This window comes from Kitasatospora hibisci (assembly GCF_043950205.1).
Lineage (GTDB): Bacteria > Actinomycetota > Actinomycetes > Streptomycetales > Streptomycetaceae > Kitasatospora > Kitasatospora hibisci.
The window spans coordinates 2,808,015-3,266,227 of the sequence record NZ_CP171642.1; the positions used below are offsets into that span (position 1 = coordinate 2,808,015).

General features: G+C 72.9%; 385 protein-coding genes, 7 tRNA genes, 7 pseudogenes and 3 riboswitches (2 of these 402 cut by a window edge). Of the genes and pseudogenes, 159 read left to right on the forward strand and 240 right to left on the reverse strand.

Features of this window, described 5'->3' with window-relative positions:
- A protein-coding gene (locus tag ACF9IK_RS11880; protein WP_395294203.1) for a gamma-aminobutyraldehyde dehydrogenase crosses the window boundary here: on the reverse strand, positions 1 to 22 show its beginning. Its footprint begins 1,454 nt before the window's first position; the window shows 22 of its 1,476 coding nt (coding positions 1-22); the start codon lies at positions 20 to 22; its stop codon lies off the left edge, out of view.
- Between the two features lie 270 nt (positions 23 to 292).
- Between ACF9IK_RS11880 and ACF9IK_RS11885 the strand changes: the two genes are divergently transcribed.
- The 4 genes from ACF9IK_RS11885 to ACF9IK_RS11900 all read left to right on the forward strand — a co-directional run bounded on the left by ACF9IK_RS11885 (position 293) and on the right by ACF9IK_RS11900 (position 4,376).
- Positions 293 to 766, forward strand: coding sequence for an Lrp/AsnC family transcriptional regulator (locus ACF9IK_RS11885; RefSeq protein ID WP_030243538.1), 474 nt, complete (start codon positions 293 to 295; stop codon positions 764 to 766).
- Positions 763 to 2,157: an aspartate aminotransferase family protein gene (locus tag ACF9IK_RS11890; RefSeq protein WP_395294204.1), complete on the forward strand. Its 1,395-nt coding sequence runs from the start codon at positions 763 to 765 to the stop codon at positions 2,155 to 2,157. The genes ACF9IK_RS11885 and ACF9IK_RS11890 overlap by 4 nt, the downstream gene beginning before the upstream one ends.
- A 212-nt stretch (positions 2,158 to 2,369) precedes the next feature.
- Complete coding sequence (locus ACF9IK_RS11895) at positions 2,370 to 3,197, forward strand: ABC transporter ATP-binding protein (protein ID WP_395294205.1); 828 nt, start codon at positions 2,370 to 2,372, stop codon at positions 3,195 to 3,197.
- Positions 3,198 to 3,224: 27 nt separating this feature from the next.
- Positions 3,225 to 4,376, forward strand: coding sequence for a hypothetical protein (locus ACF9IK_RS11900; RefSeq protein ID WP_395294206.1), 1,152 nt, complete (start codon positions 3,225 to 3,227; stop codon positions 4,374 to 4,376).
- A gap of 57 nt (positions 4,377 to 4,433) precedes the next feature.
- On the opposite strand, the gene rlmN is transcribed toward ACF9IK_RS11900, so the two are convergent.
- From rlmN to rpsB, 6 genes are all read right to left on the reverse strand, one after another.
- On the reverse strand, positions 4,434 to 5,534 hold the full coding sequence (rlmN, locus tag ACF9IK_RS11905) for a 23S rRNA (adenine(2503)-C(2))-methyltransferase RlmN (RefSeq protein WP_395294207.1): 1,101 nt from the start codon (positions 5,532 to 5,534) through the stop codon (positions 4,434 to 4,436).
- A gap of 153 nt (positions 5,535 to 5,687) precedes the next feature.
- Positions 5,688 to 6,830, reverse strand: coding sequence for a phosphatidate cytidylyltransferase (locus ACF9IK_RS11910; RefSeq protein ID WP_428846367.1), 1,143 nt, complete (start codon positions 6,828 to 6,830; stop codon positions 5,688 to 5,690).
- 188 nt (positions 6,831 to 7,018) lie between these two features.
- Positions 7,019 to 7,576, reverse strand: coding sequence for a ribosome recycling factor (frr, locus tag ACF9IK_RS11915; protein WP_238864015.1), 558 nt, complete (start codon positions 7,574 to 7,576; stop codon positions 7,019 to 7,021).
- Between the two features lie 119 nt (positions 7,577 to 7,695).
- On the reverse strand, positions 7,696 to 8,460 hold the full coding sequence (pyrH, locus tag ACF9IK_RS11920; RefSeq protein ID WP_238864016.1) for a UMP kinase: 765 nt from the start codon (positions 8,458 to 8,460) through the stop codon (positions 7,696 to 7,698).
- Between the two features lie 261 nt (positions 8,461 to 8,721).
- Complete coding sequence (tsf, locus tag ACF9IK_RS11925; protein ID WP_238864017.1) at positions 8,722 to 9,561, reverse strand: translation elongation factor Ts; 840 nt, start codon at positions 9,559 to 9,561, stop codon at positions 8,722 to 8,724.
- A gap of 129 nt (positions 9,562 to 9,690) precedes the next feature.
- On the reverse strand, positions 9,691 to 10,548 hold the full coding sequence (rpsB, locus tag ACF9IK_RS11930) for a 30S ribosomal protein S2 (RefSeq protein WP_395294209.1): 858 nt from the start codon (positions 10,546 to 10,548) through the stop codon (positions 9,691 to 9,693).
- 1,020 nt (positions 10,549 to 11,568) lie between these two features.
- On the opposite strand from rpsB, the gene ACF9IK_RS11935 reads away from it, so the two are divergent.
- On the forward strand, positions 11,569 to 11,970 hold the full coding sequence (locus ACF9IK_RS11935) for a murein hydrolase activator EnvC family protein (RefSeq protein ID WP_395294210.1): 402 nt from the start codon (positions 11,569 to 11,571) through the stop codon (positions 11,968 to 11,970).
- An 84-nt stretch (positions 11,971 to 12,054) separates the two neighbouring features.
- On the opposite strand, the gene ACF9IK_RS11940 is transcribed toward ACF9IK_RS11935, so the two are convergent.
- The 18 genes from ACF9IK_RS11940 to proS form a co-directional block, all read right to left on the reverse strand.
- The gene (locus ACF9IK_RS11940; RefSeq protein ID WP_395298548.1) at positions 12,055 to 12,627 is read right to left on the reverse strand and encodes a TetR/AcrR family transcriptional regulator; all 573 of its coding nucleotides are present in this window, start codon (positions 12,625 to 12,627) and stop codon (positions 12,055 to 12,057) included.
- A gap of 112 nt (positions 12,628 to 12,739) precedes the next feature.
- Positions 12,740 to 13,750 (reverse strand): RNA polymerase sigma factor WhiG, encoded by a 1,011-nt coding sequence (whiG, locus tag ACF9IK_RS11945; protein WP_395294211.1) that lies wholly within the window; start codon positions 13,748 to 13,750, stop codon positions 12,740 to 12,742.
- A gap of 292 nt (positions 13,751 to 14,042) precedes the next feature.
- Positions 14,043 to 15,254, reverse strand: coding sequence for a DNA-processing protein DprA (gene dprA / locus ACF9IK_RS11950; protein ID WP_395294212.1), 1,212 nt, complete (start codon positions 15,252 to 15,254; stop codon positions 14,043 to 14,045).
- Complete coding sequence (locus ACF9IK_RS11955) at positions 15,251 to 17,026, reverse strand: YifB family Mg chelatase-like AAA ATPase (RefSeq protein WP_395294213.1); 1,776 nt, start codon at positions 17,024 to 17,026, stop codon at positions 15,251 to 15,253. The genes dprA and ACF9IK_RS11955 overlap by 4 nt, the downstream gene beginning before the upstream one ends.
- A gap of 1 nt (position 17,027) precedes the next feature.
- Positions 17,028 to 17,606 carry a YraN family protein gene (locus ACF9IK_RS11960; RefSeq protein WP_395294214.1) on the reverse strand — a complete coding sequence of 193 codons (579 nt, stop codon included), beginning with the start codon at positions 17,604 to 17,606 and terminating at the stop codon, positions 17,028 to 17,030.
- A gap of 294 nt (positions 17,607 to 17,900) precedes the next feature.
- Positions 17,901 to 18,227: a DUF2469 domain-containing protein gene (locus tag ACF9IK_RS11965; RefSeq protein WP_148642766.1), complete on the reverse strand. Its 327-nt coding sequence runs from the start codon at positions 18,225 to 18,227 to the stop codon at positions 17,901 to 17,903.
- A gap of 55 nt (positions 18,228 to 18,282) precedes the next feature.
- A complete protein-coding gene (locus ACF9IK_RS11970) occupies positions 18,283 to 18,756 on the reverse strand; it encodes an NUDIX hydrolase (RefSeq protein WP_395294215.1) in 474 nt (157 codons plus the stop codon).
- Between the two features lie 166 nt (positions 18,757 to 18,922).
- Positions 18,923 to 19,681 carry a signal peptidase I gene (gene lepB, locus ACF9IK_RS11975; protein ID WP_395294216.1) on the reverse strand — a complete coding sequence of 253 codons (759 nt, stop codon included), beginning with the start codon at positions 19,679 to 19,681 and terminating at the stop codon, positions 18,923 to 18,925.
- 145 nt (positions 19,682 to 19,826) lie between these two features.
- The gene (lepB, locus tag ACF9IK_RS11980) at positions 19,827 to 20,825 is read right to left on the reverse strand and encodes a signal peptidase I (protein ID WP_395294217.1); all 999 of its coding nucleotides are present in this window, start codon (positions 20,823 to 20,825) and stop codon (positions 19,827 to 19,829) included.
- A 246-nt stretch (positions 20,826 to 21,071) separates the two neighbouring features.
- Positions 21,072 to 21,929 carry a signal peptidase I gene (gene lepB, locus ACF9IK_RS11985; protein ID WP_395294218.1) on the reverse strand — a complete coding sequence of 286 codons (858 nt, stop codon included), beginning with the start codon at positions 21,927 to 21,929 and terminating at the stop codon, positions 21,072 to 21,074.
- 109 nt (positions 21,930 to 22,038) lie between these two features.
- On the reverse strand, positions 22,039 to 22,827 hold the full coding sequence (lepB, locus tag ACF9IK_RS11990; protein ID WP_395294219.1) for a signal peptidase I: 789 nt from the start codon (positions 22,825 to 22,827) through the stop codon (positions 22,039 to 22,041).
- Positions 22,828 to 23,042: 215 nt separating this feature from the next.
- Positions 23,043 to 23,393 (reverse strand): 50S ribosomal protein L19, encoded by a 351-nt coding sequence (gene rplS, locus ACF9IK_RS11995; protein ID WP_063347674.1) that lies wholly within the window; start codon positions 23,391 to 23,393, stop codon positions 23,043 to 23,045.
- A gap of 154 nt (positions 23,394 to 23,547) precedes the next feature.
- Positions 23,548 to 24,366 carry a tRNA (guanosine(37)-N1)-methyltransferase TrmD gene (gene trmD, locus ACF9IK_RS12000; RefSeq protein WP_395298549.1) on the reverse strand — a complete coding sequence of 273 codons (819 nt, stop codon included), beginning with the start codon at positions 24,364 to 24,366 and terminating at the stop codon, positions 23,548 to 23,550.
- Positions 24,367 to 24,464: 98 nt separating this feature from the next.
- Positions 24,465 to 25,103 carry a ribosome maturation factor RimM gene (rimM, locus tag ACF9IK_RS12005; protein WP_395294220.1) on the reverse strand — a complete coding sequence of 213 codons (639 nt, stop codon included), beginning with the start codon at positions 25,101 to 25,103 and terminating at the stop codon, positions 24,465 to 24,467.
- A 247-nt stretch (positions 25,104 to 25,350) separates the two neighbouring features.
- Positions 25,351 to 25,590: an RNA-binding protein gene (locus tag ACF9IK_RS12010; protein ID WP_030306741.1), complete on the reverse strand. Its 240-nt coding sequence runs from the start codon at positions 25,588 to 25,590 to the stop codon at positions 25,351 to 25,353.
- A gap of 2 nt (positions 25,591 to 25,592) precedes the next feature.
- A complete protein-coding gene (rpsP, locus tag ACF9IK_RS12015) occupies positions 25,593 to 26,021 on the reverse strand; it encodes a 30S ribosomal protein S16 (protein WP_196946892.1) in 429 nt (142 codons plus the stop codon).
- A gap of 428 nt (positions 26,022 to 26,449) precedes the next feature.
- Complete coding sequence (locus ACF9IK_RS12020) at positions 26,450 to 27,028, reverse strand: hypothetical protein (RefSeq protein ID WP_148642772.1); 579 nt, start codon at positions 27,026 to 27,028, stop codon at positions 26,450 to 26,452.
- 795 nt (positions 27,029 to 27,823) lie between these two features.
- Positions 27,824 to 29,236, reverse strand: a complete 1,413-nt coding sequence (gene proS, locus ACF9IK_RS12025) for a proline--tRNA ligase (RefSeq protein WP_395294221.1) — start codon at positions 29,234 to 29,236, stop codon at positions 27,824 to 27,826.
- A gap of 212 nt (positions 29,237 to 29,448) precedes the next feature.
- On the opposite strand from proS, the gene ACF9IK_RS12030 reads away from it, so the two are divergent.
- The gene (locus ACF9IK_RS12030; RefSeq protein WP_395294222.1) at positions 29,449 to 30,273 is read left to right on the forward strand and encodes a class I SAM-dependent methyltransferase; all 825 of its coding nucleotides are present in this window, start codon (positions 29,449 to 29,451) and stop codon (positions 30,271 to 30,273) included.
- A 113-nt stretch (positions 30,274 to 30,386) separates the two neighbouring features.
- Here the strand turns inward: ACF9IK_RS12030 and ACF9IK_RS12035 are convergent, their stop codons facing one another.
- From ACF9IK_RS12035 to nsdA, 6 genes are all read right to left on the reverse strand, one after another.
- Positions 30,387 to 30,929, reverse strand: coding sequence for a GNAT family N-acetyltransferase (locus tag ACF9IK_RS12035; RefSeq protein WP_395294223.1), 543 nt, complete (start codon positions 30,927 to 30,929; stop codon positions 30,387 to 30,389).
- A 104-nt stretch (positions 30,930 to 31,033) separates the two neighbouring features.
- Entirely contained in the window at positions 31,034 to 32,596 is a 1,563-nt protein-coding gene (gene ffh, locus ACF9IK_RS12040; protein ID WP_395298550.1) for a signal recognition particle protein, read from the reverse strand.
- A gap of 200 nt (positions 32,597 to 32,796) precedes the next feature.
- On the reverse strand, positions 32,797 to 35,355 hold the full coding sequence (locus ACF9IK_RS12045) for a [protein-PII] uridylyltransferase (protein ID WP_395294224.1): 2,559 nt from the start codon (positions 35,353 to 35,355) through the stop codon (positions 32,797 to 32,799).
- A gap of 135 nt (positions 35,356 to 35,490) precedes the next feature.
- Entirely contained in the window at positions 35,491 to 35,829 is a 339-nt protein-coding gene (locus tag ACF9IK_RS12050; RefSeq protein WP_313765677.1) for a P-II family nitrogen regulator, read from the reverse strand.
- Entirely contained in the window at positions 35,829 to 37,229 is a 1,401-nt protein-coding gene (locus tag ACF9IK_RS12055; protein ID WP_395294225.1) for an ammonium transporter, read from the reverse strand. Before ACF9IK_RS12055 ends, ACF9IK_RS12050 begins: the two co-directional genes overlap by 1 nt.
- A 369-nt stretch (positions 37,230 to 37,598) precedes the next feature.
- The gene (gene nsdA / locus ACF9IK_RS12060; protein ID WP_395294226.1) at positions 37,599 to 39,053 is read right to left on the reverse strand and encodes a transcriptional repressor NsdA; all 1,455 of its coding nucleotides are present in this window, start codon (positions 39,051 to 39,053) and stop codon (positions 37,599 to 37,601) included.
- 622 nt (positions 39,054 to 39,675) lie between these two features.
- On the opposite strand from nsdA, the gene ACF9IK_RS12065 reads away from it, so the two are divergent.
- A complete protein-coding gene (locus ACF9IK_RS12065; protein ID WP_395294227.1) occupies positions 39,676 to 40,350 on the forward strand; it encodes a bifunctional DNA primase/polymerase in 675 nt (224 codons plus the stop codon).
- Between the two features lie 118 nt (positions 40,351 to 40,468).
- Here ACF9IK_RS12065 and ftsY read toward each other — a convergent pair whose 3' ends face one another.
- From ftsY to ACF9IK_RS12095, 6 genes are all read right to left on the reverse strand, one after another.
- Entirely contained in the window at positions 40,469 to 41,674 is a 1,206-nt protein-coding gene (ftsY, locus tag ACF9IK_RS12070; RefSeq protein WP_395294228.1) for a signal recognition particle-docking protein FtsY, read from the reverse strand.
- 123 nt (positions 41,675 to 41,797) lie between these two features.
- On the reverse strand, positions 41,798 to 45,352 hold the full coding sequence (gene smc, locus ACF9IK_RS12075) for a chromosome segregation protein SMC (protein ID WP_395294229.1): 3,555 nt from the start codon (positions 45,350 to 45,352) through the stop codon (positions 41,798 to 41,800).
- A 191-nt stretch (positions 45,353 to 45,543) separates the two neighbouring features.
- Entirely contained in the window at positions 45,544 to 45,747 is a 204-nt protein-coding gene (locus tag ACF9IK_RS12080) for a hypothetical protein (RefSeq protein WP_238951350.1), read from the reverse strand.
- Between the two features lie 443 nt (positions 45,748 to 46,190).
- Positions 46,191 to 46,490 carry an acylphosphatase gene (locus ACF9IK_RS12085; RefSeq protein ID WP_395294230.1) on the reverse strand — a complete coding sequence of 100 codons (300 nt, stop codon included), beginning with the start codon at positions 46,488 to 46,490 and terminating at the stop codon, positions 46,191 to 46,193.
- 35 nt (positions 46,491 to 46,525) lie between these two features.
- Complete coding sequence (locus ACF9IK_RS12090) at positions 46,526 to 47,026, reverse strand: winged helix-turn-helix transcriptional regulator (RefSeq protein WP_395294231.1); 501 nt, start codon at positions 47,024 to 47,026, stop codon at positions 46,526 to 46,528.
- 118 nt (positions 47,027 to 47,144) lie between these two features.
- Complete coding sequence (locus tag ACF9IK_RS12095; RefSeq protein ID WP_395294232.1) at positions 47,145 to 48,500, reverse strand: hypothetical protein; 1,356 nt, start codon at positions 48,498 to 48,500, stop codon at positions 47,145 to 47,147.
- Positions 48,501 to 48,805: 305 nt separating this feature from the next.
- Between ACF9IK_RS12095 and ACF9IK_RS12100 the strand changes: the two genes are divergently transcribed.
- A complete protein-coding gene (locus ACF9IK_RS12100; RefSeq protein WP_395294233.1) occupies positions 48,806 to 49,729 on the forward strand; it encodes a hypothetical protein in 924 nt (307 codons plus the stop codon).
- On the opposite strand, the gene mutM is transcribed toward ACF9IK_RS12100, so the two are convergent.
- The 10 genes from mutM to ACF9IK_RS12150 all read right to left on the reverse strand — a co-directional run bounded on the left by mutM (position 49,716) and on the right by ACF9IK_RS12150 (position 59,700).
- On the reverse strand, positions 49,716 to 50,615 hold the full coding sequence (gene mutM, locus ACF9IK_RS12105; RefSeq protein WP_395294234.1) for a bifunctional DNA-formamidopyrimidine glycosylase/DNA-(apurinic or apyrimidinic site) lyase: 900 nt from the start codon (positions 50,613 to 50,615) through the stop codon (positions 49,716 to 49,718). The two genes, ACF9IK_RS12100 and mutM, sit on opposite strands and share 14 nt — an antisense overlap.
- A 52-nt stretch (positions 50,616 to 50,667) precedes the next feature.
- Entirely contained in the window at positions 50,668 to 51,459 is a 792-nt protein-coding gene (rnc, locus tag ACF9IK_RS12110; RefSeq protein WP_395294235.1) for a ribonuclease III, read from the reverse strand.
- Between the two features lie 20 nt (positions 51,460 to 51,479).
- Entirely contained in the window at positions 51,480 to 51,653 is a 174-nt protein-coding gene (gene rpmF, locus ACF9IK_RS12115; RefSeq protein WP_030275709.1) for a 50S ribosomal protein L32, read from the reverse strand.
- A 2-nt stretch (positions 51,654 to 51,655) separates the two neighbouring features.
- Positions 51,656 to 52,324 carry a YceD family protein gene (locus ACF9IK_RS12120; RefSeq protein ID WP_395294236.1) on the reverse strand — a complete coding sequence of 223 codons (669 nt, stop codon included), beginning with the start codon at positions 52,322 to 52,324 and terminating at the stop codon, positions 51,656 to 51,658.
- Between the two features lie 160 nt (positions 52,325 to 52,484).
- Complete coding sequence (locus ACF9IK_RS12125; RefSeq protein ID WP_395294237.1) at positions 52,485 to 53,672, reverse strand: ATP synthase F0 subunit B; 1,188 nt, start codon at positions 53,670 to 53,672, stop codon at positions 52,485 to 52,487.
- 207 nt (positions 53,673 to 53,879) lie between these two features.
- On the reverse strand, positions 53,880 to 54,371 hold the full coding sequence (coaD, locus tag ACF9IK_RS12130; RefSeq protein ID WP_395294238.1) for a pantetheine-phosphate adenylyltransferase: 492 nt from the start codon (positions 54,369 to 54,371) through the stop codon (positions 53,880 to 53,882).
- Positions 54,372 to 54,421: 50 nt separating this feature from the next.
- A complete protein-coding gene (rsmD, locus tag ACF9IK_RS12135; protein WP_395294239.1) occupies positions 54,422 to 55,006 on the reverse strand; it encodes a 16S rRNA (guanine(966)-N(2))-methyltransferase RsmD in 585 nt (194 codons plus the stop codon).
- A gap of 136 nt (positions 55,007 to 55,142) precedes the next feature.
- Positions 55,143 to 55,676 (reverse strand): hypothetical protein, encoded by a 534-nt coding sequence (locus ACF9IK_RS12140; RefSeq protein WP_395294240.1) that lies wholly within the window; start codon positions 55,674 to 55,676, stop codon positions 55,143 to 55,145.
- A 106-nt stretch (positions 55,677 to 55,782) separates the two neighbouring features.
- Positions 55,783 to 57,990 (reverse strand): ATP-dependent DNA helicase RecG, encoded by a 2,208-nt coding sequence (gene recG / locus ACF9IK_RS12145; RefSeq protein WP_395294241.1) that lies wholly within the window; start codon positions 57,988 to 57,990, stop codon positions 55,783 to 55,785.
- Positions 57,991 to 58,071: 81 nt separating this feature from the next.
- Complete coding sequence (locus tag ACF9IK_RS12150; RefSeq protein WP_395294242.1) at positions 58,072 to 59,700, reverse strand: DAK2 domain-containing protein; 1,629 nt, start codon at positions 59,698 to 59,700, stop codon at positions 58,072 to 58,074.
- A gap of 282 nt (positions 59,701 to 59,982) precedes the next feature.
- Here ACF9IK_RS12150 and rpmB point away from each other — a divergent pair.
- Positions 59,983 to 60,093: pseudogene (gene rpmB / locus ACF9IK_RS37035) on the forward strand (50S ribosomal protein L28); the annotation flags it as partial.
- Positions 60,094 to 60,331: 238 nt separating this feature from the next.
- Here rpmB and thiD read toward each other — a convergent pair.
- The 3 genes from thiD to ACF9IK_RS12170 form a co-directional block, all read right to left on the reverse strand.
- Positions 60,332 to 61,129, reverse strand: a complete 798-nt coding sequence (gene thiD, locus ACF9IK_RS12160; RefSeq protein ID WP_395294243.1) for a bifunctional hydroxymethylpyrimidine kinase/phosphomethylpyrimidine kinase — start codon at positions 61,127 to 61,129, stop codon at positions 60,332 to 60,334.
- Positions 61,130 to 61,152: 23 nt separating this feature from the next.
- Positions 61,153 to 62,178 (reverse strand): 6-phosphofructokinase, encoded by a 1,026-nt coding sequence (locus tag ACF9IK_RS12165; RefSeq protein WP_395294244.1) that lies wholly within the window; start codon positions 62,176 to 62,178, stop codon positions 61,153 to 61,155.
- Positions 62,179 to 62,441: 263 nt separating this feature from the next.
- Entirely contained in the window at positions 62,442 to 63,407 is a 966-nt protein-coding gene (locus ACF9IK_RS12170) for a thiamine-phosphate kinase (protein WP_395294245.1), read from the reverse strand.
- Positions 63,408 to 63,618: 211 nt separating this feature from the next.
- Here ACF9IK_RS12170 and ACF9IK_RS12175 point away from each other — a divergent pair, with 211 nt between their 5' ends.
- Together ACF9IK_RS12175 and ACF9IK_RS12180 are read left to right on the forward strand one after the other, a co-directional pair.
- Positions 63,619 to 63,852 carry an Lrp/AsnC family transcriptional regulator gene (locus ACF9IK_RS12175; protein WP_395294246.1) on the forward strand — a complete coding sequence of 78 codons (234 nt, stop codon included), beginning with the start codon at positions 63,619 to 63,621 and terminating at the stop codon, positions 63,850 to 63,852.
- A gap of 20 nt (positions 63,853 to 63,872) precedes the next feature.
- Complete coding sequence (locus ACF9IK_RS12180; RefSeq protein WP_395294247.1) at positions 63,873 to 64,382, forward strand: DUF3515 domain-containing protein; 510 nt, start codon at positions 63,873 to 63,875, stop codon at positions 64,380 to 64,382.
- Between the two features lie 97 nt (positions 64,383 to 64,479).
- On the opposite strand, the gene ACF9IK_RS12185 is transcribed toward ACF9IK_RS12180, so the two are convergent.
- From ACF9IK_RS12185 to ACF9IK_RS12195, 3 genes are all read right to left on the reverse strand, one after another.
- A complete protein-coding gene (locus ACF9IK_RS12185) occupies positions 64,480 to 65,622 on the reverse strand; it encodes a D-alanine--D-alanine ligase family protein (protein WP_395294248.1) in 1,143 nt (380 codons plus the stop codon).
- A gap of 203 nt (positions 65,623 to 65,825) precedes the next feature.
- Positions 65,826 to 66,827, reverse strand: coding sequence for an NAD(P)H-dependent glycerol-3-phosphate dehydrogenase (locus tag ACF9IK_RS12190; protein ID WP_395294249.1), 1,002 nt, complete (start codon positions 66,825 to 66,827; stop codon positions 65,826 to 65,828).
- Positions 66,824 to 67,654 carry a lysophospholipid acyltransferase family protein gene (locus ACF9IK_RS12195; protein WP_395294250.1) on the reverse strand — a complete coding sequence of 277 codons (831 nt, stop codon included), beginning with the start codon at positions 67,652 to 67,654 and terminating at the stop codon, positions 66,824 to 66,826. Before ACF9IK_RS12195 ends, ACF9IK_RS12190 begins: the two co-directional genes overlap by 4 nt.
- Positions 67,655 to 67,878: 224 nt before the next feature.
- Here ACF9IK_RS12195 and cofC point away from each other — a divergent pair, with 224 nt between their 5' ends.
- Entirely contained in the window at positions 67,879 to 68,586 is a 708-nt protein-coding gene (gene cofC / locus ACF9IK_RS12200) for a 2-phospho-L-lactate guanylyltransferase (RefSeq protein WP_395294251.1), read from the forward strand.
- Between the two features lie 43 nt (positions 68,587 to 68,629).
- Positions 68,630 to 68,851 (forward strand): hypothetical protein, encoded by a 222-nt coding sequence (locus tag ACF9IK_RS12205; RefSeq protein WP_392883854.1) that lies wholly within the window; start codon positions 68,630 to 68,632, stop codon positions 68,849 to 68,851.
- A gap of 356 nt (positions 68,852 to 69,207) precedes the next feature.
- On the opposite strand, the gene ACF9IK_RS12210 is transcribed toward ACF9IK_RS12205, so the two are convergent.
- The 4 genes from ACF9IK_RS12210 to leuC form a co-directional block, all read right to left on the reverse strand.
- The gene (locus tag ACF9IK_RS12210; RefSeq protein WP_395294252.1) at positions 69,208 to 69,921 is read right to left on the reverse strand and encodes an HU family DNA-binding protein; all 714 of its coding nucleotides are present in this window, start codon (positions 69,919 to 69,921) and stop codon (positions 69,208 to 69,210) included.
- A gap of 133 nt (positions 69,922 to 70,054) precedes the next feature.
- Positions 70,055 to 70,402, reverse strand: coding sequence for a hypothetical protein (locus ACF9IK_RS12215; protein WP_395294253.1), 348 nt, complete (start codon positions 70,400 to 70,402; stop codon positions 70,055 to 70,057).
- A gap of 182 nt (positions 70,403 to 70,584) precedes the next feature.
- Positions 70,585 to 71,181, reverse strand: coding sequence for a 3-isopropylmalate dehydratase small subunit (gene leuD, locus ACF9IK_RS12220; protein WP_395294254.1), 597 nt, complete (start codon positions 71,179 to 71,181; stop codon positions 70,585 to 70,587).
- A 5-nt stretch (positions 71,182 to 71,186) separates the two neighbouring features.
- Positions 71,187 to 72,608, reverse strand: a complete 1,422-nt coding sequence (leuC, locus tag ACF9IK_RS12225; protein WP_395294255.1) for a 3-isopropylmalate dehydratase large subunit — start codon at positions 72,606 to 72,608, stop codon at positions 71,187 to 71,189.
- A 231-nt stretch (positions 72,609 to 72,839) separates the two neighbouring features.
- On the opposite strand from leuC, the gene ndgR reads away from it, so the two are divergent.
- Entirely contained in the window at positions 72,840 to 73,553 is a 714-nt protein-coding gene (ndgR, locus tag ACF9IK_RS12230; RefSeq protein WP_148642806.1) for an IclR family transcriptional regulator NdgR, read from the forward strand.
- Between the two features lie 105 nt (positions 73,554 to 73,658).
- Here ndgR and ACF9IK_RS12235 read toward each other — a convergent pair.
- From ACF9IK_RS12235 to ACF9IK_RS12270, 8 genes are all read right to left on the reverse strand, one after another.
- A tRNA-Gln gene (locus ACF9IK_RS12235) sits at positions 73,659 to 73,733 on the reverse strand.
- Between the two features lie 59 nt (positions 73,734 to 73,792).
- Positions 73,793 to 73,868: transfer RNA gene (locus ACF9IK_RS12240), tRNA-Glu, on the reverse strand.
- Positions 73,869 to 73,894: 26 nt separating this feature from the next.
- Positions 73,895 to 73,967: transfer RNA gene (locus ACF9IK_RS12245), tRNA-Glu, on the reverse strand.
- Between the two features lie 26 nt (positions 73,968 to 73,993).
- A tRNA-Glu gene (locus tag ACF9IK_RS12250) sits at positions 73,994 to 74,066 on the reverse strand.
- Between the two features lie 49 nt (positions 74,067 to 74,115).
- A tRNA-Gln gene (locus ACF9IK_RS12255) sits at positions 74,116 to 74,187 on the reverse strand.
- 213 nt (positions 74,188 to 74,400) lie between these two features.
- A complete protein-coding gene (gene gltX, locus ACF9IK_RS12260) occupies positions 74,401 to 75,900 on the reverse strand; it encodes a glutamate--tRNA ligase (RefSeq protein WP_395294256.1) in 1,500 nt (499 codons plus the stop codon).
- Positions 75,893 to 76,693, reverse strand: a complete 801-nt coding sequence (locus tag ACF9IK_RS12265; RefSeq protein WP_395294257.1) for a fumarylacetoacetate hydrolase family protein — start codon at positions 76,691 to 76,693, stop codon at positions 75,893 to 75,895. The genes gltX and ACF9IK_RS12265 overlap by 8 nt, the downstream gene beginning before the upstream one ends.
- A 250-nt stretch (positions 76,694 to 76,943) precedes the next feature.
- The gene (locus tag ACF9IK_RS12270) at positions 76,944 to 77,168 is read right to left on the reverse strand and encodes a hypothetical protein (protein ID WP_395294258.1); all 225 of its coding nucleotides are present in this window, start codon (positions 77,166 to 77,168) and stop codon (positions 76,944 to 76,946) included.
- 790 nt (positions 77,169 to 77,958) lie between these two features.
- On the opposite strand from ACF9IK_RS12270, the gene ACF9IK_RS12275 reads away from it, so the two are divergent.
- The 8 genes from ACF9IK_RS12275 to ACF9IK_RS12310 all read left to right on the forward strand — a co-directional run bounded on the left by ACF9IK_RS12275 (position 77,959) and on the right by ACF9IK_RS12310 (position 88,599).
- Positions 77,959 to 81,360, forward strand: coding sequence for a nitrate- and nitrite sensing domain-containing protein (locus tag ACF9IK_RS12275; protein WP_428846383.1), 3,402 nt, complete (start codon positions 77,959 to 77,961; stop codon positions 81,358 to 81,360).
- An 11-nt stretch (positions 81,361 to 81,371) separates the two neighbouring features.
- Entirely contained in the window at positions 81,372 to 81,785 is a 414-nt protein-coding gene (locus ACF9IK_RS12280; protein WP_097236138.1) for a roadblock/LC7 domain-containing protein, read from the forward strand.
- 158 nt (positions 81,786 to 81,943) lie between these two features.
- Complete coding sequence (locus ACF9IK_RS12285) at positions 81,944 to 82,369, forward strand: DUF742 domain-containing protein (RefSeq protein ID WP_329924275.1); 426 nt, start codon at positions 81,944 to 81,946, stop codon at positions 82,367 to 82,369.
- The gene (locus tag ACF9IK_RS12290) at positions 82,350 to 82,928 is read left to right on the forward strand and encodes a GTP-binding protein (protein ID WP_238951343.1); all 579 of its coding nucleotides are present in this window, start codon (positions 82,350 to 82,352) and stop codon (positions 82,926 to 82,928) included. The genes ACF9IK_RS12285 and ACF9IK_RS12290 overlap by 20 nt, the downstream gene beginning before the upstream one ends.
- Before the next feature lie 402 nt (positions 82,929 to 83,330).
- A complete protein-coding gene (locus tag ACF9IK_RS12295; protein WP_395294260.1) occupies positions 83,331 to 86,750 on the forward strand; it encodes a sensor histidine kinase in 3,420 nt (1,139 codons plus the stop codon).
- Between the two features lie 10 nt (positions 86,751 to 86,760).
- The gene (locus ACF9IK_RS12300; protein ID WP_030057391.1) at positions 86,761 to 87,174 is read left to right on the forward strand and encodes a roadblock/LC7 domain-containing protein; all 414 of its coding nucleotides are present in this window, start codon (positions 86,761 to 86,763) and stop codon (positions 87,172 to 87,174) included.
- 161 nt (positions 87,175 to 87,335) lie between these two features.
- Positions 87,336 to 88,034: a DUF742 domain-containing protein gene (locus ACF9IK_RS12305; protein ID WP_395294261.1), complete on the forward strand. Its 699-nt coding sequence runs from the start codon at positions 87,336 to 87,338 to the stop codon at positions 88,032 to 88,034.
- Positions 88,015 to 88,599 (forward strand): GTP-binding protein, encoded by a 585-nt coding sequence (locus ACF9IK_RS12310; protein WP_395294262.1) that lies wholly within the window; start codon positions 88,015 to 88,017, stop codon positions 88,597 to 88,599. The genes ACF9IK_RS12305 and ACF9IK_RS12310 overlap by 20 nt, the downstream gene beginning before the upstream one ends.
- A 96-nt stretch (positions 88,600 to 88,695) precedes the next feature.
- On the opposite strand, the gene cimA is transcribed toward ACF9IK_RS12310, so the two are convergent.
- From cimA to ACF9IK_RS12325, 3 genes are all read right to left on the reverse strand, one after another.
- Positions 88,696 to 90,300 (reverse strand): citramalate synthase, encoded by a 1,605-nt coding sequence (gene cimA, locus ACF9IK_RS12315; protein ID WP_395294263.1) that lies wholly within the window; start codon positions 90,298 to 90,300, stop codon positions 88,696 to 88,698.
- A 349-nt stretch (positions 90,301 to 90,649) separates the two neighbouring features.
- On the reverse strand, positions 90,650 to 91,762 hold the full coding sequence (locus tag ACF9IK_RS12320) for a branched-chain amino acid aminotransferase (protein ID WP_395294264.1): 1,113 nt from the start codon (positions 91,760 to 91,762) through the stop codon (positions 90,650 to 90,652).
- A gap of 226 nt (positions 91,763 to 91,988) precedes the next feature.
- The gene (locus tag ACF9IK_RS12325) at positions 91,989 to 93,026 is read right to left on the reverse strand and encodes a 3-isopropylmalate dehydrogenase (RefSeq protein WP_395294265.1); all 1,038 of its coding nucleotides are present in this window, start codon (positions 93,024 to 93,026) and stop codon (positions 91,989 to 91,991) included.
- Positions 93,027 to 93,338: 312 nt separating this feature from the next.
- On the opposite strand from ACF9IK_RS12325, the gene ACF9IK_RS12330 reads away from it, so the two are divergent.
- A complete protein-coding gene (locus ACF9IK_RS12330) occupies positions 93,339 to 95,858 on the forward strand; it encodes a YfhO family protein (protein WP_395294266.1) in 2,520 nt (839 codons plus the stop codon).
- Positions 95,859 to 95,930: 72 nt separating this feature from the next.
- Here ACF9IK_RS12330 and ACF9IK_RS12335 read toward each other — a convergent pair whose 3' ends face one another.
- From ACF9IK_RS12335 to ACF9IK_RS12420, 18 genes and pseudogenes are all read right to left on the reverse strand, one after another.
- Entirely contained in the window at positions 95,931 to 99,293 is a 3,363-nt protein-coding gene (locus tag ACF9IK_RS12335; protein ID WP_395294267.1) for a S8 family serine peptidase, read from the reverse strand.
- A gap of 235 nt (positions 99,294 to 99,528) precedes the next feature.
- Positions 99,529 to 99,687, reverse strand: a complete 159-nt coding sequence (locus ACF9IK_RS12340) for a hypothetical protein (RefSeq protein WP_395294268.1) — start codon at positions 99,685 to 99,687, stop codon at positions 99,529 to 99,531.
- Between the two features lie 382 nt (positions 99,688 to 100,069).
- Complete coding sequence (gene serA / locus ACF9IK_RS12345) at positions 100,070 to 101,653, reverse strand: phosphoglycerate dehydrogenase (RefSeq protein WP_238951333.1); 1,584 nt, start codon at positions 101,651 to 101,653, stop codon at positions 100,070 to 100,072.
- 262 nt (positions 101,654 to 101,915) lie between these two features.
- On the reverse strand, positions 101,916 to 102,914 hold the full coding sequence (ilvC, locus tag ACF9IK_RS12350; RefSeq protein ID WP_395294269.1) for a ketol-acid reductoisomerase: 999 nt from the start codon (positions 102,912 to 102,914) through the stop codon (positions 101,916 to 101,918).
- A gap of 150 nt (positions 102,915 to 103,064) precedes the next feature.
- Entirely contained in the window at positions 103,065 to 103,589 is a 525-nt protein-coding gene (gene ilvN, locus ACF9IK_RS12355; RefSeq protein WP_238951331.1) for an acetolactate synthase small subunit, read from the reverse strand.
- Between the two features lie 77 nt (positions 103,590 to 103,666).
- Positions 103,667 to 105,517: an acetolactate synthase large subunit gene (locus ACF9IK_RS12360; RefSeq protein WP_395294270.1), complete on the reverse strand. Its 1,851-nt coding sequence runs from the start codon at positions 105,515 to 105,517 to the stop codon at positions 103,667 to 103,669.
- Between the two features lie 331 nt (positions 105,518 to 105,848).
- Positions 105,849 to 108,878 (reverse strand): putative bifunctional diguanylate cyclase/phosphodiesterase, encoded by a 3,030-nt coding sequence (locus ACF9IK_RS12365; protein ID WP_395294271.1) that lies wholly within the window; start codon positions 108,876 to 108,878, stop codon positions 105,849 to 105,851.
- Between the two features lie 374 nt (positions 108,879 to 109,252).
- The gene (locus tag ACF9IK_RS12370; protein ID WP_395294272.1) at positions 109,253 to 112,300 is read right to left on the reverse strand and encodes a helix-turn-helix transcriptional regulator; all 3,048 of its coding nucleotides are present in this window, start codon (positions 112,298 to 112,300) and stop codon (positions 109,253 to 109,255) included.
- A gap of 134 nt (positions 112,301 to 112,434) precedes the next feature.
- Positions 112,435 to 112,593 (reverse strand): hypothetical protein, encoded by a 159-nt coding sequence (locus tag ACF9IK_RS12375; RefSeq protein WP_395294273.1) that lies wholly within the window; start codon positions 112,591 to 112,593, stop codon positions 112,435 to 112,437.
- A 332-nt stretch (positions 112,594 to 112,925) separates the two neighbouring features.
- A complete protein-coding gene (gene gatB / locus ACF9IK_RS12380; protein ID WP_395294274.1) occupies positions 112,926 to 114,437 on the reverse strand; it encodes an Asp-tRNA(Asn)/Glu-tRNA(Gln) amidotransferase subunit GatB in 1,512 nt (503 codons plus the stop codon).
- Between the two features lie 78 nt (positions 114,438 to 114,515).
- The gene (locus ACF9IK_RS12385) at positions 114,516 to 114,773 is read right to left on the reverse strand and encodes a hypothetical protein (protein WP_395294275.1); all 258 of its coding nucleotides are present in this window, start codon (positions 114,771 to 114,773) and stop codon (positions 114,516 to 114,518) included.
- A complete protein-coding gene (gene gatA, locus ACF9IK_RS12390; protein ID WP_395294276.1) occupies positions 114,770 to 116,278 on the reverse strand; it encodes an Asp-tRNA(Asn)/Glu-tRNA(Gln) amidotransferase subunit GatA in 1,509 nt (502 codons plus the stop codon). Before gatA ends, ACF9IK_RS12385 begins: the two co-directional genes overlap by 4 nt.
- Before the next feature lie 5 nt (positions 116,279 to 116,283).
- Complete coding sequence (gene gatC / locus ACF9IK_RS12395; RefSeq protein WP_035845952.1) at positions 116,284 to 116,580, reverse strand: Asp-tRNA(Asn)/Glu-tRNA(Gln) amidotransferase subunit GatC; 297 nt, start codon at positions 116,578 to 116,580, stop codon at positions 116,284 to 116,286.
- A 572-nt stretch (positions 116,581 to 117,152) separates the two neighbouring features.
- Positions 117,153 to 118,724 (reverse strand): annotated as a pseudogene (locus tag ACF9IK_RS12400) (putative bifunctional diguanylate cyclase/phosphodiesterase); the annotation flags it as partial.
- A 369-nt stretch (positions 118,725 to 119,093) separates the two neighbouring features.
- Entirely contained in the window at positions 119,094 to 121,472 is a 2,379-nt protein-coding gene (ligA, locus tag ACF9IK_RS12405; protein ID WP_395298551.1) for an NAD-dependent DNA ligase LigA, read from the reverse strand.
- A gap of 24 nt (positions 121,473 to 121,496) precedes the next feature.
- Positions 121,497 to 122,525: a methionine synthase gene (locus ACF9IK_RS12410; RefSeq protein WP_395294277.1), complete on the reverse strand. Its 1,029-nt coding sequence runs from the start codon at positions 122,523 to 122,525 to the stop codon at positions 121,497 to 121,499.
- Positions 122,526 to 122,598: 73 nt separating this feature from the next.
- Entirely contained in the window at positions 122,599 to 123,288 is a 690-nt protein-coding gene (locus ACF9IK_RS12415; RefSeq protein WP_395294278.1) for an SDR family oxidoreductase, read from the reverse strand.
- A 13-nt stretch (positions 123,289 to 123,301) separates the two neighbouring features.
- Positions 123,302 to 123,826 carry a TIGR00730 family Rossman fold protein gene (locus ACF9IK_RS12420; RefSeq protein ID WP_395294279.1) on the reverse strand — a complete coding sequence of 175 codons (525 nt, stop codon included), beginning with the start codon at positions 123,824 to 123,826 and terminating at the stop codon, positions 123,302 to 123,304.
- Positions 123,827 to 124,016: 190 nt separating this feature from the next.
- On the opposite strand from ACF9IK_RS12420, the gene ACF9IK_RS12425 reads away from it, so the two are divergent.
- The gene (locus tag ACF9IK_RS12425) at positions 124,017 to 124,331 is read left to right on the forward strand and encodes a hypothetical protein (protein ID WP_395294280.1); all 315 of its coding nucleotides are present in this window, start codon (positions 124,017 to 124,019) and stop codon (positions 124,329 to 124,331) included.
- A gap of 38 nt (positions 124,332 to 124,369) precedes the next feature.
- On the opposite strand, the pseudogene ACF9IK_RS12430 reads toward ACF9IK_RS12425, so the two are convergent.
- From ACF9IK_RS12430 to ACF9IK_RS12450, 5 genes and pseudogenes are all read right to left on the reverse strand, one after another.
- A pseudogene (locus tag ACF9IK_RS12430) lies at positions 124,370 to 124,822 on the reverse strand (NUDIX hydrolase); the annotation flags it as partial.
- Between the two features lie 10 nt (positions 124,823 to 124,832).
- The gene (locus ACF9IK_RS12435; protein ID WP_395294281.1) at positions 124,833 to 125,408 is read right to left on the reverse strand and encodes an HD domain-containing protein; all 576 of its coding nucleotides are present in this window, start codon (positions 125,406 to 125,408) and stop codon (positions 124,833 to 124,835) included.
- 28 nt (positions 125,409 to 125,436) lie between these two features.
- Positions 125,437 to 125,733: a hypothetical protein gene (locus ACF9IK_RS12440; protein WP_395298795.1), complete on the reverse strand. Its 297-nt coding sequence runs from the start codon at positions 125,731 to 125,733 to the stop codon at positions 125,437 to 125,439.
- Positions 125,734 to 125,928: 195 nt separating this feature from the next.
- Positions 125,929 to 126,483, reverse strand: coding sequence for a flavoprotein (locus tag ACF9IK_RS12445; protein WP_395294282.1), 555 nt, complete (start codon positions 126,481 to 126,483; stop codon positions 125,929 to 125,931).
- On the reverse strand, positions 126,480 to 127,481 hold the full coding sequence (locus ACF9IK_RS12450; protein ID WP_395294283.1) for a heavy metal transporter CzcB: 1,002 nt from the start codon (positions 127,479 to 127,481) through the stop codon (positions 126,480 to 126,482). The genes ACF9IK_RS12445 and ACF9IK_RS12450 overlap by 4 nt, the downstream gene beginning before the upstream one ends.
- Here ACF9IK_RS12450 and ACF9IK_RS12455 point away from each other — a divergent pair.
- Positions 127,386 to 128,380: pseudogene (locus ACF9IK_RS12455) on the forward strand (IS5 family transposase). The gene ACF9IK_RS12450 and the pseudogene ACF9IK_RS12455 sit on opposite strands and share 96 nt — an antisense overlap.
- A gap of 19 nt (positions 128,381 to 128,399) precedes the next feature.
- Here ACF9IK_RS12455 and ACF9IK_RS12460 read toward each other — a convergent pair.
- Positions 128,400 to 129,614, reverse strand: a complete 1,215-nt coding sequence (locus ACF9IK_RS12460; RefSeq protein ID WP_395298428.1) for an RNA-guided endonuclease InsQ/TnpB family protein — start codon at positions 129,612 to 129,614, stop codon at positions 128,400 to 128,402.
- Positions 129,615 to 129,639: 25 nt separating this feature from the next.
- On the opposite strand from ACF9IK_RS12460, the gene tnpA reads away from it, so the two are divergent.
- From tnpA to ACF9IK_RS12475, 3 genes are all read left to right on the forward strand, one after another.
- A complete protein-coding gene (tnpA, locus tag ACF9IK_RS12465; protein ID WP_395292292.1) occupies positions 129,640 to 130,056 on the forward strand; it encodes an IS200/IS605 family transposase in 417 nt (138 codons plus the stop codon).
- A gap of 265 nt (positions 130,057 to 130,321) precedes the next feature.
- On the forward strand, positions 130,322 to 130,777 hold the full coding sequence (locus ACF9IK_RS12470) for a hypothetical protein (protein WP_395292868.1): 456 nt from the start codon (positions 130,322 to 130,324) through the stop codon (positions 130,775 to 130,777).
- Between the two features lie 64 nt (positions 130,778 to 130,841).
- Positions 130,842 to 131,681, forward strand: coding sequence for a transposase family protein (locus ACF9IK_RS12475; RefSeq protein WP_395292869.1), 840 nt, complete (start codon positions 130,842 to 130,844; stop codon positions 131,679 to 131,681).
- Positions 131,682 to 131,765: 84 nt separating this feature from the next.
- Here ACF9IK_RS12475 and ACF9IK_RS12480 read toward each other — a convergent pair whose 3' ends face one another.
- Positions 131,766 to 132,344, reverse strand: a complete 579-nt coding sequence (locus ACF9IK_RS12480) for a helix-turn-helix domain-containing protein (protein ID WP_395294284.1) — start codon at positions 132,342 to 132,344, stop codon at positions 131,766 to 131,768.
- 98 nt (positions 132,345 to 132,442) lie between these two features.
- On the opposite strand from ACF9IK_RS12480, the gene ACF9IK_RS12485 reads away from it, so the two are divergent.
- The 4 genes and pseudogenes from ACF9IK_RS12485 (at position 132,443) to ACF9IK_RS12500 (ending at position 134,512) form a co-directional block, all read left to right on the forward strand.
- On the forward strand, positions 132,443 to 132,913 hold the full coding sequence (locus tag ACF9IK_RS12485; protein ID WP_395294285.1) for an ATP-binding protein: 471 nt from the start codon (positions 132,443 to 132,445) through the stop codon (positions 132,911 to 132,913).
- A complete protein-coding gene (locus ACF9IK_RS12490; protein WP_395294286.1) occupies positions 132,910 to 133,065 on the forward strand; it encodes a hypothetical protein in 156 nt (51 codons plus the stop codon). Before ACF9IK_RS12485 ends, ACF9IK_RS12490 begins: the two co-directional genes overlap by 4 nt.
- Positions 133,066 to 133,653: 588 nt before the next feature.
- Positions 133,654 to 133,761 (forward strand): annotated as a pseudogene (locus tag ACF9IK_RS12495) (protein-L-isoaspartate(D-aspartate) O-methyltransferase); the annotation flags it as partial.
- Between the two features lie 94 nt (positions 133,762 to 133,855).
- The gene (locus tag ACF9IK_RS12500) at positions 133,856 to 134,512 is read left to right on the forward strand and encodes a hypothetical protein (RefSeq protein WP_395294287.1); all 657 of its coding nucleotides are present in this window, start codon (positions 133,856 to 133,858) and stop codon (positions 134,510 to 134,512) included.
- Here the strand turns inward: ACF9IK_RS12500 and mnmA are convergent.
- Both mnmA and ACF9IK_RS12510 read right to left on the reverse strand, forming a co-directional pair.
- Positions 134,502 to 135,638, reverse strand: a complete 1,137-nt coding sequence (mnmA, locus tag ACF9IK_RS12505; RefSeq protein ID WP_395294288.1) for a tRNA 2-thiouridine(34) synthase MnmA — start codon at positions 135,636 to 135,638, stop codon at positions 134,502 to 134,504. The genes ACF9IK_RS12500 and mnmA overlap by 11 nt on opposite strands.
- A gap of 44 nt (positions 135,639 to 135,682) precedes the next feature.
- The gene (locus tag ACF9IK_RS12510; protein WP_395294289.1) at positions 135,683 to 136,870 is read right to left on the reverse strand and encodes a cysteine desulfurase family protein; all 1,188 of its coding nucleotides are present in this window, start codon (positions 136,868 to 136,870) and stop codon (positions 135,683 to 135,685) included.
- Positions 136,871 to 137,217: 347 nt separating this feature from the next.
- Here ACF9IK_RS12510 and ACF9IK_RS12515 point away from each other — a divergent pair, with 347 nt between their 5' ends.
- On the forward strand, positions 137,218 to 137,979 hold the full coding sequence (locus ACF9IK_RS12515; RefSeq protein ID WP_395294290.1) for an IclR family transcriptional regulator: 762 nt from the start codon (positions 137,218 to 137,220) through the stop codon (positions 137,977 to 137,979).
- Here the strand turns inward: ACF9IK_RS12515 and ACF9IK_RS12520 are convergent.
- Positions 137,915 to 138,574 carry a trimeric intracellular cation channel family protein gene (locus ACF9IK_RS12520; protein WP_395294291.1) on the reverse strand — a complete coding sequence of 220 codons (660 nt, stop codon included), beginning with the start codon at positions 138,572 to 138,574 and terminating at the stop codon, positions 137,915 to 137,917. The two genes, ACF9IK_RS12515 and ACF9IK_RS12520, sit on opposite strands and share 65 nt — an antisense overlap.
- Positions 138,575 to 138,849: 275 nt before the next feature.
- Here ACF9IK_RS12520 and ACF9IK_RS12525 point away from each other — a divergent pair, with 275 nt between their 5' ends.
- The gene (locus ACF9IK_RS12525; protein ID WP_395294292.1) at positions 138,850 to 139,317 is read left to right on the forward strand and encodes an FHA domain-containing protein; all 468 of its coding nucleotides are present in this window, start codon (positions 138,850 to 138,852) and stop codon (positions 139,315 to 139,317) included.
- A gap of 35 nt (positions 139,318 to 139,352) precedes the next feature.
- Positions 139,353 to 141,797: a protein kinase domain-containing protein gene (locus tag ACF9IK_RS12530; protein ID WP_395294293.1), complete on the forward strand. Its 2,445-nt coding sequence runs from the start codon at positions 139,353 to 139,355 to the stop codon at positions 141,795 to 141,797.
- A gap of 38 nt (positions 141,798 to 141,835) precedes the next feature.
- Here ACF9IK_RS12530 and ACF9IK_RS12535 read toward each other — a convergent pair whose 3' ends face one another.
- The 9 genes from ACF9IK_RS12535 to ACF9IK_RS12575 form a co-directional block, all read right to left on the reverse strand.
- Positions 141,836 to 143,287 carry a serine/threonine-protein kinase gene (locus ACF9IK_RS12535; protein WP_395294294.1) on the reverse strand — a complete coding sequence of 484 codons (1,452 nt, stop codon included), beginning with the start codon at positions 143,285 to 143,287 and terminating at the stop codon, positions 141,836 to 141,838.
- Positions 143,288 to 143,294: 7 nt separating this feature from the next.
- Positions 143,295 to 144,515, reverse strand: a complete 1,221-nt coding sequence (locus ACF9IK_RS12540; RefSeq protein WP_395294295.1) for an FHA domain-containing protein — start codon at positions 144,513 to 144,515, stop codon at positions 143,295 to 143,297.
- Positions 144,516 to 144,666: 151 nt separating this feature from the next.
- Positions 144,667 to 145,713, reverse strand: coding sequence for an ABC transporter ATP-binding protein (locus ACF9IK_RS12545; RefSeq protein ID WP_395294296.1), 1,047 nt, complete (start codon positions 145,711 to 145,713; stop codon positions 144,667 to 144,669).
- Positions 145,714 to 145,759: 46 nt separating this feature from the next.
- Entirely contained in the window at positions 145,760 to 146,851 is a 1,092-nt protein-coding gene (locus ACF9IK_RS12550) for an ABC transporter ATP-binding protein (RefSeq protein ID WP_395294297.1), read from the reverse strand.
- Positions 146,848 to 147,858: an ABC transporter permease gene (locus ACF9IK_RS12555; protein ID WP_395294298.1), complete on the reverse strand. Its 1,011-nt coding sequence runs from the start codon at positions 147,856 to 147,858 to the stop codon at positions 146,848 to 146,850. Before ACF9IK_RS12555 ends, ACF9IK_RS12550 begins: the two co-directional genes overlap by 4 nt.
- A 99-nt stretch (positions 147,859 to 147,957) precedes the next feature.
- Positions 147,958 to 149,730, reverse strand: coding sequence for an ABC transporter substrate-binding protein (locus ACF9IK_RS12560; RefSeq protein ID WP_395294299.1), 1,773 nt, complete (start codon positions 149,728 to 149,730; stop codon positions 147,958 to 147,960).
- A 56-nt stretch (positions 149,731 to 149,786) separates the two neighbouring features.
- Entirely contained in the window at positions 149,787 to 150,776 is a 990-nt protein-coding gene (locus ACF9IK_RS12565; protein WP_395298552.1) for an ABC transporter permease, read from the reverse strand.
- A 474-nt stretch (positions 150,777 to 151,250) separates the two neighbouring features.
- Positions 151,251 to 152,189 carry an enhanced serine sensitivity protein SseB C-terminal domain-containing protein gene (locus tag ACF9IK_RS12570; RefSeq protein ID WP_395294300.1) on the reverse strand — a complete coding sequence of 313 codons (939 nt, stop codon included), beginning with the start codon at positions 152,187 to 152,189 and terminating at the stop codon, positions 151,251 to 151,253.
- Positions 152,190 to 152,353: 164 nt separating this feature from the next.
- The gene (locus ACF9IK_RS12575) at positions 152,354 to 153,148 is read right to left on the reverse strand and encodes an enhanced serine sensitivity protein SseB C-terminal domain-containing protein (RefSeq protein ID WP_395294301.1); all 795 of its coding nucleotides are present in this window, start codon (positions 153,146 to 153,148) and stop codon (positions 152,354 to 152,356) included.
- Between the two features lie 149 nt (positions 153,149 to 153,297).
- A riboswitch (glycine riboswitch) is annotated at positions 153,298 to 153,405 on the forward strand.
- A 234-nt stretch (positions 153,406 to 153,639) separates the two neighbouring features.
- Between ACF9IK_RS12575 and gcvT the strand changes: the two genes are divergently transcribed.
- The 4 genes from gcvT to ACF9IK_RS12595 all read left to right on the forward strand — a co-directional run bounded on the left by gcvT (position 153,640) and on the right by ACF9IK_RS12595 (position 158,109).
- Entirely contained in the window at positions 153,640 to 154,761 is a 1,122-nt protein-coding gene (gcvT, locus tag ACF9IK_RS12580; protein ID WP_395294302.1) for a glycine cleavage system aminomethyltransferase GcvT, read from the forward strand.
- A 77-nt stretch (positions 154,762 to 154,838) separates the two neighbouring features.
- On the forward strand, positions 154,839 to 155,219 hold the full coding sequence (gene gcvH, locus ACF9IK_RS12585) for a glycine cleavage system protein GcvH (RefSeq protein ID WP_395294303.1): 381 nt from the start codon (positions 154,839 to 154,841) through the stop codon (positions 155,217 to 155,219).
- Positions 155,220 to 155,304: 85 nt separating this feature from the next.
- Positions 155,305 to 156,573 (forward strand): serine hydroxymethyltransferase, encoded by a 1,269-nt coding sequence (gene glyA, locus ACF9IK_RS12590; protein WP_395294304.1) that lies wholly within the window; start codon positions 155,305 to 155,307, stop codon positions 156,571 to 156,573.
- Positions 156,574 to 156,741: 168 nt separating this feature from the next.
- Entirely contained in the window at positions 156,742 to 158,109 is a 1,368-nt protein-coding gene (locus tag ACF9IK_RS12595; protein ID WP_395294305.1) for an L-serine ammonia-lyase, read from the forward strand.
- 115 nt (positions 158,110 to 158,224) lie between these two features.
- Here ACF9IK_RS12595 and ACF9IK_RS12600 read toward each other — a convergent pair whose 3' ends face one another.
- Positions 158,225 to 159,202, reverse strand: a complete 978-nt coding sequence (locus ACF9IK_RS12600) for an alpha/beta hydrolase (protein ID WP_395294306.1) — start codon at positions 159,200 to 159,202, stop codon at positions 158,225 to 158,227.
- 120 nt (positions 159,203 to 159,322) lie between these two features.
- Between ACF9IK_RS12600 and ACF9IK_RS12605 the strand changes: the two genes are divergently transcribed.
- Entirely contained in the window at positions 159,323 to 160,129 is an 807-nt protein-coding gene (locus ACF9IK_RS12605; protein WP_395294307.1) for an alpha/beta fold hydrolase, read from the forward strand.
- Positions 160,130 to 160,566: 437 nt separating this feature from the next.
- Positions 160,567 to 161,034, forward strand: coding sequence for a MarR family winged helix-turn-helix transcriptional regulator (locus tag ACF9IK_RS12610; protein WP_395294308.1), 468 nt, complete (start codon positions 160,567 to 160,569; stop codon positions 161,032 to 161,034).
- 411 nt (positions 161,035 to 161,445) lie between these two features.
- On the opposite strand, the gene ACF9IK_RS12615 is transcribed toward ACF9IK_RS12610, so the two are convergent.
- From ACF9IK_RS12615 to ACF9IK_RS12630, 4 genes are all read right to left on the reverse strand, one after another.
- Positions 161,446 to 161,991, reverse strand: a complete 546-nt coding sequence (locus ACF9IK_RS12615) for an ATP-binding protein (RefSeq protein WP_395294309.1) — start codon at positions 161,989 to 161,991, stop codon at positions 161,446 to 161,448.
- A gap of 129 nt (positions 161,992 to 162,120) precedes the next feature.
- Entirely contained in the window at positions 162,121 to 163,368 is a 1,248-nt protein-coding gene (locus ACF9IK_RS12620; RefSeq protein WP_395294310.1) for a L,D-transpeptidase, read from the reverse strand.
- A gap of 240 nt (positions 163,369 to 163,608) precedes the next feature.
- The gene (locus ACF9IK_RS12625) at positions 163,609 to 164,799 is read right to left on the reverse strand and encodes a L,D-transpeptidase (RefSeq protein ID WP_395294311.1); all 1,191 of its coding nucleotides are present in this window, start codon (positions 164,797 to 164,799) and stop codon (positions 163,609 to 163,611) included.
- A gap of 270 nt (positions 164,800 to 165,069) precedes the next feature.
- The gene (locus ACF9IK_RS12630) at positions 165,070 to 166,302 is read right to left on the reverse strand and encodes a L,D-transpeptidase (protein WP_395294312.1); all 1,233 of its coding nucleotides are present in this window, start codon (positions 166,300 to 166,302) and stop codon (positions 165,070 to 165,072) included.
- A 246-nt stretch (positions 166,303 to 166,548) separates the two neighbouring features.
- Here ACF9IK_RS12630 and glgX point away from each other — a divergent pair, with 246 nt between their 5' ends.
- The 3 genes from glgX to ACF9IK_RS12645 all read left to right on the forward strand — a co-directional run bounded on the left by glgX (position 166,549) and on the right by ACF9IK_RS12645 (position 172,617).
- On the forward strand, positions 166,549 to 168,765 hold the full coding sequence (gene glgX / locus ACF9IK_RS12635; RefSeq protein WP_395294313.1) for a glycogen debranching protein GlgX: 2,217 nt from the start codon (positions 166,549 to 166,551) through the stop codon (positions 168,763 to 168,765).
- A gap of 103 nt (positions 168,766 to 168,868) precedes the next feature.
- Positions 168,869 to 170,728 (forward strand): ABC transporter ATP-binding protein, encoded by a 1,860-nt coding sequence (locus ACF9IK_RS12640; RefSeq protein ID WP_395294314.1) that lies wholly within the window; start codon positions 168,869 to 168,871, stop codon positions 170,726 to 170,728.
- Complete coding sequence (locus ACF9IK_RS12645; RefSeq protein WP_395294315.1) at positions 170,725 to 172,617, forward strand: ABC transporter ATP-binding protein; 1,893 nt, start codon at positions 170,725 to 170,727, stop codon at positions 172,615 to 172,617. The genes ACF9IK_RS12640 and ACF9IK_RS12645 overlap by 4 nt, the downstream gene beginning before the upstream one ends.
- Before the next feature lie 68 nt (positions 172,618 to 172,685).
- Here ACF9IK_RS12645 and glgP read toward each other — a convergent pair whose 3' ends face one another.
- Positions 172,686 to 175,358, reverse strand: a complete 2,673-nt coding sequence (gene glgP / locus ACF9IK_RS12650; RefSeq protein ID WP_395294316.1) for an alpha-glucan family phosphorylase — start codon at positions 175,356 to 175,358, stop codon at positions 172,686 to 172,688.
- A gap of 1,019 nt (positions 175,359 to 176,377) precedes the next feature.
- Here glgP and ACF9IK_RS12655 point away from each other — a divergent pair.
- The 4 genes from ACF9IK_RS12655 (at position 176,378) to glgB (ending at position 184,359) form a co-directional block, all read left to right on the forward strand.
- The gene (locus ACF9IK_RS12655) at positions 176,378 to 178,333 is read left to right on the forward strand and encodes an alpha-1,4-glucan--maltose-1-phosphate maltosyltransferase (RefSeq protein ID WP_395298553.1); all 1,956 of its coding nucleotides are present in this window, start codon (positions 176,378 to 176,380) and stop codon (positions 178,331 to 178,333) included.
- On the forward strand, positions 178,330 to 180,054 hold the full coding sequence (gene treS / locus ACF9IK_RS12660) for a maltose alpha-D-glucosyltransferase (RefSeq protein ID WP_313765589.1): 1,725 nt from the start codon (positions 178,330 to 178,332) through the stop codon (positions 180,052 to 180,054). Before ACF9IK_RS12655 ends, treS begins: the two co-directional genes overlap by 4 nt.
- A 267-nt stretch (positions 180,055 to 180,321) precedes the next feature.
- Positions 180,322 to 181,812 (forward strand): maltokinase N-terminal cap-like domain-containing protein, encoded by a 1,491-nt coding sequence (locus ACF9IK_RS12665; protein ID WP_395294317.1) that lies wholly within the window; start codon positions 180,322 to 180,324, stop codon positions 181,810 to 181,812.
- 189 nt (positions 181,813 to 182,001) lie between these two features.
- Positions 182,002 to 184,359, forward strand: coding sequence for a 1,4-alpha-glucan branching protein GlgB (gene glgB, locus ACF9IK_RS12670; protein WP_395294318.1), 2,358 nt, complete (start codon positions 182,002 to 182,004; stop codon positions 184,357 to 184,359).
- A 94-nt stretch (positions 184,360 to 184,453) separates the two neighbouring features.
- Here the strand turns inward: glgB and ACF9IK_RS12675 are convergent, their stop codons facing one another.
- Positions 184,454 to 184,591: a hypothetical protein gene (locus ACF9IK_RS12675; RefSeq protein ID WP_395294319.1), complete on the reverse strand. Its 138-nt coding sequence runs from the start codon at positions 184,589 to 184,591 to the stop codon at positions 184,454 to 184,456.
- Between the two features lie 89 nt (positions 184,592 to 184,680).
- Here ACF9IK_RS12675 and pta point away from each other — a divergent pair, with 89 nt between their 5' ends.
- From pta to pyk, 3 genes are all read left to right on the forward strand, one after another.
- Positions 184,681 to 186,867 (forward strand): phosphate acetyltransferase, encoded by a 2,187-nt coding sequence (pta, locus tag ACF9IK_RS12680; RefSeq protein WP_395294320.1) that lies wholly within the window; start codon positions 184,681 to 184,683, stop codon positions 186,865 to 186,867.
- The gene (locus ACF9IK_RS12685; protein ID WP_395294321.1) at positions 186,864 to 188,078 is read left to right on the forward strand and encodes an acetate kinase; all 1,215 of its coding nucleotides are present in this window, start codon (positions 186,864 to 186,866) and stop codon (positions 188,076 to 188,078) included. The genes pta and ACF9IK_RS12685 overlap by 4 nt, the downstream gene beginning before the upstream one ends.
- 94 nt (positions 188,079 to 188,172) lie before the next feature.
- Complete coding sequence (gene pyk, locus ACF9IK_RS12690) at positions 188,173 to 189,600, forward strand: pyruvate kinase (protein WP_395294322.1); 1,428 nt, start codon at positions 188,173 to 188,175, stop codon at positions 189,598 to 189,600.
- 104 nt (positions 189,601 to 189,704) lie between these two features.
- Here pyk and ACF9IK_RS12695 read toward each other — a convergent pair whose 3' ends face one another.
- The 4 genes from ACF9IK_RS12695 to ACF9IK_RS12710 all read right to left on the reverse strand — a co-directional run bounded on the left by ACF9IK_RS12695 (position 189,705) and on the right by ACF9IK_RS12710 (position 194,296).
- Entirely contained in the window at positions 189,705 to 191,138 is a 1,434-nt protein-coding gene (locus ACF9IK_RS12695; protein ID WP_395294323.1) for a hypothetical protein, read from the reverse strand.
- Entirely contained in the window at positions 191,135 to 191,782 is a 648-nt protein-coding gene (locus ACF9IK_RS12700; protein ID WP_395294324.1) for a DUF6114 domain-containing protein, read from the reverse strand. Before ACF9IK_RS12700 ends, ACF9IK_RS12695 begins: the two co-directional genes overlap by 4 nt.
- A 133-nt stretch (positions 191,783 to 191,915) precedes the next feature.
- Positions 191,916 to 192,584, reverse strand: coding sequence for a DUF6230 family protein (locus ACF9IK_RS12705; RefSeq protein WP_395294325.1), 669 nt, complete (start codon positions 192,582 to 192,584; stop codon positions 191,916 to 191,918).
- Between the two features lie 719 nt (positions 192,585 to 193,303).
- Positions 193,304 to 194,296 carry a tetratricopeptide repeat protein gene (locus ACF9IK_RS12710; RefSeq protein ID WP_395294326.1) on the reverse strand — a complete coding sequence of 331 codons (993 nt, stop codon included), beginning with the start codon at positions 194,294 to 194,296 and terminating at the stop codon, positions 193,304 to 193,306.
- A gap of 364 nt (positions 194,297 to 194,660) precedes the next feature.
- Here ACF9IK_RS12710 and ACF9IK_RS12715 point away from each other — a divergent pair, with 364 nt between their 5' ends.
- Entirely contained in the window at positions 194,661 to 195,353 is a 693-nt protein-coding gene (locus ACF9IK_RS12715) for a TetR/AcrR family transcriptional regulator (protein ID WP_395294327.1), read from the forward strand.
- Between the two features lie 87 nt (positions 195,354 to 195,440).
- On the opposite strand, the gene ACF9IK_RS12720 is transcribed toward ACF9IK_RS12715, so the two are convergent.
- The 3 genes from ACF9IK_RS12720 to ACF9IK_RS12730 all read right to left on the reverse strand — a co-directional run bounded on the left by ACF9IK_RS12720 (position 195,441) and on the right by ACF9IK_RS12730 (position 198,330).
- Positions 195,441 to 197,126, reverse strand: a complete 1,686-nt coding sequence (locus ACF9IK_RS12720; protein WP_395294328.1) for an acyl-CoA mutase large subunit family protein — start codon at positions 197,124 to 197,126, stop codon at positions 195,441 to 195,443.
- A gap of 192 nt (positions 197,127 to 197,318) precedes the next feature.
- A complete protein-coding gene (locus ACF9IK_RS12725; protein WP_395294329.1) occupies positions 197,319 to 197,660 on the reverse strand; it encodes a DUF3817 domain-containing protein in 342 nt (113 codons plus the stop codon).
- 142 nt (positions 197,661 to 197,802) lie between these two features.
- Complete coding sequence (locus ACF9IK_RS12730; protein ID WP_395294330.1) at positions 197,803 to 198,330, reverse strand: MarR family winged helix-turn-helix transcriptional regulator; 528 nt, start codon at positions 198,328 to 198,330, stop codon at positions 197,803 to 197,805.
- Positions 198,331 to 198,824: 494 nt separating this feature from the next.
- On the opposite strand from ACF9IK_RS12730, the gene ACF9IK_RS12735 reads away from it, so the two are divergent.
- Both ACF9IK_RS12735 and ACF9IK_RS12740 read left to right on the forward strand, forming a co-directional pair.
- Positions 198,825 to 200,462, forward strand: coding sequence for a M4 family metallopeptidase (locus ACF9IK_RS12735; protein ID WP_395294331.1), 1,638 nt, complete (start codon positions 198,825 to 198,827; stop codon positions 200,460 to 200,462).
- Positions 200,463 to 200,930: 468 nt separating this feature from the next.
- Positions 200,931 to 202,547 (forward strand): M4 family metallopeptidase, encoded by a 1,617-nt coding sequence (locus ACF9IK_RS12740; RefSeq protein WP_395294332.1) that lies wholly within the window; start codon positions 200,931 to 200,933, stop codon positions 202,545 to 202,547.
- Between the two features lie 117 nt (positions 202,548 to 202,664).
- Here the strand turns inward: ACF9IK_RS12740 and ACF9IK_RS12745 are convergent, their stop codons facing one another.
- Positions 202,665 to 203,042, reverse strand: a complete 378-nt coding sequence (locus tag ACF9IK_RS12745) for a DUF3817 domain-containing protein (RefSeq protein ID WP_395294333.1) — start codon at positions 203,040 to 203,042, stop codon at positions 202,665 to 202,667.
- A 157-nt stretch (positions 203,043 to 203,199) separates the two neighbouring features.
- On the opposite strand from ACF9IK_RS12745, the gene ACF9IK_RS12750 reads away from it, so the two are divergent.
- From ACF9IK_RS12750 to ACF9IK_RS12765, 4 genes are all read left to right on the forward strand, one after another.
- Complete coding sequence (locus tag ACF9IK_RS12750) at positions 203,200 to 203,838, forward strand: AIM24 family protein (RefSeq protein ID WP_238865191.1); 639 nt, start codon at positions 203,200 to 203,202, stop codon at positions 203,836 to 203,838.
- Positions 203,838 to 204,488, forward strand: a complete 651-nt coding sequence (locus ACF9IK_RS12755) for an AIM24 family protein (protein WP_395294334.1) — start codon at positions 203,838 to 203,840, stop codon at positions 204,486 to 204,488. The genes ACF9IK_RS12750 and ACF9IK_RS12755 overlap by 1 nt, the downstream gene beginning before the upstream one ends.
- A gap of 236 nt (positions 204,489 to 204,724) precedes the next feature.
- The gene (locus tag ACF9IK_RS12760; RefSeq protein WP_395298554.1) at positions 204,725 to 205,537 is read left to right on the forward strand and encodes an AIM24 family protein; all 813 of its coding nucleotides are present in this window, start codon (positions 204,725 to 204,727) and stop codon (positions 205,535 to 205,537) included.
- A 38-nt stretch (positions 205,538 to 205,575) separates the two neighbouring features.
- Entirely contained in the window at positions 205,576 to 206,091 is a 516-nt protein-coding gene (locus ACF9IK_RS12765; RefSeq protein ID WP_395294335.1) for a MarR family winged helix-turn-helix transcriptional regulator, read from the forward strand.
- Positions 206,092 to 206,167: 76 nt separating this feature from the next.
- On the opposite strand, the gene meaB is transcribed toward ACF9IK_RS12765, so the two are convergent.
- Together meaB and ACF9IK_RS12775 are read right to left on the reverse strand one after the other, a co-directional pair.
- Positions 206,168 to 207,124 (reverse strand): methylmalonyl Co-A mutase-associated GTPase MeaB, encoded by a 957-nt coding sequence (gene meaB, locus ACF9IK_RS12770; RefSeq protein ID WP_395294336.1) that lies wholly within the window; start codon positions 207,122 to 207,124, stop codon positions 206,168 to 206,170.
- A 72-nt stretch (positions 207,125 to 207,196) separates the two neighbouring features.
- Complete coding sequence (locus ACF9IK_RS12775; protein WP_395294337.1) at positions 207,197 to 208,390, reverse strand: acetyl-CoA C-acetyltransferase; 1,194 nt, start codon at positions 208,388 to 208,390, stop codon at positions 207,197 to 207,199.
- A gap of 255 nt (positions 208,391 to 208,645) precedes the next feature.
- On the opposite strand from ACF9IK_RS12775, the gene mce reads away from it, so the two are divergent.
- The 3 genes from mce (at position 208,646) to ACF9IK_RS12790 (ending at position 215,214) form a co-directional block, all read left to right on the forward strand.
- Positions 208,646 to 209,089: a methylmalonyl-CoA epimerase gene (gene mce / locus ACF9IK_RS12780; RefSeq protein ID WP_395294338.1), complete on the forward strand. Its 444-nt coding sequence runs from the start codon at positions 208,646 to 208,648 to the stop codon at positions 209,087 to 209,089.
- Positions 209,090 to 209,572: 483 nt separating this feature from the next.
- A complete protein-coding gene (locus ACF9IK_RS12785) occupies positions 209,573 to 214,177 on the forward strand; it encodes a hypothetical protein (protein WP_395294339.1) in 4,605 nt (1,534 codons plus the stop codon).
- Positions 214,178 to 214,284: 107 nt separating this feature from the next.
- A complete protein-coding gene (locus ACF9IK_RS12790) occupies positions 214,285 to 215,214 on the forward strand; it encodes a cellulose-binding protein (protein ID WP_238865206.1) in 930 nt (309 codons plus the stop codon).
- A 73-nt stretch (positions 215,215 to 215,287) separates the two neighbouring features.
- Here the strand turns inward: ACF9IK_RS12790 and ACF9IK_RS12795 are convergent, their stop codons facing one another.
- Complete coding sequence (locus ACF9IK_RS12795; RefSeq protein WP_395294340.1) at positions 215,288 to 215,608, reverse strand: hypothetical protein; 321 nt, start codon at positions 215,606 to 215,608, stop codon at positions 215,288 to 215,290.
- A 29-nt stretch (positions 215,609 to 215,637) separates the two neighbouring features.
- On the reverse strand, positions 215,638 to 216,432 hold the full coding sequence (locus ACF9IK_RS12800) for an alpha/beta fold hydrolase (RefSeq protein WP_395294341.1): 795 nt from the start codon (positions 216,430 to 216,432) through the stop codon (positions 215,638 to 215,640).
- 93 nt (positions 216,433 to 216,525) lie between these two features.
- On the opposite strand from ACF9IK_RS12800, the gene ACF9IK_RS12805 reads away from it, so the two are divergent.
- Complete coding sequence (locus ACF9IK_RS12805; RefSeq protein WP_395294342.1) at positions 216,526 to 217,530, forward strand: ABC transporter ATP-binding protein; 1,005 nt, start codon at positions 216,526 to 216,528, stop codon at positions 217,528 to 217,530.
- A 1-nt stretch (position 217,531) separates the two neighbouring features.
- The gene (locus ACF9IK_RS12810; RefSeq protein ID WP_395294343.1) at positions 217,532 to 218,299 is read left to right on the forward strand and encodes an ABC transporter permease subunit; all 768 of its coding nucleotides are present in this window, start codon (positions 217,532 to 217,534) and stop codon (positions 218,297 to 218,299) included.
- A 39-nt stretch (positions 218,300 to 218,338) separates the two neighbouring features.
- Here the strand turns inward: ACF9IK_RS12810 and ACF9IK_RS12815 are convergent, their stop codons facing one another.
- Positions 218,339 to 218,665: an ATP/GTP-binding protein gene (locus ACF9IK_RS12815; RefSeq protein ID WP_395294344.1), complete on the reverse strand. Its 327-nt coding sequence runs from the start codon at positions 218,663 to 218,665 to the stop codon at positions 218,339 to 218,341.
- Between the two features lie 228 nt (positions 218,666 to 218,893).
- Here ACF9IK_RS12815 and ACF9IK_RS12820 point away from each other — a divergent pair, with 228 nt between their 5' ends.
- Positions 218,894 to 220,186, forward strand: a complete 1,293-nt coding sequence (locus ACF9IK_RS12820; RefSeq protein ID WP_395294345.1) for an LLM class flavin-dependent oxidoreductase — start codon at positions 218,894 to 218,896, stop codon at positions 220,184 to 220,186.
- An 81-nt stretch (positions 220,187 to 220,267) separates the two neighbouring features.
- On the opposite strand, the gene ACF9IK_RS12825 is transcribed toward ACF9IK_RS12820, so the two are convergent.
- Complete coding sequence (locus ACF9IK_RS12825; RefSeq protein ID WP_395294346.1) at positions 220,268 to 220,660, reverse strand: SCO5389 family protein; 393 nt, start codon at positions 220,658 to 220,660, stop codon at positions 220,268 to 220,270.
- Positions 220,661 to 221,146: 486 nt separating this feature from the next.
- Here ACF9IK_RS12825 and nucS point away from each other — a divergent pair, with 486 nt between their 5' ends.
- Positions 221,147 to 221,806, forward strand: coding sequence for an endonuclease NucS (nucS, locus tag ACF9IK_RS12830; protein ID WP_395294347.1), 660 nt, complete (start codon positions 221,147 to 221,149; stop codon positions 221,804 to 221,806).
- A 21-nt stretch (positions 221,807 to 221,827) separates the two neighbouring features.
- Here nucS and ACF9IK_RS12835 read toward each other — a convergent pair whose 3' ends face one another.
- The 5 genes from ACF9IK_RS12835 to ACF9IK_RS12855 form a co-directional block, all read right to left on the reverse strand.
- The gene (locus ACF9IK_RS12835; protein ID WP_395294348.1) at positions 221,828 to 224,140 is read right to left on the reverse strand and encodes an ATP-binding protein; all 2,313 of its coding nucleotides are present in this window, start codon (positions 224,138 to 224,140) and stop codon (positions 221,828 to 221,830) included.
- A gap of 216 nt (positions 224,141 to 224,356) precedes the next feature.
- A complete protein-coding gene (locus ACF9IK_RS12840) occupies positions 224,357 to 224,701 on the reverse strand; it encodes an STAS domain-containing protein (RefSeq protein ID WP_395294349.1) in 345 nt (114 codons plus the stop codon).
- A 372-nt stretch (positions 224,702 to 225,073) separates the two neighbouring features.
- On the reverse strand, positions 225,074 to 225,943 hold the full coding sequence (locus tag ACF9IK_RS12845; protein ID WP_395294350.1) for a 3-hydroxyacyl-CoA dehydrogenase family protein: 870 nt from the start codon (positions 225,941 to 225,943) through the stop codon (positions 225,074 to 225,076).
- A 178-nt stretch (positions 225,944 to 226,121) separates the two neighbouring features.
- Complete coding sequence (locus ACF9IK_RS12850; RefSeq protein WP_395294351.1) at positions 226,122 to 226,772, reverse strand: response regulator; 651 nt, start codon at positions 226,770 to 226,772, stop codon at positions 226,122 to 226,124.
- The gene (locus tag ACF9IK_RS12855; RefSeq protein WP_395294352.1) at positions 226,769 to 227,989 is read right to left on the reverse strand and encodes a sensor histidine kinase; all 1,221 of its coding nucleotides are present in this window, start codon (positions 227,987 to 227,989) and stop codon (positions 226,769 to 226,771) included. Before ACF9IK_RS12855 ends, ACF9IK_RS12850 begins: the two co-directional genes overlap by 4 nt.
- A 147-nt stretch (positions 227,990 to 228,136) precedes the next feature.
- On the opposite strand from ACF9IK_RS12855, the gene ACF9IK_RS12860 reads away from it, so the two are divergent.
- Positions 228,137 to 228,727, forward strand: a complete 591-nt coding sequence (locus tag ACF9IK_RS12860) for a hypothetical protein (protein WP_395294353.1) — start codon at positions 228,137 to 228,139, stop codon at positions 228,725 to 228,727.
- A 33-nt stretch (positions 228,728 to 228,760) separates the two neighbouring features.
- Here the strand turns inward: ACF9IK_RS12860 and ACF9IK_RS12865 are convergent, their stop codons facing one another.
- The 26 genes from ACF9IK_RS12865 to ACF9IK_RS12990 all read right to left on the reverse strand — a co-directional run bounded on the left by ACF9IK_RS12865 (position 228,761) and on the right by ACF9IK_RS12990 (position 256,758).
- Positions 228,761 to 229,333, reverse strand: coding sequence for a cob(I)yrinic acid a,c-diamide adenosyltransferase (locus ACF9IK_RS12865; RefSeq protein ID WP_395294354.1), 573 nt, complete (start codon positions 229,331 to 229,333; stop codon positions 228,761 to 228,763).
- Between the two features lie 189 nt (positions 229,334 to 229,522).
- Complete coding sequence (locus ACF9IK_RS12870) at positions 229,523 to 230,023, reverse strand: DUF2550 domain-containing protein (RefSeq protein ID WP_238865240.1); 501 nt, start codon at positions 230,021 to 230,023, stop codon at positions 229,523 to 229,525.
- 148 nt (positions 230,024 to 230,171) lie between these two features.
- Entirely contained in the window at positions 230,172 to 230,555 is a 384-nt protein-coding gene (locus ACF9IK_RS12875; RefSeq protein ID WP_395294355.1) for a F0F1 ATP synthase subunit epsilon, read from the reverse strand.
- 184 nt (positions 230,556 to 230,739) lie between these two features.
- Positions 230,740 to 232,185: a F0F1 ATP synthase subunit beta gene (gene atpD, locus ACF9IK_RS12880; RefSeq protein ID WP_395294356.1), complete on the reverse strand. Its 1,446-nt coding sequence runs from the start codon at positions 232,183 to 232,185 to the stop codon at positions 230,740 to 230,742.
- A 2-nt stretch (positions 232,186 to 232,187) separates the two neighbouring features.
- Complete coding sequence (locus ACF9IK_RS12885; protein WP_395294357.1) at positions 232,188 to 233,102, reverse strand: F0F1 ATP synthase subunit gamma; 915 nt, start codon at positions 233,100 to 233,102, stop codon at positions 232,188 to 232,190.
- Between the two features lie 32 nt (positions 233,103 to 233,134).
- A complete protein-coding gene (atpA, locus tag ACF9IK_RS12890) occupies positions 233,135 to 234,709 on the reverse strand; it encodes a F0F1 ATP synthase subunit alpha (RefSeq protein ID WP_395294358.1) in 1,575 nt (524 codons plus the stop codon).
- Positions 234,710 to 234,860: 151 nt separating this feature from the next.
- On the reverse strand, positions 234,861 to 235,676 hold the full coding sequence (locus tag ACF9IK_RS12895; protein ID WP_395294359.1) for a F0F1 ATP synthase subunit delta: 816 nt from the start codon (positions 235,674 to 235,676) through the stop codon (positions 234,861 to 234,863).
- On the reverse strand, positions 235,673 to 236,233 hold the full coding sequence (locus tag ACF9IK_RS12900) for a F0F1 ATP synthase subunit B (protein ID WP_395294360.1): 561 nt from the start codon (positions 236,231 to 236,233) through the stop codon (positions 235,673 to 235,675). The genes ACF9IK_RS12895 and ACF9IK_RS12900 overlap by 4 nt, the downstream gene beginning before the upstream one ends.
- 40 nt (positions 236,234 to 236,273) lie before the next feature.
- A complete protein-coding gene (gene atpE, locus ACF9IK_RS12905) occupies positions 236,274 to 236,510 on the reverse strand; it encodes an ATP synthase F0 subunit C (protein WP_148642913.1) in 237 nt (78 codons plus the stop codon).
- A gap of 91 nt (positions 236,511 to 236,601) precedes the next feature.
- Positions 236,602 to 237,414 carry a F0F1 ATP synthase subunit A gene (gene atpB / locus ACF9IK_RS12910; RefSeq protein WP_395294361.1) on the reverse strand — a complete coding sequence of 271 codons (813 nt, stop codon included), beginning with the start codon at positions 237,412 to 237,414 and terminating at the stop codon, positions 236,602 to 236,604.
- A 285-nt stretch (positions 237,415 to 237,699) separates the two neighbouring features.
- Positions 237,700 to 238,143 (reverse strand): hypothetical protein, encoded by a 444-nt coding sequence (locus ACF9IK_RS12915; RefSeq protein WP_395294362.1) that lies wholly within the window; start codon positions 238,141 to 238,143, stop codon positions 237,700 to 237,702.
- A 295-nt stretch (positions 238,144 to 238,438) separates the two neighbouring features.
- A complete protein-coding gene (locus ACF9IK_RS12920) occupies positions 238,439 to 239,782 on the reverse strand; it encodes an MraY family glycosyltransferase (RefSeq protein WP_395294363.1) in 1,344 nt (447 codons plus the stop codon).
- A gap of 160 nt (positions 239,783 to 239,942) precedes the next feature.
- Complete coding sequence (gene glyA, locus ACF9IK_RS12925) at positions 239,943 to 241,247, reverse strand: serine hydroxymethyltransferase (RefSeq protein WP_395294364.1); 1,305 nt, start codon at positions 241,245 to 241,247, stop codon at positions 239,943 to 239,945.
- Positions 241,248 to 241,445: 198 nt separating this feature from the next.
- Positions 241,446 to 242,087, reverse strand: a complete 642-nt coding sequence (locus ACF9IK_RS12930; RefSeq protein WP_238865392.1) for a protein-tyrosine-phosphatase — start codon at positions 242,085 to 242,087, stop codon at positions 241,446 to 241,448.
- A 29-nt stretch (positions 242,088 to 242,116) separates the two neighbouring features.
- Positions 242,117 to 242,764, reverse strand: coding sequence for an L-threonylcarbamoyladenylate synthase (locus ACF9IK_RS12935; RefSeq protein ID WP_395294365.1), 648 nt, complete (start codon positions 242,762 to 242,764; stop codon positions 242,117 to 242,119).
- 88 nt (positions 242,765 to 242,852) lie between these two features.
- Complete coding sequence (gene prmC, locus ACF9IK_RS12940; protein ID WP_395294366.1) at positions 242,853 to 243,719, reverse strand: peptide chain release factor N(5)-glutamine methyltransferase; 867 nt, start codon at positions 243,717 to 243,719, stop codon at positions 242,853 to 242,855.
- A 61-nt stretch (positions 243,720 to 243,780) separates the two neighbouring features.
- Positions 243,781 to 244,857, reverse strand: a complete 1,077-nt coding sequence (gene prfA, locus ACF9IK_RS12945) for a peptide chain release factor 1 (protein ID WP_395294367.1) — start codon at positions 244,855 to 244,857, stop codon at positions 243,781 to 243,783.
- Positions 244,858 to 244,992: 135 nt separating this feature from the next.
- Positions 244,993 to 245,214, reverse strand: a complete 222-nt coding sequence (gene rpmE / locus ACF9IK_RS12950; protein ID WP_238865266.1) for a 50S ribosomal protein L31 — start codon at positions 245,212 to 245,214, stop codon at positions 244,993 to 244,995.
- A gap of 137 nt (positions 245,215 to 245,351) precedes the next feature.
- Entirely contained in the window at positions 245,352 to 246,488 is a 1,137-nt protein-coding gene (locus tag ACF9IK_RS12955; protein ID WP_395294368.1) for an LCP family protein, read from the reverse strand.
- 126 nt (positions 246,489 to 246,614) lie between these two features.
- Positions 246,615 to 248,696 (reverse strand): transcription termination factor Rho, encoded by a 2,082-nt coding sequence (rho, locus tag ACF9IK_RS12960; RefSeq protein ID WP_395294369.1) that lies wholly within the window; start codon positions 248,694 to 248,696, stop codon positions 246,615 to 246,617.
- A gap of 609 nt (positions 248,697 to 249,305) precedes the next feature.
- A complete protein-coding gene (gene thrB, locus ACF9IK_RS12965; RefSeq protein ID WP_395294370.1) occupies positions 249,306 to 250,241 on the reverse strand; it encodes a homoserine kinase in 936 nt (311 codons plus the stop codon).
- A gap of 347 nt (positions 250,242 to 250,588) precedes the next feature.
- Positions 250,589 to 251,677 (reverse strand): threonine synthase, encoded by a 1,089-nt coding sequence (gene thrC, locus ACF9IK_RS12970; protein ID WP_395294371.1) that lies wholly within the window; start codon positions 251,675 to 251,677, stop codon positions 250,589 to 250,591.
- An 8-nt stretch (positions 251,678 to 251,685) separates the two neighbouring features.
- On the reverse strand, positions 251,686 to 252,978 hold the full coding sequence (locus tag ACF9IK_RS12975) for a homoserine dehydrogenase (protein ID WP_395294372.1): 1,293 nt from the start codon (positions 252,976 to 252,978) through the stop codon (positions 251,686 to 251,688).
- Between the two features lie 137 nt (positions 252,979 to 253,115).
- A complete protein-coding gene (gene lysA, locus ACF9IK_RS12980; protein ID WP_395294373.1) occupies positions 253,116 to 254,510 on the reverse strand; it encodes a diaminopimelate decarboxylase in 1,395 nt (464 codons plus the stop codon).
- A gap of 88 nt (positions 254,511 to 254,598) precedes the next feature.
- Positions 254,599 to 256,254 (reverse strand): arginine--tRNA ligase, encoded by a 1,656-nt coding sequence (gene argS, locus ACF9IK_RS12985; RefSeq protein ID WP_395294374.1) that lies wholly within the window; start codon positions 256,252 to 256,254, stop codon positions 254,599 to 254,601.
- Positions 256,255 to 256,338: 84 nt separating this feature from the next.
- On the reverse strand, positions 256,339 to 256,758 hold the full coding sequence (locus ACF9IK_RS12990) for a response regulator (protein WP_395298555.1): 420 nt from the start codon (positions 256,756 to 256,758) through the stop codon (positions 256,339 to 256,341).
- Positions 256,759 to 256,991: 233 nt separating this feature from the next.
- Between ACF9IK_RS12990 and ACF9IK_RS12995 the strand changes: the two genes are divergently transcribed.
- Positions 256,992 to 257,063: transfer RNA gene (locus ACF9IK_RS12995), tRNA-Arg, on the forward strand.
- Positions 257,064 to 257,197: 134 nt separating this feature from the next.
- Here ACF9IK_RS12995 and ACF9IK_RS13000 read toward each other — a convergent pair.
- The 3 genes from ACF9IK_RS13000 to ACF9IK_RS13010 form a co-directional block, all read right to left on the reverse strand.
- Complete coding sequence (locus ACF9IK_RS13000; RefSeq protein WP_395294375.1) at positions 257,198 to 258,124, reverse strand: trypsin-like serine peptidase; 927 nt, start codon at positions 258,122 to 258,124, stop codon at positions 257,198 to 257,200.
- Between the two features lie 254 nt (positions 258,125 to 258,378).
- Positions 258,379 to 259,929, reverse strand: coding sequence for an MFS transporter (locus ACF9IK_RS13005; protein ID WP_395294376.1), 1,551 nt, complete (start codon positions 259,927 to 259,929; stop codon positions 258,379 to 258,381).
- Between the two features lie 315 nt (positions 259,930 to 260,244).
- Positions 260,245 to 261,951: a DUF885 domain-containing protein gene (locus tag ACF9IK_RS13010; RefSeq protein WP_395294377.1), complete on the reverse strand. Its 1,707-nt coding sequence runs from the start codon at positions 261,949 to 261,951 to the stop codon at positions 260,245 to 260,247.
- Positions 261,952 to 262,338: 387 nt separating this feature from the next.
- Here ACF9IK_RS13010 and ACF9IK_RS13015 point away from each other — a divergent pair, with 387 nt between their 5' ends.
- Positions 262,339 to 263,076 (forward strand): TetR/AcrR family transcriptional regulator, encoded by a 738-nt coding sequence (locus tag ACF9IK_RS13015; protein WP_395294378.1) that lies wholly within the window; start codon positions 262,339 to 262,341, stop codon positions 263,074 to 263,076.
- Between the two features lie 94 nt (positions 263,077 to 263,170).
- On the opposite strand, the gene ACF9IK_RS13020 is transcribed toward ACF9IK_RS13015, so the two are convergent.
- Together ACF9IK_RS13020 and ACF9IK_RS13025 are read right to left on the reverse strand one after the other, a co-directional pair.
- Complete coding sequence (locus ACF9IK_RS13020) at positions 263,171 to 264,022, reverse strand: fumarylacetoacetate hydrolase family protein (protein WP_395294379.1); 852 nt, start codon at positions 264,020 to 264,022, stop codon at positions 263,171 to 263,173.
- A gap of 267 nt (positions 264,023 to 264,289) precedes the next feature.
- On the reverse strand, positions 264,290 to 265,492 hold the full coding sequence (locus ACF9IK_RS13025; protein WP_395294380.1) for a serine/threonine-protein kinase: 1,203 nt from the start codon (positions 265,490 to 265,492) through the stop codon (positions 264,290 to 264,292).
- Positions 265,493 to 265,864: 372 nt separating this feature from the next.
- Between ACF9IK_RS13025 and ACF9IK_RS13030 the strand changes: the two genes are divergently transcribed.
- A complete protein-coding gene (locus tag ACF9IK_RS13030) occupies positions 265,865 to 268,150 on the forward strand; it encodes an FdhF/YdeP family oxidoreductase (RefSeq protein ID WP_395294381.1) in 2,286 nt (761 codons plus the stop codon).
- A gap of 34 nt (positions 268,151 to 268,184) precedes the next feature.
- Here ACF9IK_RS13030 and ACF9IK_RS13035 read toward each other — a convergent pair whose 3' ends face one another.
- On the reverse strand, positions 268,185 to 269,837 hold the full coding sequence (locus ACF9IK_RS13035; RefSeq protein ID WP_395294382.1) for a C40 family peptidase: 1,653 nt from the start codon (positions 269,835 to 269,837) through the stop codon (positions 268,185 to 268,187).
- Between the two features lie 382 nt (positions 269,838 to 270,219).
- Here ACF9IK_RS13035 and ACF9IK_RS13040 point away from each other — a divergent pair, with 382 nt between their 5' ends.
- The 3 genes from ACF9IK_RS13040 to ACF9IK_RS13050 all read left to right on the forward strand — a co-directional run bounded on the left by ACF9IK_RS13040 (position 270,220) and on the right by ACF9IK_RS13050 (position 272,898).
- Positions 270,220 to 271,401, forward strand: coding sequence for an inorganic phosphate transporter (locus ACF9IK_RS13040; protein WP_395294383.1), 1,182 nt, complete (start codon positions 270,220 to 270,222; stop codon positions 271,399 to 271,401).
- Positions 271,402 to 271,427: 26 nt separating this feature from the next.
- On the forward strand, positions 271,428 to 271,685 hold the full coding sequence (locus tag ACF9IK_RS13045) for a hypothetical protein (RefSeq protein ID WP_395294384.1): 258 nt from the start codon (positions 271,428 to 271,430) through the stop codon (positions 271,683 to 271,685).
- Positions 271,686 to 271,836: 151 nt separating this feature from the next.
- Entirely contained in the window at positions 271,837 to 272,898 is a 1,062-nt protein-coding gene (locus tag ACF9IK_RS13050) for an ABC transporter permease (protein ID WP_395294385.1), read from the forward strand.
- Positions 272,899 to 272,905: 7 nt separating this feature from the next.
- On the opposite strand, the gene ACF9IK_RS13055 is transcribed toward ACF9IK_RS13050, so the two are convergent.
- The 4 genes from ACF9IK_RS13055 to ACF9IK_RS13070 all read right to left on the reverse strand — a co-directional run bounded on the left by ACF9IK_RS13055 (position 272,906) and on the right by ACF9IK_RS13070 (position 278,303).
- Positions 272,906 to 274,120 (reverse strand): ROK family transcriptional regulator, encoded by a 1,215-nt coding sequence (locus ACF9IK_RS13055; protein WP_395294386.1) that lies wholly within the window; start codon positions 274,118 to 274,120, stop codon positions 272,906 to 272,908.
- Positions 274,121 to 274,265: 145 nt separating this feature from the next.
- Complete coding sequence (locus tag ACF9IK_RS13060; protein WP_395294387.1) at positions 274,266 to 274,787, reverse strand: GtrA family protein; 522 nt, start codon at positions 274,785 to 274,787, stop codon at positions 274,266 to 274,268.
- Positions 274,788 to 274,939: 152 nt separating this feature from the next.
- Positions 274,940 to 277,336, reverse strand: coding sequence for an endopeptidase La (gene lon, locus ACF9IK_RS13065; protein ID WP_395294388.1), 2,397 nt, complete (start codon positions 277,334 to 277,336; stop codon positions 274,940 to 274,942).
- Between the two features lie 133 nt (positions 277,337 to 277,469).
- Positions 277,470 to 278,303, reverse strand: coding sequence for a rhomboid-like protein (locus tag ACF9IK_RS13070; protein ID WP_395294389.1), 834 nt, complete (start codon positions 278,301 to 278,303; stop codon positions 277,470 to 277,472).
- Positions 278,304 to 278,867: 564 nt separating this feature from the next.
- Here ACF9IK_RS13070 and ACF9IK_RS13075 point away from each other — a divergent pair.
- The 7 genes from ACF9IK_RS13075 (at position 278,868) to ACF9IK_RS13105 (ending at position 289,570) form a co-directional block, all read left to right on the forward strand.
- Complete coding sequence (locus ACF9IK_RS13075; RefSeq protein WP_395294390.1) at positions 278,868 to 279,605, forward strand: response regulator transcription factor; 738 nt, start codon at positions 278,868 to 278,870, stop codon at positions 279,603 to 279,605.
- A gap of 97 nt (positions 279,606 to 279,702) precedes the next feature.
- On the forward strand, positions 279,703 to 280,833 hold the full coding sequence (locus ACF9IK_RS13080) for a sensor histidine kinase (RefSeq protein WP_395294391.1): 1,131 nt from the start codon (positions 279,703 to 279,705) through the stop codon (positions 280,831 to 280,833).
- A 300-nt stretch (positions 280,834 to 281,133) separates the two neighbouring features.
- A complete protein-coding gene (locus tag ACF9IK_RS13085) occupies positions 281,134 to 284,874 on the forward strand; it encodes a multifunctional oxoglutarate decarboxylase/oxoglutarate dehydrogenase thiamine pyrophosphate-binding subunit/dihydrolipoyllysine-residue succinyltransferase subunit (RefSeq protein ID WP_395294392.1) in 3,741 nt (1,246 codons plus the stop codon).
- A 267-nt stretch (positions 284,875 to 285,141) separates the two neighbouring features.
- Positions 285,142 to 287,178, forward strand: a complete 2,037-nt coding sequence (locus tag ACF9IK_RS13090) for a serine/threonine-protein kinase (protein WP_395294393.1) — start codon at positions 285,142 to 285,144, stop codon at positions 287,176 to 287,178.
- 33 nt (positions 287,179 to 287,211) lie between these two features.
- Complete coding sequence (locus ACF9IK_RS13095) at positions 287,212 to 287,391, forward strand: DUF6104 family protein (protein ID WP_030235677.1); 180 nt, start codon at positions 287,212 to 287,214, stop codon at positions 287,389 to 287,391.
- A gap of 210 nt (positions 287,392 to 287,601) precedes the next feature.
- Entirely contained in the window at positions 287,602 to 288,531 is a 930-nt protein-coding gene (locus ACF9IK_RS13100) for a DUF4097 family beta strand repeat-containing protein (RefSeq protein WP_395294394.1), read from the forward strand.
- Between the two features lies 1 nt (position 288,532).
- Complete coding sequence (locus tag ACF9IK_RS13105; protein ID WP_395294395.1) at positions 288,533 to 289,570, forward strand: PadR family transcriptional regulator; 1,038 nt, start codon at positions 288,533 to 288,535, stop codon at positions 289,568 to 289,570.
- Between the two features lie 54 nt (positions 289,571 to 289,624).
- On the opposite strand, the gene ACF9IK_RS13110 is transcribed toward ACF9IK_RS13105, so the two are convergent.
- Positions 289,625 to 290,587 carry a zinc-binding dehydrogenase gene (locus tag ACF9IK_RS13110; protein WP_395294396.1) on the reverse strand — a complete coding sequence of 321 codons (963 nt, stop codon included), beginning with the start codon at positions 290,585 to 290,587 and terminating at the stop codon, positions 289,625 to 289,627.
- A 123-nt stretch (positions 290,588 to 290,710) separates the two neighbouring features.
- Entirely contained in the window at positions 290,711 to 291,907 is a 1,197-nt protein-coding gene (locus ACF9IK_RS13115) for an NAD(P)-dependent malic enzyme (RefSeq protein WP_395294397.1), read from the reverse strand.
- Positions 291,908 to 292,490: 583 nt separating this feature from the next.
- Between ACF9IK_RS13115 and ACF9IK_RS13120 the strand changes: the two genes are divergently transcribed.
- From ACF9IK_RS13120 to ACF9IK_RS13140, 5 genes are all read left to right on the forward strand, one after another.
- Entirely contained in the window at positions 292,491 to 293,417 is a 927-nt protein-coding gene (locus tag ACF9IK_RS13120) for an ABC transporter substrate-binding protein (protein WP_395294398.1), read from the forward strand.
- Between the two features lie 493 nt (positions 293,418 to 293,910).
- A complete protein-coding gene (locus ACF9IK_RS13125) occupies positions 293,911 to 294,840 on the forward strand; it encodes an ABC transporter substrate-binding protein (RefSeq protein ID WP_395294399.1) in 930 nt (309 codons plus the stop codon).
- Positions 294,841 to 294,876: 36 nt separating this feature from the next.
- Positions 294,877 to 295,854 carry an amino acid ABC transporter permease gene (locus tag ACF9IK_RS13130; protein WP_395294400.1) on the forward strand — a complete coding sequence of 326 codons (978 nt, stop codon included), beginning with the start codon at positions 294,877 to 294,879 and terminating at the stop codon, positions 295,852 to 295,854.
- A gap of 38 nt (positions 295,855 to 295,892) precedes the next feature.
- The gene (locus tag ACF9IK_RS13135; RefSeq protein ID WP_395298556.1) at positions 295,893 to 296,645 is read left to right on the forward strand and encodes an amino acid ABC transporter ATP-binding protein; all 753 of its coding nucleotides are present in this window, start codon (positions 295,893 to 295,895) and stop codon (positions 296,643 to 296,645) included.
- Between the two features lie 145 nt (positions 296,646 to 296,790).
- Complete coding sequence (locus tag ACF9IK_RS13140) at positions 296,791 to 297,384, forward strand: CGNR zinc finger domain-containing protein (protein WP_395294401.1); 594 nt, start codon at positions 296,791 to 296,793, stop codon at positions 297,382 to 297,384.
- 52 nt (positions 297,385 to 297,436) lie between these two features.
- Here the strand turns inward: ACF9IK_RS13140 and sodX are convergent, their stop codons facing one another.
- Positions 297,437 to 297,877 (reverse strand): nickel-type superoxide dismutase maturation protease, encoded by a 441-nt coding sequence (gene sodX, locus ACF9IK_RS13145; RefSeq protein ID WP_395294402.1) that lies wholly within the window; start codon positions 297,875 to 297,877, stop codon positions 297,437 to 297,439.
- A 186-nt stretch (positions 297,878 to 298,063) separates the two neighbouring features.
- On the opposite strand from sodX, the gene sodN reads away from it, so the two are divergent.
- The 8 genes from sodN to ACF9IK_RS13185 all read left to right on the forward strand — a co-directional run bounded on the left by sodN (position 298,064) and on the right by ACF9IK_RS13185 (position 304,448).
- A complete protein-coding gene (gene sodN, locus ACF9IK_RS13150; protein WP_395294403.1) occupies positions 298,064 to 298,459 on the forward strand; it encodes a superoxide dismutase, Ni in 396 nt (131 codons plus the stop codon).
- 131 nt (positions 298,460 to 298,590) lie between these two features.
- A riboswitch (cobalamin riboswitch) is annotated at positions 298,591 to 298,664 on the forward strand.
- 120 nt (positions 298,665 to 298,784) lie between these two features.
- The gene (locus ACF9IK_RS13155; protein ID WP_395294404.1) at positions 298,785 to 299,879 is read left to right on the forward strand and encodes a FecCD family ABC transporter permease; all 1,095 of its coding nucleotides are present in this window, start codon (positions 298,785 to 298,787) and stop codon (positions 299,877 to 299,879) included.
- On the forward strand, positions 299,879 to 300,646 hold the full coding sequence (locus tag ACF9IK_RS13160) for an ABC transporter ATP-binding protein (protein ID WP_395294405.1): 768 nt from the start codon (positions 299,879 to 299,881) through the stop codon (positions 300,644 to 300,646). Before ACF9IK_RS13155 ends, ACF9IK_RS13160 begins: the two co-directional genes overlap by 1 nt.
- A 16-nt stretch (positions 300,647 to 300,662) precedes the next feature.
- Positions 300,663 to 301,667, forward strand: coding sequence for an ABC transporter substrate-binding protein (locus ACF9IK_RS13165; protein WP_395294406.1), 1,005 nt, complete (start codon positions 300,663 to 300,665; stop codon positions 301,665 to 301,667).
- Between the two features lie 77 nt (positions 301,668 to 301,744).
- Entirely contained in the window at positions 301,745 to 302,128 is a 384-nt protein-coding gene (locus tag ACF9IK_RS13170) for a nuclear transport factor 2 family protein (protein ID WP_395294407.1), read from the forward strand.
- Between the two features lie 9 nt (positions 302,129 to 302,137).
- On the forward strand, positions 302,138 to 302,614 hold the full coding sequence (locus ACF9IK_RS13175) for a GNAT family N-acetyltransferase (protein ID WP_395294408.1): 477 nt from the start codon (positions 302,138 to 302,140) through the stop codon (positions 302,612 to 302,614).
- Between the two features lie 273 nt (positions 302,615 to 302,887).
- Entirely contained in the window at positions 302,888 to 303,298 is a 411-nt protein-coding gene (locus tag ACF9IK_RS13180; RefSeq protein ID WP_360190786.1) for an anti-sigma regulatory factor, read from the forward strand.
- 157 nt (positions 303,299 to 303,455) lie between these two features.
- Positions 303,456 to 304,448, forward strand: a complete 993-nt coding sequence (locus ACF9IK_RS13185) for an RNA polymerase sigma factor SigF (protein ID WP_395294409.1) — start codon at positions 303,456 to 303,458, stop codon at positions 304,446 to 304,448.
- Between the two features lie 69 nt (positions 304,449 to 304,517).
- Here ACF9IK_RS13185 and ACF9IK_RS13190 read toward each other — a convergent pair whose 3' ends face one another.
- Positions 304,518 to 304,946 carry a hypothetical protein gene (locus ACF9IK_RS13190; protein WP_238865352.1) on the reverse strand — a complete coding sequence of 143 codons (429 nt, stop codon included), beginning with the start codon at positions 304,944 to 304,946 and terminating at the stop codon, positions 304,518 to 304,520.
- Between the two features lie 50 nt (positions 304,947 to 304,996).
- Here ACF9IK_RS13190 and ACF9IK_RS13195 point away from each other — a divergent pair, with 50 nt between their 5' ends.
- Positions 304,997 to 305,968, forward strand: coding sequence for a diacylglycerol/lipid kinase family protein (locus ACF9IK_RS13195; protein WP_395294410.1), 972 nt, complete (start codon positions 304,997 to 304,999; stop codon positions 305,966 to 305,968).
- A gap of 367 nt (positions 305,969 to 306,335) precedes the next feature.
- A complete protein-coding gene (locus ACF9IK_RS13200; protein ID WP_014138019.1) occupies positions 306,336 to 306,587 on the forward strand; it encodes a WhiB family transcriptional regulator in 252 nt (83 codons plus the stop codon).
- 421 nt (positions 306,588 to 307,008) lie between these two features.
- On the opposite strand, the gene ACF9IK_RS13205 is transcribed toward ACF9IK_RS13200, so the two are convergent.
- The 7 genes from ACF9IK_RS13205 to ACF9IK_RS13235 form a co-directional block, all read right to left on the reverse strand.
- Positions 307,009 to 308,529 carry a sensor histidine kinase gene (locus ACF9IK_RS13205; RefSeq protein WP_395294411.1) on the reverse strand — a complete coding sequence of 507 codons (1,521 nt, stop codon included), beginning with the start codon at positions 308,527 to 308,529 and terminating at the stop codon, positions 307,009 to 307,011.
- A gap of 505 nt (positions 308,530 to 309,034) precedes the next feature.
- A complete protein-coding gene (locus tag ACF9IK_RS13210; RefSeq protein WP_395294412.1) occupies positions 309,035 to 310,093 on the reverse strand; it encodes an SIS domain-containing protein in 1,059 nt (352 codons plus the stop codon).
- 213 nt (positions 310,094 to 310,306) lie between these two features.
- Positions 310,307 to 311,623, reverse strand: coding sequence for a sugar transporter (locus tag ACF9IK_RS13215; protein ID WP_395294413.1), 1,317 nt, complete (start codon positions 311,621 to 311,623; stop codon positions 310,307 to 310,309).
- A 417-nt stretch (positions 311,624 to 312,040) separates the two neighbouring features.
- Entirely contained in the window at positions 312,041 to 313,594 is a 1,554-nt protein-coding gene (locus tag ACF9IK_RS13220) for a glycoside hydrolase family 3 protein (RefSeq protein ID WP_395294414.1), read from the reverse strand.
- 6 nt (positions 313,595 to 313,600) lie between these two features.
- Positions 313,601 to 314,431 (reverse strand): carbohydrate ABC transporter permease, encoded by an 831-nt coding sequence (locus ACF9IK_RS13225; RefSeq protein WP_395294415.1) that lies wholly within the window; start codon positions 314,429 to 314,431, stop codon positions 313,601 to 313,603.
- Positions 314,428 to 315,450 (reverse strand): carbohydrate ABC transporter permease, encoded by a 1,023-nt coding sequence (locus tag ACF9IK_RS13230; RefSeq protein WP_395294416.1) that lies wholly within the window; start codon positions 315,448 to 315,450, stop codon positions 314,428 to 314,430. Before ACF9IK_RS13230 ends, ACF9IK_RS13225 begins: the two co-directional genes overlap by 4 nt.
- A gap of 91 nt (positions 315,451 to 315,541) precedes the next feature.
- Positions 315,542 to 316,834, reverse strand: a complete 1,293-nt coding sequence (locus tag ACF9IK_RS13235; RefSeq protein ID WP_395294417.1) for an extracellular solute-binding protein — start codon at positions 316,832 to 316,834, stop codon at positions 315,542 to 315,544.
- A 336-nt stretch (positions 316,835 to 317,170) separates the two neighbouring features.
- Between ACF9IK_RS13235 and ACF9IK_RS13240 the strand changes: the two genes are divergently transcribed.
- The 4 genes from ACF9IK_RS13240 (at position 317,171) to ACF9IK_RS13255 (ending at position 321,120) form a co-directional block, all read left to right on the forward strand.
- The gene (locus ACF9IK_RS13240; protein WP_395294418.1) at positions 317,171 to 317,962 is read left to right on the forward strand and encodes a GntR family transcriptional regulator; all 792 of its coding nucleotides are present in this window, start codon (positions 317,171 to 317,173) and stop codon (positions 317,960 to 317,962) included.
- A 314-nt stretch (positions 317,963 to 318,276) separates the two neighbouring features.
- A complete protein-coding gene (locus ACF9IK_RS13245) occupies positions 318,277 to 318,546 on the forward strand; it encodes a DUF3311 domain-containing protein (protein ID WP_395294419.1) in 270 nt (89 codons plus the stop codon).
- Positions 318,543 to 320,156, forward strand: coding sequence for a monocarboxylate uptake permease MctP (gene mctP, locus ACF9IK_RS13250; RefSeq protein WP_395294420.1), 1,614 nt, complete (start codon positions 318,543 to 318,545; stop codon positions 320,154 to 320,156). Before ACF9IK_RS13245 ends, mctP begins: the two co-directional genes overlap by 4 nt.
- Positions 320,157 to 320,310: 154 nt before the next feature.
- A complete protein-coding gene (locus tag ACF9IK_RS13255; protein ID WP_395294421.1) occupies positions 320,311 to 321,120 on the forward strand; it encodes a histidine phosphatase family protein in 810 nt (269 codons plus the stop codon).
- 92 nt (positions 321,121 to 321,212) lie between these two features.
- Here the strand turns inward: ACF9IK_RS13255 and ACF9IK_RS13260 are convergent, their stop codons facing one another.
- Complete coding sequence (locus ACF9IK_RS13260) at positions 321,213 to 322,169, reverse strand: helix-turn-helix domain-containing protein (RefSeq protein WP_395294422.1); 957 nt, start codon at positions 322,167 to 322,169, stop codon at positions 321,213 to 321,215.
- Positions 322,170 to 322,659: 490 nt separating this feature from the next.
- Between ACF9IK_RS13260 and ACF9IK_RS13265 the strand changes: the two genes are divergently transcribed.
- Positions 322,660 to 323,154 (forward strand): GNAT family N-acetyltransferase, encoded by a 495-nt coding sequence (locus ACF9IK_RS13265; protein WP_395294423.1) that lies wholly within the window; start codon positions 322,660 to 322,662, stop codon positions 323,152 to 323,154.
- A 55-nt stretch (positions 323,155 to 323,209) separates the two neighbouring features.
- Here the strand turns inward: ACF9IK_RS13265 and ACF9IK_RS13270 are convergent, their stop codons facing one another.
- From ACF9IK_RS13270 to ACF9IK_RS13280, 3 genes are all read right to left on the reverse strand, one after another.
- Positions 323,210 to 324,910, reverse strand: coding sequence for a hypothetical protein (locus ACF9IK_RS13270; protein ID WP_395294424.1), 1,701 nt, complete (start codon positions 324,908 to 324,910; stop codon positions 323,210 to 323,212).
- A 121-nt stretch (positions 324,911 to 325,031) separates the two neighbouring features.
- Positions 325,032 to 326,444 (reverse strand): LamG-like jellyroll fold domain-containing protein, encoded by a 1,413-nt coding sequence (locus tag ACF9IK_RS13275; protein ID WP_395294425.1) that lies wholly within the window; start codon positions 326,442 to 326,444, stop codon positions 325,032 to 325,034.
- Positions 326,445 to 326,515: 71 nt separating this feature from the next.
- Complete coding sequence (locus ACF9IK_RS13280) at positions 326,516 to 327,742, reverse strand: GH12 family glycosyl hydrolase domain-containing protein (RefSeq protein WP_395294426.1); 1,227 nt, start codon at positions 327,740 to 327,742, stop codon at positions 326,516 to 326,518.
- Positions 327,743 to 328,160: 418 nt separating this feature from the next.
- Here ACF9IK_RS13280 and ACF9IK_RS13285 point away from each other — a divergent pair, with 418 nt between their 5' ends.
- From ACF9IK_RS13285 to ACF9IK_RS13305, 5 genes are all read left to right on the forward strand, one after another.
- The gene (locus ACF9IK_RS13285) at positions 328,161 to 329,579 is read left to right on the forward strand and encodes a glycosyltransferase family 2 protein (RefSeq protein WP_395298557.1); all 1,419 of its coding nucleotides are present in this window, start codon (positions 328,161 to 328,163) and stop codon (positions 329,577 to 329,579) included.
- The gene (locus tag ACF9IK_RS13290; RefSeq protein ID WP_395294427.1) at positions 329,576 to 330,640 is read left to right on the forward strand and encodes a glycoside hydrolase family 26 protein; all 1,065 of its coding nucleotides are present in this window, start codon (positions 329,576 to 329,578) and stop codon (positions 330,638 to 330,640) included. The genes ACF9IK_RS13285 and ACF9IK_RS13290 overlap by 4 nt, the downstream gene beginning before the upstream one ends.
- Positions 330,637 to 332,484 carry a glycosyltransferase family 39 protein gene (locus tag ACF9IK_RS13295; protein ID WP_395294428.1) on the forward strand — a complete coding sequence of 616 codons (1,848 nt, stop codon included), beginning with the start codon at positions 330,637 to 330,639 and terminating at the stop codon, positions 332,482 to 332,484. Before ACF9IK_RS13290 ends, ACF9IK_RS13295 begins: the two co-directional genes overlap by 4 nt.
- A gap of 77 nt (positions 332,485 to 332,561) precedes the next feature.
- Positions 332,562 to 332,688: riboswitch (cobalamin riboswitch) on the forward strand.
- Between the two features lie 201 nt (positions 332,689 to 332,889).
- A complete protein-coding gene (locus tag ACF9IK_RS13300; RefSeq protein WP_395298558.1) occupies positions 332,890 to 335,277 on the forward strand; it encodes a ribonucleoside-diphosphate reductase subunit alpha in 2,388 nt (795 codons plus the stop codon).
- Between the two features lie 23 nt (positions 335,278 to 335,300).
- Positions 335,301 to 336,296: a ribonucleotide-diphosphate reductase subunit beta gene (locus tag ACF9IK_RS13305; protein WP_395298559.1), complete on the forward strand. Its 996-nt coding sequence runs from the start codon at positions 335,301 to 335,303 to the stop codon at positions 336,294 to 336,296.
- A gap of 72 nt (positions 336,297 to 336,368) precedes the next feature.
- Here the strand turns inward: ACF9IK_RS13305 and ACF9IK_RS13310 are convergent, their stop codons facing one another.
- Both ACF9IK_RS13310 and ACF9IK_RS13315 read right to left on the reverse strand, forming a co-directional pair.
- On the reverse strand, positions 336,369 to 336,590 hold the full coding sequence (locus ACF9IK_RS13310; RefSeq protein ID WP_395294429.1) for a DUF397 domain-containing protein: 222 nt from the start codon (positions 336,588 to 336,590) through the stop codon (positions 336,369 to 336,371).
- A complete protein-coding gene (locus tag ACF9IK_RS13315; RefSeq protein WP_395294430.1) occupies positions 336,583 to 337,473 on the reverse strand; it encodes a helix-turn-helix domain-containing protein in 891 nt (296 codons plus the stop codon). Before ACF9IK_RS13315 ends, ACF9IK_RS13310 begins: the two co-directional genes overlap by 8 nt.
- Positions 337,474 to 337,680: 207 nt before the next feature.
- Between ACF9IK_RS13315 and ACF9IK_RS13320 the strand changes: the two are divergent.
- The 9 genes and pseudogenes from ACF9IK_RS13320 to ACF9IK_RS13360 all read left to right on the forward strand — a co-directional run.
- Positions 337,681 to 337,977 (forward strand): annotated as a pseudogene (locus ACF9IK_RS13320) (ATP-binding protein); the annotation flags it as partial.
- A gap of 184 nt (positions 337,978 to 338,161) precedes the next feature.
- Positions 338,162 to 338,299: a hypothetical protein gene (locus tag ACF9IK_RS13325; protein WP_395298796.1), complete on the forward strand. Its 138-nt coding sequence runs from the start codon at positions 338,162 to 338,164 to the stop codon at positions 338,297 to 338,299.
- A 143-nt stretch (positions 338,300 to 338,442) separates the two neighbouring features.
- Positions 338,443 to 338,949, forward strand: coding sequence for a DUF6879 family protein (locus ACF9IK_RS13330; protein WP_395298560.1), 507 nt, complete (start codon positions 338,443 to 338,445; stop codon positions 338,947 to 338,949).
- Positions 338,950 to 339,176: 227 nt separating this feature from the next.
- Positions 339,177 to 339,368 (forward strand): hypothetical protein, encoded by a 192-nt coding sequence (locus ACF9IK_RS13335; protein WP_395294431.1) that lies wholly within the window; start codon positions 339,177 to 339,179, stop codon positions 339,366 to 339,368.
- Positions 339,352 to 339,879: a DUF6879 family protein gene (locus ACF9IK_RS13340; protein WP_395294432.1), complete on the forward strand. Its 528-nt coding sequence runs from the start codon at positions 339,352 to 339,354 to the stop codon at positions 339,877 to 339,879. The genes ACF9IK_RS13335 and ACF9IK_RS13340 overlap by 17 nt, the downstream gene beginning before the upstream one ends.
- Positions 339,880 to 340,180: 301 nt before the next feature.
- Positions 340,181 to 340,417 carry a hypothetical protein gene (locus ACF9IK_RS13345; RefSeq protein WP_395294433.1) on the forward strand — a complete coding sequence of 79 codons (237 nt, stop codon included), beginning with the start codon at positions 340,181 to 340,183 and terminating at the stop codon, positions 340,415 to 340,417.
- Positions 340,418 to 340,461: 44 nt separating this feature from the next.
- The gene (locus ACF9IK_RS13350; protein ID WP_395294434.1) at positions 340,462 to 340,704 is read left to right on the forward strand and encodes a DUF397 domain-containing protein; all 243 of its coding nucleotides are present in this window, start codon (positions 340,462 to 340,464) and stop codon (positions 340,702 to 340,704) included.
- 68 nt (positions 340,705 to 340,772) lie between these two features.
- Positions 340,773 to 341,231, forward strand: coding sequence for a hypothetical protein (locus tag ACF9IK_RS13355; RefSeq protein WP_395294435.1), 459 nt, complete (start codon positions 340,773 to 340,775; stop codon positions 341,229 to 341,231).
- Between the two features lie 86 nt (positions 341,232 to 341,317).
- Entirely contained in the window at positions 341,318 to 342,373 is a 1,056-nt protein-coding gene (locus ACF9IK_RS13360; RefSeq protein ID WP_395294436.1) for a ferritin-like domain-containing protein, read from the forward strand.
- 76 nt (positions 342,374 to 342,449) lie between these two features.
- Here ACF9IK_RS13360 and def read toward each other — a convergent pair whose 3' ends face one another.
- The 8 genes from def to ACF9IK_RS13400 form a co-directional block, all read right to left on the reverse strand.
- A complete protein-coding gene (gene def, locus ACF9IK_RS13365; protein WP_395298561.1) occupies positions 342,450 to 343,019 on the reverse strand; it encodes a peptide deformylase in 570 nt (189 codons plus the stop codon).
- A 93-nt stretch (positions 343,020 to 343,112) separates the two neighbouring features.
- Positions 343,113 to 344,105: a tetratricopeptide repeat protein gene (locus ACF9IK_RS13370; protein WP_395294437.1), complete on the reverse strand. Its 993-nt coding sequence runs from the start codon at positions 344,103 to 344,105 to the stop codon at positions 343,113 to 343,115.
- Between the two features lie 243 nt (positions 344,106 to 344,348).
- On the reverse strand, positions 344,349 to 345,584 hold the full coding sequence (locus tag ACF9IK_RS13375; protein ID WP_428846384.1) for an HD-GYP domain-containing protein: 1,236 nt from the start codon (positions 345,582 to 345,584) through the stop codon (positions 344,349 to 344,351).
- A gap of 116 nt (positions 345,585 to 345,700) precedes the next feature.
- Positions 345,701 to 347,131 carry an HD-GYP domain-containing protein gene (locus tag ACF9IK_RS13380; RefSeq protein ID WP_395294439.1) on the reverse strand — a complete coding sequence of 477 codons (1,431 nt, stop codon included), beginning with the start codon at positions 347,129 to 347,131 and terminating at the stop codon, positions 345,701 to 345,703.
- Between the two features lie 305 nt (positions 347,132 to 347,436).
- Positions 347,437 to 347,868, reverse strand: a complete 432-nt coding sequence (gene rsrA, locus ACF9IK_RS13385) for a mycothiol system anti-sigma-R factor (protein WP_395294440.1) — start codon at positions 347,866 to 347,868, stop codon at positions 347,437 to 347,439.
- A complete protein-coding gene (locus ACF9IK_RS13390) occupies positions 347,865 to 348,608 on the reverse strand; it encodes a sigma-70 family RNA polymerase sigma factor (RefSeq protein WP_395298562.1) in 744 nt (247 codons plus the stop codon). Before ACF9IK_RS13390 ends, rsrA begins: the two co-directional genes overlap by 4 nt.
- A gap of 386 nt (positions 348,609 to 348,994) precedes the next feature.
- Positions 348,995 to 349,630, reverse strand: coding sequence for an alpha/beta hydrolase family protein (locus ACF9IK_RS13395; RefSeq protein ID WP_395294441.1), 636 nt, complete (start codon positions 349,628 to 349,630; stop codon positions 348,995 to 348,997).
- Positions 349,631 to 349,679: 49 nt separating this feature from the next.
- Positions 349,680 to 350,432, reverse strand: a complete 753-nt coding sequence (locus tag ACF9IK_RS13400) for an SOS response-associated peptidase (RefSeq protein ID WP_395294442.1) — start codon at positions 350,430 to 350,432, stop codon at positions 349,680 to 349,682.
- Positions 350,433 to 350,577: 145 nt separating this feature from the next.
- On the opposite strand from ACF9IK_RS13400, the gene ACF9IK_RS13405 reads away from it, so the two are divergent.
- From ACF9IK_RS13405 to hisN, 5 genes are all read left to right on the forward strand, one after another.
- Positions 350,578 to 351,306: a M50 family metallopeptidase gene (locus ACF9IK_RS13405; protein ID WP_395294443.1), complete on the forward strand. Its 729-nt coding sequence runs from the start codon at positions 350,578 to 350,580 to the stop codon at positions 351,304 to 351,306.
- Positions 351,307 to 351,400: 94 nt separating this feature from the next.
- On the forward strand, positions 351,401 to 352,732 hold the full coding sequence (gene aroA / locus ACF9IK_RS13410; protein WP_395294444.1) for a 3-phosphoshikimate 1-carboxyvinyltransferase: 1,332 nt from the start codon (positions 351,401 to 351,403) through the stop codon (positions 352,730 to 352,732).
- A gap of 16 nt (positions 352,733 to 352,748) precedes the next feature.
- On the forward strand, positions 352,749 to 353,804 hold the full coding sequence (gene rsgA, locus ACF9IK_RS13415) for a ribosome small subunit-dependent GTPase A (RefSeq protein WP_238950220.1): 1,056 nt from the start codon (positions 352,749 to 352,751) through the stop codon (positions 353,802 to 353,804).
- 118 nt (positions 353,805 to 353,922) lie between these two features.
- Positions 353,923 to 354,243, forward strand: a complete 321-nt coding sequence (locus ACF9IK_RS13420) for a DMT family transporter (RefSeq protein WP_395294445.1) — start codon at positions 353,923 to 353,925, stop codon at positions 354,241 to 354,243.
- Between the two features lie 82 nt (positions 354,244 to 354,325).
- Positions 354,326 to 355,123 carry a histidinol-phosphatase gene (hisN, locus tag ACF9IK_RS13425; protein WP_395294446.1) on the forward strand — a complete coding sequence of 266 codons (798 nt, stop codon included), beginning with the start codon at positions 354,326 to 354,328 and terminating at the stop codon, positions 355,121 to 355,123.
- An 84-nt stretch (positions 355,124 to 355,207) separates the two neighbouring features.
- Here the strand turns inward: hisN and ACF9IK_RS13430 are convergent, their stop codons facing one another.
- Positions 355,208 to 356,686 (reverse strand): catalase, encoded by a 1,479-nt coding sequence (locus tag ACF9IK_RS13430; protein WP_395294447.1) that lies wholly within the window; start codon positions 356,684 to 356,686, stop codon positions 355,208 to 355,210.
- Positions 356,687 to 356,801: 115 nt separating this feature from the next.
- On the opposite strand from ACF9IK_RS13430, the gene ACF9IK_RS13435 reads away from it, so the two are divergent.
- A complete protein-coding gene (locus ACF9IK_RS13435; protein WP_313765449.1) occupies positions 356,802 to 357,221 on the forward strand; it encodes a Fur family transcriptional regulator in 420 nt (139 codons plus the stop codon).
- Positions 357,222 to 357,243: 22 nt separating this feature from the next.
- Here ACF9IK_RS13435 and ACF9IK_RS13440 read toward each other — a convergent pair whose 3' ends face one another.
- From ACF9IK_RS13440 to ACF9IK_RS13450, 3 genes are all read right to left on the reverse strand, one after another.
- Positions 357,244 to 358,992 carry a tetratricopeptide repeat protein gene (locus tag ACF9IK_RS13440; RefSeq protein ID WP_395298563.1) on the reverse strand — a complete coding sequence of 583 codons (1,749 nt, stop codon included), beginning with the start codon at positions 358,990 to 358,992 and terminating at the stop codon, positions 357,244 to 357,246.
- Positions 358,993 to 359,576: 584 nt separating this feature from the next.
- Positions 359,577 to 359,650, reverse strand: a tRNA-Met gene (locus ACF9IK_RS13445).
- A 56-nt stretch (positions 359,651 to 359,706) separates the two neighbouring features.
- Positions 359,707 to 362,709 carry a UPF0182 family protein gene (locus tag ACF9IK_RS13450; RefSeq protein ID WP_395298564.1) on the reverse strand — a complete coding sequence of 1,001 codons (3,003 nt, stop codon included), beginning with the start codon at positions 362,707 to 362,709 and terminating at the stop codon, positions 359,707 to 359,709.
- Positions 362,710 to 362,876: 167 nt separating this feature from the next.
- On the opposite strand from ACF9IK_RS13450, the gene ACF9IK_RS13455 reads away from it, so the two are divergent.
- Positions 362,877 to 363,440: a PPA1309 family protein gene (locus ACF9IK_RS13455; protein ID WP_395294448.1), complete on the forward strand. Its 564-nt coding sequence runs from the start codon at positions 362,877 to 362,879 to the stop codon at positions 363,438 to 363,440.
- A 24-nt stretch (positions 363,441 to 363,464) separates the two neighbouring features.
- Here ACF9IK_RS13455 and ACF9IK_RS13460 read toward each other — a convergent pair whose 3' ends face one another.
- From ACF9IK_RS13460 to ACF9IK_RS13475, 4 genes are all read right to left on the reverse strand, one after another.
- Entirely contained in the window at positions 363,465 to 364,547 is a 1,083-nt protein-coding gene (locus ACF9IK_RS13460) for a YlbL family protein (protein ID WP_395294449.1), read from the reverse strand.
- 42 nt (positions 364,548 to 364,589) lie between these two features.
- The gene (locus ACF9IK_RS13465) at positions 364,590 to 364,778 is read right to left on the reverse strand and encodes a hypothetical protein (protein ID WP_395294450.1); all 189 of its coding nucleotides are present in this window, start codon (positions 364,776 to 364,778) and stop codon (positions 364,590 to 364,592) included.
- Between the two features lie 182 nt (positions 364,779 to 364,960).
- Complete coding sequence (locus ACF9IK_RS13470; protein ID WP_395294451.1) at positions 364,961 to 365,401, reverse strand: molybdenum cofactor biosynthesis protein MoaE; 441 nt, start codon at positions 365,399 to 365,401, stop codon at positions 364,961 to 364,963.
- Positions 365,402 to 365,631: 230 nt separating this feature from the next.
- The gene (locus ACF9IK_RS13475; protein WP_395294452.1) at positions 365,632 to 366,780 is read right to left on the reverse strand and encodes an NAD-dependent epimerase/dehydratase family protein; all 1,149 of its coding nucleotides are present in this window, start codon (positions 366,778 to 366,780) and stop codon (positions 365,632 to 365,634) included.
- A 209-nt stretch (positions 366,781 to 366,989) separates the two neighbouring features.
- Here ACF9IK_RS13475 and ACF9IK_RS13480 point away from each other — a divergent pair, with 209 nt between their 5' ends.
- A complete protein-coding gene (locus ACF9IK_RS13480) occupies positions 366,990 to 368,537 on the forward strand; it encodes a zinc-dependent metalloprotease (protein ID WP_395294453.1) in 1,548 nt (515 codons plus the stop codon).
- Entirely contained in the window at positions 368,534 to 369,121 is a 588-nt protein-coding gene (locus tag ACF9IK_RS13485) for an NUDIX hydrolase (RefSeq protein ID WP_395294454.1), read from the forward strand. The genes ACF9IK_RS13480 and ACF9IK_RS13485 overlap by 4 nt, the downstream gene beginning before the upstream one ends.
- Positions 369,122 to 369,221: 100 nt before the next feature.
- Here the strand turns inward: ACF9IK_RS13485 and ACF9IK_RS13490 are convergent, their stop codons facing one another.
- Positions 369,222 to 369,953, reverse strand: a complete 732-nt coding sequence (locus ACF9IK_RS13490; protein ID WP_395294455.1) for a M48 metallopeptidase family protein — start codon at positions 369,951 to 369,953, stop codon at positions 369,222 to 369,224.
- A gap of 543 nt (positions 369,954 to 370,496) precedes the next feature.
- Between ACF9IK_RS13490 and ACF9IK_RS13495 the strand changes: the two genes are divergently transcribed.
- From ACF9IK_RS13495 to ACF9IK_RS13530, 8 genes are all read left to right on the forward strand, one after another.
- On the forward strand, positions 370,497 to 371,147 hold the full coding sequence (locus tag ACF9IK_RS13495; protein WP_395298565.1) for a TnsA-like heteromeric transposase endonuclease subunit: 651 nt from the start codon (positions 370,497 to 370,499) through the stop codon (positions 371,145 to 371,147).
- Positions 371,147 to 373,411: a transposase gene (locus ACF9IK_RS13500; protein WP_395294456.1), complete on the forward strand. Its 2,265-nt coding sequence runs from the start codon at positions 371,147 to 371,149 to the stop codon at positions 373,409 to 373,411. The genes ACF9IK_RS13495 and ACF9IK_RS13500 overlap by 1 nt, the downstream gene beginning before the upstream one ends.
- Entirely contained in the window at positions 373,408 to 374,697 is a 1,290-nt protein-coding gene (locus ACF9IK_RS13505; RefSeq protein ID WP_395294457.1) for a TniB family NTP-binding protein, read from the forward strand. Before ACF9IK_RS13500 ends, ACF9IK_RS13505 begins: the two co-directional genes overlap by 4 nt.
- A 3-nt stretch (positions 374,698 to 374,700) precedes the next feature.
- Positions 374,701 to 376,704 carry a TniQ family protein gene (locus ACF9IK_RS13510; protein WP_395294458.1) on the forward strand — a complete coding sequence of 668 codons (2,004 nt, stop codon included), beginning with the start codon at positions 374,701 to 374,703 and terminating at the stop codon, positions 376,702 to 376,704.
- 285 nt (positions 376,705 to 376,989) lie between these two features.
- On the forward strand, positions 376,990 to 377,934 hold the full coding sequence (locus ACF9IK_RS13515; protein ID WP_395294459.1) for a hypothetical protein: 945 nt from the start codon (positions 376,990 to 376,992) through the stop codon (positions 377,932 to 377,934).
- Entirely contained in the window at positions 377,931 to 378,341 is a 411-nt protein-coding gene (locus tag ACF9IK_RS13520; RefSeq protein ID WP_395294460.1) for a Pepco domain-containing protein, read from the forward strand. The genes ACF9IK_RS13515 and ACF9IK_RS13520 overlap by 4 nt, the downstream gene beginning before the upstream one ends.
- Before the next feature lie 460 nt (positions 378,342 to 378,801).
- Complete coding sequence (locus ACF9IK_RS13525) at positions 378,802 to 379,890, forward strand: ThiF family adenylyltransferase (protein ID WP_395294461.1); 1,089 nt, start codon at positions 378,802 to 378,804, stop codon at positions 379,888 to 379,890.
- Between the two features lie 356 nt (positions 379,891 to 380,246).
- Entirely contained in the window at positions 380,247 to 381,587 is a 1,341-nt protein-coding gene (locus ACF9IK_RS13530; protein ID WP_395294462.1) for an ABC1 kinase family protein, read from the forward strand.
- A gap of 87 nt (positions 381,588 to 381,674) precedes the next feature.
- Here the strand turns inward: ACF9IK_RS13530 and ACF9IK_RS13535 are convergent, their stop codons facing one another.
- The 4 genes from ACF9IK_RS13535 to ACF9IK_RS13550 all read right to left on the reverse strand — a co-directional run bounded on the left by ACF9IK_RS13535 (position 381,675) and on the right by ACF9IK_RS13550 (position 385,609).
- Positions 381,675 to 381,920 carry a hypothetical protein gene (locus tag ACF9IK_RS13535; RefSeq protein ID WP_380236220.1) on the reverse strand — a complete coding sequence of 82 codons (246 nt, stop codon included), beginning with the start codon at positions 381,918 to 381,920 and terminating at the stop codon, positions 381,675 to 381,677.
- 149 nt (positions 381,921 to 382,069) lie between these two features.
- Positions 382,070 to 382,438: a WhiB family transcriptional regulator gene (locus tag ACF9IK_RS13540; RefSeq protein WP_395294463.1), complete on the reverse strand. Its 369-nt coding sequence runs from the start codon at positions 382,436 to 382,438 to the stop codon at positions 382,070 to 382,072.
- Between the two features lie 167 nt (positions 382,439 to 382,605).
- On the reverse strand, positions 382,606 to 383,082 hold the full coding sequence (locus ACF9IK_RS13545) for a hypothetical protein (protein WP_395294464.1): 477 nt from the start codon (positions 383,080 to 383,082) through the stop codon (positions 382,606 to 382,608).
- Between the two features lie 277 nt (positions 383,083 to 383,359).
- Entirely contained in the window at positions 383,360 to 385,609 is a 2,250-nt protein-coding gene (locus tag ACF9IK_RS13550; protein ID WP_395294465.1) for an ATP-dependent DNA helicase UvrD2, read from the reverse strand.
- Between the two features lie 278 nt (positions 385,610 to 385,887).
- On the opposite strand from ACF9IK_RS13550, the gene ACF9IK_RS13555 reads away from it, so the two are divergent.
- Positions 385,888 to 386,145 carry a mycoredoxin gene (locus ACF9IK_RS13555; RefSeq protein WP_313765434.1) on the forward strand — a complete coding sequence of 86 codons (258 nt, stop codon included), beginning with the start codon at positions 385,888 to 385,890 and terminating at the stop codon, positions 386,143 to 386,145.
- 34 nt (positions 386,146 to 386,179) lie between these two features.
- On the opposite strand, the gene ACF9IK_RS13560 is transcribed toward ACF9IK_RS13555, so the two are convergent.
- From ACF9IK_RS13560 to ACF9IK_RS13585, 6 genes are all read right to left on the reverse strand, one after another.
- The gene (locus ACF9IK_RS13560; RefSeq protein WP_395294466.1) at positions 386,180 to 387,043 is read right to left on the reverse strand and encodes a GntR family transcriptional regulator; all 864 of its coding nucleotides are present in this window, start codon (positions 387,041 to 387,043) and stop codon (positions 386,180 to 386,182) included.
- A gap of 276 nt (positions 387,044 to 387,319) precedes the next feature.
- Complete coding sequence (nudC, locus tag ACF9IK_RS13565; protein WP_395294467.1) at positions 387,320 to 388,270, reverse strand: NAD(+) diphosphatase; 951 nt, start codon at positions 388,268 to 388,270, stop codon at positions 387,320 to 387,322.
- Between the two features lie 60 nt (positions 388,271 to 388,330).
- On the reverse strand, positions 388,331 to 389,746 hold the full coding sequence (locus ACF9IK_RS13570; protein WP_395294468.1) for a dipeptidase: 1,416 nt from the start codon (positions 389,744 to 389,746) through the stop codon (positions 388,331 to 388,333).
- A gap of 145 nt (positions 389,747 to 389,891) precedes the next feature.
- Entirely contained in the window at positions 389,892 to 392,789 is a 2,898-nt protein-coding gene (locus ACF9IK_RS13575) for an FtsX-like permease family protein (protein WP_395294469.1), read from the reverse strand.
- A complete protein-coding gene (locus ACF9IK_RS13580) occupies positions 392,786 to 393,559 on the reverse strand; it encodes an ABC transporter ATP-binding protein (RefSeq protein WP_395294470.1) in 774 nt (257 codons plus the stop codon). Before ACF9IK_RS13580 ends, ACF9IK_RS13575 begins: the two co-directional genes overlap by 4 nt.
- Before the next feature lie 74 nt (positions 393,560 to 393,633).
- Entirely contained in the window at positions 393,634 to 394,272 is a 639-nt protein-coding gene (locus ACF9IK_RS13585) for a PadR family transcriptional regulator (RefSeq protein WP_395294471.1), read from the reverse strand.
- Positions 394,273 to 394,350: 78 nt separating this feature from the next.
- On the opposite strand from ACF9IK_RS13585, the gene ACF9IK_RS13590 reads away from it, so the two are divergent.
- A complete protein-coding gene (locus ACF9IK_RS13590; RefSeq protein ID WP_395294472.1) occupies positions 394,351 to 395,322 on the forward strand; it encodes an endonuclease/exonuclease/phosphatase family protein in 972 nt (323 codons plus the stop codon).
- A gap of 21 nt (positions 395,323 to 395,343) precedes the next feature.
- Here the strand turns inward: ACF9IK_RS13590 and ACF9IK_RS13595 are convergent, their stop codons facing one another.
- From ACF9IK_RS13595 to ACF9IK_RS13610, 4 genes are all read right to left on the reverse strand, one after another.
- Entirely contained in the window at positions 395,344 to 396,537 is a 1,194-nt protein-coding gene (locus ACF9IK_RS13595) for a PP2C family protein-serine/threonine phosphatase (protein ID WP_395294473.1), read from the reverse strand.
- 191 nt (positions 396,538 to 396,728) lie between these two features.
- Positions 396,729 to 399,956, reverse strand: a complete 3,228-nt coding sequence (locus ACF9IK_RS13600; RefSeq protein WP_395294474.1) for a UvrD-helicase domain-containing protein — start codon at positions 399,954 to 399,956, stop codon at positions 396,729 to 396,731.
- Positions 399,957 to 400,055: 99 nt separating this feature from the next.
- Entirely contained in the window at positions 400,056 to 403,460 is a 3,405-nt protein-coding gene (locus ACF9IK_RS13605) for an ATP-dependent helicase (protein ID WP_395294475.1), read from the reverse strand.
- A 24-nt stretch (positions 403,461 to 403,484) separates the two neighbouring features.
- Entirely contained in the window at positions 403,485 to 403,841 is a 357-nt protein-coding gene (locus ACF9IK_RS13610) for an MGMT family protein (protein ID WP_395294476.1), read from the reverse strand.
- A gap of 134 nt (positions 403,842 to 403,975) precedes the next feature.
- On the opposite strand from ACF9IK_RS13610, the gene ACF9IK_RS13615 reads away from it, so the two are divergent.
- Positions 403,976 to 406,795: a flippase-like domain-containing protein gene (locus ACF9IK_RS13615; protein ID WP_395294477.1), complete on the forward strand. Its 2,820-nt coding sequence runs from the start codon at positions 403,976 to 403,978 to the stop codon at positions 406,793 to 406,795.
- A gap of 96 nt (positions 406,796 to 406,891) precedes the next feature.
- On the opposite strand, the gene moeZ is transcribed toward ACF9IK_RS13615, so the two are convergent.
- From moeZ to ACF9IK_RS13640, 5 genes are all read right to left on the reverse strand, one after another.
- On the reverse strand, positions 406,892 to 408,070 hold the full coding sequence (gene moeZ, locus ACF9IK_RS13620; RefSeq protein ID WP_395294478.1) for an adenylyltransferase/sulfurtransferase MoeZ: 1,179 nt from the start codon (positions 408,068 to 408,070) through the stop codon (positions 406,892 to 406,894).
- A 278-nt stretch (positions 408,071 to 408,348) separates the two neighbouring features.
- On the reverse strand, positions 408,349 to 409,347 hold the full coding sequence (locus ACF9IK_RS13625; protein ID WP_395294479.1) for an NAD-dependent epimerase/dehydratase family protein: 999 nt from the start codon (positions 409,345 to 409,347) through the stop codon (positions 408,349 to 408,351).
- 130 nt (positions 409,348 to 409,477) lie between these two features.
- Positions 409,478 to 410,629, reverse strand: coding sequence for a hypothetical protein (locus tag ACF9IK_RS13630; protein ID WP_395294480.1), 1,152 nt, complete (start codon positions 410,627 to 410,629; stop codon positions 409,478 to 409,480).
- A complete protein-coding gene (locus ACF9IK_RS13635; protein ID WP_395294481.1) occupies positions 410,629 to 412,332 on the reverse strand; it encodes a DUF3492 domain-containing protein in 1,704 nt (567 codons plus the stop codon). Before ACF9IK_RS13635 ends, ACF9IK_RS13630 begins: the two co-directional genes overlap by 1 nt.
- A gap of 474 nt (positions 412,333 to 412,806) precedes the next feature.
- A complete protein-coding gene (locus ACF9IK_RS13640; protein WP_395294482.1) occupies positions 412,807 to 413,736 on the reverse strand; it encodes an alpha/beta fold hydrolase in 930 nt (309 codons plus the stop codon).
- A 220-nt stretch (positions 413,737 to 413,956) separates the two neighbouring features.
- Between ACF9IK_RS13640 and ACF9IK_RS13645 the strand changes: the two genes are divergently transcribed.
- From ACF9IK_RS13645 to ACF9IK_RS13655, 3 genes are all read left to right on the forward strand, one after another.
- A complete protein-coding gene (locus ACF9IK_RS13645) occupies positions 413,957 to 414,619 on the forward strand; it encodes a TetR/AcrR family transcriptional regulator (protein ID WP_395294483.1) in 663 nt (220 codons plus the stop codon).
- Positions 414,620 to 414,762: 143 nt separating this feature from the next.
- A complete protein-coding gene (locus tag ACF9IK_RS13650; RefSeq protein ID WP_238950083.1) occupies positions 414,763 to 414,990 on the forward strand; it encodes a DUF3107 domain-containing protein in 228 nt (75 codons plus the stop codon).
- Between the two features lie 127 nt (positions 414,991 to 415,117).
- The gene (locus ACF9IK_RS13655) at positions 415,118 to 415,438 is read left to right on the forward strand and encodes a hypothetical protein (protein ID WP_395294484.1); all 321 of its coding nucleotides are present in this window, start codon (positions 415,118 to 415,120) and stop codon (positions 415,436 to 415,438) included.
- Between the two features lie 64 nt (positions 415,439 to 415,502).
- Here the strand turns inward: ACF9IK_RS13655 and ACF9IK_RS13660 are convergent, their stop codons facing one another.
- Complete coding sequence (locus ACF9IK_RS13660) at positions 415,503 to 416,231, reverse strand: ferritin-like fold-containing protein (protein WP_395294485.1); 729 nt, start codon at positions 416,229 to 416,231, stop codon at positions 415,503 to 415,505.
- A gap of 532 nt (positions 416,232 to 416,763) precedes the next feature.
- Between ACF9IK_RS13660 and ACF9IK_RS13665 the strand changes: the two genes are divergently transcribed.
- The 5 genes from ACF9IK_RS13665 (at position 416,764) to ACF9IK_RS13685 (ending at position 422,185) form a co-directional block, all read left to right on the forward strand.
- Positions 416,764 to 418,731, forward strand: coding sequence for a DEAD/DEAH box helicase (locus ACF9IK_RS13665; RefSeq protein WP_428846368.1), 1,968 nt, complete (start codon positions 416,764 to 416,766; stop codon positions 418,729 to 418,731).
- Between the two features lie 177 nt (positions 418,732 to 418,908).
- Positions 418,909 to 419,820: an alpha/beta fold hydrolase gene (locus tag ACF9IK_RS13670; protein ID WP_395294486.1), complete on the forward strand. Its 912-nt coding sequence runs from the start codon at positions 418,909 to 418,911 to the stop codon at positions 419,818 to 419,820.
- A gap of 356 nt (positions 419,821 to 420,176) precedes the next feature.
- Positions 420,177 to 420,323 carry a hypothetical protein gene (locus ACF9IK_RS13675; RefSeq protein ID WP_238950056.1) on the forward strand — a complete coding sequence of 49 codons (147 nt, stop codon included), beginning with the start codon at positions 420,177 to 420,179 and terminating at the stop codon, positions 420,321 to 420,323.
- 316 nt (positions 420,324 to 420,639) lie between these two features.
- Complete coding sequence (locus tag ACF9IK_RS13680) at positions 420,640 to 421,278, forward strand: DUF6758 family protein (protein WP_238950043.1); 639 nt, start codon at positions 420,640 to 420,642, stop codon at positions 421,276 to 421,278.
- 46 nt (positions 421,279 to 421,324) lie between these two features.
- A complete protein-coding gene (locus tag ACF9IK_RS13685) occupies positions 421,325 to 422,185 on the forward strand; it encodes a PHP domain-containing protein (RefSeq protein WP_395294487.1) in 861 nt (286 codons plus the stop codon).
- A 176-nt stretch (positions 422,186 to 422,361) separates the two neighbouring features.
- Here ACF9IK_RS13685 and ACF9IK_RS13690 read toward each other — a convergent pair whose 3' ends face one another.
- Complete coding sequence (locus ACF9IK_RS13690) at positions 422,362 to 423,024, reverse strand: suppressor of fused domain protein (protein WP_395294488.1); 663 nt, start codon at positions 423,022 to 423,024, stop codon at positions 422,362 to 422,364.
- A gap of 450 nt (positions 423,025 to 423,474) precedes the next feature.
- Here ACF9IK_RS13690 and corA point away from each other — a divergent pair, with 450 nt between their 5' ends.
- Positions 423,475 to 424,599 carry a magnesium/cobalt transporter CorA gene (corA, locus tag ACF9IK_RS13695; RefSeq protein ID WP_395294489.1) on the forward strand — a complete coding sequence of 375 codons (1,125 nt, stop codon included), beginning with the start codon at positions 423,475 to 423,477 and terminating at the stop codon, positions 424,597 to 424,599.
- A gap of 15 nt (positions 424,600 to 424,614) precedes the next feature.
- On the opposite strand, the gene ACF9IK_RS13700 is transcribed toward corA, so the two are convergent.
- The gene (locus ACF9IK_RS13700; RefSeq protein WP_395294490.1) at positions 424,615 to 425,556 is read right to left on the reverse strand and encodes a DMT family transporter; all 942 of its coding nucleotides are present in this window, start codon (positions 425,554 to 425,556) and stop codon (positions 424,615 to 424,617) included.
- A gap of 138 nt (positions 425,557 to 425,694) precedes the next feature.
- On the opposite strand from ACF9IK_RS13700, the gene ACF9IK_RS13705 reads away from it, so the two are divergent.
- The 4 genes from ACF9IK_RS13705 (at position 425,695) to ACF9IK_RS13720 (ending at position 429,506) form a co-directional block, all read left to right on the forward strand.
- Positions 425,695 to 426,243: a hypothetical protein gene (locus tag ACF9IK_RS13705; protein WP_395294491.1), complete on the forward strand. Its 549-nt coding sequence runs from the start codon at positions 425,695 to 425,697 to the stop codon at positions 426,241 to 426,243.
- Positions 426,244 to 426,383: 140 nt separating this feature from the next.
- On the forward strand, positions 426,384 to 427,667 hold the full coding sequence (locus ACF9IK_RS13710; RefSeq protein WP_395294492.1) for a magnesium transporter MgtE N-terminal domain-containing protein: 1,284 nt from the start codon (positions 426,384 to 426,386) through the stop codon (positions 427,665 to 427,667).
- Complete coding sequence (locus ACF9IK_RS13715; protein ID WP_395294493.1) at positions 427,657 to 428,289, forward strand: DUF1003 domain-containing protein; 633 nt, start codon at positions 427,657 to 427,659, stop codon at positions 428,287 to 428,289. The genes ACF9IK_RS13710 and ACF9IK_RS13715 overlap by 11 nt, the downstream gene beginning before the upstream one ends.
- Before the next feature lie 56 nt (positions 428,290 to 428,345).
- Positions 428,346 to 429,506 (forward strand): Mrp/NBP35 family ATP-binding protein, encoded by a 1,161-nt coding sequence (locus ACF9IK_RS13720; protein WP_395294494.1) that lies wholly within the window; start codon positions 428,346 to 428,348, stop codon positions 429,504 to 429,506.
- Positions 429,507 to 429,599: 93 nt separating this feature from the next.
- Here ACF9IK_RS13720 and ACF9IK_RS13725 read toward each other — a convergent pair whose 3' ends face one another.
- From ACF9IK_RS13725 to sigE, 4 genes are all read right to left on the reverse strand, one after another.
- Positions 429,600 to 430,274: a hypothetical protein gene (locus tag ACF9IK_RS13725; protein WP_395294495.1), complete on the reverse strand. Its 675-nt coding sequence runs from the start codon at positions 430,272 to 430,274 to the stop codon at positions 429,600 to 429,602.
- Positions 430,275 to 430,472: 198 nt separating this feature from the next.
- Positions 430,473 to 430,922, reverse strand: coding sequence for a sec-independent translocase (locus tag ACF9IK_RS13730; RefSeq protein WP_395294496.1), 450 nt, complete (start codon positions 430,920 to 430,922; stop codon positions 430,473 to 430,475).
- Between the two features lie 129 nt (positions 430,923 to 431,051).
- The gene (locus ACF9IK_RS13735; RefSeq protein ID WP_395294497.1) at positions 431,052 to 432,119 is read right to left on the reverse strand and encodes an anti-sigma factor family protein; all 1,068 of its coding nucleotides are present in this window, start codon (positions 432,117 to 432,119) and stop codon (positions 431,052 to 431,054) included.
- On the reverse strand, positions 432,116 to 432,850 hold the full coding sequence (gene sigE / locus ACF9IK_RS13740; RefSeq protein WP_395298566.1) for an RNA polymerase sigma factor SigE: 735 nt from the start codon (positions 432,848 to 432,850) through the stop codon (positions 432,116 to 432,118). The genes ACF9IK_RS13735 and sigE overlap by 4 nt, the downstream gene beginning before the upstream one ends.
- A 331-nt stretch (positions 432,851 to 433,181) precedes the next feature.
- Here sigE and ACF9IK_RS13745 point away from each other — a divergent pair, with 331 nt between their 5' ends.
- Positions 433,182 to 433,814, forward strand: coding sequence for an O-methyltransferase (locus ACF9IK_RS13745; RefSeq protein ID WP_395298567.1), 633 nt, complete (start codon positions 433,182 to 433,184; stop codon positions 433,812 to 433,814).
- Positions 433,815 to 433,999: 185 nt separating this feature from the next.
- Here ACF9IK_RS13745 and ACF9IK_RS13750 read toward each other — a convergent pair whose 3' ends face one another.
- Positions 434,000 to 434,167, reverse strand: coding sequence for a DUF3117 domain-containing protein (locus ACF9IK_RS13750; RefSeq protein ID WP_014137929.1), 168 nt, complete (start codon positions 434,165 to 434,167; stop codon positions 434,000 to 434,002).
- A 298-nt stretch (positions 434,168 to 434,465) separates the two neighbouring features.
- On the opposite strand from ACF9IK_RS13750, the gene ACF9IK_RS13755 reads away from it, so the two are divergent.
- Positions 434,466 to 435,266, forward strand: a complete 801-nt coding sequence (locus tag ACF9IK_RS13755) for an enoyl-CoA hydratase-related protein (protein ID WP_395294498.1) — start codon at positions 434,466 to 434,468, stop codon at positions 435,264 to 435,266.
- Here the strand turns inward: ACF9IK_RS13755 and ACF9IK_RS13760 are convergent.
- Complete coding sequence (locus ACF9IK_RS13760) at positions 435,263 to 435,850, reverse strand: DNA-3-methyladenine glycosylase I (RefSeq protein ID WP_395294499.1); 588 nt, start codon at positions 435,848 to 435,850, stop codon at positions 435,263 to 435,265. The two genes, ACF9IK_RS13755 and ACF9IK_RS13760, sit on opposite strands and share 4 nt — an antisense overlap.
- A complete protein-coding gene (locus ACF9IK_RS13765) occupies positions 435,847 to 436,287 on the reverse strand; it encodes a DivIVA domain-containing protein (protein WP_395294500.1) in 441 nt (146 codons plus the stop codon). The genes ACF9IK_RS13760 and ACF9IK_RS13765 overlap by 4 nt, the downstream gene beginning before the upstream one ends.
- 156 nt (positions 436,288 to 436,443) lie before the next feature.
- Here ACF9IK_RS13765 and folP point away from each other — a divergent pair, with 156 nt between their 5' ends.
- Complete coding sequence (gene folP, locus ACF9IK_RS13770; RefSeq protein ID WP_395298568.1) at positions 436,444 to 437,256, forward strand: dihydropteroate synthase; 813 nt, start codon at positions 436,444 to 436,446, stop codon at positions 437,254 to 437,256.
- A 10-nt stretch (positions 437,257 to 437,266) separates the two neighbouring features.
- Here the strand turns inward: folP and ACF9IK_RS13775 are convergent, their stop codons facing one another.
- Both ACF9IK_RS13775 and dapE read right to left on the reverse strand, forming a co-directional pair.
- Entirely contained in the window at positions 437,267 to 438,076 is an 810-nt protein-coding gene (locus ACF9IK_RS13775; protein WP_395294501.1) for a TIGR00730 family Rossman fold protein, read from the reverse strand.
- Between the two features lie 112 nt (positions 438,077 to 438,188).
- The gene (gene dapE / locus ACF9IK_RS13780) at positions 438,189 to 439,262 is read right to left on the reverse strand and encodes a succinyl-diaminopimelate desuccinylase (RefSeq protein ID WP_395294502.1); all 1,074 of its coding nucleotides are present in this window, start codon (positions 439,260 to 439,262) and stop codon (positions 438,189 to 438,191) included.
- A gap of 143 nt (positions 439,263 to 439,405) precedes the next feature.
- Between dapE and ACF9IK_RS13785 the strand changes: the two genes are divergently transcribed.
- Both ACF9IK_RS13785 and ACF9IK_RS13790 read left to right on the forward strand, forming a co-directional pair.
- Positions 439,406 to 440,422, forward strand: coding sequence for a hypothetical protein (locus tag ACF9IK_RS13785; RefSeq protein WP_395294503.1), 1,017 nt, complete (start codon positions 439,406 to 439,408; stop codon positions 440,420 to 440,422).
- Positions 440,423 to 440,702: 280 nt separating this feature from the next.
- Complete coding sequence (locus ACF9IK_RS13790) at positions 440,703 to 441,479, forward strand: hypothetical protein (RefSeq protein ID WP_395294504.1); 777 nt, start codon at positions 440,703 to 440,705, stop codon at positions 441,477 to 441,479.
- Between the two features lie 90 nt (positions 441,480 to 441,569).
- On the opposite strand, the gene dapC is transcribed toward ACF9IK_RS13790, so the two are convergent.
- Both dapC and fdxA read right to left on the reverse strand, forming a co-directional pair.
- The gene (gene dapC, locus ACF9IK_RS13795) at positions 441,570 to 442,730 is read right to left on the reverse strand and encodes a succinyldiaminopimelate transaminase (protein WP_395294505.1); all 1,161 of its coding nucleotides are present in this window, start codon (positions 442,728 to 442,730) and stop codon (positions 441,570 to 441,572) included.
- A gap of 21 nt (positions 442,731 to 442,751) precedes the next feature.
- Positions 442,752 to 443,078 (reverse strand): ferredoxin, encoded by a 327-nt coding sequence (fdxA, locus tag ACF9IK_RS13800; RefSeq protein WP_238950001.1) that lies wholly within the window; start codon positions 443,076 to 443,078, stop codon positions 442,752 to 442,754.
- A gap of 131 nt (positions 443,079 to 443,209) precedes the next feature.
- Here fdxA and ACF9IK_RS13805 point away from each other — a divergent pair, with 131 nt between their 5' ends.
- On the forward strand, positions 443,210 to 444,253 hold the full coding sequence (locus ACF9IK_RS13805) for a GNAT family N-acetyltransferase (RefSeq protein ID WP_428846369.1): 1,044 nt from the start codon (positions 443,210 to 443,212) through the stop codon (positions 444,251 to 444,253).
- Positions 444,254 to 444,307: 54 nt separating this feature from the next.
- Positions 444,308 to 445,180: a transglutaminase family protein gene (locus ACF9IK_RS13810; RefSeq protein ID WP_395294507.1), complete on the forward strand. Its 873-nt coding sequence runs from the start codon at positions 444,308 to 444,310 to the stop codon at positions 445,178 to 445,180.
- Positions 445,181 to 445,199: 19 nt separating this feature from the next.
- Here the strand turns inward: ACF9IK_RS13810 and ACF9IK_RS13815 are convergent, their stop codons facing one another.
- The 5 genes from ACF9IK_RS13815 to ACF9IK_RS13835 form a co-directional block, all read right to left on the reverse strand.
- Positions 445,200 to 445,838: a response regulator gene (locus tag ACF9IK_RS13815; RefSeq protein WP_395294508.1), complete on the reverse strand. Its 639-nt coding sequence runs from the start codon at positions 445,836 to 445,838 to the stop codon at positions 445,200 to 445,202.
- Between the two features lie 71 nt (positions 445,839 to 445,909).
- Complete coding sequence (locus ACF9IK_RS13820; protein WP_395294509.1) at positions 445,910 to 447,160, reverse strand: sensor histidine kinase; 1,251 nt, start codon at positions 447,158 to 447,160, stop codon at positions 445,910 to 445,912.
- A gap of 8 nt (positions 447,161 to 447,168) precedes the next feature.
- The gene (locus ACF9IK_RS13825; RefSeq protein ID WP_395294510.1) at positions 447,169 to 447,891 is read right to left on the reverse strand and encodes an ABC transporter permease; all 723 of its coding nucleotides are present in this window, start codon (positions 447,889 to 447,891) and stop codon (positions 447,169 to 447,171) included.
- Entirely contained in the window at positions 447,888 to 448,844 is a 957-nt protein-coding gene (locus tag ACF9IK_RS13830; protein ID WP_395294511.1) for an ABC transporter ATP-binding protein, read from the reverse strand. Before ACF9IK_RS13830 ends, ACF9IK_RS13825 begins: the two co-directional genes overlap by 4 nt.
- Before the next feature lie 176 nt (positions 448,845 to 449,020).
- Positions 449,021 to 451,183, reverse strand: coding sequence for a S9 family peptidase (locus tag ACF9IK_RS13835; RefSeq protein WP_395294512.1), 2,163 nt, complete (start codon positions 451,181 to 451,183; stop codon positions 449,021 to 449,023).
- A gap of 313 nt (positions 451,184 to 451,496) precedes the next feature.
- On the opposite strand from ACF9IK_RS13835, the gene ACF9IK_RS13840 reads away from it, so the two are divergent.
- The 6 genes and pseudogenes from ACF9IK_RS13840 to ACF9IK_RS13865 all read left to right on the forward strand — a co-directional run.
- Positions 451,497 to 451,691, forward strand: a complete 195-nt coding sequence (locus ACF9IK_RS13840) for a DUF2304 family protein (RefSeq protein WP_238949974.1) — start codon at positions 451,497 to 451,499, stop codon at positions 451,689 to 451,691.
- A gap of 30 nt (positions 451,692 to 451,721) precedes the next feature.
- Complete coding sequence (gene mshB / locus ACF9IK_RS13845) at positions 451,722 to 452,675, forward strand: N-acetyl-1-D-myo-inositol-2-amino-2-deoxy-alpha-D-glucopyranoside deacetylase (protein WP_395294513.1); 954 nt, start codon at positions 451,722 to 451,724, stop codon at positions 452,673 to 452,675.
- Positions 452,672 to 453,133: a DUF6113 family protein gene (locus ACF9IK_RS13850; protein ID WP_395294514.1), complete on the forward strand. Its 462-nt coding sequence runs from the start codon at positions 452,672 to 452,674 to the stop codon at positions 453,131 to 453,133. Before mshB ends, ACF9IK_RS13850 begins: the two co-directional genes overlap by 4 nt.
- A 237-nt stretch (positions 453,134 to 453,370) precedes the next feature.
- Positions 453,371 to 455,659 (forward strand): hypothetical protein, encoded by a 2,289-nt coding sequence (locus ACF9IK_RS13855; protein WP_395294515.1) that lies wholly within the window; start codon positions 453,371 to 453,373, stop codon positions 455,657 to 455,659.
- 162 nt (positions 455,660 to 455,821) lie between these two features.
- Positions 455,822 to 457,537 carry an ABC transporter family substrate-binding protein gene (locus ACF9IK_RS13860; protein ID WP_395294516.1) on the forward strand — a complete coding sequence of 572 codons (1,716 nt, stop codon included), beginning with the start codon at positions 455,822 to 455,824 and terminating at the stop codon, positions 457,535 to 457,537.
- Between the two features lie 80 nt (positions 457,538 to 457,617).
- Positions 457,618 to 457,791: pseudogene (locus ACF9IK_RS13865) on the forward strand (IS200/IS605 family transposase); the annotation flags it as partial.
- A 164-nt stretch (positions 457,792 to 457,955) separates the two neighbouring features.
- Here the strand turns inward: ACF9IK_RS13865 and ACF9IK_RS13870 are convergent.
- On the reverse strand, positions 457,956 to 458,213 hold the final stretch of the coding sequence (locus ACF9IK_RS13870; protein WP_395294517.1) for an ABC transporter ATP-binding protein. The gene runs 762 nt beyond the window's last position; only the last 258 of its 1,020 coding nucleotides appear in the window; its start codon lies off the right edge, out of view; the stop codon is at positions 457,956 to 457,958.

Genomic DNA, 458,213 nt, shown 5'->3' on the forward strand with positions numbered 1-458,213 from the left:
CCTCGGTCTGGGCCTGCGGCATTGCAGATTCCGGCGCCATGGTACGTCGACGGGCCCGCCGGACGAAGGCGCCGAGTGGCCGGGCCCACTGCGGCGCGGTCCACTGGTTCGGCGGAACGCGCGCGGGGCTGCGGGGCTGCGCGCGTACCGCGGCCAGGGTAGCCGGATCACTGCCGGATTCGACAGGCCAAGTCCGCTAAAGCGATGAAATCCGTATGCGATTTCCAAGATCGCGACGAAATCAGCAGTTTCCGCGCTTGCGAACAGGGGAACGATCGGGCACAGTGGCGGCGTGGCCAACCGCGACCGGAACGCCAGCGTTCCCCTCGACGCCGCCTCCAAGGCGATCATCGAACAGCTCCAGGAGGACGGGCGCCGCCCGTACGCCGCCATCGGCAAGGCCGTCGGCCTGTCCGAGGCGGCAGTGCGGCAGCGCGTCCAGAAGCTGCTCGACCAGGGCGTGATGCAGATCGTCGCCGTCACCGACCCGCTCACCGTCGGCTTCACCCGCCAGGCGATGGTCGGGATCCGGGTCGAGGGTGACATCGAGCCCGTCGCCGACGCGTTGGCCGCCCTCGACGAGGTCGACTACGTCGTCTGCACCGCAGGCTCGTTCGATCTCCTGGCCGAACTGGTCTGCGAGGACGACGAGCACCTGCTCGAACTGATCAACAAGCGCATCCGCGCGCTTCCCGGCGTGCGGAGCACCGAGAGCTTCGTTTACCTGAAGCTCCGGAAACAGACCTACACCTGGGGCACCCGATGACAGCCGACCCGGCGCAGAAGGACCTTTCCAAGACCGCCTACGACCACCTGTGGATGCACTTCACCCGCATGTCGTCGTACGAGAACTCCCCCGTGCCGACGATCGTCAAGGGCGAAGGCACCTACATCTGGGACGACAAGGGCCGGAAGTACATCGACGGCCTGGCCGGCCTGTTCGTCGTGCAGGCCGGTCACGGCCGCACCGAGCTCGCCGAGGTCGCCGCCAAGCAGGCCAAGGAACTCGCGTTCTTCCCGATCTGGAGCTACGCGCACCCCAAGGCCGTCGAGCTGGCCGAGCGCCTGGCCAACTACGCCCCGGGCGACCTGAACAAGGTCTTCTTCTCCACCGGTGGCGGCGAGGCCGTCGAGACCGCCTGGAAGCTTGCCAAGCAGTACTTCAAGCTCATCGGCAAGCCGACCAAGTACAAGGTCATCTCGCGCGCCATCGCCTACCACGGCACCCCGCAGGGCGCCCTGTCGATCACCGGCCTGCCGGGCCTGAAGGCCCCGTTCGAGCCCCTGGTGCCGGGCACCCACAAGGCCCCGAACACCAACATCTACCGCGCCCCGCACTACCTCGAAGGCCCCGACGGCACCGTCGACCCCGAGGCGTACGGCCGCTGGTGCGCCGACCAGGTCGAGGAGGCCATCCTCTTCGAGGGCCCCGAGACCGTCGCCGCCGTCTTCGTCGAGCCGGTGCAGAACGCCGGCGGCTGCTTCCCGCCGCCGCCCGGGTACTTCCAGCGCCTGCGCGAGATCTGCGACCGCCACGACGTGCTGATGGTCTCGGACGAGGTCATCTGCGCCTTCGGCCGCCTCGGCACCATGTTCGGCGCCGACAAGTTCGGCTACGTGCCGGACATGATCACCTGCGCCAAGGGCATGACCTCGGGCTACTCCCCGATCGGCGCCACGATCATCTCGGACCGCATCGCCGAACCGTTCTACAAGGGCGACAACACCTTCCTGCACGGCTACACCTTCGCCGGCCACCCGGTCTCCTCGGCCGTGGCGCTCGCCAACCTCGACATCTTCGAGCGCGAGGGCCTGAACCAGCACGTGCTCGACAACGAGTCGCGTTTCCTGAACACCCTGAGCAAGCTGCGCGACCTGCCGATCGTCGGCGACGTCCGCGGCAACGGGTACTTCTACGGCATCGAGCTCGTCAAGGACAAGGTCACCAAGGAGACCTTCAACGACGACGAGACCGAGCGCGTGCTCTACGGCTTCCTGTCGAAGGCGCTCTTCGACAACGGCCTGTACTGCCGCGCCGACGACCGTGGCGACCCGGTCGTCCAGCTGGCCCCGCCGCTGATCTCCGACCAGTCGACCTTCGACGAGATCGAGCAGATCCTGCGGACCAGCCTCACCGACGCATGGGCGAAGCTCTGATCCCCCAGATCCTCCTTCCCCACCCTCCGCCGAAGGGCGGTCCCGCCTCCCGCGGGGCCGTCCTTCGGTGTTTTCGGACGATCGCCCGCACCAAACACGCCTGATTGCGGGTGATTTGCCCTTGATGGGCCAGTGCGCCGCAACCGCGCCAGGGCCCGATCGTTCTAATCTGACGACTGTCATATCCCTGCGGCCATCCAGGATGGAACCTCATGTCAGCGGCCCCGCCTGACAACGACGTGCTGTGGGCCCGGGGGATCGTCAAGTCCCATCACGGCACCCCCGCCCTGCGCGGAATCTCGCTCGGCATCCGGGAGGGCGAGGTCCTCGCCGTCACCGGACCGCGCGGCTCCGGCAAGAGCACACTGCTCGGCTGCCTCTCCGCCCTCCTCCCGGTCGACGACGGCGAGGTCTGGTTCAACAGCGCCCCGGTGCACACCCTCGGCCGGGCCGGACGCGAGCGGCTGCGCCGCGATCGCTTCGGCTTCGTCGGCTCCGAGCCGCACCTGGTGCCGGAGCTGACGGCACGCGAGAACGTCGCCCTGCCGCTGCTGCTCGCCGGCGCCGGCAACAAGGCCGCCTACACCGCGGCCGACGAGTGGCTGGAACGCCTCGACGTCGGCGAGGTCGGCCGGATCCGGCCCGACCGGCTGGTCCAGAGCCAGCGGCAGCGGATCGCCGTCGCCCGCGCGCTCGCCCCGCTGCCGCCGGTCGTCTTCGCCGACGACCCCACCGCCCCGCTGCACCGCGAGGCCGCCGACCAGGTGCTGCGGATACTCACCAGCGCGGCGCGCTCGCACCAGCTCACCCTCGTCCTGGCGACCCACGACCCCGAGCTCGTCCGGTACGCCGACCGCTCCGTCGCCCTCGTCGACGGGCGGCTCGCCGCACCCGCCGCGCCCGTCCGGCGCCACGCCACCGCGACACCGGGGATGGCCGGGACCGCCGCACCGGATGCCGCCTCGACGGGGAGCGCTTCGCCGGATGCCGCCTCGACGGATGCCGCCGGGGCGTCCGCCGTGTCGGCCACGCGCCGCTGACGCCGCCCCGCCGCTGAAAGAGTCGACGTGTTCTATCTCCGCCTCGCCCGGGGCTACCGGGTGCTCGACCTCGGCCGCTGGCTGCTGACCGCACTGGCCGGCGCGGTCGTCGCCGCCTTCCTGCTGCGCGCCCTCGGCCGGGCGATGAGCGACCCTGCCGACGGCACCGCCGCCCTCGCGCGCCTGCTCTGGTGCCTGCCACCGCTGGCCGCGGTCGCCTGGTTCGCCGCCGTCGCCGCCCGCGCCGTGCCCACCCGACGGCCCGAGCGGATCACCGGTCTCACCACCGCCGGGGCCGGCGCGGCCCGGATCCGCGCCCTGATCGCCGGCGAGGTCGCGCTCGCCTGCACCCTCGGCTCGGCGCTGACCCTGCTGCTCTTCCTGGTCCTGCGCAACGACATCGCCGGCCCCTCGCTCGCCCCCGAACTCGGCATGGGCGTCGCACTGCCCGCCGCCGCCCCCGTCGCCCTGCTCGCCCTGGTGCCGTTCACCGCCGGCGTCGCCGCCGCCGGGGCCGTCCCGCTCGCCGAGACCCTGCCCGGCCGCCGCCGGCCCACCCGGACCGGCTTCGGTGTGCTGCGGATCGCGCTGCCGGTCGGCCTGGCCGTGAGCGGCCTCGCGCTGGAGCTGATCGCGCTGCGCACCGGCGCCGCCGTCGACGGCCGACCGGTCCACCTGCCGGCCGGACTCGGCACGACCAGCGTGGCCGCTCTCGGCGGCTGGGCGGCGTGCGCCCTCGGCCTCGCGATGCTGACCGGCCCACTGCTCTACTGGGCCGGGCGGCTGCTCGCGCTCGGCCGGCCGACCCCGCTGCGGCTGCTCGCCGGAAGGGGCTTGACCGCCCAGGCCCGTCGGCTCGGCCCTCCGCTGGCCGTCCTCGCCCTCGCGCTCGCGCTGGTACTCACCACCATCCGCTACTGGATCGGCGAACCCGGCAGTGCCGACGCCCTGCCCGCCGTGGAGGCCGGACTGGTGCTCGGCTGCACGGCGGCCGCGGTGGTCTCCCGGCTCGCCGAGCTGCGCACCGACCGCCAGGACGTCGCCGACGCGCTGCTGATGCTCGGCGCCGCGCCACGGCTCCTGGTCGGGGCGGTCGCGCTGCGGGTACTGGCAGTCGGCACCGTGCTGCTGGTCACCGGCGGTCTGACCGCCGTCCTGGCGGCCGCCGGGCTGCACTGAGGCCGCCACGCCGGGGCGTGGCGGCCCGGGGACACTCCCTGGTGCGGCGCGGTCGGCTCAGCCCGCAGCGGCGAGCTGGCCGCAGGCCCCGTCGATCTCCTGGCCGCGAGTGTCCCGAACGGTGGTCGGCACGCCGTGCGCCTGCAGCCGGCGGACGAACTCGCGCTCGTCCTCGGGACGGGAGGCCGTCCACTTCGAACCCGGGGTCGGGTTCAGCGGGATCAGGTTGACGTGCACCCGGTGGTTCTTGATCAGGCGGCCGAGCAGGTCCGCCCGCCACGCCTGGTCGTTGATGTCCTTGATCAGCGCGTACTCGATGGAGATGCGGCGGCCGGACTTCTCCGCGTAGTTCCACGCGGCGTCGAGCACCTCGGCGACCTTCCACCGGGTGTTCACGGGCACCAGCTCGTCGCGCAGCTCGTCGTCCGGTGCGTGCAGGGAGAGCGCGAGGCGGCAGGAGAGCCCCTCGTCCGCCAGCCGGTTCATCGCCGGGACGAGACCGACCGTCGAGACGGTGATGCCTCGCTGGGAGAGGCCGAAGCCGTCCGGCGCCGGGTCGGTCAGCCGGCGGATCGCGGCCAGCACCCGGTTGTAGTTGGCGAGCGGCTCGCCCATGCCCATGAAGACCACGTTGGAGAGCCTGGCCTCGCCGCCCGGGATCTCGCCGCCCTTGAGCGCCCGCATGCCGGCGGCGATCTGCTCCACGATCTCGGCGGTGGAGAGGTTGCGGGTCAGACCGGCCTGGCCGGTCGCGCAGAACGGACAGTTCATGCCGCAGCCGGCCTGCGAGCTGATGCACATGGTGACCCGGTCCGGATAGCGCATCAGCACCGACTCGACGAGCGTGCCGTCGAACAGCTTCCAGAGCGTCTTGCGGGTGGTGTCGTCGTCGCACGAGACGTGCCGGACCACCGACATCAGCTCGGGCAGCAGGCCCTCGGTGAGCTTCTCCCGGCTGGCGGCGGGGATGTCCGTCCAGCTCGCCGGGTCGTTCGACATCCGGCCGAAGTAGTGGTTGGAGAGCTGCTTCGCGCGGAACGGCTGCTCGCCCAGCTCGGCGACGGCCTCCTTGCGCTCGGCGGGGCTGAGGTCGGCGAGGTGTCGCGGGGGCTTGGCGCCGCGCGGCGCGACAAACGTGAGTTCTCCGGGCTTAGGCATGGTCCATCCAGTGTCGCAGACCGCGCGGGCTCGCCGGACAAGCGCGAGGGCCCCGGGAGACCGCCTTGGGCGTCCGGGGCCCTCGCGGCCGGAAGGTGTGGCCGGGGTGTGCGGCCGGGGTGTGCGGCCGGGCAGGCCGTGGGTGCCGTCCGGCTAGCTGCCGACGAAGGCCGCCAGGAGCAGCCAGACCACCGGGGCGGTCGGCAGGAGCGAGTCCAGCCGGTCCATGATCCCGCCGTGGCCGGGCAGCAGCGTGCCCATGTCCTTGATGCCGAGGTCGCGCTTGATCATCGACTCGCCCAGGTCGCCCAGGGTGGCGGTGACCGCCGCGCAGCCCCCCAGGATCAGGCCCTGCCACCAGCTGCCGTCGTCGATGATCAGCTGCATCAGCAATGCGCCCGCCAGCATCGACAGCGCGATGCCGCCGGCCAGGCCCTCGCGGGTCTTGCCCGGGCTGATCGTGGGCGCCAGCTTGGTCTTGCCGAACTTGTAGCCGACGGCGTAGGCGCCGGTGTCGCTGCAGATCGTGACGATCAGGAAGAGCACGATGCGCTGCGCGCCGTCGTCCGCCGCCAGCATCATCGCGACGAAAGTGGCCAGGAACGGCACGTAGAAGGCGGTGAACACGCCCGCCGTTATGTCCCGGAGGTAGTTCTCCGGCGGTTCGGCCATCCGCCAGACCATCACCGCGAGCCCGGTCAGCGCCAGCGAGGCCGCCGCCCACTGCACGCCGGACCAGTAGCCGGTGGCGATCATCGCGATGCCACCCGCGACCAGCGGGACCAACGGCGCCTTGATCTGCTTGCGCTCGGACAGCCGGCTGGTCAGCTCCCAGATGCCGACCGAGACCGCTGCCATCACCACGACCAGGAACAGCGCCTTGACGACGAACAGCGAGGCGATGATCACGGCGCCGAGGCCGACCCCGACGCCTATCGCGGCCTGGAGGTTGCGACCGCCGCGCTGCTTGCGCTGCTGCTGCTGCGGCTGCGGGTCGGGCTGGGCCACGGGTGTCTCCTGCCCTGGGTGGAACGACGGCACGGGGTGGGGCTGCCCCGCCGCCGGGTGGTTCTGCGGCGGCGCGGGATACGCCGACGCCCCCGGGTACGGCTGACCGCCGGGACCGGGGGTGGGCGCGGCGTCGTCGGCGATCGCGCGCAGCACGACCGTCTCCGCCGCACCCGGCACCGCCGCCGCGGGCTGCTCGTCCCGGAACAGCGGGCCGCTCAGCCGCCCGGCCTCCCGGGCCGGCCCCTCGACGGGGTCGGGCCCGGGATCGGCCGGTACGGGAGGCATGACCTGAGTCTGCTCCGCGTCGCCGCGCCAGGACACCGGAGGCTGCTGCGAGTGACCCGTTCGGTGGCCGGGGTCACCCGCAGCGGCGCCGGGAACACCCGGCTCCGCTGCGGGCTGGTACGGCCGGTACTGCTGGTACTGCTGGTCGGATGGGCCCCAGTAGCCAGGGGCGTCAGGGGCGTCGTTCATCAGACTTCGAGCAGCTCGGCTTCCTTGTGCTTCAGCAGCTCGTCGACGGTCGCCACGTACTTCGCCGTGGTGTCGTCGAGCTCCTTCTCCGCGCGGCGGCCGTCGTCCTCGCCGACCTCGCCGTCCTTGACCAGCTTGTCGATGGCGTCCTTGGCCTTGCGGCGCACGGCGCGGATCGAGACCTTGGCGTCCTCGCCCTTGCTACGGGCGAGCTTGATGTACTCGCGACGGCGCTCCTCGGTGAGCTCGGGGAGCACCACCCGGATGATGGAACCGTCGTTGGACGGGTTGACGCCCAGGTCGGAGTCGCGGATCGCCTGCTCGATGGCCTTCAGCGCGGTCTTGTCGAACGGCGAGACGACCGCCATCCGCGGCTCCGGCACGGAGAAGGAGGCCAGCTGGTTGATCGGCGTCACGGCGCCGTAGTACTCGGCCACGATCTTGGCGAACATCGCCGGGTGGGCGCGGCCGGTGCGGATGGCGGCCAGGTCGTCCTTGGCGACGTTGACGGCCTTCTCCATCTTCTCCTCGGCCTCGAGGAGGGTCTCTTCGATCACTGTGTACTCCCTGTCCGGTTCATCTGCTGTTGTCCCGACCGATGGCGGCGTCGAGGCCGGTCACGCTGCGGGGACCGGCGACCGCGGTGCCGACGCCGCCCCGTACGGCTGTGTGCTGCTCAGGCCCGGACAGAATCCTGGCTGATGAGTGTGCCGATCTTCTCACTCTTCACCGCCCGCGCGATATTGCCCTCGGCCAGCAGCTCGAAGACCAGCATCGGGAGGTTGTTGTCCTTGCAGAGCGTGATCGCGGTGAGGTCGGCGACCTTGAGGTCGCGCGCGATGACCTCGGAGTACTCCAGCGCGTCGAACTTGACCGCGTCCGGGTTGGTCCGGGGGTCCGAGTCGTAGACGCCGTCCACGCCGTTCTTGCCCATCAGCAGGACGTCGGCGTGGATCTCCAGCGCACGCTGGACCGCCGTGGTGTCGGTGGAGAAGTACGGCATGCCCATACCGGCGCCGAAGATCACCACACGGCCCTTCTCCAGGTGCCGGACGGCCCGCAGGGGCAGGTAGGGCTCGGCGACCTGGCCCATGGTGATGGCGGTCTGGACGCGGGTCTCGATGCCTTCCTTGACCAGGAAGTCCTGGAGGGCGAGGCAGTTCATCACGGTGCCGAGCATGCCCATGTAGTCGGAGCGGGCCCGGTCCATGCCGCGGACCTGCAGCTCCGCACCACGGAAGAAGTTGCCGCCGCCGATGACCACGGCTACCTCGGTACCGGCGCGGACGACCGTGGCGATCTCACGGGCGATCGCGTGCACGACGTCCGGGTCGACGCCGAGTCCGCCGCCGCCGGCGAAGGCCTCACCGGACAGCTTCAGCAGCACCCGGCGGCGCGAGCCGGCCTGCGGGTCCAGCGCGGTCTCCTGCGTCTCCTGCATGGACTTCTCCTTCTACACCTACTGGTTCACAGGCGCGGGTGTGCGGGTCTCCCGGCCTGCGCGTACACGCGAGGAGGCCACTGCCGCGGGAACCGGTACGGTGTCCTGCACGGCAATGGCCTCCTCGTCGTTCATGGTGCCGACGCGGCCCGCCCTCAGACGGATGACGCTGGGCGAGCCCGTTCGGCGTCCCTCCCGCCCTGGTCAGCGGGCGGGGGCGGTTCCCAGCCTAAGCGCGCCGGGAGTCCGGTGGAACGTGGCTCAGGCGCCGACGCGGAACCGGGCGAAGCGCTTGAGGGCGACGCCGTTCTCCTCGAGGACCTTGGCGACGGACTTCTTGTTGTCCTTGGCGAAGGCCTGCTCCAGGACGGAGTTCTCCTTCACGAAGCCGGTGACGCGACCCTCGACGATCTTCGGCAGGGCGGCCTCGGGCTTGCCCTCCTCGCGAGCGGTGGCCTCGGCGACGCGGCGCTCGTTCTCAAGGTCCTCGGCCGGGATGTCCTCGCGGGACAGGTACTTCGGGGCGAAGGCGGCGATGTGCTGCGCGACGTCCTTGGCGACCTCGGCGTTCTCCTTGTCCAGCTCGACCAGGACGCCGACGGCCGGCGGCAGGTCGGGGCTGGTCTTGTGCAGGTAGACCGCCACGAAGCCGTCACCGTCGAACTGGGCGAAGCGACGGAAGACGATCTTCTCGCCCAGGGTCGCGTTGGCCTCGTCGACGAACTGCTGGACGGTCTTGCCGGCCTCGATCTCGGAAGCCAGGGCGGCGTCCAGGTCGGCCGGGGCGGTCTTCGCGACGTGCGCGGCGATCGCGTCGGCGACCTTGACGAAGTTGTCACCCTTGGCGACGAAGTCGGTCTCGCAGTTCAGCTCGACCAGAACGCCGGACTTCTTGTCCTCGGCGATCAGCGCGGCAACGGCGCCGTTGGAGGCGTCGCGGCCCTCGCGCTTGGCAACGCCCTTCTGGCCCTTGATGCGCAGGAGCTCGACGGCCTTCTGGACGTCGCCCTCGGCCTCGTCCAGGGCCTTCTTGCAGTCCATCATGCCGGCGCCGGTGAGCTCACGGAGCTTCTTGACGTCCGCGGCGGTGAAGTTCGCCATGGTGTGAATCTCTTCTCGCGTCTCGCGTGTCTGCGTGGGGTTGCGCCGGGACCGCTGGTTCGGTCCCGGCGCGGGAGAGAGGGGCACCTACCGGTGTCGTACCGGCGGGTGCCCCTCACCCTTGGTACGTCAGGCCTGCTCGGCCGGAGCCTCGGCGGCGGGAGCCTCGGCGGCGGGGGCCTCGGCGGCGGCGGGGGCCTCGTCAGCCTTCTTCTCGCCCTCCAGGAGGTCCTTCTCCCAGTCGGCCAGCGGCTGGTCGGCGCCCGGCTCGGCCTTCGCGTCGCCCTTGGCGACACCCGCGCGGGCCTTGAGGCCCTCGGCGACGGCGTCGGCGATCACACGGGTCAGCAGGGTGACGGAGCGGATCGCGTCGTCGTTGCCCGGGATCTTGTAGTCGACCTCGTCGGGGTCGCAGTTGGTGTCGAGGATGGCGACGACCGGGATGTTGAGCTTCCGGGCCTCGCCGACCGCGATGTGCTCCTTCTTGGTGTCCACGATCCAGACGGCGCTGGGAACGCGCTGCATGTCGCGGATACCGCCGAGGGTCTTCTCCAGCTTGTCGTGCTCGCGCTGCAGGACCAGGAGCTCCTTCTTGGTGAGGCCGGAACCGGCCACGTCCGAGAAGTCCAGCTCGCCGAGCTCCTTGAGGCGCTGCAGGCGCTTGTAGACGGTCGAGAAGTTGGTCAGCATGCCGCCGAGCCAGCGCTGGTTCACGTAGGGCATGCCCACGCGGGTGGCCTGCTCGGCGATGGCCTCCTGGGCCTGCTTCTTCGTGCCGACGAAGAGGACGCTGCCGCCGTGGGCAACGGTCTCCTTGATGAACTCGAAGGCGCGGTCGATGTAGTTCAGCGACTGCAGGAGGTCGATGATGTAGATGCCGTTGCGCTCGGTGATGATGAAGCGCTTCATCTTCGGGTTCCAGCGGCGGGTCTGGTGACCGAAGTGGACGCCGCTCTCCAGCAGCTCCCGCATCGTGACGACGGCCATAGCCGTGCTCCTCAGGTGTTGCGCCCGGATCTCGCGCAGTCGTCGTCACGGTGCGCACGGCGGCGCTCCCGCTCGGGCGTCTGCGAACGGCCGGGTCAGGCTCGGTTTTGTCCGTGGCGGCCAGGTGACAGCCACGCCTGACGCCCCGAACGTGCCGAGCCGCTTCCACCCGAGCGGTCCGGGGACCGGTCGGGCTCGGCGGACCGAGCGGCACTCGCACCTGGCGGGGGCGGCGGCCGAGCCGCATCCGTCCACCGGTGGCGGGGCGTGCGAAGTCGACCCGGCGGACCGGGTCGCGTGTGAAGTGTACGGGAAGCGCCGAGCGCCGGGCGACTCCAACGGGCTCGGGGGCGGGGCGGAGGGGGGCGGAGGTGGGGCGGAGGTGGGGCGGGGCTGGCGTGTGGGGTCGACGGCCGGTGCGAGCGTGCGGGTGGGGCAGCGCGGGCGCTGCACATCCCCAGGGCTGTACACCCTCGGGAGTGACGGCGGCAATCGTGGGGGTGGAAGCGACGTCCTGCGGGGGACCCCCTTTGTCCACAGGGCCCGGATTGTCCACAGGAATCGGGGGCGGGCTGGTGGGGGCGGCCGACCACCGGAAGCCTCGGCCGTATGAGTGCTGTCCGCGTGACTACTGCTGTCGGGGGCGCCGGTTCGGCTCCTGTGCTCCGGCTTCCGTTCCGGGTTCGGCCCTGGCGCTGGCTCCGGGTTCGGGCTCGGGCTCGGGCTCGGCTTCGGGCCCGGGTTCGGGCCCGGGTTCGGGCTCGGCTTCGGGCCCGGGTTCGGCTTCGGCTTCGGTGCCGGAGGCCGGTGCTGGTGGTGCTCGCGGCGCTGCTTCTGACGTCGTTGCCGGCCGGTGCACCGGGGCCGGCGAGTCACGCGGCCGGCCGCGCGGGCCGCTCGGGCGGCTCGGGCGGCTCGGGCAGTGGCGCGGACGGCGGGGGCACCGCAGGCGGGGGCGCTCACGGGTCCACGGCCGGAACCGATCCCGGGCGGGCGTGGCCGGCGGGTGGGCCGGAGGGCGTGCTCGCCCGGTTCGAGGCCCCGCCGAAGCCGTGGGCGGCCGGCCACCGGGGCGTCGACCTGGCTGCCGCACCCGGCTCGGCCGTCCGTGCTGCGGCACCCGGAGTGGTCTCGTACTCCGGTCCGGTGGCCGGCCGACCGGTGGTCACCGTCATCCACCCGGCCTCCGGCACTCCACCCCTGCGGACCACCTACCTGCCGGTCACCGGTGCCGTCCCGGTGGGCACCACGGTCGCAGCCGGTCAGGTGATCGGACACGTCGCGGGCAGCACCGGCACCGGCCACTGCGGCGGCAACGACTGCCTGCACTGGGGCCTGCTGCGCGGCGATCGCTACCTCGACCCGCCGGCCCTGTTCGGGGCCGGTGCCTCGCGGCTGCTCCCGCTCGGGCACGCCGGTTGAGCCGGCCCGGAGCGGGCCGGTCGGGCAGGCTCGGAGGCACGCCGACCGTGTGAGCGTACTGACCGCGTCAGCGCACCGACCACGTCAGCGCCGGTCGAGGCCGCGCAGGGCGAGGGCGACGGCCGCGTCCGCAATGGCGCCGGGGCTCTCGGCGCAGCCGCCTGCGGCGCTCTGCTCGGCCTGCCGCACCGCGGCCTCCACGATCCCCTGGAGCAGCGCCGCCGCCAGCCGCGGACTCGCGTGCCCGAGGTCTTCCAGGGCCTGGACGACGAGCCCGACCAGCTTGCCGTGTGCGGTCCGGATGCGTTCGCGCGCCGCCTCGTCCAGCTCCAGCGCCGAGATCGCCATCACCGCCCGGTGCCGCGGATCCCCGGCCAGTGCGAGCTGCCCCCGGACGTACGCGTCGATCCGGTCGACCGCGGTGTCACAGCTTTCCATCCCGGCCTCGATCTCGGCCGCCCAGAGCGGGAAGTCGACCTCGCACAGCGCCTCGACCACGGCGGCGCGGGAACGGAAGTACTCGTAGACCGAGGAGCGGGCCAGTCCGGTGCGTGCCGCGAGCGCGGGAAAGGTCAGGGCCTCCATGCCTCCCGCGGTGAGGAGACTGCGGGCAGCATCGAGTAGGGCAGCCCGCTGCTGCTGGCGGTGCTCGGCCAAGGTGGCCGCACGGATCTTCGGCACCCTCTCACTCTACGGAGCCCTACACCCGCTGGACACGGCACCGCACGAAAAGCGCACGACTCGGCCCGTCGGTGGTGCCGCCGAGGGGCTACCGGATGTCCGACAGCTTGGCGCGCAGTTGGAGGACCGACTTGGTGTGGATCTGGCTCACCCGGCTCTCCGTCACCCCGAGGACCTGTCCGATCTCGGCGAGGGTCAGCCCCTCGTAGTAGTAGAGCGTCACCACCGTCTTCTCCCGCTCCGGGAGCGTGTTGACGGCCTGGGCGAGCAACCGGCGCAGCTCCCTGTCCTCGGCCACCTCGACGGGGTTGTCCGCGCCGTGGTCCTCCAGGGTGTCCATCAGACTCAGCCGGTCCCCGTCGCCGCCGACCGGGTGCAGCAGTTCGTCCAGCGCCACCACATTGGCGAGCGAGAGCTGGCTGAAGATGGCGTGCAGGTCCTCGATCGCGATGCCCATCTCCGCCGCGACCTCGGGTTCGTGCGGCGTCCGGCGCAGTCGGGCCTCCAGCGTCGCGTAGGTGCGCTCGACCGCCTTGGCCTTCTGCCGCACCGAGCGCGGGATCCAGTCCAGCGCCCGCAGCTCGTCGATGATCGCACCGCGGATCCGGCTGATGGCGTACGTCTCGAACTTGATGGCCCGGTCGATGTCGAACTTCTCGATCGCGTCGATCAGGCCGAAGACGCCGGAGGAGACGAAGTCGGCCTGCTCGACGTTGGACGGCAGGCCGACCCCGACGCGGCCCGCCACGTACTTGACGAGCGGGGAGTAGTGCAGGATCAGCTGCTCCCGCAGCCGCTGATCACCCGTCTCCTTGTAGGAGCGCCAGAGCGCTTCCAGCGCCGTGCGTTCGTGACCGGCCGGCCCCCGCCGGGGAGCAGGCGTTTCGGCGGCCGCCGTGGCCGGGCCGGGGGCGCCTGCCTCCGGGCCCGGGACGCCCCCCGCCGGGCCCGGGACGACAGGTGACCCGGTGACGGGAACCGGCTGGCCCGGAGCGGCCGACTGGCCGGTGGGCTCCTGCGCACCCTGCTCGTCCGGCCACCCGGTGCGCTCCCCGTTCGGGGCCGGCCGGCCACCACCCTGCCGCGTCAGGCCCCCCATCGCACCCGTCGCCTTGGGCGGGAACTCGGTCACGGGGCGCCGCTCGGTCCGCGGCCCTCCCGAGGACCGGGCGCCACCGGTCACTCTGTGTCCGGGAATGTGTCTGGGCATGCGTTGGTCTGCGCCGTTCTGCCGAGTCATGTGCTGATAGGGAAGGCATGGCGAGCGTAGCGTGACCGAGTCGCTGCATTGTGCTACCGCCACTCGGTCGTCCCCCGATCCGGTGGCGTTCGTGTCACCGGATCCGGGCACGGGAGCACGGGCCGGGCCGCACGCCGCCTTCCGCCTCCGCTCAACCGCCCCCTCTCCGCCGCACCAACCGCCAGTGCGCGCCGTGCCGTTCGACGAAGCCGAGCGATCCCAACTCGTAGAGCCGATGGAGCACTTCGTCCGGCGGCAGGCCGGACTGACGGGCCAACCGCTCCACGGGTGCACCCTCCGCCGTGGCCGGCACAGCCTCCAGCACCCGGGCGACCGCCGGCTCCAGCAGGTCCCTGGGCACCACCGGCCCGCTTCGCTGCGGCGCCAGATCGTCACCGATCGCCCCGATCAGCTCGACCACCTCGGCCGCATCGGTGACCAGTCCTGCGCCGCCACTGCGGATCAGGGCGTGCACTCCGGCGGAGAGGTCCGAGGTCACCGGACCCGCGACGCCCATGGTGTGCCGGTTGAGGTCTCGGGCACGTCTGGCCGTACTGAGCGCGCCACTGCGCAGCGCCGCCTCCACCACCACGGTGCCCCGGGTGAGGGCGGCGATGACTCGGTTGCGCAGTACGAACCGGAACCTCGTCGGGTGCTCGCCCGGCGGAAGTTCGCTCACCAGCAGGCCCTGGCCGGCGATCCGCCGGATCAGCTCGGTGTTGCCGCGGGGGTAGGCCACGTCCACCCCACAGGCCAGGACGCCGATGGTCATGCCGCCCACGGCCAACGCGCCCCGGTGCGCGCAGGCGTCGATCCCGTAGGCCGCGCCGGACGTCACCACCCAGCCCCGTTCGGCGAGCTGGGCGGAGAGCTCCCCAGCCACGTGCGCGCCGTAAGCGGTGCAGGCCCGCGCCCCGACGACCGCCACCGAGCGGAGGGCGAGCAGGCGCAGCGAGCCCGTTCCCGCCACCCAGAGTCCGATCGGACGCCCGTCCCCCAGGTCGTCCAGCTGGCTCGGCCACTCGGTGTCGCCCGGAATGATGAACCGCCCGCCGGCGGTTCGCACCCGCTCCAGATCGGCGGCCGGATCGACGTCGACCAGCCTGGCCCGGTAGGCGGCCAGCCGGCTCGCGTCCGGACCCGGGTGGTCGGGTACGGTGCCGTCCCGGATCGTCCGGACCACGTCGGCGGCGGGTAGCTCTGCCAGCCAGCGGCCCACCACGGCGTCACCCGGTTCGGTGAGCCTGGTCAGCACCGCCCTGGCCCGCCGCTCGGTCTCCCGGCCGGCAGCGGCCCCGGAACCGTCCCCGTCGCCCGGGGCGCCCTCGGCGGGGCCCTGAGGGAGGTTCAACGTCCGGCTCATGCCTCGTCCCCTTCGCCTTCGCCTTCGGACGGCTGGTCGGCCATCGCACCGGACGCCGTCGCGGCCGCGGAACGCCGGGTACGCGACTGCGTCCGTTTCGCGGTCCCGGGCTGGTCCGTCCGCGGTTCACCTCCGCCCAATCGGCCGGGCGTGCCGAACCGGGAGATGGAGCCCTCGGGCAGCGGCATCCCCTGCTCCACGCCGGTGCGCAGCACCAGGGCCGTCCGGACGTCCCGCTGGTCCGGTCGGTCGTGCCCGGCGAGATCGGCGACCGTCCACGCGACCCGGAGCACCCGGTCCAGGCCGCGGGCGGTCAGCAGGCCGCGCTCCAGTTGGCGCGCGGCGTCGTCGAGCGCCCCGGGCGTGAGCTGCCAGCGGGTGCGCAGTTCATGGCCGGGAACCTCCGCGTTGGTCCGCCACGGCGTGTTGGCCAACCGGGCCGCCGCGCGCTCCCGCGCCGCCAGCACCCGCGCCGCGACGGTCTCGGTGCTCTCCGCCGTGCTGTCCCGCTCCATCAGTTCGGCCCGGGTGACCGGGGCCACCTGGACCTGGAGGTCGACCCGGTCGAGCAGCGGCCCGGACAACCTCCCCTGGTACCGGCCGACCATCGCCGGGGTGCACTCGCAGCCCTCGCCCCGCCGCGAGTGGCGCCCGCACGGGCACGGATTCGCCGCCAGGCAGAGCAGGAACCTGGCCGGGAGCCGGAGCGATCCGGCCGATCGGGCGATCACCACCTCGCCCGACTCCAGCGGCTGGCGCAACGCGTCGAGCACCCGGACGGGGAACTCGGGTGCTTCGTCGAGGAAGAGCACCCCGCGGTGCGCCAACGAGACCGCGCCCGGCCGGGGCAGGCCACTGCCGCCGCCGACGATGGCCGGCATGGTGGTGGAGTGGTGCGGGGCGCAGTAGGGCGGGCTGTCGATCAGCGGTCGCCCGGCGGGGAGCAGGCCCGCCACGGAGTGCACGGCGGTCACCTCCAGCGCCTCCTTCTGGGTGAGCGGCGGCAGCAGTGCCGGGAGCCGCTCGGCCAGCATGGTCTTCCCCGCGCCGGGCGGCCCCTTGAGATAGAGGTGGTGGCCGCCGGCGGCGGCGATCTCCAGTGCCCGGCGGGCCTCGTACTGGCCGGCCACGTCGGCCAGGTCGAGGCGGGCCGCCTTGTCGTCCGGCAGACCGCGAACCCCGGCGGTGGGCAGCATCAGGCCGGCCATCAGTGGATCGGGGCGGCCGCCGATCGGGTCCGGTGGCTCCTCCGGCTCCGGCATTCCGGTGAGGACGGCGACCAGCTGGCGCAGGCTGCGCACGCCGATCACGGTGACCCCGGGGACCAGTGAGGCCTCGGCAGCGGTCTGCTCGGCCACCACGACCCGCTGGTAGCCGGCGTCCGCCGCGGCCAGTACCGAGGGGAGCACGCCGCGCACCGGACGCACCCGTCCGTCCAGCCCCAGCTCACCGATGATCAGCAGGTCGGCGATGGACGACGGGTCCAGCCGTTCGGCGGCCGCGAGCACCGCGCAGGCGACGGCGAGGTCGAAGCCGCTGCCGCTCTTGGGCACCGAGGCCGGGCTGAGCCCGACCGTCAGCTTCCGCTGCGGCCACGCCTCGCCGCTGTTGACGACGGCCGCGCGCACCCGGTCGCGGGCCTCGGACAGCGCCTTGTCGGGCAGGCCGACCAGGGTGAACGCGGCGACGCCCGGTTCGAGGTCGGCCTGGACCTCGACGATCACGCCGTCGACACCGACCAGGGCGACCGAGCAGGTGCGGGCGAAGGCCATCTCAGACCACCCCCCGCAGGTGTTCGACCGAGGCGGCGCCCCGCGTCCGGTTCACGACGGCCACGAGGTCGATCCGGACGCCACCGGGCGGAACGGGCGGCCGCTGCGGATCGGCGGGCGACCGCTGGTGGCCGGTCCCGACGAGCTCGGCGAAGTGGCCGGGCCAGCGCTCGGCCATCCAGCGCTCCGCCAGCCGCTGCAGCCTGGCGGCCTTGGCCCGGCCGATCGCCTCGCCGGGCTGCTGGAAGCCCCGCTCGGAACGGGTCTTCACCTCGCAGACGGCGAGGGTGTCCCCGTCGAGGGCGACGATGTCGAGCTCGCCCTCGACGCAGCGCCAGTTCCGGTCCAGGATCCGGAGCCCGCTCTCGGCCAGCTGGCGGGCGGCGACACGCTCCCCGTAGCGGCCGAGGCCGTTGTTCGAGCTCCGCCCCGCGGCGCCGGGCCGGACGGCCCGGACGCAGGGTCGGGCCGGGACGCCCGGCCGATCCCGGACGCCGGTGCGCTCGTGGGGAACCGGCAGGTCGGGCGCGGGAAGGTGCGGACCGGCCCCGCCCGGGTCCGCCAGAAGCTCGTCCGGCACGACCAGGTCCGGCAGAACCGGATCCGGTGCGACCGGGCTCGCAGGCCGGCCCGGGCGGGCCTTCGGCGACTCGGTCTTCTTTCGCACGGTGCGTGTGCCGCACGTGCTGCGTTTGGTGTCCTGCACGGTGACCACCTCCGCCGGGGAGGTTGCCGCGCAGCCCGGGGCCGGGCCAGGGGATCGTTCTTTCCTGTGGACAACTCAGGCCTGTGGATAACCTCTGTCACCCGCAGGGGTGAGAATCCCGGAATACCCGAAATTCCCCTGGACATCCGGACACCAGGGGGTCCAACGTCAGTTCCCGAAGCCGGAATCGTCCGAGGGCAGCTCAAGATCGCTCTTCGCGAGCTCCTCGATGTTCACGTCCTTGAAGGTCAGCACCCGGACCTTGCGGACGAACCGGGCCGGCCGGTACATGTCCCAGACCCACGCATCCGCCATCGACACCTCGAAGAAGACCTCGCCCTGGACCGAGTGCACCTGCAGCTCGTAGTCGTTGGTGAGGTAGAAACGTCGCTCGGTCTCGATCACGTACTTGAACAGGCCGACGACGTCCCGGTACTCCCGGTAGAGCTTGAGCTCCATCTCGGTCTCGTACTTTTCGAGATCTTCGGCACTCATCCAGGCGTCCCCTCAACTTGTCACGTCCACCCATTGTGGACCACCGCACCTGCCCTCAGAGCCTTACCGGAGTGACCGGCGGCCCCTCGGTCACCAGGAGTTCCAGGAAGTCCGCCAATCCGACCGGGTAGACCGTCTCGGCAGTGGTCCTGAGCTCGTCGATCGTCCACCAACGCGCCGCGAGCAGCTCCGCGTGCTCGTCCGCCCCCATGCCGGAGTGGTCGAGCGCCGTCTGCGCGGTCCGCGCCAGGTGGAACCACTGCTCCTGGTCGTAGCGCTGTCCCCGAAAGGAGAACGAAGCCGTGCCGTGCGCCACCACCGGCCCCAGCTCCACGCCCCTCAGCCCGGTCTCCTCCGCGAGCTCGCGCACCGCCGCATCGCGGACGCTCTCGCCGGGTTCCAAGCCGCCGCCGGGGGTGAACCACCAGGTCACCTCCGGCACCGCCGGGTCCGAGGCCCGGAAGAGCAGGATGCGGTCCTGCCCGTCCAGCAGCAGGATCCGTGCGGCCCTGCGTCGTTTCGGCTCCATGGCGGCGCTCCCCCCTCCCCTCGGTCCTCGCGGCGGCTCCCCCGATCCTGCCACCCGGCGCGACCGTCGCGGGCGATGTTCGCCAGAGCCGCGCGGGCGGGCGGGGCGGCCCCGGCGGCCTCGTCCGTGGACGAGCGGACCGCGCACGCCGTGGTGGCGCCGGTGGTCAGGCCGCCCGGCGGCGCCGGAGCCGGCGGGTCAGACCAGCGACGCCGCCCACGGCGGAGATCAGCACGATCAACGCTCCACCGGCAACGCAGGCGTAGAAGGCCGGCTCCAGCGGTCCCGGTTCCCCGGCCTTCGCGCCGCCGATCGCGTCGAAGGCGGAGGTGCGGGCGAACAGACCGGTCCGGCCGAACGGCAGGACGGTGGCCTCCACCCGGGCCTCGACCTCGCTCGCGGCGATGGTGCCGCCGTCGATCTCCAGGTGGACGCGGGAGTCCAGCGAGCCCTGTCGGTTGTCGCCGAGCACGAAGAGCCGCCCGGGCGGCACGTCCACGCTGAAAGTGCTGCCCTGCGGGCCCTGCGACGCCAGGTACGGCTCCTCCACCGGCTTGCCGTTGACGGTCAGCCGTCCGCCGTCGCCCGTGGTGGCCACCGTGTCGCCGCCGACGGCGACGACCCGCTTCACCATGAGCTGGCCGCCCCAGGCCTGGTCACGGAAGACCACGACGTCCCCGCGGCCGACGGTCGAACCCCCGACCTCCCGCGCCAGCACGGTGTCCCCGGACTTCAGCGTGGGGGACATCGAGCCGGTCGGAATGCCGTACGGCCGGTAGTCGACGGCCATGACGGCGAAGCCGCCGACCAGGAGCAGCAGGCCGAGCCCGATCAGTACGCTCTGGAGGACCGCCGCCGGTCTGCGCCGGGGCCGCGTGACGGGGGCCGGGCGCTCGGCCGCCTCTTCCACGACACTGCTGCTCATCGACACCGTCCAACCCCGACCGAACCGGAAACGCTCACGGCGCGCCGGGGCCACAGGTGGAGAACCCGGCGGGCCGTGGCACGTCCGAGCAGATTACTCGTCGGTACCACGGCCCGCGCAAGACCTCGGGGCGCCCTGGCTGGGGTCAGGACTGCTGCCGGCGCTCCGCGCGGTCCCGCAGCCGGCGCACCACCGGGAGCAGGGCGACGGCTCCGACCGCACCGGCTGCGGGCGGCACCAGCGGCACGCGCGCCGCGAGGCCCTTCTGGTCGAAGGTCTCCGGCACCGGGAGCGTCGCCCAGCGGTTCAGCGGCCAGGCCACCACGAACGCGCGGCCGATCACGTCGTCCACCGAGACGGTGCCGCCGCCCGGCTGGTCCATGTGGAAGCGGGAGTCCAGCGAGTCGCCGCGGTGGTCGCCCATCACCCAGATCCGGCCTTCCGGCACCTTCACCGGGCCGAAGTCCTTCATCTGGCAGGGCGTGTTGCCGGGGTAGACGTACGGCTCGTTGAGCGCGATCCCGTTGACCTTGACCGGACCGTCGCCCTCGCACTCGACGGTGTCCCCGCCGACCGCGATGACCCGCTTGATCAGGTCCTTCTCGTTGTCGGAGGGCATCAGGCCGACGAAGCTGAGCACGTCCTGGACGCCGCGGACGAAGGAGTTGCCGCTCTGCTTGGTGGGTTCGTCGGCGAGCCAGCCGCCCGGGTCCTTGAACACCACGACCTCGCCGCGTTCCGGCTCGGCACCGAACCACGGCGTGAGCTTGTCCACCAGCACGCGATCGCCGACCTGAAGCGTGTTCTGCATCGACTCCGACGGAATGGAGAACGCCTGGACGAAGAAGGTCTTGATCACGAGCGCGAGGACGAGCGCGATGCCGACCAGGATCGGCAGCTCCTTCCAGAAGGAGCGCGGCTTGCGCTCCTTGTCCTCCGGCTTCTCCGGACTCTCCTCCAAGGAGCTCTCGTCGCGGAGGCCGTCGGGGGCGTCACCCGTGCCGTTGCCCTGGTCGTCGGCGGACTGGGCCGCCGCGTCCTCGGCGGACGAGGGCACCGCGGACCCCGTGGACCGGGTCGCCCGGCCGCCGGAGCCCTCGGGCTCTCCGGCGCCTGAGCGGGCGCCGATCACCAAATCCCCCACAACGTCTCCTCCCTGCTGTGCGGACGCCCGCGCGCCCGCGCTCACAGTGCCGCACAGCGGGCACCACACTTCCACCACCGACCGTGAACGCCCCAGGGGCTGCCCTCCGGGCGACACCTGACACCAGCACAGCCTCGGACGCGGCCGTTGTCGGGTACCGGCCGCATCAGGACTTCTCTATCACTCCCAGGCATCCGGCTCGCGCTCCCACACGCGCGGCCCGACCGGCCGCCGGGCCGGGCGGGGCTAGGCCGGACGCCGCCCCGGCCGACGGCCGACGAGCGGAAGGATGCCCAACACACCCATAACGAGCGGAGGTTCCATCGGAACCGGCCCCGCGCCCGGCGAATCCGGCGCAGCGTCACGGGCCTGCGGGGCCTTGGCCAGCTTGGAGAGTGAACTCGGCGCATCAAGTTGATTGATCCGGCTCACCGGCCAGACGATCGTGAAGGCTCGGCCGACCACACCACTCAGCGGGATCGTGCCCTGCCCCGGATTCCCCATGTGGAAGCGGGAGTCGGCGGACACGTCCCGGTGGTCGCCCATGACCCAGAGCCGCCCCTGCGGGACCTTCACCTCGAAGGGCTGCCGGGAGGGCGGATTGCCCGCCGCCAGGTACGGCTCGTCGATCGGGGTGCCGTTCACACTGACGCGGCCCTGGTCGTCGCAGCACTCCACGGTGTCCCCACCGACGCCGATCACACGCTTGATCAGATCCTGCTCGCTGTCGGACGGCAGCAGCCCGACGAAGGTGAGGACCTGCTTGGCCCCACGCAGCACCGGCCCGTCCGCGGAGGGCTGGTGATCGGACTCCAGCCAGCCCCCCGGGTCCTTGAACACCACGACGTCGCCGCGCTCCGGCTCGGCACCGAACCAGGGGGTGAACTTGTCCACCAGCACCCGGTCCCCGATCTGGATGGTCTGCTCCATCGACCCGGAGGGGATCACGAAGACCTGCACCAGAAACGACTTCATCACCAGCGCCACCAGCAGCGCGACGAGGACGATCAGCGGGAACTCACGCAGCAGCGAGCGCTTGCGGCGACGCGCCGCCCGGCGCGCGGTGCGGCGCCGATCGGCCCTGCCGCGGGCGGGTATCGCCACCTCCGCGTCGGCCGGTCCCGCGGCATCCGCCCGTCCGGCCGGACGGGCGGCGGGGCCGGCGGTGGACCGGGCCGCGGAGCGGTCGGCGGGGCGGTCGGCTACACGTCCTCTACCTCTGGTCCCCATGGCCACCGGTCCCCCCTGCCGCTGCGAACGCCGACGACCGGCCCAGGCCACCGGCCCAGTGGCCGATCGGGTAGACCACCCAGTCCGCCCGGCCGATCACCCTGCCCTCCGGGACGAAGCCTCCGCCGGGCTCGCCCAGGTGGTCACGCGAATCGCGGGAGGCGCTCCGGTGGTCGCCCATCACGAAGAGCTTTCCGGCCGGGACGACCACGTCGAATGCCACGTCCGACGGTTCGTCCCCCGGCGTCAGGTAGGAGGACTCGTCGATCGGCACGCCGTTGACGGTGATCCGCCCGCCCGGACCGGTGCTGGTCACCCGGTCGCCGCCGACGCCGATGACCCGCTTCACGTACACGGAGTCGCCGGCCGGGGCCAGGCCCAGGTTCTGGGCGAACGCACGCAGCGAGTCCCCGAAGCCGGTCGGCTTGGCCGGTCCACGCCGGAAGGAGCCCGTCCCGTCGAAGACCACGACGTCGCCGCGCTCGGGGTGACCCCCGAAGGCGTAGGCGAGCTTGTTCGCGACCAGGCGGTCGCCCGAGCGCAGGCTGTTCTCCATCGAGGCGGACGGCACCGAGAACGGCCTCGCCACGAAGGCGTTCACCAGCAACAGGGTGAGCAGGCAGATACCCGCGAGCAGCAGCAGATCACGCGAGCGCCACCGTGACCGGAGCTCCTCCTCGGCGGCTTCCGGCTCCTCCGGCTCTTCGGGCTCGCCGGAGTCGCCGGCGGCCTCCGGATCCCCGGCCCCTCTCGCCTCGCCGGTCTCCTCCACCTCCCCGGCTGCACCCGGCTGCCGGGCCGCTCCGGGCCTGTCGAGCTCCCCGGAAACAGCCGCGGACCGCGGCGGCAAGTCCGCACCAATGGGTGCGGGACGGCCGTCGCGGTCCGCGGATGGTTCGTGCGTGCTCATCGGAGGCTGAGCTTACCTTGCGGCAGCCGCCCTCCCCAGAGCGATCCGATCCCCCGACAAGGCCGGGAGACGGTGGATCAGCGGTCGCGCTTCTCCTTGATCTTCGCGGCCTTGCCGCGGAGGTCACGCAGGTAGTACAGCTTGGCGCGGCGAACCGCACCGCGGGTCACGACCTCGATCTTCTCGACGACCGGGGTGTGCACCGGGAAGGTGCGCTCCACGCCGACGTTGAAGCTGACCTTGCGAACGGTGAAGGTCTCGCCGACACCGGCGCCGTGGCGGCGGATGACGACGCCCTGGAAGACCTGGACACGGGAGCGGTTGCCCTCGATGACCCGGACGTGGACCTTCAGGGTGTCACCGGCGCGGAAGGCCGGGATGTCGCTACGCAGCGAGGCCGCGTCGACAGCAGCGAGCTTGTTGCTCATGTTGCTCTCCATCGCAGGCGCCACGGGCCGCCCACGGAAGTTCGTCACAATGGGGTCTGCTGCGGGCCGCATCGGAGGGCGGTGATCCCCCCGTGGCGGGGGCACCGGTCCACGTGACCCCTACGGGAGGGGCCCAGCGACAGACAGCAGCGGCCTATTCTTCCACATCATCGGCCACGGACCGAAATCGGCCGAGGCCCTCGTCCCAGGCCAGCCCGAGGATGCTGAGCGCCTCGCGCTCCTTCTTGTCGAAGGCGCCGTACTGCCATCGTGCGACCAGGTCGGGGCGGTTCGCCAGGGTACGGGCGAACGCCTGCTCGCGCCGCCAGCGGGCGATCCGGCCGTGATTGCCGCTGAGCAGGACGTCCGGCACCGTCCGGCCGCGCCACTCGGCGGGCTTCGTGTAGACCGGCCCCTCCAGCAGGTCGGCCATCGCCCCCGGTGCGAAGGAGTCGTCGCGGTGCGACTCCGCGTTGCCGAGCACACCGGGCAGCAGCCGGGCGATCGCCTCGACCATCACCAGAACGGCGACCTCACCGCCGGCCAGCACGTAGTCGCCGATCGACGCCTCGACCACCGGCATCCGGGTGGCGGCCTCCTCGATCACCCGGCGGTCGATGCCCTCGTAGCGGGCGGGGGTGAACGTCAGCCACGGGCGGCCGGCGAGCTCCTGCGCCAGCTCCTGGGTGAACGGACGACCGCTGGGAGTGGGCACCACGAGCGTGGGCACCTCACCCGCCGGCCCCTTGCCGATCACCGCGTCCAGGGCCTCACCCCACGGCTCGGGCTTCATCACCATGCCGGGGCCGCCGCCGTACGGGCTGTCGTCCACCGTCCGGTGGACGTCGTACGTCCAGTCACGCAGGTCGTGGACGTGCACGTCGAGCTGGCCGCGGGCGCGGGCCTTGCCGACCAGCGAGATGTTCAGCGGCTCCAGGTACTCGGGGAAGATCGTGACGACGTCTATCCGCATGCCGTCCTGGACGGCCGATGCGCCGGATGCGCCGGATGCGCCCGACGCTCCCGCCGTGTCCGGCAGACCCTCCGCGCCCGGCGAGGCTTCGATGGCGCTCACGCCGGCTCCTCCGCCCCGGACTCCGTCGAGCCCTCCGCCGGCCCCGCGCCGTCGACGCCCTCGGCGTCCTCCGCGCCCGCCGCCTCGCCCGAGCCCTCGGACGCGCCACGCGCGACCTCGGCCTCCTCCGGGTCGATCAGGCCGGGCGGCGGGTCGAGCACCGCGCGCTGGTTCTCCAGGTCGATGGTCGGCACGATGCGGCTGACGAACGGCACCAGCACCTCCGTCCCGTCCGGCTTCTTCACCGTCAGCAGGTCCTGGTAGGGCAGGTGGACGACCTCGGTCAGCTCGCCGACCGGGGTGCCGTCGAGCAGCACCACGTCCAGGCCGATCAGCTGGTGGTCGTAGTACTCCTCCGGGTCATCCGGGCGCTCCTCCGGGTCGACCTCGGCGATCAGGATGGTGCCGCGCAGCGCCTCGGCGGCGTTGCGGTCCTTGACGCCGGCGAAACGCAGCAGCAGACGGCCGCTGTGCACCTTGCCGGACTCGACGGTCAGCGGCCCGGCCGACACGGGGTCGGTGAGTAGGACGGCACCAGGGCCGAGCCGGAGCTCCGGCTCGTCGGTGCGGACCTCGACGCTGACGTCCCCCCTGATGCCGTGGGCGCGGCCGATCTTGCCGACGACGAGCTGCACGGTGATCGTTCTCCTGGATCGGTGCTGTGGGTGCGGTGGTGCGTGGGTGCGGTGGTGCGTGGCCGCGGAAAGCGGTGCCGGGGTGCTGCGGTGCTGCTGCATTGCTCGGGCGCTGCGGCGCTGCAATGCCCGCCGCGCCGGCGGCGCCCTTCGGAAGGGTGCACGAACGGCGCAGAACGGAGAAGGCCGACCGGGACGCATGCGTCCCGGTCGGCCTCAAGCCCTGACGGCTGAACGAGCAGCGGCGTCAGCGAATGCTGTCCACGTCGACCAGGTCGACCCGGACGTTGCGACCGCCGAGGGCGCCGACCACGGTGCGCAGTGCGCGCGCCGTGCGGCCGCCCCGGCCGATCACCTTGCCGAGATCATCGGGGTGCACCCGCACCTCGATGGTGTTACCCCGACGCAGGTTGCGCGAACGCACCTGCACCTCGTCGGGGTGCTCGACGATGCCCTTCACCAGGTGGTCGAGGGCGTCCTCGATCACGATCAGGCCTCGGCGGCGGCGTCGGCCTCAGCCTCGGCCTTGTCCGACTTCTTGGCCTTCGGGGTGATGGCGACACCGGTGGTGGCGTCCTCGAAGCCGGCGACGGCCTTCGCGAACAGGTGCGAGAAGTCCTCGACCTTCGGCTCGGCGACCTTCAGCGGCTCCGGAGCCGGCAGGCCCTTGAACTTCTGCCAGTCGCCGGTCAGCTTGAGGATGGCGAGCACCGGCTCGGTCGGCTGGGCGCCGACGGACAGCCAGTACTGGGCGCGGTCGCTGTCGACCTCGATCTTCGAGGGGTTGTAGGTCGGCTGGTAGATGCCGATCTCCTCGATCGCGCGGCCGTCACGCTTGGTGCGGGCGTCGGCGACGACGATGCGGTAGTGCGGGGAGCGAATCTTGCCGAGACGCTTGAGCTTGATCTTGACTGCCACGGGAGTGGAATCTCCTGGTGTTGACGTGGGTGAGCAGCCTCGCCGTCGCGTGGGGTTGCGGGGCGGACCGTTCAGGGGACACGCCAGCCGTAGGAGAGAGGGGTCCTGCTCGGCTGCCGAGTACTCAGCTGTCCATTCTGCCATATCGGCGGCGACAGGCTTCACCGGACCTTCGCAGGTCCGACCGGGAGCCCCCGCTCCCGGTCAGCCCGAACACGCCCGGCGCGTCCTCCGCGTCCTCCGCGTCCCGGCACGCGCGGCAGACCTGCCGCCCGCACCGTCCGTCCACACCATCCGAAGTCGATCCGCGCCGGCCGAAACCGACGGTCGACACCGCCGGTCACCACCGGCGGCCGTTCCGACCGCACCGCTGCCCGCACAGCCGTCGGCCGGTACTGCTGGTACTGCCGGTACTGCTGGTTCCGCCGTCAGGCGATCTTGAAGGGCTGCTGGCACGCGCCGCAGACGATGGACGCCTGCGCGAGCACCGAGGGAACGACGCGGACGTTGCGCCCGCAGCCGCACACCGCCTTGACCCGGACGCCGCCCCCGGAGGAGCCGTGTCGGGCCGCCGGGCCGCGGAAGGCGCGAGTGGCACCGTCACCGGCCACCGCCTCCTGGTGGGCACCGAGGGCCCGGTCCAGGCGTTCGATGGTCTCCGCGTACCGCTCCCGCGTCTCCTTGAGCATGGTCACCTGGGAGAAGCCGCTGCTGGCGTGCGGTTCGACCGGGTGGGCCAGGCCCAGCTCGGAGGCGAGGAGCAGGAAGCGCCGGTTGTGGTAGCGGCCGGCCCGCGAGGTGTCCCGGATGTCCCGGGCCGCGGCCAGACCATGGGCGGCCTCGTGGAGGAGCCGCTCGAAGCCGAGCCGGGTGCCACAGGCCGAGGAGGACTCGCCGATCAGCGCCTCGGGCGAGGCGAGGTCGGGGAGGTCCTGATGGAAGGCCTGGATGTCGCTCCAGGCGGCGGCCAGTTCGGCCGCGAGGACGAGGGGCTGTGTCGTGCTCACGCTAGACCAACGATGGAGTGAGAGCCGATGTTCCGCGCGTTCCCGATCTCCGGGAATTCCCAGGAAACTCTCAGGAATGTACGAGCGCGTGCAATTCGCGCGTTCCGGATCTGACGCAAGACCAACCCCCTGCCGGTTTGGGCCCGTCGCAACTCGGCGAGCCTCGTCATTTCCGTCCGGGAACGGGCTGTCGCTCCCAGGACGTACGTACGACCCATGATCCTGTCGAGTTGACAGGGCCACGGGCCGTACACCGTACCGCTATTCCGTTAATACCGGCAGTTGACCGGCCAGTAGGTATGCCGCCATGCGAGACGACGCCTGGACGGTTACGAGCCGAATTCCGGACGGCCGATGTCGTTGCCTGTCCATACTCGCCAGTACCGGTCCGTTTGCGACACCGGTACGACACCCCGGAGACGCCGCCGGGACAGCACTGTGACACGGCCGAAAGCGCTCAAAAGCGCCCCGGAAGCCCCTGAACGCACCCGTGGGCCCCCCTCCCGAGCACTTGCGGAAGCCGCGGGAACAACCGACCGAGGCCTCGGCGGCCCCCAACCCGCACCGGAGCCCCGGACGGCCCGGACGGCCCCCGAAACCCGCGCCGGCGCGCCACGATACGGCCCGGCGGCCCCGGCGCGCCCCGCAAGCGCCCGATGCATCCCGATGCACCCGGAGGGCCGCGGAAGGCCGCCCGGACGGCCCCGCGCCGCGCGCAAGGGCCCGGAACGCGACCGGACGCCCCCGCCGCACAGGGCGGCGGCAGGGGCGTCCGGGCCGGTGGATCCCCGCGCGTCAGTACGCGCGCGCCACGATGGCGATGTTGCCCTCCTGGTCGTCCGTCTGCGGCACCGAGCCGTCGGCGGCCACGATGCACCGCACCGAGACGCCCTGCTCGGCCAGCTTGGCCTCGCCCTCCGGGCCCAGCTCGGCCCAGGAGATCCGGCCCCAGCCGGTGGCCGCGGCCTCGATGGCCTCGTCGATGGTCTTCACGTCGACGGTACGGGCCTCGCGGCGCTCGCGGGACTGGCGCAGCAGCAGCGCCTGGTCCTCCTCCAGGACGCCCGGGAGGAGCGCGGCCAGGGCGTCGATCGAGACCGGCTCCTTGCCGCCGGGGATCCGGCGGGCGAGCATCGCGGTGCCGTTCTCCAGGTCGCGCGGACCGACCTCGATGCGCAGCGGCACGCCCTTGAGCTCCCAGTCGACCGCCCGGCGGCCGAACGGGGTGTCGGTGCGGTCGTCGACGACCACCCGGATGCCGACGGCCTCCAGCTGGGCACCGATCTCGCGGACCTTGGCGATCACCGCGTCGTCGCCCTTGATGGCGAGGACGACGGCCTGGACGGCGGCCAGGCGCGGCGGGACGCGCAGGCCGTTGTCGTCGCCGTGGGACATGATCAGACCGCCGACCATGCGGGTCGAGACGCCCCAGGAGGTCTGCCAGACGTACTCGCGCTCGGCGCCCTGGAGCTGGTACGTGGTGTTGAACGCCCTGGCGAAGTTCTGGCCCAGCTCGTGGCTGGTGCCCATCTGCAGCGCCTTGCCGTCACCCATCATGCCCTCCAGGGTGAGGGTGTTGATGGCGCCGGCGAAGCGCTCCTTGGCGGTCTTGCGGCCGAGCACGACGTCGATGCCGAGCACGTTCGTCATGAAGTCGCCGTAGACCTGGGTGTGGATCATCGACGCGTAGTCACGGGCGTCCTCGTAGGTGGCGTGGGCGGTGTGGCCCTCCTGCCAGAGGAACTCGGTGGTGCGCAGGAAGACGCGCGGGCGCAGCTCCCAGCGGACCACGTTGGCCCACTGGTTGATCAGCAGGGGCAGGTCGCGGTGGCTCTGCACCCACTTGGAGAAGTACTCGTTGATGATCGTCTCGGAGGTGGGCCGGACGACGACCGGCTCCTCCAGCTGCTTGCCGCCGCCGTGGGTGACCACCGCGAGCTCGGGGGCGAAGCCCTCGACGTGCTCGGCCTCCTTGGTCAGGTAGGACTGCGGGATGAACATCGGGAAGTACGCGTTCTGCGCGCCGGCCTTCTTGATCCGCGCGTCCATCTCCTGCTGCATCCGCTCCCACAGGCCGTAGCCGTACGGTCGGATGACCATGGTGCCGCGCACCGGACCGTTGTCGGCCAGCTCGGCCTTGTTGATGAGGTCCTGGTACCAGCGCGGGAAGTCGTCCGCCTGGGGGGTGAGAACGGGTGCCTTTGCCATGGGGCGAATGGTACGGGGAGCGGGGCCCTGACTTCGAATCGGATGCCCGCGGGGGCCGCCGGACGGCCTCCCGCCAGGGGGCGCACGACCGCGACACGCGCGCACCACCCTGCACCCCTCTGGACGCCGCGCCCGAGCCGCTGTTCGCTGGAGTGGGGCGGGACTTTGGGGGAGCCGTAGCAGCACACCGAAGGACCGGATGGGAGGCCTCGATGGCTTCAGCTCGGACGACCGGCACGACCGTACGACCCGCGGGCGCACGACCACACGACCCGCTGCCCGCGACCGCGTGGCCCGAGCGGGCGCGCGACTGGGCGGAGATCCAGGAACGCATGCTGGTACCGCTGTACGAGGCGGTCTACGACCGGCTGGAGGTCGGCCCGGCGACCAGTGTCCTGGGCCTGGGGTGCCGGTCCGGCCTGGCCCTGCTGCTGGCCGCCGAACGGGGTGCACAGGTCGCCGGCCTGGAGCCGCAGGACGAGCTGCGCGCGCTGGCCCGGGGCCGGCGACTGAAGGTCGGCGCGGGCGTCCGGCCGGCGCCGGGCGTCCCCCGCTCGGCCCATTCGCTGGTCACTGTTTTCGAGCAGCTGCCGGGGGCCGCCGAACCGGGGCGGGTGGTCGCCGAGGCGGCCCGGCTGACGCTCCGCGGCGGGCACGTGGTGCTGGCCGCGTGGGGGCCGCCGGAGCGGTGCGAGAGCGCGGCCGTGCTGGACGTGGCGCGGCGGATGGCCGGGCGGACCACCGCGCGCGACCCGTTCGGGCTGAGCACGCCCGGCGCCCTGGAGGACCTGCTCGCCCCCGCCGGCCTGCGACCCGCCGGCAGCGGCCGGGTGGGCTGCCCGTTCGCCTACCCGGACCTCGACAGCGCGGTGCGCGGGCTGCTCTCCACCGGCCTGTACGACGCCGCGGCGGAGTTCTCCGGGCTCTCGCTGGTGGCGAAGGAGCTGGAGGAGGCGCTGCATCCGTACCTGCGCCCGGACGGCTCGGTGCGGATGGAGAACGTCTTCCGGTACCTGATCGCCGAGCAGCCGCGCTGACCGCGGAGGAGCTGACCGCGGAGGAGCGGACCTCACCGGGGCGACGCCCGCACCGACCCGGCCGCCACACCCGTACCGGCCCGCTCGCGCCGGCCCGGCCACGCCGCGCCCGGCTACGCCCCCGCGCCCGGCCACTCCTCCGCGGTCAGCGCGAACCGTTCGTGGTCCCGCCAGGCGCCCCCCAGGAACAGCATCCGGGGCGTGAACCCCTCGTGCCGGAAACCCAGCCGCTTCACGAGCCCGATCGAACGCTCGTTCTCCGGCTGGACGTTGATCTCCAGCCGGTGCAGCCCCAGCCCCCCGGCGGTCTGCGCGGCGAAGCAGCGGTCGACCACCAGGCGGACGCCCTCGGTCATCCGGCCGGTGCCGGCGAACGGCAGGTAGGAGTCGTAGCCGAGCGATGCGTTGCAGAACCGGCCCATCACGATGTTGGCGACGTTCACCTTGCCGACGATCCCAGCGGTCTCCTGATCGATGATCAGGAACGTTCGCAGGCCCGCCCCCTGTCGCTCCAGGAGGTCCGGGAGTCCGTCCGGCTCGACCGGGTTCCACTGACCGATGTGTTCGGCGGACCGCCGGACCGCCTCGGAGTAAGCCGCCTCGTCCCCGGCCCGCGGGGCCCTGATCGTCACTCTCACCCCACCATCATCGGACATGCGAACGGCCCGCCGCCCGGGGAACCGGGCGGCGGGCCGCGCGCGTGGAGTGGGGACCCGCAGCGTGGCCCGACCTGCCGGCCCGGGATCCACGGGTCTCGGGCCTACAGCAGGTCCTTGAACTCCTTGGGGAGCTCGAAGTCGGCCGGGCCCTTGCCCGCGCCGAGACCGAAGGCGCCGCCGTCCTGGGCCGGACCCTGGCCGGCACCGAGGGCGCGGCGCTCGGCGGCCGCGGCCTCCTCCTGCGCCCGCTTCAGCGGGTTGCCGCTCTTGCGCTTGCCCTTGGCCACCGGGGCCTTCTTGGCGGACTTCTTCGAGCCGCCGCCCATGCCGGGGATGCCCGGCATGCCCGGGATGCCCTTGCCGGAGGCCATCGCGGACATCATCTTGCGGGCGTCGAAGAACCGCTCGACCAGGTTGTTGACCTCGCCGACCTGGACGCCGGAACCCTTGGCGATGCGCAGCCGGCGCGAGCCGTTGATGATCTTCGGGTCGGTCCGCTCGGCAGGGGTCATCGACTTGATGATGGCGCCGACCCGGTCGACGTCCTTGTCGTCGATGTTGTTGATCTGCTCGCGGATCTGACCCATGCCGGGCAGCATGCCCAGCAGCTTGGAGATCGAGCCCATCTTCCGGACCTGTTCCAGCTGGGCCAGGAAGTCGTCGAGCGTGAAGTCCTTGCCGCCGCCCTGCAGCTTGGAGGCGATCTTCTCGGCCTCGGCCTGCGAGAAGGTCTGCTCGGCCTTCTCGATCAGCGAGAGCACGTCGCCCATGCCGAGGATGCGGGAGGCCATCCGGTCGGGGTGGAAGGCGTCGAAGTCGTCGACCTTCTCGCCGTTGGAGGCGAACATGATCTGCCGGCCGGTGACGTGCGCGACCGACAGCGCGGCACCACCGCGGGCGTCGCCGTCGAGCTTGGAGAGCACCACACCGGTGAAGTCGACGCCGTCGAGGAAGGCCTGGGCGGTGGTGACAGCGTCCTGGCCGATCATCGCGTCGACGACGAACAGGACCTCGTCCGGGTTCACCGCGGCCCGGATGTCGGCGGCCTGCTGCATCAGCTCGGCGTCGATGCCGAGGCGGCCGGCGGTGTCGACGATGACGACGTCGTACTGCTTCTGCTTCGCGTACTCGATCGAGTCGCGGGCGACCTGCACCGGATCGCCGACGCCGTTGCCCGGCTGCGGGCCGTAGAAGGCCACGCCCGCGCGCTCGGCGACGACCTGCAGCTGGTTGACGGCGTTGGGGCGCTGGAGGTCGCAGGCGACCAGCAGCGGGGTGTGCTTCTGCTTCTTCAGCCAGTGGCCGAGCTTGCCCGCGAGGGTGGTCTTACCGGCGCCCTGGAGACCGGCGAGCATGATCACCGTCGGGCCGTTCTTGGCGAACTTCACCCGGCGGGTCTCGCCACCGAGGATGGCGATGAGCTCCTCGTTGACGATCTTGACGATCTGCTGGGCCGGGTTCAGCGCGCCGGAGACCTCGGAACCGAGGGCGCGCTCCTTGACCTGCTTGATGAAGGCCCGCACGACCGGCAGCGCGACGTCCGCCTCCAGCAGCGCGATGCGGATCTCGCGGGTGGTGGCGTCGATGTCCGCCTCGCTGAGGCGGCCCTTGCCCCGGAGGTTCTTGAACGTCGCTGCGAGGCGATCGGAAAGGGTGTCGAACACGTCGTCGCGGGTCCTCTGCGGCATCGGTATCGGTACGGTCGTCGCCCCCAAGGGTATCCGGCCGCCCCGGGAACGGTCTCCACCCCCGGGTGGACGCCCCGCCACGGCCCCCGCACGACCCGTGCACGCCTCCCCGCCGACGGCGGGGAGGTACTCGGCGACGCCCGGGGAGGAGCCGGGCGCCCCGGCACGCCCCGGGCTCAGCCCAGCGCCGCCCGCACCGCCGCCGCCACCTCCCCGGCCCGCTGCGGGCTGAGCGGGCGGCCCGCGTCGTCGGTCAGGTAGAAGGAGTCGACGGCGTCCGCCCCGAGGGTGCTGACGTGCGCGGTCCGGACCCGGACGCCGGCCCCGTCCAGTGCCCGTCCGATCCGGTGCAGCAGGCCCGGCGCGTCGTGGGCGCGCACCTCCAGCACGGTCGCGGTGGCCGAGGCCACCGCCGGGGCCACCGCGACCAGCGGCGGCGGGGTGGGGATGCCGCGGCGGAGCGGGGCGGCCGCGTCGCGCTCGGCGAGCCGGCGCGCCACGTCCAGCGAGCCCTCCAGCGCCCGGCGCAGGTCGGCCCGGAGCCGGGCCGCCTCCGGCAGCTCACCGAACTCGGCGGCCACCGTCCAGGACAGCAGCAGGACCGGACCGGCGCCGATCGGGTCCAGCTCGCGCAGGCCGGCCGAGCGGACGGTCAGCCGATGCAGCGCCAGCACCCCGGCGACGGTCCCGAGCAGACCCGGCCGGTCGGGGACGGCGAGGGTCAGCCGGACACCCATCGGCTCCGGCCCCTCCTCCCCCGCGCCCGGCCCCGCCGTGCCCTCCCCGGCCCGGCCCGGGGCCTCCGCCCGGGCCGACGTCTCGGCCTGGGCCAGCAGCGAGAGCGCCGGCCCGCCGGTTCGGGCGGCCTCCACCGCCAACCGCTCCTGCTCCGCGGTCGGCTCCTCCTGACGGCCGGTGCCGGAGGCCGGCAGGGGGTGGCCGCCGGCCAGCCGGGCGGCGGCGCGGGCGGTCAGCCCGTCCACCAGCGAGGCCCGCCAGCGGCTCCACGCGGCCGGACCGGTCGCGGTGGCGTCGGCCTCGGTCAGCGCGTGCAGCAGCTCCAGTTGCGGCAGGGTGGCCACCACCTTGGTGATCGCCTCCACGGTGGCCGGGTCGTCCGGGTCCCGCCGGGTCGCGGTGTCCACCAGGGTCAGGTGGTGGCGGACCAGCATCGCCAGCGTCTCCACCGACTCCCGGTCGAAGCCCATCCGGACCGCGACGTCGCGGACGATCACCTCGCCGGCCTCGCTGTGGTCGCCGGGCCAGCCCTTGCCGATGTCGTGCAGCAGAGCGGCCACCAGCAGCAGGTCCGGCCGGGCCACCCGGCGGGTCATCGCGGCGGCCCGCACCGCCGTCTCCACCAGGTGCCGGTCCACCGTCCAGCGGTGCACCGCGTTGCGCTGCGGCCGGCAGCGGACCCGCTCCCAGTCCGGCAGGAGCCGGGTGATCAGCCCCTCCGCCTCCAGCGCCTCCCAGACCGGCAGGCATGCCTCGCCCGCGCCGAGCAGGGTGACCAGCTGCTCGCGCGCCTCGTCCGGCCAGGGCACCGGCAGCGGGCGGCACTCGGCGGCCAGCCGGCGCACGGTCGCGTAGGAGACGGTCAGCCCGTTCTGGGCCGCGGCCGCCGCGGCGCGCAGCGGCAGCACCGGGTCGGCGGCCGGCCGGGCACCCTGGGCCAGCACCGCCTCGCCGTCCTGCTCGACGACGCCCTCCGCGAGCGGGCGGCGCTCGACCGCGCCCCGGGCGACCGCCCCGGCGCCGCGCCCGGCTCCGGTGAACGGGAAGGCGAGCCGGGACATCCGGCGGCCGCGGCCGGATCGGGCCGCCAGCACCCGGTCCACCGCCCGCCAGGTGACGTCGCTCGCGTAGGCGATGGTGCGGGCGGCCTCGTAGACCTGGCGCAGCAGGGTGTCGGCGTCCAGCACGCCGAGCCGCTCGGCGACCTGGTCCTGGTCCTGGAGGCTGAGCCGCTCGGTGGCCCGGCCGGTGGCCAGGTGCAGCGCGTCCCGGACGTCGGCGAGCCGCAGCGCGGCGGCGTCCAGGCCGTCGCGCGGGGCGTCCGCCAGCCAGGTGGCGGCGACCGCGTCGAGCGCGACGACGTCCCGCAGGCCGCCGCGGGCCTCCTTGAGGTCCGGCTCCAGCAGGAAGGACAGTTCGCCGTGGCGCTCGGCCCGTTCCCGGCCGAGCTCGCGCAGCCCCGGCAGGCGGTCGGCGGCGCCGGCCCGCCAGTCGGCCAGAACGGCGGAGCGCAGCCCGGCGGTGAGCGCCGGGTCGCCGGCGACGTGCCGGGCGTCCAGCAGGCCCAGCTGCGCCTTGAGGTCGGCGGCGGCGACCGCGCGGGCCTCGGCGGGGGTGCGCACCGCGTGGTCGAGCGCGGCGCCGGAGTCCCAGACCGGGTACCAGATCCGCTCGGGCAGCTCCGGGTCGAGCGGGCCGTCGTGCAGCAGCAGGACGTCGAGGTCGCTGCGCGGGGAGAGCTCGCCGCGCCCGTAGCCGCCGACCGCGACCAGGGCCACGCCGGCCGGGGCGCCGGCCGCGGCGAGCAGGCCCGCCAGCCAGTCGTCGGTGAGCGCGGCCAGGGCGGTGCGACGGGCGCTCCCGGTGAGGTCGGGCCGTTCCAGCAGCCGGGCCCGGGCGGCGCCGTAGTCGGGGAGCTCCTCGCGGTCCGGCCGGCGACCGGGCGACGCGCCCGGTCCGTCGGCGGGCAGGAGGGGCGGGTCGGTTTCGGTGGCCATGCGGAGTCCCCGTCCGTCGTCGTACGGTTGATCGATCGGCACTGATACGCCGTCAGCGGACCTGCGACCACGGGGTGGTCGCAGGCCCGCCTGCGGGTCGATCGAGCTGAATGCTAGAGGGAGGGCCTCGGGCCGCTAGAGGGCGTCGGGGCCGCGCTCACCGGTCCGCACCCGGACGGCCGTGTCGACCGGGACGCTCCAGACCTTGCCGTCGCCGATCTTGCCGGTCCTGGCCGCCTTCACCAGTACGTCGATCAGCTGATCGGCGTCGTCGTCCTCGACCAGGACCTCGATTCTCACCTTGGGCACCAGGTCCACGGTGTACTCCGCGCCCCGGTAGACCTCCGTGTGGCCGCGCTGGCGGCCGTAGCCGCTGGCCTCGGTCACGGTCAGGCCGTGCACCCCGAAGGCCTGCAGGGCGGCCTTCACGTCGTCCAGACGGTGCGGCTTGATGACTGCGGTGATGAGCTTCATCAGGCGTCGACCTCGGTCTTCTCGGTGTTCTTCGCGGTGCTGGTCGCCGTGCTCTTCGCGGCGCCCTTCGCCGCGCTGCCGGCAACGGCGGCGGGCTCGGCGGCGGTTGCGGAAGCGGTCGGGGCCACGACGGTGCGGGCCAGACCGGCGCCCACCGCGCTGAAGTCGTACGCGGACTCGGCGTGCTCGGCCTGGTCGATGCCGGCCAGCTCGACCTCCTCGGCGACCCGGAAGCCGACCGTCAGGTCGATCGCCTTGGCGAGCAGCCAGGAGAGCACGAAGGAGTAGACGGCGACCACGGCCACGCCCATCGCCTGCTTGCCGAGCTGCTCCAGGCCGCCGCCGTAGAACAGGCCCTTGGCGGTCTGGCCGACGGTGCCGGTGGCGAAGAGGCCGACCAGGAGCGAGCCGATCGCGCCGCCGACCGCGTGCACGCCGACCACGTCGAGCGAGTCGTCGAAGCCGAAGCGGTACTTGAGGCTGATCGCCGCGGCGCAGACGGCGCCCGCGATCAGGCCGATCGCCACCGCGCCGAGCGGGCTGACCGAGCCGCAGGCCGGGGTGATCGCGACCAGACCGGCCACCGCGCCGGAGGCGGCGCCCAGCGTCGTGAACGCGCCGTGCCGCAGCTTCTCGTAGATCAGCCAGCCGACCAGTGCGGCCCCCGTGGCGACCTGGGTGTTGACCAGTGCCATCGCGGCGACGCCGTTGGCGGCCAGCGCCGAGCCGGCGTTGAAGCCGAACCAGCCGAACCAGAGCAGCCCGGAGCCGAGCATCACCAGCGGCAGGCTGTGCGGGCGCATCGGGTCCTTCTTGAAGCCGATCCGCTTGCCGAGGACCAGGCAGAGTGCCAGGCCCGCCACGCCCGCGTTGATGTGCACGGCGGTGCCGCCGGCGAAGTCGATCACGCCGTTGCGGTCGCCGAGCCAGCCGCCGTTCCCGCCGTCGAAGAAGAAGACCCAGTGCGCCACCGGGAAGTACACGACGGTCACCCAGAGCGCGATGAACAGGCCCCAGGCGGTGAACTTGGCCCGGTCCGCGATGGCGCCGCTGATCAGCGCCGGCGTGATGATCGCGAACATCAGCTGGAAGGCGGAGAACGCGGTCACCGGGATCGTCCCGGAGAGGTCGTCCAGGCCGATGCCGCGCATCCCCAGGTAGTCCAGGTTCCCGATCAGGCCGGCGCCCGAGTCGGGCCCGAAGCTGAGCGAGTACCCGTAGAGGACCCAGAGCACGCTGACGATGCCCAGCGAGAGGAAGCTCATCGCCAGCATGTTGAGCGTGCTCTTCGCCCTGACCATGCCTCCGTAGAAGAAGGCCAGGCCCGGGGTCATCACCATGACCAGGGCCGCACAAATGAGCACGAAGGCGGTATCGCCCGCGCTGAAGCCGTCCGGCATCGGCGTCTCCTCATGAATGGAAGCCGCTCCACACCCGGGTTACCTGTCCCGTGCCACCCGGGGTGTCGGCGATGAGAAGGAGAGTGCCGAAGGCTGGTTTCCGCCGATGCGGCCGGTTGTTTCACGGCCGTGACGGCGGCGACGGCGGGGTTACACCTGCGTGAACCACGGCCACGCCGAGGCGCCGGATGGGCTACCGTTCCGCCGCCCGGCACACGGAGTGCGGTGTCGGCCACCGACCGTGGCGGCAGCCGGCCGGCACGGGGAGCCCGCCGGAAACGGCCACCGACCGTGGCGGCGGCGGCCGGCACGGTCGGCGGGGTCGGAGAAGGGAGGGCCGGACCGGAGGGGAATCCGGGAGGGCCGGGATCAGACCACCGAGACGTACTCCGGGATGTCCTGGACCACCCGCTCCTGGAGCCGGTTCACCGCGTCCACGCCCTTGAACCGGGCCGCGGCGGACTCGGTGGTCTTGCGCACCCGGGAGTTCAGCCGCTCCGAGCGGACCTTGCCGGCGATGTCCACCGCCTGCTCGGCCATCACCGCGGCCTGCTCCGCCTCGTTCTGCAGAAGGTGGACGCTGGCCATACCGATCAGGTTGAAGGCGTAGGAGCGGACGTGGTCGCCGTCCTGGCGGAAGAGGTCCACCGCGCGCTCCATCACCGGGGCCGACATCGAGGCGTACAGCGCGGCGTTGTCGGAGTGGTAGGCGAGGTCGCGGAAGGAGTGCGCGTTCTCGGCGTTCAGCTCGGCCGGCGAGAAGAACTTCAGCCAGTCCGGGTCGCCGTCGCTCTCGCGGATGTCGGTGAAGGTGTCCTCGGCCAGCCGGACCGCCCGGGCGCAGCGGTTGACCTCGCCGATGGTGGCGTAGGCGCGCGCCTCCATCGCGTAGAGCAGCGACTGCTGGCGCGGGGTGGCGGTGTCCCGGCTGCCGTACTGGGCCAGGTGGATGAGCTCCAGGGCGTCCTCGCCCCGGTTCAGGTGGATCATCTGGCGGCTCATGTCGGTGAGGATCAGTGCGCCGAACGGGCGGTCTCCGGCCTCCTTGGCCGCGTGCAGCGCCAGCACGTAGTACTTCTGCGCGCTCGGGTGCATGCCCACGTCGTACGACATCCAGCCGGCCAGGTGGGCCAGCTCGGCGGTGAGCCGGAACAGCCGCCTGGTGGTCGCCTCGGGGTAGGTCTCCTGGAGCAGGTCGGTGACCTCGTGGAGCTGGCCGACGACGGCCTTGCGGCGCAGGCCGCCGCCGTTCTGCGCGTCCCACTGCCGGAACATGACCGTGGTCTGCTCCAGCAGTTCCAGCTCGGGCTCGGAGAGCCGGCCGGTGAACGCCTCGCCGCCGTTGGCCGCGGCCAGGATCGGGGTGGGCGCGCCGGTCGGGCCGGGGGCGAGCCAGCGCTGCATCGGCTCGATCAGCGCGGCGCCGGCCGTCAGGGCGAGCGAGGTGCCCAGGAAGCCGCGCCGGTTGAGCATCAGGTCGCTGCGCGAGTAGTCGCTGATCAGCTGGACGGTCTGCGGCGCGCTCCACGGCAGGTCGACGCCCCCGCCGACGGTGGAGACCGGGACGGCGGCCCGCAACCCGAGGTCCTCGATGGAGACCACCGAACCGAAGCGCTCCGAGAACAGCTCCGACATGATCTTCGGGATCGGCTCGCGGGGCTGCTCGCCGTCCAGCCAGCGGCGCACCCGGGAGGTGTCGGTGGAGACGTGATGGGCGCCGATCTGGCGGGCCCGGCGGTTGACCTGGCGGGCCAACTCCCCCTTGGACCAGCCGCTGCGGGCGAACCACGTGGTCAGCTTCTCATTGGGTTGCTTCTCTGCCATGGGTAACGTCCCCATCCCGCCCGGCCCCTGCTCCGGGGCCCCGATCGTGACCGCCCGACGGTTGCGGGCTCTTGCCAGACGTGCCGTACCTGAGGTGCGGTCGGAACCGCACACCGAACCACTGGTCGCACTGGTGTGCCATCGTCGCGGACGCTGCGTCAGTTTCCTCAACTCCCGCGCCCCCTGGGCCAGGAGCGGACTCGCCGACGACATCCGCGAGCCGAACGTAGTGCCCCGCACGGCGGCCCGGGGAGCGGCCCTGGCGAAACGCCACCTTTCGCCACCCCCAGGAGTGAACCGGACCAAGTCCGCACACGCTTCACTGGGTAGTCCCGACGGTCCGGCATATGCGGGCCGCCAAGCCCTCACCGGCATCCGGCTCAGCACGGCAACCCACAGCAGCCACAGGCGAGTTTGCCGCCCGCCCTGATCGACGACCGTCTCGCGCACACGACGATCCGGCATCGGCCCCGCCCGCCACAAGGGGCGCCCGAGGCACACCGCCGCAACAGGCGCGCGCCACGCGCTGCGCGCCGCCACCGCACAACGCACCACGCAACGGACAATCAACACAAAGTCACCGTCCCGTAACCATCGGCAACGAGAACCTGTTGGGGGAGGCATGGACAACCTGTTCGGCGAACTTCGACTGGGGCACCTGCGGTTGGCCCCGCTGGGGGTGCGCCGCCGCACCCGGGTCACCGCGTCCCAGGCCGCCGCGGAGTACACCGGCCGCTGGGGCTGGGCGGTCGCCGTCGGCACCCCGGCCGCGCCGACCGGCGACCCGGCCCGCTGCAAGTGCGGCACCCCCCGCTGCGGCGCCCCCGGCCTGCACCCGGTCCCCGGCGACGAGCCCGCCGCCCGATCCGGCGCCGACGTCTCGGTGCTGTTCCCCACCGGCCGCGCCTTCGACGTCCTGGACGTCCCCGAGCAGGCCGGCCTGCAGGCCCTGGTCCGGCTGGAGCGGATGGGCACCCAGGTCGGCCCGGTCCTGGCCGCGCCCACCGGCCGGCTGCAGTTCCTGGTCGCCGCCGGCACCGCCCGCAGGCTGCCCGACCTGCTGTACCGGATGGGCTGGGACGACGCCGCCCTCGACCTCACCTGCCACGGCGAGGGCAGCTACGTCGCCGCGCCGCCCACCGTGCTCGGCGGCCTCGGCCCGGTCCGCTGGCTGCGCCGCCCCACCCGCGACAACGCCGGCTGCCCGCCCGAGGCCCGACTGCTCCTCGGCACCCTCGCCTACGCCTGCCACCGCGGCCGCGAGCGCACCACCGAACCCGCCTGGCTCGCGTCGTAGCATCGCCTGCCCGGCGGCGCGGCTCCGCACGGTCCCCCGCTTCCCCGCCGTACGACGGCGGGTACGACGAAGGGCCCGCCCCCCGTGGAGCGGACCCTTCAGCGGTGACGGCCGGGGCTCAGTCCCCGATCAGCGCGTCCACGAAGGCACCCGGTTCGAACGGCGCCAGGTCGTCCGCGCCCTCGCCGAGACCGATCAGCTTGACCGGCACGCCCAGCTCGCGCTGGACCGCGACCACGATGCCGCCCTTCGCCGTACCGTCCAGCTTGGTCAGCACGATGCCGGTGATGTCGACCACCTCGGCGAAGACCCGGGCCTGGATCAGGCCGTTCTGACCGGTGGTGGCGTCCAGCACCAGCAGCACCTCGTCCACCGGGCCGTGCTTCTCGACGACCCGCTTGACCTTGCCCAGCTCGTCCATCAGGCCGGTCTTGGTGTGCAGTCGGCCGGCGGTGTCGACCAGCACGGTGTCGGCGCCCTCGGCGATGCCCTCCTTGACCGCGTCGAACGCGATCGAGGCCGGGTCGCCGCCCTCGGGACCGCGCACGGTCCGCGCGCCGACCCGCTCGCCCCAGGTCTGCAACTGGTCCGCGGCGGCGGCACGGAACGTGTCGGCCGCGCCGAGCACCACCTTGCGCCCGTCGGCGACCAGCACCCGGGCCAGCTTGCCGGTGGTGGTGGTCTTGCCGACGCCGTTGACGCCGACGACCAGGACGACCGCCGGACCCTCCTGGTGCTTGGTGGAGTGGACGGTGCGGTCGGCGTCCTTGCCGATCAGCTCGACGAGCTCCTCGCGCAGCAGCCCGCGCAGCTCCTCCGGGGTGCGGGTGCCGAGCACCTTCACCCGGGTGCGGAGCCGCTCGACCAGCTCCTGGGTGGGGGCCACGCCGACATCGGCGGTGAGCAGGGTCTCCTCGATCTCCTCCCAGGTGTCCTCGTCCAGGTGCTCCCGGGAGAGCAGCGAGAGCAGGCCCTTGCCGAGCGAGTTCTGCGAACGCGAGAGCCGGGACCGCAGCCGGACCAGCCGGCCGGCAGTGGGCTCGGGGACTTCGAGGGCCGGGACCTCCTCCTCGACCGTCTCGGGGACGGTCACGGCCTCGGCCTCGGGAAGCTCCACCTCCTCGACGGTGCGGCGGGGCTCCTCGGTCGGCGGCGCGGCCTCCTCGCCGACCTGGGGCTCGCTCGGGGTGGGCTTGGGCGCCGTGATGACCGGCGCCTGCGACTTCGGGGGCAGCTGCTGGCGTCGTCTGCCGGAAACGACGAGGCCGGCGATCGCGGCAATGGCGACCACGGCGATGACTACGGCAAGAATCACGTATTCCATAACGGAACCCAGTATCCGTGACGGGGCTCCGGATGAACCGCAGCCGGGCTACACCGATGCGCCTCGGGCCGCCCCGGGGACCGGAGGACGGCCCGCCGCGCTCCGCGGACGGTCGGCCCCGACCTACCGCAGGCGCTGGCTGATCACCTGGGAGATGCCGTCGCCCTTCATGGTCACGCCGTACAGGGCGTCGGCGGACTCCATGGTGAGCTTCTGGTGGGTGATCACGATCAGCTGGGAACTCTCCCGCAACTCCTCCATGATCGCGACCAGCCGGCGCAGGTTGGTCTCGTCGAGCGCGGCCTCGACCTCGTCCATGACGTAGAACGGGCTGGGCCGGGCCTTGAAGATCGACACCAGCATCGCCACGGCGGTCAGCGAGCGCTCGCCACCGGAGAGCAGCGAGAGTCGCTTGACCTTCTTGCCCGGCGGACGGGCCTCCACCTCGACGCCGGTGGTCAGCATCGACTCCGGATCGGTCAGCACCAGCCGGCCCTCGCCGCCCGGGAACAGCCGCGCGAAGACGCCCTCGAACTGGGCCGCGGTGTCGTGGAACGCCGAGGTGAACAGCTGCTCGACCCGCTCGTCCACGTCCTTGACGATGTCCAGCAGGTCGCGCCGACTCCGCTTGAGGTCGTCCAGTTGCTCGCCGAGGAACCGGTGCCGCTCCTCCAGCGCCGCGAACTCCTCCAGGGCGAGCGGGTTCACCTTGCCGAGCTGTTGGAAGGCCTTCTCGGCCGCCCTCAGCCGCTTCTCCTGCTCGGCCCGGTCGTACGGGCGCGGCTCGCCGACCTCCCGGCCGTCCTCGGTGGCCCCGTCGGCGGCCGACGGCGGGACGAGCCGGTCCGGGCCGTACGAGGCGAGCAGCTCGCCGCCCTCGATGCCGAACTCCTCCAGGGCACGCGACTCCAGCTGCTCGATCCGCAGCCGCTTCTCGGCCCGCAGCACCTCGTCCCGATGCCCGGCGTCGACCAGCTTGTCCAGCTCCGACTTGAGCTCGCGCCCGTGTTCACGGTGCTCCTTGAGCTCCGCCTCGCGCTCGGCGCGCGCCTGCTCGACGGCCGCCCGGCCGGTGTCCGCACGGGCCAGCGACACCTCCAGGCAGGCGAGCAGCTGCCGGGCCCCCGCCGCGACGGCGTTCGCCACCCCGCGGTCGTGCTCGGCCCGCCGGCGGCGCTCGGCGGCCCGGGCCCGCGCCTCGCGCTCGGCCCGGGCGGCCCTGTCCAGCTGGTCCGCACGGCCGTTCAGGGCCCGCACCCGCTCCTCGTGGGTGCGCACGGCGAGCCGCGCCTCCAGCTCACCCTGCCGGGCGGCGGTCGCGGCGCCGGCCAGGCGCTGCTGCTCGGCCGGGTCCGGCTCGTCCTCGCCCTCCTCCGCCGACTGCTCGGCGACCGCGAGCCGCTCGGCCAGCTCCTCGGCGGCGGCCAGCAGCCCGGCCAGGCCCTCCTCCGCCCGGCCGGCGGCCGCGGTGAGGCGTTCGGCCTCGCCGGCGGCGGCCCGGGACTGCCCGCCGAGCCGGCCGAGCGCACCGGCGACGTCGGCGCGCTCCCTCTCGGCCTGCCGCCGCTCGGCGCCCAGCTGCTCCCGCTCGGCCGCCGATACCCGGCGCAGCTCGGTGAGTTCGGCCAGCCGCTCGGCCGACCCGGCGCAGCGGCCGGCCAGCTGTTCGATCGCGCGGGCGGTCTCGTCGACCGCCGCCTGGGTCTCCAGCAGGCTCGGTGCGCCGCCCGCGCCGCCGTACGCGGCGCCCGCGCCGAGTCGATCGCCCTCGGCGGTGACCGCGGTCAGGGCGGGGTCGGCGGCCACCAGCGCCAGCGCCTCGTCGAGCGAGCCGACCACCGCGACACCGGCCAGCAGCGCCCGCACGGCCGGAAGCAACTCGGCCGGCCCGTCCACCAGTTCGGCCGCCCAGCGGGCTCCGGCCGGCAACCGCCCCGCCGGGGTGGACGGTTCGGGCGCACCGGCGATCAGCAGGGCGGCCCGGCCGGCGTCCTCCTTGCGCAGCAGGCGCAGCGCCTCGGCGGCGGTGCCGGGCGAGTCGACCGCCACCGCGTCGGCCGCCGCGCCGAACGCCGCCGCGAGGGCGGTCTCGTGGCCGGGGGCGATCCGCAGCAGCGCCGCGGCGGGGCCGAGCAGGCCGGCCAGCCGGTCGTCGGCCGCCAGCAGGGCCCCGGTGCCGTCCTTGCGGCGCAGCCCCAGCGCCAGTGCCTCGTGCCGTGCGGTCAGCCCGGCCCGCTCGCGCTCGGCGGCGCCGGCCGCCTCCCGGGCGGCGGCGAGGTCCTGCTCGACGGCGGCCAGGCGCTCCCGGGCGGCCTCGTACGCGGCGTCGGCCCGCTGGTCCTCCCCGGCCGCGCCGTCGACCTGCCCGCGCAGCTCCTCGTACTCCTGCCGGGCCGCCTCGGCGCGCAGCAGCGCCTCGTCCCGGGCCTGAGCGAGCCTGCCGATCTCGGCCGCGGCCGCGGCCGCCTCGGAGCGCGCGGCCGCGGCCCGCCCCTGGAGGCGGGCCAGGCCCTCCCGGCGGTCCGCGATCGCCCGGGCGGCGTCCTTCAGCCGCCGCTCCTCCGTGGCGAGCTCGCGCTCCAGCCCACCCCGGGTCTCGACCGCCTCGGCGAGCGCGTACCGGGCCTCCTCCAGCGCCTCGGCCAGCGCGGCCTCCTCCTCCCGGACCCGCTCGGCCTCCCGCTCCAGCTCCTCCGGATCCCGCCCGCGCCGCTCCTCCGCCACTCCGCCGGCGGCCGCGTGCCGGGCCCGCGCCTCGGCCAGGCCGACCGTGCCGCGGGTGCGCTCGGCCAGTGCGGAGAGCCGGTACCAGGTCTGCCGGGCCGCCTCCAGGCCCGGGCCGAGCTGCTGGACCTGCGCCTCCAGGACGGCCTCGCGCTGGATCGCCCGGGCCAGCTCCTGCTCGACGGTGGAGCGGCGCAGCTTCAGCGCCAGCTCGTCGGCGACCTCGGCCTCGACGGCCCTGCGCAGGGTGAGGAGGTCGTCGGCGAGCAGGCGCAGCCGGGCGTCACGCAGGTCCGCCTGGATACCCGCGGCACGCCGGGCGATCTTCGCCTGCCGGCCGAGCGGGCCGAGTTGGCGGCGCAGCTCGGCCACCAGGTCCTGGACGCGGTTGAGGTTGACCTGCATCGCGTCCAGCTTCCGCAGCGCCTTCTCCTTGCGCTTGCGGTGCTTGAGGACACCGGCGGCCTCCTCGATGAAGGCGCGGCGGCCCATCGGGTCGGCGTGCAGGACGGAGTCGAGCTGCCCCTGTCCGACGATGACGTGCATCTCACGGCCGATGCCGGAGTCGGAGAGCAGCTCCTGGATGTCGAGGAGCCGGCAGGTGTCGCCGTTGAGCGCGTACTCGCTGCCGCCGTTGCGGAACATGGTCCGGGTGATGGTCACCTCGGCGTACTCGATCGGCAGCGCGCCGTCGGAGTTGTCGATGGTGAGGCTGACCTCGGCGCGACCGAGCGGGGCGCGCCCACTGGTCCCGGCGAAGATGACGTCCTCCATCTTGCCGCCGCGCAGCGACTTGGCGCCCTGCTCCCCCATGACCCAGGAGAGTGCGTCCACCACGTTGGACTTGCCGGAGCCGTTGGGCCCCACCACGCAGGTGATGCCGGGCTCGAACCGCAGGGTGGTGGCGGAGGCGAAGGACTTGAACCCGCGCAGGGTCAGGCTCTTCAGGTGCACGCGCCGGACTCCTCTTCGCTCGCCGGGGCCCTCGACAAACCAGGGCTCCCGCGGCGACTGTATCCGGCCATGACCGGCGCGAACGCTCCCGGACACGACGAAGGGACGCCACGAGGCGTCCCTTGCAAGCTGCGTCCCTAGCGGGGCGGCTCAGTGCACAACGGCGTCGATCTTCGGTGACCGGGCGGGACTCAGGTGAGAGCCGGCTCCCGCTGGTCCAGATCGATGCTGTTGAGCAGCGAGTGCTCGTCAGCGACAGCGGTGAGCGCGTCGTTCTCAGCCTGCATCCGAAGGAGCTCCGCTTCGAGGTCCTGGACGCGCCGCTGAAGCCGTCGCATCTCGGAGAGCATTCGCGGGTCGGGGCCGCCGACGTACCCGAGAAGCGCCTTTGCCATGATGAATGGTCCTCCACGCTGAGTGACCGAACCGGAACGGTACAGGTCTAGGGGGAAGGGGGACGCACGCGCGGCGCGCACCGGCAGTGCTGGCTGGGCACTACGGCGCAACCGCCGTGAGCTGGGCTCACGAGGGCATACGCCTACCGGAATAACGCGCTCGTGTGCGCGGGCTTCCAGCGTCTCACCAAAGACGGAAAGGGTCAACACGATCACCGCACGCTACCGCGCCCCTGTCACCTGCCTGGCGGTGTGGTCACGCCGGGCGGCCTCGGGCCGGTCCACCATGGGGCTCGTGGATCATCGTTCGATGCGGAGTCAACCACGAGTCTGCCCCGATGGCAACCGTATGACACCGGCTGTTGCCGATCGTTTCGTGCCCGCCCGGTCCGCGATCCGCCGGAACCCGCCTGAACAGCGGGCTCGGCGGGCCTCGGCAGGCCTCAGCGGATCTCGAAACCCTCGTAGCCGGAGCCGACGGCGGTCCAGATCTCGGTCACTCCGCTGACACTGCCGGGCGTGTCGGGGCCGCGCAGCAGGGCCAGCAGCTGCTCGCACTCAAGGGCGAGGCCCTCGGCCACCACCTGGACCCGGCCGTCGCCGAGGTTGCTCGCGTAGCCGGTCAGACCTATCTCCAGCGCCCGCGCCCTGGTCCACCAGCGGAACCCGACCTGCTGGACCTTCCCCCGGACCCAGGCGGTCACCCGGACCGGTTCACCGCTGTGCGCTTCACGACCGTGCATGGGGCCGACCCTATCCGCAGCGGGGGTGGCCCGCTTCACGGTGCGGCGACGGGGCCTTCGACGGTCCACCCCGGGCTGTGGATCTCGACCCGCAGCTCCCCGCGCCGCGCCTCCTCGCCGCAGCCGCGGCAGACCCACGCCGGATCGTACGGGTGAGGCTCGTGGCCCTCGGGCTCGTGCCGGAGCCCGACCGGGTGCTCGGGCAGCTGCCAGCGGTCGCCCCAGGCACGCAGGGCGTGGACGAGCGGCGCGAGGTCCCGGCCGGCCTCGGTGAGGTGGTACTCGTAGCGGGGCGGCCGCTCGCTGTACGCGCGGCGCTCGACCACCCCGGCCTCCTCCAGTGCCCGCAGCCGGGCGGTGAGCCGGTCGCGCGGCGCACCGGTGTTGCGGGCGATCCGGTCGAAGCGGTGGTTGCCGTAGAACAGCTCGCGGACGGCGAGCAGTGCCCATTTCTCGCCGACCACGTGGAGCGCGGCGGCGATCGAGCAGGGCCGCCCGGGGAGGACGGGCGGGGCCGGGGGCGTGCTGGAGGTCACAGCGCCAGCCTGCCACACGGGGTCGCGTCCTCAAACGCGTCGTCCGCCGGCCGCGGACGCGACGGCGCCCGCCCGGTGCGTACCGGGCGGGCGCCGCGGGTCCGGGTCCGGCGGCCGGTCAGAACCCGCCGCCGAAGTCCCCGCCGCCGCCGAAGTCGCCACCACCGCCGAAGTCCCCGCCGCCGAACCCACCGCCGAAGTCGGAGGAGTCGTAATCGGCACCGGAGTAGTCCCCGCCGTCGTAGTCCGCGCCGGCGTCGACCGGGGCCGCGTACGCCGGGGAGCCCATCATCGAGCCGAGCGCGGTGCCCACCAGCAGGCCGGGAAGCAGGCCGCCGCCGTAGCCGCCGAAGTACCCGCCCGCCCACGGGCCGTACGCCGGGCCGGCGTTCCAGTACGGCTGCGGGCCGTGGTCGGTCGGGACGGTCCGGATGTCCGGATCCCGGCCGGCCGCCAGCCGGTCCGCGTCGGCCCGGCAGACCGGGACGGTGCGCACGGCGCCGCCGGCCGGTGCCCAGTCGGCGTCCTGCTCCGAGGGACCGTGCCGGGGGTCGAAGAAGCACGGCGGGCGGCGGTCCGGCAGCGGCTTGCCGTCCCGCCGGGCGGCCAGCGTGGCCAGCGCGAAGCGGCCGTCCTCCAGCGCCTCGGTGACCGGCTTGACGTCCTCCGGGCCCTTCGCCCCGTCCATGCTCCGCTTGGCCCGCTCGTAGGAGTCGAGGGCGTGCGAGTAGTCGGCGCGCTGGACGTCGTCGGCGTCCGCGGCGCCCGGATCGAAGTCGAGCCGGTCGAGCTCCTCACCGAAGGCCGTGATGTCCTCGTCCACCACCCGGCGCAGCTGCTCCAGCTCGACCCGGCGCTGTTCCTCCTTGCGCTTCTTCGCCCGGCGGAACAGCAGGAACACGCCCGTGCCGGCCAGCGCCAGCAGGGCCAGCGGGACGACGACCGCAGCGGTGGAGACGCCGCCCGCGGAGCTGTCCACCCCGTGGCCCTTGACCTGCGGTGCGGCGGTGTCCACGAAGTCGTTCAGGACGGCGTCGATGTCGCCGGGGTGCGAGCGGAAGGACGCGCCGGCGATCCGCTCGGCGCTCTGGCGCGGCAGCGCCGCCTCGTCCGAGCGGGCCTGGAACTGGTCGCCGCGCCAGGTGCCGTAGGTGCCGGTGATGCCGACCTTGGTGCGCAGGTCGTTGAAGACCGTCGTGGCGCCGTACGGATCGGCGGCCGGGACCACCGCGATGAAGATCGGCTTGTCCGTCTTGCGGATCTTCTCGGTCAGGGCGTCGGCCTGGCCCTGGCTGAACCGGCCCGCCATCGCCGGGTCGACGTACACCCGGCCCTGCTTGAGCGAGGCGGCCGCGTCGTCCAACCCGCCCGCGGCGGAGGCCGCGGGGGCCAGCAGGAACAACAGCCCCAGCAGCGCCGCCACCAGGGCCAGCGGCCCGGCGCTCCGGGAACGTCGTGGAGCAAGGGTTCCCATGCCACCGACGCTACAGCCGGCGGCGCACCGGCAGGGCATACCGCTCGCGTACCACTTCCCGGAACCGACCCCACCGTCCGCCGGGGGCCGCCCCCTCCTCGGGGATGATGTTCGCCCGACCGCCCCTGAACCCCGCCCGCGGCGGGAACCCGGCCGCCGGCCCGGACGTACGTCCCGGCGGGGCCCGGGCAGCACGCGGGGCGGTCCGACCGTACCGCGGGACCAGGCATAGTGGTGGCCGGGCCTGGTTCCCATGACCTTCTCTTGACCTTCTCCTCCTGACCTTCTCTCGATCGGAGCACTGGGTGTTCATCGGCCTCGTCACCGCCGTGGCGGCCTCCGCCTGCTACGGCACCGGTTCGGTCCTGCAGGCCGTCGGATCGCGTCGCTCCGCCCGGGAGGAGGCCGCCGCCGGGGGCGCCTCGGCCGGCACCACCGCGCACGGCGGGCCCAGCCTCGCCTCCACCGCGAAGGCCGCCGTCACCTGGGAGTTCATCCTCGGCACGGTGCTGGACTTCATCGGCTTCGGGCTCGGCGCGCTGGCCGCGCGGCTGCTGCCGCTGTTCCTCTCGCAGACCATCATCAGCGCCAACCTGGTGATCACCGCGGTGCTCAGCATCAAGCTGCTCGGCATCCGGCTCAAGCAACTGGAGTGGGCCTCGATCGGCGTGCTCTGCTCGGCGCTGGTGCTGCTCGCCGTCTCGGCCGGCCCGGAGGGCGGCCACCACGCGGACATGTCCTTCCACTGGTGGCTGCTGCTGGTCACCACCGCGCTGCTGGTCGGCGGCAGCCTGCTGGTACGGCGGATGGGCGCCAACGGGGCGATCGTCGCCGGTCTGCTCTCCGGCCTCGGCTTCGGCGCGCTCGGCGTCGGCGTGCGCATCCTCGACGGCATCGAGCCGTTCGACCTCGGCGCGCTGCTCTCCGACCCGGCGCTGTACGCGATCCTGATCGGCGGCATCGGCGGCATGTACGTGCACACCGTCGCGCTGCAGATCGGCTCGGTGAACGGGGCCACCGCCGCCCTGGTGGTCGGCGAGACGGTGCTGCCCGGTGCGGTCGGCGTCCTGTGGCTCGGGGACGGCTCCAAGGACGGCCTGGCCTGGCTCGGCGTGGCCGGCTTCCTGCTCGCCGTCGTCTCGGCGGTGGGCGTCGCCTACTTCGGCCAGGACAGCCACGGCACCGCCGAGCCCGTCACCCCGTCCGAGCCCGAACTCACGAAGAGCTGAGCGGTGCCCGGCTCCCGCTGCGGGCGCGCGGGATGCGCTGGCAGCGGGGGCAGAAGTAGCTGGACCGGTTCATCCAGGCGGCCCGCCGGATCGCCGTGCCGCAGCGGCGGCACGGCTCCGCCTCCCGGCCGTAGGCGTCCAGGTCGCGGGAGAAGTAGCCGCTCTCGCCGTTCACGTTGACGTAGAGGCTGTCGAAACTGGTGCCGCCGACGGCCAGGGCCGCGGTCATCACGTCCCGGGCGCTGGCCAGCAGGAGCGCGGCCTGCGGGCGGGTCAGCGAGGCGGTCGGGCGGTCGTAGTGCAGCCGGGAGCGCCAGAGCGCCTCGTCCGCGTAGATGTTGCCCACGCCGCTGATCAGGGTCTGGTCCAGCAGGGCCCGCTTGACCGTGGTGCGCCTCGTCCGCAGCGCGGCCACGAACGCGGCGTCGTCGAATCGCCGGTCGAGCGGGTCACGGGCGATGTGCGCGATGGAGACCGGCGTGCCCTCGGGGTCGTCCGGCTCGGCCTCCTCGACCGCCAGGCCGCCGAAGGTCCGCTGGTCGACGAAGCGCAGTTCGCGCCCGCCGTCGGTGAACCGCAGCCGCACCCGCAGGTGGGTCTCGTCCGGCACCGCGGGGTCCTGCACGAGGAGCTGGCCGCTCATCCCGAGGTGGCCGATCAGCGAGAAGCCCGCCCCGGAGCCGGCCAGCGGCAGCCAGAGGTACTTGCCGCGGCGCTGCGCGGGGCCGAGCACGGTGCCGGTGAGCCGGGCGGCGAAGTCCGCCGCCCCGGCTGGCTGGCGGCGCACCGCACGCGGGTGCAGCACGTCGACACCGGCCACCGTCCGCCCGGCGACCCAGTTGGCCAGGCCACGGCGGACGACCTCTACCTCGGGGAGTTCAGGCACCTCGACAGCCTTCCGGCACGCGGGAACGGGCAGGAGGAAGGGTACTGCGTGCTCAGGCGGCGCCGTCGGGCAGGCGGTCGGCGTACTTCTCCTTGATCGCCCGCCAGGCGCTCTCCGCGGCCTTCTGCTCGGCTTCCTTCTTCGAGCGGCCGACGCCGCTGCCGAAGTCCTCGCCGGCCACCCGGGCCGCCGCGGTGAAGGTCTTCTCGTGGTCCGGGCCGGACTCCTCGACCACGTACTCCGGCACCCCGATGCCCACCGAGGCGGTGAGCTCCTGGAGGCTGGTCTTCCAGTCCAGGCCGGCGCCCAGCTGAGAGGACTCCTCGATCAGCGGGTCGAACAGGCGGTGGACGAACTCGGTCGCCGCCTCCAGGCCCTGGTCCAGGTAGATGGCGCCGATCACTGCCTCGACGGTGTCGGCGAGGATCGACGACTTGTCGCGGCCGCCGGTGCCCTCCTCGCCCTTGCCGAGGCGGATGAACGAGCCGAGCTCCAGGCCTCGGCCGACATCGGCCAGCGCCCGCGAGTTGACCACCGCGGCGCGCAGCTTGGCGAGCGTGCCCTCCGGGACGTCCGGGTGGACGCGGTAGAGGGTGTCGGTCACCACCAGGCCCAGCACCGAGTCGCCGAGGAACTCCAGGCGCTCGTTGGTGGGCAGCCCGCCGTTCTCGTACGCGTACGAGCGGTGGGTCAGTGCACGTACCAGAAGGGCGCGCTCAAGTACGTACCCGAGGCGCCCTTCCAGGACGTCGTATTCGGTCGAAGCCGGCCCGCCGGCCTTTCCGCCGCCCGAAGTAGCCTTCGAGGCGGTGGCCGCCTTGCGGGAGGAGTTACCGTCCGACATCGATCCGTGCACCCCGCCGATCAGACCGAGAGGACCTGGCGACGGTTGTACGTGCCGCAGCTCGGGCACGCGATGTGCGCCAGCTTCGGCTCGTGGCAGCGGTCGCACGCCACGAGGGCCGGGGCAACGGCCTTCCAGTTGGAACGGCGGTGGCGCGTGTTGCTGCGCGACATCTTCCGCTTCGGAACAGCCACGGCTACTTCTCCTGGTTCTCGGCGAGACCCTCACGGGTGTCGCTGTTCTTGATTCCCCGCCGCCGATCAGCGACGTCGCCGCGGGCCTCGTCGCCGTGGTCGGCGGAGAGTCCCTGCAGAGCCGCCCACCGGGGGTCGACGGCGTCGTGGTGGTGTGCCGGGTCGTCGCTCAGGCGCGCTCCGCACTCGGAGCACAGGCCCAGGCAGTCTTCCTGGCACACCGGCTGCAGCGGCAGTGCGAGCACCACCGCGTCACGCAGCACCGGCCGGAGGTCGAAGAAGTCGCCCTCCAGACGGTAAGTCTCTTCCTCCGAGTCCTCGTCGAGGTCCTCGGTCCCGGCGGTCCGGGCGCGATGGCGCTCGTCGGACTCCGGGTAGTAGTACAGCTCCTGGAAGTCCACGTCGACGTCGAAGTCGACGGGCTCCAGGCACCGCACGCACTCGCCCTCGACGTGGGTCTCGGCGGTGCCGGTCACCAGCACGCCCTCGACCACCGACTCCAGGCGGAGGTCCAGCCGGATCTCGCTGTTCTCCGGGACGCCGATCACATCGATGATCCCGAAGCCCCCGGGGGCCTCCAGGGTGCGGGACACCTTGCGCAGCGAGCCCGGGCGACGTCCCAGCTCGTGCGTGTCGAACACGAGGGGGTCGCGGTGGTCGAGGCGGTTCAAGGTGTCCTGACTTCCTGAGGGAACTGATGCGCGGCGCTGCTCGCCGGACGATGCGCGGGCAGACCGACGGCCCGACACGGAGAGGCCGGAGTGGTCAGACTACCGGAGTCTCCGGCCAGGCCCAACTTCGGTCCCGATCGGCCCCGGCGGAGCACGCCCGTCAGCGGCCGCCGAGCTCCCGCAGCCTGGTCATGTCGATCATGCTGGTGTCGAAGAAGCTGGTCTCGTCCAGGCCGGCCTGCTGGTGCGGCACGGCCGGCGGGACGGCCGGCTGCTGCGGGTAGCCCCCACCGGCCTCCGGCCGGGGCTGGCCCCACTCGTCGTACTGCTGCGCCTGGTAGCCCTGCTGGGGCTGCGGGTAGCCGTAGCCGCCCTGCTGGCCGCCGTCCTGGTAGCCCTGCTGCGGCTGCTGCTGCGGGTAGCCGTACTGCGCGCCGTACGGGTCGGCCTGGCCGACCGGGTCGAAGCCGCCGCCGTACACCTCGGCGTACTGGCCGCCGGGCTGCTGCGCGGCCCCGTACTGGTCGACGCCGGGCTGCTGCCAGCCGGCCGCGGCCGGCGTCTGCTCGGGCCAGGTCTGCTGCTGCGGCACCTCCTCGCGGTACCACGGCACCTCCTCGCCGTCGGCGTCGGTGGCGAAGCCCGCCGCGACCGCCTCGGCGCGGTCCTTGGCCTGCTGGGCCTGGTCGGCGGCGGCCAGGTAGGCGCCCAGCTCGTCGATCGGGCGCTTGCCGAGCAGCTTGTCCCGGCCCTTGCCGACCGCCTCCAGGGTCGCGCCGAGCACGTTCTCCAGGGTGGCCAGCTTCACATCGACGTACTCGTCGACCTCCGGGCTCGGGCTGATCCGCTGCGGCTGGAACTCCTCGCCGTCGGTCTCGCCGTCGTGGTCGGCCTCGAAGACGCTGGAGTCGCCGCGCAGCTTGGTCCGGCCGCGGCCGACCGCACCGAGCGTCTTGGTGAGCACGACCTCGAAGTTGGCCAGCTTGCTGTCCACGTAGTCGTCGGCCTCGGCGCGCTTGGTGTCGACCTCCGCGCGGGCCTCGGCGAGGATCCGGTCGGCCTCGGCCTGGGCCCGGCGGACCACCTCGGTGTCGGAGATCAGCGAACCGCGCTCGGTGTGCGCGCCGTGGATGATCCGCTCGGCCTCGGCCTGGGCGTCGGCCACCACCTGCTCGTGGTCGGCCATCACCGACTGGGCCTGGGCCAGCTCGGCGGGCAGCGCCTCCCTGAGCTCCTGGAGCAGGCCGATCAGCTCGGCCCGGTTCACCACGCAGGAGGCCGACATGGGCATCGAGCGGGCGTTCTCGACGGCCGAGACGATCTCGTCGACCTTGTTCTGCACGTCCACGGGACTCCGTCTTTCCGTGTGCCGCCGACGCTCCGGCGGAGGCAGGCCCGGCGCGGTGGAACTCACCGCAGGGCAGGACTACAGACTGTACGGCCACTCCGGGCCGAGGTCACAACGACCGGACCCCGGCGCCCGCCCGGGCCCGGGACAAGTGGTGACGAACCGGCAGAAAAGGACCGCCCGCCGGGCGCCCGGCAGGTGGACCGCCTACTGCTCCGCCTTACGCTCCGCGATCCGCTCGACCAGCCGGCGGTGCACCACCTCGGGCAGCAGGTGCGAGACGTCGCCCCCGTACGAGGCGACCTCCTTGACCAGCGTGGAGGACAGGAAGCTGTAGGTCGGCGAGGTGGGCACGAAGAGCGTCTCGACACCGGTCAGGCCGTGGTTCATCTGGGCCATCTGCAACTCGTAGTCGAAGTCGCTGACCGCGCGCAGCCCCTTGACGATCGCCGGGATGCCGCGGTCCCGGCAGAAGTCCACCAGCAGGCCGAGGTGGGACTCGACCACGATGTTCCCGTAGGGCGCCGTGACCTCCTCGATCAGGGCGATCCGCTCGTCGATGGTGAACATGCCCTGCTTGTTCCGGTTGACCGCGACCGCGACGTGCACCACGTCGTACAGCTTCGAGGCCCGCTCGATGATGTCGAGGTGACCGTTGGTGATCGGGTCGAACGAACCGGGGCAGACGGCGCGGCGCATGGCGTGGTGCTCCCTCGTGGGTGGCGGGTGCTGCGGGCCTCCTCGGCCCGCTAGGGGTGGTGGCGGGTCTCGGCGGCGGCGCGACCGTACCAGAGGGTGCCCTCGCCGTAGCGGCGGGAGCGCAGCACCTCGAAGCCGCCGGGCCAGCCGAACTCACCGCCGCGGGTGCTGCGCTCCACGGTGACGAGTGCGTCGTCCGCGAGCCAGCCCCCCGCCGACAGTGTGATCAGCATCTCCCGCACCTCGTCGTCGGTGACGGCGTACGGCGGGTCGAGGAAGACCAGGTCGTACGGGGCCTCCGGGGCGGGCCCGGCGATCACCTTCTCGGCCCGGGCCGACTTCACCAGTGCCCCGGACAGGCCGACGGTCCGGACGTTCTCCCGGATCACCCGGGCCGCCTGGGCGTCCGCCTCGACCAGCAGGACGTGCTCGGCCCCGCGGGACAGCGCCTCCAGACCGACCGCGCCCGACCCGCCGAACAGGTCCAGCATCCGGGCCCCGTGCAGGGTGCCGCGCAGCGACTCCAGGGTGGAGAACATCGCCTCGCGGGCCTTGTCGGAGGTCGGGCGGGTGCCCCGGCCGGGCGGTACGGCCAGCCGGCGGCCGCCGGCCGCCCCGGCGATGACGCGGGTCATGGTGGTGGAAGGTCCTTTCGTCGCTGCCCGACCACGCTATCCCGCCCCGGACCCGGGTGGGGGCCCGCGCCCCGGACGGCGCACGGCCCCGCCGGACGGACCGGCGGGGCCGTGCGGGCCGTGCGGGGCGGGTGGCTCAGCCCGCGTCCGTCCCCGTGGGCCGGGCCGGGACCGCCGCACCGAGGAGCGCCGGAGAGGCGTAGCGGGACCAGGAGAGGCAGCCGTCGGGCGGGCAGAACTCGGGGCGGCGCGGGTCGTGCCCGAGCTCGCGCAGCTTGGTGCGGACGGAGTCGGGCGTGCGGCCGAAGCGGGCGGCGATCCGGGCGACGGTCTCGCCGTCGTGGAACCGCCGGACCAGCTCCTCCTCGTGCTGCGGCACCCAGGGGGCGCCGTGGCCGGGGTAGAGCTCGCGCAGCACGTCGCGGTCGGGGATGGGCTCGGAGACGTCGGCGACGATCGCCAGGGCCCGGAGCGCCCGGTTCAGCGCGATCCGCAGCGAGGCGACGTCCTCGACCGGCAGGCGGAGCTTGCCCGAGGCGAGGGGCGCGGTGGCCTCTCCCTCGCGCCAGCCGGTCAGGGTGAGGGTGACCTCGCGGTCGTCGTCGCTGGCGAGTTCGATCCGGAAGACCTTGTCGCCCAGCGGGAGCTCGTTGAGATGACGGAATGCCATGGCAGGACCCCCAAATGTCGTGCCGGGTAAGCACCTTGAGGGTGCGTCCCGAACAACTACATTCTCTCCCGGGGGTCTGACATCGCGGCGGCCCGCGCGCCCGCCCTCAGCCCTTCTCCATGTAGGCCGCGCGGTCCGCGTCGAGCAGGCTCTCCAGCGCGGTGCGCAGCTCCGGATGGGCGGTCAGGTCGGGGTCCGCGGCGACCAGCCGGGCGGCCTCGGCGCGTGCGGTCACGATGACCTCCTCGTCCTCCAGCACGGAGAGCACCTTCAGCGAGGACTTCACCCCGGACTGCGCCTGCCCCAGCACGTCGCCCTCGCGGCGCTGTTCGAGGTCGATCCGGGAGAGCTCGAAGCCGTCCAGGGTGCCGGCCACCGCGTCCAGCCGGGCCCGGGCCGCGCTGGCCGCGGGCATGTCGCTGACCAGCAGGCAGAGGCCGGCCGCACTGCCGCGCCCGACCCGGCCGCGCAGCTGGTGCAGTTGGGAGACGCCGAACCGGTCGGCGTCCATGATCACCATGGCGGTGGAGTTCGGCACGTTCACGCCGACCTCGATCACCGTGGTGGCCACCAGCACGTCGACCTCGCCGGCGGCGAACCGGCGCATCACCTCGTCCTTGGCGTCCGGGGCCAGCCGGCCGTGCAGGATCTCCACCCGCAGCCCGGCCAGCGGTCCCTTCACCAGCATCTCGGCGGTCTCCACGACGGAGAGCGGGGGCCGGCGCCCGTCGGCGCCGACGTCCGCGACGTCCTCCAGGTCCTCCTCGACGGCCTTGCGCCGCTTCTTCGGCTCGGCGGGCTCCTCGTCCCCGATCCGGGGGCAGACCACGTACGCCTGGTGGCCCTTGGCCACCTCCTCGCGGACCCGCTCCCAGGCGCGGGCCAGGAAGCTGGGCTTCTCCACGGCCGGGACGACGTGTGTGGAGATCGGCGAGCGGCCGGCCGGCAGCTGGTCCAGCACCGACGTCTCCAAGTCCCCGAAGACGGTCATCGCGACCGTGCGCGGGATCGGAGTGGCCGTCATCACCAACAGGTGCGGCGGCTGTCCGCCCTTGGCCCGCAGCGCGTCCCGCTGCTCGACGCCGAAGCGGTGCTGCTCGTCCACCACGACCAGGCCCAGGTCCTGGAACTGCACCTTGTCCTCGATCAGCGCATGGGTGCCGATCGCGATGCCGGCGTCGCCGCAGGCCATGTCGAGCAGCGCCTGACGACGCGCCGGGACGCCCATCGAGCCGGTCAGCAGCACGACCCGGGTGCCGAGGTCCGAGCCCCCGAGCATGCCGCCCTCGGCGAGGTCGCCCATCATCTCGACGATCGAGCGGTGGTGCTGCTGCGCGAGGACCTCGGTGGGCGCCAGCAGCACGGCCTGGCCGCCCGCGTCGACCACGGCGAGCATGGCCCGGAGCGCGACGAGCGTCTTCCCGGAGCCGACCTCGCCCTGGAGCAGCCGGTGCATCGGGTGCTCGCTCGCCAGGTCGGCGGCGATCTCGGCGGAGACCTTCTGCTGGCCCTCGGTGAGGGTGAACGGGAGCCGGGCGTCGAAGGCGTCCAGCAGGCCGTCCGCACGCGGCCTGCGCGGGACGGCGGGCAGTGCGGAGTCGGCGGCCCGGCGCCGGGCGAGGGCGACCTGGAGGACGAAGGCCTCGTCCCAGCGGAGCCGGCTCTGGGCCCGCTCGCGGTCTGCGTGACTGCGCGGCCGGTGGATCAGCTCCAGCGCCTCGGGCAGTGGGATCAGGTCGTGCCGCTCGCGCAGTTCGGCGGGCAGCGGCTCGCCGACGTCGGCCAGGTGCTTGGTGAGAGCGGTCTCGATGCAGATGGACAGCTTCCAGCTGGGCATCTGGGCGCTGGCGCCGTACACCGGGATGAGCCGGCCGGCGAACTGCCGGGCCGCGTCGGAGCCGGCGTCCTCGTCCAGCAGCTGGTAGTCCGGCGAGACGAGCTGGCGGCTCCGGTTGAAGACGCCGACCTTGCCGGCGAACAGCCCCTGGGCGCCCGCCTTCAGCTCCTTCTGCCGCCAGCCCTGGTTGAAGAAGACCAGCGAGAGCCGGCTGCGGCCGTCGGTGACGACGACCTCCAGGCGGTCGCCCTTGCGCCCGCGGAACGGGATCAGGGTGACCTTCTCGATCCGGGCCAGCACGGTGACGTGCTCGTCGATCTCCAGCTCGTCCAGGCTGGTGAGCTGGCCGCGTTCGACGTAGCGGCGGGGATAGTGGTGCAGCAGGTCGCCGACCGTGCGCAGCTTGAGGCCGTCGGCGAGCACCTTGGCGGTGCGGTCGCCGACGAGCTTGGTCAGTGGTTCATCGAGAGCGCCCATCAGGCCCCTGTTTACACCACCGCACCGACATTCCGGGCGTTCCCCGCCCGTGATCCGCGCCCGCCCCCGGCCGGTCCGCGGTCACTCGACCCCGATGAGCACCGGCGCCGACTCCGGCCCGCCGTGGAACACCACCGCGTCGACCTCCGGCCGCCGGTGGCGGGCGTGCGCGACCAGCGTCTCGGCGAGCCCGTCGGGCACGTCCCCGCCGAGCACCAGGGTGACCAGTTCGCCGCCGGCGCCGAGCATCCGGTCCAGCACGCTGCTGCCGACCTCGGCGAGGTCCGCGCCGATCAGCGCCACGTCGCCGTCGATCAGGCCGAGCACGTCACCGGCCTGGCAGACCCCGGCCATCGTCCAGGACTCCCCCTCGGCGACGGCGAGTTCGGCGTACCGGGTGGCGCCGGCGGCCGAGGTCATGGCGACCACGTCCTCGTCGAAGCGCCGCCCGGCCTCGTGCACGGCGAGCGCGGCCAGACCCTGGACCGGCGAGCGGGTGGGCAGCACGGCGATCCGCACGCCCTCCTCGCGCAGCTGGTCGGCGGCGGCGCCGGCGGCGGCCCGCAGCTCGGGGTCGTTGAGCAGCAGCACGACCTCCCTGGCGCCGGCCCGGCGGACCGCGGCGGCCAGTTCGGCGCTGGCCGGCGGGCGGTCCGGATCGGCGTGCAGGACGACCGCGCCGGACTGCTCGCAGAGCTCGGCCAGCCCGCTGCCGGAGACCACCGAGAGCACCGCGCGCGTGCGCTCCTCGCGCTCGCCCCGGTCGGCGGCGGTGCCGGAGCGGGCGGCGGCCTCGGCGAAGTGGGTGATCCGGATCTGGTGCGGCCGCCCGGCCCGGACCCCGGCCTCGACGGCGGCGCCCGCGTCGTCCACGTGCACGTGGACGTTCCAGAGGCCGTCGCCGCCGCCGACCACCAGGGAGTCGCCGAGCCCGCCGAGCGTCTCGCGCAGCGCGGGCAGCGCGTCGTCGGGGGCGTCCAGCAGGTAGATGACCTCGAAGGCGGGGTGGCCTGGGCCAGGAGGCCTCAGGTGCGTCTCGCACCGCTCGACCCGGACGTCCCCGCGCAGCGCGACCGGGCCCATCGGCTGGTGTCCGGCGACGGCGTCGGCGAGCGCGCCGAGGACGGCGACCAGACCGCGCCCGCCGGCGTCCACCACCCCGGCCTCGGCCAGGACGGCGAGTTGCTCCGGGGTGTGCCGCAACGCGTCCCGGGCGGCCCGGTGGGCGGTGTCGGCGACCTGGGCGAGCCCGCCTCCGGCCCGGACGGCCTCCCGGGCGGCGACCCGGGCGACGGTCAGCAGCGTGCCCTCGACCGGTTCGGCGACGGCCTGGTACGCGGAGTCGGCGGCCCGCTGGAGCGCGGCGCGCAGCCGGTCGGCGCCGCCGCCCTCGGCGAGCGTCTCGGCGGCGCCGCGCAGCCACTGGGCCAGGATCACGCCGGAGTTGCCGCGCGCGCCGATCAGCGCGCCGCGGGCCATCGCCCGGACCGTCTCGGCCAGCCCCGGCGGCGGGCCGGCGGCGGGGTCGGCGAAGCGGCTCTCCACCTCGGCGGCGGCGGACTCCACGGTCAGGTAGAGGTTGGTGCCGGTGTCGCCGTCCGGGACGGGGTAGACGTTGAGTGCGTCGATCTCCTCGCGGGCCTGGCCGAGTGCACGCAGGGCCAGCTGGCACCAGCTGCGCACGGCCGGGGCGTCGAGCGTGTGCAGCACCAGGTCTCCTCCGGATGGGACGCCGCGATGGCCTGAGGGTGAACGGCGAGGGGTGATACCTGGCAGGTTATCGGGGGCCGGAGGGCGGCGCCGGGGGCGGCGAGCGGAGCGATCAGCTGCCGGATCGTGGTAGTTTCGTTGAACGGGAGCAAGCGTTGTATGCTCTTCCGGTTGCCTGGAACAGTCCGGGCTCACCCCTCGGTCCGGCTCGGTTCACGTGAGTGCTCCGCTGGTCCTGCGGGGTTTCGAATGTAAGTGATCTGAAGTCTTGGAGTGACTCCTGTGGCTGCCAACTGCGACGTCTGCGGCAAGGGGCCGGGCTTCGGCAACAGCATCTCCCACTCTCACCGCCGCACCTCCCGTCGTTGGAACCCCAACATCCAGACGGTGCGCGCTGTGGTTGGGCGGACGCCGAAGCGGCTCAACGTCTGCACCTCGTGCATCAAGGCCGGTAAGGTCTCGCGCTGACGCGCAGACCGGTACGCCGGTCCTCCAGTAAGCCGGTTCATCCTCGGATGGACCGGCTTCCTGTCTTTCCGGGCCGCCCGTCCCGTGCCGGGTCCGCCCGCCGGGCCGCGACGGCGAGCCGCCGCGCCCGGGTGGGCGGGCCCTGGGGCCCGCCCACCGCCGTTCAGCGCCAGCGCCAGGCGTGGTCCACCGGGCCGATCCCCGCACCGAGCGCGAAGCCGCCGGCGATCGCGCCGGTGACGTACTCCTTCGCGGAGGCCACCGCCTCCGGCAGCGACTCGCCCTTGGCGAGCCCGGCCGCGACCGAGCTGGCCAGCGTGCAGCCCGTGCCGTGGGTGTGCCGGTTGTCGTACCGGGGCGCGCGGTACCAGTGCTCCTCCCCCGCGCCGCCGTAGAGCAGGTCCGCCGCCTCACCCTCCAGGTGGCCGCCCTTCACCAGGACCCAGCGCGGCCCGAGGTCGAGCAGCGCCTTGGCCGCGTCCAGCATCTGGCCCTCGTGCTCGACGGTCCGGCCGGTGAGCTGCGTCACTTCGTGGAGGTTCGGCGTGGCGAGGGTGGCGACCGGCAGCAGCCGCTCCCGGACGGTGGCCACCGCCTCGGCGGCGAGCAGCGCGTCACCGTGCTTGGAGACGCCGACCGGGTCGACCACCACCGGGGCGTCCACCCCGGCGAGCAGCTCGGAGACGGTCTCGACCAGCTCGATCGAGGCGAGCATCCCGGTCTTCACCGCCTGCACGCCGATGTCGTCCACCACACTGCGGAACTGCGCCCGGACGGCCTCGGCCGGCAGCTCCCAGTAGCCCTGGACGCCGAGCGAGTTCTGTGCGGTGACGGCGGTGATCACGCTCATGCCGTGGACGCCGAGGGCGAGCATGGCCTTCAGGTCGGCCTGGATGCCGGCGCCGCCGCCGGAGTCGGATCCGGCCACCGTGAGGACGCGGGGGGGTGCAGTCGAAACCATGGGCCCAACCTACCCCCGGCCGCTCAGAGCACGGCCTCCGATTCCGCCCAGCGGTCCTTCGGCACCGTCTTGAGGCGGGTGACCGCGTCCCCCACCGGCACCAGCCGGATCTCGTTGCGGCGCAGCGCGGTGAAGTGGCCGAACGCGCCCTGGTGGACGGCCTCGACCGCGTGCCAGCCGAACCGGGTGGCGAGCACCCGGTCGCGGGCGGTGGGGGTGCCCCCGCGCTGGGTGTGACCGAGGATGACCGGGCGGGCCTCCTTGCCGAGCAGGTCCTCCAGCTCGTGGGCGAGCCGGTTGCCGATCCCGCCGAAGGTCTGGTGGCCGTACTGGTCGACCGCGCCGTGGTCGAAGCGCAGCGTCCCCGGCAACGGCGCCGCACCCTCCGCGACGGCGATGATGGCGAACTTCTTGCCGCGGGAGAACCGGTCCTCGACCATCCGGGCCACCGCCTCGATGTCGAAGGGCTTCTCCGGGATCAGGATGCCGTGCGCGCCCCCCGCCATCCCGGCGGTCAGGGTGATCCAGCCGGTGTGGCGGCCCATCAGCTCCACGACCATGACGCGCTGGTGGGACTCGGCGGTGGTCTTCAGCCGGTCGATCGCCTCGGTCGCGACGTGCACCGCGGTGTCGAAGCCGAAGGTGACGTCGGTGGCGTCGATGTCGTTGTCGATGGTCTTCGGCACCCCGACCACCGGCAGTCCGGCGTCGCTGAACATCTTCGCGGCGGTCAGCGTGCCCTCGCCGCCGATCGTGATCAGCGCGTCGATGCCGACGTCCCGGGCGAGGGTCCGTGCGTTGTCCACCGCCCAGGCGATCCGGTCGCGCTGGACCCGGGCCGAGCCGAGGATGGTGCCGCCCAGCGTCAGCAGACCGGTGACGTCGTCGTGCGAGACCGGGCGGGTGCGGCCCTCGATCAGGCCGAGGAAGCCGTCCTCGATGCCGACGATCTCGTCACCGTGCACATCCGTGCCGCGGTGCACCACGGAGCGGATCACGGCGTTGAGGCCCGGGCAGTCGCCGCCGCTGGTCAGGACACCGATGCGCATGATGGGTGGACTCTCCCGCTCCGCAGTGGTTCGGACCACCCGCACCGGACGGGCGGGCGGGCTCGGTTCACCGCCAGCGTACGCGCCGGCCCCGGCCGCGGCCGGGCGCTTCGCCCAGGGGATGGGCGCGCGGCGTTGCACCACGCGCCGGGGACGTGCGCCGGGGAGCCCGTGGGACCGCGGGTCCGGCCGACGGAGCGACCCGGGGCACCCGGCGGGGCCTCAACCGCCCCGCCGGCCGGGCCACTCGGCGAACGGCGCGGTCACTCCGCGAAGTGGTCCCAGCCGCCGACCCGGTCCCAGGCCTCGCCGTCCACCGTCACCCGGCCGCCGCGGGCCGCCCGCGCCGGGGCCGTCACCTCGCCCACCACCCGCCAGCGGGCGGGGAGTTGGACACCGCGCGGGAAGGCCGCCACGATCGCGTGGTCCTCACCGCCGGACAGTACCCAGACCAGCGGGTCCACGCCGACGGCCTGGCCGATGTCGGCCATCTGCGCCGGCACGTCGAAGTCCGCGGCGCGCAGGTCGATGTCCACCCCGCTGGCGCGCGCGACGTGGCCGAGGTCGGCCACCAGCCCGTCGCTCACGTCGACCATCGCGGTGGCGCCCAACTCGGCCGCGGCCGGTCCCGCGTGGTACGGCGGCTCGGGCCGGCGGTGCGCCTCGACGAAGGCACGCGGCGAGCGGAAGCCGCGCTGCAGCACGGTCAGTCCGGCGGCGGACCAGCCCAGCCAGCCGGTGACCGCGACCACGTCGCCCACCTTCGCCCCAGCGCGCGTCACGGGCGCACGCCCCTGGAGATCCCCGAGCGCCGTGATGGCCAGCGTGATGACGTCCCCGCGCACCACGTCACCGCCGACCACCGTCGCGCCGGCCACCTGGCACTCGTCCCGCAGGCCGTCCATCAGTTCGGTGGCCCAGGTGGTCGGCAGGTCGGCCGGGGCGACCAGGCCGAGCAGTATCGCGGTCGGCACCGCGCCCATCGCCGCCACGTCGGCGAGGTTCTGTGCGGCGGCCTTGCGGCCCACGTCGTAGGCGGTCGACCAGTCGCGGCGGAAGTGCCGGTTCTCGATCAGCACGTCCGTGGTGGCCACCACCCGGCCGTCCGGCGCCTTCACCACGGCGGCGTCGTCGCCCGGGCCGAGGTCGACCGCGGCGGTGAGCGGTACCCGGGCGGTCAGCTCCCTGATGAGGCCGAACTCGCCGAGCTCGCCCACGGTCCCCTGCATCTGCCGTCCTCTCGCGTTTGAAATAAGAACTCCTGCGGTACGCGCTCCCCCCGCGCGCAGCGTACGCCCTCCGACGGCGCAGAGGTCTCCCTCCCCGGGGCCCCGCGCGGTAGCGTGGTGATCAGACTGCCGGTGAGCCCGTTCCACCCCCGACGCCTGACCGGGCGATCACGGCGCAGATCCCCGTACCCAGCCGCCGGGAGGTCCTTCCGTGGTACAGGCATACATCCTGATCCAGACCGAGGTCGGAAAGGCCACCGCGGTGGCCGACGCGATCACCAAGATCGCCGGAGTCCTCCAGGCCGAGGACGTGACCGGCCCCTACGACGTGATCGTCAGGGCCGAGGCCGAGACCGTCGACGCGCTGGGCCGCCTGGTCGTGGCCAAGGTGCAGCAGATCGAGGGCATCACCCGCACCCTCACCTGTCCGGTGGTCCACCTGTAAGGCCCGGCTACCATCGGCGGGTGCCCAAAGAACTCCGAGTGCCCGGCTTCCTGGCAGCGCTGCCGGCCCCGATCCGCTGGCTGGCGCTGCCGGTCGCGCTGACCTGCACGGTCGTGGTGCTGCTCGGCAGTTGGTCCGCGGAGCGGATCGAGGTGCCGGAACCGACCCCCAAGGCGGCCGGCTACTGCCGGGACCTGGCCACCGCGCTGCCGCAGGAACTGCTCGGCCACGCCCGAAAGGACCCGTCGCCGGCCTCGCCGTACGTGGCCGCGTGGGCCGGTTCTCCGCGCATCGTGCTGCGCTGCGGCGTGGACCGCCCGGAGCAGCTGAACGGCGAGGCCGCCAAGGACTACTCCCCCACCATCGACGACGTCACCTGGTGGCCGCAGAAGCTCGACGACGGTGGCTACCGGTTCACCTCGACCATGCGCAAGGCGTACGTCGAGGTGACCGTCCCCGGCGGGGCCTTCGCCAACCCGTTCGACCCGGTCGCCGCGCTCAGCGCAGCGGTGAAGGCGAACATCCCGTAGCGGCGGAGACCCCGCAGCGGGCGTTCCCCGCAGCAGCGGCACCGACGGAGGGCGGGCCGGGAGCAGCTCCCGGCCCGCCCTCGTCGTCGTGCGCGGGCTACCGCAGGCCGGTCGAGCGGCGCAGCGCCGCCTGCAGCAGCCGGTCGATCAGCTCCGGGTAGGCCAGCCCGGTGGCCTCCCACATCTTCGGGTAGGCCGAGATCGGGGTGAAGCCGGGCATGGTGTTGACCTCGTTGACCATCCAGCTGCCGTCCTCCAGCAGGAAGAAGTCGACGCGGGCCAGGCCCTCGCAGCCGAGCGCCTCGAACGCGGCGATCGCCTGGCGGCGGATCTCCGCGGTCTCCTCGGCGGTCAGGTCCGCCGGGATCCGCACCTCGGAGGAGTCGATGTACTTGGCCTCGAAGTCGTAGAACTCGTAGCCGCCGCCGACCAGGACCTCGCCCGGCACGCTGGCGCGCAGGCCGTCCTCGAACTCCAGCACGCCGCACTCGATCTCGCGGCCGGCCACGCCCGCCTCGATGATCAGCTTGGGGTCGTGCCGGCGGGCCTCCTCGATCGCGGCGTCGAGGTCGGCGAGGTCCTTGACCTTGGTGATGCCGATGCTGGAACCGGCCCGGCAGGGCTTCACGAACAGCGGCAGGCCCAGCCCGGCGGCACGCTCGCGCACCGCGTCCCGGCCGGCCGCGGTCTCCCAGTCGCGCGGGCGGACGATGGTGTACCGGCCGACGCCCAGGCCGTGCGAGGCCAGGATCCGCTTGGTGAACTCCTTGTCCATGCCGACCGCGCTGGCGAGCACGCCGTTGCCGACGTACGGCACGCCGGAGAGCTCCAGCAGGCCCTGGAGGGTGCCGTCCTCGCCCCAGGGGCCGTGCAGCAGCGGGAACACCACGTCGACCTCGCCGAGCACCTTGGGGGCGGTCCCCGGCTCGCTGAGGACCACCTCACGGCTGCCCGGGGCGACCGGCAGGGACACCTGGCCCTCGACGGCCTCGGCGACGTGGGCGACGTCCGGCAGCCGTCCGTCGGTGATGGCCATCCGGGACGGCTCGTCGCTCACCAGCGCCCAGCGGCCCTCGTGGGTGATGCCGATCGGCAGCACGTCGTACTTCTCGCGGTCGATCGCCCTGAGCACGCTGCCCGCGGTGGACACCGAGATGGCGTGCTCGGAGCTGCGCCCGCCGAAGACCAGCGCAACACGCGGCTTCGCGGACGGGTTCGGGGAGGTCTGTTCGATGCTCATATCGCGTTCGAGACTACCGTGCGAGGTGTTTCCGGAAAGTCAGCCGCCCCGGGGCACCGCCGGGCGGGCGACGGACCGCCCGGGAAGCGCCTCCGACGCCCCGGTGGCGGCCGGCGCCCCGGCCGCCACCGTTGCCGTTCGAACCGGTGCCGTTCGTACCGGTGCGGCCCGGACCGGTACGGCCCCGACCGGTGGAGGCGGTATCAGTGCCGCTCGGCCTTGGCCGAGCGGGACATCAGCGCCTGCAGCGCCTCCTGGGTGGGACGCCCGTTGTGCACGACGTCCACGACGGCCTCGACGATCGGCATGTCAACGCCGTTGCGCCGGGCCAGGTCGAGCACGGACTCGCAGGACTTCACGCCCTCCGCGGTCTGCCGGGTGGCGGCGATGGTCTCCGCCAGCGACATCCCCCGGCCCAGGTTGGTGCCGAAGGTGTGGTTGCGGGAGAGCGGCGAGGAACAGGTCGCCACCAGGTCGCCCATGCCGGCGAGCCCGGCGAAGGTGTACGGGTCGGCGCCCAGCGCCAGCCCCAGCCGGGTGGTCTCGGCCAGGCCGCGGGTGATCAGCGTCGCCTTGGTGTTGTCGCCCAGGCCCATGCCGTCGGCCATGCCGACCGCCAGGCCGATCACGTTCTTCACCGCGCCGCCCAGCTCGCAGCCGACCACGTCGGTGTTGGTGTACGGGCGGAAGTACGGCGTGTGGCAGGCCGCCTGGAGCCGCTTGGCGACCGCCTCGTCGGCGCAGGCCACCACGCTCGCCGCGGGCTGCCGGTTGGCGATCTCGCGGGCCAGGTTGGGGCCGCTGACCACCGCGACCCGCTCCGGCCCGACCCCGGCGACCTCGGCGATGACCTCGCTCATCCGCTTGGCGGTGCCGAGTTCGATGCCCTTCATCAGGCTCACCAGCACGGTCTGCGGCTCGATCAGCGGGGCCCAGGCGCCCAGGTTCTCCCGCAGCGTCTGCGAGGGCACGGCGAGCACCGCGAAGTCCGCTCCGGCCAGCGCCTCGGCGGCGTCCGTGGTGGCCCGGACCGAGTCCGGCAGCGACACCTGCGGCAGGTAGTCCGGGTTCACCCGGGTGGTGTTGACGGCGTCGACCAGCTCCTTGCGGCGGCCCCAGAGCACCACCTCGCAGCCGGCGTCGGCGAGGACCAGCGCGAACGCCGTCCCCCAGGAGCCCGTCCCGAACACGGCACAGCGGGTCACTTGCCGGCCTCCTCGTCACCGTTGCCGCGCTTGCCGGCCGCGCGCTGCCGCTCGGCGGCGGCCGCCTCGGCCCGGTGCCGGGCCGCCGCGCGCATGTCGTAGCGCTCGGCCGGCGGCTCCTCGCCGCGGATGCCGGCGAGGACGGTGGTGATGGCCTCCATGATGTCCTCGGTGGCGTCCTTGAGCACCTGCGGGGTCAGCTCCTGGCCCTGGTACCTGCTCAGGTCCACCGCCGGCCCGGCCGCCACGGTCACCCGGTGGCGCGGGAAGAGGTTGAACTTCCCCTTGCCGGCGCCGCCCTTGCCGTACGGCGGGATGATCTCGTGCGCGCCCCAGTGCGCCACCGGGATCACCGGCGCACCGGTCATCAGCGCCACCCGGGCCACCCCGCTCTTGCCGGTCATCGGCCACAGGTCCGGGTCCCGGGTGAGCGTGCCCTCCGGGTAGAACTGCACGCACTGGCCCCTGTTCACCGCGTCGATCGCGGCCCGGAACGCCTGCGCGGCGTCGGTCGACTCGCGGAACACCGGGATCTGGCCGGTCTTGCGCAGCATGAAACCGATGAACGGGATCGAGAACAGCGAGGACTTGCCGAGGATCCGCGGCGGTCGCCCGCTGTTGTACTGCCAGTGCGCGTACACCACCGGGTCGATGATCGAGTTGTGGTTGACCGCGGCGATGAAGCCGCCCTCCTTCGGGAGGTGCTCCCAGCCCCGCCAGTCGGGCTTCACCAGCGCGGTCGTCACCGGCTTCACCAGCACGGCCGCGAAGCGGTACCAGATGCCGTAGTCGGCGTTGCCGAAGCTGGCGTACGAGCGGCGGGCCACCCCAGGTCCTCCTCATCCGGTGCGGCACCCGGGGTGCCGCAGGTTCTCTCGCCGCCCGCGGGCCCCGGTGCGGGGCGCGGGCGCGGGCGCGGAACAGTCTCGCCCCACCGCCGACCGGCTGTCGAGCAAGCCCGCCAGCACCTCCGGCGGGCGTGACCAAACGCACGTCCGTACAGCTCGGACGGCCTGGCGAGGGTTCCGGGACCGGCGCCACAATGACGCCGATGACCCAGGACACCGTACGCCCCACCGGGGCCGTCGCGCCCCCCGCACCCGCCTCCGACTGGTCGCTGGTACTGCCGCTCAAGCCACCGGCCCTGGCGAAGACCCGGCTCGCGCCCTTCGCCGGAGAGCACCGCGCGGACCTCGCGCTCTGCTTCGCCCTGGACACCGTCGCAGCCGCGCTGGCCACACCCGGCGTGGCCCGGGTCCTGGTCGTCACCCGGGACGCGGCGGCCGGCGCCCGGCTCGCCGCGCTCGGTGCCGCGGTGGTCGCCGACGAACCCGGGGGCGGGCTCAACCAGGCCCTGGCGCACGGCGCGGCGGCCGCGCTGGCACTGGCCCCGCACGCGCCGCTGGCCACGCTCTCGGCCGACCTGCCGGCCCTGCGCCCGACCGAACTGGCCCGGGTGCTGGCCGAGGTGCCGCCGACCGGCCGGGCGTTCCTCGCGGACACCCCCGGCCTGGGCACCACGCTGCTGGCCTGCGCCCCGGGCAGCCCGCTCGCGCCCGCGTTCGGCGACGGCTCCCGGGAGCGCCACGCGGCCGGCGGCGCCCGTGAACTCCGCCTGGCCGGCGTGGATTCGGTGCGCCGGGACGTCGACACCGGAGCCGACCTCGGCGAGGCCCTCGCGCTCGGCGTCGGCCCGCACACCGCAGCCCTGTCGGCCCGGCTCGGCTACTCCCCCGCCCCGCCCACCGGGCAGCGCTGAGACGGCTCCGGGGCCGGGCCGCAGCGCTCGCTATGCTGCTGCCATGCAGGCCACCGCGTTCACCTTCGACCCCGCCACCCGGGCCGGCTCCGTGCTGCTCGACGACGGGACCCCGGTGCCGTTCGACGCGGCCGCCTTCGACGCCGGCGGCCTGCGGCTGCTGCGCCCCGGCCAGCGGGTGCGGATCCGCACCGAGGGCACCGGCGAGGCCCGCCGGGTCGTCTTCGTGACGCTGCAGACCTTCCCCGACCCGGCCGAGGCCTGACGCCTCGGGCGACCTCCGGGTCCGGCCGGCACAGGGCCGTCCGACAGCGGGCCGTCCGACAGCGGGCGCTGAAGAGGTGCGCCAACCAAAGAGGCGCATCGGCGCCGCCGCGCGCCCCTGTCACACCCCCGCGCGCCCGCCGCACCGCCGCCCTTGTCGCACTTCCCGTGGCGGGCCGGCCCGGGCAGCGCCGTTCCGCGGTGCGGTGCCCGAACGCCCGACACCCCCGTCACGCCCCGCCACGCCCCGCCACGCCCGGCCGCGCCCGGCCGCGCCCGGAAAGCGAAGAGCCGTGGCGGCCCGCCCCCGGAGCTCCGGGAGGGGTGCGCCACGGCTCAGGAAAGCCGTCCGCGGACCTACTTCGCGGTGGTCTTGCGCGCGGTGGTCTTGCGGGTGGCGGTCTTCTTCGCCGGAGCCGTCTTCTTGGCCGTGGCGGTCGCCTTCTTGGCGGCGGCCGCGGTGGTCTTCTTGGCGGCGGCGGTGGTCGCCGTCTTCTTGGCAGCGGCCGTGGTCTTCTTGGCGGCGGTCGCGGTGGTCTTCTTCGCCGCGGCCGTGGTGGCCTTCTTGGCGGCGGTCGCCTTCTTGGCGGCGGCCGCGGTGGTCTTCTTGGCGGCGGCGGTGGTCGCCGTCTTCTTGGCAGCGGCCGTGGTCTTCTTGGCGGCGGCCGGGGTCGCGGCGGCGGCACGCTTGCTGGCGGCGCGCTTGGCGGCCGGGGTCGCGGCGACGCCGCTCTTGCCCGGGGTGAGGGAGCCCTTGGGGGCCTTCTTCACCGAGGGGCCTTCCTTCGGCAGCTTCTTGCTGCCGCTGACCAGGTCCTTGAAGCCCTGGCCGGGACGGAAGCGGGGCACCGAGGTCTTCTTGACCTTGACCTTCTCGCCGGTCTGCGGGTTGCGGGCGAAGCGCGCGGAGCGCTCCACCTTCTCAAAGGTGCCGAAACCGGTGACCGACACCCGGTCGCCGGCCACGACGGCGCGGACCATGGTGTCGAGCACTGCGTCGACGGCCTCTGCGGCAGCCTTGCGACCGCCCAGCTGCTCGGCCACCGCTTCGACAAGCTGAGCCTTGTTCACGTCTTCCCCTTCGGAAACGGGCGCCGGATGATTCCATCCGTTCATTTCGCACGTTAGGTATGTATCTGCGGACTTTCAATTACCAAACGCGCGAATCACCCTAGTGTCGCAATGGATTTGCGCGTCGGCGACCTCAGACGACGGGCGGGCGCCCGTCGTCGAGGCCCTGGACAAAGCGACTCAACCGCCTTGCCGCCTCCGGAAGATCGCGCTTGGCGGTCTCGGTGACGATCAGGAGTTGTCGGGTGAGAGCGGTCTTTGCATCGGCAGACACGTTCAGCGCATGCACGCGGGCGTGAGCTTGCTTCAACCGCTCGGCCACAAGCGCGTAGAGCGCTGCGACTTCCGGGTCGTCCAGCCCCTCAGCAGGTGAGGTGGCGGCGTCCGGCCGATCGTCAATTCGGCGTTCGGCTCCCCGGCCCGTGGACTCCGGTGACGCGGGTTCGCCGCCCGCGTACGGAGGTTCATGGTGCCGGTGCATGTACTGATTGTGCCATCTACCCGCAGTTGTGCTTGCGCGGGCCCCTGTGCGCCATTGCCAAATCGGCAATCGGCAGTGGGCCGGAGTGGCTAACTCCGGGGCCGGAACGGCGGATGGCCCGCCCCCCCGAGGGGAGGCGGGCCATCCGGCAGAACGTCAGAATGCCTGTTCTCCGACGCGGCTCAGGCCGCTGGCAGCGTACGCGGTTTGAAGGCCGGCCGGGTCGCCTCGAAGGCGGCGATGTCGGCCTCGTTCTGGAGGGTGATGCTGATGTCGTCCAGGCCGTTCAGCAGCCGCCAGCGGACGTTGTCGTCCAGCTCGAAAGAGGCCGTGACGCCCTCCGCGCGCACCTCGCGGGCCTCCAGGTCCACCGTGATCTCGGCGGTCGGGTCGGCCTCGGTGAGCTCCCAGAGCCGCTCCACGACGTCCTGCGGCAGAACCACCGTGAGCAGGCCGTTCTTCAGGGAGTTGCCGCGGAAGATGTCGGCGAACCGGGTCGAGATCACGGCGTGGAAGCCGTAGTTCTGCAGCGCCCAGACGGCGTGCTCGCGGGAGGAGCCGGTGCCGAATTCGGGGCCGGCCACCAGCACCGTGGCGCCCTGCCGCTCGGGCCGGTTGAGGATGAACGAGTCGTCCTTGCGCCAGGCCTCGAACAGGCCGTCCTCGAAACCGGAACGGGTGACCTTCTTCAGCCAGTGGGCCGGGATGATCTGGTCGGTGTCGACGTTGCTGCGGCGCAGCGGAACGGCGCGACCCGTGTGGGTGGTGAACTTCTCCATGCTGCTCAGGCCTCCACAGCGACGTCGGACGAGAGATCGGCGGGCGCGGCCAGTCGGCCCAGGACGGCGGTCGCGGCGGCGACCTGCGGGGAGACCAGGTGGGTGCGGCCGCCCTTGCCCTGGCGGCCCTCGAAGTTGCGGTTCGAGGTGGAGGCGCAGCGCTCGCCGGGCGCCAGCTGGTCGGGGTTCATGCCCAGGCACATCGAGCAGCCTGCGTGGCGCCACTCGGCGCCCGCGGCGGTGAAGACCTTGTCCAGGCCCTCCTCGACGGCCTGCAGGGCGACCCGCACCGAGCCCGGTACGACCAGCATCCGCACGCCGTCGGCGATCCGGCGGCCGTCCAGGATCGCCGCGGCGGCGCGCAGGTCCTCGATCCGGCCGTTGGTGCAGGAGCCGACGAAGACGGCGTCGACCGCGACCCCGCGCAGCGGGGTACCGGCCTCCAGGCCCATGTAGGCCAGGGCGTTCTCGGCGGCGATCCGCTCCTGCGGGTCGGCGAAGGAGGCCGGGTCCGGCACGGACGAGCCGAGCGGCGCGCCCTGGCCCGGGTTGGTGCCCCAGGTGACGAACGGCGTCAGCTCGTTCGCGTCGATGAAGATCTCGTGGTCGAAGACCGCGTCCTCGTCGGTGACCAGGGTCTTCCAGTACGCCACCGCGGCGTCCCAGTCCTCACCCTTCGGGGCGTGCGGACGGCCCTCCAGGTAGTCGAACGTGGTCTGGTCGGGGGCGATCATGCCGGCCCGGGCGCCCGCCTCGATCGACATGTTGCAGACGGTCATCCGGGCCTCCATGGAGAGGCTGCGGATGGCCGAGCCGCGGTACTCCAGGACGTAGCCCTGGCCGCCGCCGGTGCCGATCCGCGCGATGATCGCCAGGATCAGGTCCTTGGCGGTCACGCCCTCGGGCAGCTCGCCCTCGACGGTGATCGCCATCGTCCTGAACGGCGCGAGCGGCAGCGTCTGAGTGGCCAGCACGTGCTCGACCTGGCTGGTGCCGATGCCGAACGCGAGGGCTCCGAAGGCGCCGTGGGTGGAGGTGTGGGAGTCGCCGCAGACCACGGTCGTGCCGGGCTGGGTCAGGCCCAGCTGCGGGCCGACCACGTGCACGACGCCCTGCTCGACGTCGCCCAGCGAGTGGATCCGGACGCCGAACTCGGCGGCGTTGCGGCGCAGCGTCTCCAGCTGGACCTTGGAGACCGGGTCGGCGATCGGCTTGTCGATGTCGAGGGTCGGGGTGTTGTGGTCCTCGGTGGCGATGGTGAGGTCGGTGCGGCGGACCTTTCGCCCGGCCAGCCGGAGACCGTCGAAGGCCTGCGGGCTGGTCACCTCGTGGAGCAGGTGCAGGTCGATGAAGAGCAGGTCGGGCTCGCCCTCGGCGCGCCGCACGACGTGGTCGTCCCAGACCTTCTCTGCGAGTGTCCGTCCCATCGGATTCCCTCCAGCCGGCCGCGTTGCCGGCCTTCTCGTGTCGTCGGGTCAGTGCTTTCGCCGCCCTGTGAAGGCTCGCGTCGCGCGACCTGCACGCCGGATCGGTGTCCACGATGCGGACACTCTGTCGAGGTCGCATCCTGGATGTCTCCCGGGCTGCTGCATCCAGAGTGGCGCTTTTCGCGGAGGATTGAACTTGCGTCTCGCGGAATGAGACTGCAGTCTTAGGGCATGGACAACTCTAGCGGCGTCGGCGTTCTCGACAAGGCCGCTCTGGTGCTGAGCGCACTGGAGTCGGGCCCCGCCACGTTGGCGGGGCTGGTCGCCGCCACCGGTCTGGCGCGGCCCACGGCCCACAGACTCGCCGTCGCACTCGAACACCACCGACTGGTCACCAGAGACATGCAGGGCCGGTTCATCCTCGGCCCCCGTCTCTCCGAACTCTCCGCCGCGGCGGGTGAGGACCGGCTGCTCGCCACCGCGGGCCCGGTCCTGACCCACCTGCGCGACGTCACCGGCGAGAGCGCACAGCTCTACCGCCGGCAGGGCGAGATGCGGATCTGCGTAGCCGCCGCCGAGCGGCTCTCCGGCCTGCGGGACACCGTCCCGGTCGGCAGCACCCTGCCGATGAAGGCGGGCTCGGCCGCCCAGGTCCTGCTCGCCTGGGAGGAGCCCGAGCGGCTCCACCGCGGCCTCCAGGGCGCCCGATTCACCGCCACCGCGCTGAGCGGCGTCCGGCGACGGGGCTGGGCACAGTCCATCGGCGAGCGCGAGCCGGGCGTCGCATCCGTCTCCGCGCCCGTGCGCGGCCCCTCCAACCGGGTGGTGGCCGCCGTCTCCGTCTCCGGCCCGATCGAGCGCCTGACCCGCCACCCGGGCCGGCTGCACGCCCAGGCCATCATCGAGGCCGCCAACCGGCTCACCGAGGCCCTGCGCCGCGGCTGAGCCGCCGAACCGGCCGAAAGGGTCCGCGCACACCGTGCGCGGACCCTTTCCGCAGGAATACCCGGAAATGCGAAAGGCCCCGGATCACCGGGGCCTGCATTTCTCTGGCTGGGGTACCAGGACTCGAACCTAGACTAAATGAACCAGAATCACTCGTGCTGCCAATTACACCATACCCCAACAAAGCATTCAGCCGATGGGCGCGTCTCCTAGAAGACGACAACCACCGGCTTCCGCTCTGGTACCCCCGACCGGATTCGAACCGGCGCTACTGCCGTGAGAGGGCAGCGTGCTAGGCCGCTACACAACGGGGGCTTCCTGGCGATCCCTTGCGGGATCAGTACCCCCGACCGGATTCGAACCGGCGCTACTGCCGTGAGAGGGCAGCGTGCTAGGCCGCTACACAACGGGGGCTTCCTGGCGATCCCTTGCGGGATCAGTACCCCCGACCGGATTCGAACCGGCGCTACTGCCGTGAGAGGGCAGCGTGCTAGGCCGCTACACAACGGGGGCTTGATCTTCAGTTGTCCTGCTCGCACTGCTCGTACTTCAGGGTACTGCGCTGGGGTACCAGGACTCGAACCTAGACTAAATGAACCAGAATCACTCGTGCTGCCAATTACACCATACCCCACCAGAGTTGAACCCTCGTCGGGCCCCGCTCAGGCGTTGCGCCTCTCGTTCGGAACCGGCGGGGGTTTCGCTCCCTCGTCCGTTCCCTCCCGGGCGGCGCAGAAAGAACATTACCCGACGTCTGGCCTGGCTCCAAAATCGATAACCCCAGGCCGTGGCCGGGGCGGCTGCGGACCAGGTCGGAACCCGGCCCGCAGCCGTCCGCGGAGGGGCCTCAGGCAGCCGGGACGGCCGCCAGGGCGGCGCCCAGCCGGCGCAGCGTCTCGGGGCGCCCGAGCAGTTCCATCGACTCGAACAGCGGGGGCGAGACCCTGCGGCCGGTGACGGCCACCCGCAGCGGCGTGAAGGCGAACTTGGGCTTGATGCCCAGGCCGTCCACCAGGGCCTCGCGGAGCGCGGCCTGGATCGGCTCCGGGGCGAAGTCCGCCAGCGACTCCAGCGCCTTGATGCTGGCCTCCAGCACCGGGCGGGCGTCGGCGGTGAGCACCTTGGCCGCGTCGTCCGGGTCGACCGCGAAGTCCGCCGGGTCGACGAAGAGGAAGCCGGCCATGTTCACGATCTCGCTGAGCACGACCATCCGCTCCTGGGTGAGCGGCGCCACCTTGGCCAGCAGCTCCAGCTGCTCGGCGCTCGGCTCGGCCGGCAGCAGACCGGGGGCCTGCAGGTACGGCACCAGGCGGCGGACGAACTCCTCGGGCGCGAGCCTGCGCACGTGCTCGGCGTTGATGTGCTCGCACTTCTTCAGGTCGAAGCGGGCCGGGTTGGCGTTCACATCCGCGATGTCGAACGCCGCGACCAGCTGCTCCGTGCTGAAGACGTCATCCTCGGCGGAGAGCGACCAGCCCAGCAGCGACAGGTAGTTGAGCAGGCCCTCGGGAATGAAGCCGCGCTCGCGGTAGAGGTTGAGCGAGGCCTGCGGGTCGCGCTTGGAGAGCTTCTTGTTGCCCTCGCCCATCACGTACGGCAGGTGGCCGAAGCGCGGGGTGGTGCCGTTGCCGACGCCGATCTCGGCGAGCGCCGCGTAGAGCGCGATCTGGCGCGGGGTGGAGGAGAGCAGGTCCTCGCCGCGGAGCACGTGGGTGATGCCCATCAGCGCGTCGTCGACCGGGTTGACCAGGGTGTAGAGCGGCGCGCCGTTGGCCCGGACGATGCCGTAGTCGGGCACGTTCTCCGGCTCGAAGGTGAGCGTGCCGCGCACCAGGTCGTCGAAGGCGATGGTGCGGTCGGGCATCCGGAAGCGCAGGATCGGCTCGCGCTTCTCCAGCTTGTAGACGGCGACCTGGTCGTCCGTCAGGTTCCGGCAGTGGCCGTCGTAGCCGGACGGCTTGCCGGCCGCGCGGGCGGCCTCGCGGCGGGCGTCCAGCTCCTCGGTGGAGCAGTAGCAGTGGTAGGCGTGACCGGCCTCGTGCAGACGGCGCGCGACGTCGGCGTAGATGCCCATCCGCTGCGACTGCCGGTACGGCGCGTGCGGACCGCCGATCTCCGGACCCTCGTCCCAGTCGAAGCCGAGCCAGCGCATGGCGTCGAGCAGCTGGTCGTACGACTCCTCGGAGTCGCGGGCGGAGTCCGTGTCCTCGATCCGGAAGACCAGCGTGCCGCCGTTGTGGCGGGCGAAGGCCCAGTTGAAGAGGGCGGTGCGGACCAGGCCCACGTGCGGGTTCCCGGTCGGGGAGGGACAGAAGCGAACCCGAACGCTCGGGTCAGTGTTAGCCACGCTTGATCACCTTGTTGGTGAGAGTGCCGATGCCTTCGATGGAGACGGCGACCTCGTCGCCGACGTTGAGCGGGCCCACCCCAGCGGGTGTGCCGGTGAGGATGACGTCGCCGGGCAGCAGCGTCATGGCCTCGGAGACGTGGACGATCAGCTCGGCCACCGAGCGGATCATCAGGGAGGTGCGTCCGGTCTGCCGCAGCTCGCCGTTGACGGTGCAGGTGACGGCGAGGTCGGCCGGGTCGAGGTCGGTCTCGATCCACGGGCCGAGCGGGCACGCCGTGTCGAAGCCCTTGGCCCGGGCCCACTGGCCCTCGCGCTGCTGGACGTCGCGTGCGGTGACGTCGTTGGCGCAGGTGTAACCGAGGATCACCTCGGACACCCGGTCCAGCGGCACCTCGCGGCACATCCGGCCGATCACCACGGCCAGTTCGGCCTCGTGGTGGACGTCCGAGGAGAACGGCGGGTAGGCGATCGACTCGGTCGGGCCGATCACCGCGGTGGACGGCTTGAAGAAGGTCAGCGGGACGTCGGGGACGTCGTTGCCGAGCTCCGCCGCGTGCGCCGCGTAGTTGCGGCCCACCGCCACGATCTTGTTGGGCAGCATCGGGCTGAGCAGCCGGACGTCCTGGAGGCGGTAGCTCTCGCCGGTCGGCTGGGGCTGACCGAACGGGTGGCCGGCCAGCGCGTGGACGACCAGAGACTCGGGCCGGGCGGGATCGCCCTCGACCACGCCGAAGGAGACGCTGCCGGCGGCAGGACTCCCCTCCCGGACGGAAAACCTGGCAATGCGCACGGCTGGGCTACCCCTCGCTTCGTCGGCCGCCCGGGGCGCGCCCGGGCGCTGGTGGGCGCCCCGCCCTTGGTGGGCGCGGCCCCGTCAATCGTCGTCCAGGCTATCGCGCGGGCCCCTCGCCGTCCGCTTTGCCCCTGTTCAGCGCGGGTTGCGGCCGAGGACGACCGAGGGCGCCGTCGCGGCACCGGAACAGGTGCGGCCACGGCGCCCTGGGACGCGGGTGGGTTCGGCCCTCGCGGGCCGGCCGGGTTCAGTCCTGCGGGACGGCGACGACCGGGGCGACCATCAGCTTGGTGCGACGCGGGTTGGCGGTGCTCGACGGCAGCTCGATGCCGTAGGTCACCACGTCCTCGGACTTGCGGGCACCCGGGATCTTGCTGAAGTCCTCGACCGAGGCCAGCGTGGTCCGGCGCGGGTTCGCCGTCGAGCGGCAGGACAGCGTGGACTTGGTGGCGGCCTTCTTCGCCTGGGACATCGCGTCAGCACCTCGGGGTCGCGACCGGCGCACCGCTACGGATCGGCACCGGCCTGAGTGGTTCGGGGGATTGCGGGCAGGCTGAATCGAGGCCGTGCTCCGGATACAGCCAGGTTACGGATCTCATTCCACAGCCACCGTGACCAAAGCTACACATTGGCCTGTGATTTTGCTCACAAATTGGAAATCAATTCTCAAATATCCGACATGTCGCCGCATCAGGTTTCGCCGACATAATGCACATTCCGGACATTCGGGAAGGTCTGCTCGCCCTGTTGATCTAGGGCCAACTTGGCATGTATGCGTCGAGTGTCCGAAAAAGGTGGTATTCCGGTCCGGTTACCGCACAGTCTGTGAAATCGTGCGCGCGGTCGGTAGCGCCGCCGCGCGCACCCTGGCGGCCCTTGTTGGGATTCCCCGGCTGTGCTGGAATGCCACGGACCGTGGGTAGGGAGCAGTCCACCCCGGTGACCCGCTCTCCCGGACCGGCCGGGGAGCGGATGGAAACTCCACACCGTCCAGGCCGCGGCGACGCGGCGGGACGCCCGGTCCAGAGGTTGCGACGCCAGTGCAGGGACGTTTCAAAAGGGGTAGCGGCGCCGCGGGTGACCCGGAGTCGCGTGAGCCTGTGGCAGCCCCCCAGCAGGCGGCGGCGCTCGGTGGCCCGGCCGAGCCGGCGCCAGAAGTGGGCGGCCGCCCCGACGACAGCCGGGACGACCGGAAGTCCGCCCGGGACAAGCTGCGCAAGACCCTCACCCGGCGGCGCGCCACCGGTGTGAGCCGACTGGCGATGCGCAACTGGCGGATCCGCACCCGCCTGATCGCCCTGCTCACCCTCCCCGTGCTGGTCGCGCTCGTCCTCGGTGGCCTGCGCATCCAGACCTCGCTTGAGGCCTCGCAGCAGCTCGCCCAGATGGCCAACCTCTCCGACCTGGCCAAGAAGGCGACCAGCCTCGCCGACGCCCTGCAGAACGAGCGCGACGTCAGCGCCGGACCGATCACCCACGACCCGAACGCGCCGCTCGACGACGACATCGTCAACGCCCGCAAGATCACCGACGACCTGAACCGCACCTTCACGGCCTCCTCGGACAAGTTCGAGAACCTCGAACTCTCCGGCGGTAAGGCCCTGCTGTTCCAGATCCGCCGTGACCTGAACTCGATCTCCGACGCGCGCGGCAACCCGTACCAGAACAACCAGAACATCCAGGCCACGATCACCGCCTACGACGTGATCATCCGCGACCTGCTGGCGATCTCCCAGGACATCGCGCTCGCGTCCAACAACCGCGACCTGGTGCGCGCCACCCGCGCACTCCAGCAGTTCTCGCTGGCCAAGAACGTCACCTCGCAGCAGCGCGCGCTGATCAGCGCCGCGCTCGCGAACCCCAAGAACCCGGACCTCAGCCTGAGCGACGAGTCGTTCGGTATCCGCCTGCGCACGTCCTACGACAACGCGCTCACCGGGTTCAACAACATCTACACCTCGCACGACCTGGACAACCTGCGCGGCCAGCTCAGCTACAACAACGTCGTCGCCGACGCCGACCGCTACGCGCGCTCGATCCTCCAGCAGAGCGGTATCCACCAGACCGAGCCGGTCAGCTACAAGGACTGGTACGAGAAGATCACCGCCAAGATCACGGCCGAGCGCCGGATCGAGGCGAAGCTGATCGAGGACCTCGACGGTAAGGCCCAGGACCTGCAGGCCGCGGCCGACACCGAGGCCCTGATCACCGGTGCCGCCGTCGCCCTGGTGCTGCTCGTCGCCCTCGGTGGCGCCGCCGTCATCGCCCGCTCGATGGTGCGCTCGCTGACCCGCCTCCAGGCCGCGGCCGAGGACGTCGCCGAGCGGCGACTGCCCGAGCTGGTCAAGACGCTCTCCGAGAGCGACCCGCACGACGTCGACGTCACCGTCGAACCCGTGGCCGTCGACTCCACGGACGAGATCGGCCACGTGGCGCACGCGTTCGACATGGTGCACAGCGAGGCCGTCCGCCTCGCCGCCGAGCAGGCCCTCCTCCGCGGCAACATCAACGCGATGTTCACCAACCTGTCGCGCCGCAGCCAGGGCCTCATCCAGCGCCAGCTGTCGCTCATCTCCGAGCTGGAGAGCCGCGAGGCCGACCCGGACCAGCTGGCCAACCTCTTCAAGCTCGACCACCTCGCGACCCGCATGCGCCGCAACGGCGAAAACCTCCTCGTCCTCGCCGGTGAGGACCCGGGCCGCCGCTGGACCCGACCCGTTCCGCTGGTCGACGTGCTCCGCGCCGCCGCCTCCGAGGTGGAGCAGTACGAGCGCATCGAGCTCGCCTCGGTGCCGTCGGCCGAGGTCGCCGGCCGCGTCGTCAACGACCTCGTCCACCTGCTCGCCGAGCTGCTGGAGAACGCGACCTCGTTCTCCAGCCCGCAGACCCGCGTCCGGGTCACCGGCCACGCCCTGCCGGACGGCCGGGTGCTGGTCGAGATCCACGACACCGGTATCGGCCTCAGCCCCGACGACCTCTCCGAGATCAACGAGCGCCTCGCCAACCCGCCGACGGTGGACGTCTCGGTCTCCCGCCGCATGGGCCTCTTCGTGGTCGGTCGCCTCTCGCTCCGCCACGGCATCCGGATCCAGCTGCGCCCCAGCGACTCCGGCGGCACCACCGCGCTGGTCATGCTCCCGGTGGACGTGACCAACTCCGCCGACCGCCGTGCCCCCGGCCGCCCCGGCCCGGCGCAGGCCAAGCAGCAGCGCGGGGTCGCCCCGACGCCGCGCCAGCAGCGCCAGATGCCCGGTGGCCCGGGCGGCGGCCAGGCCGCGCTCGGCCAGGGTCCGGCGGGCGGCGCCCCGCAGGGCCGTCCGCAGCTCGGCCAGGGCGGTCCCGATGCGCCGGGCGGCCCGGGTGCGGGCCAGGGCGGGCGCAACGGCGGTCTGCCGACCCGACAGGTCGGCAAGGCGCTGCGCGACAACCCGACGGTCCCGCCGGGCCGGGCGCCCCAGCGGAACCCCCAGCAGAACCAGCAGCAGAACCAGCAGCAGAACCAGCAGGGCGGTCTGCCGCAGCGCACCCCTGGCCGCCAGGGCCCGCCGCAGGGCGGCCCCGGTGCGCCGGGTGCGCCCGGCGGCCTGCCCCGCCGCGGCCAGCAGCAGCCCGGTCCGGGCCCCCGGACCGGCGAGCAGCCCCAGCACGGCTGGGCCGACCAGTCGGGTCGTCCGGGTGGGCCGCAGGGCGCCGCCCGTCCGGGCAACCGCCCGCAGGACGGCCTGCCGCAGCGCGGCCGTCCCGGCCAGGCCCCGCAGGGCCCCGGCGGCCAGGCCCCGCAGGGTCCTCGCCGGCCGCAGCGCCCGGGTCCGCAGCAGCAGGGACGCCCCCAGCAGCTCCCGGCCCAGCAGGCCCAGCCCCAGCAGCCGCAGCAGGCCCAGCCGCCGCAGCTCCCGGCCCAGCAGGCCCAGCCGCTTCCGGCGGCCGAGTCCGCGATGGAGAGCACCGCGCAGTTCGCCCGGCCGCGCTTCGAGGCCAGTGAGATCGACCCGCGCGACCCGCTCGGCCTCGGCCTGGTCGAGCCGGTGCTGCCGGACGTGCCGAACCCGGCCCGTCCGGAGCCGGTCCGCCAGGAGCCGGTCCGCCAGGAGCCGATGGCGCTGCCGACCGGTCCCTCGCAGGGCGGTGCCCCGGGCTTCGAGTCTCCGGACCAGGCCCGGCCCCAGCCGCAGCAGGGCCAGCCGGGCGAGGCCGCGCAGGGCCGTGGGCAGCACTACCAGCCGCGCCGGCCGGGGACCACCGCTCCGGGCTTCGAGGACCAGCAGGCCCAGCAGGCCCAGCAGGGCCAGCAGGGCCAGGCCGGCGAGGCTCCGTGGCGCCCGTCCGCCAACGACGAGCGCTGGCGCCGGGCCGAACAGGTCCGCGAGCCCTCGACCAGCGGGGTCACCATGTCCGGCCTCCCGCGGCGGACCCCGCAGGCCAACCTGGTCTCCGGCACCGCCGAGGCGTCGCCGATGACCGGCCCCCAGGTGTCCCGTGCGCCCGAGGAGGTGCGCGGCCGGCTCACCAACCTGCGCCGCGGCATCCAGCAGGGCCGCCGGGCCGGTGCGGAGCAGACCTCCGGCCAGGGAAACCCTGGCTTCCACCATGGTGCCCAGCAGCCCGGGTTCGATAGTTTCGGTGGCCGGACCGACGGCAACGGCGCAGATCATCAGGAGCGTTGAAGTTGAATCAGATGAGCCAGGCCGCACAGAACCTGAACTGGCTGATCACCAATTTCGTGGACAACACCCCCGGGGTGTCGCACACGGTGGTGGTCTCCGCGGACGGCCTCCTGCTGTGCATGTCCGAGGGATTCCCACGCGACCGCGCCGACCAGCTCGCCGCGGTCGCCTCCGGCCTCACCTCCCTCACCTCCGGCGCGAGCCGGATCTTCGAGGGCGGCGAGGTCAACCAGACCGTCGTCGAGATGGAGCGCGGCTTCCTGTTCCTGATGGCCATCAGCGACGGCTCCGCCCTCGCCGTGCTGGCCTCCCCGGACAGCGACATCGGCCTCGTCGGCTACGAGATGGCCCTGCTCGTCGACCGCGCCGGCGCCGTCCTCACCCCCGCACTCCGCGCAGAGCTCCAGGGCAGTCTCCTGCACTGAGGCCTGCGCGGCGACACCACCCGTCCCACCTCCCCGCCGGGTCTGACCCGACCGGACCCGGCGCCTCACCCTCAGCTACCCTCAGGCAGCTGATTTCGCCTCAGCTGGCACCACCCAGCTGGAACCGGCTGCCCAAGGCTGCAGCACTAGGAGGACCCATGACCCCGCCTTCGACACCCGCCGGCCCGTACGGCAACGGGTACGGCAGCGGCTACGGCGGGCAGCAGTCCGACGGCTACGAGCAGCAGCCGCTGGTCCGCCCGTACGCGATGACCGGTGGCCGCACGCGGCCCCGGTACCAGCTCGCCATCGAGGCGCTGATCTCGACGACCGGCTCGGCCGAGCGGTCCGGCGGCCTGCTGCCCGAGCACGCTCGGATCGTGAACCTCTGCCGTGAGGTCAAGTCCATCGCGGAGATCTCCGCACTGGCCGGCGTGCCGCTCGGTGTGGCCCGCATCCTCGTTGCCGACCTGGCCGAGGCCGGTCTCGTCGCCATCCACCAGCCCGCCGCCGCGGGCGAGTCGGGCGGAACGCCCGACGTCACGCTGCTCGAAAGGGTCCTCAGTGGACTTCGCAAGCTCTAACGGAGCCACCCGCGCCACGACCTCGGCGAAGATCGTCGTCGCCGGCGGCTTCGGTGTCGGCAAGACCACGCTCGTCGGCGCCGTCTCCGAGATCAACCCGCTGCGCACCGAAGCCGTCATGACCAGCGCCTCCGCCGGCATCGACGACATCAGCCAGGTCTCCGGCAAGACGACCACCACCGTCGCCATGGACTTCGGCCGCATCACCCTCGACGAGGACCTCATCCTCTACCTGTTCGGCACCCCCGGACAGGACCGCTTCTGGTTCATGTGGGACGACCTCGTCCGAGGCGCCATCGGAGCCGTCGTCCTCGTCGACACCCGACGCCTCGCCGACTGCTTCCCCGCCCTCGACTACTTCGAGAACAGCGGACTGCCCTTCGTCGTCGCCCTCAACGGCTTCGACGGCCACCAGCCCCACACCCCCGACGAGGTCCGGGAAGCCCTCCAACTCGGCCCCGACACCCCCATCGTCACCCTCGACGCCCGTCGACGGGACAGCGCCAAGAGCGCCCTCATCACCCTCGTCGAACACGCCCTCCTCGCCCGCCTGCGCTAGGCGGAAACCGCAGGTCGGCAGCCCCGGCACCCCGTCCCGGCGACGGGGCGCCGGGGCACCTCGGCTTACGGACCGGTGTCGCCGGTGCAGAGCGCGCAAGACCCCCGGATAAGCGGCGGATAACAGTTCGGTAGGCATTTTGTGATCAACAGTGGCTGTCTGTAGCGAATCAGCGTCACTCAGCGCCAGATGACCACGGTTTTGCGCTTCTATGTCGGCAAATGTCCTAATTGCTCCACCGTCGACCGTCCTCGGCGGCTGTTTGTCCCCCATCCCTGCACGTGCTGAAATTCCAGCTACCCCTGAATCCCGTACGGCAGTCCCACCACCCACCAGCGGGCCGCTCTCAGGGGTAGCGCTGGATTGATCCATGGCCGCGATCGGCCGAGAGGTTGTTGTCGAGTGAGGCGTAAGCAGCAGGTCGCCCCGCAGCGGCGCTCCGAGCCCCGCCAGAGCGGGCCGAACGGTAACGCAACGGGCCCGGCCGGATTCTCCGCGTTCACACCCACCGAGGAACGCCCGGCCGTCGCGCCGAAGCCGCCGACCGCCTCCACCGAGCGCCGCAGCGCCGGTCCGGCGGACGCCGCCGGCGGCAAGGACGGCAAGGACGGCAAGGACGGCGACAGCCGGTACGACTTCCTCCGGCCGCGCAACTGGCGCGTGCCGGCGCGTCTGATAGCCATCCTCCTCATCCCGGTCGTCATCGGCCTGGTCTTCGGCGGCCTGCGCGTCAACACCTCGGTCGACGGCTACGTCAAGGCCTCCCGGGCCGAGAAGACCGCCCGCCTGGCCAAGGCGGCCACCGAGCTCGCCGAGGCCCTGGAGAACGAGCGCGACAAGTCGCTCTCGCCGATCCTCACCGGCCAGGACCCGAACGGCGACCTCACCAAGACGCGCGGGACCACCGACGCCGCCCTCAAGGCGTACAACGCGGCCTACGAGGCCACCGACAAGTCCGGTGAGCTCCCCCACCGCCACTCGGCCTTCCAGCAGCTCGTCGCGTTCCTGCCGCACCTTCGCGACAACGCCTACAAGCCGGAGCTGTTCGCGACCGCGACGCAGTCCGCCTACTCCGTGATGCTCGCGCCGCTGCTCGCCTACGACAACTCGGTCGGCCTCGGCAGCACCAACATCACCAGCAAGGGCCGCGCGATCTACGCCATGTCGCTGGCCAAGGCCTCGGCCTCGACCCAGCGCGCGCTGATGCTCCACCTGCTGGTCGGCATCTCCGCCCAGTCCACCACCCGGTACGAGAACGTCGACCTGATCCAGCAGCTGCTGGTCTCGCAGAAGCTGGAGCAGGTCTCCCTCTCCGAGTTCAACACCGGCAGCGCCCCCGAGGACGCCCGGAAGTACGCCGACGCCCAGGTCGCCCAGGCCGCCGCCGACCAGCGCGCCGCCTTCCGGATGCCCAACGGCAGCGTGCCCACCATGCAGGGCCTGATGGCCCTCGGCGCCGCCTACAGCCAGGCCGCCGCGGACGGCCAGTCCAAGGGCAAGGCCGCCGCCGACGCCGCCTACAAGGAGGCCAAGGACGCCGGTCTGAGCAAGGAGAACTGGGAACAGGCCGCCAACACCCACATCGCCACGCTGCGCAGCACCGAGGTCGCGCTGCTGGACGACGTGCTCCACGACGCCGCCGACCTGCGGGACAACGCGCTCTACGACGCCATCCTCAACTCGGCGATCGTGCTCGCCGCACTGATCCTCGCCGGTGTGCTCACCGGCTACGTGGCCCGCTCGATGATTCTCGGCATGCGCACCCTGCGCAACGCCGCCCTGGAGATCGCCGACCGCCGCCTGCCGGATCTGGTCGAGAAGCTCTCCAAGACCGACCCGGACCGGGTGGACACCTCGGTCACCCCGATCCCGCTGCACGGCAAGGACGAGATCGGCGAGGTCGCCCGGGCCTTCGACCAGGTCCACCGCCAGGCGGTCGAGCTCGCCGCCGAGCAGGCGCTGCTGCGAGGGAACGTCAACGCGATCTTCACCAACCTCTCGCGCCGCAGCCAGGGCCTCATCCAGCGCCAGCTGGCGCTGATCACCGACCTTGAGAACAACGAGGCCGACCCGGACCAGCTGGAGAACCTCTTCAAGCTGGACCACCTGGCCACCCGTATGCGCCGCAACGGTGAGAACCTCCTCGTCCTCGCGGGTGAGGAGGCCGGCCGCCGCTGGAACACCCCCGTCCCGCTGGTCGACGTGCTCCGCGCCGCCGCCTCCGAGGTGGAGCAGTACGAGCGTGTCGAGCTCGCCGGCATCCCGGAGGTCGAGGTCGTCGGCGCCGCCGTGACCGACCTCGTCCACCTGCTCGCCGAGCTGCTGGAGAACGCCACCTCGTTCTCCAGCCCGCAGACCCGGGTCCTGGTCAACGCCACCCGCCTGCCGGACGGCCGCGTGCTGGTCGAGATCCACGACAAGGGCATCGGCCTCACCGCCGACGACTTCGCCGAGATCAACGAGAAGCTCGCCGAGCCGCCGACGGTCGACGCCACCATCTCCCGCCGCATGGGCCTCTTCGTGGTCGGCCGGCTCTCCCAGCGGCACGACGTCCGCGTCCAGCTCCGCCCCTCGGGCGAGTCCGCGGGCACCACCTCGCTGGTCATGCTCCCGCCGTTCCTGACCCAGATGGGCGCGGCTCCGGAGCCGGAGGAGCAGTTCACCGTCTCCCGGATCTTCGCCGACCAGGAGCCGACCGCCGAGTGGTCCGTGGACGGCCTCGGCCAGCCGCGCAGCGCCGCCGAGCTCGGCTTCGACGACCACCTCACCGGCAACGGCAACGGTTCCACCGGCTTCAGCCCGGCCCTGGACGCCGTCCAGCGCTCGCAGCGGCTCGACCAGGTCCGCCGCGCCGCCCTGGAGGCCGGTCCGGAGGCCACCCAGCAGCAGCCCGTGGTCGACGCCGAGGTCGAGGACGAGTACCCGGCGTACGGCCGGCGCAACGACGAGGCCTTCGCCCAGGACGGCCAGTACGGCCGGCAGGGCTACGACCAGAACGGCTACGCCGACGACCAGTACGGCTACGACGGCAACGGGTACGCCGAGGGCGAGTACGCCGGGAACGACTACGGGCAGGACGCCTACGGCCGGGTCCCGCAGCAGGGCTACGCCGACGACCGGTACGCCCCGGGCCAGGACGGCGGCCAGTACGGCCAGTACCAGGACTACCAGGACTACGACGGCTACGCCGACGACCAGTACGGCCAGCAGGCCGAGGAGTCCCCGGCCGGCCACCCGTACAGCCCGGAGCAGCCCGCGCTGCCGGCGGCCGACTCCTCCACCTCCCTGGCGTCGGGGCTGCCGCAGCGCCGCCCCGGCCAGCAGCTGGCCGGCGGCGGAGCGGGTGCCGACCCTTCGCAGGGCGGCGGCGAGACCCCGAACTGGTTCGCCGGTGCCAAGGACACCTCGACACCGAACGAGTCCCGCGGCCACGAGGTGTCCTCGCTCGGCGGCTACGGCCCCACCGGACCGACCGGCGCCGCCTGGCAGTCGCCCAACGACGGCGCCTGGCAGCGTGCCGAGCAGCTCCGTGAGCCCGCGTCCGGCGGCACCACCGCCTCCGGGCTCCCCCGCCGGGTGCCCAAGCAGAACCTGGTGGCCGGCAACGCCAAGCCCACCCCGCAGGACGGGCCGCAGGTCTCCCGCAGCCCCGAGGAGGTCCGTGGCCGCCTCACCAACCTGCGCCGCGGTGTGGAGCAGGGCCGCAGTGCCGGCAGCACCGGAAGTTTCCGGATCGACCCCGATCAGGTAGACCAGTCCGGCAACGGACAGCAGAACCGCAGCACCGATCTCTTCGGCGGCTCGAACCACCAGGAGCGTTGAGTTGACTCAGATGAGCCAGGCCGCACAGAACCTGAACTGGCTGATCACCAATTTCGTGGACAACACCCCCGGGGTGTCGCACACGGTGGTGGTCTCCGCGGACGGCCTCCTGCTGTGCATGTCCGAGGGATTCCCACGTGACCGCGCCGACCAGCTCGCCGCGGTCGCCTCCGGCCTCACCTCCCTCACCTCCGGCGCGAGCCGGATCTTCGAGGGCGGCGAGGTCAACCAGACCGTCGTCGAGATGGAGCGCGGCTTCCTGTTCCTGATGGCCGTCAGCGACGGCTCCGCCCTCGCCGTGCTGGCCTCCCCGGACAGCGACATCGGCCTCGTCGGCTACGAGATGGCCCTGCTCGTCGACCGCGCCGGCGCCGTCCTCACCCCCGCACTCCGCGCAGAACTTCAGGGCAGTCTCCTGCACTGACGGTTCGTCGGATACCGTCCTGGTATCCGAAGCACCTCCGCGCCCGTCCCGGGCCCGCTTCGGCGGGCTCGGGTTCGGACGTTGTACGGCCTTCGCACCACCGGCTCCGGATCCGCACCCGAGCTCGCACCGCACCGCCGCACCCTGTGAGGAGAGGAACCGTGACACCGCCCGACGACCGCAGCGGCCAGTACGGCGTTCCGTACCCTGGCACAGGCCATGACGCCTTCGGAGCACCCGGCGTCGTCGGCCACGGTCAGCAGTACGGCCAGCCGTACGGCCAGGAGCAGTTCGGCCAGCAGTACGCGCAGGAGCAGTACGGCCAGTACGCCCAGCCGCAGCCCCCGTACGACCCGCACGCCTCCGGCTACCCGGCGCAGGGCCACCTGTCCGGCCGGCACGCCGGCCACGGCGGGCCCGGGCAGGGGCCCGCCCCGCAGCGCGGCCCCGAGCCCGGCCCCGGCTACGCACCGGCCCAGGAGCCCGGCCACATCGAGGAGTTCGAGGACGACCACGACTCCGGCCCGCTGATCCGGCCGTTCGCGATGACCGGCGGGCGCACCCGGCCCCGGTACGAGCTGGCCCTGGAGGCACTGGTCTCGGCCAGCGTCGATCCGCAGCGCCTGGCCACCCTCCTCCCGGAGCACCAGCGGATCTGCACCCTGTGCACGGAAGTCAAGTCCGTCGCCGAGGTCTCGGCCCTGCTCTCGCTTCCGCTGGGAGTGGCCCGCATCCTCGTCGCCGACCTGGCCGAGGCCGGCCTGGTCGCCATCCACCAGCCCGCTTCCGGGGGCGAATCCGGAAACCAGCCCGACGTCACGCTGCTCGAAAGGGTCCTCAGTGGACTTCGCAAGCTCTAACGCGGCCGCCCCCACCCGCGCAACCACCTCGGCGAAGATCGTCGTCGCCGGCGGCTTCGGTGTCGGCAAGACCACGCTCGTCGGCGCCGTCTCCGAGATCAACCCGCTGCGCACCGAAGCCGTCATGACCAGCGCCTCCGCCGGCATCGACGACATCAGCCAGGTCTCCGGCAAGACGACCACCACCGTCGCCATGGACTTCGGCCGCATCACCCTCGACGAGGACCTCATCCTCTACCTGTTCGGCACCCCCGGACAGGACCGCTTCTGGTTCATGTGGGACGACCTCGTCCGAGGCGCCATCGGAGCCGTCGTCCTCGTCGACACCCGACGCCTCGCCGACTGCTTCCCCGCCCTCGACTACTTCGAGAACAGCGGACTGCCCTTCGTCGTCGCCCTCAACGGCTTCGACGGCCACCAGCCCCACACCCCCGACGAGGTCCGGGAAGCCCTCCAGCTCGGCCCCGACACCCCCATCGTCGCCCTCGACGCCCGTCGACGGGACAGCGCCAAGAGCACCCTCATCACCCTCGTCGAACACGCCCTCCTCGCCCGCCTGCGCTAGGCAGGCCGGCCGGGAGGCGGTGCCGCGGTTCGCCGCGGAACCGATGCGGCCCACGGCCCCCGTCCGGGAGTCCGTGGGCCGCCGGCGTCCGCCGGTCTACTCGGCGGGCTCCAGGCCGGCCCGCAGCAGGCCGTAGGTGTAGGCGTCCTCCAGGGCCAGCCAGGAGGCGGCGACCACGTTGTCGGCCACCCCGACCGTGGACCAGGCGGCGGTGCCGTCGGTGGACTCGATCAGCACCCGGGTCTTGGAGCCGGTGCCGTGCTGGCCCTCCAGGATGCGGACCTTGTAGTCCACCAGCTCCAGCTCGGCCAGCTGTGGGTAGATCCGGTCAAGTGCGGTGCGCAGCGCCTTGTCCAGGGCGTCGACCGGGCCGTTGCCCTCACCGGTGGCGATCCGCCGCTCGCCCTTGGCCCAGAGCTTGACGGTGGCCTCGTTGCCGGTGAACCCGTTGGGGCCCTGCTCGCTGATGGTCCGCCAGGACTCCAGGGTGTAGAAGCGCTCGCGGCTGCCGCGCACCTCGTCACGGAGCAGCAGCTCGAAGGAGGCGTCGGCGGACTCGTAGGTGTAGCCGAGGTTCTCCTGCTCCTTGACCTTGGCGACCACCCGGCCGGCGAGGTCGCGGTCGGTGGAGAGGTCGTAGCCGAGCTCCTTGCCCTTGAGCTCGACCGAGGCCCGGCCCGCCATGTCGGAGACCAGCATCCGCATGGTGTTGCCGACCGTCTCCGGGGCGATGTGCTGGTAGAGGTCCGGGTCGACCTTGATCGCGGAGGCGTGCAGCCCGGCCTTGTGCGCGAAGGCGGAATGGCCGACGTACGGCTGGTGGGTGGAGGGGGTCAGGTTGACCAGCTCGGCGATGGCGTGCGAGATCCGGGTCATCTCGGCGAGGCTGCCGGCCGGCAGCACCCGGCGGTCGTACTTGATCTCCAGTGCACCGACCACCGGGAAGAGGTTGGCGTTGCCGACCCGCTCGCCGTAGCCGTTGGCGGTGCACTGGACGTGCGTCGCGCCGGCGTCCACCGCGGCCAGGGTGTTGGCCACCGCACAGCCGGTGTCGTCCTGGGCGTGGATGCCGAGCCGGGCTCCGGTCGCGGCGAGCACGTCGGCCACGATGTCGCAGACGCCGGCCGGCAGCATCCCGCCGTTGGTGTCGCAGAGCACGACGACGTCCGCGCCGGCCTCGTGCGCGGCGCGGACCACCGCGAGGGCGTAGTCGCGGTTGGCCTTGTAGCCGTCGAAGAAGTGCTCGCAGTCGATGAAGACCCGGCGGCCCTCGGCACGCAGGTACGCCACGCTGTCCCGGACCATCTCCAGGTTCTCGTCCAGGGTGGTGCGCAGCGCCAGCTCGACGTGCCGGTCGTGGGACTTGGCGACCAGGGTGACGACCGGTGCGCCCGAGTTGACCAGGGCGGCCAGCTGCGGGTCGTCGGCCGCCCGGCCACCCGCCCGGCGGGTGGCGCCGAAGGCGACCAGCTGGGCGTGCCGGAGGTCCAGCTCGTCCGCGGCCCGGGCGAAGAACTCGGTGTCGCGGGGGTTCGCGCCGGGCCAGCCGCCCTCGATGAAGCCGACCCCGAACTCGTCCAGGTGCCGGGCGATGGCCAGCTTGTCGGCGACCGTCAGGTTGATGCCCTCCCGCTGCGCGCCGTCGCGCAGGGTGGTGTCGAACACGTGGAAGCCGTCGTCGGTACGGCTGACCTCGGTCATGGCCCTTGGTTCTCCGTTCGGGGAGTTGGTACTGCTCTGCCGGATTGCGAGTCCCGGCTCCACTGTCCAGCATCCCGCGCGCGGCCCCGGTGTCCCTGGGCCCCTTGTGGGGGCTCCCGGCCGGTCCGGGGAAACAAAAAGACCCCTCGCGGGTGCGAGAGGTCTGCGCGCGGGTCTGGACGCTGGTGGTCGCTCCGCATCGGGTACTGCGGAGCGGTCACTGCGGACCGGCGCGCCTGCTGCTAATAATCAGCGAAAGCGAGGACACGCTCGCAGTCTGGCACAGCGATCCGGAATCCGGCCCGGCCGTCTCGGCATCCGAAACGGCCGGGCCGGAGGCGGTCCGGCATCAGACGATCTTGTGCAGCCAGCCGTGGGTGTCGGGGGCCTGGCCGCCCTGGATGGCGAGCAGCGCCTTCCGGAGCTCCATGGTCACCGGGCCGGGCTCGCCGGCGCCGACGGTCCAGTCGCCGCCCTGGGACTTGACCGAGCCGACCGGGGTGATGACGGCGGCGGTGCCGCAGGCGAAGACCTCGGTGAGGGTGCCGTCCGCGTTGCCCTGCTTCCACTCCTCGGTGGAGATCTTCCGCTCCTCGACCGCGTAGCCGAGGTCGGTGGCGAGCTGCAGCAGCGAGGCGCGGGTGATGCCGGGCAGCAGCGCGCCGGAGAGCGCGGGGGTGACGATCTTCGCGTCCTCGCCCTCGCCGAAGACGAAGTAGAGGTTCATGCCGCCCATCTCCTCGACCCACCGGTGCTCGGCGGCGTCGAGCCAGACCACCTGGTCGCAGCCCTTGGCGGCGGCCTCGGCCTGGGCGACCAGCGAGGCGGCGTAGTTGCCTGCGCACTTGGCGGCGCCGGTGCCGCCCGGCGCGGCCCGGACGTAGTCCTCGGACAGCCAGACCGAGACCGGCTTGACGCCACCGGGGAAGTAGGCGCCGGCCGGCGAGGCGATCAGCATGAAGAGGTAGGAGTTGGACGGCCGGACACCCAGGCCGACCTCGGTCGCGAACATGAACGGGCGCAGGTAGAGGCTCTGCTCCGGCTCGTTCGGCACCCAGTTCTGCTCCTGCTGGACCAGCAGCTCGACGGCCTCGACGAAGGCCTCGACGGGCAGCTCCGGCATGGCCAGGCGGCGGGCGGAGGCCTGGAAGCGCTCGGCGTTGGCCTCCGGGCGGAAGGTCGCGATCGACCCGTCGGTCTGGCGGTAGGCCTTGAGGCCCTCGAAGATCGCCTGGCCGTAGTGGAGCGTCATGTTGGCCGGGTCGATCTCGATCGGCGCGTACGGCTGCAGCTGCGCATCGTGCCAGCCCCGGCCTTCGGTCCAGCGGATGGTGACCATGTGGTCGGTGAAGATGCGTCCGAAGCCGGGGTTGACCAGCCGGGCCTCGCGCTCCGCGCTGGACAGCGGGTGGGCGGAGGGCTTGAGGTCGAACGTGATGGGCGCCTGGGTGGGCGTGCTCATGGCTGTGTGTCCTTCACCGTGGGGTTGGTCCGGGCCGCCTCCGCAGGTGAACGTTTCGGCACAACGGCCCCGAAACGGACGCACAACGGCACGGCCCACTGTCGATACTCGCATCCAGAGGGCCGTGCCGAACAGTTGCCAGCTCCTTGGGAAGCTGCAAGCTGCGGTTATGCGCGTGTGCGCTCCGGCCCCGTCAGCCGGAACACCGCTTGTCGGTTCCGGCCCGTCAGCCGGATACTCGGGCGGCGAGCGCGTCGCCGACCTGGGACGTGGTCCGGGTGCCCGAGCGCTCGGCGAGGTCAGCGGCGACCGCGGCCTCCACCGCGGCGGCCTCGGCGGCGAAGCCGAGGTGGTCCAGCAGCATGGCGACCGAGAGCACGGTGGCGGTCGGGTCGGCCTTGCCCTGGCCCGCGATGTCCGGGGCCGAGCCGTGCACCGGCTCGAACATCGACGGGAAGTCCCCGCCGGGGTTGATGTTGCCGCTGGCGGCCAGGCCGATACCGCCGGTGACGGCGGCGGCCAGGTCGGTCAGGATGTCGCCGAACAGGTTGTCGGTGACGATGACGTCGAACCGCTCGGGCTGGGTGACGAAGAAGATGGTCGCCGCGTCGACGTGCAGGTAGTCGGTGGTGACCTCGGGGAACTCCCGGCCGACCTGCTCGAAGATCCGCGTCCACAGGTGGCCGGCGTGGACCAGCACGTTGTTCTTGTGGACCAGGGTGAGCTTCTTGCGCGGCCGCGCCTGGGCCCGCCGGTAGGCGTCCCGGACGACCCGCTCGATGCCGTACGCGGTGTTGAGGCTGACCTCGGTGGCCACCTCGTGCTCGGTCCCGGTCCGCAGCGTGCCGCCGTTGCCGACGTACGGGCCCTCGGTGCCCTCGCGGACGACCACGAAGTCGATCTCCGGCTCGCCGGCCAGCGGGGACTTCACCCCGGGGAAGAGCCGGCCCGGGCGGAGGTTGATGTGGTGGTCGAAGGCGAACCGCAGCTTCAGCAGCAGCCCGCGCTCCAGCACGCCGGACGGCACGCTCGGGTCGCCGATCGCGCCGAGCAGGATGGCGTCGTGGGTCTTCAGCTCCGCCAGCACGCTGTCCGGCAGCGTCTCGCCGGTGCGGTGGTAGCGCCGGGCGCCGAGGTCGTACTCGGTGGTCTCCAGCTTGACGTCGGCGGGCAGTGCGGCTTCGAGGACCTTGAGGCCTTCGGCCACCACTTCCTGGCCGATGCCGTCACCGGGGACAACTGCGAGACGAATGGTGCGAGACATGCTCGGACCCTACTCCGCCGTCCCATTCACTGACACCTGCTGTCCACTATCCGGACGAACGATCAGGCGAGGTCGATGTCGACCGGGAACGGCCGTTCGAGCTTCACCTGCTTGTGGTGGATACCGGTCAGACCGTACGACTGGGTGGCCGGGTCCAGCTCGTTCCCGACGGCCGCCCTCAGGCTACTCGGCGGCCTTCCCCCCGTACGTCCCTCCCACGAGGGAGCGCGTGAGGCGGCGTCCGCGCCGGGGGCGCGCCTATGCTCGCGGGCATCCGGATCCGGCATTGCTCGCAGAACGGGGCAGAACACCATGGTCACGCGGTGGCGGGAGGCACGGGTCTGCGGGGTGGCGGGCGGCGCGGCGGCGGCGGGGTACGCGCTCGCGGCGGCGCTGCGCGGCGCCTGGCCGCCGGGGGCGGCGGAGGTCGCGGTGCCCTTCCACGCCCAGCTCTGGGACCTCGCCCACGGACGCGCCCCCGGCGATCTGCTGTTCACCTGGAACAGCGGCTACGGGGCGCCCTTCCTGGCCGACTTCTTCGCCCACCTGATGAACCCGTTCTCCTGGCTCGCCGTCCTGCTGCCGCGCGGCCAGGGGCAGCTCGCGGTCTTCCTGACCGCGACGCTCAGCATCGGGCTGGGCACCGCCCTGATGGCCCACGTGCTGGGCCGGCTGCACGCCGGGCCGCACTGGCTGCGGGCGGTGACCGCGCTCGGCTACGGACTCTGCACCTGGGTACCGACGGTCGGCGGGGCGGCGCCGATGTGGCTCTGGGGCCTGGTCTCGCTGCCGCTGCTGGTGCTGGCCGGGGACTGGTGCCTGCACGAGCGGCGCTGGGTGGCCGGCTCGCTCTGCGTCGCGGTGGCCTGGGCGGGCAACCTCTACACCGCCGCCATGGCCACCGTCACCGCCGGCCTGGTCCTGGCGGTGCGGCTGCTCGCGGTGCGGCGGCCGTTCAAGGCCTCGGTCCGGGCCACCGGGCGGGCGGTCACCATGACCGCCGCTGGGGTCGCGCTCGCCGCGCCGGTGCTGTTCACCGCCGTCCGGGCCGCGCAGGAGGCGCAGCCGGAGTCCCCGGTGCAGCCGCTCGGCCCGTCCGGCCTCGGCGGGCACCTGGCGCGGCTGCTGCCGGTCACGGGCAGCGGGCCGCCGGTCCCGGACGTATCGATCGGCCTGTTCGGCCTGCTGCTGGTGGCCGGGCTGCCGTTCAACCGGAGGGTCCGGGCCCGGGAGCGGGCCGTCTGGTGCGGGCTGCTGGCGCTGGTGGTGCTGAGCTTCGTCCGGACGCCCACCGTGCTGGTCTGGCACGGGCTGGCCATCCCGGCCGGCGGCCCCTACCGGGTGGCCTTCGTGCTCAGCGGCCTGCTGGTGCTGGCCGGGTGGGTCTCGCTCGCGCACCGGCCGGACCGGTGGACCCTGCTCGGCGGCGCCGCGGTCGTCCTGCTGGTGGCCGGGATCGCGGCCGCCCGGCGGACGGTGCCCGCCACCACCTGGGTACTGCCGGCGGCCGGCGGCGCCGTCCTGCTCGCTGCGCTCGGGACGCTGGAGCTGCGGCACGCCGACCGGCGGGCGGGCGCGGCCGCCACCGCGGTCCTGGGCTGCGCGGTCCTCGGCGGCCTGGTCTGGTCCGCGTACTCGGCGCTGGGCGGCCCGGCGGGGGCGAGCGCCACCGGGGCGTCGGTCCGGGCGGCGTACGCGGCGGTGCGGCAGTCCGCCGGCTGGCCGCGTGCCCGGACCGATCCCGGGCCGCACGCCTTCACCCCGAACGACCCGCTGCTGCTGGACGGCCAGGGCGGCGGCTACGCCAGCGGCTACCTGCCCACCGTCACCGCCCTGCTCCTGCACGACCTCGGCGCGGGCTGGAGGGCCGGCGGGCGGCAGACCGCGAGCGTCACCGACCCGGTCGGGCGGGCGCTGTTCGCCGTCCGCACCCAGCTGGCCGACGGACCGCCGCCGGCCGGCTTCACGGTGGTCCGGGCCGCGACCGCGCCCCCGCTGGTCACCGTGCTGCCACCGGGCGGTGCGCCGGACACCTCCTCGGTCTGGTCCCGGCAGGAGTCGCTGCTCGGCTCCCCGGTGTACGACGTCCCCGAACCGGTCCCGGACGGCGGCCCGGCCCCCGCCGCGCACGGCACCAGCGGCTGGTCCGTCCCCGCGACCCCGGCCGGGGCTGACGGCACCGCTTTTGCGGCGGCCTGCACGCCGGGCGGTACGGCGTACTTCCACGGGGTCTGGTTCGCCGGCACGGTGAGCGGCCTCGGGACGGCCTACCGCAGCGACGGTGAGCAGCCGACCACCGCCGTGCCGATCCACGAGCTCGGGCCGGTACCCGCCGACGGCCGGGTCCGGGTGGTGCTGCACGCGGACGCCGTCACCCAGGTACCCGCCCGGCCGATCGGCTGTCTGCGGCCAGGCGCGCTGGAGGCGGCGGTCGCCCGGCTGACCCTGACCGGCGCGACCCGGGTGGCCGCCGGCGGCCACACCGTCACGGCCGTGCTGCCGCCCGGCAGCACCGGAACGGCATTGCTCTCCGTCCCGGCCGCCGCCGGGTGGAGCTGTGCGGCGGGCGGCGGCCGCCACCGGGCGCCCGACTCCGTCCTCGGCATGGTCGGCGTGCCGCTGGGCGCCGGTGCGGACCGGATCGGCTGCTCGTTCCGCCCGCCCGGCCTCGACGAGGGGCTGACCGCGGCCCTGGCCGCGGCCGCCGTCACGACGCTCGCCGGCGTCGTCGGCCGCCTCCGTCACCGTCCCGCCCGACCGCCACGGCGCCTGCACCGCCGGGCGGCCGGGCGGGCCCGGCACGAGGGTGTGTCGGGCCCGCGGTCCGGCTGACCTCCCGGAGGAACGCCCCGGAGCCCCCGGGGCGGGTGGGGGCTCCGGGGGATCGGCCGAGCGCGGGGTGGGTCAGGGCAGGGCGAGGATCTGGCCGCGCCGCCCGTCCCGGTTGAAGTGGTGGAACAGGAGGACCCGCGACGTGTCGCCGTCGGCCCGGTGGATGTCGAGGACGGTGCCCGGTGGCAGGGCGGCGGCCACCGCGGCGGGCCCGCCCGGTCCGGTCCGGACGTCGACGGCGGGGTGCAGCACGTCGATGGTGAGCGTCGGCCGGGTGCCGCGCAGGCCGATCGCCGAGAAGGCCTCCGCCGGGTCCGGCTTGCCGGTCGTGGCGACGCCCGTCCAGAGACCGTAGCGGACGGTGCTGTGGCCGGCCTTCACACCGGGGAGGGCGCTCAGCCGGACGGGGAGCACCAGCACGTCGCTGTCCAGCAGCGCGGTGTCGGTGTCGCCCCAGCGGGCGTTCAGCGGCTGGACGCCCAACTCGGCGCCGGTGCGGGCGTCCAGGGTCCGTGCCACCAGGACGTCACTGCCGCGCTGCCGGTCGGCCTTGACCACCGCGTCCGTGACGCCGTCGCCGTCGGTGTCCAGCGAGGCCCGGACGGCGAACAACCCGACCGGCGTGGCGGCGGGCGCCCAGACCTGGGCGCCGAGGTAGAGCATCCCCTGGCCGTCCGGCGCGGCCGGGGCGTCGGAGGCGGCACCCGCCGCGCGCAGGTTGGCCGCCCGGTCACCGGGGCGTTCGACGCAGACGGCGTCCGGGGCCTGCGCCTCGGTGCTGTCCTCCGGGACGATGCCCGCGCCCGGGCCGACGGCGGCGCCGCTGGCGGGCGGGCAGTCGGGCCAGCGGACGCCCTCGCCGCCGAGGGCGAACGCGCTGAGCAGTCCGGGCTGTTCGGCCGGGGCCGGGGTGCCGACGAGGGCGGCCAGCACGCCGGAGCGGGTGAGCCGGGTGGGCGCCGCCGCGGTCAGGTCGGAGGCCGGCCGCGGGGCGGCGAAGACCGGCACCCGCAGCCCGGGCAGCGCCGGGTCGGACTCGGGGGTGAGCAGCAGCCGGCCGGAGAGCTCGCCCCGGTAGCTGCGGGCCTTGCCGCCCTGGAGGGTGGCGATGGTGGGGTCGGGGGCCCGGCCGAGCCGCCCGGGGACGGTCAGCGCGACCCGGACCCGGGCGGTGCCGCCGGCCGGGACCTCGATCCGTTCGGGCGTCACCGCGAAGGCGGCGCCCGGCAGTTCGGTGGCGGCCGCGTAGCCGGTGCGGTACACCGCGGCCGTCCCGGAGAGGTTGCGGACCTCCACCTCACGCGCATCGCTGTACGCACCGCCGACCGGGACCGGGCCGAAGGAGACGCCGACGGCGCCCTCGACCGCGCCCTCGCCGGCCGCGTAGGCCACCGCGGGGGTGCGGACGGCTCCGCCCACCCGGACCCGGCCTGCGCCGGTGCGCTCGGGGCCGTAGACCGGGCCGGTGCCGCCGTCGCCGAGCCAGGTGTCGCCGGCGGTGTTCATCAGCGCGGCCTTGACCTGCTCGACCGTCCGGTCGGGGTGGGCGGCACGGACCAGCGCGGCCAGGCCGGCCACCAGCGGTGTGGCCATCGAGGTGCCGTCCTCGCGCTGACCCCCGGTGCCGCTGCCGACCTTGGCGGACCAGATGGTCTCGCCGGGCGCGGCGAGGTCGGGCTTGACCACACCCGGCACACCGATCCCTCGCGAGGTGAAGTCGGTGAGGGTGTCGGTGCGCTGCGGCTGGTCCTGGGGGACGACGCCGTGCAGCGCGTTGCCGGGGGCGGCGAGCCGGACCTGTACCGGGCCGTCGGCCGCGCCGGCCCGCAGCCGCTCGCCGTCGGCGTGGCCGAGCAGGGCGACCGGGATGCGGTCGTTACCGGCGATCTCGGCGAGGTGGTCGTCGTCGGCGGCCAGCAGGGCGCCGACCGCGCCGGCGTCGGCCGCGTGGTCGGCCCGCGGGCCGGAGCCGCAGGCGCGCTCGGACTCGCGGGTGCTCCAGGCGAGCACGGCGATCTTCCCGGCGAGCCGTTGCCGGTCCGCCCCGGTGAAGGCCGTGCAGCCGTCCGACTGGTCGGCGGGCAGGGCGAGCAGCCCGCTGACGTCGGCGGTGGCCCAGTCCTGGTAGCGGCCGCTCCAGTGGGACGGGACGACCCCGGCCAGCGGGTCGGGGGCGAGCACGGTGACGCCGTCGGCGTCGCTGTGCGGGTCGACGGAGGCGGCGACGGCGATCGCCCGGGGTGCGGTGCCGGGGCTGCCGCCGATGCCGTGGACGTCGCCCTCGTTGCCGGCCGCGGCCACCACCACGGTGCCCAGCTCGGCGAGGTGGTCGACCGCGATCGCGTCGGCGTCGTCGGGCGAGCCGAAGCGGCTGCCGAGGGAGAGGTTGACGACGTCCAGCCGGTCGCCGAGGTCGCCGTCGCCGTTCGGGTCGGCGGCGACGTCGAGCGCCTGGGTGAGCTGGTCGGTGGCACCGTCGCAGCCGAAGACCCGGATCGCGTAGAGCTGCGCGCCGGGGGCGGCGCCGGGGCCGACCCGGAAGCCGGCCGGGTCGAGGCCCGGCCGGTAGGGGCCGGCGTACGGCTTGCCGTCGGCGGTGACGCCGAGCCCGGCGGCGGTGCCGGCCACGTGGGTGCCGTGCCCGTTGAGCGCGCAGTCGATCGGGTTGTCGTCGGGGTGCGGTTCGGGCTGGTAGGCGGGCGAGGACGGGTCCGGGTTGTAGTCGTCGCCGACCAGGTCGCGGCCGCCGACCACCTTGGCGCTGGGGAAGAGGTCGGCCGGCGCCGTCCGGGCCCCGTCGACCGCCTTGAACGCCTGCTCGGTGCCGGGGCCGCCGAAGTCCGCGTGGGTGTAGTCGATGCCGCTGTCGACGATGCCGATCCGCACCCCCTGCCCGGTGTTCCCGGCGCCGGCCTCCGCGGACGGCCCGGCCCAGACGCCGGGCGCGCCGGTCAGCGGCACGGAGTGCGCGTTGTCCCGCTGCTTGCGGACGATCGGGTGGACGGCCTCGACCCCGGGCAGCGCGCGCAGGGCGGGCAGCCGGTCGGCCGGCACCGTCACGGCGAGACCGGTGAGCAGGGTACGGGTGCGGTAGAGCTCACGGGCGGTGGGCACCGCGCCGTGGACGGCCGCGGCCAGCCGGTCGAGCGCGTCCTGGGCGCGGGACCGCTGCCCGGCCCCGGCCGCGGCGGCCTCGCGGCGCACGGCCTCCGGGGAGCGCTGGGCCCGCCGGGCCTCGGCGGCGGCCCGGCGCCAGGCGGGGCCGGCGGCCTCGGTACCGAGCTCCAGCAGGACCGAGGCCTCCCGCGCGCCCGGCGGTGCGGCCGTCGGCGGACTGCCGGCCGCCGGGGCGGCGGTGAACAGTGCCGGCCCTGACAGCAGGGCCAGGGTGAGGCCGATCCGGACGATCGGACGACGGACGGGTGGCTGACGCACTGGGCCCTCTCCCCCGGCAAGGGGGACTGATCCGCACGCCGTGTCGCTGACGCCCGCCCGCGCGGACGCCGATCACCCTTCCCGGGCCCCACATATAGGAGGCCCGGGAAGGGCAGTGCGAGCAACATCCCTCCAACGGGGGCCACTTGCACTCTCCCGGGTGACAAGGTGTCAGCCCGGACGGGTCAATGGGCGGATGAACGCCGCGGCGGACGCGCCGGGCCGCGAAGACCGCTCAGAGGTGGCCGGTGACGCCGCCGTTGTCGCGGCGGTCCAGCGCGCGCTGCAGCGCGGCGGCCGCGAACGGCGTCCGCTCGGCCGCGCGGCGGCGGCGCGGGGCGCGGGCGGCGGTGGCGGGGGCGGGAGTGGCGTGGCGGTCTGCGGTGGGGGGCATACCGGGCTCCTTGGCGAAGAGGGGCACGCGGGGCGCGTGGAGGGGGTGAGGCACAGGAGGTGCCGTGCGGAGCGCGTCGCAAAGAGGGTGGGACGGGCGACGGGACGGTGCGCGGGGCAGGGGTCGCCTGCCCTCGGGGCGCACGGGCGCACACGGGCCGCAGGCCCTGGCTACAGGGGCGGCACACCGTATGGCTCTTCCACGGTACGGCCACGCCCCTGCCGTGTCTGCACGAATACTTGGATTTCCTAGTATCTGAGACGGGGGTGTCACCCGAAGCGCCGAACACGCCCTCGAACACGCCGCCCCCGAACGCCGCAGGGCCCGTACCGCCGGCGGCGGTACGGGCCCTGCGTGGCTCCCGGGCGGCCCCGGGGCGTGCTCAGGCGCCCAGGTCGACCGAGCGGGCGAAGCGCGCACCGATCTCGGCGGCGATGGCCGACAGCACCTCCTGCGGGATCTGGCTGTCCACGGTGATGGACGCCAGTGCGCCGCCGCCGTCGCGGGCCACCTGCATGCCGGCGATGTTGATGCCGGCGTCGCCGAGGTGGCGGCCGAGGACGCCGACCACGCCGGGGCGGTCCTCGTACTTGAAGAACGCCATGTGGTCGGTGAGCGCCACGTCCACGTCGAAGGCGTCCACGCCGACGATCTTCTGGGTCTGCTTCGGGCCCGCCAGGGTGCCGGAGATGGCGATCTCGCCGCCGTCGGCCAGGGTGCCGCGGACGGTGATCACGTTGCGGTGCTCGGGGCTCTCGCTGGAGGTGGTCAGGCGTACCTCGACACCGCGCTCCTGAGCGAACAGCGGGGCGTTGACGTAGGACACCGTCTCCGCCACGACGTCCTCGAACACACCCTTGAGAGCGGAGAGTTCGAGCACCTTGACGTCGTGCTGGGTGATCTCGCCGCGGACCTCGACGTCGAGGCGGACGGCCACCTCGCCGGCCAGCGCGGTGAAGATCCGGCCGAGCTTCTCGGCCAGCGGCAGACCCGGGCGGACGTCCTCGGCGATCACGCCGCCCTGGACGTTGACCGCGTCCGGGACGAGCTCGCCGGCCAGCGCCAGGCGCACCGACCTGGCGACGGCGATGCCGGCCTTCTCCTGCGCCTCGTCGGTGGAGGCGCCGAGGTGCGGGGTGGCGACCACGTTGTCGAAGGCGAACAGCGGGGAGTCGGTGCACGGCTCCTTGGCGTAGACGTCCAGGCCCGCCCCGGCCACCCGGCCGTCGCGCAGGGCACTGGCGAGCGCCTCCTCGTCCACGATGCCGCCGCGGGCGGCGTTGACGATGCGGACGGTCGGCTTGACCTTGTGCAGCGCCTCGTCGCCGATCAGGCCGATGGTCTCCGGGGTCTTCGGGAGGTGGACGGTGATGAAGTCCGAGACCTCCAGCAGCTCCTCCAGCGAGACCAGCTTGACGCCCATCTGCGCGGCGCGGGCGGCCTGGATGTAGGGGTCGTACGCGACGATCTTCATGCCGAACGCCGACATCCGCTGGGCGACCAGGACGCCGATCCGGCCCAGGCCGACGACGCCGAGGACCTTCTCGCTGAGCTCGACGCCGGTGTACTTGTTGCGCTTCCACTCGCCCTGCTTGAGCGCGGCGTTGGCCGGCGCGATGTTGCGGGCGACGGAGATCAGCAGGCCGCAGGCGAGCTCGGCGGCGGTGACGATGTTGGAGGTCGGCGCGTTGACGACCATCACGCCGGCCTTGGTGGCGGCCGAGACGTCCACGTTGTCCAGGCCGACGCCGGCCCGGGCGACCACCTTGAGCTTGCGGGCGGCGGCCAGCGCCTCGGCGTCCACCTTGGTGGCGGAGCGGATCAGGATGGCGTCCACGTCGGCGATCGCGGTCAGCAGCTCGGTACGGTCCGCACCGTTGCAGTGGCGGATCTCGAAGTCGGGGCCGAGGGCGTCGACGGTGGCGGGCGACAGCTCTTCGGCGATCAGCACAACGCCGGTTGTCACAGTGTTAGCAGTGCTCACGACAGTGTGTCCTTAACTGTCCGGTTCTCCCCGGCACGTAGGTGGCGTGGAAGGCGGGGGAAGGTGGCATGCCGCGTAGGTAGACGCACGACGCTGTGGGCCTGACGCGCACTCGGAAGTGTATCGACGGGCTGGGTGCCAGGCTGCTCCCGTCCGGCGAAATCACCCGGACGGGAGCAGCCTAGTTGTACAAGGACCCTGCAGAATGCGGCAGGACCGTCGTCGGACCGGAGTCCGGGCAGGCTCAGGCCTTCTCGTTCACCCAGCTCATCAGCGAGCGGAGCTTCTTGCCGGTGGTCTCCAGCAGGTGGTCCTCGTCGGCCTTCTTGTACTCGTTGTACTTCGGCAGACCGGCCTTGTACTCGGCGATCCAGGTGTTGGCGAAGGTGCCGTCCTGGATCTCCTCGAGGACCTTCTTCATCTCGGCCTTGGTGGCGTCGGTGATGATGCGCGGACCGGTGACGTAGTCGCCCCACTCGGCGGTCTCGGAGACCGACCAGCGCATCTTCTCCAGGCCGCCCTCGTACATCAGGTCGACGATGAGCTTCAGCTCGTGCAGGCACTCGAAGTAGGCGATCTCCGGCTGGTAGCCGGCCTCGACCAGGGTCTCGAACCCGGCCTTCACCAGGGCGGCGGTGCCACCGCAGAGGACGGCCTGCTCACCGAACAGGTCGGTCTCGGTCTCCTCGGTGAAGGTGGTCTTGATGACGCCGGCCTTGGTGGCGCCCAGGCCCTTGGCGTAGGAGAGCGCCAGGGCGAAGGCGTTGCCGGTGGCGTCCTGCTCGACGGCGACGATCGCGGGGACGCCGCGGCCCTCCTCGTACTGGCGGCGGACCAGGTGGCCCGGGCCCTTCGGGGCGACCATGCAGACGTCGACGTCGGCCGGCGGCTTGATGAAGCCGTAGCGGATGTTCAGGCCGTGGCCGAAGAACAGGGCGTCGCCGGCCTTCAGGTGCGGCGCGATGTCCTGGGCGTAGACGTCGGCCTGGATCGGGTCCGGGACCAGGATCATGATGACGTCGGCCTCGGCCGCGGCCTCGGCGGGGGTGACCACGCGCAGACCGGCCTCCTCGGCCTTCTGGCGGGACTTCGACTCCGGCTTCAGGCCGACCCGGACGTCCGCACCGGAGTCGCGCAGGGACAGCGCGTGGGCGTGGCCCTGGCTGCCGTAGCCGATGACCGCGACCTTGCGGCCCTGGATGATGGACAGGTCGGCGTCGTCTTCGTAGAACAGCTCGGCCACGGGGGCACATCTCCTTGCGTGATGGTCTTGCCGGGTACTGCGTTTCCTACGGTACGTGGACCCGGCGGGGGTGTGGGGCGGTGCTTCAGGGGGTGAGACGGCGCGCGTCGGCGGTGGTCACGCCGGTGGTGGGCGCGCCGTTCCCGGGGGTCACGCGCTGCGGTCGAGGGCGCGCAGCGAGCGGTCGGTGATCGACCGGGCGCCGCGTCCGATGGCGACCAGGCCGGACTGGACCAGCTCCTTGATGCCGTACGGCTCCAGCATCCGGAGCATCGCCTCCAGCTTGTCCGAGCTGCCGGTGGCCTCGATGGTCACGGCGTCCGGGGACACGTCGACCGTCTTGGCGCGGAACAGCTGGACGATCTCGACGATCTGCGACCGGGTCTCGTTGTCGGCGCGGACCTTCACCAGGACCAGTTCCCGCTGGATCGCAGCGGCCTGGTCGAGCTCGACGATCTTTATCACGTTGACGAGCTTGTTGAGCTGCTTCGTGACCTGTTCCAGCGGAAGGTCCTCGACGTTGACCACGATGGTCATCCGGGACACGTCCGGGTGCTCCGTCGGGCCGACGGCGAGGGAGTCGATGTTGAAACCCCGACGGGAGAACAGCGAGGCGATGCGGGCGAGCACGCCGGGCTTGTTCTCGACCAGGACGGAGAGGGTGTGCTTGGACATGTGTCTCTGTTTCCTCGGTCGCTAGGGGGGTCCGGCGAGCCGGTCGTAAGAGGGGTGGCGGCGGGACGGGTGGGCCGTCAGTCGGTGTCGTCGCCGAAGTCGGGCCGGACGCCCTTGGCGAACTGGATCTCGTCGTTGCTGGTGCCGGCCGCGACCATCGGCCAGACCATGGCGTCCTGGTGGACGATGAAGTCGATGACCACCGGGCGGTCCTCGATCTCCATCGCCTGCTTGATGACCGCGTCGAGGTCCTCGGGGCGCTCGCAGCGCAGGCCGGCGCAGCCCATCGCCTCCGAGAGCATCACGAAGTCCGGGATCCTGGTGCCGCCCTGGACCGGCGGCTCGACACCGTCGTGGTCGGGGCCGGCGTGCAGCACCGTGTTGGAGTAGCGCTGGTTGTAGAAGAGGGTCTGCCACTGGCGGACCATGCCCAGCGAGCCGTTGTTGATGACCGCGACCTTGATCGGGATCCCGTTCAGGGCACAGGTGACCAGCTCCTGGTTGGTCATCTGGAAGCAGCCGTCGCCGTCGATCGCCCAGACCGCGGCGTCCGGCAGACCCGCCTTGGCGCCCATCGCGGCCGGGACGGCGTAGCCCATGGTCCCCGCGCCGCCCGAGTTGAGCCAGGTGCCCGGCTTCTCGAACTGGATGAACTGCGAGCTCCACATCTGGTGCTGGCCGACGCCCGCGGCGTAGATCGCGTCCGGGCCGACCAGCTTGCCGATCCGCTCGATGACCTGCTGCGGGGAGAGCTGCCCGGACGGGGCCGGCTCGTAGCCCAGCGGGTAGGTCTGCTTCCACTCGTTGAGCTTGGTCCACCAGTCGGCGTAGTCGGCCTTGTGGCCGGCGTCGAACTCGGCCTGGACCGCGACGATCAGGTCGGCCAGGACCTCGCGGGCGTCGCCGACGATCGGCACGTCGGCCGGGCGGTTCTTGCCGATCTCGGCCGGGTCGATGTCCGCGTGGACGATCTTGGCGTACGGGGCGAAGCTGTCCAGCTTGCCGGTGACGCGGTCGTCGAAGCGGGCTCCCAGGGTGAACAGCAGGTCCGACTTCTGCAGCGCGGTGACCGCGGGGACGCTGCCGTGCATGCCGGGCATGCCCAGGTGCTGCGGGTGGCTGTCCGGGAAGGCGCCGAGCGCCATCAGGGTGGTGACCACCGGGGCGCCGGTCAGCTCGGCGAGGATCCGCAGCTCGGCCGTGGCGTGCGCCTTGAGCACGCCGCCGCCGACGTACAGCACCGGGCGCCTGGCGCTCACCAGCATCTTCGCGGCCTCGCGGATCTGCTTGGCGTGCGGCTTGGTGACCGGGCGGTAGCCGGGCAGCGAGGTCTCGGCCGGCCAGCGGAAGGTGGTGGTGGCCTGCAGGGCGTCCTTGGCGATGTCGACCAGGACCGGACCGGGACGGCCGGTGGCGGCGATGTGGAAGGCCTCGGTGATCACGCGCGGGATCTCGGCCGGGTCGGTGACCAGGAAGTTGTGCTTGGTGATCGGCATCGTGATGCCGCAGATGTCCGCCTCCTGGAAGGCGTCCGTGCCGATCGCCTTGGAGGCGACCTGGCCGGTGATGGCGACGATCGGCACCGAGTCCATGTAGGCGTCGGCGATCGGGGTCACCAGGTTGGTCGCGCCCGGGCCGGAGGTGGCCATGCAGACGCCGACCTTGCCGGTCGCCTGCGCGTATCCGGTGGCGGCGTGGCCGGCGCCCTGCTCGTGGCGGACCAGGATGTGGCGCACCTTGGACGAGTCCATCAGCGGGTCGTACGCCGGAAGGATGGCCCCGCCCGGGATGCCGAAGACGGTGTCCGCGCCCACGGCCTCAAGCGAGCGGATGAGCGACTGGGCGCCGGTCATGGTCTCGACGACGTGCTGGGGAGCGTGGGCGGCCGGGGTGTCCCCGCGGCGGGGGGATGCGGCGTGCTCAGTCATCTGCCTGTCTCTTCTCGGTTTCTGCCGGCCCTGGTGGCTGCGGTCCCCGGTTGTCGAGGGTGGGGTACCGCTGGTCGGGCCGATCGCCGGCTCTGCCCCAATCGTCCCGCTTTTTCCTGGTAAATCGGAGCAGTTCGGGCGATCGGGGCCAGGGGGTCTTGCCTGGTGGAACAGCGTCAGTGCAACAAAAAACCCCTCGTGCCAAGGGCATGCGAGGGGTGGCGCGTCGGTCTCTCACGAGCAGGGCATGGCCCGCTCAGCCGACGCGCCCGCCAAGTACGAGAATTCGGGTGCGCATGGCAACGACCTTCCTCCCGTGCGGGGCCGACTGTCAAGCAGGTGGGACGACAGTCTCGCCATGCGGACCCCGCCCTGGACCCGCCACGGCACGGTGTTCGGGCAGGTCGGAGGCACCGTGGTGATGTTCGACACGCCCTGCACCGGACTCCCCCCGGCCACCCGGACGGGTGTCGGCGGCGAGGAAGCCGCGGCGGGCCGTGAGCGGGCCGAGCGGTCGCGGCAGCGGGTACGCCCGCCGGGCCAGCGCACGGCGCAGTCCGGTCTCGTCCAGCGGCGGGGCGAAGGCCGAGCCCTGCCCCTGCCGGCAGCCGAGCTCCTGCAGCACGGCGGCCTGGCGCGGCAGGTCCACCCCCTCGGCGGCGGTGCCCAACCCGAGGTCCCGGCCGAGCCGCAGGGCGTGTCCGGCCAGGGTTCTGCCGAGCCCGGGCTCGCCGAGGTCCTGGACCAGCGTGCGGTCCAGCTTGAGCGAGTCGAAGGGCAGCCGGGCCAGCGCTCCGAGCGAGCCGCTGCCGGCCCCGAGTCCGGCCAGCGCGGTGGAGACGCCCAGCCTGCGCAGCGCGGCCAGCCGCCTGCCGAGCTCGTCGGCGAGCGCGTCCGAGCCCATCCGGGCCACCTCGACGACCAGCTGGCCGGCCGGCAGCCCGCTGTCGCGCAGAGCCGCGACCACCGCCTCGTAGGTGCCGGGCGAGCAGAGCCGTTCGGCCGAGAGACGGACCGAGACCGGGACCGGTGAAGGTCCCGAGCGGGCCCGGTCCGCCGGCCCGCGCCGCCGCGCGGCGGCCCCCACCGCCTCGTGGATCAGCCAGCGGGAGAACCGGGCGGCCGCGTCGCCGTGCTCGGCGGAGCGCAGGAACTCGGCGGGGGTGAGCAGCAGGCCCTGCGCCGAGCGCCAGCGGGCCTGCGCCTCGACACCGGTGACGGTGCCGGTGGCGAGGTCGACCACGGGCTGGTGCAGCAGCGTGAAGCCGCCCTCGCGGACGGCGACCCGCAGCCGCTCGTCCAGCTCGGTGCGGCGCTCCAGGTCGGCCCGCATAGCCGGGGTGTAGAGCACCACCCGGCCCTTGCCCTCGGACTTGGCCCGGTACATCGCGAGGTCGGCGTTGCGCATCAGCTCGTCGGTGGCGGCTCTCGGGTCGGCGGCCGGGCCGCGCTCGGGAGTACCGAAGGCGATGCCGATGCTGGCCGCGACGCTCAGCTCGGCCCCGCCGATCCAGTACGGCTCGGAGAGCGCCACCCGCAGCCGCTCGGCGAGCTCCTGCACCTGGAGCCGGCCGAGCGGTCCGCAGACCAGTGCGGCGAACTCGTCGCCGCCGAACCGGGCGACGGTGTCCCCGCTGCGCACGGCGCCCTGCAGCCTGCGGGCGGCCTGGACCAGCAGCTCGTCGCCGACCTGGTGGCCGGCGCTGTCGTTGACCGCCTTGAAACCGTCGAGGTCGAGGAAGAGCACCGCGATGCCGGCGCCGGCCCCCTCCTGCGGCCCGCGGGTGGCCAGGGAGGCCCGGAGCCGATGGGCGAAGAGCGCGCGGTTGGGCAGGTCGGTGAGCGGGTCGTGGGAGGCGTTGTGCTGCAACTGGGCCTGCAGCATCACGCGTTCGGTGACGTCCCGGCTGTTCAGGATCAGGCCGTCGCGGTACCGGTCGACGGTCGACTCGACGTACAGCCACTCGCCGGAGCCGGAGCTGATCCGGCACTCCACCCGGGTCGGGGAGGACTCGCCGGCGGCGCCCGGCGATCGGTGGACCAGCAGCCGGCCGCGGGCCAGGAAGCGGCGGACCTCCATCAACACGCGGTCCACGTCCTCGGGGTGGACGAGGTCCAGCAGGTTGCCGCCGACCAGCTCCTCCGGGTCGCGGCCGTAGACGCCGAGCGCGGCCGGGGAGACGTAGGAGAGCACACCGTTGGCGCCGGCGATCATGATGACGTCGCTGGAGCCCTGCACCAGGGACCGGAAGTGTGCCTCCTTGTGGGCGAGTTCCTGGGCCAGCGAGAGGTTGTCCAGCAGCATGACGCCCTGGCGCAGGATCAGTGCCAGCCCGACCGTGCAGGCGGCCGCGGCCACCACCCGGTCCAACGGGCGCCCGCCGAGGGCGTTGTAGAGGATGCCCGCGGTGCAGACGGCGGCCGCCGCGTACGGGGTGAGGGCGCTGAAGGTGGTGGCCACCCGGCGGCGCGGCAGACCGCCGGCGGAGGGGTGCTCGCGCAGCGGCCGGCGCCAGCGCGGCGACCACGGCGCCCAGGCCAGCAGCAGGCTGCCGGCGAACCAGCCGGCGTCCAGCAGCTCCCCCGAGTGGTAGCTGTTGCGCAGCTCGGGCGAGGTGAACAGGGCGTCGCAGAGCACCGTGACGGCCAGGCCGATCATGGCGGTGTGCACCGCGGCCCGGTTGCCGTCCCGGCCGCCGAAGCGCAGCCCGACCACCAGGCTGACCAACAGGATGTCCAGCACCGGGTAGGCCAGGTTGAGCGCCAGCCGCAGCGCGGAGCCGTCCTCGCCGGCGGCGATCCGGCCCAGCGCCAGGCTCCAGCTGAGCGTGAACAGCGAGCCGGCCACCAGCCAGCCGTCCAGCATCAGGCAGAGCCAGCCGGCCGCACTGCGCGGGCGCTGGGCGAGCACCAGGACGCCGGTGATGGCGAGCGGGGCGAAGAGCAGGAACGCGTACTCGGCCAGCGAGTCCTGCGGGAGCTGGGTTCGCTCGACCAGCTCGTACCAGCCCCAGGTGCCGTTCCCGAAGGCGACCATGAGTGAGGAGAGGCCGAACAGCAGCCAGGCCGGGCGGGCGTGGCCGCCGACCGTGCAGCCGTAGGCGAGGCAGGAGAGCGCCGCCGCGAGGGCCGCCGCCGCCAGACCGAAGTCCCCCATGAAGACGGCGAGTTGGCGGGAGCCCCAACCGAAGGCTGCGCCCAGCGCGTAGGCCAGGCAGAGCCCGCCGAGGACGACGCCGGGCAGGCTGCGGCTGTCCAGCAGCCGGCGCGCCGGTCCGCGCCGGTCGACGGCCGGGCCCGCGTCGGCGTCCGGCGCCCCCGGCCGTCCGGTTCCGGGCAGCACCGCTTCGGTGGAGCTCACTCGACCTCTCCCCCTCCGGCGCGGGGCCCGGCGCCCCGGCCACGGACCACCGGCCGCGCAGCTGGTGGCCGTACGCGGTGACCTGCCGCCCCGCCAGGGTGGCGACCCAGGGGGTGGACGGCCTGCCGGCCGACACACCGCACCGATGCTCCCACTCCGGACCCTACACCACTTCGGTCACTCAATGACACGCACACTCCACTTAGAGTAATGGTGCCGGAGTGGGGAATTGCACCCGATTCCGCCGGAACGGGCCGGTTGGCGGGGGCGCGCACGAGGGGGCTCACGCGGCGCGCACGGGAGCACGGGTCAGCGCCCTCCGACCGCCGGACCGCCCGGGGCGCCACCGGGGCCGGACCGAGGCTCGGCCCGCGTCACCGCCCGGCCGGCACCAACTCCTCGGGGAACAGGCGCAACCGGTGGGCCAGTGCGGCGGCCTCACCCCGGCCGGCCACCCCGAGCTTGCCGAGGATGTTGGAGACGTGCACGCTCGCCGTCTTCGGCGAGATGTACAGCTCCTCCGCGATCTGCCGGTTCGTCCGGCCCCGCGCGAGCAACCGGAGCACGTCCCGCTCACGGGGGGTGAGGCCGAAGGAGTCGCCGGCCGGCGACGGCCGCGCGGGGGCGGCGGCCGCCGGGCGCGTGGTGAGCACCAGCCCGGCCCGCTCGGCCAGTGCGTCGATCTCCGCCCGCAGCCAGCTGTCGCCCCGCACCCCGGCCAGCTCCCGCGCCTCGCGCAGCCGCTCCGCACCGGCCTCGCGCCGCCCGGCCAACACCTCGGCCTCGCCTGCCCGCAGCAGCACCAGCGCCAGCGGGTACGGCAGCCCGGTCGGCCGCAGCACCGCGACAGCGGCCTCCCAGTGCGCCGGGGTGTCCGTCCCCTCGGCGCGGGCCAGCTCGGCCTCCAACAGCCGGGCCCAGCCCTCGTGCAGCGGCGCCTTCGGGGTCAGCCCGGCCACCGCCGCGGCGATCCGCGCGAGCACCGCGGGCCGGTCCCGGTCCAGCTCCGGCAGGCCGCGGTGGTCCGCCTCCACGCCCGCGCCCAGCGCCAGCAGCGGGTACAGCGAGGCCTCGTTCCCGGCCGGGAGGTGGCCCTCGATGACGGCGAGGAGTTCGGCCCGGGCCTCCGCCGGCCGACCGGCGCGGGCCGCGAGCACCATCGCCAGCCGGGAGATCGGGACGCTGTGCTGGAACTGGCAGTTCTGCTTGGACGCCCGGGCCTGGGCCAGCATGCCGGCCGCGGCGGCGAGGTCCCCGCGCCGGACCGCGAGGTCGCCGCGCAGCCTGTCCAGGAACTCGGCGTGGCTGCCCGGCGGGTCGACCTGCTCGGAGTCGGCCAGCAGTGCGGTCGCCTCGTCGACCCGGCCGAGGTCGAGCAGCGCCTCGGCGAGGTTGCCGGTCAGGATCGTGCCCACGTTGCGCAGCAGCCCGTTGCCGTCGGCCGCCTCCAGTCCCTCCCGGGCCAGCGCCACCGCCTCCTCGGCGCGGCCGAGCGACTGCAGCATGCTGGCGAGGTTGTTGATGCCGCGCAACAGGACGTCCGGAACACCGAGCCCGCGGGTGGCGGCGACCGCCTCGGCCAGCTCTGCGATGCCCCGCTCCGGGTCGTGGTGCAGGTCGCTGCGGAGCGAGCCGAGCGTCATCCGGGCGTGCTGCTCGATCGCGTGCGCCCCGACCTCGCGGGCGATCTCCGCGGCCCGCTGGGCGAGGTGGACGTCCTCCTCGGTCGGGTCGGTGAGCATCGCGATGCCGGCGCTCAGCGCCAGCACCTCGGCCTGCACCGCGGACGGGGGCAGGTTCTCCACCAGCCGCCGGGCGTGCGCCGCCTCGTCGTGGTTCCCGGCCCGGTTCAGGTGACCGAGCATCCGGGCCCGGTTCATCCGGAACCAGGCCGCGCGCACCGGGTGCTCGGTCTCGTCGACCAGCTTCAGCCCGCGTTTGGCCAGGCTCAGCCCGCGCTCCCGGTCGCCGCTGCGCCGGGCCGCGACCACCGCCTCGGCCAGCACGTCGATCAGCTGGATCCGGCCGCAGTCCTGGTCCTCGGCGCTGTGGTCGCAGGAACCGGGCGGGTAGGTCTCGGCCCAGTCGTACGGGCGCAGGGTGTTCGCCAGGACGTCCTCGGAGACCTCGTCCCACAGCTCCAGGGCCCGCTCCAGCATCCGCAGCTGCTCGGCGAAGGCGTTGCGCCGCCGGGCGGCCCGGGCGGCGTCCAGCGCCGTCGGCAGGGCCCGGGCCGGATCGTGCGCGTGGTACCAGTAGTTGGCCAGCCGGGCCGGGCGGACGTCGGCGCCGACCAGGTGCGGTTGCTCCTCCAGGACGCTGGCGAAGCGGCGGTTGATCCGGTGCCGCTCCCCGGGCAGCAGGTCGTCCGAGACGGCTTCGCGGACCAGTGCGTGCCGGAAACGGTAGCCGTCGCCGTCGGTGTCCGGACGCAGGATGCTGGCGCCGACGGCCGTGCGCAGCGACTCGATCAGCGCCTCCTCGTCCTCCAGCACCGCGGCCAGCAGCGCGTGTTCGACGTAGGAGCCGCCCTCGGCGGCGATCCGCAGCACCCGCTGGGTCTCCTCGTCCAGCGCCTCGACCCGGACCAGCAGGATGTCCCGCAGCGAGTCGGTGAGCCCGGCGGAGCAGCCCTCCCGGTAGGAGGTGGCCAGCTCCTCGACGAAGAACGGGTTGCCCTCGGAGCGGCGGTGGATCCGGTCGACCAGCTGCCGGTCGGGCGCGGCGGTGCCGAGGATGCCCGCCAGCTGCGCGGCGACCTCGCCCGGACCGAACCGCTCCAGCTCCAACCGCCGGACGGTGCGCAGCCGTTCCAGCTCCGCGAGGAAGGGTCGCAGCGGGTGACGGCGGTGCAGGTCGTCGGTGCGGTAGGTGGCGACCAGCAGGACCCTGGCCCGGTGCAGGGTGCGGACCAGGTAGGCGAGCAGCTCCCGGGTGGAGCGGTCGGCCCAGTGCAGGTCCTCGACGGCGAGTACGAGGGTACGGTCCGCGCCGAGCCGTTCGAACAGCCTCGCGGTGTGCTCGAACAGCCGGGCCCGGCCGTACTCGTCGTTGGGTCCGCCGTCCTCCTCGCCGAAGTCGGGCAGCAGTCTGGCGAGATGGCCTTCCAGGCCGGCGGCCGCGGCCTCCAGTTCGGCGCCCAGGCTCCGGTGCAGGCGGCGCAGCGCGGTGGCCAGCGGTGCGTACGGCAGGCCCTCGGCGCCGACCTCCGGACAGCCGCCGACCGTGGCCGCCACTCCCCCGCCGGCGGAGCGGGCCCGGTCGAGGAACTCCTCCAGCAGCCTGGTCTTGCCGACGCCCGCCTCGCCGCCGATCAGGACGGTCTGCGGGCTCCCCGCCCCGGCCCGCCGCAGCGCGTCGGTCAGTTCGGTGATCTCGCTGCCGCGGCCGACGAAGACGGGACTCACCGATATCTGCTGCATGGAGGCGAGCATGCCATATGCCGATCCACCCGGCCGAGCGGTTATCCCGGCTCCCGAACGCCCGGAAGGGGAGGCGCTCGCCTGCAGCGCCTCCCCTTCGAGAGTCCCTTCGGCACCCCGGGGGTGCCGGTCCGTCAGCATTCCTGCAGGCGCTGGGTGCGCCGCACGGCACGGGTGGACGGCTGCCGACGCCAGCCGCGGCTGCCCTCCTTGGCCTCGCGGACCAGGCGCTGGTGCTCGGCGCGGGCGTGCAGCTCGCGTGCCTGCTGCTGGATGAGCTCGTACTCGATCACTTCGGTTTCCCCTTTTGGGTTTCACTGCGTTTCGCTGTCGAGTAAGAGCTTCCTCCCCCAGGCGGGGCCGCCACATCGGGAGCCTGACCGATCTTCCGGGCCCCGGATGCCTTAGACGGGGCCCCGGGAAACGGCAGAGGCCCGGTCCCACTCCGATTCGGAGGTGGAACCGGGCCTTAGGCCCTACTTAGGTGGCCTTAGACGCCTTAGGCACCTTAGGAAGATCAGGCAGAGGCGCCCAGCTTCTCCAGGCTGTGCCTACTGTCCTGCCGCGCCGAGGCGCTCCAGGCTGTGCCTACTGTCCTGCCGCGCCGAGGCGCTCCAGGCTGTGCCTACTGTCCTGCCGCGCCGAGGCGCTCCAGGATCAGGTCCTTCACGCGGGCCGCGTCGGCCTGGCCGCGGGTGGCCTTCATGACCGCACCGACCAGCGCACCCACCGCGGCGACCTTGCCGTCGCGGATCTTGGCGGCGATCGCCTCGTTCTCGGCGATGGCCTGGTCGACGGCGGCGCCGAGCGCGGAGTCGTCCGAGACGACGGCCAGGCCGCGCTTCTCGACGACCTCGTCCGGCTCGCCCTCGCCGGCCAGCACGGCCTCGATGACCTGGCGGGCCAGCTTGTCGTTCAGCTTGCCCTCGGCGACCAGCGCGGTGACCCGGGCGACCTGCGCCGGGGTGATCGGCTGCTCGCTCAGCTCGGTGCCGGTCTCGTTGGCGCGGCGGGCCAGCTCGCCCATCCACCACTTGCGGGCCTGGTCCGCCGGGGCCCCGGCGGCGATGGTCTCCTGGATCGGCTCGACCGCACCGGCGTTCAGCACCGCCTGCATGTCCTTGTCGGACAGACCCCACTCGGACTGCAGCCGGGCCCGGCGCACGCGCGGCAGCTCCGGCAGCGCGGCGCGCAGCTCCTCGACCCACTCGCGCGCGGGCGCGATCGGCACGAGGTCCGGCTCGGGGAAGTAGCGGTAGTCCTCGGCGTTGTCCTTGATCCGGCCCGAGGTGGTGCTGCCGTCCTCCTCGTGGAAGTGCCGGGTCTCCTGGACGATGGTGCCGCCGTCGATCAGCACGGTGGCGTGCCGCTGGATCTCGAACCGGGCCGCCCGCTCGACGCTGCGCAGCGAGTTGACGTTCTTGGTCTCGGAGCGGGTGCCGAAGGTCTCGGTGCCGTTCGGGCGCAGCGACAGGTTGACGTCGCAGCGCATCTGGCCCTTGTCCATCCGGGCCTCGGAGACGCCCAGCGCCTTGATCAGCTCACGCAGCTCGGCCACGTACGCGCGGGCCACCTCGGGCGCGCGCTCGCCGGCGCCGACGATCGGCTTGGTGACGATCTCGATCAGCGGGATGCCGGCCCGGTTGTAGTCCAGCAGCGAGTGGGTGGCACCGTGGATGCGGCCGGTCGCGCCACCGACGTGGCTGGACTTGCCGGTGTCCTCCTCCATGTGGGCACGCTCGATCTCCACGCGGAAGGTCGAGCCGTCCTCCAGCTGCACGTCGAGGTAGCCGTTGAAGGCGATCGGCTCGTCGTACTGCGAGGTCTGGAAGTTCTTCGGCATGTCCGGATAGAAGTAGTTCTTCCGGGCGAACCGGCACCACTCGGCGATCTCGCAGTTCAGCGCCAGGCCGATCTTGACGGCCGACTCCACGCCGACCGAGTTGACCACGGGCAGCGAGCCGGGCAGGCCCAGGCAGGTCGGGCAGACCTGGCTGTTCGGCTCGGCACCCAGCTCGGTCGAGCAACCGCAGAACATCTTGGTCTTGGTGCCCAGCTCGACGTGGACCTCAAGGCCCATCACCGGGTCGTACGACGCGAGAGCGTCCTCGTAGGAGACCAGGTTCATGACGCTCACAGCGTCCCCTTCGCTAAAAGTCTGTGGAGGTACGGGCCCGGCCGCGCACGGTGGGTGCGGGCCGGGCCGAGGGCTTGCTCAGCCCAGCAGCACGTCGTCGTCGCCGAGGCGGCGCAGCTCGCGCACCAGCAGGGCGGTACCGGTGACCAGGGCCGCGGCGCCGACCAGGGCGTTGATCAGCTTGAGGGTGTCGCTCTCCTCGCGGGCCTTCCGGACGTCCTTGACCACCGAGATCGCACCGAAGGCGCTGGTGCCGATGGACAGCCAGAGGCCGGGCTTCGAGTGCTTGAAACCCTTCAGGGAGCTCGGGGCCTTGGCCTTCTCGATCTTGCTCACAGTGCCGGTGCCTCCTCCAGCAGGGGGTGCCCCCACTTGTCGTTGAGTGCGGCCTCGACGGCGCCGCCCACGCGGTACAGGCGGTCGTCCGCCATCGCGGGTGCGATGATCTGCAGGCCGACCGGGAGATTGTCCTCCGGGGCCAGCCCGCAGGGCAGCGACATGGCCGCGTTGCCCGCGAGGTTCGACGGAATCGTGCAGAGGTCGGCCAGGTACATCGCCATCGGGTCGTCGGCACGCTCGCCGATCGGGAAGGCGGTGGTCGGGGTGGTCGGGGAGACCAGCACGTCCACGCCGGCGAAGGCGGCGTCGAAGTCGCGCGAGATGAGCGTGCGCACCTTCTGGGCCGAGCCGTAGTAGGCGTCGTAGTAGCCCGAGGAGAGGGCGTAGGTGCCGAGGATGATGCGGCGCTTCACCTCGGGGCCGAAACCGGCCTCACGGGTCAGGGCGGTGACGTCCTCGGCCGAGCGGGTGCCGTCGTCGCCGACCCGCAGGCCGTAGCGCATCGCGTCGAAGCGGGCCAGGTTGGACGACGCCTCGCTGGGCGCGATCAGGTAGTACGCGGGCAGCGCCAGGTTGAACGACGGGCAGGAGACCTCGACGACCTCGGCGCCCAGCTCGCGCAGCAGCTCCACGGACTCGTGGAAGCGCTGCATCACGCCGGCCTGGTAGCCCTCGCCGGCGAACTCCTTGACGACGCCGATCCGCATGCCGCGGATGTCGCGCATCTTCGCGGCCTCGACCACGGCCGGGACCGGCGCGTCGATCGAGGTGGAATCCAGCGGGTCGTGGCCGGCGATGGCCTCGTGCAGCAGCGCCGCGTCCAGCACGGTCCGCGCGCACGGGCCGCCCTGGTCCAGGCTGCTGGAGAAGGCCACCAGGCCGTAGCGGGAGACCGAACCGTAGGTCGGCTTCACGCCGACGGTGCCGGTGACGGCGCCGGGCTGTCGGATCGAGCCGCCGGTGTCGGTGCCGATCGCCAGCGGGGCCTCGAAGGCGGCCAGCGCGGCGGCCGAGCCGCCGCCGGAGCCACCGGGGATGCGGGAGAGGTCCCACGGGTTGCCGGTGGTGCCGAAGGCGGAGTTCTCGGTGGAGGAGCCCATCGCGAACTCGTCCATGTTGGTCTTGCCGAGGATGACCACGCCGGCGTCCTTGAGACGCCTGGTCAGGGTGGCGTCGTACGGCGGGATCCAGCCTTCGAGGATCTTGGAGCCGCAGGTGGTCGGCACGCCCTTGGTGGTGAAGACGTCCTTGAGCGCGAGCGGGACGCCAGCCAGCGGGCCCAACTCCTCGCCCCGGGCGCGCTTCTCGTCGACGGCCTTGGCCGCGTTCAGCGCGCCCTCGGTGTCGACGTGCAGGAAGGCGTTGACCTTCTTGTCGACGGCCTCGATGCGGTCCAGGTGGGCCTGGGCGACCTCGACGGCGGAGACCTCGCCCTTGGCGATGGCGCCCGCGGTCTCGGCGGCGCCCCACTTGATGATGGGGGTGCGGTTCAGCTCGGTCATCTCGGTCAGTCCTCCCCGAGGATCTGGGGAACGCGGAAACGCTGCTCCTCGGCGGCCGGGGCACCGGCCAGCGCCTGCTCCGGGGTGAGCGACGGCCGCACCTCGTCCGCGCGCATGACGTTGGTCAGCGGCAGCGGGTGGGAGGTCGGCGGGACGTCCTGTCCGGCGACCTCGGAAACGCGGGCGACCGCGCCGATGATCACGTCGAGCTGCTCGGCGAAGTGGTCCAGCTCTTCGGCCTGCAACTCAAGACGCGACAGCCGAGCGAGGTGGGCGACCTCCTCGCGCGTGATGCCAGGCATGCAGCGATCCTCAGGGTGAGTTCTGGTGAGGCCCGGCGGTGCCGTGGGGCGGTACCGGGCCCGGGCGGGAGCAGCCGGCTCGGCGCTCCCGTCCTCTTGGTCTGTGGCCCCCATCCTATGGGGCACGGCCCGGCCACCGGCCAACGAGTAACGGGCGGGTCCGGTCACCCCGGCGCCCGCGGGCGCTACTGCGGCCCGGTGGGAGCCCAGTTCGGGGTGGCCGGGGCCTGGATCTCCAGCTGTGCGGCCTGCGCCGCCTGGACCACCGGCGGCAGCACCGGCGGTCGCGCCTGCGGCACGGCGGGCGTGGCGGCCGACGGTACCGTCGCCGAGGCGGACGTCGGCACGGACGCCGGAAGCGGGGAGGAGTGGCGCCCCGAGGCCTGCGCGGATGCGGCGACGGAGGCCGCCGCCACGGACGCCGCCGGCACCGGGGGCTTCGGGAACGAGGACGCCGGGAAGGCCGCCGCGACCGGCTGCGCGGACGAGGCGACCGGCGCCGGCACGGGCTGCGGCAGCGGTGGTAACGGCTGCCGCGACTGCAACGGCGCCGGGAGCGGCGCCTGCAGGGACGGCGGGAGCACCGGCGGCGCGGCCGGCGGCAGCGTCGCGGCGGCCATCCGCTCCACCGGCGGGGCGCCGGTGCGGTGCACCCGCAGCCAGGCGGTGGCCTGATCGGCCGGCAGTGCCGCCGACACCAGCCAGCCCTGCACGGCGTCCACACCCAGCCCCTGCAACTGCTCCCAGGTCTCGTCGTCCTCGACGCCCTCGGCGACCACGGTCAGGCCCAGCGAGTGCGCCAGCTCCACCGAGCAGCGGACCACCGCCGCGTCGTGGTCGTCGGCGACCATCCGGGAGACGAAGGAGCGGTCGATCTTCAGCTCGCCGACCGGGAGGCTGCGCAGCCGCACCAGCGAGGAGTGGCCGGTGCCGAAGTCGTCCAGGGACATCCCGACGCCGTAGCCGCGCAGCTCGGCCAGGGTGTCGGCGGCCCGCCGGGAGTCGTCCAGCAGCAACCGTTCGGTGATCTCCAGCTGCAGTGCGTGGGCCGGCACCTGGTGGCGGACCAGATGGCCGGCGACCCGCTGGGCGAAGCCGGGGTTGAGCACGTCCCGCGGCGAGACGTTGACCGCGACCTGCACCTGGAGGCCCTGCTCCCGCCAGTGGGCGAGCTGGCCGACGGCCGCCTCCAGCACGTAGTCGGTCAGCCGGGGCATCAGCCCGCTGGACTCGGCCAGCCCGACGAACTCGTCCGGTGAGACCTTGCCCTGGCCGGGCCGCTCCCAGCGCAGCAGCGCCTCCAGCCCGACCACCCGGCCGTCGAAGGCCACCTTCGGCTGGTAGTGCAGCTGCACCTCGCCGGTCTCCAGCGCCCGCCGGAGGTCCCCGAGCAGCCCTATCCGGTAGGGCGTGTCGGCGTCCTGGGCCTCGTCGTAGCACTCGACCGAGGTCCGGCCGCGCTGGGCGTGGCCCATCGCGACGTCGGCGCGGCGCAGCAGCGCCTCGGCGTCCTGGGCGTGCTGCGGGTAGACGCAGACCCCGGCACTCGCCTCCAGGACGAGCAGCAGCCCGTCCAGCCGGATCGGTGCGGCCAGCTCGGCGATCAACGCCTTGGCGACCCGCTCCAGGGTGCCCGGGCAGCCCACGCCGGGCAGCAGGACGGCGAACTCGTCGCCTCCCATCCGCGCCACCAGCGGCCGTCCGCCCCGGTAGTGCCGGGGCAGCCCGGCGAAGACGTCGTCGATCGACTCCCGGGTGGCGCTGCCGGCCGGGCCGCCCGAGCGCAGCGCCCGGTGCAGCCGGCGGGCGATGTGCACCAGCAGCCGGTCCCCGGCGGTGTGCCCGAGGGTGTCGTTGAGCGACCGGAACCGGTCCAGGTCGAGCAGGATCAGGCCCACGCTGTAGCCCTGCTCGTGCTCGGCGATCGCCTCCTGGGCGGCCAGCAGCAGCGCCTGGCGGTTGGGCAGGTCGGTCAGAGCATCGGTGAGCTGGTCCCGGGCCCGGTCGCGGGCGATCCGCCAGGCGGCGACCAGGACCGCCAGCGGCACCGCGAACAGCGGAAGCAGCTCGGGCTCGTACCGGTACACCAGGACGGCCAGCGGGATGAGCGGTGCGGCGCCGGCCAGCAGTACGCCGAGCAGCAGGACCGCACCCGCCACTCCCTGCGGCGGGCGTGTGGGCGCGCCGCCGGTCGTACGATCCATAAGCCCTGTCCTCCGTCGGGCCCGCCCCGTCAGGCCGCCTTACGGTGAGGCACCGTGCCGGTGCCGGCAGCTGCCGGGCATGAGTGACCCCGCGGAGACCGGCTCAGCCGGTGCCCCCACCCCTGCTGACACTCTGTTGCGCTCCAGGGTATTCCGGGCTCCACCCGGCGGGCAGACTTTCGGACAACCGGAAACGCGCCACCCCGTCCGAGTGCCGCACGGTGACACCATGCCCGCTCCCGGCGTGCGGCACCCGATGACGTTGCATCAGGACGATAACAAGACGGATTCGACGGCTCCGCGCGCGGGTCAGCCCTCCGCGGGGGCCTCCCCGGCGGTGTCCCCGGCGGTGTCCCCGACCGCATCCTCGACGGGCTGCCCGGGGGCCTTGCGGGGGGACTTCTTCGCGGGCGCCTTCTTCACCGGCTCCGCCTCCTCGGGCTCCGGCGGGAGGCCCAGATGCACCCGGGCCGCCGCCGCACCCTGCTCCAGCAGCACGGCGAAGCCCGCGTCGTCCAGGATCGGCAGCCCGAGCTGGACGGCCCTGTCGTACTTGGAGCCGGGGTTGTCGCCGGCCACCACGAAGTGGGTCTTCTTCGACACCGAGCCGGTGACCTTGGCCCCGCGCGAGGTCAGCGCCTCCTTGGCGCCGTCCCGGGTGTGCCCGTCGAGCGTCCCGGTGACGACCACGGTCAGCCCCTCCAGCGGACGCTCGCCCTGCTCCTCGTCGCCCGCCTCCTCGGTGAAGCGGACGCCGGCGGCGCGCCACTTCTCCAGGATCCCGCGGTGCCACTCCTCCTCGTACCACTCCTTGATCGAGCGGGCGATGATCGGCCCGACACCCTCGACCGCGGCCAGCTCCTCCTCGCTCGCCCCGAAGATCCGGTCCAGGTCCCGGAACTCGCGGGCCAGCTCCTGCGCGGCGACCGGGCCGACGTGACGGATCGACAGTCCGTTGAGGAATCGCGCCAGCGGCCGGTCCCTGGCCTTCTCCAGATTGTCCAGGAGCGTCTGGAGCGACTTCTTCGGCGTGCCGGTGGTGGTGGCGAAGAAGGAGACCTTCTTCTCCTCGGCGGTCTTGTCGTCCAGCTTGGGCATGCCGGTCTTCGGGTCGCGAACCAGCACCTTGATCGGCAGCAGCTGCTCGTCGGTCAGGCCGAAGATGTCCCCCTCGTCCTTGACCGGGGCCTCGGCCGGCTCCAGCGGCTGGGTCAGCGCGGTGGCCGCGACGTAGCCGAGGCCCTCGATGTCCAGCGCCGAGCGGCCGCCCAGAAAGGCGATCCGCTCGCGGATCTGGGCCGGGCAGAACTGGGCGTTCGGGCAGCGCAGGTCGATGTCGCCCTCGGCCATCGGGCGCAGTTCGGCCCCGCACTCGTGGCAGTGCGAGGGCATCACGAACTCCTGCTCGGTGCCGTCCCGCAGGTCGTAGACCGGGCCGAGGATCTCCGGGATGACGTCGCCGGCCTTGCGCAGCACCACGGTGTCGCCGAGCAGCACGTCCTTGGCCTTGACGATCTGCTGGTTGTGCAGCGTCGCGTACTGGACCATCGAGCCGGCCACCTTCACCGGCTCGGCCAGCACCGCGTACGGGGTGGCCCGGCCGGTGCGGCCGATGCCGACCTTGATCGCGGCCAGCTTGCCGGTGACCTCCTCCGGCGGGTACTTCCAGGCGATCGCCCAGCGCGGGGACTTGGAGGTGGAGCCGAGCCGGCCCTGGAGGGCGATCTCGTCCACCTTGACCACGACGCCGTCGATCTCGTGCTCGACCGAGTGCCGCTGCTCGCCGAACTGCCTGATGAAGGCGCGGACCTCGTCGAGCGTCCCCACCACCTTGTTGTGCCGGGCGGTCGGCAGCCCCCAGTCGTGGAGCAGCCGGTAGGCGTGCGACTGGTTGTCGATGTCGAGGCCGACCCGGGCGCCGATGCCGTGCACCACCATGTGCAGCGGACGGGAAGCGGTGACGTGCGGGTCCTTCTGCCGCAGCGAGCCGGCGGCGGCGTTGCGCGGGTTCATGAACAGCCGGATCATCGCCCGGGGGCGCTTGCCCTCCCTGGCGCGCTCCTCGTTCTCCTGCCGGCGGCGCTCGTTCTCCTCCGAGAACGAGGCGTTGAGCGCCTCGAACGCCTCGGTCGGGAAGTAGACCTCGCCGCGGATCTCGACCAGCTCGGGGACGTTCTCCCCCTTGAGCTGGTGCGGGATCTCCTTGATGGTGCGGACGTTGGCCGTGATGTCCTCGCCGACCCGGCCGTCGCCGCGGGTCGCGGCCTGCACCAACGTCCCGTTCTCGTAGGTGAGGTTGACGGCCAGGCCGTCCACCTTGAGCTCGCAGAGGTAGTGGTACTCGATGCCGGCCAGCTCGGCCGCGACCCGCTCGGCCCAGGCGGCGAGCTCGTCGTCGTCCATCGCGTTGTCCAGGCTGAGCAGCCGCTCGCGGTGCTCGACCGCGGCGAAGAGGTCGGCGACGACCGCGCCGCCGACCTTCCGGCTCGGCGAGTCCGGCGTGCGCAGCGCCGGGTGCTCGTCCTCCAGTCCCTCCAGCTCGCGCATCAGGGCGTCGAACTCGGCGTCGCTGACGATCGGCGCGTCCTGCTCGTAGTAGCGGGCGCGGTGGTCCTCGATCTCGGCCGCCAGCTCGGCGTGCCGCCTGCGCACCTCCGCCGGGACGTCCTCCCAGCCCTCGACAGCCACCACCGCAAGCCCTCCGTTAACGTCTCATTCCGGGTTGTCCACCAGGCTCTGCGCCGCCCGCACGCTGAGTGACAGTGCCTGGCGCGCGTAGGACGGGGAGGCCCCGGCCAGCCCGCAGGCAGGCGTCACCAGCACGCGCCGGCCCAGCAGCTCCGGGGAGAACCCGAGCCTGCGCCACAACGTCCTGACACCCTGGACACTACCGGCAGGGTCCGACACCGCCTTTGATTGAGCGGCGGCCTGGTCGGTGGCCGGGACCACGCCGGCGAGGATCGCGGTGCCGCCCTCGACCGCCTCGCCGAGGTCGTCGTCCTCACGCTCCGTCAGCAGCGAGAAGTCGAGCGAGATCCCGGCGGCCCCGGCCCGGCGCAGCAGCGGGATCGGCACCTGCGGCGCGCAGCTGTGCACCACCACCGGTGCGTCGACGCCGCGGATCAGTTCGCGCAGGTTCTCCTCGGCGATCTGCCGGTCGACCGCGCGCAGCCGCTGGAAGCCGCTGGCGGTCTTCACCGAGCCGGCCAGCACGGCCGGCAGCGAGGGCTCGTCGAGCTGGAGCACCACCTCGGCGCCGGGGATCCGCTTGCGGACGTCGGCGAGGTGGCGGCGCAGGCCCTCGGCGAGCGAGCCGGCGATGTCGCGGCAGGCGCCGGGGTCGGCGAGCGCCTTCTCGCCGTGCTTGAGCTCGACCGAGGCGGCCAGCGTCCACGGACCGACGGCCTGGACCTTCAGCGCACCCCGGTGGCCCTGGGTGAACTCCTCCAGCGCGTCGAGGTCCTCGCCGAGCCAGGAGTGGGCGCGGCGGGTGTCGCGGCCGGGACGGTCGGTGAAGCGCCAGCCGCTGGGCTCGGTCTGTGCGAACAGCTCGACCAGCAGGCCGGCACTGCGCCCGATCATGTCCGCCCCCGGCCCGCGGGCGGGCAGCTCGGGGAGGAACGGCAGGTGCTCCAGGGCCCCGGTGGAGGTCTTCGCGGCCTCCCGCGCGTCGGTGCCGGGCAGCGAGCCGACGCCGGTGGCGGCGCCGTGCAGATCGGGGAAGGGATGTCCGTTGCTCACCTGCCCGAGCCTAGTGCGCGGGAGCGGGAAGCCGGACCGGCGACTTCCCGCTCCGGGACCCGGCGCCCGGGGTTCAGCTCCCGGGACGGACGGTGATCTCGGTGACGTGCGCGTCGCGGGAGGCCTCCAGTGCGGCGATCACGGCCTTGGCCACCGACTCCGGCGCGATCCAGCGCCCGGCGTCGTACTCCCGGCCCTCCTGCTGGTGCACCTTGGCCTGCATCGGGGTGGCGGTGCGGCCCGGGTAGACGGAGGTGACCCGGATGCCGGCGGCGGACTCCTCCAGGCGCAGCGAGTCGGCGAGCGCCTTCAGCCCGTGCTTGCTGGCCGCGTACGCCGACCAGTCGGCGTGGGCGTTGAGGCCGGCGCCGGAGTTGACGAAGACCACGTGGCCCCTGGCCAGCCGCAGCGAGGGCAGCAGCAGCCGGGTCAGCTCCGCGGGGGCGACCAGGTTGACGTTCAGGGTCTGCTGCCAGGCCTTGACCGGCAGCTCGCCGACCGGGCCCAGCTCGACCACGCCGGCGACGTGCAGCAGCGAGTCCAGCTCGACGGGCAGCGCCTGGTGGCCGAAGGCCCAGGAGAGCTTGGCCGGGTCGGCGAGGTCGCCGACCAGGGTCTTCGCCCCGGGGAAGCGCTCGCGCAGTTCGGCGGCCCGGCGGGCGTCGCGGGCCAGCAGCCAGAGGTCGTCCCCGCGCTCGGCGAGGCGCTCGGCCAGGACGGCGCCGATGCCGGAGCCCGCGCCGGTGATCAGATGTGCAGCCATGGCGTCGATCCTCTCAGGCCTTGAGCTGCGCGAAGACCTCGGCGGGGGTGTCGGCGAAGGTGATCAGCTCGCCGAGCGGGCGGGGCAGGAAGCCCTCGGCGTCCATCCGCTCCAGCTGGGTCCGCAGGCCGGCGTAGAAGCCCTCGGTGTCCAGCACGACCACCGGCTTCTCGTGCAGCGCGTGCTTCTTCAGCTCCAGCACCTCGGTGACCTCGTCGAGGGTGCCGAGGCCGCCGACCAGGACGACGACCGCGTCGGCGCGCATCAGCAGCTGCGCCTTCCGCTCGGCCAGGTCGCGGGTGACGACGAACTCGTCGGCGCCGTCGTAGCCCTTGTGCTTGAGCAGTTCGACCTGCACACCGACGAGCCGCCCGCCGGCCGCCTTCACCCCGTCGGCGAGCAGGCCCATCAGTCCGGCGGCGGAGCCGCCCCACACCAGGGTGTGCCCGCCCTCGCCGAGGAGCCGGGCGAACTCGGCGGCGGGGGCGGTGTAGCGGTCGTCGAGGGAGTACGCGGAGCAGAAGACAGTGATGTTCATAGTGGTCATCGGTCTATCACGTGCCCGGCGCCCACTCACGGCCTTTTCCGCCCCACCGGTCCTCCCCCGCACCGGGAGTGGTTCGCCCACTACCCGGTGGCGTCACGGGCGTGGTAGTTGTCATATTCACGCCATTGTCGTGGCTGGTGAACGACGGTTCGCCGCGCACGCACCCGCGAAGGGGACCCTGATGACCCGCCTGCCGGGGACCGACCGCGTCCACGCCACCGACCTCTACGGCTGCCCGTCCGGTGCCGTCTGCATCTACGCCCGGGACCAGCCCGCCGGCAGCGGCACCCTGACCGACACCTACTGGTCGGCCGGCGCCCACAACCTGTCCGACCACTACGGCTGGCACTGGGTGGTCAACAACCGGCACGGCGGCGCCGGCGCGACGCTCTGCCACCGCTTCGACGGCGGCGACTGCACCGGCCCCACCATTCCCGCCGGCAGCTGGGTCGCCGCCGACCTCGGCCCGGTCCACTCCATCCGCCTCGACCCGTGACGGGCGGCTACCCGACGGGAGGCACCTGCCCCCCCGGGCAGGCGCCGGCCGTCATGCGTCCGGATGCTCGGTGCGGCGTCGTCCACCCGGAGAGCATCCAGCATCCGTACGGCGTAGACCTCGGCCATGCACTCCGACACCTCGGCCGGCAGGAGCCAGTCGACGCCGATCGACTCGTCCGAGAGCCGCTCGACGCCCCCCTCTGGGCGGCAGCGGAACACCAGCGCGACGATGCCGCGGGCCACGTTCTTGTAGACCCCGGTCAAGCGCTCCACCCGGACCTTGATCCCGGTCTCCTCGAACACTTCACGCCGCACCCCCTCCTCCGGCGCCCCCGAGAGCTCCAGGACCCCACCCGGAGGCTCCCAAGTACCGTTGTCCGCACGCCGAATCGCCAGCACCCGGCCGTCCTCGCGCACCACCACACCCGCGACGGAGACCGAGTAGAGCGGCGACGCGTCCGGGGCGATATCGGTCATGGCCACGAGCATAGGTGCGGGACTACCCGAGGTAGACCTTCTGCCACTCCAGCGAGGTCATCGAGAGCGCCGCCTCGGCGAGTTGCCGAGCCGAGTCGGTCTTCAGGCTGCCGAGACTGCTGTCGATCCAGGGCTGCACGTTCCGATAGCCCTGTTCCCGGTACTCGACGGCCTGGATCAGACATTCCAGCTTGTCGGCATCGTGCGCGACGACCACCTCCAGGCTCTCGCCGTTCTCGTACTCCTCGACGATCGCCTGGACACCGGCCACTACGGCTGGGTGGGCAGCGCTGACCTGATCGGCGGTGACCCGCTCATTGGAGGCGGCGGTCAGGTATCGCCGCCCGATGTGCGGGATGTCGCCGACGCGGGTCTCCTGCGTGTCATGGAAGAGGCAGAGCAGCGCGACCTTCGCCGGATCGGCGCCCTCCATCATCGCGAGGACCGCACCGACGACCCCGGTACGGAAGGAGTGTTCGGCGATCGTCTCGGGGTCCTTCACCCCGGCGATCCACCAGCCCGACCGCTTCGCCCGCTTGAGCACCCCCGCCTCGAAGAGGTAGCCCGCCGTACCCTTCGCCTGCCCGCCTTCTGTCATTACTGCCCTTTCGCCGCGCCCGGTCCCGTCACCACGCCTCTACACCGTCACGCAGATATCGGATGCCGCCGTCTGTGATCGCCCGGAGGGCGGCGTTCAGCCGGTTCCGTTGGCGTGCCCGCAAGCGGTCGGCTACCTCAGCCGCCGGGAGGAACACTGCCTCGGACAACTCGTCGTCGCATGGGCGCACCCCTGCTGCCAGGTTCGGCCCGAGGATGCCCGCGTCAAAGATGAACGCGATCTGGTCGTCCCACGGCCCGTGCGGTGCCACCCAGTCCACGACCAGCAGGCGATGGATGGTGATCTCCCACGCCCAGCTCTTCACGCAGTTCGCGTACTGCGGCCTCGTCCGGTGGCTCGTTGGCCTCCACCATGCCCCCGGGAGGTCCCAGCCCTCCTTGTAGATCGGGTTGACGGTCAGACGCGACCGGCCTGGTCACGCAGGATCACGTCCGCCGCGACACGCTTGCGGGCCTGCCGGGCATTGCCCTCGGCGAGATGGGCGCTCCAGGCGTCGGTGTCAGTGGGCACGGAACTCACGTCCGGCGACCTTGGGGCGGAGGAGATCGAGAACGTAGGTCCAGTTGTACTTGTCGCGCCCTCCAACAGACTTGGGCTTGTGGGGCACGTAGTCGCCGATCAGGACGCCCATCGACCGGAGGCGCCCCAAGCTCTCCCCGTACGCCGGGTGGGCGGCCTGGGCGGAGTTCACGTAGGGCTGGACGGCCACCGGGATGCCCAGTCCGTATGCCTCGCAGAGGATGCCGAGCGCGAGCGTGTCAGAGATCCCTGCGGCCCACTTGTTGATTGTGTTGAACGTGGCAGGGGCGACCGCGATGGCGTCGGCCGGGGGCAGCGGCTGCGGGGTGCTCGGCGTGCGCCAAGCCGAGCGGATCGGATAGCCGGTCTGGGCCTCGATGGCCTTCTGGTCAATGAAGTCGAGGGCGCTGGGGGTGACGATCACGCCGACCTTCCAACTCTCGGCGTGGGCGGCTGCGATCAGCTCGCCCACGCCGTCGGCGATGCCCGAAGCGCAGACGACGACATAGAGGAACGCATCACGGTGCTCGATCAAACCTCGACTCCCAACTCCTTGCAGAAACGTTGAAGCTCCGGGACCGTACCGCGCCTGTCACGCGCGGCCATGTCGCCGACCAGATCCAGAACGCTCGGACGTCGGCGAATGTCCTCTGATGCACAGCTCTCAGCGATCCTGAGCGCTCGGCATCCTTCGGCCAGTCTTCCTTGTTGACTGTAGGCGCGTGCAGCGTCCACCCAGAGCGCAGCCCGTCGCTCTGGAACGGGGATGCGGCGGCGCATCAGGGGTTGGGCGGCCTCCAGCGCCACGCCTGCGTCGCCGAGAACCACAGCGGAGCTGACTGCATGGAGCGCGACGTTGGTGGGGCTGAAGTTCGCCCAGGAGTCCGGGCCGTCGAGGTTGACATAACGCGCGACCTCCTTGGCTTCGGCCAGGAATCCCGCAGCTGTCGCGCGGTCGCCGCCCGCGCTCGCTGCGGTGACGCCGCGGAGAAGCAGGAGCCCGAACGCGGCGAGGTACTGGGGCGATCTCCGGTCGTAGCCACCGGCGAGTTGGTCTGCCGTGTGACGGATCAGGCCAACGGCGGGCACCATGTGCCGATCGCGAGCAAGGGCGTGCGCCTGGACGCGAACGCTGGAAGCCACCACCACCGGATCACCGCTCCGTTCTGCCTCAGCGATGGCCCGACCGACCGCAAGCCAGGCGGTGCCTTGATCACCGAGCTTGAGCAGCAGGCTCACCGCGGTTTGGTAGGCCGTCGCCAGCATGCCGGACAAAGTCTGATCGTCACCTAGGGCCACCTGCTGGGCTTGCCGGAGATCGGCGATCAACTGCGGCAGATTGACTTCCGCTCCCCGCCCTAGGGCCTGTTTCAAGTTCAGATCTTCGGTTTCGCCGTTTCCGGACGCTCGGCGGTTGCGTCCTGGTAGAAGTTCGGCGTGACGCGTGGTGATCTGACTGATGCCGAGTGGGAGTTGGTGGAGCCGTTTCTGCCGTTGGGCGAGCGCGGCCCGATCCCGGACCTGCGCAGGCACTTCAACGCGGTGATGTGGCGGTTTCGGACCGGGAGTCCGTGGCGTGACATCCCTGAACGCTACGGCTCCTGGTCGACCGTCTATGGCCGGTTCCAGCTCTGGGCGCTGTCGGGCACCTTCCAGACGCTGATGGACGGGATGATCGCCGAGGCCGCCGCTCGGGGGCAGGTCGATCTCAGCCTGGTCAGCGTGGACTCCACAGTCGCCCGCGCACACCACCACGCGGCCGGTATGGTCGTCGACTCCGCGCTCCTGGAGGAGCTGGAGAAGGCCGTCGCGGAGGAAAAGGGGCTTCGCGAAAGGGGCAAAATGCCTCGTTAGCGGAGGCGGCACCCCCTGTCGACGACCCGGCACGTGAGGAACGCCGCCGTGTCCGCCGGCGCCGTAGAGCCCGGCTACGGGCGGCCGAACTGGGCCGCTCGCGCGGTGGGCTGACCACCAAGACCCACCTCGCGGCCGAGCGCCGCTGCCGGCCACTGTCGTTCGTCCTCACGCCCGGACAGTCTGCTGACAGCCCGCGCTTCATCGAGGTGGTCGAGCGAATCAAGGTCCGCGTCCCGGTCGGCCGACCCCGCACCCGACCCGACGCGATAGCCGGCGACAAGGCCTACTCCTCCCGCGCCAACCGCAACTACCTGCGCCGCCGCCGGATCAGGGCGGTCATCCCGGAGAAGGCCGACCAGGCCGCCAATCGTAAGAAGCGGGGTTCACGCGGCGGTCGCCCCGTTGCCCACGATCAGGAGCTCTACAAGGAGCGCAGCACCGTCGAACGCTGCATCAACAAGATCAAGGAGTGGCGGGGCCTGGCCACGCGCTATGACAAGACCCCCGCCAGCTACCTCGCCGGACTCCACCTGCGCGGTGCCGTCATCTGGCTCCGCAGCCTCAAACCCGAATGATCCGAACTTGGAACAGGCCCTAAAGGGCGGGGATTCCTACCACGGTCGTCTGACCGTCTCGGTGGGTTCCTGCTTCTTCGCGCTGTGCGGGGACGGGTCCCCGGCTTACCCGCGCTCGACAGGCTGACACCGCCAGTCCGGCGGCCGTGGCTATGTTGACGGCGGCGTTGACGTCCCGGTCCAGCCAGACGCCGCACGCCTGGCACTGCCAGACGCGGATGTTCAGCGGCTTGGGGCCGTCCTTGACGCCGCAGTGGGAGCAAACCTGGGAGGTCGGCTCGAAGCGGCCGATCTTGATCAGGTTCCGGCCGTACTTCGCGGCCTTGTACTCCAGCATGGTGACGAACGCCGACCATCCGGCGTCGTGCACGGACTTGGCGAGCCGTGTGCGGGCGAGTCCCTTGACCGCCAGGTCTTCCACCGCGATTGCTTGGTTCTCGCGAATCAGTCCGGTGGAGACCTGGTGGTGGAACTCGCGCCGGGCGTCGGCCACCCGTGCGTGGTTGCGAGCGACCTTGTGACGGGCCTTCTCGCGGTTCTTGCTGCCCTTGGCCTTACGGGACAGGGCTTGCTGTGCGCGTTTGAGCTTCTTCTCTGCGCGCCGGAGGAACTTCGGGGCGTCGATCTTCCGCCCGTCCGAGAGGACGGCGAAGTGTCCGAGGCCGAGATCGAGACCGGTGACCGGTTCGGTCTCGGGAAGGATCTCGGGGTCCGTCTCGACAACGAAGCTGGCGAAGTACCGGCCTGCGCTGTCCTTGATCACCGTCACCGAGGATGGCACGGACGGCAAGGCGCGGGACCACTTCACCCGCACGTCGCCGATCTTCGGCAGCGATAGGTCGCCGCCCGGTGTGATCTTCCATCGGGCGTTCGCGGTGAAGCGGATCGCCTGCCGGGTGTCCTTGCGGGACTTGAACCGGGGCGGTCCCATCTTCGGGCGCATGCCCTTGAGGCCGTCGAAGAAGTTCCGGTAGGCGGTGTCCAGGTCCCGGAGGGACTGTTGCAGCACCACGGCGGACACCTCGCCGAGCCATGCCCGTTCGGGGGTGTTCTTCGCGGCCGTGAGCTGCTTGGACAGCTCGCCGGACGGGATGAACGGCAGCCCGGCGGCGCGGGCGGTCTCACGTGCCCGGAGGGCATCATTGAAGGCCACCCGTGCACACCCGAACGCCCTGGCCAGCGCGGAACGCTGAGGCCCGTTCGGGTACACGCGGAAGCTGTACCTGAGCTGCACGGTCAGCACCGTACCATTTTGGTTTATGGCTGAGTATCAGAACATCCGCACTGGTCGGCACTGCGCTTTCGCCCTGCATGCGCACTTGGTTTTCGTGACGAAGTACCGTCACAAGGTGTTCGCCGAGCGGCATCTGACCCGGCTCGAAGAGATCATGCGGGACGTGTGCGCCGACTTCGAGGTGGAGTTGGTCGAGTTCAACGGCGAGAACAACCACGTCCACCTGCTGGTGAACTTCCCGCCGAAGGTCGCCCTGTCCAAGCTGGTCAACTCGCTCAAAGGCGTCAGCTCGCGCCGGCTGCGGCAGGAGTACCCCGAGCTGGTCAAGCACTACTGGCGGGCACAGCGTCTGTGGTCCGGTTCGTACTTCGCCGGATCAGTCGGCGGCGCGCCGCTGTCGATAGTCCGGCAGTACATCGAGCAGCAGAACCGTCCGGCTTGACGGTCTGCGGTGGGCACCGTCCACAGTGCGGGAGGGTGCCCACCGCACAGGTCAGAGCAGGGTTCAGAATCGCTTCACCACCGGGCTGAAGCCCGGTGCACTGAGTGGTGTGCATCGTGAAGGTGCAGGTCACGGGCCTGGTGTGATTCCGTGGCGGGATGCTCGTGCTGGTCGCGGGCGGCAGTCTGTCGGGTAGATCGTCTGGCAGGGAGGTCTTCGCGGGTTCTGGTCTGTTCCCGTCCGCGATGCTCGTACGCTCCCGGGCATGGTGGACCCCGAGGTGCTGGAACGGATCGCCGCGCGCCGCGCGGAACTGGACGGACTGGAAGAAGGGCTGGTCAAGCAGCTGGACCGGGTGCGGGCCGAGCGGGACGAACTCGCGGTCACCGAGCGGGTCCTGGCACGGATGGGCGAGCGGATCGCCGAGGAGCGGGCTGCCGCCGCGCCGACGTCGGCGCAGGTCGGCGGGCGTGCGGTGCTGCTTGTCCCGCACCGGAGCGACGGCGTGAACGAGGCCGCGCTTCCCGGTGACTACCGCCGGATTCTGTCGATCGTGCGGGCTGCCGGCGGTCCGGTGCAGGTGCGGGCGGTGGGCGAGGAGCTGGGCCTTCAGGTGGAGGTGCGCGGGAAGCTGGAGCCGCTGCGGGCGAAGCTGGTCAAACTCGCTGACCGCGGCTGGCTGCACAAACGCGGCGACGGGAAGTTCACCGCACGCCTGTAGCCGCGCCGGATGCAGGCACCCGTGAGGCGTAACCAGCGGGCCCTCGACGGCGGTTGAGTTTGGTGTGAAGAAAGACAACGGTCTCGCCGAGGGCCCTGACGGTCTTGTCTACACCGCCCGCCTGCCGCTGTCGAGCGCCACCTTGAACTGGCTCGCCGACCTGATACGCGGCCACTGCAAGAAGATCGGCTCCAGGTGGCGGGCCCTGCCCGCGGGAAGGATCGCCGGGATCGTGCTGGCGGTGCTGCGCTGTGACCAGCGGCCCGGCGACCTGGCCGGCGGGAACGGGGTGCATCGCACCACCGTCACCCGGTGGGTGCGGGAGGTCGTCGGACTGTTGGCCGCCCGTGCCCCGCGCCTGGACCGGGCGTTGAAGAAGATCGCCCGATCGGGTGGCGGGGTGGTGCTGCTGGACGGCTCCCTGATACGCACCCGCCGCCGCACCGGGACCGCGAACCGGAAGAACTACTCCGGCAAGCACAAGTGCCACGGCCTGCTCGTGATCGCACTCACCGACGACCGGGGTCGACTCGTGTGGATCTCCGCGGTCCGGCCCGGACGCACCTCGGAGATCACCGCCTGCCGCCACGACAAACTCACCGCTCATCTGCGCGCGGCCGGCCTCGGCGCGATCGCCGACCTGGGTTTCGTCGGCCTCGACGACAGCGCCCCGGACACCGACCCGGCGGTGATCACCGGCTACAAGGCCGCCCGCAACCGACCCCTGACCAGGGGGCAGAAGCTGTCCAACAAGGCGTTGGCCGCGGTCCGGGCCCCGGTCGAGCACGGCTTCGCGCACCTGAAGAACTGGCGCGTGCTCGGCAAGGTCCGCACCGACCCGAAGTGGGCGACCGCGCTGGTGCGGGCCCTGCTGGTCCTGACGAACCGGGAAGTCGCCCGCTGACCGACGATCTTCGCCGAAGTCATCCGCCCATGACCAGCGCGAGCACGCCGACATCGACGCACACCAGGCCTGTGACCTGCACCTTCACGATGCACACCACTCACTGCGATTAGTCCAGGTAGCTTCAAGTTCAGCGTATCGGCAGGAGTAGAAGTGCCTGCGGGCCCGAGACAACCGGGCCGCGAGCGCAGTTCGTGACTGTGGTGGGCGATCAGAGCGGACGGGCCCCGGTAGAAGCTCCTGAACGAGGTCCACGCCCACACACGGATGGCTTGCCGGAGCCGCGAGTGCAACGACACTCGCGGCCAGAAAGCTGCGACGGTGCATATCGTCCGCCCTACTGTCCGTACTGCTGAATGCGAGGCCGAGGCTGGCCAGGGGAATGTCAAGCACGGCTGCAACAGCCCGCAGGACGCCAACGTCATGCGTCCCGTTGCCACTCTCCAGGCGGCTGATCTTCGACTGGTGGTATCCCAGCTCGGAAGCCACATCTGCCTGAGATCGGCCGCTGAGCACCCTCGCCCGGCGAATAACCTCGCTGGGCGAGAGCGCAGCGGAATGTGTGCTGGCCGTCCACGACATGGGCTTCTCCTGCTGACACCGATCACACCCGATACGCCAAGCGTAGTCGCCCCGCAACAACCAGTGATGCATGATCTGCATGAGTCATGCACAGCGCGCTTGCGACCCAACCCCAGTGCATCGAAGTGCAGTTGCCTAGTCGTCAGCAGCCTCACCCCCATTCACAAGGAGAAGCGCTGATGACCCTCCTCCCGGAAGCCGTGAGCGACAGCGCCTTGCTCCGACGGAACCAGAGCCCGAGAGCCCCCATGGCCGTCGCACCGGCGACCGTCCGCCTGCCGTACCGGCCCGAGTCCGTCGCCGCTGCGCGTCGCTTCGTCACGGCGAAGTTCAGGGAGTGGAGTCTGGACGACTTGATGGACGACGCCACCGTGATCGTCAGTGAGCTGGCTACCAACGCCGTGAAGACAGGCTGCTTGACCCGCATGCTCGTTGGCGTGCGGCGGCCAAGCGACCGAGTCGTCCGCATCCTCGTGGGCGACGGCTCCCGTTCGATGCCCGTGATGGTCGAGACCGGGCCCGGCCACACCTCCGGCCGAGGCCTGGCGATGGTCCACAAACTCACGGCCGGCCGCTGGGGCGTCACTCCCCTTCCCCTCGGGAAGGTCATTCACGCCGACCTCACGGCCTCCGAGCCGGATTCCCGGTGAACGCGAAGCTGCCGGACCGCAGTCCCGGCTTCGACGATCCGCCGCCCTCCGTCCCCGAGCCCGTTCAGGTCTGGGCTGCTTACGGAGTGTCCGCGGCGGCCGGGCTCCACCTTGTCGTCGCGGCCCTGGTGCTGATCAACCGCACCCACTGATCCCCCGCCCGCGCCGTCGGGGCGGCGCGGGCGGGATCACCACGCACGTCCCCTCCGACAGGGAGCACCTTCATGCCCGAATCCGAACCGAAACCGGCTCGCCCCAAGCCGTCCAGCCCGCCCACGCCCCGGCCGCCGGACCGGTAGCGGCACGCCACACCAGCACCCGACAACCGGCGACGAAACACCTGGAGAGCCCATGGCCTGGGGAACCGACAAGAACAGCGGCGGCAAGCACGGGGGCAAGAAGTGACGAACCCCGCGCATCGACCGGAGCAGGCCGCCACCCGCGGCCTGCTCCGGGCCGTCGGCGAAGCACTCGGCGGCCCGGTTCCCAGCGAGTGGAAGGAAGCGATCAAGGCTGTCCCGCGCCATCGCTTCCTCCCCGAGCGGATCTGGCTGGAGGACGGCCACGGCGGCTACGAGCCGTGCGACCTCGAAGCCGATCACGAGCGGTGGTTCGACGCGGCCTACTCGGACCTGCCGATCGTCACCCAGGTCAATGACGGCCAGGCATCGGACGACCCGGCCGATCCGGCGGATGTCCGGCCCTCCTCCTCCGCCTCGGCTCCCTCGATCGTCGTCCGGATGCTCCACGGCCTCGACGTCCGGCCCGGCATGAAGGTACTGGAGATCGGCACCGGTACGGGCTGGAACGCCGCACTCCTCGCCCACCGCCTCGGCGCCGGGAGCGTCGCCTCGGTCGAGATCGACCCCGAGGCCGCACGGCAGGCCGGGGCGTCGCTGAACGCGGCAGGCCGGGGCGTCGCTGAACGCGGCAGGCCTGGATGTGGACGTCCTCTGCGGGGACGGCTCCCTCGGCTGGGGCCACCGGCAGCCGTACGACCGCATCATCTCGACCTGCTCGGTCCGCCGCGTGCCCTGGCCCTGGATCGACCAGACCAGGCCCGGAGGCGTCATCCTCACCCCATGGGACAACCCGATGATCTGCTGGGGTCTGCTCCGCCTCACCGTCGACCAGGACCGAGCCCAGGGCCGGTTCAGCCCGCACTCGGCGTTCATGCTCATGCGCAGCCAGCGGCAGGACCTGCGGATCTTCCGCGATGTGGTCCGGGACGACCACGTCCCCGACGAGTCCAGGACGACGCTGTCGCCGTCGAAGATCACCGGAGACCGCTGGGAGGCCCGTTTCGCCGTCGGACTGCGCCTCGGCGACGTGTGGACCGCCTGGGAGGACGGCGAGGAGCGGCTCTGGGTCGCGACGACGGACGCGCGCTCCTGGGCGGCCGTCGACCGGGACGACGCCGGCTTCACCGTCTGGCAGCACGGCCCGCGCCGGCTCTGGGACGAGGTCGAGGCCGCCCACCGCTGGTGGGAGGAGCACGGCAGCCCGGGGCCCGAGCGTTTCGGCCTGACCGTCACCGGCCGACGGCAGTGGACCTGGCTGGACCACCCCGCACGGGTGGCCGGAGCCGTCAGGCCTTGACGGCGGGCCGTTCCGTCGTCGCGATGGTGGCGGAGCCCACGACCCGGGTGCCGTCGTACAGGACCACGGCCTGGCCGGCGGCGATGCCGCGGGCCGGGGTGTCCAGTCGGACGCGGAGTTCGCCGTCGACGACCGAGGCCTCGACCGGCACCTCGCCGCCGTGGGCGCGCAGCTGCGCCGTGTAGCGGCCGTCGGCCAGCGGCTCGGTGCCGCACCAGCGCGGACGGATGGCGGTCAGCGCGGTCACGTCCAGGCCCTCGACCGGTCCGACCGTGACGGTGTTGTTCACCGGCGAGATGTCGAGCACGTACCGCGGCTTGCCGTCGGCCGCCGGGCGGCCGATCCGCAGGCCCTTGCGCTGGCCGATGGTGAAGCCGTACGCGCCGTCGTGCTCGCCGAGCTTGGTGCCGTCCACGTCGAGGATGTCGCCGGTCGCGGAACCGAGGTGCTTGGCCAGGAAGCCCTGGGTGTCGCCGTCCGCGATGAAGCAGATGTCGTGGCTGTCCGGCTTCTTCGCGACGGCCAGGCCCCGGCGCTCGGCCTCCTCGCGGATGGCGTCCTTGGTGGTGTCGCCGAGCGGGAAGAGCGAGTGGGCCAGCTGGTCGGCGTCGAGCACGCCGAGCACGTAGGACTGGTCCTTGGCCGCGTCCGCGGCGCGGTGCAGCTGCCGCTCCCCCGAGGGCAGGTCGACGATCCGGGCGTAGTGGCCGGTGCAGACGGCGTCGAAGCCGAGCGCGATCGCCTTGTCCAGCAGGGCGGCGAACTTGATCTTCTCGTTGCAGCGCAGGCACGGGTTGGGCGTGCGGCCGGCCGCGTACTCGGCGACGAAGTCGTCGATGACGTCCTCGCGGAACCGCTCGGCGAGGTCCCAGACGTAGAAGGGGATGCCGATCACGTCGGCGGCCCGGCGGGCGTCGCGGGAGTCCTCGATCGTGCAGCAGCCGCGGGCCCCGGTACGGAAGGACTGCGGATTGGCCGACAACGCCAGGTGCACGCCGGTGACCTCGTGCCCGGCTTCGACCGCACGGGCGGCGGCGACGGCGGAGTCCACCCCGCCGGACATCGCGGCGAGCACCCGCAGGCGGCCTGTGGACGGGGCGGTCGGGGCACCGGGGAAGTCAGTCATGATGCCTCCAAGAGTACGTGCTCGGCGCGGACGCACCGCCGGGATCACCGGGCGCGCGCGGCCGCCGCCAGACCGGCGTTGCGGGCCCGCTGGACGGCCGGGGCGATCGCCGCGGCGAGCGCGTCGACGTCGTCGCGGGTGGATGTGTGGCCGAGCGAGAACCGCAGCGAGGCCCGGGCCGACACCGGGTCGACGCCCATCGCCAGCAGGACGTGGCTGGGCTGCGGCACCCCGGCCGAGCAGGCCGAGCCGGTGGAGCACTCGATGCCCTGCGCGTCGAGCAGCATCAGCAGCGCGTCGCCCTCGCAGCCGGGGAAGGAGAAGTGCGCGTTGGCCGGCAGCCGGCCCTCGGCCGCCGGGTCGCCGTTGAGCACCGCGTCCGGGACGGCGGCCAGCACCGCGGCGACCAGTTCGTCCCGCAGCCCGCCGAGCACCGCCGCGTGCTCCGCCCGCCGCTCGACGGCCAGTGCCGCCGCGGTCGCGAAGCCGGCGGACGCCGGGGCGTCCAGCGTGCCGGAGCGGACGTCGCGCTCCTGGCCACCGCCGTGCAGCAGCGGAACCGGAGCGGCGCCGCGCGACAGCAGCAGCGCGCCGATGCCGAACGGGCCGCCGATCTTGTGACCGGTGACGGTGAGCGCGGTGAGCCCCGACTCGGCGAAGGAGACCGGCACCTGACCGAGCGCCTGGACCGCGTCGGCGTGCATCGGGATGCCGAACTCGGCTGCGATGGATGCCAGTTCGGCGACCGGCTGGACAGTGCCGACCTCGTTGTTGGCCCACATCACGGTGACCAGCGCGACCGACGCCGGGTCGCGCTCGATCGCCTCGCGCAGCGCCGTCGGGTGGACCCGGCCGAGGCCGTCGACCGGCAGGTACTCGACCGTCGCGCCCTCGTGCTCGGAGAGCCAGTGCACCGCGTCCAGCACCGCGTGGTGCTCGACCGGGCTGCTGAGCACCCTGGTCCGGGCCGGATCGGCAGCCCGCCGGGCCCAGTACAGGCCCTTCACGGCCAGGTTGTCGGACTCGGTGCCGCCGCCGGTGAGGACGATCTCGCTGGGGCGAGCGCCCAGCGACTCGGCCAGCGACTCACGGGCCTCCTCGACCACGCGGCGGGCCCGCCGACCGGCAGCGTGCAGGGAGGAGGCGTTGCCGACGACCCCCAGGTGCGCCGTCATCGCGGCGATCGCCTCGGGCAGCATCGGCGTGGTCGCCGCATGGTCCAGGTATGGCATAACCATCCGATTGTAGAGGGCCGCCGGACCGCCCCCGGGCCGGCGTCGTGCCCGGGGCCGCGCGAACGAACCGGCCGTCACCTGTACCGCCCACGCCCCACGCCTACCCCGCCCGCCACCCCGACACCCCACCGGCGTGGCTCCGTTGGGCGGACGCCGGCGTCCGGGGGCGGTTTGCGCCGCCGTCGGGGCCGGCGGTTAGCCTGGCGGCCGCTCGTGATCGGCCGGACGGTCGGGAAGGCCGAAGGGGGCGGACGCCTCCGGTACGCCGGGCACCACCGGAGCCGCGTCGCACCGCGTCGCACGAGCCGGAGCAACCACGACCGGAGGATGAGGAGGGGGACGAAGTGCCGCAGTCGGTCGATCGCGCCCTCACCCTGCTCGGCTCCCTCGGCGACGGCCCGGTGACCCTCGAACAGGCCGCCACCAGCATCGGCGTCCACAAGTCCACCGCTCTGCGCCTGCTCCGCAGGCTGGAGGAGCACGGCTTCGTCCACCGCCAGTCGGACCGGCGCTACCGGCTCGGCGGCCGGCTCCTCTCGCTCGCCCACCGGGCACTGGAGGAGACCGACGTCCGGCAGATCGCCGCGCCCTACCTGTCCGCGCTGAACCGGCGATCCGGCCTGACCGTGCAGTTGGCGGTGCTGCAGGACGGCGAGGTGCTGTACCTGGACGAGCTGGCCGGCCGCCGGTCCGGGCCCGGCAGCGCCGCCCGGCCGTCCCGGATCGGGCGCCGCGCCCCGGCGTCCGGCACCGCGATCGGCCGGGTGCTGCTGGCCGGCCTGCCCGAGGACGGCCTGCCCGAGGACGAGCTGCCCGCCGATCTGGCCGGGGTCCGCCGCCAGGGCTGGGCGGCGGAGCCGGCCGAGCACCGGGAGGCGGTGGCCTGCGTGGCCGCCCCGGTGGCCGGCAGCGCCGGGCGGCCGATCGCCGCCTGCGCGGTGAGCGCCCCGACCGACCGGGTGGCGCCGGTCGAGCTGTTCCGGATGCTGCCCGAACTGCTCTGCACCGCCGAGGCGATCTCCCTGGCGTACGGCGGCTCGCCTACTCCTCGCTGGTGCGAGAACCGTTGCGGTGCCACGCCCGCGGAGCGCGCCAGCCGTACTTGAGGGCGAGCACCCGCAGCACGAACGCGGTCAGCGCGGCGGCCGTGCCGGTGGCGGCGGTCAGCCGGTCCAGCCCGATCAGCACCACCACCAGGGCCGAGCCGACCAGGGCGGGCACGGCGTAGATCTCCCGGTCCCAGCGGAGCAGCGAGGGGATCTCCCCGGCCAGCACGTCGCGCATCACGCCGCCGCCGGCCGCCGTCACCATGCCGAGCGCCATCGCGGCGACGGCACCGAGGCCGTAGTCGTGCGCCTTGGCCGTCCCGGTGACGCAGAACAGGCCGAGGCCGAGCGCGTCCAGGGTCTGCACGGCCCGGTTGATCCGCTCGACCTCGGGGTGCAGGAAGAAGACCACCAGGCCCGCCACCAGCGGGGTGAGGAAGTAACCGAGGTTGGTGAACGCCGCCACCGGCGTGGCCCCGATCACGAGGTCGCGCATCACGCCACCGCCCAGCGCGGTGACCTCGGCGAGCACACAGATCCCGAAGATGTCCATGTTCTTGCGGACGGCGAGGAGGCCCCCGGAGAGGGCGAAGACGAAGATGCCGACCAGGTCGAGGGACTGCTGGACGTCGGACGGGAAGATCTGCGAGCTCACCGCACAACTATGTACCGCTTGTCCGGCTTGTACTGCACCGGGCCCCGGGCGGCCGCAGGCCGGACGCCGACGGGGAGCGGACCGGGCGGCGGCCCGGCGCGCCCGGCGGCCGACCGGCGTTCGGCTCCGGCGCCGCCCCCCCTCCGCCCCGCGGCCGCCCCCCGCCACCTCGCCAAGATCACCAACCATCGCACGAACGGGCGCACTTGAGGCCCGGTCAGACCCCTCTCGGGTATGATCCGGGCAGTCGGACACGGCGTGGACGGGGGCCGCGGGTGGCAGGAGCAGCAGCGCACGAGCCGTGTGGCTGCGGCACCGCACCGGCCCTTCCCGACCAGCTGGTCTGCCGGACGTGCCTCACCCCGCTCGCCCTCGGCCGCCCGCCGAGGACGATCCTCGCCACCCGCCGGGCCAGGATCGCCCACCGCCTGGAGATCGTCTTCGACGGCGGCACCGTCGAGCTCGCCGCCGGCGAGGAGGTCGAGCTCGGCCGGGACCCGGCCACCTCCCCGTACGCCCACCTGCTGACCGACGACACCGTCTCCCACCGCCACCTGGTGGTCGCACTGCGCACCGACGGCAGCGCCTGGGTGACGGACCTCGGCTCCACCAACCACACCTACGTCAACGGGGTGCGGCTCACTCCCCGGACGCCGTCCCCGGTCCGCTCCGGCGACCGGCTCCGCCTCGCGATGGACATCCGCGCCGGGCTCCGCATCGTCGACCACGGCGCGTCCGGCTGAGCCCCGGCCCGCCGGGCCGAAGGGGGGAACACCCGATGCCGACCGACGGCACCGAGCAGCACCGGCCCGACGGGGTCCGGCTGCCGGCCGAACTCGCCCACCGCCTCACCGCCGTCCGCCGCCTCGACCGGGGCGCCGCCGAGGCGGAGCTCGTCCTGGCCCGGGAGGCCGGCGGCGAGCAGGTCGTGGTCAAGCACTACCTGCCCGGCAACGCCGCCGACCGGGCCGTCTGGCGCCGGCTCGACCACCTCCGGCACCCGGCGGTGATCCCGGTGCTCGACCGGGGCACCACCACCGCCGGGCGCGACTTCGAGGTGTTCCCGTACTTCCCGCACGGCTCGCTGCAGCGGTTCTGGGACGGCTCGCCGCTGCGCACCGCCCTCCTGCGCACCTTCGTCAGCCGGCTCACCGGCGGCATCAACTGCCTGCACGCCGCCCGCATCGTCCACCGCGACCTCAAGCCGGACAACCTGCTGGTCCGCACCGGCGTCCGGGACGTGGTCATCGCCGACTTCGGCATCAGCCGCGCCGCCGACGTCACCCGGGCCCGCGCGACCACCTCGATGACCCTCGCCTACGCCCCACCGGAGGCGCTGGACGGGCGGTACGGCGAGCCCTCCGACTGGTGGTCGCTCGGCATGATCGTCCGGCAGCTCGCCACCGGCGCCACCCCGTACGCGGGCCAGGACTCCGCCCAGGTCGTCGCCGCTCTGCGCCACCGCGACCAGGACGTCTCGCACGTCCCCGCCGAGCTGCGCGAGCTCTGCGCGGGCCTGCTCCAGCGGGATCCGGAGCGGCGCTGGCGCGGCCCCGAGGTACTGGCCTGGCTGAACGGCGAGCGGCCGGCTCCCCGGCCGGGGCTCGCGACGACCCGGGTGGTGCCCGGCGGGTCGAAGCCCCCGTCGGCCCCGGCCCCGGCGGTGGCGCCCGAGGTCGCCGAGGCCCGCCGGGGCGCCGCGGCCCACGTGGTCCGGGGCGGCCCGGCCGGAACGGCCGGCCCGCTGCGGGCGCTGCCCTTCGCCGGCCGGAGGTTCACCGACCGGGCCGGTCTGGCCCGCGCCGTGCGCGAGCACCAGACGCAGGCCGGCCGGACCTTCTTCGCCCGGATGGGCACGCCCGAGTCCCCCGGCGACGGCTGGTCCACGCTGCGGCAGTGGATACGCCAGTTCGACGACCCGGACGTGGACGACGTCGAGGGCCGGATCCGGCTCATCGACCAGCAGCTGACCGTCGACCACACCCCCGACGTCAAGGTGATCTACCTGCTCCGCTGGCTCGACCCGACGACGCCGCCGGCCCTGCGCGGTCGCACGGTGACCGCCGAGGCGCTGATCGGCGAGTGCCTGGGCGTCGCCAACGGAAAGAAGTGGGAGAGCTCCGAGCTGCTGGCCGACGTCTCCCGGCCCGGCGTCCTCGACGCGCTCGCCGAGTTCCCCGATCTGCGCGAGCTGCGCGGTGTCGCCCAGCGCCGGCAGGTGCTCGCCCGGGCCTGGGAGACGGGCTTCGCGAGTGCGGCGGACGGCTGGGAGGGTGCGGGCGGCAAGGGCGGCCCCGCCCCCGAGATCCGGCACCTGGTGCTGCTCGCCGCCCTCGGGCAGCCGGCGGAGCGGGCACTGACCAGGCTCCGGCGCCGGGTCGTCCCGCCGGAGGCCGACCAGTACCCGCCGTACCGCGGGGCCCTGGCCGCCGCTCGGAGAGCGGCGCCGGGCATCTCCGACCTGGTCCAGCTGGTACACGGGCCGGCGGCGGCCGCCGCCGCCGGCACGCGGGCGAGGGCCGCCGCCCAGAAGCAGGCGCAGGAGCAGGCCGCGGTGCGGGCGCGGGAGAAGGCGCAGGCCGAGAAACAGGCGCAGGACGCCGCCCGGAAGGCCCGCAAGGCCCGGCGCTCGGCACTGGTCAAGGAGTGGCGGGCGGAGGAGGAGCAGCGGCTCTCGTTCCGCTCGCGGACGGCCGCGCTGGCACGGGCGGCCGGCTGGGTGGCGTGCTGGGCCGGGCCGGGAGTGCTGCTGGCGCTGCTGGCGGTGCCGCGGCTCTTCGACAACCCGCACCTCGGCTGGCACCTCGCGACCGGCATCGGCTGGGCGTCCGGCCTCTGCCTCCTCCTGCGCGCCGGCACGATCTGGAAGCTGGGCGGCGCGTACCGGCCCCCGTTCCTGTCGGCCGAGCGGTGGCGGGCCGAGGAGGCCGGTGGCAACGGCTGGTCCTGGCTCTGGACGGTACCCGGTCTGGCGCTGGTGGCCCTCGGCTCCCTCGCCTACCGCGAGCCGGGGCCGCTCGACGACTTCTTCGCGGACTTCGGCTGGCGGATCCTGTGGCTGCTCGCCATGGCGGGGGCGCTCCTCTGCTTCGTCGCCGCGGCCTGGTCCACCCGGCTCTGGGACAGCGAACACCGGGCCCGGGCGGCCGCGCACAAGGACGCGCTGAACAGGCTCTCCGAGCCCCCGGCCGCCCGCCGCTCGAACACCGGCCGTCGGAGGTAGGGCCGACCGCCGCACGGACGCGGCGGGGCGCGCCGCGCTCAGCCCGCGGGCGGACGCGGCCCGTGCGTGAGCACGGCGCGGGTGAGCGGGTGGTCCCGGCCCAGGGTCGCGGCGATCCTCGCGCTCAGGCGGGCGAGGCGGGCCGCCGCGTCCTCGGCCTGGCCCAGCCCTTCCCGGGCCCGGACCCGGCCGAACGAGGCGGCCAGCATCGCCGGGTGGGTGTGCGCGCCCTGCTCGTAGCAGCGTGCGGCGACGGCCGCGAACCGGCGGTCGGCGAGCGCGAAGCGGCCCGCGACCAGATCCGCCTCGGCCTGCTCCAGTTCCCGCCAGTACTCCGGGACGGTGTCCGCCGCGGCGCGGCCGCGGGCCTCGGCCCGGACGGGCGGGGGTGGTGGTGACGCCGGCCGGCGGGCGGGGCTCCGCGGGGCCCGGCCGTTGCTCCCCTGCGGGCCGGCCGGCCGGGCCGGCATCAGGTGCGCCTCCTGCGCCCCGGCCGACTCCGCCCCGGCCGCGGCGGAGCCGCGCGCGCCCCCGCCGGTCGGTAGCTCCCGCTGGGCGGCGACGAACCGCCCCGCGTCACCTCCGCCGGCGCCCGTCACCACCTCGCGCTGCTCCGCGACGAACCGCTCGGCCGGGTCGCCCGTGGTCAGCCGCGCCACGGCCTCGGCGGCCGACGGCCGCTTCGCGGCGTCCTTGGCCAGCAGGGCGTGGACGAGGGCGGCCAGCCAGGCCGGTGTCTCCGGCCGGTAGTGGGTGACCGGCGGGGGCCGCTCGGAGAGCACCTGGCGCTCCAGCTCGACGTCCCCGCGCGTGGGCAGGAAGGGCGGCCGACCGGCCAGCAGGTTGTAGAGCACGGCCCCGAAGGCGTAGAGGTCGCAGCCGACCGCGGCCGGCTCGCCGCGCAGTTGCTCGGGGGACATGAAGATCCGGGTGCCGAGCCGGGTGCCGATGCGGGTGTAGGCGGTGAGGTCGGAGGTGGGCGCGGCGGCGATGCCGAAGTCGAGGATCTTGACCTCGCCGCGTGCGTCGAGCATCAGGTTGGACGGCTTGAGGTCGCGGTGGACGACCGGGTCGGGCTGGGTGTGCGCGTAGTGCAGGGCGTCGGCGATCCGCGCGGCGTGCCGCAGGAGGTCGCCGATCGGCAGCGGACCGTCGCCGAGCACGGCGGCCAGGTCGGGGCCGGCCAGGTGCTCCATGACGATGAACGGGGTGTCCTGGTGGCTGCCTCGGTCGAGCACGGAGACGATGCCGGGGTGCTGGAGTCCGGCCATCAGCCGGGCCTCGCGGTCGAACCGGCCGCGCAGCATGGGGAGTTCGGCCGGGGCGTGACGCGAGGAGTCGAGCAGCTTGACGGCCACCCAGCGGGGCAGGTTCTCGTCCGTGCCGAGGAAGACCGTGCCGAATCCGCCCCGGCCGAGCGGGCGGACGAGCCGGTAGCGGCCGCCCAGCAGGGTGCCGGCGGCGATCATCCGCCCGTCCGTTCGCGCCATCGCCGCCTCACTTCCGCCTGCCGCGCCGCCGGCGCCCCGCCGGACCGGAGGGGCGGGGCGGCCTCGGCGGGGGCACGATCCAGGTCGCCCGGTACTCCTCACCCGTCAGGGCCGCCCCCGCGCCGCCGCCGGGCCCCTCCGCACCGTCCCCGGACTCCTCTCCGAAGGCGAACTCCCTCCCGCTCGGCATCAGTTCGACCTCGTCGTGGAGCAGGACGACGTCGTCGCGGCGGAGCGTCCAGGACTGGCCGCGCAGCCGGACCACCTCACCGCCGCGGCGCCGGACCACGGTGCCGTTGGCGCTGGTGTCCCGCACCACGAGCCCCCCGGAACCGGTGTGGCTGATGGTCACATGGCTTCGGCTGATCCAGTCGAGCGCCCGCGGCCCGAGCCAGGCGGCGAGCGCGAGGCCGCCCGGGCCCTCGGCCGGGGCCCGGCCGACGACCAGGTCGGCGCCCTCGGTGATCAGCCGCCGGACCCGGACGGTGCCGTCGATGCGGACCTTGATCTGGCTGCGGTGCGGGGCCGGGCCGAGATCGGTGAGCGGCTTCAGGTGGGTCGGGCAGGTGACGGTGCCGCTGCGCCGCAGCGGCACCGGCCCGGTGGCCCTGGGGCGGGTGCCGAAGGCGGGACAGTCGGGCTCGGGACAGCCCCAGCGACGGCTGAGCAGATCCCGGCGGGGCCCGCCGGAGCCGCGCCGGTCGTAGAGCCCGGCGGCGAGCAGCAGGCCCTCCTCCTCCTTCTTCGAGACCTGCCACTCGGCGGGGACGGGGACGACCCGGCGGCGCACGGCGATCCCGGGCGGCGCGTCGACGGCGACCGGCCGCAGGAAGCGGTCGGCGCAGCCCGGGATCCACCGGTACCTGCGGTGGTACTCCGCGAAGTTGTCCTCGCTGACGACGGGTCGGCCGGTGCTGTCGGCGAGTTCGAGGACGCGGTCGTCGGCCTTCGGCAGGACCTCGATCCGGCCCTCGGCCTGCCAGGCGCGCAGCTGGGCGCGCTCGGCGGCGGTGTGCCGGCCGTCGAGCAGGACGGCGTGGTCGCAGACCGCGTAGATCTGGACGGAGTCGTCCCGGGCATGGCGGGCGAGCGCGTCCAGGAGTGCGGTGAAGCGGGCGAGGTCGGCCTCGCGCGGGCCGAGCAGCCCGCGGTTGCGGATGACGTTGGCCATGTCGACGATGAAGTCCGCGGTCAGGGCGTCGACCGCGAGGTGCTTCTCCGGCTGCATGGTTCGGAAGCTAGCACCCGCGCGCGGCCCGGCGGGGCGTGTTCGGCGATCTGCCGTCAACGGCGGCCGGTGGCGTCCCCGTCGGACGGGCCGCGCGCCGGGGCGGGCGTCTTCTCCGCCGCGCCGCCCCGGGCGCGTTCGCCGGGCCGTGCTATTCGTTCCCCTCGCCGAGCTCGGGGAAGTGACAGGCGACCTGGTGCCCCGTCTTCCGCGCGACGAGCGGCGGCTCCTGGGCGGCGCAGATCTCCTGCGCCTTCCAGCACCGCGTGCGGAACCGGCAGCCGGAGGGCGGGTTGATCGGCGAGGGCACGTCGCCCTTCAGCAGGATCCGCTCGCGCCCGCCGCTGTGCCGGCGGCGCGGGTCGGGCACCGGCACCGCGGACATCAGCGCGTTGGTGTACGGGTGCATCGGGCTCGCGTAGAGCGAGTCCCGGTCGGCGATCTCGACGACCTTGCCGAGGTACATCACCGCCACCCGGTCCGAGACGTGCCGGACCACCGAGAGGTCGTGCGCGATGATCAGGTAGGTCAGCCCGAGCTCCTGCTGGAGGTCGTCCAGCAGGTTGACGACCTGCGCCTGGATGGAGACGTCGAGCGCGGAGACCGGCTCGTCCGCGACGATCATCTTCGGCCGCAGGGCGAGCGCCCGGGCGATGCCGATGCGCTGGCGCTGGCCGCCGGAGAACTCGTGCGGGTAGCGGTTGTAGTGCTCGGGGCTGAGCCCGCAGAGCTCCAGCAGCTCCTGGACCGCCTTCTTGACGCCGCCGGCCGGCTCCGCCTTCTGCAGCTTGAAGGGCGCGCCGACGATGGTGCCGACGGTGTGCCGGGGGTTCAGGGAGGAGTACGGGTCCTGGAAGATCATCTGGAGGTCGCGACGCAGCGGCCGCATCGCGCCGACGCCCAGGTGGCTGATGTCGTGGCCGTCGAACTCGATCTTCCCGCCGGTCGGCTCGTCGAGGCGGGTGACCAGCCGGCCCATGGTCGACTTGCCGCAGCCGGACTCGCCGACGACGCCCAGGGTCTCGCCCGCGTTGACCGTGAAGTCGATGCCGTCGACGGCCCGCACCGCGCCGGTCTGGCGCCGCAGCAGCCCGCCGCGGATCGGGAAGTGCCGCGTCAGGCCGCTGACCCGGAGCAGGGGCTCGCGGTCGGAGGCGGGCGCGGGCGTGGGGATCACGGCCGCCTGGGTGTCCGTCATCGGTTCTCTCCAGAATGGTGGTACGAATCCGGGGTCACAGCCGGGTTCACAGCCGGGGCGCGATCTCTTCGGTGAAGATGCGGTGCCGGTCGGCGGCCTTGAGGTGGCAGGCCGCGTGGTGCCCGGGGGCGGCCTCGGCCAGGACCGGGACCTCGGTGGTCGAGCGCCCGCCGGTCAGCTCCGCGTACGGGCAGCGCGGGTGGAACGCGCAGCCGGACGGCACGTTGATCAGGCTGGGAGGGGTGCCCTTGACCGGGACGAGCCGGTCCTGGAGCTCGCGGTCGAGCCGCGGCATCGAGCCCAGCAGGCCCCAGGTGTAGGGATGCTCGGGCGCGTCGAACAGGGTGTCGGCGGGGCCGCGCTCGACGCACTTGCCGCCGTACATGACCAGGATGTCGTCCGCGAGTTCGGCGACCACCCCGAGGTCGTGGGTGATGATGATGACGGCCGAGCCGAACTCCTCCTGGAGGTCCCGGATGAGGTCCAGGATCTGCGCCTGGACGGTGACGTCCAGGGCGGTGGTCGGCTCGTCGGCGATCAGCAGCGAGGGGTCGTTGACCAGGGCCATGGCGATCATGGCGCGCTGACGCATGCCGCCGGAGAACTGGTGCGGGTAGTCGTCCACCCGGCGGTCGGGCTGCGGGATGCCGACCCGGTCGAGCATCTCGACCGCACGGGCCCGGGCCTGCTTCTTGCTCGCCTCGGGGTGGTGCACCCGGTACGCCTCGACGATCTGCGCCCCGACCGTGTAGTAGGGGTGCATGGCGGTCAGCGGGTCCTGGAAGATCATCGCCATCGAGCGGCCGCGCAGCTGGCGGACCCGGTCGGGACCGGCCGCGATCAGCTCCTCGCCGTCGAGGTGGATCTCGCCGCTGATCCGGGCCCGCTTGGAGCGGTGCAGGCCCATGATGCCGAGCGAGGTCACGGACTTGCCCGAGCCGGACTCGCCGACGATGCCGAGGGTCCGGCCCTTGTGCAGGTCGAAGCTGACCCCGTCGACCGAGCGGACCAGGCCGTCGTCGGTGTCGAAGTGGATCCGCAGGTCCCGGACGGAGAGGAACGGCGTCCCGGTCGGGGCCTTCGCCTCGCCGGCCGGAGCCTGCGCGGCGTCCGCCGGGGTCTTCTGGAGCTCGGTCACGACAGCCTCACCCGGGGGTCGACAGCGGCGTACAGGAGGTCAACCACGAGGTTGCAGAGGACGATGAAGAAGGCGGCGAGCAGCGTGACGCCGAGGATCTTCGGCAGGTCGTTGTCGGTGATCGCGGAGACCGCGAAGAAGCCGACGCCCTGGAGCGAGAAGACCTGCTCGGTGATCATCGCCCCACCGAGCAGCAGGCCGAGGTCCATGCCGAAGATGGTGACGATCGGGGTGAGCGCGGAGCGCAGCCCGTGCTTGACGACGACCTTGCGCTCGATCAGGCCCTTCGCCCGGGCGGTGCGGATGTAGTCCTCGCTCATCGTCTCCAGCATTCCGGCCCGGGTGAGCCGGGCGTAGAGCGCGGAGTAGAGGAAGGCCAGCGAGACCCACGGGAGGATCAGGTTTCGGGCCCACATCAGCGGGTCGTCGGTGAAGTTGACGTACTGCAGGTTGTCCAGGATCGGCCACTCGTAGCTGAAGAGCGTGAGCAGCAGCGCACCGGTGAAGAAGACCGGCAGCGAGACGCCGGCCAGCGCGACGCCCATGGAGAGCCGGTCGAAGATCGACTTCGGCTTGAGCGCCGAGATGACACCGGTGGTGACACCGGAGAGCAGCCAGAGCACCGCCGCGCCGATGGCCAGCGAGATGGTGACCGGGACGCGCTTGGTCAGCTCCGGCCACACCTCCAGGTGGTTCTTGAACGAGTAGCCGAAGCACGGCACGTGGCAGGTGGCCGGTTCCGGGCCGAACTTGTACTCGGCGCCGCTGACCAGGGACTTCAGGAAGTGCCAGTACTGGGTGTACAGCGGCTGGTCGAACCCGAGGTTCTTCTTGACCGCGGCGATCGCGTCGGGCGAGGGGTTCTTCCCGATGTACTGCGCGGCCAGCTGGTCGGTCGTCTCACCGGCCAGGCGCGGGAGCAGGAAGAAGATCGCGAAGGTGACCGCGCTGACCACCAGCAGCAGCACCGCGGCCGCGAGGATCCTGCGGATGATGTAGGCAAACACAGTTGGGCGGCTCCGGCGGCCCGCCGCCGTCCGGGATCCTCCGGACGGCGGCGGGCGCCGCTGCCTTCACCTGCCTTCAGGGATTGCGGAGCCAGGCTCTTACTTGGTGGTGCCGATGTTCAGGTAGTCGTACTCACCCGAGAAGGCCGGCGTCGAAGCGAGGTTGGTGGCGCTGTCCGGGCGGTACATGAAGACCTTGAAGTCGGTCAGCGGGACGTAGACGGCCTGCTCCATGACCTTCTTGTCGATCTGGGCGTAGATCTTCTCGCGGGCCGCGCGGTCGGGGTTCACCGCGGCCTCGTCGAGCAGCTTGTTGACCTCGGGGTCGTTCAGCTGGGCCAGGTTGCTGTTGCCGGAGGCCTTGATCGCGCGGCCGTCGACGATCTGCTGCAGGAAGCCGTAGCCGGTCGGCCAGTCGGCACCCCACTGCATCATCATCAGACCGATGTTGTGGTCCTGGGTGAACTGCGGGGCACCGGCGCTGTCGGTGAGGTACTTGCCCTGCGGGAACTGCTGGATCTCGGCGTTGATGCCGACCTTCTTCAGCGCGGCCTGGATCGAGGTCGCGGCGGCGACCTCGGTGGCGCGCTCGGTGCGGGCGGTCAGGACGGTGCTGAAGCCGTCGGGCTTGCCACAGGCCTTGAGGGCGTCCTTGGCCTTGGCCTCGTCGCCCTTGTTGTCCTTGGTCTCGTAGAGGTTGAAGTCCTGGTGGCCCGGGATGTCCGGCGGGAGCACCGTGGTCGCGATCGAGCCGCGGATCGGGCCGCCGAGCGCGGTCTGCACCGACACCTTGTCGATCGCGTACTGGACGGCCTTGCGGCAGTCGAGGTTGTCGAACGGCGCGACCTTGGTGTTGATCGCGGTGTAGACCAGACGGCCGCCGTAGGCGTTGTCGGTCTTGGCCTTGAGCTTCGGGTCGCGCAGGATCTGCGCCTGCGTCTGCGGGTCGACACCGGCGCCGACGAGGTCCACCTGGGCGTTGCCCGCCAGCAGGTCCTTGTCGACGGTGGCCTGGTCGATGTTCATCTTGAGCACGAGCTTGTCCGCGAGCTGCTTGCGGATCGGGTCGGTGCTCTTGTCCCAGTTGGTGTTCGGCACCAGGACGGCCTGCTTGCCGTCCTCGTAGCTCTCGAACTTGTAGGTGCCCGAGGAGACCACGTGCTTGACGTAGTCGGCGCCGGTGTCCTTGGCCTGCGGGACCGGCGCGGTCTGCGGGGCGCTCACCAGGTAGTCGAAGTCCGCGAAGGCGTGCTTCAGGTGGAAGACGATGGTCAGGTCGTCCGGCGTCTCGATCGACTTCAGGTCACCGGTCTTGTCCTTGTACGGACCCTCGTACGGGGTCTCGTTGTCGACCAGCAGCTCCTTGAAGTACGTCGGGCCGTTGGAGTTCACGTCCGGCGCGAAGTTGGAGCGCTCCACGGCGTACTTGACGTCCTTGGAGGTGATCGGCGTGCCGTCGTCGTACTTCAGACCCGCGCGCAGCTTGTACGTCCAGGACAGGCCGTCCGCGCTGGGCGTGCCCAGGGACTCGGCGAGGTCCGGGACCAGCTTGTTGCCCTCCTCGCCGGCGGCCGGCTGGAAGGTGGTCAGCGGGCGGGCGTACAGGCGGGAGAAGTTGTAGATGTACGCGTAGTACGTGTTGCCGGGGTCGAGGGAGTCCGGCGTACCGCGCATCTCGAAGGTGACGGTGCCGCCCTTCTTGTCGGAGGCGTTGACGATGCCCTTGGTGGCCGCGTCGGCACCGGCGCCGGCGCTGCTGCCGGACGCGGAGGAGGAGCTGTCGTCGCTCTTCGAGCTGGAGGAGCAGCCGGTGACGACCAGGACCGCAGCAGCGGCCGCGGCGGTCAGCGCGACGGTACGGGACCTACGCATGGGTGAAATCAACCCCTTGAGGAAGTGGAGGCGAAACGAGGGATCCTGACGCTGGGTCAGTTGCTCTTGGGATCGAGGGCGTCACGCAGCCCGTCGCCGAGCAGGTTGAAGGCGAGCACGGTGAGGAAGATCGCCAGACCGGGGACCACCATGTACTGGGGGTCCACCTGGTAGTACTTGATCGCGTCGTTGAGCATCCCGCCCCAGGAGGCCTGCGGGGCCTGGATGCCGACGCCGAGGAAGCTGAGCCCCGCCTCGAAGAGGATGTTGGTCGGGATCAGCAGGGTCGAGTAGACCAGGATCGGACCGACCAGGTTCGGCAGCAGCTCCTTGAACAGGATGAACGGCCCACGGGCACCCAGGCTGCGGGCGGCGTAGACGAACTCGCGCTCACGCAGCGAGAGGGTCTGGCCGCGCACGATCCGGCCCATGTAGGGCCAGTTGAAGAAGCCGATCACGAAGATCAGCACCATGATGTGCAGCGGGAGGCCGTGCAGGCCGAACGCGCCGCCCTGGAGCGAGGCGGAGATCGCGATGGCGAAGAGCAGCAGCGGGAAGGCGAGGAACACGTCCATCACCCGGCTGATCAGGGTGTCCACCCAGCCGCCGTAGTAACCGGCCATCACGCCGAGCACGGTGCCGATGGTGTTGGAGAGCAGGGTCGCGCCGAAGGCGACCAGCAGGGAGACCCAGGAGCCCTCGACGATGCGGGAGAGCAGGTCGCGCCCCTGCAGCGGGTCGACGCCCAGCGGGTGGTCGGCGCTCATGCCGCCCCAGTCGCCCATCGGCAGGCCGCCGAGGTTGGCGTCCAGCAGGTCCTGGTTGAGCGCGTCGGGGTCCAGGCCGAAGACCGACTCGATCGGCTTGGCCAGCACGGCGAGCAGGATCAGCAGGATCACCACGACGCCGCCGGCGACGGCGGCCTTGTCCCGCTTGAAGCGGGTCCAGGCGATCTGGCCGAGCGAGCGGCCCTCGATCTTCTTGGCCGGGCTGGCGGCGGCGTCTGCCTCCGGCTCGTTCCCGGCGGTCTTGGTGAGTGCGGTCATGGTCAGTTCGGTCCCCTCGCCGACGGTGGCCGGCCCACGGGTGCCGGTCGCCGGATCGGCGGTACGGCTGGTGCGGACGTGCGGAGGTACGGACATGCGGAGGTACGGGTGCGGTGGATCTCGGCGGTACGTCGTGCGGTCCTGCGTGCGCGGGTACTGCCGCCACGCGGGATGGGCATCGCGTGGATCAAGCTGTCCGCCTGCGCGTTCGCCTTTGTGAGGCGCCAACCACGCGCGGTGCGTTGTTGCAGAACTCTCTGCCATCCGAACTGGCTTGCGCCAGACCTGCCAACCGACAGATGCCCAACTGTGATCTGTCGACATGCACCTCCCGGATCACCGGCATACCCCTCTTCACACAGCTGCACCAAGCATGTCAATATGCCTGCCAGGACTTCCCGGAAATCGTCCGGATATGCGCGAGGGCCCGCCTGACATCACGTCAGACAGGCCCTCGTCGGGGGGTTTTGCGGGTCAGCGCCCGGGGTAGCCGGGCCACGGCTGCTGCGGCGGCGGCTGGCCCTGCCAGCCCTGCGCGGGCGGCTGCGTCCCGTAGGCGTAGCCCGGCCCCGTCTGCGAGGGGTACGGCGGCGGGGGCACCGGCGGGTACGGCCCGGTCGCCGGCCGGCCCTGGCCGCCCGCCTCCCGGTCGTAGAACGGCCGCGCGTTGGCGCGCATCCAGAGCGCCACCGGGTCGTACTCGTCCCCCATCGCCACCGTGGAGACCGCCAGCCCCTCCGGCGCGACCGCGATCGCCCGCTGCATCAGCGCCCGGACGGCCTCCACGGTCGGCGGCGAACTCTCGTACAGGTCCAGCCCGATGGCCAGGTACGGCTCCCCCACCGAGGGCTGCACCCAGGCCCGGCGGAGCGAGCGGACCGCCCGCACCTCGACCGCCTGGCGCTCCAGCAGCGCGAAGAACTGCTGCGCCGGCACCTGCGGCTCACTCAGCTTCAGCGGGCCGGCCGGCAGCCGGTCCAGTCCGGCCGCGATCCGCCGCAGGTCCGCCCAGGGCACCCCGACGCCGCCGCCGGGGGCGTGTGGATTCAGCCAGAGGCCCCAGCGGGTCCGGTAGAGGGAGGCGGCGATCTCGCGCCCGGAGATCACCTCGTGCGCCCGCGTCCAGCCGGAGGCCGCGAGCTGTTCGGGCGAGGTGACCGCCGGCGCGTAGCCGTGCCCGCTGATCTCCATGTTCCCGTACTGGGCGTCCGGGCTCCCCGGCGTCCCGTGCCAGAGCAGCATCCAGACCTGGCCGACGGCCAGCGCCTGCAGCAGCGCCTCGTACGCCTCCCAGCGCTCCGGCGCGACCTCGCGCAGGGCGTGCTCCAGGGCCCTCGGATCCGCGCCGGGGCGCCCGGCGGGTGCCTGGCCCCAGGGCCCCGGTGCACCGCCCGCTACCGCTCCCGCACTCATGCGCCCACCTCGCTGCGCCTCTTCTTCCCTCACCTGGCCGCCGGCCCCGGCGGAGTGTCTGCACGCACCCTATGGGGCGCCACCCACCACCGCCATGCCGGCGTGCCTGCCTGGCCCCTCCGACCCGTGCGCGGGCCGCCCGACCGCGGGCGGGGAGGGGTGCGTCACATCCGTGTGTAGAACGGCTGGACCCGGTTGAGCAACCACTCGACCACGGGGTCCTCCGCGAGGTCGAGCAGCACGAGGTGGACGCCACCGGGCAGCGGCGCGGTTCCCAGCGCCCGGCCCAGCGCCCCGTTCACCGCGGCCGGGTCGGCCGGGGCCGCCGGGTCCAGCTGGACGCCGACGAACATCACGGTCGGCTCGCCCTCGACACTGGCCAGCGCCCGCCGGGCGGTCAGCACGCCCGGCAGCGCCGAGAGCTCCGAGCGGCACGCGGCCAGGAAGTCCTCCGGATCCTCGCCGGGCACCGGCTCGCGCAGCGCCACCCGCCCGCCGGTCGGCGCGTCGGCGGCCTCCCAGCGGTCGTCGCGCGGCCCGCGCCGCAGCTCGGCCACGCCCTGCGGCGGCACCGGGATGCCGACCGCCGCCTCCGGGTTCACCGCGATGCCCACGCCCAGCGGCAGCCCGCGGGCGAACTCCCGGACCGGCGCGATCGCGAAGGCCATCCCCGGTGCCTGCTGCAGGAACACCTCCTGCGAGGAGAAGACCGGCACGTACGGGTCACCGGCCAGCTCGATGGTCGGAAGGTCCAGCGCCTGGCCCTGCGGGTCGGCCCCGGCCGGCAGCGGCACCCACACCTGGCTACGGGCCAGCACCTCGATCACCCGCGGGGTCGCGCCCGGATCGCCGAGCGCGGCGGTGAGCACCTGCTCCAGCTCGTTGGCGGGCCATCCCCCGCCCGGCGGCACCGACTCCGGGCCGCCCCACCCCTGCTGCTGCTCCACCGGGTACCCCATGTGCCCCTAGTACCGCCTCACTGGCTCGTCGACGCGTGCAGCCTAGCGGGCCGACCGGGGCCCCTCTCCCGCCCGGGCGCCGGACGTGCCATGATGTGCGCGGCTACGCGTTCCCGCGGAGGCCGATCCCAAACTCCATACCGGCCGCTCGAACCCGCGCGGGAGAGTCCGGAGTGCCCCCCGAGGGGCGGCACAGCCGGCGCCGAAGGAGCAAGTCCTCCCCGGAATCTCTCAGGCCCCCCTACCGCACGGGTTAGGCAGATCTGGAAAGCGGTGCACGGCCCTGCCGCGCGCCCACCCACGGTGCAAGCCGCCATGCTGTCCTGTTAGCTGGAAACAGCTGCGGGCCCGTGTTGCGGTGAAGCTCTCAGGTTCGACGACAGATGGGGAGACCCAGCCGCCGCATGCCCGCGCGCAGGTCAGGTCCCTCCCCGAGCGGGTCCGGTCCGGCGTGCGCACCCCTGAGTGCCCAGACCGAGGAGTTCCAGGCCATGTCGTCCCTCCGCCTCACCGCGCTCGACGCGCTTCACCGCCGTCTCGGCGCCACCATGACCGACTTCGCCGGCTGGGACATGCCGCTGCGCTACGGCAGCGAGCGCGAGGAGCACCTCGCCGTCCGCACCAAGGCCGGCCTGTTCGACCTCTCCCACATGGGCGAGATCACCGTCACCGGCCCGCAGGCCGGCGAGATGCTGGACCACGCGCTGGTCGGCTTCGTCTCCGCGCTCGGCGTGCTCCGCGCCCGCTACACCATGATCTGCGCCGAGGACGGCGGCATCCTGGACGACCTGATCGTCTACCGCCTGCGCGAGGACGCCTTCCTGGTCGTCGCCAACGCCTCCAACGCCCAGCTGGTGCTGGACGAGCTGATCGCCCGCGCCAAGGGCTACGACGCCGTCGTCACCGACGACCGCGACACCTACGCGCTGATCGCCGTCCAGGGCCCGGAGGCCACCGGCATCCTGGCCGCCACCACCGAGGCCGACCTGCCCGGCCTCAAGTACTACGCCATCCTCCCGGCCCAGGTGGCCGGCCGCGACGTGCTGCTCGCCCGCACCGGCTACACCGGCGAGGACGGCTTCGAGATCTTCTGCAACCCGGGCGACGCCGAGCAGATCTGGAACGCCCTGACCGAGGCCGGCGCCGACCGCGGCCTCGTCCCCTGCGGCCTGTCCTGCCGCGACACGCTGCGTCTGGAGGCCGGCATGCCCCTGTACGGGCACGAGCTCTCCACCGAGCTGACCCCGTTCGACGCCGGCCTCGGCCGGGTCGTCCGGTTCGACAAGACCACCAACGAGGGCGCGTTCGTCGGCCGGAAGGCACTGGAGAAGGCCGCCGCCGAGGCCGAGGCCAACCCGCCGCGGGTCCTGGTCGGCCTGGTCTCCGAGGGCAAGCGGGTGCCGCGCGCCGAGTACACCGTGGTCTCCACCGAGGGCGAGCCGATCGGCCGGATCACCTCCGGCGCCCCCTCCCCCACGCTGGGCAAGCCGATCGCGATCGCGTACGTGGACGCGGCGCACGCCGCCCCCGGCACCACCGTCGCGGTGGACGTGCGCGGCAAGCACGAGCCGGTCCGGGTCGTGGCGCTGCCCTTCTACAAGCGCGCTCGCTGACCCCTTCCCCTTCCCGAGGCGCGTCCGCCCGACGGGCCGCTTCGTCGTACCCGCTTCCCATCCTGGAGAATGACGCCATGAGCAACCCCCAGCACCTGCAGTACACCAAGGAGCACGAGTGGCTGACCGCCGCCGAGGGCGGTGTCTCCACGGTCGGCATCACCGCGCACGCGGCCGATGCGCTCGGTGACATCGTCTACGTGCAGCTGCCCGAGGTCGGCGACGCCGTGACCGCCGGTGAGACCTGTGGCGAGCTGGAGTCGACCAAGTCGGTCAGCGACCTGTACTCCCCGGTCACCGGTGAGGTCACCGAGGTCAACCAGGACGTCCTGGACGACAACTCGCTGGTCAACAGCGCCCCGTTCGAGGGCGGCTGGCTGTTCAAGGTCCGCGTCGAGGCCACCGACGAGCTGCTGAGCGCCGACGAGTACGACGCGCTGACCAACCCGCAGGCCTGAGCCCTGCCGGGGCGGCCGCCGCACCGCGGCCGCCCCGGCGCCGGCCCCGCCCTCCCGTACTCCCTCCTCCCGGGAAGACCACACCATGACGGTTCTCAACCAGTCCCTGCACGCCCTCGACCCGGAGATCGCCGCCGCGGTCGACGCCGAGCTGCACCGCCAGCAGACCACCCTGGAAATGATCGCCTCCGAGAACTTCGCCCCGGTGGCGGTCATGGAGGCCCAGGGCTCGGTGCTGACCAACAAGTACGCCGAGGGCTACCCCGGCCGCCGCTACTACGGCGGCTGCGAGCACGTCGACGTCGTCGAGCAGATCGCGATCGACCGGATCAAGGCCCTGTTCGGCGCCGAGCACGCCAACGTCCAGCCGCACTCCGGCGCGCAGGCCAACGCCGCCGCCATGTTCGCCCTGATCCAGCCGGGCGACACGATCCTGGGCCTGAGCCTGGCCCACGGCGGCCACCTGACCCACGGCATGAAGATCAACTTCTCCGGCAAGCTCTACAACGTGGCCGCGTACCACGTGGACGAGAAGTCCAGCCAGGTCGACATGGCCGAGGTCGAGCGCCTCGCCAAGGAGCACCAGCCGAAGCTGATCATCGCCGGCTGGTCCGCCTACCCGCGCCAGCTGGACTTCGCCGAGTTCCGCCGCATCGCGGACGAGGTCGGCGCCCTGCTGATGGTCGACATGGCGCACTTCGCCGGCCTGGTCGCCGCGGGCCTGCACCCCAACCCGGTGCCGTTCGCGGACGTGGTCACCACGACCACCCACAAGACCCTGGGCGGCCCGCGCGGCGGCGTCATCCTCTCCAAGGCCGAGTGGGCCAAGAAGATCAACTCCGCGGTCTTCCCCGGCCAGCAGGGCGGTCCGCTGGAGCACGTGATCGCCGGCAAGGCGGTCGCCTTCAAGGTCGCCGCGTCGGAGGAGTTCAAGGAGCGCCAGCAGCGCACCCTGGACGGCGCCCGCATCCTCGCCGAGCGCCTGCTCCAGGCGGACGTCGCCGAGGCCGGCGCCTCCGTGCTCTCCGGCGGCACCGACGTGCACCTGGTCCTGGTCGACCTGCGCAACAGCCAGCTCGACGGCCAGCAGGCCGAGGACCGCCTGCACGAGGTCGGCATCACGGTCAACCGCAACGCCATCCCGAACGACCCGCGCCCGCCGATGGTCACCTCCGGCCTGCGGATCGGCACCCCGGCGCTGGCCACCCGCGGCTTCCAGGCCGAGGACTTCCGCGAGGTCGCCGACATCATCGCCGAGGCCCTGAAGCCGGCCTTCGACGAGACCGTCGCCGCCGCGCTGAAGGCCCGGGTCACCGCCCTCGCCGGGAAGTACCCGCTGTACCCGAACCTCTGACCCGATCGTTCGGGCCCAGGTGACCGGCCTCACCCCGCCGCGCCACCCGCAGTTTCCGGGGCACCGCGCACACTGGACAGTGCGCGCGGTGCCCCGTCCCGTGTCGGCCCCCCGCCCGTCAGCCCCCGTCTGCCGGTCCTTCCACGAGACCAGACAAGGACGTCCTCCGTGGCCATCAGCGTCTTCGACCTCTTCTCCATCGGCATCGGCCCGTCGAGCTCCCACACCGTCGGCCCGATGCGCGCCGCCCGGATGTTCGCCCGCCGACTGAAGTCGGAGGGCCTGCTGACGGACGTGGCGGGCGTACGTGCCGAGCTGTTCGGCTCGCTCGGCGCCACCGGGCACGGCCACGGCACCCCCAAGGCGGTACTGCTGGGCCTGGAGAACAACTCCCCGCGCACCGTCGACGTCGACCAGGCCGACCGGGACGTCGAGCGGATCACCGCCGAGAAGCGGATCCACCTGCTCGGCAGCCACGCCATCGACTTCGATCCGGACACCCAGCTGGTCCTGCACCGGCGGCGCTCCCTGCCGTACCACGCCAACGGCATGACCCTGTGGGCCTTCGCCGCCGACGGCTCCACCCTGCTGGAGAAGACCTACTACTCGGTCGGCGGCGGCTTCGTGGTGGACGAGGACGCCATCGGCGCGGAGCGGGTCAAGCCCGACGACACCGTGCTCCGCTACCCCTTCCGCACCGGCGAGGAGCTGCTGCGCCTCACCCGGGAGACCGGCCTGTCCATCTCCGGCCTGATGCTGGAGAACGAGAAGGCCTGGCGGACCGAGGAGGAGATCCGGGCCGGCCTGCTGGAGATCTGGCGCGTGATGCAGGAGTGCGTCCGGGCCGGCATGTCCCGCGAGGGCATCCTGCCGGGCGGCCTCAAGGTGCGCCGCCGGGCGGCGGCCGCGGCCCGCGCGCTGCGCGCCGAGGGCATCGGCCCGGCGAACGCGATGGAGTGGGTGACCCTCTACGCGATGGCGGTCAACGAGGAGAACGCCTCCGGCCGCCGGGTGGTCACCGCGCCGACCAACGGCGCGGCCGGGATCATCCCCGCGACCCTGCACTACTACCTGAACTTCATCCCGGGCGCCGACGACGACGGCATCGTCCGCTTCCTCCTCGCGGCCGGCGCGATCGGCATGCTGTTCAAGGAGAACGCCTCCATCTCCGGCGCCGAGGTCGGCTGCCAGGGCGAGGTGGGCTCCGCCTGCTCGATGGCGGCCGGCGGCCTCGCCGAGGTCCTCGGCGGCAGCCCAGAGCAGGTCGAGAACGCCGCCGAGATCGGCATCGAACACAACCTCGGCCTCACCTGCGACCCGGTCGGCGGCCTGGTCCAGATCCCCTGCATCGAGCGCAACGGCATGGCGTCCGTGAAGGCCGTCACCGCGGCCCGGATGGCGCTGCGCGGCGACGGCCGGCACCACGTCTCCCTCGACAAGGCGATCAAGACCATGAAGGAGACCGGCGCGGACATGAAGATCAAGTACAAGGAGACCTCGCGCGGCGGCCTCGCCGTGAACGTCATCGAGTGCTGACGCCGGCGGTCCCGGCGGGCCGTTCCCGAACCCGTGCTCCCCGGCCCGGGCCCCGGAAGCCGCCCCGGGACCGGGGCACCGGGCACGCGGTCGGCCCCTCCCGCCGGGTGCCGGTCTACGCCCCGGCGTCGGCCCCGGCGGCCGACGCCCCGGCGATCAGCCCGGTCACGTCCGCGAACAGGCGGTCCCCCAGGGCGGCGGCCGCCGGGGAGAGGGTGTCCATGGTGAGAAAGCCGTGCACCACGCCCGGCTCCCGGCGGTGCAGGACCGGCACGCCCGCGGCCGCCAGCACCGCGGCGTAGGCGTCGCCCTCGTCGCGCAGCGGATCGTGCTCGGCGGTGACCACGACCGCGGGCGGCAGTCCCGAGTGGTCCGCGGCGTGCAGCGGGCTGACCGACGGGTCCGCGCGCAGCGCCGGGTCCGGCACCCACCCCTCGACGCCCCAGGCCAGGTCGTCGGCGGAGAGCCCCCAGCCGGCGCCCTTCTCCCGCACGCTGGGGTGGGAGAGGGTCAGGTCGGTGTTGGGGTAGGCGAGCACCTGGCCCTGCGGGAGCGGGCCGCCCTCGTCCCGCAGGCGCAGGCAGGCCAGCGCCGCGAGGTGCCCGCCGGCGCTGTCACCCATGACGATCAGCGGCTCGCCGCCCCGGACCTGCTCAGCGGCGGCCCAGCGGACGGCGTCCACCGCGTCGTCCACCGCGGCCGGCGCGGGGTGCTCCGGCGCGCGGCGGTAGTCGACGGCCGCCACCACCGCACCGGTGGCCAGGGCCAGCCGGCGGCAGAGCCGGTCGTGCGAGTCCAGGTCGCCGATCGTCCACATGCCCCCGTGCAGGAACACCACCACCCCGCGCGGGTCGGGCGCGGACCGGTAGCGGCGGACGGGCAGTCCGCGCCGGCCCACCGCCACCTCCCCGACCTCCGCGACCTCGGGCCCGATCGGGCGGCTCCGCACCCGGAGCCGCTGGGCCGCGCGCACCGCCTCCGCACCTGACTCCCGCGCCGTCGGCCCGGCGTCGCGGCGGACGGCTTCGACGAAGGCGGCCAGTGCGGCGTCGGCGAGCCCCTCGGGCGGCAGCGGCTGTTCGGTGATCCCCACGGCCGCATGGTAGCCCGCCGCCGATCCAGCACTAGAACAATCGTCTCAAACGAACGTCTTGCACGCGCGTGCAACTCCGGGCTATGGTTTCACCCGTCAACCACACGAGGGGGAACCACGATGAACGCCACGACCGACCCGACCACCGCGACCGCCCTTCGCTCCGAGCTGCTGATCGACGGCCGCCGGCTCTCCTACCTGGACTTCGGGGGCACCGGCCGTCCGCTGGTCGCGCTGCACGGCCACCTCTCCGAGGGCGCCACCTTCACCGACCTCGCCCGGGCCCTCGGCCCCGAGTGGCGGGTCATCGCCCCGGACCAGCGCGGCCAGGGCGAGTCCGACCGCACCGCCGACTACTCCCGTGAGGGCTACCTCGCGGATGTCGCGGCCCTCCTGGACCACCTGGGCCTGGACCGGACCGTCCTGCTCGGCCACTCGCTCGGCGCCGTCAACGCCTACCAGTTCGCCGCCCGCCACCCCGAGCGGGTCGACGCCCTGGTCAACGCCGAGGGCCCGGCCGCACTCGGCCTGGACGGCTCCAACCCCTTCGGCTTCCTGCTGAACCTCCCGTACGACGCCCCCACCCGCGAGGCGCTCCTCGCCGGCCTCGGCCCGGCCGCCCCCTACTTCGCCGACCGCCTGCGGCGCAACGCCGACGGCAGCTGGCGGCTGCCCTTCCACCCGCAGGAGATGTACCGGTCCGAGGACGCGGTGCACGGCGACCACTGGGCCGACTGGACGGCCACCGACTGCCCCGCCCTGCTGGTCCACGGCACCGAGGGCGTGATCCCCGCCGAACAGGTCCGCGCCATGGTCGAGCGCCGCCCGGGCACCACGGCCGTCGGGCTGGACGCCGACCACCTCGTCCACACCGCCGCCCCCGAGGCCTTCGCCGAGGCCGTCCGCACCTTCCTCGCCGCGCTCTGAACGGCCGCCCGCCGGGGCACGGGCCCGGCCCGCACGGGAGGTCGGCCCGCCCGACTTCCCGCGCGGCCGCGATCAGCAGGCGCGGGCGGTGTCGCCCGGGGCTGCAACGACGAGGACCGGCTCGGCAGCGGGGCCACCGGGCCGAGTGCGGTGGGGCCCTCGGCGCCGGCCGCACCGCCGTCGCCGCCGGCCGCACGGCGGGGGCCTCCCGGCCGGACGATCTCCACGGACGCGGTGCGGTCGGTGCGGCAGGCGCCGGAGTCGAACACACCGCCCTCCCGGCCCGGGGCGACCGGGCCTCGCCCTCGGCCATCCGGGCCCAGCCGAAAGCGCGGCGGGCACCGTACCCGCCTCGTGACCGTGTGTAAAGTTCTTGACTCCGGGTGAGCTGCTGGTCTTACCGTGCCATGCAGCAAGCGATCATCCAGGGGGAACAGATGACGAACCGGCAGCTCTCCGATCCGGAGCCGGCCACGCAGTCCGCCGCGTACTGGACCGGGGCGGCCCATACGGCCCTCACGGCGTTCATCCGGGCCCGGCGGGCCGACCTCGGCTTCACCGAAGCGCAGTTCTGGCTGCTGCGCCTCCTGTCGGCGCAGGACCTCTCGCCCGACGGGCGCGGCCTGACCGTCCCCGAACTCCGGCAGGCCCTGCGCGCCCACCTCGGCCCCGGTGCCGAGGTGGGCGCGGAGGCGGCGACGCTCGTGGAGCTCGGCTGGCTGAGGAGCGACGAGGCGGGACGGCTGTGGATCACCGAGGCGGGCGAGGCCGCCCGCGCCGACCTCGCGGAGCACGCCCCGGCCGTTCGCGAACGGATCCTCCGGGGTATCGACGACGCCGACTGGGCCACCACCGTGAGAGTGCTGCACCAGTTGATCCGGAACGTCGGCGGCCGCCCCGCCTAGCGCACGCAACCACCCCACAGGCTGGCTCGCAGCCCTGCCCAGTTTGCATCGATCATGAATAATCTCAGGCGCGGGCGTTAACCTATGCAAAATCCAAAGGCGAACCAGGTTACAAGCCTTGCAATCCAAGATTCCCGGTTTGCCCACATGCTGAGATCCGTGCGATAGTCGAAGCAGCCCGACGGCGGGCGCCCGCGAGACGTCCTCGCGCCCCCGCCGCAGGCGCACCGACTACGGCTGGCCCGACCTGGCACGGCCGTCGCCCATCGCGCGGCACGCACCCCCTTGGCCGGCGCGATGACTTGCAGGGGCCCCCAGCCGCCGAGACCACGGCGCATCGGGGGCCCTGCGCGTTCCCCGGCCGCCGCGCCCCGCTCCCCAGGCGGCCCGGTTCTCCCGGCACCCTGCCGGTCAGGACCGCTCCCGCACCTTCAGCTCGAACCAGACGCCCTTGCCGCGCGGCAGCAGGTCCGCGCCCCAGCGGTCCGCGAGGTCGTCGACGATCCTCAGCCCCCGCCCGCCGTCGGTCGGCGGCAGCGGCTCGGCCAGGATCAGGCAAGGAAGCGCCCGCGAGGAGTCCCGCACCTCCACCCTCAGCCAGCCCGGCTTCCGGGTCACCTGGAGGCCGATGGTCCGCCCGGCGGCGTGCCGCACCGCGTTGGCGACCAGCTCCCCGGTGAGGAGCTCGCCGACCTCCAGCTGCTGGTGCAGTTCCCAGGACTCCAGCACCGAGAGCACCAGTCGGCGGGCCACCGGGCCGGACTCCGGCCGCGACGGCAACCGGACTTCGCCCGCCTCGGACTGGTCGGACAGCCTGCCGGAATACATCTGCTCCAGCTCCTCCGAGCTGAGTCGTTCCAGGGCCTCCAGCGCACCCTGGAAGCACGCCGGCGACGCGTCGGCGACCAGGCCCGCCCCGGGTAGTGATGACTGATCTGTTTCGCCCCAACCCGCCATGCGACCCATCATTGCGGAACGCAAGCAGCCGCGTACGGACAATGAGCAAACGATCACCGTTCGATCGGCATATGCCGCGTGCAACCCGGGCCCCGGGGCCGTCAAGCCCGGGTTGCCACGAACGGCCTCCTACCAGGAACTCCAGCCCAGGTTCCAACCGCTCAGGCCGTTGTCCGGCTGGACCTGGCCGCGCGTGGAATTCTGCACCTTCACCACGTCACCGATGATCGAGCCGTCGTAGAACCTGCCCATCGACGTCGAGTCGCCGCCGCCCTTGACGTCCTTCAGGCCGACGCAGCCGTGGCTGACGTTGTCCTCTCCGAACGCGTCGCTCCAGTAGTTGCCGTGGATGTACGTACCGGAGGTGGTCAGCCGCATCGAGTGCGGCACCTGCAGGTCGTAGGGGGCACCGGTCATGCCGGGCAGGGTGCTGGACTGCATGCGCACCACACCCTCCTTCGACATGATCACCATGGTGCCGTTCCAGGTCGGGTGGTCCGGCGCACCGGAGGTGACGTCGATGACGGAGGACTGCCCGTCGCGCACCACCGTCATCCGGTGGGTCTTGGCGTCAACCGTCGAGACCTGCGATCGCCCGATCGTGAAGGGCTCGTCCCGGTCCACGCCCCCGTAGATCCCCGGCGCGATCTCGACGCTCTTCAGGCGGTAGTGCACGGTCACCTTGGTGCCCGGCTTCCAGTACTCCTCGGGGCGGAAGTCCAGCCGGCGGTCGCCGAACCAGTGGCCCTTCACCACGGTGCCGTTGTCGGTCTCGAAGGTGATGCCCTTGGCGACGGCGTCCTTGTTCTTGACGCTCCGGTCGAAGTCCACCGAGACGATCATGCCGACGCCGTAGGTGGCGTTGTCCTCGACGTTGTCGCGGGCCTTCGCCTCCCGCTCCGGCGTGAGCGTGGTGAAGCTGCTGTCCGCCGTGGCGACCACGCCGTCGGCGTCCGCCGCCATCGCGCTCACCTGGTAGGCGGTCCCGACCGCGAGGCCGGCGGACGGGGTCCAGCTGCCCCCGTCGGCGGCGATGGTGCCGGCGACCTCCTTGCCGGCCCTGTCGCTCACCTTGACGGTGGTGAGCTTGCCGCCCGCGACGGCGACCTTCAGCGCGCCGTTCGGGGCGACGTCCACCGAGCCGTTCCTCGGCTGGATGTCGACCACCGCGGCCGACACCTTCGGCGTGGCGGCGGCGGACGGTGCGGCCGACCCGCCCGGGGCGGACGCCGACGCGGTCGACGCGGCCCCCGCGGCCGCGCCACCCCCCAGTTCGGCCTTGGCCGCGTTCCCGCTGCCGCCGCCGCTGCAGGCGCTGGTCAGCACCAGCGCGCCGCCGAGAAAGCCGGCGGCCATGACCTTGCGTATCGACCTCACGTCGACTCCCTCCCTCGATCCCGCCCGCGGTCCCGGCGGGGTCCGACAGATACACGCCGCGGCCAACGGAAAGGTTGCGCCATTCGAGCGGCAATTACCCCATGAACGACGACCGGCCCGACCCCAACGAGTGAGGATCGGGCCGGTCGTTATCGAACCGGGACTACCGGGAGCGCCCGCGGGTAGGACCTCGGGTCCGGCCGCCGGCCGCCGGCCTTCGGCCGCGCGTTCGGGGATCGCTTACCAGTTCGCCCAGGGGAGGTTCCAGCCGCCCAGACCGTTGTCGGGGGCGACCGTCTTCTCCTTGGTGTTCACGACCTTCATGACGTCGCCGATCATCGAGCCGTTGAAGAACTTGCCGGCGACCGAGGCGTCGCTGCCGCCCTTCGTGTCCTGCATCGCGATGCAGCCGTGGCTGCCGTTGCTCTTGCCGAACGGGTTGGCCCAGTAGTTGCCGTGCACGTAGGTGCCCGACCTGGTCAGCCGCATCGCGTGCGGGACGTCGTCGATGTCGTACTCGCCGCCCAGACCCACGGTCTGCGAGTTCATGTGGGTGACCTTCTCCTTGGACATGACCACCATCGTGCCGCCCCACGACGGGGTCGCGTCCGCACCCAGCGTGACCGGGATCGTGCTGGTCACACCGTCCCGGACGACCGTCATCATGTGCGACGCGGCGTCGGCCGTGGAGACCTGCGAGCGGCCGATGGTGAACGGCTCGTCCTTCTCCACGTCGCCGTAGACGCCGGGTGAGACCTCGACGTTCTTCAGCCGGTAGTGGATGGTGACCTTGGTGCCCGACTTCCAGTAGTCGGCCGGGCGGAAGTCGATCCGGCGGGCGCCGAACCAGTGGCCCTTCACCACGGTGCCGTTGTCGGTCTCGAAGGTGATGCCCTTGGCGACGGCGTCCTTGTTCTTGATGTCCTTGTTGAACTCCACCGAGACGATCATGCCGACGCCGTAGGTGCCGTTGTCGGCGATGTTGTCGTTCGTCGACACCTTCTTCTCGGGCGTCAGCGTGGTGAACGAGGTGGTGGACGCGGCCACCAGGCCCTCGGCATCCTTGGCCTGGGCGTTCACCTTGTACACCATGCCGACCGCGAGCGGGCCGCTCGGTGCCCAGCCGGTGCCGTCGGGCGTCATCTCGCCCGCCACCGGCTTTCCGTCCTTGTCGGTCACCTCGACCGAGGCCAGCTTGCCGTTCGCCACCGCGACCTTCAGCGCGTTGGTCGGCGACACGTCCTGCGCGCCGTCCTTCGGCTCGACGCTCAGCACCGCCGCCGAGTTCTTCGGCGACGACGTGCCCTGCGCGTTCGCGCCGGCGGTGTCCCCTGCCGTCGCGACGGCGTCACCGCCCGCGGGCTTGTCAGCAGCCTTGTCGTCGCCGCACGCCGCGGTCAGCAGCAGCGCACCACCCACCAACAGCGCCACCGCTCCACGGTGCACCCGACGATCGGTCCTACGTATCGCGGCGTCCGCCACCCAAACCGGCTTCACGATCTCTCCCCTCCCGGTGTCCACCCTGATGGACGCGCGTTCACCCGGACGGGTTGCACCCCACCGGCCATCTTTCGCGCCGGACTTCGGCACGCGAATCCGAGGATAACGGGACCGGATGAGTGAATCCCGGGGGGAGTCCGGTGAACCAGTGGTGCAACGGAAGTGAAGAACGCCACACCGGACCGGTCCGACGTGCCGGGGTCAGTGCTCCGCGAGCGCGCTTCCCGCGACCCACTGCTCCCAGGGCAGGTTCCAGCCGTTGAGCCCGTTCTGCGGCGGGACGACCTCCCCCGCCGAGGCCGTCACCTCCAGCACGTCCCCCGCGATGGTGTGCTCGAACAGCCAGCCCGCCGGGGTGTCCCGGCCCGTCCCGCCCTGGGTGTCGGCCAGGCCGATGCAGCCGTGGCTGGTGTTGGCGGTGCCGAACACCTCCGGGTCGGCCCAGTAGTTGCCGTGGATGAACGTGCCCGAGGCGGTCAGCCGCATCGCGTGCGGGACGTCCTTGATGTCGTACTCGTCACCCAGACCCACGGTCTGCGAGTTCATCCTGGTCACCCCGTGCTTCTCGGAGACCACCAGGACGCCCCGGTAGGTGGCGTGGTCCGGGTCTCCCCCGGAGACCTTGAGCGTGCGCACCACCTCGCCGCCCCGGCCTGCCCGGACGGTCAGGGTGTGGGCGTCCAGGTCCACCGTGGAGACCCGGGCCCGGCCGATGGTGAAGCGGACCTCCTTGGCCTGGGTGCCGAACTCGCCCGGCGCGCCCTGCACGCCCTTCAGCCGCAGCGCGAGCGCGACCCTGGTGCCGGGCGCCCAGTACGTCTGCGGACGGAAGTCCAGCCGGTCGTTGCCGAACCAGTGCCCGGCCACCTCCACCGGCGGGTCGGTCGTCACCGCGATCGCCTTCTCGACCGCCGCGCGGTTGGCGATCGGGCGGCTGAAGCGCAGCGAGACGGGCATGCCGACGCCGACCGTGGCGCCGTCGTCCGGGGTGAAGAAGGCGACGAAGGTGCGGGCGCGGGCGACCGTCGAGAACGCGGTGCGCCGCACCGCCCTGCGGCCCCGGTCGTCCTCGGCCTCCGCGTCCAGGGTGAGGGCGGCTCCGAGCGGGAGCAGGCCGTCCGGCATCCAGGTCGAGCCGTCGTCGGAGACCGTCCCGGCCACCTCGGCACCCTTGGCGTCCGCCAGCCGGACCGAGACCAGCCGGCCCCCGTCGGCGGTGACCCGGACCGGCCCCTCGGGCGGGACGTCCCGGGCGCCGTCGGCGGGCAGCACGGTGACGGCCGCCCGGGAGGCCGGCGGCGGCTCCGTGCGGCTCGCGGCGGGCGCACCGCCGGCCCGGGATTCGCCGCCCCCGGCCGTGCAGCCGGTCAGCACCGCCAGGCACCAGGCCAGCGCCCCCGCACGCCGTGCCCAAACCCGTCCTCGGGGCCGCATCCCGGGGCCTCCCGCCGTTTCCGTCCGATCACCCGGACAACGAGGACGGTCCCGGCAGGACACGCGGCGGGGCCGGGCCCGCCGCCCCCCGGTGGTACGGCACGTCCCGCGCCCGCGCCCTCCGGGCCGCTCCTCCTCGGGGCCATCCGCCGGTAAGCCTCCGTTCAGCGGGCTTCCGGTCAGCTGGATCAGGGAAGAAGAAGGTGAACGGGGTCCGGGACACCCCGATGCAGGGAGGGCACGGCCATGGCGTCAGGGCAGGAGCTGGAAGCCGGGGTACGGTCGCACGGCGGGCCCACCGCCGAGCCGCCGTGGCCCGGCAGCTGGCAGCCGCTCGGCGCCCGGTTCAGGACCGACGCCCGGGGGCGGCAGGGCACCAACTTCGCTCTCTGGGCGGCCGGCGCCGAGGCCGTCGACCTCTGTCTGTTCGACGAGGACGGCCGGGAGGCCAGGCACCGGCTCACCGAACAGGACTTCCAGACCTGGCACGGCTTCCTGCCCGGCGTGCTGCCCGGCACCCGGTACGGCTTCCGCGTCCACGGCCGCTGGGACCCGTGGACCGGCGCCCGCTGGAACCCGGCCAAACTGCTGCTCGACCCCTACGCCCGCGCCGTCGACGGCTGCTACACCGCGCACGACGCGGTCTGCGCCGCCGTCCGCAACTGGCCCGAGGCCGACGTCGCCGACACCGTCCGGGACAACCGCGACTCGGCCCGGTACGTGCCCAGATCCGTGGTGGTCCACGACGACGACGACTGGTACGACGACCAGCGCCCCAAGACCCCGTGGGCCGAGACCGTCCTGTACGAGCTGCACGTACGCGGCTTCACCATGCGCCACCCCGGCGTCCCGCCCGAGCTTCGCGGCACCTACGCGGGCCTCGCCCACCCGGCCGCCGTCGAACACCTCACCGGCCTCGGGGTCACCGCCGTCGAGCTGCTGCCGGTCCACCAGTACGCCAGCGAGGACCACCTGCAGTCCCGCGGGCTGGCCAACTACTGGGGCTACAACACCGTCGGCTACTTCGCCCCGCACGCCGGCTACTCGGCCTCGGGCAGCCGCGGCGGCCAGGTCGGCGAGTTCAAGCGGATGGTCCGCGCACTGCACGCCGCCGGCATCGAGGTGATCCTCGACGTGGTCTACAACCACACCGCCGAGGCCGGCGAGCTCGGCCCCAGCCTCTCGCTGCGCGGCATCGACAACGCCGCCTACTACCGGCTGCCGCTCAACCGCCCGCGCGGCTACGCCGACTACACCGGCTGCGGGAACACCCTGGACACCCGCCGCCCGCAGGTCGTCCGGCTGATCACCGACTCGCTGCGGTACTGGGTCACCGAGATGGGCGTGGACGGCTTCCGCTTCGACCTCGCGGCCGCCCTCGCCCGCGGCAGCGACGCCGTCGACATGGACCACCCGTTCCTCGCCGCCGTCTCGCAGGACCCGTTGCTCAGCCGGGTCAAGCTGATCGCCGAGCCGTGGGACGTCGGCGCGGGCGGCTACCGGGTGGGCGGCTTCCCGCCGCTGTGGGCCGAGTGGAACGACAAGTACCGCGACACGGTCCGGGACTTCTGGCGCGGCGCCCGCCCGGACGTGCGCGAGCTCGGCTACCGGCTCTCCGGCTCCTCCGACCTCTACCAGTGCGGTGGCCGCCGCCCGTACGCCTCGGTCAACTTCGTCACCGCGCACGACGGCTTCACCCTGCGCGACCTGGTCTCCTACGACCGCAAGCACAACGAGGCCAACGGCGAGGCCAACCGGGACGGCACCGACGACAACCGCTCCTGGAACCACGGCGCCGAGGGCGAGACCGCCGACCCGACCGTCAACGCCCTGCGGCTGCGCCAGCTGCGCAACCTGATGGCCACCCTGCTGCTCTCCACCGGCGTCCCGATGATCACCGCCGGGGACGAGTTCGGCCGGACCCAGGGCGGCAACAACAACGCCTACTGCCAGGACAACGAGGTCAGCTGGCTGGACTGGTCGCTGCTGGCGGACCGCCGCTGGGCCGGGTTGCGCGACCTCACCGCCCTGCTGGTCCGGCTCCGCCGCGCCCACCCGGTGCTGCGGCAGCGGGCCTTCTTCTCCGGCCGGGCCGCCACCCCCGGCGGCCAGCCCGACCTGGCCTGGTTCACCCCGCGCGGCAAGGAGATGACGGAGGCCGACTGGTTCACCCCGACCGCCTGCCTGGGCATGCTGCTCTCCGGCGCCGCGATGTCGGAGCGCGACCAGTACGGCCGCCCGCTGCGCGACGACAGCTTCCTGCTGCTGCTGAACGCCGGCCCCGGCCCGGTCGCCTTCACCCTCCCGGGTGAACCCTGGGCCGCGCCGGACCCCGGGTACCGAACGGTTCTGGACACCGCGGCCGAGGAGACCGGCAACGGCGGCCACGCGCACCGGCCGCAGGACGCCGTCACCCTGCCCGGCCGCTCCCTGCGACTGCTGCGCACTCCCGCGCCGGAGTGAGCCGGAGTGGGCCGGCCGGCACCTGCGCGCAGGTGGCCGGTTCTCGTCGACAGGTCCGAAAACCGGATGAGAAATGACGCGGTCACGACCTACCCTCGCGGCGATGCCCGAGAACCGAACCCCCACGCCCGCGCCCGCCCGCCGGTCGACGGTCCGCTCGCTGCTCCGCCTGTGGCCCTACGCCCGGCCGATCCGGCTGCGGCTGGCCGTCTCGGTCGGCGCCGCCCTGCTCGCGTCGTTCGCCCTGCTGCTCGTCCCGATGGTGCTCGGCCGGATCGTCGACGGACCGATCGCCGACCACGACCTCGGCGCGCTCCCCCCGCTGATCATCCTGCTGCTGGTGCTCGGTCTGCTGGAGGCGGGTCTCTTCTACACCCGGCGGGTCGTCCTGGCCCGCCCCCTGGCCGGGGTGGAGACGGCGATGCGCGGGGACCTCTTCGCCCGGCTCCAGCGCCTGCCGATCGCCTTCCACGACCGCTGGGGCTCCGGCCAGCTGCTCTCCCGGGCCACCGCCGACATGTACACCATGCGGCTGTTCCTGACCTTTCCGCTGGTCTTCCTGATCGTGAACTCGCTGACCTTCCTGGCCGGCACCGCGCTGATGTTCACCCAGGACTGGCGGCTCGCACTGATCGCGCTGCTGCCCGCCGCCCCGCTGATGCTGCTGACCCGGCAGTTCGAGGCCGGCTACTCCGGCGCCGCGCGCCGCGCCCAGGACCAGAACGGCGACCTCGCCACCGTGATCGAGGAGTCCGTCCTCGGCATCCGCATCCTCAAGGCCTTCGGCCGCCACCGGGCGATGGCCGAGCGCTTCCGCGGGCAGGCCCACGCGCTGCGCCGCACCGAACTGCGCAAGGCCGGCCTGCTCGCCAACCTCTGGGCGGTCATCGTCGGCCTGCCCGAGCTGGCGCTCGGCTGCGCGCTGGCGGCCGGCTGCTACCTGGTCGCGCACGACGAGCTGAGCGCCGGCACCCTGGTCGCCTTCCTCTCCACCGCGCTGGCGCTGCGCTGGCCGGTCGAGTCGCTGGGCTGGCTGCTCGCCTACGCCAACGAGGCGGCCACCGCGACCGACCGGTTCTTCGAGGTCCTGGACGAACCGCTCCCCGGGGAGACCGCCGGGACCGCCGGGACCGCCGGGACCGCGGCGGCCTCCTCCTCCTCCTCCTCCGGACCGGACGCCGGGGTGCGCGACGGCGTCCGCCTTACCGGCGTCCGCTTCCGCTACCCGGACGCCCCGCCGGACGAGCCCGACCTGCTCCGCGGCATCGACCTGCACATCCGCAGCGGCGAGACGATGGCCCTGGTCGGCGCCACCGGCAGCGGCAAGACCACGCTCACCGCCCTGCTCCCCCGCCTCTACGACGCCACCGCCGGCACCATCACCCTGGACGGCCGGGACGTCCGCGAACTGCCCCGGGAGCGGCTGCGCGAACTGGTCTCGGTGGCCTTCGAGGAGCCCACCCTGTTCTCGGCCACCGTCCGGGAGAACGTGCTGATGGGTGCGCCCGGCGCCGGCCCGGAGCGGCTGGCCGCCGCACTCGCCACCGCCCAGGCCGGCTTCGTCGAGAAGCTGCCCGAGGGGGTCGGGACCGAGGTCGGCGAGCAGGGTCTCAGCCTCTCCGGCGGCCAGCGCCAGCGGCTCGCGCTGGCCCGCGCGGTGGTCGGCGACCCCGAGTTCCTCGTCCTGGACGACCCGCTCTCGGCCCTGGACGTGCACACCGAGGCGCTGGTCGAAAAGGCGCTGCGGCAGGTCCTCGGCTCCACCACCGCGCTGGTGGTGGCCCACCGGCCGAGCACCGTGCTGCTCGCCGACCGGGTCGCGGTGCTCGCGGACGGCCGGATCGAGGCCGTCGGCACCCACCAGGAGCTGCTGCACGGCTCGGCGCGCTACCGCGAACTGATGTCGGGCGAGTCCGCCCTCGTACCCGAGGCGCTCGTCCCGGAGGGGAGTCCCACCCGATGACCACCACCGTCGAACCCGACCGGAGGACGGCGAAGGACACCCGGGACGGCGCGGGCACCGCGGCCGCACCGGAGGAGGAGCTCCCGCCGCCGCCTGCCGACGAGGAGGACATCCCCGTCCCGCCGGGTGCGCCCCGGGCACTGCTGCGCGCGCTGCTCGGCCCGCACCGGGCCCGGATCGCCGTCGCGATGGCGGTGATCCTGCTCCAGCAGGCCGCGCTGCAGTCCGGCCCGCTGCTGGTGGCGATCGCGATGGACCGCGGTATCCCGGCGCTGCGCGAGCACGACGCCGGACCGCTGATCGCGGTGATCTCCGCCTACCTCTCCTTCGCGCTGCTGAGCACCGCCCTGCAGTGGGCGTTCATCAGGATCAGTGCCCGGATCAACCAGGACATCCTGCTGGAGCTGCGCGGCCGGATCTTCCGGCACGCCCAGCGGCTCAGCCTGGACTTCCACGAGAGGTACACCTCCGGGCGGATCATCTCCCGCGCCACCAGCGACGTGGACGCGCTGCGCGAGCTGCTCTCCGAGGGGCTCCAGGAGCTGCTGACCGTCTTCCTCTCGGTCTGCTCCATCTCGGTGCTGCTGCTGGTGATGGACTGGCGGCTCGGTCTGGTGTCGCTGGCCTCCTTCGTGCCGATGTTCCTGATCGCCCGTTCGTTCCGGAGCCGCTCGCGCCGGGTCTACCGCCGCTCGCGCACCTCGGCCGCCTCGCTGATCGTCCGGTTCACCGAGACCATGAACGGCATCCGCCCCGTGCAGGCGTTCCGCCGCGAGCAGGCCAACGACGCCGCGTTCGGCGTGGTCAACCGGCAGTCGGCCACCGCCACCGCGGACGGCCTGCTGGAGATCGCCCGGTACGTCGGCCTCTCCCGCACCACCGCCAACGTCTGGATCACCGGGGTGGTGCTGCTCGGTGCCTTCCTGGTCACCGACGGCTCCGTGGAGCTGGGCGTGCTCACCGGCTTCGTCCTCTACCTGCGCCGGCTGTTCGACCCGATCGACCACCTGGCGATGTTCCTGAACAGCTACCAGTCGGCCGCCGCCGCCCTGGAGAAGATCGCCGGCCTGCTCGCCCACGAGCCGACCGTGGTCGAGCCGGCCGAGCCCGTGGAACTGCCGGAGCCGCGCGGTGCGGCGGGCGACCGGGTGGTCGGCCGGGAGGTCCGCTTCGAGAAGACCCGCTTCGCCTACCGCACCGGCAAGGAGGTGCTGCCCGCCTTCGACCTGGTGCTGCCGGCCGGACGGACGGTGGCCGTGGTCGGCGCCACCGGCGCGGGCAAGTCGACCGTCGCCAAGCTGCTGGCCCGCTTCTACGACCCGACCGACGGCCGGATCACCCTGGACGGGGTGGACCTGCGCGACCTCGCCACCGCGGACCTGAGGCGCGGGGTGGTGATGGTGACCCAGGAGTCCTTCCTGTTCTCCGGAACCGTCGCCGAGAACATCGCGATCGGCCGTCCCGGCGCCACCCGCGAGGAGGTCGAGCAGGCCGCCCGGGACATCGGCGCGTACGAGTTCATCGCCGCGCTGCCGGACGGGTTCGACACCGACGTGCGCAAGCGCGGCGGGCGGATCTCGGCCGGCCAGCGCCAGCTGGTCGCCTTCGCCCGCGCGCTGCTGGCCGACCCGGCGGTGCTGATCCTGGACGAGGCGACCAGCTCCCTCGACGTGCCGGGCGAGCAGGCCGTCCAGCGGGCGATGCGCACGGTGCTGGCCGGGCGGACGGCGGTGATCATCGCCCACCGGCTCTCCACGGTCGAGATCGCCGACCGCGTCCTGGTGATGGACCAGGGCCGGATCGTCGAGGACGGCACCCCGGAGGAGCTGATCGGCGGTGCCGGCCGGTTCGCCGAACTGCACCAGGCCTGGCGGGACAGCCTGGTCTGAGCCGCACCCCTGCCGAAGGGGCCCCGACGGGGCGGGGGCCGCGGGGATCCGCGGCCCCCGCCCAGCGCTCAGCGCAGCAGCCCGGCGTCCATCCCGGTCGACTCGGCGGGCAGCGCGACCAGGCCCAGCTCGGCCGGCGAGGCCAGCCGCGGGTGCGCGGGCAGCACCCGGACGGTGTACCCGAACGGGCCGGTCCGGGAGAGCTCCAGCGAGCCCTCGTAGCGGGTGCGGCCGTCGAGGTCCGGCCCGCCGACCGGCTTGAGCGCGAGCACCCGGGCGTCCGAGATGCCGTCCGACTCGTCGACCCGTCCGGAGACCACCTGCACCTCGACGTCCCCGGGCTCCAGGGTGCCGAGCGCGACCTGCACCCGCAGCGCCAGCGAGCTGCCCAGCTCCTGCGCCTCGTCGGGGCACTCCGCCTCGACGTGCTCGACCCGGACGGCCGGCCAGGCCTCCCGGACCCGGGCCTTCCAGTCGGCCAGCTCCCGCGCGCCGGCGTGGTCGGCGGCGGCCAGCTCCCGCTGGGCCAGGGCGGCCGGGGTGTACAACCGGTCGACGTACTCGCGGACCATCCGCCCGGCGAGCACCTTGGGCCCGAGGGTGACCAGGGTGTGCCGGACCATCGCGATCCAGCGGTGCGGCAGCCCGTCCGCGCCCCGGTCGTAGAAACGGGCGGCCACCTGGTGCTCGATCAGGTCGTACAGCGCGGCGGCCTCGATGTCGTCCCGCCGCTCGGCCTCGCCGCTGTCCGGGTCGAGGACGCCGCCGGCCTCGTCGGCGGTGGGGATCGCCCAGCCGTTCTGGCCGTCGTACCACTCGTCCCACCAGCCGTCCAGCACGGACAGGTTGAGGCATCCGTTCAGCGCGGCCTTCATCCCCGAGGTGCCGCAGGCCTCCAGCGGGCGCAGCGGGTTGTTCAGCCAGACGTCGCAGCCGGGGTAGAGATGCCGGGCCATCGCCATGTCGTAGTCCGGCAGGAAGACGATCCGGTGGCGGACCGACGGGTCGTCGGCGAAGGCCACCATCTGCTGGATGAGCCGCTTGCCGCCGTCGTCGGCCGGGTGGGCCTTGCCGGCGACCACGATCTGCACCGGTCGTGTGGGGTGCAGCAGCAGCGTCCGCAGCCGGTCCTGGTCGCGCAGCATCAGGGTGAGCCGCTTGTAGGAGGGCACCCGGCGGGCGAAACCGATGGTCAGCACGTCGGGGTCGAGCGCGGAGGCGACCCAGCCGAGTTCGGCCTCGCCGGCGCCGCGCTGGCGCCAGGAGGCCCGCAGCCGGCTGCGGGCCTCGTCGACCAGTTGGGAGCGCAGGGTGCGGCGCAGCTCCCAGACGTCGGTGTTGGCGATCTTCTCCAGCCCGGTCCAGCGCTGCGCGTCGCCGGTCGTCATCGCGGACTCGGCGCGCTCGGCACCGATCTCGGCGGCCCCGAGGCGGACCACCGCCGGGTCGATCCAGGTGGCGGCGTGCACGCCGTTGGTGACCGAGGTGATCGGCACCTCGGCGGGGTCGAAGCCCGGCCAGAGGCCGTTGAACATCGACCGGCTGACCTCGCCGTGCAGGGTGGAGACGCCGTTGGCGCGCTGGGCGAGCCGCAGGCCCATGGCGGCCATGTTGAACAGCTTCGGGTCCCCGCCGCGCCAGGACTCGGCACCGAGCGCGAGCACCTGGTCGACCGGCACGCCGGGCAGCGCGGCGTCGCCGCCGAAGTGGCGGGCGACCAGGTCGCGGTCGAACCGGTCGATGCCGGCCGGTACGGGGGTGTGGGTGGTGAACAGGGTGCCGGCCCGGACGGCCTCCAGGGCGGCGGCGAAGTCGAGGCCGGGCCCGGCCGTGCCGTCGGCGATCAGCTCGCGGATCCGCTCGACGCCGAGGAAGCCGGCGTGGCCCTCGTTGGTGTGGAAGACCTCCGGGGCAGGGTGGCCGGTGAGCCGGCAGTAGGCGCGGACCGCGCGGACGCCGCCGATGCCGAGCAGCATCTCCTGGAGCAGCCGGTGCTCGCTGCCGCCGCCGTAGAGGCGGTCGGTGACGTCCCGCTCGGCGGGCGAGTTGGCCTCGATGTCGGAGTCGAGCAGCAGCAGCGGGACGCGGCCGACCTGGGCCTTCCAGACGTGCGCCGCGAGGGTCCGGCCGCCGGGCAGGGCGAGGTCGACCCGGCAGGGGGTGCCGTCGGTCTCCCGGAGCAGGGTGACGGCCAGTTCGTCCGGATCCAGCAGCGGGTAGCGCTCCTGCTGCCAGCCGTCCCGGTCGAGGGACTGGCGGAAGTAGCCGTGCCGGTAGAAGAGCCCCACGCCGATGATCGGGACGCCGAGGTCGCTGGCGGCCTTGAGGTGGTCGCCGGCCAGGATGCCGAGGCCGCCGGAGTACTGGGGCAGGGCGGCGGCGATGCCGTACTCGGGCGAGAAGTAGGCGACGGCGGCGGGCTGCGCGGCGACGGCCGCCTGCTCGGCGGCCTGGTACCAGCGCGGCCCGGCCAGGTACTCCCGCAGGTCGTCGGCGAGGTCGCCGAGTCTGCGCAGGAACCGCCGGTCGGCGGCGAGCGCGGCGAGCCGGGCGGCCGGGACCTCCCCGAGCAGGCGCACCGGGTCCTCACCCGTCGCGGCCCAGACCTCCGGGTCCACGGACCGGAAGAGGTCCCTGGTCTCGGGGTGCCAGGACCAGCGCAGATTGAGGGCCAGCTCGTGCAGCGGCTGGAGCTGTTCGGGCAGGACGGTGCGGACGGTGAATCTGCGGATTGCCTTCACGGCGTGAAGCGTAGCCGCGGCCACCGCCGTGGTGGTGCGTCAAGTGGGCTATTGCGCCTCCATTCGGCCTATTGATGAGATCGCATTCGGCGCATTGGACTGCACGGGGGGCGCGCGAGGCGCACTTTCCGGCGGTTCGCGCTACCAATGCATGAACACCGTGGAACAGATCCATTTCCACCGGGCCCATCCACCCGGAGAAGGGTCGAAACTACTGTCGTACCGCTGCGAAAGTCTTGTCCGCGATGCGACTATGAACCAAGGTCGTTGATGCTGTGGGGAGTGCGGCGACGGGTGGCGCCCCCCATGAAGCAGCACGTCCGAATCCTTTTCGCGTTGATCGTTCCTCATCCTCCTTAGCCCATTCGGCGCTCACCGCGCACCGGTGCGTGTCCTCGTCCTCGGCCTGCTCGTTCACGGGTGGGTTGGGTCGCCCAGGGGCGTGGCCCCGAGAGGCGTGCGCCGGGACGCGCGCGGGCTCTCGGGCTCCCCGCCACGGGCTTGGCGGGAGCGGGGCAGGTTGCCGGGGACGGCGGCGCGGGCAGGCTTCCGGTCGCACGGCCTCCCCCACCCAGCAGTCCTCCCGGTACTCCCCCCGGCCCGTGCGGCCCGCGGGAGCTGCCGCCGATCTCGGGCAGGAGTTTGGCATGCACGGCGACACGCGGGACCAGTCCACACCGGTGGCCGACACCCTCGACACAGCGGTCGCGGAATCCGCCGGACGGATGGATTCTGACACTCGGACAGACGCGCCGATGCCGGGACCCCGGGGTGCCGGGGCTATCCGTACGGAGCAGCAGGCAGAGCCGGCCCGACAACCCGGGGCCGAGGAGAGCCGACCCGCGGCACCGCGCAAGCGCACCACCACCCGGCGCAGCGCCACGGCCGCCACGTCCACCGCCGAGACCGCCACCGCGAAGGCCGGCGCAGCGCCCCGCAAGGCCCCCGCCCGGGCCGCGGCGGGTCGGACCTCCCCCGCCCGCAAGACCGCCGCCCGCAAGACGACAGAGAGCGACACCGTGATCGGCCGCATCCCCGTCCTGGACGTCAACCCCCTGGTGGACGCCGGCCGCCGCCCGGCCAAGGCCGTGGTCGGCGAGACCTTCCTGGTCACCGCCACCGTGTTCCGCGAGGGCCACGACGCGGTGAACGCCAACGTCGTCCTGCGCGACCCGCGCGGCCGCAGCGGCCCCTGGACGCCGATGCGCGAGCTCGCCGAGGGCACCGACCGCTGGGGGGCGTACGTCACGCCGACCGCGCCCGGCCGCTGGTCGTACCTGGTGGAGGCGTGGAGCGACCCGGTCTCCACCTGGCGCCGGACCGCCGCCGTGAAGCTGCCCGCCGGGATCGACACCGCACTGGTGCTGGAGGAGGGCGCGCTGCTGCTGGAACGGGCCGCGGGCGGGGTGCCGAAGAAGGAGGGCCGGGCCCACGTGCTGGCCGCGGTGGACGCGCTGCGCGACGCCGGGATGCCGCCGCTCTCACGGCTGGCCGCCGCACTCGCCCCCGAGGTGCTGGACCTGCTGGCCCGCTACCCGCTGCGCGAACTGGTGAGCGCCTCCCGCCCGCTGCCGCTTCAGGTGGACCGCGAGCGGGCGCTGTTCGGCTCCTGGTACGAGTTCTTCCCGCGTTCGGAGGGCGCGGTGGTGGACCCGGCGGGCGTCGAGCCGCCGCGCTCGGGCACCCTGCGCAGCGCCGCCGAGCGGCTTCCGGCGGTCGCCGCGATGGGCTTCGACGTGGTGTACCTGCCACCGGTCCACCCGATCGGCCGGGCCTTCCGCAAGGGGCCGGACAACACTCTGACGGCCGGTCCGCACGACGTCGGCTCCCCGTGGGCGATCGGCTCGCCGGAGGGCGGGCACGACGCCGTCCACCCGGACCTCGGCACCCTCGGGGACTTCGACCACTTCGTCGCCGAGGCCGCGGCGCTGCACCTGGAGGTGGCGCTGGACTTCGCTCTGCAGTGCTCGCCGGACCACCCGTGGGTGAACAAGCACCCGGAATGGTTCAGCCACCGCGCCGACGGCACCATCGCCTACGCGGAGAACCCGCCCAAGAAGTACCAGGACATCTATCCGATCAACTTCGACCAGGACATGGACGGAATCGTCAAGGAGACGATTCGAATCCTCCGGTTCTGGATGTCCCACGGAGTGCGGATCTTCCGGGTCGACAACCCGCACACCAAGCCCGTGGTGTTCTGGGAGCGCGTGCTCGGCGACATCGCCCGTACCGACCCGGACGTCGTGTTCCTGGCGGAGGCCTTCACCCGGCCCGCGATGATGCACACGCTCGGGAAGATCGGCTTCCACCAGTCGTACACGTACTTCACCTGGCGCAACACCAAGCAGGAACTCACCGACTACCTCACCGAGCTCTCCGGTGACTCAGCCGCCTACATGCGGCCCAACTTCTTCGCCAATACGCCGGACATCCTGCACGCGTACCTCCAGACCGGCGGCCGGGCGGCGTTCGCGATCCGCGCCGTCCTGGCCGCCACCCTCTCCCCCAGCTACGGCGTCTACGCCGGCTACGAGCTGTACGAGAACGACCCGGCCCACCCGGGCTCCGAGGAGTACCTGCACTCGGAGAAGTACGAGCTCCGCCCGCGCGACTGGAACCGCACCGACACCCTGGCCCCGCTGCTCACCGTGCTGAACCGGCTGCGCCGCCGCCACCCCGCCCTCCAGCAGCTGCGCGCCCTGCGCTTCCACCCGACCGACAACGACCAGGTGCTCGCCTACTCCAAGACCGCGACCACCCCGGACGGCCTCACCGACCACGTCATCACGGTGGTCAACCTGGACCCGCACCACACCCAGGAGGCCACCGTCACCCTCGACGGGGACGGGCCCTTCGTGGTGCACGACGAGCTCACCGGCGCCGCCTACACCTGGGGCCGGCACAACTACGTCCGGCTCGACCCCTCAGCCGAGCCGGCCCACCTCCTCACGGTTCGGAGGAACCCAGCGTGACAGTGAACGAGCCCGTCCCCGACACCTTCCCCGAGACCTCGAAGAAGAACCTGGACCCGGAGTGGTTCAAGCGTGCGGTCTTCTACGAGGTGCTGGTGCGGTCCTTCCAGGACAGCAACGGCGACGGGGTCGGGGACCTCAAGGGGCTCACGTCCAAGCTCGACTACCTGCAGTGGCTCGGGGTCGACTGCCTCTGGCTGCCGCCGTTCTTCGCCTCGCCGCTGCGCGACGGCGGGTACGACGTCGCCGACTACAAGTCGGTCCTGCCGGAGTTCGGCGACCTCGCCGACTTCATGGAGTTCGTGGACGCCGCGCACGCGCGCGGCATGCGCGTGGTCATCGACTTCGTCATGAACCACACCAGCGACCAGCACCCGTGGTTCCAGGCCTCCCGGGAGGACCCGGACGGCCCGTACGGCGATTTCTACATGTGGGCCGACGACGACAAGCAGTACCCGGACGCCCGGATCATCTTCGTCGACACCGAGACCTCCAACTGGACCTACGACCCGGTGCGCAAGCAGTACTTCTGGCACCGGTTCTTCTCCCACCAGCCGGACCTCAACTACGACAACCCCCGGGTCCAGGACGAGATGATCGCCGCGCTCCGGTTCTGGCTCGACCTGGGCATCGACGGCTTCCGGCTGGACGCCGTGCCGTACCTGTTCGCCCGCGAGGGCACCAACTGCGAGAACCTGCCGGAGACCCACGAGTTCCTCCAGCGGGTCCGCAAGGAGATCGACGCCGACTACCCGGACACCGTGCTGCTGGCGGAGGCCAACCAGTGGCCGGAGGACGTCGTCGACTACTTCGGCGACTTCGCCTCCGGCGGCGACGAGTGCCACATGGCGTTCCACTTCCCGGTGATGCCGCGCATCTTCATGGCGGTCCGCCGGGAGTCCCGCTACCCCGTTTCGGAGATCCTGGCCAAGACCCCGCGTATCCCGCACGGCTGCCAGTGGGGCATCTTCCTGCGCAACCACGACGAGCTGACCCTGGAGATGGTCACCGACGAGGAGCGCGACTACATGTACGCGGAGTACGCCAAGGACCCGCGGATGCGCGCCAACGTGGGCATCCGCCGCAGGCTCGCCCCGCTGCTGGAGAACGACCGCAACCAGATCGAGCTCTTCACCGCCCTGCTGCTCTCCCTGCCCGGCTCGCCGGTGCTGTACTACGGGGACGAGATCGGCATGGGCGACAACATCTGGCTGGGCGACCGGGACGGCGTGCGCACGCCGATGCAGTGGACCCCGGACCGCAACGCGGGTTTCTCCTCCGCCGACCCGGGCAGGCTCAGTCTGCCGCCCATCATGGATCCGGTGTACGGCTACCAGGTGACCAACGTCGAGGCTCAGCAGAGCAGTTCGAGTTCACTGCTGCACTGGACGCGTCGCATGATCGAGATCCGCAAGCTCAATCCGGCGTTCGGTCTCGGGACGTACACCGAGCTGCCCTCCAGCAACCCCGCGGTGCTGGCCTTCGTGCGCGAGCACGAGGGGGACCTGGTCATGTGCGTGAACAACTTCTCGCGGTTCGCGCAGCCGACCGAACTGGACCTGCGGCAGTACGGCGGGCGGTACCCGGTGGAGCTGATCGGCGGGGTGCGCTTCCCCTCGATCGGCGAGTGGCCGTACCTGCTCACCCTCGCCGGCCACGGCTTCTACTGGTTCCAGCTCCGCCGGCCGCCGCGGCTGAGCGGGACCAGGCGATCGAAGTAACGATCCGCCGGAGGCCGCGTCACCGCACCACCGCGGGCAGCACCGCGAGCACCACCTGACCCTCCGGGGGCGCGAGTTGAAACCCCGCGCCCCCGGAGTTCTCTGCACCACCGCGTACGGAGAACAGCCCAACGGCCACCCACACGAAGGCGTGACACCCGAGCGCCCTGCTCGCGTGCCGCAGCCGCCGCGCCGCCGAAATCCGGAAGACTGACGGACCCGGCCAGACCCGTCGGGCAGTCCGCCCGCTTCCGGGGAAAGGGAGTCATGTCCGAAACCTCCCGTTCTCAGGCCCACCTGCACCGCGACACCCCCGCCGGCACCGCCGTGCCGACGGGCCCGCGGGGCGCCGGGGCCCGGAGAACCGCACTGGGGGTCAGCGAACTCGTCCAGGCGGCGCTGCCGCTGATCGCCGAGTGGCTCCCCACCCAGCGCTGGTACGCCGGCAAGGGACGGCCCATCACCGGCCTGACCCCGGTGGTCGGCACCCCGCTCCAGGTCGGCGACCCCGCCCTGCTGCACCTGCTGCTGCGGGTCGAGCACGCCGCCACCGCCGGCGCCCCGCACGGGGACCTCTACCAGCTGCTGCTCGGCGTCCGCTCGCAGGGCCCGGCGGACATCGAGCCGACCGCGGTGCTCGGCCGGCTCAGCCAGGGCCCGTACGACGGCGCCACGCTCTACGACGCGGTGCACGACCCGGAGCTGACCGGACGGCTGCTGGAACACCTGGCCACCGGCGACCGGTTCGGCGCGCTGTCGTTCCGCCGCACCCCCGGCTCCGGCCTCCCCACCAACCTCCCCGGGCGCGCCTCCACCGCCGAGCAGTCCAACAGCTCGGTCATCTACGGCACCTCGTACATCCTCAAGCTGTTCCGGCGCGTCCACCCCGGCACCAACCCGGACCTGGAGCTCTCGCTGGCGCTCTCGCGGGCCGGCTCCACCCGGATCCCCCGGGTCGCCGCCTGGTTCGAGAGCCGCCTGGAGCGGGCCGAGCCGGCCACCCTCGGCCTGCTCCAGCGCTACCTGCCGGAGGCCGAGGACGGCTGGGAACTGGCGCTGGACCAGGTCGGCCGGCTCAAGGGAGACCCGTCGCCCGGCAACTTCGCGATCGAGGCGCACCGGCTCGGCCGGGCCACCGCGGAGGTGCACCGGGTGCTGGCCCGCTCGATGCCGGTGGCCCGGCTGGACCGGGCCCAGACCCGACAGCTGGCCACCGCGATGGCCGACCGCCTGGACAGCGCGGTGGCCGCCGTCCCCGGACTGATGCGCTACCGGGCCGCGCTGCGCAGCGCCTTCCAACAGCTCGCCGACGCCCACCCGGACGGGATGCCGGTCCAGCGGATCCACGGCGACCTGCACCTCGGCCAGGCGATGCGCACCCCGCACGGCTGGGTGCTGCTGGACTTCGAGGGCGAGCCGGCCAAGTCGGTGGCCGAGCGGCGCGAGCCGCAGACCGCGCTGCGGGACGTCGCCGCGATGCTCCGCTCCTTCGACTACGCGGCCGCCCACCTGCTGGCCGGCGGCCCGCCCGACCCGGAGCTGGCCCACCTGGCCGCCGCCTGGGCGCAGCGCAACCGCACCGCGTTCTGCGCCGGCTACACCGCCGGCGGCGGCACCGACCCGGCCGCCTCGCCGGAGCTGATGCGCGCGCTGGAGATCGACAAGGCGGTCTACGAGGTGGTCTACGAGGCCCGGCACCGGCCCAGCTGGCTTCCGATCCCGCTGGCCGCGATCAACCGGCTCGCCCTGACCGTCTGAACCGGGGCCGGCCGACCCGGGCCGGCCGCAACCCGGCCGCCCGCCCCGGCGGTCCGTCCCACCCGTCCCCTTCCCCGCCGCCCGCCCCGCCCACGTTCCCCCGGCTCCACCCCGCTCCCGCCCCCGGAGCAGGCCCACCTTGCCGCCGACGTTCCCGCGGCCACCCCGATTCCGCAGGAGGACCACGCCGTGACGCCGCTCGACCCGCCCGGCCGCACCACCCGTACCGTCCCCGCCACCTTCCTGGCGCCCGCGGACTCCCCCCGGCGCGAGCCCGCGGCGCCCGCCGCGCCCCGGCGCGCCGAACCGCAGCCGCCGGCGGTGGACGAGGGCCCCGCCGCGCCGGCGGGCGCACTGCGCCTGCCCGAGGCGCCGCTTCCGCCCGCCGAGGTGGACCGGCTGGTCGGCGGGAAGCACCACGACCCGCACGCCCTGCTCGGCGCACACCCGGTGCACGGCGGCACCGCGATCCGGGTGCTGCGCCCGTTCGCCGAGCGGGTGGTGGTGGAGACCGCGCACGGCCCGGCGGAGCTCACCCACCAGCAGGGCGGTCTGTTCACCGGCCTGCTGGCCGGCGGCGAGGTGCCCGACTACCGGCTGCTGGTGACCTATCCCGACGGCGCACCGCTGTGCCAGCACGACGGCTACCGCACCCCGCCGACCCTCGGCGAGCTGGACCTGCACCTGATCTCCGAGGGCCGGCACGAGCAGCTCTGGAAGGCGCTCGGCTCGCACGTGCGCACCGTCGGCGGGGTTCACGGCACCGCGTTCGCGGTCTGGGCTCCCAACGCGGTCGGCGTCCGGCTGATCGGCGACTTCAACCACTGGGACGGCACCGGGCACCCGATGCGCTCGCTCGGCTCCTCCGGCATCTGGGAGCTGTTCGTGCCGGGCCTGGCCGAGGGCACCCAGTACAAGTACGAGATCCACACCCGGCAGGGTTGGGTGCTCGACAAGGCCGACCCGCTGGCCCGGGCCGCCCAGTGCCCGCCCGGCACCGCCTCGGTGGTCACCTCGTCCTCGTACCGGTGGCAGGACGACGAGTGGATGGCCCGGCGGGCCCGCTCCGCACACCACCGGGCACCGATGTCGGTGTACGAGCTGCACCTGCCGTCCTGGCGGCCCGACCTCACCACCTACCGCGAGATCGCCGAGGAACTCCCGCGCTACCTCAAGGAGTTGAACTTCACCCACGTGGAGTTCATGCCGGTGATGGAACACCCGTTCGGCGGCTCCTGGGGCTACCAGGTCTCCGGCTACTACGCCCCCACCGCCCGGCTCGGCGCCCCCGACGACTTCCGCCACCTGGTCGACACCCTGCACCGGCACGGCATCGGCGTGATCGTCGACTGGGTGCCCGCGCACTTCCCCAAGGACGACTTCGCGCTGGCCCGGTTCGACGGCGAGCCGCTGTACGAACCGGCCGACCCGCTCCGGGCCGAGCACCCGGACTGGGGCACCCTGGAGTTCGACTACGGCCGTACCGAGGTGCGCAACTTCCTGGTCGCCAACGCGGTGTACTGGTGCGAGGAGTTCCACATCGACGGCCTGCGGGTGGACGCCGTCGCCTCGATGCTCTACCTCGACTACTCCCGCGAGGGCGGCGCCTGGACGCCCAACCAGCACGGCGGCCGGGAGAACCTGGACGCGGCCGCGTTCCTCCAGGAGATGAACGCCACCGTCTACCGCCGCTGCCCCGGCGTGGTCACCGTCGCCGAGGAGTCCACCGCCTGGGACGGTGTCACCCGGCCCACCGACGGAGGCGGCCTCGGCTTCGGACTGAAGTGGAACATGGGCTGGATGCACGACTCGCTGGTCTACATGTCCAAGGAGCCGGTGCACCGCAAGTACCACCACAACGAGATGACCTTCTCGATGGTGTACGCCTACTCGGAGAACTACATCCTGCCGATCTCGCACGACGAGGTGGTGCACGGCAAGCAGGCGCTGGTCGCCAAGATGCCCGGCGACTGGTGGCAGCAGCGCGCCAACCACCGCGCGTACCTGGGCTTCATGTGGGCGCACCCGGGCAAGCAGCTGCTCTTCATGGGCCAGGAGTTCGCCCAGGGGGCGGAGTGGGACCACGAGCACGGCCCGCAGTGGTGGGTGCTCGACGAGGCGTGGCCGGCCGCCGAGGAGCACCTCGGGGTGCGCCGCCTGGTCCGCGACCTCAACCGGCAGTACCTGGACGCCCCGGCCCTCTGGGAGCAGGACACGACCCCGGACGGCTTCCGCTGGCTCGACGGCGGGGCCGCCGACGACAACCTGTTCTCCTTCGTCCGCCACGCGGCGGACGGCACTCCGCTGGTCGCCGTCTGCAACTTCTCCCCCGTCGTCCGGCACGGCCACCGGGTGGGCCTGCCCGCGCTCGACGGCCGCGAGCAGCTCTGGGAGGAGGTGCTGAACACCGACGCCGAGACCTACGGCGGCAGCGGCGTCGGCAACTCCCACCCGGTCAAGGCCGAGACCACCGGGTGGAACGGCCAGCCCCGCAGCGCCGAGCTGGTCCTCCCCCCGCTCGCCACCATCTGGCTCCGCCCGGCCTGAGGCCCGGACCCGGCGGAAGGGGGCCGTCCGGAGTGGACTCCACTCCGGACGGCCCCCTTCCGGCGAGAGCACACGACGAGCCGCGGGCGGAGCCCTACACCGGGGTGATCAGCACCTCGTAGCCGTACGCGTCGGCACAGGCCGCGATGTCACCGGGGTCGGAGGTGAGGATCTCCTCCGCGCGGTAGAGCTCGGCGGTGACCACGACCACCGACCGCACTACGCCATGCACGGGCGGCACTACGGGATCGCGCGGGCCTTTCGCCCCTTGCCCGCAGGGCCCGCCCCCTGCTCGCGGACGTGTGATCGTGGTGCGAAGGTATGGTCGAGATGACCACTCTCTGGGACGACGGGACGGAGACAGCCGCCGTGGCGCGCAGCGTGTACGTGACCGGGATCGACCGGGGGGACGGCCGCCAGGCGGTCGAACTCGGGGTCATGGAACTGCTCACCCGCCAGGTGGACCGCGTGGGGGTGTTCCGGCCGCTGGTGCACGCGCACGCGCCCGGGGAAGCCGGCTCCGACCACGTGGTGGAACTGCTGCGGACCCGCTACCGGCTGGACCTGCCGGCCTCCGAGCTGTACGGCCTCACCTACGAGGAGGCCGCCGCCCTGCAGGCCGCCCAGGGGCAGGACGAGCTGGTCTCCGTCCTGGTCGACCGCTTCCGCGCGGTGGAGCGGCGCTGCCAGGCCGTGCTGGTGCTGGGCACCGACTTCGCGGACACCAACATCCCGGACGAGCTGGCCTTCAACGCCCGGCTCGCCAACGAGTTCGGCGCCGCCGTGCTGCCGGTGATCGGCGGCCACACCCAGGACGCCGAGGCGGTGATCGCCGAGGTCCGCAACGCCCACCGCGCCTACACCGACCTCGGCTGCGCGATGCTGGCGATGATCGCCAACCGGGTCGCCCCGTCCGCCAAGCAGCGGATCCAGCGCAAGCTCACCGAGAAGCTGGCGATCCCCGCGTACGTCATCCCGGAGGAGCCGGCGCTGGCTGCACCGACCGTCGCCCAGCTGGTCGAGGCCACCGGCGCCGAGGTGCTCACCGGAGACGCGGCGGGCCTGGCCCGGGACGTCCGCGACTTCGTCTTCGGCGGCGCCATGCTGCCCACCTTCCTGGACGCACTGACCGAGGGCGCCCTGGTGGTCACCCCCGGGGACCGTGCCGACCTGGTGATCGGCTCGCTGGCCGCGCACGCCGCCGGCGCGCCGCCGATCGCCGGCGTGCTGCTGACGCTCGGCCAGCACCCCGGCCCGAACGTCATGGCGCTGGCCGCCCGGCTGGCCCCCGGCACCCCGGTGGCGGTCGTCCCGGAGGGCAGCTGGCCCACCGCCGCCGCCCTCACCCACCTGGAGGGCAAGCTCTCCGCGACCAGCCCGAGGAAGGCCGAGATCGCCCTCGGGCTCTTCGAACTGCACGTGGACACCGCCGAGTTGACCAACCGGATCGAGGTCGGCCGGTCCGAGCGGGTGACCCCGATGATGTTCGAGCACGAGCTGCTGGAGCGGGCCCGCTCGGCCCGCCGGCACGTCGTCCTCCCCGAGGGCACCGAGGAGCGGGTGCTGCGCGCCGCCGAGATCCTGCTCCGCCGCAACATCTGCGACCTCACCCTGCTCGGCGAGCCCGACGCCGTCCGCCGCAAGGCGGCCGCCCTCGGCATCGCCCTGCCGGTCGAGGACCCGGCGGCCGACCGCGCCCAGGTCCGGATCGTCGACCCGGCCACCAGCCCGCTGCGCCGCCAGTTCGCCGAGCTCTACGCGAAGCTGCGCGCACACAAGGGGATGACGGTCGAACTGGCCCTCGACGTGGTCACCGACGTCTCCTACTTCGGCACCCTGATGGTCCAGGAGGGCATAGCCGACGGCATGGTCTCCGGTGCGGTGCACTCCACCGCCGCCACCATCCGGCCCGCCTTCGAGGTGATCAAGACCTCGCCGGGCGCGGCCATCGTGTCGAGCGTCTTCTTCATGTGCCTGGCCGACAAGGTGCTGGTCTACGGCGACTGCGCGGTCAACCCGGACCCGGACGCCCAGCAGCTGGCCGACATCGCCGTCCAGTCCGCCGCCACCGCCGCACAGTTCGGCGTCGAGCCGCGGGTCGCGATGCTCTCCTACTCGACCGGCACCTCCGGATCCGGCGCCGACGTCGACAAGGTCCGCAAGGCGACCGAGCTGGTCCGCCGGCTGCGCCCGGACATCCTGGTCGAGGGACCGATCCAGTACGACGCGGCGGTGGACGAGCACGTCGCGGCCACCAAGCTGCCCGGTTCGCCGGTGGCAGGCCGGGCCACCGTGTTGATCTTCCCGGACCTCAACACCGGCAACAACACCTACAAGGCGGTCCAGCGCTCGGCCGGCGCGGTGGCGGTCGGCCCGGTCCTGCAGGGTCTGCGCAAGCCCGTCAACGACCTCTCGCGCGGGGCGCTGGTCGAGGACATCGTCAACACCGTCGCGATCACGGCCATCCAGTCGCAGGAGCACGGCCCGTCGCAGGAGGCACAGCAGTGAGTGAAGGCACCCGGGTCCTGGTCCTGAACGCCGGCTCCTCGTCGGTGAAGTACCAGCTGATCGACATGCTGGACGGCTCGCGCCCGGCATCCGGACTGGTCGAGCGGATCGGCGAGGCCGGTGGCCGGCTGGTGCACACCCCGCGTACCGGCGGGAGGCGCGAGGCGGTGCAGGTCTTCGCCGACCACGACGCCGCGCTGAAGGCCGTCGCCCGGGAGCTGGCCGCCGACGGCATCGGTCTCGACTCCCCCGACCTGGCCGCGATCGGTCACCGGGTGGTCCACGGCGGCCTCCGGTTCACCGAGCCGACCGTGGTCACCGACGAGGTGCTCCGGGAGATCCGCCGGCTCATCCCGGTGGCCCCGCTGCACAACCCGGCCAACATCACCGGCATCGAGGTGGCCCGCGCGCTGCGCCCGGACCTGCCGCAGGTGGCCGTCTTCGACACCGCCTTCCACGCCTCGATGCCCGAGCACGCGGCCCGGTACGCGATCGACCGGGCGGTCGCGGACGAACACCGGGTGCGCCGCTACGGCTTCCACGGCACCTCCCACCAGTACGTCTCGCGGGCCACCGCCCGGCTGCTCGGCAAGGACCCGGCCGAGGTCAACGTGATCGTGCTGCACCTGGGCAACGGCGCCTCCGCCTCCGCGGTCTCCGGCGGGCGCTGCGTCGACACCTCGATGGGCCTCACCCCGCTGGAGGGCCTGGTGATGGGCACTCGTTCGGGTGATATCGACGCGGGCGTGGTGTTCCACCTGCACCGGGTCGGAGGCCTGTCCGTGGACGAGATCGACACCCTGCTCAACCGCCGCAGCGGCCTGCTCGGCCTCTGCGGGGACAACGACATGCGCGAGATCATGCGCCGCGCGGAGGAGGGCGACGCGGACGCCCGGCTGGCCTTCGACGCGTACGTCCACCGGCTGCGCAAGTACATCGGCGGCTACTACGCGGTGCTCGGCCGGGTGGACGCGATCGCCTTCACCGCCGGCGTCGGCGAGAACGCGGCCCCGGTACGGGCGGCGGCCACCGCCGGGCTGGAGGAGCTGGGGATCGCCGTCGACCCGGAGCTGAACTCGGTGCGCTCCGGCGAACCCCGGATCATCTCCTCCGCGTACTCCCGGGTGGCGGTCGCCGTGGTGCCCACCGACGAGGAGCTGGAGATCGCGCGGCAGGCGTTCGCCCTGGTCCACCGGACGTCCGCGGACTGACCCCCCGTCGTCTCGGTCCGCGAAATCCTTCGTCGGCGATTCCTCACGATTCGCGCCGAATGCACCTATAACACGAACGGATAGACTGACCGATATGCGCCGAGCGAAAATTGTCTGCACCCTGGGTCCGGCCACGGACTCCTACGAACAGCTGAAGGCCATCGTCGAGGCGGGCATGAACGTCGCCCGACTGAACATGAGCCACGGCACCCACGCGGACCACGAGGAGCGGTACCGCAAGGTCCGCCAGGTCTCGGAGGACACCGGCAAGGCCATCGGCGTCCTTGCCGACCTCCAGGGTCCCAAGATCCGTCTGGCGACCTTCGCCAACGGCCCGGTGACCGTCGACAACGGCGACGAGTTCATCATCACCACCGAGGACGTCCCCGGCGACCAGCACATCTGCGGCACCACCTACAAGGGCCTGCCCGGCGACGTGAAGCCCGGCGACCCGATCCTGATCAACGACGGCGTCATCGCCCTGGAGGTCGTCAGCGTCGACGGCCCGCGGGTGAAGACCGTGGTGGTCGAGGGCGGCGTGCTCTCGAACAACAAGGGCATCAACCTGCCCGGCGCGGCCGTGAACGTGCCCGCCCTGTCCGAGAAGGACAAGGACGACCTGCGCTTCGCCCTGGAGCTGGGCGTCGACATGATCGCCCTCTCCTTCGTCCGGAACGCGGCCGACATCAAGGACGTCCACGAGGTCATGGACGAGGTCGGCATCCGCGTGCCGGTCATCGCCAAGATCGAGAAGCCGCAGGCCGTCGAGGCCATGGAGGAGATCGTCCTCGCCTTCGACGCCATCATGGTGGCCCGTGGCGACCTTGCGGTCGAGTACCCGCTGGAGCGGGTGCCGCTGGTCCAGAAGCAGCTGATCACCCTGGCCCGCCGGAACGCCAAGCCGGTCATCGTCGCCACCCAGATGATGGAGTCGATGATCCACGCCTCGCGCCCGACCCGCGCCGAGGTCTCCGACGTCGCCAACGCCATCCTGGACGGCGCCGACGCGGTGATGCTCTCCGCCGAGTCCAGCGTCGGCAAGTACCCGGTCGAGACGGTCCGCACCATGAGCCGGATCTGCGAGAAGGCCGAGGAGGAGCTGCTCGCCCAGGGCCTGCAGCCGCTGAACCCGGGCCGCAAGCCGCGCACCCAGGGCGGCTCGATCGCCCGCGCCGCCTGCGAGCTGGGCGACTTCCTCAACGGCACGGCGCTGGTCGCGTTCACCAAGTCCGGTGACACCGCGCGCCGGCTCTCCCGCTACCGGTCGCCGATCCCGGTCATCGCGTTCACCCCGGACACCGCCACCCGCAACCAGCTGTCGCTGAGCTGGGGCGTGCAGGCGTACGTGACCGAGCAGGTGGGGTCGACCGACGAGATGGTCGCGCAGGTCGACCGCGAGCTGCTGCGCATGGGCGAGCTGGGCGAGGGCGACACCGTCATCGTCACCGCCGGCTCGCCGCCCGGCGTCCCCGGCAACACCAACATGGTCCAGGTCCACCACCTGGGCACCCGCGGCGAGTAGTCGCCCGGGAACGCCCGTGGGGCGGCCCCCTCCACTGTGGAGGGGGCCGCCCCACGGGCGTTGTCGGAGCCGGTGCGGGCGGCCCCGGAGACCCGCGCCCGGCCCTAGAGGTTGCCGACGTACGGCGTGTCGTCGTTGTAGAGCCGCATGCCGGGGATCTTCAGCGTGCCGCCGAACTGGCCGGCCTGGACCGCCGTGACCCCGGTCATCTCCAGCCAGAGCGGGATCTCCAGCTTGCCGATCAGGTCGTACAGCCACTGCGGCAGCGGGCCGTCCGGGGTGAGGGTGAGCTCGCCCAGGTCGATCGGGACCGGCAGGCCGAGCACCTTGGAGAGGTGGCCCGACATCCGCTCCACGTACATGGTGACCGGGCCCTTGCGCATGGTGGAGACCGAGCCCGGCGCGCCCTTGACGTGGAAGGTCTTGCCGTTGCCCTCCAGTGTCGACATGTCGAGGTTCTCGATGTCCACGCTGTCGACCACGAACTTCAGCACCCGTTTGGTGCCGGTGGGCGTCTGGACCTTGACCACGCCCATCAGCACGGCGTGGTTCAGCGTCAGCCGGCTGGTCTGCAGGGTCCAGTTCTGGTCCGGGACGAGGATCGGGTTGTCCGGAGTGTCCCCGGCCGAGAGGCCCTTCAGCGGGACGAGACAGTTCGGGTTCGCGCTCGGCGAGGCGGAGGCGGAGGCGGACGGCGTCCGGGCCCCGGACGACGGCGCCGCCGAGCCGGTGGCCTTGGTACCGGCGGACGGCTTCGCGGCGGTCTTGCCGCTGCCCGCCGAGGTGGACGCCGCCGGGCTGGGCGCGCCCGACGCGGCGCCGGACGGCGTGGCCGCGGGGGCCGGGCCTGCGACGGAGGACGGCGCGGGCGCCTGGGTGCCCGGGGCCGGGGCCGCCACCGCGCGGTTGCCGCCGGCGGGCGCCGGGGCGGCGGACGGTGCGGCCGGCGCCGGCGCCGCGCTGCCGGTGGAGGCCGACGGGCTGGGCGAGGCGCTCGGGTTCAGCAGGTTGGTGATGCCGCCGACGACGTCGTCGATCAGCCCGGCCTGGACCACCCCGCCGGAGCCCCCGGCGGTCGCGGACCGGACCGGGGCCGAAGCCGGGCTCGACGCGGGCGCCGGGGCCTGACTGCTCGGCCCGGACGTCGGAGCCGTCGGGGCCGCCGGAGTCGTGGAGGCCTCCGTCGGCGCGGGCGCCTTCGAGGGCGCGGCCGGTGCGGTGGTCGGGTCCGCCGGGAGCGGCACGGACGGACCGGGCAGCGGCGGGGGCAGTTCGCTCTTCGGAACGGGCGTCTCGGCGACCGTGGGCGGCTGCACCGGGGTGTCCGGCGCGCTGGCGCAGGGCTTCCCGGCGGCGGGCTCGGCGACGGCCGCGTTCGGCGTGTAGGTGGCGGCCATCAGCAGCGCGGTCGGCACCGCGGCCATGGCCAGCGCCCGCCCCCGCAGCCTGACCCGGACCGGCGTCCGGCGTGCGGCGTGCCGGCCGGAGCGCTGCTCCGGCCCGGCGGGCCTGCCCTGCTGCTCCTCCGGGGCGGTCACCGTGCCTCCTCGGCGTCGCCGCCCTGCTGCCGCGGGAGGGTGCCCTCGGCGGTCGGGGCCTTGTCGAGGGCCGGTCGCTCGCCCTGACCGGGCACGGCCGGCAGCGGCGCGGTGGCGGCCTCGGCGGCCGGCGGGACCGCCTTCTCCGGGGCGGCCTTCTCCGGGGCGGCCTCCGCGACGGGGTCGGCGGCGACGGCCGCGGCGGTGGCGGTGTCGACGGCCGGCTCGCTCGCAACGGGGTTCGGCGCCCAGGCGACCATCAGCCCGCCGCCGATCAGGCCCGGCAGCAGCGACATGCCGAAGCCGGAGAGGTTGGAGACCGGGATAGACACCAGGGTGAGCAGCATGGTGGCGACACCGGCGAAGATCCGCACGGCGGACTGGAACCAGGCGGTCAGCCCGAGCACGATCAGCAGGATGCCGATGATCAGTGAACCGGCGCCGGCCGTGGTGGCCATGGCCACCGTCATGCCGTTCAGCGAGAGCTTGGCGTAGGGGAAGTACATGATCGGGACGCCGGCGAACATGGCCAGCAAACCGCCGTAGAACGGCCGGGACCGGCGGAAGTTACGGAACACCCGGCGCACCCACTGGACGGGGTTCTCGTGGTCGGCGGGCCGCAGCTCGGCAAGGGCGCTGGACACGGTGCAGCTCCTCGATGGTGTGAACGAGGGGAGGAACGGGAGGGGGAGGCCCGGGGACGGCGCACACACCGTCCCCGGCCCCCCGGGTGCCGTGCTCGGCCACGGGTCGCAGGACCCGCCGCCGGTCAGCGGCCTAGTAGCACTCGTGCCCGCCGTCGGTGTGCAGGTTGAGCTTCAGGCCGTTCAGCGTGAAGGTGCCCGCCGAGGTGGCCCAGGCGGTCTGCTGCACGTTGTACAGGTCGGCCGCCTCGGCCGCCTGGGCGAAGCCGACCTTGCCGGTGGGCTTGGTGCTGCCCGGCAGCGCGCCCGTCCACTTCGCGGTCGCGGTGCCCTGGAGGGTCGCGGCGTCCTGGCCGATGTTGATGTTGGTGAACACGGCGTCCGCGTTCAGCTGGTCCAGGTCGATCAGCAGGTTCTTGGCGGAGACCTGCTTCGCCACGTCGTCGGAGTAGCCGGCCTCCAGACGCAGGGTGATCTTGGGCAGCTTCCACGGCAGGCCGGGGATGATGTTCGGGTCGGTCACCACCGACTGGCAGAGGCCCTTGATGGTGGCCGAGTCGAAGGCCGAGACGGCGACCGGGTGCGGAGTGCCGTTGGCCTCGGCGTCGATGGAGCCGAACTGCGCGAAGTTCTTGCCGTGCAGCTCCTGCGTGGTGACCTTGAAGCTCTGGCCGGAGACGCTGAACGACGCCGCCAGCGCGTTGTTCGCCATCGCGACGCCGACCGCGGCGGTGGCGGCGATGCCCGGCACCATCACGAGGGCGAAGCGCTTCCAGCGGGTCTTGCCGTAGGTCTGGGACATGCGAGTCCTCCTTCTAGGACGTACATCTCCGGCGCCCGGCGGTGCGTCCCGCACCGATGGGGGCCTGGGATGGGAGAGAGCTACGTCCTCGGTAGCGGAGAGCGCCGTGGGCGTCGTCGGACGCGGGAGCGGCCGGCACACAGCGGCACTCCCGTCCCTTCACCGACCACCCCTGCGGGGTGGCGGGCAGGACCGACGACATCGGCGATCACCCCCGAGCGACAACCAGCGACCGCGCGGGCCGCGCGGCCGGTCGAAGGACAGGAACCGCCGTGGGACCGCGGATACCCCCCTGCCCTCCCTGCCGTCGGCCGTGACCGACGGCTCGCCCGGTGGGGATCCCTCACTCCGTCCGCCGACCGGCTGCCGGGGTATGGAGTCTGGGACCGGGCGTCGCCGATGCTGCTTGAATCCCGGGCGAAGCACAAGGGGTTCATTACTGACGGGTAATCCAACATCACACGTCGGCGATCATGGAATCGGCCGACCACTCACCCAGCGTGACGAAATGAAGGAAACGTGACGACGAAATCCGCCGGAAACACCTGCGAAACACCCGTGGGTGGTCACCGGAAGTGACCACCCACGGGTGTTGTCAAGATTTGGTAAACCTCTCACGCGATGACCGGATTGTCGCCAAATCACCAGCGACACCGCAGGTCACCCCCGGTGCCAGAACGCGCCGTAGGCGGTGTCCGGCCGGGCCCGGCGCAGCGGACTCAGAACAGCACGCGGGCCAGCGCCGTGCGCGCCGCCGTCACCCGCGGATCCTCGGGGCCGATCACCTCGAACAGCTCCAGCAGCCGGAGCCGGGCGGTGTCCCGGTCCTCGCCGAAGGTCTTGCCGACGGTGTCCACCAGCCGGCCGAAGGCGTCCTCGACGTGCCCGCCGACCAGGTCCAGGTCGGCCGCCCGCAGCTGCGCCTCGACGTCCTTGGGGTCGGCCGCGGCCGCCGCCCGGACCGCCTGCGGGTCGAGCGCCTCGACCCGGTGGAGCAGCTCCGCCTGGGCCAGGCCGAGCCTGGCCTCGGTGTTGCCCGGCTGGTCGGCCAGCACGTTCCGGTACGCCTGAACCGCACCGCCCAGGTCACCCCGGTCCAGCGCCTCGTGCGCGGCCGCCAGCGCCGGGTCCTCCGGGACCGCGGGCGCGGCCTCGCCGGCCGCACCGGGCTCACCGGAACCGCCGACCACGCCGAACCGCTGCTCGGCGACCAGGATCAGCTGGTCCAGCACCTTGCGGACGTTGGCCTCGCTCTCGGCCCCCTGGAACAGCGGGACCAGCTGACCGGCCACCACGGCCATCACGGCCGGGATGCCCTGGATGCCGAACTGCTGGGCGAGCAGCTGGTTGGCCTCGACGTCGATCTTGGCGAGCACGATCCGGCCGGCGTACTCGTCGGCCAGCCGCTCCAGGATCGGGCTGAGCTGCTTGCACGGGCCGCACCACTCGGCCCAGAAGTCGATGACCACCGGCACTTCGGTGGAGCGCTGGACGACCTCGGACTCGAAGGTGTCCTCGGTGACGTCGATGACGAGCTCGTACGCGGGCCGGTCGGGTGCCACCCCGGCCGCCTCGGCGGCGGCCGCCTGGCGGGCCCGCTCGGCCCGGGCCTGCTCGGCCTTCTGGGCGGCCTCGCCGGCCGCCTTCACTGCGGCGAGATCGACCGCACCGCGCAGGGCGGCACTGTTGGGACGCGAATTCCGTGGCTGCATGGCACCATCCTCCCCCGTCCGCGCCGCTCCCGGGCACCAACCTGGGAAAACCGCCCCGCGCGGGCTGCGCGGCACCGGCCTCCCGGGCTGACGCCCACCCCCTGAAACCTGAACCGTTCGGTGCGGATCCCCACCCGCACCCGCGCCGCCCCCGTCCCACGGGGCTGCGGCGCCTGGTCGTCACTGCTTTCGCTACGACTCGTAGCGTAACTGGATCGAGGGCCCCCGCCGCAACCCCATCCACCGTTCCCGGGACGTGAGCTGCCCCACTTTCCCGGGCGGCCGGGCTGACCTGGAGTGCGGGCAGTCGCTACCGTTACCGGTCCCATCCATGTTACTTACCAGTAAATCGCAAGGAGGCGCGGTGCCGGCCCCCCAGCCCCCCGTGACCCCGGACCGGCCGACCGTCCGGGACGGCCTCCCGGCAGCCCCGGAGAGCCCGGACGGCACCACAGCCAGGGCCAAGGGCAGGCCGCGCAGCGCCGCCGCCGACCGCGCCATCCTGGACGCCACCCGCGAGGCCCTGGCCGAGCTGGGCTGGGGCGGCCTGACCATGGGCCACGTGGCCACCCGGGCCAAGGTCGCCAAGACCACCCTGTACCGCCGCTGGCCGTCCAAGAACGAGCTGGTGGTGGACGCCGTCGCGAGCCTCTTCGACGAGCTGGTGATGCCCGACCTCGGCAGCCTGCGGGCCGACATCGAGGCGGTGGTGTCCCAGTTCGCCGCCCTGCTGGCCCGGCCGGAGACCCAGGCGGCGCTGCTCGCCCTGTTCGCCGAGGGCACCCGCGACCCGCAGCTGCGGCGACGGATCCGGGAGGCGATCGTCGACCCGCAGAAGCGCCTCGTCCGGCAGGGCCGGGCGGCCGCGCAGGTGCGCGGTGAGCTGGCTCCGGACTGCGACGAGACGGCGGCCTGCGAGGAGGTGGACATCATCTTCGACACCATCGCCGGGACGGTGGAGCACCGGGTGCTGGTGAGCGGTGAGCCGATCACCGCCGAGTGGACCAGGCGGTTCACCGATCTGCTGCTCGGGCCGTTCCCCAGCCTGGTGCCCTGACCCACGCGGTCCGGCGTCCGGGCACGCCGAAGCCGCCCCCGCGCATTCCGTACGGGGGCGGCTTCGGCACGCGGGGCCGGGAAGCCGTCAGAAGGCGGCGGGCTCCCGGTAGATCCCCCACTCCTCGCGCAGGGCGTTGCAGATCTCGCCGAGGGTCGCCTCCGCCCGGACGGCGTCCAGCATCGGCGGGATCATCGACTCGCCGGAGCGCGCCGCCGCCAGCATGGCGTCCAGCCCGGCGCGCACCGCCGCCTCGTCCCGGCCGGCCTTGCGCTCGCGCAGCACGCGCACCTGCTCGCGCTCGACCTCGTGGCTGACCCGCAGGATCTCCAGCTCGGGGGTGACGCTGCGCGGGTGGCAGTTGACGCCGACGACGCGCTTCTCGCCCTTCTCCACCCCCTGCTGGTACTGGAAGGCCGCCTCGGCGATCTCCCCGGTGAACCAGCCCTCCTCGATCCCGCGCAGGATGCCGGAGGTGATCGGGCCGATCTCGTGGTCCTCGCGGCCCTTGTCCAGGATCCGCTGGAAGATCGCCTCGGCCTGCTCCTCGATCCGGTCGGTGAGCGCCTCGACGTACCAGGAGCCGCCCAGCGGGTCGGCCACGTTGGTGATGCCGGTCTCCTCCATCAGCACCTGCTGGGTGCGCAGGGCGATCTCGGCGGCCTGCTCGGACGGGAGCGCCAGGGTCTCGTCCAGGGCGTTGGTGTGCAGCGAGTTGGTGCCGCCGAGCACCGCCGAGAGCGCCTCGACGGCGGTGCGGACCACGTTGTTGTACGGCTGCTGTGCGGTCAGCGAGACGCCGGCGGTCTGGGTGTGGAAGCGCAGCCACTGCGCCTTGTCCGTCGTGGCGCCGAAGCGGTCGCGCATCCAGCGGGCCCAGATCCGGCGGGCGGCGCGGAACTTGGCGATCTCCTCGAAGAAGTCGAGGTGGGCGTCGAAGAAGAACGAGAGGCCGGGCGCGAAGACGTCCACGTCCAGGCCGCGGGAGAGGCCCAGCTCGACGTAGGCGAAACCGTCCGCCAGCGTGTACGCCAGCTCCTGCGCGGCCGTCGCCCCGGCCTCGCGGATGTGGTAGCCGGAGACCGAGAGCGGCTTGTACGCCGGGATGCCCTCGGCGCAGTACGCCATCAGGTCGCCGATCAGGCGCAGGTGCGGCTCGGGGGCGAAGAGCCACTCCTTCTGGGCGATGTACTCCTTGAAGATGTCCGTCTGCAGGGTGCCGTTGAGCACCGCCGGGTCGACGCCCTGGCGCTCGGCGGCGACCAGGTACATGCAGAAGATCGGGACGGCGGGTCCGCTGATCGTCATCGAGGTGGTGACGTCGCCGAGCGGGATGCCCTGGAACAGCACCTCCATGTCGGCGGCCGAGTCGATCGCCACACCGCAGTGGCCGACCTCGCCGAGCGACTTCGCGTCGTCGGAGTCGTAACCCATCAGGGTGGGCATGTCGAAGGCCACCGAGAGGCCGCCGCCGCCCGCCTCCAGGATCATCCGGTAGCGCTCGTTGGTCTGCTGCGCGTTGCCGAAGCCGGCGAACTGGCGGATGGTCCACGTCCGCCCGCGGTAGCCCGTCGGGTGCAGGCCCCGGGTGAAGGGGTACTCACCCGGCCAGCCGATCCGCTCGAAGCCCGGCACGGCCTGCCCGGGGGCCGGCCCGTAGACCGGCTCGACCTCGTCGCCGGAGAGGGTGGTGAAGTCCGCGTCCCGCTTGCGGGCGCTGTCGTACCGCTGCTGCCAGCGCTGCCGCCCGCGCTCGATCTCCTCGGCGTCCATGGCCAAGAACTCCGCTCCGTACGGCCGCCACGGCATCGGGCGGCACAGCTATTAGGACGTCCTACTAATTTACTCGGACGTCCTAGTACTTGTCGACGGCAACACGGCCCCGGACGTCCGGACGGGCCGCGGACACGCGAGAGGGCGCCCCTCCCCCGGGCAGGGGAGGGGCGCCCTCTCAGGCGCTACGGCTCAGACGCCGGCGGCCTGCCGGGCGGCCCCGCCGGCCGGCAGCTTGGCGGCGGCCTCCGCGGCCACCCGGCGCTCGGCGAAGAAGGAGGCGAACGGGATGCAGCCGGCGGCCAGGGTGAAGACCATCCGGCCGAGCGGCCACTTGAGCTTCTGGCCGAGCAGGAAGGTCACCACGAAGTACCCGATGTAGAGGTAGCCGTGCAGCATCGCCACGTACGTGGTCAGGTCCTCGGCGGTGTCGAAGCCGTACTTCGCCACCATGAAGCCGCAGAACACCAGCAGCGCCACACCGGTCGCCACGGCCAGGGCCCGGTACCAGCCCAGCAGGGGGGTCGCCTTCATACTCACATCGCCTCGCTCGGCAGGATCGGCCGGTACGCCCCGATCCGCGCACCGCTCCGAACGAGGGTAGCCGCCGCTTACGGGTGCGCCGCGCAGCGGCCTCGGGCCTGTCCCGTGGATCACGGCGGCCCCGGGCCGGTCCCTACTCGGCCGGGGCGCCGCCCTCCTCGGTGAAGTCGCCGGCGGCCACCCGCAGCGGCTTGAGCAGCTCGAAGACCTGCCGACACTGGTCGGCGCCGTACTCCTCCAGGCCGAACTCCATCGCCATCAGCTCCCGGGTGGCGTCCTCCACCGCCTCGCGGCCGCGCGCGGTGATCGCGGCGAGCACACCGCGGCCGTCCAGCGGGTTGGGGCGGCGGGCGACCAGGCCGGCCCGCTCCAGGCGGTCGACGGTGTTGGTGACGCTGGTCGGGTGGACCATGAGCCGCTCGCCGATCTTGGACAGCGAGAGCTCGCCGGTCCGGCTGAAGGTGAGCAGCACCAGCGCCTCGTAGCGGGCGAAGGTCAGCCCGTACGGCTTGAGCACCGCGTCCACCCGCGAGAGCAGGATCTGGTGGGCGCGCATGATCGAGGTGATCGCCGCCATCGAGGGCACGGAGCCCCAGCGGCGGGTCCAGAGCTCGTCGGCGCGGGCGATCGGGTCGAAGTCGAGTGCGAGGGGCTTGGGCACCTCCTTACCGTACCGGCGGGCGGGACGGGTGTTACCAGGCGTCCTGATGGTGGACAAGCGCGAGGCGTGGCGGGATCCCGCCAGCGGGGCGCGCTGGTCCGTACCAGCACGTTGCACGGATGTGAACGGGCGGCAACAGTCCACGACAGGCGGGCGGTTGACGCCGGGACGGGCGTCCGGCCCGCGACCAGGCGTCGGTTCGGGCGGTAACCCGCTGAAAGGCGGGGCGTTTTGACCGATTTTGTCGCCCTGTTCACAATCCGCCGGACTGGCGAGACCTGGCCAATCGGTGAACCAGACCTGTCATTTCACTTGTTGGATTGTCATGCTTTCGGCCAGCCCCGTCCGGCAGGCCGTCACCCCACTCATGGCGGCCCGCCGCTCGACTGCACGGAGCAGCACGTCAGCGCCCGTTCCGCCCCTCAGGTGCCAACCCCGGCACCCCGGAACGCGGTGCGACCGCGCACACGCGGTTTCCCGGAAGGACCCTGTACGTGAAGCGAAAGCTCGCAGCCGGCGCCGTACTCTCCGCCACCGCCCTCCTCACCGGCGTCATCCAGGTGAGCACCGCCGCCCAGGCCGCCCCGACCCCGTCGGCCGAGGCCCAGGCCGCGCAGCAGCGCGAGGCCGTCCTCTCGGTGGCGAAGGGGCAGGCCGACCCGCTGGCCAAGGCACTGGCACTGGGCGGCCAGGAGAAGCTGGTCGCCAAGGACGCCGTGGTGGACGCCAACGGGACCCGCCACCTCCGCTTCGAGCGCACCTTCGCCGGTCTGCCCGTCCTCGGCGGCGACCTGGTCGTGCACCAGGCCGCCGACGGCGCAGTGAAGTCCGTGGACAAGGCCGTCACCGCGCAGATCGCCCTGCCGAGCCTGACCCCGAAGATCCCGGCCGACCAGGCGTCCGCCCAGGCCTCCGGTGCGGTCCAGGCGACCGTCGGCATCGCCGCCGACAAGGACGAGTCCCCGCTGAAGGAGGTCCACCAGGCCGGCGCCGCCCAGCTGGTGGTCTGGGCCGCCGACGGCAACCCGCGCCTGGCGTACCGGACGACCGTCGAGGGCCTGCGCGCCGACGGCACCCCGTCGAGCCAGCTGCTGGTCACCGACGCCGCAACCGGCGAGGTGCTCTCCACCCACGAGCAGGTGCAGACCGCGACCGGCACCGGCAAGGGCGTCTTCGTCGGCACCGTCCCGCTGACGACCACCCTGAGCAGCTCGACCTACCAGCTCAAGGACGCCACCCGCGGCGGCCAGTCCACCAGCGACCTCAAGAACCGCACCAACGGCTCGGGCACCCTGTACACCGACGCCGACAACGTCTGGGGCACCGGCACCGTCTCCAGCGGCCAGTCGGCCGCGGTGGACGCGCAGTTCGGGGCGGCGGCCACCTGGGACTACTACAAGAACTCCTTCGGCCGCCTCGGCATCAAGAACAACGGCGTCGGCGCCGCCAGCCGCGTGCACTACGGCCGGAACTACGTGAACGCGTTCTGGAACGACTCCTGCTTCTGCATGACCTACGGGGACGGCAGCGGCAACACCCACCCGCTGACCGAGCTCGACGTGGCCGGCCACGAGATGACCCACGGCGTCACCTCGGCCACCGCGGGCCTCAACTACTCGGGCGAGTCCGGCGGCCTGAACGAGGCCACCTCGGACATCTTCGGCAGCATGGTCGAGTTCTCCGCCAACCTGGCGTCCGACACCCCGGACTACCTGATCGGCGAGCTGATCGACATCAACGGTGACGGCACGCCGCTGCGCTACATGGACAAGCCCTCGAAGGACGGCGGCTCCGCCGACTACTGGTCCTCCGGCGTGGGCAACCTGGACGTCCACTACTCGTCCGGCGTGGCCAACCACTTCTTCTACCTGCTGGCCGAGGGCAGCGGCGCCAAGACCATCAACGGCGTCGCCTACAACAGCCCGACCTCCAACGGCTCCACCGTCACGGGCATCGGCCGGACCAAGGCCGCGGCCATCTGGTACCGCGCCCTGACCGTGTACTGGACCTCCACCACCAACTACAAGGGCGCCCGCACCGGCACCCTGAGCGCGGCGGCCGACCTGTACGGCGCGGGCAGCGCCGAGTACAACGCGGTGGCGGCCGCCTGGAGCGGCGTCAACGTCAACTGACGCCAGCGCCGGAGGGGCGCCCGGGGTCCTCACTGGGAGGGGAGGCCCCGGGCGCTCCTGCGTTCCCGCGGCCGGGCGACGCGAACCGGGCGGGCGGCTCGGACGGGCGGCTCGGACGGGCGGCCGGGACGGTTAGCAAGCGCCGCCGCCCCCGGCAAGCCCGCCCGCTGGCGGGATCCCGCCAGCGGGCAGATCGCCCGATCCGGACATCCGCCCCACCCGCACCACGGGCACCGGCGACTGGCGAGACCTGGCCAATCCCGGCCATCGCCCTGTCCTTTCCCGCACCGAAGTTGTCATGCTTCTGACCAAGCCCCGTTCGACGGCCGTCGCCCCCACCCTCCGACGGCCCGTCAAGGACCGCACGGGAGCAGCACGTCAGCGCCCTACCGCCCCACGGCGCCAACCCCGGCGCCCCGGTATGCGGCGCGACCGCGCACACGCGGTTTCCCGGAAGGAACCCCGCACGTGAAGCGAAAGCTGACAGCCGGAGCCGTACTCTCCGCCACCGCCCTGCTGGCCGGCGCCATCCAGGTCGCCGCCGCCCCCGCCCAGGCCGCCGCCCCGGCCCCCGTCCAGCAGCGCGAGGCGCTGATCGCCCTGGCCGGCGGCGAGGCCGCCCCGGTGGCGCGGGCGCTCGCGCTCGGCGGCCAGGAGAAGCTGGTGGTCAAGGACGTGGTGCTGGACGGCAACGGAGACCGGCACCTGCGCTACGAGCGGACCCTGGGCGGCCTGCCGGTGCTCGGCGGGGACCTGGTGGTGCACCAGAAGGCCAACGGCACGATCACCTCGGTGGACCGGGCCTACGAGGGCCGGCTCGCGCTGGCGAGCCTCACCCCGGCACTGTCGGCCGACAAGGCCTCCGCGCAGGCGCTCGGCGCGGTCCGGGCGACCGTCGGCATCGCCGCCGACGAGGACGAGGCGGCGATCAGCCGGGTCGACGGCACCGGCGCGGCGCAGCTGGTCGTCTGGGCCGCCGACGGCGACCCGCGGCTCGCCTACCAGACCGTGGTCCACGGGCAGCGGGCCGACGGCACCCCGAGCAGCCAGCGGCTGGTCACCGACGCCGCCACCGGGGCCCTGCTCTCCAGCCACGAGGAGTTCCAGACCGCGACCGGCAGCGGCAAGGGCGTCCACGTCGGCTCCGTCAAGCTGACCACCACCCAGAGCGGCTCGACCTACCAGCTCAAGGACGCCTCCCGCGGCAACCAGTGGACCGGCAACGCGGCCAGCGGCAACGCCCTGTACACCGACGCGGACAACGTCTGGGGCAACGGCCTGGCCTCCAACACCCAGTCCGCCGCCGTGGACGCCCAGTTCGGGGCGGCGGCCACCTGGGACTACTACAAGAACACCTTCGGCCGCAACGGCATCAAGAACAACGGCGTCGGCGCGAGCAGCCGCGTGCACTACGGCAACGCCTACGTGAACGCGTTCTGGAACGACTCGTGCTTCTGCATGACGTACGGCGACGGCTCCGGCAACGCCAACCCGCTGACCGCGATCGACGTGGCCGGCCACGAGATGACCCACGGCGTCACGTCCGCCACCGCCGGGCTGGTCTACTCCGGCGAGTCCGGCGGCCTCAACGAGGCCACCTCGGACATCTTCGGCACGATGGTCGAGTGGTACGCCAACCTGCCGGGCGACGTGCCGGACTACCTGATCGGCGAGAAGATCAACATCTTCGGCAACGGCAAGCCGCTGCGCTACATGGACAAGCCCTCCAAGGACGGCAAGTCCAAGGACGCCTGGTACTCCGGGGTCGGCAACATCGACGTCCACTACTCCTCGGGCGTGGCCAACCACTTCTTCTACCTGCTGGCCGAGGGCAGCGGCGCCAAGACCATCAACGGCGTCGCCTACAACAGCCCGACCTCCAACGGCTCCACCGTCAAGGGCATCGGCCGGACCAAGGCCGCCGCGATCTGGTACCGGGCGCTGACCACCTACTTCACCTCGACCACCAACTACAAGGCCGCCCGCACGGCGACCCTGAAGGCGGCGTCGGACCTGTACGGCGGCACCGGCAGCACCGAGTACAAGGCGGTCGCCGCGGCCTGGAGCGCGGTGAGCGTCAAGTAGTCCGGCGACGGGTCCGGGGCCCGGCGACGGGCACCCGGACCGTCTCCGAAACGGCAGCAGGCTGCCGGGGCCACTGGGAGAGGGCCCCGGCAGCCTGTCTGCTCGCCGGAGGGAGGGTCAGGCGGCCGCGGGCTCGCGCGCCGGCGCGAGCCCGCCGCGCTCCTCCTTCTTCAGGGTGCGCTCGGCGAAGAAGCCGCCGGTGGGCAGCACCGAGAGGACGAACAGCAGGATGCCGCGCCTGGCGTCCCACTTCTGCGCCTGCCACGCCATGATCCAGAAGACCACGTACAGGATGAACAGGATCCCGTGGACCATGCCCATCACCGGCACCGCGTCGAAGCTGGTGGTGCGCTTGAGCACCGAGCAGAGCAGGAGCAGGAGGAAGGAGAGGCCCTCGGGGCCGGAGACCAGGCGCAGGCGGTGGACGGCGCTGCTGTTCACGATGGGTACCTCGTATGGGGGTCGGAGATCGCTTGTGAACCGGCGCACAAGCATCCCCGCCATTATCACCGAGCACCCGTCCGGGCCTGCGGCCGGGGTCCGCCCCGGGCCCGCCGCCCGCCCCGGCCGGACCGCCCCATTTGTCGCAGACCGGTACCAGAACGCCGACGCCCCCTCCCCGGGCCGGGCCGGGGCCCGCTACATTTCGGCCGTGGCACAGTTTCGACTCCAAGGGTCCAAGACGCTCGCCGTCGACATGACGGGCGACGGCGTCAAAGCCAGAAACGGCTCGATGGTCGCTTACACCGGCCAGATGAGCTTCAAGAAGCTCACCGGCGGCGGCGACGGCCTGCGCGGCATGGTGACCCGGCGCCTGACCGGCGAGCAGATGGTCGTCATGGAGGTGAAGGGGCAGGGCACCTGCTACTTCGCCGACCGGGCGACCGAGATCAACCTGGTCAGGCTGAACGGCGAGACGCTCTACGTCGAGTCGGACAACCTGCTCTGCACCGAGGGCACGCTGAAGACCGGCACCACCTTCACCGGGCTCAACGGCATCTCCTCCGGCAACGGCCTCTTCACCACCAAGGTCGAGGGCCACGGCTGGGCCGCCGTCACCTCCAAGGGGCCCGCCGTCATCCTGCGGGTCTCCCAGGGCATGCCGCTGCGGGTCGACCCGGGGGCGTACGTCGCGCACACGGGCAACCTGAGCCGCAGTCTGAAGTCGGGCGCCGGCTGGACCACCTTCATCGGCGAGGGCGGCGGCGAGGCCGTCCAGGTGGAGTTCACCGGCGAGGGTCTGGTGTACGTGCAGCCGTCCGAGAAGCTGACCATCGGGGGCGACGTCTGATGCCGTTCACCAGGATCAACAGCAAGATGATCGAGGCCCGGGTCGTCCCGGGGCAGCGGCTGTTCAGCCAGCGCGGCGCGATGCTCGCGTACACCGGCGAGGTGCGGTTCACCCCGAACATCACCGGCGGACAGGGCGGTGTCATGTCGATGATCGGCCGCCGGGTGGCCAACGAGGACACCCCGCTGATGACGGTCGAGGGCCAGGGCAGCGTGATGTTCGGCCACGGCGGCCACCACGTCCACGTGATCGACCTGAACGGCGACACCCTGTACGTCGAGGCGGACCGGCTGCTGGCCTTCGAGGGATCGCTGCAGCAGTCCACCATGTTCATGGGCTCGCAGGGCGGCGTGATGGGCATGGTCCGCGGCCAGGTGACCGGCCAGGGCCTGTTCACCACCAAGCTGGAGGGCCACGGCGCGGTCGCGGTGATGGCGCACGGCGGCGTCTTCGAGCTGCCGATCACCCCGCACCAGCCGGTGCACGTCGACCCCCAGGCCTACGTCGCCCACCGCGGCCAGGTCCAGAACAAGCTGTCCACCGCGCTGGGTTGGCGCGACATGATCGGCCGCGGCTCCGGCGAGGCGTTCCAGCTGGAGCTGTCCGGCAACGGCACGGTGTTCGTGCAGGCGAGCGAGGAGAAGCTCTGATGTCCTACCCGCCGCAGCCCCCGTACGGGCAGCCGCACGACCCGTACGGCCAGTCGCCGTACGGCCAGCCCTCCCCGTACAACCAGCCCACCCAGCCGGGCTTCCCGGCCGCCCCGCCGCCGCCCGGCTACGGCCCGCCGCCCGGCCAGGGGTACCCGGCCCAGCCGCCGCAGGGCTACCCGGCCCAGCCACCGCAGCAGTACGCCCAGGAGCAGTACGGCGGCGCCCAGGCACCGCTGCCCAAGGCGCAGGACGGCTCCGGCCCGGTGGTGCACGACGCGCACAGCCTGCCGGCCAACGACAACGTCAACCCGTACGCCTTCTCGGTCGACCTGAACGGCTCGTACTTCCTGCAGAAGGGCAAGATGATCGCCTACTACGGCGACATCTCCTTCAAGGGCGTGGGCGCCGGCGCGATCGACCGGGTGCTCGGCATGCACTTCAACTCGCCGATGCACGCGGCGGACTGGGTGGTCGCCGAGGGCCGGGGCAAGCTGCTGCTCGCCGACCGCGCCTTCGACCTCAACTCCTACGACCTGGAGGACGGCAACCTCACCGTCCGCTCGGGCAACCTGCTGGCCTTCGAGCCGACGCTGAGGCTCAAGCAGTCGATCATCCCGGGCTTCCTCACGCTGATCGGCACCGGCAAGTTCGTCGCCGCATCCAACGGCCCGGTGCACTTCGTCGAGCCGCCGGTCCGGGTGGACCCGCAGGCTCTGGTCGGCTGGGCGGACTGTCCGGCGCCGTGCCACCACTACGACCACGACTACATGCACGGGGTGATCGGCGGCATCCGCCGGCTCACCGGGCTGGGCGGCGCCTCCGGCGAGGAGCACCAGTTCGAGTTCATCGGCGCCGGCCAGGTGCTGCTGCAGTCCACCGAGGTGCTGATGGCCGAGCGCGCGGTCGGCCAGGTGCACGCCGAGGCGGGCGTGCCGATGGGCGGGGTGCCCTCCCAGCACGCCTCCGGCCACGGCGGCCAGCTGCCCAACGTCAACGTCCCCGGGCTCGGCAACCTGGGCGATCTGGGGCGCCGCTTCGGCCTGTAAACTCGTACAAGATTGAACTAATGCGGTATGCTGGCCGCATGGATACGCACATCGCCGACGCCGCGGACGTCTCCCCCTCGGAACCCGAGGAGGAGACTCCCTGGCTGACCGCCAGGGAGCAGCGGATGTGGCGCGCCCATCTGGAGGTCGCCAAGCTGCTGGACTACCAGCTCGGCCGCGAGCTCCAGCCGCACAACCTGGCGATCAACGACTACGAGATCCTGGTCGTGCTCTCCGAGGCCCCCGACCGGCGGATGCGGATGACCGACCTGGCCACCGCGACCCTGCAGTCCAAGAGCCGGCTCTCGCACCAGATCACCCGGATGGAGTCGGCCGGACTGGTGCTGCGGCAGGAGTGCCCGGGCGACCGGCGCGGTCTCTACGCCCACCTGACCGAGCACGGCTGGGCGACCATGCAGCGGGTCGCGCCCGACCACGTGCGCAGCGTCCGCGCGCACTTCATCGACCGGTTCACGCCCGAGCAGCTCGACGCGATGTACGAGGCGCTGGCCCCGGTCGCCGAGCACCTGCGCGGGCTGCGCGGGCGTGCCTGAGCGAGCACCCCGACGAACGCCGGAGGGCGGGCTCCCGTGACGGGAGCCCGCCCTCCGGCGTTCGTTCGCGTCGGGGTCAGCCCCGGGTCAGCCCGGCGACCAGCTCGTCGGCCGCGCGGTACGGGTCCAGCTCGCCGCCCACCACGCGCTCGGCCAGCGTGGCCAGGTGACGGTCGCCGTGCAGGTCGCCGATCCGGGCCCGCAGCACGGCCAGGGCGATCGCCTCGACCTCGTCGGCGGCCCGGCGGCGCCGGCGCGCGGCCAGCTCACCGTGCTCCTCCAGCCAGGCGCGGTGCTTCTCCAGCGCCTCGACCACCTCGTCCACGCCCTCGCCGCGGGCGGCGACGGTCTTCACGATCGGCGGGCGCCAGTCGCCCGCGTCACGGGCCTCGCCGAGGCCGAGCATGTGGTTCAGCTCCCGGGCGGTGGCGTCGGCACCGTCCCGGTCTGCCTTGTTCACCACGAAGACGTCGCCGATCTCCAGGATCCCGGCCTTGGCCGCCTGGATCCCGTCCCCCATGCCGGGGGCCAGCAGCACCACGGTGGTGTCCGCCTGGGCGGCGATCTCCACCTCGGACTGGCCCACGCCGACGGTCTCGACCAGGATCACGTCGCAGCCCGCCCCGTCCAGCACCCGCAGGGCCTGCGGGGCCGCCCAGGAGAGGCCGCCGAGGTGGCCGCGGGTGGCCATCGAGCGGATGAAGACCTCGGGGTCGGTGGCGTGGTCCTGCATCCGGACCCGGTCGCCGAGCAACGCGCCGCCGGAGAACGGCGAGGAGGGGTCGACGGCCAGCACGCCGACCCGCTTGCCGAGCCGCCGGTACGCGGAGACCAGGGCGGAGGTGGAGGTCGACTTGCCCACGCCCGGCGAACCGGTCAGGCCGACGGTGTAGGCGCGGCCGGTGTACGGCGCGAGCGCCGCCATCACCTCGCGCAGTTCGGGGGCGGCGTTCTCGACCAGCGAGATCAGCCGGGCCACGGCGCGCGGACGGCCCTGTCGGGCCTGCTCGACCAGCGTCGCGACATCCATCATCAGCAGCTCCTAGCGCCGAAGGGCTGCGGACCGCTTGTGGCGGTCCGCAGCCCCGAGAGGTGGGTCGGCCCGTCAGGCCTTCGGAACCCGGACGATCAGCGCGTCGCCCTGGCCGCCGCCGCCGCAGAGCGCGGCCGCGCCGACGCCGCCGCCGCGGCGCTGCAGCTCCAGGGCCAGGTGCAGCACCACGCGGGCGCCGGACATGCCGATCGGGTGGCCGAGCGCGATCGCGCCGCCGTTGACGTTGACGATGTCCGCGGAGACGCCGAGGTCCTTCATCGACTGGTGGGCGACGGCCGCGAAGGCCTCGTTGATCTCGATCAGGTCGAGGTCGCCGACCTCCAGACCCTCCTTCGCCAGCGCGTGCTTGATCGCGTTGGACGGCTGCGACTGCAGCGAGTTGTCCGGGCCGGCCACGTTGCCGTGGGCGCCGATCTCGGCGATCCAGATCAGGCCCAGCTCCTCGGCCTTGGCCTTGCTCATCACGACCACGGCGGCGGCGCCGTCGGAGATCTGCGAGGAGGTGCCGGCGGTGATCGTGCCGTCCTTGGCGAAGGCCGGACGCAGCCTGCCCAGGCCCTCGACGGTGGTGTCCGCGCGGATGCCCTCGTCCTGGCTGAAGACGACCGGCTCGCCCTTGCGCTGCGGAATCTCGACGGGGACGATCTCGGCCTCGAAGAGGCCGTTCTGCTGCGCCTTGGCGGCCCGCTGGTGCGAGGCGGCGGCGATCTCGTCCTGCACGTCGCGCGGGATGCCGAGGCGGGCGTTGTGCTTCTCGGTGGACTCGCCCATCGGGATGTTCTCGTAGGCGTCGGTCAGGCCGTCGTGCGCCATCGCGTCCAGCATCTCGATCGCGCCGTACTTGAAGCCCTCGCGGGACTTCGGCAGCAGGTGCGGGGCGTTGGTCATCGACTCCTGGCCGCCGGCCACGACGATGTCGAACTCGCCGGCACGGATCAGCTGGTCGGCGAGCGCGATGGCGTCCAGGCCGGAGAGGCAGACCTTGTTGATGCTGAGCGCCGGCACGTTCATCGGGATGCCGGCCTTGACGGCGGCCTGGCGGGCCGGGATCTGGCCGGCACCGGCCTGCAGCACCTGGCCCATGATCACGTACTGGACCTGGTCGCCCGAGACGCCGGCCCGCTCGAGGGCACCCTTGATCGCGATGCCGCCGAGCTCGGCGCCGGAGAAGCCCTTGAGCGAGCCGAGCAGGCGACCCATCGGGGTCCGCGCACCGGCAACGATCACAGAGGTGGTGTTGGTCATGGGACGGGCCCCTTCGCACGTCGTGGCCAGGTGAGGATGCGCTCAATGTACTGACCTGTAACCCGCCCGTCACCGGACCGACGGTGTGATCGAGCGCACTGGCACTGTCCAGTCAACACCGTGTCAACGCGATCCGGGTGAACCCCGCCGCGCGGCCCGCCGTGTGAGCAGGCTCGCACCTCCGCCACTGGCGCGCCCAGGACGCATGCGCTGCACTGTTGGCGTCCCGTCACCCGCCCAGAACCGGAGGCCACCGTGCTGACCCGCATCGACCACATCGGCATCGCCTGCCGCGACCTCGACAAGACCGTCGAGTTCTACCGCGCCACCTACGGCTTCGAGGTGTTCCACAGCGAGGTCAACGAGGAGCAGGGGGTGCGCGAGGCCATGCTCAAGATCAACGACACCGGCGACGGCGGCGCCTCCTACCTCCAGCTGCTGGAGCCCACCCGGCCCGACTCCACCGTCGCCAAGTGGCTGGAGAAGAACGGCGAGGGCGTCCACCACATCGCCTTCGGCACCGCCGACGTCGACGGCGACGCCGACGCGATCCGGGGCAAGGGCGTCCGGGTGCTCTACGACGAGCCGCGGATCGGCTCGATGGGCTCGCGGATCACGTTCCTGCACCCCAAGGACTGCGGCGGCGTGCTGACCGAGCTGGTCACCTCGGCCGAACCGGGCTCGCACGAGGCCCACTGAGCCGCCCGGCGGGTGCCGCTCCCGGGCGGCACCCGCCGGTGACCCGTCAGTAATGTCGGTCAATGCCCGGAAAACTCCCACGCGGCCATTCCCCGGCCGAACACTCCCACTACAATGCCCAGGTGCGCGAAGACTCCGGGGGACGGGGACGTCGGGCACGGCCGATGACAGGCCCGTCCGCCCTCCGGGGGCCGGGCCGTCGCAGGGGAGTCCATTACGCGGGCACGGCTGAACAGTCGCAGTTCGGATCTGTCACCATTCTCCACAAGGCAAGAGTTCGCCCAGGAGTCCACCCGGACGGGGGAACGCGGCATGACCGCGCTCCGTCGCCCGCCAGGACTCCGACGACCGCGGCGGACGCCCCTGCGAGGGGTCGTCCACCGGCCGCGGATGCAAGGACCAGTCGGACCGGGGCCCCGGACAAACGGGTGCCCGGGAACGGCCGGGTCGAGGACGCGACCAGGAGATGGATGGGACCGCGGAGTGCGGGGCTACGACCGCTACGAGGTTGACGATCACCTCTCCCAGTTCGAGGCCGAGATGGATCGGACTCGAAAGGAGCGGGACAAGGCCGTCGAGCATGCCGAGGACCTCGCCTACCAGGTGGAGGTGCTCCGGGCCAAGCTGCACGAGTCCCGCCGCATGCTCGCCCAGCCGCGTGCCTTCGACGCCGTCTCCGGCCAGGCCGAGCAGATGCTCCGCACCGCCGAGATGCAGGCCCAGCAGTTGCGCGCCGACGCCGAGCGCCAGCTGCGCGACTCCCAGGCCGCGACCCAGCGGATCATGGCGGAGGCCGCCGAGCGCACCGCCCGGCTGGAGGCCGAGCTGGCCGCCCGCCGCCGCCAGCTGGAGGACGAGCTCGCCGAGCTGCGGCGCAGCGCCGAGCAGCACGTCAAGGAGAACGTCAGCTGGGCCGAGCAGACCCGGGCCGGCCACGAGCAGGAGGCCCAGCGCCTGCTCCAGGAGGCCCGCGGCGAGGCCGACCGGCTGATGGCCGCGGCCCGTGCCGAGGCCGCCGCCCTGGCCGACCAGGCCCGCGCGCAGACCGCCGCCGACGTCGACGCCGCCCGTGGCGAGGCCCAGGCCGCCGCCGAGGCCGCCCTCCAGCGCGCCCAGAACGACGCCGAGCGGCTGCTGCGCGCCGCCTCCGAGCAGGCCCAGCAGGCCGGTGCCCAGGCCGCCGCCGACGTCGACGCCGCGCGTGGCGAGGCCCAGCAACAGCTGGCCGCCGCCCGCGGTGAGGCCCAGCAGCAGCTGGCCGCCGCCCACGCCGCCGCCGAGCAGCAGCTCGCCGCCGCGCAGGCCGAGATCGGCCGCCTCAAGGAGGCCGCCGCCGCCGAGCAGCAGCGCGCCCAGGAGGCCCTCGCCCACGCCCAGGCCGAGATAGAGCGGCTGCGCGCCGAGGCGATCGCCGAGGCCGAGCGGACCAGGCGGGAGGCCGCCGAGCTGCGCGCCCAGGCCGAGGCCGCCGCCGAGCAGCTGCAGGCCGACGCCGAGGCTGCCGCCGTGCGCAAGGTCGCGGACGGCGAGGCCGCCAGCGAGCAGCGCTCGCAGACCGCCCGGGCCGAGGTGGCCCGGATGGTCGCCCAGGCGACCAAGGAGGCCGAGGCCATCAAGGCCGAGGCCGCCACCAAGCAGGCCGAGGCCGACGCCGCCAAGGCCGCCGCCGCCGAGGAGGGCGAGCGGCTGCGCGCCACCGCCGAGTCGGTGGCCGGGGAACTGCGCGCCGAGGCCGAGGCCGCGATCGCCGGGATGCGGGCCGAGGCCGAGCGCGACGTCGCCGAGCTGCGGGCGCAGGCCGAGGCCGCCGCCGAGCGGCTGCGCAGCGAGGCGGAGGAGGCCGGCCGCGCGGCCGGCGCCAAGGACGCCACCGTCCACCTCGCCAAGGCCGCCAAGACCGCCGAGGAGGTGCTCGGCCGGGCCGACCAGGACGCCGCGAGCACCCGGTCCGAGGCCGCCGCCGAGGCCGACCGGATCCGGTCCGAGGCCGCCGCCGAGGCCGAGCGGCTGCGCGAGCAGGCGCGGGCCGCCGTCGCGCAGGCCCAGAACGCCGCCCTGGACGACGCCGCGGCCGTCCGCGAGCGCATCCAGGAGATGCAGGACGAGGCCGCCCGGCTGCGGGCCGAGGCGGAGGAGCTGCGCGCCCAGGCCGCCGCCGAGGCCGACCGGACCCGGGGCGAGGCCCGCCGCCAGGCCGTCGTCCAGATCGAGGAGTCGGCCAAGAGCGCCGAGGAGCTGCTCACCAAGGCCAAGACCGACGCGGACGAGCTGCGCGCCGGTGCGGCGGCCGAGATCGAGCGGCTGCGCGCGCAGGCCCAGGAGCAGGCCGCCGAGACCCAGGGACGCGCCGAGCAGACCCTGGAGCGGGCCCGCGCCGAGGCCGAGAAGACCGTCGCCGCCGCCGAGCAGCAGGGCCAGGACGCGCTCGCCGCCGCCAAGGCCGCGGCCGCCGAGAACCGCGCCGCCGCCGAGCGGGAGACCGCCGAACTGCGCCGCGAGGCAACCGATTTCGACCAGCGGATGCGGGCCGAGGCGGGCGCCGCGGCGGAGGTGCTGCGGACCGACGCCCAGGCCGAGGCCACCGCCGTCCGGGACGCCGCGATCGCCGACGCCGAGCGGCTGCGCACCGAGGCCGGCACCGAGGCGGCCCGCCTCCGGGGCGAGGCCGAAGCGGCCGCCGAGGCCCTGCGCGAGGAGAGCCGGCGCGAGCGCGAGGAGGCCTCCACCGGACTGCTCCGTGAGCGTGAGGAGACCGCCGAGCAGCTGGCCGCCGCCCGCACCGCACGCGAGCAGGCCGAGCAGGCCGCCACCGAGCTGACCGAGCGCACCGCGGCCGACACCGCGGCCCGGCGCGAGAGCGCCGAGGCGTACGCCGACCGGGTCCGCACCGAGGCCGAGCGGACCGCCTCCGAGCTGACCGAGCAGACCGCCACCGAGACCTCCCGGCTGCGCGCCGAGGCCGAGGAGGCGCTGGAGAGCGCCCGGGCCACCGCCGAGCAGCGGCTCGCCGAGGCCGAGGAGGCGCTGGAGAGCGCCCGGGCCACCGCCGAGCAGCGGCTGGCGGAGGCCGAGGAGACCGCCGGAACGCTGCGCGAGCGGGCCGAGGCCGACCTCGCGCTGGCCTCCGAGCAGGCCGAGACGGTCCGCGCCGAGGCCGGCCGGGAGCTGTCCCAGGCCCGCGCCACCGCCGACTCCGTCCGCGCCGAGGCCGAGGCCGAGCTGGCCCGGTCCCGCGCCGACGGCGAGGAGCTGGTCGCGGCCGGCAAGGCCGAGGCCGCCCGGCTGGTCGCCGCCGGCGAGGACGAGGCCGCCGAGGTCCGCCAGTCGGTGGCCGGCATGCACGAGGCCGCGTCGCAGCAGATCGCCGACCTCCGGGCCACCGCCGAGGCGGAGGCCGCCGAGACCCGCCGCGAGGCCGAGCAGGCCGCCGCCGAACTGCGCGACACGGCCGAGCGGGAGAGCGCGGAGCTGCGCGAGCTGGCCGAGCGGGAGAGCGCGGAGCTGCGCGAGCGGACCGACCGCACCGTGGCCGAGCTGCGCGAGACCGCCGAGCGCGAGACCGCCGAGCAGCGGGCCCTGGCCGAGCGCGAGACCGCCGAGCAGCGCGCCGAGGCCGACCGTGAGACGGACGACCTGCGGGCCCGGACCGCCGCCGAGACGACCGCCCTGCGCGAGCAGACCGAGCAGGAGCTGGCCGCCGAGCGGGAGGCCGCCGAGGCCGAGCTGGCCCACCGGCGCGCCGAGGCGCAGGCCTACGACGAACGGCTGCGCGCCGACGCCGAGGCCGAGCTGCAGGCCGCCCAGGAGGCCGCCGAGCAGCACCGCGCCGACGCCGAGGAGCAGGCCGCCCGGACGGTCGCCGCCGGCGAGGAGCGGGCCGCCGCCACGGTCGCCGAGGCCGAGGAGTTCGCCGCCACGCTGCGCGGCGAGGCCGAGGAGTACGCGCTCGCCACCCGCACCCTCGCGGACGAGTACGACGCGGCCACCCGCGCCCGTGCCGACGCCTACGACGCCGAGACCCGCGAGGCCGCCGAGCAGTTCGACAAGGCCACCCGCGAGCACGCCAAGTCCGTGCTGGAGAAGGCCTTCGCCGACGCCGAGGCGCTGGGCGAGGACGCCCAGACCACGGCGCTGGCGACCACCGCCGCCGCCGAGGAACAGGCCGACGCGATGGTCGCTGCGGCCCGCAAGGAGGCCGACCGGCTGGTCGCCGCCGGCGAGGCGGCCGGGCAGGGCGAGATCGAGAAGGGCCGGTCCGACGCCGATGCGCTGCTCTCCGAGGCCCGCCGGGACGCCACCGCGATCCGCGAGCGCGCCGAGGAGCTGCGCGAGCGCACCGACGCCGAGGTGGAGGCCCTGCACGAGCGTGCCCGCAAGGAGAACGCGCAGGCCATGAAGTCGGCCGGCGAGCGGGTGGACGCGCTGGTGACGGCCGCCCAGGAGCAGCTGACCGAGGCCGAGGAGCAGGCGGTGGCCACCGTCGCCGAGGCCGAGGAGCGGGCGGCGGCACTGGTCGCGGCCGCCGAGGACCGCTCCAACGAGCTGACCTCGGAGGCGTCCGCCGAGGCCAGCAAGGTCCGGATCTCCGCGGTCCGCAAGGCGGAGAGCCTGCTGAAGGAGGCCGAGACCAAGCTCGCCGACTCGACCGACCGTGCCGAGGCCCTGATCGTCAAGGCCGAGGCCAAGCTGAAGTCGGCACAGGACGAGGCCGAGGAGAAGCTGGAGTCCGCGGCGGCCGAGGCCGAGAAGCGGCTGCGCACCGCCGACGAGACCGCGGACGAGCAGATCGAGCTGGCGAAGGCCGAGGCGGAGCGCGTGCTCGCCGAGGCGCGGGCCGAGGCCAAGCGGGTCACCGACGAGGGCCGGCGCGAGCTGGACGAGCTGGTGCGCCGCCGGAAGGACATCAACACCGAGATCTCCAGGGTCCAGGACGTCCTGTCCGCCCTGGAGGCCTTCGAGGCACCGTCACCGGTCGCCCAGGCCAACGGGGGAAGCAGTGGCAAGAAGGACGGGGGTGCCAAGGCGGGTGCCGGAGTTGGTGCCCCCCGGTCGGGTGGCAATCGCTCCAAGAGCGCACCACCCGATTGAGCGGACATTGTCCGCGGGACAACGGCATTTCGCCGTCGACACTCCGGTACCGTGTCAGGATTCCCTCAACCACCTCAGCGGTTTGACGACAGGAAGCCCAGAACCCCATGAGCGACAGTCACTCCCCTCACGGCTTCGACCTGGTGCGCCGTGGGTACGAGCGTGCCCAGGTCGACGAGCGGATCACCAAGCTGGTGGCCGACCGTGACAGTGCGCTGACCCGGATCAGCGCGCTGGAGAAGCGCATCGAGGAGCTCCACCTGGAGACCCAGACCGCCCAGGCGGCGGTCGCCGAGCAGGAGCCCTCGTACGCCGGCCTCGGCGCCCGGGTCGAGAAGATCCTGCGTCTCGCCGAGGAGGAGGCCAAGGACCTGCGCGACGAGGCGCACCGCGCCGCCGAGCAGCACCGCGAGCTCGCCGAGGCCGCCGCGCAGCAGGTCCGCACCGAGGCCGAGAACTACGCCAAGGACCGCAAGGCCAAGGCCGAGGACGAGGGCCTGCGGATCGTCGACAAGGCCAAGAGCGACGCCGCCCAGCTGCGCGCCGAGGCCAACAAGGACGCGCAGAACAAGCGCGAGGAGGCGGACGCCCTCTTCGAGGAGACCCGCACCAAGGCCGCCCAGGCCGCGCTGGAGTTCGAGACCAACCTGGCCAAGCGCCGCGAGCAGTCCGAGCGTGACCTGGCCGCCCGTCAGGCCAAGGCCGAGAAGCGCCTGGCCGAGATCGAGCACCGCGCCGAGCAGCTGCGTCTGGAGGCGGAGAAGCTGCGCACCGACGCCGAGCGTCGCGCCCGGCAGACCGTCGAGACGGCCCAGCGCCAGTCCGAGGACATCGTGGCCGACGCCAACGCCAAGGCCGACCGGATCCGCAGCGAATCCGAGCGCGAGCTGGCGGCGCTCACCAACCGCCGCGACAGCATCAACGCCCAGCTGACCAACGTCCGCGAGATGCTGGCGACGCTGACCGGCGCGGCCGTGGCCGCCGCCTCCCTGCCGAACGACGACACCATGGGCGTGCCCGCCCAGCAGTCGCGCTGACGCTCCGGCCGAACGGGCCCCCACCCCTTCCCGGGGCGGAGGCCCGTTCCGCTGTCCGCCGACCCGCCGCGGCTCAGCGCGGGTAGGCCCCGTCCGGCCGCTGGTGGCCGCAGCTGAGCTGGTTGCCGTCGTCGTCCGAGACGGTGCCGAACCACGAGGTGCACCAGACCGACACCGAGTCCGGCCAGTACTGCACCTCGAAGGGGTGCCCCGAGCCGTAGTCCCCGTACGAGGTCACGATGAACGTCTCCCCCGGGCGCAGCCAGTAGTCCTCGCCGAGCGGCTCCAGGGTCAGTTCGACCAGGCTCTCCCCGCGGTTGGTGACGGGCATCCGACCGGTGACCTCCAGCGCCGAGAAGTCCCAGGCACCCGGCTCGCCGCCGTGCTCGTTCATCCCGCCACCCCGTTCCCCGCTGCGCCCGCTCATCCCGCCACCCGCTCCAGCAGCCGGCACACCGCGGCGTTGAACTCCTCGGGCGCCTCCAGCGCGCTCAGGTGGCCCACACCGGGGACGACGGTCAGCTCGGCGTCGGGCAGGGCCCGGACCATCAGATCCGCCTCGGAGAGCGGTACCAGGCCGTCCCGCTCCCCCGCCACCACCGCGGCCGGCACCCGGAGTCCGGCCAGCACGTCCAGGGCCTCCGGCCGGGCCGCCATCGCCCGCTGCGCCCAGGCAACCGCGGCCGGCGCCGCCCCGGCGACCATCTTCTGCACCCGCTCGACCAGGTGACCGGAGTCCGGGCCGAGCTGGTTCGCCGCCACCTTCTCGTCGAGCAGCAGCTGGACGCTGTCGCGGGCCAGCACCGCGGCGGCGATCCGCTCCCGGTTGACGCGGACCGCCTCGGCGTCGGCGGTGGCCCTGGTGTTGGCCAACAACAGGCCGGCCAGCCGGTCCGGATGGCGGCGGGCGAAGGCCAGCGCGACGTACCCGCCCATCGAGAGGCCGCCGACCACGGCCCGCTCGATCCCGGCCGCGTCCAGCAGCAGGGCGACGTCGTCGGCGACCGCGTCCAGCGAGGGCTCACCGGTGCCCAGCTCGGTGCCGCCGAACCCGCGCTGGTCGGGGGCGAGCACCCGGGCGCGGTGGCCGGTCGGTCCGGGCAGGGCGTCCAGTTGGGCGGACCACATCGATGCGTCGAGCGGGAAGGCGTGCAGCAGCACGAGGGGTGTTCCGGAACCGCTCTCGCGGACGGACACTGCGGAGGGGAGCTGGGTCATGGGGCCCACCGTATTCCGGTGCGCCCGGCGGGCCCACTCAGCGGGCCGCCCCGTCCGGTTTGTCATAGCCTGACGGAGAGTAAGGGAGCGCGAATGATCGAGTTGCACGACCTGACGAAACGCTACGGGAAGACCCTCGCCGTGGACCGGCTGAGCTTCCGGGTACCGCAGGGGGTGGTCACCGGCTTCCTCGGTCCCAACGGCGCGGGCAAGTCCACCACCATGCGGATGATCCTCGACCTGGACCGGCCCACGGCCGGCCGGGTCACCATCGACGGCAGGAGGTACGGGCAGCTCAGCGAGCCCCTGAAGTACATCGGAGCGCTGCTGGAGGCCAAGGCGGTCCACCCCGGCCGCACCGCCCGCGACCACCTGCTCTGGCTGGCCCAGAGCAACCGCATCCCGACCGCCCGGGTCGACGAGGTGCTCTCCCTCGTCGGCCTCACCTCGGTCGCACGCAAGCGCGCCCGCGGCTTCTCGCTCGGCATGGGCCAGCGTCTGGGCATCGCCTCGGCGCTGCTCGGCGACCCCGAGATCGTGATGTTCGACGAGCCGGTCAACGGGCTCGACCCGGAGGGCATCCTCTGGATCCGCAACCTGATGAAGCGGCTGGCCGGCGAGGGCCGGACCGTCTTCGTCTCCTCCCACCTGATGAGCGAGATGGCCGTCACCGCCGACCACCTGGTCGTCATCGGCAAGGGGCGACTGCTCGCCGACATGCCGATGGCCGAGTTCATCCGGCACAACTCCCGCTCCGCGGTGCGGCTGCGCACCCCGCACCCCGAGCGGCTGCTGGACGTGCTGGCCGGCGGCGGGATCCGGCCCGAGCCCGGCCCGGGCGGCTCGTACGAGGTGGTCGACGGGGACCTCGCCGAGCTCGGCGAACTGGCCGCCGCCCACGGTGTGGTGCTCCACGAGCTCAGCCCTCAACAGGCCTCCCTGGAGGAGGCGTTCATGCAGATGACGGCCGACTCGGTGGAATACCACGCCGGGGCCAACGAGGGCCGCGACGCGGCCGACGCGGGCGGCGCCTGGGGCACCGGCTGGCAGGACCGTACGGCGCGGCAGCCGGCCGCCCGCGGCACGGAGGAGAACTGAGATGGCGTCCTTCCCGGCGATCCTGCGCTCCGAGTGGACCAAGATCCGCAGCGTCCGCTCGACGGTCTGGACGCTCGCCCTCGCCTTCGCCGTCACCGTCGGCCTGGGCGCGCTGCTGTCCCTGCTGACCAACAACAACTTCGCGGAGTTCCGGCGCGGCGAGGAGACCCCGTTCGACGCCACCGGGACGGCCTTCTCCGGCATCATTCTCGGCGAACTCGCCATCATCGTCTTCGGCGTGCTGGCGATCGGCAACGAGTACAGCAGCGGGATGATCCGGGTCACCCTGGCCGCCGTCCCGCAGCGCGGCACGCTGCTGACCGGCAAGGCCGTGGTGCTCGGCGCCCTGGCCTTCGCCGTCTCCCTGGTCACCGCGTTCATCACGTTCTTCGTCGGCCAGGCGCTGCTGGGCGAGCACTCCACCAGCCTCACCGAGCCGCACGTGCTCCGTGCGGTGTTCGGAGCCGCGCTCTACCTGACGATGCTCTGCCTCTTCTCGGCCGGCGTCACCGCGATGCTGCACAACCAGACGCTGGCCCTCGGCGTGCTGGTGCCGTTCTTCTTCCTGCTCTCGCCGATCCTCTCGGCGGTGCCGAAGGTCAAGACGCTGGCCCACTACTTCCCGGACTACGCCGGCTCGCGGATGCTGCTGGTCTACGAACAGCACGGCCAGCCGTACGGCCCGTGGGCCGGGTTCGCGATCTGCCTGACCTGGACGCTGGCCGCCCTCGTGGGCGGCGCACTGGTGCTGAAGAAGCGCGACGCCTGACCGGCCCTCCGGACGCGGCGCCCCCCGTGCAGGACTCTGCTAGTAGCGGGGGGCGCCGCGTCCGCGCTGCAGGTTGGAGGCCCGTCGCTCGCGGGCGCCCCAGCAGGCCCGGTGCCAGTGCCGGCGGTCGTCCACCCCGGCGCCGTGCATCGGCCAGGCCACCACGTGGCCGACGCCGGGCGGGATCTCCTGGTCGCAGCCCGGGCAGCGGTAGTGCCGTCCGGCCGTGCCGGCCACCGTCTGCACCACCCAGTCGTCGCCGCGGTAGTTCTCGGTGCGGCGCAGCGAGCCGCCCAGCGGGGCGGCTGCCCGCTCCGCCGGCTCGCGATCGGCGGCGCTCTTGATCCGGTTGCGGCGGGGCGACACGTCGGTGCTACCTCTCTCGGGGGGCTCGGAACCGTTCCAGCCTAAGGCCGTTGACTCCTCCCCAGAGCCACTATCACGGCATCGCCCGACACTCCGGTGTTTCCGGTGATATCCACCCGTTCTTCTGTGAAATTCGTGGTTCCGCGTGCCATTGGCACATGACATCGGTTACTCACAAGGGGACAGGCGGGGACCGCAGACCCTGCGCGCACCCGAGGAGGCCACCCCATGACCAAGACCAGCGCCCACGCCCAGACCCGTCGGTCCGTCGGGGTCCGACCGCCCGCCGGCCCGGTGACCGCCGCCCCCGGCACCCCGGTGCCCGCGCCGCAGCGCTCCGCCGCCCTGCCCGCGGACACCGCGCCGGTACGCGTCGGCGTCTTCCTGCTCTCGGCGCAGTTCCCCGGCCAGACCCACGGTGAGGCGCTGGACCGCACCGTCCGCGCCGCCGTGGAGGCCGAGCACGCGGGTCTGGACAGCGTCTGGCTGGCCGAACACCACTTCGTCCCGTACGGGGTCTGTCCGAACGCCGCCACGCTCGCCGCACTGCTGCTCGGCCGCACCCGCCGGATCGGCGTCGGCACGGCGGTCAGCGTGCTGTCCACCGCCCACCCGGTCGCGCTGGGCGAACAGGCCGCCCTGCTGCACCTCACATCCGGCGGCCGGTTCACCCTCGGCGTGGGACGCGGCGGCCCGTGGATCGACCTGGACGTCTTCGGCAGCGGCGTGGACGCCTTCGAACAGGGCTTCCCGGAGCGGCTCGACCTGCTGCTGCGGTGGTTGCGCGGCTCCCGGGTCGGCGCGGACGGGCCCCAGTTCAGCTTCCCCGAGGTGGCCGTGGTGCCGCGGGCCACCGAGCCGCCGCGGCGGCCGGACCTCGGCACCTGGCTCGGCCTCGGCGACCAGTCCGGGCTGCTGCGGTTCCCCCGTCAGCGCAAGGACGCCGACGCGGACGACGCCGGCGGGGAACTCACCGCTGCGGGGCGCCCGGTGGCCGGACCGCCGGTGGTGGTCGCCTGCACCTCGCCCGGCGGGGTCCGGCTGGCCGCCGAGCGCGGGCTGCCGATGCTGCTCGGCATGCACTCCGGCGACGACGACAAGTTGCAGATGCTGGAGCTGTACCGGGAGGCCTGGCGGGCCGCCGGGCGCGGCGAGGAGCAGCTGCGCCGGGTCGAGCGCCAGCACGTCGCGGCCGGCGTGGCCCAGGTGGACGACCGCACCGCGACGGCCCGGGACACCCTGCTGCGGTCGATGCCGGGCTGGTTCGAGTACGGGCTCGGCGCGCACCGCACCGTCGACGGCCGGGAGCGCAAGATGCGCGACCCGCACCAGTACACCGAGCTCCTGTGCGACCTGCACGCGGTGGGAACCCCGAAGCAGTGCGCCGACCGGTTGCTGGCCACCGCCGAGCGGACCGGCATCCGCCGCTTCGCGCTGCTCGCCGAGGGCAGCGGCGACCGCGAGGCGACCCTGCACAACATCGCCCGGCTCGGCTCCGAGGTCCTGCCGCAACTGGGCTGACGCCGGCGCCCCGCCCCCGTCGAGGGGAGCGGGGCGGCCCGTCGGCGGTCCGGCCCGCTGCGCGGCGGGCCCGGTGGCCGGTCAGCAGTCCCGGAGCTCCTCGGACTGGTTCAGCAGCTGCTCCCGGACGGAGGTGAAGCGCTCGAACCGCGCCCGGTTGGAGTCCGACGGCAGGAACACCGCCACCCGGTGACAGTTCTGGAAGGCCAGCCGGACGCCGAAGTGGCGCTGCAGGGCGCCCCGGATGGCGTCGCTGGCGAGGGCCCGGAGGAGCTGGCCGCGGGCCTGCTCGCTGGGCGGCGGTACCTGGTTGTCGGCGAAGTCGGTGCCGTCGACCTTCGCCTGCGCGACCAGGGAGCTGATCAGCTCCCAGGCGTACGGCAGGGAGACGCGGACGCAGTCGACGAATTCGCGCTCGTCGACCTCGCCCCGCTCGGCCTTCTCCAGCAGGGCCGGTGAGACGTCGAGCGACATGGGTTCTCCTCTCACAGTCCACCCGCGCGGCGCCCGGGTGGTGATGCGTAGGTGCAGCTGAGGGTGGTGGGCGTCATCGCGCGTGATGTCCGGAACGCCGTCGGGCGGCTGTTTCCGGCATCGTGCGAAGGCGGCGGCGTCCGGGACGCGTCCGGGGACGCGTCGGGAGCGCCGGCCGCTCAGAACAGCGTGGCAGTCGGGGGCGGACCAGGCCGGTGGTTCCTGCGGATTGCTCCGGAAATACGCCTCGGTGCACCAGATTGGCCGGATACCGTCGGATCGTTCATCTGAAGTCTCCATCCCCGTTGACAGCGCACCTGCGAGCATGCCGTCACACACGGTAGCCGCCCATGGGTGTGCGCGCCAGGGTGCCGACGCACCTTCGCCGGATCGCCGGGGCTCCCACGGTCGCGGGGGTTCGCGGATTCTTCACCCCGTGGTCGCGGAATCGCATCAAGTGGCCCCGGTGGGCTAGCGTGGTCGACCGTGCGTCTCGTAATTGCCCGCTGCTCAGTCGACTACGCCGGTCGGCTCTCCGCCCACCTGCCCTCCGCCACCAGGCTCATCCTGGTCAAGGCCGACGGCAGCGTCAGCATCCACGCCGACGACCGCGCCTACAAGCCGCTCAACTGGATGTCCCCGCCGTGCGCTCTCAAGGAGGCCGACGGGGTCTGGACGGTGGAGAACAAGGCCGGCGAGAAGCTCATCATCACGCTGGAGGAGGTGTTGCACGACTCGTCCCACGAGCTCGGGGTGGACCCGGGCCTGATCAAGGACGGCGTCGAGGCGCACCTGCAGGAGCTGCTAGCGGACCGGATGGAGGTGCTGGGCGCGGGCTGGTCGCTGATCCGCCGCGAGTACCCCACCGCCATCGGCCCTGTCGACATCCTCTGCCGCGACTCGGACGGCACCACGGTCGCCGTCGAGATCAAGCGGCGCGGCGAGATCGACGGCGTCGAGCAGCTGACCCGCTACCTGGAGCTGCTCAACCGCGACCCGCTGCTCGCCCCGGTGAAGGGCGTCTTCGCCGCGCAGGAGATCAAGCCGCAGGCCCGCGTGCTGGCCACCGACCGCGGCATCGGCTGCGTGGTGCTGGACTACGACGGGCTGCGCGGCATCGACGACGACAAGCTGAAGCTGTTCTGACCGGGACCTCCCCCTGATCCGTCAGGAGGAGGAGGTGGTCGGTGACGCCGTCGGGCTCGGCGAGCCCGACGGCGTCACCGTGCCCGAGGGGCCGGTGCTCGCCGACGGCGAGGTGGACGGCGTGGTCGGCGCGGAGGTCGGGCTCGGGGCCGGCCCGCGCGTCACCGACGGCTGCGGGCCCGGCTGGACCGGGGTCTGCACGGGCGGCACGACCGGCGGCGGGGCCGGCTGGTCCGGGGTGGACGGCTCCGCGGTCGCGGTCTCGCCCGCGGCCGGCGACCTGCTCGGCTTCCTCGACGCCGACGGCGAGTGCGACGGCCCGCTCGTGCTCGCCGAGGGCTCCGGCTCGGTCTCGTCCGCGGTCGGCGACTCGCCCGGGCTCTCCGGGGACGCCGCGCCCGCCGCCGGGCTGAGGCTCGGCCGCGGGGAGGGCGGCCCGACGGGCACGCCGGTGCCGTCGTACGGGCTGCTGTGCGGATCGGCGCCCCGGTGCTCCTCCGGCCCGGCCACGGTCAGCGCCACCGCGGTGCCGAGCACCCCGATCGCCAGCACCGCCGCCGAGGCGGCGACCACCGTCCGCCGGGTGCGCCCGACCGTGCCCGGGGTCGTCTTGAAGCGCCACGGCACCTGAGCGATCGCCCGGATGACGGGGCGTCGGGGCGGCGTCGGGGCGGCCTGCTCCCCGGACGGGAGCTGCCGCCCCTCGGCGCGCAGCAGGTCGAGCATCCGGCGGGCGGCCGCGGCCCCCCGCGGCTCCCCGACGGCCGCCCGCAGGGCCAGTGCGGCCTCCAGCTCGGCCGTCGCCCGTCCGGGCTCCTGCACGCAGACCGCGAACACGCCCAGCTCGTGGTGGAACCAGGCCTCGTCGGCCCGGGAACCGGTCTCGCGGGCGGCGTCCAGCCCCAGCCGCAGCGCCCGCTCCCAGGCTCCCCAGCGCAGCGCCAGCGCCAGCGCGGGGGCCGCCGCACGGGCCAGCCGGACGACGGAGGCGTGCCGGCCCGCGGTCCGGTCGGCCAGCAGGACGCCGATCACCACCTCGGCCTCGGCCGCGATCTGCTCCAGCGAGACCGAGCTGTGCCCGACCCACCAGGCGAAGTGCTGGGCGGCGCCGTCGGTGCAACCGCGGGCCGGCCAGTGCGGGGCGAGCAGTTCGAGCGCGCCGGCGGTCAGCCGGTGGTGGCCTCCGATGGACACCGCCAGCCCGGCGTCGGCGAGTTCGTGCAGCGCGCTCTCGCCCTGGCCGACGTCGATCAGCGCGGGCAGGTGCGGGGCGGTCGGGCACTCGCCGCCGAGCGCCACCGCGAGCCGCAGCACGGCCTGGGCCGGCTCGCTCAGCCCCTCGGCGAGCCGGACCGCCGGCGAGGCGGTCTCGGCCACCGACGGCAGCGGGACGCTGCGGCGCAGCTCGCCCTCGCGCACCGCCGGGTCGGGGTCGTGGACCGGCGCCCGGACCGCGCCGAAGACGTCCAGCCGGTCCTCCTCGGCCGCCACCAGCGCGTCCACCGCGACGTCCCGCTGCCGCAGCAACGCGGCGGCTTGGACGAAGCGCAGCGGCAGCCCCTCGGACTCGAACCAGAGGTCGACCGCCCAGGCCTTCTCGGCCGCGTCCAGGGGCCGCCCGGCCAGCCGGGCGGTGAGCGCGAGGCACGCGGCCCGGGAGAGTCCTGCGACCAGGTGGTCCTGGAGCCGGGAGTCGGCCGGGAGCAGCGGACCGTCGGGCGCGGCGGAGATCAGGAAGGCGCAGTCCGGCGCGGCCGCGAGCAGTTGCTCCAGCTCGGCGCCGGTGGGCTCGACCTCGTCGATCACCACGACGGCGCCGACCCGGGCGAGGTGCCCTGCGAGCTGCCCGGGGTCGGGGCGGAAGCCGGGCGCGTGGTGGGTGGCGGCGAAGAGGTCCTGGAGCAGGTCGGCGGCGGTGCGGTGGTGCCCGCAGAGCTGGACGACGCCGCCCGGCGCGAGGTCGCCGGCCGCCTCGGCCACGGCGGAGAGCAGGGCGCTGCGGCCCGAGCCGGCCTGGCCGACCAGCCGTATCGAGCGGCCCTCGGCGAGCAGACCGAGCAACTGGGCGACGTCCGCCTCGCGGTCGAGCAGCGGCAGGTCGGCGGGGCCGGCACCGAGGGCGAGCGGGCCGACCGCGCGGCCGGGGCCGCCGGCCGGGCCGCGGGCGGGCTCGCTGCGTCCGATCCGGCGCGGCTGCGGGCGCCACTCCTCGGGGCAGGGGCGGACCTCGGAGCCGTCCGGGGTGCCGACCGTCACCAGCAGGCCGCCGGAGACCAGCTCACCGCCTCGGGTGCGCACGGCCTCCTGCCGGAACTCACCGGATGGCTGTCCCACGATCTGCTCCGCCCCTTTGTCCTGCCGGCCACTGCGTACGGCCGCACTCGGGCCGGGCACCCCGCCCTGCGGTGGGCCGGGGAGCCGCTCCCGGGCCCGGCGGCCGTTCATCTGACGGCAGACTCTTGCACATCCGCCCGCGCGCGTGCAGGGGGGTCCCGCCCCGGAGGCGGTCCGGGGCCGGCGGCAGGGGCCCTCGGCAGGGCTGCGCAGGCCCTACAGCGCGGGGCCCAGCGCGGGCAGGGTAGCGCCGCGGGCCTCGGCGACCACGCCCTCCACCGCGAGGATGCGGTGCAGCCGGGTGGCCACCAGCAGCCGCTGGAGCTGGGCCGGGACGGAACGCAGCACCAGCCGCCGGCCGATCCGGCCGGCCCGCCGGTGGGTACCCATGATCACGCCGAGGCCGGTGGCGTCCCAGAACTCCAGCCGGGCGAGGTCGAGGACGAGATCGCCCCGCCCGCCGTCGACGGCCTGGTGCAGCCGGACCCGCGCGTCGGCGGCGGTGCGCACGTCGAGGCGGCCTTCGATGGCCAGCGCCGCGTGGTCGCCCGTGATGCGCATGGTCTCCTCCTCCGCCTGGCGGGTCACTGGTACAGGTCGGCCCGCCCCGGCCGTGCCGGGTCCGGGGTCGGGCGGTGTCCGTCCGGGCGGGCCTTGAGCCCCGCGCCCGGGACCGGCCGCGGCGTCGTCAGCCCGGGCCGGGTTCCCCCTCATCTGACGGGGAACCAGCTCCGCAGGTTGCTGGTTCCGGCCAGATCTGAAGCAACTTCACTCGTCCGAGGGAATATACGCAGGTACTCTCCACACCTACGCTCGATTACCGCCCAAATCACCCGTCTGCGGCACCCGGCGTGAGGAAACTCACCCGCCCCGGCGGGACGGGCCGTACGGTCCTGCGACCGCGCGGCCCGCCGCGTCACCTGCCCCGGCGGGTCACTTGGCCGGGTGCGGGTAGAAGCCCCGGCCGCTCTTGCGGCCCAGGTCACCGGCGGTGACCATGCGCGCCATGATCTCCGGTGCGGCGAACTTCTCGTCCTGCGTCTCGGCGTAGATGTTCCGGGCGGCGTGCAGCAGGATGTCGACGCCGGTCAGGTCGGCGGTCTCCAGCGGGCCCATCGGGTGGCCGAAACCGAGCCGGCAGGCGGTGTCGATGTCCTCGGCGGTGGCCACGCCCGACTCGTAGAGCTTGGCGGCCTCGACGACCAGCGCGGTGATCAGGCGGGTGGTCACGAAGCCGGCGACGTCGCGGTTGACCACCACGACCTCCTTGCCGACGCCCTCGGCGAAGGCGCGGACGGTGGCCAGCGTCTCGTCACTGGTCTTGTAGCCGCGGACCAGCTCGACCAGCTTCATCAGCGGCACCGGGGAGAAGAAGTGCACGCCGACGACGGACTCGGGGCGCTGAGTGGCCGCGGCGATCCGGGTGATCGGGATGGCCGAGGTGTTGGAGGCCAGCACCGCGCCGTCCTTGGCCAGCTTGTCGAGCTCCCGGAAGACGCCCTCCTTGACCTCCAGCTGCTCGAAGACGGCCTCGACCACGATGTCGGCCTCGGCGACCGCGCCCAGGTCGGTGGTGGTGGTGATCCGGCCCAGCGCCGCCTCGGCCTCCTCGGCCGACAGCCTGCCCTTGGAGACGAACTTCTCGTACGAGGCGCGGATGCCCGCGAGGCCGCGCTGCAGCGCCTCCTCGGTCACGTCCCGCAGCACCACCGGGTGGCCGGCCTGGGCGGAGACCTGGGCGATGCCGGCTCCCATGAGGCCGGCGCCGATCACGGCGATCTGCTTGCTGGACGCATTGCTCATGGCTGGGTCTCCCGATGACGTCGCCGCCCTGCGGGCGGGCCCTGAAGGCGGCTCAGCGCAGGGGTCACCCACCACGAGCCGCATCGCTCACCGCGCGACTTTAGTGCCGATCGGCGCGCCGTGGTGCCAACCGGGAGTGTGATCTGTGACCGACCGGTCGGACGAGCGGGCCGGTCGGTCAGATGGTCAGACCGACGTCCTGTGCCAGGATCGCCGCCTGCACCCGGCTGCGCAGCTGCAGCTTGGCCAGGATCCGGCTGACGTGCGTCTTGGTGGTCGCCTCCGCCATCGCCAACCGCCCGGCGATCTCGCCGTTGGAGAGCCCGGCCCCGATGCAGGCCAGCACCTCCCGCTCGCGTGGCGTGAGGCCGGACACGGCCTCCCGCGCCGCGGGCCCGACCGTGCGCTCCGGGCGGGCGAAGGTGCCGATCAGCCGCCTCGTCACGGAGGGGGCCAGCATGCCGTCCCCGCGCGCCACCGTGCGGATGCCCTCGACCAGGGCGTCCGCCTCCAGGTCCTTGAGCAGGAACCCGGCCGCTCCGGCCCGCAACGCGCCGTAGACGTACTCGTCCAGGTCGAAGGTGGTCAGCACCAGCACCTGGGCCGCCCCCGCGGAGACCACCTGGCGGGTCGCCGAGACCCCGTCCAGGCGGGGCATCTGCACGTCCATCAGGACCACGTCGGGCCTGAGTTCCAGCGCGAGGCGCACCGCCTCCTCCCCGTCCGCGGCCTGCCCGACCACCTCCAGGTCCGGCTCGGCCCGCAGGATCATCATCAGCGCGGCCCGCACGGCCGCCTGGTCCTCAGCCACCAGCACCCGGATCGTCATGCCCGCCCCTCCTCGGTCTCGGTCACCAGGGCCCGCGGCAGCACCGCGCGCACCTCCCAGCAGTCGCCCTCAGGACCGGCCGCGAAGCTGCCGCCGAGCAGGCCGGCCCGCTCCCGCATCCCGACCATGCCCGCCCGGGCGCCGGGCAGTTCCTGGCCCGCTCCCGTGCGGTACGGGCTGTCGACGGCGATCCACAGCTCCTCCGGCCGGTAGTCGAGCCGGACCAGGACCCGGCCCGGGCCGGCGTGCTTGAGCGCGTTGGTCAGCGCCTCCTGCACGATCCGGTAGGCCGCCAGCCCGACCGGTACGGCCAGCTCACCCCGCTCGCCACTCTCCGTGAACTCGAAGTCCAGTCCGACGTCCTGGCCGGCCGCCCTGGCCTTGGCCAGGAGCGCGTCGACGGCCTGCAGATCGGGCGCGGCGTAGGACTCGTCGGCCTCGCCCCCGCCGCTGTCCCGCAGCAGCCCGATCATGCGGCGCATTTCGGCCAAACCCTGGACGCTGTTCTCCCGGATCACGCCCAGCGCCTCCACCAGCGGGTCGTCCTCGGGCCGGTGGCGGCGCCGGGCCACCGACTGCGCGCCGGTGGCGTGGATCGCGATGGCCGACAGGTGGTTGGCCACCACGTCGTGCAACTCTCGTGCCATCCGGGCCCGTTCGGCACTCACCGCCTCCCGCCGGTCCATCTCGGAGAGCAGCGCGGTCTGTTCGGCCCGCAGCCGCTGGGTGTCCGCCTCCTCGCGGTGCTTGCGCACCAGGTCGCCGGTCCAGACCGGCGCCAGGTAGATCAGCGTGGCGAGCACCACGACGGCCACCGCGTCGGAGGCGTCGCTGTAGACCAGGACCAGCGTGGAGAGCGCCAGCACCGAGGCCGCACCGGTCAGGTGCAGGATCCGCGACATCTTCGGGGTGCCGTAGAGCACTGCGGCGTACAGCAGGTCGGTGTACATCAGGCTGGTCGCCAGCAGGGCCCCGGTGAAGACGCTCGCCGCGAAGGCGAACCCGCCGACCGTCACGGCGAGCACCGGCCGGGTGCGCCGGACCAGCTCCAGCACGGCCATCACCAGCAACGCGGGGACGGGCGCCCAGCGCGGGATCGTCAAGGTGTGGTCGTACGCCTTCAGGGCGATCAGCAGCAGCCCCCCGAGCAACCCGAAGAGCGCGATCGCCCGGTCCTCCTGCCGCGGGGTGAGTGTCGGTCTGCGCACGACACCCATCAGATCATCTCCGGACCGGCCCCCGGCTCGGGTGCGCGGAGGAGCCGCGGTACATCGAAAGATGCAGGCCCGGTTCGGCTCCGGCGACGACGCCGGGCGCGCCCGCGCCCGGGAGGCTGGAGGCATCGTGGAAACGGGGTGTTCATCATGATCGTCACACTGATCGTCGCGGCCGAGGTCGCCTTCTGGGTCCTGCTCGGCCTCGGCCTGGCCACCCGCTACCTGCTGCGGCTGCGGACCCTGAACACCGTGCTGCTGGTCGGCCTGCCGGTGGTGGACCTGACCCTGTTCGCCCTCACCGTCCTCGACCTGCGCGGCGGCTCCGCCGTGAGCTGGACGCACGCCCTGGCCGCGAGCTACGCGGGCTTCTCGATCGGCTACGGGCCGTCCGTCGTCCGCTGGGCCGACGGACGGTTCCAGCACCGCTACGCCGGCGGGCCCAAGCCCCCGCGCTCGCCCAAGTACGGGCCTGAGCGGACCCGCCACGAGTGGCGGATCGCCGGCCGGACGGCGGTCTCGGCGGGCGTCACGCTCTCCCTGATCACCCTGCTGGTGACGCTCTCCGCCGGCGCCGCCCACTTCTCCGACTTCACCGGCTGGTACGTGAAGCTGGGCACGGCGGCCGTGATCAACGCGATCGTGGCCGGCTGCTACTCGCACTGGCCCAAGGAGCCGCCGGCCGGCGCGATCGTCGAGAACGGGCACGTGGTCGGCTGGAAGGTCCCGCAGAGCCGCTGAGCCGCGGCCCGGCGCGCGGGCCGCGGCGGCGGCTCAGCGGTTCTCGCCCGGCACCCAGAGCACGTCGCCCTGCTCCTTGTTGGCCGTCCGGGCCAGGATGAACAGCAGGTCGGAGAGCCGGTTGAGGTACTTGGCGGTGAGCGGGTTCACGGTGTCCCCGTGCTCCTCGATCGCGGCCCAGGTGGCCCGCTCGGCCCGGCGCACCACCGTACAGGCCAGGTGCAGGTGGGCGGCGCCGACGGTGCCGCCGGGGAGGATGAAGCTGCGCAGCTTCTCCAGCGGCTCCAGGAAGCGGTCGCAGTCCTCCTCCAGCCTGTCGATGTAGGACTGCAGGACCCGCAGCGGCGGGTACTTCGGGTCCTCCACCACCGGGGTGGCCAGGTCGGCGCCGACGTCGAAGAGGTCGTTCTGCACCCGGGTGAGCACGGCGGCGACGTCCACGCCGAGCCCGCCGGCGGCGATCGCGACCCCGATCGCGGCGTTCGCCTCGTTGGTGTCGGCGTACGCGACCAGGCGCGGGTCGGTCTTGGTGGTCCGGCTCATGTCGCCCAGCGCGGTGGTGCCGTCGTCGCCGGTACGGGTGTAGATGCGCGTCAGATTGACCATGCGGCCAGCGTAGCCGGGCCGGTTAAGCGCCGTTAACCCCCTCACCCCGAGGGTCTCGTCGCTACGCGACGTTGACCGCCCCCAGCCTCCGGCCGGGAGGTACCCCCACCCCGAGGGTCTCGTCGCTACGCGACGTTGACCGCCCCCAGCCTCCGGCCGGGAGGTACCCCCACCCCGAGGGTCTCGTCGCTACGCGACGTTGACCCTCTGCCCGGGTGGGGCGGCTTCCAGCCAGGCGAGGAAGCCGGTGAGCGCGTCCTCGCTCATCGCCAGCTCCAGCGGCGCGCCGTTGTGCAGGCAGCGCAGCACCACCGAGCCGGAGAGCAGGGCCAGTTCCTCCTGGCCCTCCGGGTAGCGCCGGCCGAGCACCTCGATCTCCCGGCGCGGCAGCACCTTGCGCGGGCGCGGGGCGTACGAGAAGACCCGGAACCACTCGATCGAGTCGCCGCTGTAGCGGCCGATACCAAAAACCCACCCCTTGCCGTCGGTCTGGGGGACCGGGGCTGAGGTGGGCTTGCCGTTCTCGTCGAGGTCGGGCTGCGTGGAGGCGTCGGCGGGCATTTTGAGCCGGTAGCTGCAGTCGAAGGTGCCACCCGCCCGCTGGATCACACGGCGGCGTACCGCGAACGCGACCAGGCCGATCACACCCAGCGCCACGACCGCCGCACACACCACAAGGGCGAGGACCATGCTCACCTACCTCCTCGCTACCCGCGTTCCCCGTATCGGTCGTATCAGGCGACCGCGTTGACCTACCAACTGAGACGACAGTCCCGGGGTCACGCTCACGCGTCCCCGGGACCGTCGGTCGACCCCGCCAAGCCGGGGTCCGGCGCACTCAGGCGTGGGCCTTGAGACCGCGCGCCGCGAACAGCCGCACCTCGGCGCGGCGCTCGGCGTGCTGGTCCAGGTCCGACTTGGCCTGCTCCAGTGCGCGCTCGGCACGCGCGACGTCGATCTCGTCCGCCAGCTCGGCGATCTCCGCGAGCAGAGACAGCTTGTTGTCGGCGAAGGAGATGAAGCCGCCGTGCACAGCGGCGATGACGGTGCCGCCGTCCACCGTGCGGATGGTGACCGGACCGGTCTCCAGCACGCTCAGCACCGGGGTGTGGCCCGGCATGATGCCGGTGTCACCGGAGGCCGTACGGGCGACGACGATGGTGGCCGCACCGGACCACACCTTGCGGTCGGCTGCGACCAGCTCGACGTGCAGCTCAGCCAACGTGGGCTCCTAGGCTCATGCAACCCCCGATTACTCGGGAGTTTCGGTAAGAATAACGGCCCCGCGCCTCCGGCATGAAACCGGCGGCACGGATTTGACCGGAATCACAGCCGATGCGACGTGAGGGGCGGTCCCCAGGCTCGGGGGCCACCCCTCACGGTCACTCAGCTGCTACCGGCCGCGACTACTTCTTCGCGAGCTCGGCGGCGTTCTTCTCGAGGTCCTCGATGCCACCGCACATGAAGAAGGCCTGCTCCGGGACGGAGTCGTACTTGCCGTCCGCGATCGCGTTGAAGGCCTCGATGGTCTCCGACAGCGGCACGGTCGAACCCTCGACACCGGTGAACTGCTTCGCCACGTAGGTGTTCTGCGAGAGGAAGCGCTCGATGCGACGGGCCCGGTGGACCGTGATCTTGTCTTCCTCGGACAGCTCGTCCATACCGAGGATGGCGATGATGTCCTGGAGGTCCTTGTACTTCTGCAGGATCCCCTTGATACGGACGGCCGTGTCGTAGTGGTTCTGCGCGATGTACCGCGGGTCGAGGATGCGGGACGTGGAGTCCAGCGGGTCGACGGCCGGGTAGATGCCCTTCTCCGAGATCGGGCGCGACAGAACGGTGGTCGCGTCCAGGTGGGCGAAGGTGGTGGCGGGAGCCGGGTCGGTCAGGTCGTCGGCGGGGACGTAGATCGCCTGCATCGAGGTGATCGAGTGACCGCGGGTCGAGGTGATGCGCTCCTGCAGGAGGCCCATCTCGTCGGCCAGGTTCGGCTGGTAACCCACCGCGGAGGGCATGCGGCCGAGCAGGGTCGACACCTCGGAACCGGCCTGGGTGAACCGGAAGATGTTGTCGATGAAGAGCAGCACGTCCTGCTTCTGCACATCGCGGAAGTACTCCGCCATGGTCAGGGCGGACAGGGCCACGCGCAGACGGGTGCCCGGCGGCTCGTCCATCTGGCCGAAGACCAGCGCGGTCTTGTCCAGAACGCCCGAGTCGACCATCTCGTCGATGAGGTCGTTGCCCTCACGGGTGCGCTCGCCGACGCCGGCGAACACCGACACACCACCGAAGTTCTCGGCGACGCGGTAGATCATCTCCTGGATCAGAACGGTCTTGCCGACACCGGCACCACCGAACAGACCGATCTTGCCACCCTGGACGTACGGGGTGAGCAGGTCGATGACCTTGATGCCGGTCTCGAACATCTCGGTCTTCGACTCGAGCTCGGAGAAGTTCGGGGCCTTGCGGTGGATCGGCCAGCGGACCTGGACCTGGGAGTCGAACTCCGCCTTGTCCACGTTCAGGACCTCACCCAGGGCGTTGAAGACCTTGCCCTTGGTGATGTCGCCGACCGGCACCGAGATCGCGGCACCGGTGTCGGTGACCTGCGCACCACGGATCAGGCCGTCGGTCGGCTGCATCGAGATGCCGCGGACCAGACCGTCGCCGAGGTGCTGGGCGACCTCCAGGGTCAGGGTCTTCTTGCCCGTGCCGTCGGGGTTGTCGACCTCGACGTGCAGGGCGTTGAACATGTCCGGAATCGCGTCGACGGGGAACTCCACGTCGACGACCGGGCCGATGACCCGCGCGACGCGGCCCGTCGCCGTGGTCGGCTCAACAGTGGTGGTCATACTCATTCGCTCCCGCGGCTCGCGTCAGCGAGCGCGTTGGCGCCACCGACGATCTCGCTGATTTCCTGGGTGATCTCGGCCTGACGGGCCGAGTTGGCAAGCCGCGTGAGCGACTTGATGAGCTCGCCGGCGTTGTCCGTCGCGCTCTTCATCGCGCGGCGGCGGGCGGCGTGCTCGGAGGCTGCCGACTGCAGCAGCGCGTTGTAGATCCGGCTCTCGACGTACCGCGGCAGCAGTGCGTCCAGGACGCCCTCCGCCGACGGCTCGAAGTCGTACAGCGGGAAGATCTCCGACTTGGCCGGCTTCTGGTCGCTCAGCTGGACCTCGTCCAGCTTCAGCGGCAGCAGCCGGGACGCCACGGCGTCCTGCGTGAGCATCGACACGAACTCGGTCGAGACCACGTGCAGCTCGTCCACGCCGTCCGTCTCGGCCGTGAAGGCCTCGATCAGCTCGGCCGCCACCGTCTTCGCGTCACCGTAGGTCGGCTTGTCCGAGAAGCCCGTCCACGAGTTGCCCACCGCCAGGCCGCGGAAGGTGTAGTACGACAGGCCCTTCCGACCGACGACGTAGGTCACGACGTCCTTGCCCTCGCCGCGCAGGCGCTCGGTGAGCGTCAGCGAGGCCTTGATGGCGTTGGACGAGTAACCGCCGGCCAGGCCGCGGTCCGCCGTGATCAGCAGGACGGCCGCACGCGTGGCGTTCGGGTTCTCGGTGGTGAGCGGGTGCTTGGCGTTGGACCGGGTGGCCACCGCCGTCACCGCCCGGGTGAGCTCGTCGGCGTACGGAGCGGAGGCCGCCACCGCGCGCTGCGCCTTGCCGATGCGCGCCGCGGAGATCATCTCCATCGCCTTGGTGATCTTCTTCGTCGCGGTGACAGAGCGGATCCGGCGCTTGTAGACCCGAAGCTGTGCTCCCATGGGTCGTTACGTCCTTTCCCTCGCTACCGGACTCAGGCCTGCTCGGAGAGCAGCTTGCCGTCGGCGGTCTGGTAACCCTGCTTGAAGGCCTCGATCGCGCTGGTCAGCGCGTCGACGGTGCCGTCGGCCAGCAGACCGGTCTCGACGATGCCGGCCAGCAGGTCCTTGTGCTGCAGGCGGACGTAGTCGAGGAACTCGCGCTCGAAGCGGCGGATCTCGGCGATCGGGACGTCGTCCAGCTTGCCGGTGGTGCCGGCCCAGATGGAGACGACCTGCTCCTCGACCGGGAACGGCTGGTACTGGCCCTGCTTCAGCAGCTCGACCATGCGGGCACCGCGCTCCAGCTGGGCCTTGGAGGCCGCGTCCAGGTCGGAGCCGAAGCCGGCGAAGGCCTCAAGCTCACGGTACTGGGCGAGGTCCAGGCGCAGGCGGCCGGCGACCGAGCGCATGGCCTTGATCTGGGCGGAGCCGCCGACGCGGGAGACCGAGATACCGACGTTCACGGCCGGGCGGATGCCGGCGTTGAACAGGTCGGACTCCAGGAAGCACTGGCCGTCGGTGATGGAGATGACGTTGGTCGGGATGTACGCCGAGACGTCGTTCGCCTTGGTCTCGATGATCGGCAGACCGGTCATCGAGCCGCCGCCCAGCTCGTCGTTCAGCTTGGCGCAGCGCTCCAGCAGGCGGGAGTGCAGGTAGAAGACGTCACCCGGGTAGGCCTCGCGGCCCGGCGGGCGGCGCAGCAGCAGGGAGACGGAGCGGTAGGCCTCGGCCTGCTTCGACAGGTCGTCGAAGATGATCAGGACGTGCTTGCCGGCGTACATCCAGTGCTGGCCGATGGCCGAACCGGTGTACGGGGCGAGGTACTTGAAGCCGGCCGGGTCGGAGGCGGGAGCAGCCACGATGGTGGTGTACTCCAGCGCGCCGGCCTCCTCCAGGGCGCCGCGGACGGACGCGATGGTGGAGCCCTTCTGACCCACGGCGACGTAGATGCAGCGGACCTGCTTCTCCGGGTCGCCCGAGCGCCAGTTGTCGCGCTGGTTGATGATCGTGTCGACGGCCACCGCGGTCTTGCCGGTCTGGCGGTCACCGATGATCAGCTGACGCTGGCCACGGCCGATCGGGGTCATCGCGTCGATGGCCTTGATGCCGGTCTGCAGCGGCTGCTTGACCGACTTGCGGGCCATGACGCCGGGGGCCTGCAGCTCCAGGGCGCGGCGGGACTCGGCGGCGATCTCGCCCAGGCCGTCGATCGGGTTGCCCAGCGGGTCCACGACGCGGCCCAGGTAGCCGTCGCCGACCGGGACCGAGAGGACCTCGCCGGTGCGGCGGACCGTCTGGCCCTCCTCGATGCCGCTGAACTCGCCGAGGACGACGACACCGATCTCGCGGGTGTCGAGGTTCAGCGCGAGGCCGAGCGTGCCGTCCTCGAACTTCAGCAGCTCGTTGGCCATGACCGAGGGCAGACCCTCGACCTTGGCAATACCGTCCATGGCCTCGGTGACCGTGCCGACCTCTTCAACAGAAGCGGCGTCCGGCTGGTACGACTGGACAAAGTCGGCCAGCGCGTCCCGGATCTCCTCCGGACGGATCGTAAGCTCCGCCATCAGGCTTCCCTGCTCTCCTAGTTTGCGATCCTCGGCCCGCCATTGAGGGCCGCAAGTATTCGACTCTCGGCCGGGTCTCTCGAACCGGCCGTACGATTTGCCGGCTCCGGTGGAGCCGGGTCCCGACCGAGGGTCGGATGTGCTTCGGTGCTCAGCCTTCGAGCGACTGGCGAGCGCCTTCGAGGCGGCTCGACACGGTGCCGTCGATGATCTCGTCGCCGATCTGGACCCGGACACCACCGACGACCGAGGGGTCGACGTCGATGTTCAGGTGGACCTGGCGGCCGTGCATCCGGCCCAGAGCGGCCGACAGGCGCTCCTTCTGGACGTCCGACAGCGGCACCGCGGTGGTGACCAGGGCCACCACACGCCCGCGCCGAGCGGCGGCGAGCTTCGAGTAGGACTCGAGGCCCTGCTCAAGGCTACGGCCACGCGGGTGGTTGACCAGGGCGATCACCAGTCGGACGGTGCCCGCGTTGGCGCGGCCGCCGAGCAGCTTCTTGATCAGCTCCGCCTTGGCGGCGGCACCGGCCTTGGGCTCGGTCAGCGCGGTGCGCAGCTCGTGCGAGCCGCTCACCACCCGGCCGAACCGGAACAGCTCGTCCTCGACGTCGTCCAGGACACCGGCCTTGTCGGCGGCGATGGCCTCGGCGTACGCGGCCAGCTCCTCGGTCGCGTCGACCAGGTCGCGCGCACCCGACCAGCGGGAGCGGACCAGGCCGGAGACCAGGTCCACCGTCTCGCCGGAGACCTGGCCGGCCAGCAGCGAGGAGACCAGCTGGGCCTTGTCCTGACCCGACCGGGACGGGTCGGTCAGGACGCGGCGCAGCGACACCTCACGGTCCAGCAGGACCGTGACGGCGGTGAGCTCCTCGGCGAGCTTGGCCGCGTCCACCGAAGTGGAGTCGGTCAGACCCTCCAGGTTCTGCCGCCCGGAGGCGAGGGCCTCGCGGCTAGCGCCGATCACTTGGCCGCACCCTGAGCAACGGCGGCCTTGGCCTCCAGCTCGTCCAGGAAGCGGTCGATGACGCCGCTCTGCCGCGCGTGGTCCTCAAGGGACTCACCCACGATGCGGGAGGCCAGCTGCGAGGCCAGCGAACCCACGTCCTGGCGCAGGGCGGCAGTCGCCTGCTTCTTGTCGGCCTCGATCTGGGCGTGGCCGGCGGCGACGATGGCCTCGCGCTGACGCAGGCCCTCCTCGCGCATCTCGCCGAGCTGGGCCGCGCCCTGCTCGCGAGCCTGCTCGACGATGCGGGCAGCCTCGTGACGCGCCTCGGCGAGCTCGGCGCGGTACTGCTCAAGCAGGGCCTGGGCCTCAGCCTGAGCGGCCTCGGCCCGCTCCATCCCGCCCTCGATGGCGTCCCGGCGCTCCGACAGCACCTTCTCGATGCTGGGGAGGAGCTTCTTGCCGAGCAGGCCGAAGACGATGAAGAAGCAGAGCAGGCCGATGATGATCTCGGGCCACGCGGGGAGGAGAGGGTTCATCTTCTCCTCTTCCTGCGCAAGCTGAGCCACGATGCCCATGCTCATATCTGGACCTTCCTCGAAAGGGTCTGCGGCGGGATTACTTGTTGCCGAAGACGAACGGCATGACGATGCCGATGAGGGCCAGCGCCTCGGTCAGCGCGAAGCCGATGAACATGTTGGAACGGATGAGACCGGCAGCCTCGGGCTGACGGGCCATGGCCTGGACACCGTTACCGAAGATGAGACCGACGCCGATGCCGGGGCCGATCGCGGCGAGGCCGTAGCCGATGGAAGCGACGGAACCGTAGACAGTGCCCTCAGCGAGGAAGCTCATTGCAGTTGTCCTTTGCAGGGGTGGTGAACCGGTGGTGATTGGCCACCGGGCGATCCGGGAGTTGGTTCAGGGAGGGCCGAGGCCCCCTGGCTCAGTGCGCCTCTTCGAGGGCACCGGCGATGTAGCTGCTGGCCAGCATCACGAAGATGTAGGCCTGCAGGAACTGGACCAGCAGCTCGAAGGCGGTCAGGGCGACGGCGACGATGAACGAGGCCGAGCCGTAGAGCGCACCCAGGGTCGGGCTGAGCAGGTACCAGGAGGCGATGGAGAACATCACGATCAGCAGGTGGCCGGCGAACATGTTCGCGAAGGCTCGGACCGCGAGCGTGAAGGGGCGCACGAAGATGTTCGAGAAGAACTCGATCGGCACCAGGATGAACATGACCCAGCCGGGGATGCCCGAGGGCCAGCAGAGGTTCTTGAAGCCGCCGACGAAGCCGTGCTTCTTGAAGGTCAGCGTCATGTAGGTGACCCAGACGACGGCCGCGAGGCCGGCCGGGAACGCGATCGCCGCGGTGACCGGGAACTGGGCGAACGGGATGATCGACATGATGTTCATCAGCCAGATGAAGAAGAACATCGAGACGAGCATCGGGACGTACTTCTCGCCCTTCTTGCCGATCGTCTCCAGCACGATGGACCGCTTGACGAAGTCGTAGCCGATCTCGGCGACCAGCTGCAGCTTGCCCGGAACGAGGCGGGGCTTGGCGAAGGCCGACCAGAAGAAGACGACGACCAGCAGCGCGACGACCATCGACAGCAGCATCGGCTTGTTGAACTCGACGCTGCCGATCGTGAAGATCGGCTTGAACTGGAACTCGTTCAGACCCGGGGCCGGGAAGCCGCAGCCTGCGTCCCCGAAGTGGCAACTGCCTGAGGCGAGCTTCGTGAGTTCAGCACTCACCACGGACTCCTTCGTCGTGACGCATGGTTACGGCAACCTCGGTGTGTCGGCGTGGCCTGCGACCACGGAGCGGCACTGGTACTTGATGGGTTTCTCGCAGACCCTGCGCGGCGGTGCGTCGCACCGTCGCGGGATCATCGAAGACTGCGCGGGTCCGGGGGGCGATCCGTCCATCGATCGGACAGACCAGGCCTCTTCCCGTACTCCGTTGTTGCGACGGACGATAGCAGCCCGTCAGTGCGGCATAAACACCGCCCCCCTCGTTGGGGGGACAGCCCGGCCTCGTCACTGTTGACGGCCCGGGTCGGAAGGCTTGTCGGCCTTGCTTTCGGTGGCGTCGGGGTCGACGTAGAAGGTCTTGGCCTTGAGTGCGCCGCGCACCTGGAAACCCGTCCAGATCAGGGCGCAGCCCAGCAGGGTGAAGGCGAACGCCTGCCGGTTGAAGAGGTCGGTGTTCTTGAAGACCGCGAGGACGATGCCGACCAGCAGGATCTGAGTGGTGTAGACCAGGAGTGCCGCGGCCATCATGATGTGCGGATTCGACCTGGTCAGCCGGTCGAGCGCCACCTGGCCGGAGCTGAAGAACGCCATCACCAGCAGCGTTCCGAAGAGGGCGCCGAGCAGCCCCTTGCCACCCGCGACGGCAAAGGAGATCACCATGGCGATGATTCCGGCGACCGCAGTGGGGATCGCGGCGCCTCGGAGGATCCGGGCGTCGTTGGACGGCATGTCGGCAACTCCGGCGGCATGTCGATGTGACAGGGGGACGGGCACAGAACGTGGTGGGTGACACCGGACCGAGGGGGCGCCGCAGGCCGGCCGCTCGACGGCGAGCCCGTCGAGGGAGACCGGCCAGGGACGGAAGTCATCCACCTGTGAGGTCTTTCGGCGTGTTCTCGGTACTCGTGAACGGTATCACAAACTATTTGATGAGAGCTTTACCATGAATGTGTGGCACCTGTCACACCAACGGACCAAGAGTGCCGCCGTTTGGATGAACCCGTATGACGGTACGTCAATTCACCTACCGGCCACGGCCGCTTCCATGTCCCCGACCGGAGACCGCGGACGAACCCTTGCCGAGTTCACCGAGCAGTTCCTTGTCCTTCGCCGACAGTTCCGCCATCGGTTCGGGGGCCGGCGCGACCGCGGCGGCCTCACTCCCGGTGACCGCCGCGGCGGCGGCGCGGCCGGCAACGGGGCGGCGGCGGTAGCGCGGCGGGACGAAGGACTGCACGGCCCGCGGGGCCCGCGGGCGGAACCGCGGGGTCAGCAGCACGACCAGGCCGACCAGGCAGAGCCCGGCCAGCGTCAGCACGACCGTGCGGCCGGTGTTGGTCACCGAGAAGGCGACCGTGCCGAAGGCGATCAGCGCCGCCCAGAAGTACATGATCAGCACGGCCCGGCTGTGCGAGTGGCCGACCTGCAACAGGCGGTGGTGCAGGTGGCGTTTGTCCGCGGCGAACGGCGACTGTCCGGCCCAGGTGCGGCGGACCACGGCGAGCAGCAGGTCGGCCAGCGGCAGCGCGATGACGGTCAGCGGCAGCAGCAGCGGGATGTAGATCGGCACGAGGGCGTGGACGGTGGCGGTCTGCGAACCGGTCTCGCTGGTGATCAGGTCGGGGTCGACGCGGCCGGTGATGGAGATCGCGGCGACGGCGAGCATCAGGCCAAGCATCATCGAGCCGGAGTCGCCCATGAAGATCCGGGCCGGGTGCAGGTTGTGCGCCAGGAAGCCCATGCACATGCCGATCAGCAGCACGCTGAAGAGCACGGCGGGGGCCGCGTCCATGATCGTGTAGCCGTACCAGAGCCGGTAGGAGTACAGGAAGAACGCCATCGCGGCGATGCAGACCATGCCGCCGGCCAGGCCGTCCAGGCCGTCGATGAAGTTCACCGCGTTGACCATGACGACCACCAGGGTGACCGAGATGACCATGCCCTGGGTGGGGCTCACCGCGACCGCGCCCACGCCGGGCACCGGCAGGGTGATCACCGTGACCCCCTGCCAGACCATCACACCGGCGGCGATCATCTGGCCGCCGAGCTTGACCAGGGCGTCCACGCCCCACTTGTCGTCGAGCACGCCGAGCAGCCACATGATCCCGGCGCCGGAGAGCAGCGCGCGGATGTCGGTGCCCTGGGAGAAGACCTTGGACAGGTTGTCCAGCTGCGAGGCGACCAGGATGCCCGCGCAGAGGCCGCCGAACATGGCGATGCCGCCGAGCCGCGGCGTGGGCTCCCGGTGCACGTCACGGGCGCGCAGCGGTGGCATCGCGCCGGCCGCGATCGCGAACTTCCGGACCGGCCCGGTCAGCAGGTAGGTGACGGCCGCGGTGCAGAACAGCACCAGCAGATACTCACGCACCACTGGCCTCCTGCATCACTGTCCGACGGGTGGGTACCGAAGGTACTCCCGTGTCTGTCCGGGGTTCGAGGTGCGTCGCCACGGCACACACCTTATTGAGTCGGACGCCCGGGCCGTGCATCGCGGTTCGCCCCACCGGGTAGGAGATCGGGTTGCCCGCTCATCGCCGACCGGCGAAGGCCCGGGCGAGCTCCCGGACGCGGGCCCCGATCCGCACGTCCGTGCCACCGGTGAGCAGCCGTCCGATCAGACCGGCGATCTCGGCCAGTTCGGCCTCGCCCATGCCCTGCGAGGTCACGGTACCGGTCCCGAGCCGGATCCCCGAGGTCTCGGCGGGCGGCGCGGGATCGTACGGCACGGCGCACTTGCCGAGCAGTACGCCTGCCGCGGCGCAGCGGCGCTCGGCCTCGGCGCCGCTGACCCCGAGCGGGGAGACGTCCGCGGTCACCAGGTGGGTGTCGGTTCCGCCCGTCAACGGGCGCATTCCGGCCTCTGCGAGCCCCTTGGCGAGGACCCGCGCCCCGGCCACCGTCCGCTCCGCGTAGGCCCGGTACGCGGGCGTCGCGGCCTCCGCCAGCGCCACGGCCTTGCCGGCCACCTCGTTCATCGCCGCACCGCCCTGGCTGAACGGGAAGACCGCCCGGTCGATCCGCTCGGCCAGCTCGGCGGTGGAGAGCAGCAGGCCGCCGCGCGGGCCGCGGAGCAGCTTGTGGGTGGCGGCCACGGTGACGTCCGCGTAGGGCACCGGGGAGGGCGCCAGACCCGCCGCGACCAGGCCGGTGGTCTGCGCGGCGGAGGCGATCAGGAAGGCGTCCGCCTCGTCGGCGATCTCCCGGAAGGCGGCCCAGTCGGGGTGCCGGGGGTGGGAGATGGAGCCGGCCACGATGGCCTTGGGCCGGTGCAGCCGGGCGAGCGCGCGGACCTCGTCGAGATCGATCAGGCCGTCCTCGCGGCGCACCCCGTAGCCGACGAACTCGAACCAGCGACCGGAGAAGTTGGCGCGCGAGCCGCAGCTCAGGTGGCCGCCGTGCTCCAGCGACATCGCCAGCACCGTGTCGCCCGGCCGCAGCAGTGCCGCGTAGGCCGCGAGCATCGCCGAAGTGGCCGACCGGGGCTGGACGTTGGCGTGCGGGGCGGCGAACAGTGCGCGGGCCCGGTCGACCGCCAGCAGCTCGGCGGCGTCCGCCAGCGCGCACCCGGTGTGGTGGCGGCGGCCCGGGTAACCCTCGGCGTACTTGTCGATCAGGGGACCGGTGAGCGCGGCCAGCACGGCCGCACTGGTGAGGTTCTCCCCCGCGAGCAGCTGGATGCTCTCGGCGCGGCGCTCGGCCTCGGCGGCGAGCAGGTCGGCCAGCTGGGGGTCGGCCCGGCGCAGCGCCTCGGAGGCCCACCGGCCGCCGGTACCGGCCGGCTCGGTCGTCTCGGTGGTTCCGGCGGATCCGGTCGCGGCATCGGTGACGGTCATGGCGGGGCTCCCGGGCTGCATCGGGGCGCCTCCCGGCCGGAGGCTGGGGTGAGGGTTCCTCCAGCGTAGGACCGGTCCTCCCGGCCGGCCTGCCGACGCGTACCGGGTGCACCCACCCGGCGGCAGGGCACCGGGACCAGCGCCCGGTGCCGCAGTGCCCCGGCAAGGAGGGCGCGCCGGTGCCGCGGTGTTACAGCCCTAGCGCGGCGCGGGGATGCCCGTCAGTGCCGTGACCACCGGGTCCACCGCGTGGAATATCTCCTCGCCGCAGTTGCGGAACATGCCGATCGGCGCGCCGTACGGGTCGTGCACCTCGTCCGACTCCGGGCTGGCGGCGAGCAGCCAGCCGCGCAGCGCGGCCGCCGCCCGCACCAGCGCGCGGGCGCGCTCGGTGACGTCGGCGCCGCGGCGCGGGTCGGGCAGGGTGCCCGGGTCTATCGTCCGCACCAGGCGGGTGAACTCCTTCAGGGTGAAGGTGCGCAGCCCGGCCTCGTGGCCCATCGAGATCACCTGGGCGCGGTGGTCCAGGGTCGCGGTGAGCACGAGGTCGGCCTCGACCACGTGCTCGTCCAGCAGCTCGCGGCCGGTGAAGCCGCCGCTGTCGGCACCGTACTCGTCCAGCACCGTGGCGGCGTGCTCCTCCATCGGCGCGCCCTCGTGGCCCCAGGTGCCGGCGCTCTCCACCAGGATCCGGCCGGCCACCCGGGGGCTGAGCCGGGTGTCCAGCTCACGCCGGGTGAGCCGCTCGGCGATCGGCGAGCGGCAGATGTTCCCCGTGCAGACGAACAGGATCCGGAAGTGGTCCAGCGGCCTGGGACCCACGCTCAGGTACGGCGATATGCCGGGCCCGGCATGGAGGGAGGCGGCCGTCAACTGCCGGCCTCCAGGTCGGGGACGACCTCCCTCAGCTGCTCGGCGCTGATCGCGCCGGCCCGCAGCAGGACCGGGACCTTGCCCGTGACGTCGACGATGGAGGACGCGGTGGCGTGGTCCGCCGTACCGCCGTCCAGGTAGACCGAGATGGCGTCGCCGAGCTGCTGCTGGGCCTCGTCGCAGGTGGACGGGGACGGGCCGCCGGTCTTGTTGGCGCTGGAGACGGCCAGCGGGCCGGTGGTGTTCAGCAGCTCGATCGCGACCGGGTGCAGCGGCATCCGGACCGCGACGGTGCCGCGGGTCTCGCCGAGGTCCCAGCGCAGCGAGGGCTGGTGCCGGGCGACGAGGGTGAGACCGCCGGGCCAGAAGGCGTCGACCAGCTCCCACGCCTGCTCGGAGAAGTCGGTGACCAGCCCGTGCAGGGTGGTCGGCGAGCCGACCAGGACCGGCGAGGGCATGTTGCGGCCGCGGCCCTTCGCGGCCAGCAGCGCGGCGACGGCATCGGGCGAGAAGGCGTCCGCGCCGACGCCGTACAGGGTGTCGGTCGGCAGCACGACGAGTTCGCCGCGGCGGATGGCCGAGGCGGCCTCGCGCAGGCCGGTGGCACGGTCCCCGGCGTCGGCACAGTCGTAACGGCGGCTCATCGGTGCGGTCCCCTTCCGAGATGGCTGGTCACGCGGGCGGTCGGGCTCGGCGGCACCGCCCTGCCCGCGGTGGTGCGGCGCCGGCCGGTCACAGCGAGGCCTTCCGGGCCGTCGTGAAGCGCGGGCGGTTGTTCAGGTCGCGGTGGTCGGCGGTGTCCGTCCAGCCACCGTCCTCGTTGAAGATCCACGGCACCTGGCCGCCCTGGGTGTCGGCGTGCTCGATCACCACGGCGCCGCCCGGGCGCAGCAGGCGGGCGGCGACCCGCTCGATGCCGCGGATGGTGTCCAGGCCGTCCTCGCCCGAGAACAGCGACATCTGCGGGTCGTGGTCGCGCGCTTCGGGCGCCACGTACTCCCACTCGGTGAGCGGGATGTACGGCGGGTTGGAGATCACCAGGTCGAAGCGGCCGTCCCAGGAGCGGTCGTCCTCGAAGGCGCGGGTGGCGTCGCCGGCGTGCAGGGTGACCCGGGCCCGGTCGGAGCTCGCCTCGATGTTGCGCCGGGTGTAGCGCAGCGCGCCCTCGTCCAGCTCGAAGGCGTGCACGCTGGAGCGCGGCAGCTCCTGGGCCAGGGCCAGCGCGATGGCGCCGGAGCCGGAGCAGAGGTCGACCACCAGCGGCTCTGCGACGTCCATGTCGCGCACGGCGTCTATGGCCCACTCGACGACCGACTCGGTCTCCGGGCGTGGCACGAAGACGCCGGGGCCGACCTCCAGCTCCAGGTAGCGGAAGAACGCCCGCCCGGTGATGTGCTGCAGCGGCTCGCGCGCCTCGCGCCGGGAGACGGCCTCCCAGTAGCGGGCGTCGAACTCGGCGTCCTTCACCGTGTGCAGCTGGCTGCGCTTGACGTTGTGGACGTGGGCGGCGAGCTCCTCCGCGTCGAAGCGCGGCGACGGCACGCCGGCCGCGGCCAACCGCTGGGTGGCCTGGGCCACCTCGGCGAGCAGCAGGTTCATCCGTACGACCTCTTGTTTCTGCGCTCCGGCTACTGACGGCAGTGGTGCCCGGACGCCGGTCTCAGTTCTGTTGGGCCGCGGCGAGCTTGGCCGCCGCGTCCGCGTCCACGCAGGACTGGATCACCGCGTTCAGGTCGCCGTCCAGGACCTGGTCCAGGTTGTACGACTTGAAGCCCGTGCGGTGGTCCGAGATGCGGTTCTCGGGGTAGTTGTAGGTGCGGATCCGCTCGGAGCGGTCCACGGTGCGGACCTGGCTCCGGCGCGCGTCCGAGGCCTCCCGCTCGGCCTCCTCCTGGGCGGCGGCCAGGAGCCGCGACCGCAGGATGCGCATCGCCTGCTCCTTGTTCTGCAGCTGGCTCTTCTCGTTCTGGCAGGACGCCACGATACCGGTCGGCAGGTGGGTGATCCGGACCGCGGAGTCGGTGGTGTTGACCGACTGGCCGCCGGGGCCGGACGAGCGGTAGACGTCGATCCGCAGGTCGTTGGCGAGGATCTCGACCTCGACCTCCTCCGCCTCGGGGGTGACCAGCACGCCCGCCGCGGAGGTGTGGATGCGGCCCTGCGACTCGGTGGCGGGGACGCGCTGCACGCGGTGCACGCCGCCCTCGTACTTCAGGCGGGCCCAGACGCCCTGGCCGGGCTCGGCGCCGCCCTTGGTCTTCACGGCCACCGAGACGTCCTTGTAGCCGCCGAGGTCGGACTCGTTGGAGTCGATGATCTCGGTCTTCCAGCCGATCCGCTCGGCGTAGCGCAGGTACATCCGCAGCAGGTCGCCGGCGAACAGCGCGGACTCCTCACCGCCCTCGCCCGCCTTGATCTCCAGGATGACGTCCTTGTCGTCGCTCGGGTCACGCGGCACGAGCAGCAGCCGGAGCTCCTCGGTCAGCTCCTCGCGGCGGGCCTCGGAGTCCTTCACCTCGGCGATGAAGTCCGGGTCCTCGGCGGCGAGTTCACGCGCGGCCTCGATGTCCTCGCCGGCCTGCCGCCACGCCCGGTAGACCCGGGTGATCGGGGTCAGCTCCGCATAGCGCTTGGCCAGCTTGCGGGCGTTGGCCTGGTCGGCGTGGACGGACGGGTCGGCCAGCCTCGTTTCGAGGTCGGCGTGCTCGACGAGGAGCTCTTCGACTGCCTCGAACATGGGTGGCCTTCTTCCCGTGAGATGGGGTGGTGGTGGGGTCGCGGGGCGCTCGCGCGCCGGGGGACGCGAACGGCGCCGGCCCCCAGTGCCCCCGGAACGAGTACGGGGGCACCGGGAACCGGCGCCGCGGGAGCGCTAGGCCTTCGCGCTGTGCTGCTTGCCGAAGCGGGCCTCGAAGCGGGCCACGCGGCCACCGGTGTCGAGGATCTTCTGCTTGCCGGTGTAGAACGGGTGGCACTGCGAGCAGACCTCGGCGCGGATCTCGCCGCTGGTCTCGGTCGAGCGGGTGGTGAACTCGTTGCCGCAGGTGCAGGTCACACGGGTGACCACGTACTCGGGGTGAACGTTGGACTTCAAGGGGTTCTCCTAGTGATCGGGAGGGCACCGGGTCGGCGGCTGGAGTGCCGCACGTGAACCGGGACCGACGGACCAGTCTGCCAGGACCGGCCGCTTCTTCCCAAACCGGGGAGCGTTCCGGGATATTCCGGGCCGGGTCAGCGGGTGGCGCCCGCTCCCGAGCCGGTACCCGCGCCCGTCCCCGCGGCCGCCTTGGGCGAGGCCTTGGCCGGGGCCGTGGGGGTCGCCAGGGCGGGGTTCTCCGGCTGTTCCCCCAGCACCGCCCGCGGGAGCTCCCCGTCCGCCTTCAGGGCCGCCCAGAGCTGGTCCGCCTGCGGCTGCTCGGCGACCACGCGGTTGGGGTCGCCGGGGGCCGCCACCACCGGCAGGGTGACCATGGTGAGCTGGTCCGGACCGATCCCCTTGAGCTCCTGGGCCAGCCCCACCAGGGAGTTCACCGAGGCCAGCGCCGTGTCGGTGGTGATGCTGCGGGTCAGGGTGTCGCCGACCGACCAGAGCTTGACCGGGTTGGCGAACAGGCCCGCCCCACCGGTCTGCCGCAGCAGCGACCTCACCATCTGCTTCTGCAGCTCGATCCGGCCGAGGTCGCTGCCGTCGCCGACGCCGTGCCGGGTGCGGACGAAGGCCAACGCCTGCCGGCCGTCGAGGTGGTGCTCGCCGGGCGGGAGGTCCAGCCCGCTGTCCCGGTCGTGGATGGCCACCGTGGTGGTCACGGTGACCCCGCCTATCGCGTCCACGACGCGGGCGAAGCCGGCGAAGTCGATCTCGACGTAGTGGTCCATCCGCAACCCGGTGAGCTGCTCGGTGGTCTTGACCGCGCACGCGGCGCCACCGACCTCGTAGGCGCTGTTGAACATGGCGCGCTTGGACCCGGGCACGGTCCGGCCGGTGCCGTCGGCGCAGTCCGGGCGGGCGACCAGGGTGTCGCGCGGGATCGAGACCACCTCGGCCCGCGAGTGGTCCTGGTTGACGTGGAGCACCATGGCGGTGTCCGAGCGGGCGGTGCCGCCGGTGTCCCCGCCGGCCAGGTCGCCGTTCCCGCCGGCCCGCGAATCCGAGCCCAGCACCAGGATGTTGAACGACCCGTCGGTGGCGGACGACGGCCTGGCGGTGCCCAGCCGGGCGTCGATGTCGACGCTCTGGATGTTCCCGTTCAGCCTGAAGTACGCGTAGCCGGCCACCCCGGCCCCGAGGACGACGAGCGCGGCGGCCGCGCACGCGGCCGCCAGCAGGACCCTGCGGCGGCGTGTCGTCACCCTCTCGTGCTCGGCCATACGTTCCAGAGTAAATCGGACAACATGATCCAAAGAGCTCGATCTGTCCCAACTCCGGAACAAACACGGAACCCTGGCCCGCTCGCGCGGACCAGGGTTCTGTGCTCAGGAACTGCTCATGTACGGTCAGTCGCCGGACCCGGGGGTCGTCTTGGCGATCTGCATCAGGAACTCGGCGTTGGACTTGGTCTGCTTCATCTTGTCCAGCAGCAGCTCGATCGCCTGCTGCGAGTCGAGCGCGTGCAGCACCCGGCGGAGCTTCCAGACGATGGCCAACTCCTCGCTGCCCAGCAGGATCTCCTCCTTGCGGGTGCTGGAGGCGTCGACGTCGACGGCCGGGAAGATGCGCTTGTCCGAGAGCTTCCGGTCGAGCTTGAGCTCCATGTTGCCGGTGCCCTTGAACTCCTCGAAGATCACCTCGTCCATCCGCGAGCCGGTCTCGACCAGCGCGGTGGCCAGGATGGTCAGCGAGCCGCCGTTCTCGATGTTGCGCGCGGCACCGAAGAACTTCTTCGGCGGGTAGAGCGCGGTCGAGTCGACACCACCGGACAGGATGCGGCCGGAGGCCGGCGCCGCCAGGTTGTAGGCGCGGCCGAGGCGGGTGATCGAGTCCAGCAGGATGACCACGTCGTGGCCCAGCTCCACCAGGCGCTTGGCGCGCTCGATGGCCAGCTCGGCGACGGTGGTGTGGTCCTCCGCCGGGCGGTCGAAGGTCGAGGAGATGACCTCGCCCTTCACCGACCGCTGCATGTCGGTGACCTCTTCCGGACGCTCGTCGACCAGGACGACCATCAGGTGGCACTCGGGGTTGTTGTGGGTGATCGCGTTGGCGACCGCCTGCAGCACCATCGTCTTGCCGGTCTTCGGCGGCGCGACGATCAGACCGCGCTGGCCCTTGCCGATCGGCGACACGAGGTCGATGATCCGGGTGGTCAGCACGCCCGGGTCGGTCTCCAGGCGCAGCCGCTCCTGCGGGTAGAGCGGGGTCAGCTTGTTGAACTCGGGGCGGCCGCGGCCGCTCTCCGGGTCCATGCCGTTGACCGAGTCCAGCCGCACCATGGCGTTGAACTTCTCGCGGCGCTCGCCGTCGCGCGGCTGGCGCACCGCGCCGGTGATGGCGTCACCCTTGCGCAGGCCGTTCTTGCGGACCTGGGCGAGCGAGACGTAGACGTCGTTCTGACCCGGCAGGTAGCCGGACGTGCGCACGAAGGCGTAGTTGTCGAGGATGTCGAGGATGCCCGCGACCGGGATCAGGACGTCGTCCTCGCCGACCTGCGGCTCGGCCACGCCGGCCTCGAAGCCCTCGCGGCGGCCGCGGCCACGGCGGTCGCGGTAGCGCCCGCGGCGGCCGCGACGGCCGTCGCCGAACTCGTCGTCCTCGTAGCCGCCCTGCTGCTGCGCCTGCGGCTGGGCCTGCTGCTGGCCCTGGCGGGCCTGGCCGCCGTCGGCCTGGCCGCCCTGCTGCTGGCCCTGGCGCTCGGTGCGCTCACGGCGGTTGCGGCGGTCACGGCGGGACTCCCGGCCCTCGCCGTCCTGGCCGGCCTGCGCCTCGCCGCCCTCCGGGCGGACCTCGCGCTCGCCGCCCTCGCGGCGGTCGCGGCGGTCGCGGCGGTCGCGGCGGGTCTCGGTGCGGCCCTCCTCCCGGGCCTCGGAGCCGCGGGTCTCGGCCGGGCGGGCCTCGGCCTGCTTGGCCTCGGTGGCGACCGCGGCGGGCGCCTCGGCGGCGGTCTCCGCGGTCGGGGCGCCGGCGGCCGAGGTGGCGCGGCGGCGGGTGCGCTCGGTGCGGGCGGGCGCGGCGGTCTCGGCGGCGGCCTGGACCGGGATCTCGATCTGGGCCTGTGCCTCGGCAGCCGGGGCCTCGGCCTGCGCGGCCTTCGCCCGGCGGGCCGGCTTCTCGGCGGCCGGCTCGGCGCTGTCCGCCTTGGCGGCGCGCTTGGCGGCCGGGGCGGCGGTGGCGCCGCCCGCGGCGAGCAGCGGGTCCCCGCCGCTCTTCTCCTTGATGGCCTCGATCAGCTGGCTCTTGCGCAGGCGTCCCGTGCCGCTGATCCCGAGCGTCGAGGCGAGCTTCTGCAGCTCGGCCAGGACGAGGCCGTCCAGGCCCGCGGCGGCGGTACGACGGCGCCGGGCCGGGGCCGCGGGGGCGGCGGCGGCTGCGTCCGACGCCTCGGCGTCCGGGCGCGCGCCCATCAGATCGGTGGTGTCGCTCACTAAGGGTCCTTCCCTGGAGCGGACGTCGGCCTGTCTGGCTCGGCGACCGGTTGTGCTGTCCTGACCAACGCTCGACTGCGTCGGTCCGAGGCGGTGATCCCCCGAATGGCGGGTAGCCCGTCGAGGGGGAGCTGCGAGGTGCGGTGCATGAAGCACGGTGGTGCTGAGTTGGCGCGGCGGGTCGGTCGCGTGCCGACCCTCCCCCCAGCCTCCGGCCGGGAGGGGGCGTACCCCCACGCTGCCTGCGAATCCCGGGCCCCCGTCGCGTGACGGTGGCCCGTGCTCCGCCCGTCCTGGCCTCAGGTGGGAGGCCGCGGGTGGGAGTCAGGTGCCGTCACGGCTTCGGGATGCGGCCGCAAGTCGCGCAGGCAGGCTGCGTACGCGCTGCGGTGGGCTCCCGGAGAATCGTCGCCCCGTGCATCGCCGGGACTCCGCTGGTGCGGAGTGCTGGGATCGGGACGCGGCGCACCGAGCCCCGGAGGGCACCTGGTGCAGCAATGAGGTTAACACTACCGACCCCCTCAGACATTCCCCAGCCTTGCGCTTGCCAATCGTGTCCGGAGGACCCGGCTCCGGACGCACCGGAGCCGGCCCCCGCGGACGGGGTGCTCAGACGTCGAGCGGGAGCACCGAGGCCCCGGCCCGGTCGAGCTCCAGCCGGTGCGCGGCGAACAGCGGGCCGTTCCCGCCGTGGTCGCCGGCGAAGGCCAGGACCTTGTCCGCGCCCGCCTCGTCGGTGAGCGCGAGCACGGTCGGGCCGGCGCCCGAGATCACCGCGGGGACGCCCTCGGCGCGCAGCGCCCCCACCAGCGCGGCGCTGTCCGGCATCGCGGAGGCCCGGTAGTCCTGGTGCAGCCGGTCCTCGGTGGCCGCGAACAGCAGCTCGGGGCGCCGGGTCAGGGCCTCGACCAGCAGCGCGGCCCGGCCCGCGTTGACGGCGGCGTCGGCCAGCGGAACGGTCCGGGGCAGCAGACCGCGGGCGGTCTCAGTGAGCACCTCGGTGGCCGGTACGAAGACCACCGGGACGACCCGGTCGGACGGCTCCAGGGCGATCGCCCGGGCGGTGTCCTCCTCCGTCCAGGCGACCGTGAAGTTGCCGCGCAGGCAGGCCGCGACGTTGTCCGGGTGGCCCTCCAACTCGGAGGCCAGGGCCAGCAGTGCGTCGTCGTCCAGGGCGGACGGGCCGCCGATGGTGACGGCACGGGCGGCCACGATGCCGGCGCAGATCGCGGCGGAGGAGGAACCCAGGCCACGGCCGTGCGGTATCCGGTTGGCACAGACCACTTCGAGTCCGCGCGGCTGGCCGCCGAGGCGGTCGAAGGCCGCGCGCATCGAGCGGACCAGCAGGTGGCCCTCGTCGCGCGGAAGCGTCTCGGCGCCCTCGCCGGCGATGTCGACGGAGAGCCCGGAGTCGGCGACCCGGACGACCACGTCGTCGTACAGACCCAGCGCGAGTCCGAAGGCGTCGAAGCCGGGGCCGAGGTTGGCGCTGGTCGCGGGAACCCGGACCCGGACGGCGGCGGCACGGAACGCAGGACCGGCCATGCGGTGGACTCTCCTGGGGAAATCGGACGGCGCGAAGCGCGTCGGTGCGAGGGTGGGGAGGGAGCCGCGGGCCCCGACCGGGGCGGGCGGTCACAGTCGTCGGCGCGGTCCGCAGACGGACCGGACCCGGGGCATGTGCCACACGGCCGGACCCAGAGTATCGAAGACAGGTTCCACAGCGGTACACCCCGTGGGCCTTCGATCTGGTGTGTTGCCGTTTCTGGCCGGAATGCGTGCCGGAATGACATCGGAATGCGTGGCGGAATTGACACAAAAGTGTCAGCCGAGAACGGCGGCGGGCCGACCCCCGAAAGGGTCGGCCCGCCGTGCGATCGGCATGCGACCGGTCAGTCCAGCAGGCCGAGGCGCCGCGCGGCGGCCTCCGGGTCGATCGGGACGACCTGCGGCTGCGGCGCGCCGGCCACCGCCCAGTCCGGGTCCTTGAGGCCGTTGCCGGTCACCGTGCAGACGATCCGCTGGCCCGGGTCGACCAGGCCGGCCTCCGCCTTGGCCAGCAGGCCGGCCACCGAGGCGGCCGAGGCGGGCTCCACGAAGACACCCTCCTGCGAGGCCAACAGCCGGTAGGCGGAAAGGATCTGACGGTCAGTCACCTTGTCGATGAGGCCGCCCGACTCGTCCCGCGCGGCGAGCGCGTAGTCCCAGGACGCCGGGTTGCCGATCCGGATCGCGGTGGCGATGGTCTGCGGCTTGAGCACCGGGGCGCCGTCCACGATCGGGGCCGAGCCGGAGGCCTGGAAGCCCCACATCCGCGGGGTGCGGGCGGCCAGGCCGTCGGTCGCGTATTCGCGGTAACCCTTCCAGTACGCGGTGATGTTGCCGGCGTTGCCGACCGGCAGCACGTGGATGTCCGGCGCGTCGCCGAGCATGTCCACGATCTCGAAGGCGGCGGTCTTCTGACCCTCGATCCGGACCGGGTTCACCGAGTTGACCAGCGCCACCGGGTACTTCTCGGACAGTTCACGCGCAAGGGTGAGGCAGTCGTCGAAGTTCCCGTCCACCTGGAGGATCTTGGCGCCGTGGACCAGCGCCTGGCCCATCTTGCCGAGCGCGATCTTGCCCTGCGGCACCAGCACCGCGGAGACCATCCCGGCGCGCACCGCGTACGCGGCGGCGGAGGCCGAGGTGTTGCCGGTGGAGGCGCAGATAACCGCCTGGGCGCCCTCCTCCTTGGCCTTGGAGATGGCCATCGTCATCCCGCGGTCCTTGAAGGAGCCGGTCGGGTTGGCGCCCTCGACCTTGAGGTAGACCTCGCAGCCGGTGCGCTCGGAGAGCACCTGGGCGGGGACGAGCGGCGTGCCGCCCTCCATCAGGGTGACCACGGGGGTGGAGTCCGTGACCGGCAGCCGGTCGCGGTACTCCTCGATCAGGCCACGCCACTGGTGGGTGTGGGCGCCTCGGGCGATGACGGCGTTCATGGCTGCTCCTACTCCCCTTCGACCCGCATGATGCTGGCCACGTCGCGCACGCTGTCGAGTGCGCGGAGCTTGTCGACCGTCGCCGACAGCGCGGCGTCGGTGGCGCGGTGGGTGACCACGACGAGCGAGGCGTCGCCGTCGCGGCCCTGCTGGCGCACGGTATCGATGGAGACGCCGTGCTCGGCGAAGACGGACGCCACCTGGGCGAGCACCCCCGCGCGGTCGTCCACGTCCAGGCTGACGTGGTACCGGGTGACCACCTGGTCCATCGGCTTGGCCGGCAGCTGGGTGTACACCGAGTCACCGGGGCCGGTGGCGCCGGCGAGCTTGTTGCGGCAGACCGCGACCAGGTCGCCGAGGACCGCGGAGGCGGTCGGCGAACCGCCGGCGCCCGGGCCGTAGAACATCAGACGGCCGGCCGCCTCCGCCTCGACGAACACCGCGTTGTAGGCCTCGCGGACGGAGGCCAGCGGGTGCGAGAGCGGGATCATCGCCGGGTGGACGCGCGCGGTGACGGACGCGCCGTCGGCCGCCCGCTCGCAGATCGCGAGCAGCTTGACGACGCAGCCCATCGCCTTGGCGGAGGCGATGTCGGCGGCGGTCACCTCGGTGATGCCCTCGCGGTAGACGTCCGCCGCGGTCACCTCGGTGTGGAAGGCGATGCCGGCCAGGATCGCGGCCTTGGCGGCGGCGTCGAAGCCCTCGACGTCGGCCGTCGGGTCGGCCTCGGCGTAGCCGAGGGCGGTGGCCTCCTCCAGCGCCTCCGAGTAGCCGGCGCCGCTGGTGTCCATCTTGTCGAGGATGAAGTTGGTGGTGCCGTTGACGATCCCGAGCACCCGGTTGACCTTGTCGCCGGCGAGCGACTCGCGCAGCGGGCGCAGCAGCGGGATGGCGCCCGCCACCGCGGCCTCGTAGTACAGGTCCACGCCGGCCTCGGCGGCGGCCGCGTGCAGCTCGGTGCCGTCCCTGGCGAGCAGCGCCTTGTTGGCGCTGACCACCGAGGCACCTTGCTTGAACGCCGACAGGATGAGGTGTTTGGACGGCTCGATACCGCCCACCACCTCGACCACCACGTCGATGTCGCCCCGGTTGACCAGGGCCTCGGCATCGGTGGTGATCAGGTGCTCGGGCACGCCCGGGCGGGTCCGACCGGCCCGGCGGACCGCGATGCCGGCGAGCTCGACCGGCGCGCCGATGCGCGCGGCGAGGTCGGCGGCGTCTGTCGTCATGATGCGCGCCACCTCGGAGCCCACCACACCACAGCCCAGCAACGCCACCTTCAGCGGCCGCGTACGCATCATCCGACTCCGCTCTGCATTCATCGTGCTTCGGTATTTCCGGCGGGATTTCGGGGACCGCCGGAACTTCGGTCTGTACCAGTCTCCGGGACTTTCCGCACGGATCTACGGTCGTTCCATGATCTGAGACAAGGATTTCGTCATCCGATATCGAGACGCAGGAGATCCTCCTCCGTCTCGCGCCGGACGATCACCCGGGCCTCGCCGTCCTTGACGGCCAGCACCGGAGGCTTCAGGGCGTGGTTGTAGTTGCTCGCCATCGAGCGGCAGTAGGCGCCGGTGGCGGGCACCGCGATGAGGTCGCCCGGGGTCAGGTCGGCCGGCAGGAAGGCGTCGCGGACGACGATGTCCCCGGACTCGCAGTGCTTGCCGACCACCCGGGAGAGCACCGGCTCGGCATCGCTGCCGCGCGAGACCAGCGCCACCGAGTACTCGGCGTCGTAGAGCGCGGTGCGGATGTTGTCGGACATGCCGCCGTCCACGCTGACGTAGGTGCGCAGGCCCTCCAGCGCCTTGACGGTGCCGACCTCGTAGAGGGTGAACGCCGTCGGGCCGACGATCGCGCGGCCCGGCTCGACGGACAGCCGCGGGGCGCGCAGGTTCGCGGCGGCGCACTCGCGGCGGACGATCTCGGCCAGGGCGGCGGCGATCTCGGCCGGCTCGCGCGGGTCGTCGTCGCTGGTGTACGCGATGCCCAGGCCGCCGCCCAGGTCGATCTCGGGCAGCTCGACACCGTGCTCGTCGCGGATCTCGGCCAGCAGACCGACCACCCGGCGGGCCGCGACCTCGAAGCCGGCCGTGTCGAAGATCTGCGAGCCGATGTGCGAGTGGATGCCGCGCAGCTCCAGGCCGTCGGGGTGGGCGAGCACCCGGCGGACCGCCTCGGCGGCCGCTCCCCCGGTGAGCGAGAGGCCGAACTTCTGGTCCTCGTGCGCGGTGGCGATGAACTCGTGGGTGTGCGCCTCGACGCCGACGGTGATCCGGATCAGCACCCGCTGCCGGACGCCCTGGCGGGCGGCGATCGCGGCGAGCCGCTCGATCTCCGTGTAGGAGTCCACCACGATGTGCCCGACGCCGGCCTTCACGGCCTGCTCCAGCTCGTGGACCGACTTGTTGTTGCCGTGCAGCGCGATCCGCTCGGCGGGCATCCCGGCGGCCAGCGCGACGTGCAGCTCGCCACCGCTGCACACGTCGACGTTCAGGCCCTCCTCGTGCAGCCAGCGGACCACGGCCTTGGAGAGGAAGGCCTTGCCCGCGTAGTAGACGTCGGCACCGGCGCCGAAGGCGTCCCGCCAGGCGCGGGCGCGGGTGCGGAAGTCCTCCTCGTCCATCACGTAGGCCGGGGTTCCGAACTCGGCGGCGAGCCGCCGCACGTCGACACCGCCGACGGTGACGACGCCGTCGGCGCCGCGGGTGACGGTCTTCGACCACACCTTGGGGTCGAGCGCGTTCAGGTCGCTCGGCGGCGCCTGGTAGTGGCCCTCGGGCAGCACGTCGCCGTGACGGGGGCCTGCGGGGTGTGCGGAGCGGCTCATCTGGCTCTCTCGTCCTTGACCTATGGCGAGGGGCGGCGACGGTCCCCGTTGACCGTCCGCCGCCCCCGCCGTGCGCTTGGGGGTGGTACTACATCCGCTCGGGCGCCGTCACGCCCAGGAGCGTCAGGCCGTTGGCGATCACCGTACGGGTGGCGTCGGCGAGCCAGAGGCGGGCGTGCGTGAGGTCGGTGGCCTCGTCGTCGCCCTTCGGCAGGATCTGGCAGTTGTCGTAGAAGCGGTGGTACTTGCCCGCCAGCTCCTCCAGGTAGCGCGCGACCCGGTGCGGCTCGCGCAGCTCGCCGGCCGTGGCCAGGACGCGCGGGAACTCGCCGAGCTGGCCGAGCAGGTCGGACTCCCACTCGGTCGCGAGCAGCTCGGGTTTGAAGTCGGCGCTGCGGGAGACGCCCAGCTCGCCGGCCTTGCGCTGGACCGAGCACATCCGGGCGTGCGCGTACTGGACGTAGAAGACCGGGTTCTCGTTGGTCTGGCTGGTCAGCACGTTGATGTCGAGCGTGATGGTGGAGTCGGTGGAGGAGCGCGCCAGGGTGTAGCGGGCGGCGTCCACGCCGATCCAGTCGACCACGTCGTCGATCGTGATGATGTTGCCGGCCCGCTTGGACATGCGGACCTCTTCGCCGTCGCGAAGCATCTTCACGAACTGGCCGATCTTGACCTCGATGTTGCGGTCCATGTCGTCGCCGGCGCAGGCCGCGATGGCCTTGAGGCGGTTGACGTAGCCGTGGTGGTCCGCACCCAGCATGTAGACCGAGACCTCGGCGCCGCGGTCGCGCTTGGACAGGTAGTACGCGGCGTCGGCGGCGAAGTACGTGGTCTCGCCGTCGGCCTTGACCAGGACGCGGTCCTTGTCGTCGCCGAAGTCGGTGGTGCGCAGCCAGACGGCGCCGTCCCGGTCGAAGACGTGGCCCTGCTCGCGCAGCCGGTCCATGGCCTTCTCGACGGCGCCGGAGTCGTGCAGCGACTTCTCCGAGAACCAGACGTCGAAGTCCACGCCGAACTCGTCCATCGACCGCTTGATCTCGGCCACCATGAGCTTGAGGCCTTCGGTGCGGAAGGCCTGCAACTGCTCGTCCTCGGGCAGGTCGAGCACGCCCGGGAGGCCGTCGGTGATCGCCTTGGCGATGTCGACGATGTACTCGCCGACGTACCCGCCCTCGGGCACCTCCCGGCCGTTCGCGGCGGCCTGCAGCGAGGCGGCGAACTTGGAGATCTGCACGCCGGCGTCGTTCAGGTAGTACTCGGTGGTGACGTCGGCACCGGAGGCCCGCAGCACGCGCGCCAGCGAATCGCCGACGGCGGCCCAGCGGACGCCGCCGATGTGGATCGGGCCGGTCGGGTTGGCGGAGACGAACTCCAGGTTGATCTTCAGGCCCCTGAGCGCCTCGTTGCGGCCGTAGGCCTCGCCCGCCTCGACGATGGTGCGGGCCAGCTCGCCCTGGGTGGCGGTGTCCAGGGTGATGTTCAGGAAGCCCGGACCGGCGATGTCGACCTTCGCGACGCCGGTGATCCCTCGCAGGCGGTCCGCCAGCAGCTCGGCGACGGCTCGCGGCGGCCGACCGGCCGGCTTCGCGAGCTGGAGGGCCACGTTCGTCGCGTAGTCGCCGTGGTCCCTGTTCTTGGGTCGCTCGATCGTCACGTGCTCGGGCACGGCGACGGCCAGCTCGCCCGCCTCGACGGCGGCGCTCACTGCGGCCTGGACTGCCTGGGAAAGCTCTGCGGGGGTCACGACGCCAAGCGTAGGCGAGAGGGGGTGCCCGCCCGCCACTCGGTTTGCCGGTTGAGACGCCGGGCCGCCCCGTCCCTGCGGGTCTCAGCCGCGATCGGTCCGGTTCGTTCGCTCAGGGCGAAATTCGGCGGGGTTCCCGCCGAGGCCCATCAATCGCCGGACCAGCGCCACCAGGTCCGCGGGGTCGAAGGGCTTGCCCAGGTAGCCGTCCACGCCGACCGCCTCACCGAGGTCGAGGTCGGCCGGGGAGCAGGCCGAGACGATCGCGATCGGCAGGGAACTCGTCCCCGGCGTCGCCCGCAGCCGGGCCGCCGTCCGCAGGCCGTCCAGTCGCGGCATCACCACGTCCAGCGTCACCACGTCGGGCTTGACCCGGCGGACCACCTCCAGGCACTCGGCGCCGTCGGCTGCGGTCACCACCTCGAAGCCCTCAAGCTCCAGGTTGACCCTGATCAGCTGGCGGATCACCTCGCTGTCGTCCACCACGAGGACCCGCCCGGACACTCCCGACACCTCACCGAGGGTATCGGCGCGCCCACCGCCCCGTCCGGCCTTTCCGCACTTCCGCTCCCCCGCCGCTCCCCCGCCGCTCCCCCGCCGCTCCCCGGCCGCGGGGCCGGTGCGCGACCCGCCGCCGCGACCGCACGGAGCGGTTGATCGAAACCCGTGCACGGACCGCGCCCCGGGCCTGGTAATGTTCTCCACGTCGGAGCGCACAGCGCCGAGGCAACGAGCAGGCCCCCGTAGCTCAGGGGATAGAGCACCGCCCTCCGGAGGCGGGTGCGCAGGTTCGAATCCTGCCGGGGGCACTTCGCAGGAAGTGCAACTGAGGCCCAGATCAGTGGAGTTCGTCCACGGATCTGGGCCTTCGTCGTTCCCGGTGGCGAGTTGACGGCGGCTCGGCCCGGCGGGCGACGGGATCGAACGGGTTTCCGACACCCGCTCAGGAGGCCGCGGCGACCGCCTCGATGTAGAGGGCGGCGATGGTGTGGTCGAAGTACGCGGCGTACGAGGTGTCATCGGTGTCGCCGCCCTCCTGGAAGCCGCCGATGGCGCCGATCACGTGACCGGTGGCGGTGTTGATCCAGGGTCCGCCGCTGGTGCCGCCGGGATAGCCGGGGCAGTCGATCGCACGCTGGTAGGTGCTGTGGCGGCTCGTGGTGTTGGTGCACAGCAGCGGCGACTCGGAGCCGCTGGGGTAGCCGTAGAGGCGGACGGTGGCGCCGAAGGGCTCGTCGGGGCCCAGCCGGTTGGCACCGACCACGTCTTCGATCCGGCGGCCGTCCGCGGCGGCGGTCTCCAGGATGGCGAAGTCCTCGTCCTGGTCGCCGTCGCGGGACCAGCCGGCGGTGGTGTGGACCGCGGTGACGCGCCAGGTGCCGTACGGGGCACGGCCGTCGCGGTAGCCGGGGGCGAAGGTGACCCCGGCCGCGCTCTCCAGGCAGTGGGCGGCGGTGAGCAGCAGGTTACCGGTCGGGCTGTCCAGCACGCTGGCGGTGCAGAAGTGGTTCCCGGCCTCGACGGCGCCGGCGAAGAGGGCGCCGACGGTGGCCGCCTCGGCGGTGGCCGGGGCCACCGCGGTGGTGCCCGGCTCGGCAGCGGGGGCGGGGGTGACGGCGGGGGTGGACGTCCCGCCGGCCGCCGGGCCGGCCGAGGACGCGAGCGGGGCCGGGGCCGCGGTCGGCGCGGGGCCGGCGGCGGTCGGTGCGGACGGCGTCGCGTGCACCGTCGAGGGGCTGCCGACCGCCGCCAGGCGCGAGGCCAGGCCGGGCGAACCCACCACCAGGGCCGCGACGGCGAGGGCCGACAGACCGGTCAGCAGGATCGGGCCCGGCAGTCGGCGTCGGGGCTTGCGGCGGTGCTGGCCCATACCTGGTCTGCTCCTGCCCTGGTGTCGGTCCGGGTACGGATCCGACTATGACGGAGCAGGCTTGGAGGGCCGTGATCCCCCGCTGGGAGCTTGATGAGAACGCGTGACCGCCAAGCCTGCTCGACGGCGCGCGGGGGCCTCCGCGGTGATGGACGCGGTGCGCTTCCCCGCCCCGGTGCAGGCGAACGCCCCGGCCACCACGCCCGCGCGGGCGCAGGGGCGGCGCCGTTGCCCGGTGCCGCCCCCTGCAGGTCTCACTTGGCCCGCTGCCGGGCGCCGGTGGCGGTCGAGCCCGCGCCGGTGGCCGCGGCCTCGACCGCCGGAGCGCCCACCTCGCCGGTGGCCTCCCCCGGGGCCGGCCGGTGGTTGATCATCAGGAAGGCGATCAGCGCCGCGAGGATCAGGACGCCCATCGCCACCCAGGTCGCGACCACGTACCCGTGCACCGCCCCCTGGGCCTGGACCGCGGGGTCGGAGGCGATCCTGGTGGCCAGGTAGCTCGCGGTGGCGCTGGCCGCGATGGTGTTCAGCAGTGCGGTGCCGAAGGATCCGCCCACCTGCTGGGCCGAGTTGATGGTCGCCGAGGCGGCGCCGGTCTCGGCGGGGGCGACGCCCAGCGTGGCCAGGCTCATCGACGGCATGAACACCAGGCCCAGGCCGAAGCCGAGCAGCAGCTCCGCCGGCAGGACCATGCCCGCCCAGGGGCTGTCCACCTTCATCTGGGTCAGCCAGGCCATGCCGGCCGCGGCCAGCAGCAGACCCGGGCCGATCAGGTTGCGCGAGGGCACCCTGGTCATCAGCCGGGCGGCGAAGCCGGTCGAACTGATGATGATGGCGGCCGTCATCGGCAGGAACGAGACGCCGGACATCACCGGCGAGAAGTGCTTGATCACCTGGAGGTAGTAGGTCAGGAACAGGAACAGGCCGAACATGCCGACCATCGCCAGACCCACCGAGAGCGCGCCGCCGCCGCGGTTGCGCTCGCCGACGATGTGCAGGGGCAGCAGGGCGTGCTCGGTGCGCTTCTCGACCAGCACGAACACCGCCAGCAGCGCCACGCCGAAGGCCAGCGAGCCCAGCACCAGCCAGTCGCCCCAGCCCCGCGACACGGCCTCGGACATGCCGAAGACGATGGCGAGCAGACCGCCGCAGCCGAGCAGTGCGCCCGGCAGGTCCAGCTTGACCCGGCGCCCCTTCTCGATGTGGTCGCGGGTGAGCACGTAGTAGGCGGCGAAGGCGGTCACGATCGCGATCGGGGTGTTGACGAACAGGCACCAGCGCCAGTTCAGGTACTCGGTCAGCAGACCGCCGAGGAGCAGGCCGATCGCGGCGCCGCCGCCGGCGATGGCGCCGAAGATGCCGAACGCGGTGCTGCGTTCGCGGGGGTCCCTGAACGTGGTCGAGAGCAGGCCCAGCGCGGACGGGGCGAGGAGCGCGCCGAAGGCCCCCTGGAGGGCGCGGGCCCCGAACAGCATGGCCGGGCCGGCCGCGGCGCCGCCGAGCGCGGAGGCGAGCGCGAAGCCGAGCAGGCCGACGGTGAAGACGCGCTTGCGGCCGAAGAGGTCGCCGAGCCGGCCGCCCAGGAGCAGCAGGCCGCCGAAGGCCAGCGTGTAGGCGGTGATCACCCACTGGCGGTTCGCGTCGGATATCCCGAGGTCCTTCTGGGCCGACGGCAGTGCGATGTTCACGATGGTGATGTCGAGCACGATCATCAGCTGGGCGATGGCGATGACCGCCAGCGCCCACCAACGGCGGTTGTCCGTCGCCGCTACGGCCTGAGGACCGGTGGCAGGTTGCGCAGACACTGGGGGAGCCTTCCGTCGGGTCGGAGAGGACACGCAGTCGCTTTCCAGCCAAACGCTCGCGGTGCTGGATGGCAAGGAAAAACCTGACCAAATATGGCTATTTGGGACAAATGAACCAGGGTCCTGGGACCAGCGGCGGAGGAAGCGGGCGCCATCGCCGCCGAGCGCGACGGGCCCACGCGAGACGCCCGGCCGGGAAGCCCGGCCGGGCGCCTGCACGGACTGTTCGCGGCCCGATCGAACCGGCCGCGTGTTGCGGCGGCCCCTGGGAACCGCCGGGTGCCCGGGTCCCGCGGGGTCGCCTCCGGCTGCCGGCTAGAGCGCGGCCAGCTCGGCGACCAGGTCGTCCAGGCCGAGCGAGCCCTGCGACAGGGCCGCCATGTGCCAGGCCTTGAGGTCGAAGACCTCGCCGCGCGCCTCGTGCGCCGCCCGCGCCGCCGCCCGGCCGCGCAGCCAGGCCCGCTCGCCCAGCTTGTAGCCGATCGCCTGGCCGGGCATGCCCAGGTAGCGGACCAGCTCGCTGTCCAGGAACTCGGCCGAGAGCCCGCAGTACAGGCCGAAGAACTCCCGCGCGGAGTCCGGCAGCACCGGCTCGCCCGGGCGGTACGGCGAGTCCGCCGGGAAGTCCAGGCCGACGTGCATGCCGATGTCGACGATCACCCGCAGCGCCCGCATCATCTGGGCGTTGAGGTAGCCGAGCCGGTGCCCGGGGTCGGTGAGGTAGCCCAGCTCGTCCATCAGGCGCTCGGCGTACAGCGCCCAGCCCTCCAGGTTGGCGCTCACCCCGCCGATGCTGACCTGGTAGGTGGAGAGCCGGTCGGCGACGTAGTTCCACTGCGCCAGCTGGAGGTGGTGGCCGGGAACGCCCTCGTGGTACCAGGTCGAGACGAGGTCCCAGACGGGGAAGCTCTCCCGGCCGAGGGTCGGCAGCCAGGTCCGCCCGGGGCGGGTGAAGTCCAGCGACGGCGCGGTGTAGTACGGGGCGGCGGCGCTGCCGGGCGGGGCGATCATCGACTCGACCCGGGTGACCGGCTCGGCGAGGTCGAAGTGCGTGCCCTGGAGGTCGCTGATGGCCTGGTCCATCAGGCCCTGGAGGAACTCACGGGCGGGCTCGGCCCCGGCGATGGCCGGACCGTCGGCCTCCAGCCACTTCATCGCCTCCATCGGATCGGCCCCCGGGCGCACCTTCTCGGCCTCCGCCCGCATCTGGGCGAGCAGGTCGTGGAACTCCTGCCAGGCCCAGGCGTAAGCCTCGTCGAGGTCCAGGTCGGCGCCGGTCCAGTAGCGGACCCACCGGCCGTAGCGCTCGCGCCCGGCGGTGTCGGGGGCGTCGGCGGCAGCCGGGCCGTAGACGTCGCGCATCCAGTCGCGCAGGTCGGCGACGGCCGCGGTGGCGGCCCCGGCGCGCTCGACCAGCCCGGCGCGGAGCGACTCGGGGGCCTTGCCGACGAACCCGCCGAACCAGCCGCCGGGCGCCTCGCCCCCCAGCCACTCGCCGAGCTGCTCGACCATGGTGGTCACCTGGCGGGGGCCGGAGAGCAGGCCGCGCTCGATGCCCTCGGCCAGCGTCTCGCGGAACTGCGCCAGCGCGACGGGCACCCGGGCCAGCCGGCGGCCGACCACCTCCCACTGCTGCTCGGTCTCGGTGGCCATCAGGGTGAAGATGTCGCGGACGTTGTGCACCGGGGAGCCCAGGTTGCGGATGGCCCGGAAGCCCTCCCCCGCGGCGTGGACGGCGAGCTCGGCGGTGAGGCGCTCGCGCAGCAGCCGGGCGCAGCGGCGCTCCGCCTCGTCCTCGGCGACGCCCGCCCGCTCGACCTCCTCCAGCACGGCCAGGGTGTGCCGGGCCAGTTCGGCGGCCGCCTCGGCGCCGGCCGGGGAGAGGTCGGGGAGGCGGTCGTCCTCAGGGTTGAGCCCCAGATATACCGCGGTCAGCGGGTCCAGCTGGGCGAGCGCCTGGACGTAGGCGTCGGCGACACGGCGCGGGGTGGTGCCGTCGGAGCTGATCAGTTCTTCAACCATTCGGACATCATTTCGCGGCCGCGGCCGAATGCAAGCCCCCCACCCATGGCATGCTCCGGCCAATCGGGACGGTTCGGGCACCGGACCCAAGCTCCCCGCATCCGCACGGCGGCGGCCCCTCCCCGCGGAAGGTCCGTGCGCCCACGAAGCGGCGACGACGGAGGCCGGGCGGCGCGGGGCGGGGACGTCCGAGGACCGCGAAGCCGTGCGAGGCGGTCGGCGGCGGTGCGGCGGCGGCCCGCCCACCACGGGCGGAGGGCCCGGCGGCCGGACCCTCGACCGGCGGCGGCCCGGCCGCCGGGAAGCCGCGGGCCGTACGGACGGCCGTTCGAGAAGTACCACGCAGGACCGGGCCGGATCGGTCGATCGGCCACTACGCTGACCGCCATGGAAGCCAGCTCAGCGCCCGTTCCGTCCCCCCAGGCACGCCCGCGACGGGCCGGGTACCGGCGGCTGCCGGTGGAGCAGCGGCGGGAGCAGCTGATCGCGGTCGCGCTGGAGCTGTTCGCCACCCGCCCGCCCGAGGAGGTCGGCCTGGACGACGTGGCCGCCGCCGCGGGGGCGTCCCGGCCGCTGGTCTACCGCTACTTCGCGGGCGGCAAGCAGCAACTGTACGAGGCTGCGCTGCGCACCGCGGCGGACGAGCTGAGCAGCCGGTTCACGGTGCCGCTGACCGGGACGCCGACCGAGCAGCTGGCGGCGGTGCTGGACCGCTACTTCGCCTTCGTGGCCGAGCACGACGCCGGCTACTCGGCGTTGCTGCGCGGCGGTTCGGTGGTGGAGACGGCGCGGACCTCGGCCATCGTGGACGACGTGCGGCGGGCCGCGCTCAAGCGGACGCTGCGCCACCTCGGCGTGCGGGAGGCCGGGCCGCGGCTGACGCTGCTGGTCCGCTCGTGGATCGCGGTGATCGAGGGCGCCTCGCTGACCTGGCTGGACGAGGGCCGGACGGTGCCGGTGGAGGAGCTGCGGGACTGGCTGGTGGACCAGTTCGTGGCGATGGCGGCGGCCACGGCGCTCGGCGATCCGCAGACCGCGGCGGTGCTGGCCGGGCTGCTGGCACTGGAGCGGCCGGACGACTCACGGGTGCGCCGGCTGCGCGAGCTGCTGACACCGCGGCCCTGACCCCCGTGCCCGGGGTCACGGCCGCGCCGCGTGGACGCGGGACTGCGGGAGTGCGGGCGCCGGGCCCGCACGGACGGGCGGGCGCCGAGCGGTCCTACGCCTTTCCGAGCACCTGCCGCTGGCGGCCGAGGCCGTCGACCTCGATCTCGACGATGTCCCCCGGGGCCAGGAACGGCGTGCCCGGGCGGCCGAGGGTGACGCCGGCCGGGGTGCCGGTGACGATCACGTCCCCGGGCTCCAGAACCATGAACCGGCTGGCGTAGCGCACGATCTCCAGTACCGGGAAGATCATCTCGGCGGTGGAGCCGTTCTGCCGCAGCTCGCCGTTGACCCAGAGCCGCAGCGACAGCCGCTGCGGGTCCGCCACCTCGTCCTCGGTGACCAGCCAGGGGCCGAGCGGGGTGAAGGTCTCCGCGGACTTGCCCTTGTCCCACTGGCCGCCGCGTTCGAACTGGAAGGCGCGCTCGGTGACGTCGTTGGCGATGGTGTAGCCGGCGATGACCCCCGCCGCCGCCCGGTGGTCCTCCAGGTAGCGGGCGGTGCGGCCGATCACGATCGCCAGCTCGGCCTCGTAGTCGGTCTTCTCACCGCCGCGCGGCACCAGCACCTCGTCGTACGGACCCACCACGGTGGAGCTGGGCTTGAGGAAGATCACCGGCTCGTCCGGGATCGGCGCCCCGGCCTCGGCCGCGTGGTCGCGGTAGTTGAGCCCGATCCCGACCACCTTGCCCGGCCGGGCGACCGGCGCGCCGACCCGCTGCCCGGCGATGTCGGCCACCGGCAGCAGGCCGGCGGCCACGTCGCGGGCCAGTGCCTGCGGGTCGAGCTCGGCGAGGAAGGCACCGTCGATGTCCCGGGCCCGGCCGGAGAGCTCGTACGCGGTGCCGTCCTGGCCCTGCACGACCGGACGCTCGGCGCCCGGCGGTCCGACACGGAGGAGCTTCATCTGAGCGTCACCACCAGTTTCGTCGCGGCTGGCCGGGGCGGCCGCACACCGCACCCGGACTCTTGCCTGCGAGGTATATCAACGCGCTCCGCCCGGTCACCAGACGGTCCCGGTGGGCGAATTCCTATCAATTCACACAAGCCCGAATGCCGCCGAATCGGGTGCCCGTACGGTTGACAGCCCTCGCCCCGGACGGGCGGGACGGCCGGCCGCACGGGCGGCGGGGACGGCGGTTCCCGGCCGCGCCGGCCCGATCGCCGCCGGGCGTCAGCCGCCCTGCGGGCCGCCGTCGAGGAGCCGGTCCAGCGCCAGCGGCCGCGGGGTGCCCGGGCCGCCCCGGTCGCAGGCGCGCTGCCAGCGGTCGAGGTCGCGCGCCACGTCGGCACGGGCCTGCGGCTCCGCGGTCAGCGCCGACTCCAGCTCGCGCAGCAACGCGACGGCGGCGCCCGGGCTGCCGTCCCGGGCCAGCCAGAGGGCGAGGTCGTGGCAGGTGCGCAGGGTGCGGAGGTCACGCGGACCGCAGACCCGGGCGAGCTGCGGGACCAGCGGGACCAGCATCGCGACGGCCTCCCCCGGCCGGCCCTCCGCCCCGTGCTCCCAGGCCCGGTCGGCCCGCTTGCGCAGCGCCTCGGGGGTGGGCTCCTCGGGTCCGAGCCGGATCTCGCGCAGCCGGCGGCGGACCTCGGCCGCGTCCGCGGGCCGGTCGGCCGGGCTCTTGGCCAGCAGCTCGCGGACCAGCGCGGCGAGTGCCGGGTAGGGGGTGCGGACCGGCGGCGGCGGCTCGTTCAGGTGCTGGTACATCATGGTGACCGCCGAGCCCGCGTTGAACGGCCGCTGACCGGTGCAGAGCTGGAAGAGCACCACGCCGAGCGCGTACAGGTCGGCCCGGCCGTCGATCGGGTCGCCGGCCCAGCACTCGGGGGCCAGGTACGGCGGGGTGCCGATCACCACGCCGGTGGAGGTGAGCGCGCCGCCGGACTGGGTGAGCAGCCGGGCGATGCCGAAGTCCAGCACCTTGGCCTCACCGCCGTCGGTGATCATGATGTTCTCCGGCTTGATGTCCCGGTGGACCACGCCCGAGGCGTGCGCGGCGGCCAGGGCCTTGCACACCTGTCGGACCCACTTGAGCGAGACCTCCAGTTCCGGGGTGCCCTCGCGGAGCAGCGCGGAGAGCGGCCGGCCGGGCACCAGTTCCATCACCAGGTAGTGGGTGGACCAGCCGCCCTCGCGCACCGTCCCGTAGTCGTACAGGGTGACGATGTTCGGGTGGGAGAGGCTGCCCGCGGTCTTGGCCTCGCGGACGAAGCGCTGGACGGCCTCCTCGTCACGGGCCTTCTCCTCGGACAGCACCTTCACCGCGACCCGCCGGCCGATGTTGCTGTCGCGGGCCTGCCAGACCACGCCGAAGCCGCCCTCGCCGAGCTTGGCCTCCAACAGGTACCGGCCGTCCAGCACCTCCCCAGCCTCCATTGCGCTCCCCCAACCACCAAGTCCCGCGGATCCGAACGGCGTTCACCGTGACCGGGTCACCATAGCGGCGGGGGAGCACATCGGGGTGAACGGTTGCGGCTTCGGCTCGTGCGGGCCTGCCGGGTCGGACCCGGCGGCCCGCACGGCCCCGCCCTCCGGGCCCCGGCGCCTGCCGGCCCCGCAGGTGCCGATCACCGCGCCCCCCTGTCTGCGCGGCGCGGGAGGCCCCGCAGGCACCCATCACTCCGGCGCCGGGACGGCGGGCCTCCCGGCACCGCCGCCCGGGTGAAAGGATGGGGCCGAGTCCCCGCAGCACCGGGGCCGAGGCCCCGCAAGGACGCGGTGGCCGACCCAGCAGCCGAGGAGCGCGTCATGGCCAAGCAGGCCCCGCAGAGCGACCCGGCGCAGGACGCCCCCGAGGTGTCGGCGCCCCAGCACGCGGCGGCCGGGCTGCCCGCGGTCGGCCACAGCCTGCGGATGGCCGCCGAACAGATGGGCCCGCGCCGCACCCTGGCCACCCTGCTCAAGGTCAACCAGCCGAACGGCTTCGACTGCCCTGGCTGCGCCTGGCCGGAGCCGGACAAGACGCACACCGCGGAGTTCTGCGAGAACGGCGCCAAGGCCGTGGCCGAGGAGGCCACTGAGCGCCGGATCGGCCCCGAGTTCTTCGCCGCCCACTCGGTCGCCGAGCTGGCCGAGCGTTCCGGCTACTGGCTCGGCCAGCAGGGCCGGCTCACCCGGCCGATGCTGCTGGACGAGGGCGCCAGCCACTACTCGCCGATCTCCTGGGACGACGCCTTCGCGCTGATCGCCGAGGAGCTGCGCGCGCTGGACACCCCGGACGGCGCCGCCTTCTACACCTCCGGCCGGACCAGCAACGAGGCCGCCTTCGCCTACCAGCTGTTCGCCCGCCGGCTGGGCACCAACAACCTGCCCGACTGCTCCAACATGTGCCACGAGTCGTCCGGCTCGGCGCTCACCGAGACGCTCGGCGTCGGCAAGGGCAGCGTCTCGCTCAAGGACCTCTACCAGGCCGACCTGATCATCGTGGCCGGCCAGAACCCGGGCACCAACCACCCGCGGATGCTCTCCGCACTGGAGCGGGCCAAGCGCGCCGGCGCCACCATCGTCAGCGTCAACCCGCTGCCCGAGGCCGGCCTGGAGCGGTTCAAGAACCCGCAGCACGCCCGCGGCCTGGTCGGCCACGGCACCAAGCTGACCGACCTCTTCCTGCAGATCCGCCTCGGCGGCGACCTCGCCCTGTTCCGCGCGCTGAACCAGCTGATCCTGGACGCGGACGGCGGCGTCGACCGCGCCTTCGTCGAGGAGCACTGCCACGGCTTCGAGGAGTTCGCCGCCGAGGCCCGCACCACCGGACGCGAGGAGGTGCTCGCCGCCACCGGTCTGCCCTGGGAGCAGATCGAGGAGCTGGCCCGGCTGGTGCTCGGCTCCCGCAAGGTCATCGTCTGCTGGGCGATGGGCCTGACCCAGCACAAGCACGCCGTGCCGACCATCCGCGAGGTGGTCAACTTCCTGCTGCTCCGGGGCAACGTCGGCCGCCCGGGGGCCGGCGTCTGCCCGGTGCGCGGACACAGCAACGTGCAGGGCGACCGGACGATGGGCATCTTCGAGCGCCCGTCGAAGGCCTTCCTGGACGCGCTGGCCGGCGAGTTCGGCTTCGAGCCGCCGCGCGCCCACGGCCTCGACTCGGTCGACACCATCCGCGGGATGCGCGACGGCCGGGTGGAGGTGTTCTTCGCGATGGGCGGCAACTTCGTCGCGGCCGGCCCGGACACCGAGGTCACCGAGGCCGCGATGCGCCGCTGCCGGCTGACCGTGCACGTCTCCACCAAGCTCAACCGCTCGCACGTGATCACCGGTGCGCGGGCGCTGATCCTGCCCACCCTCGGCCGCACCGACCGGGACGTCACCTCCCGGGGCGCCCAGTTCGTCTCGGTCGAGGACTCGATGGGCCAGGTGCACTCCTCGCGCGGCGGCCTGCGCCCGCCGGCCCCGGGACTGCTCTCGGAGGTGGCGATCGTCTGCCGGCTGGCCCGCGCCGTACTCGGTCCGCAGGACAGCGTGCCGTGGGAGGACTTCGCCGACGACTACGACACCCTGCGGGACCGCATCGCCCGCGTGGTGCCCGGCTTCGCGGACTTCAACGAGAAGGTCCGCCGCCCCGGCGGCTTCACCCTGCCGCACGGGCCGCGCGACTCCCGGACCTTCCCGACCGCGACCGGCAAGGCGAACTTCACGGTCAACCCGCTGACCTCGCCCGAGGTGCCGGCCGGCCGGCTGCTGCTGCAGACGCTCCGCTCGCACGACCAGTACAACACCACGGTCTACGGCCTGGACGACCGCTACCGCGGCATCACCGGCGGCCGCCGGGTCGTTCTGGTCAACCCCGCCGACGCCGCCGAGCTCGGCCTGGCCGAGGGCGCGTACGTCGACCTGGTGGGCGAGTGGAAGGACGGCGTGGAGCGCCGGGCCCCGCACTTCAAGGTGGTGCACTACCCGGTCGCCCGCGGCGGAGCGGCGGCGTACTACCCGGAGACCAACGTGCTGGTGCCCCTGGACTCCACCGCCGACATCAGCAACACCCCGACCTCCAAGGCCGTCGTCGTCCGCTTCGAGCCGGACAGCGGCGAGCGCTGAGCCTCCGCGGTACCGGCCCCTCGCGTGCGACCGGTCAGTTCTGCGTGGACGGCAGCGGCGTCGCCGGGGCGCTCCCCGAGGCCGGGGCGGACGCCGGGGCCGAGCCGGTGCCGCCGGCCGTGGTGGTCGCGCTCGGCGAGCCGGACGAGGGCGCGCCCGTCCCGCTCGGCGAGCCGGTGCCGGTGGGCGTCCCGGTCGGGGTCCCGGTCGGCGTGGTCGTCGGCGTGGTCGTCGGCGTACCGGTCGGCGTGGTGGACGGCGTCCCCGTCCCGCTCGGCGAGCCGGTGCCGGTGCCGGTGGGCGTCCCGGTGGGCGTCCCGGTCGGGGTCCCGGTCGGGGTCCCGGTCGGCGTGGTCGTCGGCGTCCCGGTCGGCGTCCCCGGGTCGGTCGGCGTGCCGGTGCCCGGAGCCGGGGTGGTCGGGGTCGGCGTCCCCGGGTCGGGGGTGCCGGGCGCGGTCGGCGTGCCGGGCGCGGGGGTCGACTGGTTCGGGACGGCCGGCAGCTGGGCGGCCGGCACCGGCGCGATCGGGGTGACGGCGTCCCAGCCGGCCGGGAGGTCCGGCACCTTCCAGACGCCGCCCGCCTCGTCCGGCGAGGTCTCCGGGTCGGGCCGGACGGCACCCAGGATCGGCATCGAGCCGATCGGCGAAACCTTGATCACCGCACCCGGTCGGGGTGCCTGGACGATCAGCCCGCCGCCGATGTACAGCCCGACGTGGGTGGCGCCCTCGTAGTAGACCACCAGGTCGCCGGGGCGCAGCTGGTTCAGCGGCACGTGCTGCAGCTGGGCCCACTGCTCCTGGCTGGTCCGCGGGATCGGCTTGCCGGCGTGCAGCCAGGCCTGCGAGGTGAGGCCGGAGCAGTCGAACACGTCCGGGCCGGCCCCGCCCCACACGTACGGCTTGCCCAGCTGCGCCAGCGCGTAGGCGACGGCGGCGCGGCCCGCCAGCGACGGCGTCCGCTCGCCCTTGCCGAGCGCGCCGGAGGCGAGGAAGGCCAGCTGGGCCTCGTCGGCCTTGACCTTCTCCAGCTTCTCCAGCTCGGTGCGCTGCGCGCCGGTGAGCGAGGAGACCAGCTGTTCGAGGGCGGCGAGGTCGGTGGCGACCTTGGCCTTGGCGGTGTCCTGCTGGGCGACCAGCGCCTCGGCGGCCTTCAGCGCCTCGTCGTTCTTCCGCCGCAGCTCGGTGAGCGCGTCCCGGTCGGTCTTGAGCCGGTCCAGGAACTCGGACTGCGAGCGGCTGGCGGCGGCGAGCAGCTCGGCGATGGTGACCGCCTCGTACGGGTCCTTGGAGAGCAGCAGCTCGGCGTAGGCGGAGGCGGAGCCGTTGCGGTATTGGGCGGCGGCGAGCTGGGCGGCGACGTCGGTGCCGGCGTCCACCTGCTTCTGCTGGCGCTCCAGCCGGTCCTTGAGGTCGGCGGCCGTGGCCTGCTGCTCGGCCACCTTGGCGACGGCGGCGTTGTACTGCTCGGTGGCGGCCTCGGCGCTCGTGTAGAGCTCGTGCAGCTTGTCGAGCATCGGGCCGAGGGTGGCCTTGGCGTCGGCCAGCGGGTCGGCGCCGGAGGCGACGGCCGGAGCGGTGACGCCCGGGGCGCCGGGGTCGGGTGCGGCGTACGCGGCCTGTGCACCGATCGGCAGCGCGAGCGCGGCGGCGGCGAGCAGGGCCCCGCAGCGCAGCGCGGCTCGCACCCACGGTCTCGTCCCGGCCGGTTCCGTGTGCTTGGCAGCCCCGCCCATGGGTGTGTCCTCCCCGACCTGTCTGCTCCGGGGTCCCCGGAATCCCCGCCGATCCTGCCATGGGTTACCCGCCAGAAACAGACCGCACCAGGGCGGGGCGGTGAATTCGCAGGACCGGTGTGAGGCAGCTCTCAACCGAACTACGCGAACCGGGACGATCTCCGCTAATGTCCAGCTCAGCGCCGTTCGAGACATCTTCCGTCAAGGTGTCAGACACCCTACCGACACTGACGGAACCGTAAATCCCGGCCCAGTTCACCTTCCGTTCACCGAGCCTCCCTACCGTCGCGACCGACACCAACGTCAGTGCGACAACTACGACGATTGTTTGGGTATGGAACACATCTCGTTCCTGGTGGCCGTTGTGATCATCACGGCGCTCGCCTTCGACTTCACCAACGGGTTCCACGACACCGCCAACGCGATGGCCACCTCCATCGCGACGGGGGCCCTTCGGCCGAAGGTCGCGGTCACCATCGCGGCCGTCCTCAACTTCGCGGGCGCGTTCCTGTCCGTGAAGGTCGCCACCACCATCTCCGGCGGCATCGTCAACGAGAAGACCGGCATCCACCCGGAGATCATCTTCGCCGCCCTGGTCGGCGCGATCCTGTGGAACCTCCTCACCTGGCTGAGAGGCCTGCCGTCCAGTTCCTCGCACGCGCTCTACGGCGGCCTGATCGGCGCCACCGTGGTCGGCGTCGGTGTCAACGGCGTCAACTTCGACACCGTGCTCACCAAGATCCTCATCCCGGCGATCGCCTCCCCGCTGGTCGCGGGCCTGGCCGCCTGGGGCGCCACCAAGCTGGCGTACGCGATCACCCGCAGGAGCGACGGCGAGACCGTCACCAAGGGCTTCAAGACCGGCCAGGTGTTCTCCTCCTCGCTGATCTCGCTGGCCCACGGCACCAACGACGCCCAGAAGACGATGGGCATCATCACCCTGACCCTGGTCTCGGTCGGCGCCCTGCCGAAGGGCGCGCTGCCCCCCACCTGGGTGATCGTCTCGGCCGGTGCCGCGATCGCGATCGGCACCTACATGGGCGGCTGGCGGATCATCCGCTCGATGGGCAAGGGCCTGGCGGACATCAAGGCGCCGCAGGGCTTCGCCTCCGAGTCGGCCGCCGCGACCGTCATCCTGACCTCCTCGCACATGGGCTTCGGCCTCTCCACCACCCAGGTCTGCTCCGGCGGCATCATGGGCGCCGGCCTGGGCGGCCCGAACGGCAAGCTGCGCTGGAGCCTGGTCCGCCGCATGGTCTACACCTGGGGCCTGACCCTGCCCGCCGCCGCCGCGGTGTCCGGCGCCGCCGCCTTCGTGGCCCAGCAGGGCAACTGGGGCGTGGCCGTGGTCGGCGCCGCCCTGGTGGCCGGCTCCGGAGCGATGTGGGTCCTCTCCCGCCGCCAGCCGGTCGGCGCGGACAACGTCAACGAGGCCGCCGAGGCCGACGCCGTCACCCCCGTCTCGGCAGGCCCGGCCGCCGTCCCCACCACCGCCTCGACCACGGTCGCGGCCTGAGCGCCGCCGACCGAGGAGCACACACCATGCACATCAAGTGGAACGCCCTGGCGCAGACCGCCGGATTCAGCTTCGGCATCACCGTCGCCGTGGTCGCCGTCTTCGCGCTGGGCATCCTGGCACTCTCCCGCCGCGAGGCCGCGCTGTCCGCGCGGCGCTCGGCCGCCGGCGCCGGCGCTGCGGCCGGGGGCTCCGGCAAGCTGGCCCTGGCCGGCGCGTACGCCTGCTTCGCGGTCTGCGGGGCGGCCGTCCTCTACGGGCTGTCGCTGATCGCCGGCCACTGAGCACGACGCCGAAGGGGCCGGGTCCCGGGGGCGGTCGGGCCCCGGGGGCGGCGGGGCGCGTCGGGCGGCGGGGCGCGTCGGGCGACGAAACTATTTCATGGTATGAAGTATTTGCTCGTCCCCTATGGCCCCATGGACAAGGAGTCGTCTGATGACCGCCGCCGGGCAGGTACCGAGGCAGGGTCTCCTCGCCGAACTGAAGGGAGCGGTCACCCCGCGCGCCGCGCTGCTGGTGATCGCCGTACTCCTGCTCCAGCTCGGCTTCATCACCTCGTACGTCGGCGCGCTCCACGAGCCCAAACCGCATGAGCTGTCGATCGCGGTGGTCGCCCCGCCGCAGGTCTCCCCCAAGCTGGTCGCGGCGCTGGAGTCGGTGCCGGACGAGGCCGTGAAGGCGGTGACCGCACCGGACGCGGAGACCGCCACCGCACAGATCAAGGACCAGAAGATCTACGCCGCGCTGGTGGTGAACCCCGCCGGCACCGAGGACACGCTGCTGGTCGGCGGTGCGCGCGGCCCGTCCGCCGCCAAGGCCGCCGAGGCCGTCGTGACCGCTCTGGAGAAGAGCCAGGGCCGGACGGCGAGGACCCAGGACGTGGTGCCGCTGCCCAAGTCCGACACCAACGGCCTGTCCTCCTTCTACCTGGTGATCGGCTGGTGCGTCGGCGGCTACCTGGTCGCCTCGATCCTCGGCGTCAGCGCGGGCGCCAAGCCCGCCAACGTCCACCGCGCGCTGATCCGGCTCGGCACCCTGGCGCTGTACTCGATCGCGGCCGGCATCGGCGGCGCGATCATCGTCGGACCGGTGCTCGGTGCGCTGTCCGGCGGGTTCTGGGGACTGGTCGGCGTGGGGGCCCTGGTGGTCTTCGCGGTCGGCGCGTTCACCATGGCGCTGCAGTGCCTGTTCGACATCATCGGCATCGGCATCGCGGTGCTGGTCTTCGTGGTGCTCGGCAACCCGAGCGCGGGCGGGGTCTTCCCGCCGCCGATGATGCCGGCGTTCTGGCGGGCGATCGGTGCCTGGATCCCGAACGGTGCCGGGACCGACGCGGCCCGCTCGATCGTCTACTTCGACGCCACCGGGCTCACCCAGCCGATCGCGGTACTGGTGGCCTGGGCGCTGGTCGGCGTCGGCATCACCTTCGCCGCCGTCATCGGCCGCCCGCCGCGCCGCAGCCGCGAGCTGCTGGAGAACCGGCCGGAGACCGCCTGAACCCGGGTCACCCCTCCAACCGCCCCGGGTCGGCGACGATCGCCCGGACCACGCCGACCGCGGCTCCCAGCAGGGGGCCGCGGCGGCCCAGCCGGGAGACCCTCAGTCGCTCGCCCGACCAGGGACGGACGGTCACCCGGGCCGCCAGCTCGGCCCGCATCGCCGGCAGCAGCCAGGGCGCCAACTGGGCGTAGCCGCCGCCCAGCACCACCTCGGCCGGGTCGAGCAGGTTGACCGCACCGGCCGCGGCGGTTCCCAGCGCCTCACCGGCCCCGGCCAGCGCCGCGCGCACCTCCTCGTCACCGGCCTCGGCCCGCTCCGCCAGCATCGCCACCCAGTCGCCGCGGATCCCCTCCAGGCCGGCGGCCCGCAGCACCGCGGCCTCCCCCGCGTACTGCTCCAGGCAGCCGCGCGCGCCGCAGGCGCAGGCCGGCCCGTCCGGGTGGACCGGAACGTGACCGAGCTCGCCCGCGTAGCCGCGGGCCCCTCGCAGGAGCCGGCCGCCGACCACGATCGCCCCGCCCACCCCGGCCTCCGCCGAGACGTGCAGGAAGTGGTCCGGCCCGCCGCCCAGCCAGAGCTCGGCGAGCCCGCCGAGGTTGGCCTCGTTGTCGGCCTCCACCGGTAGCTCCGCCAGCGCCTCCGCGCCCGTGGCCCGCAGCGCGAGCCGCAGCTCCGCGGCGAGCGACACGTCCCGCCAGCCCAGGTTGGCGGCCCGCTGCAGCACCCCGCCACCGTCGCCGACCAGTCCGGGGACGGCCAGTGCCAGCCCGGCCGGGCGCAGCCGCGCCTCGGCGGTGGCCCGGCGCAGCAGCTCGGCGAGGTCGGCCATGACGGCGGCCGGGCGCCGGTCCCGGTTGCGGATCTCCTGGCGGCGCCAGGAGCGGACCTCGCCGCGCAGGTCGACCACGCAGGCACCGAGGTGCTCCACGCCGATCTCGGCGCCGAGGCCACCGGGCCCCTCGGGGTTGAGCCCGAGCGCCGTGCCCGGCCGCCCGACCTTGCCGCTGGGCGCCGCCGGGCCCTCCTCGACCAGCAGGCCCGCGGCGATCAGCTCCTCGGCCAGCGAGGAGACGGCCGCCCTGGTCAGCCCGGTCTCGGCGGCCACCTCGGCCCTGGAGCGCGGGGCGCGGGCGATCACGCCGAGCACCAGCGCCAGGTTGGACCGGCGCATGCCCTGCTGGCTGGCGGGACCGGCCCGGAGGCCGTCCGTGTCGCGCATCGCCCTTCACCCCGCTCGCCGCGCTCGGCTGCCGTTCCCCGGCCGTCGGGCCGGTCGTTTGCAGCGTAACCGCGTTCGGGCGGCCGCTCCCGGTGGGGCCGGAGCAGGAGGTCGGCCGGCCCGGCGTCCTGGTCCGCAGCGCTCGTCAAGGGGTCCACTGCGGCTGCTCGGCCGGGGCGGCGGCCGGCTCGGCGGTCCGGGTGAAGACCCAGCGCTGCATCGCCCAGAAGCGGAACAGCATGGCGACGAAGGTGCCCACCACCATCCCGCTGAGGAAGTCGGCCACCTCCTGGGTGAGGGCCGTCACCTGCGGCTCGCGCAGCTCCAGCAGGTAGCGCGAGGCGATCAGCGGCAGGTCGTTGACGACGATGGCCACCACGCTGACCAGGACGAACAGCACCGCCTCGCGCCGCCTCCCGGCCGCCCGGAAGGACCACTGGCGGTTCAGCACGTAGGAGACCGCGGTGCCCACGACGGTCGCGACGGTGAGCGCGGCCACCGGCTTCCGCTCCAGCACCGTGAACTTCAGGGTGAAGTCGAGCACCGTGGTCAGCGCGAAGCAGAGGCTGCCGACCATCAGGAACTTCACCAGCCGGCGGTGCCTGACCAGGAACGGGCGCAGCCCGGCCGGCACCTTGGCCAGGGCCCGCTGCGTGGGGGACGGCATCTTCGCAGTGTGGCCACACCGCCCGCCGCCCGCTACTCGACGGTGATCCGCAGGACTCCGGTGGTGCCCCGGTGGAGCGGCACTCCGTTGCACGGGCCCCGAAGGGGTGCGGGGAACCGCGCCGGGTTCTCCGCACCCCTTCGGGTGAACCGTCAGCCGGCGGCGACCAGCACCTCGGCCGGCTCCAGGGCCAGCTTGAGCACCTCCCGCACGTCCGAGACCGGGTGGACGGTGAGCCGCCCCAGCACCTCCGCCGGGACGTCGTCCAGGTCGGCCTCGTTCCGCTTGGGGATGATCACCGTGGTGACGCCGGCCCGGTCGGCGGCGAGCAGCTTCTGCTTCACCCCGCCGATCGGCAGCACCCTCCCGGTCAGCGACACCTCACCCGTCATCGCCACGTCGGTACGAACCCTGCGGCCGGAGAGCAGCGAGGCCAGCGCGGTGGTCATGGTGATGCCGGCACTCGGCCCGTCCTTCGGGACGGCCCCGGCGGGGACGTGCAGGTGCACGCCGCGGTCCCGCAGCGAGGTGACCGGCAGTTCGAGCTCGGCGCCGCGCGAGCGCAGGAAGGAGAGCGCGATGTGTGCCGACTCCTTCATCACGTCGCCCAGCTGCCCGGTCAGGGTGAGCCCGGTACCGCCGGTCTCGGCGTCGGCGAGCGAGGCCTCGATGTAGAGGACGTCGCCGCCGGCGCCGGTCACCGCGAGGCCGGTGGCCACGCCGGGCACGGCGGTGCGCCGCTCGGCCGGTTCCTGGGCGGACTCGGGGACGTGGTGCGGCCGGCCGATCAGGGCGCGCAGGTCGTCGGCGCCGATCGCGGCGGGCAGCTCGCGCTCGCCCAGCTCGCTCTGCGCGGCGATCTTGCGCAGCACCCGGGCGATCGAGCGTTCGAGGTTCCGCACGCCGGCCTCGCGGGTGTACTCGCCGGCCAGTCGGCGCAGCGCCTCCTCGTCGACCGCGGCCTCCCCGGTCTTCAGGCCGGCCCTCTCCAGCTGGCGCGGGAGCAGGTGGTCGCGGGCGATGACGACCTTCTCGTCTTCGGTGTAGCCGTCCAGCCGGACCAGCTCCATCCGGTCGAGCAACGGCTCGGGGATGGCCTCCAGCACGTTGGCGGTGGCGAGGAAGACGACGTCGGAGAGGTCGAGCTCGACCTCCAGGTAGTGGTCCCGGAAAGTGTGGTTCTGCGCCGGGTCCAGCACCTCAAGCAGGGCGGCCGCCGGGTCGCCGCGGTAGTCGGAGCCGACCTTGTCGATCTCGTCCAGCAGGACCACCGGGTTCATCGAGCCGGCCTCCTTGACGGCCCGCACCAGGCGGCCGGGCAGTGCGCCGACGTACGTGCGCCGGTGACCGCGGATCTCGGCCTCGTCCCGGACGCCGCCGAGCGCCACCCGCACGAACTTGCGGCCCATGGCCCGGGCCACCGACTCGCCGAGCGAGGTCTTGCCGACGCCGGGCGGGCCGACCAGCGCGAGCACCGCGCCGCCGCGCCGCCCGCCGACCAGCCCGAGGCCCTGGTCGGCCCGGCGCTTGCGGACCGCCAGGTACTCGACGATCCGGTCCTTCACGTCGGCCAGGCCGGAGTGGTCGGCGTCCAGCACCGCGCGGGCGCCGGCGATGTCGTAGGCGTCCTCGGTGCGCTCGTTCCACGGCAGCTCCAGGACGGTGTCCAACCAGGTGCGGATCCAGGAACCCTCCGGCGACTGGTCGGAGGCCCGCTCCAGCTTGTCGACCTCCTTGAGCGCGGCCTCGCGGACCTTCTCGGGCAGGTCGGCGGCCTCCACCCGGGCGCGGTAGTCGCCCTCCTCGTCGGCCAGGTCGCCGTTCAGCTCGGCCAGCTCCTTGCGGACGGCCTCCAGCTGGCGGCGGAGCAGGAACTCCTTCTGCTGCCTGGCCACGCCCTCCTCGACGTCCTTGCGGATGGTGTCGTTGACCTCCTCCTCGGCGAGGTGGTCGCGCAGCAGCGTCAGCGCGTACTCCAGCCGGGCCACCTGGTCGGCCTCCAGCAGCACCTTGAGCTTCTGCTCGGCGGTGACGAAGGGCGCGTAGCCGATGTTGTCGGCCAGCTCGCCGACGCCCTCGATCTGGGCCACGCGGTCGACGATCTGCCAGGCGCCGCGCTTGCGCAGCCACTGGGTGGAGAGCGCCTTGTACTCCTTGACCAGCTCGGCTGCACGCCCGGCCACCGGGGTGCCGACCGAGGACTCCCGGAACGGCGTGGTCTCCACCCAGAGCGCGGCGCCGGGCCCGGTGGTGCCGACGCCGATCCGGACCCGGCGCACGGCGCGGACCAGCGCGGCCGGGTCGCCGTCGGCCAGCCGGCCGACCTGCTCGACGGTGGCGAGGGTGCCCGCCGCCGCGTACGAGCCGTCCACCCGCGGGACCAGCAGGACCTGGGGCTTGCCGGTGCCGGCGGCCGCGGCCCGCGCGGCCTCCACCGCGGCGCGCACCTCGGTGTCCTTCAGGTCCAGCGGGACGACCATGCCCGGGAGCACGACCTCGTCGTCGAGCGGCAGCACGGGCAGGGTGAGCGGTGTGGACGTCGATGCCATGATCTCTCCCCAGTCAGTGAACTTGAGCTGACCTGACTAAGGTTTGGCAAGCCTCGGATGTTCCCCGCCCCCTGTTCGCCGTGAGCGAACAGGGAGGGGTGCCGGAGGGCCCGTCAAAAGCACCTGCGAGGGGTCACATCCGGTCGAGCACCGCGGCCCCGCCGGACGCGGAGGGCGCGGCGGGCGCGGCGGGGGCGCCCGCCGGCACCGGGGCCTGGGCGACCGCCCCGGGGTGGTGCGCACGCCGGTCGGGGACGCGGCGCAGCCAGCGCCAGAGCGCCACCCCGGCCAGCAGCGCCGCCGGGTGGCCGATCCCCGTCACCAGGTCCTGGTCGGTGGTGTACTGGTCGGCGAGCAGCAGAGCGGCACCGCCCAGGGCGAGCAGCCGGCCGCGCGAGCGGAGCAGCCCCGCCAGGGCGGCGAGGCTGGCCAGCACGCCGTAGCTGACGCCGATGTCCAGGCGGTCGAGCTCGGCGGGCTCCAGCCGCCCGGTCGCCACGGCGGCGATCACCACGGCCTGCGAGAGCACCGTCGCGGCGATGTGGCCGGTCGCGAACACCGCCGCCGCCCGCCCCGCGCCGACGCGGCGCTCCAGCGGTGCGACGGTGAGGGCGAAGGCCCAGAGGTACGGCATCCAGACCGTCCCGGCCACCCAGAAGCCGCTGAGCAGCAGCGCGCGCAGCGGGTGGTGCAACAGGTTGTCCCCGTCCGAGCTGGACGCCTCCTGCAGGCGGAGCACCAGGTCCGGGTCGGCGAGCATCGCGAAGGTGGTGGTGGCGCCGACGACGGCGACGTAGCCGAGCGCGAAGGGGTTGCGCCGCGGGGTCGGCACCCGGGCCAGCAGCCAGCCCAGCAGGACCGACCGTAGACCGAGCCGCAGCATCCCGTACGGCGGCCCGGAACCGGTGCCCGCGCCGGGCCCTCGGCGTGGCCCGCTCCGCTCGGCGCCGATCCGCAGCCCCGCCATGCCGCCTCCGCTCCAGACCCCGCAGCCCTCGGCTCCCCGTCCGGTGCCCAACGTACCGGCGAACGCCGGAAATCCCGCCCCCCGATCCTTGTCGTGGCCACGTTACGTCCGGGCCCTGGGAGTCGGCTGGGAAATCCCCGTGAAGATCGGCGGGCCGGCTGCAGCCGGAACCCCGGTATTTGGTCCGGACCATCCCTCTGTTTACGCACGAGTAGCGGCTCTGACCGGCGGCTAGGCGTCAACTGGACTGCATACATACCGTTACGCAGTGAAAATTCGCCGGGTAAGGTATCGGCCCGTGCCCACTTCCGAGTGGGTCCGAGGGCGGCCCGACAAGCCGGCCCGCGGGCCGGAAACGTCCGGTCCACCTGCCGGGAACCACCCGTTGTCCGTACGCTGCGGAGTGCGCGGGAGACGTGGGCAGTCCACACCTGTCCACCGATCCACGCGCGTTCGAAACGGGACGGCGGACCCGGCACAGTCCACGACGGAACAAGACTACGAGCGGAGCCCCGCCATCCCCACAGGTGGCCGGCCCGCAGCCCTGGGGGCGGTGGCGTGACCGTGACAGAAATTCAGCAGGACAACCACAACAGCGGCGGCACGGTGAGCAGCCAGCGCAGAGTGCTGGTGGTGGAGGACGAACCCACGATCGCGGAGTCGATCGCGGCCCGACTGGGCGCGGAGGGCTTCAAGGTCGCCGTGGCCCACGACGGTCCGGGCGCGGTCGACGGCTTCCACACCTGGCAGCCTGACCTGGTCGTCCTCGACATCATGCTGCCCGGGTTCGACGGCCTGGAAGTGTGCCGCCGGATCCAGGCCCAGCGCCCGGTGCCGGTTCTGATGCTGACCGCCCGCGACGACGAGACGGACCTGCTGGTCGGCCTCGGCGTCGGGGCGGACGACTACATGACCAAGCCGTTCTCCATGCGGGAGCTGGCGGCCCGGGTCAACGTGCTGCTGCGCCGCGTCGAGCGCGCCCAGCAGGCGGCCCGCACGCCCGCGCTCGGCAGCCTGCGCTTCGGCGAGCTGGAGATCGATCACGTGCAGCGGCGGGTCCGGCTGTCCTCGGGCGACGTCCACCTGACGCCGACCGAGTTCGACCTGCTCGCCTGCCTGGCCGCCCAGCCGCGCGCCGTGCTCACCCGCGAGCAGCTGCTGGCCGAGGTCTGGGACTGGACGGACGCGTCCGGCACCCGCACCGTCGACAGCCACGTCAAGGCGCTGCGCCGCAAGATCGGCGCCAGCTGGATCCGCACCGTGCACGGTGTCGGATACGCGCTGGAGGCTCCGCTCTCCTAGGCGGCGCCTCGGGCACCGGGCCTCCGGGGGGCCCGCGTCCCGAACCGCCGTGCACACCATGCGGGGGACCACCGCACGTGGGGGATCACAGGGACCAATGACCTTTCCACAGCAACGCAACGGGGCCGCCGACGGCACCCGGCGGCCGACCCTGGCCGCCCGCGCCGCCCGCCGGGTCTGGGCCGACATCCGGCCGCTCGACCCGGTCCGCTCGATCAAGGGCAAGCTCGCCCTCCTGGTGATCGTCTCGGTCTTCCTGGCCACCGGGATGGTCGTCGTGGCGATCCGGTCCGAGACGCAGATCCGGATCATCATGGTCTTCTCCATGATCGCCTCGCTGCTCTTCATGCAGTTCCTCGCGCACGGGCTCACCGCCCCGCTGCGCGACATGACCGCCGCCGCCCGCGCGATGGCCTCCGGCGACTACAGCCGCCGGGTCGAGGTGAACTCGCGCGACGAGATCGGCGAGCTGGCGGCCACCTTCAACCAGATGGCGGCCGATCTGGAGGCCGCCGACCGGCACCGCCGCGAACTGGTCGCCAACGTCTCGCACGAGCTGCGCACGCCCATCGCCGCGCTGCGCGCCGTGCTGGAGAACGTGGTCGACGGCGTGGTCCAGCCGAACCAGGCGACCCTGGGCGCGGCCCTGGAGCAGACCGAGCGGCTCGGCCGACTGGTCACCCACCTCCTGGACCTCTCCAAGATCGACGACGGCGTGGTCGACCTGGACGCCCGCCCGTTCGAGGTCCGCGAGTTCCTGGACGGCGTGCTGCGCGGGGTCACCGTGGACGGTGCGACGGCCGGCGGGGCGTTCTCCCGGCGCGGCGACGTCCGGCTCGCCCTGGAGGTCAGCCCGGCCGGGCTGACCGGTGTGGCGGACCCGGAACGACTCCACCAAGTTGTCGCCAACCTCGTCGACAACGCCTGCAAGCACTCCCCGCCCGGCGGCACCGTGACGGTCCGCGCCCGGCCCGGCGACGGGCCCGGCGCCCTGCTGCTGGAGGTCGAGGACGAGGGCCCGGGCATCCCGGCGGCCGACCGCAGCCGGGTCTTCGAGCGGTTCAGCCGCAGCGGCACCGCCACCGCCCAGGGGCCGGGCTCCGACGGCGGCACCGGCCTGGGGCTGGCCATCGCCCGCTGGGCGGTGGATCTGCACGGCGGGCGGATCGAGGTGGCCGAGGCCGCCCACGGCTGCCGGATCGAGGTCCGGCTGCCCGGCCCCCGGTGACCGGGAGCAACGATTCGGGCACTGCCCATGTCACAGAAGCGACACAGCCGCGACCGGAGGATCGTCCGCAGACCGTCCCAGGTTTTGTCCGTTTTTGTCCGGGTATGGTGCCCGATCAAGCGCGATCGGTTCCCATCTCTAGCGAGTTTCTAACGCACATTTTCAGCCAAACTGCAGGTCAGGACTGTGATCTGGGCGACGCCTGCGCCCTGGGGACTGCGCGATCACTGGTCAGGGGCGTAGCCTTAATCCCCGCTGTCCAAACATCCCAAAAGGAAGCGGAAGAGGGCGGTTGCCGCCGTGTCGCCACAGTCCCCAGAACCCCCAAACAGCTCGGCAAGCTCCACTGGCTTCGGCCCCAATGAGTGGCTCGTCGACGAGATCTACCAGCAGTACCTCCAGGACCCGAACTCGGTCGACCGAGCCTGGTGGGACTTTTTCGCCGACTACAAGCCCGGTACCGAGGTGACCCCAGTGACCCAGGCCGCGACCCAGGCCGGCCCCACGCCGACCCCTGCCGCTGCCCCCGCGCCCGCCGCTGCCGCGCCGGTCCCCGCCGCCCCGGTCGCGCCGGCCCCCGCCGCGGCCCCGGCGCCCGCGCCGCTCGCCGCAGCGCCCGCCGCGCCGCCGGCCCCCAAGGCCGCCGCCCCGGCGTCGGCCGCGGCCGACGCCGCCACCGGCCCCGAGCTGGTCCAGCTCCGCGGCCCGGCCAAGGCCGTCGCGACCAACATGGACGCCTCCCTGGAGGTGCCGACCGCGACCTCGGTGCGCGCCGTCCCGGCCAAGCTGTTGATCGACAACCGCATCGTCATCAACAACCACCTGCAGCGCGCCCGCGGCGGCAAGGTCTCCTTCACCCACCTGATCGGCTACGCCCTGGTCAAGGCCGTCAAGGCGCACCCGGGCATGAACCACAGCTACAAGGTGGAGGACGGCAAGTCCTTCCTGGTCAAGCCCGACCACGTGAACCTGGGCCTGGCCATCGACCTGGTGAAGCCCAACGGCGACCGCCAGCTCGTCGTCGCGGCCATCAAGAAGGCCGAGACCCTCGACTTCTTCGGCTTCTGGCAGGCCTACGAGGACATCGTCCGCCGGGCCCGCGCCAACAAGCTGACCATGGACGACTTCACCGGCGTCACGGTCTCGCTGACCAACCCCGGCGGCATCGGCACCGTGCACTCCGTGCCGCGCCTGATGCAGAACCAGGGCACCATCGTCGGCGTCGGCGCCATGGAGTACCCGGCCGAGTTCCAGGGCTCCTCCCCGGAGACCCTGGCCCGCCTCGGCGTCTCCAAGATCATGACGCTGACCTCGACCTACGACCACCGCGTCATCCAGGGCGCGGCGTCCGGCGAGTTCCTGCGCGAGATCCACCGCCTGCTGCTCGGCGAGAACGGCTTCTACGACGAGATCTTCGAGTCGCTGCGGATCCCGTACGAGCCGGTCCGCTGGGCCACCGACGTCGCCACCACCCACGACGACGAGGTCAACAAGACCGCCCGCGTCATGGAGCTGATCCACGCGTACCGCGTGCGCGGCCACCTGATGGCCGACACCGACCCGCTGGAGTACAAGCAGCGCAAGCACCCCGACCTGGACGTCACCACGCACGGCCTCACCCTGTGGGACCTGGAGCGCGAGTTCGCGGTCGGCGGCTTCGGCGGCCAGCGGATGATGAAGCTCCGCGACATCCTCGGCCTGCTGCGCAACACGTACTGCCGCACCGTCGGCATCGAGTACATGCACATCCAGGACCCGAAGCAGCGCAAGTGGCTGCAGGACCGTCTGGAGAAGCCGTACACCAAGCCCGAGCGCGAGGAGCAGCTGCGCATCCTGCGCCGGCTGAACTCCGCCGAGGCCTTCGAGACCTTCCTGCAGACGAAGTACGTCGGCCAGAAGCGCTTCTCGCTGGAGGGCGGCGAGTCGCTCATCCCGCTGCTCGACGCCACCATCGACGCCGCAGCCGAGCACCGCCTGGACGAGTCGGTCATCGGCATGGCCCACCGCGGCCGCCTCAACGTGCTGGCGAACATCGTCGGCAAGCCGTACGGCAAGATCTTCGGCGAGTTCGAGGGCAACCTCGACCCGAAGTCGATGCACGGCTCCGGCGACGTCAAGTACCACCTGGGCGCCGAGGGCACCTTCACCGGCCTGGACGGCGAGACCATCAAGGTCTCGCTCGCCGCGAACCCCTCCCACCTGGAGGCCGTGGACCCGGTCGTCGAGGGCATCGCCCGCGCCAAGCAGGACATCCTGGACCAGGGCGGCACCACCTTCCCGGTGCTGCCGATCCAGATCCACGGCGACGCGGCCTTCGCCGGCCAGGGCGTCGTCGCGGAGACCCTGAACATGTCGCAGCTGCGCGGCTACCGCACCGGCGGCACCGTGCACATCGTGGTGAACAACCAGGTCGGCTTCACCGCCGCCCCGGCGTCCTCGCGCTCCTCGATGTACTGCACCGACGTGGCCCGCATGATCGAGGCCCCGATCTTCCACGTGAACGGCGACGACCCGGAGGCCGTGGTCCGCGTCGCGCGGCTCGCCTTCGAGTTCCGCCAGGAGTTCCACAAGGACGTGGTGATCGACCTCATCTGCTACCGCCGCCGCGGTCACAACGAGGCCGACAACCCGTCGTTCACCCAGCCGCTGATGTACGACCTGATCGACAAGAAGCGCTCGGTGCGCAAGCTGTACACCGAGGGCCTGATCGGTCGCGGCGACATCACCATGGAAGAGGCGGAGCAGGCGCTCCAGGACTTCCAGGGCCAGCTGGAGAAGGTCTTCGCCGAGGTCCGCGACGCCGCCCAGGCCCCGGCCCCGGCCGCCAACGGCAAGCCGGTCGCCGACTTCCCGGTCTCCATCCAGACCGGCATCTCCGAGGAGATGGTCAAGCGGATCGCCGCCTCGCAGGTCAACCTGCCCGACTGGCTGACCGTCCACCCGCGCCTGCTGCCGCAGCTGCAGCGCCGCGCCGCCTCGGTCGAGGACAACACCATCGACTGGGCGATGGGCGAGACCCTCGCCATCGGCTCGCTGCTGATGGAGGGCCACCCGGTCCGCCTGGCCGGCCAGGACAGCCGCCGCGGCACCTTCGGCCAGCGCCACGCCGTCCTGATCGACCGGAACACCGGCGAGGACTACACCCCGCTGCTGTACCTGACCGAGGACCAGGCCCGCTACACCGTGTACGACAGCCTGCTGTCCGAGTACGCGGCCATGGGCTTCGAGTACGGCTACTCGCTGACCCGCCCGAACGCGCTGGTCATGTGGGAGGCGCAGTTCGGCGACTTCGTCAACGGCGCGCAGACCATGGTGGACGAGTACATCGCGTCCGCCGAGCAGAAGTGGGGCCAGCACTCGGGCGTCGTCCTGCTGCTGCCGCACGGCTACGAGGGCCAGGGCCCGGACCACTCGTCCGCCCGCCCGGAGCGCTTCCTGCAGCTGTGCGCGCAGAACAACATGACGGTCGCCATGCCGACCCTGCCGTCGAACTACTTCCACCTGCTGCGCTGGCAGGCGCACAACCCGCACCACAAGCCGCTGGTCGTCTTCACCCCGAAGTCGATGCTGCGTCTGAAGGCCGCGGCGAGTGCCACCGGGGAGTTCCTGTCCGGCTCGTTCCGCCCGGTCATCGGCGACACCACCGTCGACCCGGCGCAGGTCCGCAAGGTGGTCATCACCGCGGGCAAGTTCTACTACGACGTCGAGGCGGCGCGCACCGAGCGCGGGGTCACCGACACCGCGATCGTCCGGGTCGAGCGGCTCTACCCGCTGCCGGTGGCCGAGCTCCAGGAGGAGCTGGCCCGCTACGGCGACGACGTCCAGTTCATCTGGGCGCAGGAGGAGCCGGCCAACCAGGGCGGCTGGCCGTTCATCGCGATGAACCTGGTCGACCACCTGCAGGTCGTCATCGGCCGCAGCGCCAACGGCTCTCGCCTGCGCCGCGTCGCCCGCCCGGCCTCCTCGGCCCCGGCGGTCGGCTCGGCCAAGCGCCACGCCGCCGAGCAGCGGGCGCTGCTGGAGGAGATCTTCTCGCTCTGATCCCGCTCCGGCCCCGGCCCGACCCCGTCGGGCGGCAGTCGAACAAGGCCCCGGCCCCCGTGCACACGCACGGGGGCCGGGGCCTTCGCGGCCCGGGAACGGGACGCACGCGCCATGCCAAGGTCCCAGCTCTGCAACCAAACCGGCACCGACCTGCGAAGCGAGCTGACGGGTCGATAGGTTATGCCTCGCCAGACCGCCGCCCGGGCACCCGTCATCACCCGCGGCCGGCCGATGACCTCACGCTCTCCCAGGGGGACCCACCGTATGACTGCCGACGCACCACGGGACGCCGTCGCCTCCCCGCTGCCCCCGGTGTTCCAACCGCTGCACCCGGACGACCCCCGGGAGGTGGGCGGCTACCGGCTGTTCGCCCGGCTCGGCGCGGGCGGCATGGGCCGCGTCTACCTGTCCTACACGCCGGGCGGCCGCCCCGTCGCCCTCAAGGTGGTCCGCCCGGAGTTCGCCGAGGACGGCGAGTTCCGCCGCCGGTTCGCCCAGGAGGTCACCAACGCCCAGCGCATCCACGGGCTGTACACCGCCCAGGTGATCGACTCCGGCGTGGACGCCGAGGCACCCTGGCTGGTCACCGCCTACGTCCCGGGCCCGTCGCTGCAGCAGGTGGTCCGGGAGAACGGCCCGCTGCCGGTCCGCACGGTGCTCCTGCTGATGGGCGGCATCGCCGAGGCGCTGCAGGCGATCCACAGCGTCGAGGTGGTGCACCGCGACCTCAAGCCCGCCAACGTGCTGGTGGCCGGCGACGGCCCGCGCGTGATCGACTTCGGCATCGCCCGGGCCGCCGACGCCACCGCCCTCACCGGCACCGGCTACCGGATCGGCTCGCCCGCCTTCATGTCCCCCGAGCAGGCCCAGGGCCGCCCGGTCACCCCGGCCACCGACGTCTTCGCCCTCGGCGCGCTGGCCGCGTACGTGGCCGGCGGCACCGGCCCGTTCGGCGACGGCCCGGACACCGCGGTGCTCTACCGCGTGGTGCACGAGCAGCCCGAGCTGGAGGGTGTCCCGGCCGATCTGCGCGAGCTGATCCTGCGCTGCCTGGCCAAGTCCCCCGAGGACCGGCCGAAGCCGGCCGAGATCATCGAGATCGCCCGCAACCACCCGTCGGTCGGCGGGCAGCTGCGGTTCGCCGACGACTGGCTGCCCAAGCAGGTCAACACCGAGATCACCCGGCGCTCGGACCTGCCGAAGACCCCGCCGACACCGCTGCCGGCCGCGCCGGCCGCGCCGGCCGCGCCGGCCACCCCGCCGCCGACCCCGGCCGCACCCACCGTCGCCCCGACCGCGGCCACGCCGCCGCAGCAGCCGACCCACCCGGCGACGGCCGTGTCGTACAGCGCCCCGCAGCAGCCGCCGGCGACCCCGCCGCCGGGCTTCGGCCCGCCGCCGCTCGGTGCGTACGGCGCCCCGCAGCCGACCGCCGAGTCCCCGACCGGGCCGGTGATCTCCGCCCCGCCGACCATGCAGCTGCGCCAGGAGCCGCCCTCCCACGACACCCCGCCGCCCGGCCCGGTGGTGACCGACACCCCGGCCCCCGCGCCGGAGCCCAAGCGCAGGGGCGTCTCCTGGAAGGCGCTGCTGGTCGTCGCCCTGGTGATGGCGCTCGGTGGCACCGCGGGCGGCGTGGTGCTGATGAAGAAGCTCGGGTACGACGACAAGAAGACCGACAGCGCGGCCTCCGCCCCGCAGACGCCGGGCAGCCAGCCCGTGCCGGCTTCGAGCACGCCCGCGGCCGCGGACTCCCCGACGACGGCCCCGAGCCCGACCGCGAGCAAGACCCCGCCGGCCTCGTCCTCGAAGTCGGCCTCCCCGACCGCGGGCGGCGTCTCCGCGCCGGCCCGGCCGAGCGGCTACACCCCCGCGCTGGAGAAGGTCTCGCTCGCCATCCCGGGGACGGAGTACGCCAGCGACGCGTACCGGATCGACCTGAACTCGGGCAAGGTGGTGCCCCGCAGCACCAGCGGCCTGAAGTGGGGCCTGGGCGTCAAGAAGGCGGTCTGTTGCGGCGGCAAGGCCGACTCCTTCGACTCGGTCGGCGACGGTCAGTCCGACTTCGCGGTGATCAGCGACGCCGCCGTCACCCCCGAGCAGTGCGCCGCCGCGATCGACTCCCGGCCGGACACCGACCTGACCTTCAACCGGGTCACCGCGGGCCGGCTGCTCTGCATCCGCGACCGCACCAGCCAGAACATCGCGATCGCCGCGGTGGAGATCGCCGACGCCTCGTCCGGGGCGGCCAAGGTGGTCGTCAGCACCTGGCGGGCCAACGGCCAGCCCGGTCTATCCTGACCAGGTCTTATCCCCATCGGACCGGAGCGAACCGTGTACTTCACCGACCGCGGCATCGAGGAGCTGGAGAGCCGGCGCGGCGACGAGGAGGTCACCTTCGAGTGGCTGGCCGAGCGCCTGCGCGAGTTCGTCGACCTGAACCCGGACTTCGAGATCCCGGTCGAGCGGCTGGCCACCTGGCTGGCGCGGCTCGACGACGAGGACGACGAGTGACCCGGGACGACGAGTGACCCGGTGAGACGCCGCCGAAGGGCCCGGGAGGCAACCGCCTCCCGGGCCCTTCGCGCGCCTCCCGTAGGGGGCGGATCGGGGACGGCTCCGGGTCGTCCTCGGGGGCGGGCTCCCTTGACTTCGACGTTACGCGATATATCGTCTTTGTTAGAGAACGCGATACATCGCGAGTCGCAACGGGAGGCGGCAGAGATGAGCCAGTGGACGATCGAGGACCCCGACAGGATCACCATCGACGACGAGGTCCGGACGGTCCACGTCCGGATCATCGACGGGGCGGTCAACGTGGTCGCCGCCGAGGGGCCGGCCCGTCTGGAGGTCACCGAGCTCAAGGGCGAGCCGCTCCACGTCACCCTGGTGGACGGCGTCCTGACGGTCACCTACAAGGACCTCAGCAGTTGGAGCGACTTCGGCGACGTGCTCAAGTCGGTCGACTCGGTGAAGGGCTTCTTCTCCTCGCTGAAGCGCAAGCGGAGCGCCTCGGTCACCCTGACCGCGCCGGCCGGCACCGAGGTGAAGGTCGGCACCGTCTCGGCCGACACCACCGTCTCCGGCTTCGCCGAGCACGTCTCGGCCCAGTCGGCCAACGGCGACGTCACCCTGGTCGGCCTGGCCGGGCGGACCTCCGCCAACACCGTCTCCGGTGACGTCGACGTCCAGTCGGTGGCCGGCCAGCTCAAGCTGAACACCGTCTCCGGCGGACTCACCGTGGTCGCAGGGAAGGCCGACAGGGTGCTGGCCAACGCCGTCACCGGCGCGGTCACCCTGGACCTCGACGTGGTCAACCCGACCGAGATCAAGGTCACCACGGTCAGCGGCCCGGTCGGGGTCCGGCTCCCCTCGCTGGCCGACACCAGGGTCGAGGCCGGCACCAACAGCGGGGACATCTCCAGCACCTTCGACCAGCTCAAGGTCGGCGGCACCTGGGGCGCCAAGCGGCTCTCCGGCCAGCTCGGGGACGGTCAGGGCAGCCTCTCGGTGACCACCGTCTCCGGCGCCGTCACCGTGCTGCGCCGCCCGGACGCCGAGGACGACGGCCCGGCGCTCGTCAAGGAGCTCCCGGCCGGCCCGAAGCCGGCGAAGGACGCCGACAACGGCCCCGACCTCACCAAGGAGGCCTGACATGAGCCCCGTCTTCGGCCACGGCCGGCTCCGGCTCTACCTGCTGAAGCTGCTCGACGAGTCGCCGCGGCACGGCTACGAGGTCATCCGCCTCCTGGAGGAGCGCTTCCAGGGCCTCTACGCGCCGTCCGCCGGCACCGTCTACCCCCGCCTCGCCAAGCTGGAGCAGGAGGGGCTGGTCGCCCACAGCACCGAGGGCGGCCGCAAGGTCTACCGGCTCACCGACGCCGGCCGCACCGAGCTGGCGGCCCGCCGGGGCGAGCTGGACCAGCTCGAGCTGGAGATCCGCGACTCGGTGGCCCAGCTCGCCGGGGCGATCCGCGAGGACGTCCGGGACAGTGCCAAGGACCTCCGCGAGGAGCTGTGGGGGGCGGCCAAGCAAGCCCCCCGGCCCGAGCGCGCCGAGGACGGGGACCCGTGGGCCGGACCCTGGGGGGACAAGGACGCCTGGCAGCGCGCCAAGGAGGAGTTCACCCAGTTCAAGCGCCAGGCCAAGGAGCAGGCCAAGCGCGCCAAGGAGCAGGAGAAGGCGGCCAAGGCCAAGGCGAAGGCCGCCGAGGAGGAGGCCCGCCGGCTGCGCGAGCAGTCGAAGGCGGCGCGGACGGCGGCGCAGCAGGAGGCGCTGCGGATCAAGCGCCGGGTCGAGCAGCAGGTGCGCGAGCACGCCGCCAAGGGCGACTGGCCGACGGGCCTCGCCGAGGGGCTCTCCGAGCTGACCAAGGGCCTGGCCGGCCTGGCCGACGCGGCCCGTTGGGGCCACCCGGCCGGGGACACCGCACCGACCGCCGAGCGGATCACCGTCACCCGGATCGACCTGGACAAGGACGAGCCGGCCGGTACCGCCCCGGCCGACCTGCCGGCGTGGACGGCCACCGACCCGGCCGGTGACCCGGCCCGGGAGCTGGAGCGACTGCTCGACCGCTTCCGCGACCAGGTCCGCGACGCGGCCCGGGACGGCGGGGTGACGGCCGACCGGCTCGCGGAGGCCCGCACGGTGCTGGGCCGGGCCGGCGAGCGGCTGAAGCGCCTGCTCGGCTGAGCCGGCGTGCGGGTGCCCGGTGTCCCCTCGGGGGAGCACCGGGCACCCGTGCGTTCACGGGTTGAGGACGATCTTCCCAAAGACGTCGCCCTTGGCGAGCCGGGCGAAGCCCTCCCTGGCCTCGGCCAGCGGCAGTACCGAGTCGATCACCGGCCGGACGCCGGCCGTCGCGCAGAGCGAGAGCAGGCCGGCCAGCTCCTCCTTGGTGCCCATGGTCGAACCGACCACCTTGAGCTCCAGGAAGAAGATCCGGTTCAGCTCGGCGGCCTTCGGGCTGGGGCCGGAGGTGGCCCCCGAGATGACGATGGTGCCGCCGGGGCGCAGCGACTTCACCGAGTGCGACCAGGTGGCGGCGCCGACCGTCTCCATCACCGAGTCCACCCGCTCGGGCAGCCGGGCGCCGCTCTCGAAGGCGGCGTCGGCGCCGAGCTCGACGGCCCGGGCGCGCTTGGCCTCGTCCCGGCCGGTGACCCAGACCCGCAGGCCGGCGGCCTTGCCGAGGACGACCAGCGCGGTCGAGACGCCGCCACCGGCCCCCTGGACCAGCACGGTGTCGCCCGGCTTCACGCCGGCGTTGGTGAACAGCATCCGGTAGGCCGTCAGCCAGGCGGTGGGCAGGCAGGCGGCCTGCTCGAAGGAGAGCTCGGCGGGCTTGGGCAGCAGGTTCCAGGTGGGCACGGCCACCCGGGCGGCGAAGGTGCCCTGGTAACGCTCGGTCAGGATCGAACGCGGCTCGTCCGGGCCCACGCCGTGGCCGCTCTGGCCGATCACCGAGTGGATGACCACCTCGTTGCCGTGCTCGTCGACGCCGGCGGCGTCGCAGCCGAGGATCATCGGCAGCTTCTCGGCGGGCAGGCCGACCCCGCGCAGCGACCAGAGGTCGTGGTGGTTGAGAGTGGCGGCCTTGACCGTGACCACGCTCCAGCCGGGCCGCGCCTGCGGTTCGGGGAGCTCGCCCAACTCCAGGGCGCTCAGCGGGTCGTCGGCGTCGATTCGTGCGGCGTAGGCAGCAAACATGATCCGGACGATAACGGCGAAGGACCGGGCCCGGAACCACACGTCGGTGTGACGCGCGTCCCGGAACCCGGCCCTTCACCCGCAGGGGGAGCGCTCCTCGTGGCGGGAGCGCCCCCCTCCGCGTCAGATCCGCGCCACGCCCTCGGCGCGGGCGGCGTCGGCGACGGCCTTGGTGACCGCCGGGGCGACCCGCTCGTCGAACGGCGAGGGGATGACCTTCTGCGGCGTCAGCTCGTCGGCGACCACGCCGGCCAGCGCCTTGGCGGCGGCCAGCTTCATGCCCTCGGTGATCCGGCTGGCCCGGACCTGGAGGGCGCCGGCGAAGATGCCGGGGAAGGCCAGCACGTTGTTGATCTGGTTCGGGAAGTCGCTGCGCCCGGTGGCGACGACCGCCGCGTACTTGTGTGCGACCTCGGGGTGGATCTCCGGGTTGGGGTTGGCCATGGCGAAGACGAAGGCACCCTCGGCCATGGTCGCCACGACCTCCTCCGGCACGGTGCCGCCGGAGACGCCGATGAAGACGTCGGCGCCGGCCAGCGCGTCGGCCAGCGAGCCCTTGATGCCGGACTTGTTGGTCTGCGCGGCGATCTCCGCCTTCACGTCGGTGAGGTCGCCGCGGCCGTCGTAGACCACGCCCTTGCGGTCGCAGACCGCGACGTCGCCGATGCCGGCGGCCACCAGCATCTTGGCGATGGCGATGCCGGCCGCGCCGGCCCCGGAGATGACCGCGCGCAGCGAGCCGATCTCCCGGCCGGTCACCTTGGCCGCGTTCCACAGGGCCGCGGTGGTGACGATCGCGGTGCCGTGCTGGTCGTCATGGAAGATCGGGATGTCCAGGGCCTCCTGGAGCCGGCGCTCGATCTCGAAGCACCGCGGGGCGGAGATGTCCTCCAGGTTCACGCCGCCGAAGGAGGGCGCGAGCCGGACGACGGTCTCGACGATCTCGTCCACCTCGGTGCAGGCCAGCGCGATCGGGACCGCGTCCACACCGCCGAACTGCTTGAACAGGATGGCCTTGCCCTCCATGACGGGCAGCGAGGCCTCCGGGCCGATGTCGCCGAGGCCCAGCACGGCGGTGCCGTCGGTGACGACCGCCACCGTGTTGGCCTTCCAGGTGTAGTCGTTCACCAGCTCCGGCTGCTCGGCGATGGCCGTGCAGACCCGGGCGACACCGGGGGTGTAGGCGAGGGACAGGTCGTCCGCGTCGCGCACCGGGACGGTGGCCCGGACCTCCATCTTGCCGCCGCGGTGGAGCGCGAAGACGGCGTCGACCGGATCGTCGGTGTCCTGCGTGCTGGTGTGGATGATCTCCGCTGCCACGATGACCTCTTCGTCATTGATAGCGAGGGCACGGCCGACGGAGCTGGGGCGACCCTGCCGGAAACCCGAAACCGGGTACGCCGAAGCGGACCCGGGGAGGATGGCGGGGTCGGGGCGCTGCCGTCGGGGCCTGCGCCCTCGGGTGAGGGTTGTTTCCAGTTGTCTGCGCTGTGCTACCGGGCCGAGCGTAGGTCGGACGACGGCATCGCACCTATGCCTTTTCGTCCTCGTTACGTGCATTTCATCCGCATCTCGGCCACTTGACGGCGCCGGGCGTCGGAAGCGCCCGGACCCGGTGGCGGCGACGGCGAACGTGCACGAACACCCGTAGGAGTGAACGCAGACACGAGGGGAGCCGGTGCCACGGATACGGAGTCGGCGTCGATGACTTCCGTTCCTCTGCACCCCGAGCCTGTCTCGACTCGGCGGTCTGGGTTCGAGCGTCGGGGGTCACCCGGTACCGAATTCTGACACACCCGCCGCCGGGCCCCCGAGGGAGGGATGGGAGGATCCCATGGCCCGCCGTCTCACGCACCCCCGCGACGCCGCGAGGCCTCCACATCCCTCCCACAGGAGCCCGCTCATGCACCACCGCCCCCACCCCCGACGTACGGCCGCCGCCGCCCTCGCGCTGGTGTCCGCCGGAGCCCTCCTGCTGACCGGTTGCGGCGGCGGCGGCGAGGAGACCACGAAGGACGCCGGGGAGGTGGCGCGCGACAAGCTCCCCAAGGCCCAGCGCAGCGCCGGCGTGCTCCGGGTCGGCTCGGACCTGAACTACGCCCCGGTGGACTTCCGCGGCGCCGACGGCAAGCCGACCGGCCTCGACCCGGACATCGCCGAGGCCCTCGGCAAGGTCCTCGACGTGCGGATCGAGATCGTCGACACTCCGTTCGACAAGTTGATACCGAACCTTCACGCCAAGCAGTACGACGTGGTGATGTCCGCACTCAGCGACATCCGCCAGCGCCGCGAGGGCGTCGACGACGCCGGCAAGCAGATCCACCCCGGCGTGGACTTCGTGGACTACTTCATCGCCGGCAGCTCGATCACCGTCCCGAAGGGCAACCCGAAGGGCATCCACACCCTGGACGACCTCTGCGGCCGGACCGTCGCGGTGCAGCAGGGCACCACCCAGGACGAGATCATCGGCCGCCAGGTGACCGCCTGCACCCGGGCCGGCAAGGCGCTCACGGTGCACAAGTTCGACAGCGACGCCAAGGCCCTGGCCGAGGTCGCCTCCGGCGTGGCGGTGGCCGGTCTGAACGACTTCCCGGTCGCCGCCTACGCCGCGAAGACCACCGACAACGGCAACCGCTTCGAGGTCACCGGCGCGCAGTCCAAGTCCAACCCGTACGGGATCGCCGTGCGCAAGGACGACACCGCGCTGCGCGACTCGCTGTCCAAGGCGGTGGACCAGCTGATCCGCAGCGGCGAGTACGACAAGATCCTCTCCAAGTGGAACGTCTCCGCGGGCGCGGCGCAGAACGCGGTGGTCAACGGCGGCATCTGAACCGCCGCAACCGGACGCAGGGGCCGGGTCGGATCCGGGCGGGATCCGACCCGGCCCCTGCGCGTCCGCAATCCCCCGGGCGCGCGGCCGGGCCTCCCGGCCGGAGCGCAGGGGGATCCGCATACTTATACGCAGGGTGACAGGAGCTCGGCATTCGTCCGTATAGCGGACGGCGAGGCCCCTCGTTATCCGATTTTGATCTGAATGAGGGCCATCCGACCGTCATGTGATGGCAGGATTCCCCCCATCTCGGATCGAGCCGACCACTGGTCGAGGCGGTTCGATCAACGTCCACCTCGGCGGAGGGTGGCGGAAGCAGTACCTCGCACCACCCTGCGCGGACCATGCCCAGGCCTGCACCACCGGCTTCGCCCGTGCGCAGTACAGCGATATACCACCCGAACCCGTACAGCGCCGTACGGCCCGCACCCCCGGTGTGCCGCTCCCCCGCGGCGCGCTCCGCCCGACCTCTCCCTCAGGAGGAGATCCCCCCATGACCGCCCGTACCCAGCGCACCCGCCTCATCGCCGCCGGCGTAGCAGCCGCGTCCCTCTCGCTGGCACTGACCGCCTGCAGCAGCAGCAGCACGGACGAGGGTGGCGGCGCCCCCAACGCCACCGCGACCGTCAGCGAGGTCAAGGTCGACGACAAGCTCGCCGCGCTCGTCCCCGCCGACGTCAAGTCCTCCGGAAAGATCATCGTCGGCTCGGACGCGTCGTACGCGCCGAACGAGTTCAAGGACGACAGCGGCAAGATCATCGGCATGGACATCGACCTGGCCAACGCCATCGCGGCCCGGCTCGGGCTCAAGGCCGACGTCCAGGACTCGCAGTTCACGGCGATCATTCCCGGTATCCAGTCGAACAAGTTCCAGCTCGGCATGTCGTCCCTCACGGACAACAAGGAGCGCGAGCAGGTCGTCGACATGGTCACCTACTTCAACGCCGGCAGTGCGATCGCGGTCAAGAAGGGCAACCCCGACAAGATCAGCGCCGACGACCTCTGCGGCAAGAAGGTGGCCGTCCAGACCGGCACCACCCAGGCCCAGGAGATCGTCGACGTCCGCAACCCCGCCTGCGCCCAGGCCGGCAAGCCGGGCGTCGTCAACGACGGCGACAAGTTCGACCTGCAGACCGACGTCACCAACGCCGTGGTCTCCGGCCGCGACCAGGCGATGATGGCCGACTCCCCGGTCATCGACTACGCCGTCAAGCAGTCCGGCGGCCAGCTGGAGAAGATCGGTACCACCTACGACTCCGCGCCGTACGGCATCGCCCTCGCCAAGGGCGCCGCGCTCGCGCCGGCCGTCCAGGGCGCCGTCCAGTCGCTGATCGACGACGGCACCTACAAGCAGATCCTCACCAAGTGGGGCGTCGAGGCCGGCGCCCTCGACAAGTCCACCCTCAACGGCGCTGTCAGCTGACCCTCCGCCGGCACATCTCTCCCCCGAGGCCACACCGTGAACTCTCTGGACCAGGGGCACGCGGAGAAGGGACGGCCTGAGACCATCAAGGCCGTCCCGGTCCGCCACCCCGGACGCTGGGCGGGCGCCGCAGTCATCACCGTACTGGCTGCGATGTTCGTGAGCGCCCTCTTCACCAACCCCGCCTTCAAGTGGGACATCGTCGGGAAGTACCTCTTCCACGACAGCATCGTGCACGGCATGCTCGTCACGTTGGAGCTGACCGCGCTCTCCATGCTCATGGGTGTGGTCGGCGGCATCATCCTCGCGGTGATGCGGCTCTCCCCGAACCCGCTGCTCTCGGCCACCGCCTGGGTCTACATCTGGGTCTTCCGCGGTACGCCGGTCCTGGTGCAGCTGGTGTTCTGGAACTTCCTCGGCCTGATCTGGGCCAGGATCTCGATCGGCGTGCCGTGGGTGGGACCGGAGTTCTGGTCCGAGTCCACCAACGTCCTGATCCCGACCTTCGTGGCCGCCCTGCTGGGCCTGGGCCTCAACGAGGCCGCCTACATGGCGGAGATCGTCCGCGGCGGCATCCAGTCGGTGGACCTCGGGCAGACCGAGGCCTCGCACGCGCTGGGCATGAGCCAGTTCCAGACCATGCGGCGGATCATCCTGCCGCAGGCCATGCGGGTGATCATCCCGCCGACCGGCAACGAGACCATCTCGATGCTCAAGACCACCTCGCTGGTGTCGGTGATCTCCCTGGAGGAGATCTTCCGGGCCGGTCAGGTGATCTACTCTCGGAACTACCAGAACATCCCGATCCTGATCGTGGTCAGCCTCTGGTACCTGTTCTTCACCTCCGTGCTGACCATCGGCCAGTACTACATCGAACGGCACTACGCCCGCGGCTCCAACCGGACGCTCCCGCCGACCCCGCTGCAGCGGGTGCGGGGCCTGTTCCGTGGGAAGCCCGCCCCGAAGAAGACCACCGACGTGGTCCCGGGGCTTGAGGGAGGTGGTCACGTATGACCGATCTGACCAAGCCCGTCGACGCCTCCGACGGCCCGATGGTCCGCGCCGAGAGCGTCCACAAGTCCTACGGCCCGGTGGAGGTGCTCAAGGGCATCGACCTGGAGGTCAAGCAGGGCGAGGTGTTCTGCCTGATCGGCCCCTCCGGCTCCGGCAAGTCGACCTTCCTGCGGTGTATCAACCACCTGGAGAAGATCAACGGCGGCCGGCTCTGGGTCGACGGCGAGCTCGTCGGCTACCGGCAGAGGGGCGACAAGCTCTACGAGCTCAAGGACCGCGAGGTCGCGCTCAAGCGGCGCGACATCGGGATGGTGTTCCAGCGCTTCAACCTGTTCCCGCACATGACCGCCATAGAGAACGTCATCGAGGCGCCGGTGCAGGTCAAGGGCGAGTCCAAGGCGGACGCCCGGGAGCGCGCGATGGCCCTGCTGGAGCGGGTCGGCCTGTCCGACAAGGCCAAGAACTACCCGTCCCAGCTCTCCGGCGGCCAGCAGCAGCGTGTCGCGATCGCTCGCGCGCTCGCCATGAAGCCCAAGCTGATGCTCTTCGACGAGCCCACCTCGGCGCTCGACCCCGAGCTGGTCGGCGACGTCCTCGACGTCATGCGCGGACTGGCCGAGGAGGGGATGACCATGGTCGTCGTCACCCACGAGATGGGCTTCGCCCGCGAGGTCGGCGACGCCCTGGTCTTCATGGACGGCGGTGTGGTCGTCGAGTCGGGCAACCCGCGCGACGTCCTCACCGACCCGCAGCACGAGCGCACCCGCGCCTTCCTCTCCAAGGTGCTCTGACCCCGAGGTGCTCTGAGCTCACCGGGGTGCGCCCGCCGCACCCCTCGGCGCCCGGCAGGCCGGTCCTGCCGGGCGCCGACGCTTTCCCCGCCCAGGTAATAGGCTGGAGGCATTCAGCCCGTTACCGAATTCTGGAAGGACCACCGTGGAGCTCGCCTCGTACGCCGATCTGGCCGTCCGGCTGGTGAACACCGAGGAGCCCGAGCGCGGCACCGACTCGCTGACCTCGGTGGAGGCGGTGCGCGCCCTGTTCTCCGAGTCCTCGCGCGCCGCCGCGCTCGCCGACGAGACGGACCTGCCGCGACTGCGGACCGTCCGGACCCGGCTGCGCGGGGTGTTCGAGGCCGCCGCCGAGGGCGACGAGGTCCGCGGCGTCGACCTGCTGAACAGCCTGCTCATGGAGTTCCCGGTCAGCCCGCTGATCTCCGGCCACGAGCACCTGGACGACGTCGGGCGCCCGCGCTGGCACCTGCACCTGGCCGACAACTCACCGACCGCCACCGCCCACTTCAGCGCCGTCGCCTGCATGGGGCTGGCGGTCCACCTGACCGAGCTGGGCGCCGACCGGCTGGGCATCTGCCAGGCCGCGCCCTGCCGCAACGCCTACCTCGACACCTCCACCAACCGGTCCCGGCGGTACTGCTCGGACCGGTGCGCCACCCGGGCCAACGTCGCCGCGTACCGGGCCCGCAAGCGCCAGGAGGCCCAGGACGCGGCCGCCCCCGGCGGGCAGGTCTGACAGCGCCCGGACAGCCACGCCGGGTCCGGTCGTCCGCTGAGCAGCCAGGCGGCTAGACCCTGTCCGGGTCGACCCAGACGCCGCAGCGGCGGGCCAGGCCCGGCACCCGGGCGAACGGCCCGCAGAGCAGCAGGCGCTCCAGCCCCCGGCCCGGCGCCAGCCAGGCCGGGCGCGGCCGCAGCCGCAACAGCACCCGGCCGAGCACGAGCTCGTCCGGGACGGCGCCGTAGCTGCGGCTGTCACTGTCGATCGGCCGGTTGTCGGAGAGCAGCCACCAGCCCTTGGCCCGGCGCTCGGCCGCCCGCTTCACCACCAGCAGGTCCTGCTGGAACGGGTGGCGGAACACCACCACCGCGCCCGGCCGGATCCGCGCGCCGTAGCGGACCAGCAGCTGGTCGCCCTCGCGCAGGGTCGGCACCATCGACGGACCCGCCACGTCGATCAGTCCGAACGGCGCGCCACCCCCCGGGGTGCCGCCTTCCGGTTCCGCCATCCGCGCCACGACTCCTCCTCCCGGCCGGCCGCGTCCAAGTCTGCCGCACCGGCGGCCTCCCGGCCGGTGTCCGGATTGGCCCGGTTCCGACTCCGCCTTTTGACCGAGGCCCACCGCCCGATCGCGAAACCCGGGGACCGGAAGGGTAATCTCGGGCGCGGGAAGACGATCTAAGGAAGGACTCCCATGTTCTCTCGTCTGTTTGCACCTCGCGCCACCGCCCACGCCCACTGCGACCTCCCCTGCGGCGTGTACGACCCCGCGCAGGCCCGGATCGAGGCCGAGTCGGTCAAGGCCACCCAGGAGAAGTACCAGGCCAACGAGGACCAGCACTTCCGCGCCCGCGCCATCATCATCAAGGAGCAGCGCGCCGAGGCCGTCAAGCACCACATCTCGGTGCTGTGGAGCGACTACTTCAAGGCCCCGCACTTCGAGAAGTACCCGCAGCTGCACCAGCTGATCAACGACACCCTGAAGGCCGCCTCGGCCACCAAGGCGTCGACGGACCCGGCCACCGGCCAGGCCCTGCTCGACCTGATCGCCGAGGTCGACAAGATCTTCTGGGAGACCAAGCAGGCCTGATCCCCGATCAGCCCGCACCGACCGCCCCCGTCCGGCCCGCCGGACGGGGGCGGTCGCGTTCCCGACGGCCCGACCCACCCGGTAAGGGTCACTCGGCCGGAGCACTTGTTATGCTGCCAGGGCGCCCCGCGGGGGAAGCCGGTGCGAATCCGGCGCTGACCCGCAACGGTAAGCGGTGCCCCGTGCCCCGCGAGCCCGATCGCCCGGGGGCGCCGACCTCCCGACAACTCGCCGCGGACTGCGAGGGGATGGCGCCCCGGCACGCCTGCGTCCCGGGCGCGATCGCCCCCTGCCGGCCGCGGCCAGAGGCGAAGGCGCGCCACCCGTGACCACCGCAGCGACCGCACCGCCCCCGACGGCGCCCACGCCCGTGTCCGCGGCGGCCCGCCGCCTGCCCGCCGGCCCGCTGGCCGCCGGTCTGGCCGCGGCGCTGCTGCTCTCCCTGGTCTGCGGGGTGGCCCTGGGCTCCACCGGACTCGCCTGGTCACACGTGCTGCGGCTGCTGGGTGCCGGGCTGACGGGCGGTCGGCTGCCCGCCGAGGAGGCCGCCGCGTACGCCATCGTCTGGGAGATCCGGCTGCCGCGCACCGTGCTGGCCGCCGTGGTCGGCGCCGGGCTCGCAGCCACCGGGGTCGCCGTGCAGGCGATGGTCCGCAACGCGCTCGCCGACCCGTTCGTCCTCGGCATCTCCTCCGGCGCCTCGGTCGGCGCCAACGCGGTGCTGCTGCTCGGCGCCTTCGCCTCGCTCGGAGTCTGGGCGATCTCGGTCTCCGCGTTCGGCGCGGCGCTGCTCGCCATGGTGCTGGTGTACGCCGCCGCGCGGACCGCCGCCGGCCTCACCCCGCTGCGGCTGGTCCTCACCGGCACGGCGATGTCGTACGGCTTCTCGGCGGTGACGGCGCTGATGGTGTTCGCCGCCGCACGCGGAGAGGCGGCCCGCAGCGCCATGATGTGGCTGCTCGGCAGCCTCGGCGGGGCGACCTGGGGCTCGGTCCCGATCGCCGCCGGCACCGTGCTGGCCGGCCTCGGCTACCTGGCCTGCGCCGCCGGGCGGCTGGACGCGCTGGCGATGGGCGACGAGACCGCCGCCTCGCTCGGCGTGGACGGCGACCGGTTGCGCCGGGAGCTGTTCGCCGTGACCGCGGCCGTCACCGGCACCGTGGTCGCGGTCAGCGGCGCGATCGGCTTCGTCGGCCTGATGGTGCCTCATCTGACCCGGATGCTGGTCGGCGCCGGCCACCGCCGGGTGCTGCTGGTCGCTCCCCTCGCGGGCGCGCTGCTGCTGATCTGGGTGGACATCGTCTCGCGGACCCTGCTGGCCCCGGCCGAACTGCCGGTCGGCGTGGTCACCGCGGTGCTCGGGGTGCCCTGCTTCCTGCTGCTGATGCGCCGTCGCGGCCACGCCCTCGGAGGCCGCTGATGGACGTCTCCGTCGACGGCCTCTCGGTCGACCTGGCCGGCGTCCGGCTGATCCACGACGTCACCCTGGCCGCCCCCGGCGGCCGGCTGGTGGGCCTGATCGGGCCGAACGGCAGCGGCAAGTCCACCCTGCTGCGCTGTGTCTACCGGGCGCTGCGGCCGGCCGCCGGAGCCGTCCGGCTGGACGGCGAGGACCTGCACGCGCTGCCCGCGCGCGAGGCCGCCCGGCGGGTGGCCGCACTGCCGCAGGAGTACTCCGCCGAGTTCGACTTCACGGCCGAGGAGGTGGTCGGGATGGGCCGCCTGCCGCACCGGGGCGGGTTCGCCCGGCCCGGTGCGGGCGACGACGAGAAGTGCGCCGCCGCGCTGCGGCGGGTGGGCGCCGGGCACCTGGCCGGGCGCGGCTTCCTGAGCCTGTCCGGCGGGGAGAAGCAGCGCGTTCTGATCGCCCGCGCGCTGGTCCAGGAGCCGCGTGTGCTGGTGCTCGACGAGCCCACCAACCACCTGGACATCGCCCACCAGCTGGAGGTCCTGGCGCTGGTCCGGGAGGCCGGTCCGACGGTGCTCACCGCGCTGCACGACCTCAACCTGGCGGCCTCCCACTGCGACCTGCTGCACGTCATCGCGGCCGGCCGGATCGTCGCCTCCGGGACACCCGCCGAGGTGCTCCGACCCGCCCTGCTGGCCGAGGTGTTCGGCGTCCGCGCGACCCCCGTCCGGCACCCCGCGACGGGCGCCTTCCAACTGCTCTTCGACCGACTCCACTGATCCCCGAGGACCTCCCATGCGCACCAAGGCCGCCGCCTCCGCCGCCCTGCTCGCCCTCACCCTGACCGCCTGCGGCGCCGACATCGCCCCCGCCGGGGACGCCGCCGCCCCGTCCGGCGCCGCCGCCCACTACCCGGTGACCGTCGACAACTGCGGGACCGGGACCACCTACCAGCGCAAGCCCGCACGGGCGGTGAGCAACGACGTCGGCATCACCGAGCTGCTGTTCTCGCTCGGCGTCGCCGACCGGATGGCCGGCTACGTGATGCCCGACGACAAGGGCGGGGTGGACAAGGTGGCCTGGAAGGACGGCTACCGGCGGACGGCCTGGCTCTCCAAGCAGCGGATCACCAAGGAGCTCGTGCTGGAGGCCGGGGCCGACCTGGTCTTCGCCGGCTGGCACTACGGCTTCAGCGAGGCCGACGGCTTCACCCCGAAGGCGCTGGCCGGCCTGGGCATCGACTCCTACGTGCTGAGCGAGTCCTGCCGCAGCGGCTCGGGCCCGGAGCGCGGGGTGATGTCCCCGCTGGACGCGCTCTACACCGACCTGGCCAACCTGGGCGAGATCTTCGACGTCCGCGACCGGGCCGACCGGTTGATCGCCGACTTCAAGGCGCAGATCGCCGCCGTGCCGCAGCCCGAGCGCCGGCAGCGCGTCTTCCTCTACGACAGCGGCGAGGACAAGCCCTACACCGCGGGGAGGTTCGCCGCCGCGCAGGAGATCATCACCCGGGCCGGCGGGGAGAACGTGACGGGCGACATCGCCGACTCCTGGACCACCGTCGGCTGGGAGAGCGTGGTCCGGCGCGACCCCGAGGTGATCCTGATCAACAACTACGGCGACACCGACGCCGGGGCCAAGCGGAGCTTCCTGAAGTCCTTCCCCCCGCTGGCCGGCGTCTCCGCGGTCAAGAACGACCGGATCTTCGTCCTGGACTACGCCGACCTGGTCGAGAGCCCGCGCAACCCGGCCGCGATCACGGCGCTCGCGGCGTACCTGCGCAGCGCGGCGGCGGGCTGAACCACCGTGTGGGGGGCGGCCCTGCGGGCGTAGGCTCGGAGGTACGAGCCGACGGAACCGACCGGAGGAGCGAGAGCATGAGCACGATGGCCGCGCCGACCGCCTTCGACACCGACGCACTCCGCGAAGGCATCGAGCGCAGCGACGCCGAGGCCCTGCTGGCGCTGTACGCGGACGACGCCGAACTGCGCGTCGTCGACCGCAAGACCCAGCCGAGCCACCCCCTGGTGATGCACGGCCGGGAGGAGATCGCCGCGATGCTGGACGACCTCTACGGCCGGGAGATGACCCACAAGCTGGAGCGGGCGGTGGTCCAGGACGACCACCTCGCCTTCCTGGAGTCCTGCCGGTACCCCGACGGGATCCGGGTCCTGATGAGCTCGATGGCCGACCTCCGGGACGGCCGGATCGTCGACCAGACCTCGATCCAGGCCTGGGACGAGAACGAGCAGGCCAAGTAGGCTCGTCGCATGATCCGTACCGCCGTTGCCGCCGATGTCCCGGTCATCCACGCCATGATCCGCGAGCTCGCGGAGTACGAGAAGGCCCCGCACGAGGCGGTGGCCACCGAGGAACAGCTGCGGGACGCGCTGTTCGGCGCCGGTGCGGCGCTGTTCGGGCTGATCGCCGAGGACGACGCCACCGGCGAGCCGGTCGGCTTCGCGGTCTGGTTCCTCAACTTCTCCACCTGGCGCGGGACGCACGGGATCTACCTGGAGGACCTCTACGTCCGCCCGGAGGCCCGTGGCGGCGGCCACGGCAAGGCGCTGCTGCTGGAACTGGCCCGGATCGCCGTGGACCGCGGCTACTCGCGGATGGAGTGGTCGGTGCTGGACTGGAACGAGCCCTCGATCAACTTCTACAAGTCGCTCGGCGCGGTGCCGATGGACGGCTGGACCGTCTACCGGCTCACCGGTGAGGCGCTCACCGCGGCCGGCACCCGCTGACCCCTCCCGGGAGCCCGCTCCCGGGGGATCGCGGAAGGGGCCGCCCGACCGCTGACGCCCTGTGTCACAAGGGCTTACCATGAGTGACTCCCGCGCGGGGATCAAAAGCGGTAACGTCTCGTGCGGGCGCGGCGTCCGGCCACTCTTCGAGGGGTATGACCGGTACGTACCGCACCACCCCTCTGGACAGTTGGGGCGAAGCAGTTGAGCCAAGCAACAGACAGTGCCGCGGCCACCGGCCCGGAAGCACAGCGCGTCACCCAGGAGGTGAGGGTGTCCCAGATCGACGGCGAGCCCGGAGTGCAGGACTTCGTGGAGGTCCGGCTGCCCGCGGCGGGGGCCTACCTCTCGGTGCTGCGAACAGCGACGGCGGGGCTCGCGGCCCGGCTGGACTTCACGCTGGACGAGATCGAGGACCTCCGCATCGCGGTGGACGAGGCCTGCGCCATCCTGCTCCAGCAGGCGGTGCCCGGCTCGGTCCTCTCCTGCGAGTTCCGATTGGTCGGCGACTCGCTGAAGGTCATCGTCTCCGCCCCGACCACGGACGGCCGGGCCCCGGAGCGGGACACCTTCGCCTGGACGGTGCTCTCCGCGCTGGCCGGCGAGGTGGAGTCCTCGGTCGGCGAGGACAACACCGTGTCGATCAGCCTGCACAAGAAGCGCGGCGGATCCTCCGCGCACTAGAGCCACCACAGCAGCACCGAACAAGGGCCGTCCGCCCGGTTCCCCCACCCGGGCCGGCGGACGGCTCCCGGTACCGCCTTTCGCGCGGTACGACCCACAAGACGAATCCGGGACCACCACGGTCCCGGTGCTCCCGGAACGGAACGGGGGAATGGCCGTGAGTGATCTGGACCGTACCGGCCTCGCGACGGCGGGCCCTGCCGTACCGACCCAGGCGAGCGTTCCCGGCCTCGCCGCCAACGACGACGCGCACCCGAAGGACGCCCACCGGATGAGCCAGCCGACCGAGCCGACCGAACCGTCGCAGACACCCTCGCCCCCGCCCTCACCGGAGGACCCGGCGGCCGAGGTGCTGCGCGGCGCGGTGCCCGCCCAGGGCCCGCACCGCTCGGGCGCGCCGGACCGGGAGGCGGCGCGCGCGCTGTTCGTCCGGCTGTCCGCGCTGCCCGAGGGCTCGCCGGAGCGGGTGGAGCTGCGCAACCAGCTGGTGCGCATGCACATCCCGCTGGTGGAGCACCTGGCCAGGCGGTTCCGCAACCGGGGCGAGCCGCTGGACGACCTGACCCAGGTCGCCACCATCGGGCTGATCAAGTCGGTGGACCGGTTCGACCACGAGCGCGGGGTCGAGTTCTCCACCTACGCGACGCCGACCATCGTCGGCGAGATCAAGCGGCACTTCCGGGACAAGGGCTGGGCGGTCCGGGTGCCGCGCCGGCTCCAGGAGCTGCGGCTGTCGCTGACCACGGCGACCAGCGAGCTCTCCCAGCGGCACGGCCGCTCCCCCACCGTGCACGAGCTGGCCGAGCACCTGGGGATCTCCGAGGAAGACGTCCTGGAGGGCCTGGAGTCCGCCAACGCGTACTCCACGCTGTCGCTGGACGTGCCGGACAGCGACGACGAGTCGCCGGCCGTCGCGGACACCCTGGGCGCCACCGACGAGGCGCTGGAGGGCGTCGAGTACCGCGAGTCGCTCAAGCCGCTGCTGGCCCAACTGCCGCCCCGGGAACAGAAGATCCTGGTGCTGCGGTTCTTCCGGAACATGACGCAGTCGCAGATCGCAGCCGAGGTGGGCATCTCACAGATGCACGTCTCCCGACTGCTCGCCCGCACGCTGGCGCAGCTGCGGGAGAAGCTCCTGGTGGAGGAGTAGGGCGTGTCGGACACGCCCTGGAACTGACGGCCGCCCGGCGGTCGTGAACGGCCGTGCGGCCCTCTGCGCTCAGCCCTCGTGCGGAGCGTAGAGGGCCGCCGTCGACTTCGGGCTGAGCAGGGCGCCGATGCCGACCGCACCGAGCAGGCCGACGCCGATCCCGACGGCCGCCATGGCGCCGCCGCTCTGCCACATGTAGTACGCCACGGGCAGGCAGATCGAGTTGGTCAGCACGGCCGGGCTGCGGCCCCAGCGCCGGCCCTTCAGGAGCGCCCGGGCGGCCAGTATCGGCAGCGCGCCGAGCAGCACGATCACCAGGCCGCCGAACTCGTTCAGGGCGAGCTGCTTCTCCTGGCCGGACAGCGCGGACACCATGTCCCAGACGCCGACGACGGCCAGCGCGGCGCCCGCCAGGGCGGTGATGGCGGCGCCCACGACCAGGGCGGCCGGCCGGTCGCTGCCGGGCGTGGGTGCGGGTGCGGAGGATTCTGCGGTCACTCCAGCAGGGTAGCCGCCGCCCGGTCCGTACCGACCCGTAGGCTGAGCACATGCGCGCTCTCCTGGTCGTCAACCCGAAAGCGACCACCACCAGTGGCCGCACCAGGGATGTCCTGATCCACGCCCTGCGCAGCGACCTCAAGCTGGAGGTGGCGCAGACCGAGTACCGGGGCCACGCGCGCGACCTGGCCCGGGAGGCGGCGGAGGACGGCACGGTCGACCTGGTGGTGGCGCTGGGCGGCGACGGCACGGTCAACGAGGCGGTCAACGGCCTGCTCTCGCACGGCCCGGGCGAGAAGGTCCCCCGGCTGGCCGTGGTGCCCGGCGGCTCGACCAATGTGTTCGCCCGCGCGCTCGGTCTGCCCAACGACCCCGTGGAGGCGACCGGGGCCCTGCTGAACGCCCTGGAGGCCCGCCGGGAGCGGCCGATCGGCCTGGGCAAGGCGATGACCGAGGGGCTGCCGGACCGCTGGTTCACGTTCACGGCCGGCCTGGGTTTCGACGCCGGCGTGGTCGGCCGGGTGGAGGAGCAGCGCCGGGCGGGGCGCAGGTCCACCCACGCGCTCTACGTGGGGCAGGCGCTCCGGCACTACGTCACCCAGCGTGAGCAGCGTCGATCGGGCCCGGTCACCCTGGAAATGCCGGGCCGCGGGCCGGTGCCGGGCCTGGTGCTGGCCATAGTCAGCAACACGTCCCCCTGGACGTTCCTCGGCAACCGGCCGGTCTACCCCTCCCCGCTCGCCTCCTTCGACACGGATCTCGACGTCTTCGGGATCACCCGGATGACGGCGTTCGGCACGGCTCGAACGGTCCGTCAGATCCTGCGGTCGCACAGTGCTTCGAGCGACGGCTCCGCCCCGGTCGGCCCGTCGGGCAAGCACGTCGTCTCCTACCACGACGCCCGGCACTTCACCTTGGTTTCACAGGAACCGGCCCCGTTTCAGGTCGATGGGGACCACCTTGGAGACAGGAGTCGCGTCAGTTTCACAGGCGTACGGCGGGCACTGCGTGTGATTGTGTGACCGGAAGGGGGGTTCGCCCTTCTTCTCGAACGCACAAGCCCCCTTCACTCCATAGAAGTACTGGCTGTGAGCTAGGCGACACCGAAGAATCAAAAATTCCTCCCTGAAGGGGGTTGTATCCCGGCCCGAGGTTTGCGAACCTCTACATGGCGATCGGGACACATCGCAGCGACGGCAACCTCGGACCGACGGAGGCCGACCGCGGAGTGTCCCTCGAATCGCCGAATCCCTCCCCAGCACAGACCTCCCGGGCCCGGTGGGCCTTTGGTCTCTTTTGCTGTTGCGGGATTCGTGAAAGCGTTCACATTCACAAAGCCATCGATTATGCCGCCGGGCCACCCCCGTCGGCAGGAGGAGTTGGACGACCATGGACTGGCGCCACCGCGCTGTCTGCCGCGAAGAGGACCCGGAGCTGTTCTTCCCGATCGGGAACACCGGTCCTGCTCTGCTGCAGATCGAGGAAGCCAAGGCCGTGTGCCGCCGCTGCCCGGTCATGGAGCAGTGCCTCCAGTGGGCGCTCGAAACCGGCCAGGACGCCGGCGTCTGGGGCGGCATGAGCGAGGACGAGCGTCGCGCGATGAAGCGCCGCGCTGCCCGCAACCGCGCCCGCACCGCCTGATCACACGCCGTAGCACCAGCAGTGACCGCAGGACCGATCAACACATGATCAAGGGCTTCCCTGCGTTTCCTGGCGAAGCCTTCCGTACAAAGGACCTTGCTCGACGAGGTCCCGCGACACCGGGCCGCCCAGCCACTTGATACTGTTCACTTAGAGCAATATCGTGGAGCTGTGGCGCTCACCGTGTGCAACGCACCGGTGGGGTGTCGCACCACCCAGAGCCCCCGTTCCGGCCGACTCCCCCCGACGGCCGGAACGGGTTGAGAGGCCCTGTCGACCCACCCCCCCCCGGTCGACAGGGCCTCGTTTCTTTCTTCGCGGCCGGGGCCCGGCCCCGCCGGCAGTCCGGCCGACCGCCGCCGCGGGCGGTCGTGCGGAAGCGCGCAGCCGGCTCGCCCGCCAGGCGCGCGCCGTCCCCGGGTCAGCGCACCGGGATCTCCAGGACCACCTTGGTGCCGCCGTTCGGACCGGCCACCATGTCGAAGGTCCCGCCGAGTTCCCCGGTGGCCAGGGTCCGGACGATCTGCAGGCCGAGGTTGCCCGCCTGCTGCGGGTCGAACCCCTCCGGCATGCCCTTGCCGTCGTCCTGCACGGTGATCAGCAGGTACTCCTCCGGCCGGGTCCCGCCGTTCCAGCTGTCCGACCAGCCCATGCCGGTGGCCGGCGCACGCCCGCGCAGCGCGCTGACCTCCAGGTGGCCGGAGGCGGACGGGCCGAAGGCGTGCTCCAGCGCGTTCTGCAGCAGCTCGGTCAGCACCATCGCCAGCGGGGTGGCCACCTCGGCGGAGAGGATCCCGAAGCTGCCGCTGCGACGGGTCGTCACCCGGCCGTCCTGGGAGAGCTCCATCACCATCGCCAGCACCCGGTCGGCGATCTCGTCGAAGGCGACCTGCTCGTCCAGCGCCTGGGAGAGCGTCTCGTGGACGATCGCGATCGAGCCGACCCGGCGGACCGCCTCGTCGAGTGCGGCCCGGCCGGACTCCGAGTCCATCCGGCGGGACTGCAGCCGCAGCAGCGCGGCCACCGTCTGCAGGTTGTTCTTCACCCGGTGGTGGATCTCCCGGATGGTGGCGTCCTTGGTCATCAGCTCGCGGTCGCGCCGGCGCAGCTCGGTGACGTCGCGGCAGAGCACCAGCGAACCGGTCAGGGTTCCCTTGGGCTTGAGCGGGATGGCCCGCAGGGTGACCACGCCGCCCTGGGCCTCCACCTCGGTCTGCCGCGGCGCCCAGCCGCTCGCCAGCTTCACCAGCGCCTCGTGCACGGCCGCCCGCGACGGCGGGGCGAGCTCGGCGGTGGCGCGGCCGAGGTGGCTGCCGACCAGATCGGTGGTGAGGCCGAGCCGGTGGTAGGCGGAGAGCGCGTTGGGGCTGGCGTAGGTGACGATGCCATCGGCGTCCAGCCGGATCAGGCCGTCGCCCACCCGGGGGGCGGCGTCCATGTCGGCCTGCTCGACACCGGGGAAGGGGAACGCCCCGGCGGCGATCATCTGGGCCAGGTCGGAGGCGCTCTGCAGGTAGGTGAGCTCCAGCCGGCTGGGGGTGCGCACGGTCAGCAGGTTGGTGTTCCGGGCGATCACCCCGAGCACCTTGCCCTCGCGCCGGACCGGGATCGACTCGACCCGCACCGGCACCTCCTCGCGCCACTCCGGGTCGCCCTCGCGCACGATCCGCCCCTCGTCGAAGGCGGCGTCCAGCAGCGGTCGGCGGCCGCGCGGGACGAGGTGGCCGACCATGTCGTCCTGGTAGGACGTGGGCCCGGTGTTGGGCCGCATCTGGGCCACCGAGACGTAGCGGATGCCGTCCCAGGTGGGGATCCACAGGACGAGGTCGGCGAAGGAGAGGTCGGAGAGCAGCTGCCACTCCGAGACCAGCATGTGGAGCCACTCCACATCGGCACCGGTCAGGGTGGTGTGGCGGCGGACGAGTTCGTTCAGCGAGGGCACATGGCGAGCGTAGCTCCAGGCCGGGCCGGTGGGCCCGCCGCACCCGCCCGCGGGCGGGCCGCGGGGTGCTGCGGAGGCTCCGGGCGGGACGTCGAGTTGTCCAGACCAATTTCCGGGCATCCCTGGACAACCCAGATTGGTCTAGTCCACAATGGAAGGGCACCAAGGAGGAGCCCACCGCGCAACTGCCCTGACCCGCGCACGGCTTCTCCTCGGTCGGACGCCACCCGGCGAGGACCCCGCACAGTCCTCGACCGGCCCCGGCGCCCGACGACAGCTCCGGGCTGCGGTGCCGCACGGGTTGAGGGTCCCGTGTCGGCGCCGTGGCCCGTAGTGCTTTCCGCCTCCCGGCGCGGTGCGCACCCAGGCTTCCCCAGCCGCTCAGAGGCCGAGCCGCCGTCCACAGGCTGTGGACGGCGGCTCGGCCTTTGAGCGCCCCCCGGGGGGGGCGACCCCGCCCCGGCCCGAAGGGCCGCGCCGGAGCCGGAGGCGAGCGGGCGAGGACTCAGTGCGTCTCGGTGACCTTGGCGAGGGCGCGGGGGGCGTCCGGGTCCTGGCCGCGGGCGATGGTGACCTCGTAGGCCAGCAGCTGCAGCGGCAGGATCTCCAGGATCGCCTGGACCTCCTCGGGCACGCCGGCCGGCAGCGCGAAGCCCGCCGAGGCGACGTCCACCTGCGCCTGCTGGCCGATGACCACCAGGTCCGCGCCGCGGCCGCGCAGGCGGTCGAGGACCGGCTGCAGGGCCTCGCCGCCCTTGCCGTCCGGCACGATCGCGATGACCGGGGAGACGTTGTCCACCATGGCCAGCGGGCCGTGCAGCAGGTCGGCGCCGGAGAACGGGGAGGCCGGGATGTAGGTGGTCTCCATCAGCTTCAGCGCCGCCTCGCGGGCGGTCGGGTAGCCGTAGCCGCGCGAGGTGATGACCAGGCGCTGGGCGAAGCGGTAGCGCTCGGCCAGGGCCTTCACCTCGGCCTGGCGGGCCAGGATGCCGGCGGCCAGCGACGGCAGCTCCTTCGCGGCCGCGCCGTCACCGCCGCGCAGTCCCTCGACCAGCAGGTAGAGGGCCAGCAGCTCGGCGGTGTAGGTCTTGGTGGCGGGCAGCGCCTTCTCCGGGCCGGCCAGCACGTCGATGTGGAACTCGGAGACCTCGGCCAGCGGCGAGGACGCGTTGTTGGTGACGGCCAGCGTGATGGCGCCGGCCTCGCGGGCCGCCTTGGTGGAGGCCACCAGGTCCGGCGAACCGCCGGACTGGCTGACGGTGATCACCAACACGTCGGTGAGGTCCGGCTTGGCCCCGTACGCGGTGGTGGTCGACATCGAGGTCAGGCCGGCCGGCTTGCCGAGCAGGATCTCGATCAGGTACTTCGCGTAGAGCGCCGCGTTGTCGGACGTGCCGCGGGCGGTCAGCAGGACGAAGCGCGGGTTGCGGGCGGCGATCTCGGCCGCGATGTCGAAGATCTTCGGCGCGCCCTCGTCGAGGATGCGCCGGAGGACGGCCGGCTGCTCGGCCATCTCCGCCGCCATGATCCGGCCGGGGACGGGGACAGTCTGCGTGTCGGACATCTTGGGTGTGCCTCCGATGAGATGGTTCTACCCCACGCGGGCGGGATGCCCGGCGGGGACCTCTACGGCGGCGAGTCCGCACACTCGCTGCGGTGTTTCCTGCGGCAATCCTACGGGGACCGCCACCCGGGAGCACAGTCGAGGCGCCGGCCCGGGCCCCTCCCCCGCCGGTGGGGAGGGGCCCGGGCGGCCCCGCGGCTCCGCGGCGGCGGGTCAGCCCGCCTTGTTGATCAGCTGGTCGATCGCGGCGTCCGCGTCCTTGGTGGCCTGGTCGATCGGCTTGTTGTTCTTGAGGATCGCGGTGAGCATGTCCGGCAGGATCTTCTGCTTCTCGATCGCGCCCCAGCCGGGTGCCAGCGGGGTGAACCAGGCGTCCGGCACCGCGTTGGCCGCGGCGGCGGTGGCCGGCTTGTTCTTCAGCGGGCCCAGCTGGGTCAGGTTGTTCGGCAGGATGTCCCGGTCCGCCAGCGCCTGCTGCGACTTGGTGCCGGTGAACATCCGGATCCAGTCCGCCGCCAGCGCGGCCACCGGGGACTTCGCGGTGACGGCGAGGTCCGAGCCGCCGATGAAGGTCGGCAACGGCTTGCCGCCCGGGCCGGGCATGGTGGCCACCTTGACGGCGTCCTTGAGGGTCGGGTCGCCGGTCACCGGCGCGGTGACGCTGGCCGCCTCGAAGGGGTTGCCGTAGAAGGCGCCGGCGTGGCCGCGGGCCATCGCCTCGAACTGGTTGAGCTCGTTGACCGCGAGGTCGCCCTTGTTGTACTTGCGCACCAGGTCGACGAAGTGGGCGATGCCCTGCTGCGACTTCGGGTCGTTGAGGGTGCCGTGCCAGTTGCCGCTGCTGTCGAAGCGGGCGATCGCACCGCCGTACGCGGAGACGTAGCTCATCGCGGCGTACCAGTACGGACCGGGCAGGTAGAGCGCCGAGTAGGTCTTGTCGGACTTGTTCTTGTCCGCGACCCGGTCGAGCGCCGCCTTCAGCTCGTCCTCGGTCTTGGGGAACTCGGTGTTCCCGGTGGCGGCCTGGAAGGCCGTCGCGTTGTAGATGGCGACCCGGGCGCCCGCGTAGTACGGCACGCACCAGAGCTTGTCCTGGTAGGTGCAGGTGTTGGCGAGCGCCTTGATCCAGGCGTCGGAGTTGTCGAAGCTGCTGCGCTCCACCGGGGCCAGGGCGCCGGCCAGGATGTACTTCATGGTCTCGGTGTTGCCGAGCTCCACCACGTCCGGGGCGAAGCCCTCGGCGAGCGCCTTGTCGAACCTGGTGACCTTGTCGGCCCAACCCTGGTACGCCAGCTTCAGCGTGACGTTCGGGTACTTCGCGGCGAACTCGTCGTTGACCCGCTGGACGAGGTCGGGCCAGTTCTTCTGGGCGTCCTCCATCAGCCAGACGGTGACCGTTCCGGTGGCTGACTTCGGGTCCGCCGTACCGCTCCTGGTGCCGCCCGACGGCGAGCCGGCCGAGGAGCAGGCCGTCAGTGCGACGGCCAGCGCAGTGGTCCCGAACGCGGACACGAGCTGACGCTTCTTCACGCCATCCCTCCGAGAGTGCTAGAGCTGGGTGCCCGCCGGCAGCGTGGGCGCCCGCCGGGAGTGGTCTCCGGGAAGGGGCGGCGTAGTGCGGGAAGGGCTGATACCACATCCGGTGATGTTTGAGTTCGAACCGGATGCAGTGGAGCCTGGCCTAGACCACTTGCGGTGTCAACGCCAAATGGCCCGCCGGTCAAGGGCGTTGTCAACCTGTTGTACCGCGTGGCGATGCGTTGCCGGTCCGCTACCCTCAGTCGAATTTAAGGCTGCCTTAAGGGCGATTTGAGGGAGCACCGACAGGCGGGGAAGCCGCAGGTCGACCGGGGTGGAACGCGGACGGGCCCGCCATGCGACATGCGCATGGCGGGCCCGTCTCGACGGCGCCTCGGCGGCACCCCGGAACGCGGTCCGACGAACGGCTCAGCCGACCGCTCCCGACTGCCCGGTGAGCACCTCCACGGCTGCCAGACCGCAGACCCGGGCGGCGCCGTGGGTGGCGACGTGGAGGGCACCGACCGGCTCGGACTGCGGCAGCCCCATCTCCACCACCGCGGCGTCCGGCCGGGCCGCCACCAGGCGGGCCAGCGTGGCGGCCATCCACTCGTGCCGGTGGGCGTCCCGGACCACCAGCACCAGGCTGCGGCCCTCGGCGCCGGCCAGCACCTCGGCCACCAGCGCGTCCAGCTGCTCCGGCGCGGCGTCCTGCGGCCGGACCGCGCGGGTGCGGGTGCCGGGGAAGCGGTCGGCCAGCATGTCGGCCACGCCCCAGGGGGTCACGTCGCCGACGGCGATGTTCGGCTCGTCGGCGAACGAGGCCACGTACGGGCGCTCGGTCACCGGCCTGACCACCCGGCCGGGGGCCCGGACCACCCGCAGCGCACGGCGGGCGGCCCGCAGGCCGACCGCCAGATCCGGCTCCGGCCGCTCGGCCTGGGCCGCGATCCTGCCCCAGCTGCCGAGCGCGCGCACCCGGGCGGCGGCGTCGGCGAGGCGCTCCTCGGGGAGCCGGCCGGACTGCACGCCCGCCACGATGGCGTCGCGCAGCATCAGCACGGTCTCCTCCTCGGCCAGGCCGCCGCCGACGCAGATCGCGTCCGCGCCGGCCGCCAGCGCCAGCACGGTGCCCTCGCCCATGCCGAAGGTGTCGGCGATGGCACCCATCTCGATGGCGTCGCTGACGATCAGGCCCTGGTAGCCGAGGCCGCCCTCCTCCGGGGCCGCCCGCAGGAGGTCGCGCAGCACCAGCGGGCTGAGCGTGGCCGGCAGCTTCGGGTCGAGCGCCGGGATCATGATGTGGGCCGTCATCACGGCCTTGGTGCCGGCGGCGATCGCGGCCTGGAACGGGATCAGGTCGCGGGCGCGCAGCACGTCCAGGTCGACGTCGATCACCGGCAGGCCGTGGTGCGAGTCGACCGCGGTGTCGCCGTGGCCCGGGAAGTGCTTGGAGCAGGCCGCGACGCCGGCCGACTGCAGGCCCTCCACCCAGGCGGCGGTGTGCCGGGCGCACAGCTCCGGGTCGGCACCGAAGGATCGGACGCCGATCACCGGGTTGCGCGGGTTGGAGTTGACGTCCGCGGTGGGCGCCCAGTTGTAGTTCACGCCGGCGGCGGCCAGCGCCCGGCCCAGCTCGCGGGCGACGTCGCGGGTCAGCGCCGGGTCGTCGATCGCACCGAGGGCGAAGTTGCCCGGCCAGGACGAGCCCGAGCCGGCCTCCAGACGGGTGACGTCGCCGCTCTCCTCGTCGATCGCGATCAGGAGGTCGGGGTTCTCCTCCCGCAGCGACCCGGTGAGTGCGGACAGCTGCGCCAGGTCGGTCACGTTGCGGTCGAACAGGGCGACCGAGCCGAGGCCGGCGGCCAGGTGGCGGCGGACCCACTCCGGGGGCTCGGTGCCGACGAAGCCGGGCTGCAGGACGGTCAGCGCGTCCCGGTGCAGCTGGTCGCTGGCCGGCAGGGTGGGGATGAGGATGCTCACGTGGGATCAGCCCTTCACGGCGCCGTCGGTCAGTCCGCCCACGGCCTTGCGCTGCAGGAAGATGAAGAGGATCAGGATCGGGATCGCGAACATGGTGGACGCGGCCATGGTGGCGCCCCAGTCGGTGCCGAAGTTGGTCTGGAACGAGGAGAGCCAGAGCGGGAGGGTCTGGAACTCCTCCTTCTTGTTCAGGATGTTGACCAGCGGGAACTCGTTCCACGCGGTGATGAAGCCGAACAGCGAGGTCGACATCAGACCGGGGGCCAGCAGCGGGAAGATCACCTTGAGGAAGGCCTGGGTGCGGGTGCAGCCGTCCACCATGGCCGACTCCTCCAGCTCCTTGGGCACGGCGGCGATGAAGCCGCGCAGCGTCCAGATCGTGAAGGGCAGCACCATCATCAGGTAGAGCGCGGTCAGCGGCACGAGGCTGTTGAGCATGTCGTTGTCGCGGACCAGCAGGTAGGCCGCGATGATCATGACCTCCCAGGGCGCCATCTGGGCCGCCATGACGACCAGGACGAAGCTCTTGCGGCCGCGGAAGCGCATCCGCGCGATGGCGAAGGAGGCCAGGGTCGCGATCACCAGCGAGCCGAGCACCGCGCCGACCGTGACGACGAGGCTGTTGGTGACGTACGTCCAGAAGTTGGGGGCGTGGACGGCCTTGTCGAAGTGCTCGAAGGTCGCGTCCAGCGGGAGGAACACCGGCGTCCGGCTGATGATGTCGTTGTCCTGCTTGAAGGACGTCGAGATCATCCAGTAGACGGGGAAGATGAAGAAGACGAAGAGGACGACCGCGATCGCGTTCGGCCAGGTGCGTCCGATGAGCGAGCGCCTCACAGCTCGTCCTCCTGCTTCAGAATGATCCGGAAGTAGTACGCCATCAGCGCGCCCAGCATCAGGATGGTGAGCACCGCGATCGCGGAGCCGACGCCGAAGCGCTGGGATCCGAAGCCCTCCAGGAAGGCGTGGACCGGGAGGGTCCGGGTGAGCCCGTCCGGGCCGCCCTTGTTGATCAGGTAGACCTGGGTGAAGGCCTTGAAGACCCAGATGACCTCCAGGAAGGTCGTCGCCAGGAAGAACGGCTTCATGATCGGGTAGATCACCGCGCCGAAGATCTTGAAGGATCCGGCGCCGTCCATCCGGGCCGCCTCGTAGAGCTCCTTCGGGATGGTGGTCAGGCCCGCGTACATGTTGAACGCCACGAACGGGATCGAGCCCCAGACGATCAGCACGACGATCACGAAGAAGGTCGAGTACTGGCCGCTGGTCCAGTTGTAGTGGGCCATCCCGTGCCAGCCCAGCTTGTCCAGGAACCAGTTGACGACACCGAACTGCGAGTCGAAGAGCCACTGGAAGACCGTGGTCGCGGCGACCACCGGCATCGCCCAGGCCAGGATCAGCGAGATCGAGAGCGCCAGCCGCATCCGCTTGCCGAGCCGGTCCAGCAGCAGGCCGACCAGGGTGCCGAACACCATGATCAGGACGACGTTGACCGCGGTGAACGCCACCGTGCGGCCGGTGACCGACCAGAACTCCGAACTGGTCAGCTGGTCGGTGTAGTTCTCGAAGCCGTTCCACTCGGTGAGGTGCTGGATCAGCTGCCGCCGGTTGAGGTTCTGGAACGACACCAGCACGGTCTTGAGCAGTGGCCACCCCAGCAGGAGCAGCGTCGCCGCGATGGCCGGCAGCAGCAGCAGGTACGGGGCGGCGGACTGCCCGACCCGCCGGTTGACCGGTCTGCCGCTCTTCTTCGGGGTGGCACCGACGACGATGACGTCGGTCTCGTCAGTACTGGCCACAGCAGCCTTCCCTGATTCCGGGGACTGTGTCTGCACCCGCTCCGAATGCACAGCCATCGTTCTCTCTTCCTAGCAACCGACCACGACGGACAGGCGCCGCCCACCGGCCCCCCCCGCCGGGAGCCGGTGAGCGACGCCGCTCACCTGCTTACTGCTTCTGGTTGAGACGCTTCGCGATCTCGTCGTCGGCCTTCTTGGCAGCGGCCGCGTAGTCGCCGGTCAGGGCGCCGGTCAGGAACTCCTTGATCGGGTTCGGCTCGTTCTCCACGTTCGCCCAGGTGGGGGTGTTCGGGGTGATCGCACCGTTGGCGGAAGCCGGGAGGGCGGCCTTGGCGAACTCGCCGGCGACCTGGCTGTTCAGCGAGGTCTTGTTCGGGATGGAGCCGGCGGCGGCGACCAGGCCCTCGTTCTTGTCGTTGAGGGCGACCTTCAGGAAGTCCTTGGCCATCTCGGAGTTCTTGCTGGCCTGGGCGATGGCCAGGTTCGAGCCGCCGAGGAAGACGCCCGAGGACTTGTCCGCGGTCTTGCCCGGGAGCGGGAAGAAGCCGATCTTGTCCTTCGGCATGACCTTCTCCTCCGGCAGCTCCCAGCCGAGGCTGATCATCGTGCCGATGTCACCCTTGCCGAAGACCTCCTTCTGCTGCGGAGTGGCCTCGTCCTTGTCCTTCGGACCGGTGGCCGAGTAGCTCTGCAGCTTCTTGTAGGTCTCGAAGGCCTTCTGCGCCTCGGGGGTGGACAGGCCGCCGGCCCACTTGTCGCCGTCCTTCTTGGCCAGCTTGCCGCCCTCGCTGGAGAGGAGGCCGAAGTAGACGTACCACTCCTGGCCCGGCATGTAGATCGGGTCGGTGACGCCCGCGGTCGCCTTCAGCTTGTCGAGGTCGGCGTAGAACTCGTCCAGGGTCTTCGGGGCGTCGCTGAGACCGGCCTTGGCCCAGAGGTCCTTGTTGTAGGTGACCACGCGGTTGGAGACCCACCACGGGGCGGCGTACTGCTTGCCCTCCAGGATCGCGGCCTCGTTCTGGTTGGCGGCCCAGTCGGCGCCGCCCAGGGCGGCCTTGTCCTTGGTGATGTCGAGCAGACCACCGCTGGCCGCGTAGCCCGCGGTCTGGGTGTTGCCGAGCTCCAGGACGTCGACGGAGCCCTCGGACAGCGCAGTGGTGATCTTCGCGCCGATCCCGTTCCACTTCTGGATCTGGAAGTCGACCTTGGCGCCCGGGTAGGTGGACTCGAACTCGGACTTGACCGACTCCGTCCAGCCCTTCGGGGCGGAGCCGTCCATCAGCCACACGGTCAGGGTCTTGCCGCTGTAGTTCTTGCCGGCCGCGGAGGTCGAGGACGAGCCGCCCTTGCCCTCGTCGCTGGACTTGGCGTCCGAACCACAAGCCGCCACGCCGACGACCATTGCTGCGACGCCGACCGCCGCGATGAGCTGACGCTTCACGCCATCCTCCTGAGGGATGCCTGGGTTGCCCCCGTCGGGTGGCTGCGGCAGACCCACGCAAGGCGGGAGAAATGGTGCCGCGGACCCCAGCGAACGGGTGGGGGGATTCATAGTGACCGGCCTAGTGGTGTAGACCAGATGCCTGGAGCTTGGCCTAGACCAATGGGCCTGTCAACGGCTGTTCATGCGATCAGGACCACCCGTTATCAAGCCGACACCGCAGATCGTTCATCGCGTGATGAGGTATTCGTTCCGTTGCCATACATGCAACGATGTGAGCTGTTAACGATGTGGCGCGGCCACCAGGAGCCGCGCGAGAAGCGGGAGACAGGTCCGATGAGCAGCGACGGGGGCAGCACGGCCCAGGTGAACGACCCCCAGGCGAAGAGCCTCCCGGCGCAGACCGGCGCGGACCAGACCGCCCGGGTCCCGAAGTACTACGGACTCAAGCGCCACCTGCTCCAGCTCACCGAGACCCAGCCCGCGGGCACCCCGGTGCCGCCCGAACGGGCGCTGGCCGCGCAGTTCGACACCTCCCGCACCACCGTCCGGCAGGCGCTGCAGGAACTGGTGGTCGAGGGCCGGCTGGAGCGCATCCAGGGCAAGGGCACCTTCGTCGCCAAGCCCAAGGTCGCCCAGGCCCTGCAGCTGACCTCCTACACCGAGGACATGCGCGCCCAGGGCCTGGAGCCCACCTCCCGGCTGATCGAGATCGGCTACATCACCGCGGACGACCGGCTGGCGCCGCTGCTGGACATCAAGCCCGGCGGCCGGGTGCTGCGGATCGAGCGCCTGCGGCTGGCCAACGGCGATCCGATGGCCATCGAGGTCGCCCACCTGTCGGCCAAGCGCTTCCCCGCGCTGCGCCGCAACCTGGCCAAGCACAACTCGCTCTACGCCGCCCTGCGCGAGGTGTACGGGGTCACCGTGGCCGAGGCCGAGGAGACCATCGAGACCACGCTGGCCACCCCGCGCGAGGCCGGGCTGCTCGGCTCCGACCTCGGCCTGCCGATGCTCCAGCTCTCCCGGCACTCCTTCGACGCGGAGGGCGCCCCGGTCGAGTGGGTGCGCTCGATCTACCGCGGCGACCGCTACAAGTTCATCACCCGGCTCAAGCGCCCCGAGTAGGCGCCGCTCCCCGCCCCGCCCCGGCACCGGCCTGCGCACCCGCGCGCGCCGGTGCCTTCGCGCGTCCGGACGGCGCCGGGGCACCGCCGCGGCGTGCGGTGCGTCCGGATGGCGGGAAGTTCGTCGAATGCGGTGACAGAGATCACGCCATGCTCTAGATTTCGCAGCCGTATTGACTGCCGATCACCAGTGGTGCTGCTCGGCGGGTTCCGGGGGGTTGTGCGGCCCCGCGGGGCTGCGGCGCCGACCGGGTGAGCCCTCCTCCGGAGCGGAGCCGAATCATGCCGACAGACCGCGCTGCCACCGAACCTGTCATGCCCGAGCCACCCGGCCCCGACGCAGTGCCGGCAGTGACGCCGGAGCGGGTGCTGGCCGCCCTCGCCCTGCTCGTGCCCATCGTCGCGATGCTCTGGGTGACCTCGTACGACAAGACCGGCCCCGAGGCGGGCGGGGTGCCGTTCTTCTACTGGTACCAGCTGCTCTGGGTACCGGTCTCGGCCGTCTTCACGGTCGCCGCCTACCTGCTGATCAACCGGGACGAGAAGGCCCGCAAGGCCGCCCGGAAGGCGGGTGGCGCGCGATGAAGGACGTCAACGTGCCCGCCCTGGCGGTGTTCGTGCTCTTCTTCCTGCTGGTCACCGTGATGGGCTTCCTCGCCTCGCGCTGGCGCAAGGCCGACAACGCCCTGCACCTGGACGAGTGGGGCCTCGGCGGCCGCAGCTTCGGGACCTGGGTCACCTGGTTCCTCCTCGGCGGCGACCTCTACACCGCGTACACCTTCGTGGCCGTCCCGGCGGCCGTCTACGCGACCGGCGCGGCGGGCTTCTTCGCCGTTCCGTACACGATCATCGCGTACCCGCTGGTCTTCCTCTTCCTGCCCCGGCTCTGGTCGGTCTCCCGGGTGCACGGGTACGTCACCCCGGCCGACTTCGTGCGCGGGCGGTACGGCTCCAAGCCGCTCGCGCTGGTGGTCGCGCTGACCGGAATCCTGGCCACCATGCCGTACATCGCGCTGCAGCTGGTCGGCATCCAGGCGGTGCTGGACGTGCTGGGGGTCGGCGGCGGCGAGAACGCCAACTGGTTCGTCAAGGACCTGCCGCTGTTCATCGCCTTCGGCGTGCTGGCGGCGTACACCTACTCCTCGGGGCTGCGGGCGCCGGCCCTGATCGCCTTCGTCAAGGACACCCTGATCTACATCGTGATCATCGTCGCGGTGATCTACATCCCGCTGCGGCTCGGCGGCTACGGCCACATCTTCGACGCGGTCGGCCAGAAGTTCAGCGCGCCCAAGGCGGCCGGCTCGCTCACCGTGCCGGAGAACAAGCAGTGGACGTACGCCACGCTGGCACTGGGCTCGGCGATGGCGCTGTTCATGTACCCGCACTCGGTGACCGGCGTCCTGGCCTCGAAGTCCCGCAACACCGTGCGCCGCAACATGGCGATCATGCCGGCGTACTCGCTGATGCTCGGCCTGCTGGCGCTGCTCGGCTTCATGGCGATCGCGGCCGGGATCGGCAAGGGCGACAAGAAGTTCAACGCCCAGCTCTCGGTCCCGCAGCTGTTCGAGGACATGTTCCCGGACTGGTTCACCGGCGTCGCGTTCGCGGCGATCGGGATCGGTGCGCTGGTGCCGGCGGCCATCATGTCGATCGCGGCGGCCAACCTGTTCACCCGCAACGTCTACAAGGAGTTCCTGAAGCCGGCCGCCACCCCGGCCGACGAGACCCGGGTCGCCAAGATCGCCTCGCTGCTGGTCAAGGTCGGCGCGCTGGTCTTCGTGCTCACCATGGACAAGCAGGCGGCGATCAACCTGCAGCTGCTCGGTGGTCTGTGGATCCTGCAGACCTTCGTCTCGATCGTCGGCGGCCTCTTCACCCGCTGGTTCCACCACTGGGCGCTGTTCGCCGGCTGGGCCGTCGGCATGATCTACGGCACCTGGGAGGCGTACGACATCGCCAGCCCCGCCACGAAGCACTTCGGCGGCAGCGCGGCCGAGATCCCCGGCATCGGCGAGCTCGGCTACATCGGGCTGACCGCGTTCGTGATCAACCTGCTGGTCGCCGTGGTGCTCACGCTGGTGCTGAAGGCGGTGAAGGCGCCGGAGGGCCCGGACGAGACCCGCCCCGGCGACTACAGCGCCGAAGCCGGCGACGACGAGCTGAAGAACGCGCCGGAGCCCGTATCGGCGCACTGACAACCCCTGCGCGCGCCCTGTGATCGCGCCGTCTCCTCCGTGAACACTGGAAGAGACGGCGCGATCATATGTATGAACGGCCGCACACACAGGGCACCACCAGACCGGACCGACAGCCGGCCGGCAACTGATCGACCCACGGGGAGCAGCGGCGATGGCAGACCTCCGCACCACACTCAACGGCCAGCACCACTCCGCCCACGCGGCCGGCGGGCCGCCCGTCCCGGCCGCTACCGGCCCCACCGCCAACGGGATCGCGGCGCCCGCCCCGCTGCCGTCCGTCCTGATCGCCACCCGGCACGGCGAGTCCACCGCCAACGTGGAGTTCCAGCTGGCCGAGGCGGCCGGCGCGCTGAGCGTGCCGATCAGCTGCCGGGACGCCGACATCCCGCTCTCGCTGCAGGGCCGGCAGCAGGCCCAGGCGCTCGGGCGCTGGTGGGCCGGCCTGCCCAGCGCCGACCGGCCGCGCAGCGTCTGGTGCTCGCCGTACGTGCGCACCGCCGAGACCGCCCGGTTCGCGCTGGCGCAGGCCGCCGGGCTGGGCGCGGTGCCGGTCTCGCTGGGCATCCGCTACGACGAGCGGCTGCGCGACCGCGAGCTCGGCATCCTGGAGATGCTGCCGAAGGCCGCCATCGAGGCCAAGTACCCGGAGGAGGCGGCCAGACGCCGCAAGATGGGCGAGCTCTACTACCGCCCGCCCGGCGGGGAGTCCTGGGCCGACGTCGCCCTGCGGGTACGCAGCCTGCTGCGGGACGTCTGCGCCGAGGAGGCCGGTCGGCCGGTGCTGCTGGTGGCGCACGACTGCACGGTGCTGATGCTCCGTTACGCCCTGGACCGGCTGACCGAGGAGCAGCTGACCGCGCTCGGGCCGGTCAACAACTGCTCGACCAGCCTCTGGCGGGCGGAGGGCGGGCGGCTGCGGCCGGACCACTGGAACCGGACCGGTCACCTGGCGGCCGGCTGACGGGCAGTCGGGCCGGCCCTGGGGCGGGCGTCTCTTCGGTCCGGCGGCTCCGGGACGGGCGCCCGGGCGTCAGCCGGCGGCCCGCCCGGGCGTCAGCCGGCCGCCGGCTCGGCGAAGCAGCGGCGGTACGCCAGCGGGGTCGTGCCCAGCCTGCGGCCGAAGTGGTGGCGCAGCGTCGCCGCGTTGCCGAATCCGCAGCGGGCGGCGATCGCGTCCACCGGCTCGGCGGTCGACTCCAGCAGCCGCTGGGCCAGCAGCAGACGCTGCCCGACCAGCCAGCGGTGCGGGGTGGTCCCGGTCTCCTGCTGGAAGCGGCGGGCGAAGGTGCGCGGTGACATGTGCGCCCGGGCCGCCAGCTGCTCGACGGTGGACTCCCGGTCCAGGTGGTGGCGCATCCAGTCCAGCACCGGGGCGAGGGAGTCGCCGTCCCCCTCCGGCAGCGGACGGGCGACGAACTGCGCCTGCCCGCCCTCCCGGTGCGGGGCCACCACCATCCGGCGGGCGATCGCCCGGGCCACCTCGGCTCCCTGGAACCGGCGCACCAGGTGGAGGCAGGCGTCGATACCGGCCGCGGTGCCGGCCGAGGTGATCACCGGGTCGTCGTCGACGTAGAGCACGTCCGGCTCGACGGTGGTCAGCGGGTGGCGGGCGGCCAGCTCGTCGGTGTACCGCCAGTGCGTGGTGGAGCGGCGGCCGTCGAGCAGCCCGGCGGCGCCGAGCAGGAAGGCTCCGCTGCAGATCGAGAGCGCCCGGGCGCCGCCGTCCACTGCCGTCCGGAGGGCGTCCAGCAACGGCTCCGGGTAGTCCTCGCGGACGCCGGTGGCGGTGACCACGACCAGGTCGGCCTCGGCGAGGCGCTCCGGGCCGTGCGGCACGTCGACGGTGAAGCCGGCGTGGGTCCGGTGCGGACCGGTGCGGGCGCCGGCGATGGCGAAGTCGTACCGGGGCAGGCCGTCGTCGCTCCGGTCCAGGCCGAACACCTCTGCGGCCACCCCGAGTTCGAAGGGGTGGACCTCCTCCAGCACCACCGCGACCACGTTCTTCAGCATGCCGCCAGGATGCCCCGGACCGACGGCCGCGGGGAAGGGGTCGGTTGGCAGTTTTTCGATGTGATCAGGCATTCCTGCCACTCGTCGGCGGGCCGCCGCGCCGGAAGAGTGGAGCCATGGACTCCGACACGATCGCCAGCGCACTCGCAGTCGCCGGGGCCGTCGGCGGCTTCGGACTGCTCGGCAGCCTGATCGGGCGCGAGGTCGCCCGGGGCGCCGCCGCCGGCCGCGACAACTGGCACCGCCCCGGCGGCTACCCCGTCGACCCCGCCCGGCCCGACCGGCTGTACGGCACCATGCCGGCCGCCTCGCTCCGGCCCTCCGCCGACCCGGCCACCCGTCCGTCCGCCGTGCCGTCCGCCGACCGGACTGCCGACCCGGCCGCCGCCCCGACCGCAGACCGGGTTGCCGCCCCGACCGCCGCCCCGACCGCAGACCGGGTTGCCGACCCGGCCCCGGGCGGCCGCGACGGCTCCGGCACACTGACCGCATGGACATCGTCATCCGCCACGCCCGTGAAGAGGACCTCGAAGCAGCCGGCCGGGTCTCCGTCGAGGCCTTCGTCGGCGACGGCTACACCTCGCCCGGGAGCGGCTACGTCGACCTCCTGCGCGACACCGCCCGCCGGTCCCGGGAGGCCGAGCTCCTCGTCGCGGTCGACGCGGTCGAGGGGAGCGTCCTCGGCTGCGTGACCTTCGCCGTGGGCGGCACCGAGTGGGCCGACATCGCGGAGCCGCACGAGGGCGAGATCCGGATGCTGGCCACCGCCGCGGCCGCCCGCGGCCGGGGCGTCGGCGAGGCACTGGTCCGCGCCGCCGTCGGCCGCAGCCGCGAACTCGGCCTGGCCGGGATGGCGTTCTCCACCCGCCCCGAGATGACGACCGCTCACCGCATCTACGAGCGGCTCGGTTTCCGACGCGCACCGGAGCGGGACTGGGCGCCGTACCCGGGGATGGACCTGATGGTCTACACGATGGCCTTCTGACGGCGCGGCCCCGGGGGCCGGCTCGGTCCCGGAGTCGCGCCGGCCCCGGAGCGGGTCACTTCCTCTTCTCGTGCCCCGGCGCGACGTAGATGGTGTACCGGCCGTGCGCACCGCTCTGGACCACCGTGACCACCCGGTACCCGGCGGCCTTCAGGACGGGCTGGATCGCCCTGTCCGTGGCGGCGGTCTGGGTGAAGTCCAGGACCACCACCTTCCACTCGTGCGCCTCGATGCCGGCCTGGATCGCCGGCACCCCGACCTGCTGCTTGCCGGTGGCCGGGTCCTTCCGGTAGACCGCCACCAGGTCGTGCCACTGCTGCCAGTTGGTCGACTCGCGCAGGTAGTAGGCGGGCACGTTGTAGTTCTCGACCAGGTACCGGTCCGTGCCCTTGGAGATGTACGGCTCCAGCGCCGCCACGAAGGACTCGGTGTTCGACCACTCGCCGAACATCTCCCTGCCCTGGGCCGACCCCGCCCAGCCGAGCGGGCCGATCACCAGGGCGGCGACCACGATCCCGGCCGTGACGTGGATCCGGTCCTTCAGCAGGACGACCACCCGGGCCAGCAGTGCGCCCACCACGATGCAGGAGAACCAGGCGCCGAAGTCGACGTGCTTCTGCAGCGAGAGCCAGGTGTGGATGCGGATCTGGTTCGCCGGCGCGAGTACGCCGGCGGTCAGCAGCACGCCGGCGAGGCAGGCCTCGGACCACGCGGCGCCGCCGCGCCGGCGCGCGGCCAGCAGCTCCACCACCGCTCCGACCAGCGCCAGCACCACCAGGGCGCCCACCCACTTGGCGGCCTCGGAGGCCACGTACGAGTAGGCGTCGTGCCCCGGGGCACGCTTGAGCGTGGTGTGGTTGAAACCGTTGATGTAGCGCTCGCCGGCCAGCAGTGCCGCGACGCCGACCCCGGCCACGAAGACCAGCAGGAGCTGCAGCCCGCGCTTCCACCGCGCCCAGGCACCGGGCGTCCCACCCGCACCGGCGAAGACCGCGACGCCGCACACCACCGGCACCCAGAGCAGCGCGGCGTACTTGGTGCAGCCGGCCAGTGCCAGCAGCAGGCCTGACAGGATCAGGCTGGGGTGGCCGCCGCCGGTGGTCAGCCGCACCGCGAGGTAGCCGGCCCAGGCCAGCAGGGCCAGGGCCATCGAGTCGTAGGTGGCCAGGCCGCCGAGGAACTGGGTGGGCCCGAGCGCGGCGAAGGCCGCCGCCGCGCAGAAGGCGGCGAGGGAGCCGTGCAGCCGACGGGTCGCCAGGTGGACCGCCACGGTGGCGGAGAGCATGAACGCCATGCTCAGCAGCCGCGCGGTGGTCAGGCCGCCGAGCATGTCGGCCAGCGCCACGACCACCGGGTAGATCAGCGGCGAGCCGGAGAAGAAGGTCTCGTACGTCGCGACCGGGGTGCCGTGCGCGAGGTTGGCGATCTCCTGGTAGCCCGCGTAGATGTAGGTGCCCTCGTCCACGAAGGCGGTGTTGCTGCCGAGCAGGTGGAACGAGAGCCCGCCCTGGACGAGCAGCACGGCCAGCAGCGGCAGCAGGTCCGGCTTGAGGCCGGGCCGGGGTGTCCGGACCGCCGGCTCCGCGGTGCGCCGCCGGCGTCCGCGCGGGGACGGCTGCTCGCCGGCGGACCGCCCGGGCGGTCCGCCGCCCGGTCCCGCCCCCGGGCCGGCCGCACCGGGCGGACGGACGCCCGCCGAGGTGAGCACGGGCCGCCGGGTGGACGCGGGCCGGATCCAACGGCCGTCGGCGCTCATCAGGTACTGCTCCTCAACTCAGGACCGCGTGCCCGGTGCGGCACGCCTCGGGCTCGGGACGACGAGTGGCGCCGGGGCAGCCCGCAGCCCCGGCGCCGTGGATGTCCGCGGCGGGACCGGCTCAGCCGGTGAGCCAGCCCGCGGTGGGCGGGATCGCCGGCGGCGAGCTGGGGCCCGCGACGATCTTCACGATGTCGGCCTCCGGCAGCACCTGGTCCCAGATCTGGACGTCCGCGACGGCCCCGTGCCAGGGGTCGCTCCACTGCCCGTTCGAGCTGAGCCGGCCGATCTGGAGCGCGTTGGTACCGCTGCTCTGCACGGCGGCCACCGGGGCCGAGGACTGCGCGGCGCCGTTGACGTAGAGGGTGATCTGCTTGGCCGCGGAGTCGTAGACGCCGGTCAGCAGGGCCCACTGGTTGACCGTCGCGTCGCCCTTGGCCCAGGCGATCGCCGAACCGCCGCCCTGGAGCTGCACCTTGAAGTACCAGAGCTCGTGGCCGTTGTTCGTGCCACGGCCGAGCGCGAAGGAGTAGTACGGGCCGTCGCCCTGGCTCACCGCGGCACGGACCCCGGTCGGCACGTCGACGAACACCCGGGCGGACACGGTGAAGCTCTTGTCGGTGTCGACGACCGGCTGGCCGCTCTGGGCGAAGGAGTTCTGCCCGCTGGGCAGCTTGAGGACCTGTGAGGGGAACCCGGCCACCGAGCCCGTCTTGGCGTCGGCGCCCAGGCCCAGGGCGGGGCCGCCCTTGCTCGCCGGCAGCGAACCGACGGTCGGCGGGCCGGCGATGGGCTTCGGGGTGGCGGTCGGCGTCGCACTCGGGCCCTTGGTCGTCGCCTCGGCGGTCGGGGCGGCGGACGGCTGGGCCGCCGGGTCGTCCTTCTTGTCGTCCTTGAACAGCACCACGCCGCCGGCGGCAGCGGCACCGACCACCAGCACGGCCGCCGCGGCCATGATGATCCGGAACCGGCGCTTGCGCTTGGCCTGCTCCTCGTTCTTGGCGGCCAGCGCCTCCCAGTCCGGGGTGGCGGCGCCCTGCGGCGGCGGGAAGCCGTTCTGCTGGGGCTGCGGCCACTGCGGCGTGGGAGCGCCGGGCGCACCGGGTGCGGCAGGCTGCCCTGGGGCGGGGGGCATCAGGCCGGCCGACGGCACGGGGGCGCCGGGCTGGAAGGTCGCGGCCGACGGCACGGGGGCGCCGGGCTGGAAGGTCGCGGCAGGCTGCACGGGCGCGCCGGGCTGGAAGGTCACGGCAGGCTGCACGGGCGCGGCGGGCTGCACGGGCGCGCCGGGCGGCGGGCCGAACGCGCCCACCGGCGGCTGCTGCGGCACACCGGCGGGCGGCTGCCCCGCGGCCGGGGGCATCGGACCGGCCGGCGGCTGCACCGAGACCGGCGGCACCGGCGCGGGCGCCGAACCGGCCGCGGGCTGCACGGCGGCCTGCGCCGGCGGGCCGAACGCGCCGGCCGGCGGCTGCTGCGGGGACCACCCCGGGGTCTGCCCCGGCTCGCCAGTCGGTACCGGTCGATCGCTCATGTGTCGGAATGGTAGGGCATCGGTGCTCCAACGCCCATGGAGGGTGCTGCGGCTGACGGGGCGGCCCGACGCTACGCCAGTCCGTTGTACGGAAGCGTCCACTTCTGCCCGACCGCGCCCGCGCACGGCTTGAGTGTCACCGCCGTCCCGTCCGCGAGGACGCCGCCGACGGTGCTGAGGCACTGGCCCGACTCCATGTGCAGCAGGCTCTGGCCGGGCCCGGCCGCCCAGCGCTGCGGGGCCCCGCCGGTGCAGCGGGCCAGTGCCACGGTCCGACCGTCCTCGGCCGGCGCCAGACAGGCCGCGCCACCGCGCAGTGAGCCGTCGTTGCCGACGGTCCAGCCCGTCGAGACCGCCTGGTCACCACAGGAACCGACCGTCACCGGCGTCCCGGCCAGGCCCCCGCCGCCGTGCCGCAGGCAGATCCCGGGCGCGCCGGCCGGCACCTCGCCGGCCGGCAGGCCGACTCTGTTGTGGAAGGCGAACGCCCAGCTCTTCAGTCCGTTGCCGCCGCTCCAGATCTCGAAGCCCGCCTGCACCCGGCACAGGTACGACCCCGGCGGGACGTAGCCGCGGATCAGGGCGTCTGCGGTGAACAGCCGCAGGTTCAGCCCGTGGGCGCTGTGCGTGTTCGCCGTCCGCACGTAGCTGATGACGCTGTGCGGACCGGTGATCGGCGCCTGGAAGACGTCGTAGGTGGCATCGCCCAGGGTCTGGGCGTCCGTCACCTTGCTCCCGGCCGGCTTGACGCTGTCGGTGGAGTCCAGCCAGATCATCACCTCGGCGCTCTCGCCCGGGGCGCAGTTGTCGGGGTTGGGCCCGTACCAGAGGTCGTAGGAGACGTTGTAGGAGCCGGTCGCCTGGGCCGTGGCGTCCCAGTCGCTGGTCGCGTCGCCCAACGCGCTGACCGGGACGGGCAGTCCGCTCGCACCCGGGGCGGTGGAGATGTTGGGGTAGGCGCCCGGGGCGAGCGGCGCCTTGGGCACGAAGTCGCGGAGCTCCGTCACCGTGAAGCCGGTTCCCTGGGTGTCCAGGCACACCGTGCCGGAGGAGTTCCAGGGATTGGTCTCGATCACCTTGGTGCCGCCGTCGACCAGCCGCTTGGGGAACCGGACCTCCGGGGTCGAGCAGAGCCTGCCGGAGCCGCTGTCCACCGGGTCGTCGGCGCCGGCCGCCGCGCTGGTCCGCGCGGGTTCCGGGGTCGCCTCGGCCGTGCAGCCGAGGAGCAGTACGGCCACCGTGCCGTGGGCGAGCAGCGCCCGCACCCCCCGCGCCAACCGTGCGGCAGTGCCCTCCACGATGTCCTCCCTCTCCTGGTGAACGGCCCAGCGGCCGCCAACCGTATACGTCTGCCCCCACATCACGATCGGAGATCGATCCCGGTTCCGGGCGCCCGGCAGGAGAGGAGGGTGGGAGGCCGCCGGAGCCGGTCCCGTACGATCCTGAGGTCCCTGTGGCCGCCCGCTGAACGGCCTTGGGCGGATTTGGACCACTTCAATACGGTTTCCGGGGGAGAGCGACTTGACTGTCACCGAGAGTGCGCAGCTCGCGGGCAGCAGGAGGGCGGCCGCCTCACGCCGCAGGAGCCGGCCGGACCCGAGCGCCCGGGTCCAGCGCGGACTGCTGCCGCAGCCGCCGGACGGCGCGGAGAAGTACTCCTACACCCGCAGCCACCTCTGGGTGCTCACCTGTTTCTCCCTCGTCAGTTTCGGCTCCATGGTGGCCAGCGAGATCGGCCTGGTCGGCGCCACCCCGTGGTTCTGGGCCTTCGTCCCGTTCCTGGCCTTCACGATCGTCTACTACCTGATATCCCGTTGGGTGCACGGCTTCAACGAGAGCTTCGACCTGAAGGCGCACCGCGCGCTGGTGAAGGCCTGGCGCCCGGAGCGGTACCCCACGGTCGACGTCTTCCTCCCGGTCGCGGGCGAACCGATCGAGGTGCTGCACAACACCTGGACCCACGTCGCCAAGCTGCGCGACCAGTACCCGGGCGAGGTCACCCCTTACGTCCTGGACGACAGCGACAGCCCCGAACTCGCGCAGATGGCCGTCGACTTCGAGTTCGTCTACGGCACCCGGAACAACCGCGGGTGGTTCAAGAAGGCCGGCAACCTCCAGTTCGGATTCCGCAACTCCGACAGCGACTACATCCTCATCCTCGACGCCGACTTCGCGCCCCGGGCCGATCTGCTCGACGAACTGCTCCCCTACATGGAGAACGATCCCGAGCTGGGGATCGTTCAGTCCCCGCAGTACTTCCGCATCCTCGACTCCCAGAACTGGATCGAGCGCGGCGCCGGCGCCGTCCAGGAGCTCTTCTACCGGACGGTCCAGGTCTCCCGGCAACGCAACGACGGCGCGATCTGCGTCGGGAGCTGCGCCGTCTACCGGCGGGCCGCCCTGGAGCAGAACGGCGGCACCACGCTGATCGAGCACTCCGAGGACGTCCACACCGGGTTCGACCTGCGCCGGCTGGGCTGGAACCTGCACTACGTGCCGGTCGCCCTGGCGGCCGGGGTCTGCCCCGACAACGTGGGCGGCTTCTTCAACCAGCAGTACCGCTGGTGCACCGGCTCGATGAGCCTGCTGGGCAGCAGGAAGTTCTGGAGCACCAAGCTCCGCCCGATCACCCGGATGTGCTACATGTCCGGCTTCTTCTACTACATCCACACGGCGCTGTTCACCGTCATCTCCCCGCTGGTACCGATCGTGCTGCTGGTCACGCGGCCCGACCTGATCCGGTGGGAGAACACGGTGCTGGTGGTCCCGGGCCTGGTGTACGCGACGCTCATCTTCCCGCTCTGGCACCGCAACCCCTACCGGCTGGAGGCCTGGGCCGCCCGGATGATGTACGGCTGGGCCCACGTCTTCGCCATCTGGGACATCCTGCGCCGCAACCGGATGGCCTGGCAGCCGACCGGCTCCAGCGGCGCCCGGAAGAACAAGACCCGCCGGTTCTGGATCGGGGTGATCGCCTGGGGCGGCGGGACCGCCCTGGCCTGGGTCGGTTTCGGGATCTGGCGCATGCTCACCATGGGCGCGCTCAACTTCTCGCTGGTGCTCGCGTCCGGCCTCTTCTACGCCGTCATCGTGGGCCGCGTCCTGGTCCAGCCGCGCCCCACGGAAGCCGTGTGATCACCGTGTCCGCCCACCGCCGCCGGGCCGGCCGCCGCCCGCTCGCCCTGATCGCCGTACTGACCGCCGGCCTGCTGCTGACCACCGCCTGCGGACCCGAGGACCCGGGCTTCGCCGTCCCCGAGTCCGTGGCCGCGGAGGCGGCCGGCCCCGGGACCGCCGCCGACGCCGCCCCGGGCGGCCGGAAGCCGGCCCCCGCCGACGTCCCGTACGACGTCACGCCGCTGCTCAGGCCGAGCCGCAAGTACCTGGGGACGGCGCTGGACGACGTCCCCGCGAAGATGGACCCGCTGAGCAGCTTCACCGCCATGATCGGCAAGCAGCCGAACGTCGTGGAGTACTACGCGAGCTGGGGCGACGGCTTCGACACCGCCGGCGTCCGCCGGATCTACGAGGCAGGGGCGCTGCCGTTCATGGCCTGGGAGCCGCACTCCCCCTCGATGGCGGCGATCGCGGCCGGCGAGACCGACGACTACGTCAAGGGCGTGGCCAAGGCGGCCGCCAAGCTCAACCTGCCCATCGCCATCAGCATCGCGCACGAGATGAACGGCGACTGGTACCCGTGGGGCCGGCAGGCCGCCAGCGCCGCCGACTTCGTCGGCGCCTGGCGCCGGATCCACGACATCTTCGACCGGGCCGGCGCGACCAACGTGATCTGGGTCTGGAGCCCGAACATCACCGTCCCGGCGCCCAACACCCGGCTCGCGCCGTACTACCCCGGAGACACCTACGTGGACTGGGCCGGTATGACCGGCTACTTCACCCTCACCGGCCCGAAGACCTTCGACACGCTCTACGGCGCGACCATGGCGGAGATCCGCGCCTTCTGCAAGAAGCCGTTCTTCATCAGCGAGACCGCCTCCCAGCAGGGGAAGCGCCAGCGTGCCGACATCGACCAGCTCTTCACCGGGATCGAGGCGCACGACGACATCATCGGGTTCGTCTGGTTCAACATGGTGAAACGGGCGGACTGGCGCATCGAGACCTCCCCGCCGTCGCTCGCGGACTACAAGCAGCGCGTGTCCGATCCTCGCTACGGCTTCGACATCCGGAACCCATGATGCCCTCAGAGACCGACTCCCCCTGGTTCATCCCGCACACCCCGGTCCGGACGGAGACGGGGGAGGACACCGCGCAGGCCGGGAACGGGGCGCACGGCCCCGGGCACCCGGACGAGCCGGCCCGGATCCCCGGACCGGCGTACCCGGACGAGCCGGCCTACCGGCAGGACGCCGGGTACCCCGACGCGCCGGAGCACCCCGATGCCGCGGCGTACCCGCAGGACGCCGGGTACCCGGACGGGTCCGCGCACCCCGAGGACGGCCCGGCGCCCGCCGACCCGCGGTTCCACCCGTCCGACGGCCCGCCCGTGGAACTGGCCCCGTACACCATCCCGCCCGTCCCCGTGACCGGCTGGGACCCGGCGTCCAGCCCCCGGCGGCGCTGGATCGGCCGAGCCCTGCTCTTCGGCGTGCTGGCCGTCCAGGCGGCGCTCTCGCTGCGCCTGCTCGGCGCCGCGCACCCCGACGAGGCCATCGCCATGATCGTCGGCCGCCAGGAGCTGGACCACCTGTTCGACGGCGTCCCGATGACGACCGACCTGGTCGACCGCATCCCCGGCGCGCCCTGGCTCTACCCGCCGCTGGCCGGCGCCGCCGCGAACGCGAGCGGGATCTTCGGGGCCCGGGTGGTCAGCCTGGTCCTGGCCCTGGTCACCACCGTCCTCGCCTACTCGCTGACCCGTCGGCTCTTCAACGAGCGCGTGGCCATCTGCGGCGCCGCCGCGTACGCCGTCGTGCAGTCCACCGTGGTGGTCGGCTTCTACGCCGCCCCGGACGCCCTCGCGATCGCCCTGGTCGCGGTCGCCGCCTGGATCGTCGTCCGGACCGCCCGCGCCCCGGTGGCCCTGGTGCTGCTGGCCGCGCCGGTGGCGGCCCTGGCGGTCGCCGCGGAGTACGCCGCCGTGGTCGCGCTGCCCGCCGTGCTCGCCCTCACGGTGCTCTCCGCCTCGGCCCGGAAGGGCCGCGGCCCGGCCGCCCTCCGGGCGCTGCTCCTGGCCGTCGGCACCGTCGGACTGCTGCTGCCGTTCGGCCTGCTGGACGACGTCGCGTCCTGGTCGCCCACGCAGGGCCACGAGGCCCGGTCGGTCGGCTCGGTCCTGCTCTCCGCGGCCCGGTGGAGCGGCCTGTTCACGCTGCTCGCCTGCGCCGGGGCAGCCGCCTACGTACGGCGCGAGCGGATGTACGAGTCGCCCGAGGACGACGAGATCACGGCCACCCGGCTGCGCCGGGCCGCGCTGAGCACCACCCTGTGCGGGACGGCGCTGCTGATCCCGGTCCTGTACGCCTGCCTGGGCACCCCGGGCGTGATGTTCCGGCACCTCGGGTTCGGCATGCTCTTCGCCGCGCCGCTGGCCGGCGTGGGCATCACCAGGCTGGTCGGCGCGCACTTCCGCAACCCCCAGCTGGGGATCCTGGTGTGGGTGGTGCTGCTCGCCCTCGGACTGGAGCAGGCGTCCCTGCGGTACCAGGACGGTCCCGACTCCGGCCGGCTGCTCAGCGTGCTGCGCCTGCACGCCCAGCCGCACGGCCGCTACCTCACCGAGGTCGAGGGGCTGCCGGAGTACTACCTGGGCAGCGTCAGCAAGCCCGACCAGTGGTTCTCGGCCCGCCGGGGCACCGAGTACCAGGACCGGGCCGGCGTGGTGCACCGCGGCGACGACGGCACGGTCACCGCCGTCCGGGACGGCTGGTTCAACCTGGTCGTCCTCGACAGCACCGCGCCGAGCGCCATGAACCGGGCTCTCACGGACGCTCTCGGGGCCGGCGGGCACTACCGCCTGATCGCCCAGTTCAGCTCCCCGACCGGCGATTCCGGCACGTACAAAGTGTTCCTCAGGTACTGAGCGCGACGGGCCCACAACTCGGGCCCGGCGACACGCCCGCCACTACATATGGGGCCGTCATACTCAGCCGCCACTAGATGTATGCTCGTCCCTGCTGTCGACGCAGGGGAACCCGGTGGGAATCCGGGACTGCCCCGCAGCGGTGTGCGGGCGGCTCCAGCCGAGCCCGCGAGTCCGAGTACCTGCCGACGGTGTGCCGGTCGCCCTCCCCGCAGAGGCCTTCAGCACCAGTAGTACGTCCGGGCCTCGCGGGCGGGCCGGGGATGACACCGTCGCGCGACGCCGTCCGGCTGCCGCGCCGTGCTCCCCTGCCCCGAACGGCCCGGTGATTCGATCCACCGCCGCCGATCGCCGCCAGGAGAGAGCGCCTTGACCACCGCTGCCTCAGCCACCCTGCCCGCCCAGGTGTCCAGCTCCGCCACCGCCGACCCGACGGTCTCCGACCCGGGCGGCGCTCTGCTGCGGGTGCTGACCGACCGCAGCGCCGACCTCCCGCAGGTGGACCCCGGCCATGTCGCCGCCGCCGCGCTGCGCGGCCGGCACGCCGGTTCGGACTTCGCCGAGCTGCGCGGGCTGGCCGTGGACGCCGCAGCGTCGATGATCGCCGAGGACCCGCAGTACTCGAAGCTCGCCGCCCGGCTGCTCGCGCTGGAGATCGTCGACGAGGCCGCGACCCAGGGCGTGGTCTCCTTCTCCACCTCGATCGCGGTCGGCCACGCCGAGGGCCTGATCGGCGACACCACCGCCGCCCTCGTCGCCAAGCACGCCGATGCCCTCGACGGGCTGATCGACCCGCAGGGTGACGACCGCTTCGAGTACTTCGGCCTGCGCACCGTGCAGTCCCGCTACCTGCTGCGCCACCCGATCACCCGCAAGGTCGTCGAGACCCCGCAGCACTTCCTGCTCCGCGTCGCCTGTGGCCTGGCGGTCGGCGACGACGAGCAGTCGGTGCGCGAGGTGGCCGAGCTGTACCGCCTGATGAGCCGGCTGGAGTACCTGACCTCCTCGCCGACCCTCTTCAACTCGGGCACCCGGCACCCGCAGATGTCGAGCTGCTACCTGCTGGACTCGCCGCTCGACAACCTGGACTCGATCTACTCCCGGTACGCCCAGATCGCCCGCCTCTCCAAGCACGCCGGCGGCATCGGCCTCTCCTACTCGCGGATCCGCTCGCGCGGCAGCCTGATCCGGGGCACCAACGGCAAGTCCAACGGCATCGTCCCGTTCCTGCGCACCCTCGACTCCTCGGTCGCCGCCGTCAACCAGGGCGGCCGCCGCAAGGGCGCGGCCTGCGTCTACCTGGAGACCTGGCACGCGGACATCGAGGAGTTCCTGGAGCTGCGCGACAACACCGGTGAGGAGGCGCGCCGGACCCACAACCTGAACCTGGCGCACTGGATCCCGGACGAGTTCATGCGCCGGGTCAACGCGAACGAGGACTGGTCGCTGTTCTCCCCGGCCGACGTGCCGGAGCTGGTCGACCTCTGGGGCGAGGACTTCGACGAGGCCTACCGCAAGGCCGAGCTGGCCGGCAAGGCCGTCCGCACCATCCCCGCGCAGACCCTCTACGCCCGGATGATGCGCACCCTGGCGCAGACCGGCAACGGCTGGATGACCTTCAAGGACGCCTCCAACCGCGCCGCCAACCAGACCGCGCTGCCCGGCCGCACCGTGCACTCCTCCAACCTCTGCACGGAGATCCTGGAGGTCACGGACGACTCCGAGACCGCCGTCTGCAACCTCGGCTCGGTCAACCTCGGCGCCCACGTGGCCGAGGGCGCCACCGCCACCGACCTGATCGGCGCGATGGACTGGGAGCGGCTGGACGCCACCGTGCGCACCGCCGTGACCTTCCTCGACCGCGTGGTGGACATCAACTTCTACCCGACCGTCGAGGCCGGGACGTCGAACTCCCGCTGGCGGCCGGTCGGCCTCGGCGTGATGGGCCTCCAGGACGTCTTCTTCAAGCTGCGGATCGACTTCGACTCCGCCGAGGCGAAGGCCCTCTCCACGCTGATCGCCGAGCGGATCATGCTCACCGCGTACGAGCGCTCCGCCGACCTGGCCGAGCAGCTGGGCCGCCACGAGGCGTACGGCGAGACCCGCGCCGCCCGCGGCGAGCTGCACATCGACCACTTCCCGTCGGCCGCCCCGCAGTGGGCCGACCGCTGGGCCGCGCTGCGCACCCGGATCGCCGAGACCGGCCTGCGCAACTCGCTGCTGCTGGCCATCGCGCCGACCGCCACGATCGCCTCGATCGCCGGCGTCTACGAGTGCATCGAGCCGCAGGTGTCCAACCTGTTCAAGCGCGAGACCCTGTCGGGCGAGTTCCTGCAGGTCAACCCGTACCTGGTGCGCGAGCTCAAGGAGCTGGGCGTCTGGGACCAGCAGACCCGAGACGCGCTGCGCGACGCCAACGGCTCGGTCCAGGAGCTCAACTGGCTGCCGGCCGAGGTCCGTTCGCTGTACCGGACGGCCTGGGAGCTGCCGCAGCGCGCGCTGATCGACCTGGCCGCGGCGCGCATGCCGTACCTCGACCAGAGCCAGTCGCTGAACCTCTTCATGGCGGCGCCGACCATCGGCAAGCTCAGCTCGATGTACGCGTACGCGTGGAAGGTCGGTCTGAAGACCACCTACTACCTGCGCTCGCGCCCGGCGACCCGGATCGCCCAGGCCGCGTCCGGGACCGCCCGTACGGCCGTGCCCGTGCCCACCCCGACCATGACCCAGGAGGAGCAGGACGCCATCGCCTGCTCCCTGGAGAACCCCGAGTCCTGCGAGGCCTGCCAGTGAGCGCCATCCCCGAAGACCGCAAGATGCTGCTCGACCCCGGGTTCGAGCTGACCCTGCGCCCGATGCGCTACCCGTCGTTCTACGACCGGTACCGGGACGCGATCAAGAACACCTGGACGGTGGAGGAGGTGGACCTGCACTCCGACGTCGCCGACCTCGCCAAGCTGAGCGAGGGCGAGCGGCACATGATCGGCCGGCTGGTCGCCTTCTTCGCGACCGGTGACTCGATCGTCGCGAACAACGTGGTGCTGAGCCTCTACAAGCACATCAACTCCCCGGAGGCGCGGCTCTACCTGAGCCGGCAGCTGTTCGAGGAGGCCGTGCACGTCCAGTTCTACCTGACGCTGCTGGACACCTACCTGCCCGACCCGGAGGACCGCAACGCGGCCTTCGCCGCGGTGGAGAACATCCCCTCCATCCACCAGAAGGCCCAGTTCTGCTTCAAGTACATGAACGCGGTCGACCACATCGACTCGCTGCAGACGAAGGAGGACAGGCGGGCGTTCCTGCTCAACCTGATCTGCTTCGCCGCGTGTGTGGAGGGGCTGTTCTTCTACGGCGCCTTCGCGTACGTGTACTGGTTCCGGAGCCGGGGCCTGCTGCACGGCCTGGCGACGGGGACCAACTGGGTGTTCCGCGACGAGTCCATGCACATGGACTTCGCGTTCTCCGTGGTGGACACGGTTCGCGAGGAGGAGCCCGACCTCTTCGACGAGGAGATGGCCAAGCAGGTGACGGAGATGCTGGAGGAGGCCGTCGAGGCCGAGCTCCAGTTCGCCCAGGACCTGTGCGGTGACGGCCTGCCGGGCATGAACACCGCGTCGATGCGCCAGTACCTGGAGGCCGTGGCCGACCAGCGGCTGGCCCGCCTCGGCCTGCCGATCCGGTACGGATCCAGCAACCCGTTCGGGTTCATGGAGCTGCAGAACGTCCAGGAGCTGACGAACTTCTTCGAGCGCCGGGTGTCTGCCTACCAGGTCGCGGTGGAGGGCTCCGTCTCCTTCGACGACGACTTCTAGGTCGTCGGAGAAGCAGCGAAACGAAAGAGGTGCCCCGCACGGCCACAGCCCGTGCGGGGCACCTCTGTTGTTTCAGTCGGTCGGAAAGTCGCCGACCTTGACCCCGGCGAGGAACGAGGCCCAAGCCTCACCGGCGAAGAGCAGGGATGGCCCGTCCGGATCCTTCGAGTCCCGGACAGGGACCACACCGCTGACGCCGACCGCGATCTCCACACAGTTGCTCTGCGCGCCCGAGTACGACGACTTTCGCCAGCTGACGTCAGCAGCGGCCGCACCCTCGGGGATGCTACTCATCGCTGTGCATTCCTTTCGCGATGCGCTCGATGAGCGCGACTGATTCCTTTCGAGGCAGAGACTCCGCCAAGGCTCGACGGAACAGGTTGGAGTACTTGAAGACCTCTCCCGGTTCCTCGATGTAGAGCGTGCTGAGGAGGCTGTCCACATACACGACGTCCGTCTCGGTGCTCTCGGGAAAGCTCAGGATGACGAGCGGCCCGAACAGCGCGGCGTGAACATCCGACTTCTCCGGCAACACCTGGATGTTGATGTTCGGGCGATCTGCCATCGCAACCAGGTAGTGAAGCTGCTCCCGCATCACCTCCTGCCCACCGATCTGGTGCTTCAGCGCAGACTCCGACAGCACCACCCAGAGCCGAAGCGGTGACTCGCGCTGCAGCACCGATCGCCGCTCCAGCCGAACCTTCGTCAGGCGCTCCACCTGCTCCACACTGGCGTCCTCTATCTGCGCCCGCACCACGGCCCGCGTGTAGTCCTCTGTTTGCAAGAGGCCTGGAATCAGAAAGGTCTCCACGCTGTAGGCGTCCGATGCGTCAGCCTCCAGCGAGATGTAGTCGGCATACAGGGGCGACAGCGTGTCGGAGTATCGGTCCCACCAGCCACGAAGGCGCCCATCTCGCGACAGGTCCTCCAGCTGACCACGCGTCGCCTGGTCCGCCACGCCGTAGAGGTCGAGCAACAGCCGGAGATCCACGAGCCTGATTCCGGACTGCGCAGCCTCAATCCGACTGATCTTGCTCTCGGCAGAGGCCAACTGCCTTGCCGACTGGGCGATCGTCATCCCTGCAGCAACCCGCATCTCCTTGAGCGTTCGAGCGAGCCGCCGCTGTCGGACTGTCGGATTCCTGTTCACGGGCACGCGTTGACCTCCCAGCTCCATGTGCGTTGCCAGTCTGCCGCCCTCCGCTCCTGACAACAATCTTTGATCACTTCCAAAGTGGGGACTTGCACTTTAGAAGACCCCAGGAGCATGCTACTCAACGTAGTGAGTCATTCCACGCAACGTGATCATGGCGACTCATCACCCGGGCATTCCCATGCCTTCTTCAGCGCTCTTCACCCCGCACCCCTCGGAGGTGGCCCCGCCATGCCTGAAACCGTCTCCCCCTCCCACACCGCCCCCACCGAACACGCCTGCTGGCTGCCCCGGCACCTGAGGTCCGCCGCTGCGGCCCGGCGCGAACTCCGCCGCTTCCTCGCCGACCACCCTGGCTCCGAAGGCCTGCTCTCCACCGGCGAGTTGCTGCTCTCCGAGCTGGTCACCAACTCCATCCGGCACGCCCGCACGCCGCGAGGGCGCCTGATCCAGATCCGGTTCAGGCTCACGGACGACCTGCTCCGCATCGAGGTGCACGACGCCGACAGCGCCGAGCCCGCACTCCGCGACGCCTCGGACTTCGACGAGGCGGGCCGAGGCCTGCTCCTCGTCCACGAGTTGGCCACCCAGTGGGGCTGCTGCCCCCGCACCGGAGGCATCGGCAAGTTCGTCTGGTGCCACGTCGCTCCCCGTCCTCTGGGACCACGTCCGAGCGCGCCCCGTCCGCGAGGCCCACCGCGACTTCATCCGCGTGTGCATCGGCCCCGGCCGCGGCGACGGCGTCGCCCGCTGCCTCGACCGCAGCGGCCTCTGGAGCACCACCCTCTACGTCGGCACCCTCACCCGCTGGACCGCCCACCCCATCACCATCACCACCCATCACCCCTGAACTCCCACGCCCTGGCCTGGCGTTCACGCCAGGCCAGGGCGTGGGAGTCGCATTCCAGTCCTCGAACGATCGCGTCCTTGATCCCGCAGCACCGAGCAGGACAGGCTACGAGTCGACGAGTACCCCTCTGGAGGATCACTTCCGTGCTTAAGGGTCAAGACTTCGGCCGCCTCTTCGAGACATTCGAGCGAACGGCCTTCCGACTCGAAACGCTGGCCGTCTACGACGTGGACGAGGAGCGCGAGGAGTTCGCCGACTTCCTCGCCGGCAAGGGGCTGCCGCCCGACTGCGCCGACAACCCTTGGGTTCGCTCGATGACGAGCCTGGGCAAGCAGGTGGCTCGGGTGCACGTCCTCCGGTCTCCCCTGTCGGACTACCTCCGATACGAGCTGGCGGCATACCCCGGGAACATCAAGGCCGGCGAGTCGATCGGCATCATCGACACCGCTCGGCAGGAGGTGCTCGGACTGCCCGACCACGACTTCTGGCTTTTCGACGACTCCTGCGTCTACCAGATGCGTTACACCAAGGCCGGAAGGTTCATCGGTGCCGAACTCCTGACCGACGACCGACTGAACGAATACCAGCGGTACCGGGACATCGCCCTGGCCAACCCCGTGCCCTTCGAGGAGTTCACGGCATCTCATTAGCTCCCGAAGCCGGCCGGGTTCTGCTCACCGCCCCGGCCCAGCCACAACGGGTCGTTCCGGCGGGCCCTTGCTCCTCGCAAGGGCCCGCCGGGAAGAGGCGCCGTCCTTGCTCGACTCTTGAGCGCCCGTTCGAAGGAGGGCCAATTTCCAGTAGTGGAAACACGAACGTCTTGCCTACGCCTGACCCGAGTCGGGAGCATCGTAGGGAGACCGAGCGAGGGGGCAACATGGAACTGACACGGATTGCGGGTTCCTGTGAAGACGGCGACTGCCCAACGCTCTACCTGACGGATCGCGGAACGCTAGCCGTCCAGGGCGAGCACCTCACCGAGCACCGTCTTCAGGTTCCGGCTCACGAGACGCTGGTCGAGATCCCCATCGAACTCATCCGAAAGGCCATCCGTGACAACCTCATCTAGGACCCTCGGGGACTGGTTCTCAGAGTTCGGTCGCGAGGCGTTCCGACTGGAAACGCTGGACGACTACAGCCAGTCCGGCGGGGTGGACGCGTATCAGGCCTTCCTCGCCGGCGGGGGACAGCCGGAGAGCTTCAGGACCGCTGCCTGGGTCGAGACTGTAGCCAACGCCACTCGATCCGGCAGGCGCATGTATCGGGTACACGTACTCGCCCGCCCACTCACGGAATACCTCCGGTTCGAACTCGCATGGGGTTACCACCGGAACATGGCAGCCGGTGAGGAGTTCTTCATCCTCGACACCACGAGCCAGGAGAACCCCCTTCCCGCGGCACCGGACTTCTGGCTCTTCGACGACGAGAGGGTTGCCGAGATGAGCTACGACGGCAACGGGAAGTACCTCGGAGCCGAGTTCCTCACCGGCGCCGTGGCCGCCCGGTTCCGGGCGTACCGTGACATCGCGATGGCGAACGCCGTTCCGTTCACGGAATGGTGGGCCGAGCACGGCGAGTGAACAGAACACAGCTCGGGTCAGCGCTGCGGGAACTTCGGCAGGCTTCTGGTAAAGAGGCCAAAGCCGTGGCCCGCGGCGCTGCCATGTCTCCAAGCAAGTTAAGCAAGAAGCCGAGTCGTTTTGGCGAACAGCGCAGGGAGTCGGCCAGTCCGACTTCCTGCGCAGAGAGCGCAGAACCCCGCGGTCGCCCGAGGAATCCGGGACGAGTTCTTTCGGTGACAGGAAAGCGTCCGGAAAACCCGCCGGCCCACCCCTAACTTGGTGACTCACCGAAACGGTCCGCGAGTCACGGGAGTCCTCCATGTCCGCTGCGGGTTCCGCACAGCCGACCGGGCCGAAGCGTCGCCGGACGCTTGCGGAGCTCATGGCGCGAATCGACAACAACCCGGTTCGGAAGGACCTGACGACCGGGGGCCTTGTCGAAGTGGTGGGCCTCCGGGACGACCGGGCACTGGTCCGGCCGCTGTTCGAGCCGGCCACCCCGCCGCGGCAGGTGCCCGTCGACCAGCTCACCACGCGCATCAGCCTGTGGGGCTGACCGACCTCCCGCGGATCCACTCTCAACACCGGAAGGTGCAGGCGATGACCGATCACAACCTCTACGAACTCGACCTCTCCCGCATCCAGTTCAACCGCGCGTGCGGCGGCAACCAGGGCGGGGGCGACGACGGCGAGTCGTGCGTGACCCTCGGTGCGGTGCCGCAGGCCCCTGGCGTCTTCGCCCTGGGCGACAGCAAGCGTCCCGACCGCGAGCCGCTGCTGTTCACCGCCGAGGAGCTGACCACCGCCGGGATCGACCCCGCGCGGTTCGGCCTGTCCGTCTGACGCCGGCCCGACCGCCCCGACCGCCCCGGCCGCCCGCAGTCCCGTGCGGGCGGCCGGGCGGGGTGCGAATGCCCGGAGGAGAAGCGCAGTTACACTTCCACGGCTACGAATGGGCCGGTGACGGCCGGCTGTTGGCGAAGGAGTCGGAGCGGCGGCCGGTCGGTGGCGCAGGGTTCCGCCTCTCCGAGCTGCCACCCCTGATGACCGGTTGGTGGCTGCTGCGCCCGGCCGCTCAGGTCCGTGGCACCTGGGAGACGCCGGCCGCCGCGGCCGATTGGCTCGCGGCACGCTACGCGGAACACACACCCGCCGGTGATCCCTGGCTGCCGATCGCGGCCCGGCGCCGCCGCGCGCTCGAACAGCTGGCCGACGCCTCGGACGTCGTGTGGGCCCGCTGGGTGTCCGACGTCCGATGGTCCGGCCACTACGTGATCGCCTGCCCCAACAGGGCCCGTCAGGACATCCCCTGCCCGACGTCGTCCCCGGGCCGGGACGGCAACAGCTCCACGCGCCGCCCGTCCGGATGAACTCCCGAGCCACACCGACGGCATGCCTCCGTACACGATCCGCCCCCGGCTACGGTCCGGCGACACCCGAACGAAAGGGACCCACCATGGCGACCGGAATCCTCGACTACGGAAGCGACGCGATCGTCCAGCTCATGGACGTCGCGGAGGAGGACTGGACCGAGCAGGAGCTCAAGGACGCTCTCCAGCGGGCGATCATGCTGGAGCTCTCCACCATCCCGCCCTACGCCACCGCCCTCTGGTCGATCACCGATCCGGACAACAGCAAGCCCGTCCGCCACACCATCCGCGAGATCATCTTCGACGAGATGTCGCACTTCGGGCTGGTCTGCAACATGCTCACCACCATCGGCGGCAAGGTCGTCCTCACCGACCCCGCCACCGTGCCGAAGTACCCCGGCCAGCTGCCCGGCGGCGTCAACCCCGGCCTGGAGGTGTACCTCGGCGGACTGAGCCGCGAGTCGGCCGCCCTGTTCGCCGCCATCGAGAAGCCCGAGCACCCGCTCGGGTTCGCGGCCGACGGCAACACCATCGGCGCGTTCTACCAGCGCATCGCCAACGTCTTCCCCAAGTTCGCCGGCCTCATCACCGGGCAGCGCCAGGTGGACGTCCAGCTCACGAGCCACGGCGCCGGCAACGACGTCGTCCCGATGAACCACATCGACGACGTGCTCGCCGCCATCCATGTCATCCAGACCCAGGGCGAGGGCACGGACGCCTCCCCGGAGAACCCCTTCCCCGGCGCCCCGGACGAACTCGCCCACTACTACGCCTTCAAGGAGATCGCGGTCGGCAAGAAGTTCGTCCCCGTCGGCCAGAAGGGAGGGTTCGACTTCGTCGGTCCTGACATCCCGCTGCCGGACACCTCTCCGGTCGCCCGGATCCCCGAGGGCGGCTGGATCAACTCCCCCGGCAACGAGCCCGACGCGAACACCGCCGGGCTGCTGCACGACTTCAACCAGCTCTACAGCCAGATGCTGCGCGCCCTCGAAACCGCCTGGAGCGATTCGGGCGACGGCACGGTCGACCCGGCCCCCCAGCTGATGGGGAAGATGCGCAAGGCCGCCCAGAAGATCAACAACGTCAAGCTCCCCCTCGACCCCCACTTCACCTACGGCCCGGAGTGGCTCTTCCTCCCGTAGCCCGTAGCGCCTGGCCCCGGGCAGCCCGAGGGCCGGTGCGGAACCTCCGCACCGGCCCTCAACACGCCTTCGGCCGTTACTCGTTCGGCACGGTCGCGTACCGCGGCGTCCCCTCGGCCATCTGCCGCAGGGCGTCCTTGCGGTCCCGCTTCGACAGCTTGTCGATGTAGAGGGTGCCGTACAGGTGGTCCGTCTCGTGCAGCAGGCAGCGGGCGAAGAAGCCGGTGCCCTCGACCCGGATCGGCCGGCCGCCCTTGTCCACACCGGTCACCGCGGCGAAGTCCGGGCGCGGCAGCTCGGCGTAGGCGGTGGGCACCGACAGGCAGCCCTCGTTGCTGTCGTCCAGCTCCCGGCGGCGGTCGGCCGGGTACTCCTCCAGCTTCGGGTTGATCACGTGGCCGATGTGGCGCACGCCCTCGTCGTCCGGGCAGTCGTAGACGAAGACCTTGAGGTCCACACCGATCTGGTTGGCCGCGAGGCCCACGCCCTCGGCCGCGTACATCGACTGGAACATGTCGTCGATCAGTGCGGACAGCTCGCCGTCGAACGCGGTGACGTCCTTGACCTCGCGGTGCAGGACGGGGTTGCCGACCACGGTGATCGGGCGCGCGGTGCCCTTGGTGAGGTCCGGCTCCTCCCCGACCATCTTCGGGTTCGGATTCTCGTCGTGCTCGTGCTGCTCGGCCTGCTCCGCCATGTCTTCCGCTTCCATAGGTCTACGCGTACCTCACCAGGGTACTCAGCAGACTTCTTCGAGATCCCGGTACGCCCGCGATCCCGGGGAGGCCGACGCCCAGCGGTCCAGCAGGGCCCGCACCAGGTGGGCCGGCGCCGCGATCCCGCACTCCCGCTCCACCAGCCAGGACATCCCGGCCGCGCCGCCCTGACTGAGGTGGCTGAGGTGCCCCGGGTGGGCGGCGTCGCCGTCGTCGTGCGGATCGTGGTGGGCGGTGTGCCCGTCGTCGGCCGCCATCCGGCTCTCCGAGCAGGCCCGGCAGAGCAGCCGCACCGACGACGTCCAGTCCTCCGCCGCGTAGCCCGCGTCCGCGACCAGCCGCTCCAGCGCGTCCCGGTCAGCCGCCGTCGCGGCCTGCAGCAGCACGACGTACGTCGGCACGGGGGACGGCGCCCACAGCTCGATCTCGTCGAACACCGGGTAGGCCACGCCGTCGGTGACCCGCTCGCCGTGCGGGGCCCCGTCGTGCAGCACGACCTCCCCCCAGCGTCTGCCGGAGGACGGCAGCGGGATCGACAGCACCTCGATCCGGGCCGGGTCCAGCCGCCGGCCCCAGACCACCTCGGACTCGCCGTCCGGGGACAGTCGCACCGGCGTCGTCCCGAGGTCCAGGCTCACCGGCCCGTCCGGCTGCGCGCCGGAGCCGCCCGGCAGCCGCAGTCCGTACGCCTGCCAGGCCCGCCGGGCCAGCGGCCAGTCCTGCAGCGCCGTCGCCGTGATGCCCAGGTTCCACCAGTCGGGGGCGCCCTGCTCGCGGTCCAGTAGCGCCACCGCCCGCAGCCCGGCCGCCCGCGCCTGCTCCCAGTCCCGGCGGAACTTGTGCAGCAGCGCGAGGTTGAACCAGGAGTCCGACAGCCACGGCTCCAGGTCGGCCGCCATCACCAGCAGCGCACCCGCGTCCTCGTACCGGCCGTCGCCGATCAGCGTGAAAGCCCGGTCGGTCGTCTGCCGCCAGGTGGCGGACGGCCGGTGCCGTGCCCGGTGGAAGATCCTCACGTTCGTCCCTGCCGTCGTCGTCCGCTCAAGTCCCGTAACCACTCCCGTGCCACGGGCCCGGTACCCCGGGTCGGTGTTCCACGCTACGACCGCATCCAACCACGCTCGCCGCCGCCCGCGCTCCCCACCGTCGTGGTTGCCCCCACCGCCGGCGCCCGCCCCTACCCAGCCTGCCCGCCCCGCCGCCGCGCCTCAACCCCAGCGGGTCCGCGCTCCGTCCCGCCGCCGCGTACAGGCCCCACGCTAGCCGCGGACCCGGACGAGGGCATCCACCACCCGGGCGTCGTAGAGCCGCCCCCGGCCCAGCCGCAGCGCTTCCAGCACCTCCAGCCGCCCCACCGCCTCGCCCACCCCGCGCCCGCGCGCAGCCGTCAGCAGGTCGTCGTGCGCGTTGGCCACCCGGATGATCCGGGCCGCCAGCGGCACCTCGCCGTCCGCTGCGGCCGGCCCGCCCTGCCAGGGGTCGGCCAGCCGGGCCACCTGCTCTGCCACCTTCCGCGGCACCCCGGTCCGCATGATCACCTCGCTGCCGAGCCGGGCGATCCGGCGCTGCTCCTCGTCCGGGAGCAGCGCCGTCGCCCCGTCCGGCACCGGCTCGACCAGCGACAGCTGCCCGACGTCGTGCATCAGCGCCGCGTACTCCAACAGGGCGAGCTCACGGGTGCCCAGGCCCAGCTCACGCCCGATCGCGCACGCGGTGTCGGCCACCCTGCGGGCGTGCCCGGGTGGGGTGTAGCCGGCCACCTCGGTGGCCCGGGCCAGGCTGGCGATGGTCTGCCCGGTGGTGGCCCGGACGGCGGCGGCCCGGCGGAACGACACCTGGGCCAGCAGCAGCGGTGCGCAGAACAACGGCAGCGCCCAGAGCCCCACCTCGCCGGCGGCCAGGCTGACCAGCAGCCCGGTCGCGGCGATCGCCGAGCCGATCCCGAACAGCGAGCGCAGCTCGTCCTCCAGCGCCGCCGGGAACCGCAGTCCGCTCCGGGCCCGCCGCAGCACCGCGGCCAGGCTCGCGTCGCAGAGCGCGGCGAGCGCGGCCACCAGGGTCAGGAACACCCCGTACACCGGCCCGTCCGCGGAGAAGCGGTCCACCGCACCGCTGGTGTAGAGCGGTTGGAAGACCGCCGCCGCGAAGCCCGCCCCGAGCAGCCGCCGGGCCGCGCCGTCCAGGCGGGCCTGGTCCCGCCAGGGCGCCTGTCGGTGCCCGCGGGCGCCGCGGGGCAGCAGCAGGGCCGGCGGCAGCGCGAGCAGCAGGCCGGCCCCGGTCACCGCGACCGCCTGGAACACCCCGTGCCCGGTCGGCAGCCCCCGCAACGGCCCCAGCAGCGCGTATGCCAGCGCGCCGGCCGCGCCGATCGGCGCCTGTTCCCGGTCGCCCGGCAGGGTGATCCGGACGCACTCGCCGAGCGCGATCAGCACCGTGAAGGCCAGCGCCACCCTTGGCTCGGCCACCCCGCGTACCGCGACCACCCCGAAGGCCATGGCGAGCAGTGCGAGCGCCGCACCGTGCACCGCCGCCACCCCGCCGTACACCGCCACGGGCAGCGGCCCGCCCGCAGCCCGCCGGGACGGTCTCCGGGCGCCCCCGGTCGCCGCGATCACGACGGCCCGGCCGTCGGGACGCTGCCGCCCTGGGCGGGCACGCGGCGCGGGGCCGCCCGGGCCGGCTCGGGGACCCCGAGGGGGATGTCCGGAACCGCCTTGATGCAGTCGCCGGACGGCGGCAGCACCGGCTGCCAGTCGTGCTCCGCGAGCGCGTCGACCAGCGCCCGGACCATCACCGGGTCGAACTGGCTGCCCGCGCAGCGCTCCAGCTCGGCCACCGCCTCCGCCACCGGCCGGCCGCGGCGGTAGGAGCGGGTGGAGGTCATCGAGTCGAAGGCGTCGGCGACCGAGATGATCCGGGCGAACTCCGGGATCTGCTCCCCCACCAGCCCGCTCGGGTAGCCCCGGCCGTCCACCCGCTCGTGGTGGTGCAGGATGCCGGCGTGCGCCTCGCCGAGGAAGGCGATCCCGCGGACCAGCTCGTAGCCGTGCACGGGGTGCACCTCCACCGCCCGCCGCTCGGCGTCGGTCAGGGGGCCGTTTCTTCGCAGCAGCTCGGTGGCGACGCCCAGCTTGCCGACGTCGTGCAGGATCCCGGCGTACCGCAGGGTGCGCAGCCGCTCTGCCTCCATGCCGAGCTGATCGGCGATCAGCACGGCCGCCTTGCCGACCCGCTCGCTGTGCCCGCGGGTGTACGAGTCCTTGATCTCGACGGCCTGCACCAGCGCCTGGACGGTGGCCTGGTGGGCGTCGCGCTCGCGGTGGCCCTGGGCGAACACCCAGGCCGAGATGGAGAGCGGCAGCAGTGCCAGCAGCGCCGCGAACGCGCCGTACGGGCCCTGCCAGAGCACCGCGACCATCAGCCCGCCGGCCGCGTGCACCAGCACCGGCAGACCGATCGAGGTGGCCGGCCCGCTCAGCAGCACGGTCGGCCGCCGGCCTTCGGCGAGCACCAGCATGCCGCTCACCAGGACGCTGTTGACCAGGCAGAACGCACCGAGTGCGGCACACCCGGGGAGCAGCGCGGCCGGGAACCGGGAGCCGAGCAGCAGCTGCGGCCCGGAGAGCAGGTGGAAGACGGTCGAGGAGGCGAAGGCCGAGAGCCCGAGCTGTGCGCCGTTCCAGACCCGCCGCCCGCGGTCGGACTCGGCGTAGCCGAGCAGGGCGGGCGGCACCGCGACCAGCGCCGCGGCGGCCGGCGGCAGCATCAGCACCCCGGCGAACAGCACCGGGAAGAAGGCGTTGGCGCAGGGCCGGGCCGGCGGCCGGTCGGCCAGCGGCGCCCGGCGCAGCAGCACCCGGACCAGTCGCAGGCAGGGCGTGGTCAGCCCCTGGGCGAGCGATTCCCAGCAGCCGTGCAGGAAGGAGAGCAGCCCGACCTTGGGCCAGTCGACGGGGTTGCCGAGCCAGCGCGGCACGCCGAGCGGTTCCGGCACGGGCAGCAGCGGCAGCAGGCAGCAGAGCGCCGCGACCGGAACGGCCACGAGGTAGGCCAGCGCGCCCCGCGGCAGGTCCGCCTCTCCCCTGTCGGTAGCGATCTCGACCTCCCCGCGTCCTGGCCCGCTCAGCGCTCAGCACACCGGGGGCCCGGCGGTGAGTGTCCGTCAGGAGGATAGGCCGCCGCTTCGGCGTAGGGACGCATGATCGCGGAATGCCGCAGTTGGCGCACCGCCAACTCACTCGAACGAGTGACGGCGCACGCGAGCAGCAAGGGGGCGGCCCCGGAGCACGCGCTCCGGGGCCGCCCGATCCGTTCCTCCGGCCGCCCGCGCACACGGGCGACGCGGGCTCACTCCGCCGGGGCTCCCGCCTCGACCGGGGTGCCCGGCCGGGCCTGGTCGCCGGCCGGCTCGGCCGCGGTGTCCCGCGCCTCGCGGCCCGGACCGGCCCCGCGCCCCGGACCGGCTTCGCCGTGGAGCTCCGCCGTCGTCTCGACGGAGACCACCACCGTCTCGCCGGTGCGCTGCCCGGCCCGGATCGAGTCGATCCTGGCCAGCACCTTGCCGCGCAGGTCGGCCGGGGTGTCGTCGCACCCGCAGCAGCGCTTGATCAACGCCTTGATCGCCTGCTCCAGGCCGTACTTCTCCAGGCATGGCGAGCACTCCTCGAAGTGCACGCGCAACTTGGCGTAGTCACCCTCGGCCATCTCGTTGTCGAGGAATTCGTAGAGGTGGTCGAGGACCTCGCCACACTCGGTGTCGTGCGGATCGCCGCAGCTCATGAGCCCGAGCCCTTCGCTTCCTGCCCTGCCCCGCTGCCGGCCGGGACCAGCCCGCGCTCACGGGCGTAGTCCTCCAGCATGCCGCGCAGCTGACGGCGACCGCGGTGCAGTCGGGACATCACCGTACCGATGGGAGTACCCATGATGTCCGCGATCTCCTTGTACGCAAAGCCCTCTACGTCCGCGAGATACACGGCGATGCGGAACTCCTCCGGGATGGCCTGGAGGGCGTCCTTCACATCACTGTCCGGGAGGTGTTCGAGCGCCTGGGTCTCGGCCGAGCGCAGACCGGTCGACATGTGCGACTCGGCCCGGGCCAGCTGCCAGTCCTCGATCTCCTCGGCAGCGGTGCGCTGGGGCTCCCGCTGCTTCTTGCGGTACGAGTTGATGAACGTGTTGGTGAGGATGCGGTACAGCCAGGCCTTGAGGTTGGTGCCCTCGCGGAACTGGTGGAACGACGCGTAGGCCTTCGCGAACGCCTCCTGGAGGAGGTCCTCCGCGTCGGCCGGGTTGCGCGTCATCCTCAGCGCGGCGGAGTACATCGGGTCCAGGTAGCCCAGGGCGTCGCGCTCGAAGCGCTCCCGCCGGGCCTCCTCGGTCTCCTCCGCCGACACCCGGAAGGTGTCCTCACCGATCGCCTCGGCCAGCTCCTCACCGGTGAGCGCCTCGCCCGCGGGCAGGCCCTCCTCCGGGCCCCGGCCCGGCTCGGTCTCGTGCTCGGTCCCGACGACCGGACCCACCTCCTCGGCATGGCGCAGACCGCCCGCTGCGGGCTGCCCCGAGAGGGAGGATATCGGGCTCACGGGCTTCTCGCCCGCGACGAGCCACTCCGACCACGAGGGGGTGAAGGCCGTGGCGGCCTCGCGCTCCTCCGGCCGCTCGGGGCACGCGATCGAACCCATCTGTGCTGCCTTCCACCGGGACTCAAGCTGACGAGCTTGTCAACCATGCGGACCGCGCCCGCATTCCCGCCGCCGGCCGGGTATTCAGACGGGCTGGCGAGCGGGCGGCGACCGCCCGCTCCCGCCGGCGCGGGGCCGGCCGGCGCGCTCCGGCACTCGAAGCGCCGCGGCGCCCGGACCGGGCCGACCACCGGAACGGCGCGCTGTCCGAACCGGGCCGGCGCTCAGAGCAGGCCGAGCACCCAGTCACCGACCGCCGCGGTGATCAGTTCCAGCAGGTCGTCCTGCCCCATCGGCGCCCGCTTCGGCACCTCGAAGCCGTGGCTGCCGTACGGCAGCGCCACCAGCTCGTGGCCGGCCGGCAGCGCCGGGAACTCCTCCGGGCCGCCGAACGGGTCCGCAGCGCTCTGCACCACCAACGTCGGCAGCCCCGACTCCAGCAGCTCCTCCGCCCTGCTCTTCTCGGGCTTGCCCGGCGGGTGCAGCGGGAACGCCAGCGCCACCACGCCGACCGCACCGGTGGCCGCACCGGTCCGGCAGGCCACCCGGGCGCCGGCGCTGCGTCCGCCGACCACCAGCGGCAGGCCCGGCCCGGCCAGCCGCTCGGCGACCGGGGTCCAGCCGGTGTCCAGCGTCTTCGGCGCCGGCCCGAGCCGCTTCCCGGCCACCCGCCAGGGCTGCTCGACCAGCGCCACCGAGATCCCCCGCGGCGGCAGCGCCTCGGCCAGTGCGACCAGGTCGCGCGCCTCGATCCCCCCGCCGGCGCCGTGCCCGAGCGCCAGCAGCGCCTTCGGGGCGGCCGCCGGACGGAGGGTGATCCGGGCGTCCCCGGCCGGGGTCGGAACGAGTTCGGTGGTCATCGCGCGCGGGCTCCAGGAGAAGGGGAGACGGGGAGAAGGGGAGAACGGGTCAGAAGAGCGTCGTCTCGAACTCGGCTTCGTCCCAAGGCCGGGTCAGTTCGGGACCGTTGTTGCGGATGCTGCCGACCGCCGGCGAGACCGGGGTGGCCAGCAGCGCGCCGGGCGGCGGGGGTATCAGCAGTCGGCGCAGCTCGTCCGGGTCCCTCGGCCCCGGGTCCAGCCAGTCGTCGAACGACCCGCGGTCCAGGAAGAGCGGCATCCGCTCGTGGATCGGGGCGAGCAGTTCCTCCGCCTCGGTGGTGACCACGGTGAACGTCACCAGCCAGGCCTCCGGGTGGCCGGCCGGCACCGCCCGGTTGCGCCAGAACTCGTACAGCCCGGCCAGCGCCAGCGGGCTGCCGTCGGCCCGGGAGACGAAGAACGGTTTCTTCTTCGGCTTGCCGCGCTCGCCCGGCACCGTCTGCCACTCGTAGTAGCCGTCGACCGGGACGATGCACCGACGGGAGGCGAACGCCTGCCGGTACGAGGGCTTCTCGTGCACCGTGTCCGCACGGGCGTTGATCATCTTCACCGCGGTCTCGGGCGACTTCGCCCAGGCCGGCACCAGGCCCCAGCGCAGCACCCGCAGCTGCCGCACCGGTGCCGACTCCCCCTTGGGCACCCGGTCCAGCACCACGAAGGCGCTCTCGGTGGGGGCGACGTTCCAACTCGGGGCCAGCGTCTCGGCCGGGTCCCACTGCCGGACGCCGAAGAGCTCGACGATGTCCTCGGGCTTGCTGCTGGAGGCGAAGCGACCGCACATGGCGTCAGCTTGCCACGCCCACCGCTCTCACCGATTTTCTCATTCCGCAGAACGAACCACCGACTCCCGCCCGGCCGTCCCCGCATGGGAGGCTGCCACCCCGGCCGCCGACCCCCGGCCCGGGTGAACGGAGGCGGAGACGGACATGGACGCACAGAGCATCGGCGCGCTGTGGGACCGGGTCACCGGTGCCCAGCCCGCCCCGCCCGGCTGGCTCGTCCTCGCCACCGGCGCCGCCGCCCTGCTCGCGGTGGCCGCCCGGCCGGTCTGGCGGGTGACCCGCAACGCGGTCACGATCGCCCACGAGGGCGGCCACGGCCTCGCCGCCCTCCTCACCGGGCGCACGCTGGCCGGCATCCGGCTGCATTCCGACACCTCCGGTCTCACCCTCTCCTACGGCCAGCCCACCGGCCCCGGCATGGTGGTGACCGCCGCCGCCGGCTACATCGCCCCGGCCCTGCTCGGGCTCGGCTGCGCCGCCCTGCTCGCCGCCGACCGGATCACCCTGCTGCTCTGGTTGACCATCGCCCTCCTGCTGGCCCTGCTCGTGCGGATCCGCAACGCCTTCGGTTTCCTCTCCGTCGTCCTGGCCGGGGCCGCGTTCTTCCTGGTCTCCTGGTTCGGAACCACCGAGGTCCAGGCCGGCTTCGCCTACCTCGGCAGCTGGTTCCTGCTGTTCGGCGCCGTCCGGCCGGTGCTTGAGCTGCAGCACCAGCGCCGCCGCGGCCAGGGCGGCGACTCCGACGCCGACCAGCTGGCCCGGCTCACCGGTGTCCCGGGCCTCGCCTGGGTCACGCTCTTCCTGGTCACCGCACTCGTCTGCCTGGCCGTCGGCGCGCACTGGCTCCTCCCCGAGGGCCCCGGATCGTTCTGAGCGCCCTCCCGCCCCGGAGGCGAGCGGGCGAGTCAACAGTCCCGCCATCCGGCCGCCGAGGGGACAGTTCCGGTACGGCCCCTAAACTTGCCCCATGACCGAGACCCTGTGGCCCGCCCCCGTCGCGACCACCCCCGTTGACGCCACCGTCACCATCCCCGGCTCCAAGTCGGTCACCAACCGGGCCCTGGTGCTGGCGGCACTCGCCGACGAGCCCGGCTGGGTGCGGCGCCCGCTGCGCAGCCGCGACTCCCAGCTGATGGCCGACGGCCTGCGCGCCCTCGGCGTCGGCATCGAGGAGCAGGTCAACAACGACACCGGTGGCACCGGCGGCGGCGAGGCCTGGCGGGTCATTCCCGCCCCCGCGCTGCGCGGCCCGGCCTCGATCGACGTCGGCAACGCCGGCACCGTCATGCGCTTCCTCCCGCCGCTCGCCGTCCTCGCCGACGGCCCGGTGCACTTCGACGGCGACCCGCGCAGCTACGAGCGCCCCCAGCACGGCGTGATCAACGCCCTGCGCGCGCTCGGCGCCCGGATCGACGACGGCGGCCGCGGCGCGTTCCCGCTCACCGTGCACGGCACCGGCGCGCTGGACGGCGGCCCGGTCGAGCTGGACGCCTCGTCCTCCTCGCAGTTCGTCTCGGCGCTGCTGCTCTCCGGTGCCCGCTACAACAACGGCGTCGAGGTCCGGCACGTCGGCGGCCCGGTCCCCTCGCTTCCGCACATCCGGATGACCGTCGAGATGCTGCGCCTGGCCGGCGTCCAGGTCGACGCGCCCGAGGACGGCGGCGAGAAGGACGTCTGGCGGGTCACCCCCGGCGCCCTGATCGGCCGCGACATGGTGGTGGAGCCCGACCTCTCCAACGCCGCGCCGTTCTTCGCCGCCGCCCTGGTCACCGGCGGCCGGGTCACCGTCCGCGACTGGCCGAAGCACACCACCCAGCCCGGCGACCAGCTGCGCGAGATCTACACCCGGATGGGCGGCGTCTGCGAGTTCACCGACGAGGGCCTGCAGTTCACCGGCACCGGCCGGATCCACGGCATCGAGGCCGACCTGCACGACGTCGGCGAGCTGACCCCGGTGATCGCCGCCGTCGCGGCGCTGGCCGACTCCGAGTCCCACCTCTACGGCATCGCCCACCTGCGGCTGCACGAGACGGACCGGCTCGCCGCGCTCGCCAAGGAGATCAACGACCTGGGCGGCGACGTCACCGAGACCGAGGACGGTCTGCGGATCCGCCCGCGCCCGCTGCACGGCGGCGTCTTCCACACCTACGAGGACCACCGGCTGGCCACCGCGGCCGCCGTGATCGGCCTGGCCGTCGAGGGTGTCCAGGTCGAGAACGTCGCGACCACCGCGAAGACCCTGCCGGACTTCCCCAAGATGTGGGACGAGCTGCTCACCGGGGCAGTGGCGGGCGGCTGAGCGGGAGACTGGGTACATGCGCCGCTACGGCAAGGACGCCGACGAGGACGACATCCGCAACCGCCCCGCGCGCCGGGGCTCCCGGCCGCGGACCCGGATCCGCCCCAAGCACGAGGACGCGGCCGAGGCGATGGTGCTCACCGTCGACCGCGGCCGGCTGACCTGTCTGGTGGACGCCGGAACGAAGCAGGAGCGCGAGATCGTCGCCATGAAGGCCCGCGAGCTGGGCCGCAAGGGCGTCGTCGTGGGTGACGTCGTCAACATCGTCGGCGACCTCTCCGGAGACGCCGACACGCTGGCCCGGATCGTCCGGGTCGAGGAGCGCAGCTCGGTCCTGCGGCGCACCGCGGACGACGACGACCCGTACGAGCGGATCGTCGTCGCCAACGCCGAGCAGCTGGCCATCGTCACCGCCCTGGCAGACCCGGAGCCCCGGCCCCGGCTGATCGACCGCTGCCTGGTGGCCGCGTACGACGCCGGGATGGAACCGCTGCTGGTCCTCACCAAGTCGGACCTCGCACCGGCGGCCCCGCTGCTGGAGGCGTACGCGCCGCTGGGCATCACCTACGTGGTGACCCGGCGGGACGAGCTGGCCACCACCGGCGCGGAGGCGGTGCGCGCGTACCTGCGCGGCCGTTCGACGGTGTTCATCGGGCACTCCGGCGTCGGGAAGACCACGCTGGTCAACGCGTTGGTGCCGGAGCGGCAACGGACCACCGGGCACGTCAACGCGGTGACCGGCCGCGGCCGGCACACGACCGTCTCGGCGCTGGCGCTGCGGCTGCCCCCGCCCCCGGGCGCCAAGCCGGGCTCGAAGAAGGCGCTCGACCCGGGCTGGGTGATCGACACCCCGGGGTTCCGTTCCTTCGGCCTCTCGCACATCGACCCGTCCCGGGTCATCCACGCCTTCCCCGACCTGGAGCCCGGCACCGTCGACTGCCCGCGCGCGTGCAGCCACGACGAGCCGGACTGCGCACTGGACGCCTGGGTCGCGGACGGGCACGCCGAGCCGGCCCGGCTCTACTCGCTGCGCCGGCTGCTGGCCAGCAAGGAGACCCGCGAGGGCGACTGACCGCCCGTCGGCACCCGCGTTCTCGCGTGTTCCAGGTGTCGGACCGCCCCGGCCTGGCGATCATAGGAAAGTCGGGCCGGGTCGCGGTCCGGCCCGTCGATCGACAGGGAGAGACGCGATGGCATGGGCCCTGGTGATCCTGGCCGGCCTGCTGGAGACCGGCTTCGCGATCAACCTCAAACTCAGCGAGGGCTTCACCAAGCTCTGGCCCACCGTCAGCTTCTGCGTCTTCGCCCTCAGCAGCTTCGGCCTGCTGACCCTCTCCCTGAAGAGCCTGCCGGTCGGCCCGGCGTACGCGGTCTGGACCGGGATCGGCGCGGCCGGCACCGCGATCTACGGCATGGCCTTCCTGGACGAGTCCACCTCGGTGCTCAAGCTGGTCTCGATCTCCCTGGTGATCGCCGGCGTGATCGGCCTCCAGCTCAGCGGCTCGCACTGATCGCCACCCCGCCCGGGGCCGGGGCCGTCCGCTCCGCGAGCCCGACTGTCCCGATCCGGGTGGGCTCGCTAGGGTCTTGGACATGGCCGATTACCACGACGACCTCCGACTCGCCCACGTCCTCGCCGACTCGGCGGACTCGGTCACCCTGGAGCGGTTCCGCGCGCTCGACCTGAAGGTCGAGACCAAGCCCGACCTCACCCCCGTCAGCGACGCGGACAAGGCCGCCGAGGAGCTGGTCCGCAGCGTGCTGCAGCGCGCCCGGCCGCGCGACGCGGTGCTCGGCGAGGAGTTCGGTCTGCAGGGCTCGGGCCCGCGCCGCTGGGTGATCGACCCGATCGACGGCACCAAGAACTACATCCGCGGCGTGCCGGTCTGGGCCACCCTGATCGCCCTGCTGGAGGACGGCCCGGACGGTGTGGAGCGCCCGGTGGTCGGCATCGTCTCCGCCCCGGCGCTGAACCGCCGCTGGTGGGCCGCCAAGGACCTCGGCGCCTTCGCCGGCCGCAGCCTGGCCAAGGCCAACCGGATCCAGGTCTCCGGCGTCTCCCGGGTGGAGGACGCCTCGTTCTCCTACTCCTCGCTCTCCGGCTGGGAGGAGCGGGGCCGGCTCGACCCCTTCCTGGACCTCACCCGGGCCTGCTGGCGCACCCGGGCCTACGGCGACTTCTGGTCCTACATGTTGGTCGCCGAGGGTGCGGTGGACATCGCCGCCGAGCCCGAGCTCTCGCTCTGGGACATGGCCGCCAACTGCATCATCGTCGAGGAGGCCGGCGGCCGCTTCACCGGCCTGGACGGCGTCCCGGGCCCGGGCGGCGCCGACGCGGTCGCCACCAACGGCCTGCTGCACGACGAGGCCCTGCGCCGTCTGAGCGTCTGATCTCCTGCACGCGGCGTCCCCCGGGCAATGGTGCGGGCCCGGTGACCAGTCCTCTGGTCACCGGGCCCGCTGCTCGTCGGGGTGCTACTGCTGCTTGCGCAGCTCCCGCACCGCCGCCTCCAGCCGCTGCCCGTAGTCGGCGTCGGCCTTGCGGAAGTTCTCGATCGCGCGCTCGACGATGTCGTCGCGGTCGGCCGAGACCTTGGCGATGAAGCCGGCCAGGTTGGCGATCAGCCGCTGCTTCTCGTCCTCGGAGAACAGTCGGTAGAGGTTGCCGGCCTGCACGAAGTCGTTGTCCTCGGCGTGCGAGGGGGCCTCGTGGTTGCCGGTGGCGCCGGTGACCGGGACGGCCGCCCAGAGCGGACGGCCGGTCTGCACCGGGCCGCCGAAGCTGTTCGGCTCGTAGTTCTTCTGGCGGCCGTGGCGGCCGTCGTACAGGTGGCCGTCGCGGCTGTTGTTGCGCGCCTCGGTGGCGTGCGGGCGGTTCACCGGCAGGTGGTCGGCGTTGATGCCGACGCGGTAGCGGTGGGCGTCCGCGTACGCGAAGAGCCGGCCCTGCAGCATCTTGTCCGGGGACGGGCCGATGCCGGGCACGAAGTGCGCCGGGGAGAAGATCGACTGCTCGACCTCGGCGAAGACGTTGTCGGGGTTGCGGTTCAGCTCCAGCCTGCCGATCTCGATCGGCGGGTAGTCCTCGTGCGGCCAGACCTTGGTCAGGTCGAACGGGTTGAAGCGGTAGCCCGCCGCGTCGGCCGCCGGCATGATCTGGACCTGCACCGTCCAGGTCGGGAACTCGCCGCGCTCGATCGCCTCGCGCAGGTCGCGCTGGTGGCTGTCCGGGTCCTCGCCGGCGAGCTTGTTGGCCTCGTCCTGGGTCAGGTTCTTGATGCCCTGGTCGGTCTTGAAGTGGTACTTCACCCAGAAGTACTCGCCGGCCTCGTTCTGCCACTGGTAGGTGTGCGAGCCGTAGCCGTTGAGGTGGCGGTAGCTGGCCGGGATGCCGCGGTCGCCGAACAGCCAGGTCACCTGGTGGGTGGACTCGGGCGACAGACCCCAGAAGTCCCAGACGTTGTCCGCCTCCTGCGAGCCGGTGTACGGGTCCCGCTTCTGGGTGTGGATGAAGTCCGGGAACTTGCTGGCGTCCTTGATGAAGAACACCGGGGTGTTGTTGCCGACGAGGTCGTAGTTGCCCTCCTCGGTGTAGAACTTCAGCGCGAAGCCGCGCGGGTCGCGGACGGCGTCGGCCGAGCCGAGGTTGCCGGCCACGGTGGAGAACCGCAGGAAGGTCTCGGTCTCCTTGCCGACCTCGGAGAGGAACGCGGCCCGGGTGTAGGCGGTGACGTCGGCGGTCACCGTGAAGGTGCCGTACGCGGCGGCGCCGCGGGCGTGCACGACGCGCTCCGGGATGCGCTCGCGGTTGAAGTGCGCCAGCTTCTCGAACAGCTGCTGGTCCTGGATGAGCGCCGGGCCGCCGATTCCCGCGGTCTCGGTGTTCTGGTTGTCGGCGACGGGGGCACCCGACTCCGTGGTGAGGATGGGGCGCAGCTCGTCCTGGGTGGTCATAAGAGGGTGCCTCCGCGTGATCCGCGTGATCCGGTCGTGACAGAATCGATCCTAACTTGGACTTTGTCTAAGTCAACACTGGAACCAATCTCGGAGCGTCACTTACCCTGTAGCCATGACTGACCTGCTGGAACGACTTCGCGGACGTGGGTGGCGGCTGACCTCGCAGCGCCGGGTCGTGGCCGAGGTCCTGAACGGTGAACACGTGCACCTCACTGCTGACGAGGTGCACGCCCGTGCCGTGGAGCGGCTGCCCGAGATCAGCCGCGCGACGGTCTACAACACGCTCGGCGAGCTGGTCTGCCTCGGCGAGGTCCTGGAGGTCGCCACCGACGGCCGGGCCAAGCGGTACGACCCCAACGCGCACCACGCCCACCAGCACCTGGTCTGCTCCGGCTGCGGCGCGATCCGCGACGTGCACCCGCAGGGCGACCCGCTGGCCGCGCTGCCCGACTCCGAGCGGTTCGGCTTCGCCCTCTCCGGAGCCGAGATCACCTACCGCGGGCTCTGCCCGGACTGCACGAACAGACCCTGAGGGGCCGGCCCCCGACCACCCGTCAGGCGCTCAGCTCGGCGTGCAGCGCACCCAGCAGCCGGCCGGCGCGCTCGGCGACCTCCGCCGGACCGTGGTCCGCGGCCCGGCGGCACCAGTTCTCCGCCTGCACCGGCTCGCCCCGGCGCAGCGCCAGCAGCGCCAGCCGCAGCGCCGCCCGGCCGTGGCCGGCGTCGGCGGCCCGCGTGTACCAGAGCATCGCCTCGGCCTCACTGTCCTGCCGGGCCAGCAGCAGGCCCAGGTTGAAGGCCGCGCTGCGGCTGCCCGCCTCGGCGGCCCGCCGGTACCAGCTCTCCGCGATCTCCAGCGCCCCGCGCTCCGCCGCCCGGACGCCCATCCGCACCTGCGCCCGGCGGTGCCCGGCGTCGGCCGCCACCGCGTACCAGTGCTCGGCCTCCTCGTCCGCGTCGCCGCGCCGGTCCAGCACCGAGGCCAGCCGGAACGCCCCCTCGGCCGAGGCGCCGGCCGCCGCCTGCCGGTAGCGCTCCAGCGCGCCCGCCAGGTTGCCGCGCTGCTCCTGGACGACCGCGAGTTGCAGCGCCGCCTCGCCGTGGCCCTCGGCCGCGGCCCGCGCGTACCACTCCTGCGCCTGCCGGTGCTCGCCGCGCCCGGCGTGCAGGACGCCGAGGTTGAAGGCGCCGTCCACGCTGCCGGCCTCGGCGGCCTTGGAGAACCACGGCTCGGCACCGGACTCGTCCCCGCGCTGCAGCAGCACCACGGCCAGCGCGTTGCAGGCCTCCCGGTGCCCGGCGTACGCGGCACGGCGGTACCACTGCTCGGCCTGCTGGTCGCGCCCGGCGCCGGCGCAGAGCAGGCCCAGGTTGAAGGCGCCGTTCTGGTCGCCGGCGTCCAGCGCGCCGCGGTACCAGCGCTCGGCCTCGGCGTCCTCGCCGCGGGAGGCGTGCAGCGCGCCCAGGGCGTTGGCGGCGTTGCCGTCGCCGGCCTCGGCGGCCTCCTGCCACCACTCGGCGGCGGTGGCGAGGTCGCCGGCGTCGCGCAGCAGGAAGCCCAGCGCGCAGGCCGCGCGCGGCTCGCCGTTCTGCGCCGACTGCCGGTACCAGCGGGCGGCCTCGTCGAGCAGCGACTGGTCGGTCCGGGCCCGCTCCTCCAGCAGCACGCCGAGGCGCAGCGCGGCGCGGGCGTGGCTGCGCGCGGCGGCGGTGCGGTACCAGGTCTCGGCGGTCTCCTTGTCCCCGGCGGCCTCGCGCATCCGGGCCAGCCGGTAGGCGGCCTCCCGGTGCCCGGCGTCCGCGGACACCTTGAACCAGCGCTCGGCGCGCACGTCCCGGCGGTGCTCCATCAGGTCGCCCAGGGCGTAGGCGCCCAGGGGGTGGCCGTGGTCGGCGGCGAAGTGCAGCCAGTACTCGGCGGCCTCCTCCTCGCCCTGGTCCCGCAGTTGCAGGCCGAGTGCGTGCGCGGCGGGCGCGCTGCCGGCCACCGCGGCCTGCCGCCACCACTGCGCGGCCTCGGCCCGGTGGCCCTGCTGGTGCAGCAGCACGCCGAGGTTGTTGGCGGCGGCGCGCAGCCCGGCCGCGGCGGCGCTGCGCAGGTACGGCTCGGCGTCCTCCAGGTCGCCGCGGCGCAGCAGCAGCGTGCCCAGCCGGCCGGCGGCCTCCGGGTCGCCGTCGTCGGCGGCCTGACGGTGCCGGGCCTCCAGGGCGGCCTGCTCGCGCGCGGCCAGCGCGGTCTCGAAGCTGGTGGAGTCGATGCCGTCCGCGCCGGCCGCGTCCGCGCCGTCGGCCGGCTCGGTCATCGCGCCGTACGGGCCGATGGCGGCGGTGAAGTGACGGGCCGAGACGTGCACCAGGCTGTCGGGACCGTAGCCGCTCGGCCGGCGCTCGGACAGTCCGCTGGTGCGCTGCGCGGGCAGGGCGCCGGGGTGGTTCTCGGGGCTCTCCGCCCAGGCGTCGGTGTCCGCCTCGGTGGCCGCAGCGGGCTTGGATCCTGGTCCGTTCCTGCCGATCAGCCTCATGCCGACTCCCGCTCCCCCAGAGTGTCGCGGCAGCATCCCCCAGCCTGCGGCCGGCGGGATCCCGAGGCGACGTGCCCGAACCGACGGCCGGTCAGCGGCCGTGCAACGTCCCCCATGTGTCCCATCGTCGCATCACCCGCAACCCGCGTACACCTGCCCCGGCCGAAATCGGCGGGGCGGACCCGAAGCCGACGGAATTGCTTCGGCGCTTTGTCGATTTCCCGACACTCCGGTCCCACAAACCCCGATGCCGGCGTCGTTGGCGACGGTCGATAGTACCGGAGCGGGCCCACACTCCCCCCGGCGACGACACGGGGGAACGCCGAAGGCCCGGAGGAGATCCTCCGGGCCTTCGTGCTACTGAGTAGCGGGGACAGGATTTGAACCTGCGACCTCTGGGTTATGAGCCCAGCGAGCTACCGAGCTGCTCCACCCCGCGTCGGTGGTTAAACCATAGCACGGGTGCGAGGTGGAACAGGAATCGGTTGTCGCTGCTCAGGGGCTCGCGGTCGGCGTGCCCGTCGGGGCCGGAGCCGGCGTGCCGGTCGGCGCCGTGGTGGGCGTGGCGCTCGGCGCGGGAGTGGCGGCGCCCTTCTGCTGTGCCGCCTCCATCGCCTTGATCGCCTCGCCCAGCGCCTTCTGGGCCTGCCCGTAGGCCACCCAGTCGCCGCCCTTCGCGGCGGCGTCGCTGTCGTTGTGCGCCTTCACCACGTCCGCGATCGCCTTCTGCAGCTCCGGCGAGACCGGAGTGCCGGGCGTGGTCGGGGTGGTCGGGGTGGTCGGCGTGGTGGGCGTGGTGGGCGTGGTCGGCGTGGTGGTTCCGGGCGCGGTGGGCGTGACCGGAGCCCCGGTCACCGCACCGCCGAGCACCTTGGCCAGCGCCTTCTCCAGGTTGTCCTCGACCGCGACCACCGCGTTCTCGTTGCCGTAGGTCGCCAGCACCTTCTTCAGCACCGGCACCTTGGCACTGCGGCCGATCAGGTAGACCGGCTCGACGTTGAGCAGGCCGCCGCCGACCGGCAGGGTCAGCAGGTTTCCGTACTCGATGTCGGAGTCGGTACCGGTCTTCAGCAGGGTGAGCTGGTTGGCCACCAACGGGTCCGAGTTGAACTTCGCCTGGACCTGCTTCGCCCCGAGCGCCCGGGAGTCGGCCTCCATCTTGGCGATCCGGATCTTCCCGTAGTCCGGCCCCGGGTCGGCGCTGACCGACATGAAGGCGGCCAGGTTGTCGCGCCCGCTCGGCGTGAACGACGTGGTGAGCGAGAAGCTCGCGGCCGTGGCGTCGGGCATCCGGACCGTCAGGTAGTACGGGGGCTGGACCTCGTTGGTGTTGGTGGTCGGGTCGGCCGGCACCTGCCAGATGTCGGTGCCGTTGAAGAAGCCGCCGGCGTCGGTCATGTGGTACTCGGCGAGCAGGTCGCGCTGCACCTTGAACATGTCCTGCGGGTACCGCAGGTGCGGCATCAGCGTGTCCGGGATCTCGGCCTTCGCCTTGACGCTGTCCGGGAACGCCTTCATCCAGGTCTTCAGCACCGGGTCGTTCTCGTCCCACTGGTAGAGCGTCACCTCGCCGGTGTACGCGTCCACGGTGGCCTTGACCGAGTTGCGGATGTAGTTGACCTGGTTGGCGGCGGTCAGCAGCTCACCGCGCTGGTTGGTCAGCGAGTCCTTGGTGACGTCACCCAGCGTCGTCTTGGACGAGAACGGGTAGCCGTCCGAGGTGGTGTAGCCGTCCAGCACCCAGACCACCTTGCCCGGCTGGCCGTCGGGGCCTGCCTGCACCACCGGGTACGGGTCGGCGTCGATCGACAGCCAGGGCGCGACCTTCTCGACCCGCTCCTTGGGGGTGCGGTCGTAGATGACCTTCGCGCCGTCCTTGATCGCACTGGAGTAGAGGATCTGCGGCTCGGCGAACTTCACCGCGTACGCGGCCCGGGTGAGCGGGTTGGACAGCGAGACGCCGCTGCCGCCGTCGTAGGTGGAGTGGACCGGGGTGCCGTCCTCGGCGGTGTAGTCGATGTCCCGGTAGCCGCCGCCGACGATCGAGTACGTGGTGGTCTTCTCGCCGTAGTAGACCCGCTGCTGGTACGGGCCGAACGCGCCCTTGGTCGGCAGCGCGGACTCGGTGTAGACCGGGTTGCCGTTGGAGTCCACCTGGTTGCCCTTGGCCGCGATCACGCCGTAGCCGTGGGTGTAGTTGAAGTGGTCGTTGATCCAGTTCCGCTGGATGCCGTTGAGGTCCAGCTCGCGCACGCCCAGCACGGTGTCCTGGTCGCCGTACCGGTCCACGTCCAGCGACTTGGGGAAGGCGTAGTACTTGCGCAGCGCCTCGTTCTGCTGGAACGTCGGGCCGACCACGTTCGGGTCGAGCAGCCGGATGTCCGTGATGGTCTGGGCGTCCGGCCTCAGCGCGTCCGCGCTGGTCGCGTTCGCCGGGTTGTACGTGCTGACCTGGCTGTCCGCGATCCCGTACGCCTGCCGCGTCGCGTCGATGTTCTTCTGGATGTACGGCGTCTCCTTGGCCTGCTCGTTCGGCTTGACCTGGAACTGCTGCACGATCGCCGGGTACAGCCCGCCGATCAGCACCGCCGACAGCACCATCAGCCCGAGGCCGATCAGGGCCGGGGCCCAGGTGCGGCGGATCGGGGTCAGGAAGAAGAGCACCGCGCAGATGATCGCGACGAAGAAGAGGATGGTCTTGGCCGGCAGGAACGCGTTGGCGTCCACGTAGCGCAGGCCGGTCCAGCCGCTGACCCCCTTGTAGGAGCCGGTCTTCACCGCCAGTGCGTACCGGTCCAGCCAGTACGCCGCCGCCTTCAGCAGCACGAAGACGCCGAGCAGCACCGCGAGGTGGCCCTGCGCACCGGCGCTGGCCCGGCGGCCCGGGCCCTGCAGCCGCAGGCCCCCGTACAGGTAGTGCACCAGCACCGAGGCCAGCAGCGAGACGATCACCGCGCTGAACGCGAAGCCGAGCACGAACTCGTAGAACGGCAGCTCGAAGGCGTAGAAGGAGACGTCCATGCCGAACTGCGCGTCCTTCACGCCGAAGGACGTCCCGTTGGTCCAGAGCAGCCAGGTCCGCCACTGGCCGGAGGCCGCGGCACCGGCCACCAGTCCGATCACCAGCGAGATCCCGATCAGCGTCCAGCGCTTGAACGGGGCCAGCCCGGACCGGTAGCGGTCCAGGCTCTGCTGCTCCACCGACATCGCCGACAGCGGCGGCCGCAGCCGGTGCGCCAGCCAGAGGTTGAAGCCGACGATCACCGCCATGAACAGGCCGAACACGGCGAACAGGCCGATCTTCGTCCACAGCTGGGTGGTGAACACCGAGGAGTAGTGGACCGACTTGAACCAGAGCCAGTCCGTCCAGAACCCGGAGAACATGACGAACAGCAGGAACAGCGCCGCGAGTACGCCCAGGGTCAGCAGGAGCACCCGCGCACGCCGGGAGGGCGGGCCTACCCTTCGCCGGAATCCCGGCCCTGAGCGTTCCGGCATCTGGAAGACCACGGTGGCACCTCGGCTGTGTCGTCTGGAGTCGGTCGGTCGGTCGTCAGTGAAACTAAACCAGGCTTTGGCCGAGTTCCCACCGTTAGCAGACGGTTACTCCGACCCCGCAGGAGCCGTGGCGCCGCCCGGGGGCCCCGGCGTGTGAGGATTGAGGCATGTCCGATGCCTCCAATTCCCCCGACGACGTCTCCAAGCTCCCGGCCGCCAGCCCGCTGACCCGGGCCGCCCTGGAGATCGACGAGTACGCCGCCACCCTCGGCTGGGACCTCCCGGCCCGCCTGTTCGCCCTGGTGGACAGCGTCGCGCTGCGCAAGGCCGACCCGCGGATCGCGAAGCAGCTCGGCCTCGCCGACAGCGACGAGGCCGGCCTCACCCCGGTCGAGCAGGACGAGCTGCCGGCCGGCATGGAGCTCGACAAGTTCCTCGGCACCATCGCCTGGCCGGACGCCGTGGCCGGCTGCGCCCTGGTGGTCGAGCGGCTCATGCTGCCGCCGGGCGCCGAGCAGTCCCGCCCGCGCAACGCCAGCGACGCCCAGCTCGCCGAGTGGGTGGCCAACCACCCCAAGCGCGAGGAGGTGCGGATCACCGCCGCCGTGCTGCGTGACGGCAAGAAGGAGATCGCCCTGCGGCTGCGCTCGAAGGACACCGCCCGCGAGGTGCTGACCGGCCCCGACCTGGTGCCGGGCCTGACCGACGCCCTGCTGGCGACCTTCGCCTGATCCCCGACGGCCGGGGCCGCCCGGCTACTTGGCGCAGGACGGCAGCGCGGAGGTCTGGCCGGAGCGGATCTGCTCCAGCGACTTCAGCGCGCCGTCCAGCGTCTCGGCCTTGACCAGGGTCAGTCCGGACGGGATGCTCTTGCCCGCCTCGGCGCAGTTCGCGGCCGGGGTGAAGAAGTACTCGGCCCCGGCCTCCCGGGCGGCGATCAGCTTCATGGATATCCCGCCGATCGGGCCGACCTTGCCGGCGTCGTCGATGGTGCCGGTGCCCGCGACGAACCGGCCGCCGGTGAGGTCCTCGGGCGTCAGCTTGTCGATGATGCCGAGCGAGAACATCAGCCCGGCGCTGGGGCCGCCCACGTCCTGCAGGCCGATGTCGATCTGGAACGGGTAGGTGTGCCGCACGCCGGGGCGGATGCCGACCATCGCGCTGCCGGTGTCCGGGGACTTCACGGTCGGCACGGTGATGTCGGCGCGGGCCGCCGACGGATCGGTCTTGGCGGCGTCCTTGGCCATCGGCACCACGGTGAAGACCACCGACTCGCCGGGCTGGTGCTTGGTGACGGCCTTGGCCACGCCCTCCGCGTCGGTCACCGGCACGCCGTCGACGGCGACGATCCGGTCGCCGGCGTGCAGCCGGCCCTCGGCCGGGGCGCCGGCCGTGACCGACTGGACGATCAGCTCGTTGCCGACCGGGATGCCGAGCTGGGTGAGCGCCGCCGTGCGCGCGTGGTCCTCGGAGAGCGCGAACTCCTCGGCGTTCTGCTTCTTGGCGTCCGCGTCCGTCTGCCCCTTCGGGTAGACGTTGTCGTGCGGCACCACCAGGACGTCGTCCCGCAGCCACCCGACCACCGCGTTGACCAGGCTGGGCTCGTACTTGGCCCCGGTGACCTGGACGGTGGTCATGTTGAGGTGCCCGCTCACCGGGTACGACTCGTGGCCGGTGACGGTGATCACCGGCGTGCCCGTCTTCTCCTGCACCCCGAGCGTGTTGTACGTCGGCCCCGGGCTCATCTCGGTGTACGGCACCTTCATCAGCACCGAGACGCAGAGCAGCGCTATGAGCAGCAGGGTGGCGGCGAGCATCGTCGCAGAGCGGCGTGGCATGCCTCGACAGTACGGGACGAGGGTGACGCGGCGCCCCCCGGGCTACCGGCCCGAGCCCTCGCTCCGGCCGCCGCCGACGGTGGAACGTTCCATCGCGGCCGTGAAGCGCCGGTGTTCGGCGAGGGAGGCGGGGTCCCCGGTGGCTCGCGGAGCGCGCTGGGCCCAGCCCGCCCAGACGGTGGCGAGCAGTGCGGCGACAACCGGAATGATCAACCAGGCGAGCACAGCCATGTCAGTACTCCCAGCTCGTCGTGTCTATGAGCAGATTAACCACCCCGCCAGACAACGCGGACAGCGCCGTCCGGGTTACGGGACGGCCGATCGGCTCACTGCCAAGGAGTATTCGGCGCAGCGGGCCACACCCGTTCGAGTGAGGGCCCGGCGCGCCTGCGTGCCGACGGCGTTCGGGCAGGTCAGCAGCTTCCGGCGCCGACCCACTCCTCCTCGCCGTCGGAGAAGACCTGGTGCTTCCAGATCGGCACCTCGTGCTTGAGGTCGTCGATCAGCCGGCGAGCGGCGGCGAAGGCCTCACCCCGGTGGGCGCAGGAGACGGCGACGATCACGGCCTTGTCCGTGATCTCCAGCCGTCCGATGCGGTGCACCGCGGCGAGCGCCTTGACCGGGAAGTCGGCGACGACCTTCTCGGCGATCCGGCGCATCTCCTGCTCGGCCGTGGGATGGCAGCTGTACTCCAGCGCGGCCACCGACTTGCCGCCGTCGTGGTCACGGACCGTCCCGACGAAGACGGTCGTACCGCCGGCCGCGTCGTCGCCCACCGCGTCGTACACCTCGTCGAGCGAGAGCGGGGTGTCACGGATGGCGAGCAGGCGGATGGGGTCGTGGTTCTCGGACATGCCCCCAATGATTCCCCATCCGGAGCCGGTTAGGACAAGGGGGTTCCGTATCACGATTGCGAAATTTCGCATCGTGAGAAGAGGGTGTCTGCGGACACCGGGCGCCGGGGCGACGGTCCGCGCGGCCCCGGCGCCCCGGCTACCCGGCGGTCCGCGGCGGCGGACTCAGGCCGCCGGGCCCGGCGGCGCGACGCGGACGGACGGGCTCGGGCGCACGGACTCGGGCGGCCTCAGAAGCGGCGCCGCTTGCGCGCCCGCCGGACCAGCGCCGCCGTACCGACCAGCGCCACCGTCGCCCCGGCCGCACCCAGGCTGGTGGCGGCCTCCTTGCCGCCCAGCCGGCGCCCGGCCACCGCGTGCTTGCCCGAGACCTGGGCCAGCAGCTCGGCCAGCACCTGCTCGTTGGTGTAGAGCGGCCGCCAGCCCGCCTCGTGCAGCCGGCTGCCGGAGACCACCCACGGGTACATGGTGTAGGCGAGGTCCCCCGCCGGTGCGGGGGTCAGGCCGAGCCGGTGCAGCCGGGCGGCGGTGCCCAGCGCCAGCGAGGCCGGCAGCTCCATCCGCCGGATGCCCGACAGCCGCTCCACGTCCTCCTGCTCCAGCCAGCCGTCGCAGCCGACCGTCACCTCGCCCTCGACCAGCCCGAGCGCCGCGTACTCCAGCGCCGTCGCCAGGTCGTCCACGTGGCAGAACTGCCAGCACGGCCGCGACCCGGCCACCACCAGGAGGCGGGGAGCCTCGAAGTGCCGGGTCAGCACGGTGTCGACGCCCGGCCCGACCACCACGGCCGGCCGCAGCACCGTCACCTGCAGGCCCGGGTGGGCGCGCGGGGCCCGCCGGGCCAGCCGCTCGATCTCCAGCAGGTCCCCGACCAGCGAGGCCTCCTCGGTGGCCCGCAGCTCCGAGTCCTCGGCCAGCGGCACCTCGTTGTCGGCCAGCGCACCGTAGACCATCGCCGAGGTGCAGAGCACCACCCGGTGCACGCCGGCCGCCGCGGCGGCGGTCAGGACGGTCTGCGCGCCGCGCACGTTGTAGGCGCTGCGGGCGCGCGGGTCGGACTCCATCCCGAGGTCCATCGCCAGGTGGACCACCACGTCCACGCCGGCCAGCCGCTCGGCCACCGCGGGGTCGCGAACGTCGAGAATGCGCCACTGCACGCCCGGCACCTCGCCCCGGCGGTCGTCGACCGCGAGGACCTTCTTGACCCCCGGAGAGGCCACCAGGCGGGCCGCGACGCGCTCGCCGAGCACCCCGGCGGCGCCCGTGACGGCCACGGTCAGCGGCCTACCGCCGTAGGCTGGAGGCGGCGACGCCGTGGTGTTCGGGGCGTCCTCTCCTCCGGTCAGCCCAGAGCGAACGTCCGAGGGCGGGGAACTCACCGGCCATCCTCCACGGTTAGCTTATGTGCGTACGTACGTGTGTCACGTACGTCCATCCTGCCCGAGGCGGAGGCCCGGCGGTGCACCCGGCGCGGGCCAGCCGCGCGGGAGCCGCCCACCGGCCGCGAGTTCCCCCGCTCCGCCGACCGCCCCGGGCCCGCAGACCTACCGCCACCACCCGCATGACGGCCGACCGGATCGAGGACCCCGTGAGCGACCTTCCCTTCGGATTCGGCGTTCCGCCAGAGGAGCCCGAGGACGGCAAGGCCAAGCCCGAGGACGCCAAGGGCGGGCCCGGCGACGAGCAGAAGAAGGACCAGGGCGGTCCGCAGCCGTTCGGCTTCGCCGGCAACCCGTTCGGCGCGCTGTTCGGGATGGGCATGCCCGGCGGCCCCGGCGCGCCCGGCGGCCCCGGCGGCCCCGGCGGCCCCGGCGGCGCCGACAACCCGTTCGCCGCGATGTTCGGCGGCCTCAACCCGAACGACCTCGGCGCAGCGTTCCAGCAGCTCGGGCAGATGCTCTCGTTCGAGGGCGGCCCGGTGAACTGGGACCTCGCCAAGGACATCGCCCGGCAGACCGTGGTGGCCGAGCCCGCCGAGGGCAAGAGCAAGGACCGGTCGGTGAGCGCCGCCGAGCGCTCCGCCGTCGACGAGTCGCTGCGCCTCGCCGACCTCTGGCTCGACGGCGCCACCGAGTTCCCCTCCGGCGCCGGCACCGCCGTCGCCTGGAGCCGCGCCGAGTGGATCGAGGCCACCCTCCCGGTCTGGAAGGACCTCGTCGACCCGGTCGCCGAGCGGGTCGGCAACGCCATGGGCGGCGTGCTGCCCGAGGAGATGCAGGCGATGGCCGGCCCGCTGATGGGCGTGATGCGCTCCATGGGCGGCGCCATGTTCGGCACCCAGATCGGCCAGGCGCTCGGCGCGCTCGCCGCCGAGGTGGTCGGCTCCACCGACGTCGGCCTCCCGCTCGCCCCGGCCGGCCGGGCCGCGCTGCTGCCGCAGAACATCGCCGAGTTCGGCGAGGGCCTGAACGTCCCCGCCGACGAGGTCCGCCTCTACCTCGCCCTGCGCGAGGCCGCCCACCAGCGCCTCTTCGCCCACGTGCCGTGGCTGCGCGCCCACCTGTTCGGCGCCGTCGAGGCCTACGCCCGCGGCATCAAGGTCGACACCTCGCGGATGGAGGAGCTGGTCGGCCAGCTCGACCCGAGCAACCCCGAGGCACTCCAGGAGGCCCTGGCCGGCGGCCTGCTCCAGCCCGAGGACACCCCCGAGCAGAAGGCCGCGCTCGCCCGGCTGGAGACCGCACTGGCGCTGGTCGAGGGCTGGGTCGACGCGGTCGTCCACGCCGCCGCCGAGCCGCACCTGCCGCAGTCCGCGGCGCTGCGCGAGACCGTCCGCCGCCGCCGCGCGGCCGGCGGACCCGCCGAGCAGACCTTCGCCACCCTGGTCGGTCTGGAGCTGCGCCCGCGCCGGCTGCGCGACGCCTCCCGGCTCTGGGCGCTGCTCGCCGACGCCCGGGGCATCGAGGGCCGCGACGACCTCTGGCAGCACCCCGACATGCTCCCCACCGCCGCCGACCTGGACGACCCGGACGCCTTCGTGCACCGGGGCGCCACCCACGGGCTGGAGGGCGGCCTCGACTTCGACGCCATCGACAAGCTGCTCGGCGAGGCCGCCGCGGGCAGCGCGCCGGGCGCCGCGAAGCCGGACCTGCAGAAGAAGGACGACGAGGACGGGAAGGGCGAGCCCACCGCATGACGCCCACCGAGACGGGCTCCTCCGCCCTGCACGCGGACGCCGTCACCACCCTGGACCGCTGGCACCCGGCCGACCCGGAGCAGGAGCTGCTGCGCCGGGACTACCTCGCCCACCTCGCCGAGCAGCCCGAGGGCCTGTTCCGCTCCTGCCTGCCCGCGCACGTCACCGCGAGCGCCGCGGTCGTCGACCCGGCCGCCGGGCGGGTGCTGCTCACGCTGCACCCCAAGGTCGGCCGGTGGCTGCAGATGGGCGGCCACTGCGAGCCGGGCGACCGCGACCTGGCCTCGGCCGCGCTGCGCGAGGCCACCGAGGAGTCGGGCATCCCGGACCTCGTGCTGCTGGCCGCGGACGGCCTGCCGGTGCCGGCCAGGCTCGACCGGCACCAGGTCCGCTGCACCGGCAAGGACCAGCCGGAGAACACCCACCTGGACGTCCAGTACATCGCGGTCGCCCCGCCCGGGGCGCAGGCGCTGATCAGCGAGGAGTCGCTGGACCTGCGCTGGTTCGACTACGACCGCCTGCCCGAGCTGACCGACCACTCGGTGCGCGACCTGGTGGCGCGAGCCCGGAAACTGACCGGCTGACGCCGGGGTGCGGCCCTGCGAAGGGGCGCGGACCGGCATGGTCCGCGCCCCTTCCACGTATCCGGACGGTCGGCCCGGCCTGACTCCTGAGGCCGGCCGGTCAGCCGCAGGAGTCGGCGGGGTCCGGGTCCTGCGGACCGGCGTGCCGGGCCCCCGGGATGTGCGGCAGCCGCGCCGCCGACACCACGCCCTCCAGGTAGCCGCGGGCCCGCTCGGTGCGCGGATAGGCCTCCAGGAGCGCCCAGAAGGCGGGTCCGTGGTCCGGCACCAACAGGTGGGCCAGCTCGTGCAGCAGCACGTAGTCGACGACGTACTCCGGCATGCCCTGCAGCCGGTGGGAGAGCCGGATGGTCCGTTCGCTGGGCGTGCAGGAGCCCCAGCGCGAGCTCTGGTTGGTGACCCAGCGGACCTGCAGCGGCAGGGCCCGGCCGCCGAGGTAGTCGGCGGACAGCTCGCGCGCCCGCGCCGCCAGGGCGTCGTCGCCCAGCACCCGGCGGCTCTCCTGGGCGGCCAGCTTCTCCAGCATCTGGGCGACCCAGCGCTGCTCCTCGGCGTGCGACATCCGGGCCGGGATCAGCACGATGGTGCGGTCGCCCTCGCGGTACGCGGAGACGGTGCGGCTGCGACGGGCGCTGCGGCGGACCTCGACCCGGGAGCGGTCGGGGTGCCGGTCGGCGTGGCCGTCCGCGTGCGGGGCGGTCGGCGGGGCGTCCCCGGAGCTCGGCCGCTGGTCCGGGCGCCCGCGCGTGCTCGGCGCCGCCACCTGCGACCCGGACGCTGCACGGGCACGCCGACGCGACGCCGGGGGATGGGAGTCCCGTTCGGCTGCCATGGCACACGACGTTACCCGGTACCACTGACAGAAGTCCGCTGCCGTGGCCGAAATCTTTCGTGGAGTGATCGGGAACGAAAAGCCGACGGCAGGTGTCCGGAACCCGACCCCTGACCGACCGGCGGGTTATCCACAGGGCGTGCGAACGGATCTTGTGATCATGAGTCCGGACCTGTGGACAACCCGGCGCACGGGGCCCGAACGATCGGGCATCCTGCCGGCTGTGACTCCGATCGATAGCTTGCGAATCCGATCCCTATCTTGCGAGTGGTGGTCTGCGAGTCGATCGCGTCACGTTGAGTAGTGATCATGTGCGGTATTCGGCCGTTGTGAGGTTCGTGGCCGTGCTGTTGTGGGCTGGTGGGCACTTCGGCGAGGACCTCCCTGATCGGGTCCGACTTGTGCGGCTTGGACGAGCTGCTGGTTCCGTACACGGGTGACGGTTCCGTACGCGGTCGTCTGCACCTGGGTGGTGACTGGCTGCGGCGTTGGGTCGGGACGTGGCTGGTTGGCGGGGGTGAGGTCTCGTGGCCGCTGCGGGACATGGCGGCTGTTCCGGTGTTGTCGTCGAGGCCTGTGCGGCGGTTCACCTGGCGGGCCCGGCAGGGCCATCGGCCCGGGTTGCAGTTCATGGTTTCCACGGGGCGGCACCACGGGTTCGAGTCACTGGAGGAACAGCGGCTACTGCTCGCGCTGGACTTCGCGGGCGTGGTGGAGGTGCTGCCGCAGCCGTTCGAGCTGGACTTCGAGCACGCTGACGGCCGGAGCCGTCACGTCCCGGACTTCCTGGCGCTGATGCCGGGCGGAGGGCTGTGGTTGTTCGACGTCCGTCCACAGCGGCTGATCGGGCCGGACGATGCGGTGAAGTTCGCCGCAGCACGGGAGGCCGCGGCTTCCTGCGGCTGGCGCTACTCGGTGGTTGCGGCCTGGCGGGAGAACGTGGTGCCCTCGCTGGATCACCTGTCGTCCCAGCGCCGCCCGCTGCCGGACCGGCTCGGGCTGGAGGGCGAGCTGATCACGGCGGTGGCCTCCGGTCCATTGCTGTTCAGGGAGTTGGTCGCCGCGACCAGGTGGCCGGTGATCGCACGGGCTCATGCAACGCATCTGCTCTGGCACCGACGTCTCGGCGTCGACCTGGGGCAGCCGCTGGGTGACGGCTCGTTGGTCTGGCCGGCCCGCGTCGGGGGCGCGTGATGGCGGCCGGGCGCGGAGCGCTCACCCTGGCACCGGGGGTCGTGGTGCTCCTGGGCGGTGTCGAGTGGACGGTCACGGAGATCGAGCCGCAGTTCGGGCGGCTGACGCTGACCGATCGGGACGGCGGATCCCAGACGCGTTCGATCGCCTGGCTGGTCAACCACCCGGATGCCCGGGCAGGTCGGGCGGCGTCGCCCGAGGCTGCGGCGGGACCGGGGGTCCAGCCTCCGGGCCTGGCCGACCTGACCGGGGACCAGCTGCGGCGGGCCAGGCTGCGGGCCGAGCACGTCCGCGAGGCGGTGACCGGGTTCCGGGACGGGGACGCGTCGCTGGCCCGGCCGGGCGAGCCCCGTCCCGCCTACGATCCGGCCCGCACGACGCTGACCGAGCGCCGGCTGGCGAAGGTGGTCGAGCTGAAGGCGATGCCGCCGGATGAGGCGGCCATGCTGGGGCTTTCCCAGCTGGGACTTCGCACGCTCCAAGGCTTGTCGACGGTCCCGCCGCAGGACCTGGTGCTGGCCTGCGCAGACGGCCGGTGGACCCGGCGGCGGGGTCCGCGCCGCAGCATCACTGAGGAGATCCGGGAAGGGATCTTCGCGGTCCGCAAGGAGTGCGAGGGTCGTTCACGCATCAGCATGAGCGCGAAGCACAGGCTGCTGCACCAGTACATCCGCGAGAAGTTCCCCGACTTCCCGCCAGAGAAAGTGCCCTGCCGGGACACGTTCGCGGCCGTCTGGCAGGAGTGGTTCGGGCCGGCGGGCGGGCGCCAGCGTTACCTGCGGTCGGCAACTGCCGCCGCCGAAGCTGGTGTCGAGGCCCGGGTCGTGGTCCACCGGCCCGGACAGGTCCTGGCCTTGGACTCGACTCCGTTGCCGGTCAAGCTGCGCGAGTCCGTGTTCGGCGAGCCCGTCGGGGCGACGCTGACGATCGGCCTGGACCTGTTCACGCACTCGGTCCCCGCTTTCCGGCTCACCCCGCAGGCGGATCAGTCGGTCGACATCGCGATGCTGCTGCGGGACGTGATGCTGCCCCTGCCGATGCGCCAGGGCTGGGGCGAGGACATGGCCTGGCCCTATCCCGGCGTCCCGGCCGAGATCGTCGCCGAGTTCGCCGGCCACGACGTCGCGGCCCTGCCGTTCTTCACCCCGGAGACGGTCACCACCGATCACGGCAGCTCCTACAAGAGCCACGACTTGGTGGCGGCCGAGCGCGAGCTGGGCTGCAACATCCTGCCCGCCAGGGCGCTTCGGCCGACCGACAAGTTCGCCGTCGAACGCGCGTTCTCCACGTTCAAGACGCTGCTGTTCGAGCACCTTCTCGGCTTCACCGGCACGGACGTCGCAGACCGCGGGAGTGATCCGGAAGCGGACGCGGTGCTGACGTTCGCCCAGATGGAACACCTCATCGCGTCCTGGGTCGTCCGGATCTGGCAAAACCGCGAATTGGGCGAGTATGCCCCCGCCTGGGGACCGGGCGAGCGCCACAGCCCCAACTCGCTTTTCGCCGCCGCGATGCAGCAGGGCGGCTTCTCCCTGCGGATTCCCGAGCCGAGTCTCTACTACCGGCTCCTGCGAAGGCACTACGTCAAGGTCAACCCGCACCGCGGGGTCAAGATCCTCGGCCTTTGGTATCGCGGCGACGTCCTCAAACAGTCCCGCTACCAGCAGCCGTCCGACCGGGGCGGCAAGCACGCCGGGAAGTGGGTCGTTGGGAGCGACCGGCGCGACCGGCGGACGGTGTTCTTCCAGGACCCCGACGACCACGACCTCTGGCACCCACTTCGCTGGAACGGGTTGCCGCCGGAGGGCGAGGTGCCCGCCTTCTCGGACAAGACCGCAGCCGACCTGCTCGCCGAGGTGCGGCGGGCGGGCCTGGCGCCCGGCACGGACGCCGACCTGCTGCCGGTCCTGCTGAAGCTGCTGGGATCGGTCACCCCGGTCGCTGCTTGGCCGACCCAGGCCACGAAGAAGGAGCGGGCCGCGCGCTCCCGCGAGCACGCCCGGGCCCAGGCGGCAGCCGCCGACCACCCTCGTCCCCAGGCCGCTTCCGATGCGCCGGAGGTGATGGCTGAGCCCTGGGACCGGCACGCGCGGACGGTCCAGCGGGCGGTCGACGCCGACCGGCGCCGTCGCCGGGAGCGGGCCGCGCCCGCCGCGCTGGTCGCTCCCCCGCTGCTGGAGGAGTCCCTGCGCGGCAACTTGTTCCTGCTACCGGCCGCCGCCCCCGACGATCGGGCGGGCGATGAACCACGGGAGAACACGTGACAGCACCGAAGTCGGGCGATCCGTTGGAGGGCTGGCCCTCGCGGGGGCGGATCGCCGAGCTGATCCTTCGGCCCCGGCCGCACCGCGACACCTTCGAGGGCTGGCAGCACTACCGACTCACCCGCGCCGAGCTGGTCCCGCCGCCGCAGCTGACGCCACGCCAGTGGTCGACGCTGGCGGACGCCCGCCGGTTCGACTACGACACCTTCCGCCGTCTGACGAACGTCAACCTGCCGTTGCAGCAGACCCCCATGGCGGCGAAGGTGACCCGGCTGATCAAGCGCCGGCTGCACGGCAACGCGCTCAAACAAGACGACCCGACGCTGGCCGGCGTGATGGTCAGCGGCTTCGGCCACTACGGCAAGACCGCAACGGTCAGCGCGGTCTGCGCGGCATTCGAGGACTCCTGGCTCCAGCTTCACGACTTCCTCAACCCGGCCGCCGTCCCGGGCACGGCCGACCTGCACGCGCCGGTCGTCTATGTCTCCACCCCGGTGACCGCGACGCCGAAGAGCACGTGCGCGGCCATCCTGCGGTTCTTCGGCGCCGACATGCGCGCGTCGGCGACGCTGCCCCGCCTGGTCCAGATGGTCGCGGACTCTCTGCGAGACCATGGTGTCAGGGCGCTGGTCCTGGACGACATCAGCCGGCTGCGGATGCACCGCGCGGACGACCAGGACGTCCTCGACCTGATCCGCGCCTTCATGAGCCTGAACGTCACGCTGATCCTCACGGGGGTGAACATCCCCGGCACCGGGCTGCTACGCGAGGCGAAGTGGAGCGCGAAGCAACGGCAGTGGGTCATGCCGCCGCTGGAGACCAGTCGGGTCAACGGCCTGGAGCTCACCCAGACCGAGCACCGCTTCGAGCTGGTCGAGATGGACCGCTTCCGCTACACCACCAGCGACCAGATCCAGGCGTTCCTCGCCCATCTGCACGGCGTCGAGGCCCACCTGCGACTGCTGAAGGCGAAGCCGAGGATGCTCACCGGCGGCACCATGCCGGAGTATCTGATGCGCCGCACCGGCGGAGTCGTCGGGCTTCTGGGCCGTCTGATCGAGGACGGCTGCCAGGAGGCCATGGACAACGGCCGGGAGATGCTCGACGAGTCCTTGCTGGACGAGATCGTGGTCCGCCGCGACGACCCGGATCTGGCACCAGACGAGCTCGACCCGCAGGCTCCGCCCGAACCCGCCGCACGGCCGGCCCGCCAGCGCCGCAGTCGCGGCCGGAACACGGTCTTCGACGACCACGGCCCGCAGGCAGCGACCGAATCGGCCGGCTGATCCATGCCCCCTCCGACTGCCCGCCTGCCCCGGTCGCTCATCCCGCTGCCGGGAGAGAGTCTTCCCGGCTTCCTGCTGCGGCTGGGCCATCGCCTGGACTCTCCCCCTGGGCTGATGCTCTGGCGATGCGGTCTTGCCGGCGCCAACCCGACAGCCCATCAGGCTGCCGCCAGTTACCTGTTCCTGCTTGACGCCAGCAAGCGCGAGCGCTTCGCCCAGGTCACCGGGACGTCCGCCGAGATCGCCGACCAGCTCACCCTGCGTCCGCTGATCGACCGCTATCCGCCGATCGCCCACGCGCTGATCTCACCCAAGGACCCGAACAGGGCTCCCCGCGGCCGACGCGTCTTCCCGCCGTGGGTGCTGTCCTCCCACAGCCGCTACTGTCCGGCCTGCCTGGCCGGGGACGGATCGCCGATCCAGCAGCGTCACGGCGGCCCCTGGCTTCTGCGCTGGCGGCTGGCCACCAGCTTCGCCTGTCTCAAGCACAACATCCTCCTGGAGCACCGCTGCCCCGACTGCCGTGTTCCGGTCGGCTTCGACAGCACTGGAGACGAGTTCGCCAGGGTCGGGCTGGTCGCCTGGCCGGGCCTGTCCGGCCTTCACCCCGCCTGCTGCCGCAGCCACCGCCGCTCCCTGGGCGATTGCGGCCGGCGCCTCGACGAGCCGGGCAGCCTGCCGAGCATCGCCCTGACGCCGGAACTCGCCCGCCTGCAAGAGCGCCTCGACCATCTCCTCACGCCCCAGGTCGAACCGGCCCGCGCCTTCGAGGCCTTCGCCGACCTCCAGGTCGCCACCTCGATCGTCCTGGCGACCTGGCCAGTTTCGGCACCCGCGATGGCCCCTTCGCACGCCGCGGCCGTCGAGGAGCACCTCGCCGACCAGGACGCGCGCATGGCCGGCTCGGTCCCCCATCGGATCCTCTGGGACAGAGGCCTGACCTGGTCTTTTCTCCCACGCTCGACTCTGGGAACCGCAGCGGTGCTGTCCGCCGCAGACCGTCTGCTCCAGCTGCCCGCCGCGGAACTGCTATCCGAACTCCGCCGGATCACCGGGCAGATTCCCGACCGCGACTTCAAGCGCTGGGGAAAGACCTGGAGAATCCTCAGCAACGACGCATCCGTCGGTTTCCGCGCTCAGGTCACCGAGGCCATCCCGTCCCTCTTCCCCGTCCGGCCCCGCCGGATCCTTCCCGCAGACGTCTGGTCACGCGCCCGGGTCATCCCCTCGTTCCTGCCGGTCCAGCTCGACCAGCAGCACGGTTACCGTCCGGAGCAGATCCCCCAGGAGCTGCCCGAACACTGGGTCCGCATTTTCCGTGACGACCCGTCCCTCTCGGTCACCTCGGCGATCCGCCGGCTCCGCCGCACCCTCGCCATCCAGCTCGTCCAGGCCGCTTCCGGCCTGGATGCCCAGCAGGCCGTTGACTACCTCGGTCTCCCGCCCGGCACAGACCTCTTGAAGACCGAGGACACGCCAACCATCAAGCAGGACACCCGCGCAGACGCGGCAGAACTTCGCAAAGGCCTTGCCCGGCTGGCCGAGCATCTGGCATCGCTGCCGCCCGACCACCGCGCCGACTACCGGCTCCGCCGGCAGCATTTCGCGGCCTGGCACCTCGGCCGCGAAGCCTTCGAAGAGCTACGCGACCTCTTCGTCACCGCCAACGGACGACAACCGCCGGTCCCCTCAGCTCGCCTGCACGACGCCCTCTCCGCTCTCATCTGGCGGCGCGTCACCGGCAGCGAATACTGCCTGGCCCCCTGTTTCCGCCCGCCGTTCTCCCCCGCAGGCCGCCGAGCCGACTCCATGACCGCCGAGGTCCGCCTCGCCCGACTGATCGAACAGGCTCGGCCCAAGTCTCCCTACCGCGTCCTTCTGCCTGCGCTGGAGCAGTACGCGCGCGACATGGTGATGTCCTTCGAACAAAGCAATCCACCACTATCGGCGATCACCACCACACCCATCACCGCAACTACCTTGCAAAGTCAAGCCACGCAGCCATAACCACACCATGCCTATTTCCACGACGTGACGCTCACGGTGGCAGGGCATAGCTTCAAGACTCGCGCTGCCCAGAACGCGGCCAGCAGGTCACGGCCTCGTTGGCCAGCCTGGCTTTTCGATCAGTTCGTCATCACCTTCGATCGCGAGTGTGAAGCCATCGCAGTCAAGCCCGCTAGCAAGTAACCCGACGCTCCAGCGCACCCCGATGGCCTATCAGGAGAAGCCAACACCTAGAGGCTGTGTACAAGATCGAGAGGAAGGTCCGACCAAAGAAAGGTCAGTCCCGTGGCTCCTGTTGATCCACATTGGCTGGAGGGGCTGCCCCCCATTCCGGATTCCTGGCAGCTCTCCGACGAGAATGCAGCGCGACTCGACCGCATGATGGGCAGGCTGCCGAGCCAGCTCCGAAAGTCCGCTTATTGGACGTTGCGAGTTTCCGAGGTCACGAACGAATACATCGCCGTCATCCCAGCCGAAGGGCTAACTCCCGGATTCCAGTACGCGGGCGTCGGTTTTCTCGATCCGGATTTGGACCGCGTTGACCCTGGAACCTTCGGCGTGATCATGTACTCCACGGTCGAGCCGACCGAACAACAGGAACGAGATATCGCCGTTCTCACCATCGAGGAACGCTTCCGCTTTCCGGTCGTGTGGCGCACCGTCTTCTTCGAAGAGCACGTTTCGGTGACGTCCGCCCCGGGAGGTTCGGTTGCCTGTTGGGCGCGCTCTCGAATTAAGAGACCGAATCCTCGCGAGGGCTGGCTAACGGCTGCGCATGTTGTGCGATCAAGCCGGAACAATGCGGTATTCTCAGATGGTGGCGTCGGCCAGGTTGTCGACCAGGCCTCAGTTTGCATTGACGCGGCAGTCGTAAGCACATCACAGCCTCTCACCAACCGGTCTAAACTGACGGTCACCCCTGCCGTACCTGGGCTCGCTGTCAGTTTTCCCCAGCTAGCAGGAGGCACCGTTTCGGCGACCATCTGGGAGGTCGCCAGCACCTTCGGCCAGCTAAGCTCGGCCCATTTTCCATTGCGCTTTGCGATGGATACGCAGGGAGTTCCTGGCGATTCAGGTTCGCTCATCTCATCAACCCATGGAGATATCGTCGGGATTTATCTAGGGTCATATACATCATCCTCTGCCCAGGCAGTTTCATACCCAACTGGTGGTGTGGGGCTCTCGGCAGAGCACCTTGAGGCACTCATGGGAATGGAATTCTATTCATGAGCGAGCAGAATGAGAAGCCGGCACCCGGCACCGTGAAGATCATGATTCCGGTATGGGAGGAGGTGGAGTCGCAAGAGATTGCTTCGGATCAGTTTGGAGGATCCGAGGATGAGACATTTCAACAGGAGGGGAAGAGACTGGACAAGGTCAAACGGGTGGTACTACGAAAGGGAACCGAGCTCGCGGATGTCCATCTCGACGAGAAATCCTACAACGATATCTGCAGCCAAGTTTTCAATCTGGTTGCAGCGCAAGAAAAGACCCAACCAGAAGCCCGAAAAGATGGCGGCTTCCGGGTCGATGAGATCACGGTCCGTCTGGGCGTTCACGCCCAGGGCGCAATCGCCTTTATTGCCGAGGCAGGCGTTGAGGCCTCGATCGAGGTCACGTTCAAACGAAGCCACTGACTCTCAAAGTGCCGCACAATGTATTTTTGTGGCTCGACCTAATCAGCGGCCAGCCTCGACGGGCCAGCCGCCGACACGGACCTTCCTCGATGCGGCCTCACCCCCCTACTTCCACCCGCCGTTCTCCCCCTCAGGCCGCCGGGGCAACTCGATGACCATCGAGATCCGCCTCGCACGGCGGCTCGAACAGACTCGGCCCAGGTCTCCTTACGGCGCCTCCCGCCCGCGCTGGAGCAGTACGCGCGCGACCTGGTGAAGCCCTCGAACAAAGAACTCATCACTGTCGGTGACCGCCGCCACGCCCGACTCGCAAACTAACGGTCGGACCACTCGCAAACTGCGTTCGGAACCGGCTCCTGCGTGGCGAGTTATCCACAGGGAGAACCCGGGACCCGCTTCGCAAACTAACGTCAGGAGTCACACCGGCAGCCGTCCGGAAACGATCGGAAGGGAGGCCGCCGTGCGCCTCGCCCTGAAGCCCGCCCTGTCCCGCGGCTGGAGGGACTCCGGGACCCTGCAGTTCGGCACCGTCCAGCGCTACGCCGGGGTGCTCGACAACGTGGACGCCACGCTGCGCGACTTCCTGGAGCTGCTCGACGGGACGCGCGACCGGGCCGCCCTGCTGGAGGCCGGCGAGCGGGTGGGCCTCGGGCGGGAGCCGGCCGGCGCCCTGCTCGACCGGCTGGAGCGGACCGGGCTGCTCGACGACGCCGACGCCGCCGGCGCCGCGCTGGACCGGTTCCCCCAGCCGCTCCGGGAGCTGCTCGGCCCCGATCTCGCCTCCCTCTCGCTGGTGCACTCCGGCCCGGGCGCCGGGCCCGCCGTCCTGGCCCGGCGCAGCGAGCACCGGGTGGAGGTCCACGGCGCCGGGCGGGTCGGCGCGGCGATCGCCGCCGTCCTCGCCGCGGGCGGCACCGGCACGGTCACCCTGGCGGACCGCGGCCGCGTCCGGCCCGGGGACTGCTCCCCTGCCGGGCTGCCGGCGTCCGACGTCGGTCGGCTGCGGGCCACCGCCGCCCGCGAGGCCGTCGACCGGGCCTCGGCCCGGCGGGCACCGTCCGGCCCGCGACACGGCCCCGACCGGCGCCCGCCCGACCTGGTGGTGCTGGCGCCCCGGGACGGCAGCGGCGCCTTCGCCGGCGGCACGCCCGCCGCACGGCAGCTGTTGCGCGGCGGCGTCCCCCACCTGTACGTCGGGGTGGTCGAGGAGATCGGCGTGGTCGGCCCACTGGTGGTGCCGGGCCGTTCGGCCTGCGGCCACTGCCTGGTGCTCGCCCGCGAGGACGAGGACGCGGCCTGGCCCCGGCTGCTCGCCCAGCTCGCCGACGAGGGCCCCGGCCGGGCCCGTACCCCGGCCTGCGACACGGCGCTCGCCACCGCCGTGGCCGGACTCGCCGCCCTGCACGTCGGGCTCCACCTCGACGGGCTCCGCGCGCCCAGTGTGAACGGCTGGTGCGAGGTCTCGGCGGCGGACGGCATGGCCCGCCGGCTCCGGCTGAAGGGGCATCCGGACTGCGGCTGCCTGTGGCAGCCCCTGCCGCCGGGCTGAGGCCCCGCCCGAATCCGCCGCCCTCCCGGCGGTGTGACTCGAATCACGGTCGCGCGGGCCGGGCGGATCGCCCACCATGGGACGACCCTGCGCGGCCGGCCGGCGCCGACGGGCCGGGCGTCGGCGGCCCGGCCTGCGGCCCGGCGATCGCCCGGACGCCGCCGGACGCGGCGACCGGCCCGGGGGGCCGCCGCCCGGCAGCGGATTCCCGAGCGGTCGCCGGCTTCGGCTGAGCGGCGCCCGGCTCGGCGGGTCCGGAGATCCGGGCCGGGGCCGGGGAGGTCAGCGGGCACAATGGCGTAGTGACGGTCGGCCCCCGACGACGGGGTGCCGTGGGCGTGTGAATGGAGGCCCGGGTGAGCGATCTTCCGCGCAAGGCAGTGACCCGCACGGCACGGCTCGCCGCCCTGCCCCTGGGGATCGCGGGTCGAGCCACGCTCGGTCTGGGCAAGCGGATCGGCGGCCGGTCGGCCGACGTGGTGACGGCCGAGCTCCAGCAGGCCACCGCCGACCAGTTGTTCAAGGTCCTCGGCGAGCTCAAGGGCGGGGCGATGAAGTTCGGGCAGGTGCTGTCCGTCTTCGAGGCTGCGCTGCCGGAGGAGGTCGCCGGCCCCTACCGGGCGGCCCTGACCAAGCTGCAGGACGCCGCTCCCCCGATGCCCGCGGCCAAGGTGCACGCGGCGCTCGCCGAGCGGCTGGGCAAGGACTGGCGGGGGCTGTTCCTGGAGTTCGACGACCGGCCGGCGGCCGCCGCGTCGATCGGCCAGGTGCACAAGGCGGTCTGGCACGACGGCCGTACGGTCGCCGTCAAGGTCCAGTACCCGGGCGCGGGCGACGCCCTGCTGGCGGACCTCTCGCAGCTGAGCCGGGTGGCATGGCTGCTCGGTCCGCTGATCCCCGGCCTCGACATCAAGCCGCTGATCACCGAGCTGCGCGAGCGGGTCGCCGAGGAGCTGGACTACGAGCTGGAGGCGCAGGCCCAGCGCCGGCACTCCGAGGAGTTCGCCGAGGACCCGGACATCGTGGTGCCCGGGGTGGTGGCGCAGGCCGACCAGGTGCTGGTCACCGAGTGGATGGACGGCACCCCGCTGGCGGAGGTGATCTCCGGCGGCACCCAGGAGGAGCGCGACCGGGCGGGACAGCTGCTGGCCCGGTTCCTGTTCGCCGGCCCGTCCCGGACCGGACTGCTGCACGCCGACCCGCACCCGGGCAACTTCCGGCTGCTGAAGGACGACGGCCCGGCCGCCGGCTGGCGGCTGGGCGTGCTGGACTTCGGCACCGTGGACCGGCTGCCGGGCGGGCTGCCCGCCCCGATCGGCGCCTCGCTGCGGATGGCGCTGGACGGCGACGCGGCGGGCGTCCTGGAGATGCTGCGCGAGGAGGGCTTCGTCAAGCCCTCGATCGAACTGGACCCGGACGCGGTGCTGGACTACCTGCTGCCGATCATCGAGCCGGCCACGGTGGACACCTTCCACTTCACCAGAGCCTGGATGCGGGCCCAGGCGGCCCGCATCGCCGATCCGCGCTCGCCCGCGTACAACCTGGGCAAGCAGCTCAACCTGCCTCCGGCCTACCTGCTGATCCACCGGGTCACCCTGAGCACCATCGGGGTGCTCTGCCAGCTGGGTGCCAACGCGCCGTTCCGGGCGGAGATGCTGCGCTGGCTCCCCGAGTTCGAGCCGGCCCCGAGGGTCTGAGCCCGACGGCACCACGGCCGCAGGCCGCTCCCCACTCGGGGGAGCGGCCTGCGGCGCGACGGGGGTGAAGCTCTCCGGCTCCGGGCGCTACATCAGCGCGACGGCGATGGCCTTGCGGGCCCGCAGCGAGGCCCGCTCGGCCTTCTGCTTGAGCCGCCGGGCGCGGACGACCCGGGAGACGAGCCGTTCGTGCTCGGCCTCCTGCAGGCGCTCTTGCATATGGGCCCGGGCCAGGGATTCGTGGAGGAGTTGCATTTCGAGGGTCCTGTTCTGGATCTGAAGTTCGGTGGTCTGCTCGGCGCGGACGGTCGGATCGATGGCGGCGGCGGTCATGTGGTGGTCCTGCTCGTGGTGATGCGCTGGGAAGTGGACGGTGCGGGCTGCGTCGGCCTTGGCGGCGGCGATTCGCACGGAGCGGCGGAGGGCGGTGTCCAGCGGGGGCTGCTCTCCCCGGCGGACGGCCTCGGCTCCGAGCGCGGGGTTCACGCCGCGACCTCGGTCTTGCGCGGACGGCCACGCGGCCGCTTGCGGGCCACGACGACGCCCTGGACGAAGAGCTCGCCACCCCAGACGCCCCACGGCTCGCGCCGCTCCAGCGCACCGGTCAGACAGGCGTCCTTGACCGGGCAGGTGCCGCAGAGGGACTTCGCGTACTCGACGTCGGCCGGCGTCTCCGCGAAGAAGACCTCCGGGTCGAAGGCGCGGCAGGGGATGGGGAGACCGAGCGCCTCGGCCTGCTCGATCGTGGTGAGCTGCATCAGGGAAACCTCCGGGGGGTCGGCCTGGTCGGCCTTGGTGGTCTGACTTGTCGTCGGTACGGACGGGGTGGGCGGCGTGATGACCGTGGACACTGTGGGCGTCTTCCTCGTCTTCTCAGTGGGTCCGGCCAGCTGACTGGTGGGGCTGGGCCGGAGGCCCCGGGGGGCCTGGGTGGTCTTGCGTACCGGACAAAACAGAAGGGCCGCGGATCCCGGTGTGACGGGTTCCGCGGCCCTGGAGGTGCCGACCTGAGGCTGACTCAGGTTCGTTCTCTCCAGGGTTCAGGCCCGCGGAAGGCCCGCATCCGGATGGCCGTGGCGCCCGTAAAGGCGGCCGTGGCCGTGATGATCTGCTGCTTGTTCTGCTTCTGGGCGTTTCCGGCACCGATGACCTGCGCATAGCCGCCATGCTTGGCAGCGGCTACGGCCGCCTTCGGTGCCTGGGTCGGTCGCTCATCACGCAGGGAGCGCGAAAGCTCGACCGAGGCCCAGTCACGGGACAGACCGGCCTCGACGGAGGTGCCGCCGATACCGCGCTCCATGCCCGTGCCGCAGAGGTCAGTGTGTCCGAGACCACTGACAGCGGAGGCGAGGGAAGCGGGGACGACGGAGACACCGGTGGCGTCGAGACCCAGACCGGTTCCGCCCAGCACGGCGAGAGCCCTCAGGCGGGCGGCACGCAGGGAGGTAGCGACGACGGTCTGGCCAGTCATTTTGGTGATCATGGTGGTTTCCACTGCCTTCGCCTCCTCTCGGCGTCTCGCGGAGCCTGGTCTCCCGGGCTCCGAACTGTTCGGATGTCTGTCTCGGTGGTGCAGGTGAAGCTCTGTGGTGCAGCTAAGTCGGCGGGCGCACAAGGACACGGCACGGGCGTCACCCCGTGCGATCGCGTCCCCTTGACCGCTCCGGCAGGCTATTGCGCTCCCGGTACGGCGCGCAAACTATTTTTCCGGCGAGTTTCCCGATGAGTTCCCGGGCGCCGAACGGCACCGCCTCGCATCGCCCAGGACCGGCTCAGGCCGGTTCGCCCGGCTCGCCGTCCACGACGTCGACCGGATCCTCCTCGGGCTCCTCCCCCGCACACAACGAGAGCACGGCGGCCCCGTACTTGTCCAGCTTCATCGCGCCGACCCCCGAGATCACCGCCAGCTCCTGCCGGCTCGCGGGGACGTCCTCGGCGATCGCCATCAGCGTCGCGTCGGTGAAGACGACGTAGGCCGGCGCGCCCTGCTTCCGGGCCTGCCCGGCCCGCCACTCGCGCAGCCGCTCGTACAGCGCCTCGTCCATCGTCGAGGGGCAGCTCTCGCAGCGGCGCAGCTTGCGCTCGACCGCCTCGGTGAGCACCCGCTCGCAGACCCGGCAGGTGACCGGGCCGCGCACCCGGCGGCCGGCCTGGCGCTCGCCCGGCTCGACGCCGCCGCGCACGCCCCGGCCCCCGGAGCGTGCACCCGGCGCGCCGGACCCCGGGCGCAGCCCGTCCAGGAACCGGGTCGGCTTCCGGCTCGCCCGGCCGCCCGGGGAGCGGGAGAGCGCCCAGGAGAGCGAGAGGTGCTTGCGGGCCCGGGTGACGCCGACGTAGAGCAGCCGGCGCTCCTCCTCGACCTGCTCGTCGGTCTTGGCGTAGATGATCGGCAGGGTGCCCTCGGTGAGGCCGACGAGGAAGACGGCGTCCCACTCCAGGCCCTTGGCGGCGTGCAGCGAGGCCAGCGTGACGCCCTCGACGGCCGGCGCGTGCTGCGCGGCGGCGCGGGCGTCCAGCTCGGCGACGTAGGCGGCGAGGTCGGCGGGCCCCCCGGCGGCGGCCTGGGCGCGCTCGAACTCCTCGGCCAGCCGGACCAGGGCGGCCAGCGACTCCCAGCGCTCGCGCACCGCGCCGGAGCCGGCCGGCGGCTCGGCCGTGAAGCCGCGGGTGGCGAGCACCGCGCGGACCTGCGCGGCGAGGCCCGGGGCGCCGTCGGTGAGCGGATCGGAGCCGGCCCGGGCGGCGCCGCGCAGCAGCACCCCGGCGTCGCGCACCTCGGGCCGCTCGAAGAACCGCTCGGCGCCCTTGAGCTGATAGGGGACACCGAGGTCGGAGAGCGCCTGCTCGTAGACCTCGGACTGCCCGTTGGTGCGGAAGAGCACCGCGACCTCGCTGGCGCGCACGCCGGCCGCCAGCAGCTCCTGGATCCGGCGGCCGGTGGTCTCGGCCTCGGTCGGCTCGTCCTCGTACTCGGTGTACACCGGCTCGGGGCCGGCCTCGCGCTGCGAGACCAGCTCCAGCCGGTGCCGGGCGGCCTGCCCGCGGGCCTGGGCGAGCAGCCCGTTGGCCAGGTGGACGACCTGGGGGGTGGAGCGGTAGTCGCGGACCAGCTTGACCACCGTCGCCTCGGGGTGGCGGGTGCGGAAGTTCAGCAGGTAGTCGGGGGTGGCGCCGGTGAACGAGTAGATCGTCTGGCTGGCGTCGCCGACCACGCAGAGGCTGGCCCCGCCGCCTGGGCCGGTCCACTGGTCGAGCAGCCGCTGCTGGAGCGGGGAGACGTCCTGGTACTCGTCGACGGTGAAGTGCCGGTACTGGGCGCGGACCTGGTCGGCGATGTCCGACCGGTCCTCCAGGATGGCGGCGGTGAGCAGCAGGACGTCCTCGAAGTCGATGACGCCGCGGCGGGTCTTCGTCTCCTCGTAGACGCGGTAGACCTGGGCCGTCTCGGCCGGGTCGCGCGGGGCCTCGCGGCCGGACTTCTGCACCGCGGTCGGGTAGTCCTCGGGGCTGATCTGGGTGACCTTGGCCCACTCGACCTCGGCGGTGAGGTCACGCAGCTCGGTGCGCTGGACCCGCAGCCCGCAGCGCGCGGCGGCCTCGGCGACCAACTGGACCTTGCGCTCCAGCAGCTGCGGCACCGGCCCGCCGACGGCGCGCGGCCAGAAGTACTGGAGCTGGCGCAGGGCGGCCGCGTGGAAGGTGCGGGCCTGGACGCCCTCGGCGCCGAGCTGGCGCAGCCGGCCGCGCATCTCGCCCGCCGCGCGGGCGGTGAAGGTGACGGCGAGGACCTGCGCGGGCTGGTAGACGCCGCTGCGCACGCCGTACGCGATCCGGTGGGTGATGGCGCGCGTCTTGCCCGTCCCGGCGCCGGCCAGGACGCAGACGGGCCCGTGCAGGGCGGTGGCGACGGCCCGCTGCTCGGGGTCGAGCCCGGCGAGCACCGCGTCGGGGCCGGTGGCGGGCCCGGCACCGCCGAAGTCGAACGGGCTGCCGCTCAAGAGGTCTTCCTGCATGCGTTCCATCCTCTCAGCCCGGTGGGACAACCCGGGAGGAGTTGTCCACAGGAGCGGTGTGATCGCAGGATGATCGCTGCGCACCACGGCGTGCGCGGCCGACGGGGCGCGCCGGTGCCGCAGGGGACGAGCGAGGAGGCCCCGGGGGACGAGGGGCCACGGAGCGGCGACCGTCGGCACCGGTCCGGGCGCCCGGGGCGGGCCGAGGCCCGGGAGACGGAATGACACGCGCCTTGCGAGCGTTGTCCCGCGCGACCGCACGCCCCCTCTCCGAAGGAGTCCCCTCGATGTCCGGCAGCGTCACGATGTACAGCACGACCTGGTGCGGCTACTGCAACCGGCTCAAGAGCCAGCTGGACCGTGAAGGCATCGGCTACACCGAGATCAACATCGAGGAGGACCCGGCCTCGGCGTCCTTCGTCGAGTCCGTGAACAACGGCAACCAGACCGTGCCGACCGTGCTGGTGGTGCCGGAGGGCGGCGGCGAGCAGGTCGTCATGACCAACCCGAGCCTGCTGCAGGTCAAGAAGGCCCTCGCGGCCTGACCCGCTCCCGGGCACGACGGCCCGGTCCGGCGCGTCACGGCGCGTCGGACCGGGCCGAGTCGACCGGGGCGGCGGGCGCCGGCAGCTGGGCGGCGCGGGCGGCGAGGTCGCCGACGCCGTAGACCAGCCGGCTGCGGTCGGCGGAGTAGCGCGTCTCGATCACCCGGACCGGCCCGCGCCGGTCGTACGTCACCCGGGTCTGGACCACCAGCGGCACCCCGGGGCCGCCCTGGAACCACTGTGCCTCCTCCGGTCCGGGCATCCGCGCCACCAGGTGGTCGACGGCGCCGATCTCGGTGCGGCCCAGCGTGGCGAGCACCGACTCGTCGCCGCCCTCGATCTGGTCCGGTTCCATCAGCGGGGTGCCGGCGGCGAGGCCGGCCCGGTAGTGGCTCTCCTCGATCGAGTAGGGCTCGCGGTCCAGCAGCCGCAGCTGGCGCCGGACCACGATGGCCTCGCCGGCCCGCAGTCCGAGCCGCTCGGCGATGTCGCCCCGGGCCCGGACGATCATCATCTCGAAGTCGACGGTGAGCTCCCGTCCGGCCTCGGCCGCCTCGCCCCGGTAGACGGCGGAGGGCAGCGCCAGGCAGTCCCGCAGCCCGACCAGCGGGTCCCGCGGCACGGACCGCAGCACGGGGCCGTAGGCCCGGTGGTCCAGGACGGGGTGCTCCCGCAGATAGGTGCCCTTGCCCTGGAGGCGGACCAGCCGGCCCTCGTTGACCAGGACGTCGACGGCCAGCCGGACGGTGTTGCGGGCGACTCCGTACTGGCGTTCCAGTTCGCTCTCGACCGGCAGGGCGGCCTGGGCGGTGAACTCGCCCTCGGCGATCCGGCGGCGCAGATCGGCGGCGAGGCGCTGGTATTTGGGGGATTGGGCGGTGCCCCGGGGGATTGTCACCCGAGTGAATGTAGCGAGGGCGGTGACGTCGTTTCAGCCGATTCGGGCAATGTCGGCCGGGATCGCCGCCGCCCCGCGCGGGGCGCCCGTCCGGAGCGCCGGACCAGCCGCAGGAACCGGCCCCTCCGGATACGAACATCCGACCGCAACGGCCTCGGAATATCCGCCAGGATCACCCGTTCGGCCGCATCGGGCGCCTGATCGCCGGACTCGAAAGCGGGCGTGGAACGGAAATGGGGGCGCACGGCATTGGCCGCACGCCCCCAATCCGGGGAATTACCAGCGCGCCGCCGAGGGCAGCGGCCCGCCGTACCAGAGTTCGACCAGGTGACGCGCGATCGAAATCCCTGACGGCGGCAGGATCTCGCCGGCCGCCATGCCGGCCTTCAGCTCCTCGCGGGAGAACCAGCGCGCCTCGGCCAGCTCCTCGCCGTCCACGGTGATCTCCGTCCCCACCGGGTCGGCCTTGCCCATGAAGCCGAGCATCAGGCTGGACGGGAACGGCCACGGCTGGCTCGCCACGTAGGAGACCTCGGCCACCCGGACCCCGGCCTCCTCGAAGACCTCCCGGACGACCGCCTGCTCGATCGACTCACCGGGCTCGACGAAGCCCGCCAGGGTCGACCAGCGGCCCTCGGGCCAGAGCGCCTGGCGGCCGAGCAGGCAGCGGTCCTCCTCGTCGGTGATCATCATGATCACCGCCGGGTCGGTCCGCGGGTAGTGCTCCGCCGCGCAGGAGGTGCAGCGCCGGACGTGCCCGGCGCCGGCCTTCTCGGTCGGGTGGCCGCACCGCGAGCAGAAGCTGTGCAGCCGGTGCCAGTGCTCCAGCGCGACGGCGTGCACCAGCAGTCCGGCGTCCCGGTCCGACAGCAGCCCGCCCACCTCGCGCAGCCCGGCCGGGCGGGCGTCGCCGTCCAGCCGTCCCGGCAGCGACTCGCCGGCCAGCGCGAAGTACGAGACGCCGTCCTCGTCGGTGCCGAGGAAGTAGCGGTCCCCGGTCTGCGGTGCCTCGAAGGAGGGCAGCAGGACCAGCTCGGTGCCCGCCCCGGTGTCCACCACGAACGCCTCGCCGCCCGCGATCGGCAGCACCTTGGTGGTCGGGTGGCTCCACGCGGCCGCGAGCCAGGGCTCGTCGAACCGGTGCTGCGCCGCCCGGTCCACCCCGGCCCGGGCCAGTGCCAGGTGCAGCGGGCGATCGGTCTCAGGCACGGTGCTCAACTGTTCCATCCCCACGTGAAATGCGTCATCCGGATGAGTGGTCCGCCCGCCGGGCGGGCGGCGGTGCCCTCAGGCACCGTCGCCGCCTCCCGGCCGCCAGTTCTCGGCCAGGTCGGCCCAGAGGTACGCGGCCGTCTCCACGCCCTTCGACAGCAGGTCCAGCTCGACCTTCTCGTCGACCGAGTGCCAGCCGTCGGAGGGCACCGAGATGCCGAGGAACAGCACCGGAGCGCCCAGCACGTCCTGCAGGTCGGCGGCCGGGCCGGAACCGCCCTCCCGGGTGAACAGGATCCGCTGCTCGAACGCCCTCCCCATCGCCCGCACGGTGGACTGCAGCGCCGGGTGGTCCAGCGGGGTCAGGCAGGGCCGGGTCGCCCCCGGGAACACCAGCTCGTACCGGATGCCCTCGGGCACCCGCGCGGCCACCCACGCCCGGACGGCCTCCCGGACCTTCTCCACCTCCTGCCCGGCGACCAGCCGGAAGGAGAGCTTCAGGTGCGCCGAGGCCGGGACGATGGTCTTGCCGCCGGGGCCGGTGTAGCCGCCCCAGATGCCGTTGACCTCGGCGGTCGGCCGGGCCCAGATCCGCTCCAGGGTCGAGTATCCCGCCTCGCCCCGGGTGCCGTACGACTTGGCGACCCGCAGCCACTGCTCCTCGTCGAAGGGCAGCTCGGCGAAGAGCTCGCGCTCGCGCTCGGTCAGCTCGATCACGCCGTCGTAGAAGCCGGGGATGTCCACCCGCCGGTCCGCGTCGTGCAGCCCGGCGGCCAGCTCCGCGGCGACCGCGGCCGGGTTGGGGACGGCCCCGCCGAACGAGCCGGAGTGGATGTCGGTGTCCGGGCCGAACAGGTCGATCTGGGCGTCGGCCAGGCCGCGCATGCCGGTGCAGACGGTCGGCGTGGTCTCGGACCACATGCCGGTGTCCGAGATGATCACCACGTCGGCGGCCAGCCGCGCGGCCTCCCGGCGGACCAGGTCGGCGAAGTGCGGCGAGCCGGACTCCTCCTCGCCCTCGATCAGCAGCTTGAGGTTGACGGCCGGCGCGGTGCGCCCGGTGGCGGCCAGGTGGGCACGGACGCCCAGGGTGTGGAAGAACACCTGCCCCTTGTCGTCGGCGGCGCCGCGGGCGAACAGCTGCCGGCCGACCACCGTCGGCTCGAACGGCTCGGTGGCCCAGCCGTCCTCCTTGGCGGCCGGCTGCACGTCGTGGTGCCCGTAGACCAGCACGGTCGGCGCGGACGAGTCCCCGGAGGGCCATTCGGCGAACACCGCCGGCAGGCCGTCCGTCTCCCAGACCTCGGCCACCGGGAAACCGGTGTCCCGCAGCTTCGCGGCCAGCCACTCGGCGGACCGGCGCACGTCACCGGCCCGGTCGGGGTCGGCGGAGACCGAGGGGATGCCCAGCCACTCGGAGAGGTCGGCGAGGAAGGCGGGCTGGTGCTGGTCGATGAAGGAGCGGACGACGCTGTCCGGGGTTCTCGTCATACGGACGACTTTAGTTCGCCCGTGAGGGTGTCCGCCCCGGCCGTCCGGCCAGCGGTCACCGCAGCGGCTGTAACCTCCGTCACCCCCGGCCGCACGGGGGCGGCGGCCGGGGGTGACGGGGCGGTGTCGCGGACGGATGGCCGGCTCAGCCCGTGCGGCGCAGCAGCGAGATGCGCGAGCGGGTGAGCAGGGCGGCCAGCGCCACCGCGATCACGGGCAGGACGACGGCAGTGAGCCCGACCTGCAGCCACGGGAAGACCACCAGGCCCTTGTCCGCGACCTCGTCGGCGGTCATCCCCGGGAAGGTGCTGGCGGCGGCCTCCACCTTGCGCAGCGCCACCGCCGGGACGACGCCGGCGACGACGCCGAGCAGGGCGCCCATCGCGGCGATCACCCCGCACTGGAAGCCGGACAGGGTGCGGCGGATCCGGGGCGCGGCGCCGACCGCGGCGAGCGTGGTCAGGTCGCGCTGGGAGTCGGCCGCGGCGAGGCCGGTGGCGATGCCGGCGGCGCCGAGGGCGACCAGGCCGGCGAAGCCGGCCAGGCCGAGACTGATCAGGCCGCGGTTCGACCGGTAGCCGCGCTCGATCTCGAAGCGGGTGCCGTCGGAGAGCTTGCTGATCGCTCCCGTGGCCTTCTGCTCGGCGCTGTCGGACGGTGCGCTCTCGGGCAGCCAGACCGAGCCGGCGTCGCTGGTGGTCAGGCCGAGCTTGCGGACGGTCTCCGGACCGAGCACGGCCTGGCCGCCGGTCGGGGCGACCGCGGTGGCCAGGACGGCGTCGACCTGGACGTCGTGGGTGACCTCTTCGACGTACCCGTTCGGGTTCGGGGCGGCGTTCTCGTCCCGGGGCTCGACGAGCCGGACGATGATCTTGCCGTCCTTGAGGTACTTGGGATCGAAGACCACGGCCTTGCCCTCGGCCACCGCCCGGGCCGCGGCCGGATCGGTCACGCCGAAGAGGTTGCGCAGCAGGGCGGCGTCGCCGACGGCGAGGTCGCCGAAGGGGTTGACCCGGTAGCTGGGGCGCTCCTTGCAGCGCGGGTCGTCGTGGCGGATCCGCTCGGCCTCCTGGTCCGAGACGGGGCGCGCGTCCCGGGAGTGCAGCGGGCACTGCCGCTCCTTGGGCATCTCGACGGTGGCGTAGCCGCAGTTGCCGTGGGTCACGGCGCAGTCGCCCTTGTAGTCGGCCTTCTGGACGTCGGCCCTGGTGCCGAGGCCGGGGATGTTGTTCTCCACCGCGCCGCGCAGCTTGGGCAGCAGCGCGCCGTCGGCGGCGGAGCCCCAGCCGCTGCTGAGCAGGACCGCGCCGGCGGGGCCGCTGGCCACGTAGCCGCGGCGCTGCTCCTCGTCGCTGCTGGTGGTGTAGACGCCGATCGCGACCGAGCCGGCGACGGCCGCCATCACCGCGGCGACGGCGGGCGCGGTGCGACCGCGGTGGCGGACGGAGTCGCGCAGGGCGAGCCGGGGGCCGAGCGGCAGCCAGCGGCCGAGCCGGCCGAACAGACCGACCAGGAAGGGCGTCAGGGCGACCATGCCGAGCTCGGCGATCACCGAACCGCCGAGGACCGCCAGGCTGCGGCTCCCGAAGCCGCTGGTACCGCCGAGCAGGGCCAGGGCGGCTCCGCCACCGAGCATCACCAGTCCGAGGACGGCCAGCCGGCGGCTCGGCGGCCGGAGCGAGTCGCGGCCGGTCAGCGCGGCGACGACGTCCTGCCGGGAGGCCTGGACGGCGGGCACGACGGCCGCGAGCAGACCGGTGACCAGGCCGATGGCGAGGACGCCGAGCAGGTCGAGCGGCTGCAGGTCGAAGTGGCCGAACCGCTCGCCGGCGGCGTCCTCGGCGCGGGTGCGCAGCAGCGCGACCAGAGCGACGCCGAGGCCGAGGCCCAGGGCGGCGCCGGTGACGCCGAGGACGACGCCGCCGCCGAGGACGACCGCCCGGATGTGGGCGCGGTCACCGCCGCCGGCCGCGAGCAGGCCGAGCTGCCGCCGGGAGCGCCTGGCCCCGACGGCGAAGGCGGGGCCCGCCAGGAGCACGATCTCCAGCAGCGCCATGCCCATCACGGTGGCGACGATCACGACCGAGGTCTTGTCGAGGTAGTCGCCGGACCGGCCGCCGCCCTTCTCGTCCTGCTGGACGTAGAACGGCACGTCGGCGCGGGCCGGCGGGTCGAGCAGGACGCTGCGCGAGGCGGCGGTGAAGCCGTACCCGTTGAGCTCCTTCACCTTCGGCCAGTCGAGTGCGGCCCCGGCGGGGAGCTTGAGGAGCCAGGTGGTGGTCTCGCCCGGCGCGGTGCCGCGGCTGCCGCGGGACTGCTCGGCGCCGGGCAGCTTGGCCAGCTGGTCGATCAGGGCGCCGGGCCGGGCGACCAGGCCGGTGGCCCGGAGTTCGCCCGGGTACTCGACGACGCCGGTGATGGTGAAGGGCGTGGCCTCCAGGCCGCGCGGGGCGGTGCGGTCGCCGAGCTTGAGCCCGGACCGGTCGAGGAAGTCCCGGGTGGCGGCGACCTCGTGGTCGGCGCCGGGGGCCCGGCCCTTGACCAGGTCGAACTTGCCCCGCCAGACCGGGTCGGTGAGGTCGGCCTCGACGGTCTGCACGCTGAGCAGGCCCTCGGCGGTGCTGGTGGCGGTGTACGGGCCCTGGCGGAGCGGGACGAACACGGTGCCGGCCGGGAGCAGCTCGCGGGCGAGCACGCCGGGCTCGGTGTCGAGGCTGCGGCGCTGCTCGGGGGTGTACTTGGGCTGCCCGTTCACCGTCTCGGCCTCGGAGGGGCTCTGGTGCGAGTAGTCGGTGTCCGGGTCGGGCGCCTGGAGCACGATCGCGCCGCGCTCCATCAGGCGCAGCTCGGCGTCGGACTGGCCCATGGTGCGGACGACCCTCTCGACGGGGTCGAGTTCGGCGCTGCGGAAGACCACGTCGGCGCCGGTGACGCCGAGGACGGGCAGGGCGACCATGGCGACGACGAGGGCGCTGCGCCCCTTGGCGCGCAGCGCGTCGCGGCGGGCGATGCGCAGGGCGACCCGCCAGGCACTGAGCCTCACTCTCCCACCGGGCCCTTCGCGTTGGCGGCCGCGGAGAGCAGCAGGCTGCCGGCGTCCTGGCTGACGCTCTCGTCGACCATCCGGCCGTCGCGCAGGAAGACGACGCGGTCGGCCCAGGCGGCGTGACGGGGTTCGTGGGTGACCATCATGGCGGCGGCGCCGTCGTCGCAGCGGGCGCGCAGGACGGCGAGGACGGCCTCGCCGGTGGTGGAGTCGAGGGCGCCGGTGGGCTCGTCGGCGAGGACGAGGCGGCGGTCGCCGATCAGGGCGCGGGCGATGGCGACGCGCTGCTGCTGGCCGCCGGACATGTCGTCCGGGAACCGGTCGGCGAGCTCGGGGATGCCGAGCTCGGTCAGTGCGGCGAGCGCCTCGCGGCGGGCGGCTCGGGCGGAGAGGCCGTCGAGCTCGCGGGGCAGGGCGATGTTCTCGGCGGCGGTGAGGGCGGGGATCAGGTTGTAGTCCTGGAAGACGTAGCCGACCGAGCGGCGCCGGACCTCGGCGAGCTTCTTGCGGCTGAGTCCGCCGAGCGCGACGCCCTCGACCAGCACCCGGCCGGTGGTGGGGCCGTCCAGGCCGCCCGCGAGGGTCAGCAGGGTCGACTTGCCGGACCCGGAGGGGCCCATCACGGCGACGAACTCGCCCGGGCGCACCACGAGGTCGATGCCGCGCAGCGCCTGCACCTCGGCCGCGCCCTGGCCGTGCACCCGGGTGACGTTCTCCAGGTGGAGTACCGGCTCGGCGGCACCCCTGGTCGGATCGGTTTGGGACACGATTCCCCCTGCTGTTCGTGGGCCCGGACCGGGTGACCGGCCGGACCGGGTGGTTCCTGTGGTCCGGACGGGGTTCAGGCCCTGGTCCGGCGGCGGCCGATCCGGCGGGTGCCGGCCTCGGGCGCGGCGGCGGCCTCGGCGGCCCTGGCCTGCTCGATCTCGGCCTGCTGGGCCAGCCTGGTCTCGCAGTGGTCGAGCCAGCGGATCTCGGCCTCGGTCTGGAAGATGAGCTGCTCCAGGACGAGCAGCCAGGCGAGGTCGGCACCGGGCCCGGCCGACTGGCCGCCCCCGGGCCGGGCCTCGCCGGCCAGCGCCCGGCCCTTGAGCCGGGTGTAGTCCTGGAGTGCCTTGATGCTGTGGCGGCGCTGGCCCTGGACGACGGCGGGCACGTCCACCCCGGGGACGGTCACCGCCATGGCCAGCTTGATCGCCAGCTCGTCGCGCGGCGGGTTGGTCCGCGGCACCGGGGTGTCGAACCAGGCGCGCAGCTCGTCCCGGCCGGACGCGGTGATCGCGTAGAACTGGTGCCCCTCCTCGTCCTCCCCCGCGGGCTCGACCAGGCCGTCGCGCTCCAGCCGGGACAGCGTGGTGTAGACCTGGCCGACGTTGAGCGGCCAGGTGGCGCCGGTGCGCGCCTCGAACTCGGTGCGCAGCTGGTAGCCGTAGCGCGGGCCCTGGTCGAGCAGGGCGAGGAGACCGTGACGGATGGACATACCGAGTATGTATACCCGGTATGCCCCGCCGGCTCAAGCGGCGCCCGCTCCGCCGTCGAGCGGGTACCGTCGTCCGGTGTGAGCCAGTTGCGCATCGCCACCTTCAACCTGTTGCACGGTCAGCCGCTCGCCCCGGACGGCGGTCCGCGGCCCTTCCCCGCCGCCCCGGACGCACCGCTGGCCGAGGCGGTGGCCGCGCTGGACGCCGACGTCCTGGCGCTCCAGGAGGTGGACCGGTACCAGGCCCGTTCCGGCGGCGCCGACCAGACGGCGGCGGCCGCGAAGGCGATGGGCGCGGCGGACTGGCGGTTCGCCGCCGCGCTGCACGGCCGCCCGGCGCCGGTGGCGGGTTGGCTGCCCGACCCCGCGGCGCCGCCCGGGATCCAGGTGTACGGGCCGGACGAGGTCGGCGACGACGCCCCGCCCTCGTACGGCACCGCGCTGCTGACCCGGCTGCCGGTCCGGCACTGGCGAGCACGGCGGTTCGCCCCGGCGCCGTTCGGGCTGCCGCTGCGGGTGGCCGGGCAGCGCGGGCTGACGCCGGTTCCGGACGAGCCGCGGGCTGCACTGGCGGCCGTCCTGGAGGGCGGGCGCGGGCCGTTCACGGTGGTGGCCGCCCACCTGTCCTTCGTGCCGGGCTGGAACATGGCGCAGCTCGCCGCGATCCGGCGGTGGATCGCCGACCTTCCCCAGCCCTACCTGGTGCTGGGGGACTTCAACCTGGTCGGCGCGGTGCCGCGGACGGTGCTGGGCGGGGCGGCGGCGCTGGAGCGCACCGCGCCGCGGACCCGGGTCCGCGAACTTCGGGAGGCCCGGCGGGCCCGGCCGGCGCTGGTGGAGCCGCGCAGGCGGCGGGTGCGCGAGCCGCGGGCCCGGCTGCAGGGCTGGCGCGACCTGGCCCGCACGCCCACCTACCCCTCGCACCGGCCGACGGTGCAGTTCGACCACGTGCTGGCGGTGGGCGTGCCGAGGGCGGCCGTCGGCCCGGCGGCCGCACCGCGGACGGCGGTCTCGGACCACCGCCCGCTGGTGGTGCGGGTCAGCCTCTGACCGGCCCGGGCACAGTCCGGCTCAGGCCCGGGGCTGCGCCGCCAGCCCGTTCTGGTGCGGCAGGTGGGCGCCCGGCGGCACCGGGGGTTCGTACTGGAGCAGCAGCATCGCCGCGTCGTCGCCGAGCTGGCGGCCGACGTGGCGCACCACGTCCTCGTGCAGCCGCCGCAGGACGTCCACCGGGCTGCCGTCCGCGCACAGGGGCAGCCGGTCGACGAGCGGGTAGAACGTCCCGGCCCGGTCGCGCGCCTCGATCACGCCGTCGGTGAAGAGCAGCACGCGGTCGCCCCGGCGCAGCGGGATCCGGTGCACCGGCGGCCGGACGTCGGCCGGATCGAGCACCCCGAGCGGAGGCACCGTCTCGGCGAGCTCCAGCTGCCGGACCGGCTCGCCGCCGCGCAGCAGCAGGGGCGCCGGGTGGCCGCAGTTGACGATCTCGGCGGTGCCGTCGGGGCGGACCCCGATCAGCACCAGGGTGACGAACTCCTCCTCCACCCCGGGGTGGTCGTTCTCGTGCAGGGCGCGGTCGAGGCTGACGGCGAGCCAGCCGGCCACCCGGTCCAGTGCGGGCTCCTGGTGGGCGGCCTCGCGGAAGGCGCCGAGCACGGCGGCGGCGGTCTCCACCGCACCGAGCCCCTTGCCCCGGACGTCGCCGACCACGGCCCGGACGCCGTGCCGGGTGTTGACCACCTCGTAGAGGTCCCCGCCGATCCTGGCGTGCGCGGCGGCGGCCTCGTAGTGGACGGCGGCGCGGACGGTGCCGACCCGCTCGGGGACCGGCCGCAGCAGCACCCGGCGGGCGATCGAGGCGACCAGCTGGGCGTCGGCGAGCGCCTTCTCCTGCCGCAGCCGCAGGGTGGCGCTGACCCAGCCGATCACGGCGACCAGCACGATGGCGAAGACGGTGGCGCCGTGCACCGACTCGCCGAGCACGTCGTTGCGGAAGGCCATCAGGAAGGCGGCGGCCTCGGTGCAGAGACCGATCGCGAGCGGGTACCAGGTTCGGCGGCTGACCACGGCGGCCAGCGCGGGGACGGCGGTGAGGGCCGGTTCGACGGTCACCGCGGCGTCAGTGAAGTAGTCGAGGACGACGACCAGCGCCATGCCGATGAACGGCAGCGACAGTGCCGTCCTCGGCCAGGTGCCGGTCGCGCCCGGAGCGGCCCCCGGGGTCGGCCCGGCGAACCGCTCTCTGATCCATCCGGTCGCGCTCAACTTCGGTCTCTCCAGCAGAAGACGCCGATGCCCTTGGGCACCTGCGGTGATGACGGAGGGTTAGGGGATGCGGGCCTCGCTGGCGGCCGGAGCACGGGGGTTGACCGGTTACCGACCCCACAATAGGCGCGAAACGTGCACTACGCACAGGTTTCGCCCGATGCCATGATGAGTTGGATGCTCTCCGTGACTCATTCTTCACTGTTCCCGATCAGGAGCCGTTCCAACTTCTTTCGGTCGGGAAGTCCTGCGGGTTGTTCGACCCGGCCGCTGCGGACGTACAGGAACGACGCGGTGACCTGCTCCAGCGGAACGCCCAACTGTTCGGCCCAGGCGACCCGGTAGACCGCGAGCTGGAGCGGATCGGCGGTCTCCTCGCGATGCGTCTTCCAGTCCACCACTTCGTAGCGTGACGCGCCGCCGAATTCTGACCCGACGTCACCGTCCCGGTAGACCGCGTCGATCCGGCCGCGCACCACCCGGCCCGCCAGCACCAGCTGGAACGGCGCCTCCACCCGGTAGGGCGTCCGGTGCGCGTACGGGGTGCGCAGGAACGCCTCCTTGAGCCGTTCGAGGTCCTGCTCGTCCTCGATGCCGTCGTCGTCGGCGCCGGGCAGCGCCCCCGGCTCGACCAGCAGCAGCGGCTCGATCCGGGACTGCACCCAGGCGTGGAAGCGGGTGCCCCGGCGGGCCGCGGGCTGCGGCGGGCGAGGCATCGGGCGGGCGAGGTCCTGCGCGAAGCCGTCCGGATCGGCGGCCAGCCTCATCAGCTGGGTGGCGGAGAGGGTCGCCGGCAGCGGTACGTCCCGGACACTGCGCCGGGAGCGCGCGAGCTCGCCGAGCAGCGCCGTCAGGTCGCGGTCCCAGGACTCCACCAGGCGGCGGTCCTCGGCGGCCATCGGCTCCGGCTCGGGCGCGGGCCGCCCGGCGAGGCGCCGGTGCACCACCTCGGCGACCCGGCGGCGGGCGTGCTGGGCGGCCGGGTCCAGCGGCAGCGGCCACGGCCGCTCGACCGGCGCGGCCAGGGCCGGGTTCCCGGCGCCCTTCTCCGGCGGCTCGGCCCAGTGCTCGACCTCGCCCGCGCCGGGCTGCTCGCAGTGCTCCCGCAGCTGCTCCAGGAACGCGGACGGGCCGCGCGGGGTCTTCTGGCTCGGGCCCCACCAGTGCCCGGAGGCGAGCAGCAGCGAGCGCGGCCGGGTGAAGGCGACGTAGCCGAGCCGCAACTCCTCGGTGCCGGAGTGCTCGGCGAGCGCCTGTTTGAAAGCCGCCATCGACTTGGCGTTCCAGCCGCCGCGGACGTCGGGCAGGGTGGCCGCGTCGCCGCGCAGGGCGTGCGGGAGCACCCGCTTGGTGCTGGTCCAGCGCTCGCGCGCGGTCGAGGACGGGAACGCGCCCCGTACCAGGCCGGGAACGGCGACCACGTCCCACTCCAGCCCCTTGGACTTGTGCGCGGTGAGCACCTTCACGGTGTCCTCGCCGCCGGGCAGGCTGCTGTCCAGGCCGCGCTCGTACTCCTGGGCGGCACGCAGGAAGCCGAGGAAGGCCGCGAGGCCCGGATCGCCGTCCAGGTCGGCGAAGCCGGCCGCGACGTCCAGGAAGGCGTGCAGGGTCTCCCGCCGGCGGGCGGCCAACGCCTTTGGGGAGGCGGCGAGTTCGATCTCCAGGCCGGTGACGGCGAGCACCCGGTGCAGCACGTCCATCAGCGGCTCGGCGAGCGAGCGGCGCAGCTCGCGCAGCTCCTGGGCGAGCCGGGCGAAGCGCGACCGGGCCTCGGGCGAGAACGGCAGGTCGCCGGGCTGCGCCCCGTCCGGTCCGGTCGGGGCGGTCAGGAAGGTCTCCAGCGCGTCGGCCAGCGAGACCACCTCGGTCGGGTCCGTCTCGGCGACGGCGGCGGCCAGCGCCTCGACGCCCTCCGGCCGGTCGGTGCGGACCAGCTCGGCGGCGCGGCGACCGAGCAGGGCGAGGTCGCGCGGGCCGATCCGCCAGCGCGGACCGATCAGCAACCGGACCAGCGCGGCGTTGGCGGTCGGGTCCTGGAGCACCTCGCAGACCGCCACCAGGTCCGCCACCTCGGGCAGCTGGAGCAGCCCGCCGAGGCCGACCACCTCGACCGGCACGTCCCGGGCGACCAGCGCCGCGTGGATGTCGGGGAAGGCCGCGCCGCCGCGGCAGAGCACGGCGATCCGGCCGGGGGCGGTGCCGGTGGCGACCAGGTGGGCGATCGAATCGGCCAGCCAGTCGACCTCCTCGGCGTGGGTCGGCAGCAGCGCGGCCCGGACGTAGCCGTCCTGCTCGGCCCCCGGGGCCGGGCGCAGCGCCTCGACGCCCTCGTGCATGGCGCGCAGCGGGGCGGCCAGCCCGTTGGCGAACGCGAGCAGCCGCCCGCCGCTGCGGCGGTTCTCGCTCAGCGCGTACCGGGCGGCGGGGCTGCCGCCGGCCCGCGGGAAGTGCCGGGGGAACTCGTCCAGGTTGGCCACCGAGGCGCCGCGCCAGCCGTAGATCGCCTGGCACGGGTCGCCGACGGCGGTCACCGGGTGGCCGCTCCCCCGCCCGTCCGGGCCCGCGCCGAAAAGCCCGGCCAGCATCAACCGCTGGGCGACCGAGGTGTCCTGGTACTCGTCGAGCAGCACCACCTTGAACTGGTCCCGCAGCAGCTCGCCGACCTCGGGGCGCTGCTGGGCGAGCCGGGCGGCGGCGGCTATCTGGTCGCCGAAGTCCATCAGTCCGGCGGCGGCCTTGCGGCGCCGGTACTCCTCGACCAGGCGGAGCAGCTCCAGCCGGGCCCGGGCGGCACCGGGGACGGCCCGCAGGTCCTCGTTGGTGAGCCTGGCCGTGGCCAGGGTGTCGAGCAGTTCCTCGTCGAAGGCGCGCAGCGCGTCCGGCTCGACCAGGTGCTCGGCGAGCTCGCCGTCCAGCGCCGTCAGGTCGGCGACCAGGTTGGCGAAGGTTCCGGTGAGGGCCGGGAACGGGCCGCGAGCGGTGCGCAGCACCTTGGCGGCGAGCTGGAACCGGGTGGCGTCGGCGAGCAGCCGCACGTCGGGTTCGATGCCGATCCGCAGGCCGTGCTCCTTGAGGAGGCGGCCGGCGAAGGCGTGGTAGGTGGAGATCTCCGGGGCGCCGAGCGGCTCCCCGTCCGCCTCGGCGATTCCCGCTCGCAGCAGGGCCGAGCGGACGCGTTCGGCGAGCTCGGCGGCGGCCTTGTTGGTGAAGGTGAGGCCGAGCACCTCCGCGGGGGCCACCGCGCCGGAGCCGACCAGCCAGACCACCCGGGCGGCCATCACGGTGGTCTTGCCGGAGCCGGCGCCGGCCACGATCACGGCCGGCTCCAGCGGGGCGCCGATGGCCGCCATCTGCTCCCGGTTGAAGGGGATGCCGAGCAGCTCCTTGAGCTGGTCGGGATGGCTGAGCACGGCGGTCACCCCGCAACGTTAACGGGGTGCACCGACGGGCCGGGCCGAAAGCGGGGGTGACCCTCGCTACTGCGCGCCCCTTTCCGGTGCCTACTCGACGTCCGGTGCCTACTCGACGAGCTGGGCGCCGTCCCGCTGGGCCGAGCAGCTGCGGCGGAACGAGCAACGGTCGCAGCCGCCGCCGGTCTGCGGCACGAAGCGCTCGGCGAGCACCTTCCCGGCCGCCTCGGCGAGCAGGTTCTCGATCCACGGCTCGCCCTCGGGCGGCTCCTGGCGCTGCACCTTCGGGACGTCCGGGCCGGACTTGTCCGGCTTGCGGAGCTGCACCAGCTCGGCGCCGCCCGACGCGGGCGCCCCGCCGTCGAAGCCCGGCAGCTCGTTCAGCGCGCCCGCCCGGACGGCCAGCTGGTAGACGGCGAGCTGTCTGTGGTCGGGCAGCGACTTGTCGGTCGGCACCTCCTTGCCGGTCTTGAAGTCGACCACGTAGGCGCGCCCGGCCTCGTCCTTCTCGACCCGGTCCATCGAGCCGCGGATCCGCACCCGGACCCCGCCCGCGTCCAGGGTGACGTCGAAGCCGTGCTCGGTGGCGACCACGTCCCGGCCGCGCTCCAGCACGTGCCAGTTGAGGAAGCGCTCCAGCGCCGCCCGCGCCTCGGTCTTCTCCTGCTGGGACTTCCAGGGCGCGTCGAAGGCCAGCGCGTCCCAGACCGTGTCCAGCCGCTCCATCAGGACGGCGAGGTCGGCCGGCGTACGGCCGGAGCCGACCTCGTCGGCGAGGGCGTGCACCACGTTGCCGAAGCCCTGGGCCGCGGAGCCCACGGTGCGCGCCTTGACCTCCTTGTCCAGGAACCACTGCAGCGAGCAGTTCTCCAACTGCTCCAGGCCGCTGCCGGAGAGCCGGACCGGCAGGTCGGCGCTGCGCAGCGGTTCCGGGGCGGCGGTGGCGTCGTCCAGGCCCCACCATCGGTCGGGGTGGGCGGCCGGCACCAGCGGCAGGCCGTCCTCGTCGGCGGCCAGCGCCAGGGTGGCGAGGCGCTCCGCGGCGGCGCGGCGCAGCTCGGGCGAGCGGGCCTGGTCGACGGTGACCGCGCGCAGCTCGGCGACCAGTGCGGCGACCGAGAGCGGACGGCGCGGGCGGTGGGTGACGTCCTCGACGGTGGCCGGCGGGGTACGCCGCAGCACCCGGCCGGTCCTGGGGTCGACGTCCTCCCGGTACAGCTCGCGCAGGAAGCGGGAGGGCTCGTCGCCGTCCTCGGCGGGCGCCTTGACGGCGGTGACGATCAGCCGTTCCTTGGCCCGGGTGGCGGCGACGTAGAAGAGTCGACGCTCCTCGCCGAGCAGCGCGGCCGGGGAGAGCGGTTCGGCGAGGCCGTCGCGGCCGATCCGGTCCGCCTCCAGCAGCGAGCCGCGGCGGCGCAGGTCCGGCCAGAGGCCCTCCTGGACGCCGGCCACCACGACCAGCCGCCACTCCAGGCCCTTGGAGCGGTGTGCGGTCATGAGCCGCACGGCCTCCGGGCGGACGGCCCGCACGGTGAGGGTGTCGGCGGCGATGTCCTGCGCCTCCAGCTCGGCGAGCAGGTCGAGGGCGCTGCGGTGGCCGGTGACCTGCTCCTCGGCACGGGCGGCGGTCTCGAACAGCGCGCAGAGCGCGTCGAGGTCCCGGTCGGCGTTGCGGCCGGCCGCGCCACCGCGCAGCGCGGCCCGCTCCAGGCGCTCGCGCCAGCGGCGGCTGCCGTCCCAGAGCTCCCAGAGCGCGTCCTCGGCGGTGCAGCCGCCGGCCAGCCGCTCGCGGACCTTGCGCAGCAGCATGCCGAGGTCCCGGGCGCGCCGGGCGTACCCGGGGTCGAACGCGGTCAGCCGCTCCGGCTCGCCGAGGGCCTCCCGGATCAGCTCCCCGGCGGGGCGCGGCACGGCGGCGGGCCGGCCGTCGGCACGCAGCGCCGCCCGCTCCTCCTCGCGCAGGGCGCGGCCGAGGCGCCGCAGGTCGGAGCCGTCCATGCCGCCGAGCGGGCCGGTGAGCAGGGCGTGGGCCAGCTCGGTGGTGAGCGGATCGGGGGTGTCGAGGGCGTCGTGCCGGTCCCGGGCGGCCTGCTCGGCGCAGACCCGCAGGGCGAGCAGCAGCTGGGCGACGGCGGGCTCCTCGCGCAACGGAAGGTCGTCGCCGGTTATCTCCAGCGGGACGCCGGCCGCGCTGAGCGCCCGCCGCACGCCGGGGATGGAGCGGCCCCCGGCCCGGACCAGGACGGCCATCTCCCCCCACGGCACGCCCTCCTCCAGATGGGCGCGGCGCAGCAGGTCGGCGATCGAGTCCAGCTCGGTGCCGGGGGTGGGATAGGTGTACACCTCGACCCGGCCGCCCTCGCGGGAGGGCAGCAGGGCGCGGTGCTGGGCGAGCTTCTCCGCCGGCAGCCGGCCCATCGGCATCCGCCGGGCCAGCTCCCGGGAGGCGGCCAGCAGGACGGCGCCGGAGCGCCGGGAGACCCGCAGCACCCGGACGTCGGCGGGGGCGCCGTCGGCCTGCGGGAAGGCCTGGGGGAACTCCAGGATGCCGTTGATGTCGGCGCCCCGGAACGCGTAGATCGACTGGTCCGGGTCGCCGACCGCGACCAGGTCGCGCCCGCCGCCGGCAAGCCGGCGCAGCAGTCGGACCTGGGAGGGGTCGGTGTCCTGGTACTCGTCGACGAACACCACGTCGTACCGCCCGCGGAGCTGCTCGCCGACCTCGGGGCGCTCGGCGAGCAGCACCGCGCGGTGGACCAGCTCCGCGTAGTCCAGGACGCCGCGCAGGTCGAGCACGTCCAGGTAGTCGGCGAGGAAGTGCGCGGCGGCGGCCCAGTCGGGGCGCCGGACGCCCTCGGCGAAGCGCGCCAGCTCCGCCTCGCCGAGGCCCAGCTCGCGGCTGCGGGCGAGCACGGCGCGGACCTCGTCGGCGAAGCCGCGGGTGGTCAGGCAGGCCCGGAGGTCGAGCGGCCAGGCGATGCGGGGGCTGCCGAGCCTGGCGTCCTCGGCACCGCCGGCCAGCAGCTCGCGGACCATCACGTCCTGCTCGGGTCCGGAGAGCAGCCGCAGCGGCTCGGCGTAGTCGTGCGGGTCCTGGTGGGCGCGGAGCAGGGCGTAGCAGAAGGAGTGGAAGGTGGTGGCCTGCGGGGCGGCGGCCGAGGCGCCGAGCCGGCCGGACATCCGGTCGCGCAGCTCCATCGCGGCCTTGCGGCTGAAGGTCAGCACCAGGATCCGCTCGGGGTCGGTACCGTGCTCGATCCGCCGGGCGACGGCCTCCACCAGCGTCGTGGTCTTGCCCGTTCCGGGCCCGGCGAGCACCAGCAGCGGGCCGCCCGGGTGCTCGACCACGGCGCGCTGGTAGCCGTCCAGCACGGGCGGGTCGGGCTGTGCGAGGGGACTGCGCACCAGACGGTAGGGGGAGCTCACGGATGTCCTGGGGGTTGTGCTGCGGGCCGCGGACGGCGGGCCCCGCCGGGGGCCCGCCGTATCGAGCCTACGATCCTGCCCCGTCATTCCCGTCCGCGCACCCGCTTCGGCTCAATCCCCCGCGGACCGGCCGTCCCAGCGCGCCCGCCCGAGGTCGACCCGGGGCGGGTCGGCGAGCTCGCGCATCGGCGTACCCTCGTCGCCGTAGTGGGCGAGGGCGCGCTGCTCGTGGCCGGGCAGGAGCCGGCCGTCGGCCCGGATCACCCGCCACCACGGCACGGCGCCGCCGTAGAGGGCCATCACCCGGCCGACCTGCCGGGGGCCGCCCTGGCCGAGGTACTCGGCAACGTCCCCGTAGGTCATCACCCGGCCGGGTGGAATCCGCTCGGTCAGGTCGAGCACCAGTTCGGCGAAGGGCGGCAGTCCGACCTGGCCGCCGTCGTCGTCAGCGTCCGTCACCTGCGGCATTCTTCCTTATAGGGGCGGAGCGGCGGTCCGGTACGAACGATCCGCCGCGCCCGATCCGCCCCCTGTCCAGCACGGGGCGCCGAGGCATGCCACCATCTTCGGGGCGGTGAGTGGTGATACGAGGACAAGACCAGATGACCGGGACGGCTGACGTGGGCGTGGACGAGGACTCCGACGAGTCCGCCGACGCGCGGTCCGCGGCACCCTCCGGCGCACCCGGCGCCGAGCCGCCGCCGGTAGTCTCCCTGATCAAGGACCGGACGATCAAGACCCCTCAGCAGACCGACACCGGGGCCGCAGCGGCACCCGGCACCGCACCCGTACCCGCGGTCGAGGCGGCGCAGTCCGCCGTACCGGCCCAGCCGGCCGCGCCGGTCAACGGGCACGGGGCCGCGGCGGCCCACCAGCCGCCGGCCCCGGCCGAGCCCGAGGCGGACCGGGCGATCGATCCGGGCGAGACGGACGAGGCGAACGGCGACACCCCGCACCTGGACGTCGACGAACCGCTGCTCGCCGCCCGCGCGCACCGGCCGTCCGACCTGATCCGCTTTCTTGCCGGGGTCCTCGGCATCGTCGCCGTCTTCGTCCTGGCCGGCGTGGCGACCTCGACCACCACCGGCATCGAGATAGACATCGCCTCCAACGCACCGCGGTTCTCCCCGGTGCTCTCCACCATCACCGGCCTGGTCTCCAGTGTCGCGGTCCTCGCCGTCCCGCTCGCCTTCGCGGTCGAGCGGCTGATCAAACGCGACGGCCTGCGGGTCGCCGACGGCGTGCTCGCCTCAGTGCTCGCCTACGGCGTCTCGCTCGGCATCGACTGGTGGGTCGCCGAGGGCGCCTCCGAGCACATCCGGGAGGCCCTCACCCGGTTCCCGCTGGACAGCACCAGCACCCTGACCGACCCGGTGCACGGCTACCTGGCTCCGGTGATCGCCTACATGACCGCGGTCGGCATGTCGAGCCGGCCCCGCTGGCGGGTCGCCCTCTGGGTGGTGGTCGTCTTCAGCGGGATCACCGAGCTGCTCGGCGGCTACACCACCCCGCTGTCGCTGGTGCTCACCGTCCTGATCGGCTGGTCCGTCGCCTACGGCACGCTGTACGCGATCGGCTCCCCGAACATCCGGCCCACCGGTCAGCACCTCATGATCGGCCTGCGCAAGGTCGGTTTCACCCCGGCCAGCGCCCACCGCGCCCAGGACGCGCCCGGCGGCACCCGCCGCTACTTCGTCGCCCAGCAGAGCGGCCCGCCGCTGGACGTCCACATCATCGACCGCGAACAGCAGGCGTCCGGTTTCTTCTACCGCGCCTGGCGACGGCTGCGGCTGCGCTCGGTGGCCGTCCGGCGCAGCCCGCAGTCGCTGCGCCAGGCGCTGGAGCAGGAGGCGCTGATCGCCTACGCGGCCGCCGCCTCGGGCGCCCGCGCCCCGCAGCTGGTCGCCACCTCCGAGCTGGGGCCGGACGCCGCGATCCTGGTCTACGAGAACGTCGAGGGCCGCACCCTCGACAACCTCACCGCCGACGAGGTCACCGACCAGGTGATGGCCTCGCTCTGGGAATCCGTCGCCGCCCTGCACGAGCGCCGGATCGCCCACCGCCGGCTCACCGGCGAGTCGCTTCTGGTCGTCGACGAGAAGACTGCCTGCCTGGTCAACCTCTCCGGCGGGGACATCGCCGCGACCGACCTGACGCTGCGCATCGACGTCGCCCAGCTGCTCACCACCTTCGCGCTGCGGATCGGCCCGGAGCGGGCGGTCGCCACCGCCAACGGGGTGCTCGGACCGGACCGGGTCGCCCAGGCGCTGCCGCTGCTCCAGCCGGTCGGGATGAGCCGCTCCACCCGGGTCGACCTGAAGAAGCTGAGCAAGGAGCGGAAGACCGCGGCCCAGGCCCGGGCGCTGGAACAGGTCGCCGCCGGCGAGCGCACCCAGCAGCAGGCCGAGGAGGACATCGCGGCGGCCGGCGAGGACCTGCTCAGCCGGATCCGCGGCCAGATCCTCCAGATCGCCCCCGAGGCGCCGATGGAGCCGGCCAAGCTGGAACGGCTCAAGCCGAAGAGCCTGATCATGGTGATCGCGCTGACCTTCGCCGCCTACCTGGCGCTGACCACCATCAAGCCGGCCCAGCTCAAGCTCTCCCAGATGAACTGGGCCTGGGCGGCGGTGGCCCTCGCCGGGGCCGCCTTCAGCTACGTCGCCGCGTCGATGAGCCTGACCGGCTTCGTGCCGGAGAAGCTGCCGTTCCGGCGGACGGTGGCGGCCCAGCTGGCCGGGTCGTTCGTCAAGCTGGTCGCCCCGGCGGCGATCGGCGGCATCGCGCTGAACACCCGCTACCTGCAGAAGGCCGGGATCCGCTCCGGGCAGGCGGTGGCCTCGGTCGGTGCGTCCCAGCTGGCCGGCCTGGCCGGGCACCTGCTGCTGCTGTTCAGCTTCGGCCTGATCACCGGCAGCCAGAACAACGGGGACCTCTCGGCCTCCCGCGCGGTGATCATCGGCGTGCTGACCGCCGCCGTGCTCTCCCTGGTGATCGCGGCCGTCGCCCCGCTGCGGCGGTTCGTACTGAACCGGCTGCGCTCGCTGTTCTTCGGCGTGGTGCCGCGGATGCTCGACCTGATGCAGACGCCGAGCAAGCTGGTCACCGGCTTCGGCGGCATCCTGCTGCTGACCCTCTCCTTCACCGCCTGCCTGGACGCCTCGGTGCAGGCCTTCGGCGGCTCGATCAGCTTCTCGGCGGTCGCGGTGGTCTTCCTGACCGCCAACGCGGCCGGCTCCGCCATCCCCACCCCCGGCGGCATCGGCCCGGTCGAGGTCGCCCTGATCGGTGCGCTCACGGTGGCCGACGTGCCGCCGGCGGTCGCCACCCCGGCGGTCTTCCTCTACCGGGCGCTCACCTTCTGGCTGCCGGTGCTGCCCGGCTGGATCTCCTACAACGTGCTGCAGCGCAAGGGCGCGCTGTAGGGGCCGCCCGGGGAACGGCACCGTCACCCGAAGACGCCGAAGGGGCCCGCCGGATCGCTCCGGCGGGCCCCTTCGGCGTCTGCGGACGGACGCCGGTCAGTAGACCGGCTTGTGCGGCTCGATCTGGTTCACCCAGCCGAGCACGCCGCCGCCGAGGTGGACGGCGTTGGCGAAGCCTGCCGACTTCACCACGGCCAGCACCTCGGCCGAGCGCACGCCCGACTTGCAGTGCAGGACGATCTTCCGGTCCTGCGGCAGCGATTCCAGCGCGTTGCCCATCAGGAACTCGTTCTTCGGGATCAGCAGGGCGCCGGGGATGTTGACGATCTCGTACTCGCCGGGCTCGCGGACGTCGACGAGGAAGATGTCCTCCTTGTCGTCCTGCCACTGCTTGAGCTGCTTCGAGGTGATCGTCGAGCCGGCGGCCGCGGCCTGCGCCTCCTCCGACACGACGCCGCAGAAGGCCTCGTAGTCGATCAGCTCGGTGACGGTCGGGTTCTCGCCGCAGAGCGCGCAGTTCGGGTCCTTGCGGACCTTCACCTGGCGGTAGTTCATCTCCAGGGCGTCGTAGATCATCAGCCGGCCGACCAGCGGCTCGCCGACACCGGCCAGCAGCTTGATCGCCTCGGTGACCTGGATCGAGCCGATCGACGCGCAGAGCACGCCCAGCACGCCGCCCTCGGCGCAGGACGGGACCATGCCCGGCGGCGGGGCCTCCGGGTAGAGGCAGCGGTAGCAGGGGCCGTGCTCGGCCCAGAAGACGCTCGCCTGGCCGTCGAAGCGGTAGATCGAACCCCACACGTACGGCTTGCCGAGCAGCACCGCGGCGTCGTTCACCAGGTAGCGGGTGGCGAAGTTGTCGGTGCCGTCGACGATGAGGTCGTAGCCGGAGAAGATCTCCATGACGTTGGAGTTGTCGAGGCGCTCCTCGTGGAGGATCACGTTGACGTAGGGGTTGATCTCCTTGACGGAGTCCCGCGCCGACTCGCCCTTGGAGCGGCCCACGTCCGACTGGCCGTGGATGATCTGCCGCTGCAGGTTGGACTCGTCCACCACGTCGAACTCGACGATCCCCAGCGTGCCCACGCCCGCCGCGGCCAGGTACATCAGCGCGGGCGAGCCCAGGCCGCCGGCGCCGACACAGAGCACCTTGGCGTTCTTCAGCCGCTTCTGCCCGGCCATCCCCACGTCGGGGATGATCAGGTGGCGGGAGTACCTGCGGACCTCGTCAACGGTGAGCTCGGCGGCCGGCTCGACCAGGGGTGGCAGCGACACGGGGACTCCGATGGTCGTCGGTTCAGGCGGCCGGGGGCCAACCTCTTCGGACTTGCACGACGCCACCGACGGGGTGGCTCTGCTACGCCAACAGTGTCATGCCGCACCGGTATTCCGAGACAGCCCGTCCGATGGGCGAGACGGGCGCCCTCGGATGCTGGAACCGTGCCCGCCCCCGGGGGAACCGCCGGCCGCGGGCCGGCCGCGGGCCCGCCGGCCCGCCCCGCGGGGGCCGTTGCGCCCTCGGGGCGGTGGGCGCGCCCGCCGCCCTCCACCGCTCAGACCCGGCAGGCCGTCTCCAGCCAGACGTCCCCGAGCGACTCCTCCAGCGGCACCTGCGTCCGCCAGCCGAGACGGTCCCGGGCGGTCCGCACGTCCGCCTGCCGCCACGGCACCGGCTCACCCGCCGCGACCCTCCCCTCGGCCGGCCGCGGCTCCGGCCCCCGGTGGCCCGGCAGGTGGTGGCCCAGGTGCGGAACGCCGTGCTCGGCCGGCCCGCCGGCCTGCGCAGGGAGCATGACCTGCCGGTTCTCCTCGACCACGGCCCCCTCGAAGCCCGATGCCCGGACCAGCAGCTGGGCCGCCTCCCGGGCCCGGACGGCGTGCCCGCTGCCGATGTTGATCACCCCGGTGGCCGCCGACACGGCCGCCGCCCGAATCGCCCGCGCGACGTCCCGGACGTCCACGAAATCCCGGTATCCGGACAGGTCGGGCATCCGCACCTGCGCCTCGTCCCGCTCCAGCGCCCGCCGCAACCCCTCGGCCAGGCGCCCGAACAGCGAGGCGGTCGGCGCACCCGGGCCCACCACGTCGAACACCCGCAGCACCGCGGCGTCCAGCCCGGAGGCCAGCACCAGCTCCGTCCCGGCGAGCTTCGACACCCCGTACGGGCCGACCGGGCGCGGCTCGGCGCTCTCCGAGACCGGCACCCCGCCCGGCACCGGGCCGTACTCGGCCGCCGAGCCGACGTGCACCAGCCGGGCGGGCTCGCGGCTGCGCCGGATCGCCTCGCAGACGGTGGCGACGGCCAGCGTGTTGGCCCGGATCAGGGTGCGCGAGCTGCCGTAGGTGGCGCCCGCACAGTTGATCACCACCTGGGGCGCAACCGCGTCCAGGAACCGGGCCAGCGCGCCCGGACTGCCGGTGGTCAGGTCGAAGCGGATGTCGGCCGAGTCACGCCGGCCGAGCACCGTCACCTGCAACTCCTGGTCCACGAGCAGACGATCGGTGACCCGGCGGCCGATGAAGCCGTCGGCGCCCAGCAGCAGCACCCTCATCGGGGGTGTCCTTCCACGAAGCGAGGTCGGGTACGACCTGGCGGACAGAGTGTGAGACGGATGGTGAGACGGAGTTCGAGAAGAACGGGGCCGGAAGCCGGGAGCGGCGCCGACCGGCCGGCGGCGGCGCTCAGCGGTGCGCACCGGCCCGGCCGAGCGCCGGCCACGCGTACGCCAGCAACGCCAGCGCGACGGCCCCGCCGGCGAGCAGCCCGGCCGCCGGAGCGGGCCGGCCCAGGACCGGCGGCAGCGCGGTGGCGACCGCCCCGGCCAGAGCACCCAGCGCAGCGGCGCCGCTGCGGCCGCAGTGCGCCAGCAGCGCCGGCAGCACCAGCAGCAGCCCGAGCACGCCCTGCGCCGCCCACTGGACGGGCTCGGCACGCTCGGCCACCAGGTGCAGCAGCCCGCCGCCGTCGCCCGGCCCCGGGCGGGGCGCGACGGCCGTCAGCACGGCGAGCGCGGCGAAGCTGAGCACCGCCAGCACCGCCAGGTGCAGGGCGACCGCCACCGGCAGCACCGGCCGCATCCGGGCCCGGAACTCGGCGAGGGTGCCGGCGGCCCGCAGGTGGCCCCGGCCGACGTGCCGGAACCAGCCGGCGGCCCACTCGGCCGAGCCGACCGACAGCGCGGCCGCCAGCACCAGCGCGGCCGTCACCCGGCCGTCCGCCGGCCCGGCACCGGACGGAGCGAGCGGGAGCAGCAGCAGCACGGCCACCCCGGCGCGGTGGCCGAGCACGGCCGGCCGCCAGCGGCTGGGCGGCACCCCCGCCGGGGCTCCGGCCGGCCAGGGCGCGGCCTGCGGGCCGAGCTCACGCCCTGCGGCGGCCTCCGAATCGGCCGCGCCCGCCGCGACCCGGGCCGGCGGGGCCTCCTCGGCGGGCGCGCCCGGCAGCAGCACGAGCGGGACCGCGGCCGGCAGCAGCACCGGCCACCGGCCACCCAGCCCGGCGGCCGCCGCGACCGGCAGGGCCGTCAGCACCGCCGACCGCAGCGCCCCGCCGCAGCGCCGCTGCCGACTCTCCGGCGGCCCGGCCGCCCGCAGCGCGGGCGGCCGGCGCGGCACCCGGGCGTACAGCTCCTCGGCGAGCGAGAACAGGTCGGCGTGCCGGCAGCGCGCAGCCGCCGCCGGGCCCAGCCCGGCCGCCTCCAGCCCGGCGGCGATCTCCAGCGGGTCGGCGGCGCGCTCGCACAGCTCACGGTGCTCCGCCATCACCTCCCGGACCGGGTCGGCACCGGGGGCCCCGACCGCCGCCCGCTCCCGGGCGGCCCGCTGGCCGGCCATCAGACCGCCTCCGCGAGGGCACCCGCCCGGTCGGCCGCCGAACCGGCGCCGTCCGGGGTCGCGGCGCCCTCCGCACCCGCACCCGCACCCGCACCCGCACCCGCACCCGCACCCGCACCGACCGTGACCGCCGTACGACCCGCACCGACCGGGGCTGCGTCCTCCCCGGCACGCCCCGCGCCCCGGCGGTCGGCCAGCCAGTACTCGGCGGGCCGGGCGAACGGGCGCGGCGGCGCGGCGGCCGCACCGCCGGCCCCGGCCGCCGGGAAGGCCGGCCACTGCGAGACCAGCTCCAGGTAGATCTCCCGGAAGGCTCCGATCACCGGCTCCACGGCGAAGCGTTCCTGCGCCCGCAACCGCCCGGCCAGCCCGAGCCGGGCCCGCCGCTCCTCGTCACGCAGCAGTGCGAGGCAGGCTGCCGCCAGCGCCTGCGGGTCCCGGGGCGGGACGAGCAGCCCGGTCGGGCCGACCACCTCCCGGGCCACCCCGACATCGGTCGAGACCACGGCCCGCCCGCTCAGCATCGCGTCGGCCAGCAGGCCGGGCCCGCTCTGGGCGAGGGCCGAGAAGACGATCACCGTGCCGCCCTCCCAGGCCAGCGCCAGCGACTCCGGCCGCCCGGCGAACTCCACCGCCCCGGCGACCCCCAGCCGCTCGGCCACCGCCTCGCAGTGCGCCCGGTAGCCGCGGACCGCCTCCTCACCGTGGATCAGCAGGCGTGCCCCGGGCTGCTCCGCCCGGACCCGTGCGAAGGCGTGCAGCGCCAGTTCGGTGTCGCGCCCCGGCTCCAGCGCCCCGGCCCAGACCAGGGTGGGGACGGCCGGCTCCGGGCCGGCCGCCGCCCGGGACACCGCCGGGGTGCCCTCGTAGACCACCCGGGTCCGCGCCGGGTCGGCGCCGCAGCGCCGCTGCCAGTCCTGGTCGTGGGCGCTGCCGGGGGTGAGTATCGCGGCCTGCCGGTAGGTCTCCTCGGTGAGCGCCCGGAAGAAGGAGAGCAGCAGCACCCGGACCGGCCACCGGTACGGCGCCTCGCGGTAGCCGAGGTACTGCTCGCGCAGGTGCAGGCCGTGCTCGGTGACCACGAACGGCACCCCGTGCAGCCGCTTCGCCACCAGCGCGGGCAGCGCCGCCGGGCCGCCGCCGACCACGTGGCAGAGGTCCGCCGCGCCGAGCCCGCCGGGCCCGGTGCCGTACCAGGGCGCGGAGAGCGGGCGCAGGCACTGCTCCAGCAGGTCCGCGGCCACCAGCACGTCGCAGACCAGCGGCTGGCCGGCCGAGGTGTCGGCGCCCGGGCCGTGCCAGACCCGCTCCAGGGTGCGGCGGGCGTGCGCGGAGGCCAGGAAGGCGGGCAGCGTGCCGTCCTCGGCGGCGAGCGCGGCCAGCCGGTACAGCCCGGCACCGAAGCCGGCCCGAGCGCCCGGCACCACCAGCGCCCGGACCACCTCCTCGTACGCCCGTGCGTACTGGCGTCTGCGCAGCGCCCCGGGTGCCCGGCCGGCCGGGCGGCGCCCCCAGAGCGCCAGCTCGTGCACGCCGAGGCACCGGCCGCGCGGGCTCCCGGCGATCCCGGGCCCGGCGCGACCGTCCAGCACGTACAGCTCGAAGTCGTGTTCCCGCAGGCCGTCGACCAGTCGGGCGCACCAGCCGCCGAGGCCACGCTGGGAGTGCGGACGCGCACCCTCGGTGAGCAGAGCAACGCGCACGGGAGACCTCCAGGGCAGAACGGATCGGGAGCGGATCGACGGATTGCTTGAGCGGCCACGGCCGGCGCCCGGGGCCCCGCGGGACGGCGCGGGGAGGAGCCCGGGGTGGGGGAGCCCGGACGGCCGGGCACACGGCGGCCACGGCCGGCGGTCGCACCGGCCCTGCCGACCCGTCTGCCTGCGGCCACGCCCTCCGGACATCCCGGGGGTACTCCGGTGGCCGCGACTCCCCCACACCAGTTCGGTCCGACAGCAGAAAGGTAGGACCGGCCCCCGGCAATCCATCGGTCACATGCCTGGCTGCCACCTGAACGAGTGAACCGGCGTGACCTCGCCGCGAACGAGGGCGTTACCGCCGCCCGGCCGGCGGGCGGTCCGCCGCCCAGCCGGGCACGCCGGACCTTCCGCCGGCCCCGTGCCGACGGCGTCCACGCGAGCGGCCCCGCTCCGCCCGCACCAGCGGCCCCGCACCGCTCAGGCCCGGGCGAGCAGCTCCCGCACCGCGCGGGCCACCTCGTCGGGGTGTTCCATCATCGCCACGTGCCCGGAGTCCGGCAGGACCAGCAGCCGGGAGTCCTCGAACGCCGCGCAGGCACGCCGCGCCGAGCGGTAGGAGACCAGCTTGTCGCGCAGCCCGTAGACCAGCAGCGTCGGCACCTTCACCTGGCGGGCCTGCCGCCAGAGCGCCTGGTCCCCGCGCTCGGTGTACGCCGTGACGATCCCGCGCGCCGAGCCGACCAGCGCCTGCATCGCGTACGGCACCTCGATCCGCCGCCGGTACTCGGCCACCGCCTCGGCCCGGGTGGCCGGCGGCAGGGCGCCCGGGTCGCCGTAGACCAGGCGCAGCAGCCCCTCGGCGGCCTCCTCGGGGGTGCGGCCGTTGGCCGGCAGCCGGCGCAGCAGAGCCGGGACACCGGGCACCGCGAGCAGACCGGTCGGCCAGGCGTACCGCTGCGGCGGCAGCTCGGGAAGCGCGGGCGAGATCAGTGTGAGACTGCGCACCAGGTCCGGCCGGAGGGCGGCGAGCCGGACCGAGACCGCTCCGCCGAGCGAGTTGCCGAAGAGGTGGACCGGGCCGCGGCCGGCCGCCTCCAGGTAGCCGATCACCGCGCGGACGTGACCGTTGACGGTGAGGTTGCCGTCGGCCGGCGGCGCGGAGCGGCCGAAGCCGGGCAGGTCCACGGCCTCGCCGTCGACCAGGCCGTCCAGCCGCGCCATGAGGCCCGTCCAGTTGGCGGCCGAGCCGCCGAGGCCGTGCACGAAGAGGGCCGGCGCGCGCCCGTCGACGGGGCTGCCGGCCGCCTCGGAGCGGTGCACCGCGAGCACCGCCCCGGGCACCTCGACCGTGCGGAACGGTGCGGGCCGGCCCGCCTCCGGGCGTATCTGCTGCTCAGCGCTGCTCATGGTGGACGATGGTAGTGAGCCAGCGGCCGCCCGGCCCCGATCGGGACCGCCGTCCCAGACCTTGTCGCACCACTGCCGTTGCCCGTGGTCAGCGCCTATTGTGGGCTCCCGACAAGGGGGCTCCGTGCTTTTCTCAGGCTCGCCAAGCGCGAACGCGGTTACCGAAAAGTAGAATCGGTCACCTTGCCAGCCCCGAACAACCCGTGAAGTGAGGAGCGCCGTGACGGCCATCCAGGAGGCGCAGGAGCGCCCGCGCGGTGCCCGCCTGCCGCGAAGCGCCCGCCGTGAACAACTGCTCGGTGCCGCCCAGGAGGTGTTCGTCGCGCAGGGTTACCACGCGGCCGCCATGGACGACATCGCCGACCGCGCCGGGGTCAGCAAGCCGGTGCTGTACCAGCACTTCCCCGGGAAGCTGGAGCTCTACCTGGCGCTGCTCGACAAGCACTGCGACGCCCTGGTCGAGTCGACCCGCGAGGCGCTCTCGACGACCACCGACAACAAGCTGCGGGTCGCGGCGACCATGGAGGCGTACTTCAACTACGTCTCCAGCGAGTCCGGCGCCTTCCGCCTGGTCTTCGAGTCCGACCTGACCAACGAGCCGGCCGTGCGCGAGCGCGTCGAGCGGGCCTCGGAGGCCAGCGCGACCCTCGTCAGCCAGGTCATCCAGGAGGACACCGACCTCCCCGAGGCCGAGTCCAAGCTGCTCGCCGCCGGCGTCTGCGGCCTGGCCCAGATCACCGCGCGCTACTGGCTCTCGCAGGGCCTGGAGATCCCGCGCGACGAGGCGGTCCGACTGGTCGCGAGCCTGGCCTGGCGCGGCCTGAAGGGCTTCCCGATGCACCCCGGCGCCGAGTCGGCCGAGGCCCCGGCCGCGGAGCAGTGAGCCGCGGGGTGATCGGCCGACCTTCGCCTCGGCCTTGATCCCGTGCTCTATGGTGAAGCCGTACGGCGCGGTCGCCGCGATCGCCTGTCCCAGGTGGTCCGGTACCGCGCGTGGATGGCTGCAACCCCGGAGGGACGGAAGCCGTGGAGGTCAAGATCGGCGTGCAGAACGCGCCGCGCGAGATCGTGATCGAGAGCTCGCAGACTGCCGATGAGGTCCAGAGCGCGGTCGCCAAGGCGCTGGAGGGCACCGAGAAGCTCTTCACGCTGACCGACGAGCACGGCCGCCGCGTCATCGTCCCGGCCGAGCGCCTGGCGTACGTGGAGATCGGCGAGCAGGCCGCCCGCAAGGTCGGTTTCGGCACGCTCTGAGTCGTCCGGCGGTGCCCCGTCCCCCACCGGGGGGCGGGGCACCGTCGCGTGTACGGCCGGGTGCACCGGGGTACGGCCAGGGTGCGGACGCCCCGTGCCGCACGCCCGCAGCCCAGGGGAGGCACCCTTGCCGGTCGAGACGCTCGCCTTCGCCCTCATCGGCCTGATCGTCGGCGCGGGCGCACTGGTGTCGTTTCCCTCCCACTTCCCGGGCGGCCGGGCGCTGACGGCGGGGACGGCCCTGGTGGCCGCGCTGCTCGGCGGGGTGATCGTGCACTTCACCCTGGACGGCGCGTTCCCGGGGGTCGGCATCGCGGCCTCGGCGGTCGTCTCGGGCCTGCTCACCTCGGTCCTGGCCCGGCCGGACCTCGCGGACGGACGGCTGCCCGCGCACCGGCACCGGCCGCACCGGGCCGGCGGAGCGCACCGGCGCCACCGGCACGCCTGACCCGTTCCCGCGTCAGGGCCGGCCGGGCCCCGCCCCCCGCGGGCCCGGGCGCCAGCCGCAGACGTCAGGAGGCGAGGCCCAGCGCGGCCATCCGCTTGGTGTGCGCCTCGGTGATCCGGTTGAACATCTTGCCGACCTCGACCAGGTCGAAGCCCTGCACCTGCACGCCGCCGACCAGCAGGTTGGAGAGCGCGTCCCGCTCGGCGACCACGCGCTGGGCCTGGCTGAGCGCCTCGCCCATCAGCCGTCGGCCCCAGAGCGCGAGCCGGCCGCCGGCCCGCGGGTCGGCCTCGATCGCCTGCCGGACCTTGTCGACGGCGAACTGGGCGTGGCCGGTGTCCGACATCACGCCGAGGACCAGCTCGCGGGTGTCGTCGTCCAGGCGGACCGCCACCTCGCGGTAGAAATCGGTGGCGATCGCGTCGCCGACGTACGCCTTGACCAGGCCCTCCAGCCAGTCCGAGGGCGCGGTCATCCGGTGGAACAGCTCCAGCGGCTCGACGAACGGCCGCATCGCCTCCTGCGGGTCCGCACCCACCTCGGCGAGGCGGTCGTGCAGTCGCTGGTAGTGCTGGAACTCGGCGGAGGCCATCCGGGCCAGCGCCGCCTTGTCGGCGAGGTCCGGCGCGAGCTTGGCGTCCTCGGCGAGCCGCTCGAACGCGCTCAGCTCGCCGTACGCGAGGGCGCCGAGCAGGTCCAGCACGGCCGCGCGGTACCCCGGGTCGGCCGAGCGGCTCGCCCAGTCCCCGATCGAGCCGGCCGCGATGTCCTGCGTCTCACCATGCGTCTCCATGACCCGCCACCTTAGTCCGGCCGGGGCCTGCGCACACGCGGCCCGCCGCCCGGACCGGGGCGGCGGGCCGGGCCTCCCGGACCCCTCCGGAGCAGCCGGGACGGCACCGGAGGACCCCGCCCCGGCGCACCGCCGACGGGCCCCGCCACCTGGGGTGTCACCGGCGTCACGTGTTCGAGTCGTCGCGTGACTGTATGGTGGTAGGGAGACCCGTAGTGCTTGCACGGTGTCACCGCCGTCTCGGTGGCCCCGGCGAGTCCGCTCCGAAGCGGCGCCGTCCGACGGACGTGCCCGCACCGGAAGCCGGGTACTCACGTACGCGGATGCCCGGTCGGAGAGCCGATCGGCTCCGACCATGGCTTGGACTTCAAGCCTTGGCACCGCATCAGTGGCCGAGCGAGGGCCGCCGAGACCACGCCAGCCCGGCGCAGGTCCCGCGCAGGTCCCTCACGGGAATCCTCCCCGACGCCGCCGAGACCGCGCCCCGTCACCGGGCCGCGCGGACCGGCCGGCCGCAGGGACCGGCGCGGTTGTGCGTCCGCGCAGCTGTATTCAGGGCCGTCCAGGCCCGTACACAGCCGCGCGGCTGCCCGCCCGCCGCTCGCTCTCGGCCCCTCCACACGGAAGAGGCAGCACCCTGTCCACCACCGCAGAACCGACCAAGACCACCTTCCGGGACCTGGGGATCCTCCCGGAGACCGCCGAGGCCCTGGAGTCCGTCGGCATCGTCCACCCCTTCCCCATCCAGGAGATGACCCTCCCGGTCGCGCTGACCGGCCACGACGTCATCGGCCAGGCCAAGACCGGCACCGGCAAGACGCTCGGTTTCGGCCTCCCGCTGATCGAGCGCGTCGTCGTCCGCGCCGACGTCGACGCCGGCCGGGCCGCGGAGGAGCAGCTCTCCGAGTTCCCGCAGGCGCTGATCGTCGTCCCGACCCGCGAGCTCTGCACCCAGGTCACCAACGACCTGCAGACCGCCGGCAAGGTCCGCAACGTACGGGTGCTCGCCGTCTACGGCGGCCGGGCCTACGAGCCGCAGGTCGAGGCGCTGAACAAGGGCGTCGACATCGTCGTCGGCACCCCGGGCCGCCTGCTCGACCTGGCGGGCCAGAAGAAGCTGAACCTGTCGAAGGTCCGCTCGCTCGTCCTGGACGAGGCCGACGAGATGCTCGACCTGGGCTTCCTGCCGGACGTCGAGAAGATCCTCACCATGCTGCCGGCCAAGCGGCAGACCCTGCTGTTCTCGGCCACCATGCCTGGCCAGGTCATCAGCCTCGCCCGCCGGTACATGAGCCAGCCGACCCACATCCGGGCCACCGCTCCGGACGACACCGGCACCACCGTCGCCAACATCGAGCAGCACATCTTCCGTGCACACTCGCTGGACAAGGTGGAGATGGTCTCGCGCATCCTCCAGGCCGACGGCCGCGGGCTGTGCATGATCTTCTGCCGGACCAAGCGCACCGCCGCCGACGTCTCCGACCAGCTGACCCAGCGCGGCTTCGCGGCCGGCGCCGTCCACGGCGACCTCGGCCAGGGCGCGCGCGAGCAGGCGCTGCGGGCGTTCCGCAACGGCAAGGTCGACGTGCTGGTCTGCACCGACGTCGCGGCCCGCGGCATCGACGTCGAGGGCGTCACGCACGTCATCAACTACCAGTGCCCCGAGGACGAGAAGACCTACCTGCACCGGATCGGCCGCACCGGCCGGGCCGGCGCGTCCGGCACCGCCGTCACGCTGGTGGACTGGGACGACATCCCGCGCTGGCAGCTGATCAACAAGGCGCTGGACCTGCCGTTCAACGAGCCGGAGGAGACCTACTCCACCTCGCCGCACCTGTACGAGCTGCTGAAGATCGCCAAGGGCACCACCGGTGTGCTCCCGCGTTCCGAGCGCACCCGGGCCGGCCTGAACGCCGAGGAGGTCGAGGACCTCGGCGAGACCGGCGGGCGCGGTTCGCGTTCGGCCGGCGGCCGCGGCCGGAACGGCTCGCGGGGCGGCTCCGGCCGGTCCGACGCCGCCGCGACCACCGAGGAGAAGCCGGCCCGCCGGACCCGTGAGCGCCGTCGCACCCGCGGTGGCACCGCGGTCGCGGGCGACGCGGCCACCGCGCCCGTCGCCGAGGCCGTCGAGGCCGCCGCCGTCGAGGCTCCGGCCGTGCCGGCCGCCGAGGGCGCCGAGGGCGCGGCTACGCGCCGTCGCCGCCGCCGTCCGCGCAGCACCGCCGCGGGCGAGACCGCCGTCGCCGCGGTGGCCGAGGCTCCGGCCGCGGTCGCCGAGGAGACCGCGCCGACGGCCGCCCAGGCCGCCGACGCGCCCGCGGAGAAGCCGGCCGCCAAGCGCACCCGCAGCCGGGCCAAGGCGAAGGCCGAGCCGGCCTCCGAGGCCGCTGCCGCCCCGGAGGCCGGCGGCGACGCCCCGGCCGAGGCCCCGGCCCCGCGCCGCCGGACCCGGACCCGCCGTCCGGCCGCCGCGGCGCCCGAGGCCACGCCGGAGGGCTGACCGCCGACGCACCGCCCGGAGGGGGCGGTCCGGATCCCCGTCGGGGCCGGACCGCCCCCTCCGGCTTCGGCCGGCCGACCGCCCGGCCCCGGGGGTGTCCGCCCGGCTACCCTCGGGGGTTACCGGCCGGTCACCCCGGCCGCCGGCCGCACCGCAGGAGCCCCAGGAGATCCGCCCATGAGCACCCCGCCGTTCCTCACCCTCCCGCACTGCGCGCGCCCGTTGCGGCTGGCGACCGCGCGCGGGGAGTTCGCCGCGCTGCGGGCCGAGCCGGCCGGCGCGGTACGCGGGTCGGCGCTGCTGGTGCCCGGCTTCACCGGCAGCAAGGAGGACTTCATCGCGCTGCTGGAGCCCCTGGCGGCGGCCGGCTACCGGGTGACCGCGATCGACCAGCGCGGGCAGTACGAGACCGGCGGCTCGGACGACCCGGCGGAGTACGCCGTCGACGCGCTGGGTGCGGACGTCCGGGAGCTCTCCGCCGTTCTGCGGTCCGAGCGCGGGGGCGACGCCGGCCCGCTTCACCTGCTGGGCCACTCCTTCGGCGGCCAGGTGGTCCGCGAGGCCGTCCTCGCGGCCGCGACCGAGGGCCCGCTGCCCTGGCGGTCGCTGACCCTGATGTCCACCGGCCCGGGCGCGATCGACCCGGCGGAGGCGGAGCGGACCAAGCTGCTGCTGTCGGTGCTGCCGACGATGAGCCTGGAGGAGATCTGGCAGGTGCTCCAGCAGATGGAGGAGGGCTCCGGCGATCCGGCGCGCCGTCCGGCCCCCGAGGTGTCGGACTTCCTGCACCGCCGCTGGGTGGCCAACGTGCCGCAGGCGCTCGCCACCACCGGCGGGCACCTGGTCGCCGCGCCGGACCGGGTGGACGGGCTCGCGGCAGCGGCGACCGCGGCCGAACTGCCGGTCCTGGTGCTCTCCGGTGTCCGGGACTACGCCTGGCCGGTGCCGGAACAGACGGCGATGGCGGAGCGGCTGGGCGCCCGCCGCGTGGTGGTCGAGGACGCCGGCCACTCCCCCAACGCCGAGCAGCCCGCCGCCACCGCCGAGGCCCTGGCCGGATTCTGGGCCCAGGCGCCGGCCGGGGCCTAGCCACACGGCCTGCCGAAGGCCCGCCCCGCGGCGGCCCGCAGGGCAGGCCGCGGGACAATCCGCGGGACATAATTCGTTAGTTGCGGTAATATTTGATTCTGTCCGGGAACCATCGTCGCCATCGACGTCGGCGCGAATCCGCCGAAACCCGGATTTCACGGACGGGCAACGGCCCGGTAGCAGCACCACGCGACAGTGGTTCATGAGGGACCAGGCGTGCCCGGCAAGCAGGGGGAGCCCTTTTGCCGCAGCAGACCGTCGACCCCGTCGACCGTTCGACCCGACAGACCGAGAAAGGGCTGATACCGACTCAGCCACGACCGCCCCGTCCGACGGGGCCGGGAAAGGAGACGCCCATGCGCTTCGAGATCCTCCGCCTGGACGACGCCCACGGCACCGCCACCGACCGCCTGATCGCCGACGCCGAGACCGTCCGCGAACTGGTCCAGGCCGCGGCCAGCACCGGCGAACGCCTGCTCATCCGCCCGTGCCCGACCGTCTGACCCGGCGCGGCGCCCCCGCCCCTGAGACCTCACCCGCCGCCGAAGAGCCGGGACCGTCCGACTCCGACGTTCCGATACCCGACTGACGCCCCGTCGCCGCACCAGCGATGACGAGGCGTCAGTGCGTCCGGCTCCGCCGCCGCCCGGACGGGCCGACGTTTGCCGCCGCCCGCGGCTGGACATCCCCTACCGGGAGCCGCCCGTTTCGCGCCCACCCTGCGCGGGGCCGGGCGCCGCCACCGACAGGTGCCGCCGAGCCCTCCGTACGGGTGATCGTCCTTGACGCGGCGGTCCGGAGGGAGGAGCGTTGTCGGCTATGAGGGGCGAGCCAAGCTGCCCGAGGTGCGCCGGTCGGGTCCGCGCCCCCGGTCTGTTCTCAGACACCTGGCAGTGCGACCGGCACGGCGCCGTGCACCCGATGCAGCCGGTGCTGCCCCCGAGCGTGGAGGCGCTCGGCGTGGCCGTCGCCCGCTCGCAGGTCCCCGTCTGGCTGCCCTGGCCGCTCCCGGTCGGCTGGCTGTTCACCGGCATCGCGCACGTCGGCGACGACGTCTCGGGGGCCCGGGCCACCGCCGTCGCCTGCTCCGGCCCGGCGCCGCTCGGCGGCTTCGGGGAGCTCGTCCTGGTCGCGGAGGAGCTCGGCGTCGGCCTCGGCGCCCGGTACGCGGGGCTGGCCGGACCGGACCCGGGCGAGTCCGTCGCGCTCTACAAGCCTGCCGACGCCAAGCTGATGGCGGCCGGGCGGCCCACCCCGATGTTCCACGTCCCGGACGCCCCGGCCGACCGCGCGGTCTTCGTCGGCGAGGCCCGCGGGCTCTGGCTCTGGGCGGTGGCCTGGCCGGAGCAGTCGGCCCTGGTGATGTACGACGAGCTGGTCCTCACCGACCTGCGCGAGGCCGGTGCCGAGCTGGACCTGCTGCCCTGCGGGGCGCTCTCCCCCCGCCTGCTCGGCTGACCGCCGCACTATCCTGGGCGCCAGCCGACCCCAGGGAGCCCCGCCCGTGCGCATCGACCTGCACGCCCACAGCAACGCGTCCGACGGCACCGACAGCCCGGCCGAGCTGGTCGCGGCAGCGGTCGCCGCGGGCCTGGACGTCGTGGCGCTGACCGACCACGACACGGTGGCCGGGCACGCCGAGGCCGCCGAGGCCGTGCACGCGCTGCCCGCGGGCAGCCGGCTGACCCTTGTTCCGGGCGCCGAGCTGTCCTGCGTCGTCGAGGGCATCAGCATGCACCTGCTGGCCTACCTGTTCGACCCGGCCGAGCCGGCCTTCGCGCAGGAGCGCGAGCTGGTGCGCACCGACCGGTTCCGGCGCGGGCGGGCGATCGTCGAGCGGTGCCGGGACCTTGGCGCGGACGTCAGCTGGGAACAGGTCCAGCGGATCGCGGGCGCGGGCTCGGTGGGCCGTCCGCACATCGCCAGCGCGCTGGTCGAGGCCGGCGTGGTGGCCACCGTCTCGGACGCGTTCTCCCCGGAGTGGCTGGCCAACGGCGGTCGGGCGGACGTCCGCAAGCACGAGACCGACCCGGTCGAGGCGGTCCGGCTGGTCCGGGCGGCCGGCGGGGTGCCGGTCTTCGCCCACCCGGGCGCGGTCAAGCGCGGGCGCACCGTCCCCGACCAGGTGATCGCGGACCTCGCGGCGGCCGGTCTGGCGGCACTGGAGGTCGACCACACGGACCACGACGAGGCCGCCCGGGAGCACCTGCGCACGCTGGCCGGCGACCTCGGCCTGCTGGTCACCGGGTCCAGCGACTACCACGGCGCCCGCAAGACCGTCCGGCTCGGCGAGCACACCACCGATCCCGCCGTCTACGAGGCGCTGGTGGCCCAGGCGACCGGCGCGAAGCCCATCGGCGGCTGAGAGCGAGCCCGGCGACGGGCGCGAAGCCGCTGGTGCCCCGAGTGCGGCCCCGGCTCGTGCGCCGGGGTGCGGGAGCGTCCACCGTGGTGCGGCGCAGATGCGGCGCCGGGCCCGACTCCGGCCCCGGAGTCAAGGCGCCACCCGGCCGGGTTGACGCCGCATCGGCTGAGTCGCGGTCAGTCCAGCGGCACCGCACGGCGCTCCGGGTCGCGCAGGTCGGTCCCGTGCTTGAGCCAGCGCTCCTCCAGGGCGGCCGCCCCGTGCACCCGCTTCCAGCCGGCCTCGTTGGGGGTCATCGGCAGCAGGGGCAGGAAGCGGACCGGATCGGCCGGCTCGTCCAGCTCCAGATCGGGCACCAGGCCGCCCGGTTCGGCGGTCAGCACCGAGGTGAACGGCGCGCCCTCCCAGAGCGCGGAGCCGAGGTCGAGCGAGCCACCCGGGGCCACCACCAGGCCCTCCACCTGCGGCGTCGCGGCGAAGGTGGCCAGCGCGCGGAGCACGCCGTCGCGGCCCCCACGGACCGTCAGGACCAGTTCGGCACGCGGGCCACGGACCTGGTCGGCGACCGGCGAGGTCGGGTCGGCCATCGGGGCCGCGGACATCCCGAGCGTCGCGTAGCGGACCAGGCCCTCGGTGTCGGGGCCGAAGCGCAGCACCTCGATCCGGTCCGTCCCGAGGAAGGTGACCGCGGCGCGGCCGCTCGGTTCACCGAAGGTGGTCAGCAGCCGGGCCTCGACGGCGGCCAGCACCGCCTCCCGGGTAAGGCCGGAGGAATCGTGGCCGCCGGAGTGGCCGGACGTGCCCGAGGGGTCGCCGAAGAGCGGGAAGTCGTGCGCCATGCCGGTGAGCGTAACCCGGGCCACCCGCCGGGCCCGCACGGCCGCCGCCGGAACACCGCAGCGCCAATGGCCGGTCAGATGTTAGTGTGAGCGACTGGCCACCGGGGATCCTTCCACCGGGGCAGCGGCGCGAAGGAGGTGGTTGCGGTGGATACCAGCCGACCATGCAGTACCGGCAGCTCTACCCGGCCCGGACGCCTTCCCCGTACCCCTCGCCACGCAGGCTGAAACAGCACCCACGAGAGCTGTGATCGCCGCGTTCGCGGATCGCCGAGGCGGCGTCGGACCGGCCGGGAGAGCACCCCACCGGCGTCCGGTCGTTCCAGCGCGTGCCCCAGCAAGGCCGAGGACCGACCGCGGACGCCTTCCACACCGGTGTTCCTCCGCCGTCGCACCACGGCCTGCACCACCGCGCCGCCGTGCGGCGGCTCCTGCCCCAGGGAGCCTGCCATGTCGATGATCAACAGCCTGCGCGCCGCCGTCCGCACCAACCGCCGCCGCTCGGCGGCCGGCCTGTTCGACTCGATCAACCCCGGCGCGTCCACCTCTGCCGTGGTGGACTGCGCGGTGTACCAGCACGGCAAGCGCAGCGGCGACAGCTGCACCCCGCGCGAGGCCGTTCGCCGCGTCAAGGCCTCGCAGCAACTGCCCGACGGTGCAGGATCGTTCAGCTGGATCGGGCTGCACGAGCCGACCGAGGCCGAGTTCGAGGGCATCGCCCAGCGCTTCGGCCTGCACCCGCTGGCGGTCGAGGACGCGGTGCACGCGCACCAGCGGCCCAAGGTCGAGCGTTACGACGACGTGCTGTTCGCCGTCTTCAAGACGATCCGCTACGTCGAGCACGACCAGCTGACCCCGAACAGCGAGGTGGTGGAGACCGGTGAGCTGATGGTCTTCGCCGGGCGGGACTTCGTGATCACCGTCCGGCACGGCGGGCACAGCTCGCTGCAGGAGCTGCGGCACCGGCTGGAGGCCGACGCCGACGGCACCGGGCTGCTGGCCAAGGGCCCGTCCGCGGTGCTGCACGCGATCGCCGACCAGGTGGTGGACAACTACCTGCTGGTCGCCGACCGGCTGCAGACCGACGTGGACGAGATCGAGTTCGACGTCTTCTCCAACCGCGGCGGCCGGGGCACCGACGTCGGACGGGTCTACCAGCTCAAGCGCGAGGTGCTGGAGTTCAAGCGGGCGGTGACGCCGCTGCTGCGGCCCATGCAGCAGCTCTCCGAGCCGCTGCAGCGGCTGGTCGACCCGGACATCCAGAAGTACTTCCGGGACGTCGCCGACCACCTCGCCCGGGTCACCGAGCAGGTGCACGGCTTCGACGAGCTGCTGAACTCGCTGCTCCAGGCCAACCTGGCGCAGGTCTCGGTGGCGCAGAACGAGGACATGCGCAAGATCACCGCCTGGGCGGCGATCTTCGCCGTGCCCACCATGATCACCGGCGTCTACGGGATGAACTTCGAGTACATGCCGGAGCTCCACCACAAGTACGGCTACCCGATGGTGCTCGGCAGCGTCGTCCTGATCTGCGTCGGGATGTACCGCGGGTTCCGCCGCAACGGCTGGCTGTAGCGCCCCTCCCGGCCGCTACCGGCGGCCGCCTCGCGCCACCAGGACCAGCCCGAGGAGGATCAGCAGCACGGCCGGGTAGGCCGCCGCCGGCGGCCACTGGCCGAGCCAGAGCGCCGCGATCAGCGCGGCGCCCGGGGTCTCCAGCAGGATGGCGGTCGAGGTGACGGACGGGCCGAGGGTGCGCACCACCCGGTTGCTCAGCGAGTGGCCGAGCAGCTGGGCCGTGACCATGAGCAGCGCGATCTGCCACCAGACGCCGGCCGGCCAGCCGCCCATCGGCGTCCCGGCGACCAGGCAGACCGCCAGCAGCACCACCGCCGTGGTCGCGTAGCAGACCAGGGTGTACGCGGTGGTGCTGACCGTCTTGCGGACCTCGGCGCCGATCAGCATGTAACCGGCCGCCGCGAGGCCGGCGCCGAGCGCCAGTGCGTCCCCCAGCAGGGCGCGCGGCGACAGCGACAGGTCGACCCCGGTGAGCACCAGCACGCCCGCGAACGCCACCGCCGTCCCGATCCAGACCGCCCGGGGCGCCCGGACGCCGAACAGCCGCATCAGCAGGATGGTCCAGAGCGGGGTGGTGGTGACCAGCGCGGTCGCCGACGCCACCGAGGTCATCCGCAGGCTCGGCATCCAGAGCGCGAAGTGGACGGCCAGCAGCGCGCCGGCCGCCGCCGCCAGCAGCAGCTGCCGGCGGCCGATCCCGCGCAGCTCGGCGCGGTGGCGCAGCAGCGCGTACGGGCCGAGCACGCCGACCGACATGACGTTGCGCCAGAACGCGATCGCCAGGGCGGGTGCGGCGGTGGCGCTGATCAGCGGCGCCGACAGCGAGATGCCGGAGACCGAGACGGCGAGCAGCAACAGGTCGATCCTGGGGAGCGGCCGCGCCGGGGCCGCCGGGTCGGCGGGGCGGGGTGCGGTGCTGGCGGACGCTGCGGTCGCGGGCCGGGCGGCGGGCACGGAGCTCCTCCGGTTCGTGGTGATGCGGCCGGGCGGCCGGTGGTCGGCCTCCTAAGGTAAGGCCCGTGCGGCCATCACGGAACTGTCGCCCGGCGGATGAGACACCCCGTGGACGCCGCAAGCCGTACGCTGTGCGCCATGGACCGCACGCCTGCCGCCGCCGCGAACGCCGACGAATTCCTCGACCGGGCCCTGCTGGAGGAGGCCGCGAAGAAGTCCGGCCTGCTCTGGGTCCGCGCGGACGGCGAGGAGCACAGCCGGGCGCTCTGGCACGCCTGGCACGACGGCGCGGTGGTGGTGGTCGGCGACGGCGGCGAGCAGCCGCTGCACGGGCTGACCGGCGGGGGTGGTGCGCTGGTGACCGTCCGCAGCAAGGACAAGGGCGGCCGGCTGACCGGCTGGCCGGCCCGGGTGCGCGTGCTGGAGCCGGGGAGCGAGGCCTGGCGGGGCGCCGTCGAGGAGCTCAAGGGCAAGCGGCTGAACGCACCGGACACCGACACCATCACCGACCGCTGGGCCCGGGAGTGCCGGGTGCTCCGGCTGGAGCCGGTCGCCGGGCTGACCGAGCGCCCCGGGGAGATGCCGGACGCCTCGCACGCCGCCGTCCCGATGCCCACTCCCGCGACCACCCGGATGCCGATCCCGGCCGGCCTGCCCAAGCTGCTGCTCAAGCGCCGCCGCGGCTGAGCCGGCCACTGCTCGTCCGCCGGACCCGCCCGCCGGACCGCCCCCCGGGCTCGCCGGGCCGAGCCCGGGGAGCCCGGGTAGATTGACCGCGGGGCGCTGCCTCGCGCCCCCTCAGCGCGTCGAGCGAGTCGAGGGAGTCCATGGCAGGGCCAGGCAGCCGGGTCTTCATCTCGCACCTCTCCGGCATCGCCGTGTTCGACCCGAACGGCGACCAGGTCGGCCGGGTCCGCGACGTCGTCGTCACGCTTCGCCTGGGCGGGCGGCCGCCCCGGGTGCTCGGGCTGGTGGTCGAGGTGATCGGCCGGCGCCGGATCTTCCTGCCGATGACCAGGGTCACCAGCCTGGAGACCGGCCAGGTGCTCACCACCGGCGTCATCAACATGCGCCGGTTCGAGCAGCGCTCCTCCGAGACCCTCGTCCTCGGCGAGCTGCTGGACCGCACCGTCACCTGGAGCAAGACGGGCCAGGAGGTCACCGTCCTGGACGTGGCCATGGTGCAGACCCGGCTGCGCGAGTGGGAGATCGGCAAGGTCTTCGTGCAGGTCGGCCGGGTCGGCCGGCTGCGCAAGGCCCGGGGCGAGACGCTCACCGTGGAGTGGCGGGACGTCACCGGTTTCGCCCTGCCGGAGGAGGGCCAGGGCGCCGCCAACCTGCTCGCCACCTTCGAGCAGCTGCGCGCCGCCGACCTCGCCAACGTCATGCACCACCTCTCCGCCAAGCGCCGCGCGGAGGTCGCCGCAGCGCTGGACGACGAGCGTCTGGCCGACGTCCTGGAGGAGCTGCCCGAGGACGACCAGGTCGAGATCATCGGCAAGCTGAAGGACGAGCGGGCCGCCGACGTCCTGGAGGCGATGGACCCCGACGACGCCGCCGACCTGCTCTCCGAGCTGCCCGGCGACGAGGCCGAGCGGCTGCTCCAGCTGATGGAGCCGGACGAGGCCGAACCGGTCCGCCGGCTGCTGAAGTACGAGGAGAACACCGCCGGCGGCCTGATGACGACCGAGCCGATCGTGCTGGAGCCGGACGCCACGGTGGCCGAGGCACTGGCCCGGGTGCGGATCTCCGACAACAAGCCGGCGCTGGCCGCGCAGGTCTTCGTCTGCCGCCCGCCGAACGAGACCCCGACCGGCAAGTACCTGGGCACCGTGCACTTCCAGCGGCTGCTGCGGGAGCCGCCGTACACCCTGGTCGGCTCGCTGGTCGACGACGACCTCGACCCGCTGCCGCCGAACACCCCGCTGCCGCTGATCACCAGCTACCTGGCGACCTACAACATGGTCGCCGCCCCCGTCGTGGACGAGGCCGACCACCTGGTCGGCGCGGTCACCGTCGACGACGTGCTCGACCACCTGCTGCCCGACGACTGGCGCGAGGCCGCCCTGCACGGGCTCTCCGAGGAGAGGGAGACCGCCGGTGGACGCTGACCGCAAGGGCCGCCGCGACGACAGCCTCCGCCAGCGGCTGCACGGCGAACTCCGGGAGCTGCGGCAGCTGCGCGAGCTGCGCTCGCGCGAGGGCGTCCGCGAACGGCGCTCCGAGCCGTCCTCCGGCGGGCCCGGCCGGTCCCGGCTGGACCAGCCGCGTACCACCCGGCCCGGCCTGATCACGCTGCCCACCTACGACCCGGAGGCCTTCGGCCAGCTCTCCGAACGGATCGCGCGCTTCCTCGGCACCGGGCGGTTCATCGTCTGGATGACGGTGGTGGTCATCGTCTGGGTGGGGTGGAACACCCTGCTGCCGGACGCCGTCCGCTTCGACGACTACCCGTTCATCTTCCTCACCCTGATGCTCTCGCTGCAGGCGTCGTACGCGGCGCCGCTGATCCTGCTGGCGCAGAACCGCCAGGACAACCGGGACCGCGTCAACATGGAGCAGGACCGCGCCCGCAGCGACCGGAACATCGCCGACACCGAGTACCTGACCCGCGAGGTCGCTGCACTGCGGCAGGGCCTCGGCGAGGTCGCCACCCGGGACTTCATCCGCTCCGAACTCCAGTCACTGCTCAAGGAGATCGACGACCGCCGGGAGTCCTCCGAGTTGCTGTGACCGGCAGCACGCTACCGACCGGTTAAGCGGTCCGTCCGGCGCCGTACCATCAAGGCATGGCCAACGAGACAGAGGTTGCGGCCGGCGTCACGGAGGAGTCCGTACGCCAGGCGCTGGCGACCGTCAACGACCCGGAGATCAACCGCCCGATCACCGAGATCGGCATGGTGAAATCGGTCGAGATCGCCGAGGACGGCGCGGTGCGCGTCGCGGTCTACCTGACCGTCTCCGGCTGCCCGATGCGCGACACCATCGTCACCCGGGTCCGTGAGGCGGTCGGCCGGGTGCCGGGCGTGACCGGGGTCGAGGTGGAGCTCGACGTGATGAGCGACGAGCAGCGCAAGGAGCTCTCCCAGCTGCTGCGCGGCGGCGCCCCCGAGCGGGAGATCCCGTTCGCCAAGCCCGGCACGCTGACCCGCGTCTACGCGGTCGCCTCCGGCAAGGGCGGCGTCGGCAAGTCCTCGGTGACGGTGAACCTGGCGGCCGCGATGGCCGCGGACGGCCTGAAGGTGGCCGTGGTGGACGCCGACATCTACGGCCACAGCGTGCCGCGGATGCTGGGCGTCGAGGGCCGGCCCACCCAGGTCCAGGACATGATCATGCCGCCGCAGGCGAACGGCGTGAAGGTCATCTCGATCGGCATGTTCACCCCGGGCAACGCCCCGGTGGTCTGGCGCGGCCCGATGCTGCACCGCGCGCTGCAGCAGTTCCTGGCCGACGTCTGGTGGGGCGACCTGGACGTCCTGCTGCTGGACCTGCCCCCCGGCACCGGCGACATCGCGATCTCGGTCGCCCAGCTGATCCCGAACGCGGAGATCCTGATCGTCACCACCCCGCAGATGGCCGCCGCCGAGGTGGCCGAGCGGGCCGGCACCATCGCGGTGCAGACCCACCAGAAGATCGTCGGCGTGATCGAGAACATGTCCGGCATGCCCTGCCCGCACTGCGACGAGATGATCGACGTGTTCGGCACCGGCGGCGGCCAGACCGTCGCGGACGCGCTCACCCGGACCGTCGGCGCCACCGTGCCGGTGCTCGGCTCGATCCCGATCGACGTCCGCCTGCGCGAGGGCGGCGACGACGGCCGACCGGTCGTGCTCGCCGCTCCCGACTCCCCGGCCGGCGCCGCCCTGCGCGCCGTCGCCGGCAAGCTGGGCGGCCGCCAGCGCGGCCTCTCCGGCCTCTCGCTGGGGCTCACCCCGAAGAACAAGTTCTGAAGACGGTGGAAGGGGCCGGAAGCGTCCGGCCCCTTCCGGCTGTCCGGGGGCGGCCCCGGCGGCGTGCGCGCGGCAGGACCGGCCGGACGGGGCCTACGGGCGCGTGTAGGCGGTGAGGTCGGGGACGGTGGCGAAGCCGGTGCCGTAGGCGCTGACGCCGCGGCCGAAGGCGCCGAGCAGGACGCCCGGGGCCTCGCCGGCGAGTACCCAGCCGTACTCGGACTCGCGGTAGCGGAAGGGCTGCGGCAGTCCGTTCACCGGCAGGCTGAGGGTGGACCAGCCCGGGCCGGCCAGGTCGTCCGCGAGGTCCCAGGCGAGGGAGCTCTGCTGGTCCAGCCAGTCCTGGCGCAGCGCGCGGTCCAGCTGGCCCGGCCAGGTCGCGGCGAGCAGGCCGGATCCGGCCAGCCAGGCCGCGGAGGAGGCGGAGGTCGCCTCCAGGGTGCCGGTGTTGTCGGCGCTGCGGCGGCTGTCCCGGCGGGCGACCGTGACGACCACGGCGAACTTCCGCGTGTCGCGCGGCTCGTACTGTCTGGCCGGCTCCTCGCCGTGGCCCAGCGTGCCGTAGTCGACGCTGCCGGACGCCCCGGCGCGCGGGCCGCCGGCGCCGGCCTGCATCAGGTAGCGGCGGCCGGTCCAGCCGTCGTCCAGGCCGTACCAGGGGAAGTCCGCGGTCAGGTAGGGCACCAGCGGGTCCGCCGGACCGGCCTGGCCGCCGACCACCCGGCCTCCGGCCGTCGCCGTCCCCACCCCATGACTCGTCGCGTCCATCCCCGGGCCTCCTCAACGCACGTATCCTGCCGCGGCGAGCTCCCATGGTGGCGTACCGCGGCGTTCCCGGCGGCGTCTTCGGTCCGGAACGGGCCGGAAGTGACTGACGGCACAGCGGGAACAATCAGCACAATAGCGGCGCACACGCCACCGCCCCGCTCAGCCGTGCGGCCGAGCGGGGCGGTGCGTCGCCGCGGACTACGTCGCGTCGGGGTCGAACGGGGGGCGCTCACCCGGGCCGAGCGGGGCCCCGGCGCCGGCCGCCGCCGGGGCGGGGACGGTGGACTTGTCCATGCTGACCGTTCCGGCGCGGCCGTGGCCGTTCACCGTCGGGGCCGGCTTGTCGTCCAGCACCGAGCGGATGTCCAGGCCCTCCCGCATCTCCTTGAGGCCCAGCGGGTCCTCGTTGTCGCCCATGAGCTGCTTGCGGACGAAGGTCTTGGGGTGGAGGTCCTCGAACTCGAAGTCCTTGAACTCGGGGCCCAGCTCGCTGCGGATGTCCTCCTTCGCGTTGTCGGCGAAGGACCGGATCTTCCGGATGAAGCCCATGGTGTCCTGGATCAGCTTCGGCAGCTTGTCCGGACCGAAGATCACGATGGCCATGATGACCAGGGTCAGGATCTCCAGTGAGCCTACGTCGCTGAACAACTAAGCTCCCTAAGCTCGTCGGGCAACAGTTCCTACCAGCGTAATGGCCACCGGCGGGTCAGCGGCCCACACTGTGATGAAGCCGTGGTGAAGACCCGCCGATGGCCGCGCCCTGGGAGCCCGGGTGCGCTAACGGTTCTCGTAGTGCAGCCCGGCGAGGCCGGAGCTGGGGGTGCGCTCCGGCAGCACGTACGGCGGCGTCGCCTCGCGGTTGGCCGACACCGGGCGGACCGGGAGGTCCACCGGCACCTTCGCGATCATCGGGACCGGCCCGCCGCCACTGCGGCCGGTTTCACCGACCGGGCTCACCGAGGTGCCGCCGTGCTGGTCCTCGCTCTGCGTGGTGAGGCCGCCCACCCCGCCGAGCGTCACCGCGGCCACCGAGAAGGCCCCGGCGGCGGCGAAGACGAACCGGCGGCCGCGCGGCGGCGCCGGCCGCAGCACCGCGGAACCGGCGGAGGCCGCCGCGGCCTGGGGCCGCGCCGACTGCTCCGGGCGGACGGACTGCTCGGGGCGCGCGGCGCGCCGCCCCATCAGCGGACGCAGCACGGAGCCGCCGCGCCCGAAGGCACGCGGGTCGACCCCCGGCACCGGCGCCTCGGCGCCGAGCGCGCCGCCGCCGAAGGAGGCGCCCGCGCCGCGGCCGAAGGAGCCGCCGTTCAGTCGGCTGCCGCCGAGCGTGCCTCCGCCGGCCTCCGGCCGGGGGGAGCCCCAGGCGGCCGGGAGGCCGCCGCCGGGCAGGTCGTCGTCGTCACGGCGGGGCCGGTCGGCGGCCCCCGAACGGTCGTCCTCCTCCAGGGCGCCGACGGCCATCAGCCGGGCCATCAGCGCCGAGGACGGGCCGGGCGTGTCGGTCCGGGTCAGCAGGTGCTTGACGGCGCGGCCCTCGTCGGCCTCAGCGAGGCACTGCGGACAGGTGGCCAGGTGCGCCTGGACGCGGTCGCGCGAGTCGTGGCCGAGCTCGCCGTCGACGAAGGCGGAGAGCCGCTCACCGAGGTGGTGCTCCTCGGCGGGCTCGGCGGGCCGTACGGCGACCGCGCGCAGCGCGGGCGTGCCCGGCGGCGTGTCGGCGGGCGGTACGGGCGTCTCGGGTCCGTCCTGGTTGCGGCGGCCCAGCTGGGCCCAGCCGCTCCGGCGGGTGGCGGCCCGGCCGCCCGCCTCCGGCCCGCCCGGCCCCGATCGGCCGGTTCCGCTCACGATCGCCTCCGTCCGCGCCCGCCCGGGGAGCCCGGGGCCTCCCCGACCACGGCGCCGACCGGCACCGGCTCGGCGGAGCCGCCCCGGCGCTCGCGGCCGGGGGCCGCGCCGGGGGCCCGGTGCTTGAGCGCAGCGCGCAGGTGCGAACGGCCGCGGTGGATCCGGCTGCGGACGGTGCCGAGCTTGACGCCGAGCGTGGCGGCGATCTCCTCGTAGGAGAGGCCCTCGATGTCGCAGAGCACCACGGCGGCCCGGAACTCGGGGGCAAGGGTGTCCAGCGCCTGCTGGACGTCGGCGTCGAAGTGGGTGTCGCTGAAGTGCTGGGCCGGGCTGGGCTCGCGGCTGGCCAGGCGCTCGGCCGCGTCCTCGCCGAGCGCGTCGAAGCGGATGCGCTGGCGTCGGCGGACCATGTCCAGGAAGAGGTTGGTGGTGATCCGGTGCAGCCAGCCCTCGAACGTGCCGGGGGTGTAGGTCGACAGCGAGCGGAACACCCGGACGAAGACCTCCTGGGTGAGGTCCTCGGCGTCGTGCTGGTTGCCCGTCAGGCGGTAGGCCAGGCGGTAGACGCGGGCGCTGTGAGCCTCGACGATCTCCTCCCAGGTGGGCGGAGTCCAGGTCTGCGCGTCGGGGCCCTCGGCGAAGCTCACGAGAGCGGCGGGGGCCTCGGCGGTACCGGCGGTCGGCGTCTCGGCGGCCGGCAGGTCCAGGGGGGAGTGCGCAGGCTGGTTCATCACGGGCTTCGGCGTACGGGCCGACGCGGTGCCGCGGGGATGCCGCCGCACGGGGACGTCGCCCTCGGCCACACCTCCTCGGTCGGCTCTTCTGCCCAGCAGGGCCACCACCATATCCACCTCACCCGTCAAGCCCGGATAAAAGTGCCCCGGTTGTCAAGCCCCGGGGTCCGGCCCCGGGGGCGTCGCCTTCACCGGGTCCCTTCTCCAGCAACGGCCCGCCGCAGTACGCGGTTCCCGGGCGGCCAGTAATCTGTGGCAGGAAATATCGACATCCGCATCGACCACGCTCCGCGCCGGGCCGCCACCCGGGGCTCCGAAAGAGGCAGCCATCAGCGAGTTCGGGCCCGCACGCGCGGCCCTCGCCGACACCTACGTCGGGGAGGACGCGGTGCTGACCTACGCCCGGGCGCAGTCCGCGCGGACCGGCATCAGGGCGATCGGGCCGAGCGGCGGCGCCTGCCTGCGGCTGCTCGCGGCGGCACTGGGCGCCAAGGCGGTCGCCGAGATCGGCACCGGCACGGGCGTCTCCGGCGTCTACCTGCTGCGCGGGATGCGGCCGGACGGCGTGCTCACCACCGTGGACTCCGAGCCGGTACGCCAGCAGCTGGCGCGGGAGGCGTACCAGGCGGCCGGGTTCGCGGCGAACCGGTCGCGGTTCATACCGGGCCGGGCGCTGGAGGTGCTGCCCCGGCTCGCGGACGGCCAGTACGACCTGGTGTTCTGTGACGGCGATCCGGCGGAGTCCCGGGAGTACCTGGCGGAGTCGCTGCGACTGCTGCGGCCGGGCGGGATGGTCTGCTTCGAAGGGGTCTTCCAGGAGGGCCGGCTGGCCGAGCCCGAGCTGCAGGACCCGCAGACGCATGCGGTGCGCGATCTGGTCCGGGACGTCCGGGAGAGCGAGGTGCTGCTGCCGGCGCTGCTGCCGGTCTCGGACGGGCTGCTCTGCGCGGTCAAGCGCTGACCGGTCCCCCCGCGCGGCGGGTACCGGACCGGCGCGGGCGGTCCGCCCGGGAGGCTGGGGTCCCGGTTCGGGACCGGGAAGCACAGAGCCCGGGCCGGGTCCGGGAACCACAGAGCCCGGGCCGACGAATCGTCGTACCCGGGCCCGGCAGCACATCTCCAGGAGATGGCGAGCACCCGCTGCGGTCAGCCGCAGGCCTTCTTCAGGGCCTCGCCGAGGGCGTCGGCCTCGTCAGGCGTGAGCTCCACCACGAGGCGTCCGCCGCCTTCGAGCGGAACGCGCATGATGATGCCCCGCCCCTCTTTGGTGACTTCGAGCGGGCCGTCACCCGTCCGCGGCTTCATGGCCGCCATGCTCGTTCCCCTTCCTGCAACCGCTCAGCTACGCACCGGCAGTCCGTCCACCGCCGGTATCGAACGCATTGATCGGAAGCCATTATCCCGCATGCCACGGCCTGATGACCAACATCACTCTCGGTGCAACCAGGGCCGGACCCACCCCAAGCGGGGCATTTCCCGCGATTAGCCCCGGCGCGGCGGCGGTCCGCACGCCACCGAAAGGTGCGATACCTCACACTCCCCACGCGGCCGCACGCTCCGGCATCCTGACACACGACCGACCCGTCGAGATCACAAAGGAGTCCCCTCGCCCATGTCCGATTCCGTGCTGTACGAGCTGGACGGCGGCCTGGCCGTCATCACCATCAACCGTCCGGAGGCGATGAACGCGCTGGACACCGCGACCAAGGTCGCGCTGCGGGACACCGTGGCCGCGGCGGCCGAGGACCGGGCGGTGCGGGCGGTGCTGCTCACCGGCGCCGGCGACCGGGCGTTCTGTGTCGGACAGGACCTCAAGGAGCACCTCGGCATGCTCAAGCTGGCCGAGGAGACCGGCGAGGGCGCGCTGAAGACCGTCGCCGAGCACTACAACCCGCTGCTGCGTGCGCTGGCCGGGATGCGCAAGCCGACGGTGGCCGCGGTCGGCGGCGTGGCGGCCGGTGCGGGCGCCTCGCTGGCCTTCGCCTGCGACTTCCGGATCATCGCCGACACTGCGGGCTTCAACACCGCGTTCGCCGGGATCGCGCTGACCGCCGACTCGGGCGCCTCCTGGACGCTGCCCCGGCTGGTCGGGCACGCCAAGGCGACCGAGCTGCTGATGCTGCCGCGCACGGTGAAGTCGACCGAGGCGATGGAGCTGGGCCTGGCCACCAAGGTGGTCCCGGCGGCCGAGCTCGCCGCCACCGCGCGGGTCTTCGCCAAGGAGCTGGCCGAGGGCCCGACGGTGGCGTACGGGGCGATCAAGGAGTCGCTGGCGTACGGCGCCGGGCACACGCTGGACGAGCTGCTCGACAAGGAGGACGAGCTGCAGACCCTGGCCGGCGCGAGCGAGGACCACCGGATCGCGGTCCGCGCCTTCATCGCCAAGGAGAAGCCGGAGTACCTGGGGCGCTAGACCTGACGGAGGCCGCGGGCGTGGCAGTCGGCGAGGTGGTCGTCGACCAGCCCGCAGGCCTGCATGAGCGCGTACGCGGTGGTCGGGCCGACGAAGCGGAAGCCCGCCTTCTTCAGCGCCTTCGCCAGCGCCGTCGACTCGGGTGTGACGGCCGGCACCTCGTCCAGGCTGCGGGGTGCCGGCCGGTCCGGGTCACCGGCGAACTGCCAGATCAGGGTGTCCAGACCGCCGTCGAGGTCGCGCGCGACCCTGGCGTTGGCGATCGCGGCCTCGATCTTGGCCCGGTTGCGGATGATGCCGGTGTCGCCGAGCAGCCGCTCGACGTCGTCCGCGCCGAACTCGGCGACCTTCGCGATCTCGAAGCCGGCGAACGCGGAGCGGAAGCCCTCGCGGCGGCGCAGGATGGTGATCCAGGACAGCCCGGACTGGAAGGCCTCCAGGCAGACCCGCTCGAACAGCGCGTCGTCCCCGTGCACCGGGCGGCCCCACTCGGTGTCGTGGTAGACCCGGTAGTCGTCCGCCGAGTCGCCCCAGGCGCAGCGGCGCAGGCCGTCCGGGCCGACCACGGCCCCGCCCGCGCTCACCGGCCCTCGCCCGGCTTGACGTCCTCCGGGCCGGCCGCCGGCTCGGCGCCCTTGCCCAGGTTGACGGCGGGCTCGACCACCTTGGCGAACTCCTCCAGGCCGGGCAGCGGCTCGGCGCCGGCGTCCTGGCGGTCGGTGGCCTCGACGGCGCCGCGCACCGCGGCGAGGGCCTCCAGCTCGGCGATCCGGGCGTCCCGGTAGGCCAGTTCCGCGCCCAGCCGGTCCAGGACGTCGTCCACCTCTTCCATCCGGTAGCCGCGCAGGGCCATCGGCAGCCGGATGTCGGCGACGTCGTCGTGGCTCAGCGGACGGTCCTGCGGCAGCCGCACCGCGATCCGGTCCTGCTCCGCCTCCGGCAGCGAACCACCCCCGCCGAGCGCCACCAGTGCGGCGCCGCCGACCACCACGGCCATCGCCACCACGATCACCCAGAACACGTGCGGTCCTCCCGAACTCCCGGCCGGCCCCCGTCCTGGTGGGATCATGGTCCCGAGAGGCCGGGGGCCATCATCGCACCCGCAGCAGCTGTGGAGGAGACATCGGTGGCACTGCGCCTGGGACCACGGGAATTCGGTGACGACGAGCTGGTGATCATGGCGATCGTCAACCGCACCCCGGACTCGTTCTTCGACAAGGGCGCCACGTTCGCCGACGAGGCCGCGTTCGCCGCCGCCGACCGCGCGATGGCCGAGGGCGCCGCGATCCTGGACATCGGCGGGGTGAAGGCCGGTCCGGGCGACGAGGTCACGGTCGAGGAGGAACTGCGGCGCACGGTGCCGTTCGTGGCGGAGCTGCGAAAGCGCCATCCCGAGGCCGTGATCAGCGTGGACACCTGGCGGCACGAGGTCGGCGAGGCGGTCTGCGAGGTGGGCGCGGACCTCCTGAACGACGCCTGGGGCGGGGTGGACCCGGAGCTCGCCGAGGTCGCCGCCCGGTACGGCGCCGGCCTGGTCTGCACGCACGCGGGCGGCGCCGAGCCGCGCACCCGCCCGCACCGGGTCGGCTACGAGGACGTGATGGCGGACATCCTGCGGGTGACCGTCGGGCTGGCCGAGCGCGCGGTGGAACTGGGCGTGCGGCGGGACTCGGTGATCATCGACCCGGGGCACGACTTCGGCAAGAACACCAGGCACTCGCTGGAGGCGACCCGGCGGCTGCCGGAGATGACCGCGACCGGCTTCCCCGTGCTGGTCTCGCTCTCCAACAAGGACTTCGTCGGCGAGACGCTCGACAAGCCGGTCGACGAGCGGCTGCTGGGCACGCTGGCGACCACGGCGGTCTCGGCCTGGCTGGGCGCGCAGGTCTACCGGGTGCACCAGGTGGCGGAGACCCGGCAGGTGCTGGACATGGTCGCCTCGATCCGGGGCACCCGCCCCCCGGCGGTGGCCCGCCGGGGGCTGGCGTGAGACCCGGGTCCTAGATCCCGTTCACCGGGCGGCGGGCGTCGGCGAGGATCTTCAGGACCTCGTCGATCTCGTCGGTGATGTGGAAGAGCTCCAGATCGTGCGGGGCGGCCTTGCCCTGCGCGACGACCGCGTTCTTCAGCCAGTCGAAGAGCCCGCCCCAGTACGCGCTGCCGAAGAGGATCACCGGGAAGCGGGTGACCTTCTTCGTCTGCACCAGGGTGAGCGCCTCGAACAGCTCGTCCAGCGTCCCGAGGCCGCCGGGCAGCACCACGAAGCCCTGCGCGTACTTCACGAACATCGTCTTGCGGACGAAGAAGTAACGGAAGTTCAGCCCGAGGTCGACGAACTCGTTGAGCCCCTGTTCGAAGGGCAGCTCGATGCCGAGGCCGACGCTGAGGCCCCCGGCGTCCGAGGCACCGCGGTTGGCGGCCTCCATCGCGCCGGGGCCGCCCCCGGTGATCACCGCGTAGCCGGCCTCGGCCAGCGCGCGGCCGATGGCCACGCCGGCAGCGTACTCGGGCGAGTCGACCGGCGTCCGGGCGGAGCCGAAGACGCTGATCGCGGGCGGGAGTTCGGCCAGCGCACCGAATCCCTCGACGAACTCGGAGGTGATCCGCAGCACCCGCCACGGATCGGTGTGCAGCCAGTCGGTCGGGCCGGTGGTGTCCAGCAGGCGCTGGTCCGTCGTGCTCTCGCCGACCTGGTCCCGGCGCACCAGCACCGGGCCCTTCTGCTTCTCGGGCCACGCCTTCTTCGGGTGCGGCTCGCCCACCCGCTCGGGACCGTGACCGTAGTGCTTCTCGTCTCCAGTGCCTGTCATGACGAAACCCTACGCCCGTTGATCCCCGTTTTCAGGCAACGCCGGGAGGTCGGTTGGGCAACCGGAAGGTGGCGTCCGGCCGCCGCCCCTCCGGTCGCCCGGCGGCCGGAGGTCAGGAGGTGAGCCAGGCCCGCAGCCGCTCCTCGGTCTCCGCGATCGCGGTGAGCGAGCAGTGCTCCTCCCGCTTGTGCGCGAGGTTCGGGTCGCCCGGTCCGTAGTTGACCGCCGGGACGCCGAGCGCGCTGAACCGGGCCACGTCGGTCCAGCCGAACTTGGCCCGGGCGACGCCGCCGGTGGCGGCCAGGAAGGCCTGCGCGGCGGGCTGGCCGAGGCCGGGCAGCGCCCCCGGGGCGGAGTCGGTGACGCTCACCTCGAAACCGTCGAAGACCTCGCGCAGGTGCTTCTCCGCGTCCGCCTCGCTGCGGTCGGGCGCGTAGCGGAAGTTGACCGTCACCACGCACTCGTCGGGGATGACGTTGCCGGCCACGCCGCCGTCGATCCGGACCGCGTTGAGGCCCTCGCGGTACTCCAGGCCGTCGATCTCCACCCGGCGCGCCCGGTAGTCGGCGAGCCGGGTCAGCACCTCGGCGGCGTGGTGGATGGCGTTGTCGCCGAGCCAGCTGCGCGCCGCGTGGGCGCGTACGCCGGTCAGCCGGACCTGCACCCGCATGGTGCCCTGGCAGCCGCCCTCGACGGCGGCGCCGCTGGGCTCCATCAGCACGGCGAAGTCGGCGGCCAGCCAGTCCGGGTGCGCGGCGGCGAGGTGGCCGAGGCCGTTGCGGTGGGCCTCCACCTCCTCGCAGTCGTAGAAGACGAAGGTGAGGTCGCGGTTGGGCTCGGTCAGGGTGGCGGCCAGCCGCAGCTGCACGGCGACGCCGGACTTCATGTCGGAGGTGCCGCAGCCGTAGAGCAGGTCGCCCTCGACGTGGGAGGGCAGGTTGTCGGCGATCGGCACGGTGTCCAGGTGCCCGGCCAGCAGGACGCGCTCGCCGCGGCCGAGGGCGGTCCGGGCGACCACGTTGTTGCCGTACCGGTCCACGGTGAGGTGCGGGTAGCCGCGCAGGGCGGCCTCCACGGCGTCGGCCAGCGCCTGCTCGTCGCCGCTGACCGACGGGAAGTCGACCAGGGCGGCGGTCAGCGCACCGCCGTCGAGGGTGAGGTCCAGGGGCGTCTTCGGGCTGCTCATGGTCGCCAGCGTAGTCCCGGCGCGCCGGCACGCCACGCCCTCGCTGTGGCGGCGCTGTGACACCGGGACGGCAACCTACGGCCCCGCACACCCGTCCGAGTGGGTACGGTGTCGGTTCAGGTGATCGGTGGAGAGGGGCGGCGGTGGCCAGGAGGAAGAGCGGCAGGCGGAACGGCGACGCGGCGCCCCGACGGCGCCGGCGGCCGCTGCGCGTGGTGCTGATCGGCCTGCTGGTGCTCGCGGCGGTCGCGGCCGGCCTGTTCTGGCTGCGCGACCAGAAGCTGACGCCGGAGGGATGCTCGGTGAAGACCCCGGCCGGCGAGGGGACGCTGGAGGTCCCGCAGGCGGCCAACGCCGCGACGATCGCCGCCGTGGCGCACGCGCGCGGCCTGCCCGACCGGGCGGTGACGATCTCGCTGGCGACGGCGATGCAGGAGTCCAAGATCCGCAACCTGTCCGGCGGCGACCGCGACTCGGTCGGGCTCTTCCAGCAGCGGCCCTCGCAGGGCTGGGGCACGGCGGAGCAGATCCTGGACCCGGTCTACGCGACCAACAAGTTCCTGGACGGCCTCGTCAAGGTGCCCGGCTACACCCGGCTGCCGCTGACCGACGCGGCCCAGCAGGTGCAGAAGAGCGGCTACCCGCAGGCGTACGCCAAGCACGAGACCAAGGCGACGCTGCTCGCCTCCGCGCTCACCGGCCGCGAGGCCGCCTCGCTCAACTGCGTGGTGCACGACTTCGCCGCCCCCGAGTCGGACGAGGACACCGCCTCGCCGAGCGCCTCCGGGGGGCCCGCGGCCTCCCCCGCCGCCCGACCGGACCGGACGCAGCTGCTGACCGACCGGGTGCGCCGCGAGTTCGGGCGGACGGTCACCCCGGCCACCGGCTACAGCTCCACCATCAAGGGCGCCGAGAACGCCGTCTCGCTCACCCCGGACCCGGCCGCCAGCACCGACGCCGGCCCGGAGGCGGAGCGCCAGAACGGCTGGGAGGTGGCCCACTGGGCGGTGACGCAGGCCCAGAGGCTCGGCATCGAGACGGTCGCCTACGACGGGAAGATCTGGCGGAAGGACAAGTCGGAGGACGGCTGGAAGCCGCAGCCGACCGGGACCTCGACCAACCTGGTGCTGGTCACCCTGGCCGCGCCCGGCAAGAGCTGACGCACTGGTGTCCGGGTTGCCGCTGAACGGGTGAAACCGGTCAACCCCGGTGGACACCCGGCCGGCCGCCGCGGACCGGGTGCAGAACCGTCACTGCCCTTGGCCCACCCGGCGTCCGGCCGTTCCGGTGGGGTACCTCCGGGCCGATGGCAGCGGCCATACGATCCGATCGTCGGTCAGGTCTATTCCTTGCAACGGCCGAAACCTTCTGGCTTCTCAAGCGGTAATGACGTCGTCCGCCCGGCGGACGGGACGGACCCAAGACCCTTCGAGGAGCCCCATGTCTCACCCCCTCACGCGCCGGATCGCCCAGGCCGCGCTGCTCGTGGCGGCCGGCGCGACCCCGCTGGTCGCGGCCGGCTCCGCGTCCGCCGCCGACGCCCTGCTGCCCAAGTCCGACCTGGCGGCCCCGCTGGGCCAGCTGACCAACACCGACGCGGGTTCCACCCTCCAGCACACCACCCACGAGCTGGGCCGGGCCGCCGGCGACACCGGCGCTGCCACCGTGGCCGCGGGCGTGCCGGCCACCGCCGACGCCACCGGCAACATCGTCGCCCACCAGCTCCCCGAGGCGAACGAGAAGGCCGGCTCGCTGACCGCGCCGGTCGACAAGACCGCCGCCACCACCGGCCAGCTCTCCGCGCTCACCCCGAAGGTCGCCACCGCGCTGGCCGGCAAGGTCGGCGAGGCGGTCACCGGCGCCCAGGCCCCGGCCGGCCGCAGCGCGGGCGCGGGCGCCGACCCGGTCGGCGGGCTCTCCCAGACCGCCGGACTGACCCAGGGCCTGCCCGGCACCGGCTCGCTCACCGGCGCCGTCCCCGGCGCCAACGCCCTGACCGACGCGCTGCCGCTCGGCGCGCTGCAGCGTGCGCTGCCCGCCGAGGCCACCTCCGCGGTGCCCGGCGCCGACGTGCTCGGCCTCGCCGAGCACGGCTCGGCCAACCGCCTCGGCGGCGCGGACCTCGGCCCGAACTCCCCGCTCTCCGGCCTCAGCCCGATCACCGGCCTGCTCGGCTCCATCGGCGGCGGCGGCCTGGGCGGCCTGCCGATCGGCTGATCCCCACCGATCCCCGCCGATCCCGGCGGCGCCCGGTGACGACGGGAGGGGCCGGTGTCCAGGACACCGGCCCCTCCCGTTCCCGCGTGCTCAGCCGCGCAGCCGCTCCACGGCCGCCGCGACCCGCTCGTCGGTCGCCGTGAACGCGACCCGGACGAAGCGGCCGCCGGCCGGACCGTAGAAGTCACCGGGCGCCACCAGGATGCCCAGCCCCGCCAGTTCGGCCACCGTCTCCCAGCACGGCCGGTCCTGAGTCGCCCACAGGTAGAGGCTCGCCTCCGAGTGCTCGATCCGGAAGCCGTACGCCTCCAGCGCCGTCCGCAGCGCCGAGCGCCGGGCCGCGTAGCGCGCACGCTGCTCGGCCACGTGCGCGTCGTCCCCGAGCGCCGCGGCCGTCGCCGCCTGGACGGGTGCCGGGACGATCATGCCGCTGTGCTTGCGCACCTCCAGCAGCTCCCGGACCACCACCGGATCGCCCGCCACGAAGGAGGCGCGGTAGCCGGCCAGGTTGGAGCGCTTGGAGAGCGATTGGACGGCCAGCAGGCCCTCGTGCGACCCGCCGTCGGCGGCGTGCCCGCAGACGTCCGGGTGCAGCACCGAGACCGGGTCGGCCTCCCAGCCCAGCTCCAGGTAGCACTCGTCGCTGACCAGCAGCACCCGGTGCTCCCGCGCCCACTCCACGGCGCGGCGCAGCTCGTCCTTGCCGAGCACCCGGCCGGTGGGGTTGGACGGCGAGTTGACCCAGAGCAGACGGACCCGGGAACCGTCCAGCTCGTCCACCGATTCGTACTCGACCGGCTCGGCGCCGCAGAGCCGGGCGCCCACCTCGTAGGTCGGGTAGGCGAGGCGCGGGTAGGCCACCTGGTCGCCGGGGCCGAGGCCGAGCTGGGTCGGCAGCCAGGCCACCAGCTCCTTGGAGCCGACGGTCGGCAGGACGGCCTGCGGGCCGATCTCGGCGCCGACCCGGCGGTGCAGCCAGCCGGCGACCGCCTCGCGCAGCTCCACCGGGCCCCAGACCGTCGGGTAGCCGGGCGTGTCGGTGGCGGCGGACAGCGCCTTCTGGATCACCTCCGGCACCGGGTCGACCGGGGTGCCCACGGAGAAGTCGCAGAGCCCGTCCGGGTGGGCGAGGGCGGTGCGCTTGTACGGCTCCAGCTTGTCCCAGGGGAAGACCGGCAGGAGATCGGAAACGCGGCGCGCCGCTCCCGGATGGCCCGGGAACGGCGCGTGCGTGCTGTTCTTGGTGCTCACAGCTCAGTTGCCACCGATCGGTCAGTGGCCGGCGTTCTGCGGCGGCAGAGCGGCGATGAACGGGTGGTCGCGCTCGATCAGGCCGAGCTTCGAGGCACCACCGGGCGAACCGAGGTCGTCGAAGAACTCGACGTTCGCCTTGTAGTAGTCCTTCCACTCCTCGGGAGTGTCGTCCTCGTAGAAGATCGCCTCGACCGGGCAGACCGGCTCGCAAGCGCCACAGTCGACACACTCATCCGGGTGGATGTAGAGCGATCGCTCGCCCTCGTAGATGCAGTCAACCGGGCACTCTTCGATGCACGCCTTGTCCTTGACGTCGACACAAGGCTGCGCGATGACGTAGGTCACGCTGTCGTTCCTCCTCGGAAGGGCTCGGCGGCCCATTCTGTTTTGCTCGCGTGCGCGGGTGAGCGCGGCGTCGTCGATGCCCGCCCCTAGTATCGCGGGTCGGAGACCGCAAATGCACAGGAGGTGGCCAGATGGTCGTCGACGGACCGCTCCAGGAGCGCCCTGAGGTCGGGATAGACCGCTCTGACGTGGGACGACGCGTGTCCGTTCGGCGTGTCGCGGAGTTCGCGGACGGCCGCCCCGTGTTCCGCGATGTGATCGGCGTACTCACATCGTGGGACGATCAAGGGCTGACCGTCGAGCCGCGCAGCGGCGGTCCGGTCTCCTTCGACGAAAGGCTGCTGGTCGCGGGCAAGGTGGTGCCGCTCTTCCCGGCCCGACGTGCCCCGCTGCCGGGCGTGTCGCCGGTGGAACTGCAGCGGATCGCCGCGCGCGGCTGGCCCGCCGTCGAGCAGGAGCCGCTCGGCGAATGGACGCTGCGGGCCTCGGCCGGCTTCACCCGGCGGGCCAACTCGGTGCAGGCACTGGGCGACCCCGGGCTGCCGGTGCCCGAGGCGCTGGCCGCCGTACGGCGCTGGTACGCGGCGCGCGGTCTGCCGGCCTGGGTCGAGGTCGTCACACCCGGCGCACCGGAGGACCTGCGGGCCGAGCTGGACCGGCTGGGCGCCGCGTACGCACCGACCCAGGTCCGGGTGGCCGAACTGGCGCAGCTGAGCAGGACCGGGGCCAAGGCCGCCCGGGACCAGGTGCGGCTGGCGCGGACCGCCGGGCCCGACTGGACGTCACTGTACCGGCGGGTCAGCGGCGATCCGGTGGTCGAGGAGGCCGCCCGCACGGTGCTCCACGGCGGCCCCTCGGTCTGGTTCGCGGCCGTCCACGACACCTGGGGCTGCGAGACCGAGGACGACGGCACCCCGCCGGTCCTCGCCATCGGACGCTGCGTCATCGACGGCCCCTGGGCCTGCTTCGGCGCCGTCGAGGTGGCGCCCCGGGCCCGCCGCCGGGGCCTGGCCACGGCGGTGATGGCGGTGCTCGCCGCCCGGGCCGCCGAGGAGGGCGCGACCGCCGGCTACCTGCAGGTCGAGGCGGAGAACGGCGGTGCGATCGCGCTCTATGCCGGAATGGGCTTCGAGACCAGTCACACTTACCACTACGCCCGCCTCCCCGAGGCGTAGCGCGCACCGCCCAGCAGCCCTCCGTCCGCCCGTACGAAAGCCGTCGCAGCCACCGTGACCGAGCAGAGCAGAGCACGCTTCCGGACCGAGGCCCGGGCCGAGCACCCCGATCCGGTGCTGCTCTGCCTGCTCGCCGCCGCCGAGCACCCGACCCTCCCGGACCCGGACGACCTCGGCGAGGCGCCCACCCTGGAGGCCCTGCTGGCCGCCTGCGAGGCCGCCCTGGAACGGCACGCCGCCGCCGTCCGGCGGGCGGTCGCCGAGCGTGCGCCGGTCGGTCCGGAGGAGACCGCCGCGCTGCTGGCCGCCGTCCTCGGCGGGCGGGAGCGGTTCCACGGGCGCCAGTCCGACTACCGGCGGCTGGAGTCCTCGCTGCTGCCGGAGGTACTGCGGCGGCGGCGCGGGCTGCCGATCATGCTCTCGCTGGTCTGGATGGCCGTCGGCCGACGGGCCGGACTCACCGTGCACGGCATCGCCCTGCCCGGCCACTTCATCGTCGCGATCGGCGGCCCGGGCGGCGGCGACGAGTACGTCCTGGCCGACCCGTTCCACGGTGGGCGGCTGCTCGACCCCGAGGACGCGGCCCGCCTGGTCCACTCGGCCGGGCAGGAGTTCTCCCCCGAGCTGCTCACCCCCGCCCAGCCGCTGGACGTCGTGCTGCGGGTGCTCGGCAACATCCGCGCCTGGGCGGCCGACCGCCCCGAGCACGCCCGCACCCAGCTCTGGGCCGCCGAGCTCGCCCTGCTGCTCCCCCGCCACCCCGCCCAGCTGCGCCTGGAGCGGGCCGAACTGCTGGTGCGCACCGGGGACTTCCTGGGCGGCTCGGCCGAGATGGACGCCTACGCGGAGATCCTGGACGCCTTCGACCCGGACGCCGCGGCCAAGGTCCGGCTGGACGCCCGGGCGGCCCGGCACCGGCTCAACTGACCCGCCGGCCGCCGCCGGCTCACAGCCAGCCCTTCTCCCGGGCGATCCGGACCGCCTCGGTGCGGTTGCGGGCCTCGGTCTTCTGGATCGCCATCGAGAGGTAGTTGCGCACCGTCCCCTCGGAGAGGTGCAGCCGGCGGGCGATGTCCGCGTTCACCGCGCCGTCCGCGGCGGCCGCCAGCACGTCCCGCTCCCGGGCGGTCAGCGGGTTGGCGCCCTCGGCGAGCGCCGCTGCGGCCAGCGCCGGGTCGATCACCCGCTCGCCGCGCAGCACCCGGCGGATCGCCTCGGCCAGCTCGGCCGCCGGGGCGTCCTTCACCAGGAACGCGTCCGCGCCGGACTCCATCGCCCGCCGCAGGTAACCGGGGCGGCCGAAGGTGGTCGCGATCACCACCTTGGTCTGCGGCCGCTCCCTGCGCAGCAGCGCCGCCGCCTCGATACCGGTCATCCCGGGCATCTCGATGTCGAGCACGGCGACCTGCACGTCGTGGGCGACCGCTGCGGCGACCACCTCGTCGCCCCGACCGACCTGCGCGACGACGTCGATGTCCCCCTCCAGCCCGAGCAGCGCGGCCAGCGCCTCCCGGACCATCCCCTGGTCCTCCGCGAGCAGCACGCGCACGGAGGCCGGGGCACCGTCGTTCCGAATCTCACTCATGGGGTCAGACCCTATGGCGTGTCGGCCCGGTGGGACTCGGACCGGCCCGGAACACGGCGCCCCCGACGACGTCAGCCGGCCGGGGCCGCCGGGGCCGAGGCGGTCCGCAGCGGGACCAGCGCCCGGAGCCGGAAGCCCTTCCCGCGCTCGCCGGGCCCGGTCTCCAGCCGGCCGCCGACCAGCGCCAGCCGCTCGTCCAGGCCGGAGAGCCCGTTCCCCGGGGCGGACTTGCCCGGCCCCTTGCCGTTGTCGGTGATCTCCAGGACGGCGAACCGCTCGCCGTCGCCCTCCCAGGTCTCGTCCGCCCGCACCGTGCAGAGGGTCGCACCCCCGCCGTGCCGGACGATGTTGGTGACGGCCTCGCGCAGCGCCCAGGCCAGCGCGCCCGCCTCCTCGGTGGCCAGCCCGGGCCAGGCGTCGACCAGTTCCGGCGCCGCCTCCAGACCGACCTGCGCGGCCGCCAGCGCCGTCCGGGCGGCGGCCAGTTCGACCGGCAGGGTGGGCCGGCGGAACCCGGTCACGGCCTCCCGCACGTCGATCAGCGACTGCCGGGCCACGTTCTCGATGTCGGCCACCTGCGCCCGTGCCGCCTCGTCCTTCCCGGCGTCCATGAGGCGCCCGGCCAGCTCGCTCTTCAGCGTGATCAGCGACAGCGAGTGCCCGAGCAGGTCGTGCAGGTCCCGGGCGAGCCGCAGCCGCTCCTCGGAGGCGGCGAGGTGGGCCACCGCGGCCCGGGCCTCGCGCAGCTCCCGCATGGTGGCGACCAGCCGCTGCAGCCCGGTCATCGCGACGCCGGACAGGAAGGCGGTGAGCGCGATGGTGGGGATGTCGCCCCGGTCGGCGTGGCTGAGCAGCCCGACCACGACGGTGAGGGCGGCCATGCCGCCCACCCCGGCGAGCGCGTAGCGCACCGGCGCGATGATCGCGACGGCCACCGAGGCGTAGGTGAACAGCGTGAGCCAGGCCGTGCCCAGGGTGAAGGCGGCCACCACCGCGGTCAGCACCAGCGCCGCGACCACGGCCCGGCCCGCCATCGGCGCCGCCCCGGCCTGGGAGCGGATCACCACCAGGCTGACGTAGCCGACCACGAACCCCGTCAGCGCGATCCAGCCGACCACGGTGGCGGCGGCGCCGTGGCCGCCGTGCAGCAGGTCGCCCACCGGGTAGAGCAGGTAGACCATCCAGAGCAGCATCCAGCTGACCTTGACCAGCAGTTGGCGCCTGGTCTCCACCGGGGAGCCCGGGATGGTCATGAACGACCTACGCGCCACGCCCACCTCCGGATGCTCGTCGGACGGATGGGCGTGGGGCGTTTCGGGCATGGTGGCCATCATGCCCGCCGGGTGTCCCGGCGGTACAGCACGGCGGCGGCCGCGACGAAGACCACCAGGAAGCCCGCCAGACCCGCGGCGGCGCCCAGGTCGAGCGCGTGGCCGGGCCGGGTGAAGGTGGCCAGCTCGTTGTAGAGGTACACCGGGTTGAACCGGGCGAAGGTCTCCAGCGTGCCGCTCACCGGGAACCACGTCCCGCCGAACAGCGCCAGCGCCATGTAGGTGATCATCACGATGGGCTGCACCGAGTCCGGCGCCGCCGCGTAGCCGAGAGCCACCCCGAGCGCCGCGAAGACGAAGCTGCCCAGCCAGAGCGCCGCCACCAGGCCGGCCCACCGGCCCGCCGCCAGCTCCACCCCCTGGGAGGCGCCCACCGCGAAAACCACCAGGATCGCGGGCAGCGTGGTCACCGCGCTGGCGGCGATCTTCGCCACGGCGTACGCCCGGCCGGGCAGCGCGGTCAGCCGCAGCTGGCGGGTCCACCCACTGCTGCGCTCCAGCGAGATCCGCTGCGCACTGCCGGTCAGCACCGAGCCGACGGCGCCGAAGGTGGCCATCGACACCATGAAGTAGGTCTTCACCGGGAGGCCGCCGGCCAGCTCGCCGGCGCCGTAGGCGTTGATGAAGAAGACGTACATCAGCGCCGGGTAGAGGACGGTGAAGAGCAGGTACCTCCTGTTGCGCAGGGTGCGCAGGACCTCCAGGCGGATCAGGGTGGTCATCGCGCGGCCTCCGTCACGAACTCGCTGCTGCCGGCGGTGTCCTGCTCGCCGGTGATGGTCAGGAACGCCTGCTCCAGGCCGAGGCCGGTGACTTCCAGACCGCGCGGGTACAGTCCCGCGCGGTAGAGCCCGGCGACTCCCGCGTCGGCGTCCGCGGTCCGGATCCGGACCGTCCGCACCCCGGGCACCCGGGCGCTGACGTCCAGCGCCAGCACACCGGGCAGGGAGCGCAGCGCCGACCCGTCGAACGGGCCGTCGGCGTCGTGCAGTTCGAAGGTGATCCGGCGCGCCCCGGCCTTCGCCTTGATCTCGGCCGACGAGCCGTCGGCGATCAGCCGGCCCCGGTGCAGCACGAGCACCCGGTCGGCGATCGAGTCCGCCTCCTCCAGGTAGTGGGTGGCGAACAGCACCGTGCGCCCGGCGTCGGCCTGGGCCCGCATGCTCGCCCAGAAGGCCCTGCGGACGGAGACGTCCATGCCGGTGGTGGGTTCGTCCAGGACGATCAGGTCGTTGGCCCCGGCGATCGCCAGGGCGAACCGCACCCGCTGCTCCTGACCGCCGGAGAGCCGGTCGACCCGGCGCTCGGCCAGCTCGGTGATCCCGGCGTCGGCGAGCACCTCCCCGACCGCCCGGCCGCGCGGGTGCACGTCGCACGCCAGCCGGACCAGTTCGCGGACCTTGACGTCGGCCATCAGCCCGCCGCTCTGCAGCATCGCGCCGACCCGGCCGGCCGCGATCGCGGCCCGCGGGCTGCCGCCGAACAGCTCGACGGTGCCCTGGTCGGGCTCGCGCAGCCCGAGCAACAGGTCCAGGCTGCTGGACTTGCCGGCGCCGTTGGGGCCCAGCAGGGCCACCGTCTCGCCCGGCCGCAGGACGAGGTCGAGGCCGTCGACCGCGCGCACCCGCCCGTAGCTCTTGCTGACGTTCCGGAAGGCGGCCGCCTCGGTGCCCATCGTCCCGGTCCTCTCCCCTGGTGGTGTCCTTCGCACCACCTCAGATTCCCGTGCGCGGGGGCCGCGGCGGCAGTGCCCGCCGTCGTGCCTTCGGCATGACGGATGTCATACCGGCGGCCGGGGCCCGGTCCTGATCCGGGCCGGATCAGGAAGGGGCCCCGGCCGCGCTCGGGGGCTCAGATCCCGAGCGACTTCTTCACGAAGTCGACCTGCAGCAGCAGCAGGTTCTCGGCGACCTCCTCCTGCGGGGTCATGTGGGTGACACCGGAGAGCGGCAGCACGGTGTGCGGCCGCCCGGCCGCCAGCAGGGCCGAGGAGAGCCGCAGGGTGTGCGCGGCCACCACGTTGTCGTCCGCCAGGCCGTGAATGATCATCAGCGGCCGCTCCAGCCCGGCCGCGTACCCGCCGAGCGAGTTCGCCGCGTAGACCTCGGGCCGCTCGGCCGGGTGGCCCAGGTAGCGCTCGGTGTAGTGGGTGTCGTACAGCTCCCAGTCCGTCACCGGGGCTCCGGCCACGCCCACGTGGAAGACGTCCGGGCGGCGCAGCACGGCGAGGGCGGCGAGGTAGCCGCCGTAGGACCAGCCGCGGATCGCCACCCGGCCGAGGTCGAGCGGGAACTCCCCGGCGAGCGCCTGCAGCGCGTCCACCTGGTCGTCCAGGGTGGCGCCGGCGAAGTCGAAGGCGATCGACTTCTCCCACGCGGGCCCGCGCCCGGGGGTGCCGCGCCCGTCGGCGACGACCACCGCGAAGCCCTGGTCGGCGAACCACTGCGAGTTCAGGTGCGGGTTGTGCGCCTGGACGACGCGCTGGCCGTGCGGGCCGCCGTACGGGTCCATCAGGACCGGCAGCAGACCGTCCCGCTCGCGGTCGTAGCCGGTGGGCAGGAAGACCGCGGCGGGGATGCGGCGCTCACCGGCGAAGCGGAAGACCGGCCGGGCGGTGATCACCGGGGTCTCGGCGTAGGACTCGATGGTGGCGACGTCGTCCACCACCACGCCCTCCGGCAGGTCGCGGGCGACCTGCACCAGCGTGCCGGGCAGGTCGGGCTCGGCGGTGGCCCGGACGGTGATCCCGGCCGCGTGCACCGCGGTGCTGACCGAGGTGAACGGCCTGCCGTTGGCGGCCTCCCAGGACAGCTGCTTGCCGTCGTGGCCGATCCGGCCGACGGCGGTCCAGCCGGGCTCGGGGTCGGTCTCCGTGGCGCCGCCGGAGGCGGTGAAGAAGACCTCCTCCGCGGTCACCGCGAGCACGGAGCGCAGGTGCAGGTCGGCCCCGGTGACGGCGTGGTCGCCGACCACCAGCGCCCGCACCCCGTCCGGCCCCGCGGTGTCCGAGATCCGCACCAGCTTGCCGTCCGGCGTCCAGGCCGGGACGCCGGTGAACAGCTCCAGCCAGACCTCGTCGTGCTCCTCGTGCAGCACCTCGGTGGCACCGGTCTCCACGTCCACACCCAGGATCTGCTGGCTGCGCTGGTCGCGGGCCTGGACCAGGAGCAGCGGCACGCCGCCGGTGGACCAGTGCACCCGGCCCAGGTACGGGAAGGCCTCGCGGTCCCAGACGACCTCGGTCCGGCTGCCGTCCAGGCCGAGGAGCCAGAGGCCGGTCTCGGCGTTGGCGGTGCCGGCGGCGGGGTAGGCGACCTCGGCCGGCTCGCTGCCCGGGTTGGCCGGGTCGGCGATCCACCAGCGGCCGACCGGGCTGTCGTCGGCCCGCTCGACCAGCAGCCGGTCGCTCTGCGGGGACCACCAGAAGCCGCGGTCCCGGTTCATCTCCTCCTGGGCGATGAACTCGGCCTGGCCCCAGGTCACGTTCGGGCCGTCGGGCTGGGCGAAGGCCCAGTCGGCGGTGCCGTCGGTGCGGGTGAGCCGCAGCTCGCCGGCGGTGTTGGCGTACGCGACGAAGGCGCCGTCCGGGGAGGGGCGCGGGTCCAGCAGCGGACCCTCGGCGGGCAGCTCCGTGCTGCTGCCGGCCGCCAGGTCGGCGAGGAAGAGCCGGCCGGAGAGGGCGAAGGCGGCGACCTTGCCGGTGCCGTCGAGGGCGTAGCCGACGATGCCGGCCGAACCCTCGCGGCTGCGCTCGCGGCGGGCCTTCTCGGCCGGCGAGAGGTCCTCCTCGCCGCCGCCGAGCAGGGCCACCGGGTCGGCGGCGACCCGCTCCTCGCCGGTGGCGGTGTCGAGGGTCCAGAGCAGGTTCGCCCGGTCGCTGCCGGACCGGGAGCGCAGGAAGACGACCCGGGAGCCGTCGGATGCGACGGCGAACGACCGGGGCGCGCCGACGGTGTAGCGCAGGGTGCGCGCGTACTGCCTCGGGAAGGTGTCCGCAGGGGTGTGGGAGGTCATGACACCGACCTTATGACGTCAGGGCACCGCCACCCGGCGGATCGTGATCACTCGTTCGGAGCATCGGCCTCGGCTGTCCGCCGAACGGGTCCACACCCCTCCCGACCGGCCCATGCGCCCCATTTGTGCCACAGTGCCCCGGCGTGTGCAGACTCACGGTACGTAACGCGACCCTCACCCATCGGGTATGACTGGTCCCAGGAGTGATCGTCGGCCCCGTCCCGGGCCCCGGTCACCCGACCGCAAGTCCCGCACGGTCCCGACCGTCGCCCCCGCCCGGGGGCGGCGCACCCGAGAAGGGGTGTGAGCCGCCATGGCCTTGTCCATCTCCGCAGCCATGCTGATGCTGGTCATCGTGGTGGTGCTGATCCGCCGCTCCGGACTGAAGCTCGCGCACGCGATCATCTGCGCGCTGCTCGGCTTCTACCTGGCGTCCAGTTCCATCGCCCCCTCGATCAGCGAGGTCACCAGCAACCTCGCGGGGATGATCAACGGCCTGAAGCTCTGACCCCGCGCGACCGCTGGTTAGGCTTCCCCCATGACCCCGACTAGCGGCCGCAGCCTGCTCCTGGTGCACGCCCACCCCGACGACGAGTCGATCGGCAACGGCGCCACCATGGCCCGGTACGCCGCCGAGGGCGCCCGCGTCACCCTGGTGACGTGCACCCTCGGCGAGGGCGGCGAGGTGATCCCGCCCGAGCTGGCCCATCTGACGGCGGATCGGGACGACGCCCTCGGCACCCATCGGATCGGCGAGCTGACCGCCGCGATGCGCGAGGTGGGCGTCACCGACGTCCGCTTCCTCGGCGGCCCCGGCCGCTACCGCGACTCCGGGATGATGGGCGTGCCCGACAACGACGCGCCCGGCTGCTTCTGGCAGGCGGACGTGGACGAGGCGGCCGGCCACCTGGTCGCGGTGGTCCGCGAGGTCCGGCCGCAGGTGCTGGTCACCTACGACGAGAACGGCGGCTACGGGCACCCCGACCACATCCAGGCCCACCGGGTGGCGATGCGCGCGCACGAGCTGGCCGCCGATCCGGCCTACCGCCCCGAGCTGGGGCCGGCCTGGAGGATCGCCAAGGTGTACTGGAACCGGATGCCCCGCTCGGTGATCGAGCGGGGCCTGGCCGAGACCGCCGCCGCGGCGCCGTTCCCCGGCACCGCCGGGCCGGCGGACGTCCCGGGCGTGGTGGACGACGCCGCGGTCACGACCGTCCTGGACGGGGCTGCGCACGCCGACCGGAAGGCGGCCGCGATGGCCGCGCACACCACCCAGATCAAGGTGGCCGGCGCCTTCTTCGCGCTCTCCAACGACCTCGGTCAGCCGCTGATCGCCACCGAGTACTACCAGCTGGTGCGCGGCCAGGCCGGACCCCGGCTGCCGGAGGACGACCTCTTCGCAGGCCTGGGCGCCGCCGGCCCCGACGACGCCGCCGACCGCACCGCCGCGGCCCCCGCCGCCGACCGCACCGCCGAGGAGAGCGCCCGATGACCGAGCCCGCCGACGCCCGGCCGCCGCGCCGCTCGATCCCGGCGGCCGTCCTGGGCACCCGGGACGAGCGCCTGAAGGAGCCCCAGCCCTCGCCGGCCTGGCGGATCGCGGCTTATGCCCTGTTCTTCCCGCTGGGCTTCGCGGTCTCCGTCTGCGGAGCATTTGTGCAGGCCTTGTGGCCGCCCGCGGGAGTCCTGCTGGCGCTCGCGGCGACCGGCGCCACGTTCTACGCCGGCCTGCGGATCACCGGGACCAGGCTCGGCGCGGCGATCCCGGCGGCCGGCTGGTTCGCGGCCCTGCTGTTGCTGATGGTCCCTCGGCCGGAGGGTGACAATGTCCTCTGGACCAATGCCACGTCGCTCTCCTGGCTGTTCGTCGGATCGATCCTGGGCGTGATCTGCGCCACCCTGCCGACCCGCACCAGCTGGTTCCCGGGAGTCCCCGGCCCACCGCGCTGACCGCTCCGCGAGGCCCCGCACCGCGGCCCGCACGACGCGCAGTCAGCGCCGCGCGGCCTTACTCTCATACCGGAGGAACCGGACGTATCAGGTTCTATCCGAACCAGTTCACCGCTCAGTTCTTCCCAGTATGGTGGTGCCGCAGAACGCCGTACCCGACGCCGCCCGCCAGGCCCGGCGCCCACGAACCGCGGTCGCGCCGCACGGCCCGGCCCGCGAACCCGGAGCAGAGCAGCATTGAGCAGCCGCGAATCTGAGAACGCCCACCCCACGCCTCGGCGCACGGGGCCGGACGCCTACCCGTCGGGCACCCCGCCCTACGGCACACCGGGGTTCCCCGGCGGCGACCGTGCGGGTGCCGGTGCCGCCCAGGGCTCGGGGCCGGGCGAGGACGAGGGCCCGAAGACCGAGACCACGCTGACCACGCGGGTCCGGATCAACATCCCCGGCTCGCGCCCGATCCCGCCGGTGGTGGTCCGTACCAGCGTCAAGAACGACGAGGCCACCGCCGAGGAGGACGCGCCGGACACGACCGACTCCGGTCCCCGGCACCGTTCCGCCGCCGCCGCCTCCCCCGTGCTCGGGGTGATGGAGGGCGGCCCCCGGACGGCCACCCCGCCGAACCTGCCGCCCGAGTGGGAGATCCCGCCGGCCACCTCCGAGTCCGAGTCCACCGGAGCCTGGTTCCGGCCGCGCCAGAAGAAGGGTCCCGCCGCCGAGCCCGCCCCCGCGGCGGTCCCGGCCGGCGGCCCGGGCGCGGCTCCGGCCGCCGGCGCGGCTCCGTCGGCCGCCGAGACGCGTCCGAACGGCGCCCAGCAGAAGAGCCCTCAGCCGAACGGCGCCCGCCCGAACGGCGCTCAGCCCAACGGGGCCGGCCGCCCGCAGCAGGGCCCCGGCGCGGCCCGCCCGAACGGCCGCCCGGTCCCGCCCCAGGCCGCCGCCCCCGCGCCGCGCCCCGGCGGCGCCCCCGCCTCGCCGTTCGCCCCCGTCCCGGGCACCCCGGCCGACGAGGCCGGCGTGTACGAGGACGCCCCCGCCGACCCGTTCGGCACCAGTGCCCCCGCCGACCCGTTCGGCACCAGTGCCCCCACCGACCCGTTCGGCACCGGTGCCCCCGCACCGCACCGCGCCCCGCAGGGCGCCGGCCGGCCGCAACCGCAGGGCCCGGTCCGTCCCGCCGGTGGTGCGCCCGACCGGGCGAACCCGGAGGACACCTCGGTGGACGGCTTCGCGCCGATCCGCGAGGACTCCCGGCCGCCGGCCGCCATATCCGGCCTGCCGCAGAACGGCGCCGCCCAGAACGGCCACCCGCAGCCCGGCCTGTTCGCCTCGGCCCCGGCCGGCGCCGACCCGTTCGCCGCCCAGCGCCCGCCGGCCGGCGCCGAGCCGTACGGCGCCGGTGCCCCGGGCGGGCTCTTCCCCGGCGCCCCCGGCCGCCCCGGCGAGCCCGGCGCACCGGCCGACCCCTTCGGCACTGGTCCCGGCCGCCCGCAGCCCGGCCCCGACGGCGAGGCCGCCCCGGCACCGGCGCCGGCGCCCGCCAGGCCCGAACCGGCCAAGCCCAAGCGCGGCGGCACCGGCAAGAAGCTCGTGAAGCTCGGCACCTACGCCGTCGGCGGCGTCCTCTTCCTGGGCGCGGCCGCGTACGGCACCGGCCTGATGCTCAACCAGTCCGACATCCCCGAGGGCACCGTGGTGCTCGGCACGGACATCGGCGGCAGCAACCGCGACCAGGCGATCCACCAGCTCGACGAGAGCGTCGGCAAGGCCGGCCTGCTCCCGGTCAAGCTGAAGATCGGCGACCAGACGGTGGACCTCGACCCGGCCGTCGCCGGGCTCGGCTTCGACACCACGGCCACCGTGGACAAGCTGACCCAGCACTCGTACAACCCGGTCGACGTGATCACCTCGCTCAAGGGCGACGAGAAGGCCGTGCCGCCGGAGGTCAAGGTGGACCGGGCCAAGCTCAAGGCCGCCCTGGACGCGCTCGGCACCGGCTCCGGCCAGAACCTCACCGAGGGCTACGTGAAGTTCGCCGAGACCGGCGAGCCGGTCGTGGTGCCCGGCAAGGCCGGCCAGACGGTGGACTCCGCCGCCGCCGTCGACCTGGTCGAGCAGGCCTACCGCGACCGTGCCGCCGGCAAGCCGGAGCAGCCCGTCGCGGTCACCATGACCGCCGCCCAGCCCCAGATCTCCCCGCAGGCCCTGCAGGCCGCCGCGGACGGCCTGGGCAAGTCCGCGGTCAACGGCCCCGTCCACATCTGGGCCGGCACCAAGAAGTGGGACTTCGGCCCGAAGACCGCCGCCAAGGCGCTCACCCTGGTGCCCGACGCCTCCGGGAGGCTCGTGCCCAAGTGGGACCTGGACGCGCTCAGCGGCCAGCTGGGCAGCGTCTTCGACAAGGTCAAGGTGAAGAAGGGCGGTCAGACCGCCCTGATCACACCGCAGGACGTCGCCGACGCCATCACCCCGCTGCTGGAGAAGACCGGCGACAAGGACCGCACCTTCAAGTTCACCGTCGCCTGAGTCACCGCCCGCCCCGTCGGCCGAGCCGCCGGCGGGGCGGCCCCGTCGAGGGGTGGGCCCGGATTCGGGCCCACCCCTCGACAACTCACCTCCCTGGTCAGCAAGATGTGACGCCGTACCATCACCCGTACCGTCGAACGCACCCGCACCAGGAGTACCGCCATGGGCCGCCGCCCCCTGCCCCGCCGCACGGCCCTGCTCGCCTGCCTCACCGCGGCCTCGCTCTCGCTGGTGCTCTGCTCCTGCGGCTCCGGCGACGGGGACGGCGCCCAGGCCGTGCCGAGCGGTCTGGAGACGCCCAAGCTCACCGCCGTCGACATCAACGCGCACGACCGCGCCGACCTGCGCCAGGGCGGCACCCTGAACGTCGCGATCGCCCAGTTCTCCAACCAGTGGTCGCCGATCCACGTCGACGGCAACGAGTCCTCCACGATGACCGTCACCAAGCCGCTGCTGCCGACCTTCTTCCGCTCGGACGCGGCCGGCACCCAGACCCCCAACCCGGCCTACCTGCAGGACGTCCACGCCGAGGTCGCGAACGGCCACCAGGTCGTCACCTGGACGCTCAACCCGAAGGCGAAGTGGTCCGACGGCACGCCGATCACCTGGCGCGACATCGAGGCCAACTGGCGTGCGCTCAAGGGCGACGACCCGGCCTGGAAGGCGGGAAGCAGCACCGGGTTCGAGCTGGTCACGGCGGTCGATCGGGGCAAGGACGACTTCCAGGCCGTGATGACCTTCGCGCGGCCGTTCTCCGAGTGGCAGTCGATGTTCAACGGCGCCGCGAACGCCCCGCTGCTGCCCGCGAGCCGGATCGCCACCCCGGAACTGTTCAACACCTCCTACCTGGACGCGATCCCGGTCACCGCCGGCCCGTTCAAGGTCGAGAAACTGGACCGGGCGGCCCAGACCGTCACCCTGGTCGCCGACCCGGCCTGGTGGGGCGAGAAGCCGATGCTCGACCGGATCGTCTTCCGCGCCGTGCTGCCGAACGGGATGGCCGCGGCCTTCGCCAAGGGCGACGTCGACTTCTTCGACAACGGCCCGGACGTGGCCGGCTACCAACTGGTCAAGAACATCAAGGGCGCCGCCGTCCGCCGCGCCGGCGGGCCGGACTTCCGCCAGTTCACGCTGAACGGCAGGAGCCCGCTGCTGACCGACCCGACCGTCCGCCAGGCCGTGTTCCAGGCGATCAACCGGGACGCCATCACCCGCACCGACCTCAGCGGCCTCGACTGGCCCACCGTCACCCTCAACAACCACCTGCTGGTGTCCAATCAGAACGCCTACCGGGACAACTCGCTCGGTCTCAGCCGCTACGACCCGGCCGAGGCGACGCGGAAGCTGGACTCGGCCGGCTGGAAGCTCGACGGCGACGTCCGCCGCAAGGACGGCAAGGAGCTGAACCTGCGGATGGTCGTCCCGGCCGGCGTCACCCAGGGCCAGAACGAGGCCGCCGCGACCACCAGGATGCTCAAGGACGTCGGGATCAAGGTCACCACCGTCACCGTCGCCGCCAACGAGTTCTTCGACAAGTACGTCAACCGGCACGACTTCGACATCACCGCCTACTCGCTGATCGGTACGCCGTTCCCGGCCAGCGGCAGCCGGGCCAACTTCGTCCAGAACGGCGGCACCAACACCTCCCAGGCCGGCAGCCCGTCCGCCGACGCCGCCCTCGACCGGGCCACCGCCGCGACCGACGCGGCCACCGTCTTCGAAGCCATCAACCAGGCGGACGGCGAGTTGTGGAAGGTGGCCGGTGTGCTGCCGCTCTACCAGCGCCCGCAGCTCTTCGGTGCCCGCGCCAACCTCGCCAACCTCGGGGCACACGGCCTCTCCGACATCGTCTGGGAGAACGTCGGCTTCACCGATTGACATCCTCACCGTCCTGAAGGACGGCGGTCGCCGCCTGCCGTGCTGCTGAAGGCTGCGGTGTCGGGTGGGTTCCTGCTTCCCCGCCGGGGGTCGCCGTGTCCAGGCTGGTGAACTCCCTCAAGGGCGTGTCCTCGCGCAGACTCCGCCAGGAGTTCCCCGGCCTCGTCCGCCACCGGCGGGCACAGCGCCTGCGGTCCGGCTCGTACTCCGCCGGGTCGGTCGGCGGTGCCCCGCTCGGCATCGTGAAGCAGTAGGTCGAGCAGCAGAACCGGCCACTCCGCCCCGGGCTGAGGTGAACAGCGCGGATCCGTGCACACAGCCGAGGTCAGAGCAATTCTCGGATTCGCCTCACCACCGGGCTGAAGCCCGGGGCACTGCGAACAGACCCGGTAGCAGCCGGAGCCGGACCGGCGCACGCTCAGACCGTGCCGATCACGTCCCGGACCTCGGCGAAGTGGCACGCCGACTCGTGCGCCGCCGGACCGCTCAGCCCGGACGGCACCGCGAGCAGCGGGACCTCGGTGCTGCACCGCTCCTGCGCCTTCCAGCAGCGGGTGCGGAAGCGGCAGCCGGACGGCGGGCTGGCCGGGGACGGCAGGTCACCGCTCAGGAGGATGCGCTCGCGCTGCTCCCGTCCGGTCGGGTCCGGCACCGGCACCGCGGAGAGCAGCGCCTG

Coding starts and splice junctions, on each gene's coding strand:
- ACF9IK_RS11890 (WP_395294204.1), top strand. CDS start 763: ATGACAGCCGACCCGGCGCAGAAGGACCTTTCCAAGACCGCCTACGAC.
- ACF9IK_RS11895 (WP_395294205.1), top strand. CDS start 2,370: ATGTCAGCGGCCCCGCCTGACAACGACGTGCTGTGGGCCCGGGGGATC.
- rlmN (WP_395294207.1), bottom strand. CDS start 5,534: ATGCCTAAGCCCGGAGAACTCACGTTTGTCGCGCCGCGCGGCGCCAAG.
- ACF9IK_RS11910 (WP_428846367.1), bottom strand. CDS start 6,830: ATGCCTCCCGTACCGGCCGATCCCGGGCCCGACCCCGTCGAGGGGCCG.
- pyrH (WP_238864016.1), bottom strand. CDS start 8,460: ATGCAGGAGACGCAGGAGACCGCGCTGGACCCGCAGGCCGGCTCGCGC.
- tsf (WP_238864017.1), bottom strand. CDS start 9,561: ATGGCGAACTTCACCGCCGCGGACGTCAAGAAGCTCCGTGAGCTCACC.
- rpsB (WP_395294209.1), bottom strand. CDS start 10,548: ATGGCCGTCGTCACGATGCGGGAGCTGCTGGAGAGCGGCGTCCACTTC.
- whiG (WP_395294211.1), bottom strand. CDS start 13,750: ATGGGGGGCCTGACGCGGCAGGGTGGTGGCCGGCCGGCCCCGAACGGG.
- dprA (WP_395294212.1), bottom strand. CDS start 15,254: ATGAGCCGGACGTTGAACCTCCCTCAGGGCCCCGCCGAGGGCGCCCCG.
- ACF9IK_RS11955 (WP_395294213.1), bottom strand. CDS start 17,026: ATGGCCTTCGCCCGCACCTGCTCGGTCGCCCTGGTCGGTGTCGACGGC.
- ACF9IK_RS11965 (WP_148642766.1), bottom strand. CDS start 18,227: ATGAGTGCCGAAGATCTCGAAAAGTACGAGACCGAGATGGAGCTCAAG.
- ACF9IK_RS11970 (WP_395294215.1), bottom strand. CDS start 18,756: ATGGAGCCGAAACGACGCAGGGCCGCACGGATCCTGCTGCTGGACGGG.
- lepB (WP_395294216.1), bottom strand. CDS start 19,681: ATGAGCAGCAGTGTCGTGGAAGAGGCGGCCGAGCGCCCGGCCCCCGTC.
- rplS (WP_063347674.1), bottom strand. CDS start 23,393: ATGAGCAACAAGCTCGCTGCTGTCGACGCGGCCTCGCTGCGTAGCGAC.
- trmD (WP_395298549.1), bottom strand. CDS start 24,366: ATGCGGATAGACGTCGTCACGATCTTCCCCGAGTACCTGGAGCCGCTG.
- proS (WP_395294221.1), bottom strand. CDS start 29,236: ATGGCAAAGGCACCCGTTCTCACCCCCCAGGCGGACGACTTCCCGCGC.
- ACF9IK_RS12030 (WP_395294222.1), top strand. CDS start 29,449: ATGGCTTCAGCTCGGACGACCGGCACGACCGTACGACCCGCGGGCGCA.
- ACF9IK_RS12035 (WP_395294223.1), bottom strand. CDS start 30,929: ATGTCCGATGATGGTGGGGTGAGAGTGACGATCAGGGCCCCGCGGGCC.
- ACF9IK_RS12045 (WP_395294224.1), bottom strand. CDS start 35,355: ATGGCCACCGAAACCGACCCGCCCCTCCTGCCCGCCGACGGACCGGGC.
- ACF9IK_RS12050 (WP_313765677.1), bottom strand. CDS start 35,829: ATGAAGCTCATCACCGCAGTCATCAAGCCGCACCGTCTGGACGACGTG.
- ACF9IK_RS12055 (WP_395294225.1), bottom strand. CDS start 37,229: ATGCCGGACGGCTTCAGCGCGGGCGATACCGCCTTCGTGCTCATTTGT.
- nsdA (WP_395294226.1), bottom strand. CDS start 39,053: ATGGCAGAGAAGCAACCCAATGAGAAGCTGACCACGTGGTTCGCCCGC.
- ACF9IK_RS12065 (WP_395294227.1), top strand. CDS start 39,676: ATGGACAACCTGTTCGGCGAACTTCGACTGGGGCACCTGCGGTTGGCC.
- ftsY (WP_395294228.1), bottom strand. CDS start 41,674: ATGGAATACGTGATTCTTGCCGTAGTCATCGCCGTGGTCGCCATTGCC.
- ACF9IK_RS12080 (WP_238951350.1), bottom strand. CDS start 45,747: ATGGCAAAGGCGCTTCTCGGGTACGTCGGCGGCCCCGACCCGCGAATG.
- ACF9IK_RS12085 (WP_395294230.1), bottom strand. CDS start 46,490: ATGCACGGTCGTGAAGCGCACAGCGGTGAACCGGTCCGGGTGACCGCC.
- ACF9IK_RS12095 (WP_395294232.1), bottom strand. CDS start 48,500: ATGGGAACCCTTGCTCCACGACGTTCCCGGAGCGCCGGGCCGCTGGCC.
- rnc (WP_395294235.1), bottom strand. CDS start 51,459: ATGTCGGACGGTAACTCCTCCCGCAAGGCGGCCACCGCCTCGAAGGCT.
- coaD (WP_395294238.1), bottom strand. CDS start 54,371: ATGCGCCGCGCCGTCTGCCCCGGTTCGTTCGACCCGATCACCAACGGT.
- rsmD (WP_395294239.1), bottom strand. CDS start 55,006: ATGACCCGCGTCATCGCCGGGGCGGCCGGCGGCCGCCGGCTGGCCGTA.
- ACF9IK_RS12140 (WP_395294240.1), bottom strand. CDS start 55,676: ATGGCATTCCGTCATCTCAACGAGCTCCCGCTGGGCGACAAGGTCTTC.
- recG (WP_395294241.1), bottom strand. CDS start 57,990: ATGGGCGCTCTCGATGAACCACTGACCAAGCTCGTCGGCGACCGCACC.
- thiD (WP_395294243.1), bottom strand. CDS start 61,129: ATGGTTTCGACTGCACCCCCCCGCGTCCTCACGGTGGCCGGATCCGAC.
- ACF9IK_RS12165 (WP_395294244.1), bottom strand. CDS start 62,178: ATGCGCATCGGTGTCCTGACCAGCGGCGGCGACTGCCCGGGCCTCAAC.
- ACF9IK_RS12170 (WP_395294245.1), bottom strand. CDS start 63,407: ATGCAGGGGACCGTGGGCGAGCTCGGCGAGTTCGGCCTCATCAGGGAG.
- ACF9IK_RS12185 (WP_395294248.1), bottom strand. CDS start 65,622: ATGAGCATCGAACAGACCTCCCCGAACCCGTCCGCGAAGCCGCGTGTT.
- cofC (WP_395294251.1), top strand. CDS start 67,879: ATGACCCAGGACACCGTACGCCCCACCGGGGCCGTCGCGCCCCCCGCA.
- ACF9IK_RS12205 (WP_392883854.1), top strand. CDS start 68,630: ATGCAGGCCACCGCGTTCACCTTCGACCCCGCCACCCGGGCCGGCTCC.
- ACF9IK_RS12215 (WP_395294253.1), bottom strand. CDS start 70,402: ATGCACCGGCACCATGAACCTCCGTACGCGGGCGGCGAACCCGCGTCA.
- leuD (WP_395294254.1), bottom strand. CDS start 71,181: ATGGAGAAGTTCACCACCCACACGGGTCGCGCCGTTCCGCTGCGCCGC.
- leuC (WP_395294255.1), bottom strand. CDS start 72,608: ATGGGACGGACACTCGCAGAGAAGGTCTGGGACGACCACGTCGTGCGG.
- ndgR (WP_148642806.1), top strand. CDS start 72,840: ATGGACAACTCTAGCGGCGTCGGCGTTCTCGACAAGGCCGCTCTGGTG.
- ACF9IK_RS12270 (WP_395294258.1), bottom strand. CDS start 77,168: ATGTCCCAGGCGAAGAAGGCCGCCACCAAGTCCACGCTGTCCTGCCGC.
- ACF9IK_RS12275 (WP_428846383.1), top strand. CDS start 77,959: ATGCGCAACTGGCGGATCCGCACCCGCCTGATCGCCCTGCTCACCCTC.
- ACF9IK_RS12280 (WP_097236138.1), top strand. CDS start 81,372: ATGAGCCAGGCCGCACAGAACCTGAACTGGCTGATCACCAATTTCGTG.
- ACF9IK_RS12285 (WP_329924275.1), top strand. CDS start 81,944: ATGACCCCGCCTTCGACACCCGCCGGCCCGTACGGCAACGGGTACGGC.
- ACF9IK_RS12300 (WP_030057391.1), top strand. CDS start 86,761: ATGAGCCAGGCCGCACAGAACCTGAACTGGCTGATCACCAATTTCGTG.
- cimA (WP_395294263.1), bottom strand. CDS start 90,300: ATGACCGAGGTCAGCCGTACCGACGACGGCTTCCACGTGTTCGACACC.
- ACF9IK_RS12320 (WP_395294264.1), bottom strand. CDS start 91,762: ATGAGCACGCCCACCCAGGCGCCCATCACGTTCGACCTCAAGCCCTCC.
- ACF9IK_RS12325 (WP_395294265.1), bottom strand. CDS start 93,026: ATGTCTCGCACCATTCGTCTCGCAGTTGTCCCCGGTGACGGCATCGGC.
- ACF9IK_RS12330 (WP_395294266.1), top strand. CDS start 93,339: ATGGTCACGCGGTGGCGGGAGGCACGGGTCTGCGGGGTGGCGGGCGGC.
- ACF9IK_RS12340 (WP_395294268.1), bottom strand. CDS start 99,687: ATGCCCCCCACCGCAGACCGCCACGCCACTCCCGCCCCCGCCACCGCC.
- ilvN (WP_238951331.1), bottom strand. CDS start 103,589: ATGTCCAAGCACACCCTCTCCGTCCTGGTCGAGAACAAGCCCGGCGTG.
- ACF9IK_RS12360 (WP_395294270.1), bottom strand. CDS start 105,517: ATGACTGAGCACGCCGCATCCCCCCGCCGCGGGGACACCCCGGCCGCC.
- ACF9IK_RS12370 (WP_395294272.1), bottom strand. CDS start 112,300: ATGCAGCAGATATCGGTGAGTCCCGTCTTCGTCGGCCGCGGCAGCGAG.
- gatA (WP_395294276.1), bottom strand. CDS start 116,278: ATGACCGAGCTGAACCGCACCCCCATCATCAAGTGGGGCGCCGCCGAG.
- gatC (WP_035845952.1), bottom strand. CDS start 116,580: ATGCCTGGCATCACGCGCGAGGAGGTCGCCCACCTCGCTCGGCTGTCG.
- ACF9IK_RS12415 (WP_395294278.1), bottom strand. CDS start 123,288: ATGGCTGCACATCTGATCACCGGCGCGGGCTCCGGCATCGGCGCCGTC.
- ACF9IK_RS12420 (WP_395294279.1), bottom strand. CDS start 123,826: ATGAACATCACTGTCTTCTGCTCCGCGTACTCCCTCGACGACCGCTAC.
- ACF9IK_RS12425 (WP_395294280.1), top strand. CDS start 124,017: ATGACCCGCCTGCCGGGGACCGACCGCGTCCACGCCACCGACCTCTAC.
- ACF9IK_RS12435 (WP_395294281.1), bottom strand. CDS start 125,408: ATGACAGAAGGCGGGCAGGCGAAGGGTACGGCGGGCTACCTCTTCGAG.
- tnpA (WP_395292292.1), top strand. CDS start 129,640: ATGGCTGAGTATCAGAACATCCGCACTGGTCGGCACTGCGCTTTCGCC.
- ACF9IK_RS12470 (WP_395292868.1), top strand. CDS start 130,322: ATGGTGGACCCCGAGGTGCTGGAACGGATCGCCGCGCGCCGCGCGGAA.
- ACF9IK_RS12480 (WP_395294284.1), bottom strand. CDS start 132,344: ATGCAGATCATGCATCACTGGTTGTTGCGGGGCGACTACGCTTGGCGT.
- ACF9IK_RS12485 (WP_395294285.1), top strand. CDS start 132,443: ATGACCCTCCTCCCGGAAGCCGTGAGCGACAGCGCCTTGCTCCGACGG.
- mnmA (WP_395294288.1), bottom strand. CDS start 135,638: ATGACTGACTTCCCCGGTGCCCCGACCGCCCCGTCCACAGGCCGCCTG.
- ACF9IK_RS12510 (WP_395294289.1), bottom strand. CDS start 136,870: ATGCCATACCTGGACCATGCGGCGACCACGCCGATGCTGCCCGAGGCG.
- ACF9IK_RS12530 (WP_395294293.1), top strand. CDS start 139,353: ATGCCGACCGACGGCACCGAGCAGCACCGGCCCGACGGGGTCCGGCTG.
- ACF9IK_RS12535 (WP_395294294.1), bottom strand. CDS start 143,287: ATGGCGCGAACGGACGGGCGGATGATCGCCGCCGGCACCCTGCTGGGC.
- ACF9IK_RS12540 (WP_395294295.1), bottom strand. CDS start 144,515: ATGCAGCCGGAGAAGCACCTCGCGGTCGACGCCCTGACCGCGGACTTC.
- ACF9IK_RS12545 (WP_395294296.1), bottom strand. CDS start 145,713: ATGACGGACACCCAGGCGGCCGTGATCCCCACGCCCGCGCCCGCCTCC.
- ACF9IK_RS12560 (WP_395294299.1), bottom strand. CDS start 149,730: ATGCGTAGGTCCCGTACCGTCGCGCTGACCGCCGCGGCCGCTGCTGCG.
- ACF9IK_RS12565 (WP_395298552.1), bottom strand. CDS start 150,776: ATGACCGCACTCACCAAGACCGCCGGGAACGAGCCGGAGGCAGACGCC.
- ACF9IK_RS12570 (WP_395294300.1), bottom strand. CDS start 152,189: ATGAGTGCGGGAGCGGTAGCGGGCGGTGCACCGGGGCCCTGGGGCCAG.
- ACF9IK_RS12575 (WP_395294301.1), bottom strand. CDS start 153,148: ATGGGGTACCCGGTGGAGCAGCAGCAGGGGTGGGGCGGCCCGGAGTCG.
- gcvT (WP_395294302.1), top strand. CDS start 153,640: ATGTCGTCCCTCCGCCTCACCGCGCTCGACGCGCTTCACCGCCGTCTC.
- gcvH (WP_395294303.1), top strand. CDS start 154,839: ATGAGCAACCCCCAGCACCTGCAGTACACCAAGGAGCACGAGTGGCTG.
- glyA (WP_395294304.1), top strand. CDS start 155,305: ATGACGGTTCTCAACCAGTCCCTGCACGCCCTCGACCCGGAGATCGCC.
- ACF9IK_RS12605 (WP_395294307.1), top strand. CDS start 159,323: ATGAACGCCACGACCGACCCGACCACCGCGACCGCCCTTCGCTCCGAG.
- ACF9IK_RS12610 (WP_395294308.1), top strand. CDS start 160,567: ATGACGAACCGGCAGCTCTCCGATCCGGAGCCGGCCACGCAGTCCGCC.
- ACF9IK_RS12615 (WP_395294309.1), bottom strand. CDS start 161,991: ATGGCGGGTTGGGGCGAAACAGATCAGTCATCACTACCCGGGGCGGGC.
- ACF9IK_RS12630 (WP_395294312.1), bottom strand. CDS start 166,302: ATGCGGCCCCGAGGACGGGTTTGGGCACGGCGTGCGGGGGCGCTGGCC.
- glgX (WP_395294313.1), top strand. CDS start 166,549: ATGGCGTCAGGGCAGGAGCTGGAAGCCGGGGTACGGTCGCACGGCGGG.
- ACF9IK_RS12640 (WP_395294314.1), top strand. CDS start 168,869: ATGCCCGAGAACCGAACCCCCACGCCCGCGCCCGCCCGCCGGTCGACG.
- ACF9IK_RS12645 (WP_395294315.1), top strand. CDS start 170,725: ATGACCACCACCGTCGAACCCGACCGGAGGACGGCGAAGGACACCCGG.
- ACF9IK_RS12665 (WP_395294317.1), top strand. CDS start 180,322: ATGTCCGAAACCTCCCGTTCTCAGGCCCACCTGCACCGCGACACCCCC.
- pta (WP_395294320.1), top strand. CDS start 184,681: ATGGTCGAGATGACCACTCTCTGGGACGACGGGACGGAGACAGCCGCC.
- pyk (WP_395294322.1), top strand. CDS start 188,173: ATGCGCCGAGCGAAAATTGTCTGCACCCTGGGTCCGGCCACGGACTCC.
- ACF9IK_RS12705 (WP_395294325.1), bottom strand. CDS start 192,584: ATGTCCCAGACCTACGGCAAGACCCGCTGGAAGCGCTTCGCCCTCGTG.
- ACF9IK_RS12710 (WP_395294326.1), bottom strand. CDS start 194,296: ATGCAGCCACGGAATTCGCGTCCCAACAGTGCCGCCCTGCGCGGTGCG.
- ACF9IK_RS12720 (WP_395294328.1), bottom strand. CDS start 197,126: ATGGACGCCGAGGAGATCGAGCGCGGGCGGCAGCGCTGGCAGCAGCGG.
- ACF9IK_RS12725 (WP_395294329.1), bottom strand. CDS start 197,660: ATGAAGGCGACCCCCCTGCTGGGCTGGTACCGGGCCCTGGCCGTGGCG.
- ACF9IK_RS12745 (WP_395294333.1), bottom strand. CDS start 203,042: ATGCTTGTGCGCCGGTTCACAAGCGATCTCCGACCCCCATACGAGGTA.
- ACF9IK_RS12755 (WP_395294334.1), top strand. CDS start 203,838: ATGCCGTTCACCAGGATCAACAGCAAGATGATCGAGGCCCGGGTCGTC.
- ACF9IK_RS12765 (WP_395294335.1), top strand. CDS start 205,576: ATGGATACGCACATCGCCGACGCCGCGGACGTCTCCCCCTCGGAACCC.
- meaB (WP_395294336.1), bottom strand. CDS start 207,124: ATGATGGATGTCGCGACGCTGGTCGAGCAGGCCCGACAGGGCCGTCCG.
- ACF9IK_RS12775 (WP_395294337.1), bottom strand. CDS start 208,390: ATGACCAACACCACCTCTGTGATCGTTGCCGGTGCGCGGACCCCGATG.
- ACF9IK_RS12790 (WP_238865206.1), top strand. CDS start 214,285: ATGAGCGACAGTCACTCCCCTCACGGCTTCGACCTGGTGCGCCGTGGG.
- ACF9IK_RS12795 (WP_395294340.1), bottom strand. CDS start 215,608: ATGAACGAGCACGGCGGCGAGCCGGGTGCCTGGGACTTCTCGGCGCTG.
- ACF9IK_RS12800 (WP_395294341.1), bottom strand. CDS start 216,432: ATGACCCAGCTCCCCTCCGCAGTGTCCGTCCGCGAGAGCGGTTCCGGA.
- ACF9IK_RS12805 (WP_395294342.1), top strand. CDS start 216,526: ATGATCGAGTTGCACGACCTGACGAAACGCTACGGGAAGACCCTCGCC.
- ACF9IK_RS12810 (WP_395294343.1), top strand. CDS start 217,532: ATGGCGTCCTTCCCGGCGATCCTGCGCTCCGAGTGGACCAAGATCCGC.
- ACF9IK_RS12820 (WP_395294345.1), top strand. CDS start 218,894: ATGACCAAGACCAGCGCCCACGCCCAGACCCGTCGGTCCGTCGGGGTC.
- ACF9IK_RS12825 (WP_395294346.1), bottom strand. CDS start 220,660: ATGTCGCTCGACGTCTCACCGGCCCTGCTGGAGAAGGCCGAGCGGGGC.
- ACF9IK_RS12840 (WP_395294349.1), bottom strand. CDS start 224,701: ATGCGCATCACGGGCGACCACGCGGCGCTGGCCATCGAAGGCCGCCTC.
- ACF9IK_RS12845 (WP_395294350.1), bottom strand. CDS start 225,943: ATGAGCAATGCGTCCAGCAAGCAGATCGCCGTGATCGGCGCCGGCCTC.
- ACF9IK_RS12850 (WP_395294351.1), bottom strand. CDS start 226,772: ATGACGATCCGGGTGCTGGTGGCTGAGGACCAGGCGGCCGTGCGGGCC.
- ACF9IK_RS12855 (WP_395294352.1), bottom strand. CDS start 227,989: ATGGGTGTCGTGCGCAGACCGACACTCACCCCGCGGCAGGAGGACCGG.
- ACF9IK_RS12860 (WP_395294353.1), top strand. CDS start 228,137: ATGATCGTCACACTGATCGTCGCGGCCGAGGTCGCCTTCTGGGTCCTG.
- ACF9IK_RS12865 (WP_395294354.1), bottom strand. CDS start 229,333: ATGGTCAATCTGACGCGCATCTACACCCGTACCGGCGACGACGGCACC.
- ACF9IK_RS12870 (WP_238865240.1), bottom strand. CDS start 230,023: ATGGTCCTCGCCCTTGTGGTGTGTGCGGCGGTCGTGGCGCTGGGTGTG.
- atpD (WP_395294356.1), bottom strand. CDS start 232,185: ATGACCACCACTGTTGAGCCGACCACGGCGACGGGCCGCGTCGCGCGG.
- ACF9IK_RS12885 (WP_395294357.1), bottom strand. CDS start 233,102: ATGGGAGCACAGCTTCGGGTCTACAAGCGCCGGATCCGCTCTGTCACC.
- atpA (WP_395294358.1), bottom strand. CDS start 234,709: ATGGCGGAGCTTACGATCCGTCCGGAGGAGATCCGGGACGCGCTGGCC.
- ACF9IK_RS12900 (WP_395294360.1), bottom strand. CDS start 236,233: ATGGGCATCGTGGCTCAGCTTGCGCAGGAAGAGGAGAAGATGAACCCT.
- atpE (WP_148642913.1), bottom strand. CDS start 236,510: ATGAGCTTCCTCGCTGAGGGCACTGTCTACGGTTCCGTCGCTTCCATC.
- ACF9IK_RS12915 (WP_395294362.1), bottom strand. CDS start 238,143: ATGCCGTCCAACGACGCCCGGATCCTCCGAGGCGCCGCGATCCCCACT.
- glyA (WP_395294364.1), bottom strand. CDS start 241,247: ATGACCGTCACCGATGCCGCGACCGGATCCGCCGGAACCACCGAGACG.
- ACF9IK_RS12935 (WP_395294365.1), bottom strand. CDS start 242,764: ATGAGCCGCCGTTACGACTGTGCCGACGCCGGGGACCGTGCCACCGGC.
- prmC (WP_395294366.1), bottom strand. CDS start 243,719: ATGAACCTGCTGCTCGCCGAGGTGGCCCAGGCCACCCAGCGGTTGGCC.
- prfA (WP_395294367.1), bottom strand. CDS start 244,857: ATGTTCGAGGCAGTCGAAGAGCTCCTCGTCGAGCACGCCGACCTCGAA.
- ACF9IK_RS12955 (WP_395294368.1), bottom strand. CDS start 246,488: ATGGCCGAGCACGAGAGGGTGACGACACGCCGCCGCAGGGTCCTGCTG.
- thrB (WP_395294370.1), bottom strand. CDS start 250,241: ATGGCCGGTCCTGCGTTCCGTGCCGCCGCCGTCCGGGTCCGGGTTCCC.
- thrC (WP_395294371.1), bottom strand. CDS start 251,677: ATGAACGCCGTCATCGCCCGAGGCGCCCACACCCACCAGTGGCGTGGC.
- ACF9IK_RS12975 (WP_395294372.1), bottom strand. CDS start 252,978: ATGATGCGTACGCGGCCGCTGAAGGTGGCGTTGCTGGGCTGTGGTGTG.
- lysA (WP_395294373.1), bottom strand. CDS start 254,510: ATGAGCCGCTCCGCACACCCCGCAGGCCCCCGTCACGGCGACGTGCTG.
- ACF9IK_RS13000 (WP_395294375.1), bottom strand. CDS start 258,124: ATGGGCCAGCACCGCCGCAAGCCCCGACGCCGACTGCCGGGCCCGATC.
- ACF9IK_RS13010 (WP_395294377.1), bottom strand. CDS start 261,951: ATGGTTGAAGAACTGATCAGCTCCGACGGCACCACCCCGCGCCGTGTC.
- ACF9IK_RS13015 (WP_395294378.1), top strand. CDS start 262,339: ATGGAAGCCAGCTCAGCGCCCGTTCCGTCCCCCCAGGCACGCCCGCGA.
- ACF9IK_RS13020 (WP_395294379.1), bottom strand. CDS start 264,022: ATGAAGCTCCTCCGTGTCGGACCGCCGGGCGCCGAGCGTCCGGTCGTG.
- ACF9IK_RS13025 (WP_395294380.1), bottom strand. CDS start 265,492: ATGGAGGCTGGGGAGGTGCTGGACGGCCGGTACCTGTTGGAGGCCAAG.
- ACF9IK_RS13030 (WP_395294381.1), top strand. CDS start 265,865: ATGGCCAAGCAGGCCCCGCAGAGCGACCCGGCGCAGGACGCCCCCGAG.
- ACF9IK_RS13040 (WP_395294383.1), top strand. CDS start 270,220: ATGGAACACATCTCGTTCCTGGTGGCCGTTGTGATCATCACGGCGCTC.
- ACF9IK_RS13045 (WP_395294384.1), top strand. CDS start 271,428: ATGCACATCAAGTGGAACGCCCTGGCGCAGACCGCCGGATTCAGCTTC.
- ACF9IK_RS13050 (WP_395294385.1), top strand. CDS start 271,837: ATGACCGCCGCCGGGCAGGTACCGAGGCAGGGTCTCCTCGCCGAACTG.
- ACF9IK_RS13055 (WP_395294386.1), bottom strand. CDS start 274,120: ATGCGCGACACGGACGGCCTCCGGGCCGGTCCCGCCAGCCAGCAGGGC.
- ACF9IK_RS13060 (WP_395294387.1), bottom strand. CDS start 274,787: ATGCCGTCCCCCACGCAGCGGGCCCTGGCCAAGGTGCCGGCCGGGCTG.
- lon (WP_395294388.1), bottom strand. CDS start 277,336: ATGGCATCGACGTCCACACCGCTCACCCTGCCCGTGCTGCCGCTCGAC.
- ACF9IK_RS13070 (WP_395294389.1), bottom strand. CDS start 278,303: ATGGCGGGGCTGCGGATCGGCGCCGAGCGGAGCGGGCCACGCCGAGGG.
- ACF9IK_RS13080 (WP_395294391.1), top strand. CDS start 279,703: ATGACCTTTCCACAGCAACGCAACGGGGCCGCCGACGGCACCCGGCGG.
- ACF9IK_RS13090 (WP_395294393.1), top strand. CDS start 285,142: ATGACTGCCGACGCACCACGGGACGCCGTCGCCTCCCCGCTGCCCCCG.
- ACF9IK_RS13100 (WP_395294394.1), top strand. CDS start 287,602: ATGAGCCAGTGGACGATCGAGGACCCCGACAGGATCACCATCGACGAC.
- ACF9IK_RS13105 (WP_395294395.1), top strand. CDS start 288,533: ATGAGCCCCGTCTTCGGCCACGGCCGGCTCCGGCTCTACCTGCTGAAG.
- ACF9IK_RS13110 (WP_395294396.1), bottom strand. CDS start 290,587: ATGTTTGCTGCCTACGCCGCACGAATCGACGCCGACGACCCGCTGAGC.
- ACF9IK_RS13120 (WP_395294398.1), top strand. CDS start 292,491: ATGCACCACCGCCCCCACCCCCGACGTACGGCCGCCGCCGCCCTCGCG.
- ACF9IK_RS13125 (WP_395294399.1), top strand. CDS start 293,911: ATGACCGCCCGTACCCAGCGCACCCGCCTCATCGCCGCCGGCGTAGCA.
- ACF9IK_RS13135 (WP_395298556.1), top strand. CDS start 295,893: ATGGTCCGCGCCGAGAGCGTCCACAAGTCCTACGGCCCGGTGGAGGTG.
- sodX (WP_395294402.1), bottom strand. CDS start 297,877: ATGGCGGAACCGGAAGGCGGCACCCCGGGGGGTGGCGCGCCGTTCGGA.
- sodN (WP_395294403.1), top strand. CDS start 298,064: ATGTTCTCTCGTCTGTTTGCACCTCGCGCCACCGCCCACGCCCACTGC.
- ACF9IK_RS13160 (WP_395294405.1), top strand. CDS start 299,879: ATGGACGTCTCCGTCGACGGCCTCTCGGTCGACCTGGCCGGCGTCCGG.
- ACF9IK_RS13165 (WP_395294406.1), top strand. CDS start 300,663: ATGCGCACCAAGGCCGCCGCCTCCGCCGCCCTGCTCGCCCTCACCCTG.
- ACF9IK_RS13170 (WP_395294407.1), top strand. CDS start 301,745: ATGAGCACGATGGCCGCGCCGACCGCCTTCGACACCGACGCACTCCGC.
- ACF9IK_RS13175 (WP_395294408.1), top strand. CDS start 302,138: ATGATCCGTACCGCCGTTGCCGCCGATGTCCCGGTCATCCACGCCATG.
- ACF9IK_RS13195 (WP_395294410.1), top strand. CDS start 304,997: ATGCGCGCTCTCCTGGTCGTCAACCCGAAAGCGACCACCACCAGTGGC.
- ACF9IK_RS13200 (WP_014138019.1), top strand. CDS start 306,336: ATGGACTGGCGCCACCGCGCTGTCTGCCGCGAAGAGGACCCGGAGCTG.
- ACF9IK_RS13210 (WP_395294412.1), bottom strand. CDS start 310,093: ATGTCCGACACGCAGACTGTCCCCGTCCCCGGCCGGATCATGGCGGCG.
- ACF9IK_RS13230 (WP_395294416.1), bottom strand. CDS start 315,450: ATGGCTGTGCATTCGGAGCGGGTGCAGACACAGTCCCCGGAATCAGGG.
- ACF9IK_RS13240 (WP_395294418.1), top strand. CDS start 317,171: ATGAGCAGCGACGGGGGCAGCACGGCCCAGGTGAACGACCCCCAGGCG.
- ACF9IK_RS13245 (WP_395294419.1), top strand. CDS start 318,277: ATGCCCGAGCCACCCGGCCCCGACGCAGTGCCGGCAGTGACGCCGGAG.
- mctP (WP_395294420.1), top strand. CDS start 318,543: ATGAAGGACGTCAACGTGCCCGCCCTGGCGGTGTTCGTGCTCTTCTTC.
- ACF9IK_RS13255 (WP_395294421.1), top strand. CDS start 320,311: ATGGCAGACCTCCGCACCACACTCAACGGCCAGCACCACTCCGCCCAC.
- ACF9IK_RS13260 (WP_395294422.1), bottom strand. CDS start 322,169: ATGCTGAAGAACGTGGTCGCGGTGGTGCTGGAGGAGGTCCACCCCTTC.
- ACF9IK_RS13265 (WP_395294423.1), top strand. CDS start 322,660: ATGGACATCGTCATCCGCCACGCCCGTGAAGAGGACCTCGAAGCAGCC.
- ACF9IK_RS13270 (WP_395294424.1), bottom strand. CDS start 324,910: ATGAGCGCCGACGGCCGTTGGATCCGGCCCGCGTCCACCCGGCGGCCC.
- ACF9IK_RS13275 (WP_395294425.1), bottom strand. CDS start 326,444: ATGAGCGATCGACCGGTACCGACTGGCGAGCCGGGGCAGACCCCGGGG.
- ACF9IK_RS13285 (WP_395298557.1), top strand. CDS start 328,161: ATGGTGGCCAGCGAGATCGGCCTGGTCGGCGCCACCCCGTGGTTCTGG.
- ACF9IK_RS13295 (WP_395294428.1), top strand. CDS start 330,637: ATGATGCCCTCAGAGACCGACTCCCCCTGGTTCATCCCGCACACCCCG.
- ACF9IK_RS13305 (WP_395298559.1), top strand. CDS start 335,301: ATGCTGCTCGACCCCGGGTTCGAGCTGACCCTGCGCCCGATGCGCTAC.
- ACF9IK_RS13310 (WP_395294429.1), bottom strand. CDS start 336,590: ATGAGTAGCATCCCCGAGGGTGCGGCCGCTGCTGACGTCAGCTGGCGA.
- ACF9IK_RS13315 (WP_395294430.1), bottom strand. CDS start 337,473: ATGGAGCTGGGAGGTCAACGCGTGCCCGTGAACAGGAATCCGACAGTC.
- ACF9IK_RS13335 (WP_395294431.1), top strand. CDS start 339,177: ATGGAACTGACACGGATTGCGGGTTCCTGTGAAGACGGCGACTGCCCA.
- ACF9IK_RS13345 (WP_395294433.1), top strand. CDS start 340,181: ATGTCCGCTGCGGGTTCCGCACAGCCGACCGGGCCGAAGCGTCGCCGG.
- ACF9IK_RS13350 (WP_395294434.1), top strand. CDS start 340,462: ATGACCGATCACAACCTCTACGAACTCGACCTCTCCCGCATCCAGTTC.
- ACF9IK_RS13355 (WP_395294435.1), top strand. CDS start 340,773: ATGCCCGGAGGAGAAGCGCAGTTACACTTCCACGGCTACGAATGGGCC.
- ACF9IK_RS13360 (WP_395294436.1), top strand. CDS start 341,318: ATGGCGACCGGAATCCTCGACTACGGAAGCGACGCGATCGTCCAGCTC.
- def (WP_395298561.1), bottom strand. CDS start 343,019: ATGGTCGGGGAGGAGCCGGACCTCACCAAGGGCACCGCGCGCCCGATC.
- ACF9IK_RS13375 (WP_428846384.1), bottom strand. CDS start 345,584: ATGGCCTTCGGGGTGGTCGCGGTACGCGGGGTGGCCGAGCCAAGGGTG.
- rsrA (WP_395294440.1), bottom strand. CDS start 347,868: ATGAGCTGCGGCGATCCGCACGACACCGAGTGTGGCGAGGTCCTCGAC.
- ACF9IK_RS13395 (WP_395294441.1), bottom strand. CDS start 349,630: ATGACCACCGAACTCGTTCCGACCCCGGCCGGGGACGCCCGGATCACC.
- ACF9IK_RS13400 (WP_395294442.1), bottom strand. CDS start 350,432: ATGTGCGGTCGCTTCGCCTCCAGCAGCAAGCCCGAGGACATCGTCGAG.
- ACF9IK_RS13405 (WP_395294443.1), top strand. CDS start 350,578: ATGGACGCACAGAGCATCGGCGCGCTGTGGGACCGGGTCACCGGTGCC.
- aroA (WP_395294444.1), top strand. CDS start 351,401: ATGACCGAGACCCTGTGGCCCGCCCCCGTCGCGACCACCCCCGTTGAC.
- rsgA (WP_238950220.1), top strand. CDS start 352,749: ATGCGCCGCTACGGCAAGGACGCCGACGAGGACGACATCCGCAACCGC.
- ACF9IK_RS13420 (WP_395294445.1), top strand. CDS start 353,923: ATGGCATGGGCCCTGGTGATCCTGGCCGGCCTGCTGGAGACCGGCTTC.
- hisN (WP_395294446.1), top strand. CDS start 354,326: ATGGCCGATTACCACGACGACCTCCGACTCGCCCACGTCCTCGCCGAC.
- ACF9IK_RS13430 (WP_395294447.1), bottom strand. CDS start 356,686: ATGACCACCCAGGACGAGCTGCGCCCCATCCTCACCACGGAGTCGGGT.
- ACF9IK_RS13435 (WP_313765449.1), top strand. CDS start 356,802: ATGACTGACCTGCTGGAACGACTTCGCGGACGTGGGTGGCGGCTGACC.
- ACF9IK_RS13440 (WP_395298563.1), bottom strand. CDS start 358,992: ATGACCGAGCCGGCCGACGGCGCGGACGCGGCCGGCGCGGACGGCATC.
- ACF9IK_RS13450 (WP_395298564.1), bottom strand. CDS start 362,709: ATGCCGGAACGCTCAGGGCCGGGATTCCGGCGAAGGGTAGGCCCGCCC.
- ACF9IK_RS13455 (WP_395294448.1), top strand. CDS start 362,877: ATGTCCGATGCCTCCAATTCCCCCGACGACGTCTCCAAGCTCCCGGCC.
- ACF9IK_RS13460 (WP_395294449.1), bottom strand. CDS start 364,547: ATGCCACGCCGCTCTGCGACGATGCTCGCCGCCACCCTGCTGCTCATA.
- ACF9IK_RS13465 (WP_395294450.1), bottom strand. CDS start 364,778: ATGGCTGTGCTCGCCTGGTTGATCATTCCGGTTGTCGCCGCACTGCTC.
- ACF9IK_RS13470 (WP_395294451.1), bottom strand. CDS start 365,401: ATGTCCGAGAACCACGACCCCATCCGCCTGCTCGCCATCCGTGACACC.
- ACF9IK_RS13485 (WP_395294454.1), top strand. CDS start 368,534: ATGACGCCCACCGAGACGGGCTCCTCCGCCCTGCACGCGGACGCCGTC.
- ACF9IK_RS13490 (WP_395294455.1), bottom strand. CDS start 369,953: ATGGCAGCCGAACGGGACTCCCATCCCCCGGCGTCGCGTCGGCGTGCC.
- ACF9IK_RS13495 (WP_395298565.1), top strand. CDS start 370,497: ATGGCGGCTGTTCCGGTGTTGTCGTCGAGGCCTGTGCGGCGGTTCACC.
- ACF9IK_RS13500 (WP_395294456.1), top strand. CDS start 371,147: ATGGCGGCCGGGCGCGGAGCGCTCACCCTGGCACCGGGGGTCGTGGTG.
- ACF9IK_RS13510 (WP_395294458.1), top strand. CDS start 374,701: ATGCCCCCTCCGACTGCCCGCCTGCCCCGGTCGCTCATCCCGCTGCCG.
- ACF9IK_RS13520 (WP_395294460.1), top strand. CDS start 377,931: ATGAGCGAGCAGAATGAGAAGCCGGCACCCGGCACCGTGAAGATCATG.
- ACF9IK_RS13535 (WP_380236220.1), bottom strand. CDS start 381,920: ATGACCGCCGCCGCCATCGATCCGACCGTCCGCGCCGAGCAGACCACC.
- ACF9IK_RS13550 (WP_395294465.1), bottom strand. CDS start 385,609: ATGGAACGCATGCAGGAAGACCTCTTGAGCGGCAGCCCGTTCGACTTC.
- ACF9IK_RS13555 (WP_313765434.1), top strand. CDS start 385,888: ATGTCCGGCAGCGTCACGATGTACAGCACGACCTGGTGCGGCTACTGC.
- nudC (WP_395294467.1), bottom strand. CDS start 388,270: ATGGAACAGTTGAGCACCGTGCCTGAGACCGATCGCCCGCTGCACCTG.
- ACF9IK_RS13570 (WP_395294468.1), bottom strand. CDS start 389,746: ATGACGAGAACCCCGGACAGCGTCGTCCGCTCCTTCATCGACCAGCAC.
- ACF9IK_RS13585 (WP_395294471.1), bottom strand. CDS start 394,272: ATGTCCATCCGTCACGGTCTCCTCGCCCTGCTCGACCAGGGCCCGCGC.
- ACF9IK_RS13605 (WP_395294475.1), bottom strand. CDS start 403,460: ATGACGGGGCAGGATCGTAGGCTCGATACGGCGGGCCCCCGGCGGGGC.
- ACF9IK_RS13610 (WP_395294476.1), bottom strand. CDS start 403,841: ATGCCGCAGGTGACGGACGCTGACGACGACGGCGGCCAGGTCGGACTG.
- ACF9IK_RS13615 (WP_395294477.1), top strand. CDS start 403,976: ATGACCGGGACGGCTGACGTGGGCGTGGACGAGGACTCCGACGAGTCC.
- ACF9IK_RS13625 (WP_395294479.1), bottom strand. CDS start 409,347: ATGAGGGTGCTGCTGCTGGGCGCCGACGGCTTCATCGGCCGCCGGGTC.
- ACF9IK_RS13630 (WP_395294480.1), bottom strand. CDS start 410,629: ATGGCCGGCCAGCGGGCCGCCCGGGAGCGGGCGGCGGTCGGGGCCCCC.
- ACF9IK_RS13640 (WP_395294482.1), bottom strand. CDS start 413,736: ATGAGCAGCGCTGAGCAGCAGATACGCCCGGAGGCGGGCCGGCCCGCA.
- ACF9IK_RS13660 (WP_395294485.1), bottom strand. CDS start 416,231: ATGGAGACGCATGGTGAGACGCAGGACATCGCGGCCGGCTCGATCGGG.
- ACF9IK_RS13670 (WP_395294486.1), top strand. CDS start 418,909: ATGAGCACCCCGCCGTTCCTCACCCTCCCGCACTGCGCGCGCCCGTTG.
- ACF9IK_RS13675 (WP_238950056.1), top strand. CDS start 420,177: ATGCGCTTCGAGATCCTCCGCCTGGACGACGCCCACGGCACCGCCACC.
- ACF9IK_RS13680 (WP_238950043.1), top strand. CDS start 420,640: ATGAGGGGCGAGCCAAGCTGCCCGAGGTGCGCCGGTCGGGTCCGCGCC.
- ACF9IK_RS13690 (WP_395294488.1), bottom strand. CDS start 423,024: ATGGCGCACGACTTCCCGCTCTTCGGCGACCCCTCGGGCACGTCCGGC.
- corA (WP_395294489.1), top strand. CDS start 423,475: ATGTCGATGATCAACAGCCTGCGCGCCGCCGTCCGCACCAACCGCCGC.
- ACF9IK_RS13705 (WP_395294491.1), top strand. CDS start 425,695: ATGGACCGCACGCCTGCCGCCGCCGCGAACGCCGACGAATTCCTCGAC.
- ACF9IK_RS13710 (WP_395294492.1), top strand. CDS start 426,384: ATGGCAGGGCCAGGCAGCCGGGTCTTCATCTCGCACCTCTCCGGCATC.
- ACF9IK_RS13720 (WP_395294494.1), top strand. CDS start 428,346: ATGGCCAACGAGACAGAGGTTGCGGCCGGCGTCACGGAGGAGTCCGTA.
- ACF9IK_RS13725 (WP_395294495.1), bottom strand. CDS start 430,274: ATGGACGCGACGAGTCATGGGGTGGGGACGGCGACGGCCGGAGGCCGG.
- sigE (WP_395298566.1), bottom strand. CDS start 432,850: ATGAACCAGCCTGCGCACTCCCCCCTGGACCTGCCGGCCGCCGAGACG.
- ACF9IK_RS13750 (WP_014137929.1), bottom strand. CDS start 434,167: ATGGCGGCCATGAAGCCGCGGACGGGTGACGGCCCGCTCGAAGTCACC.
- ACF9IK_RS13755 (WP_395294498.1), top strand. CDS start 434,466: ATGTCCGATTCCGTGCTGTACGAGCTGGACGGCGGCCTGGCCGTCATC.
- folP (WP_395298568.1), top strand. CDS start 436,444: ATGGCGATCGTCAACCGCACCCCGGACTCGTTCTTCGACAAGGGCGCC.
- ACF9IK_RS13775 (WP_395294501.1), bottom strand. CDS start 438,076: ATGACAGGCACTGGAGACGAGAAGCACTACGGTCACGGTCCCGAGCGG.
- dapE (WP_395294502.1), bottom strand. CDS start 439,262: ATGAGCAGCCCGAAGACGCCCCTGGACCTCACCCTCGACGGCGGTGCG.
- ACF9IK_RS13790 (WP_395294504.1), top strand. CDS start 440,703: ATGTCTCACCCCCTCACGCGCCGGATCGCCCAGGCCGCGCTGCTCGTG.
- ACF9IK_RS13805 (WP_428846369.1), top strand. CDS start 443,210: ATGGTCGTCGACGGACCGCTCCAGGAGCGCCCTGAGGTCGGGATAGAC.
- ACF9IK_RS13815 (WP_395294508.1), bottom strand. CDS start 445,838: ATGAGTGAGATTCGGAACGACGGTGCCCCGGCCTCCGTGCGCGTGCTG.
- ACF9IK_RS13820 (WP_395294509.1), bottom strand. CDS start 447,160: ATGCCCGAAACGCCCCACGCCCATCCGTCCGACGAGCATCCGGAGGTG.
- ACF9IK_RS13825 (WP_395294510.1), bottom strand. CDS start 447,891: ATGACCACCCTGATCCGCCTGGAGGTCCTGCGCACCCTGCGCAACAGG.
- ACF9IK_RS13830 (WP_395294511.1), bottom strand. CDS start 448,844: ATGGGCACCGAGGCGGCCGCCTTCCGGAACGTCAGCAAGAGCTACGGG.
- ACF9IK_RS13835 (WP_395294512.1), bottom strand. CDS start 451,183: ATGACCTCCCACACCCCTGCGGACACCTTCCCGAGGCAGTACGCGCGC.
- ACF9IK_RS13840 (WP_238949974.1), top strand. CDS start 451,497: ATGGCCTTGTCCATCTCCGCAGCCATGCTGATGCTGGTCATCGTGGTG.
- mshB (WP_395294513.1), top strand. CDS start 451,722: ATGACCCCGACTAGCGGCCGCAGCCTGCTCCTGGTGCACGCCCACCCC.
- ACF9IK_RS13850 (WP_395294514.1), top strand. CDS start 452,672: ATGACCGAGCCCGCCGACGCCCGGCCGCCGCGCCGCTCGATCCCGGCG.
- ACF9IK_RS13860 (WP_395294516.1), top strand. CDS start 455,822: ATGGGCCGCCGCCCCCTGCCCCGCCGCACGGCCCTGCTCGCCTGCCTC.